369 protein-coding genes, 1 tRNA gene, 3 rRNA genes, 5 pseudogenes and 2 riboswitches (1 of these 380 only partly in view) are annotated in these 461373 nt (G+C 71.6%); of the genes and pseudogenes, 245 read left to right on the forward strand and 133 right to left on the reverse strand.

Annotated elements, in window-relative coordinates:
- Positions 1-30 precede the first annotated feature (30 nt).
- The 6 genes from OHA65_RS27085 (at position 31) to OHA65_RS27110 (ending at position 5389) form a co-directional block, all read left to right on the forward strand.
- A complete protein-coding gene (locus OHA65_RS27085) occupies positions 31-339 on the forward strand; it encodes a DUF2469 domain-containing protein (RefSeq protein ID WP_006139554.1) in 309 nt (102 codons plus the stop codon).
- A gap of 174 nt (positions 340-513) precedes the next feature.
- Positions 514-885: a YraN family protein gene (locus OHA65_RS27090; RefSeq protein WP_327278789.1), complete on the forward strand. Its 372-nt coding sequence runs from the start codon at positions 514-516 to the stop codon at positions 883-885.
- Positions 885-2519 (forward strand): YifB family Mg chelatase-like AAA ATPase, encoded by a 1635-nt coding sequence (locus OHA65_RS27095; RefSeq protein ID WP_405762576.1) that lies wholly within the window; start codon positions 885-887, stop codon positions 2517-2519. Before OHA65_RS27090 ends, OHA65_RS27095 begins: the two co-directional genes overlap by 1 nt.
- Complete coding sequence (gene dprA / locus OHA65_RS27100) at positions 2516-3733, forward strand: DNA-processing protein DprA (protein ID WP_328763844.1); 1218 nt, start codon at positions 2516-2518, stop codon at positions 3731-3733. The genes OHA65_RS27095 and dprA overlap by 4 nt, the downstream gene beginning before the upstream one ends.
- 209 nt (positions 3734-3942) lie before the next feature.
- Positions 3943-4779 (forward strand): RNA polymerase sigma factor WhiG, encoded by an 837-nt coding sequence (gene whiG / locus OHA65_RS27105; RefSeq protein ID WP_327278792.1) that lies wholly within the window; start codon positions 3943-3945, stop codon positions 4777-4779.
- 70 nt (positions 4780-4849) lie between these two features.
- Positions 4850-5389 carry a helix-turn-helix domain-containing protein gene (locus OHA65_RS27110; protein ID WP_327285804.1) on the forward strand — a complete coding sequence of 180 codons (540 nt, stop codon included), beginning with the start codon at positions 4850-4852 and terminating at the stop codon, positions 5387-5389.
- A 74-nt stretch (positions 5390-5463) separates the two neighbouring features.
- Here OHA65_RS27110 and OHA65_RS27115 read toward each other — a convergent pair whose 3' ends face one another.
- A complete protein-coding gene (locus OHA65_RS27115) occupies positions 5464-5928 on the reverse strand; it encodes a M23 family metallopeptidase (protein ID WP_327278793.1) in 465 nt (154 codons plus the stop codon).
- A 251-nt stretch (positions 5929-6179) separates the two neighbouring features.
- Between OHA65_RS27115 and rpsB the strand changes: the two genes are divergently transcribed.
- From rpsB to OHA65_RS27160, 9 genes are all read left to right on the forward strand, one after another.
- Positions 6180-7097, forward strand: coding sequence for a 30S ribosomal protein S2 (rpsB, locus tag OHA65_RS27120; RefSeq protein WP_327278794.1), 918 nt, complete (start codon positions 6180-6182; stop codon positions 7095-7097).
- 135 nt (positions 7098-7232) lie between these two features.
- Positions 7233-8069 carry a translation elongation factor Ts gene (gene tsf / locus OHA65_RS27125; protein WP_327278795.1) on the forward strand — a complete coding sequence of 279 codons (837 nt, stop codon included), beginning with the start codon at positions 7233-7235 and terminating at the stop codon, positions 8067-8069.
- A 163-nt stretch (positions 8070-8232) separates the two neighbouring features.
- Positions 8233-9012, forward strand: coding sequence for a UMP kinase (gene pyrH, locus OHA65_RS27130; RefSeq protein WP_030162523.1), 780 nt, complete (start codon positions 8233-8235; stop codon positions 9010-9012).
- A gap of 85 nt (positions 9013-9097) precedes the next feature.
- A complete protein-coding gene (gene frr / locus OHA65_RS27135) occupies positions 9098-9655 on the forward strand; it encodes a ribosome recycling factor (protein ID WP_243630638.1) in 558 nt (185 codons plus the stop codon).
- Complete coding sequence (locus OHA65_RS27140) at positions 9655-10731, forward strand: phosphatidate cytidylyltransferase (protein WP_327278796.1); 1077 nt, start codon at positions 9655-9657, stop codon at positions 10729-10731. Before frr ends, OHA65_RS27140 begins: the two co-directional genes overlap by 1 nt.
- A 160-nt stretch (positions 10732-10891) precedes the next feature.
- The gene (gene rlmN, locus OHA65_RS27145; RefSeq protein WP_327278797.1) at positions 10892-12004 is read left to right on the forward strand and encodes a 23S rRNA (adenine(2503)-C(2))-methyltransferase RlmN; all 1113 of its coding nucleotides are present in this window, start codon (positions 10892-10894) and stop codon (positions 12002-12004) included.
- Positions 12005-12024: 20 nt separating this feature from the next.
- A riboswitch (TPP riboswitch) is annotated at positions 12025-12135 on the forward strand.
- A 91-nt stretch (positions 12136-12226) separates the two neighbouring features.
- On the forward strand, positions 12227-13324 hold the full coding sequence (locus OHA65_RS27150; RefSeq protein WP_329314648.1) for a thiamine ABC transporter substrate-binding protein: 1098 nt from the start codon (positions 12227-12229) through the stop codon (positions 13322-13324).
- Positions 13325-13383: 59 nt separating this feature from the next.
- Entirely contained in the window at positions 13384-15000 is a 1617-nt protein-coding gene (locus OHA65_RS27155; protein WP_327285805.1) for an iron ABC transporter permease, read from the forward strand.
- Positions 15000-16022, forward strand: coding sequence for an ABC transporter ATP-binding protein (locus OHA65_RS27160; protein WP_327278799.1), 1023 nt, complete (start codon positions 15000-15002; stop codon positions 16020-16022). The genes OHA65_RS27155 and OHA65_RS27160 overlap by 1 nt, the downstream gene beginning before the upstream one ends.
- Before the next feature lie 9 nt (positions 16023-16031).
- On the opposite strand, the gene OHA65_RS27165 is transcribed toward OHA65_RS27160, so the two are convergent.
- The 6 genes from OHA65_RS27165 to OHA65_RS27190 all read right to left on the reverse strand — a co-directional run bounded on the left by OHA65_RS27165 (position 16032) and on the right by OHA65_RS27190 (position 22059).
- Positions 16032-16937: a hypothetical protein gene (locus tag OHA65_RS27165; protein WP_327278800.1), complete on the reverse strand. Its 906-nt coding sequence runs from the start codon at positions 16935-16937 to the stop codon at positions 16032-16034.
- 107 nt (positions 16938-17044) lie between these two features.
- A complete protein-coding gene (locus tag OHA65_RS27170) occupies positions 17045-18136 on the reverse strand; it encodes an LOG family protein (RefSeq protein WP_327278801.1) in 1092 nt (363 codons plus the stop codon).
- Between the two features lie 26 nt (positions 18137-18162).
- Positions 18163-19236 carry a hypothetical protein gene (locus OHA65_RS27175; protein WP_327278802.1) on the reverse strand — a complete coding sequence of 358 codons (1074 nt, stop codon included), beginning with the start codon at positions 19234-19236 and terminating at the stop codon, positions 18163-18165.
- Positions 19218-20021 (reverse strand): ATP-binding cassette domain-containing protein, encoded by an 804-nt coding sequence (locus OHA65_RS27180; RefSeq protein ID WP_329314649.1) that lies wholly within the window; start codon positions 20019-20021, stop codon positions 19218-19220. Before OHA65_RS27180 ends, OHA65_RS27175 begins: the two co-directional genes overlap by 19 nt.
- A gap of 169 nt (positions 20022-20190) precedes the next feature.
- Positions 20191-21552, reverse strand: a complete 1362-nt coding sequence (locus tag OHA65_RS27185) for an aspartate aminotransferase family protein (RefSeq protein ID WP_328763864.1) — start codon at positions 21550-21552, stop codon at positions 20191-20193.
- Between the two features lie 3 nt (positions 21553-21555).
- Positions 21556-22059, reverse strand: a complete 504-nt coding sequence (locus OHA65_RS27190; RefSeq protein WP_030298396.1) for an Lrp/AsnC family transcriptional regulator — start codon at positions 22057-22059, stop codon at positions 21556-21558.
- A 169-nt stretch (positions 22060-22228) separates the two neighbouring features.
- Between OHA65_RS27190 and OHA65_RS27195 the strand changes: the two genes are divergently transcribed.
- From OHA65_RS27195 to OHA65_RS27205, 3 genes are all read left to right on the forward strand, one after another.
- Positions 22229-23668 carry a gamma-aminobutyraldehyde dehydrogenase gene (locus OHA65_RS27195; RefSeq protein WP_327278804.1) on the forward strand — a complete coding sequence of 480 codons (1440 nt, stop codon included), beginning with the start codon at positions 22229-22231 and terminating at the stop codon, positions 23666-23668.
- Between the two features lie 104 nt (positions 23669-23772).
- Positions 23773-24951: a spermidine/putrescine ABC transporter substrate-binding protein gene (locus tag OHA65_RS27200; RefSeq protein WP_327278805.1), complete on the forward strand. Its 1179-nt coding sequence runs from the start codon at positions 23773-23775 to the stop codon at positions 24949-24951.
- 97 nt (positions 24952-25048) lie between these two features.
- Positions 25049-25549, forward strand: coding sequence for a hypothetical protein (locus tag OHA65_RS27205; RefSeq protein ID WP_328763868.1), 501 nt, complete (start codon positions 25049-25051; stop codon positions 25547-25549).
- On the opposite strand, the gene OHA65_RS27210 is transcribed toward OHA65_RS27205, so the two are convergent.
- The 5 genes from OHA65_RS27210 to OHA65_RS27230 all read right to left on the reverse strand — a co-directional run bounded on the left by OHA65_RS27210 (position 25516) and on the right by OHA65_RS27230 (position 30565).
- Positions 25516-26739, reverse strand: a complete 1224-nt coding sequence (locus OHA65_RS27210; protein WP_329314650.1) for a serine hydrolase domain-containing protein — start codon at positions 26737-26739, stop codon at positions 25516-25518. The genes OHA65_RS27205 and OHA65_RS27210 overlap by 34 nt on opposite strands.
- A gap of 146 nt (positions 26740-26885) precedes the next feature.
- Entirely contained in the window at positions 26886-27593 is a 708-nt protein-coding gene (locus tag OHA65_RS27215) for a response regulator transcription factor (RefSeq protein WP_327278808.1), read from the reverse strand.
- Entirely contained in the window at positions 27590-28810 is a 1221-nt protein-coding gene (locus OHA65_RS27220) for a histidine kinase (protein WP_327278809.1), read from the reverse strand. The genes OHA65_RS27215 and OHA65_RS27220 overlap by 4 nt, the downstream gene beginning before the upstream one ends.
- Positions 28810-29517, reverse strand: a complete 708-nt coding sequence (locus OHA65_RS27225; protein ID WP_327278810.1) for a glycerophosphodiester phosphodiesterase — start codon at positions 29515-29517, stop codon at positions 28810-28812. The genes OHA65_RS27220 and OHA65_RS27225 overlap by 1 nt, the downstream gene beginning before the upstream one ends.
- 22 nt (positions 29518-29539) lie before the next feature.
- Complete coding sequence (locus OHA65_RS27230) at positions 29540-30565, reverse strand: adenosine deaminase (protein ID WP_327278811.1); 1026 nt, start codon at positions 30563-30565, stop codon at positions 29540-29542.
- 110 nt (positions 30566-30675) lie between these two features.
- Here OHA65_RS27230 and OHA65_RS27235 point away from each other — a divergent pair, with 110 nt between their 5' ends.
- Positions 30676-31329: a DUF4190 domain-containing protein gene (locus OHA65_RS27235; protein ID WP_405762578.1), complete on the forward strand. Its 654-nt coding sequence runs from the start codon at positions 30676-30678 to the stop codon at positions 31327-31329.
- Positions 31330-31414: 85 nt separating this feature from the next.
- Here the strand turns inward: OHA65_RS27235 and OHA65_RS27240 are convergent, their stop codons facing one another.
- Together OHA65_RS27240 and OHA65_RS27245 are read right to left on the reverse strand one after the other, a co-directional pair.
- Positions 31415-33025, reverse strand: coding sequence for a TROVE domain-containing protein (locus tag OHA65_RS27240; protein ID WP_405762580.1), 1611 nt, complete (start codon positions 33023-33025; stop codon positions 31415-31417).
- Positions 33026-33504: 479 nt separating this feature from the next.
- A complete protein-coding gene (locus tag OHA65_RS27245) occupies positions 33505-34059 on the reverse strand; it encodes an NADAR family protein (protein ID WP_327278814.1) in 555 nt (184 codons plus the stop codon).
- Positions 34060-34241: 182 nt separating this feature from the next.
- On the opposite strand from OHA65_RS27245, the gene OHA65_RS27250 reads away from it, so the two are divergent.
- The 8 genes from OHA65_RS27250 (at position 34242) to OHA65_RS27285 (ending at position 43981) form a co-directional block, all read left to right on the forward strand.
- The gene (locus OHA65_RS27250) at positions 34242-35759 is read left to right on the forward strand and encodes a gamma-aminobutyraldehyde dehydrogenase (protein WP_328763877.1); all 1518 of its coding nucleotides are present in this window, start codon (positions 34242-34244) and stop codon (positions 35757-35759) included.
- 72 nt (positions 35760-35831) lie between these two features.
- Positions 35832-37082, forward strand: a complete 1251-nt coding sequence (locus OHA65_RS27255; RefSeq protein WP_327278816.1) for a spermidine/putrescine ABC transporter substrate-binding protein — start codon at positions 35832-35834, stop codon at positions 37080-37082.
- Between the two features lie 67 nt (positions 37083-37149).
- The gene (locus tag OHA65_RS27260; protein ID WP_328763880.1) at positions 37150-38301 is read left to right on the forward strand and encodes an ABC transporter ATP-binding protein; all 1152 of its coding nucleotides are present in this window, start codon (positions 37150-37152) and stop codon (positions 38299-38301) included.
- On the forward strand, positions 38298-39227 hold the full coding sequence (locus OHA65_RS27265; protein ID WP_327278818.1) for an ABC transporter permease: 930 nt from the start codon (positions 38298-38300) through the stop codon (positions 39225-39227). The genes OHA65_RS27260 and OHA65_RS27265 overlap by 4 nt, the downstream gene beginning before the upstream one ends.
- Positions 39227-40021: an ABC transporter permease gene (locus tag OHA65_RS27270; RefSeq protein ID WP_327278819.1), complete on the forward strand. Its 795-nt coding sequence runs from the start codon at positions 39227-39229 to the stop codon at positions 40019-40021. The genes OHA65_RS27265 and OHA65_RS27270 overlap by 1 nt, the downstream gene beginning before the upstream one ends.
- A gap of 22 nt (positions 40022-40043) precedes the next feature.
- Positions 40044-41462, forward strand: a complete 1419-nt coding sequence (locus OHA65_RS27275; RefSeq protein WP_327278820.1) for an FAD-dependent oxidoreductase — start codon at positions 40044-40046, stop codon at positions 41460-41462.
- A gap of 154 nt (positions 41463-41616) precedes the next feature.
- Positions 41617-42081 carry a hypothetical protein gene (locus OHA65_RS27280; protein ID WP_328763888.1) on the forward strand — a complete coding sequence of 155 codons (465 nt, stop codon included), beginning with the start codon at positions 41617-41619 and terminating at the stop codon, positions 42079-42081.
- Between the two features lie 85 nt (positions 42082-42166).
- Positions 42167-43981 (forward strand): chitinase, encoded by a 1815-nt coding sequence (locus OHA65_RS27285; protein ID WP_405762582.1) that lies wholly within the window; start codon positions 42167-42169, stop codon positions 43979-43981.
- Between the two features lie 44 nt (positions 43982-44025).
- Here the strand turns inward: OHA65_RS27285 and OHA65_RS27290 are convergent, their stop codons facing one another.
- Positions 44026-44472 carry a hypothetical protein gene (locus OHA65_RS27290; protein ID WP_327278822.1) on the reverse strand — a complete coding sequence of 149 codons (447 nt, stop codon included), beginning with the start codon at positions 44470-44472 and terminating at the stop codon, positions 44026-44028.
- Between the two features lie 254 nt (positions 44473-44726).
- Between OHA65_RS27290 and OHA65_RS27295 the strand changes: the two genes are divergently transcribed.
- Positions 44727-45122, forward strand: coding sequence for a hypothetical protein (locus OHA65_RS27295; RefSeq protein ID WP_327278823.1), 396 nt, complete (start codon positions 44727-44729; stop codon positions 45120-45122).
- 11 nt (positions 45123-45133) lie between these two features.
- On the opposite strand, the gene OHA65_RS27300 is transcribed toward OHA65_RS27295, so the two are convergent.
- Positions 45134-45703 (reverse strand): phosphatase PAP2 family protein, encoded by a 570-nt coding sequence (locus OHA65_RS27300; RefSeq protein ID WP_405762584.1) that lies wholly within the window; start codon positions 45701-45703, stop codon positions 45134-45136.
- 355 nt (positions 45704-46058) lie between these two features.
- Complete coding sequence (gene gabT / locus OHA65_RS27305; RefSeq protein WP_327278825.1) at positions 46059-47405, reverse strand: 4-aminobutyrate--2-oxoglutarate transaminase; 1347 nt, start codon at positions 47403-47405, stop codon at positions 46059-46061.
- Between the two features lie 246 nt (positions 47406-47651).
- Between gabT and OHA65_RS27310 the strand changes: the two genes are divergently transcribed.
- From OHA65_RS27310 to OHA65_RS27360, 11 genes are all read left to right on the forward strand, one after another.
- The gene (locus tag OHA65_RS27310) at positions 47652-49763 is read left to right on the forward strand and encodes an ATP-binding protein (RefSeq protein ID WP_327278826.1); all 2112 of its coding nucleotides are present in this window, start codon (positions 47652-47654) and stop codon (positions 49761-49763) included.
- A 123-nt stretch (positions 49764-49886) separates the two neighbouring features.
- On the forward strand, positions 49887-51467 hold the full coding sequence (locus OHA65_RS27315) for a PucR family transcriptional regulator (RefSeq protein ID WP_327278827.1): 1581 nt from the start codon (positions 49887-49889) through the stop codon (positions 51465-51467).
- 136 nt (positions 51468-51603) lie between these two features.
- Complete coding sequence (locus tag OHA65_RS27320; RefSeq protein ID WP_405762586.1) at positions 51604-53049, forward strand: aldehyde dehydrogenase family protein; 1446 nt, start codon at positions 51604-51606, stop codon at positions 53047-53049.
- A gap of 153 nt (positions 53050-53202) precedes the next feature.
- A complete protein-coding gene (locus OHA65_RS27325; RefSeq protein ID WP_327278829.1) occupies positions 53203-55146 on the forward strand; it encodes an acyl-CoA dehydrogenase family protein in 1944 nt (647 codons plus the stop codon).
- 77 nt (positions 55147-55223) lie between these two features.
- Entirely contained in the window at positions 55224-56549 is a 1326-nt protein-coding gene (locus OHA65_RS27330) for a hypothetical protein (RefSeq protein WP_405762588.1), read from the forward strand.
- A 21-nt stretch (positions 56550-56570) separates the two neighbouring features.
- The gene (gene dxr / locus OHA65_RS27335; RefSeq protein WP_328763897.1) at positions 56571-57824 is read left to right on the forward strand and encodes a 1-deoxy-D-xylulose-5-phosphate reductoisomerase; all 1254 of its coding nucleotides are present in this window, start codon (positions 56571-56573) and stop codon (positions 57822-57824) included.
- The gene (locus OHA65_RS27340; RefSeq protein WP_327278832.1) at positions 57821-59122 is read left to right on the forward strand and encodes a site-2 protease family protein; all 1302 of its coding nucleotides are present in this window, start codon (positions 57821-57823) and stop codon (positions 59120-59122) included. The genes dxr and OHA65_RS27340 overlap by 4 nt, the downstream gene beginning before the upstream one ends.
- 174 nt (positions 59123-59296) lie before the next feature.
- Positions 59297-60454: a flavodoxin-dependent (E)-4-hydroxy-3-methylbut-2-enyl-diphosphate synthase gene (gene ispG, locus OHA65_RS27345; RefSeq protein ID WP_327278833.1), complete on the forward strand. Its 1158-nt coding sequence runs from the start codon at positions 59297-59299 to the stop codon at positions 60452-60454.
- Between the two features lie 168 nt (positions 60455-60622).
- Complete coding sequence (locus OHA65_RS27350; RefSeq protein ID WP_327278834.1) at positions 60623-61468, forward strand: GNAT family N-acetyltransferase; 846 nt, start codon at positions 60623-60625, stop codon at positions 61466-61468.
- Positions 61469-61579: 111 nt separating this feature from the next.
- Positions 61580-62152: a GNAT family N-acetyltransferase gene (locus OHA65_RS27355; RefSeq protein ID WP_327278835.1), complete on the forward strand. Its 573-nt coding sequence runs from the start codon at positions 61580-61582 to the stop codon at positions 62150-62152.
- Between the two features lie 42 nt (positions 62153-62194).
- Positions 62195-63889, forward strand: a complete 1695-nt coding sequence (locus OHA65_RS27360) for a proline--tRNA ligase (RefSeq protein WP_327278836.1) — start codon at positions 62195-62197, stop codon at positions 63887-63889.
- A gap of 45 nt (positions 63890-63934) precedes the next feature.
- Here the strand turns inward: OHA65_RS27360 and OHA65_RS27365 are convergent, their stop codons facing one another.
- Genes OHA65_RS27365 through OHA65_RS27380 form a run of 4 tightly spaced genes read right to left on the reverse strand, consistent with a single transcriptional unit; the run spans position 63935 to position 66853 of the window.
- A complete protein-coding gene (locus OHA65_RS27365; RefSeq protein WP_327278837.1) occupies positions 63935-64876 on the reverse strand; it encodes a slipin family protein in 942 nt (313 codons plus the stop codon).
- Positions 64877-64918: 42 nt separating this feature from the next.
- A complete protein-coding gene (locus tag OHA65_RS27370) occupies positions 64919-65821 on the reverse strand; it encodes an aminoglycoside phosphotransferase family protein (RefSeq protein ID WP_327278838.1) in 903 nt (300 codons plus the stop codon).
- Between the two features lie 16 nt (positions 65822-65837).
- On the reverse strand, positions 65838-66296 hold the full coding sequence (locus OHA65_RS27375; RefSeq protein ID WP_327278839.1) for a ferritin-like domain-containing protein: 459 nt from the start codon (positions 66294-66296) through the stop codon (positions 65838-65840).
- Complete coding sequence (locus OHA65_RS27380) at positions 66293-66853, reverse strand: hypothetical protein (RefSeq protein ID WP_327278840.1); 561 nt, start codon at positions 66851-66853, stop codon at positions 66293-66295. The genes OHA65_RS27375 and OHA65_RS27380 overlap by 4 nt, the downstream gene beginning before the upstream one ends.
- 155 nt (positions 66854-67008) lie before the next feature.
- Here OHA65_RS27380 and rimP point away from each other — a divergent pair, with 155 nt between their 5' ends.
- The 8 genes from rimP to OHA65_RS27420 all read left to right on the forward strand — a co-directional run bounded on the left by rimP (position 67009) and on the right by OHA65_RS27420 (position 75327).
- On the forward strand, positions 67009-67506 hold the full coding sequence (gene rimP / locus OHA65_RS27385) for a ribosome maturation factor RimP (RefSeq protein ID WP_327278841.1): 498 nt from the start codon (positions 67009-67011) through the stop codon (positions 67504-67506).
- 2 nt (positions 67507-67508) lie between these two features.
- Positions 67509-68519 (forward strand): transcription termination factor NusA, encoded by a 1011-nt coding sequence (gene nusA, locus OHA65_RS27390; protein ID WP_327278842.1) that lies wholly within the window; start codon positions 67509-67511, stop codon positions 68517-68519.
- Between the two features lie 120 nt (positions 68520-68639).
- Entirely contained in the window at positions 68640-68927 is a 288-nt protein-coding gene (locus tag OHA65_RS27395; protein ID WP_327278843.1) for a YlxR family protein, read from the forward strand.
- Between the two features lie 148 nt (positions 68928-69075).
- Entirely contained in the window at positions 69076-72204 is a 3129-nt protein-coding gene (gene infB / locus OHA65_RS27400; RefSeq protein WP_327278844.1) for a translation initiation factor IF-2, read from the forward strand.
- A 153-nt stretch (positions 72205-72357) separates the two neighbouring features.
- Positions 72358-72651 (forward strand): DUF503 domain-containing protein, encoded by a 294-nt coding sequence (locus OHA65_RS27405; protein ID WP_327278845.1) that lies wholly within the window; start codon positions 72358-72360, stop codon positions 72649-72651.
- 27 nt (positions 72652-72678) lie between these two features.
- The gene (gene rbfA / locus OHA65_RS27410; RefSeq protein WP_030227571.1) at positions 72679-73131 is read left to right on the forward strand and encodes a 30S ribosome-binding factor RbfA; all 453 of its coding nucleotides are present in this window, start codon (positions 72679-72681) and stop codon (positions 73129-73131) included.
- The gene (gene truB / locus OHA65_RS27415) at positions 73128-74036 is read left to right on the forward strand and encodes a tRNA pseudouridine(55) synthase TruB (RefSeq protein ID WP_327278846.1); all 909 of its coding nucleotides are present in this window, start codon (positions 73128-73130) and stop codon (positions 74034-74036) included. The genes rbfA and truB overlap by 4 nt, the downstream gene beginning before the upstream one ends.
- Before the next feature lie 334 nt (positions 74037-74370).
- Positions 74371-75327 (forward strand): bifunctional riboflavin kinase/FAD synthetase, encoded by a 957-nt coding sequence (locus OHA65_RS27420; protein WP_327278847.1) that lies wholly within the window; start codon positions 74371-74373, stop codon positions 75325-75327.
- 88 nt (positions 75328-75415) lie between these two features.
- On the opposite strand, the gene OHA65_RS27425 is transcribed toward OHA65_RS27420, so the two are convergent.
- The 3 genes from OHA65_RS27425 to eccE all read right to left on the reverse strand — a co-directional run bounded on the left by OHA65_RS27425 (position 75416) and on the right by eccE (position 80131).
- Positions 75416-77983: an SCO5717 family growth-regulating ATPase gene (locus OHA65_RS27425; protein WP_405762590.1), complete on the reverse strand. Its 2568-nt coding sequence runs from the start codon at positions 77981-77983 to the stop codon at positions 75416-75418.
- A 178-nt stretch (positions 77984-78161) separates the two neighbouring features.
- Positions 78162-78860 (reverse strand): hypothetical protein, encoded by a 699-nt coding sequence (locus tag OHA65_RS27430; RefSeq protein WP_327278849.1) that lies wholly within the window; start codon positions 78858-78860, stop codon positions 78162-78164.
- Positions 78857-80131, reverse strand: a complete 1275-nt coding sequence (eccE, locus tag OHA65_RS27435) for a type VII secretion protein EccE (protein ID WP_327278850.1) — start codon at positions 80129-80131, stop codon at positions 78857-78859. Before eccE ends, OHA65_RS27430 begins: the two co-directional genes overlap by 4 nt.
- A gap of 278 nt (positions 80132-80409) precedes the next feature.
- Between eccE and eccB the strand changes: the two genes are divergently transcribed.
- The 4 genes from eccB to OHA65_RS27455 all read left to right on the forward strand — a co-directional run bounded on the left by eccB (position 80410) and on the right by OHA65_RS27455 (position 84202).
- Complete coding sequence (eccB, locus tag OHA65_RS27440) at positions 80410-82020, forward strand: type VII secretion protein EccB (protein WP_328763907.1); 1611 nt, start codon at positions 80410-80412, stop codon at positions 82018-82020.
- Between the two features lie 17 nt (positions 82021-82037).
- Positions 82038-83288 carry a type VII secretion-associated serine protease mycosin gene (gene mycP / locus OHA65_RS27445; RefSeq protein ID WP_329316430.1) on the forward strand — a complete coding sequence of 417 codons (1251 nt, stop codon included), beginning with the start codon at positions 82038-82040 and terminating at the stop codon, positions 83286-83288.
- A 213-nt stretch (positions 83289-83501) separates the two neighbouring features.
- Positions 83502-83837, forward strand: a complete 336-nt coding sequence (locus OHA65_RS27450; protein ID WP_030859748.1) for a WXG100 family type VII secretion target — start codon at positions 83502-83504, stop codon at positions 83835-83837.
- 56 nt (positions 83838-83893) lie between these two features.
- Positions 83894-84202 (forward strand): WXG100 family type VII secretion target, encoded by a 309-nt coding sequence (locus tag OHA65_RS27455; RefSeq protein WP_327278852.1) that lies wholly within the window; start codon positions 83894-83896, stop codon positions 84200-84202.
- 88 nt (positions 84203-84290) lie between these two features.
- Here the strand turns inward: OHA65_RS27455 and OHA65_RS27460 are convergent, their stop codons facing one another.
- From OHA65_RS27460 to eccCa, 3 genes are all read right to left on the reverse strand, one after another.
- Positions 84291-84536 (reverse strand): DUF397 domain-containing protein, encoded by a 246-nt coding sequence (locus OHA65_RS27460; protein WP_030303613.1) that lies wholly within the window; start codon positions 84534-84536, stop codon positions 84291-84293.
- A 93-nt stretch (positions 84537-84629) separates the two neighbouring features.
- Positions 84630-85283 carry a hypothetical protein gene (locus OHA65_RS27465; protein WP_327278853.1) on the reverse strand — a complete coding sequence of 218 codons (654 nt, stop codon included), beginning with the start codon at positions 85281-85283 and terminating at the stop codon, positions 84630-84632.
- Positions 85284-85378: 95 nt separating this feature from the next.
- On the reverse strand, positions 85379-89344 hold the full coding sequence (gene eccCa / locus OHA65_RS27470; RefSeq protein ID WP_327278854.1) for a type VII secretion protein EccCa: 3966 nt from the start codon (positions 89342-89344) through the stop codon (positions 85379-85381).
- A 207-nt stretch (positions 89345-89551) separates the two neighbouring features.
- Between eccCa and eccD the strand changes: the two genes are divergently transcribed.
- The 6 genes from eccD to OHA65_RS27500 all read left to right on the forward strand — a co-directional run bounded on the left by eccD (position 89552) and on the right by OHA65_RS27500 (position 96723).
- On the forward strand, positions 89552-91069 hold the full coding sequence (gene eccD / locus OHA65_RS27475) for a type VII secretion integral membrane protein EccD (protein WP_329314672.1): 1518 nt from the start codon (positions 89552-89554) through the stop codon (positions 91067-91069).
- Between the two features lie 173 nt (positions 91070-91242).
- Complete coding sequence (rpsO, locus tag OHA65_RS27480; protein ID WP_030859744.1) at positions 91243-91530, forward strand: 30S ribosomal protein S15; 288 nt, start codon at positions 91243-91245, stop codon at positions 91528-91530.
- Between the two features lie 297 nt (positions 91531-91827).
- On the forward strand, positions 91828-94050 hold the full coding sequence (locus OHA65_RS27485; RefSeq protein ID WP_327285809.1) for a polyribonucleotide nucleotidyltransferase: 2223 nt from the start codon (positions 91828-91830) through the stop codon (positions 94048-94050).
- Entirely contained in the window at positions 94047-95426 is a 1380-nt protein-coding gene (locus tag OHA65_RS27490; protein ID WP_327278856.1) for a pitrilysin family protein, read from the forward strand. The genes OHA65_RS27485 and OHA65_RS27490 overlap by 4 nt, the downstream gene beginning before the upstream one ends.
- Positions 95427-95501: 75 nt before the next feature.
- Positions 95502-96257, forward strand: coding sequence for a 4-hydroxy-tetrahydrodipicolinate reductase (gene dapB / locus OHA65_RS27495; protein WP_327278857.1), 756 nt, complete (start codon positions 95502-95504; stop codon positions 96255-96257).
- Between the two features lie 19 nt (positions 96258-96276).
- Complete coding sequence (locus OHA65_RS27500; RefSeq protein WP_327278858.1) at positions 96277-96723, forward strand: hypothetical protein; 447 nt, start codon at positions 96277-96279, stop codon at positions 96721-96723.
- An 88-nt stretch (positions 96724-96811) separates the two neighbouring features.
- Here OHA65_RS27500 and OHA65_RS27505 read toward each other — a convergent pair whose 3' ends face one another.
- Both OHA65_RS27505 and OHA65_RS27510 read right to left on the reverse strand, forming a co-directional pair.
- Positions 96812-97378: a PH domain-containing protein gene (locus tag OHA65_RS27505; protein ID WP_327278859.1), complete on the reverse strand. Its 567-nt coding sequence runs from the start codon at positions 97376-97378 to the stop codon at positions 96812-96814.
- A 47-nt stretch (positions 97379-97425) separates the two neighbouring features.
- Positions 97426-97686: a hypothetical protein gene (locus OHA65_RS27510; protein ID WP_327278860.1), complete on the reverse strand. Its 261-nt coding sequence runs from the start codon at positions 97684-97686 to the stop codon at positions 97426-97428.
- 246 nt (positions 97687-97932) lie between these two features.
- Here OHA65_RS27510 and thyX point away from each other — a divergent pair, with 246 nt between their 5' ends.
- The 8 genes from thyX (at position 97933) to OHA65_RS27550 (ending at position 108216) form a co-directional block, all read left to right on the forward strand.
- Positions 97933-98673 carry an FAD-dependent thymidylate synthase gene (gene thyX / locus OHA65_RS27515; RefSeq protein WP_054220976.1) on the forward strand — a complete coding sequence of 247 codons (741 nt, stop codon included), beginning with the start codon at positions 97933-97935 and terminating at the stop codon, positions 98671-98673.
- 248 nt (positions 98674-98921) lie between these two features.
- Complete coding sequence (gene dapA / locus OHA65_RS27520; RefSeq protein ID WP_327278861.1) at positions 98922-99821, forward strand: 4-hydroxy-tetrahydrodipicolinate synthase; 900 nt, start codon at positions 98922-98924, stop codon at positions 99819-99821.
- 117 nt (positions 99822-99938) lie between these two features.
- Positions 99939-101624, forward strand: a complete 1686-nt coding sequence (locus OHA65_RS27525; protein WP_327278862.1) for a ribonuclease J — start codon at positions 99939-99941, stop codon at positions 101622-101624.
- 591 nt (positions 101625-102215) lie between these two features.
- A 16S ribosomal RNA gene (locus OHA65_RS27530) occupies positions 102216-103740 on the forward strand.
- Positions 103741-104022: 282 nt separating this feature from the next.
- Positions 104023-107145 (forward strand): 23S ribosomal RNA (locus tag OHA65_RS27535).
- Between the two features lie 77 nt (positions 107146-107222).
- Positions 107223-107339 (forward strand): 5S ribosomal RNA (gene rrf / locus OHA65_RS27540).
- Together the 16S, 23S and 5S rRNA genes with 1 tRNA gene alongside form the textbook arrangement of a ribosomal RNA operon.
- A 5-nt stretch (positions 107340-107344) precedes the next feature.
- Positions 107345-107420, forward strand: a tRNA-Thr gene (locus OHA65_RS27545).
- 181 nt (positions 107421-107601) lie between these two features.
- Positions 107602-108216 (forward strand): DUF308 domain-containing protein, encoded by a 615-nt coding sequence (locus OHA65_RS27550; protein WP_327278863.1) that lies wholly within the window; start codon positions 107602-107604, stop codon positions 108214-108216.
- Positions 108217-108235: 19 nt separating this feature from the next.
- On the opposite strand, the gene OHA65_RS27555 is transcribed toward OHA65_RS27550, so the two are convergent.
- Positions 108236-110797, reverse strand: coding sequence for a SpoIIE family protein phosphatase (locus OHA65_RS27555; RefSeq protein WP_371646686.1), 2562 nt, complete (start codon positions 110795-110797; stop codon positions 108236-108238).
- A 192-nt stretch (positions 110798-110989) separates the two neighbouring features.
- Between OHA65_RS27555 and OHA65_RS27560 the strand changes: the two genes are divergently transcribed.
- The 9 genes from OHA65_RS27560 to OHA65_RS27600 all read left to right on the forward strand — a co-directional run bounded on the left by OHA65_RS27560 (position 110990) and on the right by OHA65_RS27600 (position 125467).
- Entirely contained in the window at positions 110990-116521 is a 5532-nt protein-coding gene (locus OHA65_RS27560) for a HAMP domain-containing protein (RefSeq protein ID WP_328763920.1), read from the forward strand.
- Between the two features lie 277 nt (positions 116522-116798).
- On the forward strand, positions 116799-117479 hold the full coding sequence (locus OHA65_RS27565; RefSeq protein ID WP_327278866.1) for a response regulator: 681 nt from the start codon (positions 116799-116801) through the stop codon (positions 117477-117479).
- A 156-nt stretch (positions 117480-117635) separates the two neighbouring features.
- Positions 117636-120407: a DNA translocase FtsK gene (locus tag OHA65_RS27570; protein WP_405762594.1), complete on the forward strand. Its 2772-nt coding sequence runs from the start codon at positions 117636-117638 to the stop codon at positions 120405-120407.
- A gap of 301 nt (positions 120408-120708) precedes the next feature.
- Positions 120709-121611, forward strand: coding sequence for a RodZ domain-containing protein (locus OHA65_RS27575; RefSeq protein WP_327278868.1), 903 nt, complete (start codon positions 120709-120711; stop codon positions 121609-121611).
- Between the two features lie 115 nt (positions 121612-121726).
- Entirely contained in the window at positions 121727-123211 is a 1485-nt protein-coding gene (rimO, locus tag OHA65_RS27580; protein WP_328763925.1) for a 30S ribosomal protein S12 methylthiotransferase RimO, read from the forward strand.
- Positions 123208-123864, forward strand: a complete 657-nt coding sequence (gene pgsA, locus OHA65_RS27585) for a CDP-diacylglycerol--glycerol-3-phosphate 3-phosphatidyltransferase (protein WP_327278870.1) — start codon at positions 123208-123210, stop codon at positions 123862-123864. Before rimO ends, pgsA begins: the two co-directional genes overlap by 4 nt.
- Positions 123865-123950: 86 nt before the next feature.
- Complete coding sequence (locus OHA65_RS27590) at positions 123951-124451, forward strand: nicotinamide-nucleotide amidohydrolase family protein (RefSeq protein ID WP_327278871.1); 501 nt, start codon at positions 123951-123953, stop codon at positions 124449-124451.
- A 109-nt stretch (positions 124452-124560) separates the two neighbouring features.
- Complete coding sequence (locus OHA65_RS27595) at positions 124561-124941, forward strand: helix-turn-helix domain-containing protein (protein ID WP_030301503.1); 381 nt, start codon at positions 124561-124563, stop codon at positions 124939-124941.
- 211 nt (positions 124942-125152) lie between these two features.
- Entirely contained in the window at positions 125153-125467 is a 315-nt protein-coding gene (locus tag OHA65_RS27600) for a hypothetical protein (RefSeq protein ID WP_405762596.1), read from the forward strand.
- On the opposite strand, the gene OHA65_RS27605 is transcribed toward OHA65_RS27600, so the two are convergent.
- The 4 genes from OHA65_RS27605 to OHA65_RS27620 form a co-directional block, all read right to left on the reverse strand.
- Positions 125415-126185: an SDR family NAD(P)-dependent oxidoreductase gene (locus OHA65_RS27605; RefSeq protein ID WP_405762598.1), complete on the reverse strand. Its 771-nt coding sequence runs from the start codon at positions 126183-126185 to the stop codon at positions 125415-125417. The two genes, OHA65_RS27600 and OHA65_RS27605, sit on opposite strands and share 53 nt — an antisense overlap.
- A gap of 46 nt (positions 126186-126231) precedes the next feature.
- On the reverse strand, positions 126232-127032 hold the full coding sequence (locus tag OHA65_RS27610) for a DNA-formamidopyrimidine glycosylase family protein (RefSeq protein ID WP_327278873.1): 801 nt from the start codon (positions 127030-127032) through the stop codon (positions 126232-126234).
- A gap of 113 nt (positions 127033-127145) precedes the next feature.
- The gene (locus tag OHA65_RS27615; RefSeq protein ID WP_327278874.1) at positions 127146-127853 is read right to left on the reverse strand and encodes a hypothetical protein; all 708 of its coding nucleotides are present in this window, start codon (positions 127851-127853) and stop codon (positions 127146-127148) included.
- A gap of 170 nt (positions 127854-128023) precedes the next feature.
- On the reverse strand, positions 128024-132613 hold the full coding sequence (locus OHA65_RS27620; RefSeq protein WP_405757026.1) for an ATP-dependent helicase: 4590 nt from the start codon (positions 132611-132613) through the stop codon (positions 128024-128026).
- 80 nt (positions 132614-132693) lie between these two features.
- On the opposite strand from OHA65_RS27620, the gene OHA65_RS27625 reads away from it, so the two are divergent.
- The 4 genes from OHA65_RS27625 (at position 132694) to OHA65_RS27640 (ending at position 135886) form a co-directional block, all read left to right on the forward strand.
- Positions 132694-133521: an AraC family transcriptional regulator gene (locus tag OHA65_RS27625; RefSeq protein ID WP_327278876.1), complete on the forward strand. Its 828-nt coding sequence runs from the start codon at positions 132694-132696 to the stop codon at positions 133519-133521.
- A 10-nt stretch (positions 133522-133531) separates the two neighbouring features.
- Positions 133532-134791: a DUF2716 domain-containing protein gene (locus tag OHA65_RS27630; RefSeq protein ID WP_405762600.1), complete on the forward strand. Its 1260-nt coding sequence runs from the start codon at positions 133532-133534 to the stop codon at positions 134789-134791.
- Positions 134792-134882: 91 nt separating this feature from the next.
- Positions 134883-135581, forward strand: a complete 699-nt coding sequence (locus OHA65_RS27635; protein WP_329316434.1) for an AzlC family ABC transporter permease — start codon at positions 134883-134885, stop codon at positions 135579-135581.
- A complete protein-coding gene (locus OHA65_RS27640) occupies positions 135578-135886 on the forward strand; it encodes an AzlD domain-containing protein (RefSeq protein ID WP_327278878.1) in 309 nt (102 codons plus the stop codon). Before OHA65_RS27635 ends, OHA65_RS27640 begins: the two co-directional genes overlap by 4 nt.
- On the opposite strand, the gene OHA65_RS27645 is transcribed toward OHA65_RS27640, so the two are convergent.
- Positions 135867-136862 carry a hypothetical protein gene (locus OHA65_RS27645; protein ID WP_371644999.1) on the reverse strand — a complete coding sequence of 332 codons (996 nt, stop codon included), beginning with the start codon at positions 136860-136862 and terminating at the stop codon, positions 135867-135869. The genes OHA65_RS27640 and OHA65_RS27645 overlap by 20 nt on opposite strands.
- An 82-nt stretch (positions 136863-136944) precedes the next feature.
- Between OHA65_RS27645 and OHA65_RS27650 the strand changes: the two genes are divergently transcribed.
- Both OHA65_RS27650 and OHA65_RS27655 read left to right on the forward strand, forming a co-directional pair.
- The gene (locus OHA65_RS27650; protein ID WP_327278879.1) at positions 136945-137139 is read left to right on the forward strand and encodes a DUF3046 domain-containing protein; all 195 of its coding nucleotides are present in this window, start codon (positions 136945-136947) and stop codon (positions 137137-137139) included.
- 215 nt (positions 137140-137354) lie between these two features.
- Positions 137355-138455 carry an AI-2E family transporter gene (locus OHA65_RS27655; RefSeq protein WP_329316436.1) on the forward strand — a complete coding sequence of 367 codons (1101 nt, stop codon included), beginning with the start codon at positions 137355-137357 and terminating at the stop codon, positions 138453-138455.
- Here the strand turns inward: OHA65_RS27655 and OHA65_RS27660 are convergent.
- Positions 138406-139164, reverse strand: a complete 759-nt coding sequence (locus tag OHA65_RS27660; protein ID WP_327278880.1) for a Clp protease N-terminal domain-containing protein — start codon at positions 139162-139164, stop codon at positions 138406-138408. The genes OHA65_RS27655 and OHA65_RS27660 overlap by 50 nt on opposite strands.
- A 247-nt stretch (positions 139165-139411) precedes the next feature.
- Between OHA65_RS27660 and recA the strand changes: the two genes are divergently transcribed.
- The 3 genes and pseudogenes from recA to OHA65_RS27675 all read left to right on the forward strand — a co-directional run bounded on the left by recA (position 139412) and on the right by OHA65_RS27675 (position 143772).
- Positions 139412-140524, forward strand: coding sequence for a recombinase RecA (gene recA / locus OHA65_RS27665; RefSeq protein WP_327278881.1), 1113 nt, complete (start codon positions 139412-139414; stop codon positions 140522-140524).
- A pseudogene (gene recX, locus OHA65_RS27670) lies at positions 140416-141126 on the forward strand (recombination regulator RecX); the annotation flags it as partial. The gene recA and the pseudogene recX, both read left to right, overlap by 109 nt.
- Before the next feature lie 96 nt (positions 141127-141222).
- Positions 141223-143772, forward strand: coding sequence for an FtsX-like permease family protein (locus OHA65_RS27675; protein WP_329314683.1), 2550 nt, complete (start codon positions 141223-141225; stop codon positions 143770-143772).
- Positions 143773-143946: 174 nt separating this feature from the next.
- Here the strand turns inward: OHA65_RS27675 and OHA65_RS27680 are convergent, their stop codons facing one another.
- The 8 genes from OHA65_RS27680 to OHA65_RS27715 form a co-directional block, all read right to left on the reverse strand.
- Positions 143947-144378, reverse strand: a complete 432-nt coding sequence (locus OHA65_RS27680) for a rhodanese-like domain-containing protein (protein WP_329314685.1) — start codon at positions 144376-144378, stop codon at positions 143947-143949.
- Complete coding sequence (locus tag OHA65_RS27685; RefSeq protein ID WP_327278884.1) at positions 144375-144947, reverse strand: cysteine dioxygenase; 573 nt, start codon at positions 144945-144947, stop codon at positions 144375-144377. The genes OHA65_RS27680 and OHA65_RS27685 overlap by 4 nt, the downstream gene beginning before the upstream one ends.
- Before the next feature lie 64 nt (positions 144948-145011).
- Positions 145012-145098 carry a putative leader peptide gene (locus OHA65_RS27690; protein WP_311318651.1) on the reverse strand — a complete coding sequence of 29 codons (87 nt, stop codon included), beginning with the start codon at positions 145096-145098 and terminating at the stop codon, positions 145012-145014.
- A 33-nt stretch (positions 145099-145131) separates the two neighbouring features.
- Entirely contained in the window at positions 145132-146703 is a 1572-nt protein-coding gene (locus OHA65_RS27695) for an FAD-dependent monooxygenase (RefSeq protein WP_327278885.1), read from the reverse strand.
- Between the two features lie 204 nt (positions 146704-146907).
- Positions 146908-147801, reverse strand: coding sequence for an amino acid ABC transporter permease (locus OHA65_RS27700; RefSeq protein ID WP_329314689.1), 894 nt, complete (start codon positions 147799-147801; stop codon positions 146908-146910).
- The gene (locus OHA65_RS27705) at positions 147798-148472 is read right to left on the reverse strand and encodes an amino acid ABC transporter permease (RefSeq protein WP_405757040.1); all 675 of its coding nucleotides are present in this window, start codon (positions 148470-148472) and stop codon (positions 147798-147800) included. The genes OHA65_RS27700 and OHA65_RS27705 overlap by 4 nt, the downstream gene beginning before the upstream one ends.
- 83 nt (positions 148473-148555) lie before the next feature.
- Complete coding sequence (locus tag OHA65_RS27710; protein ID WP_405762603.1) at positions 148556-149407, reverse strand: glutamate ABC transporter substrate-binding protein; 852 nt, start codon at positions 149405-149407, stop codon at positions 148556-148558.
- An 87-nt stretch (positions 149408-149494) separates the two neighbouring features.
- Positions 149495-150280, reverse strand: a complete 786-nt coding sequence (locus OHA65_RS27715) for an amino acid ABC transporter ATP-binding protein (RefSeq protein ID WP_328763946.1) — start codon at positions 150278-150280, stop codon at positions 149495-149497.
- Positions 150281-150549: 269 nt separating this feature from the next.
- Between OHA65_RS27715 and OHA65_RS27720 the strand changes: the two genes are divergently transcribed.
- Both OHA65_RS27720 and OHA65_RS27725 read left to right on the forward strand, forming a co-directional pair.
- Positions 150550-151266 carry a response regulator transcription factor gene (locus tag OHA65_RS27720; RefSeq protein ID WP_327278890.1) on the forward strand — a complete coding sequence of 239 codons (717 nt, stop codon included), beginning with the start codon at positions 150550-150552 and terminating at the stop codon, positions 151264-151266.
- Between the two features lie 13 nt (positions 151267-151279).
- A complete protein-coding gene (locus OHA65_RS27725; protein WP_327278891.1) occupies positions 151280-152692 on the forward strand; it encodes a HAMP domain-containing sensor histidine kinase in 1413 nt (470 codons plus the stop codon).
- Positions 152693-152729: 37 nt separating this feature from the next.
- Here the strand turns inward: OHA65_RS27725 and OHA65_RS27730 are convergent, their stop codons facing one another.
- Both OHA65_RS27730 and OHA65_RS27735 read right to left on the reverse strand, forming a co-directional pair.
- A complete protein-coding gene (locus OHA65_RS27730) occupies positions 152730-155018 on the reverse strand; it encodes an endo-beta-N-acetylglucosaminidase (RefSeq protein ID WP_405762605.1) in 2289 nt (762 codons plus the stop codon).
- Between the two features lie 39 nt (positions 155019-155057).
- Positions 155058-156377, reverse strand: coding sequence for a glycosyl hydrolase (locus OHA65_RS27735; RefSeq protein WP_327278893.1), 1320 nt, complete (start codon positions 156375-156377; stop codon positions 155058-155060).
- A gap of 455 nt (positions 156378-156832) precedes the next feature.
- Between OHA65_RS27735 and OHA65_RS27740 the strand changes: the two genes are divergently transcribed.
- Together OHA65_RS27740 and OHA65_RS27745 are read left to right on the forward strand one after the other, a co-directional pair.
- Entirely contained in the window at positions 156833-157894 is a 1062-nt protein-coding gene (locus OHA65_RS27740) for a LacI family DNA-binding transcriptional regulator (RefSeq protein WP_327278894.1), read from the forward strand.
- Positions 157895-157959: 65 nt separating this feature from the next.
- Entirely contained in the window at positions 157960-158901 is a 942-nt protein-coding gene (locus tag OHA65_RS27745; protein WP_327285814.1) for an ROK family protein, read from the forward strand.
- 57 nt (positions 158902-158958) lie between these two features.
- On the opposite strand, the gene OHA65_RS27750 is transcribed toward OHA65_RS27745, so the two are convergent.
- On the reverse strand, positions 158959-159954 hold the full coding sequence (locus tag OHA65_RS27750; RefSeq protein ID WP_327278895.1) for a TAXI family TRAP transporter solute-binding subunit: 996 nt from the start codon (positions 159952-159954) through the stop codon (positions 158959-158961).
- A gap of 151 nt (positions 159955-160105) precedes the next feature.
- On the opposite strand from OHA65_RS27750, the gene miaB reads away from it, so the two are divergent.
- Both miaB and OHA65_RS27760 read left to right on the forward strand, forming a co-directional pair.
- Complete coding sequence (gene miaB / locus OHA65_RS27755) at positions 160106-161629, forward strand: tRNA (N6-isopentenyl adenosine(37)-C2)-methylthiotransferase MiaB (protein WP_327278896.1); 1524 nt, start codon at positions 160106-160108, stop codon at positions 161627-161629.
- Positions 161630-162277: 648 nt separating this feature from the next.
- Positions 162278-162985, forward strand: coding sequence for a hypothetical protein (locus OHA65_RS27760; protein ID WP_327278897.1), 708 nt, complete (start codon positions 162278-162280; stop codon positions 162983-162985).
- Between the two features lie 80 nt (positions 162986-163065).
- On the opposite strand, the gene OHA65_RS27765 is transcribed toward OHA65_RS27760, so the two are convergent.
- Together OHA65_RS27765 and OHA65_RS27770 are read right to left on the reverse strand one after the other, a co-directional pair.
- Positions 163066-163311 (reverse strand): antitoxin, encoded by a 246-nt coding sequence (locus tag OHA65_RS27765; RefSeq protein WP_327278898.1) that lies wholly within the window; start codon positions 163309-163311, stop codon positions 163066-163068.
- Positions 163312-163334: 23 nt separating this feature from the next.
- Entirely contained in the window at positions 163335-163490 is a 156-nt protein-coding gene (locus OHA65_RS27770) for a gliding motility protein (protein WP_327278899.1), read from the reverse strand.
- Between the two features lie 232 nt (positions 163491-163722).
- Here OHA65_RS27770 and miaA point away from each other — a divergent pair, with 232 nt between their 5' ends.
- From miaA to hflX, 6 genes are all read left to right on the forward strand, one after another.
- Positions 163723-164661, forward strand: a complete 939-nt coding sequence (gene miaA, locus OHA65_RS27775) for a tRNA (adenosine(37)-N6)-dimethylallyltransferase MiaA (protein ID WP_327278900.1) — start codon at positions 163723-163725, stop codon at positions 164659-164661.
- A 131-nt stretch (positions 164662-164792) separates the two neighbouring features.
- Complete coding sequence (locus OHA65_RS27780) at positions 164793-165329, forward strand: hypothetical protein (protein ID WP_327285815.1); 537 nt, start codon at positions 164793-164795, stop codon at positions 165327-165329.
- A 44-nt stretch (positions 165330-165373) separates the two neighbouring features.
- The gene (gene dapF, locus OHA65_RS27785; protein ID WP_329314701.1) at positions 165374-166249 is read left to right on the forward strand and encodes a diaminopimelate epimerase; all 876 of its coding nucleotides are present in this window, start codon (positions 165374-165376) and stop codon (positions 166247-166249) included.
- A 140-nt stretch (positions 166250-166389) separates the two neighbouring features.
- Positions 166390-168495 carry an HD domain-containing protein gene (locus tag OHA65_RS27790; RefSeq protein WP_327278902.1) on the forward strand — a complete coding sequence of 702 codons (2106 nt, stop codon included), beginning with the start codon at positions 166390-166392 and terminating at the stop codon, positions 168493-168495.
- Positions 168496-168714: 219 nt separating this feature from the next.
- Positions 168715-170160 (forward strand): M1 family metallopeptidase, encoded by a 1446-nt coding sequence (locus tag OHA65_RS27795; RefSeq protein ID WP_327278903.1) that lies wholly within the window; start codon positions 168715-168717, stop codon positions 170158-170160.
- Positions 170161-170315: 155 nt separating this feature from the next.
- Positions 170316-171821 (forward strand): GTPase HflX, encoded by a 1506-nt coding sequence (gene hflX, locus OHA65_RS27800; protein WP_327278904.1) that lies wholly within the window; start codon positions 170316-170318, stop codon positions 171819-171821.
- Between the two features lie 95 nt (positions 171822-171916).
- On the opposite strand, the gene OHA65_RS27805 is transcribed toward hflX, so the two are convergent.
- Positions 171917-173095, reverse strand: coding sequence for a hypothetical protein (locus OHA65_RS27805; protein ID WP_327278905.1), 1179 nt, complete (start codon positions 173093-173095; stop codon positions 171917-171919).
- 249 nt (positions 173096-173344) lie between these two features.
- Between OHA65_RS27805 and OHA65_RS27810 the strand changes: the two genes are divergently transcribed.
- From OHA65_RS27810 to OHA65_RS27830, 5 genes are all read left to right on the forward strand, one after another.
- Positions 173345-174829, forward strand: coding sequence for a diaminobutyrate--2-oxoglutarate transaminase family protein (locus tag OHA65_RS27810; RefSeq protein WP_405762607.1), 1485 nt, complete (start codon positions 173345-173347; stop codon positions 174827-174829).
- 988 nt (positions 174830-175817) lie between these two features.
- Positions 175818-177713 carry an IucA/IucC family siderophore biosynthesis protein gene (locus OHA65_RS27815; protein ID WP_371646689.1) on the forward strand — a complete coding sequence of 632 codons (1896 nt, stop codon included), beginning with the start codon at positions 175818-175820 and terminating at the stop codon, positions 177711-177713.
- Between the two features lie 6 nt (positions 177714-177719).
- Complete coding sequence (locus OHA65_RS27820) at positions 177720-178433, forward strand: GNAT family N-acetyltransferase (protein WP_327278908.1); 714 nt, start codon at positions 177720-177722, stop codon at positions 178431-178433.
- 176 nt (positions 178434-178609) lie between these two features.
- Complete coding sequence (locus OHA65_RS27825; RefSeq protein WP_405762609.1) at positions 178610-180514, forward strand: IucA/IucC family protein; 1905 nt, start codon at positions 178610-178612, stop codon at positions 180512-180514.
- Between the two features lie 52 nt (positions 180515-180566).
- Complete coding sequence (locus OHA65_RS27830) at positions 180567-182537, forward strand: ATP-dependent DNA helicase (RefSeq protein ID WP_328763963.1); 1971 nt, start codon at positions 180567-180569, stop codon at positions 182535-182537.
- A 142-nt stretch (positions 182538-182679) separates the two neighbouring features.
- On the opposite strand, the gene lexA is transcribed toward OHA65_RS27830, so the two are convergent.
- Complete coding sequence (lexA, locus tag OHA65_RS27835) at positions 182680-183471, reverse strand: transcriptional repressor LexA (protein ID WP_327278911.1); 792 nt, start codon at positions 183469-183471, stop codon at positions 182680-182682.
- A 472-nt stretch (positions 183472-183943) separates the two neighbouring features.
- Here lexA and nrdR point away from each other — a divergent pair, with 472 nt between their 5' ends.
- The 7 genes from nrdR (at position 183944) to OHA65_RS27870 (ending at position 192806) form a co-directional block, all read left to right on the forward strand.
- Positions 183944-184456 (forward strand): transcriptional regulator NrdR, encoded by a 513-nt coding sequence (nrdR, locus tag OHA65_RS27840; protein WP_327278912.1) that lies wholly within the window; start codon positions 183944-183946, stop codon positions 184454-184456.
- 128 nt (positions 184457-184584) lie between these two features.
- Positions 184585-187473: a vitamin B12-dependent ribonucleotide reductase gene (locus tag OHA65_RS27845; protein ID WP_327278913.1), complete on the forward strand. Its 2889-nt coding sequence runs from the start codon at positions 184585-184587 to the stop codon at positions 187471-187473.
- Positions 187474-187623: 150 nt separating this feature from the next.
- A complete protein-coding gene (locus tag OHA65_RS27850; RefSeq protein ID WP_327278914.1) occupies positions 187624-188478 on the forward strand; it encodes an arylamine N-acetyltransferase in 855 nt (284 codons plus the stop codon).
- A 32-nt stretch (positions 188479-188510) separates the two neighbouring features.
- Positions 188511-189116, forward strand: a complete 606-nt coding sequence (locus OHA65_RS27855) for a YdbC family protein (RefSeq protein WP_327278915.1) — start codon at positions 188511-188513, stop codon at positions 189114-189116.
- Positions 189117-189188: 72 nt separating this feature from the next.
- Entirely contained in the window at positions 189189-189848 is a 660-nt protein-coding gene (locus tag OHA65_RS27860) for a histidine phosphatase family protein (protein ID WP_327278916.1), read from the forward strand.
- 11 nt (positions 189849-189859) lie between these two features.
- Positions 189860-190777: an ADP-ribosylglycohydrolase family protein gene (locus OHA65_RS27865; RefSeq protein ID WP_327278917.1), complete on the forward strand. Its 918-nt coding sequence runs from the start codon at positions 189860-189862 to the stop codon at positions 190775-190777.
- Positions 190778-191006: 229 nt separating this feature from the next.
- On the forward strand, positions 191007-192806 hold the full coding sequence (locus OHA65_RS27870) for a DUF4173 domain-containing protein (RefSeq protein WP_329314709.1): 1800 nt from the start codon (positions 191007-191009) through the stop codon (positions 192804-192806).
- Positions 192807-192884: 78 nt separating this feature from the next.
- Here the strand turns inward: OHA65_RS27870 and OHA65_RS27875 are convergent, their stop codons facing one another.
- Positions 192885-194453: an MFS transporter gene (locus OHA65_RS27875; RefSeq protein ID WP_329314712.1), complete on the reverse strand. Its 1569-nt coding sequence runs from the start codon at positions 194451-194453 to the stop codon at positions 192885-192887.
- 127 nt (positions 194454-194580) lie between these two features.
- Between OHA65_RS27875 and OHA65_RS27880 the strand changes: the two genes are divergently transcribed.
- From OHA65_RS27880 to OHA65_RS27890, 3 genes are all read left to right on the forward strand, one after another.
- Complete coding sequence (locus OHA65_RS27880; RefSeq protein ID WP_327278920.1) at positions 194581-195183, forward strand: TetR/AcrR family transcriptional regulator; 603 nt, start codon at positions 194581-194583, stop codon at positions 195181-195183.
- Between the two features lie 69 nt (positions 195184-195252).
- Positions 195253-195963 carry a ribonuclease HII gene (locus OHA65_RS27885; protein ID WP_328763969.1) on the forward strand — a complete coding sequence of 237 codons (711 nt, stop codon included), beginning with the start codon at positions 195253-195255 and terminating at the stop codon, positions 195961-195963.
- A 59-nt stretch (positions 195964-196022) separates the two neighbouring features.
- Positions 196023-196682, forward strand: a complete 660-nt coding sequence (locus tag OHA65_RS27890) for a hypothetical protein (protein WP_327278922.1) — start codon at positions 196023-196025, stop codon at positions 196680-196682.
- Positions 196683-196880: 198 nt separating this feature from the next.
- On the opposite strand, the gene OHA65_RS27895 is transcribed toward OHA65_RS27890, so the two are convergent.
- The gene (locus OHA65_RS27895) at positions 196881-197513 is read right to left on the reverse strand and encodes a hypothetical protein (protein ID WP_327278923.1); all 633 of its coding nucleotides are present in this window, start codon (positions 197511-197513) and stop codon (positions 196881-196883) included.
- Between the two features lie 215 nt (positions 197514-197728).
- Positions 197729-199888 carry a RecQ family ATP-dependent DNA helicase gene (locus OHA65_RS27900; RefSeq protein ID WP_329314714.1) on the reverse strand — a complete coding sequence of 720 codons (2160 nt, stop codon included), beginning with the start codon at positions 199886-199888 and terminating at the stop codon, positions 197729-197731.
- Between the two features lie 122 nt (positions 199889-200010).
- Between OHA65_RS27900 and OHA65_RS27905 the strand changes: the two genes are divergently transcribed.
- The 7 genes from OHA65_RS27905 to OHA65_RS27935 all read left to right on the forward strand — a co-directional run bounded on the left by OHA65_RS27905 (position 200011) and on the right by OHA65_RS27935 (position 210363).
- Positions 200011-201273 carry a DUF4192 domain-containing protein gene (locus OHA65_RS27905; RefSeq protein ID WP_405757068.1) on the forward strand — a complete coding sequence of 421 codons (1263 nt, stop codon included), beginning with the start codon at positions 200011-200013 and terminating at the stop codon, positions 201271-201273.
- Positions 201274-201515: 242 nt separating this feature from the next.
- Complete coding sequence (locus OHA65_RS27910; protein WP_327278926.1) at positions 201516-203483, forward strand: glycogen debranching N-terminal domain-containing protein; 1968 nt, start codon at positions 201516-201518, stop codon at positions 203481-203483.
- Positions 203484-203552: 69 nt separating this feature from the next.
- On the forward strand, positions 203553-204299 hold the full coding sequence (locus tag OHA65_RS27915; protein WP_327278927.1) for an NUDIX domain-containing protein: 747 nt from the start codon (positions 203553-203555) through the stop codon (positions 204297-204299).
- 116 nt (positions 204300-204415) lie between these two features.
- On the forward strand, positions 204416-206239 hold the full coding sequence (locus tag OHA65_RS27920) for an ATP-binding cassette domain-containing protein (protein ID WP_329314716.1): 1824 nt from the start codon (positions 204416-204418) through the stop codon (positions 206237-206239).
- Between the two features lie 161 nt (positions 206240-206400).
- Positions 206401-207342 (forward strand): FadR/GntR family transcriptional regulator, encoded by a 942-nt coding sequence (locus OHA65_RS27925; RefSeq protein ID WP_327278929.1) that lies wholly within the window; start codon positions 206401-206403, stop codon positions 207340-207342.
- A 363-nt stretch (positions 207343-207705) separates the two neighbouring features.
- On the forward strand, positions 207706-209280 hold the full coding sequence (locus OHA65_RS27930; protein WP_327278930.1) for an RNA polymerase sigma factor: 1575 nt from the start codon (positions 207706-207708) through the stop codon (positions 209278-209280).
- A gap of 102 nt (positions 209281-209382) precedes the next feature.
- Complete coding sequence (locus OHA65_RS27935) at positions 209383-210363, forward strand: serine protease (RefSeq protein ID WP_329314718.1); 981 nt, start codon at positions 209383-209385, stop codon at positions 210361-210363.
- Between the two features lie 168 nt (positions 210364-210531).
- Here the strand turns inward: OHA65_RS27935 and OHA65_RS27940 are convergent, their stop codons facing one another.
- Positions 210532-210765, reverse strand: coding sequence for a hypothetical protein (locus OHA65_RS27940; protein WP_327278932.1), 234 nt, complete (start codon positions 210763-210765; stop codon positions 210532-210534).
- A gap of 443 nt (positions 210766-211208) precedes the next feature.
- On the opposite strand from OHA65_RS27940, the gene OHA65_RS27945 reads away from it, so the two are divergent.
- The 3 genes from OHA65_RS27945 (at position 211209) to OHA65_RS27955 (ending at position 215548) form a co-directional block, all read left to right on the forward strand.
- Positions 211209-213329 (forward strand): DNA topoisomerase IV subunit B, encoded by a 2121-nt coding sequence (locus OHA65_RS27945; RefSeq protein WP_327278933.1) that lies wholly within the window; start codon positions 211209-211211, stop codon positions 213327-213329.
- Between the two features lie 138 nt (positions 213330-213467).
- Positions 213468-213959 carry a DUF485 domain-containing protein gene (locus tag OHA65_RS27950; RefSeq protein WP_327278934.1) on the forward strand — a complete coding sequence of 164 codons (492 nt, stop codon included), beginning with the start codon at positions 213468-213470 and terminating at the stop codon, positions 213957-213959.
- Positions 213956-215548, forward strand: coding sequence for a cation acetate symporter (locus OHA65_RS27955; RefSeq protein ID WP_327278935.1), 1593 nt, complete (start codon positions 213956-213958; stop codon positions 215546-215548). Before OHA65_RS27950 ends, OHA65_RS27955 begins: the two co-directional genes overlap by 4 nt.
- 27 nt (positions 215549-215575) lie before the next feature.
- On the opposite strand, the gene OHA65_RS27960 is transcribed toward OHA65_RS27955, so the two are convergent.
- The gene (locus OHA65_RS27960; RefSeq protein ID WP_327278936.1) at positions 215576-216274 is read right to left on the reverse strand and encodes a response regulator; all 699 of its coding nucleotides are present in this window, start codon (positions 216272-216274) and stop codon (positions 215576-215578) included.
- Positions 216271-217872, reverse strand: a complete 1602-nt coding sequence (locus tag OHA65_RS27965) for an ATP-binding protein (RefSeq protein ID WP_405762611.1) — start codon at positions 217870-217872, stop codon at positions 216271-216273. Before OHA65_RS27965 ends, OHA65_RS27960 begins: the two co-directional genes overlap by 4 nt.
- A 50-nt stretch (positions 217873-217922) precedes the next feature.
- Here OHA65_RS27965 and OHA65_RS27970 point away from each other — a divergent pair.
- Positions 217923-218435 (forward strand): annotated as a pseudogene (locus OHA65_RS27970) (alpha-glucosidase); the annotation flags it as partial.
- 31 nt (positions 218436-218466) lie between these two features.
- On the opposite strand, the gene OHA65_RS27975 reads toward OHA65_RS27970, so the two are convergent.
- Positions 218467-219714, reverse strand: a complete 1248-nt coding sequence (locus OHA65_RS27975; RefSeq protein WP_327278938.1) for a citrate synthase — start codon at positions 219712-219714, stop codon at positions 218467-218469.
- Between the two features lie 55 nt (positions 219715-219769).
- Here OHA65_RS27975 and OHA65_RS27980 point away from each other — a divergent pair, with 55 nt between their 5' ends.
- On the forward strand, positions 219770-220936 hold the full coding sequence (locus OHA65_RS27980) for a citrate synthase/methylcitrate synthase (RefSeq protein WP_405762612.1): 1167 nt from the start codon (positions 219770-219772) through the stop codon (positions 220934-220936).
- Positions 220937-220950: 14 nt separating this feature from the next.
- Positions 220951-222195 (forward strand): CobW family GTP-binding protein, encoded by a 1245-nt coding sequence (locus tag OHA65_RS27985; RefSeq protein WP_328763985.1) that lies wholly within the window; start codon positions 220951-220953, stop codon positions 222193-222195.
- A 16-nt stretch (positions 222196-222211) separates the two neighbouring features.
- Here OHA65_RS27985 and OHA65_RS27990 read toward each other — a convergent pair whose 3' ends face one another.
- Both OHA65_RS27990 and OHA65_RS27995 read right to left on the reverse strand, forming a co-directional pair.
- Positions 222212-224311, reverse strand: a complete 2100-nt coding sequence (locus tag OHA65_RS27990; protein WP_327278941.1) for a restriction endonuclease — start codon at positions 224309-224311, stop codon at positions 222212-222214.
- A 100-nt stretch (positions 224312-224411) separates the two neighbouring features.
- Positions 224412-226868, reverse strand: a complete 2457-nt coding sequence (locus OHA65_RS27995) for a DNA topoisomerase IV subunit A (RefSeq protein ID WP_327278942.1) — start codon at positions 226866-226868, stop codon at positions 224412-224414.
- A gap of 252 nt (positions 226869-227120) precedes the next feature.
- Between OHA65_RS27995 and OHA65_RS28000 the strand changes: the two genes are divergently transcribed.
- The 4 genes from OHA65_RS28000 to OHA65_RS28015 all read left to right on the forward strand — a co-directional run bounded on the left by OHA65_RS28000 (position 227121) and on the right by OHA65_RS28015 (position 231874).
- Complete coding sequence (locus OHA65_RS28000) at positions 227121-228476, forward strand: pitrilysin family protein (protein WP_327278943.1); 1356 nt, start codon at positions 227121-227123, stop codon at positions 228474-228476.
- A gap of 20 nt (positions 228477-228496) precedes the next feature.
- Complete coding sequence (locus OHA65_RS28005) at positions 228497-229864, forward strand: pitrilysin family protein (protein ID WP_327285816.1); 1368 nt, start codon at positions 228497-228499, stop codon at positions 229862-229864.
- Positions 229865-230048: 184 nt separating this feature from the next.
- A riboswitch (cyclic di-AMP (ydaO/yuaA leader) is annotated at positions 230049-230208 on the forward strand.
- Positions 230209-230220: 12 nt separating this feature from the next.
- Positions 230221-231015: a M23 family metallopeptidase gene (locus OHA65_RS28010; RefSeq protein ID WP_327278944.1), complete on the forward strand. Its 795-nt coding sequence runs from the start codon at positions 230221-230223 to the stop codon at positions 231013-231015.
- Positions 231016-231208: 193 nt separating this feature from the next.
- Positions 231209-231874: a GntR family transcriptional regulator gene (locus OHA65_RS28015; RefSeq protein ID WP_327278945.1), complete on the forward strand. Its 666-nt coding sequence runs from the start codon at positions 231209-231211 to the stop codon at positions 231872-231874.
- Between the two features lie 162 nt (positions 231875-232036).
- Here the strand turns inward: OHA65_RS28015 and OHA65_RS28020 are convergent, their stop codons facing one another.
- Entirely contained in the window at positions 232037-232318 is a 282-nt protein-coding gene (locus OHA65_RS28020; RefSeq protein WP_327278946.1) for an HPr family phosphocarrier protein, read from the reverse strand.
- Positions 232319-232503: 185 nt separating this feature from the next.
- Here OHA65_RS28020 and OHA65_RS28025 point away from each other — a divergent pair, with 185 nt between their 5' ends.
- The 4 genes from OHA65_RS28025 to OHA65_RS28040 all read left to right on the forward strand — a co-directional run bounded on the left by OHA65_RS28025 (position 232504) and on the right by OHA65_RS28040 (position 238117).
- Entirely contained in the window at positions 232504-235371 is a 2868-nt protein-coding gene (locus OHA65_RS28025; RefSeq protein WP_329314719.1) for a GNAT family N-acetyltransferase, read from the forward strand.
- 51 nt (positions 235372-235422) lie between these two features.
- The gene (locus OHA65_RS28030) at positions 235423-236019 is read left to right on the forward strand and encodes a DUF5998 family protein (RefSeq protein WP_327278948.1); all 597 of its coding nucleotides are present in this window, start codon (positions 235423-235425) and stop codon (positions 236017-236019) included.
- On the forward strand, positions 236019-237221 hold the full coding sequence (locus OHA65_RS28035; RefSeq protein WP_405762615.1) for an alkaline phosphatase family protein: 1203 nt from the start codon (positions 236019-236021) through the stop codon (positions 237219-237221). Before OHA65_RS28030 ends, OHA65_RS28035 begins: the two co-directional genes overlap by 1 nt.
- 245 nt (positions 237222-237466) lie before the next feature.
- Positions 237467-238117: a thymidine kinase gene (locus tag OHA65_RS28040; RefSeq protein WP_327278950.1), complete on the forward strand. Its 651-nt coding sequence runs from the start codon at positions 237467-237469 to the stop codon at positions 238115-238117.
- A gap of 501 nt (positions 238118-238618) precedes the next feature.
- On the opposite strand, the pseudogene OHA65_RS28045 reads toward OHA65_RS28040, so the two are convergent.
- Positions 238619-239560, reverse strand: a pseudogene (locus tag OHA65_RS28045) (IS5 family transposase).
- Positions 239561-239955: 395 nt separating this feature from the next.
- Here OHA65_RS28045 and OHA65_RS28050 point away from each other — a divergent pair.
- The 3 genes from OHA65_RS28050 to OHA65_RS28060 all read left to right on the forward strand — a co-directional run bounded on the left by OHA65_RS28050 (position 239956) and on the right by OHA65_RS28060 (position 246091).
- Positions 239956-244671, forward strand: coding sequence for an RHS repeat-associated core domain-containing protein (locus OHA65_RS28050; RefSeq protein WP_405763443.1), 4716 nt, complete (start codon positions 239956-239958; stop codon positions 244669-244671).
- On the forward strand, positions 244668-245348 hold the full coding sequence (locus OHA65_RS28055; RefSeq protein ID WP_405762616.1) for a histone-like nucleoid-structuring protein Lsr2: 681 nt from the start codon (positions 244668-244670) through the stop codon (positions 245346-245348). Before OHA65_RS28050 ends, OHA65_RS28055 begins: the two co-directional genes overlap by 4 nt.
- Positions 245349-245593: 245 nt before the next feature.
- Positions 245594-246091 (forward strand): thymidine kinase, encoded by a 498-nt coding sequence (locus OHA65_RS28060; RefSeq protein WP_327278952.1) that lies wholly within the window; start codon positions 245594-245596, stop codon positions 246089-246091.
- Between the two features lie 19 nt (positions 246092-246110).
- Here the strand turns inward: OHA65_RS28060 and OHA65_RS28065 are convergent, their stop codons facing one another.
- A complete protein-coding gene (locus OHA65_RS28065; RefSeq protein WP_327278953.1) occupies positions 246111-246911 on the reverse strand; it encodes a VOC family protein in 801 nt (266 codons plus the stop codon).
- A 175-nt stretch (positions 246912-247086) separates the two neighbouring features.
- On the opposite strand from OHA65_RS28065, the gene OHA65_RS28070 reads away from it, so the two are divergent.
- Positions 247087-247950, forward strand: coding sequence for a sulfurtransferase (locus OHA65_RS28070; protein ID WP_405762618.1), 864 nt, complete (start codon positions 247087-247089; stop codon positions 247948-247950).
- Between the two features lie 136 nt (positions 247951-248086).
- Here OHA65_RS28070 and sepH read toward each other — a convergent pair whose 3' ends face one another.
- Entirely contained in the window at positions 248087-249106 is a 1020-nt protein-coding gene (gene sepH, locus OHA65_RS28075) for a septation protein SepH (protein WP_327278955.1), read from the reverse strand.
- 548 nt (positions 249107-249654) lie between these two features.
- Between sepH and OHA65_RS28080 the strand changes: the two genes are divergently transcribed.
- Positions 249655-250494: a hypothetical protein gene (locus tag OHA65_RS28080; protein WP_405762619.1), complete on the forward strand. Its 840-nt coding sequence runs from the start codon at positions 249655-249657 to the stop codon at positions 250492-250494.
- Positions 250495-250501: 7 nt separating this feature from the next.
- On the opposite strand, the gene OHA65_RS28085 is transcribed toward OHA65_RS28080, so the two are convergent.
- Both OHA65_RS28085 and OHA65_RS28090 read right to left on the reverse strand, forming a co-directional pair.
- A complete protein-coding gene (locus OHA65_RS28085) occupies positions 250502-251839 on the reverse strand; it encodes a D-arabinono-1,4-lactone oxidase (RefSeq protein WP_328764035.1) in 1338 nt (445 codons plus the stop codon).
- Complete coding sequence (locus OHA65_RS28090; protein ID WP_327278958.1) at positions 251781-253046, reverse strand: MFS transporter; 1266 nt, start codon at positions 253044-253046, stop codon at positions 251781-251783. Before OHA65_RS28090 ends, OHA65_RS28085 begins: the two co-directional genes overlap by 59 nt.
- Before the next feature lie 187 nt (positions 253047-253233).
- Here OHA65_RS28090 and OHA65_RS28095 point away from each other — a divergent pair, with 187 nt between their 5' ends.
- Together OHA65_RS28095 and OHA65_RS28100 are read left to right on the forward strand one after the other, a co-directional pair.
- Entirely contained in the window at positions 253234-254403 is a 1170-nt protein-coding gene (locus OHA65_RS28095; RefSeq protein WP_405762621.1) for a ferrochelatase, read from the forward strand.
- Between the two features lie 15 nt (positions 254404-254418).
- Positions 254419-255219 (forward strand): inositol monophosphatase family protein, encoded by an 801-nt coding sequence (locus OHA65_RS28100; RefSeq protein ID WP_327285818.1) that lies wholly within the window; start codon positions 254419-254421, stop codon positions 255217-255219.
- 87 nt (positions 255220-255306) lie between these two features.
- Here the strand turns inward: OHA65_RS28100 and OHA65_RS28105 are convergent, their stop codons facing one another.
- Positions 255307-255474, reverse strand: a complete 168-nt coding sequence (locus tag OHA65_RS28105) for a hypothetical protein (protein ID WP_327278960.1) — start codon at positions 255472-255474, stop codon at positions 255307-255309.
- 247 nt (positions 255475-255721) lie between these two features.
- Between OHA65_RS28105 and OHA65_RS28110 the strand changes: the two genes are divergently transcribed.
- From OHA65_RS28110 to OHA65_RS28125, 4 genes are all read left to right on the forward strand, one after another.
- Positions 255722-256375 carry a response regulator transcription factor gene (locus OHA65_RS28110; protein ID WP_030036265.1) on the forward strand — a complete coding sequence of 218 codons (654 nt, stop codon included), beginning with the start codon at positions 255722-255724 and terminating at the stop codon, positions 256373-256375.
- Between the two features lie 5 nt (positions 256376-256380).
- Positions 256381-257625, forward strand: coding sequence for a HAMP domain-containing sensor histidine kinase (locus tag OHA65_RS28115; protein ID WP_327278961.1), 1245 nt, complete (start codon positions 256381-256383; stop codon positions 257623-257625).
- A gap of 384 nt (positions 257626-258009) precedes the next feature.
- On the forward strand, positions 258010-258306 hold the full coding sequence (locus OHA65_RS28120; protein WP_030154344.1) for a DUF4193 domain-containing protein: 297 nt from the start codon (positions 258010-258012) through the stop codon (positions 258304-258306).
- A 12-nt stretch (positions 258307-258318) separates the two neighbouring features.
- A complete protein-coding gene (locus tag OHA65_RS28125) occupies positions 258319-259239 on the forward strand; it encodes a hypothetical protein (RefSeq protein WP_327278962.1) in 921 nt (306 codons plus the stop codon).
- Positions 259240-259287: 48 nt separating this feature from the next.
- On the opposite strand, the gene OHA65_RS28130 is transcribed toward OHA65_RS28125, so the two are convergent.
- Positions 259288-259785 carry a DUF3093 domain-containing protein gene (locus OHA65_RS28130; RefSeq protein ID WP_329314729.1) on the reverse strand — a complete coding sequence of 166 codons (498 nt, stop codon included), beginning with the start codon at positions 259783-259785 and terminating at the stop codon, positions 259288-259290.
- 58 nt (positions 259786-259843) lie between these two features.
- On the opposite strand from OHA65_RS28130, the gene OHA65_RS28135 reads away from it, so the two are divergent.
- From OHA65_RS28135 to OHA65_RS28165, 7 genes are all read left to right on the forward strand, one after another.
- Complete coding sequence (locus OHA65_RS28135) at positions 259844-260428, forward strand: PaaI family thioesterase (protein WP_327278964.1); 585 nt, start codon at positions 259844-259846, stop codon at positions 260426-260428.
- On the forward strand, positions 260428-260964 hold the full coding sequence (gene dut, locus OHA65_RS28140; protein ID WP_327278965.1) for a dUTP diphosphatase: 537 nt from the start codon (positions 260428-260430) through the stop codon (positions 260962-260964). Before OHA65_RS28135 ends, dut begins: the two co-directional genes overlap by 1 nt.
- Position 260965: 1 nt before the next feature.
- On the forward strand, positions 260966-261745 hold the full coding sequence (locus OHA65_RS28145) for a DUF3710 domain-containing protein (RefSeq protein WP_030293862.1): 780 nt from the start codon (positions 260966-260968) through the stop codon (positions 261743-261745).
- A gap of 160 nt (positions 261746-261905) precedes the next feature.
- The gene (locus OHA65_RS28150; protein WP_405762622.1) at positions 261906-264488 is read left to right on the forward strand and encodes a DUF4118 domain-containing protein; all 2583 of its coding nucleotides are present in this window, start codon (positions 261906-261908) and stop codon (positions 264486-264488) included.
- On the forward strand, positions 264485-265171 hold the full coding sequence (locus tag OHA65_RS28155) for a response regulator (protein WP_327278967.1): 687 nt from the start codon (positions 264485-264487) through the stop codon (positions 265169-265171). Before OHA65_RS28150 ends, OHA65_RS28155 begins: the two co-directional genes overlap by 4 nt.
- 25 nt (positions 265172-265196) lie before the next feature.
- Complete coding sequence (locus OHA65_RS28160; protein WP_327278968.1) at positions 265197-265616, forward strand: OB-fold nucleic acid binding domain-containing protein; 420 nt, start codon at positions 265197-265199, stop codon at positions 265614-265616.
- A gap of 3 nt (positions 265617-265619) precedes the next feature.
- Positions 265620-266381 (forward strand): DUF3159 domain-containing protein, encoded by a 762-nt coding sequence (locus OHA65_RS28165; protein WP_328764041.1) that lies wholly within the window; start codon positions 265620-265622, stop codon positions 266379-266381.
- Positions 266382-266527: 146 nt separating this feature from the next.
- Here OHA65_RS28165 and OHA65_RS28170 read toward each other — a convergent pair whose 3' ends face one another.
- Complete coding sequence (locus OHA65_RS28170) at positions 266528-267190, reverse strand: TrkA family potassium uptake protein (RefSeq protein WP_053691455.1); 663 nt, start codon at positions 267188-267190, stop codon at positions 266528-266530.
- Positions 267187-267855, reverse strand: a complete 669-nt coding sequence (locus tag OHA65_RS28175) for a TrkA family potassium uptake protein (protein WP_327278970.1) — start codon at positions 267853-267855, stop codon at positions 267187-267189. The genes OHA65_RS28170 and OHA65_RS28175 overlap by 4 nt, the downstream gene beginning before the upstream one ends.
- 198 nt (positions 267856-268053) lie before the next feature.
- Here OHA65_RS28175 and OHA65_RS28180 point away from each other — a divergent pair, with 198 nt between their 5' ends.
- Positions 268054-270102 (forward strand): APC family permease, encoded by a 2049-nt coding sequence (locus OHA65_RS28180; RefSeq protein ID WP_371645028.1) that lies wholly within the window; start codon positions 268054-268056, stop codon positions 270100-270102.
- A gap of 109 nt (positions 270103-270211) precedes the next feature.
- A complete protein-coding gene (locus tag OHA65_RS28185) occupies positions 270212-271543 on the forward strand; it encodes a class I SAM-dependent RNA methyltransferase (RefSeq protein WP_405757111.1) in 1332 nt (443 codons plus the stop codon).
- 506 nt (positions 271544-272049) lie between these two features.
- On the opposite strand, the gene OHA65_RS28190 is transcribed toward OHA65_RS28185, so the two are convergent.
- The 3 genes from OHA65_RS28190 to OHA65_RS28200 form a co-directional block, all read right to left on the reverse strand.
- The gene (locus OHA65_RS28190) at positions 272050-277527 is read right to left on the reverse strand and encodes an Ig-like domain repeat protein (RefSeq protein ID WP_405762623.1); all 5478 of its coding nucleotides are present in this window, start codon (positions 277525-277527) and stop codon (positions 272050-272052) included.
- Positions 277528-278202: 675 nt separating this feature from the next.
- The gene (locus OHA65_RS28195) at positions 278203-278358 is read right to left on the reverse strand and encodes a hypothetical protein (protein ID WP_327278994.1); all 156 of its coding nucleotides are present in this window, start codon (positions 278356-278358) and stop codon (positions 278203-278205) included.
- Between the two features lie 188 nt (positions 278359-278546).
- The gene (locus OHA65_RS28200) at positions 278547-278834 is read right to left on the reverse strand and encodes a hypothetical protein (protein ID WP_327278995.1); all 288 of its coding nucleotides are present in this window, start codon (positions 278832-278834) and stop codon (positions 278547-278549) included.
- A gap of 411 nt (positions 278835-279245) precedes the next feature.
- Here OHA65_RS28200 and OHA65_RS28205 point away from each other — a divergent pair, with 411 nt between their 5' ends.
- The gene (locus tag OHA65_RS28205) at positions 279246-279665 is read left to right on the forward strand and encodes a TIGR02679 domain-containing protein (protein WP_405762625.1); all 420 of its coding nucleotides are present in this window, start codon (positions 279246-279248) and stop codon (positions 279663-279665) included.
- Positions 279666-279919: 254 nt separating this feature from the next.
- Here OHA65_RS28205 and OHA65_RS28210 read toward each other — a convergent pair whose 3' ends face one another.
- From OHA65_RS28210 to OHA65_RS28245, 8 genes are all read right to left on the reverse strand, one after another.
- Complete coding sequence (locus tag OHA65_RS28210; RefSeq protein WP_405762627.1) at positions 279920-282025, reverse strand: DEAD/DEAH box helicase; 2106 nt, start codon at positions 282023-282025, stop codon at positions 279920-279922.
- Between the two features lie 53 nt (positions 282026-282078).
- Complete coding sequence (gene brxD / locus OHA65_RS28215; protein WP_405762628.1) at positions 282079-283404, reverse strand: BREX system ATP-binding protein BrxD; 1326 nt, start codon at positions 283402-283404, stop codon at positions 282079-282081.
- A 46-nt stretch (positions 283405-283450) separates the two neighbouring features.
- A complete protein-coding gene (locus tag OHA65_RS28220) occupies positions 283451-285199 on the reverse strand; it encodes an AIPR family protein (protein WP_405762630.1) in 1749 nt (582 codons plus the stop codon).
- Positions 285200-285239: 40 nt separating this feature from the next.
- Positions 285240-288149 (reverse strand): BREX-2 system phosphatase PglZ, encoded by a 2910-nt coding sequence (gene pglZ / locus OHA65_RS28225; protein WP_405762632.1) that lies wholly within the window; start codon positions 288147-288149, stop codon positions 285240-285242.
- Positions 288146-292048, reverse strand: a complete 3903-nt coding sequence (locus OHA65_RS28230; protein WP_405762634.1) for a phage resistance protein — start codon at positions 292046-292048, stop codon at positions 288146-288148. The genes pglZ and OHA65_RS28230 overlap by 4 nt, the downstream gene beginning before the upstream one ends.
- Positions 292049-292173: 125 nt before the next feature.
- Positions 292174-294045, reverse strand: coding sequence for a DNA/RNA helicase domain-containing protein (locus OHA65_RS28235; protein ID WP_405762636.1), 1872 nt, complete (start codon positions 294043-294045; stop codon positions 292174-292176).
- Between the two features lie 186 nt (positions 294046-294231).
- The gene (locus OHA65_RS28240) at positions 294232-294459 is read right to left on the reverse strand and encodes a hypothetical protein (RefSeq protein WP_030293905.1); all 228 of its coding nucleotides are present in this window, start codon (positions 294457-294459) and stop codon (positions 294232-294234) included.
- A complete protein-coding gene (locus tag OHA65_RS28245; protein ID WP_405762637.1) occupies positions 294456-294785 on the reverse strand; it encodes a hypothetical protein in 330 nt (109 codons plus the stop codon). Before OHA65_RS28245 ends, OHA65_RS28240 begins: the two co-directional genes overlap by 4 nt.
- 198 nt (positions 294786-294983) lie before the next feature.
- Here OHA65_RS28245 and OHA65_RS28250 point away from each other — a divergent pair, with 198 nt between their 5' ends.
- Together OHA65_RS28250 and OHA65_RS28255 are read left to right on the forward strand one after the other, a co-directional pair.
- Entirely contained in the window at positions 294984-295826 is an 843-nt protein-coding gene (locus OHA65_RS28250; protein ID WP_405762639.1) for a helix-turn-helix domain-containing protein, read from the forward strand.
- A complete protein-coding gene (locus tag OHA65_RS28255) occupies positions 295808-296017 on the forward strand; it encodes a DUF397 domain-containing protein (RefSeq protein WP_405762641.1) in 210 nt (69 codons plus the stop codon). Before OHA65_RS28250 ends, OHA65_RS28255 begins: the two co-directional genes overlap by 19 nt.
- A gap of 63 nt (positions 296018-296080) precedes the next feature.
- On the opposite strand, the gene pglX is transcribed toward OHA65_RS28255, so the two are convergent.
- Positions 296081-299701, reverse strand: coding sequence for a BREX-2 system adenine-specific DNA-methyltransferase PglX (gene pglX / locus OHA65_RS28260; protein WP_405762643.1), 3621 nt, complete (start codon positions 299699-299701; stop codon positions 296081-296083).
- Positions 299698-304365, reverse strand: a complete 4668-nt coding sequence (pglW, locus tag OHA65_RS28265; protein ID WP_405762645.1) for a BREX system serine/threonine kinase PglW — start codon at positions 304363-304365, stop codon at positions 299698-299700. Before pglW ends, pglX begins: the two co-directional genes overlap by 4 nt.
- 307 nt (positions 304366-304672) lie before the next feature.
- Here pglW and OHA65_RS28270 point away from each other — a divergent pair, with 307 nt between their 5' ends.
- Genes OHA65_RS28270 through OHA65_RS28285 form a run of 4 tightly spaced genes read left to right on the forward strand, consistent with a single transcriptional unit; the run spans position 304673 to position 312871 of the window.
- Positions 304673-306235, forward strand: coding sequence for a TIGR02677 family protein (locus OHA65_RS28270; RefSeq protein WP_405763446.1), 1563 nt, complete (start codon positions 304673-304675; stop codon positions 306233-306235).
- Positions 306235-307482 carry a TIGR02678 family protein gene (locus tag OHA65_RS28275; protein ID WP_405762646.1) on the forward strand — a complete coding sequence of 416 codons (1248 nt, stop codon included), beginning with the start codon at positions 306235-306237 and terminating at the stop codon, positions 307480-307482. Before OHA65_RS28270 ends, OHA65_RS28275 begins: the two co-directional genes overlap by 1 nt.
- Complete coding sequence (locus OHA65_RS28280; protein WP_405762648.1) at positions 307479-311639, forward strand: TIGR02680 family protein; 4161 nt, start codon at positions 307479-307481, stop codon at positions 311637-311639. The genes OHA65_RS28275 and OHA65_RS28280 overlap by 4 nt, the downstream gene beginning before the upstream one ends.
- Positions 311636-312871, forward strand: coding sequence for a TIGR02679 family protein (locus OHA65_RS28285; protein ID WP_329314779.1), 1236 nt, complete (start codon positions 311636-311638; stop codon positions 312869-312871). The genes OHA65_RS28280 and OHA65_RS28285 overlap by 4 nt, the downstream gene beginning before the upstream one ends.
- On the opposite strand, the pseudogene OHA65_RS28290 reads toward OHA65_RS28285, so the two are convergent.
- The 7 genes and pseudogenes from OHA65_RS28290 to rfbB all read right to left on the reverse strand — a co-directional run bounded on the left by OHA65_RS28290 (position 312801) and on the right by rfbB (position 321105).
- Positions 312801-313540, reverse strand: a pseudogene (locus OHA65_RS28290) (chorismate synthase). The gene OHA65_RS28285 and the pseudogene OHA65_RS28290 overlap by 71 nt on opposite strands.
- Entirely contained in the window at positions 313522-314853 is a 1332-nt protein-coding gene (locus OHA65_RS28295) for an MFS transporter (RefSeq protein ID WP_327278997.1), read from the reverse strand. Before OHA65_RS28295 ends, OHA65_RS28290 begins: the two are co-directional and overlap by 19 nt.
- Positions 314850-315722: a glucose-1-phosphate thymidylyltransferase RfbA gene (gene rfbA, locus OHA65_RS28300; protein WP_329314781.1), complete on the reverse strand. Its 873-nt coding sequence runs from the start codon at positions 315720-315722 to the stop codon at positions 314850-314852. The genes OHA65_RS28295 and rfbA (OHA65_RS28300) overlap by 4 nt, the downstream gene beginning before the upstream one ends.
- Positions 315723-315960: 238 nt before the next feature.
- On the reverse strand, positions 315961-317655 hold the full coding sequence (locus OHA65_RS28305; protein WP_327278999.1) for a 3-deoxy-7-phosphoheptulonate synthase: 1695 nt from the start codon (positions 317653-317655) through the stop codon (positions 315961-315963).
- Between the two features lie 71 nt (positions 317656-317726).
- A complete protein-coding gene (locus tag OHA65_RS28310) occupies positions 317727-318992 on the reverse strand; it encodes a hypothetical protein (RefSeq protein WP_327279000.1) in 1266 nt (421 codons plus the stop codon).
- 150 nt (positions 318993-319142) lie between these two features.
- Positions 319143-320012, reverse strand: a complete 870-nt coding sequence (rfbA, locus tag OHA65_RS28315; protein ID WP_327279001.1) for a glucose-1-phosphate thymidylyltransferase RfbA — start codon at positions 320010-320012, stop codon at positions 319143-319145.
- Positions 320013-320088: 76 nt separating this feature from the next.
- Positions 320089-321105: a dTDP-glucose 4,6-dehydratase gene (gene rfbB, locus OHA65_RS28320; RefSeq protein ID WP_328764047.1), complete on the reverse strand. Its 1017-nt coding sequence runs from the start codon at positions 321103-321105 to the stop codon at positions 320089-320091.
- Between the two features lie 426 nt (positions 321106-321531).
- Between rfbB and OHA65_RS28325 the strand changes: the two genes are divergently transcribed.
- The 11 genes from OHA65_RS28325 (at position 321532) to OHA65_RS28375 (ending at position 334209) form a co-directional block, all read left to right on the forward strand.
- The gene (locus OHA65_RS28325; RefSeq protein ID WP_371645040.1) at positions 321532-322473 is read left to right on the forward strand and encodes a DapH/DapD/GlmU-related protein; all 942 of its coding nucleotides are present in this window, start codon (positions 321532-321534) and stop codon (positions 322471-322473) included.
- A 143-nt stretch (positions 322474-322616) separates the two neighbouring features.
- Positions 322617-324821, forward strand: coding sequence for a prenyltransferase/squalene oxidase repeat-containing protein (locus tag OHA65_RS28330; RefSeq protein ID WP_327279003.1), 2205 nt, complete (start codon positions 322617-322619; stop codon positions 324819-324821).
- The gene (locus tag OHA65_RS28335) at positions 324818-326059 is read left to right on the forward strand and encodes an MFS transporter (protein ID WP_327279004.1); all 1242 of its coding nucleotides are present in this window, start codon (positions 324818-324820) and stop codon (positions 326057-326059) included. The genes OHA65_RS28330 and OHA65_RS28335 overlap by 4 nt, the downstream gene beginning before the upstream one ends.
- A complete protein-coding gene (locus tag OHA65_RS28340) occupies positions 326056-326982 on the forward strand; it encodes an NADP-dependent oxidoreductase (RefSeq protein WP_371645044.1) in 927 nt (308 codons plus the stop codon). Before OHA65_RS28335 ends, OHA65_RS28340 begins: the two co-directional genes overlap by 4 nt.
- Positions 326983-327208: 226 nt before the next feature.
- Positions 327209-327556 (forward strand): helix-turn-helix domain-containing protein, encoded by a 348-nt coding sequence (locus tag OHA65_RS28345; RefSeq protein ID WP_327279006.1) that lies wholly within the window; start codon positions 327209-327211, stop codon positions 327554-327556.
- 92 nt (positions 327557-327648) lie between these two features.
- Positions 327649-328494, forward strand: a complete 846-nt coding sequence (locus OHA65_RS28350; protein WP_328764050.1) for an aldo/keto reductase — start codon at positions 327649-327651, stop codon at positions 328492-328494.
- A complete protein-coding gene (locus OHA65_RS28355) occupies positions 328491-329033 on the forward strand; it encodes a hypothetical protein (RefSeq protein WP_327279008.1) in 543 nt (180 codons plus the stop codon). Before OHA65_RS28350 ends, OHA65_RS28355 begins: the two co-directional genes overlap by 4 nt.
- Positions 329030-329521, forward strand: coding sequence for a hypothetical protein (locus OHA65_RS28360; protein WP_327279009.1), 492 nt, complete (start codon positions 329030-329032; stop codon positions 329519-329521). The genes OHA65_RS28355 and OHA65_RS28360 overlap by 4 nt, the downstream gene beginning before the upstream one ends.
- Positions 329522-329527: 6 nt before the next feature.
- Positions 329528-330472 carry an MAB_1171c family putative transporter gene (locus OHA65_RS28365; RefSeq protein WP_327279010.1) on the forward strand — a complete coding sequence of 315 codons (945 nt, stop codon included), beginning with the start codon at positions 329528-329530 and terminating at the stop codon, positions 330470-330472.
- Positions 330473-330784: 312 nt separating this feature from the next.
- Positions 330785-331663 carry a class I SAM-dependent methyltransferase gene (locus tag OHA65_RS28370; protein ID WP_405757133.1) on the forward strand — a complete coding sequence of 293 codons (879 nt, stop codon included), beginning with the start codon at positions 330785-330787 and terminating at the stop codon, positions 331661-331663.
- A gap of 44 nt (positions 331664-331707) precedes the next feature.
- Complete coding sequence (locus OHA65_RS28375; RefSeq protein ID WP_405762652.1) at positions 331708-334209, forward strand: LuxR C-terminal-related transcriptional regulator; 2502 nt, start codon at positions 331708-331710, stop codon at positions 334207-334209.
- Positions 334210-334340: 131 nt separating this feature from the next.
- Here the strand turns inward: OHA65_RS28375 and OHA65_RS28380 are convergent, their stop codons facing one another.
- Together OHA65_RS28380 and OHA65_RS28385 are read right to left on the reverse strand one after the other, a co-directional pair.
- The gene (locus OHA65_RS28380) at positions 334341-334637 is read right to left on the reverse strand and encodes a phosphopantetheine-binding protein (RefSeq protein WP_327279013.1); all 297 of its coding nucleotides are present in this window, start codon (positions 334635-334637) and stop codon (positions 334341-334343) included.
- Positions 334638-334742: 105 nt separating this feature from the next.
- Complete coding sequence (locus OHA65_RS28385) at positions 334743-335774, reverse strand: ketoacyl-ACP synthase III family protein (RefSeq protein WP_328764052.1); 1032 nt, start codon at positions 335772-335774, stop codon at positions 334743-334745.
- Between the two features lie 777 nt (positions 335775-336551).
- On the opposite strand from OHA65_RS28385, the gene OHA65_RS28390 reads away from it, so the two are divergent.
- The 9 genes from OHA65_RS28390 to OHA65_RS28430 all read left to right on the forward strand — a co-directional run bounded on the left by OHA65_RS28390 (position 336552) and on the right by OHA65_RS28430 (position 346609).
- On the forward strand, positions 336552-337256 hold the full coding sequence (locus OHA65_RS28390) for a response regulator transcription factor (protein ID WP_327279015.1): 705 nt from the start codon (positions 336552-336554) through the stop codon (positions 337254-337256).
- A gap of 397 nt (positions 337257-337653) precedes the next feature.
- Positions 337654-338151 carry a PhzA/PhzB family protein gene (locus tag OHA65_RS28395; RefSeq protein WP_327279016.1) on the forward strand — a complete coding sequence of 166 codons (498 nt, stop codon included), beginning with the start codon at positions 337654-337656 and terminating at the stop codon, positions 338149-338151.
- A gap of 32 nt (positions 338152-338183) precedes the next feature.
- Entirely contained in the window at positions 338184-339359 is a 1176-nt protein-coding gene (locus OHA65_RS28400; protein ID WP_327279017.1) for a 3-deoxy-7-phosphoheptulonate synthase, read from the forward strand.
- Between the two features lie 60 nt (positions 339360-339419).
- Positions 339420-340043 carry an isochorismatase family protein gene (locus OHA65_RS28405; RefSeq protein ID WP_327279018.1) on the forward strand — a complete coding sequence of 208 codons (624 nt, stop codon included), beginning with the start codon at positions 339420-339422 and terminating at the stop codon, positions 340041-340043.
- Positions 340040-341923 (forward strand): anthranilate synthase family protein, encoded by a 1884-nt coding sequence (locus tag OHA65_RS28410; RefSeq protein WP_327279019.1) that lies wholly within the window; start codon positions 340040-340042, stop codon positions 341921-341923. Before OHA65_RS28405 ends, OHA65_RS28410 begins: the two co-directional genes overlap by 4 nt.
- Entirely contained in the window at positions 341920-342783 is an 864-nt protein-coding gene (locus OHA65_RS28415) for a PhzF family phenazine biosynthesis isomerase (RefSeq protein WP_327279020.1), read from the forward strand. Before OHA65_RS28410 ends, OHA65_RS28415 begins: the two co-directional genes overlap by 4 nt.
- A gap of 49 nt (positions 342784-342832) precedes the next feature.
- Positions 342833-343480, forward strand: coding sequence for a phenazine biosynthesis FMN-dependent oxidase PhzG (phzG, locus tag OHA65_RS28420; RefSeq protein WP_327279021.1), 648 nt, complete (start codon positions 342833-342835; stop codon positions 343478-343480).
- Between the two features lie 91 nt (positions 343481-343571).
- Positions 343572-345194: an amino acid adenylation domain-containing protein gene (locus tag OHA65_RS28425; protein ID WP_405762655.1), complete on the forward strand. Its 1623-nt coding sequence runs from the start codon at positions 343572-343574 to the stop codon at positions 345192-345194.
- Positions 345195-345223: 29 nt separating this feature from the next.
- Positions 345224-346609, forward strand: coding sequence for an FAD-binding oxidoreductase (locus OHA65_RS28430; RefSeq protein ID WP_327279023.1), 1386 nt, complete (start codon positions 345224-345226; stop codon positions 346607-346609).
- Between the two features lie 75 nt (positions 346610-346684).
- Here OHA65_RS28430 and OHA65_RS28435 read toward each other — a convergent pair whose 3' ends face one another.
- Positions 346685-347053 carry a hypothetical protein gene (locus tag OHA65_RS28435; RefSeq protein ID WP_329314797.1) on the reverse strand — a complete coding sequence of 123 codons (369 nt, stop codon included), beginning with the start codon at positions 347051-347053 and terminating at the stop codon, positions 346685-346687.
- 201 nt (positions 347054-347254) lie between these two features.
- Here OHA65_RS28435 and OHA65_RS28440 point away from each other — a divergent pair, with 201 nt between their 5' ends.
- From OHA65_RS28440 to OHA65_RS28525, 18 genes are all read left to right on the forward strand, one after another.
- Positions 347255-348355, forward strand: coding sequence for a phenazine antibiotic biosynthesis protein (locus tag OHA65_RS28440; RefSeq protein ID WP_327279025.1), 1101 nt, complete (start codon positions 347255-347257; stop codon positions 348353-348355).
- Positions 348355-349791 (forward strand): aldehyde dehydrogenase family protein, encoded by a 1437-nt coding sequence (locus tag OHA65_RS28445; protein ID WP_405762656.1) that lies wholly within the window; start codon positions 348355-348357, stop codon positions 349789-349791. The genes OHA65_RS28440 and OHA65_RS28445 overlap by 1 nt, the downstream gene beginning before the upstream one ends.
- 87 nt (positions 349792-349878) lie before the next feature.
- Positions 349879-351087 (forward strand): methionine adenosyltransferase, encoded by a 1209-nt coding sequence (metK, locus tag OHA65_RS28450; RefSeq protein WP_328764057.1) that lies wholly within the window; start codon positions 349879-349881, stop codon positions 351085-351087.
- Positions 351088-351123: 36 nt separating this feature from the next.
- Complete coding sequence (locus tag OHA65_RS28455) at positions 351124-352104, forward strand: carbohydrate kinase family protein (protein ID WP_327279028.1); 981 nt, start codon at positions 351124-351126, stop codon at positions 352102-352104.
- Positions 352101-352985, forward strand: a complete 885-nt coding sequence (metF, locus tag OHA65_RS28460) for a methylenetetrahydrofolate reductase [NAD(P)H] (protein ID WP_328764058.1) — start codon at positions 352101-352103, stop codon at positions 352983-352985. Before OHA65_RS28455 ends, metF begins: the two co-directional genes overlap by 4 nt.
- 193 nt (positions 352986-353178) lie before the next feature.
- Positions 353179-353544: a phosphopantetheine-binding protein gene (locus OHA65_RS28465; protein ID WP_327279030.1), complete on the forward strand. Its 366-nt coding sequence runs from the start codon at positions 353179-353181 to the stop codon at positions 353542-353544.
- Positions 353537-356302, forward strand: coding sequence for a type I polyketide synthase (locus OHA65_RS28470; RefSeq protein ID WP_405762659.1), 2766 nt, complete (start codon positions 353537-353539; stop codon positions 356300-356302). The genes OHA65_RS28465 and OHA65_RS28470 overlap by 8 nt, the downstream gene beginning before the upstream one ends.
- Entirely contained in the window at positions 356299-357090 is a 792-nt protein-coding gene (locus OHA65_RS28475) for an alpha/beta fold hydrolase (protein ID WP_327279032.1), read from the forward strand. Before OHA65_RS28470 ends, OHA65_RS28475 begins: the two co-directional genes overlap by 4 nt.
- Positions 357091-357099: 9 nt before the next feature.
- Positions 357100-358155 (forward strand): aldo/keto reductase, encoded by a 1056-nt coding sequence (locus tag OHA65_RS28480; protein ID WP_327279033.1) that lies wholly within the window; start codon positions 357100-357102, stop codon positions 358153-358155.
- 50 nt (positions 358156-358205) lie between these two features.
- A complete protein-coding gene (locus tag OHA65_RS28485) occupies positions 358206-360557 on the forward strand; it encodes a type I polyketide synthase (protein WP_327279034.1) in 2352 nt (783 codons plus the stop codon).
- 76 nt (positions 360558-360633) lie between these two features.
- Entirely contained in the window at positions 360634-361878 is a 1245-nt protein-coding gene (gene ccrA / locus OHA65_RS28490; protein WP_327279035.1) for a crotonyl-CoA carboxylase/reductase, read from the forward strand.
- A gap of 48 nt (positions 361879-361926) precedes the next feature.
- The gene (locus OHA65_RS28495; protein ID WP_405762661.1) at positions 361927-363672 is read left to right on the forward strand and encodes a fatty acyl-AMP ligase; all 1746 of its coding nucleotides are present in this window, start codon (positions 361927-361929) and stop codon (positions 363670-363672) included.
- Positions 363673-363804: 132 nt separating this feature from the next.
- Positions 363805-364686: a LysR family transcriptional regulator gene (locus tag OHA65_RS28500; RefSeq protein WP_328764062.1), complete on the forward strand. Its 882-nt coding sequence runs from the start codon at positions 363805-363807 to the stop codon at positions 364684-364686.
- A 68-nt stretch (positions 364687-364754) separates the two neighbouring features.
- Positions 364755-366083: a cytochrome ubiquinol oxidase subunit I gene (locus OHA65_RS28505; protein ID WP_327279038.1), complete on the forward strand. Its 1329-nt coding sequence runs from the start codon at positions 364755-364757 to the stop codon at positions 366081-366083.
- A 45-nt stretch (positions 366084-366128) separates the two neighbouring features.
- Entirely contained in the window at positions 366129-367112 is a 984-nt protein-coding gene (locus OHA65_RS28510) for a cytochrome d ubiquinol oxidase subunit II (protein WP_405762663.1), read from the forward strand.
- An 81-nt stretch (positions 367113-367193) separates the two neighbouring features.
- Positions 367194-367841: a maleylpyruvate isomerase family mycothiol-dependent enzyme gene (locus OHA65_RS28515; protein ID WP_327279040.1), complete on the forward strand. Its 648-nt coding sequence runs from the start codon at positions 367194-367196 to the stop codon at positions 367839-367841.
- Between the two features lie 207 nt (positions 367842-368048).
- On the forward strand, positions 368049-369650 hold the full coding sequence (locus tag OHA65_RS28520; RefSeq protein ID WP_405762665.1) for an acyl-CoA carboxylase subunit beta: 1602 nt from the start codon (positions 368049-368051) through the stop codon (positions 369648-369650).
- Between the two features lie 44 nt (positions 369651-369694).
- Positions 369695-369889, forward strand: coding sequence for an acyl-CoA carboxylase subunit epsilon (locus tag OHA65_RS28525; RefSeq protein WP_327279042.1), 195 nt, complete (start codon positions 369695-369697; stop codon positions 369887-369889).
- A 50-nt stretch (positions 369890-369939) separates the two neighbouring features.
- Here OHA65_RS28525 and OHA65_RS28530 read toward each other — a convergent pair whose 3' ends face one another.
- Positions 369940-370782: a helix-turn-helix domain-containing protein gene (locus OHA65_RS28530; protein ID WP_327279043.1), complete on the reverse strand. Its 843-nt coding sequence runs from the start codon at positions 370780-370782 to the stop codon at positions 369940-369942.
- Between the two features lie 534 nt (positions 370783-371316).
- On the opposite strand from OHA65_RS28530, the gene OHA65_RS28535 reads away from it, so the two are divergent.
- From OHA65_RS28535 to OHA65_RS28570, 8 genes are all read left to right on the forward strand, one after another.
- Positions 371317-372045 carry a 4'-phosphopantetheinyl transferase gene (locus OHA65_RS28535; protein WP_405762666.1) on the forward strand — a complete coding sequence of 243 codons (729 nt, stop codon included), beginning with the start codon at positions 371317-371319 and terminating at the stop codon, positions 372043-372045.
- 293 nt (positions 372046-372338) lie between these two features.
- Positions 372339-373634: a cation:proton antiporter gene (locus OHA65_RS28540; RefSeq protein WP_329314811.1), complete on the forward strand. Its 1296-nt coding sequence runs from the start codon at positions 372339-372341 to the stop codon at positions 373632-373634.
- Positions 373621-376482 (forward strand): AAA family ATPase, encoded by a 2862-nt coding sequence (locus OHA65_RS28545; RefSeq protein ID WP_371645072.1) that lies wholly within the window; start codon positions 373621-373623, stop codon positions 376480-376482. The genes OHA65_RS28540 and OHA65_RS28545 overlap by 14 nt, the downstream gene beginning before the upstream one ends.
- Positions 376483-376493: 11 nt before the next feature.
- Positions 376494-376811 (forward strand): helix-turn-helix transcriptional regulator, encoded by a 318-nt coding sequence (locus OHA65_RS28550; protein WP_327279047.1) that lies wholly within the window; start codon positions 376494-376496, stop codon positions 376809-376811.
- A gap of 2 nt (positions 376812-376813) precedes the next feature.
- A complete protein-coding gene (locus OHA65_RS28555) occupies positions 376814-377491 on the forward strand; it encodes a hypothetical protein (RefSeq protein ID WP_327279048.1) in 678 nt (225 codons plus the stop codon).
- A 231-nt stretch (positions 377492-377722) separates the two neighbouring features.
- Entirely contained in the window at positions 377723-379960 is a 2238-nt protein-coding gene (locus OHA65_RS28560) for an MMPL family transporter (protein ID WP_328764070.1), read from the forward strand.
- Positions 379961-380098: 138 nt separating this feature from the next.
- Positions 380099-381769, forward strand: a complete 1671-nt coding sequence (locus OHA65_RS28565; protein WP_327279050.1) for a tryptophan 7-halogenase — start codon at positions 380099-380101, stop codon at positions 381767-381769.
- Positions 381766-382242: an ester cyclase gene (locus tag OHA65_RS28570; RefSeq protein WP_328764072.1), complete on the forward strand. Its 477-nt coding sequence runs from the start codon at positions 381766-381768 to the stop codon at positions 382240-382242. Before OHA65_RS28565 ends, OHA65_RS28570 begins: the two co-directional genes overlap by 4 nt.
- Here OHA65_RS28570 and OHA65_RS28575 read toward each other — a convergent pair.
- From OHA65_RS28575 to OHA65_RS28585, 3 genes are all read right to left on the reverse strand, one after another.
- Complete coding sequence (locus OHA65_RS28575; RefSeq protein WP_327279052.1) at positions 382223-382855, reverse strand: response regulator transcription factor; 633 nt, start codon at positions 382853-382855, stop codon at positions 382223-382225. The two genes, OHA65_RS28570 and OHA65_RS28575, sit on opposite strands and share 20 nt — an antisense overlap.
- Positions 382856-383059: 204 nt before the next feature.
- Complete coding sequence (locus OHA65_RS28580; protein ID WP_327279053.1) at positions 383060-384130, reverse strand: methyltransferase; 1071 nt, start codon at positions 384128-384130, stop codon at positions 383060-383062.
- Positions 384127-385407 carry an acyltransferase family protein gene (locus OHA65_RS28585; RefSeq protein WP_405762669.1) on the reverse strand — a complete coding sequence of 427 codons (1281 nt, stop codon included), beginning with the start codon at positions 385405-385407 and terminating at the stop codon, positions 384127-384129. Before OHA65_RS28585 ends, OHA65_RS28580 begins: the two co-directional genes overlap by 4 nt.
- Positions 385408-385646: 239 nt before the next feature.
- Here OHA65_RS28585 and OHA65_RS28590 point away from each other — a divergent pair, with 239 nt between their 5' ends.
- Both OHA65_RS28590 and OHA65_RS28595 read left to right on the forward strand, forming a co-directional pair.
- On the forward strand, positions 385647-386432 hold the full coding sequence (locus OHA65_RS28590) for an SDR family oxidoreductase (RefSeq protein ID WP_328764074.1): 786 nt from the start codon (positions 385647-385649) through the stop codon (positions 386430-386432).
- Between the two features lie 5 nt (positions 386433-386437).
- The gene (locus tag OHA65_RS28595; protein ID WP_327279056.1) at positions 386438-386887 is read left to right on the forward strand and encodes a nitroreductase/quinone reductase family protein; all 450 of its coding nucleotides are present in this window, start codon (positions 386438-386440) and stop codon (positions 386885-386887) included.
- Positions 386888-387024: 137 nt separating this feature from the next.
- On the opposite strand, the gene OHA65_RS28600 is transcribed toward OHA65_RS28595, so the two are convergent.
- The 14 genes and pseudogenes from OHA65_RS28600 to OHA65_RS28665 form a co-directional block, all read right to left on the reverse strand.
- Positions 387025-388731, reverse strand: a complete 1707-nt coding sequence (locus tag OHA65_RS28600; RefSeq protein WP_328764075.1) for a tryptophan 7-halogenase — start codon at positions 388729-388731, stop codon at positions 387025-387027.
- 10 nt (positions 388732-388741) lie between these two features.
- A complete protein-coding gene (locus OHA65_RS28605) occupies positions 388742-389278 on the reverse strand; it encodes a cupin domain-containing protein (protein WP_327279058.1) in 537 nt (178 codons plus the stop codon).
- Positions 389279-389424: 146 nt separating this feature from the next.
- A complete protein-coding gene (locus OHA65_RS28610) occupies positions 389425-390237 on the reverse strand; it encodes an SDR family oxidoreductase (protein WP_328764076.1) in 813 nt (270 codons plus the stop codon).
- Between the two features lie 45 nt (positions 390238-390282).
- A complete protein-coding gene (locus tag OHA65_RS28615; RefSeq protein ID WP_327279060.1) occupies positions 390283-390759 on the reverse strand; it encodes an anthrone oxygenase family protein in 477 nt (158 codons plus the stop codon).
- Positions 390756-391991: an FAD-dependent monooxygenase gene (locus tag OHA65_RS28620; RefSeq protein ID WP_327279061.1), complete on the reverse strand. Its 1236-nt coding sequence runs from the start codon at positions 391989-391991 to the stop codon at positions 390756-390758. Before OHA65_RS28620 ends, OHA65_RS28615 begins: the two co-directional genes overlap by 4 nt.
- Positions 391992-392005: 14 nt before the next feature.
- Entirely contained in the window at positions 392006-392326 is a 321-nt protein-coding gene (locus OHA65_RS28625) for an antibiotic biosynthesis monooxygenase family protein (protein ID WP_327279062.1), read from the reverse strand.
- A complete protein-coding gene (locus tag OHA65_RS28630) occupies positions 392323-392646 on the reverse strand; it encodes an antibiotic biosynthesis monooxygenase family protein (RefSeq protein ID WP_327279063.1) in 324 nt (107 codons plus the stop codon). The genes OHA65_RS28625 and OHA65_RS28630 overlap by 4 nt, the downstream gene beginning before the upstream one ends.
- Positions 392647-392666: 20 nt before the next feature.
- Positions 392667-393413, reverse strand: coding sequence for an SDR family NAD(P)-dependent oxidoreductase (locus tag OHA65_RS28635; RefSeq protein ID WP_327279064.1), 747 nt, complete (start codon positions 393411-393413; stop codon positions 392667-392669).
- Positions 393410-393889: an SRPBCC family protein gene (locus tag OHA65_RS28640; protein WP_405763448.1), complete on the reverse strand. Its 480-nt coding sequence runs from the start codon at positions 393887-393889 to the stop codon at positions 393410-393412. The genes OHA65_RS28635 and OHA65_RS28640 overlap by 4 nt, the downstream gene beginning before the upstream one ends.
- A 39-nt stretch (positions 393890-393928) precedes the next feature.
- A pseudogene (locus OHA65_RS28645) lies at positions 393929-394123 on the reverse strand (acyl carrier protein); the annotation flags it as partial.
- A gap of 50 nt (positions 394124-394173) precedes the next feature.
- Complete coding sequence (locus tag OHA65_RS28650) at positions 394174-395424, reverse strand: ketosynthase chain-length factor (protein WP_405762673.1); 1251 nt, start codon at positions 395422-395424, stop codon at positions 394174-394176.
- Positions 395417-396694 carry a beta-ketoacyl-[acyl-carrier-protein] synthase family protein gene (locus tag OHA65_RS28655; RefSeq protein WP_327279066.1) on the reverse strand — a complete coding sequence of 426 codons (1278 nt, stop codon included), beginning with the start codon at positions 396692-396694 and terminating at the stop codon, positions 395417-395419. Before OHA65_RS28655 ends, OHA65_RS28650 begins: the two co-directional genes overlap by 8 nt.
- A complete protein-coding gene (locus OHA65_RS28660; protein ID WP_327279067.1) occupies positions 396691-397095 on the reverse strand; it encodes a cupin domain-containing protein in 405 nt (134 codons plus the stop codon). Before OHA65_RS28660 ends, OHA65_RS28655 begins: the two co-directional genes overlap by 4 nt.
- Positions 397096-397183: 88 nt before the next feature.
- Complete coding sequence (locus tag OHA65_RS28665) at positions 397184-397510, reverse strand: TcmI family type II polyketide cyclase (RefSeq protein WP_327279068.1); 327 nt, start codon at positions 397508-397510, stop codon at positions 397184-397186.
- 513 nt (positions 397511-398023) lie between these two features.
- Between OHA65_RS28665 and OHA65_RS28670 the strand changes: the two genes are divergently transcribed.
- The 3 genes from OHA65_RS28670 (at position 398024) to OHA65_RS28680 (ending at position 399659) form a co-directional block, all read left to right on the forward strand.
- On the forward strand, positions 398024-398482 hold the full coding sequence (locus tag OHA65_RS28670) for a flavin reductase family protein (RefSeq protein WP_405763450.1): 459 nt from the start codon (positions 398024-398026) through the stop codon (positions 398480-398482).
- The gene (locus tag OHA65_RS28675; RefSeq protein WP_327279070.1) at positions 398479-399339 is read left to right on the forward strand and encodes an AfsR/SARP family transcriptional regulator; all 861 of its coding nucleotides are present in this window, start codon (positions 398479-398481) and stop codon (positions 399337-399339) included. The genes OHA65_RS28670 and OHA65_RS28675 overlap by 4 nt, the downstream gene beginning before the upstream one ends.
- Positions 399340-399437: 98 nt before the next feature.
- On the forward strand, positions 399438-399659 hold the full coding sequence (locus OHA65_RS28680; RefSeq protein WP_328764079.1) for a DUF6059 family protein: 222 nt from the start codon (positions 399438-399440) through the stop codon (positions 399657-399659).
- On the opposite strand, the gene OHA65_RS28685 is transcribed toward OHA65_RS28680, so the two are convergent.
- On the reverse strand, positions 399608-400096 hold the full coding sequence (locus tag OHA65_RS28685) for a DUF1772 domain-containing protein (RefSeq protein ID WP_327279072.1): 489 nt from the start codon (positions 400094-400096) through the stop codon (positions 399608-399610). The two genes, OHA65_RS28680 and OHA65_RS28685, sit on opposite strands and share 52 nt — an antisense overlap.
- A gap of 97 nt (positions 400097-400193) precedes the next feature.
- Between OHA65_RS28685 and OHA65_RS28690 the strand changes: the two genes are divergently transcribed.
- On the forward strand, positions 400194-401702 hold the full coding sequence (locus OHA65_RS28690) for an MFS transporter (protein WP_405762676.1): 1509 nt from the start codon (positions 400194-400196) through the stop codon (positions 401700-401702).
- A 99-nt stretch (positions 401703-401801) separates the two neighbouring features.
- Here OHA65_RS28690 and OHA65_RS28695 read toward each other — a convergent pair whose 3' ends face one another.
- The 7 genes from OHA65_RS28695 to OHA65_RS28725 form a co-directional block, all read right to left on the reverse strand.
- On the reverse strand, positions 401802-402980 hold the full coding sequence (locus tag OHA65_RS28695; protein ID WP_328764081.1) for a cytochrome P450: 1179 nt from the start codon (positions 402978-402980) through the stop codon (positions 401802-401804).
- Complete coding sequence (locus tag OHA65_RS28700; RefSeq protein WP_327279075.1) at positions 402977-404194, reverse strand: MAB_1171c family putative transporter; 1218 nt, start codon at positions 404192-404194, stop codon at positions 402977-402979. Before OHA65_RS28700 ends, OHA65_RS28695 begins: the two co-directional genes overlap by 4 nt.
- A complete protein-coding gene (locus OHA65_RS28705; protein ID WP_327279076.1) occupies positions 404191-404718 on the reverse strand; it encodes a regulator component in 528 nt (175 codons plus the stop codon). The genes OHA65_RS28700 and OHA65_RS28705 overlap by 4 nt, the downstream gene beginning before the upstream one ends.
- Before the next feature lie 275 nt (positions 404719-404993).
- The gene (locus OHA65_RS28710; RefSeq protein ID WP_405762678.1) at positions 404994-406160 is read right to left on the reverse strand and encodes a serine hydrolase domain-containing protein; all 1167 of its coding nucleotides are present in this window, start codon (positions 406158-406160) and stop codon (positions 404994-404996) included.
- 439 nt (positions 406161-406599) lie between these two features.
- On the reverse strand, positions 406600-407055 hold the full coding sequence (locus OHA65_RS28715; protein WP_327279078.1) for a helix-turn-helix transcriptional regulator: 456 nt from the start codon (positions 407053-407055) through the stop codon (positions 406600-406602).
- Between the two features lie 370 nt (positions 407056-407425).
- Positions 407426-408358: a M56 family metallopeptidase gene (locus OHA65_RS28720; protein WP_328765253.1), complete on the reverse strand. Its 933-nt coding sequence runs from the start codon at positions 408356-408358 to the stop codon at positions 407426-407428.
- Between the two features lie 5 nt (positions 408359-408363).
- On the reverse strand, positions 408364-408735 hold the full coding sequence (locus tag OHA65_RS28725; protein WP_327279079.1) for a BlaI/MecI/CopY family transcriptional regulator: 372 nt from the start codon (positions 408733-408735) through the stop codon (positions 408364-408366).
- A 100-nt stretch (positions 408736-408835) separates the two neighbouring features.
- Between OHA65_RS28725 and OHA65_RS28730 the strand changes: the two genes are divergently transcribed.
- Positions 408836-409462, forward strand: coding sequence for a phosphatase PAP2 family protein (locus OHA65_RS28730; protein ID WP_327279080.1), 627 nt, complete (start codon positions 408836-408838; stop codon positions 409460-409462).
- Between the two features lie 62 nt (positions 409463-409524).
- On the opposite strand, the gene OHA65_RS28735 is transcribed toward OHA65_RS28730, so the two are convergent.
- Positions 409525-409974 (reverse strand): Lrp/AsnC family transcriptional regulator, encoded by a 450-nt coding sequence (locus OHA65_RS28735; protein WP_030154387.1) that lies wholly within the window; start codon positions 409972-409974, stop codon positions 409525-409527.
- 140 nt (positions 409975-410114) lie between these two features.
- Between OHA65_RS28735 and OHA65_RS28740 the strand changes: the two genes are divergently transcribed.
- Positions 410115-411116, forward strand: coding sequence for an asparaginase (locus tag OHA65_RS28740; RefSeq protein ID WP_328764084.1), 1002 nt, complete (start codon positions 410115-410117; stop codon positions 411114-411116).
- A 74-nt stretch (positions 411117-411190) separates the two neighbouring features.
- Here OHA65_RS28740 and meaB read toward each other — a convergent pair whose 3' ends face one another.
- The 3 genes from meaB to OHA65_RS28755 are packed head-to-tail and all read right to left on the reverse strand — an operon-like array spanning position 411191 to position 416283.
- Positions 411191-412174: a methylmalonyl Co-A mutase-associated GTPase MeaB gene (gene meaB / locus OHA65_RS28745; RefSeq protein ID WP_327279082.1), complete on the reverse strand. Its 984-nt coding sequence runs from the start codon at positions 412172-412174 to the stop codon at positions 411191-411193.
- Between the two features lie 9 nt (positions 412175-412183).
- A complete protein-coding gene (scpA, locus tag OHA65_RS28750) occupies positions 412184-414394 on the reverse strand; it encodes a methylmalonyl-CoA mutase (protein WP_327279083.1) in 2211 nt (736 codons plus the stop codon).
- A complete protein-coding gene (locus OHA65_RS28755; protein ID WP_405762680.1) occupies positions 414391-416283 on the reverse strand; it encodes a methylmalonyl-CoA mutase family protein in 1893 nt (630 codons plus the stop codon). Before OHA65_RS28755 ends, scpA begins: the two co-directional genes overlap by 4 nt.
- A gap of 922 nt (positions 416284-417205) precedes the next feature.
- Between OHA65_RS28755 and OHA65_RS28760 the strand changes: the two genes are divergently transcribed.
- Genes OHA65_RS28760 through OHA65_RS28785 form a run of 6 tightly spaced genes read left to right on the forward strand, consistent with a single transcriptional unit; the run spans position 417206 to position 423210 of the window.
- Positions 417206-418144 (forward strand): TauD/TfdA family dioxygenase, encoded by a 939-nt coding sequence (locus tag OHA65_RS28760; RefSeq protein WP_327279085.1) that lies wholly within the window; start codon positions 417206-417208, stop codon positions 418142-418144.
- 44 nt (positions 418145-418188) lie between these two features.
- Positions 418189-418782 carry an NADPH-dependent FMN reductase gene (gene ssuE, locus OHA65_RS28765; protein WP_329314834.1) on the forward strand — a complete coding sequence of 198 codons (594 nt, stop codon included), beginning with the start codon at positions 418189-418191 and terminating at the stop codon, positions 418780-418782.
- 42 nt (positions 418783-418824) lie between these two features.
- Positions 418825-419865 carry an ABC transporter substrate-binding protein gene (locus OHA65_RS28770; RefSeq protein ID WP_327279087.1) on the forward strand — a complete coding sequence of 347 codons (1041 nt, stop codon included), beginning with the start codon at positions 418825-418827 and terminating at the stop codon, positions 419863-419865.
- 9 nt (positions 419866-419874) lie between these two features.
- Positions 419875-420708 carry an ABC transporter ATP-binding protein gene (locus OHA65_RS28775; RefSeq protein WP_327279088.1) on the forward strand — a complete coding sequence of 278 codons (834 nt, stop codon included), beginning with the start codon at positions 419875-419877 and terminating at the stop codon, positions 420706-420708.
- Positions 420705-421826, forward strand: a complete 1122-nt coding sequence (locus OHA65_RS28780; RefSeq protein WP_405762682.1) for an ABC transporter permease — start codon at positions 420705-420707, stop codon at positions 421824-421826. The genes OHA65_RS28775 and OHA65_RS28780 overlap by 4 nt, the downstream gene beginning before the upstream one ends.
- A 52-nt stretch (positions 421827-421878) precedes the next feature.
- The gene (locus OHA65_RS28785) at positions 421879-423210 is read left to right on the forward strand and encodes an LLM class flavin-dependent oxidoreductase (protein ID WP_327279089.1); all 1332 of its coding nucleotides are present in this window, start codon (positions 421879-421881) and stop codon (positions 423208-423210) included.
- 51 nt (positions 423211-423261) lie between these two features.
- On the opposite strand, the gene OHA65_RS28790 is transcribed toward OHA65_RS28785, so the two are convergent.
- Positions 423262-424182 (reverse strand): NADP-dependent oxidoreductase, encoded by a 921-nt coding sequence (locus OHA65_RS28790; RefSeq protein ID WP_327279090.1) that lies wholly within the window; start codon positions 424180-424182, stop codon positions 423262-423264.
- Between the two features lie 52 nt (positions 424183-424234).
- Positions 424235-424948, reverse strand: a complete 714-nt coding sequence (locus tag OHA65_RS28795; protein WP_327279091.1) for a DUF2470 domain-containing protein — start codon at positions 424946-424948, stop codon at positions 424235-424237.
- 160 nt (positions 424949-425108) lie between these two features.
- Between OHA65_RS28795 and OHA65_RS28800 the strand changes: the two genes are divergently transcribed.
- The 4 genes from OHA65_RS28800 (at position 425109) to OHA65_RS28815 (ending at position 427807) form a co-directional block, all read left to right on the forward strand.
- Positions 425109-425504 (forward strand): cell division protein SepF, encoded by a 396-nt coding sequence (locus OHA65_RS28800; protein WP_327279092.1) that lies wholly within the window; start codon positions 425109-425111, stop codon positions 425502-425504.
- Positions 425505-425571: 67 nt separating this feature from the next.
- Entirely contained in the window at positions 425572-426825 is a 1254-nt protein-coding gene (locus OHA65_RS28805) for an ATP-binding protein (RefSeq protein ID WP_327279093.1), read from the forward strand.
- Positions 426809-427198: a nucleotide pyrophosphohydrolase gene (locus OHA65_RS28810; protein WP_327279094.1), complete on the forward strand. Its 390-nt coding sequence runs from the start codon at positions 426809-426811 to the stop codon at positions 427196-427198. Before OHA65_RS28805 ends, OHA65_RS28810 begins: the two co-directional genes overlap by 17 nt.
- 123 nt (positions 427199-427321) lie before the next feature.
- Positions 427322-427807, forward strand: a complete 486-nt coding sequence (locus OHA65_RS28815; protein WP_327279095.1) for a DUF6099 family protein — start codon at positions 427322-427324, stop codon at positions 427805-427807.
- Between the two features lie 96 nt (positions 427808-427903).
- Here the strand turns inward: OHA65_RS28815 and OHA65_RS28820 are convergent, their stop codons facing one another.
- Entirely contained in the window at positions 427904-428140 is a 237-nt protein-coding gene (locus OHA65_RS28820) for a hypothetical protein (protein WP_327286033.1), read from the reverse strand.
- Positions 428141-428342: 202 nt separating this feature from the next.
- Between OHA65_RS28820 and OHA65_RS28825 the strand changes: the two genes are divergently transcribed.
- Entirely contained in the window at positions 428343-429266 is a 924-nt protein-coding gene (locus tag OHA65_RS28825) for an LLM class F420-dependent oxidoreductase (protein WP_327279096.1), read from the forward strand.
- Between the two features lie 16 nt (positions 429267-429282).
- Positions 429283-430182 (forward strand): homocysteine S-methyltransferase, encoded by a 900-nt coding sequence (gene mmuM / locus OHA65_RS28830; protein WP_329314838.1) that lies wholly within the window; start codon positions 429283-429285, stop codon positions 430180-430182.
- A 23-nt stretch (positions 430183-430205) separates the two neighbouring features.
- Here the strand turns inward: mmuM and OHA65_RS28835 are convergent, their stop codons facing one another.
- On the reverse strand, positions 430206-430628 hold the full coding sequence (locus tag OHA65_RS28835) for a hypothetical protein (RefSeq protein WP_327279098.1): 423 nt from the start codon (positions 430626-430628) through the stop codon (positions 430206-430208).
- A gap of 214 nt (positions 430629-430842) precedes the next feature.
- Between OHA65_RS28835 and OHA65_RS28840 the strand changes: the two genes are divergently transcribed.
- The 7 genes from OHA65_RS28840 to OHA65_RS28870 all read left to right on the forward strand — a co-directional run bounded on the left by OHA65_RS28840 (position 430843) and on the right by OHA65_RS28870 (position 441263).
- Positions 430843-432348 (forward strand): 3' terminal RNA ribose 2'-O-methyltransferase Hen1, encoded by a 1506-nt coding sequence (locus OHA65_RS28840; RefSeq protein ID WP_405762685.1) that lies wholly within the window; start codon positions 430843-430845, stop codon positions 432346-432348.
- Positions 432345-434918: a polynucleotide kinase-phosphatase gene (locus OHA65_RS28845; RefSeq protein WP_327279100.1), complete on the forward strand. Its 2574-nt coding sequence runs from the start codon at positions 432345-432347 to the stop codon at positions 434916-434918. The genes OHA65_RS28840 and OHA65_RS28845 overlap by 4 nt, the downstream gene beginning before the upstream one ends.
- Positions 434919-435125: 207 nt before the next feature.
- Positions 435126-435593 (forward strand): hypothetical protein, encoded by a 468-nt coding sequence (locus OHA65_RS28850; protein WP_327279101.1) that lies wholly within the window; start codon positions 435126-435128, stop codon positions 435591-435593.
- A 100-nt stretch (positions 435594-435693) separates the two neighbouring features.
- Positions 435694-436920: an arginine deiminase gene (locus OHA65_RS28855; protein WP_327279102.1), complete on the forward strand. Its 1227-nt coding sequence runs from the start codon at positions 435694-435696 to the stop codon at positions 436918-436920.
- A gap of 93 nt (positions 436921-437013) precedes the next feature.
- Positions 437014-438036, forward strand: coding sequence for an ornithine carbamoyltransferase (gene argF, locus OHA65_RS28860; RefSeq protein WP_405762686.1), 1023 nt, complete (start codon positions 437014-437016; stop codon positions 438034-438036).
- 112 nt (positions 438037-438148) lie between these two features.
- Complete coding sequence (locus OHA65_RS28865) at positions 438149-438976, forward strand: enoyl-CoA hydratase family protein (protein ID WP_327279104.1); 828 nt, start codon at positions 438149-438151, stop codon at positions 438974-438976.
- Positions 438977-438980: 4 nt separating this feature from the next.
- The gene (locus tag OHA65_RS28870; protein WP_327279105.1) at positions 438981-441263 is read left to right on the forward strand and encodes a bifunctional salicylyl-CoA 5-hydroxylase/oxidoreductase; all 2283 of its coding nucleotides are present in this window, start codon (positions 438981-438983) and stop codon (positions 441261-441263) included.
- Positions 441264-441270: 7 nt separating this feature from the next.
- Here OHA65_RS28870 and OHA65_RS28875 read toward each other — a convergent pair whose 3' ends face one another.
- Genes OHA65_RS28875 through OHA65_RS28895 form a run of 5 tightly spaced genes read right to left on the reverse strand, consistent with a single transcriptional unit; the run spans position 441271 to position 445640 of the window.
- Positions 441271-441726 (reverse strand): hypothetical protein, encoded by a 456-nt coding sequence (locus OHA65_RS28875; RefSeq protein WP_327279106.1) that lies wholly within the window; start codon positions 441724-441726, stop codon positions 441271-441273.
- Positions 441723-442562, reverse strand: coding sequence for a GNAT family N-acetyltransferase (locus OHA65_RS28880; RefSeq protein ID WP_327279107.1), 840 nt, complete (start codon positions 442560-442562; stop codon positions 441723-441725). The genes OHA65_RS28875 and OHA65_RS28880 overlap by 4 nt, the downstream gene beginning before the upstream one ends.
- A 42-nt stretch (positions 442563-442604) precedes the next feature.
- Positions 442605-443102, reverse strand: coding sequence for a hypothetical protein (locus tag OHA65_RS28885; protein WP_327279108.1), 498 nt, complete (start codon positions 443100-443102; stop codon positions 442605-442607).
- A 26-nt stretch (positions 443103-443128) separates the two neighbouring features.
- Positions 443129-443935, reverse strand: coding sequence for a PaaX family transcriptional regulator C-terminal domain-containing protein (locus OHA65_RS28890; RefSeq protein WP_327279109.1), 807 nt, complete (start codon positions 443933-443935; stop codon positions 443129-443131).
- Between the two features lie 28 nt (positions 443936-443963).
- Positions 443964-445640, reverse strand: coding sequence for an AMP-binding protein (locus tag OHA65_RS28895; protein ID WP_327279110.1), 1677 nt, complete (start codon positions 445638-445640; stop codon positions 443964-443966).
- A gap of 138 nt (positions 445641-445778) precedes the next feature.
- Between OHA65_RS28895 and OHA65_RS28900 the strand changes: the two genes are divergently transcribed.
- From OHA65_RS28900 to OHA65_RS28910, 3 genes are all read left to right on the forward strand, one after another.
- A complete protein-coding gene (locus OHA65_RS28900) occupies positions 445779-446888 on the forward strand; it encodes an acyl-CoA dehydrogenase family protein (RefSeq protein WP_327279111.1) in 1110 nt (369 codons plus the stop codon).
- On the forward strand, positions 446885-447310 hold the full coding sequence (locus OHA65_RS28905) for a RidA family protein (RefSeq protein WP_327279112.1): 426 nt from the start codon (positions 446885-446887) through the stop codon (positions 447308-447310). Before OHA65_RS28900 ends, OHA65_RS28905 begins: the two co-directional genes overlap by 4 nt.
- Before the next feature lie 91 nt (positions 447311-447401).
- Positions 447402-448007, forward strand: a complete 606-nt coding sequence (locus OHA65_RS28910) for a hypothetical protein (RefSeq protein ID WP_327279113.1) — start codon at positions 447402-447404, stop codon at positions 448005-448007.
- A 58-nt stretch (positions 448008-448065) separates the two neighbouring features.
- On the opposite strand, the gene OHA65_RS28915 is transcribed toward OHA65_RS28910, so the two are convergent.
- Complete coding sequence (locus tag OHA65_RS28915; protein WP_327279114.1) at positions 448066-449463, reverse strand: Xaa-Pro aminopeptidase; 1398 nt, start codon at positions 449461-449463, stop codon at positions 448066-448068.
- Positions 449464-449636: 173 nt separating this feature from the next.
- Between OHA65_RS28915 and OHA65_RS28920 the strand changes: the two genes are divergently transcribed.
- From OHA65_RS28920 to OHA65_RS28970, 11 genes are all read left to right on the forward strand, one after another.
- The gene (locus OHA65_RS28920) at positions 449637-452033 is read left to right on the forward strand and encodes a collagenase (RefSeq protein WP_327279115.1); all 2397 of its coding nucleotides are present in this window, start codon (positions 449637-449639) and stop codon (positions 452031-452033) included.
- Positions 452034-452160: 127 nt separating this feature from the next.
- A complete protein-coding gene (locus OHA65_RS28925) occupies positions 452161-453321 on the forward strand; it encodes an FAD-binding oxidoreductase (RefSeq protein WP_327279116.1) in 1161 nt (386 codons plus the stop codon).
- Between the two features lie 163 nt (positions 453322-453484).
- A complete protein-coding gene (locus OHA65_RS28930) occupies positions 453485-453799 on the forward strand; it encodes a (2Fe-2S)-binding protein (protein ID WP_327279117.1) in 315 nt (104 codons plus the stop codon).
- Complete coding sequence (locus OHA65_RS28935; protein ID WP_327279118.1) at positions 453780-455240, forward strand: NAD(P)/FAD-dependent oxidoreductase; 1461 nt, start codon at positions 453780-453782, stop codon at positions 455238-455240. The genes OHA65_RS28930 and OHA65_RS28935 overlap by 20 nt, the downstream gene beginning before the upstream one ends.
- A gap of 75 nt (positions 455241-455315) precedes the next feature.
- The gene (locus OHA65_RS28940; RefSeq protein WP_327279119.1) at positions 455316-456239 is read left to right on the forward strand and encodes a dihydrodipicolinate synthase family protein; all 924 of its coding nucleotides are present in this window, start codon (positions 455316-455318) and stop codon (positions 456237-456239) included.
- A 16-nt stretch (positions 456240-456255) separates the two neighbouring features.
- Positions 456256-457260 carry a proline racemase family protein gene (locus OHA65_RS28945; RefSeq protein WP_327279120.1) on the forward strand — a complete coding sequence of 335 codons (1005 nt, stop codon included), beginning with the start codon at positions 456256-456258 and terminating at the stop codon, positions 457258-457260.
- Positions 457257-458297, forward strand: coding sequence for a proline racemase family protein (locus OHA65_RS28950; protein ID WP_327279121.1), 1041 nt, complete (start codon positions 457257-457259; stop codon positions 458295-458297). The genes OHA65_RS28945 and OHA65_RS28950 overlap by 4 nt, the downstream gene beginning before the upstream one ends.
- Positions 458294-459253 (forward strand): ornithine cyclodeaminase family protein, encoded by a 960-nt coding sequence (locus OHA65_RS28955; protein WP_327279122.1) that lies wholly within the window; start codon positions 458294-458296, stop codon positions 459251-459253. The genes OHA65_RS28950 and OHA65_RS28955 overlap by 4 nt, the downstream gene beginning before the upstream one ends.
- Positions 459254-459309: 56 nt before the next feature.
- The gene (locus OHA65_RS28960; RefSeq protein ID WP_327279123.1) at positions 459310-460020 is read left to right on the forward strand and encodes a GntR family transcriptional regulator; all 711 of its coding nucleotides are present in this window, start codon (positions 459310-459312) and stop codon (positions 460018-460020) included.
- 148 nt (positions 460021-460168) lie between these two features.
- Entirely contained in the window at positions 460169-460891 is a 723-nt protein-coding gene (locus OHA65_RS28965) for a hypothetical protein (RefSeq protein WP_327279124.1), read from the forward strand.
- 269 nt (positions 460892-461160) lie between these two features.
- A protein-coding gene (locus OHA65_RS28970; RefSeq protein ID WP_327279125.1) for an ABC transporter substrate-binding protein crosses the window boundary here: on the forward strand, positions 461161-461373 show its 5' end (the start). The gene runs 1530 nt beyond the window's last position; 213 of the gene's 1743 nt are visible here — the first part of the coding sequence; the start codon lies at positions 461161-461163; its stop codon lies off the right edge, out of view.

Genomic DNA, 461373 nt, shown 5'->3' on the forward strand with positions numbered 1-461373 from the left:
GGGGGACGCACGGCTGAAGGGGAACATGCCATGAGCGCCGAGGACCTCGAAAAGTACGAGACCGAGATGGAGCTGAAGCTCTATCGCGAGTACCGCGACGTCGTCGGGCTGTTCAAGTACGTGATCGAGACCGAACGCCGTTTCTACCTCACGAACGACTACGAGATGCAGGTGCACTCGGTCCAGGGGGAGGTGTTCTTCGAGGTCACGATGGCCGACGCCTGGGTGTGGGACATGTACCGACCGGCCCGCTTCGTGAAGCAGGTGCGGGTGCTGACCTTCAAGGACGTGAACATCGAGGAGCTCAACAAGAGCGACCTGGAGCTGCCGGGCAGCTGACGCCCGGTTCCCCCGCCAACCGCGCACCCGATCGAGCCCGTTCGGGTCCGGTCGTGCCCGCCGCCCCGGATTCCCCCTCACGAGTGACGGGGTTGTCCACAACGCCCCCGTTGTCCACCAAGATCCACACGGTGGGCGGGACCGCGGGATCGTCGTCGGCGGAGGTGGTGCCCGATGGACGCGAAGGGCGTGGCACGGCAGGCACTGGGGCGGTACGGCGAGGAACTCGCGGCGCGGCGACTGGCGGAAGCCGGGATGACCGTGATCGCGCGGAACTGGCGCTGCCGCAGCGGGGAGATCGACATCGTCGCGCGGGACGGGGACGCCCTCGTCGTGTGCGAGGTCAAAACACGTCGGGCGGGGGATTTCGAGCATCCCATGGCCGCCGTCCGCCCCGGCAAGGTCGAGCGGCTCCGCCGCCTCGCCGGACGCTGGCTCGCCGATCACGGTGGACCGCCCCCGGGCGGGGTCCGCATCGACCTCGTCGGAGTCCTCCTGCCACGGCGCGGGGCGCCCGTCGTGGAGCACGTCCGGGGGGTGGCGTGATGGGCTTCGCACGAGCCTGCTCGGTGGCCCTGGTCGGCGTCGACGGAGTGGTGGTCGAGGTCCAGGCCGACCTGGAGCCCGGGGTTGCCGCCTTCACCTTGGTGGGCCTGCCCGACAAGACCCTGGTCGAAAGTCGGGACCGGGTCCGGGCCGCCGTCGTGAACTCGGGCGCCGCATGGCCGCAGAAGAAACTCACCGTCGGACTCAGCCCGGCCTCCGTCCCGAAATCGGGCGCCGGATTCGACCTGGCCGTCGCGGCCGCCGTACTGGGCGCCGCCGAGGTGATCGACCCCGCCGCCATCGCCGACCTCGTGCTCATCGGAGAGCTGGGGCTGGACGGCCGGGTGCGGCCGGTACGGGGCATCCTGCCCGCCGTCCTCGCAGCTGCCGACGCCGGATACCGCAACGTGGTGGTGCCGCAGCAGTGCGCCGCCGAGGCCGTGCTCGTCCCCGACGTCCGCGTGCTCGGCGTACGCAGCCTGCGCCAACTGATCGCCGTCCTCACCGACGCAGAGGTCCCCGAGGAGGAACCGCCCGACCCACCGGGCCGCCCGGACCCCATGCTGGCCGGACTCGTGCTCCCGGGCGCCGGCCTCGGCACCGGCATCTCCCGCGCCCGGCCCGATGCGGACGAGAGCCCGGACGTCCCCGACCTCTCCGACGTCGCCGGACAGCATGGCGCCCGCCGGGCCCTGGAGGTGGCCGCCGCCGGGGGCCACCACCTCTTCCTCAGCGGACCACCGGGAGCGGGCAAGACCATGCTGGCCGAGCGCATCCCGTGGATCCTGCCGCCGCTGTCCCGGCAGGACTCACTGGAAGTCACCGCCGTCCACTCGGTCGCCGGCATCCTCCCGCCCGGCGAACCACTGGTCGCCCGGCCCCCGTACTGCGCACCCCACCACTCCGCGACCATGCAGTCCCTGGTCGGCGGCGGAGCGGGAGTGCCCCGGCCCGGGGCCGTCTCCCTGGCCCACCGCGGCGTCCTGTTCCTCGACGAGGCCCCCGAATTCAGCACCAAGGCGCTCGACGCGCTGCGCCAGCCCCTCGAATCGGGGCACGTGGTCATCGCCCGGGCCGCCGGGGTGGTGCGGCTGCCGGCCAGGTTCCTGATGGTGCTCGCTGCCAACCCCTGCCCGTGCGGCCGGCACACCCTGCTGGGAGCCGGCTGCGAATGCCCGGTATCCGTGATCCGGCGCTACCAGGCCAGGCTCTCCGGCCCCCTGCTGGACCGGGTGGACCTGCGCGTGGAGGTCGAGCCGGTCACCCGCTCCGACCTGCTGGGCCGCGGCGGCCGCGGCGAGCCCACGGCGGCCGTCGCCGACCGGGTCCGCGAGGCCAGGGACCGCACCGCTGCCCGGCTCGCCGACACCCCGTGGCGGCTCAACGCCGAAGTCCCCGGACACGAGCTGCGGACCCGCTGGCAGGCGGCCCCCGGAGCACTGGCACAAGCCGAACGGGACCTGGAGCGAGGGCTGCTCACCGCCCGCGGGCTCGACCGGGTGCTGCGGGTCGCCTGGACCGTGGCCGACCTGAGGGGCTGGGACCGCCCCGATGCACTGGACGTCGCCGTCGCCCTCGAACTGCGGACCGGCATCGCCCGCGGCGCGGCCCAGGCGCTGGGAACCGGGCCATGACCGCCGCCGACGGGCGCGACACCCCCGATGGGCGCGACACCGCCGACGGGCCCGGGCCGGAGCTGCTGGCGCGGGCCGCACTGACCCGGGTGCTGGAGCCCGGCGACGAGCACGCCGGCCGGTGGCTGCGCGAACACGGCGCCGTCGGGCTGATACGGCTACTGACGGGACCCGACACCGCGGCGGCGATCTTGACCGGGGTGGGGGAGCAACGGCTCGCCGGATACCGCAGACGGGCGGCGCTCGCCGATCCCCGGCGGGACCTGGCGAGCGCCGCCCGCGACGGCGGCCGGTTCATCTGCCCCGGCTCCCACCAGTGGCCGACCCAACTGGACGACCTCGGCGACGCCCGGCCCGTCGGGCTCTGGCTCCGGGGCAGACCGGACCTGCGGACCTGGGCGCTGCGCTCCGTCGCCGTGGTCGGGGCCCGCGCCTGCACCCCGTACGGCGCCCACATGGCCCAGAACCTGGCCGCCGGACTCGCCGAGCGGGGCTGGGTCGTCGTCTCGGGGGCGGCGTACGGCGTCGACGCCGCGGCCCACCGCGGGGCCCTCGCCTCGGGCGGCGCCACCGCCGCGGTACTCGCCTGCGGCGTGGACACCGCCTACCCCCGCGGCCACGCCGGACTGCTCGGCCGGATCGCCGCCCAAGGACTCGTCCTCGGCGAGCTGCCGCCCGGCAGCCACCCGACCCCGAGCCGGTTCGTGCTGCGCAACCGGGTCATCGCCGCACTCACCCGGGGCACCGTCGTGGTGGAGGCCGCCCTCCGCAGCGGCTCCCTCGTCACCGCCCGGCGGGCCCAGCAGCTCGGCCGGTTCACCATGGGCGTCCCCGGACCGGCCACCAGCGGCCTCTCGGGCGGGGTGCACGAACTGCTGCGCGGCGAGGCCGTCCTGGTCACGGACGCCGCGGAAGTGGTCGAGCTCGTCGGCGGCATGGGCGAACTGGCCCCCGAGCGGCGCGGACCGGTACTCGCCCGGGACCTGCTGGAGCGGGACACCGCCCGTGTGCTCGAAGCACTCCCGGCCGGCCGACCCGCCCACGCGGACGAAGTGGCCCTCGCAGCGGGCACCGGTACCGATGAAGTCATCGGCAGACTGTACGAACTTCACTCTCTGGGGTTCGTCGAACGGCAGGGCGAGGGCTGGCAGTTGACCACACAATCACCTGAAGGAGGCACACAAACCGGTGGCACCCGGCGAGGCGGTCGTTGACCTGGGGCGTTCCGGTGAAAGAGTGAAGCCGATGAGAGACGCGGTCTTCCCGCCGGCAGCCGCCGGGACCGAGCGCCAGGCGCCGGTCCCGGGTCGCCCGCGCGAGTCAGGGCGCCGCTGTGCCCCCGCGCGATCCCGTACTCTTCGCGCACCGCGACACTTCCGTCACGCTACGCTCCCAAGGAATCCGGCTCCGGCAAAGGCGAAGCATGCCCCAGCACACCTCAGGGTCCGACCGCGCTGCGGTGCCCCCCGCTGCTCGTGGCAGCGTGCGGTCCACCGCGCCCTCGTCCCTGGAGGTGCTCTGGCGCTCGTACAAGGAGAGCGGTGACGAGCGGCTGCGGGAGCAGCTGATCCTGCACTACTCACCCCTGGTGAAGTACGTCGCCGGCCGGGTCAGCGTGGGCCTGCCGCCCAATGTGGAGCAGGCCGACTTCGTCTCCTCCGGCGTCTTCGGGCTGATCGACGCCATCGAGAAGTTCGACATCGACCGGTCCATCAAGTTCGAGACGTACGCGATCACCCGGATCCGGGGCGCGATGATCGACGAGCTGCGCGCCCTGGACTGGATCCCGCGCTCGGTCCGACAGAAGGCGAGGGCCGTGGAGCGGGCCTACGCCACCCTGGAAGCCCAGCTGCGCCGCACCCCGACCGAACACGAAGTCGCCGGCGAGATGGGCATCGCCGTGGAGGAACTCCACACCGTGTTCAGTCAGTTGTCGCTGGCCAACGTGGTCGCCCTGGAGGAGCTGCTGCACGTCGGCGGCGAGGGCGGCGACCGCCTCTCGCTGATGGACACCCTGGAGGACACCGCCGCCGACAACCCGGTCGAGGTCGCCGAGGACCGCGAGCTGCGCAGGCTCCTGGCCAGGGCGATCAACACCCTGCCGGAGCGCGAGAAGACCGTGGTCACGCTGTACTACTACGAAGGCCTCACCCTGGCCGAGATCGGCAACGTCCTGGGCGTCACCGAAAGCCGGGTCAGCCAGATCCACACCAAGTCGGTGCTCCAACTGCGGGCCAAGCTCGCGGACGTGGGCCGGTGAGCTTGCGGTACCTCCGTAGAGTGGACGTGTGCCCAGGATTCGAGCGGCCTCCGTGGCCGAGCACCGGTCGATGCAGCGCGGCGCCCTGCTGGACGCCGCGCGCTCCCTGTTGTCCGAAGGCGGGACGGAAGCGCTGACCTTCCCCGCCCTGGCGGAGCGCACCGGCCTCGCCCGGTCCTCCGTGTACGAGTACTTCCGCTCCCGCGCGGCCGTGGTCGAAGAGCTGTGCGCCGTGGACTTCCCCGTCTGGGCCGCCGAGATCGAGGCGGCGATGGAGGGGGTGCAGTCACCGGAGGCCAAGGTCGAGGCCTATGTGCGCAGCCAGCTCGGGCTGGTCGGGGACCGGCGGCACCGGGCGGTGGTCGCGATCTCGGCCAGCGAGCTGGACGCGGGGGCGCGCGAGAAGATCCGCGCCGCGCACGGAGGACTCGTGGCGATGATCGTGGAAGCGCTCGGCGCCCTGGGGCACGAGCAGCCCCGGCTCGCCGCGATGCTGCTCCAGGGAGTGGTCGACGCGGCCGTCCGGCGCATCGAGCTGGGCGCCGCCGAGGACCCTTCCGTCGTCACGGAGGCGGCCGTGGCCATGGCCCTTCGGGGTGTGCGGGGCTGAGACCCGGGGGCTTCCCCCTCCCGCCGCCCCCACCCCACCCCGCCCAGCTCCCACTCCACCCCCACCCCCCCGTTTCAGTCGTCCCGGGCTGTGAGCGGCAGGAGTCTCGGGGTGGGGCGGGGGAGCAGGGCCAGGGGGTTCAGGTACGTGGTGCCGGACAGGAGGCCCCAGTGCAGGCAGGGGCTGCTGCAGTGGGTGCCCTCTGTGAGGACCGCGACCACCTGGCCCGGAGTGACCTCTTCGCCCTCCGCGACCAGCGGCCGGACCGGTTCGTACGTGGTGCGCAGGCCGCCCGGGAGAGTGAGGGAGAGGACCCCGCGGCCGGCCACCGGGCCCGCGTGGTGGACCCGGCCCGGGCCGACCGCCCGGATCTCCGCGCCCACCGGCGCGGCGAGGTCGACCCCGCGGTGCCCCGCCGCGTACGGGGTCGGGGGCGGATCCCACCAGCGGGTGACCACCAGCGGGGGCGGGAGCGGTCGGGCCGTCGGCGCGAGCGCCTGGGCCAGGGCCATGAGCAGGCTGAGCAGCAGTGTCGTCATGCCGTCCAGGCTGTCGCGTCGTCGCGCAGCGTGAGCGGGCCTGTGGACGGACGGCGCGGTGTGGACAATGGCGTCACCTGGCATACCGCCCGGTCCCGTACACTTCTTACGGCGATCCGGGTCACCGGGTCGACTTCGCACGCCCCAGCACCAGCCGCTCAGGCCGGGTGAAAGCGTCTCTCGGTCCCCTTCCTCGGGGGCAGGGCGCGGTGGGGCGTCAGGAACCAAACCGAGAAACCAAGGAGATGGCCATGGCCGTCGTAACGATGCGGGAGCTGCTGGAGAGCGGCGTCCACTTCGGTCACCAGACCCGTCGCTGGAACCCGAAGATGAAGCGCTTCATCTTCACCGAGCGCAACGGCATCTACATCATCGACCTGCTCCAGTCGCTGTCGTACATCGACCGCGCCTACGAGTTCGTCAAGGAGACCGTCGCCCACGGCGGCTCCATCATGTTCGTCGGTACCAAGAAGCAGGCCCAGGAGGCCATCGCCGAGCAGGCGACGCGCGTTGGTATGCCGTACGTCAACCAGCGCTGGCTGGGTGGCATGCTCACCAACTTCTCCACCGTCTACAAGCGCCTCCAGCGTCTGAAGGAGCTTGAGGCGATCGACTTCGACGACGTCGCCGCGTCGGGTCTCACCAAGAAGGAGCTCCTGGTCCTCTCCCGAGAGAAGATCAAGCTGGAGAAGACCCTCGGTGGTATCCGCGAGATGTCGAAGGTTCCCAGCGCCGTCTGGATCGTCGACACCAAGAAGGAGCACATCGCCGTCGGTGAGGCGCGCAAGCTCCACATCCCGGTCGTCGCGATCCTCGACACCAACTGTGACCCCGACGAGGTCGACTACAAGATCCCGGGCAACGACGACGCGATCCGCTCCGTCACCCTGCTCACCCGCGTGATCGCCGACGCCGTCGCCGAGGGCCTCATCGCCCGCTCCGGCGCTGCGACCGGTGACTCGAAGCCGGGCGAGAAGGCCGCCGCCGAGCCGCTCGCCGAGTGGGAGCGCGACCTGCTTGAGGGCGAGAAGAAGGCCGACGACGCTGAGGCCGCCCCGGCCGAGGCTGCTGTCGAGGCCCCCGCCGCTGAGGCTCCCGCGGCTGAGGCCCCGGCTGCCGAGGCCCCCGCCGCCGAGGCCGCTCCGGCCGCCGACGCCGAGCAGGCCTGACCCACTGGGAGCGCCCGGCGTTCACCCGCCGGGCACTCACAGCACGGACGATGACGGCGGGGGAGCCGCGCCACGAGCGCGGCGCCTCCGCCGTTCACCCGTAGATCTACGACTTCGAGAGAGAATCACAGACTCATGGCGAACTACACCGCCGCTGACGTCAAGAAGCTCCGCGAGCTCACCGGCGCCGGCATGCTGGACTGCAAGAACGCGCTCGTTGACGCCGACGGCGACGTCGAGAAGGCCCAGGAGGCCCTCCGCATCAAGGGTCAGAAGGGCGTCGCCAAGCGCGAGGGCCGTTCTGCCGAGAACGGTGCCGTCGTCTCCCTCATCGCCGACGACAACACCACCGGTGTCATCGTCGAGCTGAAGTGCGAGACGGACTTCGTCGCCAAGGGCGAGAAGTTCCTGGCCGTCGCCAACCAGCTGGCCGCGCACGTCGCCGCCACCTCCCCGGCCGACATCGAGGCGCTGCTCGCGTCCGAGATCGAGCCCGGCAAGACCGTCACCGCTTTCGTCGACGAGGCCAACGCCAACCTCGGCGAGAAGATCGTCCTGGACCGCTTCGCGCAGTTCACCGGCGGTTACGTGACCTCGTACATGCACCGCACGATGCCCGACCTGCCGTTCCAGATCGGCGTCCTGGTCGAGCTCGACAAGGAGAACGCGGACGTCGCCCGCGGCGTCGCGCAGCACATCGCCGCGTTCGCCCCGCAGTGGCTGTCCGCCGAGGACGTCCCGGCCGAGAAGGTCGAGTCCGAGCGTCGCATCGCCGAAGAGGTCACCCGCGCGGAGGGCAAGCCCGAGGCTGCCATCGCCAAGATCGTCGAGGGTCGCGTCAACGGCTTCTTCAAGGAGGCCACCCTCCTCGGCCAGCCGTACGCGCTGGACAACAAGAAGTCCGTCCAGAAGGTTCTGGACGAGGCCGGTGTCACCCTGAAGCGCTTCTCGCGCATCAAGGTCGGCATCTGAGTCCGTCCGTACAACGACGGACACCGGACCCCGGTAGGGTCTGAAGCAGTCGTCCGCGCACGCGCGCAGCGACCGCAGATCTGACGAGGAGGCCATTGCCGTAGAGGGAACCGCGAGGACCCACCGGCAATGGCCTTCTTCGTATGTGCACGAGGAGATCTCCATGAATCAGGGCGTGGACCCCCACACCGCTTCCGACGACAAGAGCGACCACGACAAGAAGGGCCGCCGCTTCATGCTGAAGCTGTCGGGCGAAGCCTTCTCCGGTGGTGGAGGACTGGGCGTCGACCCCGACGTCGTCCATGCCATCGCGCGCGAAATCGCCGCGGTGGTCCGTGACGGCGCGGAGATCGCCGTCGTGATCGGCGGCGGAAACTTCTTCCGCGGCGCCGAACTCCAGCAGCGCGGCATGGACCGTGCGCGGTCCGACTACATGGGCATGCTGGGCACCGTCATGAACTGCCTCGCCCTCCAGGACTTCCTGGAGAAGGAAGGCATCGACTCCCGTGTGCAGACCGCCATCACCATGGGCCAGGTCGCGGAGCCGTACATTCCGCTGCGCGCCGTACGGCACCTGGAGAAGGGCCGCGTCGTGATCTTCGGCGCGGGCATGGGCATGCCGTACTTCTCCACCGACACCACGGCCGCCCAGCGCGCCCTGGAGATCGACGCCGAGGCCCTGCTGATGGGCAAGAACGGTGTCGACGGGGTGTACGACTCCGACCCGAAGAAGAACCCCGACGCGGTGAAGTTCGATGCGCTGGAGTACAGCGAGGTGCTGTCGCGCGACCTCAAGGTCGCCGACGCCACCGCGATCACGCTGTGCCGCGACAACAAGCTGCCGATCCTGGTCTTCGAGCTGCTCGCTGAGGGCAATATCGCCCGCGCGGTCAAGGGTGAGAAGATCGGCACGCTCGTGAGCGACCAGGGCACCCGGGCCTGAGCGTCCCGACGCCGGGCCCGGCCCCACGGGGCCGAGCCCGTCCCGCCCGCCTGAACCATCCAAATCTGACATGCAGGAGCACGTGGTGATCGAAGAAATCCTCCTTGAGGCCGAGGAGAAGATGGAGAAGGCCGTCGTCGTCGCCAAGGAAGACTTTGCGGCGATCCGCACCGGTCGTGCGCACCCGGCGATGTTCAACAAGATCGTGGCGGACTACTACGGCGCCATCACTCCCATCAACCAGCTCGCGTCCTTCGCGGTGCCCGAGCCGCGCATGGCGATCGTGACGCCGTTCGACGCGTCCGCGCTGCGCAACATCGAGCAGGCAATCCGCGACTCCGACCTCGGTGTCAACCCGAGCAACGACGGCCGCATCATCCGAGTGACCTTCCCCGAGCTGACGCAGGACCGTCGCAAGGAGTACATCAAGGTCGCGAAGAACAAGGCCGAAGACTCTAAGGTCTCCATCCGTTCCGTGCGCCGCAAGGCCAAGGACGCCCTCGACAAGCTCGTCAAGGACAAGGAGGCCGGCGAGGACGAGGTGCGTCGCGCCGAGAAGGAGCTCGACGACACCACCGCGAAGTACGTCGCGCAGGTGGACGAGCTGCTCAAGCACAAGGAAGCCGAGCTGCTCGAAGTCTGATGAACGACTCTCCCTGGGCCACGGAGCCGGTTCCGGCGGGTCCCGCATACGATGCGCTGGTGGGCCCGCACACTCGGCCCATGCCCATCGTGCCCGATGCCGCCGGCCGTGACTTCGACGACCGGGAAGCACGCGATCGAGGGGCCGCCGCCGACGGCGGCCCCCCGTTCCGCGCCGAGACGCCGCCGCAGGAGCCCATGCCCAGCCCCCCGCCCCCGCCCTCGCAGGCACCGCAGGACGCCTCGCCCCCGCCGCAGAAGAAGCGGGCCGGCCGAGACCTGCGTGCCGCCATAGGGGTCGGTGTCGGCCTCGGTGCGGTGATCTTCGCTTCGCTGTTCATCGTCAAGGCGGTCTTCGTCGGCGTGATCGTCGTCGCGGTCGTCGTGGGCCTGTGGGAGCTCACCTCCCGGCTCCAGGAGAAGAAGGGCGTCAAGGCGCCGCTCGTCCCGCTCGCGGTCGGTGGCGCCGCCATGGTCATCGCCGGATACGTCCGGGGGGCCGAGGGCGCCTGGGTGGCGATGGCCCTGACCGCTCTGGCGGTCCTGGTCTGGCGGATGACCGAACCGCCCGAGGACTACCTCAAGGACGTCACGGCGGGCGTCTTCGCGGCGTTCTACGTGCCGTTCCTCGCCACCTTCGTCGCGATGCTGCTCACCGCGGACGACGGCCCGCAGCGCGTGGTCACCTTCCTGCTCCTGACCGTGGTCAGCGACACCGGGGCCTATGCGGTGGGCTGGCGCTTCGGCAAGCACAAGCTGGCCCCGCGCATCAGCCCCGGCAAGACCCGCGAGGGACTGTTCGGCGCGGTGGCCTTCGCGATGGCGGCCGGCGCGCTGTGCATGGAGTACCTGATCGACGGGGGCGCCTGGTGGCAGGGCCTGCTGCTCGGTCTCGCCGTCGCGGTCAGCGCCACGCTGGGCGACCTCGGTGAGTCGATGATCAAGCGGGACCTGGGCATCAAGGACATGGGCACGCTGCTGCCGGGTCACGGCGGCATCATGGACCGGCTCGACTCCCTGCTCCCGACCGCCCCGGTGGTGTGGCTGCTGCTCGCGGCCTTCGTCGGAACGGGCTGAAACCGGGCTCCGCGGCTTCCGGCCGGCGGGCGGTTCACCAGGGCAACCCCGCTGAGCAGGGACGACGTACGTCTGAAGGCTTTGGGTGGGTCCGGGCGGTTACTCTTGAAAGGCGCGCTGCTTCTGCGGCGCGCCTTTCGTCTTACAAGGAGTACCAGCCATGGCCCGCCCTGTCCCGGGAGAGCTCACCTTCGTCGCCCCCCGCGGAGCGAAGAAGCCGCCCCGGCATCTCGCCGACCTCACGCCCGAGGAGCGCCGGGAGGCCGTGGCCGCGATCGGCGAGAAGCCGTTCCGGGCCAAGCAGCTCTCGCAGCACTACTTCGCCCGGTACGCGCACGACCCGGCCGAGTGGACCGACATTCCGGCGGCGTCCCGCGAGAAGCTCCAGGCGGAGCTGCTGCCCGAGCTGATGAACGTCATCCGGCACATCTCGTGCGACGACGACACCACCCGCAAGACCCTGTGGAAGCTGCACGACGGCACGCTCGTCGAGTCCGTGCTGATGCGCTACCCCGACCGGGTCACCATGTGCATCTCCTCGCAGGCCGGCTGCGGCATGAACTGCCCGTTCTGCGCCACCGGCCAGGCGGGCCTGGACCGGAACCTGTCGACCGCCGAGATCGTCCACCAGATCGTCGACGGCATGCGCGCGCTGCGCGACGGCGAGGTCCCCGGCGGGCCGGCCCGTCTGTCGAACATCGTCTTCATGGGCATGGGCGAGCCCCTCGCCAACTACAAGCGGGTCGTCGGCGCCATCCGCCGCCTCACCGACCCCGAGCCCGACGGCCTGGGTCTGTCGCAGCGCGGCATCACCGTCTCCACCGTCGGCCTGGTCCCGGCGATGCTGCGGTTCGCCGACGAGGGCTTCAAGTGCCGCCTCGCGGTCTCGCTGCACGCGCCCGACGACGAGCTGCGCGACACCCTCGTCCCGGTGAACACGCGCTGGAACGTCCGCGAGGTCCTCGATGCGGCGTGGGAGTACGCCGAGAAGTCCGGCCGGCGGATCTCCATCGAGTACGCCCTGATCCGCGACATCAACGACCAGGCCTGGCGCGGCGACCTCCTGGGCCGGCTGCTCAAGGGCAAGCGCGTCCACGTCAACCTGATCCCGTTGAACCCGACGCCGGGCTCGAAATGGACCGCGTCGCGCCCCGAGGACGAGAAGGCCTTCGTGGAGGCCATCGCCCGCCACGGCGTGCCGGTGACCGTCCGTGACACCCGTGGCCAGGAGATCGACGGTGCCTGCGGTCAGCTCGCCGCGAGCGAGCGGTAGGCTGGCAGGCGTACATCTGCATATTCCGACAGGGGAGCGCCACAGCGCTGAGAGTGCGGCAACCGTCAGGCCGCAGACCCTCTGAACCTCGCCCAGGTCATTCTGGGTAGGAAGTTCGGTCACCACCTCAAGCTGTTGCGCCCTGCCCGGGCGTCCCGCTCCCTTTTCGAGCGCCCGGGCAGGGCCGCGTCTTCTCCTGGTCAACCCAGGAGGAATGTCTACGTGAGCACCACCAAGAAGATCGCGGGTGCGGCGCTGGCCGCCGCCCTCGGCGTGAGCACGCTCGCCGCGTGCGGCGGCGGTAAGAAGGACGAGGGTTCCGCCGCGAGCGGATCCCCGAAGTCCAAGACCGTCACGCTCGTCTCCCACGACTCCTTCAACGTGACCGACACGGTCCTCAAGGAGTTCGAGCAGCAGAGCGGCTACACCGTGAAGGTCCTGAAGTCCGGGGACGCGGGCGCCGCCCTCAACCAGGAGATCCTCACGAAGGGCTCCCCGCGCGGCGACGTCTTCTTCGGCGTGGACAACACGCTCCTCTCGCGCGCCCTCGACAACGGCATCTTCACGCCGTACGAGTCCAAGGGCCTGGCCGACGTGAAGCCCGAGTTCGTTCTCGACAAGGAGCACCGGGTCACCCCGATCGACTCCGGCGACATCTGCGTCAACTACGACAAGGCGTACTTCGCCGACAAGAAGCTCGCCCCGCCGCAGACGCTGGACGACCTGGTCAAGCCGGAGTACAAGAACCTTCTGGTCACCGAGAACGCGGCGACCTCCTCGCCGGGCCTCGGCTTCCTCCTCGCCTCCGTCGGCAAGTACGGCGAGGACGGCTGGAAGGACTACTGGACCAAGCTCAAGGCCAACGGCGTCGAGGTCGTCGACGGCTGGGAGCAGGCCTACAACCAGCGCTTCTCGGGCTCCGCGGGCGGCAAGAAGGCCAAGGGCGACCGCCCGCTGGTCGTCTCCTACGCCTCCAGCCCGCCGGCCGAGGTCCTGTACGGCGAGCCGCAGCCGGCGGAGGCCCCCACGGGCGTCGCCACCGGCACCTGTTTCCGCCAGGTCGAGTTCGCGGGCCTGCTCAAGGGCGCGAAGAACGAGGAGGGCGGCAAGGCGCTCATCGACTTCCTGGTGAGCAAGAAGTTCCAGGAGGACATGCCGCTCCAGATGTTCGTGAATCCGGTGACCAAGGACGCGAAGCTGCCGGAGCTGTTCACGAAGCACGGCGTGGTCGTGGAGAAGCCGGAGACGGTCGCTCCGGAGACCATCGCCAAGAACCGTGAGCAGTGGGTCAAGGCATGGTCCTCGCTCGTCGTGAAGTAGGACGCGAGAGCACTCCCGTGAAGGAGGGCGTGCGCGCCACGGCCGTCAGGCTCGCCCTGATGGCCGTGCCGCTCGCCTTCTTCGCGCTGTTCTTCGCCTACCCCGTCGCCGCGATCGTCGGCCGCGGGATCAAGACCGACGAGGGATGGCAGTTCGGCCGGATCGGCGAGGTGCTGACCCGGCCGGACATCGCCGACGTGCTCTGGTTCACCACCTGGCAGGCGTGCGCGTCCACGGCGCTCACGCTCCTGATCGCACTCCCCGGCGCGTACGTCTTCGCGCGCTTCGAGTTCCCCGGCAAGCAGCTGCTGCGGGCCGTGGTCACGGTCCCGTTCGTGCTGCCAACGGTGGTGGTCGGCACCGCCTTCCTGGCGCTGGTCGGGCAGGGCGGGCTGCTGGACGAGCTGTGGGGCGTCCGGCTGGACACCACCGTGTGGGCGATCCTGCTCGCGCACGTCTTCTTCAACTACGCCGTCGTCGTACGGACGGTCGGCGGGCTCTGGGCGCAGCTGGACCCGCGCCAGGAGGAGGCCGCCCGGGTGCTGGGCGCCGGGCGGTTCGCCGCCTGGCGGCGGGTGACGCTGCCCGCGCTCGGCCCGGCGGTGGCCGCGGCCTCGCTGATGGTGTTCCTGTTCACGTTCACCTCCTTCGGCGTCGTGCAGATCCTGGGCGGGCCCTCGTACGCCACCCTGGAGGTGGAGGTCTACCGGCAGACCGCGCAGCTGCTGGACCTGCCGACGGCCGCCGTCCTGACGATGGTGCAGTTCGTCGCGGTGGGCCTGATCCTCGGCATCCACGCCTGGACCGTGCGCCGGCGGGAGACCGCCCTGCGGCTGGTGGACCCGGCGCGGACCGCGCACCGGCCGAGCGGTCCGGGGCAGCGCGCCCTTCTGGGCGGGGTGCTGCTGACGGTGGCGCTGCTGATCGTGGCCCCGCTGGTGGTCCTGGTGGAGCGCTCCCTCGACGCGCCCGGCGGCTACGGGTTCGGCTTCTACCGGGCGCTCCAGGACGCGGGCGCCGGTGGCGGAACGTTTCTGGTGCCACCGCTGGAAGCGGTCTGGAACTCCCTGCAGTACGCGCTCGCCGCCACCGCCATCGCCCTGCTGATCGGGGGGCTCGCGGCCGCGGCACTGACCCGGCGCGGGGGCAGGTTCGTGCGCGGGTTCGACGCGCTGCTGATGCTTCCGCTCGGGGTGTCGGCGGTGACCGTCGGCTTCGGGTTCCTGATCACCCTGGACGAGCCGCCGCTGGACCTGCGGACCTCGTGGATCCTGGTGCCGCTCGCGCAGGCGCTGGTGGGCGTGCCGTTCGTCGTACGGACCATGCTGCCGGTGCTGCGCGCCGTGGACGGGCGGCTGCGCGAGGCCGCCGCCGTGCTCGGCGCCTCCCCGCTGCGGGCCTGGCGGGAGGTGGACCTGCCGCTGGTGCGGCGGGCGCTGCTGATCGCGGCCGGATTCGCCTTCGCCGTCTCGCTCGGCGAGTTCGGCGCGACCGTGTTCATCGCCCGGCCCGACCGCCCCACGCTGCCGGTGGCCGTGGCCCGGCTCCTGGGGCGGGCCGGCGAGATGAACTACGGGCAGGCCATGGCCCTGAGCACGATTCTGATGCTGGTGTGCGCGGTGTCCCTGCTGGTGCTGGAGCGACTGCGCCCCGACAAGACCTCGGGAGAGTTCTGATGACGTTGCTCGAACTGGCCGGGGTGTCGGTCCGCTTCGGCGAGCGTGCCGTCGTCGACGCGGTGGACCTCGCGGTCGCCGAGCACGAGGTCGTGTGCGTCCTCGGACCGAGCGGCAGCGGAAAGTCCACGCTGCTGCGGGTGGTGGCCGGGCTCCAGCCGGTCTCGGCCGGACGGGTCCTGCTGGGCGGGGCGGACCAGGCGCGGGTGCCGGCACACCGGCGCGGGGTCGGCCTGATGTTCCAGGACCACCAGCTGTTCCCGCACCGGGACGTGGGCGGGAACGTCGCGTTCGGGCTGCGCGTACGGGGCTCTGCCCGGAAGTCGTACGAGGCACAGGTCGCGCAGCTGCTGGAGCTGGTCGGGCTCCCCGGGGCCCAAGGCCGCTCGGTGGCCTCGCTGTCGGGCGGCGAGCAGCAGCGGGTCGCGTTGGCACGGGCCCTCGCCCCCTCGCCGAGGCTGCTGATGCTGGACGAGCCGCTGGGACAGCTGGACCGGGGGCTGCGCGAGCGGCTGGTGGTGGAGCTGCAGGGGCTGTTCTCCCGGCTCGGGACCACGGTGCTGGCCGTCACCCACGACCAGGGCGAGGCCTTCGCCCTGGCCGACAGGGTGGTGGTGATGCGGGACGGGCGGATCGCACAGGCCGGGACCCCGCTGGAGGTCTGGCAGCAGCCGGCCTCGGAGTTCGTGGCGCGCTTCCTCGGCTTCGAGAACGTGGTCCCGGCGACGGTCGCGGGCGGGGCCGCGGCGACGGCCTGGGGCAAGGTACCGGTGCCGGCCGGGTCCCCGGAGGGCGAGCGGCGCATCCTGATCCGCCCGGCGGGCGTGGTGCTCGCGGCCGCCGGTCTGCGCTGCGAGGTGCTCGCCCGCACCTTCCGCGGCACGCACGTCGCGCTGCGCCTCCGGCCGGAGGCGGGGCCCGTGCTGGAGGCCGAGTGCGGGCTGGCCGGGGCCCCGGCCGTGGGCGAGCGGGTCGCGGTGTCCTTCACTCCGGCCGAGGTGGTCGTCCTCCCGGCGCGGTGAGCGTCCCGCTCAGCCGGCCGGGACCGGCTGCGGGGCGGGGGCGTCGGCTTCGGCGCCGTCGTGGTTGCCGTACCAGGCGACGGCGACCGCGCCCGTGACGGCGAGGACGAAGCCGAGGACCGCCAGCCATGCCAGGCCCGGCCGGGAGGCGTCGCCCAGCCACAGGACGCCGATGGCGCCGGGCAGGACGGTTTCGCCCACCACCAGCGCGGCCGTCGCACCGTTCACCGAGCCGATCTGGAGGGCGACCGTGTGCAGGTACATGCCACCGACGCCGGCCAGCACGATGGCGTACAGGGCCGGGTCGGTGAGCAGCGTGCCCAGGTCGAACGGGTCGATCCCGTCGAGGATGCGGACGCCGACGCCCAGTGCGCCGAAGGCCAGGCCCGACAGCAGGCCCGCCAGGATCGCGGCCCGGGCGCCCAGCAGCCGGACGGCCACCGTGCCACCGGCGATGATCAGCAGGGTCACGGCGAACAGCCACCAGTGCGTGGACATCGGGGCGTGGTGGCCGCCTTCGTGGCCGGCGGCCGTCGCCAGCAGCACCAGCGCCGCGCAGACGACCCCGATCGAGGTCCATTCCTTGCGGGTCAGCCGGATGCCCAGCATCTTGACGCTGAGCACGGCCGTGATCACCAGATTGGCGCTGATCACGGTCTGGGAGAGGAAGAGCGGCAGCAGCCGGGCGGCCAGCGCGCCCAACCCGAAGCCTACGAAGTCCAGGATGGTGCCGACGATGAACTCCCAGGTCATCGCCGCCTTCGCAGTGGAGGACAGGTTCGGGCCGCCGTGCGCGGTCACGCCCGCGGCGGCCGGGGACGTCCGGGCCGCCCGGCGCGATCCCACGGCTTGCAGCACCGACCCCGTGCCGTAGCAGATGGACGCCGCGATCGCGGTCAGCAGGCCTATGAGCACCGAGGGCTCCGTTCACGTCTGGCAGGTTTTTGCGTTTTGATTACCTATGGCAGACGTGCGAACGGGCCGGGAAGTTGCCTCGGGCCGCCCTTCATTTCACCAGGGGGTCACTTCATCGAGTCGAGCACGGCGGGCACCTCGTCCACCGAGTCGACCAGCGCGATCCGCGACGCCATCCCGCGGCCGCGCGCCAGAGCCTGGAGCAACGGCCACGCCGGCAGGTGCTCGGTCCAGTGCGTCCGCCCGACCAACACCATCGGCGTCGGCTCGCCCCGCGACTCGTAGTAGTTCGGCGTCGCGTTGTCGAAGATCTCCTGGAGGGTGCCCGCGGCGCCCGGCAGGAACACGACGCCCGCGTTGGAACGGGCGAGCAGCCCGTCCTCCCGGGTGGCGTTCGCGAAGTACTTGGCGATGTGGCCGGCGAAGGCGTTCGGCGGCTCGTGCCCGTAGAACCAGGTCGGGATCCCCACCGAGTCGCCGCCGGACGGCCAGCGCTCCCGCACGGTGAACGCCGCCCGCGCCCAGTCGGACACCGACGGCACGAAGGACGGAGCCTTGGCCAGGATCTCCAGGGCCTCCGCGAGGGCCTCGTCAGGGGCCGGCGCCAGGTAGGCGCCGAGGTTGGCCGCCTCCATCGCGCCCGGGCCGCCGCCGGTGGCCACCGTCAGCCCGGACCGGGCCAGCTCGCGGCCGAGCTCCGCAGCGCCCTGGTAGTCCAGAGCGCCGCGGGCCATCGCGTGGCCGCCCATGACGCCCACGACCCGGGCGCCGGCGAGGTGCTCGTCGAGGCCGTCGGAGATCGCGTCGTCGTGGACGGAGCGCAGCATCGAGGAGAAGACGTCGCCGTCGGCCTTCGTCTCCTGGAACCAGGCGTACGACTGGGCGTCAGGGGTGGCCTCGTAGCCGCCGGACAGTCCCGTGAACAGCTCGTCAGCGGTGTAGAGCAGGCCGCGGTACGGATTGAACGGCAGGTCCGGCACCGGCGGGAAGACGAGCGCGCCGTCGGCGCGCACCTTCGCCGAGGCGTCGGGCTCCATCGCGCAGCCCAGGAAGACGGCCGCGGAGGTGTCGGCGGACAGCAGGGCGAACGTGCGCTCCAGCAGGTTGACCGACTGGATCCGGTAGCCGCTGAGCGAGCCACGGGCCGCGACCTGGTCGAATTCGGCGAGCGTCTCGATCTCGATGTCTGCGTTGACCATTCGGCCCACACTAAGGGCTGCCCGTGTCAGCGGGTCAACGCCAGCGACGTCAGCTGTGCCACACCCCACACGATCGGCCCGCACACGGCCACCAGCGCGGTGGCCCGCACCACCACGGTCGTACGCAGGACAGAGCCCGGAGTTCCGAGGTCACGCAGGGTCCGGCGGGTGGCGGAGCGGTCCTGTCGGACCTCCACGGCGCACGTGAGCAAGGTCGCAGCCGTGCACAGCAGGACCAGGGCGCAGGCGGGAGCGGTGAGCGGGCCCAGCGGGACGGCGAGTGCGCCCCGGCCGTGCAGGGCCACGGCGGTGAGGACGCCCGCGCCGACCGCGCACAGCACCCCGATCGGACGGCCGAGCCGCGGCGCGTCCTCCTGGAGGGCCCGCCCGGCCAGGAGCCGCACGGCGCCCGGGCGGACGGCCTGGACCAGGGCCCCGCAGGCGTAGGCCAGTCCCGGGCCGGCGAGGGAGAGTCCGACGGCGGTGAGGGCCCAGCCGGCCGGCATCCCGGCGCCGCCGAGGCCCGCGTACGCCTCGACGGCCAGTCCGCAGGCGGTGACCGCGATGCCCCAGGGCAGGGCCGTCTGCGGGGCCAGCGGAGGGTGCGGGCGCAGGGCGAGGGCCGTGGCGACGCAGGCCGCCAGCGGGACCAGCGCCACCAGAGTGAGGGCGGCCGCCACGGGCAGCGGCCGGTCGGCGTGCAGGAGTCCGGCCCCGGCTCCGTCGAAGGGCAGGCCGGCGAGGTCGCCCCGCAGGTGCAGGAAGGCGGCCAGGGCCAGCGCGCTCCCCAGGGTGCACGCGATGGCGGTGGAGAGCGCCGCGACGAGCATGATCCGTACGGGGCCCAGCCCGACGGCGTCCAGCCCTTCCCGGGGCCGGGTCGCGGGGTCGGTCCGGGCGACGGCCACCGCGAACTGCACGGTGACGGCGAGCGGGACCATGGCCCACAGCAGACGCGGGAACGATCCGGCAGGCCGGGCCGTGGCCCCGGCGAGCACGTACAGCAGCAGGAACCCGGTGCCCGCGCAGGCGGCGGCGACCAGGAGCCGGCGCACCTGGACGAGCGGCCGGGAGCCGCGGGCTAGGCGGAGAGCGAGCACGCGGCCTGGCCTCCAGGACTCTCCTCGGGCGGATCGCCGGCGCCGCGCACGCCGACGGCGGGCGCGGCCGCGGCGGGGTGGCCGTCGAGCAGCGCGACCCGGCGGTCGGCGACGGCCGCGGTCTCCTCGTCATGGGTGGCCAGCAGCACGGTGATCCCGTGCGAGCGGGCCGCGGTGGTGAGCGCACGGAGCAGCAGCGCGCACTCGGCGCGGTGCAGCGGGGCGGTGGGTTCGTCGGCGAAGACGACGGCGGGCTCGTTGACGAGGGCCCGGGCGAGGGCGACCCGCTGGGATTCGGCGCGGGTCAGGGCGCCCGGGCGTTTGCGGGCGAACGCGCCGATGTCGAGCCGGTCCAGCCAATCGCAGGCGGCGGCCTTGGCGGTGCGGTGGGAGGCGCCTGCGACCAGCAGGGGCAGGGCCGCGTTCTCCCACACCTTGAGCTCGGGCAGCAGCAGGGGGTCGGGGCCGATCCAGCCGAACCGGTCGCGGCGCAGCCGTTCGCGGGCCACGGCGCCCATGGTGTGGACGGGCACGCTGTTGAACCAGATCTCGCCCTGCTCGGGGACCAGGTGGCCGGCCAGGCAGCGCAGCAGGGTGGTCTTTCCGCTGCCGCGCGGGCCGGTCAGGGCCAGGATCTCGCTCTGGCGGACGCCGACCGAGACTCCGATGAGGCCGGGTGAACCTCCCCCAGACTTCGTCCGTGGGGACCCCCAGTGGGAGTAGTGAACGGACCGGGCCCAGAGCACGTCGTTGTCCGGTGGGGCGTTGTCCGGTGGAGCCACCATGGCGTACACCTCCGTCCGGGGGAACGAAGCAGAGCCGGTTCGGTCACTGGCGCCGCACTGAGATGTAAAGAGATGAACGTCTTGGATGGTGACAGCACACGGCCCGGACCCCCGCGTTCTCACTCGAACGGGCGATCCGGGCCGTGTGGTTCGGACTGTTTGCTGCTCTTTACAGCTTGGTCCAGGCCTCGGCGAGCACCGAGCGCAGGATGCCTTCGATCTCGTCGAAGGTGCCCTGGTCCGCGATCAGCGGCGGGGCCAGCTGGATGACCGGGTCGCCACGGTCGTCGGCACGGCAGTACAGGCCGTTGTCGAAGAGCGCCTTGGAGAGGAAGCCGTAGAGCACGCGCTCGGTCTCCTCGTCCGTGAAGGACTCCTTGGTGACCTTGTCCTTGACGAGCTCGATGCCGTAGAAGAAGCCGTTGCCGCGGACGTCGCCGACGATCGGCAGGTCGTGCAGCTTCTGCAGCGTCTTGAGGAAGGAGCCCTCGTTGTCCAGCACGTGCTGGTTGAGGCCTTCCTTGTCGAAGATGTCGAGGTTGGCGATCGCCACCGCGGAGGACACCGGGTGTCCGCCGAAGGTGTAGCCGTGCAGGAAGGTGTTGTCACCCTTGTAGAACGGCTCGGCGAGGCGGTCCGAGATGATGCAGGCACCGATCGGGGAGTAGCCCGAGGTCATGCCCTTGGCGCAGGTGATCATGTCCGGGACGTAGTCGAACTTGTCGCAGGCGAACATCGTGCCGAGACGGCCGAAGGCGCAGATCGTCTCGTCGGAGACGAGGAGCACGTCGTACTCGTCGCAGATCTCGCGGACCCGCTGGAAGTACCCGGGCGGCGGCGGGAAGCAGCCGCCCGCGTTCTGCACCGGCTCCAGGAAGACGGCGGCGACGGTGTCGGCGCCCTCGAAGAGGATCTGCTGCTCGATCTGGTCGGCGCACCAGCGGCCGAAGGCCTCGGGGTCGTCGCCGTAGATCGGGGCACGGTAGATGTTGGTGTTCGGCACCTTGTGCGCGCCCGGGACCAGCGGCTCGAAGGGGGCCTTCAGGGCCGGCAGACCGGTGATGGACAGGGCGCCCTGCGGGGTGCCGTGGTAGGCGACCGCACGCGAGATGACCTTGTACTTGGTGTGCTTGCCCTGCAGCTTGAAGTACTGCTTGGCGAGCTTCCACGCGGTCTCGACGGCCTCGCCGCCACCGGTGGTGAAGAAGACCTTGTTCAGGTCGCCGGGCGCGTAGTGGGCGAGGCGCTCGGCCAGCTCGACGGCCTTGGGGTGCGCGTACGACCACACGGGGAAGAACGCGAGTTCCTGGGCCTGCTTGTAGGCGACCTCGGCCAGTTCCTTGCGGCCGTGACCGGCGTTGACCACGAACAGTCCGGCGAGACCGTCCAGGTAGCGCTTGCCCTTGTCGTCGAAGATGTAGGTGCCCTCACCCCGCACGATGGTGGGGACGGGGGAGTTCTCGTACGACGACATGCGGGTGAAGTGCATCCACAGGTGGTCGTACGCGGTCTTGGAGAGGTCCTGGCTCACGGGCTATCGAGTTCCCCACATGTAGGTCTGCTTCTTCAGCTTCAGATAAACGAAGCTTTCGGTTGATCGCACGCCGGGGAGCGCGCGGATCTTCTTGTTGATCGTCTCCAGTAGGTGGTCGTCGTCCTCGCAGACGATCTCCACCATCAGGTCGAACGAGCCCGCGGTCATGACCACGTACTCGCACTCGGCCATCTGGGTCAGTGCGTCGGCCACCGGGTCGAGGTCTCCCTCGACGTTGATGCCGACCATGGCCTGGCGTCGCAGGCCCACGGTGAGCGGGTCGGTGACGGCGACGATCTGCATGACGCCCTGGTCGAGCAGCTTCTGCACGCGCTGGCGCACGGCTGCCTCCGACAGGCCCACGGCCTTGCCGATCGCTGCGTAGGGACGGCGACCGTCCTCCTGCAGTTGCTCGATGATCGCCAGGGACACAGCATCGACCGAAGGGGACGGTTGTCTGTTCCTGGAATCTGCGCTTCGACTGACCACGACCTCACTGTGCACGAGGAGTCGTCTGTTCCGCAAGACGGAATCGATGAAATCCGTTGTTTGAGGTCTTGGATCTCACTGATTTCGTAGTTGGTGGTGTCCGGCCCTGCCGAAAGCATCCGCCTTGGGGCTAGGATTGGGATTCGTCTCAATCGTTGGACATGTGATCAGGAGTGTGGCTGGAGTGACCACCGAACTGCGTCGTCTGCGCAACTACATCGGCGGAGAGTTCAAGGACGCCGCCGACGGGCGGACCACCGAGGTGGTCAACCCCGCCACCGGCGAGGTGTACGCCACCGCCCCGCTCTCCGGCCAGGCCGATGTCGACGCCGCCATGGCCGCCGCCGCGGCCGCCTTCCCGGGCTGGCGCGACACCACCCCCGCGGAGCGCCAGAAGGCCCTGCTGAAGATCGCGGACGCCTTCGAGGCGCGCGCGGACGAGCTCGTGGCCGCCGAGTCCGAGAACACCGGCAAGCCGCTGGGCCTCACGGCCAGCGAGGAGCTCCCCCCGATGGTGGACCAGATCCGCTTCTTCGCGGGTGCGGCCCGTCTCCTGGAGGGCCGCTCGGCCGGCGAGTACATGGAAGGGATGACCTCGATCATCCGCCGCGAGCCGGTCGGCGTGTGCGCCCAGGTCGCGCCGTGGAACTACCCGATGATGATGGCGGTGTGGAAGTTCGCCCCGGCCATCGCCGCCGGCAACACCGTGGTGCTCAAGCCCTCGGACACCACCCCCGCCTCCACCGTCCTGATGGCGGAGATCATCGACTCCGTCCTGCCCAAGGGCGTCTTCAACGTCGTGTGCGGCGACCGCGAGACCGGCAAGGCCATGGTCGAGCACTCCACCCCGGCGATGGCCTCCATCACCGGCTCGGTGCGCGCCGGCATGCAGGTCGCCGAGAGCGCCTCGAAGGACGTCAAGCGCGTCCACCTGGAGCTCGGCGGCAAGGCCCCGGTCGTGGTCTTCCAGGACGCCGACATCGCCAAGGCCGTCGAGGACATCGCGGTCGCCGGCTACTTCAACGCCGGCCAGGACTGCACCGCGGCGACCCGCGTGCTCGTGCACGAGTCCATCCACGACGAGTTCGTGACTGCCCTCGCCAAGGCCGCGGCCGACACCAAGACCGGCCAGCCGGACGACGAGGACGTGCTCTACGGTCCGCTGAACAACCCGAACCAGCTCAAGCAGGTCGCCGGCTTCATCGAGCGCCTCCCCGCCCACGCCAAGGTCGAGGCGGGCGGCCACCAGGTCGGCGACAAGGGCTACTTCTACGCCCCGACCGTGGTCTCGGGCCTCAAGCAGGACGACGAGATCATCCAGAACGAGGTCTTCGGCCCCGTCATCACCGTCCAGTCCTTCACGGACGAGGCCCAGGCCCTGGAGTACGCGAACGGCGTCGAGTTCGCCCTCGCCTCCTCCGTGTGGACCAAGGACCACGGCCGCGCGATGCGCATGTCCAAGAACCTCGACTTCGGCTGCGTGTGGATCAACACCCACATCCCGCTCGTCGCCGAGATGCCCCACGGCGGCTTCAAGAAGTCCGGCTACGGCAAGGACCTCTCCGCCTACGGCTTCGAGGACTACACCCGCATCAAGCACGTGATGACCTCGCTCGACGGCTGATCGTTCCCCGCGGAGATCACATCGATCATCCAAGGGGCTTGAGGGGGCGGGCAGTAGACAATGTGTCTATTGCCCGCCCTCTTCCCGTCCCCGAGGCTTTGCCCATGCCTGAACTCGCCTTCTCCCGCCGCGCGGCGCTGCGCGGCCTCGGTGCCGCCGGCCTGTTCGCGGCCCTCACCGGCTGCGGTGTGCCCGCCGCGTTCGTCCCCGAGGACCGGCGGGGAGGCCCGGACCGCTCCGACCGGGACAAGCGGGTCGCCTTCTCCAACTGGCCGCTGTACATCGACACCGATGACGAGGACGAGGAGCGCCGGCCCACGCTGGACGCCTTCACGGAGAAGACCGGCATCGAGGTCCGGTACACCGAGGAGATCAACGACAACGACGAGTTCTTCGGCAAGGTCAGCCCGGCCCTGATGAACCACCAGGAGACCGGTCACGACCTGGTGGTGGTCAGCGACTGGATGGCCGCCCGCTTCGTCCACCTGGGCTGGGCCCAGAAGATGGACCGCTCGGCGCAGCCCAACGTGGCCGCCCACCTGGACCCGCAGCTGCGGTCCCCGGCCTTCGACGAAGGCCGCCTCCACACCGTCCCGTGGCAGTCGGGGATCACCGGCATCGCCTACAACCGCAAGGCGCTGGGCCGGGAGATCAAGTCCGTCAAGGACCTGTGGCACCCGGACCTGGCCGGCAAGGTCACGCTCTTCTCCGGCCTGGACGAGTCCTTCGCCCTCCTGATGCAGGGCAACGGCGTGGACGTCACCCGGTGGACCGAGTCCGACTTCCACCGGATGTGCGACCAGGTGGAGAGCATGGTGAAGAAGAGGCACATCCGACGCTTCACCGGCAACGACTACACCTCCGATCTGAGCAAGGGGGACGTCCTGGCTTGCCAGGCGTACTCCGGCGACGCCATCCAGCTCCAAGCCGACAACCCCGACATCGAGTTCGTGGTCCCGGAGGAGGGCGCCGAGCTCTGGGCCGAGAGCCTGCTCGTCCCCAACCTGGCCCGGCACAAGGTCAACGCCGAGGCGCTGGTCGACTACTACTACGCTCCGGAGGTGGCCGCCGAACTCGCCGCGGCCGTCAACTACGTCTGCCCGGTTCCGGCCGCCCGCGAGGTCCTGGCCGGCTCCGACGACAAGGAGACCGCGCAGCTCGCCGAGAACCCGCTGATCTTCCCCGACGGGGAGATGCGCAAGCGGCTCGTCGTGGCCCGGGACATCTCCTCGGCCGAGCGCCGTTCCTTCGCCCAGCGATGGAACGCCATCGTCGGCCTCTGACCTCGGGCGGAACAGAACGATCACGGTCCCGCTACAGAACTGAACGTGTTCAGACGTTTGGCTGAACGTGTTCAGAAACAGGCGTACGCTTCCTTCCATGAGCGAGAGAAGCGCCCTTCAGCGGCGGATCCGTGCCTGGCTGGTCCTGTTCATCGTCTGCCTCGTGCTCAGCGGCCTCACTGCCTTCCCCCTGGTCAGCGAACTGCACTGGGCCAACTCCCTCGTGTCCCACACGTGGCTTCGACGGGTGGGGGACGGGCTGGAACGGGCCGACGCCGACTACCCCTTCCTCCTCTACGGCACCGACTGGCTCGCCTTCGCCCACCTGGTGATCGCGGTCTTCTTCTACGGAGTCCACCGCGACCCCGTCCGCAACATCTGGATCGTCGAAGCCGGCATGATCGCCTGCGCCGGTCTGATCCCCCTGGCCCTGATCTGCGGCCCCATCCGGGGCATCCCCTTCTGGTGGAGCGTCATCGACATGTCGTTCGGGGTCTTCGGGGTCATACCCCTGCTGGTGCTCCGCCGCATGATCAAGCGGCTTGAGGCGCTGCCGCCCGACCGCTACCTGGCGAAGGCCGCCATGACGATCCCGTAGGCCACCTTGTTCATGTCCTGCCCCTTCGCGTCGATGGAGTTGACCGAGTAGACGAGGGTGCGCGAGAGGTCGCGCGCCCCGCCGATCACGGTGCTGTAGCCGTACCGCGACCCCGTCTTGCCGTAGACCGCCGTGCCGTCGGGCAGGACGAACCGCTTCAATCCCGCGGTCTGCACGGCGTCCTCCCCGGATTCGAAGTCCTTGACCGCGGGCACCGTGAACATCTCCTCCAGCTGCGCCTTCGGCACCACCCGGCCCGAGAACAGGGCCTGGGTGAACCCCTCCAGGTCGGCGGTGGTCGATATCAGGTCCCCGGCGGCCCAGTTGGACGAGGAGTTCCAGTCGGTCACGTCCACCAGCGTGCTCCCGCCACCGGGCTTCTCCACGGCCTGGTAGCCGTGGTGGTGCGGGCCCGCCACCCCGTTCTCCCCGCGCGCCGGAACCGACGTGTGGCGCAGGCCGAGCGGCTTCAGGATCCGTGCGGACAGGGCCTGTTCGTACGTCGTGCCCGTCAGCTTCTCGATCAGCACGCCCAGGACCGTGTAATCGATGTTGAGGTAGTGCTGCTTCTCGCCCGGCCGGAACTCGGGCCCCTTCGCCACCGCTTCGGCGATCAGCGCGTGCGGATCGACCACGTCGAACCGGTGGGCGTACTGCGCCTCGAACGAATCCCCGGGCCCCTCGGCCGGCCGGATGCCGCTCGTGTAGTTCAGCAACTGCCGCACGCTGATGGGCTCGAAGCCCTTCGGCCCGGACGGCAGCAGCCCCGGCAGGTACTGCTGCACCGGCTCGTCCAGATCGACCTTGCCCTCGGCGGCCAGCTGGAGCACCAGCGCCGCCGTGAAGGTCTTCGTCACCGAACCCGCCCGGAACCGGGCATCCTCGAAGGCCTTGCGCCCGGTGCGGACATCGGCCACGCCGGAGCTCCCCACCCAGCGGCCGCTGCTACCGCCGACCCGGACCAGCGCGGCCACGGCGTCCGCGCTGTCAGGGCCGACGCCGGCGATCGCCCTGCGCAGCGCCGCCGCGTCGGGTGCGGTCGTGTACAAGGGCGGCTTCACATCGCTCGCCGATGCCGGTGCCGACGCGGTCCCCGCTGCGGTCACCGGCGCGGCATGGGCGACAACCGGTCCGGCCGCGATGCCCAGGACCAGGGCGGTGGCGATCAGTGTGCGCGTACGTACCTTCATGGCGAAATCCCCCTGATAGTCATCCGGGCCCCAGCGGCCCCGATGACTCAATGCTGCAGGTCACAGGGGTCTTCGCGGATCACCAACAAGAGGGGTCTTCACCGGTACGACAACTCACCGGCGCGGGGGATCCGGCCGTCGCCCCCTCACTCCCGGGAGGGAGATACCCCAGAGCCGGCCGCGCCCGCGGCCCCCGTCCCGGCCGCGATGAGACCCGTCTCGTACGCGCAGATCACCGCCTGGATCCGGTCCCGCAGCCCGAGCTTCGCCAGCACATGGCCCACATGGGACTTCACCGTGTGCTCGCTCACCACCAGCGCGCCCGCGATCTCCGCGTTCGACAGCCCCCGTCCCAGGTGCAGAAGCGTCTCCCGCTCCCGCGCCGTCAGCACCTCCAGCCGCTGCGCCGACAGCGCCCCCGCCGGCCGCGCCGTAGCCGCCGTGTACTCCTCGATCAGCCGCCGCGCCACCGAAGGCGCCAGCAGTGACTCGCCCGCCGCCACCACCCGTACGGCATGCACCAGATCGTCCCGCCGCACGTCCTTCAGCAGGAACCCGCTCGCCCCCGCGTGCAGCGCCTCGTACACGTACTCGTCCGAGTCGAAGGTCGTCAGGATCACCGTCCGGCACGAGGTCCCGGCCGAGATCGTCCGGCACGCCTCGATCCCGTCGAGCACCGGCATCCGGACGTCCAGCAGCGCCACGTCCGGCCGCAGCTCCCGCACCGCGGCCACCGCCGCCGCCCCGTCCCCCACCTCCGCGACGACCTCGATGTCCTCCTGCACGTCCAGGATCATCGCGAACCCGCTGCGCACTAGTTCCTGGTCATCCGCCACCACCACACGGATCGTCAACGCCCCACCTCCAGCGGCGAGGTTACTAGCACGACGCGGACCGAGAACCCCAGGCCGCCGGGGCCCGGGCCGAACTCCGCCGTACCGCCGTGCGCCGCCGCCCGCTCCCGGATCCCGATCAGCCCGTGCCCGCCGGACGGCCCGCCGGCACCGGACCCCGGTACCGCCCCCGGCCCGGTTCCCGACCGGGTCCCCGGCCCCTGCCCGTCGTCCGTCACCGTCACCGTGAGTGCCCCCGGCCCGTACTCCAGCCGCACCGACACGTTTGACGCCCCGGAATGCTTCACCGCGTTCGTCAGCGCCTCCTGCACCACCCGGTGCACCGTCGCCTCCAGCGCCGCCGGCAGAACGCGCACCGCGCCCGTCCGCTCGTACGACACCTGCGGCCCGCTGCCCCGGACCCGCTCCAGCAGCAGCGGCAGCTCCGCGATCCCGGGCTGCGGCGACCGCGGAGCCACCTCCTGCGCCCGGTCCGTCCGCAGCACGCCCAGCATGGTCCGCAGCTGCGCCATCGCGTCCCGCCCCGTCTCGGCGATCGCGTCGAACGCGGCCTCCGCCCGCTCCGGCGCCCTGCGCACCGCCACCGGACCGGCCTCCGCCTGCACGATCATGATGCTGACCGCGTGCGAGAGGATGTCGTGCATCTCCCGCGCTATTCGGGCGCGTTCGCGCGCCGCCGCCTGCTCCGCCTCGATCCGGTTCGCCCGCTCCAGCTCCGCGGCCCGGGCCTCGACGGCGACCGTGTAGGCCTGCCGCGTGTACTGGAGCCGCCCCAGGGCGTAGGCCGCGGCGAAGACGAACAACGCGAACAGCAGCTCCTTGGCCGTCCCGGTGTTGAGCGCCACGGAGGCGAGGATCAGCCCGGTCAGGGTCACGCCCATCGCGACCCGCACCCGGGCCGGGCACAGCAGCGCCATCGTGTACACGCCGACCAGCGGGGCGTACGGCAGCGGCTGGCCGGGCCCGTCCAGTGCCAGCGTGTAGAGCGACCCGGCCGCGACCATCCCGAAGATCGCCGCCACGGGCGCCTGCCGCCGCCACACCAACGGCACGTTGCCCAGCGTCATCAACAGGTACGCCGTCCAGGTGGCCGGCGAATCCTGCGGATCGCGGGGCACGACGAACGGAATCGTCGTCGCCACCTGGACCAGCAGCGTCAGTCCCAGGTCCTGCCACCGCGGATCCGCCCGCCGGATCCGCTCCCCCCAGGCGCGCATCACCGGCCGGACAGCCCGAGCTCGGCGCGTACGCCGGTCAGCGCGTCCACGCGGTTGGTGGTGACGGAGTCCACTCCGGCCGCGATCAGCTTGCGCATCGTCCGTGTGGTGTCCGCGGTCCAGGCCGAGACCAGCAGGCCCTCCTTGTGGAGGGCGTCCGTCAGCTCCCGGTCGACCAGTCCGAACCGGTAGTTGAGCCAGGCCGGCGCCACCGCGTCGATCAGCACCCGGCGGGGCGGCGACAGCGTGGTCCAGGTCAGCGCGATCTCGGCGCCCGGGTCGGCGGCGCGCACGGCCAGCATGGTGTCCGGGCCGGCGCAGTAGTAGGTGCGGTCGCGCGCCCCGCAGTCCCGGACCTGGCCGACGACCGTCCGTACGGCCCCGGCCGTCGCCCCGGGCAGGTCGATCATCACGCGGCCCGCGCCGGCCGCCATCAGGGCCTCGCGCAGTGTCGGGACGCGTCCGTCCGTCAACTCCTTCAGCTGCGGGGCCGTGACGGCATCGAGGCGCACCTCATGGCCCCACAGCCGCTGGAGCGTGTCGTCGTGGAGCAGGACCGGCACCCCGTCGCGGGTCAGCCGTACGTCGATTTCGACCGCGTCCGCTCCGCGTGCGAAGGCCGAGCGGATCGAGGGCAGGGTGTTTTCACGGACACGGTAGGGATCGCCGCGGTGACCGACGGCAGTCAGGGTGCGCATGACCGCCATTGTCGGCGTTCCCGGCGGTCCGTCAGCGCGCCAGCCAGGCTGAGGTGTACGTGTCGATCTCCGCAGTGAGCTTCGCCTTGCCGGCCTCGTCCAGGAAGGACGCCTCGACGGCGTTCTTCGCCAACTGCGCGAGCCCGCGCTCGTCGAGGTCGAGGAGGCGCGCGGCGACCGCGTACTCGTTGTTGAGGTCGGAGCCGAACATCGGCGGGTCGTCGCTGTTGATGGTGACGAGCACGCCCGCCTGCACCATCTCCTTGACCGGGTGGCGGTCCAGGTCGGTCACGGCGCGCGTGGCGATGTTGGAGGTCGGGCAGACCTCCAGCGCGATCCGGTGCTCGGCGAGGTAGGCGAGGAGCTCCGGGTCCTGCGTGGCGCTGGTGCCGTGGCCGATGCGCTGGGCGCCCAGTTCGCGGATCGAGTCCCAGATCGTCTCCGGGCCGGTGGTCTCGCCGGCGTGCGGCACGCTGTGCAGGCCGGCGGCCCGGGCGGCGTCGAAGTACGGCTTGAACTGCGGGCGGGGGACGCCGATCTCGGGGCCGCCGAGGCCGAAGGAGACCAGGCCCTCCGGGCGCAGGTCGACGGCGAGGCGCGCGGTCTCGGCGGCGGCCTCCAGGCCTGCCTCGCCGGGGATGTCGAAGCACCAGCGCAGGATGACGCCGAGTTCGGTCTCGGCGGCCTTGCGGGCGTCCTCGATGGCCTCCATGAAGGCCTTCTCGTCGATGCCGCGACGGGTGGAGGAGTACGGGGTGATGGTCAGTTCGGCGTAGCGGATGTTCTGCCGGGCCATGTCGCGGGCGACTTCGAAGGTCAGGGTGCGTACGTCGGCGGGGGTGCGGACCAGGTCGACGACGGAGAGGTAGACCTCGATGAAGTGCGCGAAGTCGGTGAACGTGAAGTAGTCGGCGAGCGCCTCGGGGTCGGTGGGGACCTTGGAGTCGGGGTGGCGGGCGGCGAGTTCGGCCACGATGCGCGGGGAGGCCGAGCCGACGTGGTGGACGTGGAGTTCCGCCTTGGGCAGCCCTGCGATGAAGGGGGTCAGGTCGGGCATGAGGGGCCTCCGGGAGGACGCGGGTGCGGACGAGATCGGGCTTCATCGTAGGCAGCTCAGGGACCGTCGGTGGCAGCGCATAGCATGGCCGTACGAGAGGGGGGCGCCGCATGACCGACCAGAGCCCCGAGCCGAGGGACCCGTGGGCGCCGCCGGAGCGGCCGGCGGTGGAGCTCGGGAAACCACAGGCCGCACCGGGCGTGTCGGGTTCGCCGTCCGTGCACGACCAGCCCACGATCGCGGGGATGCCGGGGGCTGAGGTTCCGCAGGCCCAGATACCCGGGCCGGCGCAGACGCCGACGCCCGCTCCCGGGCCCGCCTACGGGTACCCGGCCCAGCCGGACTTCGGGGGGTACGCGTACCCCGGACCGCCGCCCGCGCAGCCGGCGTACGGCCACCCCGGGTACCCGGGCCAGCAGGGGTACCCCGGATACCCGGGTTACCCGTTCCACCCGCCGAAGAGCAATGGCTTCGGGGTCACCGCCCTCGTCCTCGGCATCCTGGGCGTGGTCACCTGCTACCTGGGCCTCCTGTTCGCGGTCCCGGCGCTCGTGTTCGGCATCCTGGGCCGTGGCAAGGCCCGGCGCGGCGAGGCCGACAACGGCCCGATGGCACTGGCCGGCATCATCCTGGGCGCGGTCGGCATCGTGCTCAGCCTGCTGATGATCGCGCTCGTGATCGCCGGTGTCCTGCTCGGCGACTCGGGGACCGGCAACGACTTCGACGGCCCGTCCTCGCACACGCAGATCCGCGAGAACGTCTGACCCGGGAGCCGCGGGGCACACGGAACGGGGCCGGGCCCGGGCAGCAGTTGCCCGGGCCCGGCCCCGTCCGTCACCCACCGTCCGCCTACGGGGCCTGCGCCACCCACGGCCAGTCCGCGTCCCGGCCGTCCTCGATCAGGGTGACCATGCGGAACGCCGCGTCGGTGAGCCCGCCGAAGGTGTGCCGGTTGGCGGACCCGGAGGGCGCGTGGCCCGTCCGGTGCCCGGCCAGGTTCCACGTGTACACCGGGACCTCGCCGGGGACGAGGGCCGTCGGGTCGCCGCCGTGGTGGTAGGTCGCCTGCTCGTCGGTGACGATCAGGACCCGGTCGTGCCCCGCGTAGTGCCGCCGCACGGCCTCGGCGGTGCAGGTGCCGCCGAGGTCCTCGAACCGCTCCAGCACCTTCAGTACCGACTCGCCCCGCTCGTACGGGACCTGCTTGCTCTGCGTCCCGAACTGCACCAGGTCCGCGTCCTGGGCGCGCAGCGCCAGCGCCGTACCGAAGACGGCCGCCGCGTCCGCCCGGTTGAGTCGGGAGCGGTCCGACAGCGGCGCCCACATCGACCCCGACCGGTCCACGAGGACCAGCGTCCGGCCCGGCAGCGCGGGTACGTTGGCCAGCGAGCGGCCGAGCGCCTGCTCCAGCGGGTACGCCCAGCGCAGCGAGGGCGCGTGCTGGTAGGCGGCCAGGTAGCGGAAGGGGAACTGTCGGGACCGGGCGACGACTTCCGGGTCGCAGAGCTTCGCCGCTACTTGCGCGGCCACCGCGTCCGAGACACCGGCCTGGTCGAAGTTGCGCAGGTTCCGCAGCAGCGCCATCGCGCCCATGGACGGGATGATCGCCTCCCACGCGGCCGCGTCCATCGGCCCCCGGAGCCAGCCGGCCAGTGCCTCCCAGGTCATGCCCGCGGCGGCGAGCCGCTCGGCCCCGTCCGGCGCGATGACCTGCGCCCGGCGCTCCTCGACCGGGAGTTCCATGAGTTCCCGGTGGGCGAGCAGGGTGCGGTTGCCGGCCGGTACGCGTGCCGTCTCCGGGTGGTGGCGCCGGTCGAGGGCGTAGCGGAACAGCTCGCCCTGCCAGGGCTTGGCGGGATCGGGGGAGGCGTGTACGAGGTTCAGCACGTCGCCGAAGCGGAAGCCTTTGGACGCGGTGTCGTACTTCAGCAGCGACGTGCCGGAATACAGCCTGCGTACGGCATCGGCGATGCCGCGCTTGACCGGCTTGGGCACGTTGCGCCCGTACGTCGCCGTCCAGTAGGCCAGCAGTTCGCCGGGCTCGTCCGCACGCTGCAGCACACGGTCCACGACGCTGCGGTTCGACGGCCCGTCGCCCGCTCCGGCATCGAGCCGCGCCTTGACGTACTCGGCCGCTCCGACCAGCGAGGCGGTCCGCATGTTCGCGTCGGTACGCAGCCAGCCGAGCAGGCCGGCGGTCCACGCGGGGTCCTCGACGGCCAGTCGGCGCACGAGTGCGCAGAACCGGTCGTCGCGGGCCTCGCCGCTCTCGTAGAAGGTCCGCTGCGTCACGAAGTTGGCGACGGCGAGCAGGAACAGCTCGGAGCGCGGATCGCGGACGAAGCCGGGGCCGCCCTGGTGGTTGGCGGCGCGACCGCGGGTGGAACGTACGGGCGAGGTGGGCGCGGCGGCAGCCGGTGCAGCCGCCGTCCTGAACGCGCGCAGGTTGAAGCGAGCCATGTGGATCCCCCCGAATCCGGTGGAGTGCGGGGGAGGCGTGGCGTGCGGGATGCCCGAGGTCAGAGGTCGGCGACGGGCTGTGTCGACTGCTCTCTCCGGACTGAGCTACCGGCCGTGGCCGGGCGGGATTCGAACCCGCGACCCGTCGATCCGGAAGTAGCCGTCGCCTGCGCACCGGGCGTCCCGCACGCGTGCCTCCCGAGATCGAAGTGGCGGCGGCCTGGGATTCTCTGCACGAGAAGGAGCCGCAGCACGGCGCACCGGGAGGTGCGTGACACAGGTGTCCAGAGGTCGAGGTCGGCGAGACCACGTGGTGCTCTACCAACTGAGCTACACCGGCCCGAAGCCGATGACGGGACTCGAACCCGCGGCCGCCCCATTAACAGTGGAAGTAGGTCTCGCCTTCGCACCTGGACGAGCCCTACGTTAGGCGGCCCGCCCGCCGGCCCGCCACGCATTTGGCACCGGCCCGGCCGAGGTCAGGCCGCGTCCGTGCGCAGCCGGTCGCGGGCCTCCATCAGGGCGAAGCCCAGGAGGTTCAGACCGCGCCAGCGGGACGGGTCCAGTGCGCGGTCGTCGTCCGCGGCGAGGCCGATGCCCCAGATGCTGTCCAACGGGCTCGCCTCCACCAGCACCCGGTTCCCCGTGCCCAGCAGGTACCCGCGCAGCTCGGGGGTGGACGCGAACTTGTGCACGCTGCCCTCCACCACCAGCGCGAACCGCTCCCGCTCCCACGTCGCCTCGTCGAAGTCGCGCACGAGCCGCCCGGCCTTCTTGGCCTCCGCCGGAGTCTTCGCCTCCAGCGCGGCGCGCTCCGCCTCGGGGTCCCCGAACAGGCGGGCCTTGCCGGCCATCATCCAGTGCTCCGCCGTGGCGTACAGGACATCACCCACGGTGAAGGGCGACGGCCACCACTGGCTCATGCAGCTGGGGCCGAGCGTCCCGTCCGGACGCGGCCGGTGTCCCCAGAACGGCAGGTACTTCAGCCTCTCACCACGGCTGACCTGCTCGATCAACTTGTCGATCTTTTCCATGCACGCGAGTCTGGCAGTCGCCACTGACACTTCGTACGGGATTCGGCGTGTGCCTCGACACATGGTCGACCGATTCCGTCGCGTAATCAAAAGGCAACAACGGAATCACTTGGCGGTGGGGAACACCTCTGCCAGGATCGGCACTCAATTCGAGCTGAAGCTACGGAGAGCGTGAGAGCGTGATGGGTAATCGCTTCCAGGTCAAAGACCGCTTCGCAAACGGCGCGCAGTACATCGACGGGCAGCTGAGGTCCGGAACCTCCGGGCGGTCGCACACCGTCGTCGATCCTGCGACGGGCGAGGAGGTGCTCACGTACGAGCTGGCCTCCACCGCCGACGTCGACGAGGCCGTCGCCGCCGCCAAGCGGGCCTTCCCGGCCTGGTCGGCGGCCACCCCCGGCGAGCGCTCGGACGCCCTGCACCGGCTCGCCGCCGTGCTGGCCGAACAGGCCGAGGACTTCGCGTACGCGGAATCCCTCCAGTGCGGCAAGCCGATCAAGCTGTCCACCGAGTTCGACGTACCGGGAACCATCGACAACACCGCCTTCTTCGCGGGCGCCGCCCGGCATCTGCAGGGGCAGGCGGCGGCCGAGTACTCAGGGGACCACACCTCCTACGTGCGACGCGAGGCCATCGGGGTCGTCGGCTCCATCGCCCCCTGGAACTATCCGCTCCAGATGGCCGCCTGGAAGATCCTCCCGGCGATCGCCGCGGGCAACACGATCGTCCTGAAGCCCGCCGAGCTGACCCCGCTCACGTCCCTGATGTTCGCCCAGGCGGCCAAGGACGCGGGCCTGCCGGACGGCGTGGTCAACATCGTCACCGGCGCCGGCCGGGACGCGGGCGAGCACCTGGTCGGCCACCCGGACGTGGTCATGACCTCCTTCACGGGCTCCACCGCCGTCGGCAAGCGCGTCGCCGAGATCGCCACCGCCACCGTCAAGCGGCTCCACCTGGAGCTCGGCGGCAAGGCGCCCTTCGTGGTCTTCGACGACGCCGACCTGGAGGCCGCCGCCCACGGCGCCGTCGCCGCCTCCCTGATCAACACCGGCCAGGACTGCACCGCCGCCACCCGCGCGTACGTCCAGCGCCCCCTGCACGACGCGTTCGTCGCCCGCGTGGCCGCGCTGATGGAGACCGTCCGCCTCGGCGACCCCGACGACTGGGCCACCGACCTCGGCCCGCTGGTCTCGCACGCCCAGCGCGACCGGGTCGCCGGCTTCGTGGAGCGCGCCCGCGGCTACGCCACCGTCGTCACCGGCGGCGAGATCCCGGGCGGCGAGCTCGCCGCAGGCGCGTACTACCGGCCCACCCTTATCGCCGGCGCCGCCCAGGACAGCGAGGTCGTCCAGTCCGAGATCTTCGGTCCGGTCCTCGTCGTCCTCCCCTTCGACACCGACGACGAGGGCATCGAGCTCGCCAACGACACCCCGTACGGACTCGCCGCCTCCGCCTGGAGCCGCGACGTCTACCGGGCGAACCGCGCCACCCGCGAGATCAAGGCGGGCTGCGTCTGGGTCAACGACCACATCCCGATCATCAGCGAGATGCCTCACGGCGGCTACAAGGCGAGTGGCTTCGGAAAGGACATGAGCGCCTACTCCTTCGAGGAGTACACGCAGGTCAAGCACGTGATGTACGACAACACGGCGGTGGCTGCCAAGGACTGGCACCGCACCGTCTTCGGGGACCGCACCTAACCGTCTTCGGCTTCCGCCGCGTGGCAGCCGGCCGCCTGACCAGCGGCGCCACCCATCCCGAAAGGGCAGCTCATGGAGCAGTTCGAGCCCGACCGCCTCTCGGCGGCGCAACTCGCCGCGATGCGGCGCAGCCTCACCAGCGGGCGCGGCGCCCTCACCCGCCGCTCGCTGCTGCGCGCCTCCGGTGTCGGAGCGCTCACCCTCGGCGGCCTGGCCTCCCTGTCCGCCTGCGGCATCCCGCCGGCCAAACGCGCGGGCGACACCACCGTCGCCTCCGACGACCACTCGGACCGGGAGAAGGAGATCAACTTCTCCAACTGGACCGAGTACATGGACACCAGCGAGGACGAGAAGTCCCACCCCACGCTGGAGGAGTTCACCAAGCGCACCGGGATCGCGGTCAAGTACACCGAGGACATCAACGACAACGTCGAGTTCTTCGGCAAGGTCCGCCCGCAGCTCGCGGCCGGCCAGGACACCGGCCGCGACCTGATCGTCGTCACCGACTGGCTCGCCGCGCGCATCATCCGGCTCGGCTGGGCGCAGAAGCTGGACCCCTCCCACCTGCCGCACGCCTACGCCAACCTGATCCCTCAGTTCCGCACCCCCGACTGGGATCCGGGCCGTTCGTACAGCTACCCCTGGACCGGCATCGACACCGTCATCGCCTACAACGCGAAGGCGACCGACGGCAAGAAGGTCGACTCCGTCACGCAGCTGCTCGACGACCCCTCCCTCAAGGGTCGCGTCGGGTTCCTCACCGAGATGCGCGACAGCGTCGGCATGACCCTGATCGACCAGGGCAAGGACCCGGCGAGCTTCACCACCGCCGACTTCGACGCGGCCATCGGCCGGCTCCAGAAGGGCGTGGACACCAAGCAGATCCGCCGTTTCACGGGCAACGACTACACCGCGGACCTCGACAAGGGCGACCTCGCCGCCTGCCTGGCCTGGGCCGGCGACGTCATCCAGCTCCAGGCCGGCAACCCGGACATCAAGTACGCGATACCGGCGCCCGGTTACATCACCTCCAGCGACAACCTGCTGGTCCCCGCCCACGCCCGGCACAAGGCCAATGCCGAGAAGCTGATCGACTTCTACTACGAGCCCCCGATCGCCGCCCAGCTGGCCGCGTTCATCAGCTACGTCTGCCCGGTCGACGGCGTCAAGGAAGACCTTGCGAAGATCGATCCGGCGCTCGCGGACAACCCCCTGATCATTCCGGACAAGGCGATGGCGGCCAAGGCCCACGCCTTCCGCACGCTCAGCAGTGAGGAAGAGACCGCGTACGAGGAGAAGTTCGCCAAGCTCATCGGAGCCTGACGACCCCCCGTGCCGGCATCCGCGCCCCGCACCCTTCCGACGACACCACCACCGAAGGCCGCGACCCATGACTGACAAGACCGCGGGCGGCGACGTCCGCCTCGCCGGGATCAGCAAGCACTACGGCTCGTTCACCGCAGTGCACCCGCTGGATCTCACCATCCCCCAGGGCTCCTTCTTCGCCCTGCTCGGCGCCTCGGGCTGCGGGAAGACCACCACACTGCGCATGATCGCCGGCCTGGAGGAGCCCTCCACCGGAACGGTCCACCTCGGCGACCGCGAGGTCACCCAGCTGCCGCCCTACAAGCGCCCCGTCAACACGGTGTTCCAGAGCTACGCGCTGTTCCCGCACCTGAACATCTACGAGAACGTGGCCTTCGGGCTGCGCCGCCGCGGCATCAAGTCCGTCAAGAAGCAGGTCGACGACATGCTGGAGCTGGTGGAGCTCGGCCAGTTCGCCCAGCGCAAGCCGCACCAGCTCTCCGGCGGCCAGCAGCAGCGCGTGGCCGTCGCCCGCGCTCTCATCAACCACCCCCAGGTGCTGCTCCTCGACGAGCCCCTCGGCGCACTCGACCTCAAGCTGCGCCGCCAGATGCAGCTGGAGCTCAAGCGGATCCAGACCGAGGTCGGCATCACCTTCGTGCACGTCACTCACGACCAGGAGGAGGCCATGACCATGGCCGACACGGTCGCCGTGATGAGCGGCGGTCGCGTCGAGCAGCTGGGCGCGCCCGCCGAGCTCTACGAGAACCCGCGGACCACCTTCGTCGCGAACTTCCTCGGCACGTCCAACCTCATCGAGGCCGAGGTCCTGGAGGCGGGCGGCTCCGACGTGGTGGTCAGCTCGTCGGGGACGAAGCTGCGGCTGCCGGCGGCCCGATGTTCGACCACCCCTAAGACCGGCGGAAAGCTGCTGGTCGGGGTGCGCCCGGAGAAGATATCCCTGGTCCATGCGGACGAGGTGGACACCATCGCCGCCGGCCGCAACAAGGTCCACGGCAAGATCGCGGCCTCCTCCTTCATCGGGGTCTCCACCCAGTTCGTCATCGACAGCCAGGTCTGCCCCGAGCTGGAGGTGTACGTCCAGAACATCGAGCGCGACGCCCGCCTGGCCCCCGGCGCCGACGTCGTCCTGCACTGGAACCCGGAGCACACCTTCGGCCTCGACGCCGCCCAGGACATAGACGCCGGCATCGAGACGGTCGAGGAGGGCGCATGACCGCCACCGCCGCGCCGCCGGAGGTCGAGGCCCCCACCGAACCGCCGGTCCACAAGCCGTCCGTGCGCAAGCGGCTGATCCCCTACTGGCTGCTGCTCCCCGGCATCCTGTGGCTGTTGGTCTTCTTCGTGCTGCCGATGGTCTACCAGGCCTCCACGTCGGTGCAGACCGGTTCCCTCGAAGAGGGCTTCGAAGTCACCTGGCACTTCCAGACCTACTGGGACGCGCTCACCGAGTACTACCCGCAGTTCCTGCGCTCCCTCGCGTACGCCGGCACCGCGACCGTGCTGTGCCTGCTGCTCGGGTACCCGCTGGCCTATCTGATCGCCTTCAGGGCGGGCCGCTGGCGCAACCTGCTGCTGGTGCTGGTCATCGCGCCGTTCTTCACCAGCTTCCTGATCCGCACCCTGGCCTGGAAGACGATCCTGGCCGACGGCGGCCCCGTGGTCGCCGTCCTCAACAAGATTGGTTTCCTGGACGTCACCAGCTGGCTCGGCATCACCCAGGGGGACCGGGTGCTGGCCACGCCGCTGGCGGTGGTCTGCGGTCTGACGTACAACTTCCTCCCCTTCATGATCCTGCCGCTCTACACCTCGCTGGAGCGCATCGACACCCGCCTCCACGAGGCGGCCGGGGACCTGTACGCCCACCCCGCGACGACGTTCCGCAAGGTGACCTTCCCGCTGTCCATGCCGGGCGTGGTCTCCGGAACGCTGCTCACCTTCATCCCGGCGAGCGGCGACTACGTGAACGCCGAGCTGCTCGGCTCCACGGACACCCGGATGATCGGCAACGTCATCCAGTCGCAGTACCTGCGGATCCTCGACTACCCGACGGCCGCCGCGCTGTCCTTCATCCTCATGGCCATCGTCCTGATCATGGTCACCATCTACATCCGCCGAGCGGGGACGGAGGACCTGGTCTGATGCGTTGGCTCCGGCGCAATCTCGTCGTCATATTCGGCCTCGGCACGCTCGCGTACATGATCCTGCCGAACGTCGTCGTGACGGTCTTCTCCTTCAACAACCCCGCCGGGCGGTTCAACTACGCCTGGCAGGAGTTCTCGCTCGACGCCTGGAAGGACCCCTGCGGGGTCGCCGACCTGTGCGGCTCCCTGTCCCTGTCGCTCCAGATCGCCGTGTGGGCCACGATCGGCGCCACCGTCCTCGGCACCGCCATCGCCTTCGCGATGGTCCGCTACCGCTTCCGGGCGCGCGGCGCGGTCAACTCGCTGATCTTCCTGCCGATGGCGATGCCCGAGATCGTGATGGCGGCCTCGCTGCTCGCGCTCTTCCTGAACATGGGCATCCAGCTGGGCTTCTGGACGATCCTGATCGCCCACATCATGTTCTGCCTCAGCTTCGTCGTCGCCGCGGTCAAGGCGCGCGTCCTGTCGATGGACCCGCGGCTGGAGGAGGCCGCCCGCGACCTCTACGCGGGCCCGGTGCAGACCTTCGTACGGGTCACCCTGCCGATCGCGGCACCCGGTATCGCGGCGGGCGCACTGCTGTCCTTCGCGCTCTCCTTCGACGACTTCATCATCACCAACTTCAACTCGGGCAACACCGTCACGTTCCCCATGTTCGTGTGGGGATCGGCCCAGCGCGGTACGCCTGTACAGATCAACGTCATCGGCACGGCGATGTTCGTCATCGCGGTGCTGGTGGTCCTCGTCGGCCAGATGGTCGGCAACCGCCGCAAGAAGGCACAGCCGAATTAACCCCTGTAGGGAGTTGGAAGACATGGCCCCAGTCGCCATGCGAAGCGTTGCCCAATCACTTTCCGAAGCACTGCCGGTCTCGTACTGGCTGGACGACCCCGGCAAGCCCGCCGCGCAGCCGGCGCTGACCTCCGACGAGGCCTGCGACCTGCTCGTCATCGGCGGCGGGTACAGCGGACTGTGGACCGCGCTGATCGCCAAGGAGCGCGATCCCGCCCGGGACGTCGTCCTGATCGAGTCGAAGGAGGCGGGCTGGGCCGCCTCCGGTCGCAACGGCGGCTTCTGCGCGGCCTCCCTCACGCACGGCCTCGCCAACGGCATGGCCCGCTGGCCGGGCGAGCTCGCCAAGCTGGAGGAGTTGGGCGCCCGCAACCTCGACGAGATCGAGGCGGCCATCACCCGCTACGGCATCGACTGCGACTTCGAGCGCACCGGCGAGATCGACGTGGCCACCGAACCCCACCAGGTCGAGGAGCTGCGCGAGCTGTACGAGGAGGCCCAGAAGCTGGGCCTCGCGGACGGCTCGCGCTGGCTGGACCGCGAGGAGCTGCGCGCGGAGATCGACTCGCCGACGTTCCTCGCGGGCCTGTGGGACACCGACGGCGTCGCCATGCTCAATCCGGCGAAGCTCGCCTGGGGGCTGAAGGCGGCCTGCCTGTCGCTGGGTGTGCGGATCTACGAGAACACCCGGGGGCTGTCACTGGCCTCCTCGGGCGCCGGGATGGCGGTGCGCACCCCGTACGGGCGGATCTTCGCCCGGCGGGTGGCGCTCGGCACGAACATCTTCCCGTCGCTGGTCAAGCGGATCCGGCCGCTCACGGTCCCGGTCTACGACTACGCGCTGATGACCGAGCCGCTGACCGACGACCAGCTGAAGGCGATCGGCTGGCAGGGCCGCCAGGGATTGGGCGACAGCGCCAACCAGTTCCACTACTTCCGCATCACCCCGGAGAACCGCATCCTGTGGGGCGGCTACGACGCCATCTACCCCTACCGCGGCAAGCTCGACTCCGAGTACGACCACCGCCCCGAGACGTACCTGAAGCTCGCGCAGCACTTCTTCACCGCGTTCCCGCAGCTGGAGGGCATCAAGTTCAGCCACGCCTGGGGCGGGGCCATCGACACCTGCTCGCGCTTCTCCGCCTTCTTCGGCACCGCGCACGGCGGCAGGGTCGCCTACGCGGCCGGCTACACGGGGCTCGGCGTTGGCTCCACCCGCTTCGGCGCCGACGTGATGCTGGACCTGCTCGACGGGGCCCGCACCGAGCGGACCGAGCTGGAGATGGTGAAGTCCAAGCCGATGCCGTTCCCGCCCGAGCCCTTCGCCTGGACCGGGATCACGCTGACCAAGTGGTCCCTGGCCCGGGCGGACGCCCGCGGCGGCCGCCGCAACCTGTGGCTGAAGGCCCTCGACAAGCTCGGACTGGGCTTCGACAGCTGACCGGCGCCCCCCTGGGGCACGCTCCCGGCGTGCGCCGCGTTTCACGGCGTGAGCCGATTCACCACCACGAGGTGACCAAACCCGCGTCATCGTAGGGCCCGGCCCCGCTCTCTTCCGGTGAGTACCCCTCACCCCAGAGAACGGAGGCCGGGCGATGCAGGGCTCGGAAATCAAGTCCGCGGTGGAATGGCTGGTGGCGGTGGCGCCGGAACCCGATGCCTGCCGGTGGGAGTGGGAGCGCAACCCCCTCGGGGTCGCCCTGCTGCCCGCCGGCCGGCTCTGGGACGTGCTGATCCTGCCCGGGGAGCTGGGGCAGACCGCCCTCGACGTCTTGACGCAGCTCCTCGACCGGCCCGGCCCGGTGCTCGCCGACTCCGGCGACGCGCGGCTGGGCTTCTTCGTGCCCCCGGGCACGGCTTCCCGCTGGATCGGCACCGGCGTACGGGGAGCAGGGCGCGGGACCTGGATCGCGGTCCCGTACCCCGGCCGGCGGACGGGCGGAGTGCACTGGCTGGTGGTCCCTGACGGCCGCGGGACGCTCACCGACCCGGTGTTGTTGGAGCTCGCCATGCACGAGGCCGCGGCGCGGGCGGCGGGGGAGGAGGGCCGCAAGCCTTGACAAGGGCATTGGTCTGGACCATGTTGGGCGCCGCTGCCGCCTCATCGGCGGCCTGGCTCCATCCCCCCATGTTCCGGAGGCAGTTGTGCGCAGACCCGTGCCTTTCCTCGCCGCCGCCGCCCTCGCGGTCGTCGGCTTCCTCGCCGCGGGGCCGCCGGCCGCCGCAGCCGACGCAGACCTCGTCCGCAACGGCGGCTTCGAAGCCGGACTCGACGGCTGGAGCTGCTCGGCCGGCAGCGGAGCCGTCGTCACCACCCCCGTTCACGGAGGTGGTTCCGCCCTCAAGGCCACCCCGGCCGGCCAGGACAACGCCCGGTGCTCCCAGACCGTCCCCGTCAAGCCCGACTCGACGTACGCGCTCGGCGCCTGGGTGCAGGGCGCGTACGTCTACCTCGGCGCGGCCGGGACCGGCACCACCGACGTGTCCACCTGGACGCAGACCCCCGGCGCCTGGAAGCAGTTGAGCACGACCTTCCGTACGGGCGCGGCCACCACCTCCGTGACGGTCTACACGCACGGCTGGTACGGCCAGAGCGCCCACTTCACGGACGACGTCACGCTCGTCGGCCCCGACCCGGGCGGCTCCGGACCCGGCCAGCCCCAGCCCCCGGCCGCCCCCACCGGCCTGACGGCGTCCGGAGCCACCGCGAGCAGCCTGGACCTCTCCTGGTCGGCCGCCCCGGGCGCCACGTCCTACACGATCCACCGGGACGGCGCCGCGCCCGTGAGCGTCACCGCGAACTCGGCCACCATCACCGGACTCGCCGCTTCCACCCCGTACACCTTCCGGGTCAGCGCGGTGAACGCGGCCGGCGAGTCCGCGAAGAGCGCCCCCGTGACCGCCTCCACGACGAGCGGCGGCGGCAACCCGGGCAACCCCGGCCTCCCGGCCCACGCCCTGGTCGGTTACCTCCACGCGAGCTTCGCCAACGGCTCCGGATACGTCCGGATGGCCGACGTGCCGGCCTCCTGGGACGTCATCAACCTCGCGTTCGGCGAACCGACGTCGGTGACCTCGGGGGACATCCGCTACTCCCTCTGCCCGGTCTCCGAATGCCCCGGAGTGGAATCCCCGGCCGAGTTCAAGGCGGCCATCAAGGCCAAACAGGCCGCGGGCAAGAAGGTGCTGATCTCGATCGGCGGCCAGAACGGCCAGGTCCAGCTCGCCACCACGGCCGCCCGCGACACCTTCGTATCCTCCGTCAGCAAGATCATCGACGAGTACGGGCTCAACGGACTCGACATCGACTTCGAGGGCCACTCCCTCTCGCTCGCCACCGGCGACACCGATTTCCGCGCCCCCGCCACCCCGGTGATCGTCAACCTGATCTCCGCCGTCAAGACGCTGAAGGCCAAGTACGGCCCGGACTTCGTCCTGACGATGGCCCCGGAGACCTTCTTCGTCCAGCTGGGCTACCAGTACTACGGCTCCGGCCCCTGGGGCGGCCAGGACCCGCGGGCCGGCGCGTACCTCCCGGTCATCCACGCCCTGCGCGACGACCTCACCCTCCTGCACGTCCAGGACTACAACTCGGGCCCGATCATGGGTCTCGACAACCAGTACCACTCCATGGGCGGCGCGGACTTCCACATCGCCATGACCGACATGCTGCTCACCGGGTTCCCGGTCGCGGGCAACACCGCGCGCGTCTTCCCGCCGCTGCGCCCGGACCAGGTGGCGATCGGCCTCCCGGCCACCACCAACGCGGGCAACGGCCACACCCCGCCGGCCGAGGTGGACAAGGCGCTGGACTGCCTGACGAAGAGGACGAACTGCGGGACCTACCCGACGCACGGCACCTGGCCCGCCCTGCGCGGCCTGATGACCTGGTCGATCAACTGGGACCGCTTCGGCGGCTGGGAGTTCAGCCGCAACTTCGACGCCTACTTCGGCAGTTAGCCGGAGCCCCGGGCCGGAGCCCCCGGGCTCCGGCCCGGCCCTAGCTAGTCGCCCGAGTAGCCGAAGATCCCCACGTGCGTGGGCTCGTCCCCCGCGTACAGGAGGACGTACAGCCCGGTCCACCGCATGCGGCACTCGCCGATCAGGCTCTGCTCGTACTCCTCGTGGCTCATCGACGCGTTCGCCGCCGCCATCACCTCCCGGTACCGCCCGACGGTCGGCCGGTCCGTGCCGAAGTGGTGGACGGCGCGACCGGCGGTCAGGGGGCGGAGCGTGCAGAGGTCGCCGTTCTCGTACCGAGGGGCATCGGTGGTGCGCACGACCCGCTCGATGTCGAGGATGGAGTGCGTGCCCTCCTCGTGCATGAACTGCTCGTCGGCACGCAGTTCCGCCAGGCTCCCGTACGTCCCGTCACCGCCGTACTCCTCGTGGAAGACCCGTGCCTGCAAGGCGGCGAACGAGGCTTCGACGCTGCCCTCGTACTCCGTCACGTATTCCCACCCGCTGGCACCCATCGCGCGCCGCCGCCTTCCGTAGGGGAGAAGTCCCAAGACCGGCGCAAGACTAGGCGGGGGGTCTGACATTGATACGCGTAGCGGGTTCCCGTTCTCCATGGCTCCGGCCGGGGAAGGCAGCTGACAGGATGACAGTGTCGATCAGGCCGGCACCGAACCGGATGCGGTGTTCGGAGGGGTCCGGCGCCGCTCGGCCTTGTCGGAGACGTGACGTCATGGATGATGAGGCGATGTTCGTCCGCACGGAGAGCCTGCCGCGCACCTCGCAGCAGCACATGGCAGTTCGGGTTCACACCCCCATCGGGTCCGCCGTGGTGCTCTGGCGTGGTGATCCGCGAGAAGCCGACGGCCAGCACCTCATTGAGTGGACCCTCGACGAGGACATCCACTGGGGCCAGAACACCCAGCCAACCGCTGCCGCCGAGCCCGAACTCCGACAGGAAGGCGACCGGGTGATCATGAGCGGCCGCCTCCACTTGATCGACGACGGCGCCGCCCACCTCCAGATGGGCCACTGGCCCGTGCTGTTCGATCTGGCATCACCCCTCCCCAGCGGCCTGGACGGTTCCTGGGTGCAGGTCAGCGTCGCATCCGACCGTGTTGCCCTGTACCCCTACCGAGCCTGACCGGGCCACCCTCAGGTTCTCGGCAGCCCTTGACCGCCAACAGGAGCGTCGGTGCGGCGTACGGCGTGCGCGACGGCCAGTAGCAGGGGCGTGCACAGGAAGCAGCTGGCCAGGACGTCCAGGGGCCAGTGCCAGCCGCGCAGGATCAAGCCGGCGGCCGTGGCACCCGTCAAGGCGAGCGCGGAGGCCATCGGCCACGGGCGGCGGGTGAACGGGCCGATCAACAGGGCCGCGCCGATGTAGGCGACGGCGGAGGTGGCCGTGTGGCCCGAGGGGTAGTAGCCGGCGGCCCAGGGCTCCAGGGGTCCCGGGCGGGCGGTCCACTCCTTCAGCGGCACGATCACGGCCGGGACCAGCGCCATGGCCAGCCCCGCGGTCACGGCCGGGGCCCAGGACCGGGAGCGCCGGACGGAGTACGCCATCGCCAGGACCAGGACCGGTACGGCGACCTGGACGTTGCCGAGGTCGGAGAGGCGTTCGGTGACGGCGTCGGGGACCGTGCGCACCAGTGCGCGGCTGAGGCGTTCGTCCGGTGTGAGCAGCGGACCCGAGGCCAGGACCTGCCAGGTCGTCAGGACCAATCCCAGCAGGGAGAGAAGGAGGAGAATGGCCGGCCGTCCCGGAACAGGGGGGATGGTTCCGGGACGGCCGCCCGGATCGGGTTGCCGAGCGCCCCGGGGGGTTTGGGGCGAACGGCCGTCCGATCGGTGAGGAGTGTGCGCGAACGCAGGCCCAGTGCGGCGCTGGGGAAGCCCGGTACTGGTGTCGCCCCCGGTTTCCCGGGAGCGGGGTGTCTCACTCATCTGCAGAAACCGTACGGCAGCGGAAAGGGGACCGACAGCAGGAACGCGCTCCTGCCATCGGCCCCCCACATCTTCTTCACAGCGCCCGCCCGTTACCGGCGGTACTGGCGGGCTCCTGCGTTCGGTGAGTCGCTCAGACGTCCGTACCGATGGCCGCGAACGCCGCCTCGATGAGGTCCAGGCCCTCGTTCAGCAGGTCCTCGCCGATGACGATCGGCGGGAGGAAGCGGAGCACGTTGCCGTAGGTGCCACAGGTGAGGACGAGCAGGCCCTCGGCGTGGCAGGCCTTGGCGAGCGCGCCGGCCGCCTCCGGGAACGGGGTCTTGGACGCGGGGTCCTTGACCAGCTCGATCGCAATCATGGCGCCGCGGCCGCGGATGTCGCCGATGATGTCGTACTTCTCCTGCATGGCCGTCAGGCGGGCCTTCATGAGCGACTCGATCTGCTTCGCCTTGGCGTTGAGGTCGAGCTCCTTCATGGTCTCGATGGAGCCCAGCGCACCGGCGCAGGCCACCGGGTTGCCGCCGTAGGTGCCGCCCAGGCCGCCCGCGTGCGCGGCGTCCATGATCTCGGCGCGACCCGTCACGGCGGCGAGCGGCAGACCGCCCGCGATGCCCTTGGCGGTGGTGATCAGGTCCGGGACGATGCCCTCGTCCTCACACGCGAACCACTGGCCGGTGCGGCAGAAGCCGGACTGGATCTCGTCGGCGACGAAGACGATGCCGTTCTCGTTGGCGAACTTCACGATCGCCGGGAGGAAGCCCTTGGCCGGCTCGATGAAGCCGCCCTCGCCGAGCACCGGCTCGATGATGATGGCGGCGACGTTGTCGGCGCCGATCTGCTTGGTGATCTGGTCGATCGCCTGGGCGGCGGCCTCGGGGCCGCAGTTCTCGGCGCCGGTGGGCCAGCGGTAGCCGTAGGCGACCGGGACGCGGTAGACCTCGGGGGCGAACGGGCCGAAGCCGTTCTTGTACGGCATGTTCTTCGCGGTCAGGGCCATCGTGAGGTTCGTACGGCCGTGGTAGCCGTGGTCGAAGACGACGACGGCCTGGCGCTTGGTGTACGCACGGGCGATCTTGACGGCGTTCTCGACGGCCTCGGCACCGGAGTTGAACAGCGCCGACTTCTTCGCGTGGTCACCGGGGGTCAGCTCGGCGAGGGCCTCGCAGACCTCGACGTAGCCCTCGTACGGCGTGACCATGAAGCAGGTGTGGGTGAAGTCCGCGAGCTGCGCGGAGGCGCGGCGCACGACGGCCTCGGCGGAGGCGCCGACGGAGGTCACGGCGATGCCGGAACCGAAGTCGATCAGGCGGTTGCCGTCGACGTCCTCGATGATGCCGCCGCCCGCGCGGGCCGTGAAGACGGGGAGCACGGAGCCCACGCCGCCGGCCACCGTCTGCAGACGGCGGGCCTGCAGCTCCTGCGACTTGGGGCCGGGGATCGCGGTGACGATCTTGCGCTCCTGCGGAACAGCGGTCATAGGGGGCTCCTGGGGGTGTTTTCGGACGCACTTGTGTCTTTGTCCGCAGGCTAGGCCCGGGGGAGGGGGTACGGCATGCTCCGTTCGGGAGTGGTCCCCGCGTGTCCTTGTCCGTGACGGCCATAGGAAGGACGGGCCGGCTGTCTTGTGGACGCTGCGGAGGCATGGGCCCGTACGGGCCCGCGGCCGCCTCCGGGCAACTACATTGAGCGACGCAGCGCAGGCACGGCAGGGGGCAGGGGTTTCATGGACACCGACGGCACGTACGGCACGGACGAGAAGCGGCCGCAGCGCGCCGGGCGCGTTCCGCGGCCCGCCGGCCCGCCGCCCGGCCTCCCTCCGAAGCCCGCCCACGCCCCGGCCGGTACCGGCCCGACCCTCGCCGACTGGCTGCGCACCCCGCGCAGCTCCGACGGGCCCGGCGTGTGGACGTACGGGCACGTGCCGCGCGCCGCCGAGGAGCCCGAGCGGACCCCCACCCGGCAGCTGATCAGCGGTGCGCTGATCGCCCTGCTGGCCGGGCTGCTGCTGTGGTCCCTGCTGTGGAACGGCTACCTGGGCGGCTTCTGGCTCTGGCCCCTCTACATGTTCACGCCCGACTCCTGGGCCGGGACGCTGCCCTCCGTGGTGGCCTCCTACATCTGGTACGGGCTGGTCATCGCCGCGCTGGTGGTCGGCTTCGGGCGGCTCGGCCGCTGGCCCGAACTGGCCCGCCGGATGCTCCGCAGCCGAGCCGTGCAAGCCGTGCAGGCCGCCGTTCCGGCCCGCCCCGAGGAAGGCGGCCCCGACGACCCCGTCACGTGGCCGCAGGTGCGCGGGGCCGGGCTCGGGGAGACGGCCGACCGGCTCGGGGCCGAAGCCGGGGCCGGGCGGATGAACGACGTGGACTACGCGCGCATCCGGCGCGCCTGGGAGTCCGTACGCGCCGAACCCGCACGGGCCGCAGCCTTCGCCGACTCCGTGCGCGACAAGGGCGCGGGCGCCTGCGTCCACCCTTCCGGAGCCCGTGACCTGCCCGTCCGGGCCGCGCGGCACGATCTGCTCGCCCGCCAGGTGCTGCTCGGCACGGTCGAGGACAGCGAGCGCAACCCGTACGGCCGGCGCGGTACCCGCCTCGCCCTCGACCCCGGCGTGCTCGGCACCTCCCTCCTCGCCGTCGGCCCCTCCGGCGCGGGCAAGACCCGGCAGCTGGTCCGGCCCGTCGTCGAATCGCTCGCCCTCCAGGCGCTGGCCGGACAGGCCGCCGTCATCGCCGTCGCCTCGGCCGGGAGCCGGCTCGGGCCGGACGACGCGTACGACGTCGTGGTCCGCGTCGGCGACCCCGACTCCGTCTACGACCTCGACCTGTACGGCGGCACCACCGACGCCGACGAGGCGGCCACCCTGCTCGCCGAGGCCTTCGTCGGCGACGTCCCCGGCCTGGAGGTGCGCCGGGCGGCGACCGCCCTCGCCCAGCTGCTCGGCCCGTTCCGGACGGCGTACGGACGCTTCCCCGCCGTGCCCGAGCTGCGCGAACTGCTCGACCAGGTGCCCGAGGCCCTCGGCGAGCTGCGCACCGCACTCGAAGACGCCGGGCAGCAGGTGATGCTCCGCGAACTCGACGCCCGGATGCGGCAGTACGGCAGCGCAGGCGACCCGGGGCCGGCGCTCGCCGACCGGGTCGCCCTGCTCGACCGGCCCGCGTTCGCCGGCTTCTTCGACACCACCGGGCAGGGGCGGCCCTTTTCGCTGCGGGCGTTGGAGCATCCGCTGCGCGTCCGCATCGACCTGCCCGAGCGCGGACACGCCGACGCCTCCCGCATCCTGGCCCGGCTGCTGCTCGCGCAGTTCAACGCCTCCGCCGCGGCGCGCGCCGACCAGTCGCTGTTCGCGTTCCTCGCCTTCGACGACGCCTCGCACACCCTGACCCAGCAGACGGTGCGGGGCCTGCAACGGCTGCGCTCGGCGAACGCGGGCGTCCTGCTGACGCTGCGCACGCTGGACGACGTACCGGAGGCGCTGCGCACCCCGCTGCTGGGGGCGGTCGGCTGCCGGATGGCCTTCTCCGGGGTCACCACCTGGGACGGCAAGCGCTTCGCCGAGGCCTGGGGCACCGAGTGGGTGGAGACGCGGGACGTCACCCACCGGACCGTCTTCGCCGACCAGCCGCTCACCCGGGCCATCCACGCCTTCCGCAAGCTCGTCACCGGCAAGGCCGTCACCACGGACGCGGTGACCGTACGGCAGGTGGAGCGGGAGAGGTGGTCGGCCTCGGAGCTGGCGCACGCCGTGCCGCCGGGCCACGCGGTCCTCTCGCTGACCTCCGTCCGTGGCGAGCGGGCGGCTCCGCTGCTGGTCCGGCTGGCCGCGACGGGCTGAGCCGACCCGTACGAGGTGGCAGAATCGAGGGGAGCCGTTCATACGACAAGGCGAAATTCCGGCCGCGTCGTTTCCTCTTTGCCGCGTCCCTCCCCTCCCTTCCTTTAAGGCCCCTGGTACCCGATGCCGCTCACCCTCGCCTCGCTCGTCCAGCACTCGGCGCTCAAACTCAGCGTCCGGGCGGGGGAGGGCCGCCTCGACACCCCCGTGCGCTGGGCCCACGTCAGCGAGCTCGCCGACCCCGTCCCCTATATGGAGGGCGGAGAACTGCTCCTGATCACCGCGATGAAGGTGGACGCCGAGGACCCGCAGGAGATGCGCCGGTACGTCCGCCGCCTCGACGCGGCCGGTGTCGTCGGCATCGGGTTCGCGGTCGGCGTGAACTACGAGGCCGTCCCGCAGGCGCTCGTCGACGCCGCCCGGGCCGAGGACCTTCCCCTGTTGGAGGTGCCGCGCCGGACCCCGTTCCTCGCGATCAGCAAGGCCGTCTCCGCGGCGCTCGCCGCAGACCAGTACCGCGCGGTGACCGCCGGCTTCGAGGCGCAGCGGGAGCTGACCCGGGCCGCGCTGTCCGCCGACGGGCCGGCCGAGCTGCTGGCGAAGCTGGCGGCGCACGTACACGGCTGGGCGGCCCTGTACGACACCTCGGGCGCGGTGGTCGCGGCCGCCCCCGAATGGGCCGCGCGGCGGGCCGCCCGGCTGACCCCGGACGTGGAGCGGCTGCGGGAGCGGCCGGCGCCGGCGAGCGCGGTGGTGGGCGGGTCGGAGGACCGCGTCGAGCTCCAGTCGCTGGGGACGGGCCGGCGGGCCCGCGGTGCGCTGGCCGTCGGCACGGGGGCCCCGCTGGGCACCGCCGAACGGTACGCCGTGCACTCGGCGGTGGCACTGCTGACCCTGACCACGGAGCGGTCGAGGTCGCTGCACGACGCAGAGTCCCGGCTGGGCGCGGCGGTGCTGCGGATGCTGCTGGACGGGGAGGCCGAGCACGCCCGGGCGGTGGCCGGTGACCTGTACGGGGCACTGCTGGAGGCGCCGTTCCGGCTGATCGTGGCGGAGCCGGCGCTGTCGGGGACCGCGCAGCCGGAGGGGCTGGCACTGCTGGCCGACGCCGTGGAGTCGGCGGCCGCCCGGGCCGGGGAGGCGCTGCTGGTGGTGCCGGAGCCCGGCCGGCTGGTGGTGCTGGCTGCCGACGGAGGTGCGGCGGTACAGGCCTGCGCGGACCACGCGGAGCTGCTGGAGTCGCGGCGCGGGCGGGATGCGACGGGTCCGGAGCCGGACGAGCTGGTGGTCGGCCTGTCCGCTCCGGCGGCGGCTTCGGCGGTGGCGGCGGCGTTCAAGCAGGCCGACCAGGCGCTGGCGGTGGCCCGGCGGCGGGGCCGGCCGATGGTGGAGCACGAGGACCTGGCGGCGGGGTCGGTGCTCCCGCTGCTGGCGGACGACGCGGTGCGGGCCTTCGCGGACGGCACGCTGCGGGCGCTGCGCGAGCACGACGAGAAGGGTCGCGGCGATCTGGTGGCCTCCCTGCAGGCGTGGCTGTCGCGGCACGGGCAGTGGGACGCGGCGGCGGCCGACCTGGGGGTGCACCGGCACACGCTGCGCTACCGGATGCGCAGGGTGGAGGAGATCCTGGGCCGCTCCCTGGACGACCCGGACGTCCGCATGGAGCTGTGGCTCGCCCTGAAGGTCAGCCCGCCCGCGGCATAGCCCCGCGGCCGCGACAGTGACAAAGCGGCGCGGGGCCGGCCCCGCACACTCCAACCCGGATAAACGCCGAATCCGGGCCGGAGTCCTACGGTGGAGGGGACAAGGACCCGCACACATCCGAAGGGCCGGGATTCGCATGACTTCCACCCACGCCTTCTGGCTCGCCGGCCGCCAGGCCACCGGCGAGGACAGCTTCGACGTCCACTCCCCGTGGGACGGCCGACTGGTAGGCACCGTCAGCGTGCCCACCGACGCCCAGGTCGAAGAGGCCGTGGCCGCGGCGTACGCCGTGACGGCCGAGTTCTCCGCGACTCCCGCCCACGTTCGCGCCGCCGCCCTCGACCACGTGTCCAAGCGGCTCGCCGAGCGCACCGAGGAGATCGCCCAGCTGATCTCCGCCGAGAACGGCAAGCCCATCAAGTGGGCCCGCGGTGAGGTCGGCCGTGCGGTGTCCGTGTTCCGTTTCGCCGCCGAAGAGGCCCGCCGCTTCAACGGCGGAGAGGCCCAGCGCCTCGACACCGACGCCGGTGGCGTCGGCCGTCTGGCCCTGACCCGCCGCTTCGTCAAGGGCCCGGTCCTCGGCATCGCGCCGTTCAACTTCCCGCTGAACCTGTGCGCCCACAAGGTGGCCCCCGCCATCGCCGTCGGCGCCCCGATCATCCTGAAGCCGGCCCCGGCCACCCCGCTCTCCGGCCTGATCCTGGGTGAGCTGCTCGCCGAGACCGACCTCCCGGCCGGTTCCTGGTCGGTCCTGCCGGTCGCCAACGACAAGATGCCGGCCCTGGTGAAGGACGAGCGCCTGCCCGTCATCTCCTTCACCGGCTCCGACAAGGTCGGCTACGCCATCCAGCAGTCGGTGCCCCACAAGCACTGCACCCTGGAGCTCGGCGGCAACGCCGCCGCCGTGGTCCTGGACGACTGGTCCTCCGAGGCCGACCTCGACTGGGCCGCGACCCGTATCGCGACCTTCTCGAACTACCAGGCCGGCCAGTCCTGCATCTCCGTGCAGCGCGTGATCGCCGACGCCTCCGTCTACGACCGCCTCGTCGAGAAGGTCGTCGCGAAGGTCCAGGCCCAGGTCACCGGCGACCCGTCCGACTCCGCCACCGACGTCGGCCCCCTCGTCTCCGAGGACGCCGCCAAGCGGGTCGAGTCCTGGGTCGACGAGGCCGTCTCGGCCGGAGCGAAGCTGCTGACCGGCGGCAAGCGCGAGGGTGCCTCGTACGAGCCGACCGTCCTCGCGGACCTGCCCGCCGACTCCACCCTCGCCGTCGAGGAGGTCTTCGGACCGGTCCTCACCCTGCTCAAGGTCGAGAACACCGACGAGGCCTTCGCCGCCGTCAACGACTCGAAGTTCGGCCTGCAGACCGGCGTCTTCACCCGGAACATCCAGACCGCGTTCCGCGCCCACCGCGAGCTTGAGGTCGGCGGTGTGATCGTCGGCGACGCGCCGTCCTACCGCGCCGACCAGATGCCGTACGGCGGCGTCAAGCAGTCGGGTGTGGGCCGTGAGGGTGTCCGCTATGCGATGGACGACTACACGTACGAGCGAGTCCTGGTCCTGACCGGCCTCGACATCTGATTTTCGTACGGCCAAAAAGCCGACGGCCGGAGCCCACTGTGCGGGGGCTCCGGCCGTCCCCCTTTTCCCGCGGGCACGGATTGGGTACGACTCACAGGTAGCACCGGCCAGTAGGCCGGTACCACCGACTCCGGCGGCGAGGTGAGCCCCCTCATGTCCGCAACACAGCCCGTACAGCCCAAGGTGACCGAGCGCGAGGCACGGCAGGTCGCGGAAGCGGCCCGGGAACAGGACTGGCGCAAGCCCAGCTTCGCCAAGGAACTGTTCCTGGGGCACTTCCGGCTCGACCTGATCCACCCGCACCCGATGCCGGCGGACGAGGACGTCCGGCGCGGCGAGGCGTTCTTGGCCCGGCTCCGGGCGTTCTGCGAGACCGAGATCGACGGTGCGCGGATCGAGCGCGAAGCGCGGATCCCCGACGAGACCGTGCGCGGGCTCAAGGAGCTCGGCGCCCTCGGCATGAAGATCGACCCCAAGTACGGGGGCCTGGGCCTCACCCAGGTTTACTACAACAAGGCGCTGGCCCTCGTCGGGTCGGTCAGCCCCGCCATCGGGGCCCTGCTCTCCGCGCACCAGTCCATCGGAGTCCCGCAGCCGCTGAAGATGTTCGGCACGCAGGAGCAGAAGGAGACCTTCCTGCCGCGCTGCGCGACCACCGCGATCAGCGCCTTCCTGCTCACCGAACCGGACGTCGGCTCCGACCCGGCGCGCCTCGCCACCACCGCGGTCCCCGACGGCGAGGACGCCTACGTCCTCGACGGGGTGAAGCTCTGGACCACCAACGGGGTCGTCGCGGACCTGCTGGTGGTGATGGCCCGGGTGCCGAAGTCGGAGAACCACCGCGGCGGGATCACCGCCTTCGTCGTCGAGGCGGACTCGCCCGGGATCACCGTCGAGCACCGCAACGCCTTCATGGGCCTGCGCGGCCTGGAGAACGGCGTCACCCGCTTCCACCAGGTCAGGGTCCCGGCATCGCAGCGCATCGGCGCCGAGGGCGCCGGCCTCAAGATCGCGTTGACCACCCTGAACACCGGCCGGCTGTCCCTGCCCGCCATGTGCGTCGGCGCCGGGAAGTGGTGCCTGAAGATCGCCCGCGAATGGTCCGGCGTCCGCGAGCAGTGGGGCCGCCCGGTCGCCCGGCACGAGGCCGTCGGCGCCAAGATCTCCTTCATCGCCGCCACGACCTTCGCCCTCGAAGCGGTCGTCGACCTCGCCTCCCAGATGGCCGACGAGGACCGCAACGACATCCGCATCGAGGCCGCCCTCGCCAAGCTCTACGGCAGCGAGATGGCCTGCCTGATGGCCGACGAGCTCGTCCAGATCCGCGGCGGCCGCGGCTTCGAGACCGCCGAGTCCCTCGCCGCCCGCGGCGAGCGCGCCGTCCCCGCCGAGCAGATGCTGCGCGACCTGCGCATCAACCGGATCTTCGAGGGCTCCACCGAGATCATGCACCTGCTGATCGCCCGCGAGGCCGTCGACGCCCACCTGTCGGTCGCCGGCGACCTCATCGACCCCGAGAAGGCCCTCGGCGACAAGGCGAAGGCCGGAGCCCGCGCCGCCGGCTTCTACGCCCGCTGGCTGCCCAAGCTCGCCACCGGCCCCGGCCACGTGCCCGGCACGTACCGCGCGTTCCACCCGGGCGGCCACACCGACCTCTCGGGCCACCTGCGCTACGTCGAGCGCTGCGCCCGCAAACTCGCCCGGTCCACCTTCTACGCCATGTCCCGCTGGCAGGGCCGGATGGAGACCAAGCAGGGCTTCCTCGGCCGGATCGTCGACATCGGTGCCGAGCTGTTCGCGATGAGCGCGGCCTGCGTGCGCGCCGAGCACATGCGCGCCTCCGGCGACCACGGCCGGGAGGCCTACCAGCTGGCCGACGCGTTCTGCCGGCAGTCCCGCATCCGCGTCGAGGAGCTCTTCGGCCGGCTCTGGTCCAACACCGACGACCTGGACGGCAAGGTCGTCGCCGGCGTGCTCTCCGGCACCTACACCTGGCTTGAGGAGGGCGTGCTCGACCCCTCCGGCGACGGCCCCTGGATCGCGGACGCCACCCCCGGCCCGTCCACCCGGAAGAACGTGCACCGCCCCATCCGCTGACCTGCGATCATCGCCGGGTGCCCGTCAGGCGTACGACACTGGCGACAGGGAACCCGGGGAAGCGGATGCATGTGAACGTGGACAGGGAGAGCCGACGGCTCGCCTGGTGCGTGGCGCTCCTGCTGCGCCACGCACCGGACGCCGTCGCCTCCCACGTCCTGCGGCGCCTCGACGCGCCCACCCGCCGGTACCTGTGCCGGGACGAGTACCTGCCGGCCTCCGCCGTCACGCTGTTGCTGCGCGAGGGCACCGACGAGGACCGCCGCACCATCGCCCGCAGCCCGCACGTGCTCGGCCGCCCCCTGCCGGGGCTGCCCGGCCCCGCCCGGTACGCGGCCCGCCCCGGACCCTCGCCCGAGCTGCTGGCCACCTTGGCCGCCGAGCTCGGCCGTCCGCTCGACGGAACGCCGCTGAGCGGGGAGGAACTCGTCCGGCTGCTGCGCCTGCACGGCAGCCGCCGCCCGCGGATACCGCTCGACGTGCTGGCCCTCCCGTACGACCCCGATCCGCGGACCCTGCTGCGCGAGCACGCCCGCGCCCCGCTGCCGCCCGGCTCCGTGGAGGCCCTGCTGCTGGTCGCCGACCTGGACCGGCATGCCCGGCTCGCACTGCTCGACACCCGCGCGCAGGCCTCGTACGGCCGCGGGTGGCACCGGCCGGCGGTCCGCGCCGTCCGCAGCGGCTCCCTGACCTTCGACGAGCTCGCCACGGCCGTCGCCCCGGCCCACCGGACCCTGCTCCTCGGGCAGGCCCACGCCGCCGGCAGCCTCGGCTGGAACCTGGCCGAGCGGGCCGGAATGTGCTCCGCCCTGCTGCGGGTGCTGCGCCCGGCGCTCGGCGACGACCCCCGGCTGTGGGCGGAGCTGATGCGCCACGCCCCCGGGTTCACCGGCACCCTGCCCGAGCTGGCGGCCGCGGTGGCCGCCGGGGCGGCGCCGCCCGCACAGCCGCCGGGGCCGATACCGGGGCTCGCCGCGGCCGTGGACGCCCTAGCCCCCGGAGCCGCGCGGGAGCCCGACGACAGCGTGAACCGCGAGCTGGCCCTCGCGAGCCTCGGGGTGCCCAACGCCATGGGCGATCTGCGCGAGGACGTCCGGTGGGTCCGTGCCTGCCTCGACGGCGGCGTCCTGGCCGGCGCCGACGTGATCCGGTACAAGGCCCCCGCCGCATGGGCCCTGGACGAGGGCCACTGGCTGGGCGAGGTGGACCACCCCGACCGCCACGACCGGCCCGAGGCGGTGCTGGCCGCACGGGCCGAGGCCGACCGGCTCTTCGCCGCGGCCCTCGCCGGTGACGCCGAAGCCTGGTGGCGAGCCGCCACCGCACTGCCCGACTTCGCCGGGACGCTGCCCGAACTGCTCGCCGGCGTCGTTCAAGGGGACTCCGTGTCCAACCGTGTCTGAGTTGCGGCAACAATGGGGGGCATGAGCGACCGCCCAGCCCCCCTCGCCGATCCGCACCTCCTCTTCGACCCCGCGGCCGGCCGGCGGGACATCGTCATCCTCGGGTCCACCGGGTCCATCGGGACCCAGGCCATCGACCTCGCCCTGCGCAACCCGGACCGGTTCCGGGTGACCGCGCTCTCCGCCGCCGGCGGGCGCGTCGGGCTGCTGGCCGAGCAGGCCCGGCAGTTGCGGGTCAACACCGTGGCCGTCGCCCGCGAGGACGTCGTACCGGCCCTGAAGGAGGCGTTGAACGCCCAGTACGGCGCCTCCGAGCCGCTGCCCGAGATCCTGGCCGGGCCCGACGCGGCGACCGAGCTCGCCGCCTCGGAGTGCCACACCGTCCTCAACGGCATCACCGGGTCCATCGGCCTCGCGCCCACCCTCGCCGCACTGCGGGCCGGCCGGACCCTCGCCCTGGCCAACAAGGAGTCGCTGATCGTCGGCGGCCCGCTGGTCAAGGCCCTCGCGAAGCCCGGCCAGATCATCCCGGTCGACTCCGAGCACGCGGCCCTCTTCCAGGCGCTCGCCGCAGGCACCCGCGCCGATGTCCGCAAGCTCGTGGTCACCGCCTCCGGCGGGCCCTTCCGCGGCCGCACCCGCGCCGAGCTGGCCGGAGTCACCGTCAAGGACGCCCTCGCGCACCCCACCTGGGCGATGGGCCCGGTGATCACCATCAACTCGGCGACCCTGGTCAACAAGGGGCTGGAGGTCATCGAGGCGCACCTGCTGTACGACATCCCCTTCGACCGCATCGAGGTCGTGGTCCATCCGCAGTCGTACGTCCACTCGATGGTGGAGTTTTCCGACGGCTCCACGCTCGCCCAGGCCACCCCGCCGGACATGCGCGGACCGATCGCGATCGGCCTCGGCTGGCCCGAGCGCGTCCCCGACGCGGCGCCCGCCTTCGACTGGAGCAAGGCGTCGACCTGGGAGTTCTTCCCCCTGGACACCGAGGCCTTCCCGTCGGTGGGACTGGCCCGGCACGTGGGCACGGTGGGCTCCACCGCCCCCGCCGTGTTCAATGCGGCGAACGAGGAGTGCGTCGAGGCGTTCCTGGCCGGTCGGCTGCCGTTCACAGCAATCATGGATACGGTCTCTGCCGTGGTCGATGAGCACGGAACGCCGGACGCGGGAACTTCCCTGACCGTCGCGGACGTCCTCGAAGCGGAGACCTGGGCCAGGGCCCGGGCACAGGAGATGGCGGCCCGGGCCGCCGTGGAGGCGCGCGCATGACAGCACTCATGACGGTGCTCGGAATACTCATCTTCGTATTCGGGCTGCTCGTCTCGATCGCCTGGCACGAGCTCGGCCACCTCTCCACGGCCAAGCTCTTCGGGATCCGCGTGCCCCAGTACATGGTCGGCTTCGGCCCGACCATCTGGTCGCGGCACAAGGGGGACACCGAGTACGGCATCAAGGCCATCCCGATGGGCGGCTACATCCGCATGATCGGGATGTTCCCGCCCGGCGAGGACGGCAAGGTGACCGCCCGGTCGACCTCGCCGTTCCGATCGATGATCGAGGACGCGCGCTCGGCGGCGTACGAGGAGCTCCAGCCCGGCGACGAGACGCGGCTGTTCTACACGCGCAGGCCGTGGAAGCGCGTGATCGTGATGTTCGCCGGCCCGTTCATGAACCTGGTGCTGGCCCTGGCGGTCTTCTTCAGCGTCTGGATGAGCTTCGGCATCAACCAGACGACCACGCAGGTCGCCACCGTCTCGCCGTGCGTCATCCAGCAGAGCGAGAAGCGCGAGGTCTGCAAGGCCGGCGACCCGGTCGCCCCGGCCAAGGCCGCCGGCCTCCAGGAGGGCGACCGGATCGTAGCGTTCAACGGCCGCAAGATCGCCGACTGGGCCGCCCTGCAGAAGCAGATCCGCGACACCGTCGGCCCCGCCACGGTCACGGTCGTCCGTGCCGGGCAGCAGCAGACGCTCCCCGTCAAACTGATCGAGAACAAGGTCGCCAAGACCGACGGCCACGGCGGGTACGTCAAGGGCGAGTACGTGACGGCCGGCTGGCTCGGCTTCAGCCCCAGGAACGAGATCGCCCCGCTGACCTTCGGCCAGTCCGTGGACCACATGGGCGAGGTCGTCGACAACAGCGTCGAGGGGCTGCTCAAGCTCCCCGCCAAGATCCCGGCCCTGTGGAACGCGGCCTTCAGCGGAGCCGAGCGCGAGCCCGACTCCCCGATGGGCATCGTCGGCGCGGCCCGGATCAGCGGCGAGATCGCCACCCTGGACATCCCGGCCGAGCAGCGGCTGGTGTTCTTCCTCCAGCTCGTCGGGTTCTTCAACCTCTCGCTGTTCCTGTTCAACATGCTCCCGCTGCTCCCGCTCGACGGCGGGCACATCGCGGGCGCCCTGTGGGAGTCGGTCCGGCGCAATCTGGCGCGCGTCTTCCGGCGCCCCGACCCCGGCCCGTTCGACGTGGCGAAGCTGATGCCCGCCGCGTACGTGGTGGCCGGTGTGTTCGTCTGCTTCACGCTGCTCGTACTCGTGGCCGACGTGGTGAACCCGATCAAGATCACCTAGTACGTCCGCATGTGCGCAAAAACGTAGGGAGCCGGGCACGCTTCGTGCCCGGCTCCCTACGTTCGGGTGTTCCGGCCCCTCGGATGCGTGGGCCGCCCCGTGGTTGGCGTAATCTCGAAACCTGGAGCCCGCCGATCTCGGGACCTTGATCCACACCTTGGGGTTGCACAGCAGATGACTGCCATCTCTCTCGGAATGCCGGCCGTGCCGACGAAGCTTGCCGACCGCAGGGTCAGCCGCAAGATCCAGGTCGGCTCGGTGGCCGTCGGTGGCGACGCACCCGTGTCGGTGCAGTCCATGACCACCACCCGTACCTCCGACATCGGCGCCACGCTCCAGCAGATCGCCGAGCTGACCGCCTCCGGCTGCGAGATCGTCCGCGTCGCCTGCCCGACCCAGGACGACGCCGACGCCCTCGCCGTCATCGCGAAGAAGTCGCAGATCCCGGTCATCGCCGACATCCACTTCCAGCCCAAGTACGTGTTCGCCGCCATCGACGCCGGCTGCGCCGCCGTCCGCGTGAACCCGGGCAACATCAAGCAGTTCGACGACAAGGTCAAGGAGATCGCGAAGGCCGCCAACGACGCGCGCACTCCGATCCGCATCGGCGTCAACGCGGGCTCCCTCGACGCCCGGCTGCTCAAGAAGTACGGCAAGGCCACCCCCGAGGCGCTCGTCGAGTCCGCGCTGTGGGAGGCCTCCCTCTTCGAGGAGCACGGCTTCAGCGACATCAAGATCTCGGTCAAGCACAACGACCCGGTCGTCATGGTCAACGCCTACCGCCAGCTCGCCGCCCAGTGCACGTACCCGCTGCACCTCGGTGTCACCGAGGCCGGCCCCGCCTTCCAGGGCACCATCAAGTCCGCCGTCGCGTTCGGCGCGCTGCTCTCCGAGGGCATCGGCGACACCATCCGCGTCTCCCTCTCGGCCCCGCCGGTCGAGGAGGTCAAGGTCGGCCTCCAGATCCTGGAGTCGCTGAACCTCAAGCCCCGCCGCCTGGAGATCGTCTCCTGCCCGTCCTGCGGCCGCGCCCAGGTGGACGTCTACAAGCTGGCCGAGGAGGTCACGGCGGGCCTCACGGGCATGGAGGTCCCGCTGCGCGTCGCGGTCATGGGCTGCGTCGTGAACGGCCCGGGCGAGGCCCGCGAGGCCGACCTCGGCGTCGCCTCCGGCAACGGCAAGGGCCAGATCTTCGTGAAGGGCGAGGTCATCAAGACCGTCCCCGAGTCGAAGATCGTGGAAACCCTCATCGAAGAGGCGATGAAGATCGCCGAGCAGATGGAGAAGGACGGCGTGATGTCCGGCGAGCCCACCGTCGCCATCGGCGTCTGAGCACCCCGCGCACCCCGGGCGCCCCGGCGCCCCGCAGACACCGGCCCCGGCCCCGTTCCCGCAGCTCGCGGGCGGGGCCGGGGCTTTTTCGTGACCCGTGGGACCAGGCATCCTCCGGTGACGGCGGGTACAGTTCGGAGATCAGCAGACTTGCACGGTGAGGCCCCAGTGTTGACGCAGACCACCACCCGGGTCCTTGAGCCCAGTGATCTCGACGCCGCCCTCGAAGTCCTCGGACGCGAGCCGGTCGAGAACGCCTTCGTCACCTCACGGGTCCAGGTCGCCGGACTCGACCCGTGGCGCCTGGGCGGCGAGATGTGGGGCTACTACACCGACGGCCACCTGCGTTCCCTTTGCTACGCGGGCGCCAACCTGGTCCCCGTCTGCGCTGACTCCGACGCCGTCCGCGCCTTCGCCGACCGGGCCCGCCGCACCGGCCGCCGCTGCTCCTCCATCGTCGGCCCCGCCGATGCCACCCGGCTGCTGTGGCGGCTGCTGGAGCCCAGCTGGGGACCCGCCCGCGACGTCCGCTCCCACCAGCCGCTCATGGTCACCGAGCAGTCGTCCGCCGAGGTGCGCCCCGACCCGCTCGTCCGCCGGATCCGCAAGGACGAGATGGACCTGATCATGCCCGCCTGCGTGGCCATGTTCACCGAGGAGGTCGGCATCTCGCCGATGGCGGGCGACGGCGGGCTGCTCTACCAGGCCCGCGTCGCCGAGCTGGTCGGCACCGGCCGCTCCTTCGCCCGCATCGAGGACGGCAAGGTCGTCTTCAAGGCGGAGATCGGCGCCGCGACCCCGCGGGCCTGCCAGATCCAGGGCGTGTGGGTCGACCCCGAGTTCCGCGGCCGCGGGCACTCCGAGACCGGGATGGCCGCCGTCGTAGACTTCGCGCTGCGCGACGTGTCGCCCGTGGTCAGCCTGTACGTCAACGACTTCAACACCGCGGCGCGGGCGGCCTACAAGCGGGTCGGCTTCCGCGAGGTCGGCGCGTTCACGAGCGTGCTCTTCTGAACGGAGCGCGTCCGTCGGCACCCGGGCGGGAGGTACCACCGCCATGGCCGGTCCCGGGCAGGGACGGGGGCCGTACGGACGGGGAGGGGGCCCGCCCAGTAAGGTCGCGGCATGCTGCCTACCCCCGAGGGCGACGGCCCCGCCCGGCCCGCCGGACTCCGCATCGGTCCCCTCGACCTCGCCGACCGCGTGGACGAGGCCCTGCGCGTGCAGGCCGTGGCCTTCGGCCTCAGCGAGGAGGAGGTCGGCATCCGGCGCTACATCGTGCAGCGCCACATGACCTGCCGCGGAGCCCGCGCGCTCGGCGCGTTCACCGACGACGGGGCCCTCGCCGGATTCGTGTACGGGATGCCCAACGACCGCGCGTACTGGTGGTCCTCGGTCGTCGAGCCGTACCTGCGGGCCTCGGGCCACGACGGCTGGCTCGACGGTTCCTTCGTGATCACCGAGCTGCACGTCCACCCCGGCTTCCAGGGTCGCGGCGTCGGCCGCACCCTCATCACCCGGCTCACCGACACCGCCGAGGAGCCCCGCTCGATCCTCTCGGCCATCGACACCGAGAGCCCGGCCCGCGGGCTCTACCGGGCCCTCGGCTACACGGACCTGGCCCGCCAGGTGCACTTCCCGAGCGCGAGCCTCCCGTACGCCGTGATGGGGGCCCCGCTGCCGCTGCGCCGGCCCTGAAACGGTTTCCGGGCGACCGGGTGCCCCCGGTAGCCTCCCGACATGTCATCGCAACACGTGCAGCGCATGTCCCGCCTCATGGCCAAGACCCTCCGCGAGGACCCGGCCGACGCGGAGACCCTCAGCCACCGCCTCCTCGTCCGCGCCGGATACGTCCGCCGCAGCTCCGCCGGAGTGTGGACCTGGCTGCCGCTCGGCAAGAAGGTCCTCGACAACGTCTCGCGCATCGTCCGCGAGGAGATGGACGCGATCGGGGCCCAGGAGGTGCTGCTCCCGGCGCTGCTGCCGAAGGAGCCGTACGAGGTCAGCGGGCGCTGGTCGGAGTACGGTGACCTGCTCTTCCGGCTCAAGGACCGCAAGGGCGCGGACTACCTGCTCGGCCCCACCCACGAGGAGATCTTCACCCTGGTGGTGAAGGACCAGTGCACGTCCTACAAGGATCTTCCGGTCATGCTCTACCAGATCCAGACCAAGTACCGGGACGAGGCCAGGCCGCGCTCCGGGGTGCTGCGGGGCCGCGAGTTCCAGATGAAGGACTCCTACTCCTTCGACGTGAGCGACGAGGGACTCGCCGAGTCGTACGCCCTGCACCGCGCCGCCTACCAGCGGATCTTCGAGCGCCTGGGCCTGGACCACCGCATCGTGTCCGCGGTGTCGGGAGCGATGGGCGGCTCGGCGTCGGAGGAGTTCCTCGCGCCCGCCGCGGCCGGCGAGGACACCTTCGTGGACTGCCCGTCGTGCGACTACGCGGCGAACACGGAGGCCGTGACCTTCGCACTGGCCCCGGTGGACGCCGAGCACCCCGCGATCGAGGAGGTCGACACCCCCGACACCCCGACGATCGAGACCCTCGCAGCGCACCTGGGCGTACCCGCGTCGGCGACGCTGAAGAACCTCCTGGTGAAGGTCGACGGCGAGATCACGGCCGTGGGCGTGCCCGGTGACCGGGAGGTGGACCTCGGCAAGCTCGGCGAGCACCTCGCCCCGGCCGTCGTGGAGTTGGTGACGGCCGAGGACTTCACCGACCGTCCGGACCTGGTGCGCGGCTACGTCGGCCCGCAGGGCCTCGGCAAGGTCCGGTACCTGGCCGACCCCCGTGTCGCGCCCGGCACTTCGTGGGTGACCGGCGCCAACAAGCCGGACACGCACGCCCGGAACGTGGTCTGCGGGCGGGACTTCGAGGTGGACCAGTACCTCGACGTGGTCGTCGTCGAGCCCGGCGACCCCTGCCCGCGCTGCGGCGCCGGGCTCCGGCTGGACCGCGCGATCGAGATCGGGCACATCTTCCAGCTGGGCCGCAAGTACGCGGACGCCTTCGGGCTGGACGTGCTCGGCCGCGAGGGCAAGCCGGTGCGGGTCACGATGGGCTCCTACGGCATCGGCGTCTCCCGGGCGGTGGCCGCGCTGGCCGAACAGACCGCCGACGAGCGCGGCTTGGCCTGGCCGGCGGCGGTGGCCCCGGCGGACGTCCATGTGGTGGCGGCCGGCAAGGCGGTCCCGCTGGCGCTGGCGGAGCGTGCGGCCGAGGCCCTGGCGTCGTCCGGGCTCCGGGTCCTGCTGGACGACCGGCCGGGCCTGTCCCCGGGCGTGAAGCTCACGGACGCGGAACTGATCGGGGTCCCCTGGATCCTGGTGGCGGGCCGCCGGTCCGCCGACGAGGTGGTCGAACTCCAGCACCGCGTCACGGGCACCCGCGAGGAACTCCCCCTGGCGGAAGCCCTCGCCCGCCTGACCTGACCTGACCCGCGCCCGCGCGCCCCGGCCCCGCACCGGCCCGTGCTCCTAGGCCGCCGACGGCCCTTGTTCCGCGTCGGTGGGCGGCGGTGCGGCCGCCGGGGCGGCCCCGTCCACGGGCGGGGCGGGTTGCGCCGGTCCCTCCAGCGGGGGAGCGGGCTCCGGGGCACGGTCCGCCACGGCGGGTGCGGCGGCCGGCGCGCGACCGGGCACGGGGTCCGCGACCGGCGCCGGGGCGGCCCGCTCCAGGAAGCGCAGGAGCTCCACCGGGAAGGGGAGCACCAGGGTCGAGTTCTTCTCGGCGGCGACCGCGACCACCGTCTGCAGCAGGCGCAGTTGGAGCGCCGCCGGCTGCTCCGACATCACCGCCGCCGCCTCGGCCAGCTTCTTCGAAGCCTGGAGCTCCGCGTCCGCGTTGATGACCCGCGCCCGCCGTTCGCGGTCCGCCTCGGCCTGCCGCGCCATCGACCGCTTCATCGTCTCGGGCAGCGAGACGTCCTTGATCTCGACCCGGTCGATCTGCACGCCCCACCCCACCGCCGGACTGTCGATCATCAGCTCCAGCCCCTGGTTGAGCTGCTCCCGGTTGGACAGCAGGTCGTCCAGGTCGGACTTGCCGATGATCGAGCGCAGTGAGGTCTGCGCCATCTGGGAGACCGCGAACCGGTAGTCCTCGACCTCGATGATCGCGTTCGCCGGGTCCACGACCTTGAAGTACACGACCGCGTCCACCCGCACGGTGACGTTGTCCCGCGTGATGCCCTCCTGCGCGGGCACCGGCATCGTCACGATCTGCATGTTCACCTTGCGCAGGTGGTCGACGAGCGGCAGGACCATGGTGAAGCCCGGCCCGCGGATCCCCTCCCGCACGCGGCCGAAGCGGAAGACCACGCCCCGCTCGTACTGTCGGACGACCCGTGAAGCCACGCCCGCGTACACCGCGATGCCCGCGGCTGCCGCGATTCCCGCTGTCAGCAGTTCCTGGAGCATGACGGCCTCCTGCGGAGCACCTACCCGTATCTACGGTATGCCCTACAACCAGGTCGCGAATTCCAGGAGCAGCTCCGCGTCCCGCCGCCGCCCCGCCGCCAGCGCCCGGTTCCCGGACTCCACCGCCCGGAACAGCGTCCAGCCCCGCAGCCGGTCCCGGTCCAGCTCCAGGGAGTCGGCCAGCTTGTTCACCCGGCGCCTGGCGCCCGCAGCCCCGGCCGACGACGCGACCTGGTCCTCCAGCCGGTCCCGGACCAGCCGGGCCAGGTCGTAGGCGCGGTCCCCGATCAGCGGGTCCGGCCCCACCGCCAGCCACGGTGCCCGCTCGCCCGCCAGCACCTTGCCCTGCCGGAAGTTCCCGTGCAGCAGCAGCTCCTCGCCGGGCAGGGCCGTCAGCTCCTCGCGGACCGCGAGCGCGGCGGAGGCCAGGGCCGCGGCCTCCGGCGGGGCCTTGCGCAGGGCTTCCGCCTGCTGGGCGGTGCGCTGCGCCACCGTCTCGAACGGGTGCCCGGCCGGCGGGGCCACCCACAGCCGGCGCAGCGTTCCGCACGCCTCCAGCAGTGCCTTCGCCTCCGGGAGCGAGCGCAGGGACACCTCCGGGTGGAGCCGCTCCAGCAGCAGCGCCCCGTCCTCGTCGTGGTGCCGGGTGTCGAGGACCCGTACGGCCCCGAAGCCGCCCCAGTGCGCCAGCGCGGCCAGCTCCCGGTCGGACCGGGCCTGCGGGGGAGCCAGCTTCAGCGCGGCCGGCGTCCCGTCGGCGTAGTGGACGAGGACGACCAGACTGCTCCGGCCGCCCGGTGCCTGCACCCGCTGGGCCCGCACTCCACGCCGGGCCAGCGCCGCCTCGGCGAGCCGGGGCAACTGCCCCAGCCAGTCAGCGTTCTGCGCCGATTCCGGCGTCTCGCCGAGCGCCCGTACGAGCCGCTGCGGCGGTTCGAAAGCCATGCGTGCGTGATCCCTTTCAGCTGGTCCGGGCTCGTTCTCCACGTTCCGTGAGCCCAGGGAAGGCTACGCCGACACCGCGCCAGCGTGCCGCGCGCAGGGCCGCGGCGCTCAGCGCGTCGGCCGCCTCGCGGCGCAGCCGGCCGTCCGCCGCCCGCACCAGGTCGGAGTAGGCGCCCGCCACCCGGTCCTCGATCTCTGCGGCCAGCCGCTCGGCGTCGGCCGGCCCGCGCACCTCGAAGGGCAGGGCGTACGCGGCCTCCGCAGGCCGGGGCGCACCGCCCATCTCGCGCACCGTGCGGGCGAGAGCGTCCCGGCGCGAGAGGTGGCCGCCGTACGCCTCGCGGGCCTCGGCCGCCCGGGCGGAGGAGGCCCGGGCCCCGACGACCCCGTAGCCGTACGCGGCCGCGTGCTCGGCGGCGAGCGCGGACTGCGCGGCCTCCAGGGCGCGGTTCGTGGGGGAGGGCGGGGTCTTCACGGCTTGGCTCCCTGGGGCGAGGTCAGCAGGTACGCGTGTACGGCGCCGCAGGCGGCCACCGAGGCGAGGAGCCGGGCCAGCTCCCCGGGCGCCCCGGCGAGGGCGATGGTCCGGGCCTCGGCCAGGCTCCGCTCCGCGTCCGCCAGGGCGGTCAGGGCTTCGTCGGGCTTCGGCGGTACGGGCTCGGCGCTCGCCACGGGTGCGCCGGCCGGGGCGGACGAAGCCGAGGGCGAGGCGGAGGGTTTGCCGCTCGGGCCGTCCGCCCCGCCGTCAGCGGAGGCCAGTGCCGCGCGGTGCGCGGCGACCGCGGAGCGCAGCGGCGCGAGGCGTGCGGCCAGGGCCGGATGGGCGGCGGCGGTGGCGTCGTAACGTTCCAGCAGCCGCTGACTCTCCCGAACGGCCGTCTCGCGCATCCGCCGTTCGAGTGAAACCCCGGTGGCGGTGTCCGACGTACCGTCCCCGTCGGAGCACCCGGTGAGCAGCACGGCGCCGGCCGCACCGGCGGCGCCGACGAGCAGGCTCCGGCGAGAGGGCCGCGAAGGCAGGGTCCAGGGCACGGCGACATCCTCGAAGGTGATGGCGGGGCAAGGTGTGATCACGGTACCCGGGGCCCCCTGCGGACGGCGGACGGCAACACCCTCCGCGACCGGATACCCTTTGACCTGACACGCGACGGAAACACAACAGCACACGCGGCCGAGGAGTCACCCGGATGAGCACCACCCAGAGCGACAGGCTGCGCGGATTGCTGGAGCCGCTCGTCGCCGCCAGGGGCCTGGATCTTGAGGACATCGAGATGTCCAAGGCCGGCAAGCGCCGGATGCTGCGCATCATCGTGGACTCCGACGAGGGCGTGGAGCTGGACACGTGTGCCGAGCTGAGTCGAGAGGTATCCGACAAGCTCGACGAATCCGACGTGATGGGCGAGGACGAGTACGTCCTCGAAGTGAGCTCGCCGGGCGCCGACCGCCCGCTGACCGAGCACCGTCACTACGTACGGGCGATCGGCCGCCTCGCGAAGTTCCAGCTCGTCGAGGGCGGGGAACTGATCGCCCGCATCCTCGACGTGGACGACGAGGGCATGGACCTTGAGGTCCCGGGCGTGAAGGGCCGCAAGGCGACCGCCCACCGCATCGCTTTCACCGACATCGCCAAGGCGCGGGTCGAGATCGAGTTCAACCGCAAGGACAAGAAGGAAGAGGAGGCGTAGCCGTGGACATCGACATGAGTGCCCTGCGGGGTCTGGTCCGGGAGAAGGAGATCTCCTTCGACCTGCTCGTCGAGGCGATCGAGTCGGCCCTCCTCATCGCGTACCACCGCACCGAGGGCAGCTTCCGGCGGGCGCGCGTGGAGCTGGACCGTACCAACGGCCACGTCGTCGTGTGGGCGACGGAGGACCCGCGGGACCTGGAGGAGGGGCAGGAGGCCAAGGAGTTCGACGACACCCCGTCGGACTTCGGCCGGATCGCCGCGACGACCGCCAAGCAGGTGATCCTGCAGCGTCTGCGTGACGCCGAGGACGACCTGACCTTCGGCGAGTTCGCCGGCCGTGAGGGCGACGTCATCACCGGCGTCGTCCAGCAGGGCAAGGACCCCAAGAACGTCCTCGTCGACATCGGCAAGCTGGAGGCCATCCTGCCGGTGCAGGAGCAGGTCCCCGGCGAGGAGTACACGCACGGCCTCCGGGTCAAGGCGTACGTCGTACGGGTGGCGAAGGGTGTCCGCGGCCCGTCCGTGACCCTGTCGCGCACCCACCCCAACCTGGTGAAGAAGCTCTTCGCGCTGGAGGTCCCGGAGATCGCGGACGGCAGCGTGGAGATCTCGGCGATCGCCCGCGAGGCCGGCCACCGCACCAAGATCGCCGTACGGTCCACCCGTTCGGGCCTCAACCCCAAGGGCGCCTGCATCGGCCCGATGGGTGCCCGTGTGCGCAACGTCATGGCCGAGCTGCACGGCGAGAAGATCGACATCGTCGACTGGTCGGACGACCCGGCGGAGATGGTCGCGAACGCGCTGTCACCCGCCCGGGTGAGCAAGGTCGAGGTCGTCGACTGGGACTCGCGCTCCGCCCGGGTGACCGTGCCCGACTACCAGCTGTCGCTGGCCATCGGCAAGGAGGGCCAGAACGCCCGCCTCGCCGCGCGGCTCACCGGCTGGCGCATCGACATCCGTCCCGACACGGAGGTGTCCCCGGACGCCGACCGGGCCCGGGACGGGGAATAAATCCGGTACCGGTCGGGGCTCTCCGACCGGTAGACAGGAATCAAGACAGCAGATCGCGACAACATCCGTTCGATTTTTCGCCCGAAGGGGTGAGGTCGGTACGGGGAGGTAGACTTAGGCGTGTCTGGCCGGACGCAAGCCCGCGCATGCCCCGAACGCACCTGTGTGGGGTGTCGGGAGCGAGCGGCCAAGAGCGATCTGCTGCGCATCGTGGCGATCGGGGACGAATGCGTCCCCGATCCACGCGGTACGCTGCCCGGCCGGGGTGCCTACGTGCACCCTGCCCTGGTCTGTCTGGACAAGGCGGTCCGTCGCAGAGCGTTCCCCCGGGCCCTTCGGTCCCCGGGAGCACTCGACACGACCGGACTGAGCGAAGCCGTGGCCGTCGTGGCCGAGGCGACACCGTAAGAAGTAGTACGGCACGGATACCCCGTGCGGTCAGGTACCTCGCGAGTTGGAAGTAGGTCGAGATTGCGATGAGCACTCGATGAGTACGCGATGAGTACGCCCATGAAGTAGCGACGGTCCGGCGTAACCCGGACCTAAAAGGAGCGAAGTGGCTAAGGTCCGGGTATACGAACTCGCCAAGGAGTTCGGAGTTGAGAGCAAGGTCGTCATGGCCAAGCTCCAGGAACTCGGTGAGTTCGTCCGTTCGGCGTCCTCGACGATCGAGGCGCCGGTTGTACGCAAGTTGACTGACGCACTGCAGGGGCCCGGCGGCAGCGCCGGCAAGTCCGCTGCGAAGCCGGGCGCGCCCCGCAAGGCCGCGCCCGCCAAGCCCGGGGCTCCCACCCCGGGTGCCGTTGCACGTCCCGCTGCCCCGAAGCCCGGCGCCCCGGCCCCCAAGCCGGCCGCTGCCGAGGCTCCGGCTCCCAGCGCGTCCGCCCCGGTGACCCCGGCCGCCCCCGGCCCGCGTCCCGGCCCGAAGGCTCCGGCCGCCCCCAAGCCCGCTCCGGCGGCTCCCGTGGCGACCGAGTTCTCCGCGCCCCCGGCGGCCCCCGCCGCCCCGGCGCGCACCGAGCGTCCCGCCGGTTCCGGCGCGACCCCCGGCCCGCGTCCGGCGCAGCAGCGTCCCGCCCAGGGCGGCCAGAGCGGCGCCCGTCCCGGCGCGCCGCGTCCGCAGGGCACCGCGCCCGGCCAGGGACAGCGTCCCGCCGGTCCCGGTTCCCAGGCCCCGCGTCCGCAGGGCGCCCGTCCGGCCGGTCCCCGTCCGGGCAACAACCCGTTCACCTCTGGTGGCTCCACCGGCATGGCGCGCCCGCAGGCGCCCCGTCCGGCCGGCGCGCCCCGTCCCGGTGCCCCCGGCGCAGGCGGCGGCCAGGGTGCTCCGCGCCCGCAGGGTGGTCCCGGTGGCGCTCCGCGTCCCCAGGGTCCCGGCGGCGCCCGTCCGACCCCGGGCGGCATGCCCCGTCCGCAGGGCGGCGCCCCGCGTCCCGGTGGTGCTCCCGGCGGTAACCGTCCGAACCCGGGCATGATGCCGCAGCGTCCCGCTGCCGGTGGTCCCGGTCCCCGTCCCGGCGGCGGCCCCGGTGGCCGTGGTCCCGGTGCCGGTGGCCCGCGTCCCGGTGGCGCCGGTCGTCCCGGCGGCGGCGGCTTCGCCGGCCGTCCGGCCGGTCCGGGCTCGCGTCCCGCGGGCGGCGGCGGCTTCGGCGGCCCGCGTCCCGGTGGCGGCGGCTTCGGCGGCGGCCCGGCCGGTGCCGGTGGCGGCGGTCGTCCCGGCTTCGGTGGTCGTCCCGGCGGTCCCGGTGCCCGTGGTGGCACGCAGGGTGCCTTCGGCCGTCCCGGCGGGCCCGCCCGTCGTGGTCGCAAGTCGAAGCGTCAGAGGCGCCAGGAGTACGAGGCCATGCAGGCCCCGTCGGTCGGCGGCGTGATGCTGCCCCGCGGCAGCGGCGAGACCGTTCGCCTGTCGCGCGGTGCGTCCCTCACCGACTTCGCCGAGAAGATCAACGCCAACCCGGCGTCGCTGGTCGCGGTCATGATGAACCTCGGCGAGATGGTCACTGCCACGCAGTCCGTCTCCGACGAGACCCTCCAGCTCCTTGCGGGCGAGATGAACTACACAGTTCAGATCGTCAGCCCGGAGGAGGAGGACCGCGAGCTCCTGGAGACCTTCGACATCGAGTTCGGTGAGGACGAGGGCGGCGAGGAATACCTCATGCCGCGTCCCCCGGTCGTCACCGTCATGGGTCACGTCGACCACGGTAAGACCCGACTGCTCGACGCCATCCGCAAGACGAACGTCGTCGCGGGCGAGGCCGGCGGCATCACCCAGCACATCGGTGCCTACCAGGTGGGTACCAACGTCAACGGTGAAGACCGCAAGATCACCTTCATCGACACCCCGGGTCACGAGGCGTTCACCGCCATGCGTGCCCGTGGTGCCAAGTCGACCGACATCGCGATCCTCGTGGTCGCGGCCAACGACGGCGTCATGCCGCAGACGATCGAGGCGCTGAACCACGCCAAGGCCGCCGGCGTCCCGATCGTCGTCGCGGTCAACAAGATCGACGTCGAGGGTGCCGACCCGGTCAAGGTGCGCGGTCAGCTCACCGAGTTCGGTCTGGTCGCCGAGGAGTACGGCGGCGACACGATGTTCGTCGACATCTCCGCCAAGCAGGGTCTGCACATCGACTCCCTGCTGGAGGCCGTCGTCCTCACCGCCGACGCCTCGCTCGACCTGCGCGCCAACCCGGAGCAGGACGCTCAGGGTATTGCGATCGAGTCCCACCTCGACCGCGGCCGCGGTGCCGTCGCCACCGTCCTCGTCCAGCGCGGTACCCTCCGCGTCGGCGACACGATGGTCGTGGGCGACGCCTACGGCCGTGTGCGCGCCATGCTCGACGACAAGGGCAACAACGTCGAGGAAGCGGGTCCGTCGACCCCCGTCCTGGTCCTGGGTCTCACCAACGTCCCCGGCGCCGGCGACAACTTCCTCGTCGTCGACGAGGACCGCACCGCCCGTCAGATCGCCGAGAAGCGTGCTGCGCGTGAGCGCAACGCCAACTTCGCCAAGCGCGTCCGCCGGGTGTCCCTGGAAGACCTCGACTCGGTCCTCAAGGCCGGTCTGGTCCAGGAACTCAACCTCATCATCAAGGGCGACGCGTCCGGTGCGGTCGAGGCCCTGGAGTCCTCGCTGCTCCAGCTCGACGTCGGCGAAGAGGTCGACATCCGTGTCCTGCACCGCGGTGTGGGTGCGGTCACCGAGTCCGACATCGCCCTGGCGATGGGCTCCGACGCCATCGTCATCGGTTACAACGTCCGTGCGGCCGGCCGTGCCGCGCAGATGGCGGACCGCGAGGGCGTCGACGTCCGCTACTACTCGGTGATCTACCAGGCCATCGAGGAGATCGAGGCGGCCCTCAAGGGTCTGCTCAAGCCGGAGTACGAAGAGGTCGAGCTCGGTACGGCGGAGGTCCGCGAGATCTTCCGCTCGTCCAAGCTGGGCAACATCGCGGGTGTCCTCATCCGTTCCGGCGAGGTCAAGCGCAACACCAAGGCGCGGCTCCTGCGCGATGGCAAGGTCATCGCCGAGAACCTCACCATCTCCGGTCTGCGCCGCTTCAAGGACGACGTCACCGAGATCCGCGAGGGCTTCGAGGGTGGTATCAACCTCGGTTCCTTCAACGACATCAAGATCGACGACGTCATCGCGACGTACGAGATGCGCGAGAAGCCCCGCGCGTAAGCGCGAGGCACATCGCACCGTGTCGTAACCCCGGGGCCGGTCGGCGGAATATCCGTCGATCGGCCCCGGCCGTTGCGTGTACGGTTCTGGTGACCCTGCCGCGCGACGGCCGGCAGGCCACCGAACCCGCACCGGCGGGATATCCGGAACTGAATGTACGTGGGGACTCTGTCCTTCGATCTGCTCCTCGGCGACGTCCACTCGCTGAAGGAGAAACGCTCCGTCGTTCGACCCATCGTCGCCGAGCTCCAACGCAAGTTCTCCGTGAGCGCGGCCGAGGTGGGAGACCAGGATCTGCATCGCAGGGCCCGCATCGGGGTCGCTCTGGTCAGCGGGGACGCGGGGTTCCTCTCGGACGTACTGGACCGCTGCGAGCGGCTGGTCGCGGCGCGTCCGGAAGTGGAGCTGCTGTCGGCACGACGGCGGCTGCACGGTGATGAAGACTGACTGCAAGACAAAGAAGGAGACGGACCAGTGGCCGACAATGCGCGGGCGAAGAAGCTGGCGGACCTCATCCGGGAGGTGGTGGCCGAGAAGCTGCAGCGCGGAGTCAAGGACCCCCGCCTCGGTACGCACGTGACCATCACGGACACCCGGGTCACCGGCGACCTGCGGGAGGCCACGGTCTTCTACACGGTTTACGGTGACGACGAGGACCGCGCCAGCGCGGCGGCGGGCCTCGAAAGTGCCAAGGGCGTACTGCGCTCCGCGGTCGGCCGGGCGGCGGGAACCAAGTTCACGCCCACCCTGACCTTCGTCGCGGACGCGCTCCCCGAGAACGCCAAGACCATCGAGGACCTCCTCGACAAGGCGCGCGCCTCCGATGCCCAGGTGCGCGAGGTGTCCTCCGGCGCCCAGTACGCCGGCGACGCCGACCCGTACAAGAAGCCGGGCGACGAGGACGACGAGGACGCAGCCGCGGAATGAGCACCAACGCAGGGAAGACTCCGGACGGTCTTGTCATCGTCGACAAGCCGTCCGGCTTCACTTCGCACGACGTGGTCGCCAAGATGCGCGGGATCGCCAAGACCCGGCGCGTCGGCCACGCCGGCACGCTCGACCCGATGGCGACGGGAGTCCTCGTCCTGGGCGTCGAGAAGGCCACCAAGCTCCTCGGCCACCTCGCGCTCACCGAGAAGGAATACCTCGGCACGATCCGCCTCGGCCAGAACACGCTGACGGACGACGCGGAAGGTGAGATCACCTCCTCGACGGACGCCTCCGCGGTGACCCGCGAGGCCGTGGACGAGGGCATCGCCAAGCTGTCCGGCGAGATCATGCAGGTCCCGTCGAAGGTCAGCGCCATCAAGATCAAGGGCGTGCGCTCCTACAAGCGCGCGCGGGACGGCGAGGACTTCGAGATCCCGGCCCGGCCGGTGACCGTCTCGTCGTTCCAGGTGTACGACATGCGGGACGCGGAAGCCGAGGACGGCACCAAGGTCGTCGACCTCGTCGTCTCCGTCGTCTGCTCCAGCGGTACGTACATCCGCGCCCTGGCCCGTGACCTGGGCGCCGACCTCGGCGTCGGCGGCCACCTCACCGCGCTGCGGCGCACGCGGGTGGGCCCGTACAAGATCGACCGGGCGCGGACCCTGGACCAGCTCCAGGAGGAGCTGACCGTCATGCCGATCGGCGAGGCGGCGGCCGCGGCCTTCCCGCGCTGGGACCTCGACGCCCGGCGGGCCTCGCTGCTCGCCAACGGCGTGCGGATCGAGATGCCGGACGCGTACCCCGCGGGCAAGGCGGTGGCGGTCTACGGACCGGACGGCCAACTGCTCGGGCTCGTCGAGAGCAAGGGCGGCAAGGCGAAGTCGCTGGCCGTCTTCGTCTGATCCGCACCGACTCCGTCATGACGTGGAGCGGTGAGCGCACATCACCTGCCGCTCACCGCTCCACGACCCCCCTCGGGTAGGTCTCTATCCACCCGGGCCTCCGTATTCACCCGTCCGAGCAGGCGCGCGGAGTGACTGGAGGGAGCGTTAGGGGGCGCTTTTCCGCCGCGCGCGCGGGCACTGCCACCGCCGGTGGGGCGCCGCCCGGCCGAGATGACACAGAGCGGCCCCTGCCAGATGCCGATGCGGGCCCCCGGGCACGGGCATGGCAGTCTTAGACCTGCAATCGGCAACCAGTACAGGGCCTACACGGTTCGGGCGAGGAGCGGTCACAGTGCAGCGCTGGCGTGGCTTGGAGGACATCCCCCAGGACTGGGGACGCAGCGTCGTCACCATCGGCTCGTACGACGGTGTGCACCGGGGCCATCAGCTGATCATCGGGCGGGCCGTGGCCAAGGCGCGCGCGCTCGGCGTGCCGTCCGTCGTCGTCACCTTCAGCCCGCACCCGAGCGAGGTCGTGCGCCCCGGCAGCCACCCGCCGATCCTGGCCCCGTACGACCGCCGTGCCGAACTGATGGCCGAGCTGGGCGTCGACGCGTTGCTGGTCCTGCCGTTCACGGCGGAGTTCTCGCAGCTCTCCCCGGCCGACTTCATCGTGAAGGTGCTCGTCGACAAGCTGCACGCCCGGGCCGTCATCGAGGGACCGAACTTCCGTTTCGGCCACCGGGCCGCAGGAAACGTCGACTTCCTGCGCGAACTCGGCGGCACCTACGACTACGAGGTCGAGGTCGTGGACCTCGTCGAGCGCGGCGCGGCGGGCGGCGGCGTGCCGTTCTCCTCGACCCTGGCCCGCAGGCTGGTCGCCGAGGGCGACATGGCGGGCGCGTCCGAGATCCTGGGACGGCCGCACCGGGTCGAGGGCGTCGTCGTACGCGGCGCCCAGCGCGGGCGCGAGCTCGGCTACCCGACGGCCAACGTCGAGACGCCCCCGCACACCGCCATCCCGGCGGACGGCGTGTACGCGGGCTGGCTCACGGCCAACGGCGAGCGGATGCCGGCGGCGATCTCGGTGGGGACGAACCTCCAGTTCGACGCCACCGAGCGGACCGTGGAGGCGTACGCGATCGACCGGGTCGGCCTGGACCTGTACGGACTGCACGTGACCGTGGACTTCCTCGCGTACGTGCGCGGCATGGCGAAGTTCGAATCGCTGGACGGCCTCCTCGAAGCCATCGCGGACGATGTGAAGCGGGCGCGGACGCTGACCGACACCTACGACGCGGAGCGCTGAGCCGGGGGCTGCCGCCCCACTCCCGTCCGCCCGCACGCACAAGGGCCCGTACCTCCCCGGGAGGTACGGGCCCTTCGTGCTGCCGTCGTCAGCCGAGGCGCGGATCGCGCGGGGGCTGCTGCGGGTGCTGGGGCTGCTGCGGCGACTGTTGCTGGGGCTGCCAGGGCTGGCCGGGCTGCGGGTAGGGCTGGCCGTACGGCTGGGGAGGCTGCTGGTAGGGGGACGGGGCCTGGGGTTGCCCGTACGGCTGGCCTTGCGGCTGAGGCTGCTGCGGAGCCGGCGGCTGCTGGTGCGGCTGCGGCTGCTGGGGCTGCTGGGGCTGGGGCTGCTGAGGCGCTCCCCAGTGGCCCGGCGGCGCCTGCTGGGCGGCGCGGACGAAGTCCTCGGCCACCAGCGCGGAGAGGTTGAAGTACGCCTCCCGGGTCTTGGGCCGCATCAGGTCGAGGTCGACCTCGGCGCCGGCCGCGAGGTGTTCGTCGAAGGGCACCACGACGACGCCCCGGCAGCGGGTCTCGAAGTGCTGCACGATGTCTTCGATCTTGATCATCTTGCTGGTCTCGCGGACCCCCGAGATGACGGTGAGGGAGCGGGAGACCAGGTCGGCGTACCCGTGCGCGGAGAGCCAGTCGAGCGTGGTGCTCGCGCTGCTGGCGCCGTCCACCGACGGGGTCGAGATGATGATCAGCTGATCGGCCAGGTCCAGGACGCCGCGCATGGCGGAGTAGAGGAGCCCGGTACCCGAGTCGGTGAGGATGATCGGGTACTGGCGGCCCAGCGTCTCTATGACGCGGCGGTAGTCCTCGTCGTTGAAGGTCGTGGAGACGGCCGGATCGACGTCGTTGGCGATGATCTCCAGGCCGGACGGGGCCTGAGAGGTGAACCGCCGGATGTCCATGTACGAGTTCAGGTACGGGATCGCCTGGACCAGGTCCCGGATCGTGGCCCCGGTCTCGCGGCGGACCCGGCGGCCGAGGGTACCGGCGTCGGGGTTCGCGTCGATGGCCAGGATCTTGTCCTGACGCTCGGTGGCGAGCGTGGCGCCGAGGGCGGTGGTGGTCGTGGTCTTGCCGACGCCGCCCTTGAGGCTGATGACGGCGATGCGGTAGCAGGACATGACCGGAGTGCGGATCAGGTCGAGCTTGCGCAGCCGCTCGGCCTCGGCCGCCTTGCCGCCGAAACGGAACCCGGAACGCTGGGGCTTGGGCTTCTGCTTGCCGCGCAGCAGGCGGTCGGAGGACAGCTCGACGGCGGCGGTGTACCCGAGCGGCGCTCCACCGCCGGCCGGGCCGGGCTGGTAGCGAGGATCGTGCGGCTGCGGGCCCGGCTGCGGCCCGGAGGACCACTGGCCGCTGCTGCGGGGGTCGTACTGCGGCTGCGGCTGTTGCGGCTGTTGCGGCTGAGGGGCTACGGGCGCGTGCTGCGCGGGCGGGAACGCGAAGTCACCTCCGTCCACGGGCGGCTGCGGCTGCGCCGGTGCGGGTGCCGGCGGGAAGCCGTAGCCGTCTTGGGGTGCGGGGGCGGGCGGGAAGGCGTCCTGGGGCGCCGGTGCGGGGGTGGAGGGGAACGCGTAGCTGTCCTGGGGCGACGTCGGGGCCGGTGCGGGGGCCGGGGGGAAGCCGTAGCCGTCTTGGGGTGCGGGGGCGGGCGGGAAGGCGTCCTGGGGCGTCGGTGCGGGCGCGGAGGGGAACGCGTAGCTGTCCTGGGGCGACGTCGGGGCCGGTGCGGGGGCCGGGGGGAAGCCGTAGCCGTCTTGGGGTGCGGGGGCGGGCGGGAAGGCGTCCTGGGGCGTCGGTGCGGGCGCGGAGGGGAACGCGTAGCCGTCTTGGGGCGACGTCGGGGCCGGTGCGGGGGCCGGCGGGAAGCCGTAGCCGTCCTGGGGGGTCGTGGTGGCGTGGAACGCGGGTGGCAGCGCCGGGAGTTCCCCTGCGGGTCCCCCGAAGGGGGCCTCCACGGGCGGGTGAACCGCGTCCGCGGGGCTGACGGGGCTCGGCACCTGCGGCGCGGGGACGGCGTCCTGGGGCGTCTGCGCCGCCACGGGCTCGGGGTTGCCGAACGGGATGGCCGTCCCGTCGGGCGGGGTGTCCTGCCGCTGGACGGGGTCGGGTCCCTCGACGGGGGCCTTCACGAACATCCCGGGCGTGTGGGTGGCCTCGGGCGCGGCGGCGGCCGGGGCCGGCATCGGAGCCGGCAGAGCGGGCACCTCGGCCGGTGGCGGGAGGGCCGCGGGCACACCGGTGCCGTCGGCGGAGGTGGTGACGGGGGCCGGCACGTCGGCCGGGGCCGGCGGGGCGGGTGCCTCGGCTGCGGGCGCAACGCCGTTGTCCGCCGCTGCCAGCGCCGGCGGGGCGGCGGTCTCGGCCGGAGCCGGGGCCGGCACCTGGGCCGGGACGCCTGCGCCGTCCGACGGCGTGCGGGGGGCCGGTGGGGCGATCCGCATCGTCGGGGGCGAGGCCACGTCCGTCGGGCGGTGGGGCTCGAAGCCGCTGCCCTCCGGGAGGCCCGGTACGGGAGCGGCAGGGGCCGCGCCCTGCGTGTACCAGGCCGGCGGGGTGTAGTCGATGGTGAACTCGCCCGTCACCTCGGGCTCCGCGTCGGACTGATCGTCCGTCGGGACGTCCCAAGTCCCGCCGCGCCTCTCGTTCCGATCGCCGCTCACTGGTCCTCCTGGTCTGTCGAACACTGGTCCGGCGCCCACCTCGACGCCGCGCCCGCGCCCAGCCTAATCGCGCGCCGACATCGGTGTCCGCCCCCCTCCGACGTCCCGCGTCGCCGGGGAGACCCTGCGTCTTTCGTGCCGGCGAGGCACCCGGTCCGCGGGCTTGCGGGCTGCGGGGTCAGTCGATGCGGCGGGAGGGGCCCAGGAGGCCCGTTTCCGCTTCCGTGCCCTGGGTCATCACGAACTGGCGGTCCCGCGGCGTGCACCACAGGGTGACCCCGTCGCCCAGCGTCGGCAGTGAATCCACCGCCGCCCCCGGCAGGTTCATCAGGCGGCCGAGTTGTTCCGCCTCGTCGGGGGACACCCGCTGCACGCCCACCAGGGAGGAGTTCTGCAGCAGCCTCGGCGCCGTGGGGCTGAGGTACGGCAGCAGGGTCAGCACCGACTGCCAAGGGCCCGCCACCACGCGCCCGCGCGGCGGCCGCATCCCGCAGTCACGGATCACCAGGACCGGACTGCCCGCCGACGCGCCCTGCGGCGGCACCCGGCCGACCTCGTGCAGGGTCACGCACTGCTGGCCGCCGCCCGCCGCCTGGGCCAGCCCGGACCAGGCCTGCCCGCGGCCGGTCTCCACCGCCACGCGCGCACCCGTGGCCGCCGCGCGCAGCGCCAGGACCTGCGCCGTCCACAGGCCGCCGATCAGCGTCACCTCGTACGGGGTCGGCCGGTTGATGCCGAGCACCGCCGGGCGGCCCTCGGCGTCCACGCCGATGACGACCCCGTCGTCCCCGACGGGCAGTGCCAGCACGTCCAGGTCCACCGCCGGGACCGCGTGCCGTTCCCGACGCGGGCCGATCAGCCCGAAGCCGCCCCTCATCGTGCCCCTCCCAGCGGCAGCGAGGCCAGCAGCCCCGGTACCTGTTCACGGTCGAGCCGGACCAGCCCGGTGCGCACGCCGCGGGCCGTCCGTTCCAGTTCCCTGCGGGCCGCCACGAGTTCCTCGTCGCTGCGCCCCGTGACCCGTACGTGGCCGGTCAGCGTCACGCCCTGGCGCTCTGCCGGAGCCATCGTCAGGCTGAAGTTCGTGGCCAGCGCCGGCAGCGAGGTCAGCAGTGCCACGAACTGCGGCAGGGACGCCGCCCCGCTGCCGCCGAGCTGCGGCCAGCGGCCTATCCAGTACGTGGTGTGCCGCCGGTCGTCGCACCGCCAGATGCGGGCCGTCTCCTCGGTCCGCCGGCCGGTGCTCGCCGAGCGCCCCGCCTGCGTGATCGCCATCGGGTTGGCGCACGAGGAGGTGGCCAGCGCGGCCGTCAGCTCCTGCTCGGTGAGCACGGTGGCACGGAACCCCGCCCCGGTCAGCCGGCTCGCCAACTGGTCGGCGGCGCGGACCACACAGCGCTGCGCGCCCCCGAGCCCGCCGCCGCGCGCGGTGACCGCCTCGGGGCACAGTTCGGGGTCGAGCTTGAGCGCGATCCAGGTCAGCCGGACGGCCGGAGTGCCCGTGGTGGCCTGGAGCGGCGCGTAGTTGCGGGTGGCCATCGACTGGGCCGGCAGGTGCGGGGCCGGCGCGGGCTGGGTGTGCTGCACCAGTTGCGCGGACTCCAGCCGGATGCCGTCGACTTCGAGGATGTCCCGGACGAGGGCCAGGGGCAGCGGCCGCGCCCCGCGGTCGGGCCGCAGCGCGGTGGCGTCCATGTCCACCTGGACGACGGCCGTCAGGAACGTCCCGTCACCGACCATGCCGACGGGCCGCCGGTCGCGGTCGCTGAACGTGAGGGTCCGCAGCGCCGGATCGGCCTCGACGAGCGGGGCCAGCCCCGGTTCGGTGCCCGCGGGCACGGCGAAGGACGCGGCCCTGCGGCGCCGGGAGCGCAGTGCGAGCGCACCGCCGATCCATTCGGGCAGGGAACGCTGGTGGCGGCGTACGACCGCGAGCACCACCAGGACGAGCGCCAACACACCGGCGGGAACCAGCAGCAGCGGTTCCACGACCCAGGCCACCAGGAGGGCGGCCACGGCGATCTGGAGCAGCACGAGTTGTTGCAATCGGAACGGGCCGAAGCGGCCCGGGCTCGACTTCGGATACGGCGTCACCCCGCCGCGTACGGGTGCGGGCGCGCCCGTCTGCGGCTGCGTCGCGGTGGCCATCAGGCGCCCACCTCGCCTTTCTGGGGCCGTACCCCGTGAGTAGCGGAGCCGGGAGCTGCCCGCCGCAGGGCCCCGGAATCTCCCCAATCCACCCCAACAAGCCCTGAATACCCCGACGACCCCTGATTGGTGGGGCCCGGAAGGCAGTGAGCGGCAGCCTCACCCTACCCGGCCCGTGGGCACCCTCCGTCAAGAGGCATAGTAGGTCTGCAGTCCGACAATCGAGGCTCGGGGGACCGTACTCACCGACCGGGCCGTGCGGGGAGAAGCAGACGGTCATGGCATCACGACGTGATGAACTCAACGCGTACACCTTTGCGAAGCGGCGCACGGTGGCCGCGTTCCTCCAGCCTTCCGCCACGGGATCCGAAGAGGGCGCGCCGCGTCCGCTGCGCGCGGTCCTGCCGGGTCTGGTGGCGGGGGCGCTCGTACTGGCCGGGTTCGGTGCCTGGGGGATGTTCAAGCCGCAGGCGCCCAAGGGTTGGGACGAGGCCGGTACCAAGGTCATCGTCGGCAAGCAGTCGACGACCCGCTACGTGGTGCTGACGACCAAGGTGAACGGCAAGGACCAGACCCGGCTGCACCCCGTCCTCAACCTCGCTTCCGCCCGGCTGCTCCTGGATCCGCAGAAGTTCAAGGTCATCCAGATCGACGACAAGATCCTGGACGCGGGCAAGCCGCCGCGCGGGCCCATCATCGGCATCCCGTACGCCCCCGACCGGCTGCCGGCCCCGCAGGACGCGGGCAAGGCCAAGCGCTGGGCCGTCTGCCAGGCACCGGGCGGCAACGGCAAGACCGTTCAGACCGCGACGTTCGTCCTCGCCGACCGCGAGGCGGGGCTGATGGACGACGCCCGCAAGGTCACCGACAGCCAGATGCTGTACGTGCAGAGCACGGGCGGGGCCAAGGAGCGCTACCTGATCGACGCCACGGGGACGAAGTACAAGTTCCCCGAAGGCGGCGCGGACGCCGGGAAGATGACCAACGCGCTGGTCGGCAGCACCGGCGCCACCCCGCAGCAGGTCACCCAGGCGTGGCTGGACACCCTCAACTCCGGGGACGACCTGGCCTTTCCGCAGCTGCCCGCCGCGGCCGGCACGAAGGCCGACGTCCAAGGCCTGACCACCGCCGACAACAAGGTCGGCATGGTGCTGAAGGCGCAGACCGGCTCCGGTGCGCAGCACTACGTCGTCCTGCCCGGGAAGGTCGCCCCGGTCTCCGACTTCGCCGCGTGGCTGCTGATCTCGGCGCCCGCGACCGACGGCCTCAACATGCACGGCAAGCCCCGCGAGGTCGACCTCCAGTCGCTGAACCCGGACGCCACGGCGTTCAAGGGCGAGGCCAAGTGGCCGCAGAAGAAGTCCGACCGCATCAACCAGACCGGTGCCGCGGACCCCGCGCAGGGCACTGCCGCACCGGGGGCCGCTCCCCAGGGCGCCGCCGCCCGCGACACCGTCTGCAACGTGTTGCGCTCGGTCGACGGACAGGGCAACCAGACGCTGAGCACCTGGGCCGGAACCGGTTTCCCCATCGACATCACCGCCAGCGGCACCAGCGCGTACGTCACGCCGGGCTCGGGGCTCCTGTACACGCAGGTCCAGGGCAGGCAGACGACGGCGGGCGGAGCCCTCTTCCTGGTCACCGACACCGGTCTGCGGTACGCGGTGCAGGCCAACGGGGACAGTGACGCCGAGAAGTCGAAGATCGGCGCCCCCGACCAGCCGAACGGCCAGGGCGCCGCGGACGGCCGTCCCGAGGCCAGCCAGGCACAGATCCGGCTCGGCTACGGGACCGTGACACCGGCCATGGTGCCCATCGCGTGGTCCGAGTTCCTCTCGAAGGGGCCGCGCCTGGACACCAACTCCGCACGCCAGCCCCAAGGTTCGTGAGGACGCCGCCGATGCCCATGCCCTCGTACGCGCGCAGCGCACTCGTCAGCGCCGTGCTCGCCGTCACCGCCCTGTCCGGTACGACCGCCGCGGCCGCAGCCGCACCGCACCCGGAGCCCGTCCGTGCACCGGCCCTGGACCTCGCGGGCGCCGGCGAGTGCACCTTCCCCATGAAGAAGCAGATCGCCGACCGCCCCTGGGCCCTTCAGCGGCTGCTGCTCGACGCGCTCTGGGCGCAGACCAAGGGCAAGGACAAGAGCGGCAAGCCCGTCCGTGTCGCGGTCATCGATACCGGCGTCGACCGTGCGAACCCGCAGCTCAGCGGTGCCATCGACGTCGGTGCGGGCAAGGACTTCATCGACCCCAAGGGCGGGGACGGCACCATCGACACGGTCGGCCACGGCACGAAGGTGGCCGGTCTGATCGCAGCCCGGCCGCAGGACGGCACCGGCTTCGTCGGTCTGGCCCCGGACGCCACCATCATCCCGATCCGGCAGAACGACGGGCAGGGCAAGGGCAACGCCCAGTCGCTGGGCCAGGCGATCGACCAGGCAGTGGCCAAGGGCGCCCAGGTCATCAACATCTCCCAGGACACCGACGTTCCCCTGACCGCCGACTCCGACCTCGGCAAGGCCGTCCAGCGGGCCGTCGACGCGAAGGTCGTGGTCGTGGCCTCGGCGGGCAACGACGGCATGAGCGGCGAGAAGCGCAAGACCTACCCGGCGGCCTTCCCCGGCGTCCTCGCCGTGGCGGCCTCGGACCGCAACAACGAGCGGGCCGCCTTCTCCCAGCCCGGCGACTTCATCGCAGTGGCCGCGCCCGGCGTGGACATGGTCTCCACCGTCCCCGGCTTCGGCCAGTGCATCGACAACGGCACCAGTTTCTCCGCGCCTTACGTCGCCGGGGTCGCCGCCCTGCTGCGCGCGAAGCACGAGGACTGGACCCCGCAAGAGATCATCTGGCAGATCGAGGGGACCGCCGAGCGCTCGGTCAACGGCCGTGACGACTACGTCGGATGGGGTGTCGTCGACCCGGTGCGGGCGGTCACCCAGGACCACGAGCGTCCCAAGGCCCCCGTCCCGGACCCCGGACCGCCCCCGGCGGCCGCCCCCGAGGCGGCGGCGCTGCGGATGACGGAGACCGTGCAGGAGCGCGAGGAGCGGTTCGGAACGTACGCCCTCGGCATCGCGGGCGTGCTGATCGCGGTCATCACGGGCGCGGCGACGGTGGTGCGCGACGCCCGCAAGCGCCGCGGCCGTTTGCAGTGAACCGTCACAGTTCATCAACGGAAACGGCCTGCCGATGTTGGGACCGTCAGATGAACTGGCTAGAGTGACACCAGGCTTCACGACTGTGATCGGGGGATCGCGTGAGGCGGAGGGGGAATTCCGGGACGCGTGACTCACATCCGCGCCGGGAACCTCCCTTCCGCTGCGCAATCCGCCGGTTCTGCCGGCGAATTGAGAAGTGAGGAGCTTCGGATGAGCAATTTCGGACTCGCAGACGATCCGATCGTCCAGGCGAAGAACAAGATCGAGACGACGGCCCGTGCCGTCACCACCCAGTCCCGCGAGCTGGCTGACATCCTCGCCACGGTGAGCGCCGGCTGGACCGGTGTGGGTGCCTCGGGCTTCGTTTCCGCCCAGACGGTCGTCAACGAGGACCACGACGAGATCCGTCGTCTGCTCGGCGTTCTGCACAACGCGGTCGCGCAGACCAAGAACCTCAGCAACGCGCAGGACGACGACGTGCGTGCGGCGTTCAAGACGGTGCAGGCCGGCGCGGGCCAGGGCGGCTCCGGCCTCAACGGCATCTGACCTGCCTTTTTTGCGTCGTTCCCCACTTAGCTCAGCTCAGCGCGAAGGAGAAGAACATGGCTGGTTCCGACGGCCACACCAAGGTCCGGTATGAGAGCGTCCAGGAGATGGCGAACCGCATCCGCGTCGTCTCGAAGAAGATCATGACGGACCTGGAGGAGATGGACCAGGCCCTGAAGGTCGTCACGGACACCTGGGACGGTGAGGCGCACCAGGCGTACGTCACGCTCCAGGGCAAGTACAAGGGCAAGGCCGACCACATGCACAATCAGCTGGAGCAGGTCGCCCAGCTGATCGAGCGCGGCAAGGGCGACTACCGCGCCACCGACGTGAAGGCCTCGCGCCTGTTCACCGAGGCCTACTGACCCCGGTCGGCCGCAGCCGCATGCGGATACGGGGCGCGCCCGCACCGGGCGCGCCCCGTCGCCGTATCCCGGCCCCGGCGTACGGGCTTCAGCGCGGGCCGCGGTCCAGGTCGAACTCCCCGTCCCTGGCGCCGAGTACGAACGCCTCCCACTCGGCCGCCGTGTAGCGCAGGACGGTGTCCCGGTCGAGCGAGGACCGCATGGCCACCGCGCCCTCGGGCAGCCGCGCGATCTCGACCCGCTCCTCGTCGGGGCTGGTCCCGGGCGGGCCCTCCCACTCCACGCCGCTGATGTCGAGCGCGTACAGCTCGTCCTTCTCCTGCTGGGTGCCCATGTGCGGCCTTTCCCTCGGCGGTGCGGTGCTCCCGCGGTCTTCGCTGCCGATTATCGGTGCTGCGTGCGGGGGCGGGGGAGTGTTTCCCCTCGATCACCCCGGTACCTGGCCGGCGAGGGCCCGGGCGAGGCCCTCGACCTGGCCCCGGCTGAGCCCGCTGTGCCCCGCGTCCCCGGCGGTCAGCAGCAGCGAAGCGTCCCCGTTGCCATCGAGTTCGAGCCGTACGGCCGCCACGTTGCCGCTCGTGACCAGGACGGGCGTACCCGCCTCCGCCGCGGCCGCCGCCTCACTGAACGGGATCAGCCCGTCGGGCCCCACACCGGCCGCCTTCGAGACCACGGGGAGCAGCACGGACAGCGCCCGCGGCCTGCGCGTCGCGACGGTGTGCACCTCCAGGTCCTCCCGGCCGATGTGGAAGACGCAGCTCACCACCCCTCCGGGATTGCGGGCGAAGGGCCCGTTCGGGTCGGATCCCCCGTCGGTCTCCCCGGAGATGGCGGCCAGGTCGGCGGTGGCGTACCCCGGGCCCGCGTCCCCGGTGACCCCGGCGGCTTCGGCCGCTTCGGCGAAGTCGTAGGGCAGGGGGCAGTCGATGCCGCCCTCGGGGTCGACCGCGTCGGCGATCTCCCGCAACTCGTCCACGCTCAGGGCGTCGCCGCCCGTGCAGCCGCTCAGCAGGAACGCGGCGGCCACCACGGCCACGGCTGCCGCGGACCGGCGGCCGCGCTCTCTCCGACGACGTATCACGATGCGTTCAGCCTCTTTCGAAGGATCATGGGGTGATCGGGCCACGATACGGGTGCGGGGCCGGTCGCCCGGCCCCGCCTCCTCGTGTCCGTCTCCTACATCCCCGGCATCCGTCCCAGCTGCACGAGGGACGTGCCCCGCTTGCGCGAGGAGAAGTACGCCCGGCCCGGCGGCATCGGCCGGGGTCGGACGTTGCCGATCAGGTCACCCTCGGACGGATCGCCCGACAGGACCACGCCCTGCGCGCCGAGCTCCTTGAAGCGCTGCATGAACGGCTCGTACAGCGAGCGCGAGGCACCGGCCGAGTTGCGCGCGATGATGAAGCGCACACCCGTGTCACGGGCGAACGGCAGGAACTCCACCAGCGGGGCCAGGGGATTGCCCTGGCTCGTGGCCACCAGGTCGTAGTCGTCGATGATGATGAACACGTCCGGGCCGGTCCACCAGCTGCGGTCGCGCAGCTGCTGCGGGGTGACGTCGGTCGGCGGCTGCCGCCGCGAGAACACGCCGCCCAGCGCTTCCATGTGCGTTTGCAGGGAGCTCGCCATCGGCGCGTACTCCAGCAGGTGCTCCTCCGGCAGTGCCCCGAGCAGGCTGCGCCGGTAGTCGCCGACGACGAGGCGGGCCTGGTCCGGGGTGTACCGCTCCGCGATCTGCTGGCAGATCAGCCGCAGCAGGTTCGTCTTGCCGGACTCGCTCTCGCCGAACACGAGGAAGAACGGGTCGCTCTCGAAGTCGACGAACACGGGCTCCAGGTCCGTCTCGTCGATGCCTATGGCCAGCCCGCGGCCGGGCTGGTCCCCGCCCCGGGGCAGCTGGTCGGCGTGCAGCAGCCGCGGCAGCAGCCGTACGCCGGGAGCCGCGGCCCCCGCCCAGTTCTGCTTGACCGCCGACACGAAGGCGGCCGTGGCCTCCGACAGGTCCTCCGGGTCGTGCGCTCCGTCGATCCGCGGCAGCGCGCCCAGGAAGTGCAGCTTCTCCGCCACCTGGCCGCGGCCCGGCATCCCGGTCGGCACGTTCGCCGCGACCTTGCGGTCGAACTCGGAGTCCATGACGTCGCCGAGCCGCAGCTCCAGCCGGTTCAGCATCTGGTCCTTGAGCGCGGCCCGTACCTCCATGTACCGCGCCGCCGTGATCACCACGTGGATGCCGTAGCCCAGACCGCGCGAGGCGATGTCCGTGACCACCGGCTCAAGGCCCTCGTACTCGGTCCGGAAGCCGCCCCAGCCGTCGATGACGAGGAACACGTCGCCCCACGCCTCGCCGGGCAGGTCGCCCGCCGCCCGCCGCCGCCGGTAGGTGCCGATCGAGTCGATGTTGTTCGCGCGGAAGAACTCCTCGCGGCGGTTGAGGATGCCGCCCACCTCGGCGACCGTACGCCGCACCCGTTCCGGGTCCAGGCGCGAGGCGATCCCGCCGACGTGCGGCAGCTCGGCGATCGACGACATGCTGCCGCCACCGAAGTCCAGCCCGTAGAACTGCACCTCGCGCGGGGTGTGCGTCAGCGCGAACGAGGAGATCAGCGTCCGCATCAGCGTCGACTTGCCCGACTGCGGACCGCCGACGACCATCATGTGGCCCGCCGCACCCGAGAAGTCCCGGTACAGCACCTCGCGCCGCTGCTCGAACGGCTTGTCGATCAGGCCGAGCGGCACGACGAGCCCGCCGGGCCGCGTGTACCCCTCCGCGTGCAGACCCCGCTCCGTCGACGGCGCCAACGCGGGCAGCAACTGGTCCAGCGGCGGGGCCTGGTCGAGCGGCGGCAGCCACACCTGGTGCGCCGGCACCCCCTGGCCCTCCAGCCGGCCCACGATCACGTCCAGCACCGTGTCCGCGAGGGCGTCGTCCTCCTTCTCCGCCTGCGCCGCCAGGTACGCCGGGTCCGGCGCCGCGTACACGACCGGCACCGGCACCGCCGTGAACAGCGCGGGCCGCCGCTCCACCGGGAACAGGCCGACCGACAGGTCAGGCCCGCTCGAACGGTAGGTGCCCGAGACGTACGCCGCCTTGAAGCGCGTCATCTCGTCCGTACCGAACTTCAGGTAGCCCGAACCCGGCACCGACGGCAGGTGGTACGCGTCCGGCACGCCGATCGCCGTGCGCGACTCCGCCGCCGAGAAGGTCCGCAGACCGATCCGGTACGACAGGTACGTGTCCAGCCCGCGCAGCTTGCCCTCCTCCAGGCGCTGCGAGGCCAGCAGCAGGTGCACGCCCAGCGAACGGCCGATGCGGCCGATCTGGATGAACATGTCGATGAAGTCGGGCTTCGCGGTGAGCAGCTCGCTGAACTCGTCGATGACCAGCACCAGCGAAGCCAGCGGCTCCAGCGGGGCACCCGCCGCGCGCGCCTTCTCGTAGTCGTGGATGTTCGCGTAGTTGCCCGCCGAGCGCAGCAGCTCCTGGCGGCGCTGGAGCTCGCCGCGGATCGAGTCGCCCATGCGGTCGACGAGGGTGAGGTCGTCCGCCAGGTTGGTGATGACCGCGGCCACGTGCGGCATCTGCCCCATGCCCGTGAAGGTCGCACCACCCTTGAAGTCCGCGAGGACGAAGTTCAGCGTCTCCGAGGTGTGCGTGACCGCCAGGCCCAGCACCAGCGTGCGCAGCAGCTCCGACTTGCCGGAACCGGTCGCACCCACGCACAGGCCGTGCGGGCCCATGCCCTCCTGCGCCGCCTCCTTCAGGTCCAGCATGACCGGCGTGCCGTCCTCGCCCACACCGATCGGCACGCGCAGCCGCTCACCGGCGGAGCGCGGTCGCCAGGTCCGGGCCACGTCGATCGAGGCCGCGTCGCCCAGGTTCAGCAGATCCGTGAAGTCCAGGTTGGCCAGCAGCGGTTCGTCGTCGTCGCCGCCACCCGTGCGCAGCGGCGCCAGCTGTCGCGCGAGCGCCTCCGCCGCGGGCAGCGACAGCGTGTCCGGCACGCCCTCCCACGCGATCCCCCCGCCCGACTCCAGCCGCAGCCGGCCCGGCCGCACCACGACCGACAGCCCGCCGCGCGGCTCGTCCAGCTCGCCCGCGACCACCTCGACGATGGTCACGCCCTGCAGCCCCTCGGCCGCCGCGAACGCCGAGTCCGGCGGCACGAGGCCGCCGCGGGAGTTGGCGTCCAGCACGACGACCAGGTGCGGCTGGTCCAGCACCGGGGACACGTCCCGGCTGAACCGCGGCCGCCCCTCCAACCGGGGAGCCAGCAGCCCCTCCAGCTCGGTCAGGTCATCGCTGAACAGCCGCTTCGTACCGGCCCCGTCGACCTGCCCCGGCACCTGCGTGTGCGGCAGCCACTTCGTCCAGTCCCACGAGGGCACCGCGCCCGGCGCGGCCACCACGGCCACCACCAGGTCCTCCGGGGAGTGCAGCGTCGCCAGCTGCGCCACCAGAGCCCGCGCCGCCCCGCGCGCCGACTCCGGCTCCCCGGACACCGCCACGTGGTAGAACGCCCGCAACGACACCGCCACCGGCAGCCCGTCCAGCGAGGAGTGCACCTTCAGGAAACGCTGCATCGCACCGGCGGTCAGCGGCTCCAACTCGTCCACCGGCGCCGTGTCCGGCGCCACCAGCGGAGTCGACAGGCGCTGCGCGCCCAGCCCGAGCCGGGCCTGCCCGAAGTCCTCGTCGCCGACGCGCCGCTCCCACAGCCGCGAACCCTCGGCCACCACCGACCACAACTGCTCGGGAGCCGGGTGCAGATACAGCTGCGCGTCGCGCTGCGCCCGCGCCGTCCTGCGGACCTGACGGCGGGTCTGCGCCAGATATTTCAGATAGTCCCGGCGCACGTCGGCCATTTGCCCCTGCGTACCGCGCCGGTGGCGCACCAGCTGGGCCAGGACCATGCCCACCGTGGACACCAGCATCAGCACACCCATGATGCGCATGAAGGGCGCCGCACCCGGCATGAAGAAGAAGACGACCGACGAGCCCATGCCGAGCATCGGCAGGAGCTGCATCAGCATGCCCTCCTGCTGCCCCCGCGGGAGCTCCGGCGGAGCCTCCAGCCTCAGCTCGTCCGAAGGGACTTCGGGCGGCAAGGACCGCGGCGGGCGTTTGACGACGATCTGACTCACCGGAGCATCAATCCCTCGAAAACGGACGGGACGTCGCAACCGGCGCCCCCAAGTCCCGGGCGCGAAGGGGGTCTCCCCTGCGCGACGGTGATCCTACTTGCCGACAGTCATGCATACTCCCGGTAGGGTGGCCCGCGCAGTATGCGCATCCGCGAATCCAAGGCGACGGCCCATGCACCCGCTTCGCCAACCAGGGGGGTCACACAGGTGAGTACGGCCGCAGCGACGGGTTTCTGCAGGGTCACCGTCGTGGCTCCCGACAGCCGCATCGACGTCGCCCTCCCCGAGGACATCGCCGTCGCTGACGTCTACCCCGAACTCCTGCGCCTCACCGGGCAGACCCAGCCCGTCGGCGCCCCCACCGGCTTCCACCTGGTCCGCCGCGACGGAACGGTCCTCGACGGCGCCCGCACCCTCGCCGCCCAGCAGGTCCTCGACGGCGAGGTGCTCAGCCTTCGCCCGTTCGCAGAGTCGCTGCCGCCCGCCGTCTTCGACGACGTCTCCGACGCCGTCGCCTCGGCCGTCGTCCGCGACCGCCACCGCTGGAGCGACGACATGCTGCGCGGCGCGGGCCTGGCCGGCGCCGCCCTGCTGCTCGTCCTGCTCGGCTTCGTCCTCTGGTACGCCGACCCGGTCCGCCACGACATGCACGGACTGCCCGGCATCATCGCCGGCGCCACGGGCGTGCTCCTGACCGCCGCCGCCGGAGTGCGCGCCCGGGTCTACCGCGACCGCGGCTCCGCCGTCGCCCTCGGCCTCGGCGCCCTCCCGCACCTGCTGATCGCCGGCTCCGGCATCATCGCCGCGGCCGCCGGCGAGGGACCCGGCCGGCTGCAGTTCCTGCTCGGCTGCGTCTGCGTCCTGGTCGCCTCCGTCGCCCTGGTCGCGCTCACCCCCAACGGGGACGCCCCCTTCGTCGCGGCCACCTTCCTCGCCACCACCGGCACCCTGGCCACCTTCGTCGCCATCGTCACCGAGGCCTCCGCCACCGCGACCGCCGCCGTCTGCGCCCCCGTCGCCATCGGACTCGTCGCCTTCCTGCCCGGCCTCTCCGCCCGCTTCGCCCGGCTGCCCATCGGCTACGCCGCCCCGCAGAGCGCCACCGATGAGTACATCGACTACGCAGGGACCCCGGACCGCTACGAGACCGAGCCGTACGGCGACCCGTCGACCCCCGAGCAGCACGAGGCGGGCACCCCGCTCGACGCCGAGGCCATCGCGGCCCAGGCCCGCCGCGGCCACGAGATGCTGCTCGGCCTGGTGGGCGGCTGCGCCGCGGTCGCCGTCGGCTCCGCCGCCGTCCTCGGCTTCTCCGACAACACCTGGGGCCGACTGCTGGCCCTCGCCACCGGGCTGGCCATGCTGCTGCGCGCCCGGCTCTTCCGCTACACCTCCCAGGTCGTGTGCACCCTGGTCGCCGGCCTGGCCGCCATCGCCCTGCTGATCCTGGGCCTGGCCCTGCACCCGCCGGTCGACCTGGTCCGGGAGCTCGTCCAGTACCACGACCGCGGCGGCCTGGACCTCCGTACGATCTGGCTCTCCGCCGCCGTCGCCGCCGGCGCGGCCCTCCTCGCGGGAATTGCGCTTGTCATCCCCCGCAAGGGCCTGTCACCCTTCTGGGGACGGCTGCTCGACCTCACCGAGGCGGCAGTACTGCTCAGTCTCGTCCCGTTGGCACTCGCCGTGCTGGACGTGTACGCCCGGGCCCGCGCTCTCACCAGCTGAGACAGGGGCCGCGCGGCAGCCTGGTACGCTGTGTGACGGCCGTTTGTGTACGCGCCCCCGGAAACCTTCTGGAGGCTGCGCTCAGCGGACCCCGCCTCCCGAGTTACGGAAGATCCCCAGAGAATTCGACCTGGGGCACTCGGTGGCCACGAAGACATATACGAGGAGTACGCGTGTCGCTCGACGCCGCTACGAAGAAGCAGATCATCGCCGAGTTTGGTGCCAAGGAGGGCGACACCGGCTCCCCCGAGGTCCAGGTCGCCATGCTGTCCAAGCGCATCTCGGACCTGACCGAGCACCTCAAGACCCACAAGCACGACCACCACTCCCGTCGTGGTCTGCTGATCCTGGTCGGCCAGCGTCGCCGCCTGCTGCAGTACCTGGCCAAGAAGGACATCCAGCGCTTCCGTGCGCTGGTCGAGCGCCTCGGCATCCGCCGCGGTGCGGCCGGCGTCAAGTAAAGACGCTGTGAAGGGAGCGGTTCCCACACTGAGGGGGCCGCTCCCTTTGCTGTACGTGCTGTCGCTCTACGTGCGGGACGTACCGGACGCTTTGTAGTCTGGATGCACGTGCACAACTGAAGAGGAGGAGCGCCCTCCCTACGCCGCCGGTCCTCGGTAGTGGTACCCGGAAGGCCCCAGGGGCCCCGAACCGGGTACTTCGATCGAAGACCGGCCCGCACGCAAGGAGCGCTTCTCCGCAACCGTCCGCAGCCACACGGGCAGCGGACGGAGACGACGAAAATGGAGAAAACGCTAGTGGAGAACGAGACCCACTACGCCGAGGCCGTCATTGACAACGGTTCCTTCGGCACCCGCACCATCCGCTTCGAGACGGGCCGTCTGGCCCGCCAGGCCGCCGGCTCCGCCGTTGCCTACCTGGACGACGACACGATGGTGCTTTCCGCCACCACCGCGTCGAAGAAGCCCAAGGACCAGCTCGACTTCTTCCCCCTGACGGTGGACGTCGAGGAGCGGCAGTACGCGGCCGGCAAGATCCCCGGCTCCTTCTTCCGCCGCGAGGGCCGGCCCTCCGAGGACGCGATCCTCACCTGCCGCCTGATCGACCGCCCGCTGCGCCCGTCCTTCAAGAAGGGCCTGCGCAACGAGATCCAGGTCGTCGCCACCATCATGGCGCTGAACCCGGACCACCTGTACGACGTCATCGCGATCAACGCCGCGTCCGCGTCCACCCAGCTGGCCGGCCTGCCCTTCTCCGGCCCGATCGGCGGCGTCCGCGTCGCGCTGATCCGCGGCCAGTGGGTGGCCTTCCCGACGCACACCGAGCTTGAGGACGCAGTCTTCGACATGGTCGTCGCGGGCCGCGTCCTGGAGGACGGCGACGTCGCGATCATGATGGTCGAGGCCGAGGCCACCGACAAGACCATCGCCCTGGTCAAGGACGGCGCCGAGGCGCCGACCGAGGAGATCGTGGCTGCCGGCCTCGACGCCTCGAAGCCCTTCATCAAGGCCCTCTGCAAGGCCCAGTCGGACCTGGCCGCCAAGGCCGCCAAGCCCGAGGGCGAGTTCCCGGTCTTCCTGGACTACCAGGACGACGTGTACGAGGCCCTCGCGGCCGCCGTCAAGGGCGAGCTCTCCCAGGCGCTGACCATCGCGGGCAAGCAGGACCGCGAGGCCGAGCTGGACCGCGTCAAGGAGATCGCCGCCGAGAAGCTCCTCCCGGCCTTCGAGGGCCGCGAGAAGGAGATCTCCGCCGCCTACCGCAGCCTGACCAAGGCCCTGGTGCGCGAGCGCGTCATCAAGGACAAGGTCCGCATCGACGGCCGCGGGATCACGGACATCCGTACCCTCGCCGCCGAGGTCGAGGCCATCCCGCGCGTGCACGGCTCGGCGCTGTTCGAGCGTGGCGAGACCCAGATCCTGGGCGTCACCACCCTCAACATGCTCCGCATGGAGCAGCAGCTGGACACCCTTTCCCCGGTGACCCGCAAGCGCTACATGCACAACTACAACTTCCCGCCGTACTCCGTCGGTGAGACCGGCCGCGTGGGCTCGCCCAAGCGCCGCGAGATCGGCCACGGCGCGCTCGCCGAGCGCGCGATCGTGCCGGTCCTCCCGACCCGCGAGGAGTTCCCGTACGCGATCCGTCAGGTGTCCGAGGCCCTCGGCTCCAACGGTTCGACGTCCATGGGCTCGGTCTGCGCCTCCACCATGTCGCTGCTGAACGCCGGTGTGCCGCTGAAGGCCCCCGTCGCCGGTATCGCCATGGGCCTGATCTCCCAGGAGATCGACGGCAAGACGCACTACGTCGCCCTCACCGACATCCTCGGTGCGGAGGACGCCTTCGGCGACATGGACTTCAAGGTCGCCGGCACCAAGGAGTTCGTGACCGCCCTCCAGCTGGACACCAAGCTGGACGGCATCCCGGCCTCCGTCCTGGCCGCGGCCCTCAAGCAGGCCCGCGACGCCCGCCTCCACATCCTCGACGTGATGATGGAAGCGATCGACACGCCGGACGCCATGTCCCCGTTCGCCCCGCGGATCATCACCGTCAAGATCCCGGTGGACAAGATCGGTGAGGTCATCGGCCCCAAGGGCAAGATGATCAACCAGATCCAGGAGGACACCGGCGCCGAGATCACGATCGAGGACGACGGCACCATCTACATCGGTGCCTCCGACGGCCCGGCCGCCGAGGCCGCCCGCGCCACGATCAACGCGATCGCCAACCCGACCATGCCGGAGGTCGGCGAGCGCTACCTGGGTACGGTCGTCAAGACCACCACCTTCGGTGCCTTCGTCTCCCTCATGCCGGGCAAGGACGGCCTGCTGCACATCTCGCAGATCCGCAAGCTCGCCGGTGGCAAGCGCGTGGAGAACGTCGAGGACGTGCTCGCGGTCGGCACCAAGGTCCAGGTCGAGATCGCCGAGATCGACCAGCGCGGCAAGCTCTCGCTGGTCCCCGTGATCGACGGCGAGGCCGCCGGTGACGACGCTGACAAGGACGACTCCGACAAGTGACGTCGCGTAGTTCCCGTGTGACGGCCCGCCCCTCTTCGGAGGGGCGGGCCGTCGCCCGTACCCAAACCCTCCTCAAGGGGGAGAACGGCATCGGCACCGTCCGGCGCACCGTCCTCCCCGGCGGACTGCGCATCGTCACCGAGACGCTGCCCTCGGTCCGCTCCGCCACCTTCGGCATCTGGGCGCACGTGGGCTCCCGGGACGAGACGCCCACGCTCAACGGTGCCACGCACTACCTGGAGCACCTCCTCTTCAAGGGCACGCACAAGCGCAGCGCCCTCGACATCTCCTCCGCGATCGACGCGGTCGGCGGCGAGATGAACGCCTTCACGGCGAAGGAGTACACCTGCTACTACGCCCGGGTGCTCGACACCGACCTGCCGCTGGCCATCGACGTCGTCTGCGACATGCTCACCGGCTCGCTGATCCGCGAGGAGGACGTCGACGCCGAGCGCGGCGTCATCCTCGAAGAGATCGCGATGACCGAGGACGACCCGGGCGACTGCGTGCACGACCTGTTCGCGCACACGATGTACGGCGACACCCCGCTGGGCCGTCCCGTCCTGGGCACCGTCGACACGATCAACGCCCTCGGCGCCGACCGGATCCGCCGCTTCTACAAGAAGCACTACGACCCCCGCCACCTGGTGGTCGCCGCGGCCGGCAACGTCGACCACAACAAGGTCGTCCGCCAGGTCCGTGCCGCCTTCGAGAAGGCCGGGGCCCTCACCCACACCGACGCCGAGCCGATCGGCCCGCGCTCCGGAGCCAAGCGCATCCGCACCTCCGGCCGCGTCGACCTAGTGGGCCGCAAGACCGAGCAGGCCCACGTGGTCCTCGGCATGCCCGGCCTCGCCCGCACCGACGAGCGCCGCTGGGCGCTCGGCGTGCTGAACACCGCCCTCGGCGGCGGCATGTCCTCCCGCCTCTTCCAGGAGGTCCGGGAAAAGCGCGGCCTGGCCTACAGCGTGTACTCGTACACCTCGGGCTTCGCCGACACCGGGCTCTTCGGCGTGTACGCGGGCTGCCGCCCGAGCCAGGTCCACGACGTGCTCCGGATCTGCCGCGGCGAACTCGACAAGGTCGTCTCCGAGGGGCTCACGGACGAGGAGATCAAGCGGGCCATCGGCCAGCTGTCCGGCTCCACCGTCCTCGGCCTGGAGGACACCGGCGCGATCATGAACCGCATCGGCAAGAGCGAGCTCTGCTGGGGCGACCAGATGTCCGTCGACGACATGCTGGCCCGGATCGCCGCCGTGACCCCGGACGACGTCCGCTCGGTCGCGCGGGACGTACTGGCCCAGAGGCCGTCGCTCGCGGTGATCGGTCCGCTGAAGGAGAAGCAGGCCGCCCGCCTCGACGAAGCGGTGGCCTGAGACCCTGACACCCCGAGGCCGGGCACCGGCCGCCGCCGGCCGGTGCCCGGCCCGTACGACAGGAAGCGAAGAAGCATGAGCAGCAAGCTGCGGGTAGCGGTTCTCGGCGCCCAGGGCCGCATCGGCTCCGAAGCGGTCAAGGCCGTCGAGGCCGCCGAGGACATGGAGCTGGTGGCCGCCCTCGGCCGCGGCGACAAGATGGAGACGGTGGTCGAGGCGGGCGCGCAGGTCGCCGTCGAGCTGACCACCCCCGCGTCGGTCATGGGGAACCTGGACTTCCTCGTCGGCCACGGGATCCACGCCGTGGTCGGCACCACCGGCTGGACCGAGGAACGCCTCGCCCAGCTGGACACCTGGCTCGCCGGCTCCCCGCAGACCGGTGTGCTCATCGCCCCGAACTTCTCCATCGGCGCCGTCCTCACCATGAAGTTCGCCGCCCAGGCCGCCCGCTACTTCGAATCCGTCGAGGTCGTCGAGCTGCACCACCCGAACAAGGTCGACGCCCCCTCCGGCACGGCGACCCGCACCGCGCAGCTGATCGCGGCCGCCCGCGCCGAGGCCGGCCTCGGCGCGCAGCCCGACGCCACCGCCACCGCCCTGGACGGCGCGCGCGGCGCGGACGTCGACGGCGTCCCGGTGCACGCGATCCGCCTGCGCGGTCTGCTGGCCCACCAGGAGGTGCTCCTCGGCGGCGAGGGCGAGACCCTGACGATCCGTCACGACTCCCTGCACCACAGCAGCTTCATGCCGGGCATCCTGCTCGGTGCGCGCCGCGTCGTGCAGCACCCGGGCCTCACGTTCGGCCTGGAAAACTTCCTCGAACTCGGCTGATGAGCAGGCAGTAGTACCCATGCGCGCGAAGATCACTTACTTCCTCACGGCCGCAGTCCTGGTCGTCTACTTCGTCCTGGTCGGCAGCCGGGGGGTGATGCTGATCCAGCAGGGCACCGCGCTGACCGTGACCTTCGGTGTGGCCGTGCTGATCCTGCCGGTCATCGGCGTCTGGTTCCTCTGGAAGAACACGCAGTTCGTGACGAAGGCGAACCAGCTCGCGACCGAGCTGGAGGCCGAGGGCGGACTGCCCGTCGACGAGCTGGAGCGGGACGAGTACGGCCGGATCCTGCGGGATTCCGCCGACGAGGTCTTCGCACGCCGCAAGGCCGAGACGGAGGACGCGCCGGGGGACTGGCGCAGCTGGTTCCGCCTCGCCGTCGCCTACCACGACGCCCGCGACACCCCGCGGGCCCGCAAGGCCATGCAGCGGGCCATCGCCCTGCACGGCGGACCGCGCGGCTAGTCGGGGCGCCCGTCGCGGGCGCGTGAGCGGCGGAAGCCCGTACAGGAACGGATCCTGTACGGGCTTCCCGGTATTGCGCGCGTGCGGGTCAGGCGGGCACGGCCCGGTACTCGTCGGCCCAGGCCTCGACCATGTCGGCGGCCCGGTCGAACGCCTCGGTCCGCGACAGGAAATCGGCGCTGTGGTCGGTCAGCAGCACCGGCAGCTCCGCGCCGTCGCGCCCGGCCGCCGTCAGGGCCTGCCCCTGCACGGTCCGCGGCAGCCCCAGCCAGCGCACCGGCTGCTGGACGGTACGGACCTCGGTGATCTCGTTCCAGTTGACCGAGCGGGTCCGGAAGAAGCCCACCCTGCGAAGTCCCGCGGGGCTCACCCAGACGCCCGCCATGAGGATCCGTACCGCCGACCCGATCACGCCGAGTGCGGCGGCCAGGCAGAAACCGGCGCCGGTCCAGGCACCCGCGAACGCGATGATCATCGTGGCCAGCAGCATGAACGCGGCCAGCAGGAGCAGCAGGGCCGCGCCGGCCACCCGCCACGGCCCCGGCCGGTACGGCCGCCGCCAGCGGTCGGGGTCCTCGTGGGCGAGTACGTCGTCGCCGGCACTGTCTTCGTGCGCGTCGAACGCGCGGTCGGCCGTCAAGAAGGGCAGGGGCACGGCTGTACCTCACTCACATGCACGTTCGGTTGGGCTTGCCCGTGAGGCTACCGCCCTTGGGAGGCCTCCGACTGCTGCGACTTGGCGGGCTGGTGGGGCTGGAGTGATGGCATGCCGAAGAGAAGGGAGCCGACGAGCCCTGCCACCACGGTCAGCCCGACCAGACTACGGGCGGCCAACTGGGGCGTGCTCAGACGCTCGCGTGGCGGCGGGGTGACGTTACTGCGGAAACGGTCGGCCTCGGCGACGAAGGCGAACGGGACGGGTTCGCTGGGGGTACCGCCCAGCGGTAGCTGGGGGAGGAACATGGAGCGACTCTCCTCACGGTCAGGCCCATGGGGCGGCGGGAACGGGTGCGCTTGGCGTGTACCCGTGAAGACGTACGGGCCGCCCAATCCGTGCCTGAATTCGGGACATTAACCAAATTTTATGGCTGGGTGTCAGCTGAAAGGGTGGCCCGGTCGCCTCCCGGAGCCCGTTGCCCGTGCACGGCGAGCACTGGGGCGCGCCGTAGAGTGGGCGCGCCCCATGTGAGACGTTCGGAAGGACCCCCGGTGAGCGAGACCGCCGCTTCAGACCTGAAACCCAGCTTCCGCAGTGATGTCACGGTGGAGCTGGTGAAGCACTCCGCCGCCGACTCCGACGTGCTGTGGGCCGCCCGTGTCTCCACGGCCGGCGAGCAGTCGCTCGAAGAGCTCCAGAAGGACCCCGAGCGCTCCAAGGGCCTCATCAACTACCTGATGCGGGACCGCCACGGCAGCCCGTTCGAGCACAACTCGATGACGTTCTTCATCAGCGCCCCGATCTTCGTCTTCCGCGAGTTCATGCGGCACCGCGTCGGCTGGTCGTACAACGAGGAGTCGGGCCGCTACAGGGAGCTCGAACCGGTCTTCTACGTCCCGGACGCCGAGCGCAAGCTCGTCCAGGAGGGCCGCCCGGGCAAGTACGTCTTCGTCGAGGGCACCGCGGCCCAGCAGGAGCTGACGGGCCGGGTCATGGAGGACTCGTACCGTCAGGCGTACGAGGCCTACCAGGAGATGCTGGCGGCGGGCGTGGCCCGCGAGGTTGCCCGTTCGGTCCTGCCGGTCGGACTTTTCTCCTCGATGTACGCGACCTGCAACGCGCGCTCGCTCATGCACTTCCTCGGCCTGCGCACGCAGCACGAGCTCGCGACCACGCCGTCCTTCCCGCAGCGGGAGATCGAGATGGTCGGCGAGAAGATGGAGCAGCACTGGGCCGCGCTCATGCCGCTGACGTACGCCGCGTACAACGCGAACGGCCGCGTCGCCCCGTAAGGCCCGGTCCGTCCCCATGGGGACGGGTGAACCCGTGGGGTACAGATGTGCGGAGTCAAGTCCGAAGTGTCCGTATTGCCACGTTTCGTAAAGTTCATCTAGGCTGATCAAACGGACCCGGCACTGCTTGAACCCCCGAGCAGGCAGTGCCGGGATCCAACAGTCCTCCCGGCCCGGCGCGGGAGCCACACCCCGTTGACGTCCCCCGAGGGGACACTGCGAGCATGGCAGCGAGTAGCGTGTTACCCATGGCTCCGATCTCGACTCCGCAGACCCCCTTCGGGCGGGTCCTCACCGCCATGATCACGCCCTTCACGGCGGATGGCGCACTCGACCTCGACGGCGCGCAGCAGCTCGCCGTCCACCTGGTGGACGCAGGCAACGACGGCCTGATCATCAACGGGACCACCGGCGAGTCCCCGACCACCACCGACGCGGAGAAAAACGACCTCGTACGAGCCGTCCTGGAAGCCGTGGGTGACCGTGCCCACGTCGTCGCCGGCATCGGCACCAACGACACCCGCCACACCCTGGAGCTCGCCCGCCAGGCCGAGCGCACGGGCGCACACGGCCTGCTCGCGGTGACCCCGTACTACAGCAAGCCGCCGCAGGAAGGCCTCTACCGGCACTTCACGGCGATCGCCGACGCCACCGGGCTCCCGGTGATGCTCTACGACATCCCCGGCCGCAGCGGTGTCCCGATCAACACCGAAACGCTGGTCAGGCTCGCCGAGCACCCCCGCATCGTGGCCAACAAGGACGCCAAGGGCGACCTCGGCCGTGCCAGCTGGGCCATCGCCCAGAGCGGACTCGCCTGGTACTCCGGCGACGACATGCTGAACCTGCCGCTGCTGTCCGTCGGCGCCGTCGGCTTCGTTTCCGTGGTCGGCCACGTGGTCAGCCCCGAGCTCCGCGCGATGCTCGACGCGCACCTGGGCGGCGACGTCCAGAAGGCCACCGAGATCCACCAGAAGCTGCTGCCCGTCTTCACCGGCATGTTCCGCACCCAGGGCGTGATCACCACCAAGGGAGCCCTGAACCTGCAGGGCCTGCCCGCGGGCCCGCTGCGGCTCCCGCTGGTCGAGCTCACGGCCGAAGAGACGGCCCAGCTCAAGATCGATCTTGCCGCCGGCGGGGTACAGCTCTGAAATAAGACTTCACAACTGAACAAGCAAAACGAACAAAACAGACGAATGCAAGTGCACGAATGACATGCGCGCCACGTGCCTTACGAGGTACGTGGCGTGTGTGGTGAGGAGACACTTTTGAGCCATCCGCATCCTGAACTCGGTGCGCCGCCGAAGCTCCCCAAGGGCGGCCTGCGCGTCACCCCGCTGGGCGGTCTCGGCGAGATCGGCCGCAACATGACCGTCTTCGAGTTCGACGGCCGCCTGCTGATCGTCGACTGCGGCGTTCTCTTCCCCGAAGAGGAGCAGCCGGGCATCGACCTGATCCTGCCGGACTTCTCGTCCATCCGGGACCGGCTCGACGACATCGAGGGCATCGTCCTCACGCACGGTCACGAGGACCACATCGGCGCCGTCCCGTACCTCCTCCGGGAGAAGCCGGACATCCCGCTGATCGGTTCCAAGCTGACGCTGGCCCTCATCGAGGCCAAGCTCCAGGAGCACCGGATCCGCCCCTACACCCTTGAGGTGAAGGAAGGCGACCGGGAACACCTCGGACTCTTCGACTGCGAGTTCATCGCGGTCAACCACTCCATCCCGGACGCCCTGGCCGTCGCCATCCGCACCCCCGCGGGCCTGGTGGTGGCCACCGGTGACTTCAAGATGGACCAGCTCCCGCTGGACAACCGCCTCACCGACCTGCACGCCTTCGCGCGTCTGAGCGAAGAGGGCATCGACCTCCTCCTCTCGGACTCGACGAACGCCGAGGTCCCGGGCTTCGTCCCGCCCGAGCGCGACATCTCGAACGCCATCCGCGGCGTCTTCGCCGGGGCCCAGAAGCGGATCATCGTGGCGAGCTTCGCCAGCCACGTCCACCGCATCCAGCAGATCCTGGACGCCGCGCACGAGTACGGCCGCAGGGTCGCCTTCGTGGGCCGCTCGATGGTCCGCAACATGGGCATCGCCCGTGACCTGGGCTACCTGCGCGTCCCGGCCGGTCTCGTCGTCGACGTGAAGACCCTCGACGACCTGCCGGACGACGAGGTCGTGCTGGTCTGCACGGGCTCCCAGGGCGAGCCGATGGCGGCCCTGTCCCGCATGGCCAACCGCGACCACCAGATCCGGATCGTCCCCGGCGACACCGTCATCCTGGCGTCGTCGCTGATCCCGGGCAACGAGAACGCGGTCTACCGCGTGATCAACGGCCTGACCCGGTGGGGCGCCAACGTCGTGCACAAGGGCAACGCCAAGGTGCACGTCTCGGGCCACGCCTCCGCCGGCGAGCTGCTGTACTTCTACAACATCTGCAAGCCGCGGAACCTCATGCCGGTCCACGGCGAATGGCGCCACCTGCGTGCCAACGCCGAGCTCGGCGCCTTGACGGGTGTCCCGAAGGACCGCATCGTCATCGCCGAGGACGGCGTGGTCGTCGACCTGATCGACGGCAAGGCCCGCATCTCCGGCAAGGTCCAGGCCGGCTACGTGTACGTGGACGGCCTCTCGGTCGGCGACGTCACGGAAGCCTCGCTCAAGGACCGCCGGATCCTCGGCGACGAGGGCATCATCTCGGTGTACGTCGTGGTGGACAGCACCACCGGCAAGGTCGTCAGCGGCCCGAACATCCAGGCCCGCGGCTCCGGCATCGAGGACTCGGCCTTCTCGTCGGTCATCCCGAAGATCGAGGAAGCCATCGCCCGCGCCGCGGCCGACGGCGTCGCGGAACCGCACCAGATCCAGCAGCTCATCCGCCGGACCATGGGCAAGTGGGTCTCGGACGGCTACCGCCGCCGCCCGATGATCCTCCCGGTCGTCGTCGAGGTCTGACCCTCGCCGTAGCGCCGTCACCGGAGCGGGGCAACCGGATTTGCGTCCGGGGGCCCCGCTCCAGTACGTTTACGTCTCCACCTCGCACAACACCCCGGCACACACGTGTGCCCGGACGTGTGCCGCGCGAGCGGGTGGGATTCGGACCCAGGGAGACCTGATAAAGTCTGATCCACCCGAAAGGGAAAGGCCCTCCAACAGCCGCCGAATTCAAATCGATCCGGAAACGGAGCGGAAAGAATCTGGTAAGGTTGGAATCGCCGGAAAGGGAAAACGCGAAAGCGAAGGACCTGGAAAGCGAGCGGGACTGACTCTGATAGAGTCGGAAACGCAAGAACGAAGAACGAAAGCCCGGAGGAAAGCCCGAGAGGGTGAGTACAAAGGAAGCGTCCGTTCCTTGAGAACTCAACAGCGTGCCAAAAATCAACGCCAGAAGTTGATACCCCGTCCACTTCGGTGGATGAGGTTCCTTTGAAAAAGTCCTGTCTTTCGGGGCAGGCAACAACACAGCGAGGACGCAGTGGACGGTCGGTCATATTCCGACATGATCGTCCCGCTCTAAGTGCGTGTGCACCCGATTACGGGTAAACATTCATGGAGAGTTTGATCCTGGCTCAGGACGAACGCTGGCGGCGTGCTTAACACATGCAAGTCGAACGATGAAGCCCTTCGGGGTGGATTAGTGGCGAACGGGTGAGTAACACGTGGGCAATCTGCCCTTCACTCTGGGACAAGCCCTGGAAACGGGGTCTAATACCGGATAATACTCCTGCCTGCATGGGTGGGGGTTAAAAGCTCCGGCGGTGAAGGATGAGCCCGCGGCCTATCAGCTTGTTGGTGGGGTAATGGCCCACCAAGGCGACGACGGGTAGCCGGCCTGAGAGGGCGACCGGCCACACTGGGACTGAGACACGGCCCAGACTCCTACGGGAGGCAGCAGTGGGGAATATTGCACAATGGGCGAAAGCCTGATGCAGCGACGCCGCGTGAGGGATGACGGCCTTCGGGTTGTAAACCTCTTTCAGCAGGGAAGAAGCGAAAGTGACGGTACCTGCAGAAGAAGCGCCGGCTAACTACGTGCCAGCAGCCGCGGTAATACGTAGGGCGCAAGCGTTGTCCGGAATTATTGGGCGTAAAGAGCTCGTAGGCGGCTTGTCACGTCGGATGTGAAAGCCCGAGGCTTAACCTCGGGTCTGCATTCGATACGGGCTAGCTAGAGTGTGGTAGGGGAGATCGGAATTCCTGGTGTAGCGGTGAAATGCGCAGATATCAGGAGGAACACCGGTGGCGAAGGCGGATCTCTGGGCCATTACTGACGCTGAGGAGCGAAAGCGTGGGGAGCGAACAGGATTAGATACCCTGGTAGTCCACGCCGTAAACGTTGGGAACTAGGTGTTGGCGACATTCCACGTCGTCGGTGCCGCAGCTAACGCATTAAGTTCCCCGCCTGGGGAGTACGGCCGCAAGGCTAAAACTCAAAGGAATTGACGGGGGCCCGCACAAGCAGCGGAGCATGTGGCTTAATTCGACGCAACGCGAAGAACCTTACCAAGGCTTGACATATACCGGAAAGCATTAGAGATAGTGCCCCCCTTGTGGTCGGTATACAGGTGGTGCATGGCTGTCGTCAGCTCGTGTCGTGAGATGTTGGGTTAAGTCCCGCAACGAGCGCAACCCTTGTCCTGTGTTGCCAGCATGCCCTTCGGGGTGATGGGGACTCACAGGAGACCGCCGGGGTCAACTCGGAGGAAGGTGGGGACGACGTCAAGTCATCATGCCCCTTATGTCTTGGGCTGCACACGTGCTACAATGGCCGGTACAATGAGCTGCGATACCGTGAGGTGGAGCGAATCTCAAAAAGCCGGTCTCAGTTCGGATTGGGGTCTGCAACTCGACCCCATGAAGTCGGAGTTGCTAGTAATCGCAGATCAGCATTGCTGCGGTGAATACGTTCCCGGGCCTTGTACACACCGCCCGTCACGTCACGAAAGTCGGTAACACCCGAAGCCGGTGGCCCAACCCGTAAGGGAGGGAGCTGTCGAAGGTGGGACTGGCGATTGGGACGAAGTCGTAACAAGGTAGCCGTACCGGAAGGTGCGGCTGGATCACCTCCTTTCTAAGGAGCACAGTACCGATTGCAGACAAACGTTCTGCACGGTCAGCTCATGGGTGGAACGTTGATTAGTTGGCACGGTTTCCAAAACTCTCTGTAAGTACTGCTTCGGCGTGGAACACAGTGAAGTGGAGGGGATCGTGCTTGGCACGTTGTTGGGTCCTGAAGGTACGGCCGTAAGGTCATGTCTTCAGTGCCGGCCCCAGTGAACTCGCCAGCTTGTCTGGTGGGGTGATGGGTGGCTGGTCGTTGTTTGAGAACTACACAGTGGACGCGAGCATCTGTGGCCAAGTTTTTAAGGGCGCACGGTGGATGCCTTGGCACCAGGAACCGATGAAGGACGTGAGAGGCCGCGATAGGCCCCGGGGAGCTGCCAACTGAGCTTTGATCCGGGGGTGTCCGAATGGGGAAACCCGGCAGTCGTCATGGGCTGTCACCCACTGCTGAACACATAGGCAGTGTGGAGGGAACGAGGGGAAGTGAAACATCTCAGTACCCTCAGGAAGAGAAAACAACCGTGATTCCGGGAGTAGTGGCGAGCGAAACCGGATGAGGCCAAACCGTATGCGTGTGATACCCGGCAGGGGTTGCGCATGCGGGGTTGTGGGAATTCTTTTGATCGGTCTGCCGGCCGGTCGGCGAGTCAGAAACCGTTGATGTAGTCGAAGGACATGCGAAAGGTCCGGCGTAGAGGGTAAGACCCCCGTAGACGAAACATTAGCGGCTTGCTTAAGAATCTCCCAAGTAGCACGGGGCCCGAGAAATCCCGTGTGAATCTGGCGGGACCACCCGCTAAGCCTAAATATTCCCTGGTGACCGATAGCGGATAGTACCGTGAGGGAATGGTGAAAAGTACCGCGGGAGCGGAGTGAAATAGTACCTGAAACCGTGTGCCTACAAGCCGTGGGAGCGTCGCTGTATGTGCTTGCACATACAGTCGTGACTGCGTGCCTTTTGAAGAATGAGCCTGCGAGTTAGCGGTGTGTAGCGAGGTTAACCCGTGTGGGGAAGCCGTAGCGAAAGCGAGTCCGAATAGGGCGATTGAGTTGCACGCTCTAGACCCGAAGCGGAGTGATCTAGCCATGGGCAGGTTGAAGCGGAGGTAAGACTTCGTGGAGGACCGAACCCACCAGGGTTGAAAACCTGGGGGATGACCTGTGGTTAGGGGTGAAAGGCCAATCAAACTCCGTGATAGCTGGTTCTCCCCGAAATGCATTTAGGTGCAGCGTCGTGTGTTTCTTGCCGGAGGTAGAGCACTGGATAGGCGATGGGCCCTACCGGGTTACTGACCTTAGCCAAACTCCGAATGCCGGTAAGTGAGAGCACGGCAGTGAGACTGTGGGGGATAAGCTCCATGGTCGAGAGGGAAACAGCCCAGAGCATCGACTAAGGCCCCTAAGCGTACGCTAAGTGGGAAAGGATGTGGAGTCGCAGAGACAACCAGGAGGTTGGCTTAGAAGCAGCCACCCTTGAAAGAGTGCGTAATAGCTCACTGGTCAAGTGATTCCGCGCCGACAATGTAGCGGGGCTCAAGCGTACCGCCGAAGTCGTGTCATTGCAGCAATAGGGCCAACGCCCGCTGTGATGGGTAGGGGAGCGTCGTGTGCCGGGTGAAGCAGCAGCGGAAGCTAGTTGTGGACGGTTCACGAGTGAGAATGCAGGCATGAGTAGCGATACACACGTGAGAAACGTGTGCGCCGATTGACTAAGGGTTCCTGGGTCAAGCTGATCTGCCCAGGGTAAGTCGGGACCTAAGGCGAGGCCGACAGGCGTAGTCGATGGACAACCGGTTGATATTCCGGTACCCGCTTTGAAACGCCCAATATCGAATCAGGCGATGCTAAGTCCGTGAAGCCGTTCCGGACCCTTCGGGGAAAGGAAAGTGGTGGAGCCGACGAACCAGACTTGTAGTAGGTAAGCGATGGGGTGACGCAGGAAGGTAGTCCAGCCCGGGCGGTGGTTGTCCCGGGGTAAGGGTGTAGGCCGAGGGGTAGGCAAATCCGTCCCTCATTAAGGCTGAGACCTGATGCCGAGCCGATTGTGGTGAAGTGGATGATCCTATGCTGTCGAGAAAAGCCTCTAGCGAGTTTCATGGCGGCCCGTACCCTAAACCGACTCAGGTGGTCAGGTAGAGAATACCGAGGCGTTCGGGTGAACTATGGTTAAGGAACTCGGCAAAATGCCCCCGTAACTTCGGGAGAAGGGGGGCCATCACTGGTGATCGGACTTGCTCCGTGAGCTGGGGGTGGCCGCAGAGACCAGCGAGAAGCGACTGTTTACTAAAAACACAGGTCCGTGCGAAGCCGTAAGGCGATGTATACGGACTGACGCCTGCCCGGTGCTGGAACGTTAAGGGGACCGGTTAGTGCACTTTCGGGTGTGCGAAGCTGAGAACTTAAGCGCCAGTAAACGGCGGTGGTAACTATAACCATCCTAAGGTAGCGAAATTCCTTGTCGGGTAAGTTCCGACCTGCACGAATGGCGTAACGACTTCTCGACTGTCTCAACCATAGGCCCGGTGAAATTGCACTACGAGTAAAGATGCTCGTTTCGCGCAGCAGGACGGAAAGACCCCGGGACCTTTACTACAGTTTGATATTGGTGTTCGGTTCGGCTTGTGTAGGATAGGTGGGAGACTTTGAAGCAGCCACGCCAGTGGTTGTGGAGTCGCCGTTGAAATACCACTCTGGTCGTGCTGGATGTCTAACCTCGGTCCGTGATCCGGATCAGGGACAGTGTCTGATGGGTAGTTTAACTGGGGCGGTTGCCTCCCAAAGGGTAACGGAGGCGCCCAAAGGTTCCCTCAGCCTGGTTGGCAATCAGGTGTTGAGTGTAAGTGCACAAGGGAGCTTGACTGTGAGACCGACGGGTCGAGCAGGGACGAAAGTCGGGACTAGTGATCCGGCGGTGGCTTGTGGAAGCGCCGTCGCTCAACGGATAAAAGGTACCCCGGGGATAACAGGCTGATCTTCCCCAAGAGTCCATATCGACGGGATGGTTTGGCACCTCGATGTCGGCTCGTCGCATCCTGGGGCTGGAGTCGGTCCCAAGGGTTGGGCTGTTCGCCCATTAAAGCGGTACGCGAGCTGGGTTTAGAACGTCGTGAGACAGTTCGGTCCCTATCCGCTGTGCGCGTAGGAATATTGAGAAGGGCTGTCCCTAGTACGAGAGGACCGGGACGGACGAACCTCTGGTGTGCCAGTTGTCCTGCCAAGGGCATGGCTGGTTGGCTACGTTCGGGAGGGATAACCGCTGAAAGCATCTAAGCGGGAAGCCTGCTTCAAGATGAGTATTCCCACCTCCTTGAGAGGGTAAGGCTCCCAGTAGACGACTGGGTTGATAGGCCAGATGTGGAAGCCCGGTAACGGGTGGAGCTGACTGGTACTAATAGGCCGAGGGCTTGTCCTCAGTTGCTCGCGTCCACTGTGTTAGTTCTGAAATAACGAACAGCTGTGATTTTAGCCAGCGTTCAAATTTCATAGTGTTTCGGTGGTCATAGCGTTAGGGAAACGCCCGGTTACATTCCGAACCCGGAAGCTAAGCCTTTCAGCGCCGATGGTACTGCAGGGGGGACCCTGTGGGAGAGTAGGACGCCGCCGAACAACCCGCCCTTTTAGCTCAGTCGGTAGAGCGTCTCCATGGTAAGGAGAAGGTCAACGGTTCGATTCCGTTAAAGGGCTCCATGAAAAAGGCCCCCGCCATTTGGCGGGGGCCTTTTTGCGTTTCGGGCGCGGTTGCCGGTAGGTGGATCCGTCGGAGGGCGGACTCCGGCTCGCCAACCTAAAATGGGCGGGAAGGGTAAACAAGGTACGACCGGCGGCTTCGACGTGCCCCTAGGGCCGTCCGGCCGGCCTGGGAGGCGTGATGTCCCTACCCCCTGACGCGGCGACACCGCAGCACGTGCAGAGCGACCCCGAGGACGTCCTCAAGCAGGTCGGAGCCTCATGGCGCTGGGCGCTCGGTTTCGCCCTCGCGACCCTGATCCCGGGCATCCTGGTACTCGTATGGCCCGACGAGACGCTGCACATCCTGGCCGTCATCATCGGCCTGCAGCTCCTCGTGGCAGGGGTCTTCCGGTTCGTCACCGCCTTCTCGCACAGCACCGACGGCGGCGGCAGACTGGCGAGCGTCCTGGTCGCCATACTGGCGTTCCTAGCGGGCGTCCTCGTACTGCGGCATCCGATGCAGACGATCGGGGCGCTGTCCCTGATCCTCGGAGTCTTCTGGCTGCTGACCGGAGTGCTCACGGCGTACGTCGCCATCGCCGACCGCGGGCTCGTACACCGGGGCCTGCTCTTCGGGCTGGGCGTCCTCGGCGCCGTCGCCGGCATCGTCGTGCTCTGCTTCCCGGTGGACTCCGCGGTCGCCCTGACCCGACTGCTGGGACTGTGGCTCGTCCTGCTCGGCGTATTCGAAGTGGTGATGGCCTTCGCACTGCGCTCCGCCACGCGCCGCATCAAGCCCGTGCCCCCGGGGTGAGCGTCCGGCCGCGCTCCGGCTAGTCGCCCTCGCGCGGCTGGGGGACGCGGAAGGCCAGGATGGCCATGTCGTCCGAGGCGGGTTCGGCCGCGAAGCGTTCCACCGCGCGCAGGACACGGGCGGCGACCGCGCCGGCCGTGAGGCCCGTGCAGGTGGTGAGGACCTCCGTGAGGCCATCGTCGCCGAGCATGCGGGTGCCCTCGCGGCGTTCCGTCACCCCGTCCGTGACGCACAGGAGCACGTCGCCCGGTTCCAGCGAGAGGGTCTGCTCGTAGAGGTCGAGGTCGTCGATGACGCCGAGCAGCGGCTGCGGGTCGGCGGCCGGGGTGACCCGGCCGTCCGGGCGCAGGCGCAGCGGCAGCGGATGGCCGGCGCAGACGACCTTCATCAGGGCGCCGCCGTCCGGCTGGGGGTGGAGTTCGCCGTACAGGAGGGTGAGGAAGCGGCTGCGGGCGCCCTCGTCGAGGATGGCCGCGTTGAGCCGCTCCAGCACCGCCGGGCCGCCGAGTCCCTCGCGGGCCAGGAGGCGCAGGGCGTGCCGGGCGAGACCGGTGACGGCGGCCGCCTCGGGACCCGTACCGCAGACGTCGCCGATGGCGAAGCCGTACGCGCCGTCACGGATGGGGAAGACGTCGTAGAAGTCGCCGCCCACCTCGTTGCCCTCGCCCGCCGCGCGGTAGATGACCTCGACCTCCATGCCGGGGATCGCGGGCGAGCCGGGCGGGAGCAGGCTGCGCTGCAGGGAGCGGCTGATCGCGGTGCGCTCGGAGTAGAGGCGGGCGTTGTCGAGGGCGAGGGCGGCCCGGCGGGAGAGGTCCTCGGCGAGTTCGAGGATCTCCTGGCGGAAGTGCTCCTCGGACGGCTTGCCGAGGGTGAGCATGCCGATCACGCGGTTGCGGGCCAGGAGGGGCAGGACGACGGTCTCCCCGCCGACCGCGAGCGCCGTCTCGGGCCAGGGGCGGGCGCCGGCCTCGCGGACCGGTTCCGGCGGGCTGACGCGGGACAGCAGGGCCTTGAGGCCGTCGATGCGTTCCTCGTCCTCGTGCAGGACGTACGAGAGGTAGGGATCGGAGGACTGGTCGGCGATCGTGTAGACGGCGCACCAAGTGGCCAGCGTCGGGACGGTCATCTGCGCCATGAGGGCCAGGGTCTGGTCCCGGTCGAGGGTGCCCGCGAGCAGGTCGGAGGCCTCGACGAGGAAGGACAGGGAGCCGCGGCGCAGCCGTTCCAGCTCGCCGAGGCGGGCGGACTCGACGGCGAGGGCGATGCGGTCGGCGGCGAACTGGAGACGCAGGGCCTCGGCGTTGGAGTAGCGGCCCGGGCCCTCGGCGGCGACGCCGAGTGAGCCGGTGAGCCGGCCCTCGACCTTGAGCGGAACGGTGATCACCGAGCGCATGCCGGTGGCCTCCAGGAGCGGGACGGCTCCGGGGACGGCGGCGAGGTCGTCGTGGACGGCGGGCATGCGCGCGGAGCCGTACCGGTTGGTGCCGGCCTCGACGGGGACGCGGGCGAAGCGCTGGCGGGTGGAGGGTAGCCCGGTCGTGGCACGGACTTCCAGCTCGGTCTCGTCGTCGGTGGCCAGCAGCAGGAAGGCGGAGTCGGCGTCGAGCATGTCGCGGGCGCGTTCGACGGTGCGCTGGAGCAGTCCGTCGAGGTCATCGGGGGCGGGGGAGCCGATGAAGACCTCGAAGGGGTCCACGGGGCGGGGTTCGGTGAGCTGAAGGCTGTCGGCGGCGGCCACCCGTACGGGGGTCTGGAGCAGGGCCCGCTCGTCGTCGTGGACCAGCAGGCAGACGATGGAGGGCTCGCCCTGGGCATCGCGGACCCGCAGGTGGGAGGCGTACACGGGGATCACGCGGCCGTCGGCGCCGCGAATGCCGTAGCTGCCCTCCCAGCGGGACAGCCGCAGGGCCTCGGCGATGCCGGTGCCGGTGCCGGGGGTCTGGGGCCAGGCGGCGAGCTCGGCGAGCGGGCGGCCGACGACCTTCTCCGCGGAGTGGCCGAAGACGTGCTCCGCGTCCTCGTTCCAGGCGGAGACCGCGTCGGAGGCGTCGATCTGGAGGACCGCGACGCGGACCCGGCTGTCGGCGAGCGGCAGGAGCCGGTCCGGGACGACGGGCCCGGCGGAGCGGGTACCGACCGGCCGGTCCGGGAGGTCGAGCCGGAACCACACGTGCTTGTGGGTGGCGGTGTACTCGACTCCCCAGCGGGTGGCGAGGGCGGCGCAGAGCATCAGCCCGCGGCCGTTCTCCCGGTCGGGGTCCGCGTACGGGCGCTCGCCGGGGTACTGGAGCGGGAGCTCGCGCTCGGGATACCGGTCGGCGATCTCCACGCGTACCCCGTCCCCGGAGCGCAGGCAGAGGACCTCGGCCTTGGTGCCGGCGTGGACCACGGCGTTCGTGACGAGCTCGCTGGTGAGGACCACGGCGTCGTCGACGATGTCCGCGAAGCCCCATCCTTGGAGGGTGTCGCGGACGAACGCTCGGGCCGCGGCGACCGAGCGCCCGAGGGGGTCGAAGCTGGCAGCCGCCCGAGCCGTGATCACGAGTCTCCTTCGACGCGGTTGGACATCGGGTGCCAGGTTACTTACCTTCGCGGTCGGCTTGGTGCCGTCGTCAGGGATTCCACCCGCAGGGTGCGGCCGGTGTGCGATGGTGCCGAAGTGTTATGGCCGGGTTCGGCCAGGGTGAAACACTGGGCAGGATCGGATAGCCGGGCGTGCGACTCGCCGGGTGTCGGTGGAACAGCGGTCGACCCTTTCGGGAGGGACACGGTGGAGTCTGGCGCAGCGGTGCGGCGTACGGGAACGCGCCCGAAAGGCGGGAGGTCCCGCCGGAACGGCACGACGGAAGTCGATACCGCGGCCCTGAACCGGCTGCTCACAGCCCTGGTGTCGATGCGGGACGGGAATTTCCGCAAGCGGCTGACGGTGTCCGGCGAGGGCGTGATGGCGGAGATCGCCGCCGTCTACAACGAGGTCGCCGACCGGAACCTCCATCTCACGGGAGAGCTCTCCCGCGTGCGGCGGATGGTGGGCCGCGAGGGGAAGCTGAGCGAACGGCTGGAAACAGGCGCTTGCGAGGGCTCCTGGGCGGCTGCGATCGACGCCTCGAACCAGCTGGTGGACGATCTTGCGCGGCCGGTGTCCGAGGTGGGCCGGGTGCTGTCGGCGGTCGCCGAGGGCGATCTGGACCAGCGGATGGACCTGCGGACGCAGACGGCGGACGGGGCCGGGCATCCGCTGCGCGGTGAGTTCCTGAAGGTCGGGCGCACGGTCAACAACCTCGTCGACCAGCTGTCCGCGTTCACCGACGAGGTGACGCGCGTGGCGCTGGAGGTGGGTACCGAGGGCAAGCTCGGCGGTCAGGCCCAAGTGCGTGGAATGTCGGGTTCTTGGAAGGACCTGACCGACTCCGTCAACACGATGGCGTACCGGCTCACCGCTCAGGTGCGTGACATCGCTCTCGTCACGACGGCGGTGGCGAAGGGCGATCTGTCGCGCAAGGTCACGGTGCACGTGGCCGGCGAGATGCTCCAGCTGAAGAACACCGTGAACACGATGGTGGACCAGCTGTCGTCGTTCTCCTCCGAGGTGACCCGGGTGGCCCGCGAGGTGGGCACGGAGGGTGAGCTGGGCGGTCAGGCGAAGGTGCCCGGGGTCGCAGGGGTGTGGAAGGACCTGACCGACTCCGTCAACACGATGGCGGGCAACCTGACGGCCCAGGTGCGCGGGATCGCGCAGGTCACGACGGCCGTCGCCAATGGCGACCTGTCGCAGAAGGTGCGGGTCAGCGCGCGCGGCGAGGTGGCGCAGCTGGCCGAAACGATCAATCAGATGACGGAGACCCTGCGCACCTTCGCGGACGAGGTCACCAGGGTGGCCAGCGAGGTCGGGGCGAAGGGTCTGCTGGGCGGCCAGGCCCAGGTGCCGGGTGCGGCGGGTACCTGGAAGGACCTCACCGATTCGGTGAACACGGTCTTCCGCAACCTGACCACGCAGGTGCGGGACATCGCGCAGGTGACGACCGCCGTGGCCAACGGCGACCTCTCGCAGAAGGTCACGGTCGACGTGGCCGGCGAGATGCTGGAGCTGAAGAACACCGTCAACACGATGGTGGACCAGCTCCAGTCCTTCGGTGCGGAAGTGACGCGTGTGGCCCGTGAGGTCGGCGTCGAGGGTGAGCTGGGCGGCCAGGCGCAGGTGCCGGGTGCGGCGGGTACGTGGAAGGACCTCACCGATTCGGTGAACACCGCCTTCCGCAACCTGACCGGCCAGGTCCGCAACATCGCGCAGGTGACGACGGCGGTGGCCAACGGCGACCTGTCGCAGAAGGTCACCGTGGACGTCTCGGGCGAGATGCTCCAGCTGAAGAACACCGTGAACACGATGGTGGACCAGCTGTCGAGCTTCGCCGACCAGGTCACGCGGATGGCGCGGGACGTGGGTACGGAGGGCCGGCTCGGCGGCCAGGCCCGTGTGGAGGGGGTGTCCGGGACGTGGAAGGAGCTCACCGACTCCGTCAACTTCATGGCCGGCAACCTGACCTCCCAGGTGCGCCAGATCGCCCAGGTGACCACGGCGGTGGCCCGTGGTGACCTGTCCCAGAAGATCGACGTGGATGCGCGCGGCGAGATCCTGGAGCTGAAGAACACCATCAACACCATGGTCGACCAGCTATCGGCCTTCGCGGAGCAGGTGACCCGGGTGGCCCGGGACGTGGGTACGGAGGGCCGCCTCGGCGGCCAGGCGCAGGTGCCGGGAGTGGCCGGCGTGTGGCGCGACCTCACGGACTCGGTGAACGGCATGGCCGGGAACCTGACCTCGCAGGTGCGCAACATCGCTCAGGTGGCGACGGCGGTGGCGCGCGGTGACCTGTCCCAGAAGATCGACGTGGATGCGCGCGGCGAGATCCTGGAGCTGAAGAACACCCTCAACACGATGGTGGACCAGCTCTCGAACTTCGCGGAGCAGGTGACCCGCGTCGCCCGTGAGGTGGGCACCGAGGGCATCCTGGGCGGCCAGGCCGAGGTGAAGGGCGTCTCGGGCACCTGGAAGGACCTCACGCAGTCCGTCAACTTCATGGCGAACAACCTGACCTCGCAGGTGCGCAACATCGCCGAGGTGACGACGGCGGTCGCGATGGGCGATCTCTCCAAGAAGATCACCGTGGATGCCAAGGGCGAGATCCTCGAACTCGTCACGACCGTCAACACGATGGTCGACCAGCTGTCCTCGTTCGCGGAGCAGGTGACGCGGGTCGCCCGCGAGGTGGGTTCCGAGGGCATCCTCGGCGGCCAGGCGCGGGTGCGCGGGGTGACGGGCATCTGGAAGGACCTGACCGACAACGTCAACCTGATGGCCAACAACCTGACGTCGCAGGTGCGCAACATTTCGCAGGTCTCGGCGGCGGTCGCCAACGGTGATCTGACGAAGAAGGTCACGGTGGAGGCGCGCGGCGAGGTCGCGCAGCTCGCCGACACGGTCAACACGATGGTCAAGACCCTGTCCTCGTTCGCGGACGAGGTCACGCGCGTGGCCCGCGAGGTGGGTACGGAGGGCCGGCTCGGCGGCCAGGCGCACGTGCCGGGTGTGTCGGGGACGTGGAAGGACCTCACCGATTCGGTGAACTTCATGGCCTCCAACCTCACCGGTCAGGTGCGGCAGATCGCCATGGTCACGACCGCCATCGCCAAGGGCGACATGACCAAGAAGATCGACATCGATGCGCGCGGCGAGATCCTGGAGCTCAAGACCACCATCAACACGATGGTCGACCAGCTGTCTTCGTTCGCCGACCAGGTGACCCGGGTGGCCCGTGAGGTGGGCACCGAGGGCATCCTGGGCGGGCAGGCGCGGGTGCGGGACGTGGACGGCACCTGGCGCGACCTCACGGAGTCCGTGAACGAGATGGCCGGCAACCTCACCCGGCAGGTGCGCGCGATCGCGGCAGTGGCCACCGCGGTGACCCGCGGAGACCTCAACCTGAAGATCGACGTGGACGCGGCGGGCGAGATCCAGGTCCTCCAGGACAACATCAACACGATGATCGCGAACCTGCGCGACACCACGTTGGCCAACAAGGAACAGGACTGGCTGAAGGGCAACCTCGCCCGGATCTCCGCCCTGATGCAGGGCCGCCGCGAACTGGACGACGTGGCGTCGCTCATCATGAGCGAGCTGACCCCGGTGGTCTCGGCGCAGCACGGCGCGTTCTTCCTGGTCCTGCCGACCGGCGGGAGCACCGAGATCGGGACGGAGGGCGGCCCTGACGGCTCGTACGAGCTTCGGATGCGCGGGAGTTACGCGTACGCGGGCGGCCAGATGCCCATGTCGTTCCGGCCGGGGGAGGGGCTGATCGGGACCGTCGCCGAGGAGAAGCGGACGATCCTGGTCGAGAACACCCCGCCCGGCTATCTGAAGATCTCCTCGGGGCTCGGGGAGGCGCCGCCGGCGCACGTGATCGTGCTGCCGGTGCTGTTCGAGGGGAAGGTGCTCGGCGTCATCGAGCTGGCGTCCTTCCAGCCCTTCACGCAGATCCAGAAGGACTTCCTGAGCCAGATCGCCGAGATGATCGGTACGAGCGTCAACACGATCAGCGTGAACTCCAAGACGGAGATGCTGCTCAAGCAGTCGCAGGAAATGACCGAGCAGCTGCGCGAGCGCTCCGACGAGCTGGAGAACCGGCAGAAGGCGCTCCAGGCCGCCAATGCCGAGCTGGAGGAGAAGGCGGAGCTGCTCGCCCAGCAGAACCGGGACATCGAGGTGAAGAACACCGAGATCGAAGAGGCCCGGCAGGTGCTGGAGGAGCGCGCCGAGCAGCTCGCGGTCTCGATGCGCTACAAGTCCGAGTTCCTGGCGAACATGTCGCACGAGCTGCGCACGCCGCTCAACTCGCTGCTGATCCTGGCCAAGCTGCTCGCCGACAACGCGGACGAGAACCTGTCGCCGAAGCAGGTGGAGTTCGCCGAGACCATCCACGGGGCGGGCTCGGACCTGCTCCAGCTGATCAACGACATCCTGGACCTGTCGAAGGTCGAGGCCGGGAAGATGGACGTCTCGCCGACCCGGATCGCGCTCGTTCAGCTCGTGGACTACGTGGAGGCGACCTTCCGGCCGCTGACCGCGGAGAAGGGGCTGGACTTCTCCGTACGGGTCTCCCCGGAGCTTCCGGCGACCCTGCACACCGACGAGCAGAGGCTGCTCCAGGTGCTGCGCAACCTGCTGTCGAACGCGGTGAAGTTCACCGACACCGGGGCGGTGGAGCTGGTGATCCGGCCCGCCGGTTCGGACGTGCCGACGGCGATCCGGGAGCAGTTGCTGGAGGCCGGTTCGCTGCGGGAGGCGGACGCGGACCTGATCGCCTTCTCGGTGACGGACACCGGGATCGGGATCGCGGCGAGCAAGATGTTGGTCATCTTCGAGGCGTTCAAGCAGGCCGACGGCACCACCAGCAGGAAGTACGGCGGTACGGGGCTCGGGCTGTCGATCAGCCGGGAGATCGCGCGGCTGCTGGGCGGTGAGATCCACGCGGCGAGCGAGCCCGGCCGCGGATCCACGTTCACGCTGTACCTGCCGCTGCACCCGAGCGAGTTGCCGCCGCAGGGTTACGCGCCGCCCACGCCCGGTGGGGCGCGCGGCGAGGTGTACCGCAGGCAGGCGGACGGGGCGCGGCCCGCGCTGCCGGCGGCCCCGGCGGCGCCCGTACCCGTACCGCAGGCGCAGGCGCAGCACGCGCGGCCCGGGCTGCCGGCCGCCGAGCCGGTCGGTCAGGGGCAGGGCGGCGCCGCGCTGTTCCGGCGGCGGCGCAAGGCGCTGAGCGACCTGGAGCCGCGCACGGCGGTGCCGGGGCAGCCGAACGTGCAGGGACCCGAGGACGGTTGGGCCAACCCGGCGGAGGAACTTCCGGTGTTGCCCCGGACGTACGACTTCCACGGCGAGAAGGTGCTCATCGTGGACGACGACGTCCGCAACGTCTTCGCGCTGACGAGCGTGCTGGAGCAGCACGGGCTGGCGGTGCTGTACGCCGAGAACGGCCGCGAGGGGATCGAGGTCCTGGAGCAGCACGACGACGTGACCGTCGTGCTGATGGACATCATGATGCCGGAGATGGACGGGTACGCGACGACGTCGGCGATCCGGCGGATGCCACAGTTCGCCGGGCTGCCGATCATCGCGCTGACGGCGAAGGCGATGAAGGGGGACCGGGAGAAGGCGATCGATTCCGGAGCTTCCGACTATGTCACCAAGCCGGTCGACCCCGACTTCCTCCTGTCGGTCATGGAACAGTGGATGCGGGGCAAGTGATCGACGGGCGAGCGCTCTGATACCAATTGCTGACTGACTGTGGCGAAAACGGTGTGGAAGGGCGGGAGGCGGGGAACCTTCTGCTCTCCCACACCGTTTCTGCTTCGTGCACAGTGACATCTTGGTGACAGGGTGTGGCGATCTCGGGACTGGGGCTACGATGACCGGCACAAGGACGGACGGCGCAAGGATGCCGTCCTCTTCTGGGGCGGGGCCCGGCGTACAGGCCGGTGCCAGGAGCCGGGGAGGCCCCATGCCGGGGCGAGGAGGACAGGGCATGGTGCAGAAGGCCAAGATCCTCCTGGTCGATGACCGGCCGGAGAATCTGCTGGCGCTGGAGGCCATCCTCTCCGCGCTCGATCAGACACTGGTCAGGGCGTCGTCGGGGGAGGAAGCGCTCAAGGCGCTGCTGACGGACGATTTCGCGGTCATCCTGCTGGACGTGCAGATGCCCGGGATGGATGGGTTCGAGACCGCCGCGCACATCAAGCGGCGCGAGCGGACCCGGGACATCCCGATCATCTTCCTCACCGCGATCAATCACGGTCCGCACCACACGTTCCGCGGCTACGCCGCCGGCGCGGTGGACTACATCTCCAAGCCCTTCGACCCGTGGGTGCTGCGGGCCAAGGTCTCGGTGTTCGTGGAGCTGTACACGAAGAACTGCCAGCTGCGGGAGCAGGCGGCGCTGCTGCGGCTCCAGCTGGAGGGCGGCGGCTCCAACGGCGACGGCAGCAAGGAGACGGCGGGCCTGCTGGCCGAGCTGTCCGCACGGCTCGCGGCGGTCGAGGAGCAGGCCGAGGCGCTGACCAAGCAACTCGGCGAGGAATCCGCCGATGCGGCGGTCGTGGCGACCGCCGCCCACCTGGAGCGCAAGCTCACCGGACTGCGGCGGGCGCTCGACGCGCTGGAGCCGGGGACCGGTGGGGGAGCGCCGGTGCTGCCCGCGCAGGGCTGAGCGCTCCGCACGGCCGCGTACCGGGGCTTACCCGCGGGCCGTTCGGTCGGGCCCGGGTCTGGCGGTCCGTCAAAGCACTGACGCGGCGCGCGACACGAACGGGTGAAGGGGTGGGCACGCGTGTCCACCGGCGCGCGCACCGGTAACCTCGGGCCCATGGCCTCACGTACGTCCGGCAAGGGTTCCCAGAGCACAGCGGGCACCGCGAAGGGCCGCACCGGCCGGACGACGGCGCCGGCGAAGAAGGCGGCTCCCGCCCGCAAGCCCGCCGCGAAGAAAGCCGCGGCGCCCCGGCGCGCCCCCGTCAAGAAGGCGGCGCCCAAGCCCGCGCCGTCTCCGACCGGGGGCGTGGTGCGGCTGGTGCGTGCCGTGTGGCTGGGCTGTGCGCACGCGGTCGGCGCGGTATTCCGGGGGATCGGGCAGGGGGCCAAGAACCTCGACCCCGCCCACCGCAAGGACGGCGTCGCACTGCTGTTGCTCGCCCTCGCACTGATCGTCGCCGCCGGTACCTGGTCGAACCTGAGCGGTCCCGTCGGGGATCTGGTCACCATGCTGGTCACCGGTGCCTTCGGGCGACTGGATCTGCTCGTGCCGATCCTGCTCGGCGTCATGGCGGTGCGTTTCATCCGCCATCCCGAGCAGCCCGACGCCAACGGCCGGATCGGCGTCGGCCTCTCCGCGCTCGTCATCGGGGTGCTCGGCCTCGTGCACATCGCCTGCGGGGCGCCCGGCCGCGACGAGGGAACCACCGCCATGCAGAACGCGGGCGGCCTCATCGGCTGGGGGGCCTCGAAGCCGCTGATTTTTACCATGGGCGCGCCGCTGGCCGTACCGATGCTGGTGCTGCTCACGGTCTTCGGGCTGCTCGTGGTCACCGCGACCCCGGTCAACGCGATCCCGCAGCGGCTGCGCAGGCTCGGCATCCGGCTCGGGATCATCGCCCCGAACGAATACGACGAGGGGTTCGGGGAGGACGGAGCCGCCGGCCGGCACGACCCCGAGCAGTGGCGGGCCCGCTCGGGGGCCGCCGACCAGGGTGGGCCGGCGGACACGGACGGCGCCGACGCCGCCGAGGAGCAGGCGCTCGCCCGGCGGCGGCGCCCGCGCAGGAGCACGGCCCGGCCGGCCCTCGACCGGGAGATGGACGCCGTCGACGTGGCCGCGGCGGCCGCCGCCGCCCTGGACGGTGTGGTGCTCGGCGGGATGCCGCCCTCCCCGGTGGTCGCCGACCTCACGCACGGCATCTCCCCGAAGCCCGAGGGCGTGGAGATCACCGCCGCGGTGCCGTCCGCGCGTCTGGAGCGACCCAAGGCCGCCGGGCCGGCGCCGGCCGAGCCGCCGCACGACACCACCGCCGCGGCTTCCGGGACCTTGTCGGTGCCGGACCTCACCAAGGCCGCGCCGCCGCCCCAGTCACTGCCGCCGCGCGCCGAGCAGCTCCAGCTGCGGGGGGACATCACCTACGCCCTGCCCTCGCTCGACCTGCTGGAGAAGGGCGGACCCGGTAAGACCCGCAGCGCCGCCAACGATGCGGTCGTCGCCTCGCTGACCAACGTCTTCACCGAGTTCAAGGTCGATGCCCGGGTCACCGGCTTCACCCGCGGCCCGACGGTGACCCGCTACGAGGTGGAGCTCGGCCCGGCCGTCAAGGTCGAGCGGATCACCGCGCTCGCCAAGAACATCGCCTACGCGGTGGCCTCGCCGGACGTGCGGATCATCAGTCCGATCCCGGGCAAGTCGGCGGTCGGCATCGAGATCCCGAACACCGACCGCGAGATGGTCAACCTGGGCGACGTGCTCAGGCTGGCGGACGCGGCCGAGGACGACCACCCGATGCTGGTGGCGCTCGGCAAGGACGTCGAGGGCGGCTACGTCATGGCCAACCTCGCGAAGATGCCGCACGTGCTCGTCGCCGGCGCCACTGGCTCCGGAAAGTCCTCCTGCATCAACTGCCTGATCACCTCGGTCATGGTGCGGGCCACCCCGGAGGACGTCCGGATGGTGCTCGTCGACCCCAAGCGGGTGGAGCTGACGGCGTACGAGGGCATCCCGCACCTGATCACGCCGATCATCACCAACCCCAAGCGGGCCGCCGAGGCGCTCCAATGGGTCGTGCGCGAGATGGACCTGCGCTACGACGACCTGGCCGCCTTCGGCTACCGGCACATCGACGACTTCAACCAGGCCATCCGGGACGGCAAGATCAAACTGCCGCCGGGCAGCGAGCGGGAGCTGAGCCCGTACCCGTACCTGCTGGTGATCGTCGACGAGCTCGCCGACCTGATGATGGTGGCTCCGCGCGACGTCGAGGACTCGATCGTCCGGATCACCCAGCTGGCCCGCGCGGCCGGCATCCACCTGGTGCTCGCCACCCAGCGGCCCTCGGTGGACGTGGTCACCGGCCTGATCAAGGCGAACGTGCCCTCGCGGCTCGCGTTCGCCACCTCCTCCCTCGCCGACAGCCGGGTCATCCTCGACCAGCCGGGCGCCGAGAAGCTGATCGGCAAGGGCGACGGGCTGTTCCTGCCCATGGGCGCCAACAAGCCGGTCCGCCTCCAGGGCGCCTTCGTCACCGAGGACGAGATCGCCGGGATCGTGCAGCACTGCAAGGACCAGATGGCGCCCGTCTTCCGGGACGACGTCACCGTCGGGCAGAAGCAGAAGAAGGAGATCGACGAGGAGATCGGCGACGACCTGGACCTGCTGTGCCAGGCGGCCGAGCTGGTGGTCTCCACCCAGTTCGGGTCGACCTCGATGCTCCAGCGCAAGCTCCGGGTCGGCTTCGCCAAGGCGGGCCGGCTCATGGACCTCATGGAGTCGCGGGGGGTCGTCGGCCCGAGCGAGGGTTCGAAGGCCCGTGACGTCCTGGTGAAGGCGGACGAGCTGGACGGGGTCCTCGCCGTCATCCGTGGGGAGGACCAGCCGTAGCGGATCCGGTGGGCCGGCCGACACCGCCTCGGGGACGCCGCGGGCGGCCCGTCGGAGGCCTGGCGGGCGGGCGCGGAGGTGGCCATTTTGCAGTCCGTTCGGCGGGCAACCGTTTCCCCTGGGCCCGCGTCTAGTTGAGGGAGATGGCGGCCCCGCGTGCTGCGCCGGGCTGCTGCACCGCCCCGGACTCCCCCTTGCCATTCGGATGGCGTAGGAAGTCCACCCTCCGGTTGCTCCACCCTTTCGTCACCCCCCTAGACTGGGAATCCAGCAGGTGGCTACACGCTCGAAAGGCGCCCTCGTGTCCATCGGCAACTCCAACTCCCCCGAAGACGAGCGGCCTTCGACCGACGACCGCTCCGAGGACCGCATCATCGAACCCACGATCGAAGGACCGTCCATCGGGACGGCCCTGAAGCAGGCCCGGATCGCCGCCGGGCTCACCGTCGACGAGGTCAGCTCCACCACCCGCGTGCGCATCCCGATCGTGCACGCGATCGAAGCCGACGACTTCACGCGGTGCGGCGGCGACGTCTACGCCCGCGGTCACATCCGTACGCTCGCCCGCGCCGTGCGCATCGATCCGGAACCCTTGGTCGACGCGTACGACGCGGCCCACGGCGGCCGGCCGGCACCCACCCCCGCCGCGCCGATGTTCGAAGCGGAGCGGATCCGCCCCGAGCGGCAGCGGCCCAACTGGACCGCGGCCATGGTGGCCGCCATCGTCGCCGTGATCGGCTTCGTCGGCTTCACCGCGTTCGGCGGCGGTGACGCGAAGGACAAGCGGCCGGTGGCGGAAGGTTCCGCCCCGCAGGCCGCGCCCAAGCAGTCGGCCGGGAAGCCGGCCGCCCAGCCCCCGCAGGCCCCGCAGACCCCGAAGGCGCCCGCTCCGGAGCCCTCGGACAGTGCGATCGCCGCCGCGCCCAAGGACCTCGTCACGGTCGTCCTGACGGCGAACGACGGCGAGAGCTGGATCTCCGCGAAGGACCACAGCGGCCGGCTGCTGTTCGACGGGACGCTGGCCCCCGGCCAGTCCAAGACCTTCACGGACAAGGAATCCATCGACCTCGTCCTCGGCGACGCCGGTGTCGTGAAGCTCTTCGTGAACGGCAAGGAGATCAAGGACGATTTCCAGCCGGGCCAGGTGGAACGCCTCACATACACCAAGGACGACCCCCGCCAGGGACCGGCCCAGGCGGGCTGATAAGGCGCTGAATCCTTGATTCCGGGTCCCCGGGGTGCTGCGCCGCACCCCGGGGATCTTGGTTTACCGGGACTTGGGGCAGGGGTCGGCGTTTGGACAAAGTAGTCTTGAGTCCATGCCCGAACGCCGTACCGTCGCCCTTGTCACTCTTGGCTGCGCCCGTAACGAGGTGGACTCGGAGGAGCTCGCAGGCCGCTTGGCGGCGGATGGCTGGGAGCTCGTCGAGGACGCCGCCGATGCGGACGTGGCCGTCGTCAACACCTGCGGCTTCGTCGAAGCCGCCAAAAAGGACTCCGTAGACGCCCTGCTGGAAGCCAACGATCTCAAGGATCACGGCAAGACCCAGGCCGTTGTCGCCGTCGGCTGTATGGCCGAGCGCTACGGCAAGGAACTGGCCGAAGCGCTCCCCGAGGCCGACGGCGTGCTCGGCTTCGACGACTACGCCGACATCTCCGACCGCCTCCAGACCATCCTCAACGGCGGCATCCACGCCTCCCACACCCCGCGTGACCGGCGCAAGCTGCTGCCGATCAGCCCCGCGGCCCGCCAGGACGCCGAGGTGGCCCTGCCCGGCCACGCCCAGGAGCCCGAGGCCGCCCCCGCGGACCTCCCCGAGGGCCTGGCGCCCGCCTCCGGGCCGCGCGCCCCGCTGCGCCGCCGCCTGGACAAGAGCCCCGTCGCCTCGGTCAAGCTCGCCTCCGGCTGCGACCGCCGCTGCTCCTTCTGCGCCATCCCGTCCTTCCGCGGCTCCTTCATCTCCCGCCGCCCCAGCGACGTGCTGGGCGAGACGCGCTGGCTCGCCGAGCAGGGCGTCAAGGAGATCATGCTGGTCTCCGAGAACAACACCTCGTACGGCAAGGACCTCGGCGACATCCGCCTGCTGGAGACCCTGCTGCCCGAGCTGGCCGAGGTGGACGGCATCGAGCGCGTCCGCGTCAGCTACCTCCAGCCCGCCGAGATGCGGCCCGGCCTGATCGACGTACTGACCTCGACCCCCAAGGTCGTGCCGTACTTCGACCTGTCGTTCCAGCACTCGGCACCCGACGTGCTGCGCGCGATGCGCCGCTTCGGTGACACCGACCGGTTCCTGGAGCTGCTGGACACCATCCGCACCAAGGCCCCGCAGGCCGGCGTCCGGTCCAACTTCATCGTCGGGTTCCCCGGGGAGAAGGAGTCGGACTTCAAGGAGCTGGAGCGTTTCCTCACCCACGCCCGCCTCGACGCGATCGGCGTCTTCGGCTACTCCGACGAGGACGGCACCGAGGCCGTCACGTACGAGAACAAGCTGGACGAGGACACGATCGCCGAGCGGCTCGCCCACATGCAGCGGCTCGCCGAGGAGCTCACCTCGCAGCGCGCGGAGGAGCGGATCGGGGAGACCCTGGAGGTGCTCGTCGAGTCCGTGGAAACGGTCGACGAGGAGGGTGACGGTGCCTACGGGCGTGCCGCGCACCAGGCGCCCGAGACCGACGGCCAGGTCGTCTTCACGGACAGCACGGGGCTGGTGCTCGGCCGCATCGTGACGGCGAAGGTGGTCGGCACGCTGGGCGTGGACCTGGTGGCCGAGCCCCTGCACCTCGACGAGGAGGCGGCCGGATGACCGGAGTCCCGGCATCTGCGGCGGGCGGGACCGGCCGCCGGCCCGCGCCCGGCGCGAAGCTGGGGGCTGCGGCGGTCAATCAGGCCAGCCTGTGGAACATCGCCAACATCCTGACGATGATCCGGCTCGTCCTGGTGCCGGGATTCGTGTTGCTCCTCCTCGCCGACGGCGGGTACGACCCGGTGTGGCGGGCGCTGGCCTGGGCCGCGTTCGCCGTCGCCATGATCACGGACATCTTCGACGGGCACCTGGCCCGTACGTACAACCTGGTCACGGACTTCGGGAAGATCGCCGACCCCATCGCCGACAAGGCGATCATGGGGTCGGCGTTGATCTGTCTCTCCTGGCTGGGCGACCTGCCCTGGTGGGTGACCGGCGTGATCCTCGGACGGGAACTCGGGATCACGCTCATGCGTTTCTGGGTCATCAGGTACGGAGTGATTCCCGCCAGCCGCGGCGGCAAGATGAAGACCCTGGCCCAGGGCACGGCGGTGGGCATGTACGTGCTCGCACTGACCGGTCCGCTGGCGACCTTGCGCTTTTGGATGATGGCGGTCGCCGTCGTGCTGACCGTGGTCACCGGTTTGGATTACATTCGCGAGGCCGTGGTGCTACGGCGCAAGGGGCTGGCCGCGGAGCAGGCCGCAAGGTGACAAACGCGGTGGGGGAATCTGCGGTGGCCGGTGGGGCGTCTTCGGGCGCCGCGGAAGCTCCCGCGGAGACCGGGGACACCGCCACGGTGGTCGCGGAGGTGCTGCGCCTCCTCGCGGAGAGTGACCAGACGCTCGCGGTCGCCGAGTCTCTGACGGGCGGGATGGTGGCCGCCGAAATCACGGGCGTCGCCGGAGCCTCCCGGTCCTTCCGCGGCTCGGTCACCGCGTACGCCACCGAGCTCAAGCACCGCATCCTGGGGGTGGACGCCGGGCTGCTGGCTGCCGAAGGAGCGGTGAACTCCCAGGTCGCGGCCGACATGGCGGCCGGCGTGCGGCGCGTGCTGGGGGCATCGTGGGGGATCGCGACCACCGGGGTGGCCGGTCCGGACCCACAGGACGGGCAGCCGGTGGGCACCGTTTTCATCGCCGTTGCGGGTCCGGCGGGCAGGAAAACCGTCCCGCTGAGGTTGAACGGCTCCCGGGCGGAAATCCGTAGGGAGAGTGCACGGACAGTGCTCGAACTGCTCTTGAGCGAACTGCGCGAGAATGCGCGGGGGCAGGATACGGAACAGAACGGGGGGATTTGATGTTTGCAGCCCTGAGTGAACACGACATAGCTCCCCGCACGGCCGCGGCGCGAGGCGGTACGGTGGGGCGTGAAGGATGCGGCTACACGGTCAGAGGAGGGAGCCACCGATGATTCTGCTCCGTCGCCTGCTGGGTGACGTGCTGCGTCGGCAGCGCCAGCGCCAGGGCCGTACTCTGCGCGAAGTCTCCTCGTCCGCCCGAGTTTCTCTCGGCTATCTTTCCGAGGTGGAGCGGGGGCAGAAGGAGGCATCCTCCGAGCTGCTCTCCGCGATCTGCGACGCGTTGGACGTACGGATGTCCGAGCTGATGCGCGAAGTCAGCGACGAGCTGTCGCTGGCTGAGCTGGCGCAGTCGGCCGCGGCAAGCGAACCGGTGACGGTGCCGGTCCGCCCGATGCTCAATTCGGTCTCCGTGACTTCGGTCGCGGGCGGCCCGGAGCGGGTGACCATCAAGGCGCCTGCGGAAGCGGTGAATGTCGTAGCCGCGTGAGTTCGATGCGCGCGCTGTGAAGAAATGAGCGTGGCCGGAGCCCCGGTCGGTGTGTGATGCACCGGCCGGGGCTCCGTGCCGTTCCGGCTGTCGTACCGGGCACCGTTCTGGGTGCGCGGCACGAGGGCTTGCGGGAGGATGGGACGCGTCCGGATCGCGGCCCTGATCCCGGGAGGAAGCCGTGCGGCGGTTACTACACATACCCCCGGTCGTGACCCTCGTGCTGGCGCTCGGAGTGCTGTGGTGGTGGGCGGTGCTGAGGCTGGCGCTCGCGCCCGGCGATGCGGGGCCGGTCGAGGGCGCGGTGGCCGTGGGCGGCTGGGGTTTGGGGCTGCTGCCGGTGCACTGCACGCCCGGGCCCGTACGCAGGGCCCGGCGGGCGGCGGCGGCCGAGGGGACGGCGGCCGGTGGGGTGGCGGCCGACGGGGTGACTGCCAACGGGGTGGTCGACGGGGTGGCCACCGACGGGGTGGCTACCAGGGCATCGACACTCCGCCGTTCGGGCGGAGGATCTGGCCCGTCATGAAGGACGAGGCGTCCGAGGCGAGGTAGAGCACGGCCTGCGCGATGTCCTCGGGCTCGCCGACCCGGCGCAGGGGAGACATCCGGACCATCGCGGCCTCGGTCTGTTCCTGGACCTCGGGGCTGTGCCGGTCGGTCATGGGGGTGCGGATCCAGCCCGGGGCGACGGCGTTGACGCGGATGCCGTGGGGGCCGGCCTCGGTGGCGAGGGTCTTGGTGAGCTGGACGACGGCGGCCTTGGCGGCGCTGTAGCAGAGCAGACCCGGCTGGGCGGCGTCCACGGCTCCCGAGGCCATGGTGATGATCGAGCCGGGGCGGCCGGCCGCGATCATGGCGCGGGCGGCCTCCTGGCAGGTGCGCAGGACACCCTTGAAGTTGATCTCCAGAACGCGGTCGAGGTCCTCGTCGGCTGTCTCCAGGACGCTGCTGGTGTGCATGATCCCGGCGATGGCGGCGGTGATGTCGAGCGGTCCGGCGGCTGCGACGGCGGCGCGCAGGGCGGCGCGGTCGGTGACGTCGAGGGGGTGGATGGTGGCGGATCCGCCGGCCTTGGCGACGAGCTCCGCGGTCTCGGCGAGCCCCGGCTCGTCGCGGTCCGCGCAGTGCACGGCGGCGCCGGCCCCGGCGAGGAGGACGGCGGTGGCGCGGCCTATGCCACTCGCTGCGCCGGTGATCAGGGCGGCCTTGCCGGTGAGGTCGTACGGGGTTCTGGATGTGGGCATGCCGGGACGGTACGACCAGATCTGACGGACCGTCAACAGTGGGGGATTAGCCGGGCGTCGGGCCGGATTGGCAGCGGGGGCACCAGTAGGTCGGGCGGTCGTCCTGCGGGGCCTGGCGGACCGGGGTGCCGCAGCGCAGGCAGGGGCGGCGGGCGCGCCCGTACACGAACAGCTCCTGGCCGCGGTGGCGGCTGCCGGTGGTGTTGCGGATCCCGCTGTCGCCGGTGTTGGCGCGCAGGAGGCGGTGGGCGGCTCCGGCCAGGCGGACGGCGGTGGTGGCGGGGTCGGGGAGGTCGCCGACCGGGGTCCAGGGGGTGACCTGGGCCAGGTAGCAGAGCTCGCTCTTGTAGATGTTGCCGATGCCGGCCAGGTTGCGCTGGTCGAGCAGGGCCTCGCCGAGGGGGCGCCCGGGGGTGGCGAGGAGGTTGGCGGCGGCCCGGTCCGCGTCCCAGTCCGGGCCGAGGAGATCGGGGCCCAGGTGACCGACGGCGCGGCTCTCCTCGGCGGTGCGCAGCAGTTCGACGACGGGGAGGCGGTAGCCGACGGCCGTGTGCCCGGCGGTGCCGAGGACGGCGCGGATCTCATGGTCGGGGCCGCCGTTCCATTTCCCGTGCACGGAGAAGATGCGCCAGGTGCCGTCCATGCCGAGGTGGGTGTGGAGGGTGAGGCCGCCTTCGAAACGGGCGAGGAGGTGTTTGCCGCGCGGGGTGACGTCCAGGGTGGTGCGGCCGGTGAGGTCGGCGGTGGCAAAGCGCGGGACGCGCAGGTCGCTGCGCGTCAGCTCGTGGCCGGCCAGGGCGGCGTGCAGCCGGGCCGCGGCGCGCCAGACGCTGTCTCCTTCGGGCATGGAGCCATTGTCGCCCCGCGACGGGCGAAGCCCCCGCCGCGCGGTGGCGCGGCGGGGGCTTCGGCCGGGACGGGGAAGGTGCGGAGGTGACCGCTACTGCTTCCGCCGGGCGACTACTTCCAGAAGAGGCCCTTGCCGTTGTTCAGCGAGTTGTAGGGGTCACCCCAGTACTCGGCGCCGACGACCTTGGTCTGGGCCGAGGGCGCCAGGGCGATCGCGCAGCCGGTCTGCGTCTGGCCGTTGGTGAAGCCCTTCGGCAGCGCGTCGTCCTTGCACTTCTCGAACTTGCCGAGGACGGAGACGCCCTGGGCCTCGGAGCCGTCCGGGAGCAGGCCCTTCATGTGGCCCACGGCGGCGAACGACAGGTCGACGGTGCCGACGTTCTTGACCGAGTAGCGGACGTAGTAGGGGATCATCCCCTTCACCTTGTCGCCCAGGTTGAGCGAGGCGAGGTCGGCCGGCTGCCCCTGCTCGACGGCGGTGACGGTGAGGGCGATGGTGCCGCCCTTGGTGTTGCCGTAGCTGAACGGTACGGTCGCCGTCTCGCCGATCTTGAAGGTCTGGCCGGGCTTCGCCTGGGCGCCCGCCGCGCCGCCCGCCGCGCCGCCGGAGGCGTCGCTGCCGCCGGTGGAGGGGCTGGCCGGGGCGGAGGGCTGTGCGGAGCCGTAGCCCTCCGGGGTGCTGGGCTGGCCGGCCGGGGCGCTCGACTGCGCGGGGCCGGCCTCCTCGTTGCCGTTCTTACAGCCGGTCAGCGTCAGGGTTCCGGCAACCGCCAGTCCGATGACGCCCGTTGCTGCTCGTCGCATACCGTTGGTGCTCACTTTTCTTCTCCCCCATGGCTGTTCACCTTGACGTGGCACCTTCACTTTCGATGCCTCCGTGGATCTTGATAGTCGAGAAAGGGCCGGCTCGGCCAGCTGAGACGGGCTTCGTGACATGCTCAATACATAAGCGGGACGTAAGTGCAATGGTCGATACCGGAATGCCGGATTCAGTTTCGTAGGCGCAGCCCTCGCGGAGTGGCATGGAATCCGGCGGTCTCCAGGTCCCGGCCCAGCGCAGAGGTCAGCGCCGGGGCCGCATTGACGCGCTCCACCGTGAGCGCCGGGAGGGTGCCGGCCCGGGACGCCGCCACGAGCGCCGCCGTGGCCGCCGCGAGCCGCGGGTCCTGCGCCGGGGGCCAGACCAGCAGCGTCTTGCCGCCCCGCTCCAGGTACAGGGTGAGCTCACCGTCGACCAGGACCACCAGCGAGCCCGCCTTGCGGCCGGGCTTGTGGGTGGCCCCGGCCGGGGGCTCGGGCCAGGGAAGGGCCGCCCCGTACGCGTTCGCCGGGTCGGCGGCCGCCAGGACCACCGCCGCCAGCGGGGGCGGGGTCCGCTCGGCCGACCGCAGCCGGTCCACCGCCCCGTCCATCGCGAACTGGGCCGCGCCCAGGCCCTCCACCACATAGCCGCGGCGGGCCTGCCCGCTGTCCTCGAAGGCCGACAGGACGCGGTAGACCGCACTGAAGCCGCCCTCCACGCCCTCGGCGGCGACCGCGCCCCGCGTGACCACGCCGTGCCGGTCCAGCAGGGTCCGGGCCAATGCGTGGGCCCGGTGGGTGGGGTCGGCCGCCTGTGCGGGCAACAACGACCAGCGGCCCGAAACCGTGGGCGGGCCCGGGCGGGACACCGGCGCGCCGAGCGTCCCGTACCGGCCGCGCGGGACGGTGCGCCGGGCCCGGTGGGCGGTGGCGCCCGCGGTCCGGCCCGAGCCGAGCAGCGAGCGCAGCGGGGACAGCGTGTCGTTGGTCAGCCGGCCCGACCAGGCCAGGTCCCAGACGACATCGGACAGTTCGAGGTCGGTGGCCTCGGACCACTTGGCGCGCACCGACTCCGCGAGCTGACGGAAGAACAGCCCGTACCCGCCCGACAGGGTGTCGAGGACCGCCTGGTGAAGGGGCGTCAGCTCCAGCGGGTGCGGCGGCGGCAGCAGTAGCGGAGCCGCGTCCGCCAGGTACAGCGAGACCCAGCCGTCCTTGCCCGGGAGGGCCCCGGCGCCCGCCCAGACCACCTCCCCCGTGGTGGTCAGCTCGTCCAGCAGGGTCGGCGAGTAGCCCGCCACCCGCGAGGGGAGGATCAGCCGCTCCAGCGCCGAGGCGGGCACCGGGGCACCCTGGAGCTGCTCGACGGCCCGGGCCAGACCGTCGATGCCGCGCAGGGCGCCGCCCAGGTGCTGCCACTGCGGCAGGAACGTGGCCAGGGAGGTCGGCGGGACCGGCTCCAGCTCCTGGCGCAACGCGGCCAGGGAGCGGCGGCGCAGCCTGCGCAGCACGGCCGCGTCGCACCACTCCTGGCCGATGCCGGCCGGATGGAACTCGCCCTGCACCACCCGCCCCGCCGCCGCGAGCCGGTGCAGGGCGCCCTCGGTCACCGCCGTGCCCAGGCCGAAGCGGGCGGCGACGGCGGCCGTGGTGAACGGCCCGTGGGTACGGGCGTACCGGGCCATGAGGTCGCCGAGGGGGTCCTTGACCGGCTCGGTGAACGCCTCCGGGACGCCGACCGGGAGCGCCGTACCCAGCGCGTCGCGCAGCCGGCCCGCATCCTCGATCGCCGCCCAGTGGTCCGCTCCGCCGATCCGGACCGCGATGGCCCGGCGGGCCTCGGCCAGGGCCTTCGGCCAGGCCGGGTCGGCGCCCCGCTCGGCCAGTTCGGCGCCGGTCAGCGGGCCGAGCAGACGCAACAGGTCGGCGACGGACTCGGCGTCCTTGGCCCGCCGGTCCTCCGTCAGCCACTGGAGCTCCCGCTCCAGTTCCTCCAGCACTTGCGCATCGAGCAGTTCGCGCAGCTCCGCCTGGCCGAGCAGCTCCGCCAACAGGCGGGAGTCCAACGAGAGCGCGGCCGCCCTGCGCTCGGCGAGCGGCGAGTCCCCCTCGTACAGGAACTGGGCGACGTACCCGAAGAGCAGCGACCGGGCGAAGGGCGACGGTTCCGCGGTGGTGACCTCGACCAGGCGGACCCGGCGCGCCTCGATGTCCCCCATCAGCTCCGTCAGACCCGGCACGTCGAACACGTCCTGGAGGCATTCCCGTACGGCTTCCAGCACGATCGGGAACGAACCGAACTCCGAAGCCACCTGGAGCAGCTGGGAGGCCCGCTGGCGCTGCTGCCACAACGGAGTGCGCTTGCCGGGACTGCGGCGCGGCAGCAGCAGGGCGCGCGCCGCGCACTCGCGGAACCGGGAGGCGAACAGTGCGGAGCCGCCCACCTGGTCGGTGACGATCTGGTTGATCTCCCCGTGCTCGAAGGCTACGTCGGCGGCGCCCAGCGGGGCCTGCTCGTCGTCGAACTCGAAGGCGTGCGGGTTCGCCGGATCGTGGTCGAGCAGGTCCATGGACAGCAGGTCCGCATCCGGGAGGCGGAGCACGATCCCGTCGTCCGCATGCATGACCTGCGCGTCCATCCCGTACCGCTCGGCGAGGCGGGCGCCGAGGGCCAGCGCCCAGGGGGCGTGCACCTGGGCGCCGAACGGGGAGTGGACCACGACCCGCCAGTCGCCGAGCTCGTCACGGAACCGCTCGACCACGATGGTCCGGTCGTCCGGGACGTGGCCGCAGGCTTCGCGCTGCTCCGCGAGGTACGCCAGCACGTTCTCCGCGGCCCAGGCGTCGAGGCCGGCCGCCACCAGGCGCAGCCGGGCGTCCTCCTCGGTCAGGCCGCCGAGCTCGCGCAGGAACGCGCCGACCGCACGGCCCAGTTCGAGGGGGCGGCCCAGCTGGTCGCCCTTCCAGAACGGCAGCCGGCCGGGAACCCCGGGCGCGGGGGAGACCAGCACCCGGTCGCGGGTGATGTCCTCGATCCGCCAGGAGGTGGTGCCCAGCGTGAACACGTCCCCCACACGGGACTCGTAGACCATCTCCTCGTCGAGCTCGCCGACCCGGCCCCCGCCCTTCTTCGGGTCCGCGCCCGCGAGGAACACCCCGAACAGCCCGCGGTCGGGGATGGTGCCGCCGGAGGTGACCGCGAGCCGCTGCGCCCCCGGCCGGCCGGTGACCGTCCCCGCCACCCGGTCCCACACCACCCGCGGTCTGAGCTCCGCGAACGCGTCGGACGGGTAGCGGCCCGCCAGCATGTCCAGGACCGCGGTGAACGCCGACTCCGGCAACGCCGCGAACGGCGCCGCCCGCCGCACCAGCGCCAGCAGCTCGTCCAGCTGCCAGGTGTCCATCGCGGTCATCGCCACCAGCTGCTGCGCGAGCACGTCCAGCGGATTCGACGGGATGCGCAGCGACTCGATCGACCCGGTGCGCATCCGCTCGGTGACCACGGCCGCCTGGACCAGGTCCCCGCGGTACTTGGGGAACACGACGCCCGTCGAGACCGCGCCCACTTGGTGCCCGGCCCGGCCCACGCGCTGGAGCCCCGAGGCCACCGACGGCGGCGACTCCACCTGCACCACCAGGTCCACGGCGCCCATGTCGATGCCCAGTTCCAGACTGGAGGTCGCGACCACGGCGGGCAGCCGGCCCGCCTTCAGGTCCTCCTCCACCAGCGCCCGCTGCTCCTTGGAGACCGAGCCGTGGTGCGCCCGCGCCAGCAGCGCCGGGGCGCCCCGGGCCGCCCCCGACTGGGCCATGACCTCCGCCGGGGGCGAGCCCTCGGGCAGCTCCTCGCCCACGGCGCGCTCGTACGCGATCTCGTTCAGCCGGTTGCACAGCCGCTCGGCGAGGCGGCGGGAGTTGGCGAACACGATCGTCGAACGGTGCGCCTGGACCAGATCCGCGATCCGCTCCTCCACGTGCGGCCAGATCGACGGCTTGTCCCCGCCGTCCTTGCCCTCCGTCGCCGGCGAGCCGCCCAACTCGCCCATGTCCTGCACCGGGACGACCACCGACAGGTCGAACTCCTTCGACGAAGGCGGCTGGACGATCTCCACCTTGCCGCGCGGCGCGAGGTAGCGGGCCACCTCGTCCACCGGCCGGACCGTCGCCGACAGGCCGATCCGGCGCGCCGGGCGGGGCAGAAGCTCGTCCAGCCGCTCCAGCGACAGGGCCAGGTGCGCGCCGCGCTTGGTCCCCGCCACCGCGTGCACCTCGTCCAGGATCACCGTCTCGATCCCGGCGAGTGCCTCGCGCGTCGCCGACGTCAGCATCAGGAACAGCGACTCGGGCGTGGTGATCAGGATGTCCGGCGGCCGGGTGGCCAGCGCCCGCCGCTCCGCGGGCGGGGTGTCCCCGGAGCGGATCCCCACCCGCACCTCCGGCTCGGGCAGGCCCAGCCGGACCGACTCCTGGCGGATGCCGGTCAACGGACTGCGCAGGTTGCGCTCCACGTCGACCGCGAGGGCCTTCAGCGGGGACACGTACAGCACCCGGCAGCGCTTCTTCGGTTCGGCGGGCGGCGGGACCGACGCCAGCTGGTCGAGGGCGGCGAGGAACGCGGCCAGGGTCTTGCCGGAACCCGTCGGCGCCACGACGAGCACGTCGGAGCCCTCCCGGATGGCCCGCCAGGCCCCCTCTTGCGCGGACGTCGGCCGCGCGAAGGCCCCCGTGAACCAGGAGCGGGTCGCGGGGGAGAACGATTCGAGCGCAGAGCCGGCCATGCCCCCATCCTGCACCCGGGCACCGACAACGGCCCGGACCTGGGCAAACACCAGGACGGGGCGGGGCGCAGAATGGGGGCATGGCGGACGAGACGGAGTGGGCGAGGCACTGGCGGTACCCGGAACTGCCCGGCCTGGACCTGCTGCGCGCCCACTACGTGCGCCACACCTTCCCGCGGCACGCCCACGACGGGTACGTCATCGCCGCCGTCACCGGCGGCATCGAGGAAGTCGGCCTCCCCGGCGGCACCGTCCGCGCCGGACCCGGCAGCGTGGTCCTGATCAACCCCGAGGTGCCGCACACCGCGCGCGCCGGTGCTCCCGAGGGCTGGGTGTACGCCACCCTCTACCCCTCGCGGGAACTGATCGCCGAGGTGGCCGCGGACATCGGCAACCTGCGAGGCACCCCCGGCTTCACGGCCGACTCGGTCACCGACCCGCAGACCTCGCACACCATCACCGAGGTGCACCGGGCCGCCGAGGAGGGCAACGCACTGGCCGCCGACACGCTGCTGCGCGCCGCCGTGGCCCGGATGCTGACCCGGTACGCCGGGCCGCTGCCCGCCCGTACGGTCCGCAGCGCCGGTGCAGTCGACGCCGCGGCGGCCCGGGCCGTGCTCCAGGAGCGGATGGCCGAGCCGCCCTCGCTGGAACAGCTGGCCGCGGAACTGGGGACCAGCCCGTTCGCCCTGCTGCGGGCCTTCCGGGACCGGTACGGGATGCCGCCGCACACCTGGCTGACCGACGCCCGGGTCCGGCGGGCCCGCCGGCTGCTCGACGCGGGGACCGCGCCGGCCGAGGCGGCCCTCGCCGTCGGCTTCACCGACCAGCCGCACCTGAACCGGCACTTCACCCGCATCGTGGGGGTCCCCCCGGGTGCGTACCGCCGCGAGCGGGCGGGGCGTTAGGCTCCCCGCCGTGGACCGGTCGGAGCAGGCCAGGTTGTGGGCCGCGTACGCGGCGCAGGTACGGGGGCGGGTGCCCGAGTGGCCGCCGACGGGCGCCGTGATCGAGCGGGACGGGCCCCTCGTACGGACCCACTACGGCACCCACGGCACGGTCGGGCACCAGCCGCTCACGGACGTCCCGCGCGCCGAGCTGGCCGGGCTGGTGCGGCGGCAGCAGGAGGCCTTCGCGGCACGCGGCGAACCCGTCCGGTGGAACGCGTACGGGCAGGACCCGCCGGATCTGGCGCAGGAGCTGGCCGCCGCCGGGTTCACCGCGGACGCCCCCCGTTCACTGCTCGTGGCGGATCTCGCGCGGCTCGCGCCGAACCGGGACGCCGGGGCCGGTGCCGCCGACGTCCGTTCGATCGGGACGGCCGGCGGCCCGCAGGCGGACTCCTCCTGGCGGGCCTTGGCCGCCGCGAGCGGGCCGCACGCCAAGCCGCTCGCCGAGTTCGAGGCCGACCGCGGTTGGCGCTGCGACCCCGGAGACCTCTCCCTGCTGTTCGAGCAGGGGCGCGTGGTGGCCGCCGGCTGGACGGAGGTCGCCCGCGGCACCGAATTCATGCTGGTCGGCGGGGTGACCGAGCCCGCCGCGGCCGCCGCCTTCGTCCGCCACTGGACACCGCCCGGCCCGGCGGGGTACTGCGCCGCCGAGGCGGTCGGGGAGCTGCGCACGGCTCTCCTCGCGGCGGGATTCGTCGAGCTCACCACCGTCCGCACCTTCCGGCTCGACCTGGCCGTGGCCCCCGCCCGGACCCGGCCCGTCCGGGAACTCGCGGGGGCGGAGGAGGACGCGGTGTGGGACCGGCTGCGCACCGGCTTCGGCTTCCGGACCAGGGTCGTGGACATGCCCGGCTTCGCCGCGCCCGGCCCGTCCGCCACCTGGCCGCTCGGCGACCCCGAGGAGGAGCTGGTCGCCGCGCTGGACCGGATCGTCCGGCGCGGGCTGGCCGCCGTCACCCCGGCCGGTGAGCAGGTGTGGTGGCTGGACTGGCAGCACCCCTGCTACTCCGCCGACCCGCAGCGGGTCGGCGGCCCCGGGCAGCCGCAGTGGCCGGGCCGGGCGTACCCGGACGGCGACTTCCACCTCTACGTGGACCCCGACCTGCGCTTCGGCACCTTCGGCCACCCCTGGGAGCACACCCTGACCGTGTTCGGCGCCGGGCTGCTGGGCGCGGTGGGGGCGGAGCTGACCGACCTGCTCGGCGGGCCGGTGCGACGCCGGGACTGAGCCCCTCACCTCGCACCTCCTCCCGCGTGCAAGAACGTACAAGACCCGGCCGCCCCGCCCTGCGTACGGTCACGGCGTGCGAGAACGTCAGATGGTGAGGCAGGAGACCCCCGGCGGGGCGGCGGAGCGGCCGCGCGGCGCCGTCATACGCGATGCGCTCGGGGTCGGGGTGGCCGTCGGGCTGTCCGGGTTCGCGTTCGGGGTGACCGCCGCCGGGGCCGGGATCAGCGTGCTCCAGGCCTGCGTCCTGAGCCTGCTGGTGTTCACCGGCGCCTCGCAGTTCGCGCTGGTCGGGGCCCTGGCCGCCGGCGGGAACCCGTTCACCGCCGCCGCCGGCGCCTTCTTCCTCGGCACGCGCAACGCCTTCTACGGGCTGCGGCTGTCCCAGCTGCTGGCCCTGCCCCGGCCCGTACGGCCGCTCGCCGCCCACTGGGTGATCGACGAGACCACCGCCGTGGCACTGGCCCAGCCCGACCGCAAGTCGGCACGGCTCGGCTTCACCGTGACCGGGCTGAGCCTGTACGTCCTGTGGAACCTGACCACCCTGCTCGGCGCCCTCGGCGCCGAAGCCCTGGGCGACACCGACGCATGGGGGCTGGACGCCGCCGGACCGGCCGTGTTCCTGGCCCTGCTCGCGCCGATGCTGAAGACCGCCACCGAGCGGGCCGTCGCCGCGCTCGCCGTCGTCCTCGGGCTGGGCCTGCTCCCCGTACTGCCCGCCGGGCTGCCGGTGCTCGTCGCCGCCCTCGCCGCCCCCGCGATCCTCTGGCTGAAGGGACGCCGCTCGTGAACGTCTGGATCGCCATCGCGCTCACCGTCGCCGGCTGCTACGCCGTCAAGCTCGCCGGGCTGCTCGTGCCCGCCGGGGCACTGGAGCGGCCGACGGTGCGCAGGCTCGCCGCGCTGCTGCCGGTCGCGCTGCTGGCCGCGCTCACCGCCCAGCAGACCTTCGGCACCGGGCAGGCCCTCGTGCTCGACGCCCGCGCTGCGGGGCTGGCCGCCGCCGGACTCGCGCTGCTGCTGCGGGCCCCGTTCCTGCTGGTCGTCGGGGCCGCCGTGGTCGTCACCGCAGGCGTCAGGGCCCTGGGCGGGTAGCCTCCGCCGGGGGATCGCCGGCCAGCGGGCGCCCGTACGCGCGCAGCGTCAGCAGCGCCTCCAGGGTGGCGATCGGACGCCGCTCCAGCGAGCTGCCCGGCGCCCATGCGAGGCGCCGCACCGGCCAGCCGCCGTCCGGCTGCTGCCCGGCGGCCAGGAAGTCCAGCGAACGCCTCAGCTCCTCGTCGGTGAACCAGCCGCGCGCCAGAGATTCCGGCCGCCGGGCCACATCGTGTGGGAAGAGCAGCTCGCCCGGGGCGCACCCCGGATACGGCGGGTACTCCCGGAGGCGGCGCGGGTCGAGCACGACGAGCCGCTGCTCGCGCACGAGCCGCCCCAGCCGGTCCGCGGCCGCCACCGCCCGCGCCCGGTCGGGGGCGCCGTCGAGGAACGCCACCGCGCTCTGGACCTCGTACGGGTTCGCGTGGCGCAGGGTCTCGACCCGCTCCCAGCAGAAGTCCGTGGCCCGGAACAGCCACGCGTGCCAGATCCGGTTGCGGTGCAGCACGCCGACCACCGGGCCCGTGGTGAGCAGCTCGCCCGGCGGGTCGTCGAGCACCGGGTGGTACGGGGCCGCCGGGTAGGCGCGCGGCGCCGGGAGGACCACCGGGAGCGCGCCGTCCGCGGTGGAAACGCGGGTCAGGTGACGGCAGAGCCGCTCGATCCGCTGCCCGGCGCAGCGGCCCAGGCTGTCCAGGACCCGCAGGGCGTGCGCCGTGTGCAGCGGCTGGCTGAGCGGGCCGCGCAGATCCGGATCGAGGGCGTGGCCGTAGCCGCCGTCGGCGTTGAGGTAGGAGCCGAGGGCGGTGTCCACTGCGTCGGGGTCCCCGCCGAGGAAGTGGAACGCGAAGCGCCGCTGCTCCAGCACCCGGGCCGTGAGCCACATGAACCGCTCGGCGCGGGCCAGCGGGGACGGAGGGGTCAGTGGAGTCGGTGCAGTCGGTGGGGCCGGCGCGCAATCTTCGTCTCCAGACATGCGTGACACCGTAGGACGCGGCGGCGCGGGGACGGAGGGCGAACAGCGCCGGTGCACTCTCCCGGGGCGGGATACTGGGGGCATGCGGTTGACGATTTTCTGGGAGCGGATGGCCGAGCACTTCGGCGCGGCGTACGCGGAATCCTTCGCGCGCGACCACGTCATGACGGAGCTCGGCGGACGCACCGTCCACCAGGCGCTGGACGCGGGCTGGGAGGCCAAGGACGTGTGGCGCGCGGTGTGTTCGGCGATGGACGTGCCGGCCTCGCTGCGCTGAGGCCGGCGGCCGTTTCCCCGTCCGCGCGGCGGGTGGGACAGACTGGCCGTGTGGCAGCCACCGATGAGACGACCGTGACGACGACGACCGACACCGCCGACACGCGGGGTCCGGGCGGCCCGGCCGATGCGACGGACCCGGCCGGTCCGGCCGATCGGACCGGTCCCGCTGAGCCTCCCGGCGGCGCCGGGGCAAGGGCGGCGGCCGGGGCTCGGATGCCGCGCTGGCTGCCGCGCGCGATCGTCCTCGCCCTGGCCCTCATCGCCTGCTTCCAGCTCGGCAGCTGGGCCTTCCACCAGCTGACCGGACTGCTCGTCAACATCCTGATCGCGTTCTTCCTCGCCCTCGCGATCGAACCCGCCGTGGCCCGGATGTCGGCCCGCGGCATGCGCCGCGGGCTCGCCACCTTCCTGGTGTTCCTCGGGGTGTTCGTCGGGGCCGCCGGCTTCGTCGTCCTGCTCGGCTCGATGCTCGCCGGGCAGATCGTCGGCATGGTGGAGGGCTTCCCGAGCTATCTCGACCGCGTGATCGACTCGATCAACACCACCTTCCACACCGAGCTGTCCCGGCTCGCGATCCAGGACAGCCTGCTGCACTCCGACTGGCTCCAGAAGTACGTGCAGAACAGTGCGACCGGCGTGCTCGACGTGTCCGCCACCGTGCTCGGCGGACTCTTCAGACTGCTGACGGTCGGGCTCTTCTCCTTCTACTTCGCCGCCGACGGGCCGAGGTTGCGGCGCGCGCTGTGCTCCGTACTGCCGCCGGCGAAGCAGTCGGAGGTGCTGCGCGCCTGGGAGATCGCGGTCGCCAAGACCGGCGGCTACCTCTACTCGCGCAGCCTGATGGCCCTGGTGTCCGGCATCGCGCACTACGTCGTCTTCGCGGTCCTCGACGTGCGGTACGCGCCCGCCCTCGCGGTGTGGGTGGGACTGGTCTCCCAGTTCATCCCCACCATCGGCACCTACCTGGCGGGCGCGCTGCCGATGCTGATCGCCTTCACCGTCGACCCCTGGTACGCGCTGTACGTCCTCGGGTTCGTGGTGGTCTACCAGCAGTTCGAGAACTACCTCCTCCAGCCGAAGTTGACCGCGCGGACCGTGGACATCCACCCCGCAGTGGCCTTCGGCTCGGTCATCGCCGGCACCGCCCTGCTGGGCGCGGTCGGGGCGCTCATCGCGATCCCGGCCGTCGCCACGCTGCAGGCCTTCCTCGGCGCGTACGTGAAGCGGTACGCGCTGATGGAGGGGGCGGACGGCGCGCAGTCCGCTACGACTTCCCGTCCATCCCGGCGAGTACGGCTGCCAGGGCTTCGGTGACGGTCGCCTCGACGGCGGCCTTGTCCACGCCGAGACCGCTGAGCACGCCTTCGCCGTTCTCCAGTTCGAGGAGCGCGAGCAGGATGTGCTCGGTGCCGACGTAGTTGTGGCCCAGGCGCAGCGCCTCGCGGAAGGTGAGCTCCAGGGCCTTCTTGGCACCCGCGTCGAAGGGGATGAGGTCCGGGATGTCGGTCCCGCCCTCGGGCAGGGCGGCGGTCGCGGCGGCCCGCACGGCGTCGACGGAGACGTTCTGGGCGCGCAGGGCCATCGCGGCGAGCCCTTCGGTCTGGGCCAGCAGGCCGAGGACCAGGTGTTCGGTGCGGATCTCGGTGCCGCCGGCGGCGCGGGCCGCGCTCTGGCTGGTCACGACGACGTTGCGGGCCCGGGGGGTGAACCGGGCGAAGCCCTGGCTGGGGTCGAGGTCACCGGCGTCGCCCTTGTCGCCCTTGGGGACGAAGCGCTTCTGGGCGGCCTGACGGGTGACGCCCATGCTGCGGCCGATGTCGGTCCAGGAGGCGCCGGAGCGGCGGGCCTGGTCGACGAAGTGGCCGATGAGGTGGTCCGCGACGTCCCCGAGGTGCTCCGCGGCGACGACGGCGTCGCTGAGCTGCTCCAGGGTGTCGGTGTGGACCTTCTTGATGGCCTCGATGAGGTCGTCGAGGCGTACCGGATTGGTCATGCGAACGGGTTCCACCGAAGGGTTCGTCATGAGTGCAACCCTAGGTTGACAGTCCAAGAAGTGTCAACCATGGGTTGTCACCCTGAGGGGAAGTGTCGCCGCCCGGCGGGTCCGGCCGCCCTCCGGGTGGGCGGCACGCGGCGCGCTTGACAGGGAAATCGAACATCCATTCTGATGAGTTATCCACAGCCGAACCGGGCGTGGGAGCGCATTGTCAGTGGCAGGCGTTAGCGTCAATGGCGTGAAGCGATCGACTCAAGCAAACCGGGTGGAACCCATGGCAGGCACCGACCGCGAGAAGGCTCTCGACGCCGCTCTCGCACAGATTGAACGGCAATTCGGCAAGGGTGCGGTCATGCGCCTCGGCGACAAGCCGAACGACCCCATCGAGGTCATCCCCACCGGGTCGACCGCGCTGGACATCGCCCTCGGCGTCGGCGGGCTGCCCCGCGGCCGTGTGATCGAGGTGTACGGCCCGGAGTCCTCCGGTAAGACGACCCTGACCCTGCACGCCGTGGCCAACGCGCAGAAGGCCGGCGGCACCGTCGCCTTCGTGGACGCCGAGCACGCGCTCGACCCTGAGTACGCGAAGGCCCTCGGCGTCGACACCGACAACCTCATCCTGTCGCAGCCGGACACCGGCGAGCAGGCGCTGGAGATCGTGGACATGTTGGTCCGCTCCGGCGCCCTCGACCTCATCGTCATCGACTCCGTGGCCGCGCTCGTGCCGCGCGCGGAGATCGAGGGCGAGATGGGCGACTCGCACGTGGGTCTCCAGGCCCGACTGATGAGCCAGGCGCTCCGGAAGATCACCGGTGCGCTCAACCAGTCCAAGACCACCGCGATCTTCATCAACCAGCTCCGCGAGAAGATCGGTGTGATGTTCGGCTCGCCCGAGACCACCACCGGTGGCCGCGCGCTGAAGTTCTACGCCTCCGTACGTCTCGACATCCGCCGCATCGAGACCCTGAAGGACGGCACGGACGCGGTCGGCAACCGCACCCGCGTCAAGGTCGTCAAGAACAAGGTTGCGCCGCCGTTCAAGCAGGCCGAGTTCGACATCCTCTACGGCCAGGGCATCAGCCGCGAGGGCGGCCTGATCGACATGGGCGTGGAGCACGGCTTCATCCGCAAGGCCGGCGCCTGGTACACGTACGAGGGCGACCAGCTCGGCCAGGGCAAGGAGAACGCCCGCAACTTCCTGAAGGACAACCCCGACCTCGCCAACGAGATCGAGCGGAAGATCAAGGAGAAGCTGGGCGTGGGCGTGCGCAAGGACGCCGCCGCCGACGAGGCAGCCACCGCTGCTGCGCCGGCCGACGCCGCGGCCGTGCCCGCCCCCGCGTCGAAGGCCAAGACGACGGCCAAGGCCGCCGTCGCCAAGAGCTGACCGTGCGGGAGCAGGAAAGGGGCGGCGGGAACGGCGGCCGGGAGGGCCGTCGCGAAGGCGGCCGCGAAAGCCGCCAGGAACTGCCGCCCCAGAGTCCCGAGGAGCAAGCGCGGGCGATCTGCCTGCGCCTGCTCACCGGGATGCCGCGCACCCGGCGGCAACTCGCGGACGCCCTGGACAAGCGGGGCATCCCCGAGGAGGTGTCGCAGGAGGTCCTCTCCCGGTTCGAGGAGGTCGGCCTGATCGATGACGCCGCCTTCGCCGGGGCCTGGGTCGAGTCCCGGCACCGCGGCCGGGGCCTCGCCCGCCGGGCCCTCGCGCAGGAGCTGCGCACCAAAGGGGTGCACGCCACCCTCGTCCAGGAGGCCCTGGAACAGCTGGACTCCGACCAGGAGGAGCAGACCGCCCGCGAGCTCGTGGAGCGCAAGCTCCGCACCACGCGGGGCCTGGAGCGGGACAAGCGGATCCGGCGCCTCGCCGGGATGCTCGCCCGCAAGGGATACCCGGAAGGCATGGCCCTGCGGGTGGTCCGGCGCGCGCTGGAACAAGAGGGCGACGACGGCACGGACGCGGACGAAGACCCGGGGTACCCCCGGTTCTGAACCGCACCGCAGGGCCCGGGGGTGGGGGTAGCCCCCGGGTCGAGACGCCAGGGTGCTTCACTGCCAACGGGCGGCCCCGGCGACAGAGTTGACCGCATGATGCTGCGTTACGCCCTCCAGACCGTCCGGGACCGCAAAGCCGGTTTCCTCGGCGCCTTCGTCGCGCTCCTGTGCGCTGCCGCCCTCATCACCGCCTGCGGCACGCTCCTGGAAACCGGACTCCGCGGAAAGATCGCCACCGAGCGCTACGCGGCCGCACCGGTCGTCGTCTCAGCCGACCAGAACGTGCACCAGACGACGGTCAAGGTGAAGAAGGGCGACCCGCAGAAGGTCAAGACGAAGCACAAGGCCAAGCCCGTCGCCGAGAGGGCCTGGCTGCCCGCCGCCACCGTGGAAGCGGTCCGGTCCGTGCCGGGCGTCGAGCGGGCCGTGCCCGAGCTCAGCTTCCAGGCCGTCCCCCTCGTCAAGGCCGCCGGCGCCACGAAGCCCTCGTACGGGCACGCCTGGACCTCCGCCGTGCTCACGCCCTTCACGCTCGCCGAGGGGCGTGCCCCGCAGGGCGGCGGCGAAGTCGTCGTCGACCGCGAACTGGCCGCCCGAGCAGGGCTGAAGACCGGTGCGACGCTCACCGTGCAGGCCACCGGCGAGCCCAAGACGTACACCGTGAGCGGGATCGCGCAGACCGCCCGCGGCGACCTCGAACGGCAGAACAGCCTGTTCTTCGGCGACGCCGAGGCACAGCGGCTGGCCGCCCGCGACGGACGGGTCACCGCCATCGGGATCCTCCCCGCGCCCGGGACCGACCCCGGCGAGTTGGCCGAACGGATCGGGAAGGCACTCCAGGGCACCGGCGCACAGGTCGCCACGGGCGACGACCGCGGGCCCGTGGAATTCCTCGACGCGGCCGGCGCACGCATCAAGCTGGTCTCCATGGGCGGAGCCATGGGCGGCACCTCTCTGCTCGTCGCGATCCTCGTCGTCGTCGGCACCTTCGCCCTCTCCGTCCAACAGCGCTACCGCGAGCTCGCCCTGCTGCGCGCCATCGCCGCCACCCCGAAGCAACTGCGCAGCATGATCGGCCGCGAGGCCCTGCTCGTGGGCCTGGCCGGCGGTGTCGCCGGGTCGCTCGCCGGACTCCCGCTCGCCGCTTGGCTGCACGGCCGGTTCGTCCTGAGCGGGGTCGTCCCCGCCAACCTGGAGCGCACCGCTGGGATCTTCCCGATGTTCGCCGCCGTCGGCGCGAGCCTGCTCGGAGCCTGGGCCGCCGCCCGCATCACCGGGCGGCGGATCGCCCGGATCCGCCCGGCCGAGGCGCTCGCCGAAGCCGCCGTCGAGCGGGGCCGGCCCGCATGGATCCGGATCGCGATCGGGGTGCTGCTGCTGGCCGGCGGTGCCGTACTGGTCGCCGTACTGAGCGCGCTGCGCACCGAGCCCGCCTCGACCCCGGTGACCTTCCTCGCGGTCGTGGTCCTCGCCGGGGCGGTGTCGCTGCTCGGCCCGCTGCTGGTCCGGGGCGCGACCGCGCTGCTCGCCGGCCCGCTGCGGCTGACCGGCCCGGGAGGGCACCTGGCCACCGCGAACCTACGCGGCAACGCCACCCGGATGGCCTCCGCGGTCACCCCGCTCGCCCTGCTGATCGGCATGACCTGCACCGTCCTGTTCATCACGCCGACGCTGGGCAACGCCGGCCGGGCACAGGCCCGAGACGGGATCCGGGCCGGCTGGGTACTGGCCGCGCAGGGACCGGGCGTCACCGGCGGGGCCGCCGAAAGCATCCGGCGCACCCCCGGGGTCACGGCGGCCACCGAGATCGTGCACACGTCCGTACGGGTGGGGCTGACGAAGTACGGCGCGCAGGGGGTCACCCCGGCCGGACTGACCCGCACCTGGGACCCCGGTGTGACGAGCGGCACCCTGGACGGCTTCGGCGAGAAGAGCGTGGCGGTGAGCGAAGTGGCCGCCGATCAACTGGGGCTGAAGCCGGGGAGCCCGCTGGAGCTGGCGCTGGGCGACGGGACCCCGGTCACCCTGACCGTCTCGGCCGTCTACGCGCGGGGGCTGGGCTTCGGGGACGTGACGCTCCCGCACGACCTGGTCGCGGCGCACGTGGACGCCCCGCTGGCGAGCAGCGTGCTGGTGGCGGCCGAGCCGGGGACCGGGCGCGAGCAGCTGACCGCGGCGCTGCGGGGGTTCCCGGGCGTCGGGGTGCTGTCGGCGCGGGACGCGGACGCGGCACGGGCGGAGCAGCAACAGGCGGGCGCCGAGATCAACCTGCTGGCGATGGGGCTGGTGCTGGCCTTCACCGCGATCGCGGTCGTCAACACGCTGGCGATGTCCACGTCGGAGCGGCTGCGGGAGTTCGCGATGCTGCGGCTGGCCGGGGCGAAGCGGCGCCAGGTGCTGCGGATGCTGCGGACGGAGGCGCTGGCGGTGCTGCTGATCGGCGCGGTGCTGGGGTCGGGGATCTCGCTGGCCGTACTGACCGCGTTCAGCGTGGGCATGACGGGAGCGGCCGCGCCGGCGGTGCTGCCGGTGGTGTACGTGTCAGTGCTCGGCGTGGCGGGGCTGCTGGCCCTCGCGGCCACTGCCCTGCCGGGGCGGGTCGCGCTGCGGGTGCCGCCGGTGGAGGTGGCCACCTCGCGGTAGCCGCCCGGCCCGCCGGTGACCCGGGGCCTCGCCGCCGAAGCGGCGGGGCCCCGGACCCGGTGGCGTGCGTGGCCTGCGGGCTGGTCCCCTACCCGCCCTTCGCCCGTTCCCCCGGGCTCCGCCCGGACCCGGTCCTCAAACGCCGGACGGGCTGGAAGACCCCGGGCCTGGTCCTCAAACGCCGGACGGGCTGGACCCCGCCACGGGCTCGTGTGCGGGGCGGGTGACCGGGAGGCCGGCGGCTTTCCAGGCCTGGAAGCCACCCGTCAGGTCCGTGGCGCGGTGCAGGCCCAGCGCGTGGAGGGAGGCCGCCGCGAGGGAAGAGGCGTACCCCTCGTTGCAGATCACCACGACCCGCAGGTCGTGCGAGGTGGCCTCGGGGGCGCGGTGCGAGCCCTGGGGGTCCAGGCGCCACTCCAGTTCGTTGCGCTCCACCACCAGCGCGCCCGGGATCAGGCCGTCGCGGTCGCGCAGCGCCTGGTACCGGATGTCCACCAGGAGCGCGTCGCCCGCCCGGAACGCGGCGTGTGCCTGCGCCGGGTCGATGCGGGCGTACCCCGACCGGACCCGTTCCAGCAGGGCGTCGATGCCGACGGGCGCGCTCACTGCCAGTCCGCCGGACGCTCGACCTGCTCCAGCGTGAGCACCCGGCCGGTGCGGCTGTAGCGGCGGATCAGGGGCAGCGGCGGGTAGTACGCGTGCACCGACACGGCGTGCTCCGCCGGCGACTCGTTGAGCACCTCGTGGACGTGGTGCTCGCCGAAAGCCCGGCCCGTGCCCGGGCCCAGGCTGCGGCTGCGGTCCAGGTCGGGGGCGAGTTCCAGGCTCCGCCAGCCCTCCGAGGGCAGCCGGACCGCCAGGGAGTGCTCCCTGAGCCGGCCGCGGGCGGTGACGAACGCGCCCTGCGACTCGGCGTGGTCGTGCCAGCCGGTGCCGGTGCCCGGCGGCCAGCCGATCACCCAGGCCTCGCTGCCGCCCGGCCCGTCGAGGCGGATCCAGGTCCGGCCCTCAGGGTCGAGGGGGAGGGCGTCGATGACCGCCGGGTCGGCGGCGGTGCGCAGGGCGAAGTCGAGGAGTTCCGCGGCCGTCACCGAGGGGGCGCGGGCGGCGCGGACGGGGGCGTGCGGAGGTGCGAGGGGCGCAGTGGATGCACTGGGTGCAAGGGGCGCAGACATGGGGGCGTGACCGTCCTGGGGGTTCGCGAAAGCGCGCGCGGAGCGCGCGGGAGGAGAGGGCGAATCAGCAGGAAGGGCGACACACGCAGCCCGCGTAGCGGAGCAGGTCCATATGGACCCTCCGCCACAGGCGTACGTCGTTGCCGGTCATGTCCGCGAGTCAAGCACGAGGAACTCGGACCGGTCAATCGATCACGGCTGGATGTGTGGTGGAAGACTCCCGCAGCAGCCCGGGCGCCCCCGAGCGGACGGTGTCCGCCGCCTCGTACAGCTCCGCGGGCCGCACGCCCGCGAAGGTCGCCGCCAGGTGCCCGTCCGGCCGGACCAGGAGCACCGTGTGCGCCGGGGCGCCCGGGTAGCCGTCCGCTACCAGCAGCTCGGTGCGGACCGGGAGGGCGCTCACCGCCGCCGCGAGCCGCGGCATCAGCCCGGCGCCCAGCCAGTGCCGCCGGTCCCAGACCCCGGTGCCGGGGGCGACCAGCACCACCAGCAGGCGCCCGCGCCCCATCAGATCGCGCAGCGGCACCGTCGACCCGTCGGGCGCGGTGACGGGAACGTCGGCCACCTGGCCGCCCGGCTCCGTGTCGGTGGGCACCTCGCGCACGGCCACCGGTGGGGCGTACGTCGGCGCCGCGCCCAGCGGCCCCCGCCCCAAGTGGCCGTCGGTCAGGAGCAGTTCACCGGAGCGGGTGGAGCCCGGCAGCAAGGTCCGCAGTCCGCCCCCGCCGCGGAGCACCGGCATCGACTGGTCGGCGGCGCGCAGCCGCGCCGCGACCGCCGTACGTCGTTCGCCCTCGTAGCTGTCGAGCAGTTCCTCGGAGGCGCCCTGGTGCCAGGCCACGCTCAGCTTCCAGGCGAGGTTCTCGGCGTCGCGGAGCCCCTCCTCGACCCCCTGCGTGCCGAGGGCGCCCAGCAGGTGGGCGGCGTCCCCGGCGAGGAAGGCCCGGCGGTCGCGCCAGCGCCGGGCGAGCCGGTGGTGCAGCGTGTGGACCCCGGTGTCGAGCAGGTCGTACGGGGGAGTGGTGCCCCCGCACCAGCTCGCGAGGCTGTCCCGGACGAGGGTCACCAGAGCGTCGGGGGTGACCAGATCGCCGCGGGCCGGAAGCAGCCAGTCCAGCCGCCACACCCCGTCGGGCAGCGGTCGGGCGGTGGTCTCCTGCGGCGGGTCGCGGTGCAGCAGGGCCTCGCCGGGCCAGGGGAGTTCGGTGCGCAGCGCGGCCACGGCATGCCGTTCGACGGCGGTGCGGCCCGGGAAGCGGATGCCGAGCAGTTTGCGCACGGTGGAGCGGGCTCCGTCGCAGCCGACCAGGTAACTCCCGCGCCACCAGGTCGTCTCGGCGCCCCGGGTGTGTGCGGTGACCCCGCGGTCGTCCTGTTCGAGGGAGTCCAGTTTGCTGTCGGCGACCAGCTGGACCAGGGGGTGCGCTCCCGCGGCGTCGCGCAGCCCGCGGGCGAGGGCGTGCTGCGGCAGGTGCAGGGGGGCGGATCCGTCGTCGAAGGTGGTCCGCCCGGTGTCACGGCCGCGCCGCATGGTGCGCCAGGCCGCGTAGTACGCACCCTCATCGCGCAGTGTCGTACAGCCCAGCCGCTGCGCCATCGCGGCGGTGTCGGCGTGCAGGACGACGGTCCGGGCCGGCCGGGGCAGGTCCTTCCCCGGTCCCTCGTCGAGCACGACGCAGCGCACGCCCGAGCCGGCCAGGGCCAGGGCCAGCGACAGTCCGACGGGCCCCGCGCCGACGACGATCACCGGGTCCATGATGCGGCTCCCGATGTCCGGTATGTGATCACAGAACGTATGCAACCCACTGGAGGTGCCTGCGTCAAGTGACACCCGCCCCCGCCAACGCCGTGTGGTGCGGCGGATGAGTTCCGCCGCACCACAGGTGTCACGCCAGTGTACTGACCGGACGTCAGGCTTCCGTTGTCGGGGAGCCGTGTCCGCCGGGGGGCCGAGCGGGGGTCAGGGGGCCTGACCCACGCCTGCCGCTCCGCCCGCGTCGACCTCGGCCACGTCCCCGGCGACGACCGCGCCGGTGCCCTTCTGCGACTTCCGCAGCCGCCCTTCGAGCCAGGAGGCGAAGGTGGTGAGCGCGAAGTTCACGGCGATGTAGATCAGGGCGATCACGACCATGGTCGCGATGGTGTTGCTGTAGTTGGCGGAGATCTGCCGGTTCATCGACATCAGGTCGGCGAAGCCGAGGACGGCGCCGCCGAGCGCCGTGTCCTTGAGGATCACCACGAGCTGGCTGACCAGGGCGGGCAGCATCGCCGTGACGGCCTGCGGGACCAGGACGTACGTCATGATCTGGCCCTTGCGCATGCCGATCGCCTTGGCCGCGTCGGTCTGGCCGCGCGGCAGCGTCAGGATGCCGGCCCGGACGATCTCGGCGATGACCGAGGCGTTGTACAGGACCAGGCCGGTGACCACCGCGTACAGCGGCCGCAGGTCGGAGCTGACGGTGCCGAGCATGACGTACAGGGCGGAGCTGAAGATCATCAGCATCAGGACCGGGATGGCACGCAAGAACTCCACAACCGTGCCGACCGGGACGCGTATCCAGGCGTGGTCCGAGAGCCGGGCGATTCCGAGGAGCGCACCCAGCGGCAGCGCGATCACCATGGCGATCAGGCCGGCCTTGAGGGTCTCCCCGAGGCCCGGCAGCAGGAACGTCGTCCAGATCTGGCTGTCGGTGACGAACGGGGCCCACTTGTCGGCGTCGAGCTGGTTCTTCTCCGCCATGAGGGACAGCGCCCACCACATGACCAGTGCGAGGAGTACCAGGAAGACGCCGGTGTAGATCCAGTTGCGGGCCTTGGCCTTGGGGCCGGGGGTGTCGTACAGAACGGAGCTCATCGCTTCACCGCCACTCGCTTGGCCACCCAGCCCAGCAGCAGGCCGGTGGGCAGGGTCAGCAGGACGAAGCCGAGAGCGAAGACCGCGAAGACGGCGAAGATCGCGTCCGCTTCGTTCTCCAGCATTTCCTTCATCAGCAGGGCCGCCTCGGCCACACCGATCGTCGCCGCCACCGTGGTGTTCTTGGTGAGGGCGATTAGTACGTTCGTCAGCGGTCCGACGACCGCACGGAAGGCCTGGGGGAGCACGATCAGGGTGAGCACCTGGAAGAAGCTCAGCCCCAGCGCGCGGGCGGCTTCGGCCTGGCCCACGGGGACCGTGTTGATGCCCGAGCGGATCGCTTCGCAGACGAAGGTTCCGGTGTAGGCGATCAGCCCCAGGATCGCGAGGCGGAAACCGATCTCCTTGGAGGTTCCGCCGGCGAGTGTGATGCCCAGGGTCTGGTCCAGGCCCAGCGAGCAGCCGAGGATAAGGAGGGTCAGCGGCGTGTTGCGCACGATATTGACGTACGCGGTGCCGAACGACCGCATCAGCGGGACTGGGCTGACCCGCATCCCTGCGAGGACGATGCCCCAGATCAGGGATCCGGCCGCCGAGTAGAGGGTGAGCTGAACCGTCACCCAGAAGGCTCCGAGCACGTCATATTGCCCGGAATTAAGAAAGTCGAACACGTTGCCCTGCGCTCTCCCCAGGATGGCCGGTGAGGCACGTCGCCGCCCGTGACAGGCGGGCGGCGACGCCCCTCACCGATGAATCAGCTTCCTTCGGTGATCTGCGGGGCCGGCTCGGCCTTGTAGTTGGCCGGTCCGAAGTTCGCGTCGACCGCCTTCTGCCAGGAGCCGTCCTCGACCATCTTCTTGAGCGCGGCGTTCACCTTGGTCTGGAGCTCGGTGTCGCCCTTCTTCAGGCCGATGCCGTAGGGCTCGTCGCTGAGCTTCAGGCCGGCCAGCTTGAACTTGCCCTTGTTCTTCTCCTGCGCGGCGTAGCCGGCGAGGATCGAGTCGTCCGTGGTCAGCGCATCCACGGCCTTGTTCTCCAGGCCGGTGAGGCACTCGGAGTAGCCCGGGTACTCGCGCAGGTCGGCCTCGGGGGCCAGCTTGGTCTTGACGTTCTGCGCCGACGTGGAGCCGGTGACCGAGCAGAGCTTCTTCTTGTTGAGGTCTTCGACCTTGGTGATCGAGGTGTCGTCGGCGCGGACCAGCAGGTCCTGGTGGGCCAGGAAGTACGGGCCGGCGAAGTCGACCTTCGCCTTGCGCTTGTCGTTGATCGTGTAGGTCGCGACGACCAGCTTCACGTCACCGTTGGCGATCAGGTTCTCGCGCTCGGCGCTGACGGCCTGCTTGAACTCGATCTGGTCCGGCTGGTAGCCCAGCTCCTTGGCGACGTACGTCGCCACGTCGACGTCGAAGCCGGTGAACTTGCCGTCGGGCGTCTTGAGGCCCAGACCCGGCTGGTCGAACTTGATGCCGATGACGATCTTGTTCTTGGCGCCGCCGGACGCGCCGCCGTCACTGCTCGCCTTGTCGCTGCTGCCGCCGCAGGCGGTCGCGGTCAGAGCGAGGACTGCGGCCACGGCCGCGGCCGCACCGGCCTTGAAAACCTTCATGGTGAACTTCCCTCGGATGAGACGTTGTTGGACGACGAGCGACACGTGTGCTCTGAGCCGCCAGGGGATCACTACCAGACGGGACCGTCAGTGGTGCAGGATCTTCGAAAGGAAGTCCTTGGCGCGGTCACTGCGCGGGTTGCTGAAGAACTGCTCGGGCGCGGCCTCTTCGACGATCTTTCCGTCGGCCATGAAGACGACCCGATTGGCCGCAGAGCGGGCGAAGCCCATCTCGTGCGTGACGACCACCATCGTCATGCCCTCCCGGGCGAGCTGCTGCATGACTTCCAGCACCTCGTTGATCATTTCCGGGTCGAGCGCCGAGGTCGGCTCGTCGAACAGCATCACCTTCGGGTCCATCGCCAGCGCGCGGGCGATCGCCACGCGTTGCTGCTGGCCGCCGGACAGCTGCGCCGGGTACTTGTCAGCCTGCGAGCCGACCCCCACCCGGTCCAGGAGGGACTTCGCCTTTTCGAGTGCTGCTGCCGAGTCCGTCTTGCGGACCTTGAGCTGACCCAGCATCACGTTCTGCAGCACGGTCTTGTGCGCGAAAAGGTTGAAGGACTGGAAGACCATGCCCACGTCGGCACGCAGCCGGGCCAGTTCCCGTCCCTCCGAGGGCAGTTCCTTGCCGTCGACCGTGATGGTGCCCGAGTCGATCGTCTCCAGGCGGTTGATGGTCCGGCACAGCGTGGACTTGCCCGATCCCGAAGGACCGATCACCACGACGACCTCACCGCGGGCAATGCTCAGATCGATGTCCTGAAGCACGTGCAGCGCGCCGAAGTGCTTGTTGACGTTGCTCAGTACGACCAGGTCGTCCGCGGTGCCGGCCGCATCCTGCACGTCCTTGGTCACTGATACTCCGCTCATCGGCTTCTAGCTCCGTCCTCCTCGGTTGGGAGGACAGTAGTGACGCGGCGCGCACACCGTCATCACATCTGAGGGAGAATTGAGCATAACGATACGGCCTCGCCCCGATACGCTCCGTGCGCACTGCGGTGGGCTGGGCGAGGATGCCCGTACCGGGTGCATAACGGAAGGCGCGCCAGACCGGAACCCCCTTGACGTGGGCCTCTCCATCGGCGTGGATGCATGGTGGCCCATTGACCACGGGCCCAGATCAGGAAAAGGGGGACGCCATGAGACTGCTGCTCGTCGAGGACGACGACCACGTTGCCGCCGCCCTGTCCGCGATCCTCGCCCGGCACGGCTTCCAGGTGACCCACGCCCGTAGCGGCGAGGAGGCCCTGCAGGCCCTGCTACCCGCAGGAGCGCCGGCCAGCGTCACTCCCTACGGGGTCATCCTGCTCGACCTCGGCCTGCCCGATCAGGACGGCTACGAGGTGTGCGGGAAGATCCGCAAGCGCACCTCGACTCCCGTGATCATGGTGACCGCGCGCGGCGACGTCCGCTCCCGTATCCACGGCCTCAACATGGGCGCCGACGACTACGTCGTCAAGCCGTACGACACGGGTGAACTCCTCGCACGCATCCACGCCGTCGCCCGGCGCACCGGTGCCCCCGAAGACACCGCCACCGGTACGGGTGGCGGCTCCGACGTGGTCCGGCTCGGCCCGGTCAGCATCGAACTGGCCACCCGCCGCGTCAGCGTAGACGGCGCCGACGTACCGCTCACCCGCAAGGAGTTCGACCTGCTGGCACTGCTCGCGCAACGGCCCGGGGTCGTCTTCCGCCGCGAGCAGATCATCAGCGAGGTCTGGCGCACCAGCTGGGAGGGGACCGGCCGGACCCTGGAGGTCCACGTCGCCTCGCTGCGCTCCAAGCTGCGCATGCCCGCCCTCATCGAGACCGTCCGCGGGGTGGGCTACCGGCTCGTCGCCCCGGCCGCCGCCTAGCGGGGCCCTTGACGTGCGCGCCCGGCTGCTCCCCCTGCTCGTCATCCTGATGGCGGGCGTGCTGCTCGCCCTCGGCTTCCCGCTCGCAGTGAGCCTGGCCGCCGGGCAGCAGCAGCGCGTGGTCGTCGACCGGATCGACGACAGCGCCCGCTTCGCCGCCCTCGCCCAGTTCGTCATCGACGCCGAGGGCTCCGGCTCCACCGGCGCCACCGAGCGCCTGGAGACCCTCCAGCTCGAACTGGCCCGCTACCAGCAGCTGTACGGCATCCGCGTGGGCATCTTCCTGCGCGACGACAACGCCATGGCCCGCGCCCCCGGCTGGTGGGAGCTCCCGGAGCAGGGCGAGGGCCGCCGTGCCTTCCAGGAGGCCCTCGCTGGACGGCGCAGCCACGACCCCGCGCAGGTGTGGCCCTGGCAGACCCACGGCAAGCTCCTCGTCGCCTCCCCGGTCGTCCTCGACGGAGACGTCGTCGCGGTCGTCGTCACCGAGTCGCCCACCGACCAGATGCGGGCCCGCATCCTGAGCGGCTGGATGATCATCATCGCCGGGCTCGCCGCCGCGATGCTCGTGGCCTTCGGCGCCGCCCTCGTGCTCACCAGGTGGGTGCTCAAGCCGGTCCGGACCCTCGACGCGGCCGCCCACGGCATCGCCACGGGACGGATGAACTCCCGGGTCGCAGCCGCCGGCGGGCCCCCGGAACTCCAGCGGCTGGCCCACTCGTTCAACGAGATGGCCGACAACGTGGAAGAGGTCCTGGAGCAGCAGCGGGCGTTCGTCGCGGACGCCTCCCACCAGCTGCGCAACCCGCTCGCTGCGCTGCTCCTGCGGATCGAACTGCTCGCCCTCGAACTGCCGGAAGGAAACGAAGAGATCGCCTCCGTGCGGACCGAGGGCAAGCGCCTGACCCAGGTCCTGGACGACCTGCTGGACCTGGCGCTGGCCGAGCACACCTCCGCCGAGCTCAGCCTGACCGACATCGCGGCACTGACCGCCGAACGGGTGGCGTCCTGGCGCCCGTACGCGGAGGAGAAGGGCGTACGGATCACCGAGACGGGCCGGACCGCCGTCACGGGCTGGGCCGACCCCATCGCCCTCTCCAGCGCGCTGGACGCCGTCATCGACAACGCCCTCAAGTTCACGCCGGAGGGAGAAGAGGTCGAGGTGTCGGTCGCCGCGGAGGGGCCCTTCGTGCACGTGGTCGTCGCCGACCGCGGACCCGGACTGACCGACGAGGAGCTGCTCCGCGTCGGCGACCGGTTCTGGCGCAGCGGCCGCCACCAGAACGTCAAGGGCTCCGGGCTCGGCCTGTCGATCTCCCGGGCGCTGCTCGCCGCGGGCGGCGGGTCCCTCGCGTACGCGACGAACCCGCCGCACGGGCTGCGGGTGACGGTGGCCGTCCCGCGCAGCGATCCGCACACGCCCTGACCGCAGCCGCGGGAACCACCCCGGGCCGGCCCCCGGGTCAGGCCGGTCCGGTCCAGGTGAGGGTGGTGCAGGCTGGGGCGGAGGCCGCGTACAGCTCGTCCACCGCCCGGACCTCGAAGACGGCCGCCGGCTCCCGGCCGGCCCGGGTGACGGCCGGGAGGTACAGGGCGGTGCCGCAGGTGCCGCCGAGGAAGCGTCGGGCGCCGTCCGGGAGCAGGCGGTACAGCTCGTAGTGGCGGACCGGCCCGGCAGCCCGGCGCCAAGACAGTCGGAGGGCGGCCTTGCCGTCCTGCTGGGTCGCGGCGTCCACGGTCAGCGCACCAGGAGCCGCCGGGCGCCGCCGCGCGGTGTCGTCGCGTACCGACAGGGCGCCGAGCCGCCAGGCCACCGCCCTTTTCCCGCGCACCGTGATCCGTACGGCCAGCCCGTACGCGGTCCGGCCCGCCAGGGACGGGAGCCCGACCCGGGAGGTGTGCCACCCGCCGCGGCCGGAGCCCGGGGTCTGCGCCTTCAGCCAGGTGTACGGGACCGGCTCCCCCGGAGCGCCCGGCTCGCGCGTGGCCACGCCGACCTCGATGCCGAGCGTGCCCGCCTCGGCGGCGTGCACCAGCTCCACGGCCGTGGAGCCGGTCAGCGGCAGCCGCGTGCAGTGCAGGCCGACGACGGCCGGAGCGGTGAGCGCGCCGGCCACGAGGAGGCTGGAGCCGCCGCGCCAGGCCTTCGCGAAGTCCAGCGTGACGGAGGGCCGCGGCCCGGCACAGTCCACGGCCCAGCGGCGGCCCGGGAGCACGTCCTGGAGTCCGAGGTGGTTCCAGGGGATGTCGGAGGTGACCTCGCCCTCCTCGTACCAGCGCTCCCCGTGCCCGGTGTTGAATGCACAGGCGAAGGGGAGGGCGGTGACGGTGGACCGGTCCGCGACGGCCGTGGCGGGCGCCCGCCAGCTGCCCTCGGGCGCGGGACGGGCCGGGTCCAGGGACTCGCCCGTCCAGAACCGGTCGTCGGCGCGGTGGAAGGCGCCGGGGGAGCGGTCGGTGAGGTGGTTGCGTGTCCACTCGGGCCGGTAGAACCCGAAGCTGACGACGTGGTCGCGGTCGCGCGGGATGACCGCGTCCCAACGGACGGCGGAATCCCAGCCGCCCGACTCCACGTCGAGGGCCGCCCACAGCTCGTGGCGGGAGCGGCCCATCCGGTCGGCGAGCGCGCCGGAAGCGGCCAGGGTCTGCGCGGTCCAGCGGAAGTCGACGAACACCGTGTCCGCGACCCGGCCCGCCCGGTCCTCGAAGAACTCCTGGTTGAGCTGGTTCAGTGCGCCCTGCCAGCCGACCCTGCCGGTGCTGTTCATGGCGTCGTACCAGGTGATCCGCAGGCCGTGCGGGGAGCCGGCCGCCCGCAGTGCGCGCAGGAACTCCCGCATCCGGGCGGCGAGCGAACCGTCCCCGCCGTCGGTCTCGGCGTTCACGAACCAGCCGTCGAACCCGTACGTGCGCGCCACCTGTACGAGCTTCTCGGCGATCGGGAACCGGCCGGCGGAGTCACGCTGGACGAGGTCCCGCGTCCACTGGAGGTCGCCGCCGTACGCGACGGGCGGCAGGAAGACGTTGCCCAGCACCGGGACGCCGTTGCGGTGGGCCGCGTCGATCACGGGCGCGTTCGGGGCGAGCACGATTCCCTCGCCGGAGGAGCCGCCCCAGAACACCAGCTCGTCGAGGTACGCCCAGTGCGTGAGCGCGTAGTGGTCGGCGGTCGCGGAGCCCTGGGAGGGGTTCTGTGCGGTGGGCCCGAAGGAGACGAGCGAGGAGATCCGGGCCTGCCCGGCGCGCGCACCCGGGTTCACCGGCACGGGGGTGAAGCGGGGCGCGAGCGGCACGGTCGCGGTGTTGTGCGCGAGGTCCGGATCGGACTCGGGGGACCACTGCTTCAGCGACCGCCAGGTGATGCCCGGGCCGGGGGCGCCCTGGGGGAGCGAGTCGGGGAACCAGTAGGAGGCGTACGGGGCCAGGTCGGCCGGGGTACCCGGTACCGGGGCCGGGACGGCCTGCGCGGCCGGGGCGCCGGGGACGGCCTGCGCGGCCTGCGCCCGGGTGGCCGTGCCGGCCGCGCCGAGCAGTGCGGCGGCGCCCGCGCCCGCCCCGGCGGCGAGCACCCCGCGCCGGGTCGGCGGCGTCACGCGGGCGGGAGGGGTGAAGGGTGCCTGAGGGACGGGCAGCGCGGGCAGCGCGGCACGTGCGGGATATCCGGGACGTGCCTGAGGTGTCTGACGTGCCTGAGGTGTCTGACGTGACGAACGGGCGGTGCGAGGGTCGGCGCCGTTGCCGGTCTCGGACATGCAGGGCTCCTCGGTGACGGGTGGTCGGGCGGCGGATGATCAGGTGACGTCATGCACGCGCAGCACCTCGGTGATGCCGCGCGCGGCCAGGTGGGCGGCGTCCCCGGCGAGCTCCGCCAGGACCACTGCGGGCCGGACCCCTTGGGCCGTCAGCGCGGCCCAGGCCTCGAAGAACGCCCCGCCGGGCGCGCACACCGAACGCCTCGGCGCGGCCTCCGCCCCGCCGACGTCCAGCACCAGCGCCGTGGACCGGACGGCCGGGCGGTGCTCCCGCCCCCGCCACCGGTCGGCGATCCGGGCGACGGCCGCCCCGGCCGGCTTGACCCCGCGGTCGTTGGTGAGCAGGCCGAGCCCGTACTCCAGTTCCGGGAAGTCCGCGAGCTCCCGGGACACGTCGTGCGAACACCACCAGGTCACGCCCCACAGGTCCGGGCAGTCCAACACGTTCGCCACGGTCGCCTCGGTGAACGCGGCCGCGTGCTCCGCCGGGACCAGCGGCGCGGGCGCCCCGACCTCCTGGAGCCACACCGGCCGGTGCGGATCGAGCGCCCAGGCCTTCGACAGCTCGACCAGGTACGCGGCGTGGTGCTCGGTCGCCGTCCCGGTCCGGCCGTGGCGCTGCGCGGTCCCGTTGAACACCCACGAGTGCACGGCCGTGGCCGCGCCCAGCCGGGCCGCCTGCGCCACGGTGAAGGGGTGTCCGTCCTGGTACCAGGCGGCGTCGTACTCGGCGTGCACGTGGGACCGGCCCGGGGCGCCCTTCTCGCAGGCGGCGAGCATCCGTTCCAGCCAGCGGCCCGCCTGTTCGCGGGTGATCCGGTCGGGGTCGGGGTGCGGGGCGCCGGAGAACTGGTTGATCTCGTTGCCGACGGTCATGCCGAGGAAGTTGGGCCGGTCGGCGAGGGCGGCGGCCAGCGTGCGCAGGTACTCCTCCTGCGCGGCGACGACGTCCGGGTCGGTGAAGATGTTCCGCCGGTGCCAGGTCCCGGTCCAGGCGGGCAGGAAGTCGAAGCTCGACAAGTGCCCCTGCAGACCGTCCACGTTGACGTCGAGCCCGCGCTCGGCGGCCGCGTCGGCGAGCGCGACGAGCTGTTCGACGGCGCGCGGCCGGATGAGCGTCCGGTTCGGCTGGAACACCGGCCACAGCGGGAAGACCCGTACGTGGTCCAGCCCGAGCGCGGCGACGGAGTCGAGGTCCGCCCTGACGTCTTCGAGGTCGAAGTCGAGCCAGTGGTGGAACCAGCCGCGGGCCGGGGTGTAGTTGGCGCCGAAACGGAGCGGACGGGGCGGACGGGGCGGGTGAGGCGGACGGAGCGGACGGAGCGGACGGGGCGGACGAGGAGGGATTTCGTCGTGCATAAGGCGTCCTGGAGTTCTCGCGAGTTCTCGGAAATGCGCCGGGTGGCGTACAACCTGCCGGGAGTCGCGGGCATGAGTCAACAGGGCGTCGGGCGGCGGAACTTATGCGCTTCAGTCCCGTTGACAGAAGGGCCCCGGGCTCCCAAGCTGATCGAACTAATGCGGTTTAGTTCAGACCTTCGTTCCGATCCCGGAAAGGGTACGGAAATGGACAGCGGTATTTCGGTCACGGAGATCGCGACCCCGGCCGGCCCTCTTTACCGGTTCCACGGAAAGCCCGGAGCGGGCACGACCGCGCTGCCGCCCGCCGGCCGCGCGCGGCTCCCGCTGACGGTCACCCCCGGATGCTGCTCAAGGCGGCCTGCCCGGGCAGGATCGCGTACGGTCCCGCCATCGCCGTCCGCGCGTGCTGCACGCCGGACGTACCCCAGGGACGAGGAAGAGGCAGGCAGGCCATGGCCCGCAGACCCACCATCAAGGACATCGCCCGCCGCGCCGGGGTGTCCGAGAGCGCCGTGTCCTTCGCGCTCAACGACCGGCCCGGGGTGTCCCGGGAGACCCGCGCCCGGATCCGCGGGGTCGCCGAGGAACTCGGCTGGCAGCCCAACAGCGCCGCCCGCGCCCTGTCCGGGGAACGCTCCGGCGCGGTCGGGCTGGTGCTCGCCCGGCCCGCGCAGACCCTCGGCGTCGAGTCCTTCTTCCTCCAACTGGTCTCCGGCATACAGGAGGTGCTGTCCGCCGGCCGGGTCGCCCTGCTCTTCCAGGTCGTGGACGACATCGACGCGGAATGCGCCGTCCACCGCCGCTGGTGGGCCGAACGGCGCGTGGACGGGGTCCTCGTCGTCGACCCGCGCACCGACGACCCGCGCCCGGAACTCCTCGCGCAACTGGGCCTCCCGGCCGTCATGATCGGCGGGACGGGCGAGACCGGGCCCCTGTCCTCGGTATGGGCCGACGACGCCCGGGCCATGGCCCAGGTCCTGGACCACCTGTACGAGCTGGGCCACCGCCGGATCACCCACGTCGCCGGGCTGCCCGGCCTCGCCCACACCGCCCGCAGGATGGCCTCGCTGCGCGCCGAAGCCGAGGCGCGCGGGCTCGGCCCGGACGACGTGCGCTCGGTGGTCACCGACTACTCCGACACCGAGGGGGCGGCCGCCACCCGCCGGATCCTCGCGGAACCCGCACCGCCGACCGCCCTCGTCTACGACAACGACGTGATGGCGGTCGCCGGCATCGCCGTCGCCGCCGAGCTGGGCATCGCGGTCCCCGGCCGGATCTCCATGGTCGCCTGGGACGACTCCGCGCTCTGCCGGGTCACCCACCCCCGGCTCACCGCGCTCGTCCGCGACACCGCGGGCTTCGGCCGGCTCGCCGCCGAGGAGCTCCTCGGCGTGCTCGCCGGCGGCCCGCCCCGGGCGCGCGAGAGCGAGCAGCCCCGGCTGGAGCCCCGGGAGAGTACGGCCCCGCCCCGGCCGCATACTGATTCCGACCCCATCCTGGAGCCGCTTCCGTGACCAGTCCCACCTCCGCCTTCACCGCACCGCTGGCCACTGGCCCGGCTGCCGACCCGGCCGCCGGTCTGACGGTGGCCATCGACATCGGCGGTACGAAGATCGCCGGTGCGCTGGTGCACCCCGACGGCAGGATGACGGCCACCACCCGCCGTCCCACCCCGCGGGGAACGGACGGCGAGCGGGTCTTCGCCGCCGTCGCCGAGGTCGTCGCCGAACTGGCCGGCTCGACACTGTGGCCGTCGGCGGTCCGGTGCGGCATCGGCAGCGCGGGTCCCGTCGACACCTCCCGCGGCACGGTGAGCCCGGTGAACATCGGGGCCTGGCGGGAGTTCCCGGTCCAGGCCCGGATCGAGGCCGAACTGGCCCGGCACGGCGTGGCCCTGCCGACCGTACTCGCCGGTGACGGCGTGGCGATGACCGCCGCCGAGCACTGGCTGGGAGCGGCCCGGGGGCACGCGAACGCCCTGTGCATGGTGGTCTCCACCGGGGTCGGCGGAGGCCTGATCCTGAACAACCAGCTCCACCCCGGACCCACGGGCAACGCGGGCCACATCGGCCACATCAGCGTGGCCTTCGACGGTGAGCAGTGCGTCTGCGGGGGCCACGGCTGCGTGGAGTCCATCGCCTCGGGCACCGCCATCGCCCGCTGGGCCCGGGCCCAGGGCTGGACCCCGCCCGGCCCGGACGGGGATGCCACCGCGGCGGGCGTGGCCCTGGCCGCCGAGGCCGGGGACCGGGTCGCCGTGGCCGCCTTCGACCGTGCGGGCCGCGCCCTGGCCGCAGCCATCGCGGCCACCGCGACCCTCGTCGAAACGGACATCGCGGTCATCGGCGGGGGCGTCGCCGCCTCCGGCGACACGCTCTTCGCGCCGATCCGCGCCCACCTGGCCGACTACGCCACGCTCTCGTTCGTGAGCGGCCTCAAGGTGGTCCCGGCCGCCCTGGGAACCCACGCGGGGCTGATCGGCGCGGCCGCGGCGGCGCTGATGCTGCTGCCCGCGGCCTGACCGTCCCGACGGCCGTCCCGGTCCCGGTACCCGGCCCCGTTGCTACGGTGCCCGTCGCTACGGCTTGACCGAGCGGTAGTACCGCTGTGCGCCCTCGTGCAGGTCCAGCGGTTCCGTGTAGATCGCCGTGCGCAGGTCCACCAGCTGCGCCGCATGTACCTCGTGCCCGATCCGGTCACGGCTGAGGATCACCGTCCGCGTGAACTGCTCGGTCAGCTCCGGGTCCGTGTTCTCCGTGGTGACCAGCAGGTTCGGCACGGCCAGGGTCGCCACCGAAGAGGTGTTCCGGGCCCGCGTGTACGCGTCCTGGGGCATCACCGCCGCCCGGTAGTAGCGCGCCGGGCTCCCGCTCGCCTGGAGCTCCGCCACCAGGTCGCCGAGCTGCACGAGCCGGATGTCGAACCGCTCCGACAGCTCGCGCACCGCGTTCGTCGGCAGGCCGCCGGACCAGAAGAACGCGTCGATCCGCCCCGCCTGAAGCTCCGCCGGCATGGTGTCGATGCCGATCGACACCGGGGTGATGTCCCGCGCCGGGTCCAGCTTGGCCGCCGTCAGCAGCCGATCCGAGACCAGCCGCACGCCGGAGCCCGGCTGGCCGACCGCGACCCGCTTGCCCTTCAGGTCCCGCGCCGACTGCACCGGCGACCCGGCCGGGACCACCAGCTGCACGTAGTCGTCGTAGAGCCGCGCGACGCCGCGCAGCCCCTCGGCGCCCGGCTTCCCGTCGACCCGGTACTTGGAGACCGCGTCGGCCGTCGCGATGGTGAAGTCCGCCCCGCCGGTCGCCACCCGCCGGAGGTTCTCCTGCGAGCCCTCGCTGGTCTCCAGCCGCACCTTCACCCCGGGCATGTCCCGGGCGAGCGCCTGGTCCAGCAGCTGCCCGTAGCGGTGGTAGACGCCCGTACGCACACCCGTGCTGAAGGTCAGCCCGCCCTTGAGCTCCGGCTCCCCGAACGGCCTCAGCCACCACGCGAGCAGCCCGAACACCGCGAGGACGGCCACCAGCCCCCACAGGGCGGTGCGCCTGCGAATGCGGGGCGGAACGTGAACCATGGCCGCGATCCTGCCACCGACCCGCCGCCCTGTCACGGCCCCGCCCGTTCCGGCGCCCCGGATCAGGACCCGGCGCGAACGTCCGCGATCGGAAAACCGTCCACGCCGTACGAGGTCCGGAGGGCTTCCGGGTACCGCCTACCCTTGTTGCATGACCAGCAGCAGCGACCGGAGCACGGCAGTGGACGTCAAGGGAACATACGAGGTGCGCACCTACGGGTGCCAGATGAACGTGCACGACTCCGAGCGGCTGTCCGGTCTGCTGGAGGGCGCGGGCTACACGCGGGCGCCCGAGGGCTCCGACGGTGACGCCGACGTCGTGGTGTTCAACACCTGCGCCGTCCGCGAGAACGCCGACAACAAGCTGTACGGCAACCTCGGTCGGCTCGCCCCGATGAAGACCAAGCGCCCCGGCATGCAGATCGCCGTCGGCGGCTGCCTCGCGCAGAAGGACCGCGACACGATCGTCAAGCGGGCCCCCTGGGTCGACGTGGTCTTCGGCACGCACAACATCGGCAAGCTGCCCGTCCTGCTGGAGCGCGCCCGCATCCAGGAGGAGGCGCAGGTCGAGATCGCCGAGTCGCTGGAGGCGTTCCCCTCCACGCTCCCGACCCGCCGCGAGTCCGCGTACGCCGCGTGGGTGTCGATCTCCGTCGGCTGCAACAACACCTGCACCTTCTGCATCGTCCCCGCGCTGCGCGGCAAGGAGGAGGACCGCCGGCCCGGCGACATCCTCGCCGAGGTGGAGGCCCTGGTCGCCGAAGGCGTCTCCGAGATCACCCTGCTCGGCCAGAACGTGAACGCGTACGGCTCCGACCTGGGCGACCGCGAGGCCTTCTCGAAGCTGCTGCGCGCCTGCGGCCAGATCGAGGGCCTGGAGCGGGTCCGCTTCACCTCCCCGCACCCGCGGGACTTCACGGACGACGTGATCGCGGCGATGGCCGAGACCCCGAACGTGATGCCGCAGCTGCACATGCCGATGCAGTCCGGATCGGACACCATCCTGCGCGCCATGCGCCGCTCGTACCGCCAGGAGCGCTTCCTCGGCATCATCGAGAAGGTCCGCGCCGCCATCCCGCACGCCGCGATCTCCACCGACATCATCGTGGGCTTCCCCGGCGAGACGGAGGAGGACTTCGAGCAGACGATGCACGCGGTGCGCGAGGCCCGCTTCGCGAACGCGTTCACCTTCCAGTACTCCAAGCGCCCCGGGACCCCGGCGGCCGACATGGAGGGGCAGATCCCGAAGGAGGTCGTCCAGGAGCGCTACATGCGGCTGGTCGCCCTCCAGGAGGAGATCTCCTGGGAGGAGAACAAGAAGCAGGTCGGCCGCACCCTGGAGGTCATGGTCGCGGAGGGCGAGGGCCGCAAGGACGGCGCCACGCACCGCCTCTCCGGCCGCGCCCCCGACAACCGACTGGTCCACTTCACGAAGCCGGAGGAGGAGGTCCGCCCGGGCGACGTGGTGACGGTGGACATCACCTACGCGGCCCCGCACCACCTGCTCGCGGAAGGCCCGACCCTGACGGTCCGCCGGACCCGCGCGGGCGACGCCTGGGAGAAGCGGAACGCGGCCCCCGCGCAGCCGCAGGGCGTCATGCTGGGCATCCCGACGCTGGGCGTCCCCGCCCCCCTCCCCGCAACCACGTCGGGCTGCGCCGCCCCCACCACCTGATCACCGCGCCGCGCCCCGCCCGCCGGGCCGCGCAGGGCGGTTCCCCATCGGGCACTGCGCTGCTCTGCCGGGCTCGGGCGGCGGCCTGCTGCGCGGCACCATCTCGCCGGGTGGGCTTGCGGGAGGCCCCGGCCGTCGGTTTGGCTCCGCAGCACCCCGTCGGGCGCTGCGCGCCCGCACCCCACGCCCCGCTCCCTCGTTCAGCGGCCTTCGCGCCACTACCCGGCCAGGCCGGCGCGCGGGCAGGGTGGTGCTCCGGCGGGCACCGCGGGCCCCCGTCCGGCGGGTGCTTGGTGCCCGGCTCGCGCGGCGCCAGCCGGGCCGGCTGTGCGTTGAGGCGTGGGGTCCCCTGACGGACTCTGGCGGAGCCCCCGGCGGTAGCCGGCGGAGGAACAGGCGAAGGGGGGCCCGCAGGGCCACCCACCCCCGGCCCGGCAGGTCCGGCTCCCGACGCGCTGAACCCGCGCCGGGTCCCGGCTGCACACACCGAGTCAGGGGGCTGAACGGGGATCCGGCCGGGAGTCGCGGGCCGGACCCCGGCCGTGCGCCCCCGCGTCGGGGACGTCGTGCGGGCCGGGAGCGGAGCCCAGGGGCCGGGGGGCGGGGTTGCGGGGCCCGGGGCGGGGTGTGGCGGCTAGGCTGCGGGGCATGCTCGTTGCCGCCGCCGTCTGCCCCGCCCCGCCGCTCCTCGTGCCCGAGGTCGCCGCAGGTGCCGCCGCCGAACTCGGCGAAGCCCGCACCGCCTGCTCCGACGCGCTCGCCGTGCTCACCGCCTCCCGGCCCGACCTGCTGGTCGTCATCGGGGCCGCCGACCAGGACCACCGCGGTCCGTACCCCCAGGGCGCCCGCGGCAACTTCCGCGGCTTCGGCGTCGATGCCGACGTACAGCTCGGGGCCGGAGAGGAGGGCCCCCGCCTCCTGCCGCCGTCCCTCGCCGTCGGCGCCTGGCTGCTCGGCCGCGCCGGCTGGGGCGCCGCGCCGGTGGAGGGGCTCGGGGTGGGGGAGCCGCTCGAAACCGCGCGCTGCCTGGAGGCCGGTCGCGGACTCGCCGCGCGCGAGGAGCGCGTCGCGCTCCTCGTCATGGGCGACGGCAGCGCCTGCCGCACCCTGAAGGCCCCCGGCTACCTCGACGACCGCGCCGCCGGCTTCGACGCCGCCGCCGCCCGAGCCCTGGCCGCCGCCGACGTACCCGCGCTCGCCGCCCTCGACGCCGAGCTCGCGCACGAACTCAAGGCCGCCGGCCGGGCGCCCTGGCAGGTGCTGGCGGGTGCGGCCGAGGGTGCCGGGCTCGACGGGCGGCTGCTGTACGAGGACGCCCCGTACGGGGTCGGCTACTTCGTCGCCGCCTGGTCGTAGGCGAGCCGGGCACTGCGGACACGAGGGCGGGGCGCGGGTTCACCAAACCCGCGCCCCGCCCTCGTACGCACGGGACCGCGTCAGGACGCCGTCGGCGGCGTCGGACCGCCGGGGGCGTCCTTGTGAGCGATCTTGCCCAGGGCGTCCTTCGCCTTGCTCGTGCCGGTCTCGATCTTGCCGTGGTACTTGCCCTTGGTCTTGGAGTCCACGGCCTGGGCCATCTTGTCGAGGTTCTGGCCGATCTTGCCCTCGTGCTGCTGTGCGAGGTCGCCGACCTTGTCCTTCGCCGGAGCGAGCTTGGCCTTCAGAGTGTCCAGCAGGCCCATGGGGCACCTTCCAGTGGCGGTGGCTACGTACGGGCGCTCTCGCCGGCCCCGCTGTCCGCGGCGGCCTCCGCCGACTGCTGCTTCGGGATCTCCACGGCTTCCGCCACGGGAGCCTCCGCCTCGGCAGGCTCGGCCGCGGTCTCGGAGCCCGTGGCCTCGGCCTCGGCCTCCGCCGTCACGTCCTCCGACGCGACTTCAACGGTCGCATCTTCGCCCTTACGACGAAAAAACCGATCAAAAACGCCCATGTCTACTCCCATAACGTTACTCGTGCGGGTGAAGTTCCGCCTTGTGCGGCCCGGCCTCCGCCGGGCGTACGCCTGGTGGAACCTCGCCAGGGCAACGACCCCACCACCACCCCGTCACGTAACTCGATCGGGTACATGCCGCAACGTTTGCGAGACTGGGGCGGTGAGGAATGCAGCCCCCGCCCCGCGGGTCATCGCCGTCGTCGGTCCCACCGCGGCAGGAAAGTCCGATCTGGGCGTAGCCCTGGCCCGCCATTTCGACGGCGAAGTCGTCAACGCCGACTCCATGCAGCTGTACCGGGGGATGGACATCGGCACCGCCAAGCTGACGACGGAGGAGCGCGGAGGCGTCCCGCACCACCTCCTGGACATCTGGGACGTGACCGAGACCGCGAGCGTCGCCGAGTACCAGCGGCTGGCCCGCGCCGAGATCGACGCACTGCTCGCCCAGGGGCGTACGCCGGTCCTCGTCGGCGGATCGGGCCTGTACGTCCGCGGCGCCCTCGACGCGATGGAATTCCCCGGCACCGACCCGGAGGTCCGGGCCCGGCTGGAGGCCGAGGTCACGCTGCGCGGCCCCGGTGCCCTGCACGCCCGCCTCGCCGCCGCCGACCCGGCCGCCGCCCAGGCGATCCTGCCCAGCAACGGCCGCCGCATCGTCCGCGCCCTGGAGGTCATCGAGATCACGGGGAAGCCGTTCACCGCCAACCTGCCCGGTCACGAGTCGGTCTACGACACGGTGCAGATCGGTGTCGACGTGGCCCGGCCGGAGCTCGACGAGCGGATCGCGCTGCGCGTGGACCGGATGTGGGAGGCCGGGCTGGTGGACGAGGTCCGCAGGCTGGAGGCCCGGGGCCTGCGCGACGGAATCACCGCTTCCAGGGCGCTCGGCTACCAGCAGGTGCTGGCCGCCCTGGCCGGCGACTGCACGGAGGACGAGGCCCGCGCCGAGACCGTCCGGGCGACCAAGCGGTTCGCCCGCCGCCAGGACTCCTGGTTCCGCAGGGACCCCCGCGTGCACTGGCTCAGCGGCGCCGTCGCCGACCGGGGGGAACTCCTCGGACTTGCGCAGTCGTTGGTCGAACGAGCGGTTACAGCCTGATCACGTGATGGCATCGGGACGCCCCGTGCGCCCGTTCGGGGCCCTGACCCGTGCCATCATCAAATTCCGCGGGTGCGGTCACCGGCGGTGAACTACGGCGTACGAAGTCCGAGTGGGGAGGGCGCGTGGCGATGGAGGCCGGCCCTCGCGACACCGGGCAGGACAGCACGAGGCAGGAAGCGGACCCGAAGCTCTGGGGGAACCAACCCCCGGTCGCCGGGGGAGAGGCTCCCGAGCCCGAGGCCCTCGGCCTGCCCGCCGATCCCGCACGGCTGTCCCCCGACGGCCCGGACGTACCGGACACCGCCGAGGCGGAGGCCGCCGCCGGTCCCGAGTTCGAAGTCGAGCTGCGCCCGCAGCGCCGACTGCGCATCTGGCAGATCGCCCCGATCGTGATGCTGGCCGCGGCAGGCTCCCTGATGTTCGCCTTCCCGCTCGCCTTCGAGTTCGGCGACGGCGGAGCCGTGGTCGCCATGCTCGGCTTCCTCATCTGCTGCTGCGCCGGCGGCTGGGGGATGATGGCCGCGCGCCGCGTGGGCCACACCTGGCCCGGGCTCCCGCCGCGGGGCAGCGGCCGCCGCCCCGACTGGCGCATGGCCGGGCTGTACGGCCTCGTCGCGCTGGCCGTCGTAGCCCTGGCCGTGTACCGGGTCGCGCGGCTCCGGTAGGCGCCGCCGACCTGCACGGACACCCCGCTCGGTACCATGGGCGGGTGACGCAGACGAGCCTCTCCTTCCTCAAGGGCCACGGCACCGAGAACGACTTCGTGATCGTCCCGGACCCGGACAACGCCGTCGACCTGCCCGCGACCGCCGTCGCGAAGCTCTGCGACCGGCGCGCCGGCATCGGCGCGGACGGCGTGCTGCACGTCGTCCGGTCCGCCGCACACCCCGAGGCCGCGCATATGGCCGACGAGGCTGAGTGGTTCATGGACTACCGCAACAGCGACGGCTCCATCGCCGAGATGTGCGGCAACGGCGTCCGCGTCTTCGCCCGCTACCTCCAGTACGCAGGCCACGTCGAGCCCGGCGACCTGGCCGTCGCCACCCGTGGCGGCGTCAAGCGGGTCCACCTCGACAAGAGCGGCGACGTGACGGTCTCCATGGGTCGCGCCGTCCTCCCCGAGGAGCAGGTCACCGTCACCGTCGGCGACCGCACCTGGCCCGCCCGCAACGTCAACATGGGGAACCCGCACGCCGTCGCGTTCGTTGACAGCCTGGACCACGCCGGAAAGCTGCTCGACCCGCCCCCGTTCAGCCCGGCCGAGGTCTACCCCACGGGGGTCAACGTGGAGTTCGTCGTCGACCGCGGCCCCCGCCACGTCGCCATGCGCGTCCACGAGCGCGGATCCGGCGAGACCCGCTCCTGCGGCACCGGCGCCTGCGCCGTCGCCGTGGCCGCCATCCGCCGCGACGGCGTCGACCCGGCCGCCACCGGCGCGCCGGTCACGTACACCGTCGACCTCCCCGGCGGCACCCTGCTCATCACCGAACACCCCGACGGCCAGATCGACATGACTGGACCGGCCGTCATCGTGGCCGCGGGCGAGTTCGACGCGGCCTGGCTCACCGAAACGGCTTTCGGCTGAAGCTTCCCTCTAATGGGTGATCCGTTTCACGCTGAGCGAGAGGCGGACTGCGCCACGTGGTGGGGTCGGTAGCATCAGGCACCGGCCCTGAGGGCTCACCCCATGCCCGCCACCGCCGGTCGAAGCCGCCGGAGGTGCCCATGAGTGCAGAGGCCACGAACCCCGAAGCACGTCCCGACGCGCGCCCTGAACTCCGCAGACGAGGCCGGACCCGCCTTGACCTGCGACGACTCGGGCGCGCGGCCCTTCTCGGGCCCACATCCCGAGACCGGCTCCCCGATGCCATCGGCCACGTCGCGGAGGCGCACCGCGCCCATCACCCGGACGCGGACCTGTCCATCCTGCGCCGCGCGTACGTGCTCGCGGAGTCCTCGCACCGCGGCCAGATGCGCAAAAGCGGTGAGCCGTACATCACACATCCGCTCGCCGTCACCCTGATCCTCGCCGAACTCGGCGCCGAAACCACGACTTTGACGGCCTCTCTGCTCCACGACACCGTCGAGGACACCGAGGTGACCCTCGATCAGGTCCGCGCGGAATTCGGCGACGAGGTCTGCTTCATCGTCGACGGCGTCACCAAGGTCGAGAAGATCGACTACGGGGCCGCCGCCGAGCCCGAGACCTTCCGCAAGATGCTCGTCGCCACCGGCAACGACGTCCGCGTCATGTCCATCAAACTCGCCGACCGGCTGCACAACATGCGCACCCTCGGCGTGATGCGCCCCGAGAAGCAGGCGCGCATCGCCAAGGTCACCCGCGACGTCCTGATCCCGCTCGCCGAACGGCTCGGCGTCCAGGCCCTCAAGACCGAACTGGAAGACCTCGTCTTCGCGATCCTGCACCCCGAGGAGTACGAGCACACCCGCGCGCTCATCGCGGCCCACGCCGGGGAGCGCGACCCGCTGCCCGCCATCGCGGCCTCCGTCAGGGCCGTCCTGCGCGAAGCGGGCATCGCCGCCGAGGTGCAGGTCCGGCCCCGGCACTTCGTCTCCGTGCACCGGATCGGCCTCAAACGCGGCGAACTGCGCGGCTCCGACTTCGGCCGCATCCTCGTGCTCGTCGGCGAGAACGCCGACTGCTACGCCGTGCTGGGCGAGCTCCACACCTGCTTCACCCCGGTCGTCTCGGAGTTCAAGGACTTCGTCGCCGCCCCGAAGTTCAACCTGTACCAGTCGCTGCACACCGCCTTCGCCACCCCCGAGGGGTACGTGGCCGAAGTCATCGTCCGCACCCGCCAGATGCACCGGGTCGCCGAAGCCGGCGTGGTCGCCCTCGGCAACCCGTACGCCACCGCCCCGCCGGAGCCCGGCTCTGCGGCCGACACCGCCGACTGCGACGAGGAACGGGTCGACCCGACCCGGCCCGGCTGGCTCTCGCGCCTCCTCGACTGGCAGCAGTCCGCACCCGACCCCGACACCTTCTGGAGCGTGCTCCGCGCCGAGCTCGCACAAGACCGGGAGATCACCGTGTTCCGCGCCGACGGCGGCGCCCCCGGCACGATCAGCCTGCCCGCCGGGGCCAGCTGCATCGACGCCGCCTACGCCCAGTACGGCGAGGCGGCCCACGGCTGTATCGGCGCCCGGGTCAACGGGCGCCTCACCTCCCTGGCCTCCCGGCTGTCCGACGGGGACACCGTCCAGCTGCTGCTCGCCCACGACGCCTCCTCGGGGCCCGCCGCCGACTGGCTGGAGCACGCCAGGACCCCCGCCGCCCGGATCGCCATCGGCAGCTGGCTCCAGGCCCATCCCGACTCGGTGAAACCCACCGCCACCCCGGCCCGGGCACCGCTGTCCGTGGTCGGCGCCCGAGGCGGCGGCGGCAATGCCGTCGCCGACCTGCCGGACGCCACCGTGCGGCTGGCCGGCTGCTGCACCCCTGTACCTCCCGACGCCGTCGCCGGGTTCGTCGTACGGGGCGGGGCCGTCACCGTCCACCGCATCCACTGCGCGGCGGTGGCCCAGATGCGCGCGCTCGGACGGACCTCCGTCACCGTGCACTGGCGAGCCACGGCGGACTGCCGGGTCACCCTGCTCGCCGAATCGTTCGGCCGCCCGCACCTGCTGGCGGACCTGACCGAGGCCATCGCCCGCGAAGGGGTGGAAGTGGTCTCCGCGACCGTGGAACCGCCCGTCGAGCAGCGGGTGCGGCACACGTACACCCTGCAACTGCCCGACGCGGCCGGGCTGCCGGCCCTCATGCGGGCGATGCGGGACGTGCCGGGCGTCTACGACGTCCGCCGGGCCTAGCCCGCGTCCGCCCAGCCGCCGACCCCGGGCGGCGGGCCGGGCGGCGGGTCCGAGCGCCGGGCCTGGGCGCCGGGCTCCGGCGGGAACGGGGCGTGCGGCCGCCGGGACTGGGCCGGGGCGCCCCCGGGACTGGGCCGGGGCGCGGCCGGAAGGTCCCGTTCGGGTGGAACCGTCGCGCGCCGTACCCGGGCACGCGTCGGGCGCTGGTAGCGGTGGGGGATGCAGCTCTCCTCCCCGCGCCTGCGCGCCGCCCTGCTCGCCGCGGCCTCCCTCACCCTGGTCGCCGCCGTGCTGCCCCCGCCGAAGCCGCTGGGCATCGGCGACACGCTGTTCCCGCAGCTCGGGAACCCCGGGTACGACGTCCTCTCGTACGACCTGTCCTTCACGTACAAGGACAACAAGAGCCCGCTCGACGCGGTCACCGTGATCGATGCCCGCGCCCTGGAGCCGCTGGAGCGGATCAACCTGGACTTCACCCACGGAACGGTGGCGTCCGCCGAGGTCAACGGCGAGCCGGCGCGCTTCGAGAGCGCCGGGGAGGACCTCGTGCTCACCCCGGCGAGCCCGGTTGCGGCGAACGTGCCGCTCCGCATCGAGATCCGGCACACCAGCGACCCGCGCGGCATCGCCGACGGGGGATGGGTGCCCACCGACGACGGCCTGGCCATGGCCAACCAGGCCGACGCCGCCCACCGCGTCTTCCCGTGCAACGACCACCCGGCGGACAAGGCGTACTTCACCTTCCGGATCACCGCCCCGGCCGGTCTCACCGCCGTGGCCAACGGGGTGGCGGGCGCCCTCCCGGCTCCCCGGGTCGCCGGTTCGACGACGTGGACGTACCGGACCCTGCACCCCATGGCCACCGAGCTCGCACAGGTCTCCATCGGTGACTCGGCCGTGGTGGCGGGCACCGGTCCGCACGGCCTGCCGTTGCGCAGCGTGGTCCCGGCCGCCGACCGCAAGCGCCTGGACCCCTGGCTGAAGAAGACCTCCGGGCACGTCCAGTGGATGGAGCAGCGCGTCGGCCGCTACCCCTTCGAGAACTACGGGGTGCTGATCGCACGGGCGAAGACCGGGTTCGAGCTGGAGACGCAGACCCTCTCGCTCTTCGAGAACGGCCTGTTCTCCGGCGACGGCTACCCCGAGTGGTACGTCGACGCCGTCATGGTCCACGAGCTCGCCCACCAGTGGTTCGGCGACAGCGTCACCCCGCGGACCTGGTCCGACCTGTGGCTCAACGAGGGCCACGCCACCTGGTACGAGGCCCTGTACGCGGACGGCCTCGGCAAGTACTCCCTGGAGCGGCGCATGCGCGAGGCGTACCAGCGCTCCGACCAGTGGCGGGCGGCCGGCGGACCCCCGGCCGCCCCGAAGCCCGCCGCTCCCGGAGAGAAGATCGGGCTGTTCCGGCCGGTGGTCTACGACGGGGCCGCGCTGGTGCTGTACGCGCTGCGCCAGGAGATCGGCGAGAAGGCCTTCGACCGCGTCGAGCGGCGCTGGGTGGCCGAGCACCGGGACGCGACCGCCGGCACCGCGGACTTCGTACGCCTGGCCTCGGTCGTGGCCGGACGGGATCTGGAGGCCTTCCTGAAGCCGTGGCTGTACGGGAAGACGACCCCGGCGATGCCCGGGCACCCGGAGTGGGGCGGCCCGAAAAGCGTGTGACCGGCGGGGAACGGGCATGTCACCATCGACGGGGCCGCACGCCGGGGGAATCTCCCGGCGATGTGACACGTTGGACGTGACAGTGTTAGGTCACTGTTGCGCATGGCCCCGGCCGCGCAAGACACGGCCGCATTCGATATCGACGTAAGGATCCAATGACCTCCTCTTCTTCCCCTTCCCAGGACGCGCGGGACGCACGGGACGTGCAGGACTCGCAGAGCTTCACCGAGAGCCTTCGGGCCGACGCCCTGATGGAAGAGGACGTCGCCTGGAGCCACGAGGTCGACGGAGACCGCGACGGCGAGCAGTTCGAGCGCTCCGAGCGCGCGGCGCTGCGCCGTGTGGCCGGCCTCTCCACCGAGCTCGAAGACGTCACCGAGGTCGAGTACCGGCAGCTGCGCCTTGAGCGCGTCGTGCTGGTGGGCGTGTGGACCTCCGGAACGGTGCAGGACGCCGAGAACTCACTCGCGGAGCTCGCCGCCCTTGCCGAGACGGCGGGCGCCCTCGTACTGGACGGTGTCATCCAGCGCCGTGACAAGCCGGACCCGGCCACCTTCATCGGCTCGGGCAAGGCCCGCGAACTGCGCGACATCGTGCTGGAGAGCGGAGCCGACACCGTCGTCTGCGACGGTGAGCTCAGCCCCGGCCAGCTCATCGCCCTTGAGGACGTCGTCAAGGTCAAGGTGGTCGACCGGACCGCCCTGATCCTCGACATCTTCGCCCAGCACGCCAAGTCCCGAGAGGGCAAGGCACAGGTCGCCCTCGCGCAGATGCAGTACATGCTGCCGCGCCTGCGCGGCTGGGGTCAGTCGCTGTCCCGGCAGATGGGTGGCGGCGGCGGTGGCGGCATGGCCACCCGAGGCCCCGGTGAGACCAAGATCGAGACCGACCGGCGCCGGATCCGCGAGAAGATGGCGAAGATGCGCCGGGAGATCGCGGAGATGAAGACCGGCCGCGACATCAAGCGGCAGGAACGGCGCCGCAACAAGGTGCCCTCGGTCGCCATCGCCGGCTACACCAACGCCGGAAAGTCCTCGCTGCTCAACCGCCTCACGGGCGCGGGCGTGCTGGTGGAGAACGCGCTGTTCGCCACCCTCGACCCGACCGTGCGCCGGGCCGAGACGCCCAGCGGCCGGATCTATACCCTGGCCGACACGGTCGGCTTCGTCCGGCACCTGCCCCACCACCTGGTCGAGGCGTTCCGCTCCACGATGGAGGAGGTCGGCGACTCCGACCTCATCCTGCACATCGTGGACGGCTCGCACCCGGCTCCGGAGGAGCAGCTGGCGGCCGTGCGCGAGGTCATCCGCGAGGTCGGCGCGGTCAACGTGCCCGAGATCGTGGTGATCAACAAGGCCGACGCCGCGGACCCGCTCGTACTCCAGCGACTGCTGCGGATCGAGCGGCACTCCATCGCCGTCTCGGCGCGCACGGGGCAGGGCATCGAGGAACTCCTCGGGCTCATCGACTCCGAACTGCCGCGACCCGAGGTCGAGGTCGAGGCCCTCGTGCCGTACACGCGGGGCTCGCTCGTCGCCCGGGCGCACGCCGAGGGCGAGGTGATCTCCGAGGAGCACACCCCGGAGGGCACCCTGCTGAAGGCGCGGGTCCACCAGGAACTCGCGGCTGACCTGGCGCCGTACGTGCCGGCGAAGCGCTAACGCCGAGGCCGCTCGACGCGCTCGACGCTCAAGACGACGGAGGGCCCCCTGCCGTGCAGGGGGCCCTCCGTCGTCTGCCTACTTGAACCTTCTGCCTACTTGAACTTGGCGCTCACCGCGTCGAAGACCCCCTTGGCCTCCGGGCCCAGCCTGGGTCCGGCCAGCCAGCCCGCCTTGGCGGGGCCGATCGAGGTGTTCGAAACCAGCGCCGGCTTGCCGTCACTGCCCGCGGCCACCCAGCCGCCGCCGGAGGAGCCGCCGGTCATCGTGCAGCCGATGCGGTACATCACCGGGGCGTTCGTGGCCAGCGACAGCCGGCCCGGCTTGTCGGTGCACTGGAAGGCCTTCTGACCGTCGAACGGGGCCGCCGCCGGGTAGCCCGTCGCCGTGATGCCCGCGACCTTCGGCACCGCCGGTGCGTTGAACTCCACCGGGAGCGCCGAACCGACCGTCTCCTCCAGGGACTTGCCGGTGCTCTTCTCCGGGGTCACGTGCAGCACCGCGAAGTCGTACGGGGCGCCCGCGCCGCCGGTCGGACCGCCGTTCGCGATCCACTGGTCCGAGGTCTGTGCCCAGTCGCTCCACCACACGCCGTACGGGGCCACCTGTTCGCGCGGGGCACCCTTGAGCTGCGCCGCCGGCCTGCCCGCGTTGTTGTACGACGGGACGAAGGCGATGTTGCGGTACCAGCCGCCCGACTTGCCCGCGTGGACGCAGTGACCGGCCGTCCAGACCATGTTGGACTTGCCGGGATGGGCCGGGTCCTTGACCACGGTCGCCGAGCAGACCATCGAGCCCTCGGGGCCGTCGAAGAAGACCTTGCCGGACACCGGAACGCTCGTGTGGTACGGCGCGTTGGCAGCCTTGGCCTGCACCGGAGTCGGGGTCGGGTCCGTCACGCCCTGGTCCTTGCCGGCGTCCGGGTCGATCGCCGGGGTCTGCGGGGTCTTGTCGGCCTCACGCATCCGGTCCGGGTCCCACAGGTCCTCGATGATCGGGTTGACGTAGTCGCCCGCCTCGCGGAGCCAGTCCTCCTTCTTCCAGTTCTTCCACGCGCCCCCCTTCCACTTGTCCAGGTCGAAGCCGTGCTCCTTGAGCTTGTCCTTGAGCTGGTCCGGGATCTTGATGGTCCCGTCGGGCTCGGTCGGGAGGCTCGCCGCCACGGTCGGCTTGGCGTCGCCGCCGGCCTCCCCGTCGCCGGGTCCGCAGGCCGCGGCGGTCATGGCGAGTGCCGCCGCGCACAGGATCGCGGTGACCGGTCGGTTCGGGCGCATGTCGTGAATCCCCCTGGTGATTCTGGGCGTCAGACGCGGTGCAGTTGAGGTACGTGGGGCACGCGAGGTGCGTGCCGCCGAGTGCAGCACCCCACTATGCCGCTGCTGTTGGGGACGGCACAGGCCGGGGCCGCGGTTCCGGGACGGGAGGAACCGTGCACTCAGGGACGGGACAAGGATCTTGGGCACACCCGTGATCCGCTGCCGCCACCGTCGTTGGTACGTACGGGGGACGGGGGAGCAGCGTTCATGTTCGAGGCGCAATCCGGTGGAGCAGTCCGTGCGGGAGGTCCGAGAGTCGTGGCTTTGACCGAGCAGGGTGCGGCCGCCGCGCCGGTTCCGCCTCAGGGGCCTCACGAGCCCCAGGAACCCCAGGTGCCGGCGCAGGGAGGCCGGGGAACGGGGCCGGGCGTAGCCGTACCGCCGGGCGCTGACGGGGTGGAGGGCATCCTGCGCCGGCAGGCGATGCGGGAGTCCGCCGCCCGTACGTACGCGCGTTCCCTGCCCATCGTCCCCGTGCGCGCCCGGGGGCTCACCATCGAGGGCGCGGACGGGCGACGCTACCTGGACTGCCTCTCCGGAGCCGGCACCCTCGCCCTGGGACACAACCACCCAGTGGTGCTCGAAGCCGTCCGGGGCGTCCTCGACTCCGGGGCCCCGCTGCACGTCCTGGACCTCGCGACCCCGGTCAAGGACGCCTTCACCACGGAGCTGTTCGCCTGCCTCCCGCCGGAACTGGCCGCCGACGGCCGCATCCAGTTCTGCGGTCCCGCCGGTACGGACGCCGTGGAGGCCGCACTCAAGCTGGTCCGCACCGCCACCGGGCGCTCGGGGCTGCTGGCCTTCACCGGTGCCTACCACGGGATGACCGCCGGAGCCCTGGGCGCCTCGGGCGGAGCGCCGGACGTACGGGTGACGCGGCTGCCGTTTCCGCAGGACCACCGCTGCCCGTTCGGGGTCGGCGGCACCGAGGGCGCCCGGCTCGGGGCCCGTTGGACCGAGAGCTTGCTGGACGACCCCAAGGGCGGGGTGCCGACGCCCGCGGCGATGATCGTCGAACCGGTGCAGGGCGAGGGCGGGGTCCTCCCGGCCCCGGACGCGTGGCTGCGCCGGATGCGCGAGATCACCGAGGCACGGGGGATCCCGCTGATCGCCGACGAGGTACAGACCGGCGTCGGCCGCACCGGCGCCTTCTGGGGCGTCGACCACGCCGGGGTGGTGCCGGACGTGATGGTCCTGTCCAAGGCGATCGGCGGCAGCCTCCCGCTGGCGGTGATCGTGTACCGGTCGAGCCTGGACCTCTGGGCACCCGGAGCGCATGCCGGCACCTTCCGCGGCAACCAGCTGGCGATGGCGGCCGGGACCGCCACCCTTGCCTACGTAAGGAAGAACCGACTCGCCGAGCGCGCCGGAGCCCTCGGCGAGCGGATGCTGACGGCGCTCCGCGGGCTGGCCGCCGCCCACCCGTGCATGGGGGACGTCCGGGGCCGCGGCCTGATGATCGGCGTCGAACTCGTCGACCCCGACACCGGGGCGGCGGCGCAGGCCCTCGCCGCGGCCGTGCGACAGGAGTGCCTCAACCGCGGCCTGATCGTCGAACTGGGCGGCCGCCACTCCAGCGTCGTCCGCCTCCTGCCCCCGCTGACCATCACCGACGAGCAGGCCACCGCCGTCCTCGACCGCCTGGCCGACGCCATCCCCGCCGCCGCAGCAGCAGCCGTCCGGCTCCACTGACCCGCAAGGACCCGCGATGCCCGACTCGCAGCACCCCGCCACCAATACCCCGACCACTCCCTGGCGGGCGGGCGCCGACCCCGCTCAGGAACCGCAGACCACGGACGGAACCCCGCCCCCCGCCCCTGATGGGACCGCCGAGCCCGACGGCCAGGCCACCGCCACCCCCCAACCAGCCCAGCCGACCACCGCCTCCCTCACCCCCTGGACACTCGGAAGGCCGTGCGCCACCCCCCAGCCGGAGCTCGCCGGCCTGCCCACCTCACCCACCCCCCGGCCACCCCACGGGACACACGGCGCCGTCAGCGGGGGTGCCGTCGGCGGCCCCGAAGGGATCCCCTCCCGGCCCGAGCCAGCGGCCTCCGGCTTGCCCGCCTCACCGACCCCCCGGACGACGCTCCCGACCGGGGCCGCCTCCGAGGGCCTCGGCGGATGCACCCCGCAGCCGGAGGCAGCGGCCTCGCGCGTGCCAGGCTCACCCGCCCCCTGGACGCCCACCAGGACCGACGGCCCCGTCGCGCCGGGTGCCGCTGGCAGCTCCGACGAGACCGACCCGCCGTCGCAGACGCTGGACTCCGGCGCGGCTGGCTCGGGCGACCCGTGGACGGCCCCGGGGGATGGCGGCGCGGGCGGAACCGGGCGGCTTGGTGCCGCGAGCGACGCAGGCACGGACAATGGTGGGCCCGACAGCCCGGCGGTGCAGCAGCCGCAGGTGCCGGGCTCCACGCAGCTCCCGCCGCCCCCACAGCGCTCTGACCCCGATGCCTCCCGGGGCCTCGACGACCGCGATGACATCGGGAGCTTCGGAGCCACCACCACCGGCGGTGACGACCGGCGCGGACCCGTGGCGACCGAGCCCGAGCCGCAGCTGCCGCCCGGCTCCTCCGGCGGCCTCCGCGGCCCCGCGGGCCATGGCAGCGGCGACGACCACCAGGCGGAGACCACCCCGTGGCAGGCCCTCGGCGCCGGCGACCCCGCCGGAATCGGCGTGGCCGGGGCAGCCGCGGCCGAGGCTGCCTTCGTCCCGCAGCCCGCTGCAGCGGTGGGTCCGGCAGCAGGCGGGGCCACCGTGCCACGGCAGAAGGACGGCACGCTCCGGTCCCGCGTCGGCTCCGCCGGTCCGGCAGGGCCCGAACCCGCGATGCTGCCGGACCTGTTGGACCACCCCGACCCGGCCCTCGCCGCCGAGGCCGCGGCGGTGGAGAACCTGCTGAGGTGCTGGGTTCGCGAAAACGGCATCGGCCGCCCCGACGGGCCCGTCGGAACCCTCCTCCGCATCCCCCTCCCCGCATCCGGCACCACACTGCTCATCGCCGTCCGCTACTGGTCCCCCACGGGCTGGCACCGCTTCGCCCCGGCCCGGTTCGAAGGCGCGCCCGGCCACGCCCCGGCCCTGGACGCCGTCACCCTCGCCTCGCTGCTCGCCCGCGAGGGTGACAACGCCGGCCGTGGCGGAGCCGATCTCGTCGGCCGGGTCGCCGATTCGGTACGCCGCACCACCGAGTTCATCGCCGACCGGCGCGAACGGCCCACCCCGCCCGAACCCGTCGCCGGTGACCTCTTCCTCACCGCCGAACAGTCGCTCCTCCTCGGCCATCCCCTCCAACCGGACCCCAAGAGCCGCGAAGGACTCTCCGAGGCCGAAGTACGCCCTTACTCACCCGAACTCCACGGCTCCTTCCCCCTGCACTGGTTCGCGGTCGCCCCCTCGGCCCTAGCCACCGACTCCGCCTGGACCGAGCGCGGCCGCCCCGTTTCCGCCGCCCGCCTCCTCGGCAGGCTCGTCCCCGGGCTCCCGCTGCCCGACGGCACGACCCCCCTTCCCCTTCACCCCTGGCAGGCCCGCGACCTGCTCCGGCGCCCCGCCGTCGCCGCCCTTCGCGACGCCGGACTCCTGCACGACCTGGGCCCGTACGGGGACCCGTGGTACCCCACCTCCTCCGTCCGCACCGTCCACCGCCCCGGCGCCCCCGCGATGCTCAAGCTCTCCCTGGGCCTGCGCATCACCAACTCCCGCCGCGAGAACCTCCGCAAGGAACTCCACCGCGGCGTCGAGGTGCACCGGCTGCTCCGCACCGGCCTCGCGGAACAGTGGCAGGCCGCCCATCCCGGCTTCGACATCGTGCGCGACCCCGCCTGGATCGCCGTCGACGCCCCGGACGGCACCCCCGTCCCCGGCCTCGACACCGTGCTGCGACACAACCCCTTCCGCTCCCACGACGACGCCGTATGCATCGCCGCACTCACCGCGCCCCGCCCCTGGCCGGGCCGGACCACCATGCGCTCCCGCCTGGCCGAGACCGTCTCCCGGCTCGCCGCCACCACCGGGCGCCCGACCTCCGCCGTCGCCGCCGAGTGGTTCCTGCGCTACCTCGAACACGTCGTCCTGCCGGTCCTCGCCTTCGACGCGCTCGCCGGCATCGCCCTCGAAGCGCACCAGCAGAACACGCTGGTCCTCCTCGACCCGGCGGGCTGGCCGGTCGGCGGCCGCTACCGCGACAACCAGGGCTACTACTTCCGCGCCTCCCGCCGCGCGGAACTGGAGCGCCGGCTCCCCGGCATCGGCAGCGCCAGCGACACCTTCGTCTCCGACGCCGTCACCGACGAACGCTTCGCTTACTACCTCGGCATCAACAACGTGCTCGGCCTCATCGGCGCCTTCGGATCCCAGCGGCTCGCCGACGAGCGCATCCTGCTCGCCGCCTTCCGCCGGTTCCTCGGCAAGGCCTCCGGACTCGGACCGCTCCCCGCACGGCTGCTCGACTCACCCGTTCTGCGCTGCAAGGCAAATCTGCTCACCCGCCTGGGCGGCCTCGACGAGCTCGTCGGACCCGTGGACTCCCAGTCCGTCTACGTCACCCTCACCAACCCCCTCCACGATTGAGTGCCGATGCCCTCCACCGACACCTCCACCGCCGCTGTCGACTCCGTAGCCATCGCCGCCACGGCCACCGTCACCGCCACCGCCACCGTCAGCACCCGGATCCCCGGACGACGGCTCACCGCCCGGCTGCTGCCCCTGCTCGCCGAGGCCGAACTACTCGACTCTCCGGCCGGATGGGGTCCCGCCCTCACCTCGGCAGGAGCCTTCCGCCTCGAACCCGTGCGACTCGGCCGCCACCTGGAGCTGCTGACCGGATGGATGAACGACCCCGAAGTGGCCGCCTACTGGGAGCTCGCCGGATCCGCCGCCGTCACCGCCGCCCACCTGAGGGCCCAGCTCGACGGAAACGGCCACAGCATCCCCTGCCTAGGCCTCCTCGACGGCACGCCGATGAGCTACTGGGAGATCTACCGGGCCGACCTCGACCCGCTCTCCCGCCACTACCCGGCGCGCCCCCACGACACGGGTATCCACCTGCTCATCGGAGACGGCACGAACCGCGGCCGCGGTCTGGGCACCACCCTGCTGCGCGCCGTCGCCGACCTGGTGCTCGACAACCGCCCCCGCTGCGCGCGCGTCATCGCCGAACCGGACATCCGCAACACCCCCTCCGTGTCAGCCTTCCTCAACTCTGGATTCCGCTGTTCCGCCGAGATCGACCTCCCCGGGAAGCGAGCCGCCCTGATGATCCGGGAGCGGGCGCTGCGCAATCTCCTCTGAATTGCCGCCCCGCATTCCCGAATCCCTCCGGCGCACGCTTGCGCATCCAGCCTCTCCCCGCTCCACGACCGCCTGTTCACTTCCCCTTCCACCCCACCCCGATAGTCGCCCGTTCACGCCTCACCCTTCGAAAACTCTGCGTCGCGCAGCAAAGTTCCCGATCTTTGAGGAGTCCCGTGCCGAATTTCCCCGCCACCCCCGACTCCACCGGCTCCCGTTACTCGGAAGGTGTCGTTCCGACGTCCCCGCAGCACCCCTGCACGCCGCCCGAGCTCAACACCGCCACCTGGGAATCGGCCTGCCACCGCCTGCTCGCCAAGATGCTGGGCGAGTTCGCCTACGAGGAGATCGTCAGGCCCGCTCCCGCCACCACGTCCGCCGCCACCCCCACCGCCCCCACCGCCACCACCACCGGCGACGCCTGGCAGCTGACCCTCGACGACGGCAGCAGCCTCGGCTTCCGGGCCCGCCGAGGCGCCTACGGCAGCTGGCACGTCGCCCCCGACAGCATCACGCTCACCCCGCCCGCCCCGTCCACGGAGCCGCCGACCGCGTTCACGGACCCGTACGCCTTCCTGGTCCGCACCCGCACGCTCCTCGGCCTCGACGGCGCCACCCTCGGCCACCTGGTCCGTGAACTCAGCGCCACCCTCGCCGCCGACGCCCGCATCGACCACAACGCGCTCACCGCCGACGTCCTGGCCGACCTCGACCACGCCGAGCTCGAAGGCCACCAGACCGGACACCCCTGGCTCGTCCTCAACAAGGGCCGGATAGGACTGTCCGCCGCCGACACCGCCGTCTGGGCGCCCGAGGCCCGCACCCGCCAGCGGCTGCCCTGGCTCGCCGCCCACACCTCTCTCGCGTCCTACCGCGGGACGGCCGGCCTGGAAGACCCGGCCCGCCTCTACGCGCAGGAGCTCGACCCCGTCACCCGGGACGCCTTCGACCGGACCCTGCGCGCCCGCGGCCTCGATCCGCTCGGCTACCTCTACCTCCCGGTCCACCCCTGGCAGTGGGACGAGGTCGTGCTCCCCCTGTTCGCACCCGCCCTGGCCTCCGGTGCGCTGGTCCCGCTCCCGACCGACCCCGACTTACGCATCCCGCAGCAGTCGGTCCGCACGTTCCTCAATCTCACCCGCCCCGACCGGCACAGCGTCAAGCTGCCACTCTCCGTCTTCAACACCCTCGTCTGGCGCGGCCTGCCCTCCGACCAGTCCGCCGCCGCGCCCGCCGTCACCGCCTGGATCCGATCCCTCCGCGACGGCGACCCCTTCCTCCGCGACGAATGCGCAGTTGTCCTCCTCGGAGAGGTCGCCTCGGTCACCGTCCGCCACCCCGTGTACGACGAGCTCCCCGAGGTCCCGTACCAGTACAAGGAGCTCCTGGGTGCGATCTGGCGCGAGCCCCTGACCGGCCGGCTCGCCCCTGGCGAGCGGGCCCGTACCCTCGCCTCCCTCCTCCACGTCGACCCGCGCGGCCGTTCCTTCACCGCCGAACTCGTCGCTCGGTCCGGGCTGGCGCCGACCCACTGGCTGGAACGGCTCTTCGCCGCCCTCCTGCCCCCGCTGCTCCACTTCCTCTACCGCTACGGCACCGTCTTCTCCCCGCACGGCGAGAACACCACCGTGATCTTCGACGAGCAGGACGTCCCGGTGCGGCTGGCCCTCAAGGACTTCGTGGGCGAGGTCAACATCTGCCGCGAGCCGCTGCCCGAGCTGGCTTCCGTGCCCGCCGAGGTGCGCGGCGCGCTGCGCGACAAGCCCGCCGACTTCCTGCCCCAGTACATCCACTCCGGTCTGTTCGTCGGGGTCTTCCGCTACCTCTCCGCCGTGTGCGAGGACCGCCTCGGCGTAGCGGAGGAGGAGTTCTGGTCGCTCGTACGGGCGGAGATCCTGCGCCACCAGGCCCGCTTCCCCGAGCTCAAGGAGCGCTACGAGCTCTTCGACCTGCTCGGCGAGCGCATCGGGCGGCTCTGCCTGAACCGGAACCGGCTGTACGAGGACGGCTACCGCGACCGCCCGGACCGCCCACACGCGGTGGAGTACGGCACCGTGCCCAACCCCTTGTACCGGCCATGATTCTTCGACGTGGCGATCGCTGTCGGTGGCGCCCCGTAGGGTTGGCAGTGCTATGACGAAGCCCTCCCTCCCCGACCTGCTGCATGCCGCCGTCTCCGCCGTCGGCGGCACGGAGCGTCCCGGCCAGGTATCCATGGCCGAAGCCGTCGCCGAAGCGATCGACGACAACACACACCGGCTGATCCAGGCAGGCACCGGCACCGGCAAGTCCCTCGGCTACCTGGTGCCGGCCCTGGCGCACGGCGAGCGGGTGGTCGTGGCCACCGCCACACTCGCCCTCCAGCGACAGCTCGTCGAGCGCGACCTGCCCCGGACGGTGGACGCGCTGCATCCGCAGCTCCGCCGCCGCCCGCAGTTCGCCATGCTCAAGGGCCGGTCCAACTATCTGTGTCTGCACCGGCTGCACGAGGGCGCACCGCAAGACGAGGAGGAGGGCCTCTTCGACCAGTTCGAGGCGGCCGCCCCGACGAGCAAGCTCGGACAGGACCTGCTGCGCCTGCGCGACTGGGCCGACGAGACGGAGACCGGCGACCGCGACGACCTGACCCCCGGCGTCTCGGACAAGGCCTGGTCGCAGATCTCCGTCTCCTCCCGGGAATGCCTGGGCGCGACGAAGTGCGCGTACGGCGCCGAATGCTTCGCCGAAGCCGCCCGCGAGCGGGCCAAGCTCGCCGACGTGGTCGTCACCAATCACGCGCTGCTGGCCATCGACGCCATCGAGGGCGCCCCCGTGCTGCCGCAGCACGAGGTGCTGATCGTGGACGAGGCGCACGAGCTGGTCTCCCGGGTGACCGGTGTCGCCACCGGCGAGCTCACCCCGGGCCAGGTCAACCGTGCCGTGAAGCGTGCGGCCAAGCTGGTCGACGAGAAGACCGCGGACTCCCTCCAGACCGCGTCCGAATCGTTCGAGCGGGTCATGGAGCTGGCCCTTCCGGGTCGACTGGAAGAGGTCCCCGAGGACCTGGGATATGCGTTGGCGGCCCTGCGGGATTCCGCCCGCAACGTCATCTCGGCGATCGGCGCGACCCGCGACAAGTCGGTCCACGACGAGGACGCCGTCCGCAAGCAGGCGCTCGCCGCAGTGGAGAGCGTCCACGGGGTGGCCGAGCGGATCCTGCTCCGCTCCGAGTACGACGTCGTCTGGTTCGAGCGGCACGACCGGTTCGGCGCCACCCTCCGGGTCGCCCCGCTGTCGGTGTCCGGGCTGCTGCGCGAGAAGCTGTTCGAGGACCGCTCGGTGGTCCTGACCTCGGCGACCCTCAAGCTGGGCGGCGATTTCAACGGGGTGGCGGCCTCGCTGGGCCTCTCTCCCGAAGGGGTCGAAGGGGACGATGCGCCGGTCTGGAAGGGACTGGACGTCGGCTCGCCGTTCGACTACCCCAAGCAGGGCATCCTCTACGTCGCGAAGCACCTGGCCACGCCCGGCCGCGAGGGCACCCGCGGCGACATGATGGACGAGCTCGCCGAGCTGATCGAGGCGGCCGGCGGCCGCACCCTCGGTCTGTTCTCCTCCATGCGGGGCGCCAAGGCGGCCGCCGAGGAGCTGCGCGGCCGGCTCGACAACCCGATCCTGCTCCAGGGCGAGGAGACGCTGGGCGAGCTGATCAAGGCGTTCGCGGCGGACCCGAAGACCTGCCTGTTCGGAACGCTGTCGCTCTGGCAGGGAGTGGACGTGCCCGGACCCAGCTGCCAGCTGGTGGTCATGGACCGGATCCCGTTCCCGCGCCCGGACGACCCGCTGATGAGCGCCCGACAGAAGTCGGTCGAGGAGCACGGCGGCAACGGGTTCATGGCCGTCGCGGCCACGCATGCGGCGCTGCTGATGGCGCAGGGTGCGGGCCGGCTCGTACGGGCCGGCGGCGACCGGGGTGTCGTCGCCGTCCTGGACCCCAGGCTCGCCACGGCCCGGTACGGGAGCTTCCTGCGTGCCACGCTGCCGGACTTCTGGTACACCACGGACCGCAACCAGGCGCGGCGTTCGCTGGCTGCCATCGACGCTGCCGCGCAGGCGGACGGCAAGTAGAACGCGACGAGCCCCTGCCGACGTGCAGGCAGGGGCTGTGTGGTGCCCACGGACGGAGCGACGCACCAGCAGAACAACGAAGACGGAAACAGCAGCTCCGGGACCGGCGCAGTAGGTCCCGGAGCCGGATGTGGGCGCTGGGTCAGACCCGGCGCAGTACGGCGACGACCTTGCCGAGGATGGTCGCCTCGTCGCCGGGGATCGGCTGGTAGGCGGCGTTGTGCGGGAGCAGCCAGACGTGGCCGTCCTCGCGCTTGAAGCGCTTGACCGTGGCCTCGCCGTCCAGCATCGCGGCCACGATGTCGCCGTTCTCCGCGACCGGCTGGCGACGGACCGTGACCCAGTCGCCGTCGCAGATCGCGGCCTCGATCATCGAGTCGCCTACGACCTTGAGGACGAAGAGCTCGCCGTCCCCGACCAGCTGGCGGGGGAGCGGGAACACGTCCTCCACCGATTCCTCGGCGAGGATCGGGCCGCCGGCCGCGATCCGCCCGACCAGGGGGACGTACGAGGCGGCGGGCTTGCCGGTGGTGTCCGTCGGCTGCGAGCTGGGCTGGTCGGAGCCGCGTACCTCGTACGCCCGGGGGCGGTGCGGGTCGCGGCGCAGGAAGCCCTTGCGCTCCAGGGCCATGAGCTGGTGCGCGACCGACGACGTGCTGGACAGGCCGACCGCCTGGCCGATCTCCCGCATCGACGGCGGGTAGCCCCGCCGCTGCACCGAGTCGCGAATGACCTCGATGACCCTCCGCTGCCGGTCCGTGAGCCCGGAGCTGTCGGCGCGGATGCCTGGAGGTCGCCCTGGAAGCGAGCGTGCGGGGCGTGCGGGCTCCGCCTCCTGGTTCAGACTTGCGTCGTTCATGGGATGCACCGGCTCGTGTCGGCTCTGGGAGCGGTTCTGGGCAGTGATGGTGGCACTGTCTGCGGTGGTGGTCACGTCGGCGGCCCCTCTCGAAATGTTCTCCCTAGCTGGACAACGGTAGTAGCTTTCGAAAGGTTGCGCCAAACACACGTTCGAGTGAAAAATCGCAGATCGTCCAACGTGGTCACATCAAGGGGTGTATGGACGATCGGTCCGCCGAACGCGGGTTCGGTGCCGGGTCCGCTGTTTACGGTAGCCTTCCCGGTCGGATCGCCACCTTCCGGTCCTGAGCCCAGTGTGGCACCGGGAACGTCTCCGTCCGGTCATCGGACGCGGCGACACGCGGAATGAAGTGAATGCACCACAACCCAAGATCTAGTGGTTGGATGTGCGCTGCCGCCCAGAAGTTGTGGTCCTCGGTCCTTCGAGGCCCTCGGCATCGCATATGCTGGTGGCTGCTTCGCGAGCCCCCGACGTAGACCCGTCTCCGTCGTTCAGGGGCCTTGCGAGGTGATTCAGTCGTGCCAAGAGGGAGGGTGAGGGAACCATGCACTGCCCCTTCTGCAGGCACCCCGACAGCCGCGTCGTCGACAGCCGCACCACGGACGACGGCACGTCGATCCGTCGGCGCCGTCAGTGCCCCGACTGCTCCCGTCGCTTCACGACGGTGGAGACGGCCTCGCTGATGGTGATCAAGCGCAGCGGGGTGACCGAGCCCTTCAGTCGGACCAAGGTCATCTCCGGTGTGCGCAAGGCGTGCCAGGGGCGGCCGGTCACCGAGGACGCCCTCGCCAAGCTCGGCCAGCGGGTCGAGGAGGCGGTGCGCGCCACCGGGAGTGCCGAGCTGACCACCCACGACGTGGGTCTGGCCATACTCGGCCCGTTGCAGGAGCTCGATCTGGTCGCGTACCTCCGGTTCGCGTCCGTTTACAAGGCGTTCGACACGCTTGAAGACTTCGAGACCGCCATCGCGGAGCTCCGCGTGCCACGGCCTCACCCTGAAGAGTGCGAGCCCCGCGGGACCGGTTCGGTCCCCGTGCCCGCCTCCGCCGCCGACTGACCGATCGGCCGCAGCGCAGCGCGGCCGCCCGGGAGCTCAGGCGAAGAAACGTAGATACAAGACAGACCGTGCCGCGGAATAACGCTGGCACTTTAGGGCGTTTTTGCCCGCATATGGGAGGAAGCGGCATGACAGAGACGGCGAGCGGCTCGGCACGAGGTTCCCGCGCCAAGGGGACCAAGACTGCCAAGAGCGGCCTTCGGATCGAGCGCATCCACACCACCCCCGGCGTGCACCCGTACGACGAGGTGAGCTGGGAGCGCCGTGACGTCGTCATGACCAACTGGCGCGACGGCTCGGTGAACTTCGAGCAGCGTGGCGTCGAGTTCCCCGACTTCTGGTCGGTGAACGCGGTCAACATCGTCACCAGCAAGTACTTTCGCGGCGCGGTTGGCACCCCGCAGCGCGAGACCGGCCTGAAGCAGCTCATCGACCGCATCGTGAAGACGTACACGAAGGCCGGTGAGGACTTCGACTACTTCGCGTCCCCCGCCGACGTGGAGATCTTCGAGCACGAGCTGACCTACGCCCTCCTGCACCAGATCTTCAGCTTCAACTCGCCGGTGTGGTTCAACGTCGGTACGCCCCAGCCGCAGCAGGTCTCCGCCTGCTTCATCCTGGCCGTCGACGACTCCATGGAGTCGATCCTCGACTGGTACAAGGAAGAGGGCATGATCTTCAAGGGCGGCTCCGGTGCCGGCCTGAACCTCTCCCGCATCCGCTCCTCCAAGGAGCTCCTCTCCTCCGGCGGCAACGCCTCCGGTCCGGTCTCCTTCATGCGCGGTGCCGACGCGTCCGCCGGAACGATCAAGTCGGGCGGCGCCACCCGCCGCGCGGCCAAGATGGTCGTCCTGGACGTGGACCACCCCGACGTCGAAGCCTTCATCGAGACCAAGGTGAAGGAAGAGGAGAAGATCCGCGCCCTGCGCGACGCGGGCTTCGACATGGACCTGGGCGGCGACGACATCACGTCCGTCCAGTACCAGAACGCCAACAACTCCGTCCGTGTGAACGACGAGTTCATGACGGCCGTCGAGAACGGCGCCGAGTTCGGCCTGCGTGCCCGTATGACCGGCGAGGTCATCGAGAAGGTCGACGCCAAGGCGCTCTTCCGCAAGCTGGCAGAGGCCGCGTGGGCCTGCGCCGACCCGGGCATCCAGTACGACGGTGTGATCAACAATTGGCACACCTGCCCCGAGTCCGGCCGCATCACCGCGTCGAACCCGTGCAGCGAGTACATGCACCTGGACAACACGTCCTGCAACCTCGCCTCGCTGAACCTGATGAAGTTCCTGAACGACGACGGCAACGGCAACCAGTCCTTCGACGCCGAGCGCTTCGCCAAGGTCGTCGAGCTCGTCATCACCGCGATGGACATCTCCATCTGCTTCGCGGACTTCCCGACGCAGAAGATCGGCGAGAACACCCGCGCCTTCCGCCAGCTGGGCATCGGCTACGCCAACCTCGGCGCCCTCCTGATGGCGACCGGCCACGCGTACGACTCGGACGGCGGCCGCACCCTCGCCGCGTCGATCACCTCGCTGATGACCGGCACCGCGTACAAGCGCTCCGCCGAGCTGGCCGCCATCGTCGGCCCGTACGACGGCTACGCCCGCAACGCCGAGGCGCACAAGCGCGTCATGAAGCAGCACGCCGACGCCAACGCCGTCGCGCCGCGCACCGAGGACCTGGACAACTCGATCTGGGCCGCGGCCACCGAGGCTTGGCAGGACGTCCTGCGCCTCGGCGAGAAGAACGGCTTCCGCAACTCCCAGGCCTCCGTCCTCGCGCCGACCGGCACTATCGGTCTCGCGATGTCCTGCGACACCACCGGTGTCGAGCCGGACCTGGCCCTGGTCAAGTTCAAGAAGCTCGTCGGCGGCGGCTCGATGCAGATCGTCAACGGCACCGTCCCGCAGGCCCTGCGCCGCCTGGGCTACCAGGAGGAGCAGATCGAGGCGATCGTCGCGCACATCGCCGAGCACGGCGTGGTCGTCGACGCCCCGGGCCTGAAGACCGAGCACTACTCGATCTTCGACTGCGCCATGGGCGAGCGCTCCATCTCCCCGATGGGCCACGTCCGGATGATGGCCGCGATCCAGCCCTGGATCTCCGGCGCGATCTCGAAGACGGTCAACATGCCGGAGTCGGCCACCGTCGAGGAGATCGAGGAGATCTACTTCGAGGCGTGGAAGATGGGCGTCAAGGCGCTCGCGATCTACCGCGACAACTGCAAGGTCGGCCAGCCCCTCTCCGCGAAGAAGAAGGAAGAGGAGAAGGAGGAGGTCACCGCCAAGGCGGAGGACACCATCCGCGCGGCGGTCGAGAAGGTCATCGAGTACCGTCCCGTCCGCAAGCGCCTCCCCAAGGGCCGCCCGGGCATCACCACCTCCTTCACGGTCGGCGGCGCCGAGGGCTACATGACCGCGAACTCGTACCCGGACGACGGTCTGGGCGAGGTCTTCCTGAAGATGTCCAAGCAGGGTTCGACCCTCGCGGGCATGATGGACGCCTTCTCGATCGCCGTCTCGGTCGGTCTGCAGTACGGCGTCCCGCTGGAGACGTACGTCTCGAAGTTCACGAACATGCGCTTCGAGCCGGCCGGTATGACGGACGACCCGGACGTGCGGATGGCGCAGTCGATCGTCGACTACATCTTCCGCCGCCTGGCGCTGGACTTCCTGCCCTTCGAGACCCGCTCGGCGCTCGGCATCCACACCGCCGAGGAGCGTCAGCGCCACCTGGACACCGGTTCGTACGAGCCGCTGGAGGAGGACCTCGACACGGAGTCCCTCGCCCAGTCGGCCCCGTTGGCCGCCGTCCCGGCAGCCCCGAAGCCGGCCGCGGTCGTCGAGGTCCAGGCCCCGAAGACGGCGCACTCGAACGCCGAACTCGTCGAGATGCAGCTCGGCGTCTCCGCCGACGCCCCGCTCTGCTTCTCGTGCGGTACGAAGATGCAGCGTGCAGGCTCCTGCTACATCTGCGAGGGCTGCGGCTCGACCAGCGGCTGCAGCTGACACCGGGCGTAGCCCGCAGGGGTAGCTGACCAGCAGTTCACGAAGGGGACCGGCCCATGTCGGTCCCCTTCGTCGTGGGGTTGGAGTGGGGGGCCGTCACGGTGATCATTGTGCGGAGCGGGGGCGTTGGGCGCCCGCGGTGTTGCGCGCGTGATCGGGGGAGACATGTGGAGCGGTGACGAGCTGGATCTGGATGCCTATCTGGAACGGATCGGCTACGACGGACCCGTCGGGAACGACGGGGAACTCCGGCCGGACCTCGGGACGTTGTACGCAGTGCACCGGGCCCACACCGATGCGATCACCTTCGAGAACCTGGACGTGCTGCTCGGCCGCCCCGTCGAGCTCGGCGTCAAGGTCCTGGAGGACAAGCTCGTGCACGGCCGTCGTGGCGGCTACTGCTACGAACAGAACTCGCTGCTGGCCGCTGCCCTGGAGCGGATCGGCTTCGAGGTCTCCGGGCGCGGTGCCCGCAACCGGACCCGGGGTGACTCTCTGCTCCCGGTGACGCACGCCGTCCTCGTCGTCACCGTCGAGGGCGAACCCTGGCTGTGCGACGCCGGGTTCGGCCACCAGGGGCCGCGCGAGCCCGTCCCACTGGCGCGCCCCGGGACCGAAGTGGTGCAGGGGGAGTGGACGTACGCCGTTCGCGAGGAAGGCGAAGGCGTCCTCGTGCTGTGCATGCTGCGCGAGGGCACCTGGCGGGACCTGTACGCGTTCTCCCCGCAGCGCTACCACCCCGTCGACTACGTCCTGCTCAACCACTACAGCTCCACCCACCCCCGCTCCGCCTTCGTCGGGCAGATCGTCGTCCAGCACCCGGGCGCTCCCGCCCGCCGGGCGCTCGTGGGGCGGGAGTTCACCCGGCTGCACTCCGACGGGCGGGTCGAGCGGCGGTCCGTGGCCCCCGGCGAGCTGCTCGCGCTGCTCGACCGGGAGTTCGGGCTTCGGCTGTCCGGGCGGGATGCGGAGGAACTGGCGCGGATCAACCGCGCTGAGGACTGACCGGGGCCGCGCCGGGCCCGTACGATGGCGCGGTGCTGGTCAAGTGGATTCGCTGCACGGTGACGGACCGACGCGGGTTCGAGCGCGGGCAGCGCAAATGGGCGGGGCTGCCCGGCGAACCGGGATTCCGGGGACAGGGCGGCGGCTGGAGCCGCGGGCGTCAGGGGGTCGCGCATGTCTTCGCGTTCTGGGAGAGCCGTTCCTTCTACGACTCCTTCATGGCCCGGTCGTACGACAGGCTGGCCGCGTCCCAGGCCGGTACCTACACCAATGCGCGGGTCACGCTCTTCGAGCACCGCTTCGACGTGAAGACCGGCTTCGAACCGCGCTTCACCGACGCGGACGTCGTGCGCGTGGCCCACACCCGGGTACGGGAGGGGCGCGTGGACCACTTCGCCCTCATGCAGGAGAAGGTGTGGAACCCCGCCATGGCGGGGTCACCCGGAATGATCCGGGGCCTCTTCGGAGAGGCCCCGGGACGGGAGTTCCTGGTGCTGTCGATGTGGCACGCCGCCGCGGAGCACGGCAAGTACCGCCAGGAGAGGGTCGAGCGGCTTTCGCTGCGCGCCCAGACCGAGGCCGACGTGGAAGCCCTCACCGGTGACGTCGTCGACCTCGAATCGTCCTGGACGGTATGACCGTACGACGACCGGCGGTTCGACCGGCGAGCCCGGGTGTCCGGCCCGCCGGTGGCCGAATAGGGTCGTGGAATGGCACGACCACGGCGCATCGTCCTTGTCCGGCACGGGGAATCGGAGGGCAATGCCGATGACACGGTGTACGAACGGGAGCCCGACCATGCCCTGAGGCTGACCGGTCAGGGGCGCGAACAGGCCGCGGAGGCCGGCGTGCGACTGCGCGAGCTCTTCGGGGACGAGGCGATCAGCGCGTACGTCTCCCCGTACCGCCGGACCCTCCAAACCTTCCGCGAGCTCCGGCTGGAGCCGGGGCGGGTGCGGATGCGCGAGGAGCCGAGGCTGCGCGAGCAGGACTGGGGGAACTGGCAGGACCGGGACGACGTACGACTGCAGAAGGCGTACCGCGACGCGTACGGGCACTTCTTCTACCGCTTCGCACAGGGCGAATCGGGCGCGGACGTGTACGACCGCGTCGGCTCCTTCCTGGAGAGCCTCTACCGCAGTTTCGAGGCCCCCGACCACCCGCCGAACGTGCTGCTCGTGACGCACGGGCTGACCATGCGGCTGTTCTGCATGCGCTGGTTCCACTGGTCGGTGGCCGAGTTCGAGGCCCTGTCCAATCCCGGAAACGGCGAATTCCGGGTCCTCCTGCTCGGCCCGGACGGTCGGTACCGGATGGACCGCCCGTTTGAGCGGTGGACCACACCCGAGCCTTATGACCTGGACGGCTAGAGTGGCCCGGGATGACCGCTGACTCCTCTTCCGAAGGGCGCTACGCACGCGCCATGGCCAGCCTGCGCGGGCTGGCTCTGGGTGACGCCCTGGGCTCCCAGTACTTCGTCCCCGTGAACTACCCCCTCCTCAAGCGCCGTGAACTGCCCGTGGGTACCGGGACCTGGCAGTGGACCGACGACACCGAGATGGCCTGCTCGGTCGTCGCCGTCCTCGCCGAGCACGGACGCATCGACCAGGACGCCCTGGCGAGCTCCTTCGCCCACCACCACGATTTCGACCGCGGCTACGGGCCGGCCGTGAACCGGATGCTCCGCCTCGTCCGGGAGGGCGAGGACTGGCGCACGCTGGCCGCCGAGCTGTTCAACGGGCAGGGCTCGTGGGGCAACGGCGCGGCCATGCGCATCGCACCCCTGGGTGCCTGGTACGCCGACGACCCCGAGCAGGCCACCCACCAGGCAGAGATCTCCGCCTACACCACCCACCAGCACCGCGAGGCGGTGTGCGGGGCGATGGCCGTCGCCGCGGCGGCCGCACTGGCAGCCGCCCCGGCCGGGCCGCCGAAGGCCGCCGACCTGCTGGACGGCGTGATCGCCCTGGTACCGCGCAGCGCCGTGGGTGCGGGGCTGCGGCGGGCGCGGGACATGCTGGACTACGGCGACGCGACCACCGTCGCGGCTGTGCTGGGCTGCGGGCGGCGCACCAGCGCCCACGACACCGTGCCGTTCGCCCTGTGGTCGGCGGCCCGGTCGCTGGACGACTACGAGCGGGCGTTCTGGACCACCGCGCAGGTGGGCGGTGACGTCGACACGACCTGCGCGATCGTCGGCGGGGTGCTGGGGGCACGCGGCGACGCGGTGCTGCCGGCCGCCTGGCTGGGCCGCACGGAGGCCCTGCCGGCCTGGCTGCCGGAGACGGCGGCGCACTAGGCAAAGGCGTGCCGCCGGGCCGCCGGGCCGCCGGGCCGCTGGGCAGCGGAGCCGCCGGCCGCGGGAGGGGGCTTCCGGGGGAGCCGGGCGGTACGACCCGTTTCGATTGTCACGGTCCTGCCACAGCGGCACTTCCGGTATGGCTGACGCCGCACGGCACGGGCCTACCCTGTCCGCTCCGCCGCCTCCGTCGTGATGATGGGGGCGGCCGATAGGGGAGGGGAACCCGATGTCAGAGCACTCCGGCGCAGTGGCCGACGGTGCGAGCGGGGACGCGAGCGGCAGCTCGACCGCCGATCCGGTGAGGGGCGGGCCCGGCGCAACCGCCGATCCGCCGTCAGCCCCGGCGTCGGGGGCCACCCCCACACAGCCGGCAGCGCCGCCCGGGCCGCCCACCGGCCCTGCCGCGGGCCACGCTGGCGAGCCTGCTCCCGAGCCCGCCGCTGGGCACGTCGTGGCGCCGAGCGGCTGGGATCCCAAGGCGTGGCAGACCTACCAAGTCCGGCAGCAGCGGGCGAAGTCCGGAGCCTGGTCCATCGCGCCGCTCGCGTGGGCCGAAGCAGCGCGCCCCGCCCGGGCCGCACCCGTACCCACTGCCGTCCTGCTCTCCGCCATGGCCGCCGGCCTCGTCTCGGCCCTGTTCCTCGGCGACGGCCTCGGCCCCGGCCTGCTGCTCGCCGTCGCGCCCGCCGTCGCCGCCGCGTACGCCGCCGCCCGCGCGGCCCGGCGTACCGCCCGCCCCTGGACCGTGGCCTGGGCGATCGGCTGCGTCGCGCTGCTCGCCGTGCCCGCGCTGCGCGACGCCGGCTGGCCGTCCGCCCTCGCGCTGTTCGCAGCCGTCCTGCTCGGCGCGCTGGCCCTGCACGGCAGCCGCACCTGGCCCGGCGTACTGCTCAGCCCCCTCGGCCTCGTCGACGCCACCGTGCTCGGGGTCCGCTGGGCCTGGAGCGGGCTGCGCTCGCGTGGCAGCGGGGTCGACCGGGACCGCTGGCTGCCGGTGGCGAAGGCCGCCCTGGTGGCCGTCGTCCTGCTGGTGTTGTTCGGCGCCCTCTTCGCCTCCGCCGACGCCGCCTTCGCGGACCTGCTGAGCGGGGTCACTCCCGAGGTGTCCGTCGGCGACGGGCCGCTGCGCTTCCTGCTCTTCCTGTTCGGAGCGTGCCTCGCGCTCGCCGCCGCCCGCACCGCCGCCGCGCCCTCGCGTTGGGACCGCATCCGGCTGGCGCCCGGGAAGCCGCGCACCCGCCTCGAATGGGCGTTTCCGCTCGTCGTGCTCAACCTCCTCTTCGCCGTCTTCAACGCCGTCCAGTTGGCCGTGCTGTTCGGTGGCTACGACGCGATGCTGGAGAGCACCGGGCTCACCCACTCCGAGTACGCACGCCAGGGCTTCTGGCAGCTTCTCTGGGCCACCGTGCTCACCCTCGCCGTGATCGCGCTCGCCCTGCGCCGGGCCCCGCGCGCCGGGGCCGGCGACCGGCGGTTCGTCCGCGTCGTCCTGGGTGCGCTGTGCGCGCTGACCCTGGTCGTCGTCGCCTCCGCGCTGCGTCGGATGGATCTGTACGTGGACGAGTACGGGCTGACCCGGCTGCGCGTGTCGGTGGCAGCGATGGAGCTCTGGCTCGGACTGGTCATCGTACTGATCATGGCTGCCGGGGTGTTCGGCGCGCGCCGGCTGCCACGCGCCGTCGCCGGGAGCGCGGCCGCCGCCGTCCTGGCCTTCGGGTTGCTGTCTCCGGACGGGATGGTCGCCGAGAAGAACGTCGCGCGCTTCCAGCAGACCGGCAAGGTCGACCTGGCCTACTTCCAGTCCCTGTCGGCGGACGCCGTGCCCGCACTGGACCAGCTGCCCGAACCCCGCCGCTCGTGCGCCCTGCGCGGGATCAACAACGAGCTGTCCAGGGGAGGGCGGCTCCCGTGGTACGCGATGAGCCTCGGCGAGTACCGGGCCCGGCAGATCCTCCGTGAGCGCCCGGTCACGGTCTCGTACGAGGTCTGCCGCGACCTCGGGACCTTCGCCGCCCGCACCGGGTAGCGCGCGCTGCGGATTCCGTACGCGGGCCCGGGCGCGGGGCGTGATCCCGCGCCCGAGCGTGCGCACGCCCCACCTGGCTCAGGCCGCCGGACCCGCCTGCGCGGCGGCGCCGTTGAGGGCCTCCAGGTCGCTCTTGCGCACCCGGATCACCAGCAGCGCGGTGGCCAGCGAGAGCCCCGCCATGGCGACGGCCGCGGTGAACGCGGTGGACATGCCCTGGGTGAGGACGAGGTCGCCCCACGGATCGGGCAGTCGCCCCGTCTGCTTGAACGCCGCCACCTGACCGGGGTCCGCGCGGGCCATGAAGTCAGGGATCTGCTGGGCGCCCTCGTTCCGGCTGGCCGTGCCGAAGACGGTGACCAGGATCGACAGGCCGAGGGAGCCGCCGACCTGCTGGCTGGCGTTGAGCAGTCCGGACGCCGCGCCCGCCTCCCGCCGCGCGACCCCGGAGACGGCGGTGAGCGTGAGGGTCACGAAGTTCAGCCCCATGCCGAAGCCGAAGAGCAGCATCGGTCCGAGGACCCCGGAGACGTACGAGCTGTCGGTGCGGATGAACGTCAGCCAGGCGAGTCCGGTGCCGGTGAGCGCGGCCCCCGTGACCATGAACGGTTTGGGGCCGAAGCGCGGCAGGAAACGTTGCGAGATGCCGGCGGCGGTGATGATCGCGACGGTCACGGGCAGGAAGCCGAGCCCGGACCGGATCGGGGAGAAGTCGAGTACGTTCTGCACGAACTGGACGATGAAGAAGAACATGCCGAACATCGCGGCGGCGAGGCCCAGCATGATCATGTAGGTGCCGGCGCGGTTCCGGTCGGCGAACATCCGCAGCGGGATGATCGGCTCGTGGGCCCGAGACTCGACGGCCACGAAGAGCGCGAGGAGGACGACGGCCGCGACGAAGGAGGCGAGGGTGAGCCCGTCGCGCCAGCCGTCCTCGGAGGCTCGGATGAACCCGTAGACGAGCGAGGCCATGCCGCCCGTGGAGGCGAGGGCCCCAGCGACGTCGAAGCGGCCCGGGTGGCGCTCGGACTCGGTGATGTAGAGCGGGGTGAGCACGGCGATCAGGAGCCCGATCGGCACGTTGACGAAGAGGACCCAGCGCCAGTCCAGCCATTCGGTCAGCATGCCGCCGGCCAGCAGGCCGATCGCGCCGCCGCCGGCGGACACGGCTGCGAACACTCCGAACGCGCGGTTGCGCTCGGGGCCTTCGTCGAAGGTCGTGGTGATCAGGGCCAGGGAGGTCGGCGAGGCGATCGCACCGCCGACCCCCTGGAGGGCACGGGCGGCCAGCAGCTGCCAGGGCTCCTGGGCGAAACCGCCGAGCAGGGAGGCCAGGGTGAACAGCAGGATGCCCGTCAGGAACACGCGGCGCCGGCCGAGGATGTCGCCGGCCCGGCCGCCGAGCAGCAGGAGCCCGCCGAAGGCCAGGGTGTACGCGCTGATCACCCAGGACAGGTCTGTCGTGGAGAAGGAGAGGGCGGTCTGGATGTGCGGGAGTGCGATGTTCACGATCGTGGCGTCGAGGACGACCATCAGCTGACAGGCGGCGATGACCGTGAGTGCCACGCCGGGGCGCCCTTCCCGGCGGGCCGCGCCCGGTATCCGGGGCGTGGCGAGTTGCGAACCTTTCACCGTGGAACCCCCCATAGTGAAATAGTGAACGCATTCGTTCACTGCGGATCCACGGTAGGAGGCCCTTGATAGTGAACACAACCGTTCACTAAGGGGGAAAATGCGCGCGAGCGGCGCGTGAGTCGGTCGGAGGTCAGAGGCGATGGTGGGTTCGCGCTGGTCGGCGACGTCACCGGGGCGCAGGCGGGGGCCGGAACTCGAACGGGCGATTCTCGACGCGGCCTTGGAGCAGTTGAGCACGGTCGGATGGAACGCGCTCACCATGGAGGGGGTCGCGGCCTGCGCGCACACCGGCAAGGCGGCGGTCTACCGGCGTTGGCCCTCGAAGGCGGACCTGGTGGCCGAGGTGCTGCGTACCGGGCTGCCGCCGCTCGGTGAGATCGCAGACTCCGGATCGGTCCGGGAGGACTTCCTCCGGTTGTGTGTGCGGATGCGGGACGTGATGGAGTCGCGCGCCGGCCAAGCGCTGCGAGCAGTCCTTCACGAATGCGACCATGCCCATGCAGGACGGTTCCATGACGTCATCCGGGCCGGGCTGCACGAGCCCGCCCATCGGCTGATCAAGGAGCTTGTGCAGCGCGGGATCGAGCGGGGCGACGTGCGCGTGGACGCGACGAGTCCGTTCGTCGCCGACGTCATTCCGGCCATGATGATGTACCGCGCGAAGGTGTGCGGGAGCGAATGGGCGGATTCGGACATCGCAGAAATGATCGACCGGGTGATGGTGCCGCTGCTCAGAGCGTGAGACGCCGTACCCACTGCGCCCGGGCCGGGGTGTGCAGGCGGCGCGGGGCGGCGTACCCTTGCTGGCGCCATGCCGTACGAAGCACCCACCCACACCGTCGAACGCTCCCTCCGTGCAACCACCGGCGCCAAGGTCATCGCCGGGGTCGACGAAGTCGGACGAGGGGCCTGGGCCGGTCCGGTCACCGTGTGCGCGGCGATCACCGGACTGCGCCGCCCGCCTGCTGGGCTCACCGACTCCAAACTGCTCACCCACAAACGACGTGACGCCCTCCTCGGCGTGCTGGAGGACTGGGTCACCGCGTACGCCCTGGGCCACTCCTCCCCGGAGGAGATCGACGAACTCGGGATGACGGCCGCCCTGCGGCTCGCCGCGGAGCGCGCCCTGGAAGCGCTGCCCGTGCGGCCCGAAGCGGTGATCCTCGACGGCAAGCACGACTATCTCGGCCCGCCCTGGCGGGTTCGGACGGTGATCAAGGGCGACCAGTCCTGCGTCGCCGTCGCCGCGGCCTCGGTGATCGCCAAGGTCAGGCGCGATCGGATGATGGCCGAACTCGGCCGGCAGGGCGGCGGATTCGCGGACTTCGCCTTCGGCGACAACGCCGGATACCCCTCGCCCGTGCACCGGGCCGCGCTTGAGGAGCTGGGGCCCACCCCGTACCACCGGCTCTCGTGGTCGTACCTTGACGCGCTGCCCCGGTGGCGCCACCTCAAGAAGGTGCGGCGCAGCGAGGAAGCGATGGAACTGGAAAACGGAGGCCAACTCGGCTTCGATTTCTGATCGCGCCCACGTGCCACCCGCCGGTACGTTTCGTACCGGTGTTTGATAGACATCAACTCATGCCTCTCACCCCCGAGGAGCCTCAGATTCACGAGAGTGCCCAGGGTCCCCGCGTCACGCCGGCCGCGAGCCGCACCGCGCAGACCCCCCGCCCTGTACCTGGTCCGCGTCCCGCCGCCGTTCCGCGGCCGGGGCGCCCCGGTCCCTCCGCCGCGGCGGCGAGCCGCGCGGGAAGTACCCCCAGGCCCGCACCGCCCGCACCGCGTGCGCCGCAGGCCACCCCCGGACCCGTTCCCGCAGCCCCCACCGCACCGTCCGTCTCGGCGGCGGTGCCGCAGGTCCAGCTGATCCCGGCTTCCGCCGAGGGCGCGCTGGACGCGGCCGAAGAGGCCGTCGACCTACTGCTCGACACCGGACGCGCACCCAGCGACGTCCTGGTGCTCACCACCGGCGACCCGCACCCGTGGGCCGCGCACGAGTTGTCCTTCGGCGAGGCCGCCTACTGGGCCCTGCACGATGCCGGGGACGACGTCTTCTATGCGGACGCGGCGCAGGTCGAGCGCGCCGCAGGCCGACCCGTCGTGGTCTTCGCGGCCAACGGCGGACCGGCCGGGGCGACCGCCGCCGCCCTGCCGACCGCGCTCGCGCGGGCCGGCGCGCTGCTCATCGTGTGCGGCGACCCGGAGCAGATCAACTCCGTGCTGGGCGCGGGCGTCTGACGCCCCGTACCCCGGCGCGGGCAAGGGGCGGGGCCGGCCGGTGCCGGCCCCGCTGAAGCCCGAGGCCTGACCTGCCGTACGCCCGCTCCAGGGTGTACGGCCGTGAGGGCTGCTGCATACGGAACGCCGTGCGCCTCGGACGGGTGCGCGCGGGTTCCTGCGCGCGGCCCGTACGGGTGCGGGGCGGGCCGGCCGGGTTCAGCGTGCGGCGGTACGGCGGCGCATGACCTCGGTCGCGCCGCCGCCGGTGCGCAGGGTCACTGCCGGGAACTCGGCGACGCTGTCGCCGAGGTGCTCGGGCCGTGAGTCGGAGCTGGGGTGTCGGCCGCCGCGGCCTTCACCGAGCACCTGCCAGCCACCGCGGGTCAGCGTGATGTACGCGCCGCACCGCAGCCCGTGCAGGGTGCAGGCGTCCCGCAGCCCCCACATCCAGGCGCCGTCCTCCTCGGTCCACCGCTCGTCGCCCTCGCGGCAGTACAGCAGGACCGCGGTCCGCACCGGGGTCCTGCGGCGCAGGTCGTGCGGGATGACCCGGCGCAGCCCGGCAAGCAGGGCGTTGCGGTAGTCCCAGCCGTCGGCCGAAGCCGACCGCTGGACGAACGAGGCGCTGGCGACCAGTCGTTCCTCGGGGCCGAGGACTGCGATCACCGCGGTCGAGGGCACCGGACTGTGTCGTGAGTGCAGCCCGCTGACCACCTCGCGCGGGTTGGACAGCAGCGGCACACCCGCCGCAGTCCATTCGGCGGGTTCCAGCATTCTGCCGTGCCGGCTGGCGACGCCGGCTGCCGTTGTCAGTGACGTGGTCGAGGGCGGGGCGAATCCGAAGGTCACGGTCCTCCCTTCGGGTACACGCCCGCGGACGGGCACAGCTGGAGTGCGGGCACGCCGCGGCACGGCCCTGGGAAGCGCCGTCGAGCCGAGCGGGAGCACTCCGATTCTCGCGTGGCCCGTGAGCATGCGGCAACGAGCAATTGGCGCCGCCGACCAGAATTCGCCGGTATGCCGTTCATATCCTTGCCCCGACACGCCGATGATGACTCATCCGACTACGGCTGGACCGCGAGTACCAGCGGGAACACCCCCTTCGCGCCTGCCCGCCGCACCAGCCGGGTGGCCACCGCGAGCGTCCAGCCGCTCTCCGCGCGGTCGTCCACGAGGAGTACGGGCCCTGCCGCCTCCGTCAGACTCGACGCCAGCGCCGGGGGCACGGTCAAGGCCTGGTGGAGCCCGCGTACCCGCTGTGCGCTGTTGGAGGAGGGCAGGCCGAACTGCGGGGCCTGGTCCGTGTACGCGAGCGCCCCGAGCAGCGGCAGCCGCCCGACTTCCGCGATCCGTGCGGCCAGGGAGCCCACCAGTTGGGGGCGGCTGCGCGAGGGGAGGGCGACCACGCCCACCGGCCGTGCGGGTGCGTCTGGTTCCCCAGAGGCCCAACCGCCTGGGCCCCGGGCCCAGTCCGCGAGCACCGCCACCACGGCCTGCGCCACATCGTCCGGAATCGGCTGGTCGGGAGCTTGCGCCGCGAGCATCGGACGCAGCCGGTTGCCCCAGCCGATGTCGGATAGCCGGCCCAGCGCCCGCCCGGTGGAGGCCTGTTCCCCGGCCGGAATGCGGCCCTTGAGGTCGACACCGACGGCGGCCAGCCCGGTCGGCCACATCTTGCGCGGCTCCAGCTCGACGCCGGGGCGCCCGAGCTCGCCGCGGGCGGTGTCGAGGGAGGTGGTGGAGACGTCCGCCGTGAAGCGGGCTCCGGCGCAGTTGTCGCAGCGGCCGCAGGGTGCGGCCTCCTCGTCGTCCAACTGGCGGCGCAGGAATTCCATCCGGCAGCCCGTCGCCGCCGCGTAGTCGCGCATCGCCTGCTGTTCGGCGGCCCGCTGACGGGCCACCCACGCGTAGCGCTCGGCGTCGTACACCCACGGCTCGCCCGTCGAGGTCCAGCCGCCCTTGACCCGGTGCACCGCGCCGTCCACGTCGAGGACCTTGAGCATCGTCTCCAGCCGGGTGCGCCGCAGGTCGACCAGCGGCTCCATGGCGGGCAGCGACAGCGGCCGGCCCGCCTGGGCCAGGACCTCCAGGGTGCGGCGCACCTGCTGCTCGGGCGGGAAGGCCACCGAGGCGAAGTACTGCCAAATGGCCTCGTCCTCACGGCCGGGCAGCAGGAGCACCTCGGCGTGCTCCACGCCGCGGCCGGCGCGACCGACCTGCTGGTAGTAGGCGATGGGGGAGGACGGCGAGCCCAGGTGCACCACGAAGCCCAGGTCGGGCTTGTCGAAGCCCATGCCCAGAGCGGAAGTGGCCACCAGGGCCTTGACCCGGTTCGCCTGGAGGTCGTCCTCGGCCTGCTGTCGGTCGGCGTTCTCCGTCTTGCCGGTGTACGAGGAGACCGTGTGCCCGCGGTGGCGCAGGTACGCGGTGACCTCCTCGGCGGCGGCCACGGTCAGCGTGTAGATGATTCCGGAGCCCGGGAGCTCGCCGAGGTGGTCGGCGAGCCAGGCCAGCCGGTGCGCCGCGTCGGGCAGGGTCAGCACCGCGAGGCTCAGGCTCTCGCGGTCCAGCGGGCCGCGCAGCACCAGCGCGTCCGTGCCGGCGCCGGTTCCCAGCTGCTCGGCGACGTCGGCGGTCACGCGGGCGTTGGCCGTGGCGGTCGTGGCCAGCACCGGGACGCCGGGAGGAAGGTCGGCCAGCATCGTGCGCAGCCGGCGGTAGTCGGGGCGGAAGTCGTGCCCCCAGTCCGAGATGCAATGGGCCTCGTCGACGACGAGCAGTCCGGTCGCGGCGGACAGCTTGGGCAGCACCTGGTCGCGGAAATCGGGGTTGTTGAGCCGCTCCGGACTCACGAGCAGGACGTCGACCTCGCCCGCCGCGACCTCCGCCTGGATCCCCTCCCACTCCTCGGGGTTGGCGGAGTTGATGGTGCGGGCGCGGATGCCGGCGCGGGCGGCGGCCTCCACCTGATTGCGCATCAGCGCGAGGAGCGGGGAGACGATGACGGTGGGCCCGGCGCCCTTCGCCCGCAGTAGCGAGGTGGCGACGAAGTACACCGCGGACTTGCCCCAGCCCGTGCGCTGCACCACCAGCGCCCGCCGCTTGTGCGCCACGAGGGCCTCGATCGCGAGCCACTGGTCCTCGCGCAGGCGGGCGGTGCCCGTGGGGTCGCCCACGAGGCGGGCCAGTACGGAGTCGGCCGAGGTCCTCAGGTCTGCGTTCATGCCCCCATGCAACCCGATGGTTCTGACATTGCGCCAATGGTGCCCCGAACCTGTGGATGTTGAATGCTCAATAGTTATCCACAGGGGTTTCCGGATCCGATCGTCCACGGGACCGTCGGGGCATGACGAACGACCGCGAATCACGCACCCCGTCCGACCGGCCCTCCACCAGCCCGCCCGGACCCGCCCCCGACCCTCGGATCACCCTGCGCAGCCCGGCGGAACTGGCCGACGCGCTGCCCTACATGCTCGGTTTCCACCCGACCGACTCCCTCGTCATGGTCGCCGTGCACGGCGAGGGCGGGCGTTTCGGCGGCCGGCTCCGCGTCGGCATTCCCACGGTCCCCGCTGAATGGGAGGACACCGCCCGCCAGGTCGCCGACTGCCTCGTGCGGGGCAGTGAGCGGCACGGCGCTAAGCCCGACGGGATCGTCGTCTTCCTCTGCCAGGATCCGGTCGGCGACGAGAGCGCCCAGCGGGTGATGACCCGGCTGCGGCCGCTGGCCCAGCGCATCCGGCTGGCCTGCGGCGCGCTCGACGTGCCCGTGATGGAGGCGCTCTGCATCTCCGGCGGCCGGTACTGGTCCTACTGCTGCCCCGACGAGCGGTGCTGCCCGGCCGAGGGCAGCCCGCTGGCCGCGACCGGAACCTCGGTGATGGCGGCGACGGCCACCTTCGCCGGACTGCGGGTCAGGGGCTCCCTCCGGGAGATCGAGGGCCGGCTGGCACCGCTGCGCGGGGGAACGGCCGTGGAAATGGAGCGGGCTCTGGACCGGGCCGCCGCCGCCCTCGTCCCGAAGATCCTCGACGGAGCCACCCGGAAGGAGGTCGGCGTCGAGACCGTCACGCTGGCCCGCACCCTGATGCAGCGGATGACGCTCGCCCCACCCTTCGAGGGCGGTCCGGGGGTCGACGACTGGGACGACGCCCTGCTCGGTCACGACGAGGCCGCCACCTTGATCCTCGGCCTGCAGGACCGCGAGATCCGCGACGTCGCGGCCGAGTGGATGGAGGGCGAGGAGGCCGCCCCCGCCCTGCGGCTGTGGCGGGCGCTGGCCCGCCGCTGCGTCGGGGCCTACGGGGAGCACGCGGCGGCACCGCTCACCCTCGCGGGCTGGGTCTCGTGGTCCACCGGGGACGAGCCGACCGCCCGGATCGCCCTCGGACTGGCCCTGCGGGCCGACTCCGAGTACCGCTTCGCCCAACTCCTGCACCACGCCTGCAACGAGGGCATCGATCCGGAGGGGCTGCGGGCCTGCCTACGGGAGGAGCGCCGGCGCCGGGAGCCCCGCCGCAAGCGCCGCGCGGCCACCACCCGCCCGCCGGGCCGCCGGGACACCCCACTGCGTCGTGAGCCCCGCCGCACCACGGGGAGCGACCAGTGATCCGGGGCCCGCGCGAGCGGCGCGGCCGGGACGCGGGACCCGTGCGGCGGATCCGGGACGTCGCCGTCACCGTCGTGCGGCGGCGGACGCGTCACCGGCACGGCCCAGTACGGGCGCAGCCGCCACCGGGGCCCGTGACCCGGGCGGGGGCGAGGGCGTTCAGCTGGAGGGTGGCGGGGGCCCGGCCGCGCCGCCGCCCAGCGAAACCGGCCGGGGCGCAGACAGCCCAGACAAGGCGACCCATGGCTCACTCCGTACCGCCCGCCCGCAGGACCGAGTTGCCACCCGTGCACGGCGCCGTCATCTGCGTCGCCGCGCCCTGCCTGGTCATCTCCCCCGAGCACGGCCAGCTGACCGGGCGGGGGATCGACGGGATCTACCGCTCCGGGCGGAGGCTGCTGTCCCGCTGCGTACTCCGGATCGGCGGCCGGGACCCGGTCGCCGTCCAGGGGCGCAGCCTCGGCTCCGACCGAGCCGCCTTCACCGCGACCGTGCGTACCGGGGCGGAGGCGGGCCCCGACCCCGACATCGGTGTGGAGCGGGTCCGGCACGCGGACGGCACCGAGCGGATCACCGTGCGCAGCTTCACGACCCGGCCGATGCGCCTGCCCGTGGAGGTGTCGCTCGGCACCGACCTGGCCGAGCTGGCCGCGGTGGCCGCCGGCCGGGCCGGGCCGGAACTGCCGGCCGCGGTGCACGCCGCCGGCCTGCGCTGGAGCAACGGGGAGACGCAGGCCGTCACTGCTGTCGAGCCGGCTCCGGACGATGCGCTCGCCTCCGCGGGGCTGCTGCGCTGGCAGCTCGAACTGGGGCCCGGCGAGTCCCGCACCATCGAGCTGCGGACCACGCAGGACCGCACGGCGCGGGCCCCGGCCGGGCAGGTGGCCAACCCGCTGGCCGACGCGCGGGCGGAGGGGGACGACCCGCGGGTCGAAGCCTGGTTCCGCCGCAGCGTCGAGGACCTCGGCGCACTGCTCATGCGGGACCACGAGGAACCGTCCGATGCCTTCGCCGCGGCCGGAGTCCCGTGGCGGCTCGGGCTGGCCCCGGCGGAATCCCTCTGGGCCGCCAGGATGGCCCTGCCGCTCGGTAGCGGGCTCGCCGCGGCCACGCTGCGGACCCTGGCCCGGACCCAGACCGGCGGCGGGGGGCCCGATGCCGGGAAGATCCCGGGGCCGTTGCGCGGGGCGGGCCCGCAGCTGCCACCCGGCTGCACCGGCACGGAGGCGACACTCGCCTTCCCGGTGGTGCTCGCCGAGGCCCGGCGCTGGGGAATGCCCGAGGAGGGGGTGGCACGGCTCCTCCCGGCGGCCGAGCGGTGCCTGGACTGGCTGCGCGGCGCCCTGGGGAAGGACGGGTTCCTGGCCGATCCCGAACCCGGGCCGCGGCGCTGCGAGACTCAGGCCCACGCCCACCGGGCCGCGCTGCTCGGGGCCGACCTGCTCGCGGGATGCGGGCGGCCCGGCGCCGCGGAGTGGCGGGAGTGGGCCGCCGCACTGCGGGAGAGGTTCCGGGACGGCTTCTGGATCGACGGCCCGGACGGCGGGCGGCCCGCGGCGGCCCTGCATCCCGACGGGCGGCCGCTGCCCCGGATGACGGGGGCCGCCGCCCACCTCTTGGACACCGGCCTGCTGGGCGGCGGGGAGCTCGCCCCGGGACTGCTGGACCGGGTCCGCACCGAACAGCTCGCCCGCCTGCTCGGCGCCCCCGCCATGGATTCCGGATGGGGGCTGCGGAGCATGGCGTTCCGGGAGCCGGGCCACAATCCCTTCGGGCACCGCTCGGGCGCGGTGCGGGCGTACGAGAGCGCCGTGGCGGTCGCCGGGCTGGCCCAGGCCGGCTTCGGCAAGGAGGCCGCCGGACTTCTGAGGGGGCTGCTGGACGCCGCGGAGAGCTTCGGGTACCGGTTGCCGGAGATGTACGCCGCCGAGCAGCGCACCGCGGGCAGCGCTCCGCTCCCGCACCCGGCGGCATGCCGTCCCGCGGCGGCGGCTGCGGCTGCCGGGATCCACGCGCTGACCGCCCTCGCCGGGCTCCGCCCCGACGCCCCCGCGGGCACGGTCGCCCTCGTCCCGTTGCCCGGTGCTCCCCTCGGCGCCCTGCGCTTCTCCGGCCTGCGGGTGTCGGGGGAACCGTTCGCCGTCCGGATCAGCAGGCTCGGACTCGGCATGGTGGAGGAGGCGGCCGATGCGCTCCAACTCGGCGGGTAGCCCGCCCGTCGCCGCCTCCGGGATCACCAAAGCTCTGTTTATCGTCAGGCAGACGACTATGATCGCGGCATGTCGCCCTACGACCCGTCGGCCTATCCGCCCTTCGCTGTCACCGTCGACCTGGTCGCGCTCACCGTCCGGCGTCACGCGCTCTGCGCGCTGGTCGTCCGGCGGGGTGAGCAGCCGTTCCAGGGACGCTGGGCCCTGCCCGGAGGCTTCGTCCGCGGAGACGAGGACCTGGCCGCGGCCGCGGCCCGCGAGCTCTCCGAGGAAACCGGCCTGTGCGCCCACGACCCGGCCGAACCGGGTGCGGACAACGGGGCGCACCTCGAACAACTGGCCACGTACGGCGATCCGAAACGGGATCCGCGCATGCGTGTCGTCAGCGTGGCGCATCTGGTCCTGGCTCCGGACCTGCCGGCCCCCCGGGCGGGCGGAGACGCCAACAGCGCGCGCTGGGCCCCCATCGACGAGCTCCTGGCCGTCGAGGACCAGGCGGCCTCCGGACTCGCCTTCGACCACGCCCGGATCCTCGCCGACGGCGTGGAGCGGGCCCGCTCCAAGATCGAGTACTCCTCGCTGGCCACCGCCTTCTGCCCGCCCGCCTTCACCGTGGGCGAGCTGCGCCGGGTCTACGAGGCCGTGTGGGGCGTGGCCCTCGATCCCCGCAACTTCCATCGCAAGGTCACCGGGACCCCCGGATTCCTGGTGCCGGCCGGTGGCACGACGACCCGTCAGGGCGGCCGACCCGCCCAGCTGTTCCGGGCCGGCGGGGCGAACCTTCTCAACCCGCCGATGCTGCGGCCCGACATCTGACGCGTCGACACGGGCGCTAACACACCCTAGGTACCCCGAAAATCGGACATATCGCGTTATCTTGTTTGCGGTACTCACATTGCCGCAGAGCGGTCTCACCCCCCGCGAGAGAAGCGATGCTCCAGGCCATCGGACTCACCAGCACCCCCCGTCGAGACCTCCCGCCCCTCGTGGACGACCTCACGTTCGAGGCCCGCCCGGGAGCCGTGACCGCCCTCCTGGGCGAGCCGGGATCGGGCAAGACCACCGCACTGCGGCTCATGCTCGAACTCGAACCGGGCCGCGGCGTCACCTACTTCCGCGGCCGCCCGCTGCACAGGATCCCGCATCCCGGCCGTGAAGTGGGAGTGCTGCTCGGCGACGTCCCGGGCAACCCGTCGCGGACCGTCCGGAGCCAGCTGCGGATGCTGTGCGCCGCCGCCGGGGTGCCGGCCTCCCGGGCCGACACCATGCTGGAGGTCGTCGGCATCGGGGGTCTGCGCGACCAGCGGCTCGGCTCGCTCTCGCTCGGCATGGAGCGCCGGGTGGGGCTGGCCGCGGCCCTCCTCCCCGACCCGTGCACACTGCTCCTCGACGAGCCCGCCGCCGGACTCTCGCCCCGCGAACGCGGCTGGCTCCACGGGCTGCTGCGCGGTCACGCTTCTCTCGGCGGCGCGGTGCTCTTCACCACCGATGACGCGAAAGAGGCGGCCCGCAACGCGGACCGGGTCGTCAGCATCGCGGCCGGCAGGCTCATCGCCGACCAGGATGCGGCCGAGTTCGCCCGCACCCGGCTGCGGCCGCGGGTCGCCGTGCGCAGCCCGCACGCCGCCCGGCTGGCCGATGTACTCGGCCGCGAGGCCCGGGCCGCCCAGCGTGCGGTGGAGATCGTCGAGGAGAGCGGTAGCCGCCTGTCGGTGTACGGCAGCAGCTGCGCGGAGGTGGGTGAGGCGGCGTTCCGGCACGGCGTGCTGGTCCACCAGCTCGCCGACGAGACCGGGGATGCCGGCGCGCCCCGCCCGTCCGTACCACCGGTGCCACAGGCTCGCACCGGGCCGGGCGCGGAGCCCGCGAGCCCGGCGGACCCGGCGAGCCCGGCCCTCGCGCCCGAAGCCGGAGAGCGATCCGCCCCCGGGGCCGGCCGGTCCGCCGCCCGCAGCGGGCGCCCGGCCTCGACGGTGCGCCGCGTGGGCGGCCCGCTGCGGCCGCTGCGCTACGAGCTGTGCCGGGTCTTCGGCACCGCCACGCCCCTCCTGACCGCGGCCGTCGTCGTCGCCGTCTCCGCCGTCACCGCACTGGTGCTGGCCCGGGCCGGCGGTACCCCGCAGAACCGGCTGCTCGCCGCCTGGCCGGAGTTGCTGCCGCTGCCGCCCGCCGCCCTCGGAGCCGGCCTGCTCGGCGCCCTGGCCTTCGGTGAGGAGTACCGCTACCCCGCGCTCGCCGCCGACCGCGGCACCGTGCCGCGCCGGGTGGGCCTGCTCGCCGCCAAACTCGCCGTCTGCGCCGCTCTCGCCGTGGCCTTCGGCGCGCTCGCGGTCACGGCCGACGCCGCCGTTCTGGAACTCGTCTTCGACCGGGGCCCGCTGCGCACCCCCGGGGAATGGGCCTCCCCGGCGGCGAGTTGGGCGGGGCTGCTCGTCGGTTGCGCCTGGGCGGGCGTCCTGGCCTCGGGAGTCTTCCGTTCGGCGGCCGCGGGCCTGACCGCTGTGCTCGCCGTACCGGTCGTGGTCGTTCCGCTCGTACGCAAGGCGCTGGACGGACCGTCCGCGTATCCGGCGAGCGGGCTCGCGGCCCGGCTGCGCGGGCTGGCCTGGGCACAGTGGCCCCCGGAGGCGGACCGCCTGGTCCTCGGCGCCCTGCGGGTGATGGCCCAACCGGTCGCTGCGGCACTGGTGTTGTCGCTGATGGTCCTGTTGTGCGCCTATGGGTTCACAGGACTGCGCAGCCGCGTCCGTTGGTAAAGGACCGTTGGTGATCGTTCCGGTGCCGGACGGTGCCGGACCGGGCCGGAACGGGACCGATCCGGCCCACATCACGTGAACCGGACCACAACCCCCCACAAAGGGCCCGGTTCTTTACGATAAGTCGTCAATTGCGCAGGTGGCACCGATCACCCTTTCGTGTGCTTTTCACCAAAGACCTCAAGGGTCGTCGAGGCACGGCCGACAAAGGATTCGTGAGTACCCTTGCGCACACCATGATGACCGCCGCCCGCCATGCCGACTCCGGCCTCGCCGGCCCGGGCGAACTCGACCGCTACCCCTACGCGGAAGCCTCCGGCACCGACCGCGTCGGAGCGCCCCACTGGGACGGCGCCGACGTCGAGTTGAGCCGGGTCGGGCGCCGCGCGGCAGGCAGCCGCGGCCGCGGACTGCACGGCCAACTCGTCCAACAGCTGGGCCAGATGATCGTCTCCGGCGACCTCGGTGCAGACCGTCCGTTGGTCCCCGAGGAGATCGGCCAGCGCTTCGAGGTCTCCCGCACGGTGGTCCGCGAATCGCTGCGCGTGCTGGAGGCCAAGGGCCTCGTCAGCGCCCGCCCCAACGTCGGCACCCGCGTCCGGCCCGTCGCCGACTGGAACCTGCTCGACCCCGACATCATCGAGTGGCGCGCCTTCGGGCCCCAGCGCGACGACCAGCGCCGCGAGCTCAACGAGCTCCGCTGGACCATCGAGCCGCTGGCCGCCCGCCTCGCCGCCGGCCACGGACGCCCGGACATCCAGCAGCGCCTCGCCGACATGGTCGAGATCATGGGCCACGCCCTCGGTCAGGGCGACGCGATCACCTTCGCGCGCGCCGACAACGAATTCCACGCACTCCTCATCCAGGTTGCGGGCAACCGCATGCTGGAGCACCTCTCCGGCATCGTCTCCGCGGCGCTCCAGGTGTCCGGCAGCCCCGTCACAGCCTGTGACCGCCCCAGCGAGGCGTGCGTCGCCCACCACGCGCGGATCGTCGAGGCCCTCGCGGCCGGCGACGCGACGGGCGCCGAGAACGCCATGCGCCAGCTCCTGATGGTGCACCCGGAGGTCGAGCGCGTGGTCCCCGCCCCGCGGGAACACTGACGGGCGGGCGGTCGGCGGCGCAGAGTGCTCGCACGTGCCGCCGGGCCACGGAGGTACCCGGGACGGGGTCCGCAGCGGTACCTCCCGGCGGCGGCCGGGAGAGGTCCCGGCGATGTCGGCGTGCACAAGCGGTCGGGGTGTGACTCGGGCCACGAAGAATTGGGCGTAACACTCCGCGAGGTCAAGCGATGACCTAGAGAGGTGATGGCCGACGGAGGGAAGACAGCAGCCCTTGCGGGTGCTGTGCAGCTCCCCGGCCCCTGCCCGCGCCCCCGGCCCATCCCCAGTCGGTGGTCGTCGGCTCCGGTCCAGCACCATCCGGCCGGGGTCGGAAGCCGTTTCCATCGTTCCGAGAGGTTGTTCGTGTCGGCCAGCACATCCCGTACGCTCCCGCCGGAGATCGCTGATTCCGAGTCTGTGATGGCGCTCATCGAGCGGGGCAAGGCCGAGGGGCAGATCGCCGGCGATGACGTGCGTCGGGCCTTCGAGGCTGACCAGATTCCTGCGACCCAGTGGAAGAATGTTCTGCGCAGCCTCAACCAGATCCTCGAGGAAGAGGGTGTGACGCTGATGGTCAGTGCCGCGGAGTCGCCCAAGCGCACCACCCGCAAGAGCGTCGCAGCGAAGACCCCGGCCAAGCGGACGGCCACGAAGACCGTCGCGGCGAAGACGACGGCTACGCGGACCGTCGCCGCTGCTGCGCCCGCGGCCGAGACGGTGGACCCGGAGCCCGTGGACGCTCCGGCGGAGGAGCTCGGAACCGAGCCCGCCGCGAAGAAGACCGCGGCGAAGAAGACGACGGCCAAGAAGGCGGCTCCCGCCAAGAAGACCGCCGCGAAGAAGGCGGCAGCGAAGAAGACCGCCTCCAAGAAGGACGCCGACGAGGGCGGCGAGGAGGAGCCCCTTGAGGAGGGCCCCGGCGCGGCCAAGGCGGAGGCCGAGGAGGAAGAGGACGGCGGCGAGAGCAAGGGCTTCGTCATCTCCGACGACGAGGACGACGCCCCGGCCCAGCAGGTCGCCGTGGCCGGAGCCACCGCCGACCCCGTCAAGGACTACCTGAAGCAGATCGGCAAGGTCCCCCTCCTCAACGCCGAGCAGGAGGTCGAGCTCGCCAAGCGGATCGAGGCGGGCCTGTTCGCCGAGGACAAGCTGGCCAATTCCGACAAGCTGGCCCCCAAGCTCAAGCGCGAGCTGGAGATCATCGCCGAGGACGGCCGCCGCGCCAAGAACCACCTGCTGGAGGCCAACCTCCGTCTCGTGGTCTCGCTGGCCAAGCGCTACACCGGCCGCGGCATGCTCTTCCTGGACCTGATCCAGGAGGGCAACCTGGGCCTGATCCGCGCGGTGGAGAAGTTCGACTACACCAAGGGCTACAAGTTCTCCACGTACGCGACCTGGTGGATCCGACAGGCGATCACCCGCGCCATGGCCGACCAGGCCCGCACCATCCGCATTCCGGTGCACATGGTCGAGGTCATCAACAAGCTCGCCCGCGTGCAGCGCCAGATGCTCCAGGACCTGGGCCGCGAGCCCACCCCGGAGGAGCTGGCCAAGGAACTCGACATGACCCCCGAGAAGGTCATCGAGGTCCAGAAGTACGGCCGCGAGCCGATCTCCCTGCACACGCCGCTCGGCGAGGACGGCGACAGCGAGTTCGGCGACCTCATCGAGGACTCCGAGGCGGTCGTCCCGGCCGACGCCGTGAGCTTCACGCTCCTCCAGGAGCAGCTGCACTCGGTGCTCGACACGCTGAGCGAGCGCGAGGCCGGCGTGGTCTCGATGCGCTTCGGTCTCACCGACGGCCAGCCGAAGACCCTCGACGAGATCGGCAAGGTCTACGGCGTCACGCGCGAGCGGATCCGTCAGATCGAGTCCAAGACGATGTCGAAGTTGCGACACCCGTCCCGCTCGCAGGTGCTGCGCGACTACCTGGACTGACCGGGCCGGGGACCGTACCGGAAGTGGCCGTGCGCGGGTGCGCACGGCCACTTGGCGTCCCACTCTGGGTGGAGTCATGCACACTCAGAGTCAGGAGGCCTCATGCGTCGTCCCTTTTCCCGTGCTCTGGCGGGCGCGCTGACCCTGGTGGCGGGAGCGGCAGCGGCGCCGCTGGCCCAAGCGCCGCACGCAGCCGCGGACAGCGTGGTGATCGGCGGGAGGCCGGTGAAGGCGGCCGACAGCCCGTGGGTGGTGGCACTCGCCAGCCGTGACCGGTTCGGGGGAACGCGAGGCGGCCAGTTCTGCGGGGGCGTCATCGTGGGCCCGACCAAGGTGCTGACCGCGGCCCACTGCCTGGGCCGCCAGGTGCTGGGCGGCCCGGTGGAGTCCGTCCCCGACTTCCGGGTGATCACCGGGCGCACGGAGCTGCGGGCGGCCGATGGCAGGGAGATCGCGGTCCGGTCGGCCCGGGTGAATCCGGCGTACGACTCCCGGAGCAATGCCGGGGACCTGGCCGTGCTGGAGCTCGACGAGGCCGTGCCCGCGCAGTACGTGCTCCCGATGGCCGAGGCGGGGCACCCCGGCTACGAGGCGGGCGGCGAAGCGGCCGTGTACGGCTGGGGCGACACGAGCGGATTCGGGGACTATGCGTACGCGCTGCGTGCCGCCCGGGTGACGGTGCTGGCGGACGAGGTCTGCCGGAGTGCCTACCCGGGGGACGCGGACGGGCAGTACCGGCCTGACTCCATGGTGTGCGCGGGACACGGTGACGGCGGCCGGGACGCCTGTCAGGGGGACAGTGGCGGGCCACTGGTCGCCCAGGGCAAGCTCATCGGGATCGTCTCCTGGGGCCGCGGCTGCGGGCGCCCCGACAGTCCGGGGGTATATACGAAGATCGCGCCGCTCACCGGCTTCGTGATGGCCCCGGAGGCGGCCCCGCGGACGAGTGGCGGCCAGAACATCGCATGGGGTGCCGAAAGGGGCTCCGGGCCGGCTGCACGGCCCGTACGGGGGCATGTGACGGGAGAGGTGCAGGGGACCCCGGGAGCGCCGGGGGTACGACACGGGCGCGGGAGCCGCTAGCCGGGGAGCCTGTGCGGGGGCGGGCAACCGGGCCGACCCACGGCTTTGCGGGGCTCCGGACATGAGGGCTCCGGACATGAGGACGGGCGGCTCCCCTGGGTCTCAGGGGAGCCGCCCGTCGACCGGCCTGGCCGGTCCTGGCTCGTCGGATGCGAGGTTAGGCCTGTGTCAGCGGTCCTCGTTGTCGGCATTCGCCGTCGGAGCGGACGTGAGCCGCTCGGTCTCATCCTGTATATCCGCGGCGATCTTCTTGAGTTCCGGCTCGAACTTACGCCCGTGGTGGGCGCAGAAGAGCAGTTCACCACCGCTCAGCAGGACGACGCGCAGATATGCCTGGGCGCCGCAACGGTCGCATCGGTCAGCGGCCGTCAGCGGGGTCGCGGGTGTCAGAACAGTAGTCACGTCGCCTCTTCTCTAGCTCGACGAGCTGTCGTACCAGGGTCAACATCCAACCAGGCCGAAAACGTTCCCGCTCGCGGCTTTTCCTCGAAACTACCTTCCGAAGCTGGCCGGCTGCTGCCGGTTGGCGGCGAAGGAGCCGTATTGCGTTGCTTTACGGTTTCGCGTTGTCAGTCGTTCGCTTGTAGCAGTTCCGTCCTCCCCGGCGGACTGCCGGTTGTTCATGAGGACGTGCCCGAACACTAAATGGTTCATGCCTGGAAGGGAACGTGATGTTTGCTTCACCCGCGCGAGGGATCGAACACCCGTGCGGTCCTGCACTACGCTGATGAAGCGCGAGGGTGGCGTTGCATCGGCTCTACCAGGCCTCGGTACCCTTCGACGGGCAACCGAGCCACCCTGCGCCCGACGGGCCAGAAAAAGAAATTCAGCGAGGAGCGAACTGCGTGACCGCCGACACGTCCGTGCCTTCCAGCGCACTGCTGTCCGGAGCAGACCGGGACGGCTCCAACTACACCGCGCGGCACCTGCTCGTCCTCGAAGGTCTTGAGGCCGTTCGCAAGCGCCCCGGCATGTATATCGGGTCCACCGACTCCCGAGGCCTCATGCACTGCCTCTGGGAGATCATCGACAACGCCGTGGACGAGGCCCTCGGCGGCTACTGCGACCACATCGAGGTGATCCTCCACGAGGACGCCTCGGTCGAGGTCCGCGACAACGGCCGGGGCATCCCCGTCGACGTGGAACCCAAGACCGGGCTGTCCGGCGTCGAGGTCGTCATGACCAAGCTGCACGCCGGCGGCAAGTTCGGCGGCGGCTCGTACGCGGCCTCCGGCGGCCTGCACGGCGTGGGCGCCTCCGTGGTCAACGCCCTCTCCGCCCGGCTGGACGTCGAGGTCGACCGCAACAGCTCCACCCACGCGATCAGCTTCCGGCGCGGCGTCCCGGGGATGTTCACCGAGCAGGGCCCCGAAAGTCCGTTCGATCCCGACAATGGCCTGCGCAAGGTCAAGCGGGTCGCCAAGGGCAAGACCGGCACCCGCGTCCGCTACTGGGCCGACCGGCAGATCTTCCTCAAGGACGCCCGGCTCTCGCTGGAGACGCTCTACCAGCGTGCCCGCCAGACCGCCTTCCTCGTCCCCGGCCTGACCATCGTCGTCCGCGACGAGCGGGCCATCGACGGCGCCGGCAAGACCGAGGAGACCTTCCGCTTCGACGGGGGCATCAGCGAGTTCTGCGACTACCTCGCGCAGGACAAGGCCGTCTGCGACGTGCTGCGCCTGAGCGGCCAGGGGACCTTCAAGGAGACCGTCCCCGTCCTCGACGAGCGCGGCCACATGACCCCCACCGAGGTCACCCGCGAGCTCGGCGTGGACATCGCCCTGCGCTGGGGAACCGGGTACGAGACCTCGGTCAAGTCCTTCGTCAACATCATCGCCACGCCCAAGGGCGGCACCCACATCACCGGCTTCGAGCGCTCGGTCACCAAGACCGTGAACGAGGTGCTGCGCTCGGCGAAGCTGCTGCGCGTCGCCGAGGACGACGTGGTCAAGGACGATGCGATGGAGGGCATGACGGCGGTCGTCACCGTCCGGCTGGCCGAGCCGCAGTTCGAGGGCCAGACCAAGGAGGTGCTCGGCACGTCGGCGGCCGCCCGGATCGTCGCAGCAGTGGTCGCCAAGGAGCTCAAGGCCTTCCTGACCAGCACGAAGCGTGACGACAAGCAGCAGGCCCGTGCCGTAATGGAGAAGATCGTCGCGGCCGCCCGGACCCGGATCGCCGCCCGCCAGCACAAGGAGGCGCAGCGCCGCAAGACCGCGCTGGAGACCTCCTCGCTGCCCGCGAAGCTGGCCGACTGCCGCAGTGACGACGTGGAGCGCAGCGAGCTCTTCATCGTCGAGGGAGACTCCGCCCTCGGCACCGCCAAGCTCGCGCGGAACTCGGAGTTCCAGGCACTGCTGCCGATCCGCGGCAAGATCCTCAACGTTCAGAAGGCGTCCGTCTCGGACATGCTGAAGAACGCCGAGTGCGGCGCGATCATCCAGGTCATAGGGGCCGGCTCGGGTCGGACCTTCGACATCGACGCCGCGCGCTACGGCAAGATCGTGCTGCTCGTCGACGCCGACGTCGACGGCGCGCACATCCGCATCCTGCTGCTCACGCTCTTCCAGCGGTACATGCGGCCGATGGTCGAGGCGGGCCGGGTCTTCGCCGCGGTGCCCCCGCTGCACCGCATCGAACTCGTCCAGCCCAAGAAGGGCCAGGACAAGTACGTCTACACGTACTCGGACAACGAGCTGCGCCAGACCCTGCTCGAATTCCAGCGCAAGAACATCCGGTACAAGGATTCGATCCAGCGCTACAAGGGTCTCGGCGAGATGGACGCGGACCAGCTGGCGGAGACCACCATGGATCCCCGTTTCCGTACCCTGCGCCGGATCAACATCGGCGACCTGGATTCGGCCGAGCAGGTCTTCGACCTGCTGATGGGCAATGAGGTGGCGCCGCGCAAGGAGTTCATCACGAGCTCCGCGGCGACCCTGGACCGCTCGCGCATCGACGCCTGACGGGCGCACCGGCACACCGGTGCTCTTCGCTCCATCACCTGTTGGAGTGAAGAGCACCGGGACACCAGTCCGGAAACCGTCCATACCGCACATCCTTGTGGGCACGCGGCCAATGCGGCAGCGGACAAGGAGAGTTCGGTGGACAAGCACGAAGGTCCCGACGCCGGAACGATCCGGCTCGACGATCCCTGGTACGACGCGCTGGCCGTCGGCTGGGGGGAGGGCGGGGGCGAGGAACCGCCGCCCCCGCGTCCGGCCGCCGGCGGCCGAGGCGCGCCCGGGGCGTCCGACATCTACCTCGAAGTGCAGCGCAGCGCCGCCTTCCAGGAGGTCCGCAGCCGCTACCGGGGGTTCGTCGTTCCGGCGACCGCCGGATTCCTGCTCTGGTACGTCGTCTACGTCGTCGCCGCCACGATGGCACCCGGCCTCATGGCCCGGCCCGTGGTCGGCGCGGTCAACGTGGCACTGCTGGCGGGTCTCGGCCAGTTCCTCAGCACCTTCCTGCTGACCTGGGCGTACGCCCGGCACGCGCGGCTGCGCCGGGACCGGGCCGCGCTGGACCTGCGCTGGACGGTCTTCGAGCAGGAGCGCGGCCAGGAGCGGCAGCGCAGCCGGGGGGCCGGCCGGTGACCAGCGAGCACCAGACCCTCGCGCTGATCCTGTTCAGCCTCTTCATCGCCGTCACGCTGGGCATCACCACCTGGGTCAGCCGCAACCGACATGGCTCGGCCGAGGAGTTCTACGCGGGCGGCCGACTGTTCTCCCCGCTGGAGAACGGTTTCGCCATCGCAGGCGACTACATGTCCGCAGCCTCCTTCCTCGGCATCTCCGGTCTGATCGCCCTCTTCGGCTACGACGGCCTGCTCTACTCGGTGGGCTTCCTCGTCGCCTGGCTCGTCGTCCTCTTCCTCGTCGCCGAACTGGTCCGCAACTGCGGCCGGTTCACCCTCGCGGACGTGGTCGCGGCCCGGATGAGCGAGCGGCCCGTCCGGATCGCCGCCGGCACCGCCTCCGTCACCGTCTCGGTGCTGTACCTCGTCGCGCAAATGGTCGGCGCGGGCAGCCTGGTGGGCCTGCTGCTCGGCGATTCCGGTACCGCGGCCCGGACCCTGACCGTGATCGGTGTCGGGGCACTGATGGTGGTCTACGTGTCCTTCGGCGGCATGCGCGCGACCACCTGGATCCAGATCGTGAAGGCCGTGCTGCTCATGGGCGGGGCCGTCACCCTCACCGTGCTCGTACTGCTGCGTTTCCACGGGGACTTCGACCAGCTGCTCCTCAGCGCCGCCGAGCGCAGCGGCCACGGGCGGCGGTTCCTCAGCCCGGGGCTCAAGTACGGCGGCGACTGGACCTCCCGCTTCGACTTCATGAGCCTCGGACTCGCACTGGTCCTCGGGACGGCCGGGCTGCCCCACATCCTGTCCCGCTTCTACACGGTGCCCACGGCGCGGGCGGCCCGCCGGTCGGTGGTGTGGGCGATCGCGCTGATCGGGGGCTTCTACCTGATGACCATCGTGCTCGGCTTCGGGGCGGCCGCGCTGGTCGGGCCGGAAGAGGTACGGGCGTCCAACGCCTCGGGGAACACGGCGGTTCCGCTGCTCGCGGCCTTCCTGGGCGGCGGGGCCGGTTCGACCGGGGGAGCGGTGCTGTTCGCCTTCGTGGCGGCGATCGCCTTCGCCACGATCCTGGCCGTGGTCGCCGGGATCACCCTGGCGTCCTCGGCCTCCGTGGCGCACGACCTGTACGCCTCGCTCAAGCGCCGCCACGCGCGCCAGCGCAGCGAGGTCGCGGTGGCCAGGGTCGCCGCCGTCGGGATCGGAGCGGTGGCGATCGCGCTGGGGCTGCTCGCCCAGGACCTGAACGTGGCGTTCCTGGTCGGGCTGGCCTTCGCGGTCGCGGCCTCGGCCAATCTGCCGGTGCTCCTGTACTCGCTGTTCTGGGGCTCCTTCACGACGCGGGGCGCCGTCTGGTCCGTGTACGGGGGCCTGATTCCGGCGGTGGTGCTGGTCGTCCTGTCGCCGGTGGTCTCGGGCAGCCCGGACTCCCTCTTCCCGGGGGTGAGCTTCCAGTTCTTCCCGCTGCAGAACCCGGGCCTGGTCTCGATCCCGCTGGGCTTCCTGGCGGGCTGGATGGGAACGGTCACCTCGGCGGAGGAGCCGGACGCGGCGAAGCACGCGGAGACGGAGGTCCGTTCCCTGACCGGCGCCGGAGCCGTCTGAGCGGGGCTCCCGTCGGGCGCCGGTCGGTCAGGGGCCCTCGGACGGGAGCCAGGAGTAGCGGTGTTCGGGGCGCCCCGTCTCGCCGTAGCGCAGGGCCAGGGTGACACGGGCGGTGCGCTCCAGGAGCTTCAAGTAGCGCTGGGCGGTCTGGCGGCTGATGCCGGCCCGGTCGGCGATTTGCTGGGTGGAGAGCGGGCCTTCGGCGGATCGCAGGACTTGGCGGACCAGTTCGGCGGTGGTGGCGGAGTGGCCCTTGGGCAGCTCGTTCGGTGAACCGGCCGTGGCGAGGGCGCCGAAGATCCGGTCCACTTCGGCCTGTTCGGCTTCGCCGCCCGTCTCCAGGGTGCGGCGCAGGGAGCCGTACGCCTCCAGGCGGGTGCGCAGGCCCGCGAAGGTGAAGGGCTTGACCAGGTACTGGAGGGCGCCGAGGCGCATGGCGGACTGGACGGTGGTCAGGTCGCGGGCGGCCGTCACCATGATCACGTCGGTGCGGTGGCCGAGCTGGCGCAGCCGGCGGACCAGGTCCAGGCCGTTCTCGTCCGGGAGGTAGTGGTCGAGGAGGATCAGGTCCACGGGCCGGGTGTCGAGGACGTCCAGGGCTTCGGCCGCCGAATGGGCCTGGGCGCAGACGCGGAAGCCGGGAACCTTCGCCACGTACGCCGCGTTGATCCGGGCAACACGCATGTCGTCGTCGACGACCAATACGTGAATCGGGGTCTCGTTCATCGCAGGGCCTCCGGGAGTACGACGGAGAACTCCGCCCCTCCGTCCGCTGTCCCGCCGGCCCGGGCCGTGCCGCCCTGCCGCTCCGCGAGGCGGCGTACGAGTGCCAGACCCAGCCCGCGCTCGCGGTGGGCCTTGGGCTGCTTGGTCGACCAGCCCTCGTTGAAGATCTCCTCGTGGCGGCCCGCCGGGACACCGGGCCCGCTGTCCCGCACGCGGAGGACCGCCGTACGGCCTTCGGCGCGCAGCTCGACTTCGACCAGGGGCTCGGCGGAGCCGGCCGCCGCGTCCAGGGCGTTGTCCACCAGGTTGCCCGTGATGGTGACGAGGCCGCCGGGATCGATGAGGCGGTCGGGCAGGAAGGTGGCGTCGGCGAGGCGCAGCGGGACGCCGCGCTCGGCAGCGACGGTCGCCTTGCCCACGAGAAGGGCGGCCAGCAGCGGGTCGTGGACCTTCTCGGTGACCTGTTCGGCAGTGCTGCGGTGCACTCCGACGACCTCGGTGACGAACTCCACCGCCTCCTCGTGCAGGCCCAGCTCCAGCAGGCCGAGGAGGGTGTGGAGGCGGTTGGCGTGCTCGTGGTCCTGTGCGCGCAGGGCGTCGATCAGGCCCTTGGTGGAGTCGAGCTCACGGCCGAGGTGCTCCAGCTCGGTGCGGTCTCGCAGCGTGGCGACGGCGCCGCCGTCCTCGGTGGGCATCCGGTTGGCGACCAGGACCCGGGGTCCCTGGACGGTGAGCAGGTCCCGGCCGGTGACACGGCCGGAGAGGACGTCGGTGGTGCGGCCGGCGGCCAGTACGTCGTCCAGCGGGCGTCCGGCGACGGTGGCGGCGGCATCCGGGGGGAGGCCCAGAAGGCGGGCGGCCTCGTCGTTGACCAGCCGGATCCGGCCGTCGCGGTCGAGGGCGACCACGCCCTCGCGGATCGAGTGCAGCATCGCCTCGCGTTCGGCGAGTAGACCGGCGATATCGGAGAAGGCCAGGTCGCGGGTCTGCCGCTGGATCCGGCGGGACAGCAGGTAAGCGGCGAGCGCGCCCGCCGCGAGCGCGCCGCCCGCGTAGGCGAGCAGGCCCGGGATGGCGCCGAGCAGCCGCTCGTGGACGCTGTCGTAGGCGATGCCGACGGAGACGGCGCCGACGATCTCCCCGTCGGCCGCGAGGAGCGGGACCTTGCCGCGGGCGGAGCGGCCGAGCGTGCCCTCGTCGATCTCCATGACCTCGCGGCCCGCGAGGACGTCGCTCGGGTCGGTGGAGACGGGCAGGCCGATCCGGTCGGTTCCGGGGTGCGAGCGGCGGATTCCGTCCAGGTCCATGACGACCACGTACTCGGCCCCGGTGGCGCGGCGGATCCGCTCGGCCGAGGCCTGCACCGGGCTGTCGGGCGTCGGCCCGGAGTCGAGGAGATCGGCGGCCAGTGACGGGTCCGCGGCCGCGCTCTGGGCGATGGCCAGGGCGCGCCGCATGGCCTGGTCGTCGAGCTGAGCGCTGAGCGGGGCCAGGAAGAGCCCGGTGGCCAGCACGGCGACCCCGGCGGCGATGGCCAGCTGGGTCAGCAGGATCTGCGAGACGGCCCGTCTGGGCAGCCCGAGGCGCCGAGCACTCATGTGGAGGAACCGCATGACCAGCAACCGTAGGTCGCCTTCGGCCCGAGGGGAACCACGACGTGACCCGCACCGCCACCCGCTACGGGCGCGCCGACATCGGCTTCGACTTCGCCGCCACGGCCTTCGGTACCCCCACCGGCCCGGGCTTCGGTACCCGGCGGGCGCGGGCCGCGGCCCTGCTGACGCTCGCCCTGCCCGGCGCCGTGTACGCGTACCAGGGGGTGGAACTGGGCCTGCCGGAAGCCGGCATACCGATCAGCCGGATCCAGGACCCCATGCGCGTCCGGTCCGGCGGCAGCCGACCCGGGGCGGGACGGCTGCCGGGTCCCACTGCCGTGGACTGCCGAGCCGTGGCGCGACCCCCGGCTGCGCGCGCCGCCCGGGGAGCTGGCCTTCGCCCGCTCGCCCGGGGTGCTGGCCTTCGCTCGCCCCGACGGGCTCGTCTGCATGGTCACCTACCCGTCGCGCCGGTCCCGCTGCCGGAGCCTACGAGCCCCCTGCTGAGCAGTTCCGCCCCGGACCACGAGGGGCTGCTCGTGCGGGACGCGGCGGTCCGGCTGCGGCCCTGGCACCGCGGCCGGAGCGCCGCCGCCGTCACGGCAGCGGTCGGGGTGGGCGCGGACCCTGGTACTGGCCGCTCGGGCGCATCCGCAGCGGCCGCTCCTGGTACTCTTCCAGCGCGTGCGCGATCCAGCCCGCCGTCCGCGACACCGCGAACACCGTCTCCCCGGCCTCCGCGGGCATCCCGCAGGACACCGTCAGCACGGCCAGGGCCAGGTCGACATTGGCGTGCAGCCCGTCCCGGCGTGCCGCCGCCGTCGCGACGACCTCCCGGGCGGCCGCCAGAGCGGGGCCGGCCTGCGGCACGTCCTCCAGCCGGGCGAACAGCGCCGTGGCCCGCGGGTCCTCGCCCTCGTACAGCCGGTGCCCGAGCCCCGGAACCCGCCGTCCCGCACGCAGGTGGTCGGCGACCACCGGCGCGGCCCCGCCCCGCTCCAGCGCCTCCACCAGCATCCGGTGCGCGAGCCGTCCGGCCGCGCCGTGCAGGGGGCCCTCCAGTGCACCGAGGCCGGCCGAGACCGCCGCGTACGGATGGGCCCGCGCCGACGCGGCCACCCGTACGGCCAGGGTCGAGGCGGCCAGATCGTGGTCGATGAGCAGCGTGAGGGCCAGGTCGAGGGTGGAAAGGGCCGCCGGGTCCGGCTGCCGTTCGGTCAGCCGGCACCACAGTTGCTCCGCGAGCGTTCCGGCCCCGGATTCCGTCCGGCCCAGTACGGGCAGGGCGGCCGCCAGCGTCGGGATCAGACAGCGCGCGGAGCCCAGTACGGCCTCCGCCGACAGGTCGAAGCGCAGCGGATCCGTCACCGCGGCCGCCGCCGTCGCCACCCGCAGCCGGTCGATGGGCCCGCTGTGCTCGGGCAGCGCGGCCACGGCGCGCCGGGCGGCGGCGAGGGCCTGCGGGGGAGCGGCGAACCGGACCCCGCGCGGCAGCGCCCCGGTCCAGAGCCACTCGGCGACCTCCTCGTAGCGGTACCGCGCGGCCAGCTCGACCGCGTCCACGCCGCGGAAGTAGTACCGGTCGGGCTCGATGAGCGTGAGCGAGGTGCGTACGGCGAGCGCCGCGCCCGGGGGCGAAGCCGCCTCGCGCCGGTTGCGCCGGGCCAGCTCCGCCACCTCGCGGGCGTCGAAGCTGCTGCCCCGGCCGACGGGGTCGCGGCGGCTGGTGAGCTGGCCGCGGCTGACGTACGCGTACACGGTCGCGGGCTTCACCCCGAGCAGCTCGGCCGCCTGCCGGGTACTGATCCGGCGCTCACCATCCGCGCCGTCCGCCTGATCATTCATGATGCTCACCCTATATATATTGATTGAATCAACATTGACAAGGATTTAATCCATCATGGATGGTCGGCACATGAACACCTCCGTCGATGTGCCCCGCGGTCTCGCGGGAGTCGTGGTCACCGAGACCGAACTCGGTGACGTCCGAGGCCGAGAGGGCTTCTACCACTACCGCCAGTACTCGGCCGTCGAGCTCGCCGCGAGCCGCAGCTTCGAGGACGTGTGGCACCTGATGTTCCGCGGCGCGCTTCCGGTCGACGCCGCCGAACGGGCCGCGTTCGCCGCCGAGATCGCCCCGCTGCGCCGGCTGCCCGACGCGGTGCGCGACGCACTTCCCGCCCTCGCCCGGGCCACCGCGCTCTCCGGTCCCCTCGCCGGACTGAGGACCGCGCTCTCGCTGCTCGGCGCCTCCGCAGGGTTCCGTCCCGTCTACGACATCGACCCCGGGCGGCGGACCGCCGACGCGCTGGCCGCCTGCGCCGCCGTACCGACCCTGCTCGCCGCGCTGCACCGGCTGGGGCAGGGCCTGGAACCGGTCGAACCGCGCGCGGACCTCCCGTACGCCGCCAACTACCTGTACATGCTCACCGGGCAGGAGCCCGACCCGGTCAGGGCGCGTGCGGTCGAGCAGTACCTGATCTCCACCGTCGACCACGGCTTCAACGCCTCGACCTTCACCGCCCGCGTGATCGCCTCCACCGGCGCGGACGTCGCGGCCTGCCTCACCGGCGCTATCGGCGCGCTCTCCGGCCCGCTGCACGGCGGCGCGCCCAGCCGAGCCCTGGACACCTTGGACGCCATCGGCACCTCGGACCGCATCGAGCCGTGGATCCGCGAACGGGTCCTCGCCGGCGACCGGATCATGGGCTTCGGGCACCCCGTGTACCGGACCGAGGACCCGCGCTCGCGGATGCTGCGGGACATCGCGCTGCAGTTCGGCGGCCCGCTCGTGGACTTCGCCGTGGAGGTGGAGCGGCACGTCGAGGAGATCCTCGCCGAGCTGAAGCCGGGGCGGGAGCTGCACACCAACGTGGAGTTCTACGCGGGCGTGGTCATGGAGCTGTGCGGGCTGCCGCGCGAGATGTTCACCCCGACCTTCTGCGCGGCCCGCGTGATCGGCTGGAGTGCGAACATCCTCGAACAAGCGGCCGATTCGAAGATCATCCGTCCGGCGGCCCGGTACGTCGGCCCGAACCCGCCCGAGCCGGTTCCGGCGCTCGGCTGACTACGATCGGTCGTGTGAACAGCCGTCAGCCCGCCCAGCCGATTCCCGTCGTCGTGCTTTCCGGATTCCTCGGATCCGGCAAGACGACGCTGCTCAACCACCTCCTCGGCAACCGGGGAGGCACCCGGATCGGCGTCGTCGTCAACGACTTCGGCTCGATCGAGATCGATGCGATGTCCGTCGCGGGCCAGGTCGGCGACTCGATGGTCTCGCTCGGCGGCGGCTGCCTGTGCTGCGCCGTCGACAGCAGCGAGCTGGACGCGTACCTGGAGAAGCTGTCCGCGCCCGTCCATCGGATCGACGTGATCGTCATCGAGGCGAGCGGGCTGGCCGAGCCCCAGGAGATGATCCGGATGCTGGTGGCCGGCGAGAACCCTGCCGTCCGGTACGGCGGGCTGGTGCAGGTCGTGGACGCCGCGGAGTTCGACGCGACCCGGGCCAGGCACCCGGAGACCGACCGCCACCTGGCCGTCGCGGACCTGGTGGTGCTGAACAAGACCGACCGGGTGGAGGCGGCCGCCCTCGCCCGGATCGAGGCCGAGCTGGGCACGCTCTGCCCCGGCACGCCGGTGGTGGCCGCCGACCACGGCCGGATCGACCCGGAGCTGCTCTTCGACCGGCGGCCGTGGACCGAGACCCAGGGACAGCTGTCCTTCGAGGACCTGATCTCGCAGGCCAGGGAAGCCGATGCCGCGGACACCTCCGCCGACACGGATCACGAGCACCACCATCAGCACGAGGACCACAGCGGGCACGCGCACGCGCTGTACGAGAGCACGGAGTTCGTGTCCGAGCAGGCCCTGAACCCGCGCCGGTTGATCGACTTCCTGGACCGCCGCCCGGCCGGGCTGTACCGGATCAAGGGCTTCGTCCACTTCGGCGTCCCCGGCCACGAGGAGCGCTACGAGGTCCACGCGGTCGGCCGGTTCCTCCGCTTCGCGCCGGGCCCCTGGGGACGGGGCGAGCCGCGCCGGAGCCAGCTTGTCCTGATCGGCTCCGGTACGGACGGCCCCGCCCTGCTCCGGGACCTGGAGGCCTGCCGCGAACCGGCGCCGCAGGACGCGGCCCCGGAGAGCATGTGGGGCGTCCTGCGCTACGTCGACCGCCCCGCGCAGGAGGGGGCGGAGCCGCAACCGGAGCCGTACGGGGCGCAGCCTTACGAGCCCGAGCCTTACGAGCCCGAGCCTTACACGTCCGGGTCTTACGCGCCCGAGCCGTACGGCGAACCCGGCCCGGACCTCCGTCCGGAAGAGGCGTAGGCCGTACCGAGGCCGGTCAGGCGACCTCTACGCCGTACGCGCCCAGCAGGTCTTCCAGGCCGCCGCGGTAGCCCTGGCCGCCGATCACGAAGTCCCAATCGCCGTTGGACCGGCGCCGGAAGGAGCCGAGGACCAGAGCGGTCTCCCCGGCGCGCCCGTCGGAGACGTCCAGCCGTCCGAGTTCCTCGCCGCCCGCGGACAGCAGGCGGATGTGGGCGTCGGTGAACCCGGCGAGGTCGGCGCGGGGATCGACCTCCGGATCGATCGCGGCAACGAGGACCAGGCGGTCGGCGCGTTCGGGCAGGGCGTCGAAGGACACCTCCAGGGCGGCCTTGTCGGGTGCCGAGTGCGCGCGGGATCGGACCGAACCGTCCGGGGTCCGCGGGTTGTTGAAGAACACGAAGTGCTCCTCGCTCAGCACCCGCCCGCCCTCGCAGACGAGCGCGCAGACGTCCAGCGCGACCGACCCCGACCAGGACATGCCGAGCACGTTGTAGTCCGCCGGGGGAGTCGGCTCGGGCGCCCGCGGCGCCGCGACCGCCGGGGCCGCGGCGCCGCCGCCGAGCCGGCCGCGCAGTCCGTACTGGTGCAGCAGCCCGACCAGGTCCGCCCCGGGAACCAACTCCAGCGGCTTGCCGTTGGCAAAGGTGTACGACCCGGGCCCGAAGGAAGCGGTGGTGACGAGCACCCCCTTGTTCGCCCCCTTGTCCTGGACCGTGCCGTACAGATCACGCACGGCCGTCGGCGGCACCGTGTTCCGGTAGCGCTTGACCTGCACCACGATCCGCCCGCCCCGGATCGGCGCCGGGTCCAGCGCTTCCACGTCGACCCCGCCGTCGCCCGACCGCTGCGTGGTCACCGCCTCCATGCCCATCGCCCGGAACAACTCGGCGACCAGGTTCTCGAAGGCGATCGGGTCCATCGCGAAGAGGTCCGGCTCGTCGTCGTCCGCATCGCCCGCGTGCCCGCCGTGGCTGACGACACCTCCTCCGACCTCGTCGGGCCGGCGCCCCGGGCGCACCGCCGTCAGCTGGTCGGGGCGCACCGACAGCTGCCCGCCCAACCCCGAGACCAAACAGTCCACGGCGCTGACCTGCTCCAGCCGCACTCCGTCGAAGGCGCTGCGCTCCGCCGGCAGCGTGGAGAGCACGAACCGTGCCTCCTGACCCGTCGCCGGATCGTGGCAGTCCACGAAGCCGTTGACCACGACCGAGTCCAGTACGCCGAACTCGTCCGCCGCGTACAACTCGCGCACCACCAGCAGCATGCACTGCGCCAGCAGGTCCCGGTACAGCGCCCGGCGTTCCGTCACCGGGCGGGGCTTCACCTTGTCCTGGTCCGTGCTCGGCAGGTACTGCACCGCCCTGGCCTCCGGCACCACCGCGTACCCGGGGAGCTCCCAGTCCAGCACCAGCTGGCGCGCCGCCGGATCGTAGGCGGCCGCCACCTGCCTCGGCAGCGCCTCGGGCCAGGCCGTCGAGGCGTACAGGGCGGCCGAGAAGTACTCCACCGCCGCTTCCGCGTCGCCCGTGCGAAGGGCGGTGGCCAGCTCGGTGAGCCCGCTGTTGTGCGCCCGTACCCCGACGAGCTGCTCGGCGGCCCACCGGTCGTACTGCTGCCGATACGCGGCCAGTTGCTGTTGGCGCTGCGCCTCCGCGGCGCTCGCGGCCTGCCAGGCCTCGGTGTACCGGGCGTGGGCCTCCCGCTCCGCCTGCGCCCGGTGGCTGGAGCCGAGGGTCCAGCCACTGCTCTGCTGCTGGAACTGATCGATGCGCGGCATCGGCACCGGATGTGCCAGGGCCCCGGGGTTGAAGGGTTCCAGCTGCTCGGGTCGGGCCAGGGCGGATATCCGGAAGGCGGGCGCCCGGCAGCCGGAGACCAGCAGGCCCTTGAGGGCGTCGACCTCCGCGTCGATCTGCGCGGTCCGCCGCAGGGCCTCGGCCTCGCGGTACTGCCGATGGCTGCGGTTGGCGTCCCGTTCCTGGGTCCGCTGCCGGTCCCGTTCGTACGCCCCCAGCCGGCGCTCGGCCTCCCGCTGCTGGATCAGCTGTGTCTGCTGCTGCCGGCGCTGGGCCTCGGCCCAGTCACCGATCAATCCGCCCGACCGACGACTCATCAGCTGTGTACTCCCCCCACCAACACCCAGAGGGAAAACACTAGTCGGCATTCGGGTGGTACGTCCCCCCGGTCGCACTACCCGAATGCCGCCGTACGTCCTACAGCGCGCCCCCCGCCAGAGCGGCGACGACCGCGGGCAGCGCGGCCCCCGAGCCGTCGCGGCGCGGGTCCACGGCCGGTAGTTCGGCTGGGGTGCCGTTCGCCGCGGCCGCGCGGACCGGTGCGTTGCCGGCCCAGGCCAGCAGCAGCAGGTCCTCGCCCTTCAGGAACCGCTGGCAGCGGACGCCGCCGGTGGCCCGGCCCTTGCGCGGGTACTGGTCGAACGGGGTGAGCTTGCCGGACTGCATCGAGTCGTCCAGCGTCCCGTGAGAGCCCGCCACCGTGAACACCAGGGCGTCCCGCGCCGGGTCCACGGCCGAGAAGTGGATCACCTTGGCGTTGTCGGAGAGCTTGATGCCCGCCATGCCGCCCGCCGGGCGGCCCTGCGGGCGCACCTGGGCCGCCGGGTAGCGCAGCAGCTGGGCGTCGTCGGTGAGGAAGACCAGGTCCTCCTCGCCCGTGCGCAGTTCGACCGCGCCGACGATCCGGTCGCCCTCCTTGAGGGTGATGACCTCCAGCTCGTCCTTGTTCGCCGGGTAGTCCGGCACGACCCGCTTGACCACGCCCTGTTCGGTGCCCAGGGCCAGGCCCTGCGAGGACTCGTCCAGCGAGGTCAGGCAGATCACCGTCTCGTCCGCCTCCAGCCCGGAGAGGAACTCCGACACCGGGGCGCCGCCCGCCAGGTTCGGCGCGGCGTGGGTGTCCGGCAGCTGCGGCAGGTCGATCACCGAGAGCCGCAGCAGCCGCCCGTACGAGGTGACCACGCCGACGTCCGCCCGGGCGGACGCGGCGACCTGCGAGACGACCAGGTCGTGCTTCGCGCGGGCGCCGCCCTCCTCCTCCGGCAGCGGGTCGCCGTTGGCGGTGCGCGCCAGTAGACCCGTCGAGGACAGCAGGACCCGGCACGGGTCGTCCGCGACCTCCAGCGGCACCGCGGCGACCGTCGTGCCCGCCGACTCCAGCAGGACCGTACGGCGCTCGGTGCCGAACTTCTTCGCGACCGCGGCCAGTTCCGTGGAGACCAGCTTGCGCAGCTCCGTGTCGGACTCCAGGATGCCGGTCAGCTCGTCGATCTCGCCGGTGAGGCGGTCGCGCTCGGACTCCAGCTCGATCCGGTCGAAGCGGGTGAGCCGGCGCAGCGGGGTGTCCAGGATGTACTGGGTCTGGATCTCGCTCAGCGAGAAGCGCTCGATGAGCCGCTCCTTCGCCTGCGCCGAGTTGTCGCTGTCCCGGATGATGCGGATGACCTCGTCGATGTCGACCAGGGCCACCAGCAGACCCTCGACCAGGTGCAGCCGGTCGCGACGCTTGGTGCGGCGGAACTCGCTGCGCCGCCGCACGACCTCGAAGCGGTGGTCGAGGTAGACCTCCAGCAGCTCCTTGAGACCCAGCGTCAGCGGCTGGCCGTCGACGAGGGCGACGTTGTTGATGCCGAAGGACTCTTCCATCGGCGTCAGCTTGTACAGCTGCTCCAGCACGGCCTCGGGGTGGAAGCCGTTCTTGATCTCGATGACCAGGCGCAGCCCGTGCGAGCGGTCCGTGAGGTCCTTGACGTCCGCGATGCCCTGGAGCTTCTTGGAGCCGACCAGGTCCTTGATCTTCGCGATGACCTTCTCGGGGCCGACCGTGAAGGGCAGTTCGGTGACGATCAGGCCCTTGCGGCGCGCCGTGACGTTCTCCACGGCCACCGTGGCCCGGATCTTGAACGTGCCGCGGCCCTTCTCGTAGGCGTCCTTGATGCCCGAGAGGCCCACGATCCGGCCGCCCGTGGGCAGGTCCGGACCCGGCACGAAGCGCATCAGCGCCTCCAGGTCCGCCTGCGGGTAGCGGATCAGGTGGCGGGCCGCCGCGATGACCTCGCCCAGGTTGTGCGGGGGCATGTTGGTGGCCATGCCGACCGCGATCCCGGAGGAGCCGTTGACCAGCAGGTTCGGGTACGCCGCGGGCAGCGCGACCGGTTCCCGCTCCTGGCCGTCGTAGTTGGCGGTGAAGTCGACGGTGTCCTCGTCGATCGACTCCGTCATCAGCGACGTGGCGTCCGCCATCTTGCACTCGGTGTAACGCATCGCGGCCGGAGGGTCGTCGTTGCCGAGCGAACCGAAGTTGCCGTGGCCGTCGACCAGCGGCAGCCGCATCGAGAAGGGCTGGGCCATGCGCACCAGGGCGTCGTAGATCGACGCGTCACCGTGCGGGTGCAGCTTGCCCATGACCTCGCCGACGACGCGCGCGCACTTCACGTAGCCGCGGTCGGGGCGCAGGCCCATCTCGTTCATCTGGTAGACGATGCGCCGGTGTACCGGCTTCATGCCGTCCCGGGCGTCGGGCAGGGCGCGGGAGTAGATCACCGAGTACGCGTACTCGAGGAAGGAGCCCTGCATTTCGTCGACGACGTCGATGTCGAGGATCTTCTCCTCGAAATCCTCCGGCGGCGGGGTCTTCGTGCTGCGGCGGGCCATCGCTGCGCGGCTCCTTAACCAAGAAAGAAGGTGTGCTGGGGGTCTGGCGGGTGTGCTGAGCGGGGTTGACGGGGTTGTCGCGGACCATTGTGGCCCGAGGCACCGACAAGGCCGACTCCGACCCTGGCGGTCACCCCCGGACGGAGTCGCGGGGGAGTGCGAGTCGGGAACTTCTCCGGTCACCGACGCGCTTGCATACAGTGGCAGGTCTGACGGAAATCTCTACATCGCGATCGAAGGGACCACATGCCCATGGGTCACACGGCCACAGCCCAGGCCGGCTCCGGCGGCCTGACAGCGACCGAGCACCGGCTGGCCAACGGCCTGCGCGTGGTGCTCTCCGAGGATCACCTGACCCCGGTCGCCGCGGTCTGCCTCTGGTACGACGTCGGCTCGCGCCACGAAGTCAAGGGGCGGACCGGTCTGGCTCACCTCTTCGAGCACCTGATGTTCCAGGGCTCGGCGAGCGTACCCGGCAACGGGCACTTCGAGCTGGTCCAGGGTGCCGGCGGTTCGCTCAACGGCACCACGAGCTTCGAGCGCACCAACTACTTCGAGACCATGCCGGCCCACCAGCTGGAGCTCGCGCTGTGGCTGGAAGCGGACCGGATGGGCTCGCTGCTCACCGCCCTGGACGACGAGTCCATGGAGAACCAGCGCGACGTCGTCAAGAACGAGCGCCGCCAGCGGTACGACAACGTCCCGTACGGCACGGCGTTCGAGAAGCTGACCGCCCTGGCGTACCCCGAGGGCCACCCGTACCACCACACCCCGATCGGCTCCATGGCCGACCTGGACGCGGCCTCCCTGGAGGACGCCCGCGCCTTCTTCCGTACGTACTACGCGCCCAACAACGCGGTGCTGTCGGTCGTCGGCGACATCGACCCCGAGCAGACGCTCGCCTGGGTCGAGAAGTACTTCGGCTCCATCCCCGGGCACGACGGCAAGCAGCCGCCGCGCGACGGCGCGCTGCCCGAGATCATGGGCGAGCAGCTGCGCGAGGAGATCGTCGAGGAGGTCCCGGCCCGCGCGCTGATGGCCGCCTACCGGCTCCCGCACGACGGCACCCGTGAGTGCGACGCCGCCGACGTGGCGCTGACCGTCCTGGGCGGCGGCGAGTCCTCCCGGCTGCACAACCGCCTGGTACGCCGTGACCAGAGCGCCGTCGCGGCCGGCTTCGGCATGCTGCGGCTCGCCGGTGCGCCCTCGCTGGGCTGGCTGGACGTGAAGACCTCCAGCGGGGTCGAGGTGCCCGCCATCGAGGCCGCCGTCGACGAGGAGCTCGCGCGGTTCGCCGCCGAGGGCCCGACGGCCGAGGAGATGGAGCGCGCGCAGGCGCAGCTGGAGCGCGAGTGGCTGGACCGGCTGAGCACGGTGGCCGGCCGCGCCGACGAACTGTGCCGCTTCGCGGTGCTGTTCGGCGATCCGCAGCTGGCCCTGACCGCGGTCGGGCGCGTCCTCGACATCACCGCCGAGGAGGTGCAGGCCGTGGCCGCGGCGCGACTGCGCCCCGACAACCGGGCGGTGCTGGTGTACGAGCCGCTCCCGGCAGGGGCCGACGCCGACGCGGCCGACGAGAACGACGAGAACGAAGGGGCGGAGCAGTGAGCGACACCGCAGCCGTCACGATGACCTTCCACCCGCAGCCGCAGGCGGGCCAGGCCAGGCCGTGGGCCTTCCCGGCCCCCGAGCGGGGCGCGCTGCCCAACGGCCTGACCGTGCTGCGCTGCCACCGGCCCGGCCAGCAGGTCGTCGCCGTCGAGGTCAACCTCGCCGCCCCGCTGGACGCCGAGCCCCAGGGCCTGGACGGCGTGGCGACCATCATGGCCCGCGCGCTGTCCGAGGGCACCGACAAGCACTCGGCCGAGGAGTTCGCGGCCGAGCTGGAGCGCTGCGGCGCCACCCTCGACGCGCACGCCGACCACCCGGGCCTGCGGGTCTCGCTGGAGGTCCCGGCCTCCCGCCTGCACAAGGCACTGGGCCTGCTCGCGGAGGCGCTGCGCGCCCCGGCCTTCGCCGACGCCGAGGTCGACCGGCTGGTGCGCAACCGGCTCGACGAGATCCCGCACGAGCTGGCGAACCCGCAGCGCCGCGCCGCCAAGGAGCTCTCCCGGCAGCTCTTCCCGTCGACCCTGCGGATGTCCCGGCCGCGCCAGGGCACCGAGGAGACGGTCGCCCGGATCGACTCCGCGGCCGTACGCGCCTTCTACGAGGCCCACGTACGCCCCGCCACGGCCACCGCGGTCGTCGTCGGCGACCTGACCGGCATCGACCTGGACGCCGTCCTGGGGGACACCCTGGGAACCTGGACCGGCAACTCCGCCGAGGCGCTCCCGGTGCCGCCGGTGACCGCGGACGACACGGGCCGCGTGGTCATCGTGGACCGGCCCGGCGCGGTCCAGACGCAGCTGCTCATCGGCCGGATCGGGCCGGACCGGCACGAGCGGGTCTGGGCGGCGCAGGTGCTCGGCACGTACTGCCTGGGCGGCACGCTCACCTCGCGCCTGGACAAGGTGCTGCGCGAGGAGAAGGGCTACACGTACGGAGTGCGCGCCTTCGGCCAGGTGCTGCGGTCCACCGCGGACGGCAAGGGCGCCTCGATGCTCGCCATCAGCGGCTCGGTGGACACCCCCAACACCGGCCCGGCGCTCGAAGACCTCTGGAAGGTGCTCCGCACCCTCGCGGAGGGCGGCTTGACCGACGCCGAACGGGACGTGGCGGTGCAGAACTTGGTGGGCGTGGCCCCGCTGAAGTTCGAGACGGCCGCGGCCGTCGCCGGCACGCTCGCCGACCAGGTCGAGCAGGAGCTTCCGGACGACTACCAGGCGCGGTTGTACGCACAGCTGGCCCAAACGGGCACGGTGGAGGCGACTTCGGCCGTTCTGGCCGCCTTCCCGATGGACCGCCTGGTCACCGTCCTGGTGGGTGACGCTTCGCAGATCGAGGCGCCGGTGCGGGCGCTGGGGATCGGTGAGGTCACCGTCGTCACCAACTGACGGACATCTCAAGGGGCTCCGGTGGCTTGTCCACCGGGGCCCCTTTTGTCTGTTTAGTGGAGAGGTTGCTTGTATGGGGTGTGGCGTACGCAACAAAAAGGCGCGTCTGTTTGGCGATTGACTGATGATCCGCCTAGCGTCGGCCGTGCTGTCCGTCAGTTGTACGCGCCGCATCCGCGGCACCGGGCAGCGATCGCCGAGTCCCCGTCAGGCGCGAGCCTGGGGAGCCGGGGACCCACATGTGTCCCTGGGGTGAATCGGACCGCCTCGTCAGAGGGGGCCCGTAGGAGACCTTCCTGCTCCGAACCCGTCAGCTAACCCGGTAGGCGAGAAGGAAGGAAAGGATCAACCCCTTCATGGCGTTTGGCAGTCGTGCCGCCGGTAAGCACCGTGGTTCCAGCCGTCTGAGCCGCAAGACCGCCGGCTACGCCGGCATCGCCGCCCTCGCCACCACCGGTGTCGTCGGCTCCCTCGCCGGACCGGCGTTCGCCGCGTCCGACAAGGCCCCCTCCATGGAGGACACCGGTCTGAACGCCGTGGTCACCGCCGAGGACCTCGCGGGCGAGATCGAGGCCCAGGCCGAGGCGCAGCAGAACGCCGCCGATGCCGCCGCCGCCAAGGCGAAGGCCGAGGCCGACGCGAAGGCCCGTGCCGCCGAGGCCAAGCAGAAGGCCGAGGACAAGGCGAAGGCCGAGCGCGAGGCCGCCGAGCGCGCCGCCCGCGAGGAGGAGCGCAAGCGCCTCAACACCTTCGTCGCCCCCGTCGACGGGTCCTACATCAGCACCCAGTGGCACGCGGGTGGCGGCATGTGGTCCTCCGGCAGCCACACCGGCATCGACTTCCACGCGGCCTCCGGCACCTCGGTGCACGCGGTGGGCGCCGGAACCGTCGTCGAAGCCGGCTGGGGCGGCGCGTACGGCAACAACGTCGTCATCAAGCACAACGACGGCACCTACACGCAGTACGGCCACATGACCTCGCTGAACGTTTCCGTCGGCGAGCAGGTCACCCCGGGCCAGCAGATCGGCCTGTCGGGCTCGACCGGCAACTCCAGCGGCCCGCACCTGCACTTCGAGGCCCGCACCGGCGCCCAGTACGGCTCGGACATCGACCCGGTCGCGTACCTGCGCAGCCACGGCGTCGACGTCTGACCCGCAGCACTCGACCGAAGGCCCCGGCTCCCCGAGCCGGGGCCTTCGCGTTGTGGCTGTAAATATCCCCGATTTCCGCCCGCACTCGGAAAATATCGCGTGTTGCAATAGAGTCCCGATACGATCGCAACACGATCGCAACACGGTCGCGGCAAAATGACGTCGGCAGTCGGAAATAGGCGGAGGTCCGGTCTTGCGTATTCCTGCGCACGCGGTATGCACGGCGATCCGTGACGACATCGTCTCCGGGGTCTTCGCGCCGGGCGGCAGGCTGACCGAGGAACTGCTGGCCCGCCGGTACGGGGTCTCCCGCGTCCCGGTCCGCGAGGCGCTGCGGACCTTGGAGTCCGAGGGGTTCGTCACCTCCCGCCGGCATGCGGGCGCCTGCGTCGCCGAGCCCACCGAACAGGAGGCGGTCGATCTCCTGGAACTGCGGATGCTGCTGGAGCCCCTGGCCGCGGCCCGGGCCGCCCGGCGGCGCACCGAAGCACACCTCAAGGTGCTGCGCGGGCTGGTCAGGCTGGGCCAGGAGCGGGCCAGGCAGGGGCAGGGGGAGGATCTGCGGTCGCTGGGCGGCTGGTTCCACGAGACCCTCGCCCAGGCCTCGGGCAGTCCGGGGCTGATCACGCTGCTCACGCAGATGCGGCACAAGGTCGCCTGGATGTACGTGGTGGAGGCGCCGGCGCGGCCCGTGGAGTCCTGGGCCGAGCACGGGGCGATCGTGGACGCGGTCGCGCGCGGGGACGCCGAGCGGGCGCGGGCGCTGACGGCCGTCCACGCGGACCGCGCGGCGCGGGTGCACCGGCTGCGGGTGAGGACTTCGCAACATGCCGTAAACACGGCGAGCGGTCCGTATTAACAAAAGAGGCGTATTAGTTTCGGAGGCGTCGGCTGAATTCATGGCGCTTTGACTGTCGTCCTACGCGGACGATGTGAATTGCCGAATACGACGAAGCCGCGGCCGCCGGAATACCGGCGGCCGCGGCTTCGTCTCGTGTCGTGCCCGGGCGAACCCGAAGGGTCAGACGGTCTCGGGGAGCTCTTCGAGGCCCTCGGCGACCAGCTTCGCGAGGCGGTCCAGCGCCACTTCGGCGCCCTCGGCGTCGGACGCGAGGACGATCTCCTCTCCGCCCTGCGCACCCAGGCCCAGCACCGCGAGCATGGACGCGGCGTTGACGGGGTTCCCGTCGGCCTTGGCGATGGTCACCGGGACGCCGGAAGCGGTCGTCGCACGGACGAAGATCGAGGCGGGACGAGCGTGCAGGCCCTCGGCCCATCCGACGTTGACGCGGCGCTCTGCCATGGTGATGCCCTTCAGGTTCTTACGGGTTGTCTAGACCAGTCTCTCACGACGCCCCGAATGCTCCGACCGGCCTCCGGCGCGGATCCTCTGCCGTTCGACCTACCCCAGCTTGCACTGGTTTGACCCTGCTTGCCGCGTGCGCCGCGCAGGAGCCGTTCGGCCGGTCCTGGCCTTAAGATCGCCGCATGACCACCCCGTCGGACCCCTCGTACCCGGCCCACTGGGAAGCGGACGTCGTCCTGCGCGACGGCGGCACCGCCCGGATCCGGCCCATCACCACCGAGGACGCGGGCCGGCTGGTCAGCTTCTACGAGCAGGTCTCCGACGAGTCGAAGTACTACCGCTTCTTCGCCCCCTACCCCCGGCTCTCCGACCGCGACGTGCACCGCTTCACGCACCACGACTACGTGGACCGGGTCGGCCTCGCGGCGACCGTCGGCGAGGAGTTCATCGGCACCGTCCGCTACGACCGGATCGGCCCCGACGGCCGGCCCGCCACCGCCCCCGCCGACGAGGCCGAGGTCGCCTTCCTCGTACAGGACGCCCACCAGGGCCGCGGGGTCGCCTCCGCGCTCCTCGAACACATCGGCGCGGTCGCCCGGGAGCGGGGCATCCGGCGGTTCGCGGCAGAGGTGCTCCCCGCCAACAACAAGATGATCAAGGTGTTCACGGACGCCGGCTACCAGCAGAAGCGCAGCTTCGAGGAGGGCTCCGTCCACCTCACCCTCGACCTCGAACCCACCGCCGAGTCCCTGGCCGTGCAGCGGGCCCGCGAGCAGCGCGCCGAGGCCCGCTCCGTGCAGCGGCTGTTGGCCCCCGGCTCGGTGGCCGTGATCGGAGTCAGCCGCTCCGGCGGGGGCGTCGGCGCCGCCGCGCTGCGCAACCTGCGCGACAGCGGTTTCCGCGGCCACCTCTACGCCGTGAACGAGGCCGCCACCGCCGACCTGCTGGACGGGGTACGGGCCTACCGCGCGCTCGGCGACATCGACGCCCCGGTCGACCTCGCGGTGATCGCGGTCCCGGCCGAGCGGGTCCCCGAGGCAGTGGCCGCCTGCGGGGAGCACGGGGTGCAGGGCCTCGTGGTGCTGTCCGCCGGATACGGGGAGAGCGGCGCGGCCGGGCTCGACCGGCAGCGCGAACTCGTGCGCCAGGTGCGCTCGTACGGGATGCGGCTGATCGGGCCGAACGCGTACGGCGTGATCAACACCGCCCCGGAGGTCGGGCTCAACGCCTCACTGACCCCGGCGCCCGCGCCGATCCGGGGCCGCATCGGACTGTTCACCCAGTCCGGGGCGATCGGCATCTCGCTGCTGTCCGCACTGCTGCGGCGGGGCGCGGGGCTGTCGTCCTTCGTCTCGGCGGGCAACCGGGCGGACGTCTCCGGGAACGACATCCTCCAGTACTGGTACGAGGACGAAGCCACCGACGTCGCGCTGATGTACCTCGAAACCCTCGGCAACCCGCGCAAGTTCACCCGGCTCGCGCGGCGCACGGCGGCCGTGAAGCCGGTGGTCGTCGCGAGGGGCGCCGGCCGCCACACCCCCGCCGGACACGTGGTCCCCGGGACCAGGCTGGCGGACACCACGGTCTCCGCACTGCTGCGGCAAGCGGGGGTGATCCGGGTCGACACGGTGACCGAGCTGGTGGACGTGGGGCTGCTCCTGGCCTCGCAGCCGCTGCCGGCCGGGCCGCGCGTGGCGATCCTGGGGAACTCGGAGTCGCTGGGCGTCCTCACGTACGACGCGTGCCTCGCGCAGGGGCTGCGGCCCGCGGTCCCGCTGGACCTGACGACGGCGGCGACGCCCGAAAGCTTCCGGCTGGCGCTGGGCGCGGCGCTGGCCTCCGCCGAGAACGACGCGGTGATCGTCACGGTGATCCCGTGGGTGAACGAACAGGAGCCGCAGGACGACCTGGCCGAGGCCCTGCGGGACGCGGTGGCCGGCCATCCCGGCAAGCCGGTGGCCCTGGTCCACGTGGAGCTGGCGGAGCTCGTCGACGCCCTGTCCCCGACGGGGGTCCTGCCCGGAGCCGGAGCCGGAGCCCGGCCCGGACCGGCGAGCCCCGGCTCCACGGGTGCGGCGCCGCTTGCGGGAGCGCTGCCCCCGCGTCCCGGGGCGCGGGAGACGGGCGCGACCGCGTACGCCGGGCCGGGCGCCGACGGCCCCGGTTCCGGCGAGGCCCCGGACGGGCGGATCCCGGCGTACCCGGCCGCCGAGCGGGCCGTCAGGGCCGTCGCCGAGGCCGTCCGGTACGGGCAGTGGCGGCGGGCCAACGCCGACTCCGGTCACGTCCCCCAGTACGAGGACATCGACGAGGCCGCAGCCGCCGCCCGGCTCGCCGGCCTGCTGGTGGACGCCGGCGACGGCGTGCTCACCCTCACCGAAGCCGACGCCGGCGCCCTGCTCGCCCACTACGGGATCCGGGTGCTCCCCACCCTGCCGGCGCCCACTGCGGACCACGCGGTCCGGGCCGCCCGGGCCCTGGGCTACCCCGTTGCCCTCAAGACCACGGCCCCGCACCTGCGCCACCGCGCGGACCTCGGCGGCGTACGCCTCGACCTCGCGACCGAGGCCGACCTGCGCCGCTCGTACGAGGAGCTCACCGACCTCCTCGGGAGGCCCGACGAGCTGCTGCCCGTCGTCCAGGCCATGGTGCCCCGCGGGGTCGACACCGTCGTGCGGTCCGTCATCGACCCCGCCGCGGGCGCCGTCCTCTCCTTCGGGCTGGCCGGCGTCGCCTCGGAGCTGCTCGGCGACACCGCCCACCGCCTCGTCCCGGCCACCGACCGGGACGCCGCGGGGCTGATCCGGTCCATCCGGGCCGCACCCCTCCTCTTCGGCTGGCGCGGCAGCGACCCCGTCGACACCGCCGCCCTCGAAGAGCTCCTGCTGCGACTGTCCCGGCTCGTCGACGACCACCCCGAGGTGGTGGGCGTCACCCTCGAACCCGTCGTCGTCGCCACCGAGGGCCTCTCCGTGCTGAGCGCCACCGTCCGGGTGGCGCACCCGCCGGCCCGCACCGATCTCGGTCCCCGGACACTCCCCAGCTACTGAGCCGGTCCCGGGGCGCCCGGCGCGCCCCGGACGGGCCTTAGGATGGACCCCATGGCGAAATCCGGTACGACGACCCAGGGGCTGCGCACGGCGATCGAGCGCAGCGGCTACTACCCGGCCCTCGTGGCCGAGGCCGTGGAGGCCGCGGTGGGCGGCGAGCCGATCTCGTCGTACCTGGTCCACCAGGAGACGACCTTCGACTCCAACGAGGTGCGCCGGCACGTGACCGTCCTGGTCCTGACCGGGAACCGCTTCATCGTGAGCCACACCGACGAGCAGGCCGCCGACGCCGGGTCGCCGTCCCCGTATGCGACCACCTCCACCGAGTCGGTCAAGATCGGCGCGATCTCCTCCGTGGTGCTCAGCCGCGTCGTCGCCAACCCCGAGTCGTACACCCCCGGCACCCTGCCCCGCGAGGTCGTCCTGACCATCGGCTGGGGCGCGGTCTCCCGCATCGACCTGGAGCCCGCCGCCTGCGGCGATCCGAACTGCGACTCCGACCACGGCTACACCGGCAACTCCACCGCCGACGACCTCAGCCTGCGCGTCAGCGAGGCCGGCGACGGCCCCGAGGCGGTCCGCCAGACCCTCGTCTTCGCGCAGGCCCTGTCCGAGGCCACGGCGGCGGCTTCCGCCCCTGCCCGCTGATGTCCTACTCCGCACCGTCGAACTGGGACGAGCCGGAGCTGCTGGACCTGTCCGGCGCCCCCGTCCCGGAGTACGGCACCGGCTCGCTCGCCGATCTGCTGCCGACCCTGGTGGCCGGCCAGGGCGTGCCCGGGTACACCTCCGCCATCGCCGAGCTCACCCCGGCCGACCGGAACTGCGTGTTCCTGGTCGATGGCATGGGCTGGGAGCAGATCAAGGCCCACCCGGACGAGGCCCCGTACCTCACCTCCCTCCTCGGCAGCTCGCGCGGCGGCACCGGCCGCCCGATCACCGCGGGCTTCCCGGCGACCACCGCCACCTCGCTGGCCTCCGTCGGCACCGGCCTGCCCCCCGCCCGACATGGCCTGCCCGGCTACACCGTGCGCAATCCGGCCACCGGCGAACTGATGAACCAGCTCCGCTGGCACCCCTGGACGCCGCCGAAGCCCTGGCAGCCGTACCCGACCGTCTTCCAGCAGGCCGACAAGGCGGGGGTGGCGACGGCGCAGGTGTCCTCGCCCGCGTTCCAGACCACCCCGCTCACCAAGATCGCGCTGAGCGGCGGCACCTTCCTCGGCCGGATGACCGGTGAGGAGCGGATGGACCTCGCGGCGCAGCGCCTCGCCGCCGGCGACCGCTCGCTGGTGTACACGTACTACAGCGAGCTCGACGGAGCCGGCCACCGGCACGGCGTGAACTCCGACGCCTGGCGAGGCCAGCTGATGTGCGTCGACCGGCTCGTGCAGCGGCTCGCCGAGCAACTCCCGCCCCGCACCACGCTGTACGTGACCGCCGACCACGGCATGGTGGACGTCCCCTTCGACGAGGACTCGCGGATCGACTTCGACGAGGACTGGGAGCTGGGCGCGGGCGTGGCCCTGCTCGGCGGCGAGGGCCGGGCCCGGCACGTCTACGCCGTACCGGGCGCCGAAGCCGACGTGCTGACCGTGTGGCGGGAGGTGCTGGGCGACCGGTTCTGGATCGCGAGCCGCGAAGAGGCCCTGGAACGCGGCTGGTTCGGGCCGCCGGGGGAGTGCGACGAGCGCGTGCTCGGCCGGATCGGCGACGTGGTCGCCGCCGCCCACACCGATGCCGCGATCACCGCGTCCGTCAACGAGCCGAACGAATCTGCGCTCGCAGGGATGCACGGCTCCATGACCGCGGCCGAGCAGCTCGTCCCGCTGCTCGAAATCCGCACCTGACCCACCGACCCGTCCCGACCGGTGCCGTTCCGTACGGCGTCTTCCCGAGCGTCTCCCGCCGACCACGACCCGAAAGGCCCCGTTCCTTCCATGCCCGAATTGGTGTTTTTCTCCGGCACGATGGACTGCGGGAAGAGCACTGACTTGCTTGGGCATTCGCCATCTGTTGATCGTGGCGTGGGTCGGGTTGCGTCGTCCGGGGCTGTCAGCCGTCTCCGCTTGATCCGAAAGGTCCCGCTCTCCTGATGTCCGAACTTGCCTTCTTCTCCGGAACGATGGACTGTGGGAAGTCAACTTTGGCGCTTCAAATCGAACATAATCGATCGGCGCGCGGGCTGCAGGGGCTGATCTTCACACGCGACGACCGTGCGGGCGAGGGAAAGCTCTCGTCACGTCTGGGGCTGGTGACCGATGCGGTGGAGGCGGAGCCGGGCCTCGACCTCTATGGGTACGTGGTGGAGCAGCTGTCGCGGGGCGGCAAGGTCGACTACGTGATCGTGGACGAGGCCCAGTTCCTTGCTCCCGATCAGATCGACCAGTTGGCCCGGATCGTCGACGACCTGGACCTGGATGTCTTCGCGTTCGGCATCACGACCGACTTCCGTACGAAGCTGTTCCCCGGCTCCCAGCGGCTGATTGAGCTCGCCGACCGCGTGGAGACCCTGCAGGTCGAGGCGATGTGCTGGTGCGGGGCGCGGGCCACTCACAACGCTCGCACGGTGGGCGGGGAGATGGTCGTCGAGGGCGAGCAGGTCGTGGTGGGGGACGTGGCCCGGTCGGCGGCCGAGGTGGGGTACGAGGTGCTGTGCCGACGCCATCACCGTCGGCGGATGACGAGTGCCGCGTCGCGGACGGGTTCGCTGTCGCCGGACGTACTGCCGGTCGCTTCCGGCTGATTCATGGTTTGAGGGCCTGCTCCTGGCTCCAGTGATCGTGCGCGGACGCCTTTGGCCGTAGGTTCGAGTCCTCGGCAGGAGCCGCAATCAAGGGCTGGTCGCGTTGCAACCCCAGAGACGTGCGGAGACGCCCTGGTTATCGAAATGGCGACCCATCTGCCGAAGACGCGTGTCCGAGGTGCTCGAGTGTGACGTTGCCTTTGGGCGTGAGCCGGTACGACCAGGAGCGGGCCTCCTCGATGAGGTGGAGGCCCTGTGGTCCGAGTTGCCGCGCCGCTGCGCGGCTGATCTGGTGCCTCGGTGGAGGGCTGCAGGCGGGGACGGCCGGCCAGGTGCGCGGGACCGATGGCCTTGATGTCGGCGAGACGGCCACCTGCGGCGACGCCCGAGCGCCACTCGTCGAGGTGCAGGTACAGCCGCTGGGTCATCAGTCCGTCGGCCAGGGTCTGCCAGGCCAGGGATAGCGGGGGTGTTCCCCCTAGGGCCTGTGTGATGTCGTGATCATTCGGCGGTCTTGATCAGGTCGTCGATCCAGATCATTGCGGCGCGGAGGTGGAGGCCGGCGAGGTAGCTTTCGGGTGGCTTGTCGTAGCGGGTGGCGATGCCTCGCCAGGCCTTCAGCTTGTTGATCAGGCGTTCGACCGTGTTCCGTTCCTTGTAGAGGTCGGCGTCGTGGCTGACGGGTCGGCCGCCTCGTGCGCCCTTCTTCTTCCGGTGGGCGGCCTGGTCCCGCTTTTCCGGGATGACGTCCTTGATACCGCGTTTGCATAGGTAGGCGCGGTTGCCGCGGGACGAGTAGGCCTTGTCGGCGGCGACCGCGCCGGGCCTGGTACAGGGGCGGCCGACAGGCAGGCGAACTCTCACCCTCGCGAGCACGGGAATCAACTGCGGGCTGTCTCCGGCCTGTCCGGCGGTCAAAACCAGCGCGAGCGGACGGCACCTGCGGTCCTCGGCGAGGTGCATCTTGCTGGTCAGGCCGCCCCGGCACCTGCCGAGGCAGGGCTTCCCTCAGGCAGAGCTTGCGTCTGCGCCGGACCCGCCGGCGCTCGGCCTGTCCGTTCTGTTCCTCCGGTCCGCCCCTTTTTGCCGGGCCGTTTCCTGCTCCTGCGCGGCTTCTTCCAGGGCCTCCATGAGGTGCTTGCTGACGCGCATGCCCGCCGCGTCGCGGTGAGCGCGGACCGTTGTGGAATCCACGCTGACCAGCGACAAGTCACTTCTTCCCGTCCGGGCCCCCTCCGCGATCAGGCCTTCCAGCAAAGCGGTGAAGACACCAGCGTCCCGCCAGACGCGGAAACGTCCATAGACGGTGGCCCAGGGACCGAACTCGGCAGGCATCTCCCGCCACTGACCACTGGACCGGAACCGCCAGATCACACCCTCGAACTGCTCCCGCAACCGCTCCGGGTACGGGCCGTACCTACCGATCGGCAGAAACGGCTCGATGAACTTCCACTAAGCATGGGTGAGTTGCCTACGCGTCACGACCGCAGTCCTACCGGATTCCACCCCGCGGAGAGGACAGAACTCAGGAACTGATCACGACATCACACAGGCTCTAGCACCAGCTCTCGGACCGGCCCCAGCGCGGGCCACCACGCGGTGGTGGCCCGCGCTGTCGTGTGTTCGGACACCCCGCAGGGGTGAATCTTCCCCTCGCCTACGCGACGGCGGATGCGGCCCCTTCTCTGGCTGTCCGAATTTGCGGGTGCAGATTACCCATCAGATCAATTGCCTGGTAGGACTGTTCGACCATTTGATCGGTTTTGGTTCACGGGGGATGGGGTCGCGTGGCTGTCACGGTGCCTGACTGGGCTGACACACTGCTGGACTTGATCGGTGTGGCCTGGCCGAATGTGGACGAGGACGCATACCGGGCCATGGCCGACTCGCTCCGCGACTTCGCCGAGGACCTCCTTGACGACGGCCAGCTCGCCAACAACCACGTCGAGCGCCTCCTCTCCGCCAGCAAAGGCGAATCGATAGAGGCCCTCAACCAGCACTGGAACACGGTCAAGACCAAGCACTTCAGGGACATCGCGGATGCGGCCCGCACTATCGCCGGGGCGATGGACATGGCAGCCGACGCCGTCGAGGCCATGAAGTACGCGGCTCTGGTCCAGCTCGGCTACCTCGCCGCCGAGGCTGGCATCGCGCTCTCCCTGATCCCCGTCACCGCAGGCCTCTCCGCACTCTTCGGCGCGGCCGCGATGCGCGCGACGCAGGAGGTCGTCAAGCGCCTGATCAAGGAGTGTGTCGAGGAAGCCGTCGGCTACATCGTCTCCGCGATGACCGAGCCAGCCGTCGCCGCCCTGGAAGGCATGGCCGCCGACCTCGTCGTCCAGCTCGGCTCGATGGCCCTCGGATTCCAGGACGGCGTCGACCTCGACCAGACCAAGCAGGCGGGCAAGGCCGGCTTCGACGACGGCGTGAAGTCCGGCAAGGAAGCCCTCCACCTCGCTTCCGCAGGCGTTGCCGGGGGCGGTGGCGCCGGCACCGGCCTGACTGACCTCCACATCGAGCACTCCGAGCACGCCCGCGCCGGCACCAGCCTCAACTCCGTTAGCACCAACATCCACGGCAAGACGACAATGCACCTGACCAAGGCCAAGTCCCACCACGGCCGCACCCGCGGCCGCGACTCCATAGCCCGGGCCATCGACCCCGTCGCCGACAAGGCCATGGCAGCCCTCGTCAAAGCCACCAAGGCCATGGGCGACCACGTCGGCACCACCCTCCCCAAAGCCGTCAAGAAGATATCCACCGACCACAAGAAGAACGACGACGCCATCCACGACAGCTTTAACCGCCTGAAGAAGAATGGTTCCGGCGGGGGCGATAACCGCAAGAGCGGACCGGGCGGGGTGGATCATCGCAAGGGCGACGCGGGCGTGCGCACCAAGCCTGATGCCCTGCATGGTGCGAAGGACGAAGCAAGGCGCAACGCCATCCCGACATCCAAGACGCACTGCGCGACCGACCCCGTCGATGTCGCCACCGGCGAGATGCTGTTGCCGCACGCGGACCTCTCGCTGCCCGGCGTGCTGCCGCTGGTCCTCACCCGGACCCACGCCTCCGGCTATCGCTACGGCCACTGGTTCGGCCGCAGCTGGGCCTCCACGCTGGACGAGCGCATCGAGCTCGACCCGTCGGGCGTCGGTGCCGTGTGGGCCCGCGAGGACGGTTCACTCCTCGTCTACCCCGCCCTCCCACGGCCGGGAGGCGAAGCCGTCCTGCCGCTGGAGGGGCCTCAGCTGCCGCTGGCGCACGACGGCGAGTACGGGGACGAGACCACGTATGCGATCACCGACTCGCGCACCGGGCTGACCCGCTGCTTCAGCGGCAGCCCCTACCGTGCCTCCTCCGCGTTCTGGCTGAGCGCAATCGAGGACCGCAACCAGAACCGCATCACGTTCACCCGCCTGCCGGACGGGACACCCACCACGGTCAGTCACGACGGCGGTTACACAGTTCAGCTGACCTCGGGCACCGGCCGAATACAGGCCCTGAAACTGCGCACACCGGAGGGCTGGGCCGAGGTCCGCACGTACGGCTACGACGCGCGCGGGAACCTGGACGCCATCACTAACTCCTCCGGTCTTCCGCTACGGATGACCTACGACGCCTGCGATCGCGTCACGTCGTGGACCGACCGCAATAACTCCACCTACCGGTACCTTTACGACAGCGCCGGCCGGGTCACCGAGACCGTGGGGCCCGAAGGCTTCCTCTCCTCGTCGTTCTCCTACGACGACATACATCCCGAGACCGGTCACCACGTCACTCGCTACACCGACTCCACCGGAGCTACCACGGTCTTCCACATCAATGACTCCTTCCAGGTCGTCGCGGAGACCGATCCTCTCGGAGCCACTACTCATTTCGAATTCGACGTAGCCGATCGGCTGCTCTCGCGGACCGACGCCCTGGGCGGCGTCACCCGATGCGAGCGTGACAGCCAGGGAAGTCTCGTCGCCCTGATCTCGCCAGACGGCGTACGCACCACCGCCTCATACAACGACCTGTACCTGCCCACGGAGGTCACCGAACGCGGCGGGGTCCGGCAGCACTTCGCCTACGACGCCCAAGGCAACCTCACGGCCACGGTCGACGCGGCAGGTGCGCGCACGGAGTACGAGTTCACCAGCCGCGGCCACCTGACCTCCATGCGCAACGCCGTCGGCGATGTCACCCGCATAACGACGAACGAGGCGGGCCTGCCACTCCTGCTCGTCGCTCCTAATGGCGCAACCACCACCCTGAGCCGGGATTCCTTCGGCCGGATCACGTCCGCCACGGATGCGGAAGGCTCGCTCCTGCGCCAGGCGTGGACCATCGAGGGTAAGCCCGCATGGCGTGAGCTGCCCGACGGCTCCCGGGAGGAGTGGGAGTGGGACGGGGAAGGGAACCTCCTCTCCTACACCGACCGCATGGGCCGTACCAGCTCGCACGCCGTCACCCACTTCGACTGTGCCGCCATGACCACCGCAGGGGACGGAGGCCGCTACGAGTACACCCACGACACAGAGCTGCGGCTGACGAAGGTCACCAACGCACAGGGCCTGGAGTGGGAGTACGGCTACGACGCGGCCGGCCGACTCGTGGCCGAGACGGACTTCGACGGCCGCACTCTCACCTACGAGCACGACGCCCTGGGCCGCCTGACCCGCCGTACCAACCCCGCAGGCCAAAGCCTGACCTTTGAACGTGACGCCCTCGGCCGGGTCATCCGGATCCTGCACGACGACGGATCCGTCTCTACGTTCACTCATACCGAAGCGGGCCACGTCTCCGAGATCAACAACCCCCACGCCCGCATCACCCTGGAACGGGACGCCGCAGGCCGGGTCATCACGGAAACCGTCAACGGTCGCACCCTCACCCTGGCGTACGACGCCCTCGGGCGCCGCACTCACCGGCGTACCCCCTCAGGTTCCGAGAGCCACCTCGAGTACGCCTCACAGGGTCTCGCCGCCTACACGACCGGCGAGCACACGTTCCGGTTCCGCCGCGACGCGCTCGGGCGCGAAACAACCCGCACCCTGGACGGCTCCCTCACCCTTCACCACGCCTGGGACTCGGTGGGCCGCCTGACCCACCAGTCACTGCACATGGCGGACTCCGAAGTCATGGGCCGGTCCTTCACCTACCAGTTCGACGGAGCGCCCACAGCGGTCGATGACAGCCTGGCCGGCCACCGTGCGTACACGCTCGACTCGGGCAGTCGGATCACAGCCGTCGAGGCACGAGGGTGGCGCGAGCAATACGCGTACAACACGGCCGGTGACCAGACCCACAACACTCTTCCCGCTGCCGCGCCCGGACAGGACAGCATGGGCGCACGTGACTACGAAGGCACCCGCATCACCCGCGCCGGCCGTACCCACTACAGGTACGACGCCCAGGGCCGGATGATCCGCCGCGAGACGCGCACGCTCAGCGGCAAGACGCTCACCTGGCACTTCCAGTGGAACGCCGAAGACCGTCTCACCCACGCCACCGCGCCGGGCGGCACCACATGGCGCTATCTCTATGACGCCCTTGGCCGACGTATCGCCAAGCAGCACCGGAACAGCGACGGCCACCTCACCGAGGAAACCTCGTACTGCTGGGACGGCTCGCAGCTCGCAGAGGAACGCACGGGCGCCACGGCCCTCGTCTGGGACTACGTAGGACTGCGCCCACTGGCGCAGCGCGAGTCCAAGTTCGACCCCGAACAGCTGCAGATCGACCGCCGGTTCTTCGCGATCGTCACTGACCTCGCGGGCAGTCCCAGTGAGCTGGTCTCCGCTGACGGCCAGATCAGCTGGCGTACACGCAGTACGGCGTGGGGCGCCACCCAGTGGGATCGAGGGAGCACCGCCTACACTCCGCTGCGCTACCCCGGGCAGTACTTCGACGCGGAGACAGGCCTCCACTACAACTTCAACCGCTACTACGACCCGGACCTCGGCCGGTACATCACGCCCGACCCTCTCGGTCTGGCTCCGGCAGCCAACCACTACGGCTACGTCCCGAACCCCTTCAGCCTGGCCGACCCCCTGGGGCTGGCCGGATGCGAGCCCGATCACACCTGGGGCGGGAAGGTCGTGTTCGTACGGGACGAGCATGGCCGTCCCTACGAGATGCACGCGACCATCACCCGGGACATGCTCGACGAGGGCACCGATGCGGCGAAGTGGCTCAAGCCACCGGGCTTCCTCCACGGAACGGATTACAACCAGGCGCGGGGCCACATGCTGGCCAATATGCTCGGCGGAACCGGAAAGCACTTGGACAACCTGTTCTGCATCACCCAAGACCCCACCAACTCACCCGACATGCGGGACCTGGAGCAGTCGATCTACAACGCCGTGAAGGGCAACCCCGCTGCCGGCGTCCAAGGGGAGATCGTCCAGTACAGCGTTTACCTTGAATACACGGACGACCGCAAGGATTCCGTACCCAAGTGGATCACGATGGAAGCCGATGGGAGCGACAGCTTCCGTCTCCGCGCCGACCTCGAGAATCCCGACCATGCCGACCAGCAGCGACGCCGCCGCCGAGGAATCCAGTGACCGACATCAACCTGCTCGTTCAGCTTTGTCCGCCCCCGTCCGGCCCCATCCCCGCGATCGACTGGGACACAGTGGAAGCCACACTGGGCATGCGGCTTCCGCAGGACTACAAGCAGCTCGCCGCCACCTACGGTCCGGGGGCCTTCTACGACTACCTGCACCTCTATCACCCCGCCGGCGTCACCGAGTACGTCGACATCACCGGTCCCATGCCTGCCCGGATCCGGTCCCACCTCCAGCGGGACTACGACCAGGGAACGCACCCGGTCCCGTACGACCCGCAGCACCTGTTCGCCATCGGCGGCACCGACAACGGCGAGTACCTGTTCTGGATCACCGACCCCCAGGACGCCCCCGACACCTGGCGGATCGCCGTCAACGAAGCCCGCGGGCCACGCTGGTTCACCTTCGACGGAAGCCTGACCGAGTTCCTCACCAGAGTCCTCAGCGGGCAGACGAGCGTTCCCCAATTCCCCGACGACCTTCTGGAAGGGCACACCGCCTTCGTCCCCTCCGTACCCACCGGCTACCAGCCCATGCCGCCAACGGCCGCCAGGCCGCCCGTCGACCTCGACACCATCCGCAAATGGGCACGCGCTAACGGCTACCAGGTCCCCTTCCGAGGCCGGATTCCCGCAGACATCCGCGAAGCATGGGATCGTGCGAACCCCAGCTGAGGTCGGTGCGGGTGCGGCGCTGCGGAGGCGCCAGCACCGTAGGTCTGGAGGGTGTTGCCCGGTATTCTCGGCGGTTCAAGTGGGACGCGGTCGAGCTCGTGCGGTCCAGCGGACGGACCGGCAGCTCTGTCGCGAAGGAACTGGGGATCACTGCCAAGTCGGTGCGGCGAGCCGAGGTCACGGTCGGTGGGGGCGGTGACGTAGGGGCGCTCCTTGCACATGGTGGATACCCCAGTAAAAGGACGTTGGCGCTCCAGATCGGCCACAACCGGTCGGCGCGGGGCCTGCAGTACGGGTACCTGGTGGGTCAGATGTCGAAGGGCGAAAAGGTCGACTACGTCATCGTGGACGAGGCGCAGTTCCTCGCCCCCGAGCAGATCGACCAACTGGCCCGCATCGTGGACGACCTGGACCTGGACGTCTTCGCGTTCGGCATCACCACGGACTTCCGCACCAAGCTGTTCCCCGGCTCGCAGCGGCTCATCGAACTGGCGGACCGGATCGAGACCCTCCAGGTGGAGGCGATGTGCTGGTGCGGCGCCCGCGTCACCCACAACGCCCGCACGGTGGGCGGCGAGATGGTCGTGGAGGGCGAGCAGGTCGTCGTCGGCGACGTCAACCGCTCCCCGGAGGAGGTCGGTTACGAGGTGCTGTGCCGCCGCCACCACCGCCGCCGCATGACGAGCGCCGCGGCGCACGCCGCAGCCCTCTCCCCGGACGTCCTCCCGGTCAACCCCGCCTGAGGGGCCGGCCGGGCCGCGGTCAACGGGTGCCGTTCCCGGGACGCGGTTCCACGAGGGCGAACACCGAGCCCTCCGGGTCGGTGACCGTGGCCACCCTGCCGGTCAGCCCCTCGCGGGGCGGCTGGACGACGCGCCCGCCGAGCCGGTGGACCCGGGCCGCGGCCGTGTCGGCGTCCTCGACCTGGAAGTACGTCATCCAGTGCGGGCCGCGGTCATGGGGGAGCGAGCGCCCGACCCCGTGCACCGCGGCGACCGGCCGCCCGTCCAGCAGCAGCGTCACGTAGTCGAAGTCGGCGGGGGCCGTGGCGTGCGTCTCGGCCTCGTGGCCGAAGACGTGCGCGTAGAACTTGCCGACGGTCGACGTGTCCTGCGTGAGGAGCTCGTTCCAGACCGGGGTGCCGGGGACGCCGGACAGCCGGGTCCCGATGTGCTCCTCGGCCTGCCAGATCCCGAAGATCGCGCCCAGCGGGTCGGAACAGATCGCCACGCGTCCTTCGCCGCCCGCGTCCAGCGGGCCCACCGCGACCGTTCCGCCGCACGAACGGATCGTCTCGGCCGTCGAGTCGGCGTCGTCGGTGGCGAAGTACGTGGTCCAGGCCACCGGAAGAAGCCGGTCCGGCGGCATCTCGCCGATTCCGGCCACCTCTTGGCCGTCGAGGAGGGCGCGGACGTACGGGCCGAAGGGCTGGGGGCCCGGCTCGTACTCCCAGCCGAACAGGTCGGTGTAGAAGGCCTCGGTGCTCCCGAGACCGTGCACCATCAGACTGGACCAGCACGGTGTGCCGGGTGGGCGCCGCGTTGCTTCCGGTGCCTCGGTCATGTCAGCCGTCTCCTCCGTCGTCGCTCATCCCGGACCAGATGCTTCCACTCCAGCGGGTCCGGCGCGCCCCGACCGGCCGGGTTTCGCCGATGCGTGCAGAGATGACCGAATCGGGGCGGCCTGTCGATGTCGGGCTCGTTACGGCGGCCGTCGAGCGGGGAGGAAGATGGGCCGTATGACTGCGAACCCTGCGCATCGCGCGAACTCCGCGATCCTCTCCGCGTCCGAACTGAGGGACGAGCTGGCCGGGCCCCGGCCGCCCGTGCTGCTCGACGTCCGCTGGCAACTGGGCGGGCCGAACCTGCGGTCCGCGTACGAGGCCGGCCACCTGCCGGGGGCGGTGTACGTGGACCTGGACGGCGAACTGGCAGGTCCGCCGGGAGCGGGCGGGCGGCACCCGCTGCCGCACCCGGAGGAGTTCGGGGCGGCGATGCGCAGGGCCGGGGTCTCGATGGACGCTCCCGTGGTCGTGTACGACGGCGGTCTGGGCTGGGGCGCCGCCCGGGCGTGGTGGCTGTTGCGCTGGACGGGTCACACGGACGTGCGAGTACTGGACGGGGGCCTCGCCGCATGGACGGTTTCGGGCGGGTCGCTGTCCGCCGACGCGGTGACGGTGGAAGAGGGCGATTTCAAGCCAAACGCGGGGGCGGTGGGCCTGCTCGACGCGGACACCGCGGCGGGACTCGCGCGCAGCGGGATCCTGCTGGACGCGCGGGCGGGGGAGCGGTACCGCGGTGAGGTCGAGCCGATCGACCGGGTCGGCGGACACATCCCGGGAGCGGTGTCGGCGCCGACGAGCGAGAACGTGGGCGCGGACGGGCGGTTCCTCGCTGCTGACGCACTGCGGGCGAGGTTCGCGGGGCTGGGCGTTTCGGGCGAAGAGCCGGTGGGGGTGTACTGCGGATCGGGGGTTTCCGGGGCGCACGAGGTGCTCGCGCTGGAGGTGGCGGGTGTTCCGGCGGCCCTGTACGCGGGCAGCTGGTCGGAGTGGTCCTCGGACCCGGCCCGCCCGGTCGCCACGGGCCCGGCTCCCCAGTAGCCCACGGTCCCGGGCGCTCCGCCCCGGACCCGCGCCCCGGTCCCCCCGCCGAGTGCACCGGACGCATGCTGGGGCCGGGCCCCGGGGCCGGGCCCCGGGGCCCCGGGTTCGCCCGGTGGGGCAGGGCGGGGCGGGACTACTCCTGCTTCTTGCGGCGGGTGCCGAAGACGATTTCGTCCCAGCTGGGGACCGCTGCGCGGCGGCCCGGGCGGACGCCGTCGGCCTCCGCCTGGCGGTCCGTGGTGCCCGTCAGGCGGTCGCGGTGGCCCGCCACCGTGCGCGGCATCAGGACGTCCGCGTACGCGGAGCCCGCGCCCGCGCTCGCCGAGGCGGCCGGGGGCTCCTCCGCCTCCGGTTCCTCCACCGGGGGTTCGGGGCGTTCCGGGACCACCAGGTCGCCGCGGAAGCTCGGTACCGCTTCCAGCAGGCTCGTCAGGGTGTCCCGCTCCTCCTCCGGTTCCGGTGCCGCGTGGTTGGCGGTTCGCTCCAGCTGGCGATCCAGGGCGCGGTCCAGCGGCCGGTCCCGCGGCAGCCGCGCGATCCTCGGCACGAACGGGAAGCTCGGCTCCGGCGTCGCGGGCAGGTCGTCCGTCTCGCCGATCAGGGAGCGGGCCTCGTCGTCCACGGCCACGACCAGCCGGCGCGGCGGGTCGTACGTCCAGCTCGCCGAGTGCGGTTCGCCCGCGACCCGGTAGACGAGGAGGACCTCCCAGGTGCCGTCGTCGCGGCGCCAGGAGTCCCACTGGACGGATTCCTTGTCGGCCCCGCGCAGCAGCAGCCGCTCCTGCACGGCCTCGCCGAGCTGGGGTCCGGTGTTCTCGCCGGGGCGGCGCACGGGCGTCTTGCGGGCCCGCTCCGCCATGAACGCGCGCTCGGCCAGCACCGGGCCCTCGAAGCGGCGTACGCGGTCGACGGGGATGCCGGCGAGTTGAGCGACCTCCTCAGCGGAGGCGCCGGCCCGTATGCGGGCCTGGATGTCGCGGGGGCGGAGGTGGCTCTCCACCTCGATCTCGATCTGGTTCAGGCGCGCGCGGTCGTTGCGCACGGCAGCCCGCAGCCGCTCGTCGATCGCAAGCGTGTACTCCGTGCTGTCCGCAGCCTTGAGCACCAGTCGTGTGCCGTCATTTGAGACGGCCACGACACGCAGTTCGGGCATGGGGACCTCCCGGGTGGTGCCTGCCGACGTCACGTGCGTCGCTGCTTCCGCTAGTCGAGTGTGGCCTGCCCGGGTGCAGCCTGCCACAACCTTGCCGAGTTCAACCGGCGTGTCGGGCATGCGCCCTTGATCGCCGTTATGGCACGGTTACCTGTTGGGCACACACAGTGACCGAACGATTACTGTGCGCATCAGGAATCCGTGCAATACCGCGGCATCACCGGTCTTGAGTGCCGTTTCTCCATCAGCCGGCCCCCTCTCCCGAGTCCGGACATCCAGAAGGAAGGACGGCCCCAGGGCTCGCCACAGTACTCCATTCGGGCCACCTGGGTGGACCGCCGCGCCGCCGAACTTGTCGTGGGCGGCGGGAGTTGGGCTGCCCCGAATTGGGCCGGACCTGCGACCGCACCTGTTTTCGGGTGTCTTGCTTCACAGAATCCCCAGAAACGGAACCATCTGTTTCGCTCAATGGTCAGTAACTCCTGAGAGCGGTGAAGCGCGAGAGGTCGCGAGAGGTCGCGACGGGCAGCACACACATGGGGATGAGGATGGGTCAGAAGGCCACGCAGGAGGTCGAACCGGCGTTCGGAACGGAGACGAACAAGCTCGATCTGAGCGTGGCCCAGATCGCGGGCTCTTCCCTCGCCACCGTCGCGGCGGCCCTGCTCGCCTCGAAGCTGGGCGTCTACGGGACCATCCTCGGCGCCGGCGTGGTGAGCGTGGTCGCCACCGCGGGCGGCCCCGTCATCCAGCACTTCTTCAAGCGCACCGGCGACCAGCTGCGCGAGAGCGCCCGCCCCGGGGCCCGCCGGGTCCCGCTGTCCGCCGAGGAGGAGGCGCCCGACGGCACCCCGCTGCTCCGCGCGGTCCCGCCGTCCGGGGAGTTCGGCGAGGCCACCGTGCACGGCACCTGCGTACGGGGCTGGAAGCGGACCGCGGTGGCCTCGGGCGCGGCCTTCGCCATCGCGCTCGGCGGCCTCGGTGCGTACGAGGCCTTCTCCGGCACGGCGATCAGCCGGGGCGGCGCAACGATCTGGTCCGGCGGCACGCGCAAGGCGGGCGACGAGCGGCCCGCCGACCCCGCCGACCCCGGCGATCAGCCCGGCGTCGACGGGAGGCGCGGCGGGAGGACGCCCGGGTCCGGGAGTTCCCCGAGCCCCTCGGGCGAGCACGGCGGACGGGGCCCGAGCCCCGACGCGTCGGGCGCGGCCTCTCCCGACCCGGGCACCGGGGACTCCGCGAACTCCTCGGACTCCGGGGCGTCGGCGTCGAGTCCGAGTCCACGTCCGCCGACGTCGAGCCCGAAGCCCACCCCCACCCCGACGCCCACCCCGACGCCCACTCCCACGCCGACCCCGAGCGGAGGAGGGCGGCAGGGCGCGCCGTGAGCGGGGGCTATTCGCCCAGGACCCGCCGCAGGTAGTCGTTGCCGAACAGCCGGTCCGGGTCCAGCCGGTCCCGCAGCGCGGTGAACTCGCCGAAGCGCGGGTAGACCCGGGCGAAGTACTCCGCGTCCCGCGTGTGCACCTTGCCCCAGTGCGGCCGTCCGCCGTGCGTGGTGAAGATCCGCTCGGCGGCCGTGAAGTAGGCCTGGTACGGGGTGCCCTTGTACATGTGCACCGCGATGTACGCGGTGTCCCGCCCCGAGGCCGTGGACAGCGCGATGTCGTCCGCCGGAGCCGTCCGCACCTCCACCGGGAAGCTGATCCGCAGCCCGGAGCGGTCGACCATCGCCTTGAGCTCCCGCAGTGCCTCGACCACCTGCTCGCGCGGGAGCGCGTACTCCATCTCCACGAACCGCACCCGGCGCGGGCTGGTGAACACCTTGTACGGGATGTCCGTGTAGGTGCGCGCGGACAGCGCGCGGCTGGCGACCCGGGCGATGGAGGGGATGGTCGCCGGGACCGCGCGGCCGAGGGAGTTGACGGCCTGGAAGACGCCGTTGGACAGCAGTTCGTCCTCGATCCAGGCGCTCACGGCTCCGGGCGGGGCGGCGGGGCCCTGGCTGCGGTTGTTGCGCTTGGTGTTGCAGTTGCCGGTGTGAGGGAACCAGTAGAACTCGAAGTGCTCGTTCTCCGCGAAGTGCTGGTCGAACTCGGCGGTCACCCGGTCGAAGCCCATGGGCTCCTCACGGGCGGTCAGGAAGAAGATCGGCTCCACGGCGAAGGTGATCGCGGTGACGATGCCGAGGGCGCCGATGCCGATCCGGGCGGCCGCGAAGACCTCCGGATTCTCCTTCTCGGAGCAGGTGAGCAGCCGGCCGTCCGCCGTGACCAGTTCCAGGCCCCGGATCTGGGCGGCTATGGAGGCGGAGTCGCGGCCGGTGCCGTGGGTTCCGGTGCTGGTGGCGCCCGAGACCGTCTGCTCCATGATGTCGCCCATGTTGGTGAGCGACAGGCCCTCGCGGGCCAGGGCCGCGTTGAGGTCCTTGAGCACCGTGCCGGCCGCCACCGTGACGGTGCCGGCGGCCCGGTCGATCTCCTTGATGCCGGCCAGCGCCTGCGGGCGTACGAGCACCCCGTCCGTCGCGGCGGCCGCGGTGAAGGAGTGACCGGTGCCGACGGCCTTCACCCTCAGCCCGTCCCCGGCGGCCCGCCGCACCGCCTCCTGGAGCTCCCCGACCGAGGACGGAGTCACCACCCGGGCGGGTGCTGCCGTGACGTTGCCCGCCCAGTTATGCCACGCGGCCCGTGTCCCCGGCCCGCTCTTGCCTGCTGCTGTCGCCGTCCCCATCGCTAGAGGGCTCCTCCCCTTGCGCCGGCCTCGTCAGCCGGCGGTAACCCGCGAACGCGACCGCCGCCGCGGCGACCCCCGAGGAGATCGAGACGACGTACCCGCGCTGGGCGCCGGCCGCGTCGATGACCAGACCGGTCACGGAGGAGCCGACCGCTACACCGACGGCGAGGCCGGTGGTGATCCAGGTCATGCCCTCGGTGAGCTTCGCGCGCGGTACGTGCGCTTCGATCAGGGCCATCGTGGTGATCATCGTGGGAGCGATGGCGAGGCCCGAGACGAAGAGCGCCACGGCCAGAAACGGAAGGTTCCCGGCCAGTAGGAGGGGGATCATACTCACGGCCATGGCGCAGATGCCCAGTACCCACCTGCGTTCTGTTCTGCCCTTGAGGTGGAGCAGGCCGAAGACGATGCCGGCCAGGCAGGATCCGGCCGCCCAGATGGCCAGGATGTAGCTGGCGGCGGCCTTGTGGCCCTGCTCCTCGGCGAAGGCCAGGGTGGAGACGTCGATGGATCCGAAGATGGCGCCGGTCGCCACGAAGGTGGCCGTCAGCACCTGGAGGCCGGGGGAGCGCAGGGCGGAGGTCCGGTCGCCGTCCTCGCTGCGCGGGTGCGGCGCCGGCTCGGTGGAGCGCTGGGCGGTGAGCAGCCAGACGCCGACGAGCAGACAGACGGCCGCGATCACCGGACCGGCCTCGGGGAACCAGGTGGTGGACAGGCCGATGGCCAGGATCGGGCCGAAGATGAAGCAGACCTCGTCCACTACGGACTCGAAGGAGTACGCGGTGTGCAGTTCGCGCGGGGCGTCGCGGTAGAGCACGGTCCAGCGGGCGCGGACCATCGAGCCGACGCTCGGCACGCAGCCGGCGACGGCCGCGAAGACGAAGAGGGTCCAGTCGGGGAGTCCGTTCGCCGCTGCCAGCACCAGGGCGGTGACGGAGGTGACGGAGATCAGGGTCGCGGGGCGCAGCACCCGCCGCTGCCCGTACTGGTCCACCAGGCGGGACACCTGGGGGCCGACGAAGGCGGCGGCCAGGGCCAGGGTGCCGGTGAGGGCGCTGGCCATCGCGTAGCGCCCGGTGATCTCGGAGATCATCGTGAGGATGCCGACGCCCACCATGGATATCGGCAGCCGGCCTATCAGGCCTGCGGCGCTGAAGGCCTTGGTGCCGGGGGCCGCGAAGATCGCGCGGTAGGGACTGGGCAAGGTCTCTCCGTAAGGGACTTCATTGGCCCGTACAGGTTACGACCGCCGACGAGGCGTCCGCACGGGGAAGGTTTGACACCGATCATCTTTCGAGCAGTGAAAGTTAGGGTCACCTTACCTGTGGTGCGTCCCGGTATGCGGACCGGCCTGTTCTCCCGCGTGCACGCAGGGTGGCAGGATTCGAAACATGTCAGACCAGCTCCGCGCCGCCGCCTCGCCCCCGGCCGAAGGCCTCGCCGCCCCCTACGACGCCCTCCTGCTGCTCTCTTTCGGCGGACCCGAAGGACCCGATGACGTCGTGCCGTTCCTGGAGAACGTCACGCGCGGCCGCGGCATTCCGCGCGAGCGCCTCAAGGAGGTCGGGCAGCACTACTTCGGCTTCGGCGGGGTCAGCCCGATCAACGGGCAGAACCGCGAGCTGCTGGACGCCCTGCGCAAGGACTTCGCCGAGCACGGGCTGGACCTGCCCGTGTACTGGGGCAACCGGAACTGGGCCCCGTACCTCACCGACGTGATGCGGGAGATGGCCGCCGACGGGCGCCGCCGGATCGCGGTGCTCGCGACCAGCGCCTACGCCTCGTACTCGGGCTGCCGCCAGTACCGCGAGAACCTCGCGGACGCGCTCGCGGCGCTGGAGGGGGAGGGCGTCGCCGAGCTGCCGCAGGTGGACAAGCTGCGGCACTACTTCAACCACCCCGGCTTCGTGCAGCCCATGATCGACGGGGTGCTCGCCGCGCTGGAGTCGCTGCCTGCGCAGGTGCGCGCCGGCGCTCACCTGGCCTTCACCACGCATTCGATCCCCACCGCGGCCGCGGACACGTCCGGCCCGGTCGGGGAGCACACCGCCGACGGCGAGGGCGGCGCGTACGTCAAGCAGCACCTGGACGTCGCGCAGGTGATCGCGGACGCGGTACGGGCCGAGACGGGCACGGAACTGCCCTGGGAGCTCGTCTACCAGTCGCGCAGCGGCGCCCCGCACATCCCCTGGCTGGAGCCGGACATCTGCGACCACCTGGAGGCGCTGCACGGCGCCGGGGCGCCCGCGGTGGTGATGGTGCCGATCGGGTTCGTCTCGGACCACATGGAGGTCCTGTACGACCTCGACACCGAAGCGACCGTGAAGGCCGCGGAATTGGGTCTGCCGGTCGCCCGGTCGGCGACGGTCGGCGCCGACCCGCGGTTCGCGGCCGCGGTCCGGGAACTGGTGCTGGAGCGCGCCGCCGCGGAGCGGGGCGAGCCGGCGCAGCGCTGCGCGCTGGGCCTGCTCGGGCCCAGCCACGACCTGTGCGCGGTGGGCTGCTGCCCGGCGCGCGCGCCCCGGCCCGCGGCCGCGGGCGCCGACAGCCCGTACGCCTAGGAAGGGCGGACCGTGATCTCCGAAGAGCTGAAGGCCGAACTGCTGGACGTGGGTCTGGACGCCGCCCGGCAGGCCGGTGAGCTGCTGCGGGACGGACGCCCGGCCGATCTCGCGGTCGCGGCGACGAAGAGCAGCCCGATCGACGTGGTGACCGAGATGGACATCGCGGCGGAGAAGCTGATCACCGCCGTCCTCGCGCGGCGGCGACCCGAGGACGGGCTGCTGGGCGAGGAGGGCGCGGACAGCCCCGGGACCAGTGGGGTGCGCTGGGTCGTGGACCCGCTCGACGGCACCGTCAACTACCTGTACGGGTTGCCGAGCTGGAGCGTGTCGATCGCCGCCGAGTACGAGGGCGAGACCGTGGTCGGGATCGTGGCGGCCCCGATGCGGCGCGAGACGTACCACGCGGTGCTCGGGGGCGGCGCCTGGCTGGCCGGGGTCCGCCTGGCGTGCCGGGCGGCCGCGCCGCTCGACCAGGCGCTGGTCGGGACGGGGTTCGCGTACCTCCAGGCGCGCAAGGAGCAGCAGGCGGTCGTCGCGCAGCGGGTGATCCCCAAGGTGCGCGACATCCGGCGCGGCGGATCGGCGGCGCTGGACCTCAGCGACGTGGCCGCCGGCCGGCTGGACGCGTACTACGAGCGCGGGCTCAACCCCTGGGACCTGGCCGCGGGCGAGCTGATCGCGCGGGAGGCCGGGGCGCACACGGGCGGGCGGCCGGGGCGGCCGGCCTCGGGAGAGCTGGCGCTCGCCGCCACCCCTGCGGTGTTCGCCTCGCTCCAGCCGTTGCTGGACGAGGCCGGGGCCTGGCACGACTGACGGGCCGTGACACGCCCCCGGCGGGGCCCGGCATGAGGGAACCCCGGCTGCCGCGTGCGGCCGCCGGGGTTCGGGCTGGAGTAGAGGTCAGCAGGCGGAGACGGCGACGCCGTGTTCGGCGGCGAGGCGCTGGAGATCTTCCAGTTCCGCCTGCTCCACTTCCACGAGGAAGTCGTCGCCCGTCTCACGGGCCTGCTTGAGGTCCGTCTGCGTGGCCCGGATGCGCTGCAGAAGACCCGCGGTGAATGCGTCCATGGTGGGTTCGCCCCCTCTTCGTGGGTCGACGGCGGCACGTGGCAGTCCGCCGTCAGGGAGTGGTTGGGGTGTGGTGTCGTCCTCCCCGGCACCCTGGGCCCAGAAACCTCGCGAGGCGAGGGAATCCTCACTTCCGGCCCCCCGCAGGCCCCTGAGCGGCGCCTTACAGCCGGTTTACGGCTGAAACGGGCAGGATGGACGACGCAATACACACGTGTGCCCTCAGGGCTCTATGGAAGGAAACGACGTGCGCGTACTCGTCGTCGAGGACGAGCAGCTGCTCGCCGATGCGGTGGCCACCGGGCTGCGCCGGGAGGCCATGGCCGTGGACGTCGTGTACGACGGCGCCGCGGCGCTGGAGCGCGTCGGGGTGAACGACTACGACGTGGTCGTGCTCGACCGGGACCTCCCCCTCGTGCACGGCGACGACGTCTGCCGGAAGATCGTCGAGCTCGGCATGCCCACCCGCGTGCTGATGCTGACGGCGTCGGGCGATGTGAGCGACCGGGTGGAGGGCCTGGAGCTGGGTGCGGACGACTACCTGCCCAAGCCCTTCGCGTTCACCGAGCTGACCGCCCGCGTGCGCGCCCTGGGGCGGCGCACCACGGTCGCGCTGCCCCCCGTACTGGAGCGGGCCGGCATCAAGCTGGACCCGAACCGGCGCGAGGTGTTCCGCGAGGGCAGAGAGGTCCAGCTGGCACCGAAGGAGTTCGCGGTGCTGGAAGTTCTCATGCGGAGCGAGGGCACCGTCGTCTCCGCCGAGCAGCTGCTGGAGAAGGCATGGGACGAGAACACCGACCCCTTCACGAACGTGGTGCGGGTGACGGTCATGACCCTGCGGCGCAAGCTCGGGGAGCCGCCGGTCATCGTGACCGTGCCCGGCTCCGGCTACCGGATCTGACGCGGGTGGCGGCGACCCCGGCACCACCCACGGTGCCGCCGAGACCGACCTGGGACCCCGGCCAGCCCGAGGGTCCCTTCCCTTGGCTGCGGCCGACCATCCGCATACGCCTCACGCTGCTGTACGGCGGTATGTTCTTGATCGCCGGCATCCTGCTGCTGTCGATCATCTACCTGCTGGCGGCGCAGGCGCTGCGGGAGGGCAACGGGCTACCGTTCAAGATCGCGGGCGGCACGGACATCCAGGTCACCAGCACCTGCCCCGGCGTGATCGGACGGGGCCAGACGCCCGACCAGTTCAACGCCGCGATCAACACCTGCATCCTGGAGCAGCGCAGGCACGCGCTGGACGATCTGCTCAGCCGCTCCCTGATGGCCCTGCTCGGCCTCAGCATCATCGCCTTCGCCTTCGGCTACGCGATGGCCGGCCGGGTGCTCTCGCCGCTCGGCAAGATCACCCGGACCGCCCGCCGGGTGGTCGGCTCCGACCTGACCCGGCGGATCGAGCTGGACGGGCCGGACGACGAGCTGAAGGAGCTCGCCGACACCTTCGACGAGATGCTCGACCGGCTGGAGCGGGCCTTCACGGCCCAGCAACGGTTCGTCGCGAACGCCTCGCACGAGCTGCGCACCCCGTTGGCGATCAACCGGACGCTGCTGGAGGTGCACCTGTCGGATCCGGGTGCGCCGGTCGAGCTCCAGCAGCTCGGCAAGACGCTGCTGGCCACCAACGAGCGCAGCGAGCAGTTGGTCGAGGGCCTGCTGCTGCTGGCCCGAAGCGACAACCAGATAGTCGAGCGCAAGCCCGTGGACCTCGCGGAGGTGGCCTCGCGGGCCATCGACCAGGCGCGCGGGGAGGCGGCGGCGAAGGGCGTGGAGATCCGCGGCGAGCGGGCCGTGGCCGTGGTCCAGGGCAACGGCGTCCTGTTGGAGCGGATCGCCCTCAACCTGGTGCAGAACGCCGTCCGGTACAACGTGCCGGAGGACGGCTGGGTGGAGGTCACCACCGAGTCCCAGCACGGGCAGGCGATCCTCGTCGTATCGAACACGGGTCCCGTGGTTCCCGCGTACGAGGTGGACAACCTCTTCGAGCCCTTCAGGCGGCTGCGTACGGAGCGAACGGGCAGCGACAAGGGTGTCGGGCTCGGCCTGTCGATCGCGCGCTCCGTGGCCCGCGCACACGGCGGCCGGATCTCCGCGACGCCGCGCGAGGGTGGTGGCCTCGTGATGCGTGTCACTTTGCCCCTGTGAGTCCCTTCACCTGCTGTTCGCTGTTGGCTGAAAATGCGAGGGGCGGGGGATGAGGGGATTGTGTGATCGATCACATTGGCGAGTGTTGGGCCATGTGCGTTCAGTGACCCCAAAAGAGGCCGGAAAGCCCGGGAAGTCCGGGTTTCCCGCCCCTCGAACGGCGGGAAATACACGGGGTGGCGTTTGTGCAAGACGGCCCCCGGACCGTGTACGGTCCCGGTCGTCATCCCAGCCAATCGCTCCTTCAGGTGGGCGGCTGGGTGTCGATTGAGTAACAGACCTTGATGTGAGGCAAAATCTCCGCCTCAGGTCGGGCACAAGTCCGGCCTCTCGCGCGTTACGTGCGCTGAGACACCGCTAAATCCCAGAGGGGGAGAGCGAAAAATGGCAACGGACTACGACACCCCACGCAAGACCGACGACGACGTCGACAACGACAGCATTGAAGAGCTGAAGGCCCGGCGCAACGAGAAGTCTTCTTCGAGCGTCGATGTCGACGACTTCGACGCGGCGGAGGGCATGGAGCTCCCCGGCGCGGACCTCTCCAACGAGGAACTGGCCGTCCGAGTGCTGCCCAAGCAGGCCGATGAGTTCACCTGCATGAGCTGCTTCCTGGTGCACCACCGCAGCCAGCTGGCGCGCGAGAAGAACGGTCAGCCGATCTGCCGCGACTGCGACTGAGAGGCGTCGGCCGTGACCGGCTCGACACCGTTTCGGAAGCGGCGCTTTCGAAAAGCTGGTGATCCGGCGGAGGCGCAGGCGGGAATCACGGGCCCGGAAACGGGCCCAGAAGCCCCCGGCGTACCCGCCGTGTCCTCCGGCACCGCCGAGGCGGTGCCGACGGCCGCAGAGTCCGACGAGGCGGCCCGGCGCAGGTCCGGGGCTCGTCGGCTGCAAGCCGTCAAGAGTGGTGTGCGCAAGGGCGGCGAATATGTCAGGGCCGCCGTCCTGCACATCGCGGACCGCATTATCGAGAACGCACCGCGCGTTCCGGTTCGGGACCTCGCGACCCTGCGCGCGCAGTTCCCGGGCCTCGGTCCCGATCAGCTCGCCGACAAGCTGATCGCGGGCGCCGCGTACAGCAGCTCGACGGTGGGCGCGGGCGTCGGAGCCGCGGCCATGCTGCCGGTGCCGCCCGCGATGCCCGCCGAACTGGCCGCGGAGATCACCGGGGTCGCGCTGATCGAGCTGAAGCTCGTCGCGGAGCTCCACGAGGTGTACGGCCAGCGGCCCGCCGGGAACGTCAAGGAGCGCAGCCTCGCCTACCTGGCCGCGTGGACGCAGCAGCGCGGGGTGGACCTGACGAAGCCGACGACGCTGAACATCGCGCTCGGCGGTCAGATGAAGCGCGAACTGCGCCAACAGATCACAAAGCGGACGTTCCGCAACCTGCCGAACCTGCTGCCGTTCATGGTCGGCGCGACCGTCGGGGCGGTCATGAACCACCGCGACACCCGCAAACTCGCCGAGAAGGTCCGTGCCGACCTGCGGAGCCGGGCCGTGGCGTGGGACTCGCTGCCGGAGCTTCCGCCCCTTGAGCAGCCCTCCCAGCCCCTTCCCGGGCCCATCAGGGCCGCACTCGAAGGCCCGGCCGGCGACTGGCCCCCCGCCTGAGCCCCGACCCGACCGGGCCGGCGCCCCCGGTCCGCGGCCCGCGGCTGATCAGCCCCGTGCCCCTGATGTTCCCGGTGCCCCCGGTGCCCCCGGTGCCTTGGCCGACCGGATCGCCTTGACCAGAGCCTGCGGCTCCCGGGTGGAGACGTACGCGTACGGCGTCGGGTCCTGCGGATCGGTGATCGGGATCCGCACCGCCGTCGGGACGTAGCTGCGCAACAGCATGAAGGCGCGGGTATCCGCCTTGTACGTGCGCCAGGCGCGCGCCTCCTCCGCGTCCAGCACCTCGGGCTCGCCCAGCACCGCCACCGGGATCCGCGCATCACCGGCCGCCAGCGCACCGCCCACCACGCGCACGCGAGCGGACCCGTACGAACTCACCAGCATCCCGGCCAGCGCGGTGCCCCCGAACAGCCCGGTCAGCAGCGGCAGCGTCCCCAGTGGCAGCAGCATCAGCGCGCACGCGAGGCCGATCAGTACGGCGATGGCCCACCAGGAGCGGGGGGCGGTCAAACGTTCGTCGTGGTGCGCGGGGGAGAGCTGCATGGCGTCAAGCCTGCCACGGGGCGACCGCCGGGTGGCGGCGCGGGTAAGGTCTGCGCCTGTGAGTGGACGAAACACAGCGTTGACGCCTCCGGCCGATGCCGCCGCGCCGGTCAGGCACCCCGACGCCCCGGCACCCGGCGAGCTGCTCGGTGCGCACTACGAGCACTGCTTCGGCTGCGGCGGGGGCCAGCCCCACGGACTCCACCTGGAGGCCCGCGCGGGCGAGGGCGTGCGCGTCACCGCCGAGTTCACCGTCAAGCCCGCTCATCAGGGTGCTCCCGGTCTCGCCCACGGCGGGGTGCTCGCCACCGCGCTCGACGAGACGCTGGGCTCCCTGAACTGGCTGCTGCGCGTCATCGCGGTCACGGGACGGCTGGAGACCGACTTCGCGCGGCCGGTGCCCGTCGGCACCGTGCTGCACCTGGAGGCCGAGGTCACCGCCGTCGCCGGGCGCAAGATCTACTCCACCGCGGTCGGCCGGATAGGCGGGCCCGAGGGCCCCGTCGCCGTGCGCGCGGACGCGCTCTTCATCGAGGTGAAGGTCGACCACTTCATCGACAACGGTCGGCCCGAGGAGATCCGGGCGGCGATGTCCGACCCGGACCAGGTCAGGCGCGCACGCGCCTTCGAGGTGAACCCCTGATGTCTGAGAACAACCACGCCCCGGTCGACGTGCTGATCAAGCGGGTCGACCCCGAGGTGCCCCTGCCCGCGTACGGCCACCCCGGCGACGCCGGCTGCGATCTGGTGACCACCGAGGCGGCCGTGCTGGAGCCCGGCGAACGCGCCGTACTGCCCACGGGCGTGTCCATCGCCCTGCCCGACGGGTACGCGGCGTTCGTGCACCCGCGCTCGGGGCTGGCCGCCCGCTGCGGGCTCGCGCTCGTGAATGCCCCGGGGACGGTGGATGCCGGGTACCGTGGGGAGATCAAGGTGATCGTGGTCAATCTCGACCCGCGCGAGAGCGTCCGGTTCGAGCGCTTCGACCGCATTGCCCAGCTGGTTGTCCAGAGGGTCGAGAAGGTGCGCTTCCACGAGGTGGCGGAACTTCCCGGCTCGGCGCGGGCCGAGGGGGGTTTCGGCTCCACCGGCGGTCATGCGGCCGTGGCCGGATCCGGCGCTGGTCAGCAGGGTGGGAATGGCTACGCTTCGGTCGTATCCGACCGGGAAGGACAGTGACGTGTTCGGACGTCGCAAGAAGAACGACTCCGCCAAGGACGGCGGCGCGGCCGAGCAGGTCGTGGACGGCGTGGCTGCCGATGAGCAGGACGGCGGCGAGGAGCAGGACTCCGCGCCCCGCAGGGTGAACCTGCCGCCGGCCCCGCGGCCCGACGGCCCCTGGGACGTCTCCGAGGTGCCCGGTGCACCCGAGGAGGGTCGCGTCGACCTGGGCGGCATTCTCGTACCGGGTGTCGAGGGCATGGAGCTGCGCGTCGAGGTCGCCGGCGACGCGATCGTCGCCGCGACGGTCGTCCTCGGCGACAGCGCCGTACAGCTGCAGGCCTTCGCGGCGCCCAAGAAGGAAGGCATCTGGGGCGAGGTCCGCGAGGAGATCGCCACGGGCATCACCCAGCAGGGCGGCATCATCGACGAGGTCGAGGGTCCGCTGGGCTGGGAGCTGCGCGCCCAGGTGCCCGTTCCGATGCCCGACGGCCAGACCGGCGCCCAGCTGGTCCGCTTCGTCGGCGTCGACGGCCCGCGCTGGTTCCTGCGCGGCGTCATCTCCGGCCAGGGCGCGGTGCGCCCCGAGTCGGCGGGCGTGCTGGAGCAGATCTTCCGGGAGACCGTCATCGTGCGCGGCGACGGTCCGATGGCTCCGCGCGACCCGATCGTGCTGAAGCTGCCGAACGACGCCCAGATGGTGCCGGACGGCGTGCAGACCGAGGACCAGGAGGGCTCCCGCTTCTCCGGCGGCATGGGCCAGCTGGAGCAGGGTCCGACGATCACCGAGGTCCGCTGACCCGGCGGCTCCCCGGCGACGACCGTTTCCGGCCGCGGGCCGTACTCCTTCGGGGGTACGGCCCGCTGTCGTACCCGAGGGGTGTCAGAAATCCGTCAGGGATGGGCGCACGCTCCGCAAAAGGTGCGTGATCGGCGGAAACGTCCCGGAGAATGGGCCCATGGGACGCGGCAAGCTACGGATCTACCTCGGCGCGGCACCCGGTGTGGGAAAGACGTACGCGATGCTCTCCGAGGGCCACCGCCGGGTGGAGCGGGGCGGCGACTGCGTCGTCGGCTTCGTCGAGCACCACGGGCGGCCGCGCACCGAGGTGATGCTGCACGGGCTCGAACGGGTGCCGCGCCGGGAGCTCTCGTACCGGGGCGCCGCCTTCACCGAGATGGACGTGGACGCGGTACTGGCGCGCCGGCCCGCCGTCGCGCTCGTGGACGAGCTCGCGCACACCAACGTGCCCGGCTCGCGCAACGCCAAGCGCTGGCAGGACGTCGAGGAGCTGCTGCGGGCGGGCATCGACGTCGTGTCCACCGTGAACATCCAGCACCTGGAGTCGCTCGGCGACGTGGTGGAGTCCATCACCGGGGTGCGGCAGCGCGAGACCGTGCCGGACGAGGTGGTGCGGCGGGCCGACCAGATCGAGCTCGTCGACATGTCCCCCCAGGCGCTGCGCCGGCGGATGGCCCACGGGAACATCTACCGGTCCGACAAGGTCGACGCGGCCCTGTCCAACTACTTCCGGCCCGGCAACCTCACCGCCCTGCGCGAGCTGGCGCTGTTGTGGGTGGCCGACCGGGCCGACGAGTACCTCCAGCAGTACCGGGGCGAGCACAACATCCGCTCCACCTGGCAGGCGCGTGAGCGGATCGTCGTGGGGCTCACGGGCGGCCCCGAGGGCCGGACGCTCATCCGCCGCGCCTCCCGGGTGGCGGCCAAGGGGTCCGGGAGCGAGATCCTGGCCGTCTACATCGCCCGCAGCGACGGGCTGACCGCGGCCTCGCCGAAGGAACTCGCGGTCCAGCGGACGCTGGTCGAGGATCTTGGCGGAACGTTTCACCATGTGATCGGCGACAACATCCCCGACGCGCTCCTCGAATTCGCCCGCGGGGTCAACGCCACCCAGATCGTGCTCGGCTCCAGCCGCCGCAAGGCCTGGCAGTACGTCTTCGGCCCCGGCGTCGGCGCCACCGTGGCCCGCGACTCGGGGCCCGACCTCGACGTGCACATCGTCACGCACGAGGAGGTCGCCCGGGGTCGAGGCCTGCCCGTGGCCCCCTCGGCGGCCCGGCTCGGGCGGCCCCGGATCATCGCCGGGTGGGTCGTCGGGATGGTCCTGCCCGCCCTGCTGGCCGTGCTGCTCACGCACGTGAACGCCGACCCGGGCCTCGCCAACGAGATGCTGCTGTTCCTGTCGCTGACCGTGGCCGCCGCCCTGCTGGGCGGACTCTGGCCGGCGCTGGCCTCGGCCGCCTTCGGCTCGCTGCTGCTGAACTACTACTTCGCCCCGCCAGTGCACCGGTTCACCGTCTCCGACCCGAAGAACATCGTGGCCATCGCCGTCTTCTTCGGGGTCGCGGTCTCCGTGGCCTCGGTGGTGGACCTGGCCGCCCGGCGCACCCACCAGGCCGCCCGGCTGCGCGCCGAGTCCGAGATCCTCTCCTTCCTGGCCGGCAGCGTGCTGCGCGGCGAGACCACGCTGGACGCGCTGCTGGAGCGGGTGCGCGAGACCTTCGCCATGGAGTCCGTGGCCCTCCTGGAGCGCACGAGCGACGTCGAGCCCTGGAGACCCGCCGGGAGCGTCGGACCGAGCCCGGCTGGCCGCCCCGAGGACGCCGATGTGGACATGCCCATCGGGGACCACATGGCGCTGGCCCTGTCCGGCCGGGTGCTGCCCGCCGAGGACCGTCGCGTGCTCGGCGCCTTCGCCGCCCAGGCCGCCGTCGTCCTGGACCGGCAGCGGCTGGTCGGGGAGGCCGAGGAGGCTCGGCGGCTGGCCGAGGGCAACCGGATCCGGACCGCGCTGCTGGCCTCCGTCAGCCATGACCTCCGTACGCCGCTCGCCTCCATCAAGGCGTCGGTGTCCTCCCTGCGCTCCGACGACGTGGACTGGTCCGAGGAGGACCGGGCCGAGCTCCTCGAAGGCATCGAGGACGGCGCCGACCGCCTCGACCACCTGGTCGGCAACCTGCTCGACATGTCCCGCCTCCAGACCGGCACCGTGACCCCGCTCATCCGCGAGATCGACCTCGACGAGGTGGTCCCGATGGCGCTGGGCGGCGTACCGGAGGACAGCGTGGTCCTCGACGTCCCGGAGACGCTGCCGATGGTGGCGGTGGACCCGGGGCTGCTGGAGCGGACCGTGGCCAACGTGGTGGAGAACGCCGTCAAGTACGCACCGGCCGGGGAGCGGGTGCTGGTCGCGGCCAGTTTCCTCGGCGACCGGGTCGAGGTGCGCGTCGTCGACCGCGGCCCCGGGGTGGCCGACGAGGCGAAGGACCGGATCTTCGCCCCCTTCCAGAGGCACGGGGACGCCCCGCGCGGCAACGGGGTCGGCCTCGGCCTCGCCGTGGCCCGCGGCTTCGCCGAGGCCATGGACGGCACCCTGGCGGCCGAGGACACGCCCGGCGGCGGTCTGACCATGGTGCTGACACTGCGCGCCGCGACGCGCGACAGTGAACACGCCGGCGCCCCTGCCGGCACCGGCCCCATCGCTCCCGACCCGATACGACAGAAAGCAGGACTTCAATGACCCGGGTGCTCGTGGTGGACGACGAACCGCAGATCGTCCGAGCCCTCGTGATCAATCTGAAGGCGCGCAAGTACGAGGTCGACGCCGCGGCGGACGGGGCCGGCGCCCTGGAACTCGCGGCCGCCCGCCACCCCGACGTGGTCGTCCTCGACCTGGGCCTGCCCGACATGGACGGCGTCGAGGTGATCAGGGGCCTGCGCGGCTGGACCCGGGTGCCGATCCTGGTCCTCTCGGCCCGGCACAGCTCCGACGAGAAGGTCGAGGCCCTGGACGCAGGGGCCGACGACTACGTCACCAAGCCCTTCGGCATGGACGAGCTGCTGGCGCGGCTGCGCGCCGCCGTCCGCAGGGCCGAGCCGGCGGCGGGCGCCGGCGAGGACGAGGTGCTCGTGGAGACCGACGGGTTCACGGTGGACCTGGCCGCCAAGAAGGCCGTGCGCGAGGGGCGCGACGTACGGCTCACACCCACCGAGTGGCACCTGTTGGAGGTGCTGGTCCGCAACGGCGGCAAGCTGGTCAGCCAGAAGCAGCTGCTGCAGGAGGTCTGGGGGCCCTCGTACGGCACCGAGACCAACTACCTGCGCGTCTACATGGCGCAGCTGCGGCGGAAACTGGAGGCGGACCCTTCCCACCCGCGGCACTTCATCACCGAACCGGGCATGGGATACCGCTTCGAGAGGTAGCGGGGGCGCCGGTACGCTTCCTGTTATGAGTGCTGAACCGCGTCCCGAGAAGTCCGTCAAGCCGGTCAGGCCGGCGGGCCGGTTCCGGCGGATGATAGAGCGGCTGTCCACCTCACAGGAGGAGCTGCATTCGGCGGAGCTGCAAGAGGACGCAGAAGCCGCGGGGTGTACGCGGATCTGCGACTCCCACGACCGCCAGATAGTCAAGGTGACGGGAACCCTGCGTACCGTCACCCTTCGGCCGCGCGCCGGAGTGCCCGCCCTGGAGGCGGAGCTCTTCGACGGCTCGGCGGCGCTGGACGTCGTGTGGCTCGGACGTCGCTCGATCGTGGGAATCGAACCGGGCCGGCGCATGATCGCCTCCGGGCGGATCTCCATGAGCCACGGCCGCCGGGTCCTCTTCAATCCGAAGTACGAACTCCGACCGCTCGGACAGGAGCACTAACCGGTGACGTCACTCGACAAACCGATCACCCCGGATCCCGCCGGCGAACCGTCCGCGGACCAGAAGGCCGTGACGCAGGCGGCGCTGTTCGACGCCTTCGGGGGCGTCCGGGGCACCGTGGAGACGATGCTCCCCGGCCTGCTCTTCGTGATGATCTACACGGTCAACAAGGACGTGAAGATGTCGGCGATCGCGGCGGGCGCGGTCGCCGTCCTGCTCGTGATCGTGCGGCTGCTGCGCAAGGACACCGTGAAGCACGCCTTCAGCGGGGTCTTCGGCGTGGGCGTCGGTGTGGCCTTCGCGCTGTTCACCGGTACCGCCAAGGGCTTCTACCTGCCCGGCATGATCTACGGCGCCGGGCTGGGCGTGGCCTTCACGCTGTCCGCGCTGGTCGGGTTCCCGCTGCTGGGCGTGATCCTGGGGCCGGTGTTCAAGGAGAACCTGTCCTGGCGGACCCGCAACCCCGGGCGGAAGAAGGCGTACACCAAGGCCAGCCTGGCCTGGGGGCTCATCTTCCTCGCGAAGTACGCGATCCTCTTCCCGCTGTACTGGTGGGGGGACGCGACGCAGTTGGGCTGGGTGCTGATCGCGCTCAAGCTGCCGCCGATGGTGCTGGCGGTGTACTTCACGTGGGTGTTCCTGGCGAAGGCGCCGCCGCCGATCGACGTGATCGCGGAGTGGGAAGCCAAGGAGGCCGCCGAGGAGGCCGCCAAAGAGGCCGCCAACGAGACCACCAAGGGCGCCGCGCGGCACCGCCGGACCTGACGCAAGAGAAGCCGGGCCCGGCGAAGGAGAAGCCGGGCCCGGCGTACGAGCGCCTGGCCCGGCGTACGAGGCCCGGGCCTGACGTACGAAGGGGGCGGGCCGACCATCGCATGGTCGGCCCGCCCCCTTCTGCGTGTCGCGTGCCGTCAGTGACGGGCCTGGAGGAGGTCCTCCAGCTGTTCCTCGCGGGCCTGGGCGGCCACGAAGAGCAGTTCGTCGCCCGGCTCCAGGGTTTCCTCCGCGTGCGGGGTCAGGACCCGGTTGCCGCGGATGATCGTGACCAGGGAGGTGTCCTCGGGCCAGGTGATCTCGCTGATCTGGGTTCCGGCGACCGAGGAGTCGGCGGGCAGGGTCAGCTCGACGAGGTTGGCGTCGCCGTGGCTGAAGCGCAGCAGGCGCACCAGGTCGCCGACGCTGACGGCCTCCTCGACCAGGGCCGACATCAGACGCGGGGTGGAAACCGCGACGTCGACGCCCCAGGACTCGTTGAAGAGCCACTCGTTCTTCGGGTTGTTGACCCGCGCCACGACCCGGGGGACCCCGTACTCGGTCTTGGCCAGGAGGGACACGACGAGGTTGACCTTGTCGTCGCCCGTGGCGGCGATGACGACGTTGCAGCGCTGCAGCGCGGCCTCGTCGAGCGAGGTGATCTCGCAGGCGTCGGCCAGCAGCCACTCGGCCTGCGGCACCCGCTCCACCGAGATGGCGGTCGGCGCCTTGTCGACGAGGAGCACCTCGTGCCCGTTCTCCAGCAGCTCGCCCGCGATGGAACGGCCCACCGCGCCGGCTCCGGCGATCGCGACCCTCATGCGTGTGCCTCCTCGGGGCCCTCGGCGAAGGACGCCTCGACCTTGTCGATCTCGTCCGTGCGCATCATCACGTGGACGAGGTCGCCCTCCTGCAGCACCGTCTGGGACGTCGGCAGCATGGCCTCGCCCAGTCGGGTGAGGAACGCCACGCGGACGCCGGTCTCCTCCTGCAGCTTGCTGACCTTGTGCCCGATCCACGCGGCGGAGGTGTGCACCTCGGCGAGCTGGACACCGCCGCTCGGGTCGCGCCACAGCGGCTCGGCCCCGGACGGCAGCAGCCGGCGCAGCATCTGGTCGGCGGTCCACCGCACGGTCGCGACGGTGGGGATGCCGAGGCGCTGGTAGACCTCGGCGCGCTTGGGGTCGTAGATGCGGGCGGCGACGTTCTCGACACCGAACATCTCGCGCGCCACACGGGCAGCGATGATGTTGGAATTGTCACCACTGCTGACCGCGGCGAATGCGCCCGCTTCCTCGATCCCGGCCTCGCGCAGCGTGTCCTGGTCGAAGCCGACCCCGGTGACGCGGCGGCCGCCGAATCCGGCTCCCAGCCGGCGGAATGCGGTGGGGTCCTGGTCGATGACGGCGACCGTATGCCCCTGCTGTTCCAAGGTCTGCGCGAGGGCGGAGCCCACTCTTCCGCAGCCCATAATGACGATGTGCACGGCCGTCCTTCCGGCTGTCAGCGCTCGCTGGTTCCCAGCCTCATTACATGCTCTGGCTTCACAGGGTCTCAGACCATGGCCCAAGCTACACACGGGCGGGTCCCCGTGTGACCTTTGCAGTGCAGACGGGGTCTCAATTGCCCTTGAATACCGCCGGGGGGTTCGTCAGCCGGATTTCGAACGCTTACGATCCTCTGCGTGTCCAAACTGACCGACGTGCCCAAACGGATCCTGATCGGCCGGGCGCTACGCAGCGACCGCCTCGGGGAAACCCTCCTCCCCAAGCGGATCGCCCTCCCTGTCTTCGCATCCGACCCGCTCTCCTCGGTGGCATATGCCCCCGGCGAAGTCCTGCTGGTCCTGTCGATCGCGGGTGTGTCGGCGTACCACTTCAGCCCCTGGATCGCGCTCGCGGTCGTCGTGCTGATGTTCACCGTGGTCGCGTCGTACCGCCAGAACGTCCACGCGTACCCCAGCGGCGGCGGCGACTACGAGGTCGCCAACACCAATCTGGGGCCGAGGGCCGGACTCACCGTGGCGAGCGCCCTGCTCGTCGACTACGTGCTGACCGTCGCCGTATCGATCTCCTCCGGAGTCGAGAACCTCGGTTCCGCCGTCGATTTCGTCATCGAGCACAAGGTGCTCTCGGCGATGATCATGATTCTGCTGCTCACGCTGATGAATCTGCGCGGAGTGAAGGAATCCGGGAAGCTCTTCGCCATTCCGACGTACGTGTTCGTCGGCGCCGTCTTCGTGATGATCGCCTGGGGAGCCTGGCGCGGGCTCGTCGCCGGCGACACCATGCAGGCCCCCACGGCACACTTGGAGATCAAGGCGGAACACCAGGGGCTCGCCGGCTTCGCGCTGGTCTTCCTGCTGCTGCGCGCCTTCTCCTCCGGATGTGCCGCCCTGACCGGCGTCGAGGCCATCAGCAACGGCGTCCCCGCCTTCCGCAAGCCCAAGAGCAAGAACGCCGCCACCACCCTCGCCCTGATGGGCGCCCTGGCGGTCACCATGTTCTGCGGGATCATCGGCCTGGCCATGGCCACCGACGTGAGGATGGCCGAGTCGCCCGCCACCAACCTGCTGGACAACGGCGTCCCCGTCGGCCCCGAGTTCGTCCAGCACCCGGTGATCTCCCAGGTGGCCGAGGCCGTCTTCGGCAACGGCAGCTTCCCGTTCATCGTGCTCGCGACCGCCACCGCGCTCGTCCTGTTCCTGGCCGCCAACACCGCGTACAACGGCTTCCCGCTGCTCGGCTCGATCCTCGCGCAGGACCGCTACCTGCCGCGCCAGCTGCACACCCGCGGTGACCGGCTCGCCTTCTCGAACGGCATCGTGCTGCTCGCCGGCGCGGCCATGCTGCTCGTGTGGATCTACGACGCCGACTCCACCAAGCTGATCCAGCTCTACATCGTCGGCGTGTTCGTCTCCTTCACGCTGAGCCAGATCGGCATGGTCCGGCACTGGAACCGCCACCTGCGGAGCGAGACGGACCAAACCGCGCGGCGCCGCATGCACCGCTCCCGGGCGATCAACACCTTCGGCGCGTTCTTCACCGGCATGGTGCTGGTCGTCGTCCTGGCCACCAAGTTCACGCACGGCGCATGGGTCGCCCTGCTGGGCATGGTGATCTTCTACGGCGTGATGACCGCGATCCGCAAGCACTACGACCGGGTCTCCGCCGAGATCGCCGCCGCCGAGGGCCCCAGCGACGACAGCGTGCGGCCCTCCCGGGTCCACTCGATCGTCCTGGTCTCCAAGGTGCACAAGCCCACGCTGCGCGCCCTGGCCTTCGCCAAGCTGACCCGCTCGGACACCCTGGAGGCGCTCAGCATCAGCGTCGACACGGCCGAGACCAAGGCGCTGAGGGAGGAGTGGGAGCGGCGCGGGATCAACGTACCGCTCAAGATCCTCGACTCCCCGTACCGCGAGATCACCCGCCCGGTGATCGAGTACGTGAAGGGCCTGCGCAGCGAGAACCCGCGCGACGCCGTCAGCGTGTACATCCCCGAGTACGTCGTCGGCCGCTGGTACGAGCACCTGCTGCACAACCAGAGCGCGCTGCGGCTCAAGGGCCGCCTGCTGTTCACCCCCGGCGTGATGGTCACCTCGGTGCCCTACCAGCTGGAGTCCTCGGAGCTCGCGAAGAGGCGGGCGAAGAAGCGCCAGGAGTGGAACGCCCCGGGCGCGGTGCGCCGCGGACCGGTGGACACCCCGCGCCCGAAGGACCGCGCGGGGAAGTAGCGCGGGGAAGTAGCACGACGCAGGGCTGGTGAACGGCCGGACGAGATCCACGTAAACTGGTGGGTCGGTCGTCCGGCCGTTCCCATTTAAGTTTTGGAGTCTCCCCACCATGACCGAGCAGAACGAGAAGCAGTCACTGGTCGGGGAGGAGTACGAGGTCGAGGTCGGCCCCGTCGCACACGGCGGCCACTGCATCGCCCGGACGTCCGACGGCCGCGTCCTCTTCGTCCGCCACACCCTGCCCGGCGAGAAGATCGTCGCGCGCGTCACGGAGGGCGAGACGGACTCCCGCTTCCTGCGCGCCGACGCGGTCACGGTCCTGGAGGCCTCCAAGGACCGCGTCGAGGCCCCCTGCCCGTACGCCGGCCCCGGCAAGTGCGGCGGCTGCGACTGGCAGCACGCCAAGCCGGGCGCCCAGCGCCGACTCAAGGGCGAGGTCGTCGCCGAGCAGCTGAAGCGGCTCGCCGGACTGACCCCCGAGGAGGCCGGCTGGGACGGCACGGTCATGCCGGCCGAGGGCGACAAGCTCCCGGCGGGCCAGGTCCCGCAGTGGCGCACCCGCGTCCAGTACGCCATCGACGAGACCGGCCGCGCGGGCCTGCGCAAGCACCGCTCGCACGACATCGAGCCGGTCGACCACTGCATGATCGCGGCGCCGGGCGTCAGCGAGCTCGGCATCGAGAAGCAGGACTGGCCCCAGATGGCCACGGTCGAGGCGATCGCCGCGACCGGCTCCCAGGACCGCCAGGTCGTCCTGACCCCGCGCCCGGGCGGCCGCCTTCCGCTGGTCGAGCTCGACAAGCCGGTCTCGGTCCTGCGCGTCGAGGAGAAGGACGGCGGCGTCCACCGCGTCCACGGCCGCCCCTTCGTCCGCGAGCGCGCGGACGGCCGCACCTACCGCGTCGGCATGGGCGGCTTCTGGCAGGTCCACCCGCAGGCCGCCGACACCCTGATCAAGGCCGTCATGCAGGGCCTGATGCCGCGCAAGGGCGAGATGGCCCTCGACCTCTACTGCGGCGTCGGCATCTTCGCCGGAGCCCTCGCCGAACGCCTCGGCGAGACCGGCGCCGTCCTCGGCATCGAGTCCACGAAGCGCGCGGTCGAGGACGCCCGGCACAACCTGGAGGACTTCCCCCGGGTCCGCATCGAGCAGGGCAAGGTCGAGTCGGTCCTCCCGAAGACCGGGATCACCGAGTGCGACCTGGTCGTCCTGGACCCGCCGCGCGCGGGCGCGGGCAAGCAGACGGTCCGCCACATCGCGGGCCTCTCGGCCCGCCGCATCGCGTACGTGGCCTGCGACCCGGCGGCCCTGGCCCGCGACCTGGGCTACTTCAAGGACAACGGCTACCGAGTCCGCACCCTCCGCGTCTTCGACCTCTTCCCGATGACGCACCACGTGGAGTGCGTCGCGATCCTGGAGCCGGTCCGCGACGACGCCTGACTGCGGATCCGCGGTCTGGGCGTCGCTCGACAGGCTTCCGGTCGGCCACTGGGCAGAGACGAATTCCGTGCGTCGAGCGATCTGAACGGCGAATGACGGCGTTGGCCCTGTTCTGGAGTGGTCGGCTGTAATGAGCGTGCAGGGCCCGGCGCTCTGCACCGCCGGCCGAGTGCTGAGCCGTGCGGAGGGGGCGCGGTCACCGCTCCTGTGACCCGGACACAGACGGAACGCGATGAGCGGTGGGCGCGGGACGGATCAACGCGGCCCCTTGCCGTCGCGGTTGGTCAGCCGGACTGGAGGCGGGAGACCGCGACCGTGCGCTGCCGGCGCAGGGCGACCCGCGCAGCAGGCCGGGGCGACGCCGAGTCACTCGTCGGCGCCGCCCCGGTTCATCTGCAAGTACCACGTGTGTCTTCACGGTCGTCGGCTGACCGGGGCGGCGACCCCGCCTCGGTCAGCCGGCTCCGCCCCGGCCCGTGGCTCCCGGAGCGGCGACCGGCGTGCCGTCAGGGAAGGAGCGGGAAGAGGACGGGCGTCAGTGGCGCCGACACGGAGGACGAGGCGTAGCAGCTCGTCCCCGCGAAGGACGCGGTGTAGCTCGTCGCCGTGATCACCGTGCTGGGAACCGTCAGCATCGGCGGGGCCAGTGTCGCCACCCCACTGGCGTTGGTGAGCGCGGTCCCGAGGACGGTGGGCACGGGCAGCGTGTTCGCCTTGAAGGTGACCAGCTGTCCCGCGAGCGGAGCGGCGCTGGAGGTGACCTTGAGCGTGGCGCTCATCGACGGGATGACGAACGTGCCGTTCGTCCGCAGGCGGATCTGCGCCGGGGCAGCCGTCAGCGTCGTGGGAGCCGGGGTCACGGTCAGGTTCGCCGCGGCGGCGGAGGGACTGTGGCAGGGGCCTCCGTTGTAGACGGCCGTGACCGTGCCGCTGGCGCCTGCGGTGGTGGTGACGCATGCCTTGCCGCTCGCGTTGAGCGCCACGGTCTGGCTGAAGCCGCCGGGACCGCTGAAGGTCACCGTCCCAGTGGGGGTGCCGCTGCCCGGCGCGTTGGTCGTGACTGTGGCGCAGAAGGTCACCGGCTGGCCGCAGACCGCGGGGTTGGGGGTGATGGTGAGCGCGGTCGTGGTCTGGGCGTTGTTCACGGTCACGCCCGCTGTGCCCGTCGACGGCGTGAAGCATCCGTTGCCGTTGTAGACGGCCGTGACGGTGCCGCTGGTGAGGCTGCTGGTGGTGACGCATGCCGTGCCGCCGGGGTTCAGTGGCACTGTCGTGTTCAGTCCGGCCCCGGTGAAGGTGATGGTTCCGGTGGGGGTGCCGCTGCCGGGTGCCACTGCGGTGACGGTGGCGCATACGGTTACGGTCTGGCCGCATACCGAGGGGTTGGGGTTCACCGACACGGTGGTGGTGCTGGCTGCCTGGTTGACCGTCACCGGTGCGGTGCCGGTCGATGAGGAGAGGCATCCGTTGCCGTTGTAGACGGCCGTGACGGTGCCGCTGGTGAGGCTGCTGGTGGTGACGCATGCCGTGCCGCCGGGGTTCAGTGGCACTGTCGTGTTCAGTCCGGCCCCGGTGAAGGTGACGGTTCCGGTGGGGGTGCCGCTGCCGGGTGCCACTGCGGTGACGGTGGCGCATACGGTTACGGTCTGGCCGCATACCGAGGGGTTGGGGTTCACCGACACGGTGGTGGTGCTGGCTGCCTGGTTGACCGTCACCGGTGCGGTGCCGGTCGATGAGGAGAGGCATCCGTTGCCGTTGTAGACGGCCGTGACGGTGCCGCTGGTGAGGCTGCTGGTGGTGACGCATGCCGTGCCGCCGGGGTTCAGTGGCACTGTCGTGTTCAGTCCGGCCCCGGTGAAGGTGACGGTTCCGGTGGGGGTGCCGCTGCCGGGTGCCACTGCGGTGACGGTGGCGCACACGGTTACGGTCTGGCCGCATACCGAGGGGTTGGGGTCCACCGACACCGACACCGTGCTGGCTGCCGGGTTGACCGTCACGTCGAAGGTCCCGGTCGAGTCCGCGAAGCAGGAGTCACCGTTGTAGGTGGCCGAGTAGGTGCCGCTGGTGAGGCTGCTGGTGGTCAGGCATGCCGTGCCGCCCGTGTCCAGCGCCAGTGTCACGTTGAGTCCGCCGGGGCCGGTGAAGGTGATGGTTCCGGTGGGGGTGCCGCTGCCGGGTGCCACTGCGGTGACGGTGGCGCACACGGTTACGGTCTGGCCGCATACCGAGGGGTTGGGGTCGACCGTTACCGACACCGTGCTGGCTGCCTGGTTGACGGTCACCGGTGCGGTGCCGGTCGACGAGGAGAGGCATCCGTTGCCGTTGTAGACGGCTGTGACCGTGCCGGTTTCCAGCGTGGTCGTGGTGACGCATGCTGTGCCGTCGGGGTTCAGTGGCACTGTCGTGTTCAGTCCGGCCCCGGTGAAGGTGATGGTTCCGGTGGGGGTGCCGCTGCCGGGTGCCACTGCGGTGACGGTGGCGCACACGGTTACGGTCTGGCCGCATACCGAGGGGTTGGGGTCGACCGTTACCGACACCGTGCTGGCTGCCTGGTTGACGGTCACCGGTGCGGTGCCGGTCGACGAGGAGAGGCATCCGTTGCCGTTGTAGACGGCTGTGACCGTGCCGGTTTCCAGCGTGGTCGTGGTGACGCATGCTGTGCCGTCGGGGTTCAGTGGCACCGTGGTGTTCAGTCCGGCCCCGGTGAAGGTGATGGTTCCGGTGGGGGTGCCGCTGCCGGGTGCCATTGCGGTGACCGTGGCGCATACGGTTACGGTCTGGCCGCATACCGAGGGGTTGGGGTTCACCGACACGGTGGTGGTGCTGGCTGCCGGGTTGACCGTCACGTCGAAGGTCCCGGTCGAGCCGGTGAAACACGTGTCCCCGCCGTAGGTGACGGTGACGGTGCCGGTTTCCAGCGTGGTGGTGGTGACGCATGCTGTGCCGTCGGGGTTCAGTGGCACCGTCTCGTTGAGTCCGCCGGGGCCGGTGAAGGTGATGGTTCCGGTGGGGGTGCCGCTGCCGGGTGCCACCGCGGTGACCGTGGCGCACACGGTCACGGACTCGCCGCATACCGACGGGTTGGGGTCCACCGTCACCGACACCGTGCTGGCTGCCGGGTTGACCGTCACGTCGAAGGTCCCGGTCGAGTCCGCGAAGCAGGAGTCACCGTTGTAGGTGGCCGAGTAGGTGCCGCTGGTGAGGCTGCTGGTGGTCAGGCATGCCGTGCCGCCCGTGTCCAGCGCCAGTGTCACGTTGAGTCCGCCGGGGCCGGTGAAGGTGACGGTTCCGGTGGGGGTGCCGCTGCCGGGTGCCACGGCGGCGACCGTGGCGCACACCGTTACGGTCTGGCCGCATACCGACGGGTTGGGGTCCACCGACACCGACACCGTGCTGGCTGCCGGGTTGACCGTCGCGTCGAAGGCCCCGGTCGAGCCGGTGAAACACGTGTCCCCGCTGTAGACGGCCGTGACCGTGCCGGTTTCCAGCGTGGTCGTGGTGACGCATGCTGTGCCGTCGGGGTTCAGTGGCACGGTTTCGTTGAGTCCGCCGGGGCCGGTGAAGGTGATGGTTCCGGTGGGGGTGCCGCTGCCGGGTGCCACTGCGGTGACGGTGGCGCATACGGTTACGGTCTGGCCGCATACCGACGGGTTGGGGTCCACCGACACCGACACCGTGCTCGACGCCTGGTTGACCGTCACGTCCAGTGAGCCTGTCGACGGCAGGAAGCAGGTATCGCCCGTATAGGTGACGGTGACCGTGCCGGTTTCCAGGGTGGTGGTGACGCATGCTGTGCCGTCGGGGTTCAGTGGCACCGTCTCGTTGAGTCCGCCGGCCCCGGTGAAGGTGACGGTTCCGGTGGGGGTGCCGCTGCCGGGTGCCACCGCGGTGACCGTGGCGCACACGGTTACGGTCTGGCCGCATACCGAGGGGTTGGGGTCCACAGACACCGACACCGCACTGGTCGCCGAATTGACCGCCACATCCGCGGTGCCGGTCGACGGCGTGAAGCATCCGTCGCCGTTGTAGACGGCTGTGACGGTGCCGGTTTCCAGCGTGGTCGTGGTGACGCATGCTGTGCCGTCGGGGTTCAGTGGCACCGTCTCGTTGAGTCCGCCGGCCCCGGTGAAGGTGACGGTTCCGGTGGGGGTGCCGCTGCCGGGTGCCACCGCGGTGACCGTGGCGCACACGGTTACGGTCTGGCCGCATACCGAGGGGTTGGGGTCCACCGACACGGTGGTGGTGCTGGCTGCCTGGTCGACCGTCACCGGTGCGGTGCCGGTCGATGAGGAGAGGCATCCGTTGCCGTTGTAGACGGTCGTGACGGTGCCGGTTTCCAGCGTGGTCGTGGTGATGCACGCCGTGCCGCCCGTGTTCAGTGGCACGGTTTCGTTGAGTCCGCCGGGGCCGGTGAAGGTGATGGTTCCGGTGGGGGTGCCGCTGCCGGGTGCCACGGCGGTGACCGTGGCGCACACCGTTACGGTCTGGCCGCATACCGACGGGTTGGGGTCCACAGACACCGACACCGTGCTGGCTGCCGGGTTGACCGTCGCGTCGAAGGTCCCGGTCGAGCCGGTGAAACACGTGTCCCCGCCGTAGGTGACGGTGACGGTGCCGGTTTCCAGCACGGTGGTGGTGACGCATGCTGTGCCGTCGGGGTTCAGGGGCACCGTCTCGTTGAGTCCGCCGGGGCCGGTGAAGGTGATGGTTCCGGTGGGGGTGCCGCTGCCGGGTGCCATTGCGGTGACGGTGGCGCATACGGTTACGGTCTGGCCGCATACCGACGGGTTGGGGTCCACCGTCACCGACACCGTGCTGGCTGCCGGGTTGACCGTCACGTCGAAGGTCCCGGTCGAGCCGGTGAAACACGTGTCCCCGCCGTAGGTGACGGTGACGGTGACGGTTTCCAGCACGGTGGTGGTGACGCATGCTGTGCCGTCGGGGTTCAGGGGCACCGTCTCGTTGAGTCCGCCGGGGCCGGTGAAGGTGATGGTTCCGGTGGGGGTGCCGCTGCCGGGTGCCACCGCGGTGACCGTGGCGCACACGGTCACGGACTCGCCGCATACCGAGGGGTTGGGGTCCACCGTCACCGACACCGTGCTGGCTGCCGGGTTGACCGTCACGTCGAAGGTCCCGGTCGCGCTTGCATAGCACTCGTCGCCGCCGTAGGTGACGGTGACCGTGCCGGTTTCCAGCACGGTGGTGGTGACGCACGCCATGCCGCCCGCGTCCAGCGACACCGTCTCGTTGAGCCCGCCGGGACCGGCGAAGGTCACCGAGCCCGACGGGTTGCCGACGCCCGACGAGACCGACGCCACGGTGACACAGAGCGTCACCGTCTCACCGCACACCGACGGGTTGGGGTCCGCCGAGACGTCGACCGAGACGGGCGCGTGGTTGACGACGTGGAGCGTCAGGGGGGAGTTCGACCCGTCGAAGTCCGCGTCGCCGGTGTAGAAGGCGGCTGCCTGGTGGAAGCCGACGTCCAGGTTGCTGATGCTGACCTGTGCCTGCCCGTTCACGTCCACGGGGGCGGACAGCACCGGACCGTCGTCGCTGACGATGAAGGACACCAGCCCGGTGGGGGTTCCCGCGCCCGGCGGAATGGGGGTCACCTGGGCGGTGAAGGTCACCGTCTCGCCGCAGACCGAGGGTTCGGGGTCGAAGGACAGCGTGGTGGTGGTGTTCGCGAGGGTGACTTCCTGGGTGTCCGCTCCCGTGGACGGGTCGTACTCTGCGTCGCCCGAGTAGTCGGCCTCCACCCCGTGGAGACCGACCTCCAGATCGCTGGTCGTGTACTGTGCCTGGCCGCTCGTGTCGAGCGGCACCGTCGTTACGGACACGCCGTCGACGACGAATTCGACGCTGCCGGTCGGGGTGGGGCCGCCGGCGAGTTCCGGCTGGACGGTGGCGGTGAAGGTGACCGCCTGGCCGAAGACGGATGGATCCGGTGCAGAGGTCACGGTGGTGATCGAACTGGCCATGGTATGGCTCCCTTTCGGATGACCCACGAAAGCAGACGATTTCCTTCACCCGTATGGCGGAGCGTGGAACGCACGCGGAAAACCTGGTGCGGCGTTCTGGAAGGAGCCCTTAGTCCACGCGGAGTCGGGGCGCATCACCTGCTGATATCAGCAGTAGGCATTCCGGGTGGGGTCTTGGGCTAGACGGGTGAAGGGAATACCACTCGTTCGGCTCAGCGCGCCCAGGCGTGCGAGAGGAGCTAAACCCGAATCGCGCGGCGCCTTGGCGCACTCTTCCAAGAGGAAAAGACTCCCTTTTCCGCCGTCTTCCAGGGTGTTCTCAACCGGGCGTGCCGGGCGTACTCGCGCTCCTGAGACAGTCTGGTGGAATCACGGCCGAAAGGAAAGGATTCAGCACCGAGATGAACTGCGATATTCCTTCGCGGTATCCGGAATTTTCGGGGGTGTCACGGCCCGCCGCAGCCCCTCGGCGCACCGGCTGTCGGGTACGTCGAGGGGCTGTCGGTGGGCGCGTCACCTTCCGGCGTCCGCCGGAGTGGGGGCAGGATGCCCACCGGAGCCTGCGCCGTGTCACCTGCGCGGTGGTGCGGTGCGGCGGATGGCCGGTAGATGCCCGCGATGCCGTGCGGGTGCGCGTCCACGGGAGCCGGCCGCTTCCTCGTGCCGACAGGGACCCTACGGGCGGACCGCCGTGATGGAACCGCCCCCACCCGCCCTCCTGTTGGCCGCGTCGGCCTCCTGTCGCGTGGGGTAGTCGCGCGTGACCCCGTTGGGGAGGACCAGCCGGTAGACGAGCGTGGACCGCCCGGCGCGTCCGCAGTTGCATGCCATGGTCTTCCTCCTTCTGTTCGGCCGCTCCGGCGGCCGGTCAAGGGGGAGGGTCCGGGGAACTCCGAGGCAGGACGAGTCCCCGGCCCGTTCCCTGTGCCTTTTATCCCCGGGCATCGCACGGTGACACTCACCGCCATATAGTCATATTATCTCTGGCGCTGATAAAGAAGATTCTCCTGACATGACTGTCAGTCAAGCCAGTTGGCTGCCAGGCCGGTGAGATAGGAAAGGGTGAGCGTCATGGCGCCCATCTGGAACCACGTTTCCCCTCCGACCCAGTGGGCGAGCGTGGTGACGGCGGCCGCAACCCAGATACTGGCGCACCATCCACAGGTGATCAGATATGCCGGGTGGGAGTCTTCGCCGAAACGGTTGGCGACCCGGGAGCGAAACCCCGCAGCGAGGGCGTCCTTGGTGATGAATCGCGTGACGCGACAGACTGTGCCGAGCGACAGGAGGAAGATCAGCGCACTCATGGAATTCATCGTAGGGTTTCCACTTCCCGTTCCTCTCGCGTTTCCTCGAATACGCCGGGAGGGTCGGAGCGGCGGGGAATGCCGGGAACGCCGGGGAATGCCGGGGTGCCCCGCGGGGCCGGCGGTGCCCGCGGGGTCGGCGGTGCCTGTGGAACGGGGCCCTGGGCCCGACGCCGTTCCGTCGGCGCGGGCTCGTCGGCGTTCACCCGGCACCTACGGAGCCCGGCGCGGGCGCGCCGCACTTGTGTTCTGCACGGTGAGGTGGGCGAAGGGGCTGTACCGTCCGGTCGAGGCTCCGGGGCGCTGGCGCTGGCGGTGACGGTCAACGCCGCCCATTGTCCCCCAGCGGACAGGCACGCAGACGGGGGCGAGAGCTCTTGGCTGACTTACACCTGTCCTCGCAACCGCCCCATGCTTACTGGCCACTTCCTCTGCGACCAGGAGGACGCGTCTCAGCCTGCTTTCGCGGCCCGTGTCCTCGGCAGCGCCCACGTCCTCGACGACGGCACCCCGCAGGCCAACGTCACCCTGGCCGGCATCCGAGCGCTGACCGGTTTCCCCGACGGCACGGGCGCCGAATGGCGCCAGACGGCCCCGGTCGCCTTCGAGCAAGAGCCACTGCGTGCGCATCCAGCGCTTGACGCGGAGCGTGGAGGCTTCTACTACCCGGACAGCGACCGGAATCTCCAGAAAGAGATGAACCGCATGGCAAGCTTGGATCGCTATGCGGAGCTGAACCGAGGCGTCGGTACCAAGCAGCGGCTGACCTCAGCCCCAGCTGGATCAAGCCATGCCACCCGCGCTCCTTACTGCCGCACACGTCGGAAATGATCCACGGCATGTACTTCTCCAGGCGCCAGTTCGAATCTGTTCACGCGGCTTGTCGAGACAGGGCAGATCGGAACGACTGGGGCGAGCACCCACCTGGTCCGTCAGCAGGTCATTCGTAGTTTCCGGGGCGAGCGCAGTCCCGTGCTGGCTGTTCTGAGTGGCGACGAACCGCCCAGGCTCGGCGCAACGCCCAGCGTCGTGGGGAACGTTAAAGCCCACCTGCCCATGTCGGTGCGGCTCTGGCGGGATGGGGGTCATAGAGCGAAGAACCGTACCGGTTCTGCCAGGGCCGCGCGTGCCCCGTCGAAGTCGGCAAGCCTGGCTGCGACGGTGGCCGTCGCAAGCCGGGACGGCAGAGCGGCGGAAAACTTCAATCCGTGAACGGCTCGCTGGTCGACATCCGGTAGCACCAGCGTAGAACCGGGTCCTGCAGTCTTTCGGGCGGCGCGCCACATGTCCGGTGTCAGGTCCTCGCGCAGTCGGAGGTAGCAGTCGGTCGGCCTCTGCACCGGGTCGGCGATCGCCGACAGCGTCGCTGCCAGTGTGGCGTTGACGCGATAGCCGGCCCAGGTCCACCAACGGACGTCGTCGCCCTGTCGTGCCACGAGTGACCCACCGGGGTGGACCACGTAAGGTGCCTCTTCCTCACGCCACTCTCGCAAGCAGGCCTCCGCTCTCCCGGTGCGAGAGACGAGCGGGTCGGCGCCGAGCAGGACCTCGCGCATCGCTCGCGTGAGAGCGTAGGACAAGCCGGTGAGCATGCCGCTTGACCACTTGGCGACGCCTCCGCCGTCTACGGGCTCCACGAAGGCCCGCTTGCGACCCCAGTCGATGAATGTCACCTGCCAGCTGCGACCGGCGAGCAGCAGGCGGCGCGGTCCAGGTCGTTCCTCGGTCAGCACGGTGGGATCCATCTGTCCGATCTCTGTGCGCCCGGACAGAACGGTGAACTGCGGGGGAGCGGTGAACGAGGCGGTCAGCTCGATGAAATGACGCCGCCCGAAACGACGTTCTGCCTCGGGGCCGATGTACATCAGACCGCCATCGGAGTCCAGGAATCCCTCGTCCAGGAGGTGACGAAGGATGGGAGCAGCCGAACGGTCGAAGGGCGCCAGCCCGTTCCACTGATCAGGCCACAACTGATCGCCCAGCTTGTGCTGCTGCAGTGTCGCGGCGAGGAGTTGCTGCGCGACGAGATGCCGTGGCTCGGGCGGCGCGACGACCGGTTCGACCCAGCCACGGGCCCAGAGCAGGAGCAGACCCGCTGCCTGCAGCAGGGCTTCCTTCCGCGTGGCCAGGAACAGACAGTTGCGGGTGGACCCGGCCCTGCGTCCGGTACGGCCGACGCGCTGGAGGAAGGACGCGACCGTGCCGGGGCAGTCGATCTGGATGACCCGGTCCAGGTCACCGACGTCGATGCCCAGTTCCAGGGTTGACGTGGAGACGATGACGCAGTCGCGTGCCTCGGCGAACGCCTGTTCCGACCTGGCTCGCTCGTCTGCCGAGAGTGAGGCGTGCGACAGGAACACCGTGACCTCACGTGCACGCAGCGCCGCGCCGAGCTCCTCCACCTGGCGCCTGGAATCGCAGAACACCAGACGCTTCTCGCCTTTGTGTAGCGCCGCGATGACCTTTGAGGCGTTGGCGAGGGACCCTACGTAGTCGAGTTCGATGTCTCCGGGTGGTGGGGTGCTGATCTCCGTTGATCCCGGCTGACCAGCAGAGCCTGGATGCGCCTGGGGGAGTTCGGGCGCGATGACCTGACCGGGGCGCCGTCCCGCCCCTGAGCCTTGCAGCCAGGTGAGGAGCTGCTGGGGATTTCCGACGGTTGCCGAGAGTCCGATCCGCTGGATCGGACGTCCTGTCACCCGTTCGAGACGCTCCAGCACTGCCAGCAGGTGCCAGCCCCGATCGTCGCTGGCGAAGGCGTGTACCTCGTCCACGATGACCGCCTTGATGCCGCCCAATAGGTGGGCGTGGTCCGTCTTCACACCGATCAGCATCGCTTCGAGCGATTCCGGCGTGGTGAGGAGGATGTCGGGCCGATCGGCGCGGATGCGCCGGCGCTGCGATTCCCTGGTATCCCCGTGCCAGAGGGAAGCGGCGCGCCCGAGCCACTGGGCGTATGCGTCCACGCGGTTGACGAGGTTGTTGAGCAGCGCTTTGAGCGGGCAGAGGTACAGGACCGAAGTGCCCGTCCAGCCGTGGGCCGACATGGCTGAGAGGACCGGCAGACAGGCGGCCTCGGTCTTTCCCCCGGCCGTTGGAGCGAGGAGGATCGCGTCCTCCCCGTCCATCAGGGGATTGATCGCTGCCCGTTGCAGTGGACGCAGGTCCGGCCAGCCGAGCGTGTTCACCACGTGATGAAGGATGACGGGGTCGAGTCGGTCGACGGGGTCCCCGGCGGGGCCCGTCACAGTTCCAGGTCGATGTCTGCCGCGGACGGGGTTCCGGCCAGGTTCCGCTCCACGTCGGTCAGTTCCTCGTTCGTCACCGTGAGTCGGTAGTGCCGACGAGGGTCGAAGTCCTCGAACTGGTCGATACGGTCCAGGACGTCACCGACGAGCTTCTTGAGGAAGAGCCGGGGTGCAACTCCGGTCTTCCCTCCGAGTGCCCCGCCCACGGCCCGAGCGAGGTCGGCGATGTACGCGTCATCGGCCAGGGCTCCGATCCGGTCGGGGGCGGTGGCGCCGGCCGCGTACAGGTCGCGGATGTTCACCCCGAGGTCGGTCAGTGAGTCATGGGTGAAGCCGCTCAGCCGTACCTGGACGGCCCGCGGGTTGTCGAAGCGCGGGTCTGTCGTGAAATCCGTGGCGAGGCGCTGAGCCAGCGGAGCGAGCCGCTGCACGCCCTGCTGGCCGTCGTAGAAGGCGGGCGTTCCCGTGATGACCAGGTAGAGGCCGGGAAACCGTCCCGAATGGACCTCGTCGATGAGCTGGCGCAGCGCGTTGAGTGCCTTGTCCCGGGCGTCTGACCGTACCCGCTGGAGGGTTTCCACCTCGTCCAGCACGACGAACAGTCCCCGGTGCCCGGAATCCCGCAGGACGGTCAGTAGGCCCTGAAGGAAGCCCAGGGCCCCGAAGTGGTCAAGATCCCCGCGAACGCCGGCGGACCGGCGGGCGGCCGATGCCACGTGGGGCTGCCCACCGAGCCAGGCGAGGACGGCCGCCGCGGTCGCCTCGTCGCCCTCGGCGAGCGCGGCCCGGTATCCGCGCAGTGCCGTGGCGAACGACGGAGCATGTCGGGACACCTCGCTCAGCCGCGAGGCGAGCAGCCGCTCGACCTCGCCGCTCAGCTCGTCCTCGCTGGCCCCGGCAGCCAAGGCGTCCTCTTCCAGCGCGTAGAACCAGGCGTCCACCACCGGCCGGAGCGCGCTGGGCGGGAAGCTCGTGGTGGCCAACCGCTCGGTGAGACGCCGGTATACGGTCTCCAACTTGTGCAGCGGGGTCTCGGTCTCAGAGATCTGGATCTCCGCCACGGCGAAGTTTCGCTGCTTGGCGCGCTCACCGAGCCAGCGGGTGAAGAAGGTCTTGCCGGATCCGTACTCCCCCCGGACGGCCTTGAACACCGAGGCGCCGGAGGCGACCGCGTCGAGTTCGGCGTCGAGCGCCGACTCGAAGCGGTCCAGCCCGGTGGCGAGGAGGTCCAGTCCGTTCTCGGGGACGGCGCCGCGCCGCAGTGCGTCGATGGCGGTGCGCCGCCGGGCGGCGGAGACGGCGGAGGTGCGAGGAACGGTCACCACCCCATTCTCCCACCCGCCGTTCCCCGAGCTCCGCGTTCGGGGATCACCGCTGACGAAGGGCCCCGTATCCGAGGTTGGACGTCAGATAGGTGACGAAGTCACCGCTCTTCGCGGTTTTGTCCGCCCCCCACTTCTTCTCCTTCTGGAAGTTCTCGAACTGCTCCTTGAGTGCCTGCCACAGGGCTTCGAGGCGGGCAGGGCTCGGGAAGACGCCCTCACGGGCGGCGTTGCCGAGCGAGTCCGGCCTGCTGAACACCTTGCCCAGCAGGTCGACGGCGCCGAGCATCGCCAGGTGGAAGTGGAGGTTGGTGTATTCCGAGCGCGAGATCGGCTCGGACCTCGACTGGAGGAAGTCGTCGACGTGACGCTGGGCCTGGGCGAGCCACAGGTAGACCGGGAGTTCGGTCTTGTCGGAGAAGACCCGTCCGTAGTCGGAGTCGGACTTCAACAGGCTGGAGGGGCGGGCGCGGGCGTAGTCGGGGCGCCCCAATGCCATGGCCATCACCGACTGTGCCAGGAGCGGGATGCTGACGATGCGGTCGGCGGACTTCCCCTGGTTCCGGTAGAAGTTCTTGCGGCGGTCGTAGAACCAGTCGTGTTCGAGGAAGTACGACTCGATCTGCCGCTGGATGTCGTCGGTGGCCCGGAGCGAGGCGACCGGCACGGTGGTCTGCCGGTTGGTGGCACGGATCACCGCGTCGCGGGCGGCCTGATCTGCGGTGACGAGAATGCGTACCTGGACGAGCCGGCCGAACACGGGGTCGGAGGGATCGGCGACGTACCGATCGCGCAGCGTCTCGTGGAGGGTGTACGACGTCTGGAGGCCGTTCACGATCTGCACGTCGGAGAGGCTGAGCCGCTTCCCGACCGAGGTCGCCTGCGAGCAGACGATGGTGATGCCGTTGTTGAGCCACCAGAATTCGGGCGCCTCGGGATTCTGGAGGGACGCCGTGATCTCCCGGTTGACCTCCACATCCCCCTGATAGTCGCGGACGTTCCAGTCGAAGATGTGGGACTTGATCACCCCCGTGTCATCGCTCAGGAACTCTATGTACTCGCCCAGTGCGACCAGCGCGACGTGGCTGGTGCCATGGGTGATGCTTTCCCGGTAGGGAAGTTCCAGGGTGTACGAGGGCAGGGTGCTGGCCCGCTTCCACAGCTCGGCCGGTCCCAGGAACTCGACCTCACCGGTGGAGATGGCGAAGGCGTTGGTGAACTGCGCCTCCAGGATCTTGGCCTTGGCCAGCACCTTGGGATGCACCTGGGCGGCTTCACCACGGGTCACGTACGAGAACTTGATCAGGACGGTCGGATGCCGGGTGAGCAGCCGGGACAGCGCCCTCCTGAACAGGGCGAACCGGGCGAGCAGGTCGTCGTCGTACAGGATGCTGACGGCAGACTCGTCGACCTCCATGTCGAGGAGGTTCGAGCAGGTGGAGGCCACCTTGTCGAGGGCCACCTCGGAGAAGGCGGGACTGGTTTTGGCCTGGACGAGCCAGAGCGTCAACTGCGTCTTGGCGTCGATGTTCGCGACCGAGGAATGCTGCTGGAAGATCTCGCTGTCCTCGTGCAGGAGCCGGCCGCCGAGGAAGACGTACGCGCCGTCGATGCCGCCGTCGTCGGCGCCACCGATGACACCGGCTTCGATCTCCTCCTCCGAGAGGCCGAACCCGTGCAGGGCGTGCGCGCACGCGAACCGTTCGAAGGTGGCGTCGAAGGAGAGCGGAACGGAGCGGGCGGTGCGCTGCTCCTCGACCATCTGGTTGATCAGTACGCGATCGTTGGCGCTCATGGCTCCTGGCTCGTTCGGTGCGGTACGTGACGAAAGGGATTCAGCCTAGATCGAATTGGATGCGGAGCAAGGCGATATCCAGCCGAACGGTCCGGCCGTCGGGCAGCGTCTCCAGGACCTGCACCCCGTCGTAGTTGAGGAGCTGGCGCAGCGTCGCGGCGAAGCCGTCCGCGCGGGTGGCCGGGTAGCCGACCCGCTGGGCGAGTGCCGTGACGGGCAGGGTGCCGCCGGCTTCGAGCAGGACCCGGATCGCACGGTCCACCTTGTCCATCGGGGGTTTGCGGGCGAGCAGCCCGATCTGGCCCTGGAACGCCTCGGCGGCGAAGAGGGCCGCCACGAGCGCGTCGTCAGGGTCCACCACGGCCGGGGTCAGCAGGGCCGCCGCGTCCTCGCCCGCCGGTACCACCGTGACATCGAACAGGGCATCGTGACTGTCGGCCAGACGTGCCTGAGCCTGCGTCGCCTTCTGCCGCTTCGGAGCGGGAGCCGCCGCGGGCACGGCCGGCACGGCAGGGCGGGAGGACCGCTCGTCGAGGAGCCACCACGGCGGCCGTTGCTCACCCAGTTCCCGCCAGGCCGGGAGCGGGTCCGCTCCGAACGGCAGGAAGGCGAGCACCGGGATGGTGAACTCGGCGAGGGACGCGCCACCGTGATAGCCGGCCTTACGTGCCGTGTACCGGGAATCGGCGTCCCACAGGGCGACGATGGAGGCGCCCGGCTCCGGCGCGACCACCCGGGGCCCGCTGAGCAGGACCTCGGCCGGTCCCGCAGGCCCGTCCGAGGCGGACCGGTGGCGGGCGGACAACGGGGTTGCCGTATCGGCCTTCGCGCCGTGCCGGTCGACGACATGGCCGTGGTCGCTGGTGACGAGAACGGCCATGCCCTGACCTGCGGCGATGTGCAACAGGTCCAGCAGGGCGGGGATGTGGTCCGCCCGCCAGGCGCCGTCACCCAGCTTCTGTTCCTTGGCGAGCCGGTCGTCGATGGCGTTCAGGACGACGGCCACATGGGTGCGACCGTCCATGAGCGCCTCGGTGAGCGCCGGGCCGAAGGTGTTTCCGGCGCTGTCGGCCCGCAGGTCGTCCTTGTGGAACACCGCTGCGGGTGCTCCCCCCCACAGCGGCAAACCGGAGAACAGTCGTGCCTCGTCCTTCTGTGAGCCCTCCATCAATCTGCTCGCGAACAATGAGGTACGGGAGACCGAGGTGAGGGTCGGGAGGGCGGCGGCCATCGCCCGGCGGCGGGGTACGCCCTCGCCCATCGGGTCGTATTCCGCCCAGGAGGCGCGTAGTTCCTCCCCCAATTCGGTGGCGATGGCCGCGCTCATCCCGTCGAGTACGAGCAGCAGGACGCGTCGCTCTGCCGGACCCCGGACGATCGGTTTGACCACCCGGTCGAGGAAGGTCTCGACGGTCAGCATCGTGCCGGGATCCGTACCCGCGGCCGTCCACGTCGCCAGGGCACGCGCGAACTGTTCGTCGATCTCGCGCCGCCGTGCGCGGACGCGGACGACGAGCCGGTCGTACGCGGCCTTCAGCGTCGGGTCCGGGTCCCCGCCGGCCTCGATGTGTTCGAGGGCCCGGTCCACCCACCCGGTCTCGGTGAGGTGCCGCTCTATCGCGTGGGCCACCGTGACCGCTTCGACGGGGGGTTCACCGGCCAGCCAGCGGACGAGCCGCCGGGCCATGCGGGTGCGCTCGATCCGGGCCCGCGTGTCCTGGCCGGTCGCGCGCTGGTGCGCGGCGAGCGTGCGGATCGCCGCGGAGAGTGCTTCCTCCGGCTCACCGGGCGACAGCGCCTGCCCTACGGAGGAGAACCGGGCAGCCAGGCCGGCAGGGAGTACGGGGCTTGCCTGGGCGGCTGTCTCCGCACCGAACTGGCGCACCAGTGACGAGGCACGGTCCAGGACCGTGTCGGAGACCCGGCGGGCCTCACGGGCGCCCTCCGAGGCGTCCGCACCACTGGCGCCGGCCGCCACCAGCAGCCCGCACACGTACTCCTCCGATGCCCGCCCGAAGGCGGAGGCCAGGGCGTCGAACTGCTCACCTTCCGCCGGTGAGCACTCTCCGAACCACCGCTCCGCACGACCTCGCGCGGTGTACACGGATGCGTCGGGTTCGGCATGGCACCACAGGGCCGCGCACACCAGGCCGAAGGCCACGGCCTCCGCACCGTGTTCGGCCTCGACCAGCGCGAGCAGGGCCCGTCCCGCGAGCCCGGCCTGTTCCTCCTCGCCGAGGAACTCGGCGAGCCCGGAGCGTTCCGGGCCGCGCAGTTCCAGCAGCCGTTCGGGGCCGCCGGGGATCAGGGACCAGCCGAGCAGGCTGTTCGGGTCCAGCCGCTCGGCGGCTGCCGACCGGTCCTGGCCCTCCGCGGTGTCGTCGTCCGCGTACGGGGGCAGCCGCAGCCGCCGCCGCGCCAGCGCGGACAACGCCGTCTGGCGGGACAGCACCACGCCGGGCACCCTGGGCCAGCCACCCTTGGGCGGAGCGGCGTCCAGCAGCGCCTCGGCGGCCCAGTTGGAGTCCTTGAGCCGGGGGTCGACCTGCCGGGTGCCGAACGCGTCCCGGACGAGCTCCCAGCTGTCCAGGGTGTCGATGCGCTGTTTGTGGGCGCGGGCCAGGATGGCCGGGTCGAGTTCGTTCTGCTCGCGGTCGGTGAGGACGACGAGAACGGACGGGCCCTGAGCCCGGTCCGTCGGCGTCAGATGGCCGAGGAGCAGCTCGTGGACCGCCAGCGGGGAGGGGGCCGCCACGAGGCGGGCCGATTCCCCGTCTCCCCAGACCGGTTCGGTCGGCCCGTCCCACAGAGGCGCCGAGCGCAGTAGTACTGCCCGCCGCTTGCCGACGCCCCTCAGCGCATCGGCCAGGGAGGTCTGGGCGGACAGGTACTGCGTGATCGTCGAAAGGTTCAGCCGGACCGCGATCCCGCTCGAGGTCGCCGTACTCATGCCTCGACGACCCGCCAGGTGATCTCGACCGTGGCGCCCGGCTCCTTGGCCGCGAGCTCGGCCAGTTCGGCCTGGAGCTCGGCGACGGCCTTGGCCACGGTGGTGCGGCGGCCACCGGAGCGCCGGATCTTCCCCGTCGGACCCGTGGAGGTGGTGGTGGGCCCGTCGACGGGGACCTTGGGGTGACGGCTCGGCGTGTCCAGCGGTACGTCCTGCGGACCAGGCGCCGGGGGTGCGGGCGGAGTCGGCGGGGTGGGCGTCGCCCGGTTCCGCTTGACCAGGGCCAGCACCTCGCGCTGCGTCCGGTCCAGGGCGTCCCGCAGGTCGTTCGTCCGCTGGTCGCTGCGGGCGGCATTGCGCAGCGACTCCAGCAGCGCGTCTCCTTCGGGGCCTTCGGAGGAGGCCAGGTCGAGGGTGGTCCACGGCGCGGTGTCCAAGGCCTGCGCCACGGCTCGTGCCTGCTTGACCGAGGTCCCGAACCGGTCCGCGCCGACCGGGCCGAAGTCGAAGATGGCCAGTGCCTCGACGGTCTTCTTCGCCGCGGCGCCGCCCTGGCCGGCGGGCTGGGTGATTGCGTCCAGGAGGGCGACCGCGCGTCGCGCGATGGCGAGGCGGCCCGTCTCCACGGTCTCGTCGAGCCGGAGGAAGGCGGCGTGCCGCTCCAACTGCGTGACCAGCTCGGCAGCGGATTCCCGGTGGGAGCGGGCCAGTTCCGCGATCCGGCGGGCGAGCTGGTTGACCATCCTGCCCCGGCGCAGCGTCGGTGCGGGCTCACCGAAGACGGTCTGGAAGCGCTGGCGGGCCTCTTCCCAGTGCTCCTCGGAGGGCAGCGGCTGGCTGCGCAGGACGTCCTGGTCCTTGATCTCGTGGAGCGCGGGCGCGGGGTCGAGCGGAGTGCCGCCCCGTACCCACACCCGGTCGTCCATCTCGGCGAAGGACGCGACCACGAGCCGCGCGAGGAACACCGGCAGGCCGCGCGGCGCCGGCCGGTCGGTCCAGTCGGTGAGGGTGATGAGGCTGAGGTCGCCGGTCACCCCCTCCTCACGGGCGAGCCGGCGGAAGTGGTCCGCCCAGAAGTGGGACAGCTCGAAGTACGCCTCCTTCTGCTGCCCGAGTCGCAGCGGACCGGCGACCCTGCGCATCAGGCTCCGGTCGGCGGCCGGAACCTCGGTGCGCCCGTCACGGGCCTCCGCGGCGGCGCGGACGTGGCCGAAGACCTTCTTGGCGTCGGCCGGCTTGACGACGCTCTGGTTGCCGTCCGCGTCCAGGTCGGGGTGGTCCGGGAACTGCGAGGCGAGCAGCCTGCCCGCGACGTGCCGGATCCCGTCGTGGAGGGACTGGCCGAAGGACAGGGTGAGCCCGTCGACCTCGCGCAGCGACACCAGGTGGTCGTCGAAGCCCAGTTGTACGTCGGTCGGCTTCTTGTCGGCGAGCCCGTACGCCTGCTTGAAGGCGGCCCTGGCCCTCGCCAGCAGGGCCTCCCGCTGGGTCTCCAGGAGTCCCTTGGCCCGCGCCCGGTTGTCGGCGCTCAGGTGTCCCGCGTACTGGCCGTCGAACCGCTGGTCGTCCGCGAGGGCCTTGTCGATGACGACGAGGCGGCGGAAGTCGGTGAACCGCTGGCTGGCGAGGTGGGTGGGCAGCCAGGCGACCGTACGGGACGGTTCCCCCTGCTTCTCCCGGAGGCGCTGCATCCGGTGGACGTCGTCGATGGGGCCGTGTTCGGTCTGGTCGTTGAAGGGGAGGTCGATCACGATGCGCCAGCGGCCGTCCAGCTGGGGCATCAGGTCGTGGTCGGGCAGCTCCTCCTCGTCGGCGACATTGCCGAAGGTCACCTCGACGGCCCGGTCGGTACCCCGCCACACGAAGTCCAGCTCGGCGATGATCGGACCGTGCTCGATGCCCAGTTCCTCGGCCAGGAGCCGCTTGGCGAGGGCCTGGCGGTTGCCGGGGTTGTCGTTGACGTTGGCGTTGGCGATGACCGAGTCCACGTCGACGCCCGAGAGTTCGAGCCGGACACCCGGATTGGCCTCCGTGCCGGTCTTCTTGATCTCGGGGAAGCGGGCAGCCCAGTCCTCCACCTTGTTGCTCAGGATGCCGTACTCACGGCCGGGGATCGGGGCGACCACCGAGCCGTAGTTGAGGGCCGACAGACGTCGGATCGTCAGGTCCGCCAGGGCCGGCACGCTCGGGGCGAGCGCCGACAGCAGCAGGGTCCCGATGATCCGGTTGTCGCCCCGGAACCGCTGGATCCGGGCCCGCAGTTCCTGGTCGGTGATGCTGGCGGGGCGGTTGGCGTACTGCTCGATGTCCTCCTCCGACACGTTGTGCGTGAGGAGGAGGTAGGGGCGCAGCTTGGTCCGGTACAGCTTGTCGGCGGCCTCGAAGACCACCTTCAGGCTGTCGGTGAACGGCTTGTCGCCGCCTGCCGTGATCAGCGGGTAGAGGTCGCCGACCGGGATCAGGTCGCCCAGGCGCAGTTCGCCCCGGTGGTCGGCGAGCAGCTGCCCCATGAGCTTCATGCCGGTCCGGTTGCGCTGGAGCGCGGAGGAGACGTGGACGAGGGTGTCCATGAAGGCCGGGGAGAAGGGGTAGGTCAGGCGGAAGGAGTCCTCGTCCGCGCCGACGCCGTCCGCGCCCCGGTCGGAGCCGAGGAGGGTGTCCCACACCTCCTGGCGCACCTTGCGGGTCTTGTCGAACTCGGCCTTCACCAGGGCCGCGGCGTCCGCGTCCTTCGGGGTCAGCAGACGTGCGTGCGCCACCTGCGGAAGGTTCCGGTCCTCCAGCGTGATCTTGTCGAACCGGCCGGAGGCGAGGTTCAGCGTGTCCTGGATGGATGCCTCCGCCGCCCCCGATACCTCCTCGCCGACCAGCTCGCGCAGGTCACGCTGGCGGGCGATGAAGGAGACCACGGGGATCGCGCGGCGCTCGTCGCCGCCCTCCACGAAGTTCGTGATCTTCCCGGCCTCGCGGGCCACGAACTTCTGGTCGTGGATCAGTGTGGCCAGCCACAGGATCAGCTCATCCATGAAGAGGATCAGCCCGTCGTACCCGAGCGACTTGGCGTGCTCGGCCAGTACGGACAGGCCGGCGTCGAGCGAGATGAAGCCGTGCTCGTCCTCGGCGGCGTTCTGGGCGAAGCCCGGAAGGAGGTTCGTGCTCGCGTCCTGCACCAGCCGGGCCCGCAGCTCGGCAGGGGTGGAGGGGCTCACCAGGTTGAGGGCCCGGCCCGCCTCGTGGACCTCCTCGGCGGCGAGCGCCGTGTCGAGCAGCGACGGAGTCCAGGTGAAGGACTCGCCCCACTCGTCGTCATCGTCGGAGCCCCCGTCGGCCGGGTCCAGAGAGACGAGACCGTTGATCACGGCCTCGTCGCCCATCCGCGCGCGCATGGCCCGGATGTCCACGAAGAGGGCGTCGGTCCGGTACACCTGCGGGGTCGGCGCCTCGGGGTGCAGCTTCTTGAGGTGCGTGACGTACCCGCCGAGTACGCGCTGCTCCAGGGCCTTGGCGCCGAGCATGTGGTACGGCACGAGCAGGAACCGCTTGCCGTCCGTGCCGAGCCACTCGTGCTTGGTCAGCACCGGGTCCAGGTCGTCGCGGGAGCGGGCCGCCGGACTCCCGCTGAGCAGTGCGTGCAGCACGGCCATGAAGTGGGACTTACCGGAACCGAACGAACCGTGGAGGTAGGCCGCCTTGGAGGTGTGGCCGTCGAGCGCCGCCCTGATCAGCCCGAGGGCCTCGTCGAAGTTCTCCAGCAGCCGCTCCGTGACCACGTAGTCCCGCAGCGCCCGCTCCGCACCCTCAGGGGTCGTCGCCTCCGAGAGCCGCAGGACGAAGTCCGAGGTCGAGATGGACTCCTTGATGTCGATGACATCGCGGAGCAGGGGCGGCTGCTGGGCCATGGGCGGTCTCACTCTCCGGCGGGCGCGTGCAGAGGCTGGGCTGGTCCGATCGTATGGTGTGGCTCTGACAAGCGATGACCGTATTTCGCCCCTGCCGTACCACGCGAGAGCATCCGCCGTTCTTGTTACGCAGGCGGGATGAGGGAGCGCAGCTTCTCCCGGGTCTCGGGATCGGTCGAGTAGACGACGGTGCCCACCATGCCCCGGGTCAGCAGCACCTTGTAGGTGTTGCGGATGAGACGGTCGACATCGTCGTCAGGAGTGGCCTTGGTAAAGGACGGGTCCTTCGAAGCCGTACGGTCCACCACCCAGCGGTCGGTACGCCACACCAGGTCCGGCCCCATGATCACGCCCGACCAGTCGTACTCGAAACCCTGCGCCGTGTACACGCAGCCCACTTGGCCGAAACCGGCCGGATCGGTGGCCCACAGGGGCGCCGGCGGGGCTCCGAGCAGGGACCGGTCACCGGCCAGGTTCCAGGGCCGCGCCCAGTCGCCGATGGAGACGTCGGCGGGGAGTTCAGACATGTCCAGGGTGATGTCGGTCGTCCACTTCCAGCAGTATCCGGCCGCCATCCGCGCACCGTAGTCGTCCTGCTCCCGACGGGCGGTGAGGAACGCCTCCATCTCCTGCGGGCTGTCGGCGGCCCGCAGCTCCACCTTGCCGTCCGGCTCCCAGTCGACCGGACCGTCGCCCTCCAGGCCCAGCAGGGCGGCGACCCACTTCACGTACGCGTCGCTGCCGCCGCAGCGGAACTGGCTGTCCAGCTCCACCACCGCGCAGTCGAGGCCCTGCTCGGCGGCGGCCCGTTCGATCTCCTCCTTCGTTCCCATCTCGCCGGGGCGCACCACCTGGTGCTGGTCCAGCAGGAACACCGGCACCCGGGCCGCGTCGATCAGCTCCGCCACCTGCGGGCGGCCGGTGCGCAGAGCAGCCTTGGTGTACCGGTCCGCGGAGGTCTTGCGCAGGCGGTGGGCCTCGTCGCAGATCAGGACGTCGAGATCGTTCGGCTCGGCATCCATGAAGCTGTTGAAGTACTTGAACAGCTTCTGCACCTCCGGCTTGCGGAACCCGGCGACCTTGCGCATCGTCTTGGTGAACGACGCCGAGCCGGTCGCGTGCAGGGCGGGCACCCCGCGCCGGTACAGCTCGCCGAGGACGGACAGGGCGATCACGCTCTTGCCCGAACCCGGGCCACCGGTCACCACGATCACCTGCTTGTGATTGCCGCGCTTCGCCTTGCGGACGGCGGACAGCACCAGTTCGTAGGCGACCCGCTGCTCGTCGAGCAGCACGAACTGCTCACGGTCGCGGATCTCGGCCGCGGCGACCTTCATCAGCTGCTTCGAGGGCCGTACCTTGCCCTGGCGCAGCAGGTCGGCCGCGGGCGCACCGGACTTCGGTGCGAGCCGCGAGCGCAGGAAGTCGAGGAACGCCCCGCGCTGGTCCCCGGTGTACATGCGGCCCCGGACGTCCTCCGGGGCGCTGCGCAGCGAACCGACTCCGAACTCGGTCGCGTTGTGCAGGAACGCCACTCCGGCCAGGGACTGCGGGATCCGCTCCAGCGCCCCGTTGAAGGAGACCAGGTACTCGCAGTAGCCGCGGACCTGCTCGATCGGGTTGAGCACCGGGCGCTTTCCGTACGCCGGAACGGTGCACAGCAGCGGCTCGTCCTCCAGCGAATGGGCCTCGCTCCACTGCTTGAGCTCCACGACCACGTACGAGGGTTCGCCGGTGCGGGGGTGTACCCCGGCCAGCAGGGCGTCGGCGCGCTTGCTGGTCAGCGGCAGGGTGTACTCGATCAGCACCTCGACATCGCCGAGCCCGGCGTCGAGCAGGGCGTTCGTGAGTGCGGGGAGGCTCCGTTCCCAGGACCGGATCTCGGAATCTGCCGGCCGGCGGCCGTGCGCGTGCACGAAGTTCTCGGTCAGGTGCAGCGCCAGCGACCCTTCGAGGATGCGGGCGGCCACGGATGCCGCGGACTCACGGAACAGCAAGAAATGCCCCCAGGCAGCACGAAGTGACTCGTGCGGGTGGGGGCATGTCCTCCAGAGGTCCGCGGATGCGGAACGGAAGCCCGGCGGGCCGCTGAGATGATCCCGGTCATTCTAGGACAGCGTGTGGATCATGCAGAAGGGTTGGGGCGGATCTCGGTCAGGTGGGGAGGTGGTGTGTGGCGCGGCTCAGAGCCGTTGCCTGCTCCGGGCGTTCACTGCTCGCAGGTGCGCGAGCAGTTCCTCGGCCGGCCCGAGGGGCCGGACGGCGGCCGGGTCGGCGTCCCAGTACCTGCCGCCGTTGATCGGGCAGAGTCGGAGGTGCGGTCCCTCGTGGCCCATGACGACGCCGATCCGGTCGAGGGCGGTGTCCCGGACGGTGTCCCCGACGGCCGGGACGTGCCGCCCGTCCGTCACCGGGTGAGCCCCTTCGTGATGACCTCGGCCAGGGCGTGCGCCACGGGGGCGGAGACGACCCCGAGGTGGACGAGCGCATAGCGGGTCTCGGCGGTGCGGGCGGACGTGTGCTCCGGTCCGTGGCCGTCGTTGTCGTCGTCGTCCGGCCAGGGGGTACGGACGTCCATGGCCGGGATCTGGATGCCGGCCCGGGTGAGGGCGGTGGCGAGGGCGTCGCGGGCGGCGAGGGCCTCCTTGATCTTGGCGGTGGGTGGCGGCGGGGCGGGCCCGGTTGGGGCTGCGTCGTTGCTGTTGTCGTCGGTGGGCCGCTGAAGCGGGGTGGCCATGGTGGCGCCCTCTCCTTGTGGGGGGTTTCGGCTGGTTCCCTCACCCGGGGACACGCGGCTGAATTACCGTGCGTAGTCCGGGCGCTACGAGCATGGGTCCGGACGGGACTGCCCACGTTGTGGGAGGCGGAGTGCTTCCCCGCCCCGCGGCGCCGGTTCCACACCTTCCACACCGTCTTCGTCCCGGAGGGGAGCGCCATGCCGCAGCGACGAGTGATCACCGGCCGGAGTCAGGAGCCGCGCCAGCGGTTCGCGGAGGAGCTGCGGACGCTCCGGACGGGCAGCGGGGCGAGTCTGCGGCAGCTCGGCGAACGGCTGGGCTGGGACTGGTCGTTGTTCGGGAAGATGGAGAAGGGCGAGACGCTTGGCAGCCCGGAGGTCGTCCAGGCGCTGGAAACGCACTACGGGACACCGGGGTTGCTGCTGGCCCTCTGGGAGCTGGCGGCGGGTGATCAGACACAGTTCAAGGAGCAATACCGGCGCTACATGAAGCTGGAGGCTGAGGCGACGAGCCTGTGGCACTTTGCGGTAAGTGTGCTGCCAGGATTGCTCCAGACGCCAGGGTATGCGCGGGAGGTGTTGACGGCAGGCGGGCTGAAGGGGAGGGAGCTGGAGCAGCAGGTTGAGGCACGGGTGGGGCGACAGCAATTGCTGGATGGAGAGGACGCGCCACCGTTCCGGGCCATCGTGTCGGAGGCAGTGCTGCGTACGCCCCTGAGGGACGAAGGAGAGTGGCGAAAGCAGCTGGACCACCTGGCAGAAATGGCCGAGCGCTCGAATGTCACGTTGCAAGTGCTGCCCCAAAGGGCAGGCATGCACGGGCTGGACAGCACCGCACTCATGTTCCTACGACTTCCGGGCGGGCGTACGGTGGCGTACACGGAGAACGCACACCGAGGCGAACTCATCGAGGAAGACGCATCGGTCGAGCGACTGCAGCGTGCGTACGATGCGATGCGCGACCTGGCGCTTTCTCCGGCCGAGTCGCGGAAGTTCGTCCTGTCCATGTTGGAGGAAGTACCGTGCGACGCATCGACCTGAGTGCCGCTAGCTGGCGCAAGAGCTCCTACAGCAACTCGGATGGTGGCGAGTGTGTCGAGGTCTCTGACGGCTTCGCCACCGTTGTCCCGGTACGGGACAGCAAGTCCCCGCACGGCCCGGTGCTCGTGTTCCAGGCGGGCGGATGGGCCTCCTTCGTTTCGGCAGTCAAGGGCGGGCAGTTGAACGCCTGAGCGGGTATCAACGGCCTCCTCGATCCGAACGGATCGAGGAGGCCGTTGGCATCCTTGGAGCGACTACTTCTTGGCGACCTTGCGTCCTCGGGTGGCGGCGGCTGGGCGCCAAGCGCGCAGGTCGTCGTCCGTGAGGCCGTGCTTGCCCTGTTCCATCTGCCGGTCGCTGCGGAAGAACGCGGCAGGGGAGGAACCGAAGGTTGAGTCGACCTCGCTGTGCCACTGGTCCAGCCATGGCTGGAGTTCCAGCAGCCCCGCCAGGAACGGCGTGACCTCCTCGGTGGTCAGCGCCTCGTGGGTGGCGATGTAGGTGTCCAGTGCGAACGCCTGCTCCCGGTGGTCCCAGCCGGCCCAGCCGTAGAGGGTGGGGGTGGCTGCGTTGGTCTGCCCGTAGGAGATGAACCGCTCCTTGGGCACGTCCAGCTTCCCGCGCGCCCGCCAGTAGGAGGGGCGCAGGAAGTCGGCGGAGGTGTACTTCGGCGGTACGGGGATGCCGTCCCGGATCTTCCGCTTGGCCGGCTCGTCTTCGGCGGAGTCCTCCTGCCGCTGGAGGTCCCAGACGTGCTCCCAGTCCGCCCGCTTCTTCAGCCCGGAGGGCTTGTAACGCAGGGCGGAGAGGAACGGCACGTGCTCGTCGGTCATCAGCTCGGCGACGACGGCAGGCAGTTCCTTACGGGGTGCGTAGATCTTGGCGACGGAGACGAAGCCCTCGTCACGGGAGAGGTTGTCGGTGAGGCGGGAGAGCGTGACGAGGCTGGGCTGGTCGTTCTCGAACCAGTGGGCCCGGTCCTCGATCCGGTCGAGCAGCCAGGCCTTGAGGGCCTTCTCCTGGAGCGCATCCCATCCTTCGGTGGCCCAGCGACGCTTGTACTCGGGCCGCTCGATCATGCCGATGGCGCGGGACGACTCGATGGCGTCGATCCGCTTCTGGACGACCTCGCGGTAGGCGGCAGGCCAGTGGGCGGGGATCTCGGTGATGGGTGTGGACCCGTGCCGCTTGAACCACTCGTCGCTGGCTTCGCCTGCGGCAACGCGACGCGCGAGCACAATCTCGAAGGCGCGCTCACCGAGGGCGAGTTCGGGGATGTCGGGGGAGTCAGGGTCCTCGGAGACGCGCAGGTCCTCGGAGTGCAGGTTGTAGAGCGAGTAGACCTGCCAGTCGAGTTCCTCCTGGAGAGCGAGCATCCGGGCACGGGTTGAGTGCCATACCTCGCGAGCATCGCGGAGCGTGACGGCTGTTGGCGTCGCCTTGGCGACTAGAGCCGAGGGGCTGGAGAAAGCAAGGCGCTGGGCGAGGATATCGAGTGCGGTACCTGAGACAGTAGGGAAGGCGGCAGGCAGTGGGAATCTTTCGAGGTTCGAGCCCGTGAACTCGTAACGTTCTTCCCATGCTTCGCTTTGGATGCCCCGTCCTAGGCCGCTTCCTCCCTTGCCCTGACTGACCTGCTTAAGCCAGAACCCGGCTGTGGAGCTGTTGAGCAGCCCAAGCAGTTGAAGGTGTTCCTCTTCCTTCGCCCCTCCTTGAAGCTTGATCACTGGCGCAGTGCGAATGAAGACCTGCTTTTGGCGGTTCAAGGCGAAGTGGTTGTGGGTGGCGACGAACGGAAACGCGATCGACAGAGGAGTTTTATATCGCGCCTTAAAGAACATTGAGTACTCGAACCAGGCGAGACCGCGCTCAATCTGTGTCTTCCCGAAGGCCACCCGGTCGCGCAGGAAGACGCGAGAAGGCCACAGCAGTCGCTGGGCGCTCTCGGGGGCGTCAGCGCTGAGATCGTCCTCGCTGTAGGGCCAGAGTGACTGGATGGGGTCGTTCACCCGGTAGTCCCGCACTTCCCCGCCTTCCACCAGCGGGCGCTGATGAGTAGACGGAATGCCGCGCCGCTGGAGGGCGCCCATTCCAATCATGTACGCCTCATCCTCGCGGGTAACTGCCCCAGCGCCGATCTCATCGGAGACCTCGGCCAGGCGGACTTTGGCGATGAGGGCAAGTTGCTCCACCATCTCAAGTCCCCCATCAGCCAGAATCCATGGCTGTTTGCCGAAGAACCGCCTACGCTCCAAGTCGCCCACTGAAACCCATTGGCTGACCGACCCCGGAATATCAAGTTGGCTTACGATCGCATTCCACACCAGACCGTCCTCGGCGTTCTCCAACGCCGAGGGTTCCCCCTGGATGCTCCGAACTGTCCGGATCGTGGCCGAGCGGTTGGTTCCTCCGCGGCGCTTGCCGACAAGAATGACGGTGGGGGTTCCATGTCCGGGAATGTGAGCGCCAGAGGTGTCAATGACCTCAGTCAGCTCCACTTCGTGACCGAAATATGTCTCGATGAGTCGTGTGCCGAATTCCCGCTTCATAAACGAGTTCGCCGTAATCTGGCCGACCATGCCGTAGCCGAGCCCGCTCTCAGCATGCCCTGCCTTCGCCAGCTCGAAAAACCGCTGAGCGAACGGCACCGACAACGCGTACGACCCCGAGCAGGCGTCGTACAGTCCCCGATACAAATCGTTGAGCTTCTTGTCCTTCACCGTGATGTACGGCGGGTTGCCCACCACCACGTGGTATCGACCCGGCAGGAGGATGTCCTTGTGCTCGTGGATGTCCTCCGTCTCGTACTTGAAGTCCGCCAGTTCGTCCGCGCCCTCTTCCTCCAACTCATCAAACAGATTGCCCTGCTTGTGTCGGTGCTTGATGAGGGAGTCGCCCACCGCCAGGTGGATCGGCCACTCGTACTTCGCGGCCTGCGCCAGCGTGCGGACCCCGCTCGCCGCCATCGCGGCGACGAGCAGGCGGAACCGCGCGATGGCGACCGCGAAGGGGTTCAGGTCGACGCCGTGGACCGAGTCCAGGGATGCCCGTACCCGCTCGTGCAGATCGCGTCCCGGCTGGCCGTTGGCCCACAACCGCACCAAGCGCCGGAACGCGCCCAGGACGAAGTGACCCGACCCGCACGTCGGGTCGATCATCTTCAGCTCCGCGTAGCCGAACTCCCGGACCGCCGGGTCCATCGTCCGGTCGAGGATGAACTCCTCTACGAACTCCGGGGTCTGGAGCAGCGCGTACGTCTTCCGCGCCGCCTCGCTCAGGTCCTGGTAGAGGTCGCCCAGGAAGCGGGTGTCCCAGCCCTCCGTGCCGTCTCCGTCCTCCTTCAGCGGGTCCGTGAAGTCGTGGACGAGCGCGCCCGACTCGTCCCGCGCGCGCCAGAAGTCGACCACGTCCCGCGCTCCGTCGTGCGACAGCGGGATCTGGTACAAGGGGTTGTGCCGCTGGTCGAACAGGAGCCGGCCCGCTTGCCCCGCGCCCAGTTCCGCGAACGCCTGCTCCAGCCAGCCGCGGTACGTCGGGTCCTCCGACTTGGCCTGGTACTCGTCGTACCGGGCCAGCGCCAGGTCGCGGCGGTCCGCTTCCGGGGCCGCCAGGTACGGCTCCGGGATCAGGCCGTTGTCCTCGGTGAAGCGGACGAAGACCGTGCCCAGTACCCAGGCCACCGCGACCTGGGTGATCCGCTCGTCCAGCCAGGAGTTCCAAGTGGCGGCCGTACGGCCCAGCTTGCGGGCGCGGTCGTACTCGGCCTTCAGCTTGGCGCCGACCTCCGTGACGGCCTTCACCTGCCGTCCGAGGTCCGCCTCGACCGCTTTGACCTGCTGTTTCAGGTCGTCCAACAGGGCCTTGCGGTCGATCACTTGGTGTCTCCCTCGGTTTCGTCAACAGCACCGGCCGCCCGGTGGGCGTTCTGCACCCACGAGTCCGGAAGTTCGATCCATTCGCCCAGACCGGCCTGGTACGCCACCGCGACCGGCCCCAGCCTCGGCTCCCGCGCCGGGTCCGGCTGCGGGACCATCAGCCACAGGCCGCGCCCGCCCTGCCGGGCGGCCTCCGCCAGCCGGTCCAGGACGCCCATGGCGTCGTACCGGCCGAAGACGGCCGCGTCCGTGAGCAGTACCGGCCCCGTACCGGCCCCGGGGGACAGCAGCTCGCGTACCTGTGGTTCCACCGTGCCCCAGGCCGTCCGCGTGTACTCGGCGAACTTGAGCGCGCCCCGCGAACCCGGCTCCGCCACGTCCGCCTTCAGCAGGGTCTCCCACGTCGGCTTGGTGGCCGGCGGGACCAGGGCGTGCAGGGACTCCAGGAAGAGTTCCGTCACCGACACCGGCTGGGCCGCGATCCGGCCGGCCGCGAGTTCCCGTACGGCGTCCACCGTACGGGCGTGGTGCACGGTCAGGACCCGGTAGCCGTCCCGGCGGGCCGAGGCGAGCAGGCGTTCGTCCGCGCGGACCGCGCCCGCCAGTATCGGGTCGTCCGAGTAGCGGGTCACGGCACCGACGTCGGTGGCCTGGCGCCAGGCGCCGCCCGTGAGGTAGCTGGAGGCGCTGTCCATCCGGGTGGGCAGGTAGCGCGGGGTCTTGCTGCCCTCGCGGGTCGACAGGGTGAGGTCGAAGCCGGCGTCGCGCAGGGCCTTGGTGAGGGCGGGGCCTACGGGAAGCTCGTGCGTACCGACACCCTGTTCGTCCGGGACGAGCAGCTCCGGGAAGCGGGCCCGCACCCGTTCGTGGACGTCCGCGCCGGTCAGGCCGGGCTGACGGTTCTCGGGCATGCCGGGGATCAGCGGGACGAGACCGGCCTGGGTCAGCCGCAGAGCCCGTACGAGTGGCAGATCGCGCGGGTAGATCTCCAGGCGGGGGGTGGCGGCCGCGTTCGCCGACGCGGCCGCGGCCAGTTCGACCAGGCGCCGCTCGTCCCACTCGATCAGACCGGGCGGCAGGGTGAGCGCGCCCAGTTCACCGATGACGGTCGTCGCGGTCGGCAGGGTCTCCAGGCGGGTGAGGCGGTCGGCGGTGCGGCCCAGCCGCGTCGCGTAGTCGAGGAGCCCTGGTGCGGACGGGGTGTTGGGGGCGTCGCCCTCGCGGACGTCCAGCGCGAGCAGGCCCGCCGTCAGCGAGTCCTCGGCTGCCTTGCGGTTGGCCTGGTGCTGGAACTCGGCCTCGGCCGGTTCGAGTTGCTCCACCTCGACCACGGCCCGGACCGCCGCGAGCGCCAGCGCGCGCCGCTGGTCGCGACCGGCCAGCTGGGTGCCGCGCCGGACGGCCAGGGCATCGGCGATCTCCGCGGCGGGCGCGACCCGACCCAGCCCCGCGAGGAGGTCCATGATCTCCTTGCGCAGGGCCTGCACCGCCGGATGCTTCTTCCAGCGCTTGCGCTCCTCCTTCAGCATCTGCGGGATGCGGCCCGCCGAGAGCCCGAGGGCCTGCGCCACGTCCTTCTGCTTGGGCCAGGCGCCGATGTCGGGGAGTTCCCCGTGCTCATCCGGAAGGCGCAGGAGGAGCCGCACCATTTCGACCTTGTTGCTGTTGGAGCGGTTGTTGTTGAGCTCCGGTACGAGGATCGTGGCGAGGGCGTCGAGGCTGACTGCGCGCAGGGCGGTCCCGGTCAGTCCGCCGGCCCCCTCGGCCGTGGCCAGCGTGCCGAGGACAGCCGTTTCGGCCGCGGACAGCTGGGCCAATTCTTCCCTGGCCTCGGCCCGGCCCTTGGGGGTGAGCGGGGAGAGCGGCGCTTCGCGCAGCAGCTTGCCCCACTGGCGCTGGCGGCGCTGCACCTCGGTACGGGTCTTCGTGCCGAGGCCGGGCTCGTTGGGGAGCTTGCTGCGGCTGTAGTCGAGGAGCCCGCCGACGGTCGTGATCCCGAGGCCGTACAGGAAGGACTCGGCGGCGGGGGTGAGGCCCGCGGCCGACAGGTGCGTGTCCCGGGTGACCTGCGCGGCCAGCTGGTCGCGCTGTTCGTCGGCGGTGAGCGGTTCGGCGTCCGCGATGGAGGGACGGCGGGTCGTGTCCTCGGCGGATGCGGGTTCGACGGCCGGCTCGGGGTGGCGCGAGCGGTGGCTGGACGGCGGCGCCTGCGTCGCGTCGAGGAAGACCTTCCGCCAGGCGTCCCGCATCGGCTTCAGCTCGGGGAAGCGCTTGGCCGCGTCCCGGTGCAGGGCTTTGCGGAAGAAGGCCACCAGGCCGTCGCGGATCAGGGGCTCGAAGGCGTCCGCCGCCAGGTGCGGGTACGGGAAGTCCTTCGGTTCGGTCATCCGGGGCGGAACCGACCCGTCGCCCCACTTGGGCAGTTCGCCCGAAGCCATCTGGTGCAGGGTGACGGCGACGGCGTACCGCTCGGCGTGCGAGTCGTACGCGGTGCGGGTCAGCGTCCCGATGAACGGGTCGAGGTAGCCGTCCGTACCGGCGTCGTACTCCTTCGCCGGGTAGCCGGCCAGCGAGAAGTCGATCAGGACGAGTTCGCGGGTGCGGTTGGGGCGGATGCGGATGGCGATGTTGTCGGGCTTGATGTCGCGGTGCCAGACGCTCTCGCCCTCCAGGAAGTCGACCGCGCCGAAGAGGTAGTCGCCGTACGCCTCCAGCTGGTCCATCTTGAGTCGGCCGACTTCCCGGAGCTGGCGGGCGACCGTCTCCGCGCGGTGGCCGGTCCGGGTGCGGGAGGGTTCGCCGTCCTCCGTGCTCTCGTCGCGCTCGTCACCCACGTACTCCAGGGCCAGCACCGTACGCCCCGCGACGCGCAGCGGATCCGGCTCGACGAGCCGGATCACCCGGGAGTCGGCGCGGAGCCGGCCCATCACCTCGGCCTCGCGGGCGAGTACCTCGCCGCGGCTGTCGGAGAGGGCCACCTTGAGCACGGCGAGCGGACGCGTCCTGCGGGCTTCGGCCTCCAGGTCGCGGACGAGGAAGGCCCGGCTGGTGGACCCCGTGCCGAGGCGTCGGCGGACCTCCCAGCGCCCGGCGACGACGTCGCCGGCCGCTGCCTCCAGCGGGTCCTTCTCCGGGGCCGCCGCTTCGGGCTCGCTCTCGGGAACGACTGCCGGTGCGGTAAGGGTGTCCTCGACGAGCTCCAGCATCTCCAGGAACTCGTCCACGGAGGACAGCCGCCGGCCCGGCCGATAGGCGGTGGCCGCCTGCACGAGCTCGTCGATGTCCTCCGACAGGCCGTCGACCAGGGAGCTGGGGCGCAGGCCCTCGCACGCCTCCAAGCGGGCCAGCAGCTCGGCCTGGCTCGCGGCCGGCGCCTTGCCCGTGACGAGCAGGTACGTGAGGACACCCAGGCCGTACACGTCCAGGTGGACCGGGTCGGCGTTGAGCGCGGTCAGCTCGGGGGCGAGGTACGGGTCGGAGCCCTCGGCGATGTGCACCGCGGACAGGGCCGTCGGCGCGAAGCGGGTCATGCCCGGTCCGGTGCCGCCACCCGAGCCGGAGCCGCGCTGGGTGGCGATCTGCCAGTCCGAGATCTCCAGGCGGGGGGTGAGCCAGGCAGCCTCTTCGCCGACGGTCTGGCCCTGGGCTCCCCGGTTGCGCGGGATGACGTGCACGGAACGGGCTGCGAGAGCCCGGTGGTGGATCCGGCTGGAGTGCGCGGAGCGCATGGTCTCGGCGAGCTGGCGGACGAGCGCCATGCGGCCGAGGATGTCGAGGCCCTTGCCGTACTGGAGGAGGTACTCCTCCAGGCGCAGGGTGTGCGGGTGGTAGTCGAAGATCAGCGCGGGGCCCGCGGAGTGCCCCGACGGGAAGTACTGCTTGAGCTGGACCACACCCGGGTGGCGGAAGCGCTGGAGCACGGCGGCCTCGCGGCGGGCGGCGTTCTCCACGGACCGGCGCAGGGAGGCGTCCGAGCCGCGCTCGCTCAGGTAGATGCGGACGCGGGCCAGCTCGGGCAGTTCGGTGTGCTCGGCCTGGTAGTCCGCCCAGGTCTCGCCCGAGTCGAAGGCGTTCCCGCGCAGCGTGTACGGACCGACCCGCTGGTCCGCCTCGCTGCGCCGGATGCCGACCTGTTCCAGTGCCGACTTGATCTCCCGGGAGTCGATCGCGGTGATCCGGCGCCGCTCGTCGCGCGGGGGCGTCTTCAGCATCGTCATCAGTTCGGCGAGGGTGTGGACACCGTTCTGGTCGTGCGCGGGGAGCCGGATGCGCAGCGAATCGTCGGTGAAGCAGACCGCTTCGCCGACCCACACGCGCTTACCGTGCTGGCCGAGCAGGCCGGCCAGCTCCTTGGCCTTCCGGTTGACCAGGTGTAGGGGGTTGCCGTGGGGCTCGCGGCGCCCGCTGGGCTTGGTCTGCACCCAGGTGCCGTTCTCGCTGGTGAGCGAACCGCGCCAGTGCTTCAGCTCGATCATGCACACACCGGCGGGTGTGACGACGAGGAGGTCCACCTCGCGGACGTGACCGGTGTTCGCGGTGAAGGTGAAGTTCGACCAGGCCCGCCAGGGGTCGGAGTCCGGCAGCTGCTCGCGGATCGCCTCCAGAGCACGGCGCTCGTGGTCGTACTCGGACTCGGTGACCGTGGTCCACCGGCCTTCCCGCATGTGCTGTCCCCACCTCTGGCTTCATGTCGGGGCGGCCGCCCACCCCAGGCCGTCCGTACGCGTTCCTGCCGGCTCGCGTACCTGGTGAATCCTAGTCCGGGGGACCGACGGTGACTTGGTTCTCGTGACCAAGGCCGGGAGAACCTCTGGGTGTAAAACGTCAGTTCACTCGCTAAAACGGCTAAATCGCCCTTTGGTGTGTCTGGTGCTCAGGGCAGCGACACGATCGGGACCGATATGAATCGGCCAAGTACTTGAGTCCCTGCCGATCATGGACGACGCTCCAGGAGGATGGCGGGCAATGGACATGACTTCTCCGCAGGCGGAGGGCCCACCCGACGCGTATGGGCCCTTCGCGCATCTCACCGCTCCGAACGTGCTGCTCTATCGGGCGGTGATGCGGGCCTTCCTCGTCGCCAAGGAGCGGTTCGCCGTGCATCTGCGGCCCGAGGACGTGCACGCGGGGCTGGCCTCCGAGAGCCGGCCGACTGAGCTCGACGCCGTGGTCAAGGCGCTCGACAGCCTGGTGAGCTGGGGGAACCTGCGGGCCGACCCGGACACCGGGCGGGTCACCGCAGTCGAGGACTTCTACCGCAAGCGGTTCATCTACCAGCTCACGCGGGAGGGCGAGGCTGCGGAAGAGGCCCTGTCCGCGTACGACGAGGCGCTCGGGCGGCGGGGCGCGCTGCAGGCCGTTGCGCTGCACGACATCGTGACGCAGCTGCGGGCCCTGCTCGTGCTGGCGTCCGAGGAGGAGCCCGATCCGGCCAAGACGCATCTGGCGCTGGACGCGCTCGCGAGTCGTTTCGGTGCGCTCGCCGACAATGCGCGGGCCTTCATGGGCTCCCTCCAGCGGACCATCGACCTCCATGACGTGGGGGAGGAGGTCTTCCTCGCCTACAAGGACCAGCTCATCCATTACCTGGAGCGGTTCATCCAGGACCTGATCACCCTCGGCGGGCGCATCGCCCGGCTGATCCTGGAGTTGGAGGAGGGCGGCAGCATCGAGCTGCTGTTGCGGGCCGCGGCCGCGCGTGAGGCGGCGGACGCCACCCCGCAAGAGGCGGCGTACGCGGGGCAGGCCGCGTACGAGCGGTGGGCCGGCCGGTGGGCAGGGCTCGCGGCCTGGTTCCTCAGCCGGGACGGCCGGGAGTCACAGGCCCGGCTGCTGCGCGGCCGAGCACTGGGCGCGATCCCGCAGCTGCTGGCCGTCGTACGGTCGCTGAACGAGCGCCGGGCCGGGCGTTCGGACCGCTCCGCCGACTTCCGCACCCTCGCGCGCTGGTTCGCCGAAGCGCCCGACGACGACGCCCGGCACCGGCTGTGGCGCACCGCCTTCGGGCTGTACCCGGCCCGGCACCTGACCGTGGATGCCGAGACGCTGGCCGCCCGCCACGCCCGTCCCGAGCCCGCGGGAACCGCGTGGGCCGATGCCGCGCCGTTGCGGATCAGCCCGCAGCTGCGCCGCACGGGAAGCTACGAGCGGCGCGGCAAACCCCGCAGGGTCGAGGACCGGCAGGAGGCGCGCCGGCTGCTCGCCGAGACGGCCGCCAAGCAGGCCGCCGAGACAGCGGCCGCCCGGGCTCGGCTCGTCACGCACGGCATCACCAGGCTGTCCGGACTCGGCGAGCTCGACCCCCTCAGCTTCCGGCTCTTCCTCCAGCTCCTCGGCGACGCGCTGGCCACCTGGCGGCCCGGTATGACGCACACCGCGGCCACCAGCGGCGACGGATCCATGGAGATCCGGCTCACCGCACCGACCGACGGGTCCACGGCCGAGGTCCGCACACCGGACGGAAACTTCCGCGGCCCGGACCACACCATCGAGATCATCGACCTCACAGGGGAAGAAGGAGGGGGCGGAGCGTGATGACGACACCGCTCGCCGAAGTACTCGACGGGCAGCACGCCGCCGAGCGGCGCAAGGCCGCCCGTGCCCTGCTCAAGCAGCCCCTGCTGCTCGCGCACGGCGCGTACGCCGACGAGTTCCGCCTCGTCCGGCGGCACGTCTCCGAGCTGCGCGAGTGGTTCGACCGCAACACCGGCTGGTCCCTCCAGGTCGACGCCGAGACCGCCCGGCTGGGCAAGATCCCCGGTGTGCTCGACGATGCCACGCACCCGGCGCGCGAGGTCACCCGTAGCGCCGTCCCCTTCAACCGCCGCCGGTACGTCCTGCTCTGCCTCGCCCTCGCCGCCCTCGAACGCGGAGAGGCGCAGATCGCGTTGGGCCGCCTCGCCGACCAGATCGTGCTGGACGCCAAGGACCCCCAGCTGGCCGCGGCGGGCATCCAGTTCACCCTGGACCGCCGTGACGAGCGGCTCGACCTGGCCGCGGTCGTACGGATCCTGCTCCACCTCGGAGTCCTGCGGCGCGTCGCCGGTGACGAGGACGCGTACGTCAGTGGAGCAGGCGACGTCCTGTACGACGTCGAACGGCGGGTCCTCGCAGGGCTGCTCGCCACCCGCCGGGGACCTTCCACCGTCCGTGCCGAAACGCTGGAGGCCCGGCTCGGCGAGCTCGCCGCGGAAACAGCCCTCGACAGCGACGAACTGCGCTTCCGCGCCATGCGCCGCTCGCTGACCCGGCGGCTGCTCGACGACCCCGTCCTCTACTACGACGAGCTCACCGATGCCGAACTCGGCTACCTCACGCGCCAGCGCGGCTTCCTCACCGCCCGCATCAACGAACTGACCGGGCTGGTCGCCGAAGTGCGGGCCGAAGGCATCGCCATGGTCGACCCCGAGGACGACCTCACCGACGTCCGGATGCCGGAATCAGGTACCCGCGGCCACGTCACCCTCCTGCTCGCCGAGTACCTCACGGCGGTCGCAGGCCTGGTCGTCCCCATGGCCGACCTGGAGCGCCGCGTTGTCGAACTGGCGGCCGAGCACGGCGGATTCTGGTCCAAATCTGCCCGTGAACCCGGAGCCGAGGCCGACTTGGCCGAGCAGGCCGTCGCCCGGCTGGCCGCACTCGGCCTGGTCGCCCGTACCGCTGACGGGGTCGTGCCGCGCCCGGCGCTCGCCCGCTACGCCGTCGGAGAGACCGTCGTACTCGAACCCCGTACAGCCGGCGCCGCGCAGGTGCCCGCGCAGCGAAAGGCATACCGGCCTTGACCCCCCGTCCCGCACCCCCCGCCCCTGCGCGCCCTCGCTGGCAGCCCCTGAGGATCGGTCTCGTCGACCTCTTCCACTACGACGTGGAGGAGTTCCACTTCCGTGACGGTCGGCTGCTGCTCCGGGGGAACAACGGCACCGGCAAGTCCAAAGTGCTGGCCCTGACCCTGCCCTTCCTCCTCGACGGGGACCTCAGCGCCCGTCGAGTGGAACCGGACGGGGACGCTGGCAAGCGGATGGAGTGGAACCTCCTGCTCGGCGGTGAGCACCCGCACTCCGAACGCCTCGGCTACACCTGGGTGGAGTTCGGCCGCCGTGATGCAGTGAGCGGCGAGGAGCAGTTCCGTACGCTCCTGTGCGGGCTCAAGGCCGTCAGCGGGCGCGGTATCGCCCGGCACTGGTGGGCGGTGACCGGGCAGCGGATCGACCACGGCCCGGCCGACGTACGCGCGGCCGGGACACTGAGCCTGCTCGACGCCACCGGCACCGTCCTGTCGCGGGACCGGCTCATCGAGGCGGTCGCCGGGCAGGGGATGGTCTTCGACCAGGCCAAGGCTTACCGCCGGGCCGTCGACGAAGCGCTGTTCGGCCTAGGGGAGCAGCGCTACGCAGCCCTCGTGGACCTGCTCATTCAGCTGCGTCAGCCCCAGCTGTCCAAGCGTCCCAACGAGGCCGCCCTCTCCCGCGCCCTCACCGAGGCCCTTCCCCCGATGGATCAGGCCGTCATCGCGGATGTGGCCGAGGCCTTCCGCTCACTGGACGAGGAGAAGGAGGAGCTGCGGGCAGCCGGGGCTGCCGAACGGGCGGCCTCCGTGTTCCTCGACCACTACCGGCGCTACGCCCGCGCGGCCTCCCGCCGACGGGCCCGCCTCCCGCGCAGCGAGCACTCGAAGTACGAGCAGCTGCTGCGCGACCTCGCCGAGGCACAGGGTGAGAAGACCGCGGCGGAGGAGGACCGGGCGGCCGCGGAGGAGCGTGTCGCCGCGCTCACCGAGACCCGGGCGAGGCTGGAGGCGGCCGACGCAGCCCTGCGCGAGGGCCCGGAGATGCGCAGTGCCCGCGAACTGGAGCGGGCCGCGCAGGCGTTGGACCGGGCGGTGAGCGACCGTGCCCGCTCGCGCGACGACCGGGAGAAGGCCTCGATCCAGCACACAAAGGCGCTCGGCCGCCTCGGTGCCGCGGAGAACCGGCTCAGGGTCGCCCGGGAGCAGTCCGGGGACACGCTGCTCCGGGCCCGGGAGACGGCTGCGGCAGCCCGGCTGACCCTTCCCGGAGATGAGGGACAGGCAGTAGCCGACCTGCGGGCAGCGGTGGCCGAAGCGACCGGCCGAAGGCACCGCACCCTCACACATGTGGAGGCGCTCGCCGAGCAGGCCGAGGCGGCGGCGGCCGGGCGCCGGGCCGCTGTACTCCGGCTCGATGAGACGGAGAGCGAGCTGGCGCACGCAGCCGAGACCCTGGACACGGCCGAGGAGACGGCGCAGGCCGCGGGACGGGCTCTGGTCGATGCCGTACGCGAGCACGCGGGCCGGTGCGGGGAGCTGGCGTACGCCGACCCGGCCGGACTCCTGGACGAGCTCCAGGAGTGGACCCAGCGCCAGGACGGCCCCTACCCGGCGCGCCGCCGCGCCTCGGAAGCACACAGCGCCACCGCAGCGCTACTCGCCGACCAGGCGGCGCGATCAGCGCAACATCGAGCCGACCTGACCGCCCGGACCCGCGACGCCGAACAGGAACTCGCCGGGCTGGAGTCCGGCGGTCGACGCGGGCCGCAGGTCCCGCACACCCGGACCCCCGGCCTGCGGGACCAGGCGCCCGGTGCCCCTCTGTGGCGGCTGATCGACTTCCGGGAAGAGGTCACGGGCCCCGACCGTGCCGGGCTGGAGGCGGCCCTGGAGGCATCCGGGTTGCTTGACGCGTGGGTGCGCCCCGACGGAGCGACACTCGCCGCGGACGGTCATGACGTACTCCTCGCCCCGAACACCGGACCGGTCGAGGGAGCGTCGCTCGCCGACGTACTGCGCCCGGCCGTGGACCACGGCGACGTGCAGGCGGCACAGGTCGGTGTGGAGGCCGTGGCCCGGCTGCTGGAGGCGATCGGCCTCGGCGGGGCTTCCGGGGACACGGCGCCGGCCGACGATGTACCGGGCGCCGGTGCGTCGGGTACCGGGGCCATGGACGACACCTGGGTAGCGCTGGACGGACGACACCGCGTCGGCGTCCTCACCGGCCGTTGGGCCAAACCCGCCGCCGAGTACATCGGAGAGGGCGCCCGGGAAGCCGCGAGGCGGACACGGATCGCAACCCTGCGGGCTGAACTCCTGCTCCTCCACAAGGAGTCGATCGACGCCGCCGCGCAGGCGCAGGCTCTGGCGACCCGCCGTCGTACGCTCGACACCGAGCTGGCTTCCGTGCCCGACGACGCGTCCCTGATCCGAGCACACGCCGACGCAGCGGCTGCCGCCGACACCGTGCGCCGGACCCGGACCCGGCGCGACGAGCGGGCCGCGGAGGTGACGGCCGCAGCCGAGCGGGCCGAGTCGGCCGCCGCAGACCTCAAGGAGACGGCAGCCGATCTGGGGTTGCCCCCGGACCGGTCGGCGCTGGCCGCCGTACGGCAGGCCCTCGCCGAACTCGACGTCGTCCTGGCCGGACTCTGGCCCGCGCTCCGCGAGCGGAGCGAGGCGTCCCGGCAGGCGGACGACGAACGCGAAGAGGCAGCCCGGGCAGAAGAGCGGACCGTCGAACTCGCCGTTCGCGCGGACGAGGCCGCCCGTGAGGCTGCGGCCGCGGACGAGCGGCTGGCCACATTGCGGTTGACCGTCGGCGCCGCCGTCGCAGAGCTGGAGCGGCTGCTCGCGGAGACCGCAGAAGCCCTGCGCGGTTGTGCCTCCGACCAGCAGCGCACCCAGGAGCAGCACACGGAGGCGGACCGACGGGCCAGCCGGGCGGAGGGCAGCATCGCACAGCTGGAGAAGGCCGTCACCGAAGCTGCCGCGGCGCGCTCCGAGGCCATCGCTGCGCTCCAGCGCTTCACTGCCACGGGGCTGATCGCCGTCGCGCTTCCCGACCTCGCCGTACCGGCCGCAGGCGAGGGCCCGTGGGCGGCCACCCCGGCCATCGCCCTGGCCCGCGCCCTCGAATCGGAGCTGTCGACGACGGACGACTCGGACGGTGCTTGGGAACGTGTACAGCGGCGTCTGAGCGAGGAGTTCAAAACCCTCCAGGACGCGCTGTCGCGGCACGGCAACACCGCCTCGGCCCGCATGGTCGAGGACGGAATGATCGTCGACGTCGTCTACCAGGGCCGTGAGCGGGCCGTACCCGAACTCGCCGAGGCACTGGCGATCGAGGTCGGCGAACTCACCCGCATCCTCTCCGCACGCGAGCGTGAAATCCTCGAAACCCACCTCATCACCGAAGTGGCAGGCACCCTCCAGGAGCTGATCGCCGCCGCCGAGCGGCAGGTGCTGGCCATGAACACCGAGTTGGAGGAGCGGCCCACTTCCACCGGTATGAGGCTCCGCCTGGTGTGGCGGCCTTCCCGCAAGGCCCCGGTCGGCCTTGCCCAGGCCCGTGGCCGCCTGCTCCAGACCGCTGACGCCTGGACGGCCGAAGACCGGGCCGCAGTCGGTGAGTTCCTGCAGACGCAGATCGCCCGCCAGCAGACCGAGGATGCGGCGGGCAGCTGGCTGGAGCACCTCACCGCCGCCCTCGACTACCGCTCCTGGCACGAGTTCGCCGTCGAACGCCAGCAGCACGGCCGATGGGTACCCGCCACGGGACCCGCCTCCGGAGGCGAACGCGTCCTGGCCGTGTCCGTTCCCTTGTTCGCCGCTGCCTCCTCGCACTACGCGAGCGCGGGCAGCCCTTACGCGCCACGCCTGGTGACCTTGGACGAGGCGTTCGCGGGGGTGGACGACGACTCGCGTGCCAAGTGCCTCGGCCTCCTTCACGCCTTCGACCTGGATGTGGTCATGACCAGCGAGCGGGAGTGGGCCTGCTATCCGCAGGTGCCGGGCATCGCCATCGCCCAGCTCGCCCGCATCGACGAGGTGGCCGCTGTCCTGGTCACCCGCTGGGAGTGGGACGGCACGGCCCGCACGCGCCGCGAGGACCCGGTGCGTCCGGCGGACCCGGAGACCCTGTGGGCGTGAGCGGTCCGCCGGTGGACGAAGCGCGCCTGCGCCGCCTGCTCGGTGGCGCCGACTTGGCCTGGCTGCTGGAGCGGGCACGCCGACGGCTGGAGCGCGGGCAGCCACTCACCGGGGCGGTCTCGCTGGCAACGCCTAGCGCGGCCGAGCGGGCAGCGGCCGAGAGACTGCTGGGCCGGACGCCGGGTGCCGGGAGGGCGCTGACGGTCCGGCTCGACGCGGTGGACGCCGTGCTGGTCAGATCGGGCATCAGCCCAGAAGGCCTGGAGGCGGCCGTGACGGTGCTCACCGGGCGGGTCGTCCCTTTCGACGAGGTCCGCAGAAGCGAGGATCACGCCTGGGGGGAGGCCTACGCGCCCCTCACTCGGCTGGCCGAAGAGCTTCCGGCGCACGCCGCTTGGGCCGTCCGGGTTCGTGATGACGGCCTCGTGCGTCGTCTCGCCCGTACTCCCGCCGCCGCCCGTCTGCTGTTGGAGCAGACCGTCCGCGTACTGCGGGAGCTACCTGTCGAACCAGCACGTTCGCTGCCGGTGTTCGCCGCGGACATTCTGGGAAGTGCCCACGCGCTCGACGACGGCACGCCGGTGGCCACCCTCGCCCTCTCCGGTGCCCGAGCTCTGACCGGTCACCCCGACGGAACGGGAGCGGCTTGGAGACGGGCCGCATGGGCTTCCGCCGGCCTGCTCCGGGACGACGTCTCCTCGACGGTGCTCACTCTCAACCTCCGTGGGACTGCGGCCCTGGACTGGATGGCCGACATGGGTGAGCCGTGCGTACTCACCCTCCGTCAGCTCGCCCACCGTCCGCCGCGGACGGCACCGCCCGTGGTCCACATCTGTGAGAATCCTGCAGTCCTCTCGGCCGCGGCGGACAACCACGGGCCGGGTGCCCGACCGCTGGTCTGTGTCCAGGGCCAGCCCTCGGCCGCCGCGCTGACCCTCCTCGCTTCTCTGCACGAGCTCGGTACTGCTTTCCGGTACCACGGCGACTTCGACTGGGGCGGTCTACGCATCGCCACAACGCTGTTGGGGCACGTGCCCTGGCGGCCCTGGCGCTACACCGCCGACGACTACCGCGAGGCGGTGACCACAGCTGGACCTGATCTGCGCCCGTTGGACGGGAAACCGGCGCTGTCACCCTGGGACCCGGACCTGGCACTCGCTCTTAGCGAGCACGCCTTGCGCGTCGAGGAGGAGGCAGTCCTGGATGTGCTGCTGACGGACCTCGCGGGGTGAGGACTCGCTCCCGCGAGCCTCGCCACTCCGAGTTGCCGACCGTGACCGCCACTGGTGAGCCGAGGGACAGGCCGTGGCGGACGCCGCCCAGGAGCGTGACCTCGTCCTGTTCGAACCTCATCCGGGCGCCGCGGCCGTGACCGAGCCGGCGCACGGCGAGTTCGGCGGCCACCAGGGAGGTGGTCACGGGGACGCAGGCGGGGAGGCCTTCCAGCGTGGCCACCAGAGCCGGGCCGTGCGACTCACCGGCGGTCAGCCAGCGCAGCCACTGCTCCACCAGGGCCCGGACGTCCCCCAGGCCGGTGTCCCGGCCGAACGGGGCCGCGCCCGCCCGGCACAGCTTGATGCCGTTGTACCGGGCCGGGTCGTGGGAGGCGGTGAACATGGCCCCCGGCAGGCCGAGTTGCCCCGACGCGAAGTACAGCTGGTCCGTCGAGCACAGGCCGATCAGGACGGTGTCCGCGCCGCGGGCCGCCGCGACGTGCGCGAACGCCCTCGACAGGCCGGGCGACGACGGGCGCACGTCGTGGCCGACCACGATCTGTCGGCGCCCGTGACCTCGACGAACGCGGCTCCGAACAGTTCGGCGAGGCGCTCGTCCCACTCGTCCGGGACGACGCCGCGCACGTCGTAGGCCTTGACGATCCGGTCTAGATGCCCGAGCGGCATGGGGTCCTCCCTGCGAGGTGGATCGCCAGCGCGCCGATCAGGCCGGCCGCGGCGAAGGTGACGAAGGCCCACTGCTGTGCGCCGTGGGCGACCACGGCCCCGCCCAGTGCGGGGCCCACGACCGCGCCGAGGCGGCCGATTCCGGTGGCCCAGCCCAGGCCGGCGGAGACCTGCGCGGACGGGTAGAGGGCGGGGACGGTGGCGTAGACCATGACCTGGGCGCTGAACAGCCAGATGCCGGTGAACGCGACGATCACGTACGTGACGGGGAGCGGCAGCCGTTGGGTGAGCAGCAGGGCGCCGGCCGCTGTCAGCAGGAACCAGACGGCCGAGACGCGGGCGGCTCCGAACCGGGTGGCGACGGCGCCCGCGATCAGCATGCCGACGATTCCGCCCGCGTTGATGACGAGGAGGAAGGCGACCGAGGACGTGGGGCCGTATCCGGCGGCCCGCATGAGCTGGGGCAGCCAGGTGTTCACGCCGTAGACGAGCAGCAGTCCGCAGAAGGATGCGGCCCACAGCAGCGGGGTGGCCTTGCGGCCGGTGCCGCGGAGCAGGGCCAGGGCAGTGTTCCAGCGGGCCCGGGCTCCGGCTGCCGGCGCCGTCGTGGCGTGCGGGGGCCGCAGCCCGTAGCGGCGGGCCAGCTTCCGGGCCTCGGCCGTGCGCCCCTTGGCCAGCAGGACGGCCGGGGACTCGGGCAACAGCCACAGCAGCAGCGGTACGGCCACCAGCGCGGGCACGACCCCCGCCCAGAACACCGAGCGCCAGCCGCTGTCGGCCGCCAGGGTGAGGCTCAGAACGGTCGCGAGCATGCCGCCGACGTGGTAGGAGGTCATCAGCGCGCCGGCGGTCAGGGCGGCGCGGGCGCCCGGCGCGAACTCCATCACCACGTTCAGGCAGATGGGCATGACCCCGCCGAGGCCCAGGCCGGTGATGAACCGCCCCAGTCCGAAGGCCTCGACTCCGTGGGCGGCGGCGCACAGCGCCGAGCCGGCCGAGAACAGCAGGGTGCCACCGACGATCATCGGCCGGCGGCCGGTCCAGTCGGTGAGGTTGCCCGCGGCCAGGGCACCGATGAGCATGCCGAAGGTGGTCCAGCTGCCGACGGTCCCGGCGGTGGCGGAGGTCAGGCCCAGTCCGGGGTCGGCGAGCATCCGGGGCATCACCGCCCCGTACACGTTGACGTCCATGCCGTCGAAGAGGACGACCAGCCAGCACAGGGCCAGCACGACGAGGGGACGACGGCGGGCAGGGCGGTGGCCCGCGGCGACGGCGGCCCGTGGCGGCCGGCTCAGGGTCCGAGCGGTGGTCATGCGGCGCCCGCCAGTTCCAGGACGTACCGGCCGTAGCTGGTGGAGGGGGACAGGCCGGCGCCGAGGACGGCGAGCTGCTCGGCGTTGATGTAGCCCATGTGGTAGGCGACTTCCTCCACGCAGGAGATGCGGATGCCCTGGCGCTTCTCCAGCAGCTGCACGAAGAGGGAGGCTTCGAGGAGGCTGTCGTGGGTGCCGGTGTCGAACCAGGCGGACCCGCGTCCGAGGTTGACCAGGCGGGCCCGGCCCTGCTCCACGTAGCGGAGGTTGAGGTCGGTGATCTCCAGCTCCTGGCGGGCCGAGGGCGCGAGGCGGGCAGCGTGGTCCAGGGCGTCGTTGTCGTAGAGGTAGAGGCCGGTGACGGCGAGGTTGGAGCGGGGGGCGGTGGGTTTCTCCTCCAGGGTGAGGATGTTGCCCGCCTCGTCGACGGTGGCCACGCCGTAGCGCTCGGGGTCGCTGACGGGGTAGCCGAAGAGGGTGCAGCCGTCGAGGCGGGCGGCTTCGTCGCGGAGCATGTCGGGCAGGCGGTGCCCGTAGAAGATGTTGTCCCCGAGGATCAGGCAGACCTGTTCGTCCCCGACGAACTCGCGGCCGATCAGCAGGGCTTCGGCCAGGCCCTTGGGCTGGTCCTGGACGGCGTACTCCAGGCGGATGCCGAGCCGGCCGCCGTCGCCGAGAAGGGAGCGGTAGACGTCGAGGTGTTCGGGAGTGGAGATGATCAGGATCTCCCGGATTCCGGTCTGCATCAGCACCGAGAGCGGGTAGTAGATCATCGGCTTGTCGTAGACCGGCAGCAGCTGCTTGGAGTGGACGCTGGTCAGCGGGCGGAGCCGGGTGCCGGAGCCTCCGGCGAGGATGATTCCGCGCATGGGCGCGCGCCTTTCTGAGTCGGGGCGGGCCGCCTCGGGCGGCCGTCGCGGTGGCGGTGAGCGACTGCCACTACCGGCTGTTCCTGTGGTACCGGGCGACGGTCCACGGATCCCGTGATGGGGCCGGGCGGGGCGGGGACGGGACGCCGTGCGCGGCGGCGTCCCGTCCCCGCCCCGCCGTACCGGGCCGAATGCTCTCCGTGGAGCAGAGAGCTTCGGCGTCGTACCCGGCGGCCGCTCAGGCGGTCAGGCTGAGGGCGGGGGTGGTGGTGACGAGGAGGGTGGCGATCAGGTCGGCCAGATGGAGGGACTGGGACGGGTTCAGACGGGGGTCGCAGGAGGTGTGGTAGCGGCGTCCGAGCCAGGTGTCATCGATGTCCACGTCCACGCACTCGGTGACGTCGTCTCCGGAGAGCTCCAAGTGGACGCCACCGGGGAGAGTGCCGGTCTCCCCACAGGCGGCGAAGAAGCCGCGCAGTTCCTCCTCGATCGCCCGCATGGTGCGGGTCTTGATCCCACCCGGGCTGGTGACCCCGTTGCCGTGCATGGGGTCGCTGACGAAGCGGTCGGCCAGGCCTGCCGCGGCGGCTGCGGTGAGCAGTTCCCGGGCACGCTCGTGGGCCAGTGCCCGGCCCATCCGGAGGATGAAGGTGAGCCGGCCGGGGAGGTTGTCCGGGTTGAGGACCGCGTGCAGGGAGAGGAGTTCGTCGGGGGTGCAACCGGGGCCGATCTTGACTGCGATCGGGTTGGCGACGCCGGAGGCGAACTCGATGTGCGGGCCGGTGAGGGACCGGGTGCGTTCACCGATCCACAGCAGGTGACCGGAGTGGGCCCAGCGGGCGCCGTCGTCGGGTGAGATGCGGGTCTGCGGGAGTTCGTAGTCGAGGAGCAGGGCCTCGTGGGAGGTGTAGATCCCCGATCCGGACAGGAAGGAGAGGGTCTTGGCCGACTCGCGGTAGGCGCGCAGCAGGTTGCTCGGGTCGGGGGTGCGGGCCGCCTCGGTGTAGGCGGCGGCGTTGACGGCGTCCCCGAGGTAGGAGGGGAGGGAGGCGTCGCCGCGCCGCTCGACGGGTGACGAGCGCGGCTTGGCGTACTGACCGGCGATCCGGCCGAGGGTGACGACCCGTGCACCGGAGCCCTGGCTGATCCGCTCGGACATGGCGCGCAGCAGGTCGACACGGTTGCGCACGGAGCGGGGGGTGTTGTCGGCGAAGGTCTCGGCGCAGTCACCGCCCTGAAGGAGGAAGGCCGGGCCGGCGAGTTCCGTCCGCAGGGCGCGGGCCTCCGCCATCGGGACGAGCGGGTCGGCGTGGGCGAGGACCTGTCGGACGCGGGCCGTTTCCCGGGGGTCGGGCCACCGCGGCTGGTGGTCGGCGAGCGCGACGCGGGACCCGGTCGCGGTCTCGGCCCGGGCCTCGGCCTCGGTCGTGGTGGTCACGAAGCGGGGATTGAAGACCTCGTGCACGAGGACCGTGGCGTGGTTGGAGAAGGCGATCTCGTAGGCGCGGCCGGGCGAGCCGGCCGGAAGCAGGCCGAAGCGTTCGGTGGTGAGGCCGGTGGCGAGGATCCTGCGGCGCTCGTACAGGCCCCGGCTCCGCGTGTGCAGGCCGAACGGGGTGTTGCCGCTGGGTATGACGCGGGGGGCGTCGACACTGCGGAAGGTGATCAGGTTCTCGCTGATCACGGCGCCCGTGCGGTCGCGCAGGCGGGAACGGCGGATCCGCAGGTCCGTGTGGGGGCTGGAGCCGAAGACGTCGGAGAGGTGACCGGGGGTCCGCAGCGTGGCCGGGTCGGGGCCCGGCAGCACCTCGGCGGTGAGCGGGGAGTCCACGAGCGATTGCAGCAGCACGGTCGTGGAGCCTTCGTTGCGCAGCATCATGCGGGTCGCCGACGGCAGCGCGGGGGGCTCGGCGAATTCGGGGTACGCGGACAATCGAAACACCTTTGCATCGGTGATGGTCATCGTGGCGTGGACGTGGTGGTACGTGCGGACCGGTCGGTGGGTCAGGCTGCTTCGGCGGGCCCCTGGTGGGCGCCGGCCTCGGCCACTACCTGGCCGATCAGTTTTGCGGCGGCCTCGGCTCCGTTGCCGGTCGGCGCGATGGCCCGGGACGCTTCGGCGGTACGGGCGCGGAAGGTCTCCGGTTCGTCGAAGGCCGCGCGCAGGATGGTGAGCAGGGTTTCGGCGTCGGGCTCGGTGGCCGTGGTGTAGCCGAGGTGGTCGAGCCGGGCCATGGCTTCCCGCTCGTGGTACTCGTCCCGTCCGCTGAGCACGTAGGCGACCGGGGCGCCCATGACCGCGAGCTCGGTGACCGAGAGCCAACCGGGGGGCGAGAGGATGACCTTGGAGTGCTTGACCAGGGAGTGCCAGTCGGCGACGTAGTCGACGAGGACCACGCCGTCGAGCTCTTCGGTGAACGTCTGTCGGCCGATCACGACGAGTCGGGCCGTCGGGTGGTCGACGCGCAGCTTCTCGAAGGCGGTGAGGTACCCGTCGAGCAGCCGTTCCTTGTTCTCGGTGAACATGGTGGTGCCGCCGAAACCGACGATGGCGTACTCGGCGCCGTCGAGGCCGAAGCGGGCGTCGATCTCGGCGCGGGGCGCGGGGTCGGCGGCGCAGTCATCACGGACGATCGGGCCGACGACGTGGCCGTTGCCGGCTGCCAGGGCGGCGAACACCGGGGTGTCTCGGTCGAGTTCGGGCACGCAGGGCTTGTCGGTGAGGACGGCGCGGGCCCGACGGGTCACCCATGCGAAGAGGGTGGTCAGCGATGTTCGAATGGCGTCGACCTCGTCGGGGTCGTCCAGAACGAAGCCGGCTTCCAGGAGGGTGGCGTTGTCGATCTGGCCGAGGGTGAAGTCGTATCGCTCCGTGACCAGGACGTAGGGGACGCCGGAGATCTCGGCGGCCAGGCACGCGGCGACGTTGTAGTCACTGACGACGACATCGGGTCGGACGGCGCCGATCAGCGCGATCGCGGCGAGCATCCGGTCGCCGCTGATGAACGTGCGGTTGAGGTAGCCGGTGACGTACGACGTCCAGTCGAAGCTTCGGGCGAGCTGCGAGGTGTTGGCGTGGTCCTGCTGATCGGAGGCGGTGTGCACGTGCACGCCGAGAGCCTCGAACATCGGGGTGAACAGGGCGCTCTTGGAACCGAGGTACACGTGCTGCTCCGCGCCGGGGAACAGCGCGTGCACCTTCGCGGCCACCGCGAGGGCCCGCATGTTGTGGCCGGTGCCGGTCTCGGCCGGCAGGTGGAGGACCTTCATCTGTGGCACCTTTCGAGGTGGGTACGGGCGGGTTCGGCCTGCTGGGCGGGACCCGGCAGGCGGAACCGGACCCGGCGGCAGGCCCGCGCCCTGACTGCGGGACGGCGACGCGGGGGAGTGGAGGGGCGGAGCGAGATCCGGTCGGCTGGCTCAGGCGTTCGCCAGCTCCATCACGTACTGCCCGTAGCCGGACGAGGGGGAGAGCTCTTTGCCGAGCAGGGCCAGCTGCTCGCGGTCGATGTAGCCCATCCGGTAGGCGACCTCCTCCAGACAGGAGATCCGGATGCCCTGGCGCTTCTCCAGCACCTGTACGAACATCGCGGCCTCCAGGAGGCTGTCGTGGGTGCCGGTGTCGAACCAGGCGGACCCGCGTCCGAGGTTGACCAGGCGGGCCCGGTCCTCGCGGACGTAGGTGAGGTTGAGGTCGGTGATCTCCAGCTCGCCGCGGTCGGAGGGGGTGAGCCCGGCGGCCCGGCGCACCGCGTCGCCGTCGTACATGTACAGACCGGTGACGGCGAGGTTGGAGCGGGGGGCGGTGGGCTTCTCCTCCAGGGTGAGGATGTTGCCCGCCTCGTCGACGGTGGCCACGCCGTAGCGCTCGGGGTCGCTGACGGGGTAGCCGAAGAGGGTGCAGCCGTCGAGGCGGGCGGCTTCGTCGCGGAGCATGTCGGGCAGGCGGTGCCCGTAGAAGATGTTGTCCCCGAGGATGAGGCAGACGTCCTGTCCGTCGGCGAACGGGCCGCCGAGGACGAGGGCTTCGGCGATGCCGCCCGGCCGCGGCTGCACGGTGTAGGAGAGCGAGACGCCGAGGCGTTCGCCGTCACCGAGGAGCGCCCGGTAGCTGTCGATGTGCTCGGGAGACGAGATGAGAAGGATCTCGGTGATTCCGGCCTGCATGAGCACGGACAGCGGGTAGTAGATCATCGGCTTGTCGTAGACCGGCAGCAACTGCTTGGAGTGCACGCTGGTGAGCGGGCGCAGGCGGGTGCCGGAGCCGCCGGCGAGGATGATGCCGCGCATGGTTCCCCCTTGGGGCGCTTGGCGCAGGGCGCCGGTGCGCTGGGCGCCGGGCCTTGGACGGATGGTGGGACGGGCGTCAGCCGGCGTCGGTGCTCGTGCTCGTGACGCCAGCGCGGACACCGGGTGTGGCCAAGAGGAGGGGGCGCCACCAGTCGGTGTGCTCCCGGTACCAGGCGATGGTCTCGGCGAGGCCGTCTTCGAAGGCGACCTCGGGTCGGTAGCCGAGGGCGCGCAGCTTGGAGTCGTCCAGGGCGTAGCGGCGGTCGTGGCCCTTGCGGTCGGCGACCGGGCGGACTGCGGACCAGTCGGCACCACAGGCGTCGAGGATCAGTTCGGTGAGACGACGGTTGTTCAGTTCCCGGCCGCCGCCGATGTTGTAGACCTCTCCCGATTCGCCCTTGGCGAGGACGAGGTCGATGCCCCGGCAGTGGTCGTCGACGTGGAGCCAGTCGCGGACGTTGAGGCCGTCGCCGTACAGCGGCACCGATCCGCCTTGCAGGAGGGTGGTGACGAAGAGCGGGATGACCTTCTCGGGGAACTGGTACGGGCCGTAGTTGTTGCTGCAGCGCGTGATGGAGAGGTTCAGCCCGTGGGTCCGCGTGTAGGCCAGGGCGAGCAGGTCGGCACCCGCCTTGGCGGCCGCGTAGGGCGAGTTGGGGGCCAGGGGCCACTCCTCGGTCCAGGCGCCCTCGTCGATGGATCCGTAGACCTCGTCCGTGGAGATGTGGACGAACCGCGGCAGGTTGGCGGTCCGCGCGGCGTCCAACAGGTTCTGGGTGCCGAGGACGTTGGTACGGACGAACTCGGCCGGGTCCTGGATGGAACGGTCGACGTGGGTCTCGGCGGCGAAGTTGACCACCGCGTCCACGTCGGCGAGCAGCTTCGGGACGAGGTCCGGGTCGGCGATGTCGCCCTCGACGAACCGCAGCCCGGGATGGTCCGCCACCGGGGCCAGGTTGGCGAGGTTGCCCGCGTACGTCAGCTTGTCGAGCACGGTCACGCGGTCCACCGCGAGGTCCGACCGGCCGTCGAGAAGCCTTCTCACATAATTTCCGCCGATGAAACCAGCGCCACCGGTCACCAATACGTGCATGAAAATGTATCCGCCCTTCGACGGTGTCACTCGATATTCCGCGGCGCATGGCGCCGTCCGGAGAAATGAGGAAGGAAGAGGGAACGGAACGATATCGCCTATTCGGCGAACCCCCGTTGCCTCCGTGCACTCCTGGCCTGGACGCAGTTGCGGCCTGGAGGCGGTGTCCAAAGATCGTAGAACATCGAACATCCCTGCGCAACACTATACTAGCCAATGCCGAGGTCAGCGGGGCGTGGCAGTGATCACGTGCAAGGCAATGGCTTCGTCAAGTTCGCACCTGGGAGGCAGAAGCGGAATTCAGCATTCCCCCAAGGGGGGTCGATGCGAAAGGGTTTCGAACTTGAGGAACCATGCGGGAAAGGGTGGACAGAAACTCCGAAGGCGGGTTGCGGAGCTGGCCGCGGAACACTAGTTTCCGACTACATGGAACATTCCCTGGCGCCGTCGGCGCTCATAGAGGGCCATACCGATGTGGCGCCCGGAACGACCGTCGGGCCCGGCACTTGGATCCGGTTCGGCACCTCGCTGAGCGGGTCCGCGCTCGCGGGCGGGGTCTTCGTCGGCTTCCGCTGCCGGCTGGACGGGGTCCGCGTGGCGGGAGGTTGTCAGATCGCCTCGCTGGCTCGGATCGGACGCCCGGGCGCCGCCCCCGTCGCGATCGGGGCCGGTGCCTGGATCGGTGCGCGGGCCGTGGTGGAACCCGGGGTCCGCATCGGCCCCGGGGCCGTCGTTGCCGCAGGGGCGCACGCCGTCGAGGACGTCCCCGCCGATGCGATCGTCGTGGGCCGCCCGGCGCGCGTGCTGCGCCGACGCGAGGTGGTGCAGGACGAGGCGCCCGATTTCACTGCCATCATCGACCGGGTCCGGGCCCGCGGCGACGCCGGGCGGGTGCCCCTGCCCGCCCATTGGACCTCGGACGGAGGTGGTTTCCTCGATGCGGCCCTCTCCGGCGGCCCCGGCGTGCGCCTGGGCGCAGGGGTGATCGCCATGGGCCGCCCCGACGGGCCGTCACCGCGCGGGGGCGTACGCGTCGGTGCGCACGTCCGGATCGGGGCCGGGGCGATCCTTGAGGGGTCCGGCGGCATCGACATCGGGTCGGAGGCGGACCTGGGCGACGGCGTCCTGGTCGTCTCCAGCGGCCACGACCTGAGCCGTCGCTCCCTGCCCTGGCAGGACGGGCCGGTCCGGGTCGGTGCGGGCGTCGTGATCGGCGCGGGAGCGACGATCGTCGGCCCCTGCCGGCTCGGCGACGGGGCGATCGTCGCCCCTGACTCCGTCGTCGTCGGCGACGTGCCCGCCGGCGGCTTCACCGCCGGAGTGATCTCCACCGCGAGCCCGGCCCGCCAGGCCCTGTCGCGCTCCTGACACCCCTGCTCGCCCCAACTCCCTTTCCCTCCTATGCCGTCGCATCGCGACTTCTGCTACGCTCCCCATACTTCGAACTTCTTCGAATAACGAAATTTGGGAGCGGGCGCCCGACCCACGCGCTCCGGATCCAAAGGAACCCGATGACCAGTCCTCCTTCTCTCCGCACGTTCGTCCGGGATCACGTCCTGGACGAAGGGGCCCGCGTCCCGGCCGTCCTCGGCCGCGACTCCGCCGACGTGATCACCCCCGACCGCACCCTGCGGGACGCCGCCCTGGCCCTCCTGACCCTCCCCGCCCCGGACGAAACCGACCTCACGCGCCGACTCCTCGGCGCCCTGCGGGAGTTCACGGACCCGGACCTGCCGGGCTTCCGCGAGTTGCTCGACGTCACCGGCGCACCCCACCCGATCGGCGACGTCCGCACCCCCTCCGTGCAGGCACTCGCCGCCTGGGCCCTGCACCGGGCCGGGACGCTGACCGGTGACGAAACTCTGCTCACCGAGGCCGAGAGTCAGCTGGACCACGTCGTCGGGGCGGTCCTCGCCCACGACTGGCCGGCCCGGCTGGACCGATCCGCGACCGCCGTCCTGGACGAGTCCGGCCCGCTGGCGGAGACCGCCGTGCTGGTCCTGGCCGCCGACGCCCTGACCCCGGCCACCGGTTCGGCCTTCCTCGACGCAGCGGCCGACCGGCTGGACCGCTACGTTCACGGCGACGCCGTCTGGGACCTGCTGACCCCTCGCGGGGTGCCGGACACGCTCCGAGGCCACCGCACCGGACCGGCCGCCCTGGCGGCCCTGGCCTGGGCGGCGCTCCACCGGCGCGGTCGTGCCGGCGCCGCGGACCGGGCCCGCCGGACCCTGGCCCACGTCCACGGCCACCACCAGCACGTCGGCACCGGTGGCTACTGGGACCGCAGCTCCGCCGACTCGGTGGTGCGCGTCGACGCGGTCGCCGCCCTGCACGGCCGCCCCGACTCGCCGTTCCCCGCGAAGTTCGTCGCCGACCACGCCCTCCTCGCCCTGGCTGCGCGGACCGTCGCCGCGTTCGACGACGTGGACGCGGAGGGCGGACCGGTCCTGAAGGCCCTCGCCGAGGAGGCCGAAGCCGAGCTGGAACGCAACACCGACCCCGTGGCGGGCGGTGTCTTCCACGGCCAGGGCAGCTGGTTCTCCACCCCTGTCGACCCGACGGTCCCGCTCGCCCGGCACGTCATGGTGCCCCCGCGCACCACCGGCTCGTTCGCCGTCGGCAACACCACGTACGTCCCCTTCCACGGCAAGCACGCCCGCACCCAGCTGCTGGCCCTGGCCGCACTCGGCGACCGGGTGGTCACCCCCCGCCCCGCGCCGGAGCTCGTCGAGCGTCCGGAGCCGGACCCGTTCGACAACGACCTGGGACACGTCACCACCGGGCGGCTGTCCGAGGGGCTCATCGACATCGAGCACTACCTGCGCTGGCTGCGCTCCACCGCCTCCGGCCTGGGCTACGGCCTCACCCCGTACCGGTCCCCGCTGGGCCTGCGCTCCGACCGCACCGCGCAGACCTTCTCGGTGCTCCACGTGGTGTCCGACCTGCTCGCCCTCGGCGAGCCGGTGCCCAACACTCCCGGTGTGCTCACCGGTGTCTTCGCCACGCAGAACCCGGACGGCGGCTTCGGCGAACAACCCGCCCTGCCCTCCGAGACGTTCACCACCTACTGCGCGGTGCTGACGGCCGTCGTGCTGGGGGGCGCTGACCACCCCGACTTCGACCGGGACGCCTGCGTGGCCTTCCTGCGGTCCTGCCAGCGCCCGGAAGGCGGGTTCGGCAACGCGCCCGGCTTCCCCTGCGACGCCTGGCACTCCCACCTCGCCACCCTGACCCTCGTCGCCCTGGGCGCCCGCCCCGAGCGGGAGGACGACCTGGTGGCCTACCTGCTCGCATGCCGCAACCCGGACGGCGGCTACGGCAACCGTCCCGGCTCCCCGTCCGACACCTTCGCGACCTTCCGTGCGGTCGGCGCCCTGATCGCGCTCGGCCTGCGCCCGCCGCACTCCGACGAAACCGTCGTCTGGCTGCGCAGCCTGCAGACCGAGACCGGCGGTTTCCGCTACCGGACGGACGGCGCGGAGAGCTTCGTCGGCTCTTACCACGCCATCGGCGGGCTCTACATGCTGGGCGCCCTGCCGACCGACACCGAGGCCTGCGTCCGGTGGATCACCGTCCGCCAGAGCGCCGACGGAGGTTTCTCCCGCGCCCCCGGCGCCCCCTCGGAGACCACCGACGAGGGATTCATCGCGGTACAGGCACTGCACATGCTCGAAGGGAAACTCAACCGCTCCTGGGCGGTGATGATGACATGACCACCACCTCGCCAGTCTCCTCCTCCACCGCCGGCGCGACGTCGGCGCAGCCTCCGGCCGCCCGCTCGTCACGGACCGTCGCCTTCCTCGCGTTCGCCACGATGTTCGTCATCGGGACGGACACCTTCCTCGTCGCACCCCTACTGCCGACCCTGACCGACGCCTTCGACGTCTCCCCCGACATCTCGGGCTGGATGGTCAGCGCCTACGCCCTGGGGTACGCCGTCTTCGCCCTGATCGCCGGGCCGATCTCGGACGGGCGGGACCGGCGCCGGGTGTTGCTGACCGGACTGACCGGGTTCATCGTCATGACGGCGCTGTGCGGGTTCGCACAGGGGTTCTGGACGATGATCCTCTTCCGGTTCCTCGCCGGCGTGAGCGCCGCGTTCGTCTCCCCCCAGATCTGGGCGTCCATCCCGGTGCTGGTGAAGCCCCAGGAAATCGTCCGGACCATGGGCTTCGCCACTGCGGGGCTGTCCATCGCCCAGTTCGCGGGCATCCCGCTCGGCAGCTGGCTCGCCGCAGGCTCCTGGCACCTGCCCTTCTGGGCCATCGGCGGCCTCTCGGTGGCGCTGTGGCTGCTGCTCGCCCGCCTCTTCCCGTCGGTCCCGGGCCGGCCCGGGGCCGGCAGCGGGGCCAAGGCCATCCTCGGCACGTACAAAACGGTGCTGGGCGCCGGCCGACTGCGCTGGTACCTGCTGGGCTACCTCGTCTTCCAGACCGGCAACTTCGAGGCGATCTCCTTCCTCGGTTCCTGGTTCACCAAGGACTTCGGGCTGAACGTCTCCTCCGTCGGCACCGCGATGATGGCGGTCGGCGCGGGCAACGTGATCGGCTCCCTGTTCGGCAGCCGGCTCATCGCGCGCCTGGGCCTATACCGGTCCTTGCTGACCGGCGTGCTGACCATGGGCGTCCTGTACTGCCTGGTCCCGCTCGCCCCGAACCTGGGGGTCGCGCTGACGCTGCTCGCCCTGGTGATGATGGTCGGCGGGTGCGTCTTCCCGGTCTTCATGAGCATCCTGCAGTCGCAGACCGAGACCGCCCGGGGCACCGTCTCCTCCCTCTCCAACTCGGCGATGTACGTGGGCACCACCGTCGGCGGCGCCGTCGGAGGGGTGCTCCTCGGCAACGTCACGGGGTTCTGGGGCGTGGCCGGGTTCACCGTCGCCGCCTACCTGCTCTCGCTCGCCGTGTACGCGGCGGCCGGCGCCTTCCGGAAGCGGGAGGCGGGCGCGTGAGCACCGCGGTCCTCTTCGACCGGTACGGGGACCCCGGGGTCCTGTACCCGGCCGAGGTACCCGACCCCGTGGCCGGGCCCGGTCAGGTCGTGGTCCGGCACACCGCGATCGGGGTCAACCCGATCGACTGGAAGATCCTCTCCGGTGAGGTCCGCGAGCACGTCCCGATGGACCTGCCCGGCGGCTGCCTCGGCGTCGAGGCTGCGGGCGTGGTCGTGGAGGTCGGCGCCGGGGTGCGCCGCTTCCGCGTCGGCGACCCCGTCATCCGGCACGGCCGGCCCGGCGCGTTCCGGGAGTACGAAGCCGTGGCGGCCTCGCAAGAGGCCGACGAACTCACCCTCCGCCCCGACCGGTTCCCCGACGAACAGGCCGCCGTCCTGCCGGTGGCCGCCGGCACCGCGTACTCGGCCCTGCGACGGGTGGGGCTGCGGCCCGGGGAACGGCTGCTGGTGCACGGCGCCTCCGGCGGCGTGGGCCTGGCCGTGGTGCAGCTCGCCCTGCTGCTGGGCGCGGGCGAGGTCGTCGGGACGGCCTCGCCCGCCCGGCACGACCTGGTCCGCGCCGTGGGGGCGACCCCGGTCGCGTACGGGGAGGGGCTGTCGCAACGACTCACGGAGCTGGGGCCGTTCCACGCCTCGGTCGACTGCGCGGGCGGGCCGGAGCCCACCGAGACGGCCGTCCGACTCGTCCCGGGCTCCTCCCGCCGGGTCACGATCGTCCCGGACACGGCGGCCCATGGGCGCGGGGTCCCGTTCCTGGAACACTTCCCGCTGGAGCTGGCCAGCACCCTGGACCTGATCGGCGCGGCCCCGTTCGAGCTGCCCGTGGCCGCCCGGTACCCGCTGGAGCAGGCCGGCGAGGCGCTCGCGCACTCCCTGCGGGGCGGCGTCGGAGGGAAGATCGTGCTCGTGCCCGGCGGGTGAACCCGTGATCGGGCCCCGGGGCCGAGTGTCCGGCTCCGGGCCCGTGATCGGGCCCGAGGGCCGAGTGCCCGGCTCCGCGGCGCGGGCCGACGGGCTCCGAGACCCCAAGGCCCCTCCCCCGGCGGGCCATGTTCTTCTATCATCGTAGAACGTTGAATCTGTCGGGCCTGGAGGTACCCGCCCGGAAGGCTCGGCCCTGGTGCCCACCACACGAAGAAGGTCGCCCATGCGCAGCCCGCTCTACCACCCCGAACGGTCCGAGGTCTCCCTGGACCGGGTGCTGCACGCGCTCAGCGATCCCATCCGCCGGGACATCGCACGCGTGATGTTCCTGGAGGGCTCCCGCTCCTGCGGCCAGCTCGTCTACCCGATCGCCAAGTCGACGCTCTCGCACCACCTGAAGGTGCTGCGCGAGTCCGGTGTCATGCACACCGAGGTCCGGGGCACGACCCGCATCATCACCCTGCGCCGCGACGACCTCGACGCCCGGTTCCCCGGGCTCCTCGACGCCACGCAGATCACCAGCCCCGCGCCGGACGCCGAACCGGTCGGCGCGGGCACGGACTCCGCCTGAGGGGACCTCCCCGGCCCCCGCTCACGATCCCCTCGGGCCTCGACATCCGGCGCGACCCCCTGCGCCGGCCTCTTGCAGTGAAGGGATCACCGATGACCTCGACCGTGCCCCGGCGCGTGGCCCGCAAGGCCGGCGTCGACCTCCCGGTGCTCGGACTCGGCACGTGGCGGACGATCGACCGGGTCGGCCCGGACCGACTGGCCGGCCTGCTGGCGGCCGCCCGCACGGTCGGCGCCCGACTGGTGGACACCGCCCCGGTCTACTCCGACGCGGAACCCCGACTCGCGGAACTGCTCCGTGACGACCCGTCGTTCTTCGTCGCCACGAAGATCTGGGACACCGAACCGGAGGCGGTCGAGGCCGTCTTCGCCCGCCAGCTCGCCGGCTACGCACGCTCCTCCATCGACCTCCTCCAAGTGCACAACCTCAACGGATGGCATGCCAACCTGGCCTGGCTGGACCGGCAGAAGGCGGCCGGGCGGGTCCGTTTCACCGGCGTCACCTACCAGTTCGACCATGCCTTCGGTACGGGTGGCAGCCGAGCCGACCTCGCCCACGTCCTCGCCACCGACCTGGTGGACTTCGTCCAGGTCAACCTGAACGCGGCGGAGCCCACCCTGGCCGAGGACGTCCTCCCGGCCGCCGCCGAGGCCGGCATCGGCGTGGTCGTGATGCGACCGTTCGGCGAAGGCGCTCTGCTGGCAGCGCCGCCGCCCGCCGCCTTCCTGCGCGAACTGGGCTGCACGAGCTGGCCCGAGGCCCTGCTGCGCTGGGTGCTCGCGCACCCCCAGGTCACCACCGTGCTGACGGCGACCTCCCGGCCGGAGCACTTCCTCGCCAACGCAGCAGCCGTCCGCTCGGGTCCGTTGGGCCCGGCGGAAGCGTCCGCCGTGGCCGACCACGCCCGGTCGGCCCTGGGGGCGAGGTCCGGGCGATGAGCACGAAGCGAACAGACGGCGAACGGAGCGGCACCTTGGCCGGGCACGGCGCCGGTGAGAGCCTCACCGGCCGGATCAACCACCTCTTTTCGGTAGCCGGATCCCGGGACCATCGAGGCCGGTGGCAAACCTTCGGCACCGGCGAGGTCGCCGACCTGATCAGCCGTTCCGAGGGCCGCTACGGGGTCCGGCTCTCCCGCAGCTACCTGGCGATGCTCCGGTCCGGGCGCTACACCAATCCCTCGATCGCCGTGGTGATGGCGCTGGTCCGGTTCGTCAACGACCATCTCGCCGAGGGTCATCCGGAGATCACCGTCGACTGGCTCACGTCCGGCGCCACCGCGGCCGCCCCCGGCCCCGGCGTCGACCCGGGCGCACCGGCCGCCGACTCCACGGCCCTCGGGGCCGACATGGCCGGCGCGCTCGGCGCGCTCGCGGACCGGCAGGTGCAGCACATCGCCCTGCGTGCCGGGCGCATGACGCCCGAGCTCCGGGACCGGCTCATCGCGATCCTCGACACGATGGAGGGGACCTCGTGACCACCGGCCGGCTCAGCACCATGCGCGACTGCCGCAGGTACGTCCGCTCCCTGCGGCTCGATCCGTATTCCTCCGCCCACGAGCTGTGCGACCAGATCGGCTCGGCGCGCGGCCGGCCCATCCGGGTGATCGAGGCGCGCCTGCCGGTCCCGGGCCCCATGGGGGTCTGGGTCTGCCGGACCGACGACGACGTGGTGATCGTTCAGGACCTGGCCGTCGGGGCCCACCGCGACCACATCGTGCTGCACGAACTCGCCCACATCCTCTGCGAGCACGAGGGGGATCGGTACCGACACGACGAGCCGGCGCTGTCCGCGCTCGACGGCGTCCCCGAAGGGGGCGCCGTGGTCCGGTTCCGCTCGGTCCACGACTCGGCGGTCGAGCGCGAGGCGGAACTGCTGGCCGCCGCGTTCGCCGAGTTCGCGATCGACGACCGGGCCGAGGCACGCGTGGCCTGGGACGTACAGCGGTACTTCGGCGGGGCCTGAGCCATCGTGATCACCCGGCTCCAGTCCCTGCTGTCCGCGTTCCTGTGCCTGTCCCTGCTCGCCAAGATGGTGGCGCTGCGCGTGGGCTCCCGGCCGACCCCGCAGGCTCCGCTCCTGCTGACCGCGTTGGGCAGCTTCACCCTCGCCGCACTCGTGGGCATCCCCGCCGTCCGCGCGCGGATCCCGTTCGCGACCGAGCCCGGGGTCGCCTCGATCATCATGGACACCGGCGTATCGGTGAGCCTGGCCCTGCTGGCGACCTACTTGTGGACGCCCCTGGGGCGCGCGGGCTCGGTTCCCTGGTGGCGAGGACGGCTCTTCCTGACCGCGTGGGCGGTGAGCGGGCTGCTCGCCGTCTTGATGGCATCGACTCCGGCGGCCCTGCGCACCGACCCGCTGCAGAACCAGTACACCGGGGACTGGCGGATCGTCGGCGTCTACGTGATCGGGAACCTGTTCTTCCTGGTGTGCTCCGGAGCCGCGGCGATCGCCTGCGCCCGGATCGTCCGGATGGTGCGCGGCCACATCGCCGTCGGGGTCGCGGTGGGGGCCGTCGGCATGGTTGCCTACGCGGTCACCTGCGTGAACCGGCTGCTCCTGGTGGCCGGTCAACCGCTGCTGGAGGGCGACTGGTTCACCTGGTACAGCGTGCTGAACTTCGTCTTCACCGAGGCCGCGGTCCTGGCCAGTGTGCTCGGCCTGCACTTCACCGCCGTCTGGCGGGTCATCGTGGGCTGCCGGCGGATGTTCGACGACCTCCGGGTCTTCCTCCGCCTCGGGCCGGCGTGGCGGCGGCTGACCGCGCTCCACCCGGACGTGGTGCTGCCCTGGGAACCCGGACCCCGCGGCCTACGGGACCGGCTGGACCTCTCGTACCGCAGGTACCGGCGGGAGATCGAGTGCCAGGACGCCCTGCTGCTGACCGGACCCGAACCGGCAGGGCGGCTTTGACCGATGCCGGCCTGACGCGTCGTGCACGGGTGCGCAGGCGGTGGGCGGCGGTGGGCGGCGGCGCCCGGGCCGGGGCCGGGGGGTGGGTGCGGGGCGGTTCGTTTGGGCCGGGCAGGCCGGGGGTTCCCCGACCTGCCCGGCCGTTGTGATTAAGGGCCGATAAATTCTGGACGGGGGTGGGTGGCATAACGGTTGGTGATGGGGGAGAGTGTGGCTCGCTATTGGACGCGTTGGCCGGATCGTGTTGATATTGGCCAACAAATGCGGTGGGTGGCCAGGGTGGTGGCCCTTTGAATTTTCGGGAGACTTGCAATGGGAACCGTTGAGAACACCGAAGAGATGTACAACCTCTTCAACAAGACGGCCAGGGCTTATGACCAGAGCGGCGTGGAGTTCTTCCGGCCCATCGGGCGTCGGCTCGTCGAGTTCTCGGGGATTTCCGCCGGGGCGTCCGTGCTGGACGTCGGCGCCGGTCGCGGTGCCGCGCTGTTCCCGGCCGCCGCGGTGGTCGGCAAGAGCGGCGAGGTCGTCGGTATCGACATCTCCGAGGAGATGGTCAAGTACGCGCAGGAGGACGCGGAGGAGCTCGGCCTGAAGCAGGTCAGCATGCAGGTCATGAACGGCCAGAAGCCCGAGTTCGAGGCCGGCCGGTTCGATGCGGTGATCGGCAGCTGCAGCCTCTTCATCTGGGTCAAGGGTGCCGATGACGTGCGCCCGTACCTGGAGCTGCTGCGCGAGGGCGGGCGGTTCGCGACGGCCGCGCCGTCGTTCTTCTCCACCGCGCGCGGCAAGTGGGCGCTCTTCCCGGAGGTCGTCAACGAGCTGCTGATGCCGTACATGCTGCAGTCGCTGAAGCAGAGCGGCGCGTACGACTCCCAGTTCGCCAACGCCGGTGCGAACTGGCTGATCACCGCGGAGTCGATCGAGAACACCCTCACGGAGGCCGGGTTCACCGACGTCGAGGTGATCGAGGAGGAGCTGCCGGTCGTCGTGAATTCGGGCGAGCAGTGGGTCGAATTCACGTACACCACCGGAATGCGCGGAATGTGGGAGCGCATCGAGGAGAACGAGCGCCGCGAAGTCATCGCCGAGGTTTCCCGGCGACTGGACACCCTGCGTGACGAGAACGGGGTCATCTCCGTTCCCGTTCCGATCGTCTACATGCGCGCTTCCGCTCCGAAGGCCGTCTGAGACCGGCCCTCGGGGAATTCGTTCGGCATTGCAGCGGGGGAGAAGTGGCAGCAGTGGTCGAAGGTGACTGGCCCCTCTCCGCGAGGGAGGCGGAACTCGCGGAGATCAAGGAGTGGGCGGCGGCGGGCGTCGGCGCACTCATGGTGGGCGAGCAGGGGGTGGGCAAGACCACCCTCCTGAACGCCGCGCTGCGGCAGGCCGAGCGCGGCGGGGCCCGCGTGGTGCGCGGGGACGCCGTGCGCGACCACCTGTACGGAGGGGCGCAGCCACACGCTGCGCGCCGCCGGGTCGCCGTGGCGCTCGACGACGTGCACCTGGCCGACCCGGTGACGCTGGGGCTGGTGTGCCGGCTCGCGGACAGCGGTCAGGCGCTGCTGCTGGCCACCGCCCAGCCCGGCGCCGCCCTGCCCAACGGGCTGCGACGCCTGCTGATCGGCAAACGCGTACGGCGGCTCGCCGTGGACGCCCTCGACCGTTCGGGCGCCGTACGGATGCTCACCGCCCGCCTCGGCGGGCCGGTGGCCGTCGCCACCGCGGAGCGCTTCTGGGACCTCAGCCTCGGGAACGCCCTGATCCTGCGCGAACTGGCGGACCAGGCCCTCGCCGAGGGCACGCTGCGCCAGGTGCGCGGCCGGTGGCAGTGGCCCGGCCTGCCGGCCGCGCCCGACAGCCGGCTGGTCGACCTGGTGGACCTGCTCCTCGGCGACCTCGACCCGGACGAGCGCGAGCTGGTGAACATGCTGGCGCTCGCCGGGCCGCTGGAGGCCGGTCTGCCGGTCGTCGACGCACGGGGAGAGGCGGCGGAGTCGCTGAACCGCCGTGGCGTCCTCGTCGCGGAGCGCTCCCGGTTCCGGCTCTCGCTGCGGCTCGCGCACCCCCTCTGCGCGGCCGTGGTCGAGGCGACCCTGCCGGAGCTGACGGTGCGTCGTCTGCGGCAGGAGATCGCCGACGCGATCAAGGCCACCGGGGCCCGCCGGCCCGACGACGCCGCCCGGATCGTCAGCCTCGGGCTGGGGGCGGGGCCGCTGCCCGATCCCGTGCAGGTGGGGCGGGCGGCCGTCGGTGCGCTGCGCGGCGAGGACCACCGGCTCGCGGAGCGGCTCTGCCGCGCCGCGATCGCCGCCGGTGCCACCACGGCCGACGGCGGCATCGCCGTGACCCTCGGGCAGGCCCTGGCCGGCCAGTCACGTCACGTCGAGGCCGAGGCCTGCTTCGCACGGGCGCCGCACTCCGCCGCCGTACTGCGCCCGAGGGCCCTCAACATGGGACTGGGCCTGGGCCGGCTGGCCGAGGCGGAAGCCGTCGCCGCGACCGACCGCGCAACGCGGGCCGTCGTACGGCTGCTCAAGGACCGGATCGGGGAGGCGCGGCAGCTGGCCGAAACGGCGCCGGGCACGGAACCCCTGCTCGCCCTGCTCCACCACCAGGCGGGCGATGACGGGGCCGCCCTGGCGGTGCTGTCCGCGGCCCGACCGACCCTGGCCGGCCGGGACGAGGCGGCACGCTGTGAGTACCTCTACGTCACCGGGTGCATCACCGCGCACGCCAGGGGCCTGACCGAGGCCGGGGCGGTGCTGGCGGAGCTGCGCGAGCAGGCCGGCGACGGCGGCCCGCGCACGCGTGCGTACGCCCGTCTGCTGGAGGCGCGCATCCTGCGCGCCGCGGGTCGTACGGTCGAGGCGGTCGAGCTGCTGCGGCAGGCGGCCGCGTACGGCGGGACCACCGACTGGCTCAGCACGCGCTCCGTGCGCCTGGCCCGACTCGCCGGTGCGGTGGCCGAGTCGGGCGACGCGCTGGAGGCCGCCTCGCTGCTGGCGGAGGCCCGGGAAGCCCAGCGGGACGAGTGCGCGTACCCGCTGATGGCGGATGCGGTGGAGCTGGAGGGCGCGCTGGTGACGGCGGGACTCGGCGACCGCGCGGCCGCGGCCGGCCAGGCCTTCGAGGTCGCCGAACGGGCGCTGGCCGCCGGCCGGCCCGCCCAGGCGCTCTCCGCGCTGCACCTGGCGGCCCGGGCGGGTGCGGCGCCCCGGGCCGCGGCGGTCGCGGAGGCCGCGGCGCTCCCCGTGCGGATGGCGGACGACGTCGTACTGCGGCACGTCCTGGCGCTCGCGGAAGGCGACGGCGAGGCCCTGGACGGGGTCTCCCGGCGGTTCGACGACCTGGGGCTGCTGCCGCTCGCGGCGGAGGCCGCCGCGCAGGCCGTGCGGGCTCACCAGGCGTCCGGCGACCGCCGCGGGGCCCGGGTCGCGCAGGCGATGAGCGCGGAGCTGGTCTCCCGGTGCGGCGCGGAGCCGCCGGTGTGGGCCGTACCCGTCGATCCCCGGGATCCGGGCGCCCGTACGGAACTGACGGCCCGGGAGCGGGAGGTCGTGACCCTCGCGGTCTCCCAGCTGTCCAACCAGGAGATCGCCGACCGGCTCGTGCTGTCCGTACGCACCGTGGAGAACCATCTCTACCGGGCGTACGGGAAGTTGGGCGTCACCGCGAGGACGGAGCTGGCTCCCGTCCTGGGCATGGGAACCGTCCAGGTCAGACGCATCGCCTGAGCAGAGAGCGACGAGAGGTGCGGGAGGGCTGGAGGCAAGGGCCGGGCACGGCGGGCCCGTTGCGCAGCCGATGGCGAGTCGGGCGGGCCGGTGTACGACATCCGGCCCGCCCGCCGTCGTACCGGAGCCGGTCAGGCGCCGGCCTCGGCCAGTTCCTGCGTGATCCGCTCGTTCCAGGCGGCGAACGTCGGGGTGCCGGTCAACTCTCCGAAGGCCACGGCCAGGCCCGCGCGGCGCCACTTGGTGACCAGCCGCATCATCTCCAGGGACCCGAGGCCCAGGTGGATGAGGTTGGCGTGGTCCTCTACCTCGGACGGGCTGATGCCGATCAGTTCGGCCAGCGCCGCGCGCAGGTCCTCGCCCGTGAGGGGGGCGGCAGCCGCGACGCTCTGCTGGCGGGTGGTGTCGGGCATGGTGCTGTCGGTCATGGTGGTGTGTCGTCCTTTCCGGCCTGATGGAGTGGGGCACGGGGCGTGGATCGCCCGCGGGTACGGGGCCACCGGCCGACGGCCGGCGGCCCCGTACCCGGTGGGTCACTCGGCGGGTTCGGCGACGATCTCCAGGATCGCCACGCCGGCCTCGAAGCCGGGGCTGCCGGTGAAGAGCAGCACCTTGTCGCCCGGACCGACCTGGCGGGTGCTCCACAGGTGCTCCAGGCCGATGAAGACGTCGGCGGCGCTGATGTGGCCGACCTTGCTGGTGTGCTCCCAGATGCCGCTGTCGAGGGTGAAGCCGATCGGGTCGAGGAACTGGTCGCGCAGCGCGTCGAGCGTGGCGCTCGGGTGGCAGACCCGCTTGATGTCGGCGGCGGTGATGCCGGCGTCGGTCAGGGCCTCGTCGAGGGCCTTCTGCAGGACCTCGCCCGGGTGCTCCATGGGGGGAGTGTTGCCCTTGGCCCACTCCTCCATCCAGAACTTGACGCGGGCCTCGTAGTCCAGCTCCCTGCCGACGGTCACGGCCGGCGGGAAGATCGGCTCGCTGCCGCGGTGCAGCGCCTCCATCCCGGGGGCGGAGTACGTGCCGATGGACAGCAGTTTGGCGATGCCGCCGGTGCGCGAGACGACCGCGGCGGCGGCGCCGTCACCGAAGATGGAAAGACGGGACGTGGTCCAGCGGTTGATCAGCGGAGTGGAGTAATTGTCCGCCGCGGTGAGAAGGACCGCCGACTTGCGCGGGTCGCAGGCGAGCCGGTGCGCAGAAATCGCGAGGGAGGAAAGCATTCCCTGGCAGCCCTGCTTGACTTCCAGTGCCGTGATCGGCGTGTTCAGGGTGTTGGTGAGAACGTAATGGGCCGGGGACCAGCCGTCGGGGCCCTGGTGATAGGCGGAGCTGTGGAACAGTGCGCCGAATTCCTCGGCCGCAATACCCGAACGTGAAATTGCCTCCTTGGCGGCCAGTACGGCCATTTCAGGAGCGGACAGTGAATCGGAGATCGCGACCGACTCCAGTCCCGAAGCCTCTCGGACGTCCGCTCCGTACCAGCCGGACTCCACGGCCTGCTCCGTCGTCACGAGGCCCGGCACGAAGGTGCCGAGGCTCGACAGGTAGACGTCGTCAAACTTCATCGCGGTTCCCTTCCGACGCCCATCGATCGGATGTGGCGTGGCCTGATGTGTGCTCTGTTGTGCCCAAGACCATCACGGCGGGCGGCCCGGCGCGTGAGTACCGGCTACTCAGATCGCGTTCGGGGGGCGGGGATCTACGCAGCCGAGGGGCACGGGTCCGGTCCCGGGGGTGTCGGAGCGCACCGCTCCGCAGCCCTGGCGCGGTTGGCTGGAAATCGCCGATCGTGGCGACGCGGGGCCAGGTGGGGGCAGGGGGGCGCAGCTGCCTCGGGGTCGATTCGCGCCATGTCCGCAGGCGTCGGCGGCCGTGCCGGACGGCGAATCCGTCGTCGGTTGGCATTGGTTTTATGGGGGCTTAAGCATCTGGCCATCATTTTGACGAGGCATCAGCTAACGGTGTGTAGGATGACTCGGTCTAGACGTTGCGACCCGCTGTGCGGGGTGCATCGCCCGGACGGGCCCGATCGAGATGGGCCGGTGGAGAAGGCAATGCCCGGAATTCCAGGCCTTCCCGCCCTTTGGGGTGGGGTCATCAAGTCCTGCCGTATTCCGGTTTGTTTACGGGGGAGAGTGTGTACGTGGCATGTGATCGTCTAGGCGTGCACGGTATTCGTGCACTCGGACAGGGCCTGGAAGGATTTTCGTGTACGCGCGCCCCCATGGGTGCTCGGTCCGCCGTGCGGACCGAAAAAGGGGGAGAGTGTGGTCGTCCGTTCTGACCTGATGGTTCGTCATCTGCCGGCGGTTGCCGGTACGGGGAGGGCAGGCTGGACTGAAATGGAAGTATCAATTCCGCGGCAGTCGGCGACGCGTGGCGCGCCGACCGTTTGGCGCATCCTCGTGGTGGAGAACAACGACGAGGATGCCGAGCCCCTGATGAGGGGGCTACAGCGGTACGGGCATCACGTGGAACGGGTATCCGGCGGAATTCCGGCGCTCGACGCGTACGACGGTGTGGACCTGGTCCTGCTGGACCTCGAACTGCCCGATCTGGACGGTCTGGAGGTCTGCCGGCAGATCCGCGCCGCGGGGGACACGGCGGTCATCGCCGTGACCGCGCGGGGCGCGGAACTCGACCGGGTCCTCGGCCTGCAGGCCGGTGCCGACGACTACCTCGTCAAGCCGTACGGTTTTCAGGAGTTGTTGGCGCGCATGGAGGCCGTCATGCGGCGCGTTCAGATGTCGACCGCGGACCCGTCGTTGATCGTCCGCGGCCCGCTGTGCATCGACGCGGCGGCCCGCCAGGTGAGCCTGGACGGTCGCCGGGTGGAGGTCACCCGCAAGGAGTTCGACCTCCTGTACCTATTGGCGGTCCAGCCCGACAACGTCGTCTCCCGCAAAGCGATCATGCAGGCCGTCTGGGGCGACGTCTGGTCCCGGCGCACCATCGACACGCACATCAGCAGCCTGAGGGGCAAGCTCGGCAGCAGCGACTGGATCCGCAACGTGCGCGGCGTCGGCTTCCAGCTCGGCTGCGCCTGAGTCGACTCCCCTCGAACGCCGCGGCGGTCGCCATCGCCGGAAGGTAGTGCGGAAGGGGCCCTGAAGGGGCCCAGGAGAGACCTCGAAGCGGCCCCCGGGACACCGTCCCGGGGGCCGCTTCGCGTATCCGCTCGCACACGTCAACACCATTGCAGCACCTACGAGTTGACACTTCTCTGACGAAACTCGATAGCCGCTTGAGGAACCTGCACGGAGCCTGACGTCGAGTTGAGTGTTTGTTCCTTGAACGGACCCGGGCCGCCCGGCAAGATCGGTGATGCCCGCCCAGCGTGCCCGACCGCACCCTCCCCCGGCCCGGTCGACCGGCCCAGGCGCCTTCTTCTCCTCCCCCCCCACCAGGGACATCAACAGCCAGCGCACGATTTGGAGTTCATCCATGTCTGAATCCGCTCAGGGCACCGCCTCCACCGTCTCCACCGACGAAGCCGAGCTCCGCAGAATCAACCGCGCGACGGTGGAGACGTACATGGCGGCCCTCGGCGAGGCCCGCCTGGAGCGCCACCTGCTCTTCACGGAGGACGGCGTCGGCGGTCTGTGGACCACCGACACCGGTGCCCCGATCGCCATCCGCGGCCGGGACCGGCTCGGCGAGCACGCGGTGTGGTCGCTGAAGACCTTCCCGGACTGGGAGTGGTACAACGTCCAGATCTTCGAGACCCAGGACCCCAACCGCTTCTGGGTGGAGTGCGACGGCCGAGGCAAGATCCTCTTCGCGGACTACCCCGAGGGCCACTACGAGAACCACTTCCTGCACTCGTTCGAGCTGGAAAACGGCCGGATCAAGCTGCAGCGGGAGTTCATGAACCCCTTCGAGCAGCTGCGCTCCCTGGGCATTCCCGTCCCCGAGATCAAGCGCGCCGGCATACCCACGTGACCGGCAGCAGCCCCGCCGCATAGGAGGATCCTGTGGACGAAGTCCTGCGCGACATCCGCATCCGCAAGGCACTGCAGCAGCCCGACTGGCCGGACCGGGGGCAGGTCGAGCGGGTGGGGGACACGCTGGCGACCGGACCGGCGCTCGTCCGGGCCCACGACGTCCGGGCGCTGCGCGCCGCGCTCGCCCGGGTCGTGGCCGGCGAGGCCGTGGTCGTCCAGGCCGGCGACTGCGCCGAGGACCCCGGCGAGTGCACCGCAACGGACGTGTCCCGCAAGGCGGCGCTCCTGGACCTGCTCGCCGGGACGCTGCGCATGACCGCGCACAAGCCCGTCATCCGGGTCGGCCGCATCGCGGGCCAGTTCGCCAAGCCCCGCTCCAGCGCCACCGAGTCGGTGGCCGGCACCTCGCTCCCCACCTTCCGGGGCCACATGGTCAACGGGCCCGAACCGGACCCCGAAGCCAGGCGCCCCGACCCGCTGCGCATGCTCACCTGTCACATGGCGGCGGACGAGATCATGAAGCACCTGGGCTGGCAGGCGGACGCGCCGCTGCGCGACCCGCTCGGCCCGCCGGTGTGGACCAGCCACGAGGCGCTGCTACTCGACTACGAGATCCCCATGCTGCGCACGGACGAGGACGGCAGGCTGTTCCTCGGCTCCACGCACTGGCCCTGGATCGGCGAGCGCACCCGGCAGCTGGACGGCGCGCACGTGGCGCTGCTCGCCGAGGTGAGCAACCCGGTGGGCTGCAAGGTGGGACCCACGATGGACCCCGCGGAGCTGGTGGCCCTGTGCCAGCGCCTCGACCCCGAGCGCACGCCCGGACGGCTGACACTCATCTCCCGGATGGGCGCCGAGGTGATCTCGGAGCGGCTGCCGGCGCTGGTCAAGGCCGTACGCGAGGCCGGTCACCCGGTCATCTGGCTCACCGACCCCATGCACGGCAACACCGTCACCGCGCCGGACGGCAACAAGACCCGCCACGTCGAGACGGTCTCGCGCGAGGTGCGGCGCTTCCAGGAGGCCGTCACCGGCGCCGGGGGCGTGTGCGGCGGGCTGCACCTGGAGACCACGCCCCAAGACGTCACCGAGTGCGTCTCGTGCCAGGCGGACCTCGACCGCGTCAGCGACAAGTACACGTCGTTCTGCGATCCGCGGCTCAATCCGCAGCAGGCCGTCGCCGTCGTGTCCACCTGGAACGTCTGACACCAGACGCGTCCCACCCCGCTCCCTCCGAGTCAGGCATTGGAAGGCTGGAAGGCAGAAATGGCCGGAATTCCCCCCATCGAGCCCTATGTGTTGCCGACGGCGGGCGACCTGCCCGCCAACACCGCCCAGTGGACCCCTGATCCCGACCGTGCCGTGCTGCTGGTCCACGACATGCAGCGCTTCTTCCTGGCACCCTTCCCGGACAGCATCCGCGACCCGCTGGTGAGCAACGCGGCGGCGCTGCGCGACCGCGCCGCCGCGCTCGGCGTCCCCGTCGCGTACACCGCCCAGCCCGGCAGCATGACCGAGCAGGAGCGCGGTCTGCTGGTCGATTTCTGGGGTCCCGGCATGCGCAAGGACCTCGCGGACCGCGCCGTCACCGACGCCCTGGCCCCCCGGGCCGGCGACTGGGAGCTGACCAAGTGGCGCTACAGCGCCTTCCACGACTCGCCCCTCCTGGAGCGGATGCGGGAGGCCGGCCGCGATCAGCTGATCCTCTGCGGCGTGTACGCCCACATCGGCGTCCTGATGACGGCGGTCGAGGCCTTCACGCACGACATCCAGCCCTTCCTCGTCGCCGACGCCGTCGCCGACTTCAACGAGAGCCACCACCGCATGGCGCTCGACTACGCGGCCGGGCGCTGCGCGATGGTGGTCCCGGCCAAGGAGGTCTTCGCATGACCGGCGCGACCGGGGACCTGCTCGACCACGTACTGACCGGCCGTGCCGGGGCTTTCGCCCTGCTGTACCGGCCGGAGGCCGGCGGGCCGGGCGTCCTCGACGTCCTCGTCGGCGATGTCACGACGCCCGCGACGCTCGCGGACGTCCCGCTGCCGCAGGCCCCGGCCGGGCCGACCGGCGCGCACCACGAGGTCCTCGCGGTCGTGCCGTACCGGCAGATCACCGAGCGGGGCTTCACGGCGACCGACGACGGCGCGCCCCTGGTCGCGCTGAGCGTGACCGGGCAGGAGCGGATCCCCCTCGCGGACGCGCTGCGCCGCATCCCACAGGTGCCGACCGAGTTGGCCGGCGCCCGCTTCGACGTGGACGACGAGACCTACCAGGAGATCGTCCGCAAGGTCGTCGACGACGTGATCGGTGCGGGCGAGGGGGCCAACTTCGTCATCAAGCGGTCCTTCCTCGCCACCATCACCGACTACCGGCCGGACAGCGCTCTGGCGTTCTTCTCCCGGCTCGTGCAGCGCGAGGTCGGCGCGTACTGGACGTTCCTGATCCACACGGGGGAGCGCACGCTCGTCGGCGCCTCCCCCGAGCGGCACGTAAGCCTCGACGCCGGCACGGCCGTGATGAACCCGATCAGCGGCACCTACCGCTATCCGGCGACCGGCCCCACCCTGCCCGAGGTCATGGACTTCCTCGCCGACCGCAAGGAGGCCGACGAGCTGTACATGGTCGTCGACGAGGAACTCAAGATGATGGCCCGGATCTGCGAAGGGGGCGGCCGGGTCAAGGGCCCCTACCTCAAGGAGATGACCCGCCTCGCGCACACCGAGTACTTCATCGAGGGCCGCACCGCGCACGACGTGCGCGACATCCTGCGCGAGACCATGTTCGCCCCGACGGTGACCGGCTCGCCGCTGGAGAGCGCCTGCCGGATCATCGAGGCGTACGAGCCCACGGGCCGCGGCTACTACAGCGGCGTCGCGGCCCTCGTGGGGCGCGACGAGCACGGCGACCGCGCGATGGACTCGGCGATCCTCATCCGCACCGCGGACATCGACCCGACCGGCCGGGTCGAGATCGGCGTCGGCGCCACACTGGTGCGTCACTCCGACCCCGCACGCGAGGCCGCCGAGACCCGGGTCAAGGCGTCCGGGCTGGTCGGCGCGCTGGAGGCCGGTGGGACCAGGGGGTTCGCCGGCCACCCCGAGGTGCGGGCCGCCCTGGAGCGGCGCAACGAGTCCATCGCCGGGTTCTGGCTGTGCGAGACCGGGGACCGGCCGCGGGCGCACACCGGGCTCGCCGGCCGTCGCGTCCTGGTCGTCGACGCGGAGGACACCTTCACGGCCATGATCGCCGGCCAGCTGCGCGCCCTGGGCCTGGAGGTCACCGTGCGCCGGTTCGACGAGGAGTACGCCTTCGAGGACCACGACCTCGTCGTGATGGGGCCGGGGCCGGGCGACCCCGGCGACACGGCCCACCCCCGCATCGCCCACCTCCACACCGCCGTACGCGCCCTGCTCGCCGAACGCAGGCCCTTCGTCGCGGTCTGCCTGAGCCACCAGGTGCTCAGCCTCGCGCTCGGCCTTGAGGTGTCCCGGCTGCCCGCCCCCAACCAGGGGCTGCAGAAGGAGATCGACTACTTCGGCGCCGTCGAACGGGTGGGCTTCTACAACGCGTTCGCCGCCGTAAGCGAGGGCGACAAGCACGAGGTGGAGGGCGTCGGCGTGGTCGAGGTCAGCCGGAACCCGGCGACGGGGGAGGTGTACGGACTGCGGGGCCCGCACTTCATGACCATGCAGTTCCACGCCGAGTCCGTGCTCACCCAGAACGGCCCGCGCATCCTCGCCGGTGCCCTCCAGAGCGTGTTCAACCCATGATGAAAGAGCAGCAGGAGATCTCGATGCACCCCTACGTGGTTGTCGACGCCTTCGCGACCGAAGTGCTCAAGGGCAACCCGGTCGCCGTCTACTTCGACGCGGACGACCTGACCGGCCCTGAGATGCAGGCCATCGCCAAGGAGATGAACCTCTCCGAGACGACCTTCGTCCTCACGCCCCAGCAGGGCGGCGACGCACACATCCGGATCTTCACCCCGGTCAACGAACTGCCCTTCGCGGGCCACCCGTTGCTCGGCGCGGCCATCGCGATCGGCAACCGGGGCCCGCTGGACCAGCTCAAGCTGGAGACGGCCGAGGGGATCATCCCCTTCGAGCTGGTCCGCACGGACGGCGTGGTCACCGCCGCCTGGATGCAGCAGCCCGTACCGGAGTGGGAGCCCTTCGACCGGCGCGAGGAACTGCTGGCCGCCCTCGGTGTCCAGGACCCCGCCCTGCCGGTGGACATCTACCGCAACGGTCCCCGCCACGTCCTGATCGGCCTGAACAGCGTGGCGGAGCTGTCGGCGCTGCGACCCGACCACCGGGCCCTGTGCGCCTTCGAGGACATGGCGGCCAACTGCTTCGCCGGCTCCGGCACGCAGTGGCGCAGCCGCATGTTCTCGCCCGCGTACGGGGTCGTCGAGGACGCGGCCACCGGCTCCGCGGCCGGGCCCATCGCGATCCACCTGGCCCGGCACGGCCTGATCGAGTACGGGCAGCGCATCGTCATCACGCAGGGCGTCGAGATGGGCCGGCCCTCCCCGATGCACGCCCTCGCCGAGGGCAGTGGCGAGCAGGCCACCCGGGTCGAGGTCGGCGGCGACGGCGTCATCGCGCTCGAAGGGGCGCTGCGCCTGTGACGCGGCCCGCAGGCAGTCCATCCCCCGTAGCGCCACTCCGGAGAGACGCATGAGCAGCACCAGGTCGGAAAGCATGACGGGGAGCGTCAAGGTCTCCTTCCCCGAGTACGGGCAGCCGCCCGCCGAACCGGTGGGCCTGCTGCGTGCGTGGCTCGCCGACGCCGCCCGCACCGCGGTCCGCGAGCCGCGGGCCCTGGCGCTGGCCACCGCCGACGAGACCGGTCGGCCCTCGACCCGGATCGTGGTGATCAACCAGGTGACGGACACCGGGTTCGTGTTCATCACCCACGAGGGCAGCCGCAAGGGGCGCGAACTGGCGACCAACCCGTGGGCGTCGGGCCTGCTGTACTGGCGGGAGACCAGCCAGCAGATCGTCGTCGACGGACCCGTCGTGAAGCTGTCCGACGCGGAGGCTGAAGCCATGTGGCACGCCCGGCCCGTGTTCACCCACGCCATGACGACCGCCTCCCGCCAGAGCGAGCCGGCGGGTGGCCTCGACGAGGTCGAGGCGCTGCGCGAGCGGGCCCTGGAGCTGGGCGGGACGGGGCGGCCGCTGCCCTGCCCGGAGGGCTTCGCCGCCTACGAACTCCGGTACGCAAGCGTGGAGTTCTGGGCCAACGGCACGGACCGGCTGCACGAGCGGCTGCGGTACGACCGCGACGGCGAGGGCTGGCGCGTCGGGCGCCTCCAGCCGTGAACCGGTCCGGGCGTTGACCCCGAAGGTCCCGTCGACCCCGCCGGTCCCGTCGAACCCTGTCGAACCCATCGAAGCGGAACGCGAGTACACCATGCAGTCAGCCGCCCCCCTCCTCCACTCCGGATTCCAGGCCTCGGCCCGGCGCGTCCCGGAGAACCCCGCGCTGTCCCTGCGCGGGCAGACCTGGACCTACCGGGAACTGGACGGCATCGCCCGCCGCTGGGCCGCGGCGCTCGCGCAGCACGCGACGCGGCCGAAGCGCGTGGCCATCCTCGGCCACCGCAGCATCGTCACCTACGCGGGATTCCTGGCCGCCCTGTACGCGGGGGCGACCGTGGTGCCGCTGAACAAGAAGTACCCCGTCGCCCGCAACCGCGACGTCCTGGAGCGCGCCGAGGTCGACGTCGTACTGGCCGACGCGGGCTCCCTCGCCCAGCTCGGCCCGCTCCTCGACGGTCTGGCCGACGCCCCGTCGGGCGCCCCGTTGGTGGTGCTGCCGGAGACCGAAGAGGCGCCCGGGAACCTCCCCGCGGCGGTGCGGGTGCTCACCCGCGCCGACGTCGAGGCCTGCGCCCCGCAGGCCGAGCCGGTGGCGGTCGCTCCCGGGGACGGCGCGTACCTGCTCTTCACCTCCGGCACCACGGGTCTGCCCAAGGGCGTGCCGATCTCGCACGCCAACGCGGCCGCGTTCCTGTCCGCCAACACCGAGCGGTACGGCTTCTCGGAGTACGACCGGTTCACCAACACCTTCGACCAGACCTTCGACTTGTCGGTCTTCGACCTGTTCATGGCTTGGGGGAGCGGTGGCTGCCTGGTCCCGATGGACACCTACGACCTGATGACGCCGCTGGAGTTCGTCCGCGCCAACGACATCACCGTCTGGTTCTCGGTGCCGTCGGTGGCGGTGCTCCAGCACCGCCGCGGCGCGCTGGATCCGGACAGCCTGCCGTCGCTGCGCTGGAGCCTGTTCTGCGGAGAGGCGCTGCCCGCGGCCACCGCCCAGGCCTGGCAGGAGGCGGCGTCCGCGTCCGTGGTGGAGAACCTGTACGGGCCGACCGAGGCGACCATCGCCTGCCTGGTGCACCGTTGGGACCCGAAGACCTCGCCGGCCGGCGTCGTCAACGGCGTCGTCTCGATCGGCTCCCCCTACCCGGGGATGGCCGCCGCCGTGCTCGCGGAGGACGGCAGCCCGGTGCCGGGCGGCGAGACCGGCGAGCTCTGCCTCTCCGGGCACCAGGTCTTCGAGGGATACCTGAACGCGCCCGAGCAGACCGACGGCGCCTTCCACACCACCCCGTCGGCGTACGGCCCCGACCACCGCTGGTACCGCACCGGTGACCTCGTACGCCGCCTGGACAGCGGCGAGTACGGCTACGTGGGCCGACTGGACACCCAGGTCAAGATCCTCGGTCACCGGATCGAGACGGGCGAGGTGGAGGCGCACCTGCTGCGGCAGGAGCGCATCGACCAGGCCGTCGTCGTCGCGGTCCCGGGAGACGAGGAGGGCGTGACGGTACTCGCAGGCATCCTGGCGGGCGTCGGGCTCGACGTCTACGACGTGGACGAGGAGCTGCGCCGGACGCTGCCCCCGTACATGATCCCGCTGACCTACCACCTGCTGGACGCCTTCCCGCTGAACGACAACGGCAAGGTCGACCGCAAGACGCTGCGCATGCAGGTCGTCTCCGGGGAGCTGGAGCCCGTCCTCCTGTGAGCGCGTCGCAACAGAAAGGAACACCGCAGATGAACGAGGCCGGTCCGATCGCCGCCCTGCGCGACCGCGTGCGAGGTGAGGTGCTGCTGCCGGGCGACGACGCCTTCGCCGCCCGGTGCGCGGGCTTCCAGACCGCTTACCGGCACCGGCCCTCCGTGCTGGTCCGCGCGACCGACCCCGAGGACGTGGTGGCCGCCGTACGGTACGCCGCCGCCGAAGGCCTGCCGGTGGCGGTCCAGGCGACCGGGCACGGCCTCGCGGTCGCCACCGACGGGGGCGTGCTCATCAACACCGCCGGCCTGTCGGAGGTCACGATCGACGCCCCGGCCCGCACGGCGCGGATCGGCGCCGGCGCGCGCTTCGCCGCCGTGGTCGACGCGGCGGCCCGCTACGGCCTGGCCCCGCTCAACGGCTCCGCGCCCGGCGTGGGCGCGGTCGGGTACGTCCTGGGCGGCGGACTCGGGCTGTTGGCGAGGGAGTTCGGCTACGCCGCCGACCGGGTGCGGTCGATCGACGTCGTCACCGCCGACGGCCGGCTGCGCCGGGTCACCGCGGACAGCGATCCCGAGCTGTTCTGGGCGCTGCGCGGGGCCGGCGCGAACTTCGGCGTGGTCACCGGGATGGAGATCGACCTGGTCCCGGTCAGCCGGCTGTACGGCGGTGAGCTGGTCTTCGACCTCGCCCGCACCCCGGACCTGCTCGCCGAATACCTGCGCTGGACCGAGGACCTCCCGGACGAGCTGACCTCTTCGGTGTCGCTGCTCGCCTACCCGGACCTGCCGTTCTTCCCGGCCCTCGTGCGCGGCCGGTACGCGGCCCACGTGCGCATCGCGTACACCGGGGACTCCCGCACGGGCGAGCGGCTGGTCGCCCCGCTGCGGGCGCTCGGGCCCCGGCTGTCCGACACCGTCGCGGAGATGCCGTACACCGAGTGCGGTGCGATCTACAACGATCCGCCGCAGCCGCACGCCTACCAGGGCGACAACGTCCTGCTGCGCGCCTTCGGTCCGCAACAGGCCGCCGAAGTGACCGAATTGGTCGGGCCCGGCTCGCCCGTCCCGTGCGTGCTCGACGTACGCCACCTGGGCGGGGCGCTCGGCCGGCCGGCCGGGGTGCCCAACGCGGTGGGACACCGCTCGGCCCGCTACCTCCTACGGGTGCTCATGCCGCTGATGGGCGCGACGCCGGACGAGGCGCGCACGGCCGGAGAGAAGGTGCTCGGGGCGCTCGCCGCCGAGTCCGTCGGCGGCCGGTTCCAGAGCCTGGTGTACGGAGGGTGCGCGCAGGGCGCTCCGGACGCGCCGGCCACGGATTTCTGGGAGCCGGCCGACCACCGCCGGCTGGCCGTGCTGAAGGCCGAGATCGACCCGGCCAATACGTTCCGCTGCAATCGCAATATCGAGCCGGCGGCCTGAGCGGAGCGGCTGCCGAAGAATTCCCTTTCATGCGAAGCGGCGCCCGGATTCCCGGAGCGCCGCTTCGCCGTGCTCTCATTTCCCGGCGAATTCCTCGAAGTCCACGGGTACGAGGCCGTCCAGGGCCGGGCCGAGACCGCCCAGGGAACGCAGGGAATGCACTCCCTCGGCCGTCGCCTCCACGTCGAACCAGGCCCGGAAGTCCACCGGATGCCCGATGAGTTCGGCCGGGCTGCGGGGCAACACCGCAGCTCGGGCGGCATCTTCCGACTCCCACAGCAGGAGGGCGCCCCAGCGGCCCGTGGGCGGGTCCGACAGCCAGATCTTCAGGAGCAGACCGGGAATGCCCGTCCAGTGCTCCGACTCCTTCCGGATGAAATCCCGGAGCGTTCCCGCGGTCTGCTGCGAATCCGTGAGGTCCCACCACGCGATCATTGCCTTCATGACGCCAGTCTATGGGGCCGGGTCGCAGCGGCTGCGTGTACTCAGCCAAAACACGTGTTGATAAAGCGAATTGAGTAGTCAGTACTCAGGCGTGGGTGGCGAGTTGGTGATCGAATGAGGATATCGGTCACGGCCGGCGGGGGACCCGACGCGGGAGACCGACCGGCCCCCACCACGCCGGCTGTTGACATTGGAGGACGAGTGGCGCCAACCGATCTGTCGATCCTGGACCTGCCGTACGACGCGGATCCGGACCCCGACGAGCTGGTGCGGGCGGCGATGGAGTGGCACTTCAGCCCGGAGACCGGATCGCCGTTCTGGCTGAAGCGTGCCGAGACGCTCGACTTCAACCCGCTGTCGGACGTCAAGGGCCATGCCGACCTGGCCCTCTTCCCGAACGTCGCCAACGAGCTGCGGGACGTGCCCGCGGCCGACCTGGTGCCGCGCGGCTACGGCGAACGCCCCGACGTCGTCGGCATCTTCGAGAGCGGCGGCACCACCGGCGCACCCAAGCGGGTGGCCTGCCCCGCCGACTGGCTGGAGAAGCTGGTCGGCTGGAGCAACGCCAACCTCGACGTGCACGGTTTCCCGCGCGGCGTCGACTGGCTGGGCATCACCCCCTCCGGCCCCCACGTCGTCGGCGAGATCTTCCGGCGCTCGGCCCGCACCCACGGCCGGTACGCCTTCCAGGTCGACCTCGACCCGCGGTGGGTCAAGCGCCTGATCGCGGAGGGCAAGGGCAGCCAGGCCGACGCCTACGCCGAGCACGTCATCGACCAGGCCGCCTACGTCCTGCACACCCAGGACATCGGTGTGATGACGGTGACCCCGCCGCTGCTGGAGCGCATCGCCCAGCGCGAGGACCTCGTCGAGGTCATCAACCGGAAGGTGAAGGCGATCCGTTGGGGCGGCACCCAGATGGACCCCGACACCGAGGCCCTCTACCGCACCGAGATCTTCCCCGAAGCCACCCTCTACGGGCACTACGGCAGCACGATGATCCTCGGCATCGCCGGTCAGCGCCACGGCACCCCGCTGGGCGCGCCCTGCGTGTTCGACACCTTCTCGCCGTACATCACCTTCCAGGTCGTGGACCCCGCCACCCGGGAGCCGGTGGCGTACGGGAAGCGCGGCCAGGTCGTGATGAACCACGTCAGCAAGGCCCTGTTGCTGCCCAACAACCTGGAGCGCGACACCGCGATCAGGGTCCCCGCGCCCGAGGGGCGCGTCGGGGACTCGGCCGCCGGCATCGCCCCGGTCGCCCGCTTCGACGACGAGGTCGTCATCGAGGGGGTCTACTGATGGCCGCCGAGCAGCCGCAGTCGACGGGGCAGGACGGCCGGGGGAGCCAGGACGGGCAGGGCGCGCAGGACTCCGGTACGCCCGTACTGGACGCGCTGGGCCCGGCCGGCCCGTACCGCGCCCACAACCGCCAGGAGGTCACCGACGTGACCGGCGCGGTCATGGCCGAGATGAGCCTGGTGCCCGCGCTCTACGTCAACCGGACGATGAAGGCCCTGCACGCCGCGACCCCGCTGCCCGCCGCCGAGCGGGCCGGCGCCCTGGCCCGCGCAGCCGAGTCGTTCCGCACCGCGACGCTGGGCGGGCTGACGGTGCAGGAGTACGAGGCGGCCGTCAGCCGCGTCTCCGGCCTGCCCGTCGAGGTCGTCCGGGTCGCCACCGCAACCTGCGCCGACCGCGTCGCGAACTCCTACCGCAGCGTCCAGCTGGCCCGGCCCACCGGCGCTGTGCCCGACTGGCGCGACCCGCTGGTGCGCACCTCCCAGGCCGTGTGGACCCGGCGCGGCGAGGTGCTCGCCGTCCACGTCCCCGGCAACCACCCCGGCACGCACGGGTTCTGGCCGGAGGCGCTGGCCCTGGGCTACCGGGTCGCCGTCCGCCCCGCCGCCCGCGAGCCGTTCACCGCGCACCGCCTGGTCCTCGCCCTGCGCGAGGCCGGCTTCGGCGGCGACCACGTCGTCCTGCTGCCCTGCGGCCACGAGGCGGCCGACGCCCTCGTGCGGGGTGCGGACCTCGCCTACGGCGGGGACGAGATCATCCGGCAGTACGCCGACGATCCCGGGGTGCTCTCCCTGCAGCCGGGCCGCTCGAAGATCCTGCTGACGGCCGACACCGACTGGCGCGACCACCTCGACATGATCGTCGACTCGGTGACCCGGCACGCCGGCAGCGGCTGCGTCAACGCCACCGCCGTGCTGGTCGAGGGAGACCCGGCCCCGCTCGCGGGCGCGATCGCCGAGCGGCTGGCCGCCCTGCCCAGCCTGCCGCCGCACGACGAGAAGGCCGTCCTGCCGGTGCAGAACACCAAGGCGGCTCGGGCACTGGAGAAGTTCGTGCTCGACCGGGCCCAGGGCACCCGAGCCTGGCTCGGCGGCACCGGGTTCGTCGACGAACTCGGCGACGGCAGCGCCGTGCTGCGCCCGGCCGTCCACCAGGTCGCCTCCGCCGAGGCCCCCCAGCTCTCCGCCGAAGTCCCGTTCCCCTGCGTGTGGGTCGGGCCGTGGAGCCGCGAGGACGACGTCGAGCCGTTGCGCGACACCCTGGTCCTGACCGTCGTCACCGAGGACGAGGACCTCGTACAGGCCCTGATCGACGAACCTTCGATCAGCAACCTGCACGTCGGAAGCCACGCCACCCACCGGCACCGCCCCGGTCTGCCGCACGACGGCTACCTGGGCGAGTTCCTGATGCGGAGCAAGACCGTCGTCCGCGTCTGAAGCAGACCGCAGACGAACCAACCGTCCGCCCTCCGGGCGGCCGGAAGCAATGTCCAGCCAGCAGCCGCTGCAAACCCAGGGAGCGATGTGTCCCGCCGCCTGTTCACCTCGGAGTCCGTGACCGAAGGTCACCCCGACAAGATCGCTGACCAGATCAGCGACGCCATCCTCGACGAGCTCCTTAGCCAGGACCCCACCTCGCGCGTCGCCGTGGAGACCCTGATCACCACCGGTCTCGTCCACGTCGCCGGCGAGGTGACGACCAAGGCGTACGCCGACATCCCGACGCTGATACGCACCAAGGTCCTGGAGATCGGCTACGACTCCTCGCAGAAGGGCTTCGACGGGGCGTCCTGCGGGGTCGAGGTGTCCATCGGCGCGCAGTCCCCGGACATCGCGCAGGGCGTGGACACGGCGTACGAGCAGCGGGTCGAGGGCGACGAGGACGAGCTCGACAAGCAGGGCGCGGGCGACCAGGGCCTGATGTTCGGCTACGCGTGCGACGAGACGCCCGAGCTCATGCCGCTGCCGATCCACATCGCGCACCGCCTGTCGCGGCGCCTGACCGAGGTCCGCAAGGACGGCACCGTCCCGTACCTGCGCCCCGACGGCAAGACCCAGGTCACCATCGAGTACGACGGCGACAAGGCCGTCCGCCTCGACACCGTCGTCGTCTCCTCGCAGCACGCCCCGGACATCGACCTGGAGTCCCTGCTCGCCCCGGACATCCGCGAGCACGTCGTCGAGCACGTCCTGCGCCTGCTCCACGAGGACGGCATCAAGCTGGAGACCGAGGGCTACCGGCTGCTGGTGAACCCGACCGGCCGCTTCGAGATCGGCGGCCCGATGGGCGACGCCGGCCTGACCGGCCGCAAGATCATCATCGACACGTACGGCGGCATGGCCCGCCACGGCGGCGGCGCCTTCTCGGGCAAGGACCCGTCGAAGGTCGACCGCTCCGCCGCGTACGCGATGCGCTGGGTCGCCAAGAACGTGGTCGCCGCCGGCCTCGCCTCGCGCTGCGAGGTCCAGGTCGCGTACGCCATCGGCAAGGCCGAGCCCGTCGGCCTGTTCGTCGAGACCTTCGGCACCGCCAAGGTAGAGGTCCAGAAGATCGAGGACGCGATCGGCCAGGTCTTCGACCTCCGCCCGGCCGCGATCATCCGCGACCTCGACCTGCTGCGCCCGATCTACGCCCAGACCGCAGCGTACGGCCACTTCGGCCGCGAGCTGCCGGACTTCACCTGGGAGCGCACCGACCGCGTCGACGCCCTGCGCGCGGCCGCGGGCATCTGACAGGCCACGTACGAGACTCGACGGGAGCACGCAGCGATGCGCATAGCGGTGTCAGGGTCGATCGCGACCGACCACCTCATGGCCTTCCCCGGCCGTTTCACCGACCAGCTGATCCCCGACCAGCTCGCCCACATCTCGTTGTCCTTCCTGGTCGACGACCTGGAGGTGCGACGCGGCGGGGTGGCGGCCAACATCGCTTACGGTCTGGGCCAGTTGGGGTTGACCCCCCTGCTGGTGGGGTCCGTCGGCCTCGACTTCGGCCCGTACGAGATCTGGCTGAAGGAGCAAGGCGTCGACACGGGCGCGGTCCGGGTGTCGGACACGGCGCAGACGGCCCGGTTCGTCTGCATCACGGACCAGGACAGCAATCAGATCGCCGCCTTCTACGCGGGCGCGATGAGCGAGGCCCGGGAGATCGACCTGGCGGCGGCGGCCGCGCAGGACCGCCCCGACCTCGTCCTGGTCTGCGCGAACGACCCGGCGGCGATGCTCCGCCACACCCGGCAGGCCACGGGCCTGGGCATCCCCTTCGCCGCCGACCCCTCGCAGCAGCTCGCGCGGCTGACCGGCGAGGAGGCCACCGAACTCGTGGACGGCGCCACCTGGCTGTTCACCAACGAGTACGAGGCCGCGCTGCTGGCCGAGCGCACCGGCCGCACCCGCGAGGACATCCTCGCGAGCGTCGGCACCTGGGTGACCACGCTCGGCGAGCGCGGCGTACGGATCGAGCGCTCGGGGGAGTCCGAGCTCCTCGTCCCGGCCGTCCCGTGCGGCCACGTCACCGATCCGACCGGGGCCGGCGACGGCTTCCGCGCCGGCTTCCTCGCGGCCTCCGCGGCCGGGCTGCCGCTGTTGGCGGCCGGCCGGCTCGGCTGCGCGGTGGCGGCGTCCGTGCTGGACACCGTCGGCCCCCAGGGCTACGCGGCCGACCCGGGCCTGCTGGCGGAGCGCGTGCGCGACGTGTACGGGGCGGAGGCGGCCGCAGAGCTGCGACCGGTACTCGGGCGGGACGCATGACGCTGCGCGAGACGCTCGCCAGCGGGACCCGGTCCTTCTCGTTCGAGTTCTTCCCGCCCAAGACGGAGGCCGGCGAGCGCAACGTGTGGGACGCCATCCGGCGGATCGAGCCGCTGGCGCCCACCTTCGTCTCCGTCACGTACGGAGCCGGCGGGTCCTCCCGCGACCGGACCGTCGAACTGACGAAGCGGATCGCGTCCGACACGACCCTGCGGCCGGTGGCCCATCTCACCGCGGTGGGGCACTCCGTGGCCGAACTGCGCCGCATCATCGGCCAGTACGCCGATGCAGGGGTACGGGACGTCCTGGTCCTGCGCGGCGACCCGCCGGGGGACCCGCGGGGGCCCTGGGTGCCACACCCGGACGGGCTCACGTACGCCCACGAGCTGGTCACCCTCGTACGGGAGGCCGGGGCGTTCAGCGTCGGCGTCGCGGCGTTCCCCGAGCGCCACCCGCGCTCCGCCGACTGGGACGGCGAGATCCGGCACTTCGTGGCCAAGTGCCGCGCGGGCGCCGACTACGCCGTCACCCAGATGTTCTTCGACGTCGAGGACTACCTGCGGCTGCGCGACCGGGTGTCCGCAGCCGGCTGCGACATCCCGATCATCCCGGAGATCATGCCGGCGACCGACGTGCGCCAGATCCGGCGCTTCGCCGAACTCAGCGACGCGGCCTTCCCGCAGGAGTTGGCCCGCCGGCTCGACGCCGCGCGCGACCGACCCGCCGAGGGCCACGCCATCGGCGTGGAGTACGCCGTCGCGATGTCCGAACGACTGCTCGCCGAAGGGGCCCCGGGACTGCACTACATCACCTTGAACCGGTCCACGGCGACGCTCGACATCCACCGCGCCGTCATGGCCGTCCAGGCCGTCACCGCCTGACCCCCCCAGCAGCACGACCCGGCACGGGGTTTTCGATTTCGAAAACCCCGGCCGGGTCGTGCTGCTGCGCCATAACCATTGCCATAAACAACAGTTCTGCCCGGTAGGGAAGGTAGTTATTGGACACCTTCCCCGGAGCAGCAGATGATCCTATGGAGACGCCGAACCGGCGATCCGAAGGGGGAGGAGTGGAGTGCACGCATCCCATGCGAATCCACCGGAAGTAGATTTCGCAGCCGTCATCGCCGAAATCTGGTGTGAGGTCCTGGAAGTCCCCGCAGTGGGCAACGAGGACAACTTCTTCGATCTGGGCGGACACTCCCTGCTGCTCCAGCTGGTCCGGGAGCGGGTCGTGCAGCGCACCGGGAAGAACGTCGAGCTCATCGAGTTCTTCACGCACCCGACCGTACGGTCCCTCGCGACCCGGCTGGAGAACGAAGGGGCGGCTCCGGCCGCCGACGGCCGGCGCCGTCCCGCCGGCCGACTGAACCGCCTGGGAAACCGGCGGACCCAGCTCGGCAGGAATTCCTCGGACAGCCACGGAGAATTCGGTGAATGACATCGAAACCCAAGAGGAAGCCGACGGCTTCATCGCCGTCGTCGGAATGGCCGGCCGCTTTCCCGGCGCCGCCGACGTCGACGAATTCTGGGCCAATCTCGCGGCCGGTATCGACTCGGTCACCCGCGACGCCCCCCAGGTCATTCCGGGCGGCGCGCCCGATGGAGGCGACCTCACCTACCTGCCGTCCCGTGGCCGGCTGGACGGTGCCGAGTGGTTCGACGCCGACTATTTCGGCTACTCCGCCAAAGAGGCGTTCCTGATCGACCCGCAGCACCGGGTCTTCCTGGAATGCGCGGCCGCGGCCCTGGAGGACGCCGGCGCCGACCCCGACCGCTTCCCCGGCGCCATCGGCGTCTACGGCGGCTGTACCGAGACCCGGTACGCCGAAGCGCTCTCGGCCCGGCTCGCCCAGCTCCCCGCAGTGACCGAGGACGACATCGTCCTCGGCACCGCACCCGACTTCCTGGTCTCCCGCACGGCCGAGCGCCTCGGCCTGCGGGGCCCGGCCGTCGCCGTGCAGTCGGCCTGTGCCACCGCCCTCGTTGCCGTCCACACGGCCGGGCGGGGCCTGCTCGCCGGCGACTGCGACATGGCCCTGGCGGGCGGCGTCGCCGTGCACGTACCGCCGAAGAAGATCACATGGACCGGCCCGGACGGCACCCTGGCGCCCGACGGCGTCTGCCGCGCCTTCGACGCGCAGGGGGAGGGGACCGTCGCCGGCAACGGAGTCGGCGTCGTCGTCCTCAAGCGCCTGGCCGACGCGCTGGCCGACGGGGACCACATCCGCGCCGTCGTCCGCGGCTCGGCCGTGACCAACGACGGCTCGGGCCGGATCGGCTTCACCGCGCCCAGCGTGGCCGGCCAGGCCGCCGCGGTCCGGGAGGCACAGCTGACCGCGGGCACCGACGCCCGCACCATCACGTACGTGGAGGCCCACGGCACCGCCACCCCGCTGGGAGACCCGATCGAGGTCACGGCCCTCACCCAGGCCTTCCGGGGCGATACCGACGAGCAGGGCTTCTGCGCCATAGGCTCGGTGAAGACCAACATCGGGCACGCCGACGCGGCCGCCGGCGCCGCGGGCTTCGTCAAGACCGTCTTGGCGCTCGGCCACCGGCAGATCCCGCCGAGCCTGCACTTCACCGAGCCCAACCCCCAGATCGACTTCGAAAGCAGCCCGTTCAGGGTCGCCACCGAACTCACCGACTGGGAACCGGACGGCTTCCCCCGCCGCGCCGGCGTCAGCTCCTTCGCGGTCGGCGGCGTCAACGCCCACCTGGTTCTGGAGGAGGCCCCGCAGCGGCCGGTGCGCGAGTCCGAGCGACGCGTCCACCTGATGGTGCACTCCGCGCGCACCCCCTCCGCGCTGCGCACCCGGCTGGCCCGGTTCGACGACCACCTGGCCGGCGCGGCCCCCGCGTACGAGGACGCCGCCTGGACCCTCCAGACCGGTCGGCGCGAGCACGAGTACCGCGCCTTCACCGTCGCCGGCGACGGCCCGGCCCGCGAACCGGTCCACTGCGCCGAACCCCCGCGGGAGCGGCCCGTGGTGTTCCTCTTCCCGGGCCGGATCGGTCCGGCGGAGGCCTGGCGGCTGCACACCACCGAGCCCGCCTTCCGGGAGGCCTTCGACGCGGCCCTGGCCGGCGCCGACGACCGGCTCGTCCGCGACGTACGGGACGTGGCCCGCGGCCTGGCCTGGCCCGACGACCCGGTGGTGCGCGACACCTACGTCTTCGCCTTCGAGTACGCCCTGGCCGCGCTCTGGCAGCGCTGGGGCATCCGGCCGGACGCGGTCTTCGGCACCGGCGCCGGATCGCTGGTCGCGGCCGTCGTCGCGGGGGTCTTCCCGCTCACCGACGCGCTGCGCCTGATCGCCGCACCCGCCCGTACCCGCGGCGGCGACGACGAACTGCGCACGCTGCTGCGGTCCCTGGTCCCGCAGCCGCACCGGATCCCCGTCGTCCTCGGCGACGGCACCCGGTACGGCACCGGGACGCCGATCGCGGCCGAGCGCTGGGCGGACGAGCTGCGCGAGCCGGCCGACCCGGACGCCGCGCTCGACGTGCTCCTGGCCGACCCCGAGCGCATCCTGCTCCAGGTGGGCGCGGGATCCGGCCTGGTCACGCTCGCCCGGCAGCAGCCCCGCCACACCGCCCAGCACCTCCTGCTCGCCGCGCTGGCCGAACCCGACGGCGACGGCGGCGGCGCGCTGGCGGCCCTGTACGACGCACTCGGACGGCTGTGGCTGTCAGGAGCCCGGGTCTCCTGGGCCGGCGTGCACGAGGGCGAGCGCCGGGCCAAGGTCGCGCTGCCCACCTACCCCTTCGAGCGGCTCCCGTACCTGGTGCGCCACCCGGCGGAGGAGGCACAGACGGCCACCGGCGCCGCCGCGACCGTTGCCGAGGGCGACCGGCCCGCGGAAGACGAGGCCGCCGCCCCGAGCGGCGTCCCCGCCGCCGGGGGCCGACCGGAGTCCGAGGACCGTCCCGCCGACGACACCCCGCTCGGCGTGGTGCTGCGGTTGTTCGGCGAGGCCCTCGGACTGCCCGACATCGAAGCCGACGAGAGCTTCTTCGAACTCGGCGGCGACTCCCTCATCGCCGTGAAGCTCTTCGCCCAACTCAGGGAGATCTACCCGGTCGAGATCAAGATGCGCGCGCTGTTCGAGTCCGCGACGGCGGCCGACCTCGCCGCACTGATCGAGCAGCAGCTGGCCGACCCGCACCAGGACACGGAAGAGGAGTCCGCATGAACGGCACCGGAGCCGCAACCGGCGTCGGCCCCGCACCCGAGGCCACGACGGCCGACCTGCAGGCACGCTGGCTCTCCGGCCGCAGGCCCAAGACGCAGACCACGCTCGACCTGTACTGCTTCGCCCACGCGGGCGGTTCGGCGGGGGAGTTCGTCCGCTGGGCCGGCGCCCTGCCCGGCGTCCGCCTCTGGGCCGTCAAGCTGCCCGGCCGCGCGCCGCGGCAGGACGAGGCCCCGTACCAGCGGATCGCCGACCTGGTGACGGACCTCGTCGAGCAGGTCGACTTCGGGCATCGCGACTTCGCCTTCTTCGGCCACAGCCTGGGTGCGCTGATCGCCTTCGAAACCACCCGCGCCCTGCGCCGGGCCGGTCTGCGCCAGCCCCGCGCCCTGCTGCTGTCCTCCATGCAGCCGCCGCCCCTCACGGCGCGGCAGGGCGTCCACCTGCTGTCGGACGACGAGCTGCTGGCCCAGATCGAGAGCCGCTGGGGCGCGCTGCCGATGGTCGTCCACGAGGAGCCGGACCTCAAGCGACTCGCGCTGCGCTACCTGCGCGCGGACGCCGCACTCGCCGACTCCCACGAGTACGTCGTCGAGGAGCCGCTGGACATCCCGATCACGGCCTTCGCCGGCGACGAGGAGGACCCGGGCCAACTCGACTGGGCCGCCCACACCCGCACCGACTTCGCCGCGCACCTCGTGCCCGGCGGCCACTTCTACTTCCGCGACCCGCAGTCTCAGGCCGAGCTCCTGCGCCTCATCGGCGACGCACTGAGCACGGAGAACTAGAGGACAGCCATGCGTTACACCACCTTCGGCCGCACCACCGGCCTGCGTGTCTCCGAATACGCCCTCGGCACCGCCAACTTCGGCACCCTGTGGGGCGGTGGCGCCAACCGCGAGGAGTCCCGCAAGATCTTCGACCGGTTCGCGGAAGCCGGCGGCACCTTCATCGACTGCGCCGACAACTACCAGATCGGCGAGTCGGAGAAGCTGCTCGGAGAGTTCCTCGGCGTCGACCGCGACCACTACACGGTCAGCACCAAGTTCACCCTGGGCGCCGGCCGCGCCCGGATCTCCAACACGGGCAACAGCGCCAAGAACATCCGCACGTCGGTCGAGGCCAGCCTCAGGCGCCTCGGCACCGACTACATCGACGTCTACTGGGCCCACCTGCCGGACTCGGTCACCCCGGTCGAGGAGATCCTCAGCGCCCTCGACGGCCTGGTCCGGTCCGGCAAGATCCTCTACGCAGGGCTCTCCAACTTCCCCGCCTGGCGGATCTCCCGCGCCGTCACCCTCGCCGAACTCCGCTCTCTGAACCGCCTGGTGGGCATCCAGTTCGAGTACAGCCTCGCCGAGCGCGGGGCCGACCGCGAACTGATCCCCATGGCCGAGGCCCTGGGCCTGGGCACCACCCTGTGGTCGCCGCTCGGCGGGGGCCTGCTCACCGGCAAGTACCGGCAGAGCCGCCGCGGCCGCCTCAGTGACTGGGAGGGCCAGGCCATCCGCGTCGAGGACTCCGAGCAGCGCACCGCGGTCATCGACGCCGTGCTCACCGTCGCCGAGGAGACCGGCGCCCCCGCGGGACAGGTCGCCATGGCGTGGCTGCGCGCCCGGGCGGCCCGCTCGGCCACCGCGATGGTGCCCGTCATCGGACCGCGCACCGTCGACCAGCTCGACGACTACCTCGCCGCACTGGACGTGACCCTCGACGACGGCCAGTTCGAGCGGCTGGAGCAGGCCAGCGCGATCCGGCTGGGACAGCCCTACGAGCTGATCGCAGGCCACCAGGACGCGGCGCTGGGCCGCACCGGCGGCCGGTTCATCCGCCCGACCACTCCCGTGGCCTGACCGGCCCGCATGAATACGGGACTTCGACGAGAAAGGGAAGGGCGGACCGCATGACGGACCTCGCACCGGGAAACCTCGACCCCGGCTTCGACCTCGACGCCCACGTCGCCATCGTGGGCATGGCGGCGCGCTTCGGGCGGGCCGCGGACCTCGACGCGTTCCGCGGGGGCCCCGCCGGCCCGGCGGACGCGACCGCCGGGCCGCTGGCCGACGCCCACGCGTTCGACCACCGGTTCTTCGGCATCTCGCCGCGCGAGTCGGCGGTCCTCGACCCGCAGCAGCGCATCCTGTTGGAGTGCGCCCAGCACGCCCTGGAGGACGCCGCCCACGACCCGGCCCGCGACGAGGCGGTCGTCGGCATCTACGCGGGCGGTGCCACCACGAACCACGCGGCGCGGCTGCGCCGCCAGGCCGCCGGATCGCCCCAGACGGACGACCGGCAGATCCGGGCCGGCACCGGGGCCGACTTCCTCGCCTCACGGGTCGCCTACAAGCTGGGGTTGACCGGCCCCGCCGTCTCGGTGCAGGCCGCCGGGGCGACCGCCCTCGTCGCGGTGCACACCGCCGTCCAGGCGCTGCTCGGCGGCGAGTGCGACCTGGCGTTGGCCGGGTCGGTCACCGTGCACGCCCCCGCGGCCGGCGCCCCCGGCGGCGGCTGCGCGGTGTCCGTGCTGAAGCCGCTCCGGGCGGCCCTGGACGACGGCGACCGGATCTACGCCGTCCTCCGCGGCACCGCCGTCGGCACGACGGGCCGCGGCGAGTCGGCCGACGCGGGCCGCGACCGCATCGTCCGCGACGCCCTCGCGGTGAGCGGCGTCGCGGACGGCACGGTCCTCGGGGTGGACACCCCCGCCGGGGCGAGCGTCACCGACACCTCGCCCACGGCCGCCGCCTTCGTACGGGCCGTCCTCGCGGTGTACGACGGAGCGGACCGGCCGGACGGTGCAGCCGAGCCGCGCCGCGCCGCCGTGAGCGGCTCGGGCCCCTTCGGCACGCACGCCCACGCGATCGTCGAGCAGGCGCCCGCGACGGATCCCGCCCGGACGCCCACCCCCGCCACGGACGGCTGGCAGCTGCTGCCGTACTCGGCGAAGTCCGCGGCCGCGCTGGCCGCGGTGGCGGGGCGCATCGGCCGCCACCTGGACCGGGCCGGGGGCGCCGAAGCGCTCCAGGACGCCGCCTGGACCCTGCAGACGGGCCGGACGCGGTACGGCCACCGGGGCTTCGTCGTCGCCCGCGACCACGCCGGGGCGGTCGCCGCACTCGCCGAGGTCAAGGTCAAGGTCAAGGAGCGGTCCACGGGGAGTTCCGCGGGCGGCCCGCCGCCGGTGGTGTTCACCTTCCCCGGGCACGGCGGCCAGCACGTCGGCATGGCGCGCGGGCTGTACCGCCTCGACCCGCACTTCCGGGCCGATCTCGACGCGTGCGTCGCGCACGTCCGGGCCGTGGCCGACGTGGACCTCGGCGTCGTCTTCGACCCCGAGGGCGAGGAGGCGCAGGAGGCGGCCCGGCGCTCCGTCGCGGACGGTCGGATCGCGCAACTCGCCGTCTTCGTCCTGGAGTACGCCCTCGCGAAGGCCTTCATCCGCTGGGGCGTGCGCCCCGCGGCGGTCGTCGGCCACAGCCTCGGCGGGTACGCCGCCGCCTGCATCGCCGGGGTGTTCTCCTTCCCCGACGCGGTCAGGATGGTCCTCAAGCGCACCGAGCTGCTGCTCACCCTGGCCCCCGGCGCCATGGCGGCCGTACGGCTGCCCGAGGCCGAGCTGCTGCCGCTGCTCCCCGAGGGCGTCGGGATCGCCGTGATCAGCGGCCCCGACCAGGTGACCGTCTCCGGGCCGCGCGAGTCGGTGGAGAAGTTCGTCGAGGAGCACGTGGCCAAGGGGCTGGAAGCCCGCCTGCTGAAGATCCCGGGAGCCGGCCACTCCTCGCTGGTCGACGCGGTGCTCGACGAGTACGAGGCGTTCCTCGCCGACATCACGTTCCACCGGCCGGCGATCCGGGTGGTCTCGGACACCACAGGGACCTGGGCCGACCCGGACGAGATCCGCACGCCCGGCTACTGGTGCCGACACATGCGCCACGCCGTGCGCTACCACGACGTCCTGGAGACGCTGAACGCCTTCCAGGGCTGCGCCCTCGTCGAGGTCGGCCCCGGCACCACGCTGACGTCGCTGGCCCGCCGCCACGCGGAACTGCGCTGGAACCACCCGATCCTGCAGGCCCTGCCGCATCCGACCGACGAGACGCCCGACCCGAAGGTCCTGCTGTCGGCGCTCGGCGCGCTGTGGGCCGCCGGCGCCGAGATCGAGTGGGCTGCGCTGCACCCGCTGCGCGCCCCCCGCAGGACCTCCCTGCCGGGCTACCCGTACGAACGCACCGACTTCCCGGTGCCCGCGGCCTGACGGGCCGGGCACCTCCCGCACCTGCGCATTTCCGTTCCACCCGCACCCGTCCACGACGATCAGGAGAGCAGTGACCATGGGGAAGAGCCTTTACGAGCTGGGTGAGATGCCGCCGCTCGGTTCCGTTCCGGAGAAGATGTACGCGTCCGTGATCCGCCCGGACCGCTTCGGCGAGCCGAAGAAGTCCTTCGCCACCGAGGTCATCGACACCCCCAAGCCGGGGCGCGGCCAGGTGCTCGTCTGGGTGATGGCCGCGGGCATCAACTACAACAACGTCTGGGCCGGCCTCGGTTACCCGCTGGACGTCATCGCCGCCCGGCAAAAGCGCGGCGAGCCCGAGGACTTCCACATCGGCGGCTCCGAGGGCTCGGGCGTGGTCTTCGCCGTCGGCGAGGGCGTCGCCGGGGTTTCCGTGGGCGACCAGGTCGTGCTCTCCGGCGGCCAGTGGGACGAGACCGCGGAAGACATCCGCCTCGGCGGCGACCCGACGTTCTCGCCCACCCTGCAGGCCTGGGGGTACGAGTCCAACTACGGCACCTTCGCCCAGTTCGCGCTCGTCAACGACTACCAGTGCCACCCGAAGCCGAAGAACCTCACGTGGGAGTCCGCGGCCTCCTTCATCCTCACCGGCTCCACCGCCTACCGTCAGCTGTTCGGCTGGGCGCCCAACACGGTCAAGCCGGGCGACCCGGTGCTGATCTGGGGCGGCGCCGGCGGGCTCGGCTCCATGGCCATCCAACTGGTGCGCAACGCGGGCGGCCTGCCCGTCGCGGTGGTCTCCAGCGAGGAGCGCGCCGAGTACTGCCGCAGCCTCGGCGCGGTCGGCACGATCAACCGCCGCGAGTTCTCCCACTGGGGCCGGATGCCCGACCTCAACGACTCCGTCGCGTTCGGCACCTGGATGCGCGAGCTGCGCAGCTTCGGCCGCGCGTACTGGGAGGCCCTCGGCGAGCGCCGCGCGCCGCGGATCGTCCTGGAGCACAGCGGCCAGGACACCATCCCCACCTCCATGTACCTGTGTGAGAACGGCGGCATGGTCACCATCTGCGGCGGCACCTCCGGCTACGCCGCCGACGTCGACCTGCGCTTCCTGTGGATGCGGCAGAAGCGCCTGCAGGGCTCGCACGGCTTCAACCCGGCCCAGTGCCGCGCGGTGATCCACCTCGTCGCCTCCGGGCAGCTCGACCCCTGCCTGTCCGGGCTGTTCAGCCTGGCGGAGATCGGCGACGCCCACCAGCTGATGCACGAGAACCGTCAGCCCCCCGGCAACATGGCCGCGCTGATCAACGCGCCGCGGGCGGGGCTCACCGACCTCGCCTGAGCGGCCCTTCGAGGACGCCCGCCTGCCACCCTTGATGAACGGACGGCAATGACAACTCATCCCACGACAGAGCGCACCCCGCTGCCGCTGCCCGCCCTGCTGGCCCGGCGGGCCGACGAGATGCCCGACACCGTCGCCTACGTCTACCTGCAGAACGGTGAGGAGATCGGCGAGCAGGTCACCTACGCACAGTTGCACGGCGACGTGCGGGCGAGGGCCGGCGCCCTCGCCGAGCTGGCCGGCGAGCGGCGCAGCGCGGTACTGATGTACCCCAACGGTCTGGAGTTCATCAGGGCCTGGCTGGCCTGCACCGCGGCCGGTCTCAAGGGGGCCCCGGTCCAGGTCCCGACGCGCCGGCACGCGGCGCAGCGCGTGCGGACCATCGCCGACGACGCGCGGACCACTCTGGTGCTCACCACCCGCGAGGTCCGCGACCAGGTCCTCGCCGACTTCGCCGGACTGCCCGAACTGGCCGGCCTGGAGATCGTCGCCACCGATGAGCTGCCCGTGCCGGCCGTCGCGACCGAACTACCCGTGCCCGAGCTGTCGGACGTGGCCCTGCTGCAGTACACGTCCGGTTCCACCGGAACGCCCAAGGGCGTGATGGTCACGCACGCCAACTTCTGGTTCAACGCGTGGGAGACGGACCAGCTGTGGCCGATGGAGGACGACGGGTCCGTCGTCTCCTGGCTGCCGTTCTTCCACGACATGGGCCTCCTGCTGGGCATCGTGCTGCCCCTGTGGGCGGGCCGGCCCTCGTACTTGATGGGCCCCGAGGCCTTCATCCGTCGTCCCGGACGCTGGCTGGAGGCGGTGTCCCGGTTCGGCGGCACGCACTCCTCGGCCCCCAACTTCGCGTACGACCTGTGCGTGCGCAGTGACAGCGTGCGCGGGCCGATCGACCTCTCGCGCTGGCGGATGGCCGCCAACGGCGCCGAGCCGGTCCGCGAGCACACGATGGCGCAGTTCATCGGCAAGTACGCCACCAGTGGCCTGGACAGCCGTGCCCTGTCGCCGAGTTACGGCCTGGCGGAGCACACCCTGAAGGTCGCCGGCAGCCCGCCGGACGCCGAACCGGCGCCGCTCGTGCTGGACGCGCGGGCACTGGGCCTGGGCAAGGTGGCCCCGGTCGCCACGGACGCGTCCGTGGTGACCAGCACCGTCATGAGCGTCGGCCGCACGGTCGGCGACACCCGGGTGCGCATCGTCGACCCGCACACCCTCAGGGAGGCGGCGCCCGACGAGGTCGGCGAGATATGGGTGTCCGGTCCGTGCGTGACGGCCGGCTACTTCGGGCGCGAGGAGGAGAGCGAGCGGACCTTCCGGGCGCGCATCGCCGGCGCCGAGGCGGACGGGTTCTTCCTGCGAACCGGCGACATGGGCTTCGTGCACGGCGGGGAGCTCTTCATCACCGGCCGCCTGAAGGACCTCATCATCGTCAAGGGCCGCAACCACTACCCGCAGGACCTGGAGCACACCGTCGAGGGCAGCCACCCGCTGCTGCGCCCGGCGTCCGCCGCCGCGTTCCCGGTGGACGACGGCACGGAGGAGTCCGTGGTCGTGGTGGTCGAGGGCGACAGCCGGGTGGGTCGGTACGCGAGCCCGCAGGAGGTGACGGACGCGGTGCGGGAGGCGCTGCGCCGCAACCACCGCATCGACGTGGCGGACGTGGTGCTGATCCGCCGCGGGACCCTGCCCAAGACCACCAGCGGCAAGGTGCGCCGCCGTCCGTGCCGCGAGCAGTACGTGGCCGGGACGCTGAACCGGCTCGCCGCGGCGACCGCCCGGGCTTGAACCGGATCTGACACCGGCTTCACAGGGAGCTGACGTTCCCCGCACATGGACTTGAGGGTTCGTGTACATGTCGTTCCCCGGATGTCCCGAATGTGAAGTCTTCGCGGGCCGGCCCCCCGGTACGATCACCATATGGAACTGCGTCAGCTGGAGTACCTCGTGGCGGTGGCCGAAGAGGCCAGCTTTACGAAGGCGGCCGCGCGCGTCTACGTGACCCAGCCCTGCGTGAGTGCGCAGATCAGACGGCTGGAGCGGGAGCTGGGGCAGGACCTGCTCGACCGGGGCGGACGGACGGTCCAACTGACGGGCGTGGGCGCGGCGGTACTGCCGCACGCGCGCGCCGTGCTGGCCGCCCTCGACGGCGTGCGCGACGCGGTGGAGAACGTCTCCGACGTCGTGCACGGACAGGTGGCGCTCGGTTCCGTCGCGTCCTCCCTCTCCCTGCGGCTGCCCGAACTGGTCGCGGACTTCAGCGAGAAGTACCCCGAGGTGGAGATCTCCCTCAGCGAGGGGAGTACGGAACAGCTGGTCGAGGCCGTGCGGGCGGGCCGGGTGGACGTCGCAATCATCGGCATCGGCACCGATCCGCCCGCCGGCCTCGAAACCCTGCTCATCGCCGACGAGTTGTTGGTCGGAGCGGTGGGCCACGACCACCCGCTCGCCGGGCGCACCAGCATCGCCGTCGACGAGGTCGAGGCCCAGGCGCTGATGTGCCTGCCCGGCGGTAGCGCCGTGCGCGCCGCGTCCGACGCGGCCTGGGCGGCGGCCGGCATCAAACCCCGGGTGGCCTTCGAGGCCAGCGACCCCAGGGTGCTGGCCCAACTCGCCGCCCGTGGCATAGGGATGGCCATCCTGCCGGAGCGGTTCGTGCTCTCCCAGCCGGACCAGCTGCACCCCGTCGAGATCACCAGCATGCACCTGCGCGGCGGCCTCGCCCTGGCCTGGCGGTCGAGCGGCCGCATGAGTCCGGCGGCCCGGGCCCTCGTGGCACGGGCGCGCACGCAGCTCGGCTAGCCCGCCGCGCACCGCCCGCCCGCAGGCGGTTGCCGCACCTACCTCCCACCCTCACCGGAAAGGGCCACGTGAACGTAGTTGACCTCGCGCGACTCCAGTTCGCCGTCACCGCGACGCTGCACTTCCTGTTCGTCGCCCTGACCCTCGGACTGGTCACGGTCGTCGCACTGACGCAGACCCGGGCGATCCGCACCGAGGAACTCGCCCTGCGCGCCACCCGCATGCGCCGCGTGCGCTTCTGGGGCGGCCTCTACGTCATCAACTACGCCCTCGGCATCGTCAGCGGACTCACCCAGGAGTTCCAGTTCGGCCTGAACTGGTCCGGCCTCTCCCACGTCATGGGCAACGTCGTCGGCGCCCCGCTGGCCGTCGAGAGCGTCGCCGCGTTCTTCCTCGAATCGACCTTCCTCGGGCTCTGGGCTTTCGGGTTCAACCGGGTGTCGCCCCGCGCCCACCTCGCGCTGATCTGGGGCGTCGCCCTCACCGCGTACGCCTCCACCTTCTGGGTCATGGTGGTCAACGGCTTCATGCAGAAGCCCGTCGGATTCGAGATGCGCGACGGCACCGCACACGTCACCGACTGGGGCGCCCTGCTCACCAACGGGGCGACCTGGTACGCCGTCGTGCACATCGCGGGCGCCGTGGCCCTGCTCGCCGGCCTGCTCATGGCCGCCGTCAGCGCCCACCACGTGCGCCGCGGCCAGGACAGCGACTTCTTCCGCCCGACGCTGGTCCAGGGCTCCGTCCTCGCGGGTTGCGGCGCCGTCGTCACCGCGATCGCGGGCTCCGTGCACCTGGGGGCGCTCAAGGACTACCAGCCCGAGAAGTACGCCGTGCTGATGGGCCAGAGCGGCGCCGAACTCGACGCGGTGCGCGCCGCCGCGACGGCCCGGTACGGCAACGGTGACTGGCTGCCGCCCGCGTGGGTGGGCGGGGCGTCCGTGCTCATGCTCGTCCTCGGCGTCCTCCTGGCCCTGCTGGCCTGGATCCCGGCCACGGCCGCCCGCGGCGGAGCGACGGGCGAGACGCTCGCCCGCCGGCGTTTGCGGCTGCGGCTGCCGTCGGTCCTGCTGCCCCTCGGCTTCCTGGCCCTGATCTGCGGCTGGCTCAGCCGCGAGGTCGGCCGGCAGCCGTGGATGGTCACCGGCGAACTCACCGTCCGCGACGCCGTCGCCGACGTCTCCCGCGGGGGGATGCTCGCCTCGTTCGTCGTCTTCACGCTCGTGCTCACCACGCTGGCCGTCGTCGACTGGGTGCTCATGGCCCGCTTCGCGCGGCTCGGACCGGACGCGGGACTGCTCGGCGACACGGGCCTCTTCCCGGACGCCGAAGAGCGCAGGGTGTTGCGGGAGGGCGACCGGGGGACGCCCGAGGCGGACGTCCGCCCCTCCTACTGACCCCCCCCATGACCGTACGTACGCCGAGCTGACGGGTAATCAACCGTGGATGTCTTTTGGTACGCCCTGGTCGGGCTCCTCCTCGCCGGCTACCTGGCTCTGGAAAGCATCGACTTCGGCGTCGGGATGCTGATGCCGTTCGCCGACACGGAGAGCGGCCGCGCACGCATGCGGCGCACCATCGTCCCCCTCTTCCTCGCGAACGAGGTGTGGTTGGTCGCCTTCGGCGGTCTCCTCTTCGGAGCCCTGCCCGTGGCGGAGGGGGAACTGCTGCACGCGCTGCGGCTGCCCTTCCTCGGCGTGCTGTGCGCGTGGTTCCTGCGCGACGCCGCACTGTGGTTCCAAACGGCGCACGACGGCGCCGGCTGGCGGCGGACCTGGGGCATCGTGCTGGCGGCCGCCAGCCTGGTCCTCGCGGCCGGCTGGGGCGCCGTCCTCGGCATGCTGGTCCGGGGCCTGTCCACCGGGTCCCACGGGCACGCCGAGGCCGCAGCGGCCGACCTGACCCACCCCTTCACGCTGCTCTGCGCGGCCCTGGCCGTCACCGGCAGCCTGCGCCAGGGCTCGCTCTTCGCCGCCCGCAGCCTGCCGGAAGGCGGCTCGCTGCGGGTGACGTTCGGCCGACTGACCCGGGTGCTGACCCCGATCCTGCTCGTGCTGCCCCTGCTCGTCGCCGCCTTCGGCGCACTGGTCACCGACGCACCCGTGGCGGCGGCCACCACCGCGGTCCTCGCCGCCGCCGGCGTGTACGCCTCCGACCGCGTCCAGGCGACCGGCCGCACCGGCGTGGCGCTGCTGCTGGGCGCCGCGCCGCTGGTGGCCCTGCCCGCCCTCGTCGGCGCGGTGAACGGCACCACGGTGCTGGCCACCCGCGCGGGCGGGGGCGGCCTGGAGCTGTCCGGGGCGATCGCCGACTCCGCCTCCCTCACGCTGATGACCGCGACCGTGCTCCCGGCCCTGGTCCTGGTGGCCTTGGGCCAGCTGTGGTTCTGGCGGGTTTTCGCGGGCGCCGGAAATCGGCGACGGTGAACGGTGGTCATGGCGACTCGTATGGGCACCTATAACGTATCTTTCTTGGACCCTCCGTAAACCGACCGGTAAGGTGAGTTCATGGGTAACGTGTCACACGCGCATCCGGAATCCGTAGTCCGCGCGGCGATAGCGGCCGAACGCCGAGAACTCGCGGACGTATTCGACGACCTGCCCGCAGCGAAATGGGACGAACCTTCCCTGTGCGCCGACTGGCGGGTCCGAGAAGTCGTCGCCCACATGTCGCTGGGGTTCCGGTACTCCATTCCCCGCGTGGCCAAAGAGATCGTCAAGGCGCGCGGCAGCCTGAACCGCATGACCGACCGCTGCGCGCGCAAGGACGCGGCCGAGTTCTCCACCAGTGAGCTCACGGCCTTCCTCCGGGACAACGCCACCCATCCCTGGAAGCCGCCGGTCGGCGGTATCGTCGCGGCGCTCGGCCACGACGTCGTCCACGGCCTCGACATCACGGTCCCCATCGGCGTCGACCGCGCGGTCCCCGAGGACCGGCTCCGCATCCTGCTGGACGCCGTAGACCCCAAGTCCTTCAAGTTCTTCGGCGCCCAGCTCGACGGCGTCCAGCTGCGCGCCGACGACCTCGACTGGACCTTCGGCAGCGGATCGCCGGTCACCGGCGCCGCGCAGGACCTCCTGCTCCTCACCTTCGGGCGCAAGCTGCCCAAGGGTCGGATCCACGGGCCGGAAGCGGACCGCTTCACCCTGACCTGATCGACGCGCGACCTCCCCGAGGGCCGCCCGGCCACCAGCCGGGCGGCCCTCTTGCATGCCTGCCCCCGGCCTGCCCGGAATAGGGGGACGGCCATTAAGCCCCGCTAAATCGCCTGGGTCGTGAACAGGGGTTTTTCCGCCCGTACGCGGCGTGTAGCGTGAGGAATGCAATGAGCGCGCCGGGTGCGTGCGACTAGGGGGGTCTCGATGAGTACGGGAATAGCGGTTGGAATTCCGGATATCGCGGAGTTCCCCGGATCCGGAACCCGCGGGCGTGTGGCCGAATTGCATTCCCTGCGTGAGCGGGCGGTCGAAGGGCCGAGCGAGAAGGCAACGGAGCGGCAGCATGCCAAGGGCAAGCTGACGGCTCGTGAGCGGATTGCGCTGTTGCTCGACGAGGGGTCGTTCCGTGAGGTGGAGCAGTTGCGCCGTCACCGGGCGACGGGCTTTGGCCTGGAGGGCAAGAAGCCGTACACCGATGGTGTGATCACTGGGTGGGGGACGGTCGAGGGTCGGACGGTCTTCGTCTACGCGCATGATTTCCGGATCTTCGGCGGTGCGCTGGGTGAGGCTCATGCCACGAAGATCCACAAGATCATGGACATGGCGATTGCGGCCGGTGCTCCGTTGGTCTCTCTCAACGACGGTGCGGGCGCTCGTATCCAGGAGGGTGTGTCCGCGCTCGCCGGGTATGGGGGCATCTTCCAGCGCAACACCAAGGCGTCGGGTGTGATCCCGCAGATCTCGGTGATGTTGGGCCCGTGTGCGGGTGGTGCGGCGTACTCGCCGGCGTTGACGGACTTCGTGTTCATGGTCCGTGAGACCTCGCAGATGTTCATCACCGGGCCGGACGTCGTGCGTGCGGTGACCGGTGAGGAGATCTCTCAGAACGGGCTCGGTGGTGCGGATGTGCACGCGGAGACCTCTGGTGTCGCGCACTTCGCGTATGACGACGAGGAGACCTGCATCTCAGAGGTGCGTTACCTGATCTCGATGCTGCCTTCCAACAACCGGGAGAACCCTCCGGTCCATGAGACCTCCGACCCTGCCGATCGGCGCTCGGACGTCTTGTTGGATCTGGTTCCGGCGGACGGTAACCGCCCGTACGACATGCTCAAGGTGATCGAGGAGCTCGTCGACGAGGGTGACGTCCTGGAGATCCACGAGCGGTGGGCCCGCAACATCATCTGTGCGCTGGCCCGGCTCGATGGTCAGGTCGTCGGCATCGTTGCGAACCAGCCCGGTCATCTGGCCGGTGTCCTGGACATCGAGGCCTCGGAGAAGGCTGCGCGTTTCGTGCAGATGTGCGATGCCTTCAACATTCCGATCATCACGTTGCTGGACGTCCCCGGGTTCTTGCCGGGTGTCGACCAGGAGCACGGCGGCATCATCCGCCACGGCGCGAAGCTGCTGTACGCGTACTGCAACGCGACCGTTCCGCGGATCAGCCTGATCCTGCGGAAGGCGTATGGCGGCGCGTACATCGTCATGGACTCGCAGTCCATCGGCGCGGACATCACGTACGCGTGGCCGACCAACGAGATCGCGGTGATGGGTGCCGAGGGCGCCGCCAACGTGATCTTCCGCAAGCAGATCGCCGAGGCCGAGGACCCCGAGGCGATGCGTGCGCGGATGGTCAAGGAGTACAAGGCCGAGCTGATGCACCCGTACTACGCGGCCGAGCGCGGCCTCGTCGACGACGTCATCGACCCGGCGGAAACCCGCGAAACCCTGATCAGCGCCCTGGCGATGCTGCGCAGCAAGCACGCCGACCTGCCGTCCCGCAAGCACGGCAACCCGCCGCTGTAGAGCGCCGGTTCAACGCAACGAGAGACGAGAGGAGCGATCCGTCCGTGAGTACGACCGTTGTCGAGGGCGTCCTGCGCGTCGAGAAGGGCCACGCCGGACCCGAAGAGGTCGCGGCCATCACCGCGGTGCTGCTCGCCTGTGCGGCGGCCCGGGCCGGCGACGCCGACCCGGGCGAGCAGCCCCACAAAGCCGGCTGGCGCAGCAGGGGTTTCCGGGCTCCGCACAGCTGGCGGGGCTGAACCGGGCCGTGGTGCGGGCTGGTTCAGCCCGCGCCACGGCCCGGCGAGCCTCACACGCCGACGAGCCGCCGGTCGGCCGCCGTACGCTGGCGCGGGGTGCGGTACCCGGCCCCGGGGCCGCCGTACGGGCCGGCCGGGCGGGCGGTTTCCGCGGTGTGCGGCCGGGCGGGACGCGAGCCGAAGCCGGGGAGGGCGAGCAGCACAGGCGGCCGGGTCCAGTCCTCCTGTTGCAGGACCACGTCGACGCGGGTGCGCTCGTCGGCGCCGATGTCCACGGGGCCCACCGTTCCCACGAGCAGCGGGGAGTCCCCCCACTGATCGCCCGAGGTTCGGGCGCCGAGCGTCACCGCGTGCAGGTACCAGGTGCCCGGCGGCACGTCCGCCACCTGGAAGGGCCCGCTCCCGTCGAGCTTCGTCCAGGCCGCGGGCTGCCCCTGGAGGATCGGGCTGTCGAACAGGCCGATGTACAGGGGCGATCGCGAGCTTCCCAGCACGCGGGCCGTCCCCGCCACGGATCCGAGCGGCCCGCGCTCCACGGCGAAGGGCGTGATGTGGGGATCCTCGCCCGTGCCGCCCCGGCCGATCCGCCGGTACTGGGTGGGGGAGAGGCCGACCGAGGCCGTGAAACGCCGCGAGAAGGTGCTGGCGCTGCCGTACCCCACCCGCGCCGAGACATCGGCAACATTCGAGGAACTGTGCACCAGGAGGGATTTGGCCTCGTGCAGGCGGACGGCGCTCAGGAAGCGGCCGGGTGTCACACCGGTGGTGCGCTGGAATACCCTGATGAAATAGAATTTGCTCATCATTACCGACCGGGCCAAATCATCGAGTACGAGCGGCTCGTGGTAATTCTCGCGAATGGTCGTGATGGCGCGGCGAGCATAATGCTCCATGAATTCCGCACTCCTTGGATCTGAATCGACGACGGTAAGGAATGGGTGGGCAGCCGCCAGTGAGCCGATAGCGTCCCGCAGAGACGTGAAACGGCATCACGAAAGCGCACCCGTATGAGGGCGGAGCGATGCTCGCCGCGGGTGCTACTCAGGGCAGAGAGGTACCGCACGAGTGTGCTGCGCACCTGCTCACAGGGCTGACGGCCCGTACGATCAGCCGGCTCGGAGGCGCTGTCGGCGCTCTTCCGAAGCAGTCGGCTGTTGAGGAAACTGGTTGATTAACCAGGAAATGTGGGGCGAATCATCTCGCCCTGTCGTACGGCTCACCGCGCCGAAGTCGGTCTTGCATGCGACTGTGTTCATCCTTGGACACGTGGCAACCCCCGTTGCAATCTGTCACGACGGGTTTGAGCCTCGCACACGAGCCGCCAGGAGGCAACTGATTAGCCCCCCCCGGGCAGATGTGTAGGTTCTGTCATGTTGTTGAAATTTCATTTGCGCGCGAGAGCGTGAGAGCGCGCGGACGGGAACCCTGTGATCGAGGAACTGCTGCCGTCCGTGGCGGCCGCCGCCGCCACGGCGGGGGACCTGCCGGACGCCGACCTCCATCCGGAGGAGCTGGCTCTCGTGCGCCGCATGGTGCCCTCGCGGCGGCAGGAGTTCGCCACCGGCAGGCACTGCGCCCGGCAGGCGCTCGGCCTGCTCGGTGTCCCGCCGGGCCCCATCGCCAGGACGGAGGGGGGCGCCCCGCGCTGGCCCGATGGCACGGTGGGGAGCATGACGCACTGCGCCGGGTACCGCGCGGCGGCCGTCGCCCGGCGCCGGGACCTCCTGGCGCTCGGCATCGACGCCGAACCGCACGCGGCGCTCCCCGGCGACGTACGGCAGGCCATCACCCTCGGTAGTGAACGGGTCGCCCTCGCCGACCTGGCCGCGGCCCATCCGCGGATCCACTGGGACCGCCTGCTGTTCAGTGCCAAGGAGTCGGTCTACAAGGCGTGGCACCCCTTGACCGGGCGGTGGCTGGACTTCACCGATGCGGTGCTCGCCTTCGATCCGGTGCACAACACCTTCACGGCGCGGTTGCTGGTCACGCCGTGCACGCCCGCGGAACGACGCTTCCCCCTTGAGTTCAGCGGCCGTTGGGCGGTCCGCGCGGGCCTCGCCCTCACCGCCGTGGCCATCCCCGCCCCCACCGCCGGCGGAGGAGCCCGCCCGGTCACGGGCGATGCGAACCGGCCAGATGAGCAATCTGGGCGATGACACGGGTGCGACCCGTACGGCAGGCTGGGGAGGCCGATCAGGGGACCCGCGACCTCCCCGGGACACGCCGCGCCGCTGCCGAAAGGGGCTGCGGCGCGAACGGCCCGCCGCCGACTGCGCCTTCCCCCGAACCGGGGATGCCGATGCAGGGCCGCGCGGCCTCGTGTGCGCCCTTGCGACGTGGTCGCGCTGCATGTCGAACACCACCCCACCGCCGCCGCGCCCACTGCGCGGGGCGGCGCTCGGCCTTCGCCTTCCCACCGACGCCGGCCAACCCGAGGACCGTATCGATCATGACCAGTCACCAAGTGCAGTTGCTGTTCCTGGATTTCGGGCTGATTCTGCTGCTCGCCCGAGGACTGGGCGCCCTGGCCGCCCGCATCGGCCAACCGCCCGTGGTCGGCGAGATCTTGGCCGGCGTCCTCCTGGGACCCACGCTCCTCGGCGGCCTGCTCGCCGACCGCCTCTTCCCCGCCGACGTACGGCCGCTGCTGGGCGCGCTGGCGAACATCGGCGTCGCCGTGTTCATGTTCGTCGTCGGACTGGAACTCGAACACCGCTTCCTGCGGGGCCGGGTCAGGATCACCGTCGGCGCGGCCGTGGGCTCGACCCTGGTGCCGTTCGCCCTCGGCATCCCGCTCGCCTTCTTCTTGCTGCGCCACCACCCGACCGAGCAGCGTGCGGCCTTCGTGGTGTTCACCGGCCTGTCCGTGTCCGTGACCGCGTTCCCCGTCCTCGCCCGCATCCTGGTCAGCCGCGGCATGTCCCGGCTGGCGATCGGCGGCCTCGCGCTCGCCGTCGCCGCCGTCGTCGACGTCGTCGCCTGGTCGGCGCTGGCCGGCGTGCAGGCGGTCGTCGGCGGCGCCGGGGACTACTGGCAGGTCGCCCTGCTCATCCCGTTCGCGCTGGTCCTGGTGGCCGTACGCCCCCTGCTGATGCGGGTCCTCACGTACGGCGGTCCCGGCAGCACCCTCACGCCGACCGGGTTGGCCATCGTGATGGTCGGCATCTTCCTGTCCGGCGTGGCGACCGAGATGATGGGGATGCACTACATCTTCGGCGCCTTCCTCTTCGGTGCGCTGATGCCCCGCGAGGGCACGGACGCGCTGCGCGAGGAGATCCGCGAGCGCACCGGCGAGATCACCTCGTTGCTGCTGCCCGTCTACTTCGTGGTCGCGGGCCTCAAGGTCGACCTGCGCGGCGTGGGGCTCGAAGGGCTCACCGAGCTCGCAGCCATCCTGCTCGTCGCCATCGGCGGCAAGTTCGGCGGCACGTACCTGGGCGCCCGGTCGCAGGGCCTCACGTCCGAGGACTCGGGCACCCTGGCGGCGCTGATGAACACCCGCGGCCTGACCGAGCTGGTCATCCTCGGCGTCGGGCTGCAACTCGGCTTGCTCGACGGCACGTTGTACTCCCTGATGGTCGTCATGGCCCTGGTGACCACCGCCATGACCGGGCCGCTGCTGAACCTGATCCGTGCCAGGAGCGCCCGGCGGGGGCTGGCCGCCGTACCCGACCTCAGCGCAGTCGGCGACGGGGCCGAGAACGGCGTGGCCGGCGCCGGACGAGGCAGCCGTGCCGCTGGCTGAACGGGCCCGCCAACTCGCCGAACTGACCGCCGTGCTCGACGACGCCGCCCGGGGCCGGGGCGGCGTCGCCGTCGTCAGCGGCGGCGTCGGCTGCGGGCGCACCGAACTCCTCGACGCAGTGCGTTCGGTGGCCGTCCGGGCCGGGGGCGCCGTCCTGTGGGCCGGCGGCTCCCGGCCGGAGCGGGAGGCGCAGGGCGGCGTGATCGGTCAGCTGCTGCGGTACGCCGACCTCCCCGAAGGCCGCTGCGACGCCCTGGTCCTGGAGCCTGCGCGGGTACTCGACCCGGGCGCCGGCGGCTCCCTCCGGTGGCCGCCAGACCGGGCGACCGGCGCGGCCCTGCACGACCTGACCGCGGGGTTGCTGCGGATCGCCGTGCAGACGCCGGTCCTGCTCTGCGTCGACGACATCGACCTCGCCGACCCCCTCTCCCTGCACTGGATCAGCCGGCTCGTGCCGCACCTGCGGGCGGCGCGCATCGCCCTGGTGGCCACCGAGTGCGCCACCACGCGGCCGGCCCACCCGCAGCTGCAGGCCGAACTGCGCCGCCACCCCCGCTATCGGCGGGTCGTACTCGAAGGCCTCTCCCCGGGCGGCGTGGCCACCGTGCTGGCCGGCTCCCTCGGCGGTGCGGCGGCCCGGGGGCTGGCCGCGGACCACCACCGCATCACCGCCGGCAATCCCCTGCTCCTTCAGGCGCTCGTGACGGACCGGGACCGTGTCGCCGCCACGCGGGAAGGCGCCCCCGCGGTCGGGCCCGTCGTCGCCGACGCCTACGCGGACGCGGTGCTGAGCCTCCTCCACCGCGGCGGACCCGCCGCCCTGGCCCTCGCTCAGGTCCTCGCCGTGCTCGACGAGGCGGACACGGTCCCCGGCCTCGCGGCCCGGCTCCTCGAAGAGCAGCCCGCCGCCGTCGCCGAGCGGTGCCGGGACCTGGCGGCGGCCGGACTCCTCGACGGCGCGCGGCTACGGCATCCCGTGGGCCGCACGGCGGTCCTGCGGAGCCTGTCGGCACCCGCCCGCCGGGCGCTGCACCGCCGTGCGGCCGAGCTGCTCCACGGGGAGGGGGCCGACGCCCCGAGGATCGCCCCGCACCTGCTCGCGGCCGCACCCGTCGAGGAGCCCTGGGCCCCGGCCGTACTGAAGGAGGCCGCGCGGCGCCATCTGGAGGCCGACCGGCTCCAGGAGGCGCGGGACTGCCTCGGCGCCGCCGTGGCGGTGAGCCGCGAGGACGGCGAACGCGCGCTCCTACAGGCCCAGTTGGCCGCGACCGCCCGGCTGCTCGACCCCGCGCTCGGCACCCGGCACGTCGCGGAGCTCGCGGCGGCGCTGCGCGACGGCCTGCTGCCCGGCCGCCACGCCCTGTCCCTGGCACGGCACTTGTTGTGGCACGGCCGGTTCGACGAGGCGGCCCTGGCCGTCGAGCGGGCGGGGGAGCAGGCGGCGGGCACGTACGCGGATCCGGCGGCCGGCGCCGAGGTCCGGGCCACCCGCACCCTCATGGCGGCGATCCACCCACCGGTGCTGGTGCCGGCCGCCGGCACCGGTGGCGATCCCAGGATCCGGGCGGCGGCGGCCCTGTCCGAGGTGCTCGCCCGCGGCCCCGGCGCACCGGCCGTCGCCGCTGCGCAGGACGCGCTCCGGGGCATGCGGCTGGGGCGGAACACCTCGGAGTGGATCGTGTGCGCCGTGACGGCCCTGCTGTACGCCGAGCAGACCGGGGCCGCCGACCGTTGGTGCCGGCACTGGCTGACCGAGGCCCGTACCCGCAAGGTCCCCCTGTGGGAGGCGGAGTTCTCCTCCCTGCTGGCCGGCGTCCGGCGCCGCCAGGGCGATCCCGTCGCGGCGCGCGGCCTCGCCGAGGCGGCTCTGGCGCAGGTGCCGGTGGAGAGCTGGGGGGTGACCCTGGGCCGGCCGCTGGCCCATCTCGTCGAGGCCGCCACGGACCTCGGCGACCATCTGGCCGCCGCGGAGCACCTCGCCGTACCCGTGCCGGACGCGATGTTCGAGACCCGCTTCGGGTTGCACGTCCTGCACGCCCGCGGCCGCCACCTCCTGGAGACCGGACGGGCCGACGAGGCCCTCGACGACTTCACGGCCTGCGCGGACCTCATGCGCCGCTGGGGATGCGATCAACCGGCCCTCGCGCCCTGGCGGACCGGGGCGGCCCTCGCCCACCTGGCCTGGGGCGACACGACCACCGCCCGTGCCCTCGCCCGGGAGCAGCTCGCCCTGGCGGGACCACTGCCCACCCGGACCCGCGGGCTCACCCTGCGGGTCCTCGCGGACACCGAGTACGGCGCCGAACGGATCGCCCTGCTCACCGGGGCCGTCGCCGTCCTGCGCACCGCCGGCGACCCCCTCCAGACCGCCGGCGCCCTGGCCGACCTCGCCCGCGACCACCTCCGGGCGGGCCGTACCGGCCGCGCCCGGACGGGCCTCGCCACGGCTGCCCGGCTCGCCGGTCGGTGCGGGGCGCGCCCGCTGGCGGCCGCCCTCGCGGCGGAGGCCGAAACGCTGGCGCCGCCCGGGCGGCGGCCCTGCGGCGAACGGGCGGACGGGGCCGCCGTCGTCGGCACGCTCAGCGCCGCGGAGGGGCGGGTGGCTTCCCTCGCGGCGGACGGGCACACGAACAAGGAGATCGCGCAGCGCCTGCGCATCACGGTCAGCACGGTGGAGCAGCACCTCACCCGTGTCTTCCGCAAACTCGGGGTCCGGGCCCGCCGGGACCTCCCGTCGGCGATCGCCCCGGACGCCGCACAGCAGGTGGCCGCCCCACCCGGCGCCGCCGCCCCCGGCGGGCGCGGGCGTGCCGAAACAGCCGTGTCCGGCTCCGGTCCTGATGTGTAGTGTGGGTAAGCGTGAAGGCGGAGAATCTGAGGGGCAACCTGGAAGGCATGCTGCTGTCGGTGCTGGAACCCGGCGCGCAGCACGGCTACGCCGTGATCGAGGAACTCAAGCGGCGCAGCGGCGATACCATCAACCTCCCCACCGGGACGGTCTATCCGGCACTGCACCGGCTGGAGGCCGCGGGCCTGGTCGGCAGCGAGTGGGGCATCCACAACGGCCGCCGCCGCCGCAACTACTTCCTCACCACGGCCGGACGCCGGGCGTTGGCCGACAAGCGGACGGCATGGCAGGAGATCTCCTCCGTCATCTCCGTCGTGCTGGGCGGGTAGGCGTGACGCAGGCGGCCGTACTGCAGCGCTACACCGACCACGTCGCGGAGCACCTGGTCGGACCGGACTCGCGCCGCTCGGCCATCCTCGACGAGGTACTGGACGGCCTCCAGTGCGTGGTGGAGTGCAACCTGGACGACGGGGCCGACGACGAGGAGGCGGCGCACCGCGCCGTCCGGGAGTGGGGACCGGCGCCCGAGGTCGCCCGCGCCTACAACGACGCGACCCTGCGCATCAGTGCGAACCGGCTGTCCGTACAGGCGATGTGCGCCCTGCCGCTGCTCGCCGCGACCTGGGCGTCCGCCCTGCTCGGGGGCCCGGCCGGACCGTGGCCGTACCATCCGCCGCTGCTGCTGACGGGGCTGTCGATCGTAGCCTTCGGCTGCGTGCTGTCCCTGGCGGGTGCGTTCTCCGGGCTCCGCAAGGGCACCGGCTTCGCCGCGGCGGCCGACCGGCGCGACCAGATGGTCACCACCGGGACGCTCGCGGCCCTCATCGGGCTGCTCTCCGTACTCGGAGCGCTGGCCCTGCTCCTGCTCAACCGGGGCCTGAGCCATCCGGAATCCTTGGACTGGCCCATGGTCACCATTCCGGCGACGCTGACCCTGTTGGCCGGCGCGTACTTCGGGACGGCGCTGAAGCGCTTCCTGTCCGTCCTGCGCGGGGCGGATTCCCCGTAGTACCAGCCCGCTACCGGTAGTTGTGAGGAGAGCCCCTGGTGGCCGGTCCCTGATCAGGGACCGGCCACCAGGGGCTCTCCGGCTTTGCGGAACCTATCGCTCCATGTCAACTGCCCTCGTGTGGTGCAGGTTTGGAGTTGCGTCACTTCGCTCGCCGGGCTAGCTTGTCCTCCGACATACGTAGCGTGGCTACACAGTAGCGTCCCTACAGGAGGGGTTACCTTGGAGCGCATGACTCGATGGGTGCTCTCCCATCGGCTGCCCGTCGTATTGGTCTGGGTGGTGCTCACCCTGGCCGGAGGGGCCCTTTCGGGCAGCACGATCGACAAGCTCTCGTACGAGTCCCGGCTCCCTGACAAGCCGTCACAGGCCGCGAACGACGCGCTGGCACAGCGCTTCTCGCAGACCGGCGGCAAGAACGCTCCGCTGCTGCTCGTGGTGACCGTGCCCCAGGGCGCGAGCGTCGACGACGACGGCGTGCGCAAGCAGTGGGGCGACCTGATCGCCAAGGTCACCCCGAAGGGCGGCCGCAGCGTCTCCTACGCGGGCCCCGGAGGCGAGTCCCTGGTCTCGAAGGACAAGCGCACCACGGTCGCGCTGGTCTACCCGCCGGCCAACCGCTCCAACGTGCCGTACGCCCAGTCCCTCCCGGGCGTCCAGGCGGCGGTCGAGCACGCGAAGATCGCCGGCGCCCCCGTCGAGCTGACCGGCCAGCCGGTGCTCTCCGGCCGCGACAGCGGAGCCACGCGCAGCCCGATCTACGAGACCCTGATCGGCGCCCTCGGCGCCCTGGTCGTCCTGAGCCTGGTCTTCGCCAGCGGTCTGGCCATCGTGCCCCTGCTGATGGCCGCGGTCGCCATCCCCACCACGTTCCTGCTGGTGCGCGGCATCACCGGCATCACCGACGTCTCCTTCATCGTGCAGTTCCTGGTGGCGCTCATCGGCCTGGGCATCGCGATCGACTACGCGCTCCTCATCGTCACCCGCTGGCGCGAGGAACGGCAGAAGCCCGGATCCGACGGCGCCGACCTCGCATCGCGCCGCGAGGCAGTCGTACGGGCCGTCGCCAGCGCCGGGCACGCGGTCGCGCTCAGCGGCGCCACGGTGGCGATCTCCCTCGCCGCGCTCGTGGTCCTGCCGGTGCCCTTCCTGCGCAGCGTCGGATATGCGGGCCTGCTGATCCCGCTGGTCAGCGTCGCGATCGCGGTCACCCTGCTGCCCATCATGCTGTACGCCTGGGGCGACAAGCTCGACCGGCCGCGCCGGGCCCACCGCCCGGACAGCAAGCTGTGGGGCCGGATCGCCGGACTCACCACCCGCCGTCCCGCGCTGTGCGCCGTGCTCAGCGGAGCGGTGCTGCTGGCCCTGGCCGCGCCCGTACTCGCCCTGCGCCTGGGGCAGCCGGCCACCGTGACGCTGGCCCAGGGCGGCAAGCCCGCCGCCGCGTTCCAGCGGATCGTCGACGCGGGCTTCGGCGAGGGCATCGCCCGCCCCCTTGAGGTCATCGTCGACGAGGGCGGCACCGACGCCCTGCACGGCAAGCTCGCCGGCCTCGAAGGCGTCGCCGGCTCCGCCGCTCCGGCGGACTGGGCGCGCGGCGGACAGCGCATCGTCGACGTGTGGACCCAGGCCGATCCGTCCAGCAGCGCCGGCCGGGACACGGTCACCAAGGTCATGGACCTCGCCCAGGACACCCCCGGCGCCCTCGCCGGCGGCGGCCCCGCCACGGACGTGGACTTCATCGACGCGGTCTACGGGTCCCTCGGGCTCATCCTGATCCTCGTCGCCCTGCTCACCTTCGTGGTGCTCGCCCGTACCCTGCGCTCGGTCGTCCTGCCCATCAAGGCGCTGATCCTCAACGCGCTGTCCACCTGTGCGGCCTACGGTGTGGTCGTCCTCGTCTGGCAGAAGGGCTACGGCAGCGAGGCGTTGTTCAACACCCCGGCGATCGGGGCGGTGACCATCTGGATCCCCATGGCGGTCTTCGCCTTCCTCTTCGGACTGTCCATGGACTACGAGGTGTTCATCCTCCACCGCATCCGTGAGACGCACCTGGAGCTCACCGCCAAGGGCGAGCACGACACCGTGGTCCCGTCCGTCGTGACCGGCATCAGCCGCACCGGCCGGCTCGTCACCTCCGCGGCGCTCATCCTCTTCCTGGCTTTCACCGCACTGGCCAGCATTCCGATCACCGACGTGAAGGTGTTCGCCACCGCCCTGGCGGCGGGCATCGTCATCGACGCCACCGTGGTCCGGGGCCTCCTCACCCCGGCGCTGGTCACCCTCCTCGGGCGGTCCAACTGGTGGTTCCCGCGCTCCTTGGGCCGGCTGCTCGTCACCACCCCCGGACGAGTCCCCGGACCGAGGACCCGCCCCGCCGACGACGACGCGGCAGGGCACGAGGGGCAGGCGGCGGAGCTGTCCGCCGCAACCCCCGCCTCGCAGGCCGGCCCGCAGAGCCGCGCCTGACGGTGTGTAGGCCACCGCGCTCCGGCGCGGTGGCTTACACGCGCTTTCTCACGCCTTCATCGGCGTACGCAAGGGTGGTCGGGCGGGCGCCGACGGCAATACGGCGCCCCCGACGAACGAGTGCGAAGGGAACCGACAGTGTCCACACAGAGGCCCAGCCACGACGTGGTGATCCTGGGATCGGGAATCGCCGGATCCACCCTCGGCGCAGTACTGGCCCGCAGCGGGGCCAAGGTGCTCATCGCGGACGCGGGCACCCACCCCCGCTTCGCAGTGGGGGAGTCCATGATTCCCCAGCTCGTCGCCTGGCTCCAGGTGCTCGCCGAACGCTACGACGTGCCCGAGTTCGAGGCCCTCACCGACGCGACCACCATCAACGAGAAGGTGAGCAACACCTTCGGCCGCAAGCAGCACTTCGGATTCATGCTGCACCGACCGGGCCAGGAGCCCGACCCGGACGAGGCGCACCAGTTCGTCATCCCCGACGCGCTGACCTCCGCGAGCCACCTCTTCCGTCAGGACAGCGACGCCTACCTGCTGCGCGTCGCCGTCCAGCACGGCTGCGACACGCGCCAGCAGTGGCGGGCCGAGAAGATCGACGTCGATGACGACGGCGTCACCGTGACCGGCGCCGACGGGCACGTGGTCCGAGCCCGCTACCTGGTGGACGCGAGCGGCTTCCGCTCCCCGCTGGCCGACCACCTCGGCCTGCGCGAGCAGCCGGCCCGGTTCAAGCACCACTCCCGGTCCCTGTTCACGCACATGATCGGGGTCAAGCCGTTCGACGACGTGCTGGACGTGCCCGAGCAGAGCCGGCCGCCGGTGCCCTGGCACAACGGCACCATGCACCACCTCTTCGACCGGGGCTGGTTCTGGATCATCCCGTTCGACAACCACGAACTCTCCCGCAACCCGCTGTGCAGCGTCGGCGTCACGCTCGACCCGCGCCTGTACCCCAAGCCGGAGGACATCAGCGCCGAGGAGGAGTTCGCGCAGCTGCTGAGCCGGTTCCCGGCGGTGGAGCGGCAGTTCGACGGGGCGAAGAAGGTCCGCGAGTGGGTGTCCACGGGCCGCCTGCAGTACTCCTCGAACAAGACCGTGGGCGAGCGGTGGTGCCTGATGTCGCACGCCGCCGGCTTCCTGGACCCGCTCTACTCGCGCGGCATGTCCAACACGTTCGAGATCATCCACGCCCTCGCCCCACGGCTCCTCGCCGCGCTCGCGGACGACGACTTCTCCGAGGAGCGCTTCCGCCACGTCGAGGAGCTCGAACAGGGCCTGCTCGACTACAACGACACCCTCGTCAACTGCTCCTTCATCGCCTTCTCGCACTTCCGTCTCTGGAACGCGGTGTTCCGCATCTGGGGCAGCGGCAACACCCCCGGCACCCTGCGGATCAACAACGCGCTGCGCAGGTTCCGCGCCGACCGCGACGCGAGCGTCTTCGACGCCCTGGAGAAGGTGCCCCACACCGGCCTCTGGTGGCCCGACAACGATGACTTCAAGGCCCTGCTCGATGGTACGGCGAAGGCCTGCGCGCAGTACGAGGCCAAGGAGATCGACGGAGACCGGGCGGCGGACATCGTCCTGGACCTCATCGAGAAGTCCGAGGCGGTGCACCCGGGGTTCGGCTGGAAGGACGTCGACCAGCGGTTCATCCACCCGGACCGCGACCAGATCGCGGACTTCCTGCAGTGGGCCGCGCAGTCGCCGGTTCCGGCGCTGAGCACCGTCGGCCGCGAGAGCCTCGATGCCCTGCGCGCAGCGGGCGCCGCACCGGCTCCCCTCTCCGTGGAGGGAGGCCGGTGACGGGCGTGGCACAGGGCGGACGGCCGAGCGTGCAGGAAGCCAACAAGGCCCTCGCGCGCCGCTGGTTCGACGAGGGTTGGAGCCGCGGGGAGCTGGAGGTCGCCGACCAGATCTTCGCCCCGGAGTTCCTGCTCGGCAACCGACCGGTCGGCCCCGAGGGCCCCAAGGAGAGCGTGCGGCAGCGGCGTGCCGCCTTCGCCGGGCTCACCGTCGAGGTGGGGCTGCAGGTGGCCGAGGGCCCGTGGGTGGCGAGCTGGTACACGACGCGGGGTACCCACGTGGGGGAGTTCGCCGGCGTGGCGCCCACCGGACGTGCGATCGCCTCGGAAGGGATCCAGCTGTGGCGCGTGGAGAACGGGCGCGTCGTCGAGGACCGGAACGTGTTCGACGTGGCGCGGGTCCTGGCCCAGCTGCGGGCGCCGGAGGGGAAGACCCCGGGGCCGGCCCCCTTCGCTACAGGCCCGCGTGGATGATGTTGTTCTCGTAGGCGAAGATCACGGCGTGCACGCGGTTGCGCAGGCAGAGCTTCTCCATCACCCGCTGGATGTGGGACTTCACGGTGCTCTGACTCAGTGTCAGCTCCGCGGAGATCTCCGCGTTGCTGTAGCCGCGGGTCACGAGGTGGAAGACCTCGACCTCCCGCTCCGTCAGCATCTGTAGGGGGGAGTCCCCCGGCTCCTCCCGGGCCCGGGGAATGAGCAGGGAGCGACCCGTGGCCATGATGCGGACCGCGGCGGCGAGCTCCTCGGAACTGGTCCCGCTGGACAGCACGCCCTTCACTCCGGCCTGTAGGACCTGGTCCACCGCGGCGTCCACGTCGTCGACCAGTACGAGCGCGTTGGCCGAGGCCAGCGGCGACCGGGCCCTGGACAGTGCGTGCACGATGTCCAGGGCCCGGCCGGCGTCCTGGTGCGTGTTGACCACGACCACGTCGGGACGCAGTTCCTGGTACAGCGCGGCAGCGGTCTCGCAGTCCTGGGCGGCGCCGACCACCCTCAGATCGGGGCAGCCGTCGAGAATGGTGTGCTGCCCCGTCAGTGAGATGGGGTGTGAGTCGATCACTAGGACGCTGATGTGTGCCGTCACTGTCTTGCATCTCCCCCGAGATCAAGTGTTGCGCAATGGCCGGCCAGAATAACCTGGTCGAGTGGGTCGGATACCGCGCCGAGCCGGGCGTTTCGCCGCGACATGAGACGCCGAGAACCCTGGCGTTACTGGCGGTAGACCGCGGTGTGCGGAACACCCGCCCCCGGACCGGCCACCGGTCCCGGAGCGGGTGTTCACCGTTGTTCAGTTCTTGCGGCCGATCACGGCCGTCGTCAGGGCGGGCAGCCGCACGACGCGCTCGACCGCGAAGCCCGCGTCCGTCATCCACGCGCCGCACTCGGTCGGCGAGAAGCCGCTCGCCTGCGCGGACTGCAGCATCATGATGAGGCTGAGCATGAGACCGTCCGGATCCCGCCGCTCGTCGTCGAGCATCGTGTCGTACACGATCAACCAGCCGCCGTCGTGGACCGCATCGTACGCCTTGCGCAGCAGGGTGGCACGCTGCTCCGCGGGCCAGTCGTGCAGGACGCTGCCGAGGATCACGACGTCCGCGCGCGGCAGCTCGACCTGGAAGAAGTCGGCGCCGACGTAGCGCAGCCGCTCCGCCACTCCGCGCTCGGCCACGAGGCGGTCGAAGTGCTCCGCCATGGACGGCCGGTCCAATACGGTGCCGGTCAGCCCGGGATGGGCGGCGGCGAGGTGCGCCGCCAGGTTGCCGCGGGCTCCGCCGACGTCGCTGAACGTCGCCACCCGCGACCAGTCGAAGACCCGGGCGAGCTCCTGCCCGACGGCCCCGCTGAAGCTGTCCATGGCGGACAGGAACTGCCGCAGCCGGACCGGGTCGTGGAAGATCTTCGTGAACGGGACCTCGCCGCCGGCTCCCTGGTTGCGGGCCGTGCCGCCCCGCAACAGCCCGGTGAAGGACTCCGGGTCGCTCCCCATGAGTTCGGTGGTCATCCGCAGGAAGCCGCCCACGAACCCCTCGCGGTCCGGCAGCAGGTGGCGCAGCGTGCCGGGGCTGTTGCGGTAGTGGCCGTCCTCCCGTACGAGCAGCCCGATGGCGGCCAGTGCGTCGAGGAAGTCCCGGGCGCCGCGCGGGTGCAGGCCCGCGCGGTCGGCCAGCTCCGCGGCCCCGAGCGAGTCGTCGCCCAGCGCCGCGAAGACCCCGAGGTCCATCGCCGCGGTCAGGAGCTTGCTCCGGAAGAAGGACCACCCGGTGAACATGACGTCGAAGGGGTCTTCCAGCGGGCGCTCCCCGGTCCGGCGGGGCTGCGGGGAGAGGAGCCCGTCCGTGACGGTTTCCGGTGTCGTCATGCCTGTCGAACCTCATTCGTCGATGCGGTGCCGCTTTCCGCGCGGGACTCCCCGCGGGCACCCGTACCCAGGGCCTGAGTCGAAACGTGTCCATCGCGCCGGCCGATTCGGGACCGCAGCCACCGCTCGACGGGACGCTCGAAGAGCTGGTACATGAGCGCGCAGGCCATAATGCTGATGACAAGAGCGAGGGCCGCCCAGCCCGCATTTGACCAGCTCGCCTCGGCGGGGCGCATGTAATATTCCATGATGCTCTTCCGGTCGAATACCGCAGAGGAAATCTCGAAGAGCACGGTGAAGTGCAAGAGGTAGAACGCGTACGACCATTCGCCGAGCGCCACCATCGGCTTCGCCTGCAGCCACGAGGTCCGTCCCGAGAGGTCCCGCTGGGCCACGGCGACCACCACGAGTGCGTACAGCGGGGCGGTGACCTGGGGCAGCGCGTCGTAGATGCCGACCAGGCGCCAGGTCTCGAACCGCAGCACCCACAGGACGAAGAAGCCGGCGGCGAGCAGGGCGGTGGCCGAGGCGGCGCTGAGCGGAAGGCGCCAGCCCTTGCGCACGGCGGTCGCCGCGACCACGCCGAGCAGGAACTCCCAGACCCGTGCGATCGGGGAGTACGTGCCGAAGATCATGCCGTCCACACCGGTGAACGCCGGGGGCAGCTTGGGCGGGTAGGCATCCCACAGGTACGCCTTGATGCCCCAGCCCACCAGCACCAGAACCACGGCTGCGCCGCCGAGCCAGCGCAGCGAGCGGCGCGCCGTGAACCTCGCGACGAACGGGAAGACCGCGTAGAAGAACGCCTCGCAGGCCAGTGACCAGGTCACCGGGTTCGTGCTGCCCAGGATGTAGTCGGGCACCCACGCCTGGTACATCAGGATCGCGGAGAGTGCCATCAGCTTCAGGGAGTCGCCCTGGCCCGGCTGCGCGTCGGGCAGCTGAAGGAACAGCGGGACCAGCACGGCCACCAGCAGCATCGGCCAGACGCGGGCGAACCGGCGGCCGTAGAACGGGCCCACCCGGTCACCGGCCAGGTGCGTCCAGGTGAGGACGAAGCCGGACAGGACGAAGAAGAACGTCACGCCGGAGGAGCCCAGGGTCAGCACCGGCTTCGCGTCGGGCAGCGGCAGCAGGGTGCCGACGTGCGAGAGGAAGACGGCGAGGGCCGCGATGCAGCGCAGGCCGGTGAGGGAGTGCAGTCGGTCGGCCGGACCGGCGCCGGGTGCGAGGGGTGTCAGGGACGGTGATTCCCGCTTTAGCGCGGACGGACTCATGGAAACGACACCAGCCATTTCGACGGAGGACGGGGACGGAGTGCGGGCGGCGGACATGAGAAGTCCAGCCAATCGTGCTGCAGCATTTCAACACCGGCCGATGAACCCTCGCTTAAGCCGGAATAAATCGGCCCCGCAGGGGTTGGTGGAGCATTCCGTTCGCTGGCCCATTACCAGAGGCTGGGGCTAATGTGTCGGCACGTATCAAGTCGAATTGTCGAAGAGATTTGAGGAATGTCATGCGGCGATTTCCGTACGCCTCGGCCATGGTGACCGGGGCGTCGAGTGGGATCGGCGAGGGGTTCGCCAGGCTCCTGGCCCAGGAGGGCGTCGATCTCGTCCTCGTCGCGAGGCGGGCCGAGCTGCTGAAGCAGCTCGCGGACGAGTTGGAGTCCGCCCACGGCGTGACCGTGGAGGTGCTCGCGCTCGACCTCACCGACGAGAGCCAGCTCGCGGTCGCCGAGCAGCGGCTCACCGATCCCGAGCGGGCCGTGGAGCTCCTGGTCAACAACGCCGGGTCGAGCGGCTCCGGTTACTTCGCCGAGCTGCCCGCGGAGCGCGAGCTGCACACGGCGGTGCTCAACGCGATCGTCCCGCTGCGGCTGTCCCGCGCCTGCCTGCCGGGCATGATCGCCCGCCGCGCCGGCGGCATCGTGAACGTCTCCTCGCTCGTCGCCGTCCTGCCCAAGCCGCGCTCCGCGACGTACGCCGCCTCCAAGGCCTTCCTGTCGTCGCTCGGCGAGAGCCTGGCCATGGAGGTCGCCCGGCACGGCGTCCACGTGACCACCGTGCACACGGGCCTGACCCGCTCCGGGTTCCACACCGCGGCCGGGGTGTCGGCCGACGCGCTGCCCAACATAAAGTGGCTGACGGCCGAGCAGGTGGCCCGGGCCGGCCTCGACGCGGTGGCGGCCGGCGAGGCGTCCACGGTGCCGGGTCTCGCCTACCGCATCAGGCTTCCCCTCATGCGGGCCATGCCGCGGTCCGTGGTCCGGGCCATCACACGACGCGTCCACGAAAGGTGACCGGCATGAGCACACACCGCCCCCTCCCTCCCCAGCACAGGATCCGCAACAACGTCGTCATCCTCTTCCACCGGCTCGGGCTGCCCTTCGGGCCCATGCACCTGCTGACGGTCCCCGGGCGCACCAGCGGCCTGCCCCGCACCAATCCGGTCGCCCCGGTGGTCGTCGACGGCACCCGCTACATCCTCCAGGCGTACCCGCAGTCCGACTGGGTCAAGAACGCCCGCGCCGCAGGGCGCGGGGTGCTGACCCGCGGCCGGCGGGCCCAGCGGGTGGACCTCGTCGAGCTGCCCGTCGCGGAGCGGGGCCGCATCCTGCGGGAGTTCCCCGGCCAGGTCCCGCGCGGCGTCGACGCGTTCGTACGCAACGGGCTGGTCGAGTCGGCCTCCCCGGAGCACTTCGAGGCGGCCGCGGACCGCTGCCCCGTCTTCCGCGCCGTCCCCAGCACGTCCTAAAGGCGCGGCCCGCGGCGCACCCGCGGGCCGCACCCCGGTACCCGGTTCGGGACGGCGCGGCAGCAACACGACAGGAGCGGGCGGCCCCACACTCTCGTGGGAGCCGCCCGCTCCTGTCGTGTTGCACGCGCCCCGCGTCAGTGGGGCAGCGCCTTCTCGACATCCGGCTCGGCCGGCACCGGCACGCCGTGCACGTCGACGCCGGTGGTCAGGTAGCGCAGCTCGTCGGGGCCGTCCTGGCGCAGCCACGTCGCCATGCGCCGCAGGTCGTCGCGCATCGGGAAGACGAAGCGGCAGTCGGCATCGCGGATGCCGAGGTGCTCCAGCACGACCGGGGAACCGGCCACCGTCTTCATCAGCTCGGCGCCCGCGTCGGCAGCGGTGCGCTCCCCCCGGTCGACCGCCTCGCAGATCCGCACCATGTCGTCGAACAGGGCCTTGTAGCCCGCGGACCCGGGGACGGGCAGGCCCGGGTAGGCCGCTTCCTCCATCGCGCGGAGCACGCCGTCGTCACCCGAGTCCATGAAGCGCTCGGTGAACCGGTCGAAGCGCAGGTTGATCGGCACCTCGGCCGCGCACCAGATGCGGTAGACGGCGTTCCACAGGGAGTGGTCCTGGAACGAGACGAACGAGCAGTTGACGAGCTCGTCGTTGTAGCGGATCAGCCCCTGCTGGAGCTCGTCGACGTACCGGAAGCGCTCCTCGTCGAAGTCGTCCTCGGCGAGCGCGTCGAGCAGCCGCCACGCCAGCGAGTTGACCACTTCACCGGTGTTGGTGAGGCCGCGCGAGTACAGCGGGTCGATGAAGCCGGCCGCGTGCGACATCAGGCACCAGCGGTGCCCCACCGTCTTCGTCGAGGTGTACTGGATCCGGTCGGCCGACACCCACGGCCGTACCGTACGGGCGTCCGCGAACAGCCGCTCCACCGCCGGGAAGCGTGCCGCGAAGCTGCGGAACTCCTCCTCCGGGGTGATGTCGTGGTTCTTCGGGTACATCCGCTCGTCGAGCGTGAGCCCGACGCTGACCAAGGGGTTCTTCGAGCCCGGGTAGTTGTTGAAGGGGATCGACCAGAACCAACCGCGGTCGAAGAGGTGGTGCATCGTGCCCTCGACCCAGGGGATCGGCGGCGCGTCCTCGGGCCCCACGCGCAGGCATTCGTCGGTCGGACGGACGCCCAGCATGTGGGTGAACATGGAGCGGGAGTGGTGCTTGAGGGCCTCCGGCCCCTTGCGCAGCCCCAGTTCCTTGGCGATCGGGGACCGGAACCCGCTGGCGTCCACCAGGTAGCGGCCCTCGTACCGCTCGCCGCCCTTGCCGACCACGGCGACGTGGTCCTCGGCCAGCTCCACGTCCTCGACGTGGAAGGCCTGCCGGACGTCGCAGCCGTAGCGGATGGCCGCGTGGAAGAGGTACGCGTCGGTGTCCTGGCGGAACAGGTGACCGGTCTGCAACGCCTTGGACGGCGGGCTGAACTGCAGGAACTCGGCCGGGTCGGGCTCCTTGCCCTCCTCGTGCCGGATGAAGCCGAAGTGCCGCTTGGTGCCGGACGTCGGCGCGATGTCGTCGCGGATGCCGTCGGAGGAGGTCAGGGACTCCAGCTCGGGGATGCCGTAGCGGCGGGCGAGCAGCCGGAAGACCTTCAGGGTGTAGAGCGTCGTCGACTCGCCGACGGCGAACCGGGGGTGGGTGCCGCCGTCGAGGAGGAGGACGGAGACGCCCTGCTTGGCGAGGATGGCGCCCAGGGTCGACCCGGCGATGCCGGAACCCAGAATGATCACGTCATGGCGACGGGGCGGTGCGGCGAGCCGCAGGCCGGCGCGGTTGCCGGCGGGCTGTGCGGGCATGGTGTCCTCCTCAGCCCTGCGCGCCGGCGGGAGCACCCGGGCGGCCGTGCAGCCCGGCGGGCGGGCCGGCCACGTCGCCGCGGGCGCCCGGCTGCGGCATGAAGCCCCGCATCTCGTTGTCGTTGGCGAGCTGCTGCATCTTCTCCCAGTCGGGCATGCCACCGCCGGAGACCAGCTCGGACAGGCCGATGAAGAAGTTCTCCACGCCGCCGGGCGTCGCGATGACCAGCAACTGTCCCGGCTCGTCACCGACGTTGAGGAAACGGTGCGGCACGCCGCGCGGCCCGTAGATCACGGTGCCCTCGGTGATGGTCTCGGTGACCCCGCCGATCTCGAATTCGTAGGTGCCCTTGTTGACGAAGAACGCCTCGTCGGCCGACTCGTGGACGTGCAGCGGCGGACCGCTGCCGGGCCGCGTGGTGATCTGGTAGAAGCTGTACAGGCCGCCGGTGTCCTCCTTGCGGAGCAGGAAGCGGCCCTCCTCGCCGAACCAGCAGACGGGCTCGACATCGTCCCGGCTGACGACTTTCCGTTCGGTCTTCGACACGGTGTGTTCCTTTCGTTCGGGTCGTCCGGAGGCGGACGGCGGCCGTGGGACAGGCAACCAGCAGCCGCAAAGGGGGAGATAAAGACGGAGCAAACCGGGGGGTGGAGCGGTCGGACGCCCCGCCCGCGGTCAGGGGGTCGGGACGGTCAGGCGAGCGCCGTGCCGCCGTCGGCGACCAAGCAGCTGCCCGTGAGGTACGAGGCACGGTCCGAGGCGAGGAACGCGATGACCTCGGCGATGTCCTCGGGGGTCCCGTTGCGCCGCAGCGCGGCCCGCTCGGCGGCGGCCCGGCGCGCCTCCTCGGGGATGAAGCGGGCGAGTTCGGTGAGGATGAGGTTCGGCTCCACCGCGTTGACCCGCACCCCGTGCGGGCCCGCCTCCAGCGCGAGCGTGCGCACGGCGGCCTCCACGCCCGCCTTGGCCACGGTCAGCGGGAGGAACCGCGGGGCGGGCCGGCGGGCCAGCGCCGCCCCGACCGCCACCACCGAACCGCCGCCCCGGGCGATCATGTCGGGAAGCACGGCCTGCGTGGTCAGGAACAGCGCCTTGAGCTGCTGGCTGACCACGTGCTCCAGGTCCTCCCAGGCCAGGTCCGCCACGGGGGCGATGCGCGCCTCGTGGGCGCCCAGGCCCGCGGCGTTGAGCACCAGGACGTCGATCGGGCCCAGCTCGGCCTTGGCGGCCGCGGCCAGGGCGGCCGCCCCGTCGGGATCGGTGACGTCGCCCTGGACGGCCACCGCCTCGCCGCCGCGCTGCCGGATCGCGGCCACGACCTCCTCGGCCCGCTCCGCGCTCTTGTGGTAGTTCACCGCGACGCGGGCGCCCCGCGCTGCCAGGATGCGGGCCGTGGCCGCGCCGATGCCGCGCGCGGCACCGGTGACCAGGGCCACCCGGCCCGCGAACTCCGCGGGCTCGGGGGCGGATCCGAGCGCTTCGCGCTCCTCGTGTACCGGATTCACCGGATCTGCTCCTCAGTTCAAGAAGGGGTACGTGTACGGGCCCGTTCAGGCCCACACCAGCCAGCAGCCGCCGAGCGCGGCACAGAACGCCAGGCCCGCGAAGACGGTCCGCAGCAGGTTGGCGCGCGCCCACCGGGCGCGCAGCGGGTCCCAGCCGTCGGGGATCTCCCCGGCCGCGGCCCAGCCGTCGATCACCCGGTTCATCCGCACGTTGCGCAGCTCCGACACCAGGGCCACGCCCACCACTGCGGCCAGCGCCACCGCGAAGGAGGCCTTCGCGCCGGCCCCGGGGGCCAGGACGGCCAGCCCGAGACCGGCGGCCAGCGCCACCTTGTTGACGGTCGGCATCAGCGGGTCGAACCCGGGGTCCAGCAACCGGTGCACGTCGGACCAGGTCTGCCGCGGCAGCCGCAGCAGCATGGGGACGATGGCGCGCTCCACCGCGATCAGGGCGCCCGCGAGGACCCCCGTACACAGCACGAAGACGACGGCCATCAGGGCGACCAGCACGGCCGGGCTCACCCCGCCCCGTGGCCGAGCGGCTCGGCCGTCCGCAGCGGAGTCCGCTCCAGCCGGTCGTCCAGCATCAGCGAGTAGCTCTGGTCGCGAGCGACCGAGTCGAAGAAGGCGTACATCATGACGTCGCGCAGCCGGCACAGCGGACCGTTGTGCGCGAGGCCCAGCGTGCCGATCCGCCACGAGGTCGTCACCATGTCCGCGGCCCGCGCCCGGCGGGCGGACTCGAACGCCCGCAGCGTGGCGGGCACGGCGTCCGGCGCGCAGCGCCCCAGCACGTCGGCGAGCACCACACCGCTCTCGATGGCCTGGCCGGCGCCCTGGCTGAGGTTGAGGGTCATCGGATGGGCGGCGTCGCCGACGAGCACGGCCCGGCCCTTGCTCCATCCGCCGGCCGGCGGCCGGTCGTGGATGGGCACCGGCAGGATCGCCTCCTCGTCCGTCGAGGAGATGATCGCGCCGATCGGGTCCGGCCAGTCGCGGTACGCCGCCGCCAGCGCCGCCCCCCGCGACGAGCGCAGGGTGTCGATCCCGGCGGACGCGCGGTCACTGGTGATGGCGTCCCAGTAGACCTCGTCCTCGTTCAGCCGGCAGTACAGGAAGCGCAGTCCGCCCTTGCCCCACAGGTTGAAGAACGTGCCGGTGGGCACCAGTGACTCGCCCGGCAGCCGGGTGATGGCCTGCCAGGCCGTGTAGCCGGCGTACCGCGGCGGCAGGTCGAACCCGTTGCGCATCGTCGCGCGCACGGTGGAGCGCAGCCCGTCCGCGCCGATCAGCACGTCGCCGCGGGCCGTGGAGCCGTCCTCGAAGTGCGCGGTGACACCGTCCGCGTCCTCGGTGTAGCCGGTGAACCGGCGGCCGAGGTGGATCCGGTGCTCACCGACCGCCTCGGTGAGCACCGTGTGCAGGGCGGAGCGGCGCAGCGCGCAGGCCGGCGCGCCGGCCCGCTCCGTCGGGCCGTCCAGCTGCCACCGCGCCAGGCGCCGTCCGGAGTCGGAGCGGAACTCGTGGAACCGCATGCGCACCGCGTCGGCGGCGACGGCCTCGTCGAGCCCGATCCTGCGCAGGGCCAGGAAGGCGTTGTGCCAGAGCATGAACCCGCCGCCGGTCAGCAGCCGTCCCGGACTGGGACGCGCCTCGAAGACCTCGCAGTCGATGCCCTGGCGCAGCAGGCCCGCCGCCGCGGTCATCCCGCCGATGCCGGCCCCGATCACCAGGGCCTTGCGGATGGTCGCCATGGGTCGCGGTCCGCTCAAGCCTGCGACGGCACGCTGTCGAGGCGGGCGCGCAGGTCGAAGATGCGCCGCTCGATGTCACCGCCGATCCAGTACGGGAACATCGGGGCCGCCATCTCGCGGTGGGACGGGGCGTCCTCCCAGGTGCGGAAGGCCTCCTCGCTCTCCCACTCGGCGAGCAGGATGTAGCGGCCGGGCTGCTCCGCGTCGCGCAGCAGCTCGTCGCGCAGATGACCGGGGGTGCCCTTGACCACGGCGGTGACCTGCCGGTAGGCCTCTTCGAAGGCCTCCTGGTCCTTCTCCTGGACACGGGCGGAAACCATGATGCGTACGGTCACGACGGACCACCTTTCATCGATGCGGAGCCCGGCAGGTGCTCGACGACGTCGAGCACCTGCTTGCGGGCGGATTCACGGAACGGCTCCAGCCGGGCGCTGAGCCGCTCCCTCGCGGGGCCGTTCTGGAAGCCCTCCAGAGCGGCCCGGTCGGCCCAGTCGGCCATGACCAGATGGGTACGGGGATTGCGCGGGTCCCGCAGCAACGACTGGGCTACGCAACCCGGCAGTCGCGAGGCGGCCTGCGCGGTCTCCAGCCAGGCGGCGCGGAACGCGTCCTCGCAGCCCTCCCTGACGACCATCTCCAACACGGTGCGCAGCACGGCGCGCCTCTCCTTCGGGGTCAGATGCCGCCGTCGACGTCGAGCGTGGCGCCGGTGACGTAGCGGGCGGCGTTCGAGGCGAGGAAGAGGACGGCGTCGGCGATCTCCGCGGGGCTGCCGAGCCGGCGCAGCGAGATCCGCTGCTCGTACGAGGCCTTCCCCTCTGCGGTGACGGCCTTCATCTGGTCCGTCTCGACCAGCCCGGAGGCAATGCAGTTGACGCGGATGCCGCGCGGGCCCAGCTCCTTGGCCAGCGCCCGGGTCAGACCCATCACACCGGCCTTGGACGCCACGTAGTGGGCGGCGCCCGGCATGCCGTGGTGCGCCACGGCGGAGCTGATGTTGACGATCGAGGCGGTGTCCGCGAGGTACGGCAGCGCCCCGCGGATCACGTGGTACATGCCCGACAGGTTGGTGTCGAGGACGCGGTGCCATTCGTCGGGAGCCAGGTCCATCAGCGGGAGGTGGCTGATGACCCCCGCGTTGTTCACGACGGTGTCGATCGCCCCGTACCGTTCGTGCGCCTCGGCCGACAGCCGGGCGGCCTGCTCGTGGTCGGCGATGTCGCAGCGTACGAGGGCGCCCCGGACCCCCAGGTCCGCCAGCTCCCGGCGCAGCGACTCGACCTGCTCGCTCTCGTTGACGTAGCAGGCCGTCACCGCGGCACCCTGCGCGGCCAGGGCGAGCACGGTGGCCCGTCCGATGCCCCGGGCGCCGCCCGTGACCAGGGCGTGCCGGCCCTCCAGGCCGAAGTCGAGGGCGCTCATCGGGCCACCGCCGCTCCGGCGCGGGCCGCAGCCTCCACGCGCTCCTTGATGAGCGCCATCTGGACCTTGGAGTTCGTGTTGATGCGCTCGGTCATGCCCGCGTCGTCCAGCGGGGCGCCCGGCTTCATGCGGAACTCCTGCACCCAGCGCATCTCCACACCCGCGTCGGTCTGGACGTACGCCCAGTGGATGTTCATGAAGGCGAAGGGGCCGGTCTCGACCCGGTGGGCCTTGACGGTCCGGTTCTCGCGGTCCATGACGCGCTCGGAGACCCAGCTCCAGACCTTGCCGTCGGCGTCCGGGTGCAGGGCGAGGCGGAAGCGCACCGTGTCGCCGTGCCGGTCCAGGATCTCCGCGACGGCGTACTCGCTGAACAGGTCGGGCCAGTTCGCCACGTCGTTGGTCATGTCCCAGAGCACGTCGAACGGCGCGTCGATGACGATGCTGTTCTCGGTGCGCGCAGGAGCCGGCTGCAGCTGCTCGTTGATCAGGGCGCAGATCTCCGGGAAGCGGGTGAGGCCTTCGGCGTCCAGGCGGATGTCGTAGCGGTTCTCCACCTCGGTCAGGACGTTGATCAGACCCAGCGAGTCGACGCCCAGGTCGTCGATGGTCAGGGTCGGGTCGTCCATCTGGAGCGTCTCCAGAGAGACGCCGGTGCACTGCTCGACGATGGTCAAGAAGTCGTCGTACTCAAGGGGCGCCGCGGTCATGGGGCGGGGTCCTTTCGGTGTCGCGGTGTCGGGGTTCGTCGGTAGCGCCGTCACGGGGTGAGGGTCCGGACGACGAGGGCGGAGTTGAAGCCGCCGTGGCCGCGGGCGATGACCAGGGCCGTGCGCAGCCGCGCCGCCCGGGGCTCTGCTACGAGGTCGATGCCGTACGCGGCGTCCGCGACGGCGCCCGGCCCGGTCGGCGGGATCACCTGCTCGCGCAGGGCGAGCAGCGCGGTGATGACGTCGAGCGGTGCTCCGCCCGCGTACAGCCGCCCGTACCGCGCCTTGGGCGCTGTCACCGGCACCCCGCGCGGACCGAACACCTCGGTCAGGCAGTCCGCCTCGGCGCGGTCCAGCTCGGGAGTGCCGGCCGCGTCGGCGAACACGACGTCGACCTCCTCCGGCCGGACCCCGGCGTCGGCCAGGGCCAGCAGGACGGCCCGGCGCAGCGCACCGGACGTCCCGGCCCCCGGAGTGCCGGGAGCGGGGTCGAAGGTGGCCGCGTGACCGGCGATCTCGCCGTACGGCGTCTCGATACCGCGCGCCCGCGCGCTGGCCTCGTCCTCCAGCACGAGGATCGCGCCGCCCTCGCCGGGCACGTGGCCGCAGGCGGCCGCGTCGAACGGCCGGTAGGCGCGCTCCAGGTCCGCGCTCGCGCTCAGCCGCCCGGAGGTGGTCTGGCACGTCAGCGCGTACGGGCTCAGCGGCGCTTCCGTGCCGCCGGTCAGGACGAGCCTGGCGTCCCCCTGCACGAGGGCGCGCTTGGCCTGCGCGATCGCGTCGAGACCGCCGGCCTGCTCGGCCACGGTCACCCCGCAGGGTCCCTTCACGCCGTGCCGGATGGACAGCTGGCCGGTCGTGGCCGCGTAGAACCAGGCGATCGACTGGTAGGGACCCACGTGCCGGGGCCCCTTCGACCACAGCGCCGCGATCTCGCGCTGGCCGAAGGCGTTGCCGCCGGAGGAGGACGCCGTGATGACCCCGAGGTCGTACGGGGAGAACTCCTGGGGCCGCACGCCGGCATCGGCCAGCGCCTCGTCGGCCGCCAGCAGCGCGAACTGGCTCCAGCGGTCGGTCTGCACCGCCAGCCGGGGGTCGACACCGGGCAGGGTGCCGTCCCCGAAGACCTCGCCGACCGTACGCACCGGGAAGGCGTCCGCCTCGAAGTGCGTGACCGGGCCGAGGCCGCTGCGGCCCTCCAGCACGGCCTCCCAGAACTCCTTGGCCCCCAGACCGTTCGGCGCCACGGCCGAGATGCCGGTGACCACCGCGCGGCGCGTGGCCGTCGCCGCGTCAGACATGGCGTGCCCCCTTCCCCGGCGCGGTGAGCACCATCGCCGTCTGGAACCCGCCGAAGCCGCTGCCCACGCTGAGGACGGTGTCGGTCCGCTGCTCGCGTGCCGTCAACGGGACGTAGTCCAAACCGAGTTCGGGATCCACGTGGTGCAGGTTGGCGGTGGGCGGGATCGTGTCCTGTTCGATGGCGAGGGCGCAGGCGGCGACCTCCAGGGCGCCGATCGCACCCAGCGAGTGCCCCACCATCGACTTGATCGAGCTCATCGGCACGCGGTACGCGTGCTCGCCGAGCGAGACCTTCACCGCGGCCGTTTCGTGCTTGTCGTTCTGCCGGGTACCGGAGCCGTGGGCGTTGACGTAGTCCACGGCGTCGGCGGGCAGCCGGGCGTGGTCCAGCGCCACCCGCACCGCCTCGGCCAGCTCCTTGCCGTCCGGGCGCAGCCCGGTCATGTGGAACGCGTTGCTGCGCTGTGCGTACCCCGCGACCTCGCAGTACACCCGGGCGCCGCGGCGGCGCGCGGACTCCTCGTCCTCCAGGACCAGTACGGCCGCGCCCTCGCCGAGCACGAAGCCGTCACGGTCGCGGTCGAAGGGCCGCGAGGCGTGCTCGGGATCGTCGTTGTTGGGCGAGGTCGCCCTGATCGCGTCGAAACAGGCCACGGTGATCGGCGAGATGGGCGCGTCGGTGGCGCCGGCCAGGACGATGTCGGCCTGCCCGTCCTCGATGAACTGGGCGCCCTGCGCCACGGAGTCGAGGCCCGAGGTGCAGCCCGTCGACACCACCCGGACCGGGCCCTGGGCGCCGGCCGTCCACGCCACCTCGGTGGCGAGCGAGCCGGGCACCAGCGCCCCGTACAGGTGCGGATACGGGTTGGACGGGTCGACGACCCAGTTGCTGCCGCGAGCGCTGACCCGGACGTACTGCTGTTCCAGCGTGATGGTGTTGCCCACCGCGCTGCCGATCGAGACGCCGATGCGGTGCGGTTCCACCCCGTCGGTCGGCGCACCGCTGTCCGCCAGGGCCTCCCGTGCCGCGACCACGGCGAACTGCGCGGCGCGGTCCATGCGCAGGACCTCCTCGGAGGTCAGGCCCGCGGCGGTCGCGTCGAAGTCGCACTCCGCCGCGATCCTGGAGCGGTAGGCCGAGGCGTCGAAGTGGGAGATGGCCCGGGTGGCCGTACGGCCGTCGGTCAGCAGCTGCCAGAACGCCTTGGTACCCACGCCGCCCGGCGCCACCACACCGATGCCGGTGACGACGGCCTTGCGGCGGGTCACGCGGACTCCTCACCCGGCAGCGGCTCGGTGTCGACGTGCCCCAGCTCCGGGCGGGGCGCCAGCGGACCCAGCTGGAAGACCATGAAGGCCGGCTCCGTGCCGTGGTTCTCCAGCCGGTGCCGCACGTTGATCTTCAGGTGCAGCGCCTCACCCGCGGCGAGCGGGACCGGCTCCCCGTCGATCTTCGCCAGCAGCTCACCGCTGACGAGGTACAGGAACTCCTCGGAGTACGGGTGGTAGTGCTCGGTGACGACCTCGCCGGGCTGGAGGGTGAGCACCCCCATGAAGCCCGCGGTGGCCTGGGCGTTGGCCGGGCTGAGCAGCGTGCGCAGATCGCCCCCCCGACGCCGGTTCGACTCGACGTCCTTCGCCGCGATCTTGGTCATTCCTTCGCTGGCCACGCCAGCCTCCTCTCGTTGTCCCGCACCGACGGTGCGGACCCCCCACCCGGTGACGCCTCGTCGCCGGGGTGTGCGAGCGCGAGCCGCCTCAGCCCTCTGCGCGCCAGGTGTAGAACTCGTGTGCCATGGCGTCCTGAGGGCCGCGCCAGGTCTCGGGGTCGTATGCCGCGATGTGGGGGCTCAGCCGCTCGCTGACATCGACGAAGAGCTCGTGGCCCTTCATTTCGGAGATCGGTCCGCGCACGTCGTCGTCGGACGCCATGTAATGCAGGTAAAGATCGTGGAAGCGGAACAGTCTGCGTTCCTTCACGCCGATCAGATGGGGAAGTTCGCCGGCATCGGATTCGGCGAAGATGCGCTTCACGTCGGCCGCGGCGGACGGCTTCATGCGAGCCACGATGAGAGTGCTGCGCATTGCGGTTTCCTTCCGTTCCGGGTCCGGTCTTCGGTGACCGGCCAAAACAGGATCACCCGGTGCGATAAAGCGCGGATGAGGGCAGGGAAAAGCGGCAGCGGGAAAGACGGAGGACGGTGGGGGCGCCCTGCCCGCCCGGGGCGCCGGCGGGTGGCCAGGGCCCGCCGGCCACCCGCCCCAGGCTCTCCCAGATTGCCCAGTCGACGACGTCGTCCCAGCTCGGAGCACCTTCTCGACCAGCCCTTGAGCAGGGCTTATGCCGTCCGACATGGTGCTCTGGTAGGGGTGCTCCGGCCGAAAGTACGCCCCCTCTCGTCCTTTGGGGCGTAGGCGGTCATGGCGCGGCCTCGTTAGGGTCAGGTACCCGCACTGCCCGTTCCCGGCGCCCGTCATTGCGCCGGTGAGAGGCGATTGCGGTATTTCCTAGGGGGAGGAGATCGCGTGGACAGCTTGACTGTTTTCGGGACTGAAGAAAGGGGCGCGGTGCCGGTGGATGCGCGGGCGCTGCGCGAGGTGTGCGGCCGTTATCCGACCGGCGTCGCGGTGATTACGTGCCGGGGGGCGGCCGGAGAAGAGCCGGTGGGGGTCACGGTGAATTCCTTCACCTCGCTCTCCCTCGACCCCGCCCTGGTGCTCTTCTGCGTGCACGAGGATTCGCGGGCGCTCGCCGCCGTCGAGGCCGCCGACGCCTTCGCCGTCAACATCCTGGCGTCGGACCAGGCCGGTCTGTGCCGGGCCTTCGCCCGCCGCGGCACCGCGGACTTCGCCGACCTGCCGCACGGACCCGGTGCCACCGGCTCCCCCGTGCTCGGCGATGCGCTCGCCTTCCTCGACTGCCGACTGCACACCATGTTCCCGGGCGGGGACCACGTCATCGTCGTCGGCGAGGTCGTCGACCTGGGCCTGCTGCGCGAGGAGCAGCCGCTGACGTTCTTCCGCAGCGCCCACCCGCGGCTGGAGGTCCTGGGATGACGATCACCATGGACAAGACGATCGACTCGCAGGAGCAGCCGGTGTACGGCCTGCAGGAGACCGCCCCCCGCGGGGTCGCGCTCCGCCTGCTGGGCCCGCTGGAGATCGTCGTGGGATCCTGCGAAGTCCAGCTGCCGCAGCGCAAGTTGCGCCAGCTCCTGGCCACCCTTCTGATCCGGCCCAACGCGACCGTGTCCAACGAGTCCCTCATCCGCGAACTGTGGGGCGACCGGCCGCCGGCCACCGCGCTCGCCGCGCTCCGCGTGTACGTCTCGCAGCTGCGCAAGTTCCTGATCCGCTACGACCTCGACGGCCGCTGGTGCACCCTGCGCACCCGGGCGCCGGGCTACCAGCTCCAGGTCAACGAGGGCATCCTCGACACCGTGTGCTTCGACAGGCTGTGCGCCCTGGCCGCGGAGTCGGCGTTGACGGGCCACCACGAACTCGCCTCCAAGCAGTACCGGGAAGCCCTCGACCTGCGCCGGGGCCCGACACTGGAGGGGCTCCGGGAGAGCTCCGCGCTCTCCGGCACCGCCCTGCAGTACGACGAGGCCTGGATGAGCGCGCTCAAGCGGCGCATCGACCTGGACCTGCAGCTCGGCCGCCACCTCGAACTCATCGGTGAGCTCAGCCGGCTGGTGGCGGAGAACCCGCTCAGCGAGGGCTTCTGCGCCCGGCTCATGACGGTGCTGCACCGCAGTGGTCGCAGCGGCGACGCCCTCGCCACCTACCGCCGCACCCGCGCGCAACTCATCGAGGAGCTCGGCATCGAGCCCGGGCTGGAGCTGCGCCTGGCCCACCAGGCCGTGCTCGCCGACGACAAGGTGTTCCACAGGCCGATGCGGGCGTCGGCCTGAGCGCGGGACGCCGGCCGGTCATGACGTCGGCCGGGCGCGCATCCGGACCTGCCTCCGGACTTTATCCCTGCTTTTTCATGACCGGCCACGATGCTCCCATGCGTTTGTTTTTGAAGTCCCTGCTGCGTTTCTGCGCGGATGCACTCGTCACGTACGGCCAGAGCCAGTTCTTCATTCCCACCCCGGACGTCGGGGAACCGGCACCCGGACATCCCGAACGAGTGCCGTGGAACGTGCCGCTGACGGAAGCCGAGGAGGCCCTCGACCGTCAGTTGGAAGGCGTGGCGGAACGGGTCGGCCGCGGGCTGGAGCCGCTCTGAGCGATGACGAGCAGGACGAAGGCGGCGAGCGCGGTGGTGGTGCGCGTCCAGTTGAACATGTCCCATCGGTGCAGGATCTCGGCGTAGTCGGCCGGTGGCGAGGTCACCGCCCACTCCTTGATCCGCGCGTTGATCGGTACGTTGCCGAAGCGCGTGACCAGGAACGACGTTCCGGTCAGCGCCGTCGCCCCGGCCGCGAGCAGCCGCTCGCGGCCGGTGGTCTGCAGGGTCAGTGCGAGGGAGCTCAGGGCGGCGGTCCCCATCGCCGTCAGCATCACGGGGGAGTTCATCTTCATCAATTCGGCATGGAAGGACAGCCGCATGTCCACGGGCACCTTCCAGAACGTCGGTCCCAGATTGACCGCGCCGTAGCCAAATGCACCGGCGAGCAGTCCGGTGGCGGTGACTGCAATGCCCTTCGTTATGCGAACGCGCATCAGTCTTTCCTTAGTTGAGTAATCCGGCTCTTGCTGTACAAGTCGCCATGAGGACGAGGAAGTCCAACGGTAGCGGGGGCCACGACCTGGAGGTCCCATGTCATCCGCAGTACCGACCGACACGCGCCCGGGGACGGCGGCCCCGAGCGGGTTCAGCCGCCGTCCGGGCCTCGCCCTGCTGGTCATCGCCGCGGCGGAGCTGATGGTGGTCCTCGACGCCACCATCGTGAACATCGCCCTGCCGAGCATCCAGGACGCGCTGGACATGTCCGACAGCAACCTGGCCTGGGTGGTCAACGCGTATGCGGTCACCTTCGGCGGGCTGATGCTCCTCGGCGGCCGGGCCGGCGACCTCTTCGGCCGCCGGCGCGTGTTCCGGATCGGCATCGTGACCTTCGTGCTGGCCTCGGTGCTCGGCGGCCTGGCCCCCAACGAGGCACTGCTCATCTGCGCTCGGGTGTTCCAGGGCGTGGGTGCGGCCGTCGCGGCCCCCACCGCGCTCGCGCTGATCGCGACGAACTTCCCCGAGGGCAAGCAGCGCAACCGGGCCATGGGCACGTACGCCGCCATGGCCGGCGTCGGTTCGGTGCTCGGCCTGATCCTCGGCGGACTCCTCACCGAGTACCTCGACTGGCGTTGGGTGCTGCTGGTGAACATCCCCATCGGCATCGCCGTACTGGCCGGAACATCGGTCCTCGAAGAGGCCGACCGCGACCAGGGCAAGCTCGACCTCGTGGGCGCGGCTGCGGGCACCGCCGGTCTGCTCTGCCTGATCTACGGGGTCACCCGTGGCGGCCAAACCCACTTCACCGGCGGCCTCACGGCGACCTACTTCGCGGTCGCCGCAGTGCTGCTCGTGCTGTTCATGGAGCGGCAGGCCCGCATCGAACACCCCATGCTGCCGCTGCACGTCCTGAAGGACCGCAGCCGCGCCGGCACGTACGCGACCCTGTTCCTCACCGGCCTCGGCATGTTCTCGACCTTCTACTTCCTGACCCTCTACATGCAGCACGTGCTGGACTACGGAGCGGTCAAGACCGGCTTGGCGTACCTGTCGTTCAGCGCCGGCATCGGCATGACGGCCCCCATCGCCTCGAAGCTCGTGGCCAAGCTGCCGCCCCGGCTGGTGGCCGGGCCCGGCCTGCTCGTCGCCGGGACCGGGCTGTTCTGGCTGAGCCGACTGACCCCGCACTCTTCCTACGCGGGCACCCTGATGCCGGCCATGTTCATCACCGCCGCCGGACTCGGCCTGTCCTTCGTGCCCCTGACGCTCGGCGCGGTGCGCGGTGTCGACGAGGTGGACTCGGGCAGCGCGTCGGGCCTGCTCAACACCGCGCAGCAGATCGGCGGTGCCTTCGGCGTCGCCAGCCTCGCCATGCTGGCGCACACCTTCGCAGACACCCGCCTGCCGAAGGCCGGCAAGGTGTACTCCGATGCCGTGGACCAGGGCGACACCGCCCTCGTCGTGAAGGCCCAGGCGGCCATGACGTACGGCTTCACGCACGCCCTGGCCGCCGGTGCCTTGGTCTTCGTCACCGGCGCGCTGATCACGGCCTTCGTCGTCACGGCCGGCAAGCCGGAAGCGGACCCGCGCGCCCGTGCCTGAACGGGCCTGACGCGCCGCCTCCCGTGCCGGGCCGCGTGCCCGGCCGTGGAGGCGGCTGCGCTCAGCGGGGTCGCCGGGTGGGGGCCCTGCCCGTTCGGATCACCGGAGTACGACGGGCAGGGACTTGAGACCGCGCATCAGCCGCGTGTGGCGCCATGCGAGGTCTTCCGGCGCGATGGCCAGATGCATTCCCGGGAAGCGGGTGACGATCGCGCGGAGGGCGATCTCCGCCTCGGCCCGTGCCAGGGGTGCGCCGAGGCACCGGTGGATCCCGTGGCCGAACGCCAGGTGGCCGCCGGCGTTGCGGTCGAGGTCGAGTCGTTGCGGCTCGGGGAACGCCGCCGGGTCGCGGTTCGCGGCTCCGGGAGCGATGAGTACGGGGAAGCCCGCGGGAATGTCGACCCCGCCGAGTCGGAGCGCCTCGGTGCTGAACCGGAAGGTGGCGATTCCCACGGGGGAGTCGAAGCGGAGCAGTTCGTCGAGGCATCCGGCGATCAGCTCGGGGTCCTGCTGCAGCCGGGCGAACGAGGACGGGTGCTGGAGCAGGGCCAGGACGGAGTTCCCGATGAAGTGGGTGGTGGTCTCGTGCCCGGCCACGAGGAGGAGGACGGCGAGGGAGGTGACTTCGTCCTGTGTGAGGAGGCCCGCCTCGCTGCGCTGGAGGAGTGCGTGGAGCAGGCCGTCACCGGGTGTCTCGCGGGCCGCCTCGACGAGGTGGGTCATGTAGTCGCCGATGGCGTGTGATGCGGCGTCGATGACGTCCGGGTCGCCGGCGTCGAAGAGGTCGTTGGACCAGCGGGAGACCATGGCGCGATCGGACTCCGGTACGCCCAGCAATTCGCAGATGACGGTGACCGGCAGGGGTACCGCCAACTCCTCCACCAAGTCGACCTCTGCGCCCGGCGTCCACCCGTCCAGCAGGCGGTCGACGACCCCGGAGATGTACGGACGCATCTCCACGATGCGTCCGGTGGTGAACATCGGCGCCGCCACCGCCCTCTGCCGGGTGTGGTGGGGAGGGTCGCTCGCCAGCATGTTCCTGGAGACCGCCGGATGGATGTTGCGGCGCGAGGGCCGGTCGGCGAAGAACCGGGCGGTGTCCTTGGACAGACGGGGATCGGCGAATGCCAGTCGGGCTTCCGCGTGACCGGTGACCAGGTACGCGTGGTGGCCCCGCGATCCGGTAGGGATCTTCTGGACCGGTGATGCGCTGCGCAAGCGGTCGTAGGTGGAGTAGGGGTCGCTGAAGAAGCGGGGGTCGTGGAACGGGTCGGTCACGACGCCGCACCCGCCTTCGTGCGCGAAGGCTGCTCGGCGGTCGTGGCCCGCGAGTGCTGCCGGTCGTAGGCGTGTGCCACGAGCAGCAGCCATGCCGTCTCCGCTTGCAGGTCCCCCTTGCGGGAGCGGGTGCCGGCAGCGGGCGGGGCCTCGGGTCCCTCGGGCGTGTTCCCGGCCCGCTTCGCGGAGACCGCTGCAGCGATAACCGCTGCTTCCACTTCCGCGTCCGCCTCCGGGGCGCCGGTAGCCCCCCGCAGCGCGACCTTCTCGGCAGCGGCGTCCTGCACCTCTGCGGAACGGTACCGGCGCAGGGCCAGCACGCAGTCGTTGATCTCGATGACCCGGCGGTGCAGATGGAAGTCGAGGTCATGGGTGTCGGCCTCGGTGTTCCCGGGGTCGAGCACGACCTCCGGAACCGCCGAGGTGACGTCCTTCCACAAGGGCTCCAGCGCGGTGAACGAGTTGCGCTCCCAGCGCTGACGGCGCAGTTGGCTGATGGGCCACAGCAGGGCGGGGAGGGTGAGCCCGATGGTGATGAGGAGTACGGCGACGGCCGGAGCGGTCACGCTGAAGGTGCACCGGACGGGAGTCAGTGGCGTCGAGCAGCGGGCGTGCTCGGGTACGAGGCCCAGTCCGAGCCCGATGGAGACCAGGGCGAAGACCTTGTAGGCGGCGTAGACGAGGGCGAAGGCGCATCCCGCGGACGTCATGCGCAGGCCCAGGCGCTGGCTCCTGCGGGCCGAGCGCTTCGACTGGGCCCACGTCTGGAGCAGGAAGTCCTTGGCCGTGTACCCGAGGTAGGAAATGTAGATGAGTACGTAGAATGCGTACAACACCGGTGATCGGTGGGTGAGTTGCTCGGCGGCGAAGAAGGTGCTCATCCCTACGACGGCGATGATGAGTGCAATGATGCGCAGCCGGATCTGCCGGCGGGCCTGCTCCTCTTCCAGGTTGAGCTGGAACAGGAAGGCGAGGACCGAGGTGGCCGCGGTGAGCGTGAACGCGTTGCTGAGGAGACGGGCGACGTGGGGGACCACCGATTCCACCGCGTGCTCGACGACCGGGGCGTAGGACGCGAAGGCCAGGGCGAAGGACGTCAGCAGTGCCGTGATCGCCCAGGTACCCGTCGGGCGGTGCCCGCCCCGCCCTCGAACCCAGTAGGCGGCGAAGCACAGTAGGACGACGGCTGTGCCCGAGAAGACAATGTTGATCATTTCTGGCGGCGTTTCTTCCTGTGTGGCTTGGCGAACAGTGCGTCCCAGCTCTCGGCGCCTCTGGTGGGCCGGCTCGACGGCCCTTCGCGTCCGAGGTACATGAGTTGCCGGATCACGCTGGCCATCACCTCGGCCTCGCGCTCGTCCTCACTGGTGTAGCTCGTCCGCCCGGACATGCGCTGGACCAGGGTGGGGTTGAAGCCGATGGCGCGGATGGCGTCCTGGTCGAGTTCCAGGCTGCCGGGATGATCGCAGATGATGTGGCTGATTTCGTGCGCGAGGATGTGGTTCTGATGGAGGGGCGAGGTGGCCTCTTCGTAGAACAGCAGGTCGGCGTCCGGCGTTTCCAGACGTATGCCACACGGTGCGTCCATGGCTCCGAGGGTGCTCAAGGGGCGCAGGATGATGGGGCGTCCGCGCTGCTCGGCCACGGCGTCACGAAGGTCACGGGTGCTGAAGCGGTGGGGGAGCTGAAGTGCCTCGATGCGCGCTTCACACGCGGCGCGCAACTGCTCAAGATCCATGTCTTCACTCTTGTGAGGCCGGGACGGGGGCGGGTGGGCGAACCTCTCCTCGAAGCCCGGTACGCGCGACCCATATGCTCACATGCGCTCGACTCCGGCCTGCGGGCAGGGTGGCGCCGCTGACGCGCCGCAGTGGGATCCGGCGCTGCGGCCGTGTCCGAAAATGACTGATGTCCCCGCCTTCGTGCGCAGTCGCGCGGGCTGTGGCGCGGGCGTCGTGGTGGCAGCAGAGCTGCTGCGATCTCGGCGGCCCCGCCGGCCCCGGTGACGCTGCCTCAGTCGCACAGGGCTGCCGTCTGGACCCCGCTCAGTCCGGCTCCCAGGGGGAAGGGCGTTTCGTCCCTCAGCTCCGCGCCGAGGTCGTAGACATTGACGGCGAAGACCAGTTGCCGCGCGTTGTCGGTGGTGGTCAGGGACATGCTCATGAAGCCCGGTCCGGTGCCGTCGGTCGCCCAGACGTCGACCCGTTCGGCGTCCGGCCCCGACCCGCAGGTCACGTTCCCGCGCTGGACCCCGAGGCCGTACGCCGGTTGGCCGGGGAACCGCACCGTGGTCAGGAGTTCGCGCTGCTGGGCGGGGCGCAGCAGCAGACCGGTGAACAGGGCCCGGTGGAAGCGGGCCAGGTCGTCGACCGTGGAGATCATGGCGCCGGCGGTCCAGTCGTACGACGGGCTGAACCGGGTCATGTCCCGTCCCGCGAGGTCGTATCCGTGCAGGTGCGGGCCGTGGACGGCCGGGTCGGTCAGCGGGAAGGCGGTGTCCGTCAGACCGAGCGGGGCGAGGATCCGCCGCTGGATCTCGAAGGGCGCGCTGTGACGTGTCACCGCCTCGATCACCAGACCGGCCAGCAGGTAGTTGGTGTTGGAGTACCTCCAGCCGGCACCGGGCGCGGAGTACGGCGCGTGCCGGACCGCCCGCGCGATCACCTCCCGCGGGGTGTAGACGTAGCCCCAGTCGTGACGCTCCAGGTAGGGGGCGAAGAACTCCGGCTCGGTGGTGGGGTCGTAGATCCCCGAGGTGTGGTTGAGCAGCTGCCGGATGGTGATGGCTCCGCCGTCGTTGCCGTTCCCCCGGACCGCGCCGGGCAGCCAGCGCTCCACGCCGTCGTCGAGCGAGAGCCGTCCCTCGCCCTCCAGTTGTAGGAGCACGGCCGATACGAAGGCCTTGGTGTTGCTGGCGATCCGGAACCGCATGTCCGGCCGGGCCCGCTCGCCGCTCGCCCTGTCCGCGATCCCGGCCGCCAGCCGTGACTTCCGCTCTCCGTGCCTGGCGTACGCGACGACCCCCGGGAACCCGTCCGCAACGGTCTGTTCGAGGGCCTCCGCGAGGCCGGCGGGCGGCGCGGCCGCCGCGCGCTCCTGCGCGGCCGCCGGGTGGATCCCTGATACCGCCACCGCGCACATCCCCACCCACAGTGCCGTGGCCCGCGCCCGTGCCTTCATCGGTCGCCCCGTTCCCTGTCGTCCACACCCTTCCCGTCCCAGCCTGCCGGGCGGTCGCCTCCGTCCCCCATCCCGCTGACCCCCATGTCGGCACGGGGGCCGTCCCCACCCCGCCGGAGATGATTTCGGCAAGTCGGGCTCGTAGTGCAGACGTTGGGCCATCCCATGGCACGGGTAGGGAGCACTGCTGCCGGCCGGCCGCGGGCTATGGGGCTCGGCCAGGTGGTACCGCCTGCGCGAACGCGGCGCCCGCGTGCCGTGGCGGATCGAGCCGAGCAAACACCGGAAGGCAGCCGGGACGACGAAAGCCCCGCCCGCGCTGGTCCAGGTGATCGACTACCGGATCGACGGGCGGGCAGAGGCGGTTCGGCTCAGCACGAGCCTGCTGGTCCACGGGAAGTACGTGCACGGCGGTGGGGGATCGCGACCCGTCCGGACCTCAGTCGTCGAGGTTCAGGTCGTGGGGGGACTCGTCGTGGGTGAGGCCTTCGAGTTTCCGGGCCTGTTCGATCACCGTGGAGAGCATCTTCAGGCTGTCCACGCTCAGACCGTTGGCGCGCAGGGCGACCTTGCGGACGTCCTGGTCGCGCATGGCGGTGAGGAGTCCGATCTCCGCTTTGGTGCGCTCGGCGGCCGCTCCGTCGACGAAGTAGCCCGCCGGCACGCCGAAGAAGTCGGCAAGGGCCTTGATGGTGTGCCGTGTCGGGTTCTGTTTGACGCCGGTTCGTAGTTGCTGGATCGCGCTCGCCGTCACCCCGCGCCCCTCTCCGGACGACACCTTCCGGATGCCTTCGGCGACTTCCGCATAGGTGTACGGCCCCCGGGACGGCGGGTGTACCTCCCGGAAGAGGTGGTCCAAGAGCTGGGCGAAGGTGGGTGACTGGTCATGCTCCACGTACACGACCTCCTTTGAGTGATGCCGAGTCTTTGCCCACCACGGTGTGTCTCGAAGCCCATAGGGCCGGCTCCGGCAACACTGTAGTTGACGCTGGCTCACCACTTTGGTGTACGTTATCAATGCGTCATCGCCACTGTAGTGTTGCAGTCGGCGGCGGCGGTTGTCCGGGGCCGGTCGAGCTTCACGGGGGTGAGCTCGGCCAACGGCCCGGAGTCCTGCATGTCCGCAGGGCGGCGGCCCGGGAGCGTTCCGGGTCGCCGGCCGCGCCGTCATGCCGGACCGGACGCCTTGAGCGGACCGTCGCCCGCCGGAACGGGGCCGTGGCACGGGGCTTGCGCGCAGAACGCACCCGCGACGTGGAGTGGGGTCAGGGGGAGCGGAGTTCGCCCTGGGCGACCTCGATGCTCGTGTGCAGGTCGCTCGCGGCCTCCAGGGCCGACGCGGCCGACAGGGTCGGGCAGGCCAGCAGCATCGCCACGATGGCGATGCCGGTCTTGGGCAGGGCCCGGGCCGTTCGGGTCCGCGGTTCGAGCAGGGCCGCCACGCGCCGCGGGACCGGTCCCGCCGTCGCCGCCAGGGCCAGGCCCGGTCGCCGCTCGGCGCCCCGGGCCGCCAGTGCCGCCTTGCCGATCGCCCGGGCCGTCAGCCGCCGGTCCCCGACGGCGCGCGCGGCGTCCTCGTCGGCGCAGCGCTCCAGTGCGTACGCGAGCGGCTCGCGCAGCGCGCCGAGCGCGGGGTGGCACAGCGAGGAGAGCTCTATCACCGCGGCGAACAGGTGGTGGCGGCCCCGCAGATGGGCGCGCTCGTGCGCGAGCAGCGCCTCGCGTTCGGCGGCCGTCAGGGCGCGGAGCATGCCGGCGGTCACCACGATCCGGCCCGGACGGCCGGGCAGCGCGTACGCGTCGGGGAGCTCGTCCGCCAGGACGAGGAGTTCACCGTCGGCGCGGGCCGCGAGCCGCCTCGCCCACCCCAGTTGGGTCCACCGGCGGTGCAGGTTCCGTACGAACAGGCAGGCGCAGAGCACCAGTAGGGCCAGGGCCAGGGCCGTGATCGCGACCGCCACGACCGTGTCGGGCGCGCCCGCCGAGAGCGGGGTGAGGAGCCGGCCGAGGGCGGCGACGGCGGGCAGGTGGGTGGCGCCGGGTACGACGAGCAGCGCGAGTGCCGCGGTGCTGCCCGCGGCGAGGCCCGCGGCCGTGACGGCCAGCAGCCAGGCGGCCTGCCGCGGGGGCAGGCAGGAGACGAGGCGCCGGCCCGCCGGTCCGGCCAGGAACGGCACGAGCAGCGGCAGCCACACCATGGCGATCACTGGCCGTCGCCTTCGAGGAGGGAGCGCAGGATCCGCTCGTCCTCGTCGCTGAGCTGCGAGACGAAGCGCGACAGGACGGCGCCGCGGTCCTCGTTGCGTTCCAGTTCCGAGTGCATGCGCCGTGCGGTCAGACCGGACGCGTCCTCGGTCGGGAGGTAGGCGTAGCCGCGGCCGGACCTGGTGCGGGAGACGGTGCCCTTCTCGTGCAGGCGGGACAGGATCGTCGTCACGGTCGTCCGGGCGAGCGAGGTGCCCAGCGCCTCCTGCACCTGTCCGGGGGTCAGCGGACCGTCGGCCGCCCACAGGGCTGCCAGCACGCTCGCCTCCAGCTCGCCGGAAGGGCGCCGCTCGGCGTTCGTGTCACCCATGGGAACGATCCTCCGCAAGTCGTCGTCTACAGTATGTAGACCGTCTACAGAACTGTAGTCGATCGGGTCGCCCCGCCCACTCACATTATGGGAGCAGCACATGATGGCCCCCTCCGGCCTCCCGGCCGTGATCGCCCTGGACGGACCGTCCGTCGACGGCCCCCTCTACACCCGGATCACCGCTCTCGCCGGGCGGGCCCCGGACTGGCTGGACGCGCTGGTGTCGGGCTGGTCCACGTACGGTCTCGGGCTCTTCGGGCTGCTCATGGCGGTGGCCTGGTGGCGGGCCCGCCCGGGCCGGCCGGGGCGGACGGCCATGGCGCTGGCCGCGCCCGCCGTCGTGGTGGCGGCCTTCCTCGTGGACACCCTGCTCAAGTCGCTGATCCGGGAGCAGAGGCCCTGTCGGACCCTGCACGCCCTCACCCTGGAGGCCTGCCCGCCGCCGGGCGACTGGTCCTTCCCCAGCAACCACGCCGCCATCGCGGCCGCGGCGGCCGCGGCCCTGTGGCTCACCGACCGGCGCATCGGCGCGCTCGCGGTTCCGGCGGCGCTGCTGATGGCGTTCTCCCGGGTGTGGGTGGGCGCCCACTACCCCCACGACGTCGTGCTCGGCGTCCTGGTCGGCGCCGGGATCGCCTGGCCGCTGACCCTGTTGGCCCGGCGCGGGGGACCCGTCGTGGAGCGACTGCGCGGTACGCCGCTGCGCCCGCTGGTCGCGCCCCGCTGACGCGTCGGCCCCCGGCCCCCGGCCTCCGCCCTCGCCCCCGGCCCCCGGCCCCGGCCCCCGGCTCAGACGGGCAGGCCCGTGGGTTCCTTGATCCGCTTCATGATGATCTGCGAGTTGACCTCGGTGACCCCGGACAGCGCGGTCAGCTTCTCGATCCACAGGCGTTCGTACGCGCGCAGGTCCGCGACGGCGATCCGCAGCAGGCAGCCGGGGCTGCCGAACAGCCGGTACGCCTCGATGACGTCGGGGATGTCCTGGAGGGCCGCCTCGAAGGCCTCGACGGCGGCGCGGTCGCGGCGCACCTCGACGGATACCAGCACCTCGAAGCCGCGGCCGACCGCCTCCGGGGCGATGACCGCGCGGTAGCCCTGGATCACCCCGTCCTGTTCGAGTTGGCGCACCCGCCGCATGCAGGGGGAGGGTGTCAAGCCGACACGCTGGGCCAGCTCCTGGTTGCTGAGGCGGCCGTCGGCCTGTAGCTCGCGCAAGATTTCACGGTCAATGGCATCCATGGCGCAATTATCATTGAGTGGATGTGAACGGCTGGGCCGAAACTGGCAATCCCATTGCGCGTAGATCTCACTATCATTGCTCTTTACTGCGCATATGAACGTCTGTACGAGGTATCGCCCGTACGTGAGAAGGGGTGACCATGGGACGGATCGTCGTCATCAGCACCGGCGGCACGATAGCCAGCCGCTGGCAGGGCTCCGGCTTCGCGGCCGACGCCGACGGCAGCGAGGTCATGGCCACCGCGCCGCTGCCCGAGGACATCACCGTCGAGGTGGTGGACCTGTTCAGCGTGAACAGCCCCCGGCTCACCACCGCCCACCAGCTCACCCTGCTGCGCACCGTGCACGAGGTGCTCGCCGACCCGGACGTGGACGGCGTCGTCGTCACGCACGGCACCGACACCCTGGAGGAATCGGCCTTCCTCGTCGACCTCCACCACCACGACCCGCGCACCGTCGTCTTCACCGGCTCGCAGCGCCCGATGGGCACCGCGGACGGGGACGGCCCGGGCAACCTCTACGACGCCCTGCTCACCGCGGCGAACACGCGCGGGCTCGGCGTGCTCATCGCCTTCGCGGGACGGGTGCACGCCGCCCGCGGCACGGTGAAGACCCAGGCGGTGGCGCTGGACGCGTTCGCCGACCCCTCCGAGGAACTGCTCGGGAAGATCGGCTTCGGCAAGGTCGCCATGCTGCGCACCCCGCAGCGCCCCGAGCCGCTGCCGCTGCCCGCGATGCCGGAACTGCCGCCGCGCGTGGACATGGTGATGCACCACGCCGACGGCGACCCGGTGCTCCTGAACGCGGCGGTCGCCGCCGGGGCCCGGGGCATCGTCCTGATCGGCACCGGGGCCGGCAACGCGACGCCGGAGATCGTGGACGCGGTGAAGGCCGCCGTCGCGCGGGGCGTGCTGGTGGCGCTGACCACGCGCGTGCCGGCCGGCCCGGTCACCGAGATCTACACGCAGGGCGGCGCCGTGGACCTGGTCGCCGCGGGCGCCGTCCCGACGGGCACCCTGCGCGCCGGCCAGGCCCGCATCGCGGTCCTCTCGGCCCTGCTGGCCGCCACGGACCCGGCGGAGCAGACCCGCGTCCTGGCCCGCGCCCTGGGCACCCGGGACGCGGCCCTGATCGAAGCCTGACCCGCTGCCCCGCACGCCGGGGCGGGTACGCGTACGGCCGCACCCCCACCGGGGGTGCGGCCGTACGCGCGAGGTCAGTTGGCGAACGCCGACAGGATGCGGTCCGCCGCGGACGTGGGGGTGACGGCGCCCGCGCGGACCGCCGCCTCCAAGGACGGGGCCAGGTCGCGGACCGACGGGTCGGCACGGAGGCGCTCCAGGAGCTCCTCGCGGACCATCGACCAGGTCCACTCCACCTGCTGCTCGGCACGCTTCGAGGCCAGCCGGCCGCCCGCGTCCAGCAGCGTGCGGTGCTGTTCGAGGCGGTTCCACACCTCGTCCAGGCCCGCCGACTCCCGCGCACTGCACGTGAGTACGGGCGGGGTCCACGCCGCGTCGGCGGGGTGCATCAGCCGCAGCGCCCCCGACAGCTCCCGCGCCGCCGCCTTCGCGTCGCGCTCGTGCGGGCCGTCCGCCTTGTTCACCGCGAGGACGTCCGCCAGCTCCAGGACGCCCTTCTTGATTCCCTGCAGCTGATCCCCCGTACGGGCCAGCGAGAGCAGCAGGAACGAGTCGACCATGCCGGCCACCGTCGTCTCCGACTGGCCCACGCCGACCGTCTCGACGAGGACCACGTCGTAGCCCGCCGCCTCCATGACGATCATCGACTCCCGGGTGGCCTTGGCGACCCCGCCCAGCGTCCCCGCCGAGGGGGACGGGCGGACGAACGCAGAAGGGTCGACCGCCAGGCGTTCCATCCGCGTCTTGTCACCGAGGATCGAGCCGCCCGTACGCGTCGAGGACGGGTCCACGGCCAGGACCGCGACCCGGTGGCCCAGCCCCGTCAACATCGTGCCGAACGCGTCGATGAACGTGGACTTCCCCACGCCCGGCACCCCGCTGATCCCGATCCGCCGGGCCCGCCCCGCGTGTGGCAGCAGCTCCGTCAACAACCCCTGCGCGAGCGCCCGGTGAGCGGGCAGGGTGGACTCGACGAGGGTGATCGCACGCGCGATGAACGCGCGCTTCCCGTCGAGGACCCCCTTCGCGTAGGCCTCGATGTCGATCTTCGGAGGCATCGGCCGCGCCTACAGCTCGTGGCCCAGGTCCGCGGCCAGCCGCGTCACCAGGTCGTGGGCCGCGTCCGGGATCACCGTGCCGGGCGGGAACACCGCCGCAGCGCCCATCTCCAGCAGCGTCGGCACGTCGGCCGGCGGGATCACCCCGCCCACCACGATCATGATGTCCTCGCGCCCCTCCTCCGCCAACTGCTCGCGCAGCGCCGGTACGAGGGTCAGGTGGCCGGCCGCCAGCGACGACACGCCCACCACGTGGACGTCCGCCTCGACGGCCTGGCGGGCCACCTCCGCCGGGGTCTGGAACAGCGGGCCGACGTCCACGTCGAAGCCCAGGTCGGCGAACGCGGTCGCGATCACCTTCTGGCCGCGGTCATGGCCGTCCTGGCCCATCTTGGCGACCAGGACACGCGGACGGCGGCCCTCCGCCTCCTCGAACCGGTCGACCAGCGCACGGGTGCGCTCCACGTTCGGGGACTCCCCTGCTTCGGTGCGGTACACACCCGAGATCGTACGGATCTGGCTCGCGTGCCGCCCGTACACCTTCTCCAGTGCGTCCGAGATCTCACCCACGGTCGCCTTGGCCCGCGCCGCGTCCACCGCCAGCGCGAGGAGGTTGCCCTCCAGGCCCTGGCCCGCGCCGCGCTCCGCCGCGTGCGTCAGCGCCCGCAGCGCGTCCTGCGTGAGCGCCTCGTCGCGCTCCTCGCGCAACCGCCGCAGCTTCTCGATCTGCTGGGTGCGCACCGAGGAGTTGTCGACCTTGAGCACGTCGATCTGCTCGTCGTTCTCCACCCGGTACTTGTTCACGCCGATCACCGGCTGGCGCCCCGAGTCGATGCGCGCCTGCGTACGGGCGGCGGCCTCCTCCACGCGCAGCTTCGGGATGCCGGCGTCGATGGCCTGCGCCATGCCGCCGGCCGCCTCGACCTCCTGGATGTGCTGCCAGGCCCGGCGCGCCAGGTCGTACGTCAGCTTCTCGACGTACGCGCTGCCGCCCCACGGGTCGATCGACCGGCAGGTCCCCGACTCCTGCTGGAGCAGCAGCTGGGTGTTGCGGGCGATGCGCGCCGAGAAGTCCGTCGGCAGCGCGAGCGCCTCGTCGAGGGCGTTGGTGTGCAGGGACTGGGTGTGCCCCTGCGTCGCCGCCATCGCCTCGATGCACGTGCGCGTCACGTTGTTGAAGACGTCCTGCGCGGTCAGCGACCAGCCGGAGGTCTGCGAATGGGTGCGCAGCGACAGCGACTTGGCGTTCTGCGGATCGAACTGCTTGACGAGCCGCGCCCACAGCAGCCGGGCGGCGCGCAGCTTCGCCACCTCCATGAAGAAGTTCATGCCGATGGCCCAGAAGAACGACAGGCGCGGCGCGAACGCGTCCACGTTCAGGCCGACGTCCTGGCCGGCACGCAGGTACTCCACGCCGTCGGCGAGGGTGTACGCGAGCTCCAGGTCGGCCGTGGCCCCGGCCTCCTGGATGTGGTAGCCGGAGATCGAGATGGAGTTGTACCGCGGCATCTTCTGCGAGGTGAACGAGAAGATGTCCGAGATGATCCGCATCGAGGGCTTCGGCGGGTAGATGTAGGTGTTGCGGACCATGAACTCTTTGAGGATGTCGTTCTGGATGGTCCCGGCGAGCTTGTCGGGGGAGACGCCCTGCTCCTCCGCCGCCACGATGTAGAGGGCGAGGACCGGCAGCACCGCGCCGTTCATCGTCATCGACACCGTCATCTTGTCCAGCGGGATGCCGTCGAAGAGCTGGCGCATGTCGTAGATCGAGTCGATCGCCACGCCCGCCATGCCGACGTCGCCCGTGACGCGCGGGTGGTCGCTGTCGTACCCGCGGTGCGTGGGCAGGTCGAAGGCGATCGACAGGCCCTTCTGGCCGGCCGCGAGGTTGCGCCGGTAGAAGGCGTTCGACTCCTCGGCCGTGGAGAATCCCGCGTACTGGCGGATCGTCCAGGGCTGGTTGACGTACATCGTCGGGTACGGGCCGCGCAGGTACGGGGCCACGCCCGGGTAGGTCCGCAGGAAGTCGAGGCCCTCCAGGTCGCGGCCCGTGTACAGCGGCTTCACGCCGATGCCCTCGGGGGTCTCCCACAGCAGGTCGCCGGCGGCGGTCCCGGTGGACTCCTTCACCGCCGCCCGCCACTGGTCCTCGGACCCGGCCGCGGTGGCACCGCCGCCGAGGGCGAGGGCGGAGAAATCGGGGATTGCGGTGCCGCTCACGAGGACACTCCCATCCGGTCGAGAACGGAGGACAGCACGGCGACCGCATCGCAGCCGGCGAAGACGTACTCGTCCACGGCGCCCGCCGCCGTGCCGGGCTTGCCCGCGAGGAACACCGTCGTCGCACCGGCCGCGCGCAGGGCCGCGGCCACCGCCTCGGCCTGCTCTTCGTACAGCGCGTCGCTGGAGCACAGCACGGCCATGCCGTCCGCGCCGCTCGCGGCGTAGGCCTCGGCGGCCGTCGCCGGATCCACCGACACCGGGTCGTGGACCGGCTCGACGCCGCCCGCCTGGAACAGGTTCGCGGTGAACGTGGCGCGCGCGGTGTGCGCCGCCGCCGGGCCGAGCGCGGCGAGGAAGATCCGCGGACGGCTCCCGGTCGAGGCCAGGTGCGCGTCGCTGCGGGCGCGCAGCGCCTCGTACGCCTCGTCGCGCCGTACGCGGGGCAGCCCGCCGGAGGGGCCCGCCGGGGCGGGCTCGCGGTCGAGGGGCTTCTCGGACAGCAGCGGGAACTCGCTGACGCCCGTGATGGGTTCGCGGCGCTTGGCGAGCTGCTTGGAGCGCTCGGCCCAGGTCGCCGCGAGGCGCTCGGCGACCAGCCCCGAGCGCAGGGCAGCGGCGAGACCGCCGGCCTTCTCGATCGTCTGGAAGAACTCCCAGGATGCGTGCGCGAGTTCGTCGGTGAGCCGCTCGACGTAGTACGAGCCGCCGGCCGGGTCGATCACGCGGGCCAGGTGCGATTCCTCCAGCAGGATGGTGGAGGTGTTGCGGGCGATCCGGCGCGCGAAGGCGTCCGGCAGACCCAACTCGTGGTCGAACGGGAGCACGGTGACCGAGTCGGCCCCGCCGACGCCCGCCGCCATGGAGGCGATGGTGGTGCGCAGCATGTTCACCCACGGGTCGCGGCGGGTCATCATCACCGGCGAGGTGACGGCGTGCTGGCGCTGGGAGCCCGCGTCCGGGGCCCCGCAGGCCTCCGCGATCCGGGCCCACAGGCGGCGCGCGGCACGGAACTTCGCGATGGTGAGGAACTGGTCGGCGGTCGCGGCGTAGCGGAACTCCAGCTGGCCGAGGGCGGCTTCGACGCCGAGGCCGCCGTCACCGTCACCGTCGCCGTTGCCGTCCGCTTCGGTGAGTGCGCGGAGGTAGGCGACACCCGTGGCCAGCGACAGTCCGAGCTCTTCGGCGGCCGAACCGCCCGCCTCGTGGTAGGGCAGCGCGTCGACGACGAGGGCGCGGACACCGGGCCAGTGCGCGGCCGCCTCCCGGGCGAGCCCGACGGCGTCGGCCAGGTCCAGGACTTCACCCGTACGGGCCTCGTGCCCCAGCGGGTCGGCGCCGAGGCTCGCACGCGCGGCATCCGGGGCCACCTGGCGCTCGGCGTACAGGCGCAGCAGGGCGTGGGCGGCGTCGGCGTACGCGGCGCCGGCGTCCAGGGACACCGGCGCCAGGTCGAGGTAGACGCCGTCGAGTGCGCGGGGGAGCGCGTCGAGCGGGAGCCCGCCGGGGCCGCCCAGGGACAGCCAGAGGGAGGTGACCCCGTTCTCAAGGTCCGTCAGTACGGCTTCGTTCACCCGCTCGGGGTCACTGCCGAGGTGTCGCTGACGCACGTCCCAGCCGGCGGTGGCACCGCCGGCGGGGCTGCCCCCTCGTACGAACGGAGCGAACCCGGGAAACCCGGTTTCGTCGGGCGTTTCGGGCGCGGTGTACAGCGGGCGGGTGGTGAGCCCGTCCTGGAGCTTCGTGGACAACGCGTCTTCTGCGGCTTCGCCGGATACGTCCTTGCCGGACTTGCGTAGAACGCCCTCTACCAGGCGCTGCCACTGCTCATGCGTCGCGTCAGGGAACTCGGCGGCCAAGGAGAGCCCGTCATCAGGCAGGACCGTCATGGCTCGAATGCTAGGGGGGTCACCTTGTGAACGACTATAACCACCGGATGTGATCTCCCCCTCTCATGTGAGACGGGAGCCCTCACGAAAGAGCGCAAAGAGCGCATGGCGCGCCTGAGCGCGGGCCCCGGTTCCGGAGGGTGCCCCGCCAGCCCTTCCGCGTCGCGCACGTGTACCGGTCGGGCTGCCACCCCTGTCCACCCCCTGACCCGGTGGCGGGAGGCGATGGACGGCCGTGTCTGCGGGTGCGCGTCGGCGGACGCGTGGCGGTCGCGTTGCAGGGGTATGAAATCCAGCCACGGCTTTCGGCCGTTCGGGGGCATCGGGCAGCACCTGTCGGGGCGGGCGAAGTAGCAGGTCAGGCTAGTTGCGGCGGGCTGGACCGGGGCTCCGGGCGGGGCCTCTTCCGGCGTGCCGGGCGGGGCTTGACCCGTGCCGGGGCCGCTGACAGGCTCCGAGCCATGTCCGCGTTCGAGCTCCTCGCCCCGCGGCTCCACACCCCCGGCTCCTGTACCGCGCCGGGTTCGTGTCCGGGCCGCTGTCCGGCCCCGCGCCGCGCCTGAGCGCCGCCGCCCCGGGCAGGACCCGATGACCCTTCGGCTTGCCGCCGAACGGGTCTCGGGTCACCCGGCCCGCGACTGACCGGCTCCCAGCCGCCCCTCCGCCCTCTCGCCGACCGGCCACCGGCCCGGCCGGCCATGCCCCATCGGCCTCCGGCGTGGACCGGCCCGGCCCACCGGGCCTTCGGCCCGTCCCCTCCGCACGGCCGTCTCCGGCCCGTCCGGTCCCCGGCGCGTTCGCTGCGGCCCGCTCGGTCCGGGCTCACGGTCCACGGCCGAGCGGCCCGGGCCGACCCACCGCTTCCGACCCGCCCCCCTGCCGGCCGTTCATCCGCTGTTCCAGCCAATCCGAGGGAGTTTCCATGACCACCGCAACTCGTACCCAGCAGACCACCGTCATCCGGATCGGTGGGCGGATCGGCGCCGAGATCGGGGGTGTGCAGCTCGGGGGTGAGGTTTCCGAGGAGGTCGTCGGGGAGGTCCGGGCCGCACTCCTCGCCCACAAGGTCGTCTTCTTCCGCGGCCAGGACCACCTCGACGAGGCCGGACACGAAGCCTTCGCCCGCCTGCTCGGAACCCCCGTCGCCCACCCCACCGTGCCTTCCGCCGACGGCCGCTACGCCCTCGGCATCGACTCCCACCACGGCGCCCGCGCCAACCAGTGGCACACCGACGTCACCTTCGTCCCCGCCTACCCCGCCTTCTCCATCCTCCGCGCCGTCACCGTCCCCCCGTACGGCGGCAACACCCTCTGGGCCAACACCGTCACCGCCTACGCCCACCTCCCCGCCCCGCTGCGCGCCCTCGCCGACAGCCTGCGCGCCCTGCACTCCAACGCGTACGACTACGCCGGCCTGAGGCCCGACGCCCTCCCCGAGGCCCTGGCCCAGTACCGCGAGGTGTTCACCTCCACCGAGTTCCTCACCGAGCACCCCGTCGTCCGCGTCCACCCCGAGACCGGCGAACGCGCCCTGCTCCTCGGCAACTTCGTCCAGCGGATCAAGGGCCTCACCGGCCGGGACTCCCGCACCCTCCTCGACCTCTTCCAGGCGCACATCGAGAGCCCCGAGAACACCGTGCGCTGGCAGTGGCGGGCCGGTGACGTCGCGATCTGGGACAACCGGGCCACCCAGCACTACGGCGTCGACGACTCCGACGAGCACGAGCGGACCCTGCGCCGCGTGACGGTGGACGGCGACGTGCCCGTCGGCCCGGACGGGGCCCCGTCCCGCCTGATCAGCCCGGAGACGGTCCCCGACCCGTCCTTCGGCATCCCGTCCGGCGCCTCGGCCACCGCCTGACCCGGACCTTCCCGACCGACCCGTACGACGTCCAAGGAGTCCTCGTGCCCACCCTGCTCGCCCTCTCCGGCAGCCCCTCCCCGCACTCCCGTACCGCCGTCGTCGCCGACCATGTGCTGCGCCGCCTCGCCCACGCCGGCTTCGACACCGCCCACCTCGCCGTGCGGGAGCTCCCCGCCGCCGATCTCCTCTCCGCGCGCCGCGGCGAGCCGGAGCTCCGTCGGGCCCTCGAAGCCGTCGCCGAGGCCGACGGGATCATCGTCGCGACCCCGGTCTACAAGGCCTCGTACACCGGGCTGCTCAAGGCCTTCCTCGATCTGCTCCCGCAGGACGGCCTGGCCGGGAAAACGGTTCTGCCGATCGCCACCGGCGGCAGCCTCGCCCACGTCCTGACCCTCGACTACGCCCTGCGCCCGGTGCTCGCCGCCCTCGGAGCGCGGCACGTCACGGCCGGGCGGTTCGTCCTGGACTCCTCCGTGGAGCGCGGGGCCGGCCCCGACCGGCTGAGGCCCGAGGCGGAGCTGGACCTCTTCCAGGCCGTCGACGAGTTCGCCGCCGCCCTGAACGCGACGGCCCCGGCCATCTCAGCCACCTCGGCGTCCGCTCCCTCCTCCGCGCTCGCCGCCACGGCCCCCTAACCACGTCCCCACCCCACCACCGCATCCCGGACAAGGAACCCCATGCCCGCAGCATTCGCCCCCACCCCCACCTCCCGACGCCAGTTCCTCACCCTGCTCGGCATCTCGGCGGCCGCGGTGAGCTGCGGCACGGCCACCGCCAGCGGTGGCTCCGGCGGTCCCGGCAAGCAGGTCACGACCCTCAAGTACCAGGGTGCGGTCGGCACGGTCACGCTTCCCGAACTGGCCGCCGACCTCGGATACCTCGGGAACCTCACCCTCGACTGGGTCGGCAACACCATCAGCGGCCCGCAGGACATCCAGTCCGCGGCCACCGGCCAGACCCACTTCGGCGGAGCCTTCAACGGCGCGATCGTCAAACTGGCCGCGAGCAAGGCTCAGATCCAGGCCGTCGTCTCCTACTACGGCTCCGACAAGGACACCTACCTCGGTTACTACGTCCTGGACGACAGCCCGATCCGCTCCGCCCGCGACCTGATCGGCAAGAAGGTAGGCATGAACACCCTGGGAGCCCACGCCCAGGCCCTGCTCGACATCTACCTGGAGCGGGGCGGCCTCTCCAAGGCGGACGCGGGCAAGGTCGAATCCCTCGTGGTCCCGCCGGTCAACACGGAGCAGGCCCTGCGGCAGAAGCAGATCGAGGTCGGCGTGCTCAGCGGCGTACTGCGCGACAAGGCCCTGGCGACCGGCGGGATACGCCCGCTGTTCAAGGACTTCGAGCTGCTGGGTTCGTTCAGCGCCGGCTCGTACGTGATGACCCGGCGCTTCATCAAGGAGAACCCCGACACCGTACGGACCTTCACCACCGGCGTGGCCAAGGCCATCGAGTGGTCCCGCACCACCCCGCGCGAGGAGGTCGTCGCCCGGATGACGGAGGTCATCAAGAAGCGCGGCCGCAACGAGGACACCTCGACCCTCCAGTACTGGCGCTCGTACGGGGTCGCCGAGCCCGGCGGCCGGATCGCCGACAAGGAGTTCCAGCTCTGGCTCGACTGGCTCGGCGGACGCGGCGAGATCAAGAAGGGGCAGCTGAAACCCGGCGACCTCTACACCAACGAGTTCAACGGATACGGAAAGGGCTGAGCGGCTGCCATGGCGAAGATCGTGTTCGACTCCGTGACGAAGACCTTCCCGACGAAGGACAGGAACGAGGAGTTCACCGCACTCGACGGCATCGACCTGGAGATCGAAGCGGGCGAGTTCCTGGTCGTCGTCGGCCCCAGCGGCTGCGGCAAGTCCACTCTCCTGGACCTGCTCGGCGGCCTCACCCGACCCACGTCCGGCCGGATCCTGCTCGACGGCGAACCGGTCACCGGCCCCGGCCTGGACCGCGGCATCGTCTTCCAGCAGTACGCGCTGCTGCCGTGGCGGTCCGCGCTCGGCAACGTCGAGTTCGGGCTGGAGGCGACGGGCGTACCCCGGCGCGAACGAGCCGACCGGGCACGGGAGTTCCTGGACCTCGTGGGCCTCTCCGGCTTCGAGGACCGCCACCCGCACGAACTGTCCGGCGGCATGCGGCAGCGGGTCGCGATCGCCCGCTCGCTGGCGTACGACCCGGACGTCCTGCTGATGGACGAGCCGTTCGCCGCCCTCGACGCCCAGACCCGGGAGTCGCTCCAGGACGAGCTGCGCCGGATCTGGCAGCGGACCGGCAAGACCGTCGTGTTCATCACGCACGGCATCGAGGAGGCCGTGTACCTCGGGCAGCGGGTGGCCGTGATCACCTCCCGCCCGGGCCGGGTCAAGGAGGTCGTCCCGGTCTCCCTGGGCGCCCGGAGCGCGGGCGTCGGAGCCGGCGCCGGCGTCCAGGGCGAGGACCTGCGCTCCAGCCCTGAGTTCGCCCGCCACCGCCATGAGATCTGGACGCTCCTCCACGACGAGGTGGCGCGTGCCCAGCAGTTGGAGAAGGAGGAGACCCCGGTATGACCACCGACACCACCACGGTCCGGGCGGACGCCGCCGACGCCCAGGCCGACGCCGCGACCGCCCGGGCCGACGCCGCGACCGCCCGGGCCGACGCCGCGCCTGCGCAGGCCGACGCCGCGACCGCCCGGGCCGCCACCGCCCGGGCCGATGCCCGGGCCGACGCCGCCACCGCCCGGGCCGACGGGGCCCGCGCGTCGGCCACGGCCACCGCCCCCGCCACCGCGGAGCCCGCACCCGGTGCCGTCGGCGACGGTCCCGCCCGGGCGGCGGGCTCCGCCGGGTCCGTACGGGGACCTGCCGCGGCCCCGGGGGCGGAGCCGGGGTCCGCCGGCGTCCGCCCGGCCAGGGGCGCGGCCTTCGGGCGGTGGCTGCGGGCCGGGGTGCTGCGGTCCGCCGCGCTCCTCGCCCTCCTCGCCCTCTGGGAGACCGCGCCCCGGCTCGGCCTCGTCGACGCCACGTTCCTCCCGCCGGTCAGCGAGGTCGCCCAGGCCTGGTGGGGGCTGCTGCTGGACGGCCAACTCGGCGAGCACGCCCGCGCCAGCCTCGTCCGCTCCTTCGGCGGCTTCGGCATCGCCGTCGTCGTCGCCGTCCCGCTCGGCCTGCTCATCGGCTGGTACCGCCCCGTCGCGGCGCTGCTCGGCCCGCTGCTGGAGGTGTTCCGCAACACGGCGGCCCTCGCGCTGCTACCGGTGTTCGTGCTGCTGCTCGGCATCGGGGAGACCTCGAAGGTCTCCATCGTCGTCTACGCCTGCGTCTGGCCGATCCTGCTGAACACGATCAGCGCCGTCGGCAACGCCGATCCGACCCTGGTCAAACTCGCCCGGTCCATGAACCTGTCCACGCCGAGGCTCTTCCAGAAGGTGATCCTGCCCTCGTCCGTGCCGGCCATCTTCACCGGCATCCGGCTGGCCGGCGCCGTCTCGATCCTGGTCCTGGTCGCCGCCGAGATGATCGGCGCCAAGGCGGGCCTCGGCTATCTGATCAATGCCTCGCAGTTCAACTTCGCGATCCCGCAGATGTACGCGGGCATCGTCACCATCTCCGCCATCGGCGTGGCCTTCAACCAGCTGTTGGTCACGATCGAACGCCGCCTCAGCGTGTGGCGCGTCCCCGCCTGACGTCCCGCCGCCCTTCTTCTCCGCGATTCCCTCCGAGCCGAGGAACACCACCATGACCGCATCCCGGACCCTCCACCTCAACGCCTTCCTCATGAACGCGGGCCACCACGACGCCGCCTGGCGCCATCCAGGAAGCAGCCCCGAGCGGGTCACCGATCTGCGGTACTTCCAGGAGCTGGCCCGCACCGCCGAGCGGGGGCGGCTCGACTCCGTCTTCTTCGCCGACGGGCTCGCCCTCTGGGGCAAGGCCCGCTACAACGCCCTCGGCGGGTTCGAGCCGCTCACCCTGCTCTCCGCCATCGCCGCCGTGACCGAGCACATCGGGCTCATCGCCACCGTCTCCACCACCTTCAACGAGCCGTTCCACCTCGCCCGAAAGTTCGCCTCCCTCGACCACATCAGCAACGGGCGCGCCGGCTGGAACATCGTCACCTCCGGCACCGTCGACGAGGCCCGCAACTTCGGCCAGGACGAGCACCTGGAGCACGGCCTGCGGTACGACCGCGCCCGCGAGTTCCTCGACGTCGCCACCAAGCTCTGGGACAGCTGGGAGGACGACGCGATCGTCCTCGACAAGGAGCGCGGCATCTACGCCGACACCGACAAGCTCCACCCCGCCGCCCACCGCGGCGAGTACTTCGGCGTGGCCGGCCCGCTCAACGTGCCCCGCTCCCCGCAGGGCCACCCGCTCCTCGTGCAGGCCGGCTCCTCCGAGGACGGCAAGGAGTTCGCCGCCCAGTACGCTGAGGCCGTCTTCACCGCCCAGCAGACCCTCGCCGACGGGCAGACCTTCTACAAGGACCTCAAGTCGCGCCTCGCGAAGTACGGCCGGTCCGAGTCCGACCTGCTGGTCCTGCCCGGCATCGCCCCCGTCATCGGCTCCACCGAGGCCGAGGCGAAGGCCCTGGAGCAGGAGCTCACCGACCTCCAGGTGCCGGAGTACGGGCTCGCCCAGCTCTCCGGCATGCTCGGGGTCGACCTCACCGGCTTCCCGCTCGACGGCCCGCTGCCGGAGCTCCCCGAGGAGCGGGACATCAACGGCAACAAGAGCCGCTTCACGCTCGTGGCCGAACTGGCCCGCCGCGACGGCCTCACCCTGCGCGAGCTGATCGCCCGCCTCGGCGCCGGCCGCGGACACCGCGTCTTCGCCGGTACGCCCGAGCAGATAGCGGACCAGCTGGAGGAGTGGTTCACGCAGGGCGCCGCCGACGGATTCAACATCATGGCGCCCGTGCTGCCCACCGGTCTGACCGCCTTCGTCGATCACGTCGTGCCGATCCTCCAGCGGCGCGGCCTGTTCCGCACCGAGTACACCGGTACGACGCTGCGCGAGAACTACGGCCTCCCGCGCCCGGCGAACCGGTACGCGGAGGCTGCCTCGTAACTGCACGGCCGGGCCGCCGGAGTCCCGCACTCCGGCGGCTCCCGCGCGTTCTCAGACCGTCAGGACGATCTTGCCGCGCGTGCGGCCCGCCGCGCTGAGCTCCCAGGCCTTCGCGGCCTCGGCGAGCGGCAGCGCGTGCTCCACGTTGACCGTGAGCCGGCCCGCGTCGGCGAGTTCGGCGAGGAACGTCAGGTCGGCGGTGTCCGGGCGCACCCACAGCTGGTGCGCACCCTTGGCGGCGGCCTGGTGGTCGGCGATGGAGACCACCCGGCCGCGCTCCTTGACGAGCGACTGGAGGACGTCGACGGCGCCGTCCCCGAAGAAGTCCAGGCCCGCGTCGACGCCCTCGGGGGCCAGCTCGCGGATCCGGTCCGCCATCCCCTCCCCGTACAGGACGGGCTCGGCGCCGAGCGAGCGCAGGTAGTCGTGGTTGTGCGCGCCGGCCGTGCCGATGACGCGCAGGCCGAGCGCGACGGCGATCTGCACGCCGAAGGAGCCGGTGCCGCCCGCCGCGGAGTGGATGACGACGCTCTCGCCGGCCTTGACGCCCACGCGGGTCAGGGACTGGTACGCGGTGAGGCCGGCCAGCGGGAGGCCGGCGGCCTGCTCGAAGCTCAGCTCGCGCGGCTTGCGGGCCAGCGTCCGGACGGGGGCGCTGACCAGTTCGGCGTAGGTGCCGAGCTCGACCCACTCCTTGCGGACGTACCCGTAGACCTCGTCGCCGACGGCGTGGTCGAAGGTGTCGGGGCCGACGGCCTCGACGACTCCGGCGACGTCCCAGCCGGGTATGACGGGGTAGCGGACTTCGAAGAGCGGGTCGGCGTATCCGGCGGCGATCTTCCAGTCGACCGGGTTGACGCCGGCGGCCTTGACCCGGACCAGCACCTCGCCGGGCCCGACCTTGGGCTGCGGTACGTCAACGAGCGTGAGGTTCGCGGGAGTTCCGTATGCGTTGTACGTGATTGCCTTCATGATCGTCCCCAACGGGGCCGCACCCGCGCCTATTCCGTACGGGGCGCCCTTCTCACGCGGGCAGGCTGTTGCGGTGCGAGCGCCGCCGGGCCGCACTGAACAGGGCCTGGATCTGCACCCCGGACTGTTCGACGTCGTCGAGCGGGGAGGGGAAGGGCAGCCGTGCGTCGCGGTGGCCGCGCAGCTGTTCCAGGCGCAGGGTGATCCCGTACCGGTCCATGGCGAGCGGCAGGACGCGGACGACGGGCGCGGCGGGCAGCGGCCGGACCAGGCGCAGGAGCAGGGTGACGAGTTCGGCGTGGTCATCGACGAGGTGCGTGAGCATGCCGGACTCGTACGGGGCGAGCGGGTCGGGGCGGGCCGCGTCGAGTTCTTCGAGGCCGACGTACGAGCGGCCCTCCGCGGTCTCCAGGACGGCCCGGCCGAATTCCATGCACGTGGAGTCGGCGCCTTCGTCCGTGTAGGGCGTGAGCAGGCGGCCCGTGATCGTGACGCGGGCACGCACCCGGTCCCGTACGGGGGTGGGGGCGACGTCGGTGAACTCCAGCCGGATCGAGGGCCGGTGCCCGCGGTCGCCGCCCGGCTCGGCGGGGTGCAGGTGCAGGCGGCCCATCGGGTCGCTCCCGTCGAGGTGGCGGACCTCGCTGCTCAGTCCGTCGGTGACCACGGTCATGGAGTGGGCGGCGGCCAGGACGGACCGGACCCGCTCGGCGTCGGTGGGCCGGCCGGTGGCCGGGGTGGCGGGGGCAGCACCGGACATGCACATGCGGATCTCCATCGTCCTGGGCGAGTGACTTAGGTATGCCTAACCTAACTCATTCGCTTCTGTAGGTGTACCCCGTGTCGCTCGTGTCGTTGTTGGGCTGAACGGGTGAAACGCGAGAGGATGGGGGGATGCACATGAAGCGCACGGCCGAGGCGGCCCGGTGAGCAGGTACGACGTCACGGACGAACAGTGGGAGGGGCTCGCGCAGGTGGTCCCCCTGCGCAGTCGCAACGAGTGGCCCTCCCGGGTGGACCACCGCACGATCCCCACCGCGCCGGGAGCAGCCGCGGCGGAACAGCGGCGCTTCGTCGTGATCCGGGTCCAGGTCTTCGCCGACGCCCGGGAGGTGGCCGAGTACCTGATCGCACAGATCCCGGTGCTGCTCGACCTCACCGGCGCGGACACCGAAGTGGCCAAGCGGATCCTCGACTTCAGCAGCGGCGTGGTCTTCGGGCTGGGCAGCGGGATGCACCGGGTCGACCGCAACGTCTTCCTGCTGGCGCCCGTCGGGACCGAGGTCGAGGGGATCGCGGCCGCTGCCGTCCCCCGATCGTAGGAAGGTCGCCTCGACGGAACGGTTCGCCGGGCCCACCGGGGGTCCGGCGGCCCGTACCGTCCGGCGCATGGACGCCACCCTGAACCCGCCGGGGGCCACGCCCCCCGCCCCCCTCGACTTAGCCGCCCCCGCCGACCCGGCCGCCCCCGCCCCACCGCCCGCAGCGCCGTCCGCCGGGAACGGGGTGCAGTACCGGCCCGTCGTGAGCGAGTTGCGGCTTTCCGCCTTCGGGGTGCATCGCGGCGCCGTCTTCGGCATCGGACCCGTGACCCTCTTCGCCGGGCCCAGCGGCAGCGGCAAGTCCCAGGTCCTGGCCGCCTACGAGGCGCTGGCCGCGCTCGGGGCCGGAACCACCCTGGAGGAGGCCTTCCCCGATCCGCGGGGCCGGATCCCCGACCGGGCGCTGCCCGACGGGCAGGGGCGGCGCGGATTCCGCATCGGCTGCACCGTCGACGGCCCCGCGGGGCCCGTCCGCCTCGACCTCGCGGTACAGGCCGAGCCCACGCTCCGCATCGTCGGCGAACGGCTCTCGGCGGACGGTCAGATCCTGCTCGCCACCGCCCTGCGCGACCCCGGCCGGCAGTCCGTACAGGCCTCCTGGCTGACCGGCGGCGCCGTCGGCGTCACCCGGGCCCCCCTCCCCGATGACCGGCTCGGCACCGCGCTGCTCCCGCTGCGCGTGGCCGGCGCCACGGCCGGGCAGCGGCAGGTCCTGGCGGCCGCCGAGCAGGTGGTGGTGGCGCTGCGCTCGGTGTTTCCCTGCGACCCGCGCCCCGACCGGATGCGCGCACCCGTCCCGCCGGGCGAGGGCCGGCTGCTGGGCGACTGCGCCAACCTGGCCGACGTCCTGCGCCGGACCCGTCACGAGTGCGGCACCCGCCACGCGCTGCTGGCCGCGGCGGCGCGGACCGGCTGCGCGGGCCCGGTGCAGGGGCTGGACGTACGGGCTCCCGCACAGGGCCCGGTGACGGCGCTGCTGGACCGCGGCTCCGCCGCACCCGCCACCGAACTGGGCCGGCTCGGCTCGGGGGAGCTCCGCTTCCTCGCGCTGGCGCTGGTCCTGCTGACCGGCCCCGGGGTGCTGGCCATGGACCCGGCCGCCGAACTGCTCTCCGCCCGGCAGGCGCTGACCGTCCTCGCCGACGGCTTCGACCGCGGCCTGGACGGCCGGCAGAGCGCCGAACTGCTGCGGCTGGCCCTGCTGTCCTGCGGTCGGGGCCACGTCCGCCTGGCGGCGGCGGTGGGCCGGGAGACGGCTGCAGCCGCCCGTGTGACCCCGGGGGTCACGGTGGTAGACCTGACGCATGAGCGATGCGCATGACACCGAGACCTCCCCGGCGAGCCGTGAGCGGCTGTACCGGCTTCAGCGGCGGCTGGCCGAGTTCGCCGCCGCGCGCGGGTGGGAGCCCTACCACACGCCCAAGAACCTGGCCGTGGCGCTGAGCGTGGAAGCGGCCGAACTGGTCGAAATCTTCCAGTGGCTGACGCCGGAACAGTCGGCGAAGGTCATGGAGAAGCCGGAAACCGCACACCGCGTGGCCGATGAGGTCGCCGACGTACTGGCGTATCTGCTGCAATTCTGTGAGGTTCTCGGGGTGGATGTGCTGGATGCGCTCGCCGCGAAGATCGAGAGGAACGAGCTCCGCTTCCCGGTGACCGGGGCTCCGACGTCCCAATGTCACTCTTCGGAGTGATGGCGTCGTCCGCAACCATGTTTGTGTCCATAGATTTCCGAATACCCCTGGCTTTACTGGCCCATTGCCCTCACTCTGGGTAGTGGTGAGGATGGTGGATGTCGTGCGGACGGGGGACGGCATATGGATGCGGTACGGCTCATCGCGGCCGGCCGGCACGCGCTGGCACAGAGCGGGGCGGCGATGGACATCGTGGGCGAGGCCTGGCAGGCACAGGCGCTCGCGCAGGGGATGGGGAGCTGGTTGGCGGTCACCGGGCCGCCGGAGCTGAGATCGGAGGCACGGGGACTGGGTGAAGCGGGGGGCAGGGGCTGTGGGGTGCTCGACAGAGCGGCCCTGCGAGGAGAGGGTAGAGCGCCCGACTATCCGCCGAGAGCCGCGCAGCTGACCGGGGTGGCGGATGTCCGCCAGGCTCTGCTCGGACTGCAGGCGCTGCTCGGTGAAGTGGGCATAGCCCTGGTCGGGGTGGCCTGTGCGACCGATGACGAAGGCCTGTACTGGCAGTGCATGGAGTCCATCGACGCGGTCGACGAATCGAGCGACCGGGTCCGGGCGGTCCTGCGCAGGCTGACCGTCCGCGAACGGGGGTCAGCCTCCGGCGTGGCCTGACGGCAGGCCGGAGGGACGGGACCGGGGTCCCGCCGCGCGCGACGGGACCCGCACGGTCATTGCGGTCAGTACGACCGGTACGACGGGCGCTCACTCTCAGGAGTAAGGCTGCCCGCGGTCGGCGGTGTGCCGGGGGCCGCGGTCCGTGGAGGACTGGAGGTCGGCATCGAGCTGCGACAAGTCGGCGTTCAGCGCCGCCATCAGCTCTTCCATCTGCTGGAGCAGGCCCTTCGGTGCACCGTCCTGGGCGGCCGCCGCGGGCTCCTGGCGTGCACGGTCGTCTGCTGCCTGTCCGGTCTGTCCGGTGTGCTCGGGCACGGACTCGTGAGACATGGCGGCCTCCTCGGCCCTGGCCCTTCCAAGGCGGAAGGGGGCGGTGGACGCACCGGCGAGGGGCCGGCCGGCGCGCGGGCCGGGCGGTCCGGCTCCGTCCGAGCCAACGATCTCCATCCTGGCTGGTCACTGGCCGGGCCGGGGCGGCCCGGCCGGTTGACGTAGCTTCACCCTGCCGGGGTGGGAGGGGCAGGATGGAGTCATGGACCTCCGAATTTTCACCGAGCCCCAGCAGGGCGCGAGCTACGACACCCTCCTGACCGTCGCCAAGGCCACCGAGGACCTGGGCTTCGACGCGTTCTTCCGGTCCGACCACTATCTGAAGATGGGGTCGGCGGACGGACTGCCCGGACCCACCGACGCCTGGATCACGCTCGCGGGCCTGGCCCGGGAGACGCGGCGGATCCGCCTCGGCACGCTGATGACGGCCGGCACCTTCCGGCTGCCCGGGGTGCTCGCCATCCAGGTGGCCCAGGTCGACCAGATGTCCGGCGGCCGGGTCGAACTCGGCCTGGGAGCAGGCTGGTTCGAAGACGAGCACAAGGCGTACGGCATCCCCTTCCCGGCGGAGCGGATGGCCCGGCTGGAAGAGCAGCTGGCCATCGTCACCGGTCTGTGGGCGACCGAGCCCGGCGCCACGTTCGACTATGCGGGCGCCCACTACCAGGTGGAGAAGTCCCCGGCCCTGCCCAAGCCGGCCCAGGCCAAGGTGCCCGTGCTCATCGGCGGCCACGGTGCGAAGCGGACCCCGCGCCTGGCCGCCCGGTACGCGGACGAGTTCAACATGCCGTTCGCGTCGATCACGGACAGCGAGCGACAGTTCGGCCGGGTGCGCCGGGCGGCCGAGGAGGCCGGGCGGGAGGCCGACGACCTCGTCTACTCCAACGCCCTCGTCGTGTGCGTCGGCAAGGACGACGCCGAGGTGGCCCGCCGCGCCGAGGCCATCGGCCGGGACGTGGAGGAGCTCAAGGCCAACGGCCTGGCCGGCTCCCCGGCCGAGGTCGTGGAGAAGATCGGCGCCTACGCGGCCGTCGGCAGCTCCCGCGTCTACCTCCAGCTGCTCGACCTCGACGACCTGGACCACCTGGAGCTGATCTCGGCCCAGGTGCTGTCCCAGCTCGGCTGAGGGAGGCGGACGAACGATGCCCCGCGCGTCCGGCCCGCTCGCCGAAGCCCTGGCCCGCAGGACCGTGCTCCTGGACGGCGGGCTGAGCAACCAGCTCGCCGACCAGGGCTGCGACCTGTCCGGAGACCTCTGGTCGGGGCGGGTGCTCGCCGAGCGGCCGGACGAGGTGGAGGCCGCCCACACGGCGTACGCGCGGGCCGGCGCCGAGGTGCTGATCACCGCGAGCTACCAGGTCGGGTACGAGGCCTTCGCCGCCCACGGCCACGACCGCGCCACGACCACCGCCCTGCTGCACCGCAGCGTCGCCCTGGCCGCCCGGGCGGCCGGAGCCGCCGACCACGAGGTCTGGGTCGCGGCCTCGGTCGGCCCGTACGGGGCGGTGCTCGCCGACGGCTCCGAATACCGCGGGCGGTACGGGCTGACCGTGCGCGAGCTCGCCGCCTTCCACCGCCCGCGCATCGAGGCCCTGCTCGCGGCGGACCCCGACGTCCTGGCCCTGGAGACCGTCCCGGACGCCGCCGAGGCCGAAGCCCTCATCGGCGTCCTCGCCGGGACCGGCGCCCGCGCCTGGCTGAGCTACACCGTCGCCGGCGCCCGCACCCGCGCCGGCCAGGACCTCCCCGAGGCCTTCGCCCTCGCCGCCGCAGCACCGGAGATCATCGCCCTCGGCGTCAACTGCTGCGACCCGGCGGAGGTCCTGCCCGCACTGGAGGCCGCCGCATCCGTCACCGGCAAGCCGCTCCTGGCCTACCCCAACGACGGCTCCGCCTGGGAAGCGGCCACCGCCACCTGGCACGCCCCGGCCGATCCCGCCCCGTGGCCCGTCGACGCCTGGCGCACCGCGGGCGCCCGCCTGGTGGGCGGCTGCTGCCGCATCGGCCCGTCCCGCATCGCCGAACTGGCCGCCGGGCGGTAACCGCGGGCCGATCCCGACGGCCGCTACGAGCCCCCGAGGTCCCAGCGTTCGCCGAGCACCCCGCCGCCCGAGGTGACGAGGGCGGCCATCTCGGCCTCCACCGCGGCGAGTTCGGCAGGCCGCTCCATCACGGCCAGCTGCTCGCGGTAGTGGACCAGCGAGCTGAGGAGCAGCTGGGTCCGGTCGGGCTCCAGTGCGACCATCCGGCGTGCGGCGGCCACGGACTCGGCGCGCAGGGCGAGCGCTATCCCCGGCCGGTGGCCGAACTCCTGGCGGCCGTACTGGAACAACGCGACCGCGAGCAGGGGCAGATAGGCCAACGGGCTCACCCGGACCAGAACGCGATAGGCGGCGACCCGCCGGGCGACCGGCAGCGTCCCCGATTCCAGGAGCGCCACTCGGGCGCGCAGCACAGCGTCGTGGTTGATGTTCTCCGTGGGATTCATGAGGGAGATTCTGAAAGCCGCACAGGGGGCCAAACAAGGGCAATCGGCTGTGCCCTTCGTCCTACGAAAACGGCCTCTGAGCTGTCATGATGGATACGTCATCACCCCTGCGCCCCCGCGGCGGCGCCCCGCCCGCTGCCGCAGCGCCCGCGAGTGGGCCCGGATGGACAAAATCCGTTGGTCCGACCGGTGATGCCAGCACATACTCGGGCGCATGTTCCTGACGATCTCCACCACCGGCACCGCCGCGGACCCGGCAACTGACCTGGGCTTTCTGCTGCACAAGCACCCGGGGAAGGCGCAGGCGTTCGCCACCTCCCACGGCAGCGCCCACGTGTTCTACCCCGAGGCCACGGCCGAGCGCTGCACGGCGGCGCTGCTGTTGGAGGTGGACCCCGTCGCACTCGTGCGGCGCGGTCAGGGCAAGGGGCGCGGCGGAGCGCCGGACGCCGCACTCGCCCAGTACGTCAACGACCGCCCGTACGCGGCCTCCTCGCTGCTCGCCGTCGCGCTCGGCAAGGTCTTCCGCAGTGCGCTGGCGGGCCAGTGCGCGGCCCGCCCGGAGTTGGCGGAGCGGGCCCGCCCGGTGAGGATCGAGATACCGGTGCTGCCCGCACGCGGCGGCGCGGAGCTCGTGCACCGGCTGTTCGATCCGCTCGGCTGGGACCTCGTACGGGCGGAACCGCTGCCGCTCGACGAGGAGTTCCCCGCGTGGGGCGATTCCCGTTACGTACGGCTCGTCCTGGAGGGCGGGCTGCGGCTCGCTGACGCCCTGCGCCAGCTCTACGTCATGCTGCCGGTGCTCGACGACTCCAAGCACTACTGGGTCGCCCCGGACGAGGTGGACAAGCTGCTGCGTGCCGGAGACGGCTGGCTGGCGGCCCACCCCGACAACGCGCTGATCACCTCCCGCTACCTCGCGCGGCACAAGCGGCTCACCCAGGACGCCCTCGACCGCCTGGAGCTGGTCCGCCTGGCCGAGGCCGAGGGCAGCGAGGTGGAGGAGATCGACAACGCGGTCGACGAGAACAGCGACACCGAGGAGCGGCCCGTACCCCTCGCGGTACAGCGCCGCGAGGCGATCCTCACCGCGCTGCGCGCCGCCGGCGCGGCCCGGGTCCTCGACCTCGGCTGCGGACAGGGCCAGCTGGTGCAGGCCCTCCTCAAGGACGCGGCCTTCACCGAGATCGTCGGTGTCGACGTGTCCGTGCGGGCCCTCGCCACGGCCGCCAAGCGGCTGCGGCTGGAGCGGATGGGGGAGCGGCAGAGCAGCCGCGTACAGCTGCTCCAGGGCTCGCTCGCGTACACCGACAAGCGGCTGGCGGGCTACGACGCGGCCGTGCTCAGCGAGGTCATCGAGCACGTGGACCTGCCGCGGCTGCCCGCCCTGGAGTACGCCGTGTTCGGCGCGGCCCGCCCCCGCACGGTCCTCGTCACCACCCCCAACGTCGAATACAACGTCCGCTGGGAGACCCTGCCCGCCGGGCACGTCCGGCACGGCGACCACCGCTTCGAGTGGACCCGCGCGGAGTTCCGCGCCTGGGCCGCGACGGTCGCCGAACGGCACGGGTACGCGGTGGAGTTCACACCCGTCGGCGATGACGACCCGCAGGTCGGCCCGCCGACCCAGATGGCCGTCTTCACGCAGGCCGCCACCCGTGCCACCGACACCACCCGCAGCGACACCACCGAGTCCCCGAAGGAGGGCGAGGCAGCATGACCACCACCGACAGCAAGCGCGTACTTCCCGTCACCGACCTGTCCCTCGTCGTCCTGATCGGGGCCACCGGATCCGGGAAGTCCACCTTCGCCCGCAGGCACTTCAAGCCCACCGAGGTCCTTTCCTCCGACTACTGCCGGGGCCTGGTCGCCGACGACGAGAACGACCAGAGCGCCAGCAAGGCCGCCTTCGAGGTCCTCCACCACATCGCCGGCAAGCGGCTGGAAGCCGGCCGCCTCACCGTCGTCGACGCGACCAGCGTGCAGGCCGAGGCCCGCCGGCAGCTCGTCCAGCTCGCCCGCCAGTACGACGTCCTGCCCATCGCCATCGTCCTCGACATGCCCGAGGAGGTCTGCGCCGAACGCAACGCAGCCCGCCCCGACCGGGCCGGACTGCCCCGCGCCGTCATCCAGCGGCACCGCCGTGACCTGCGCCGCTCGCTGCGCGGACTGGAGCGCGAGGGCTTCCGCAAGGTGCACGTGCTGCGGTCGGTCGAGGAGGCCGACAACGCGGAGGTCGTGCTGGAGAAGCGGTTCAACGACCTCACCCACCTCAGTGGCCCCTTCGACATCATCGGCGACGTCCACGGCTGCTCCTCCGAGCTGGAGACCCTGCTCGGCAAGCTCGGGTACGAGGACGGCGTGCACCCCGAGGGCCGCACCGCGGTCTTCGTCGGCGACCTCGTCGACCGCGGCCCGGACAGCCCCGGCGTACTGCGTCGGGTGATGGGCATGGTCGGCTCCGGCAACGCCCTGTGCGTGCCCGGGAACCACGAGAACAAGCTCGGCCGCTACCTCAAGGGCTCCAAGGTCCAGCGGACCCACGGGCTCGCCGAGACGATCGAGCAGCTGGAGCGGGAGCCGGAGGAGTTCGTCCGGGAGGTGCAGGAGTTCATCCGCGGCCTCGTCAGCCACTACGTGCTAGACGGCGGCAAGCTGGTGGTCTGCCACGCCGGCCTGCCGGAGAAGTACCACGGGCGCACCTCCGGCCGGGTCCGCTCGCACGCCCTGTACGGGGAGACCACCGGCGAGACCGACGAGTTCGGCCTGCCCGTGCGCTACCCGTGGGCCGAGGAGTACCGGGGCAAGGCGGCGGTGGTCTACGGCCACACCCCGGTCCCGAACACGGCCTGGATCAACAACACCATCTGCCTGGACACCGGCGCGGTCTTCGGCGGGAAGATGACCGCCCTGCGTTGGCCCGAGCGCGAACTGGTCGACGTACCCGCCGAGAAGGTCTGGTACGAGCCGGTCAAGCCACTCGCCGGCGAGACGCCGGGCGGTCACGACGGGCGGCCGCTCGACCTGGGCGACGTCCAGGGGCGCCGGATCGTCGAGACCCGGCACCTGGGCAACGTCACCGTGCGCGAGGAGAACGCGGCGGCGGCCCTGGAGGTCATGAGCCGCTTCGCGGTGGACCCGCGGCTCGTCCCCTACCTCCCGCCGACCATGGCGCCCACGGCCACCGCGGCCGTGGACGCCCGCGGCGGAGCCGCTGACGAAGGCTTCCTGGAGCACCCGGCCGAGGCCTTCGCCCAGTACCGCAAGGACGGCGTCGCCCAGGTCGTCTGCGAGGAGAAGCACATGGGCTCCCGCGCCACCGTCCTGGTCTGCAAGGACGCCGACGCGGCCCGGGTGCGCTTCGGCGTCGACGGCCCGACCGGCTCCGTCTACACCCGCACCGGCCGGCCCTTCTTCCACGACCCCGAGGTCACCGAGGAGGTCCTCGCCCGGCTCCGCGGCGCCATCACCGACGCGGGCCTGTGGGACGAGCTGGCCACCGACTGGCTGCTGCTGGACGGGGAGCTGCTCCCCTGGTCGCTGAAGTCCACCGGCCTGCTGCGCAACCAGTACGCCGCCGTCGGCGCGGCCTCCCGCGCCGTCTTCCCCGACGCCCTCGCCGCCCTGGCCACGGCCGCCGAACGCGGCATCGACACCGGCGCCCTGCTCGCCCACCAGCGGGACCGGGCCGCCGATGCCAAACGCTTCACCGACGCCTACCGGCGCTACTGCTGGACCACCGACGGGCTGGACGGCGTACGGTTCGCGCCCTTCCAGCTCCTGGCTGCGGCCGGGCGCTCGCTGGCCGCCGTACCGCACGACGAGCAGCTGTTCTGGCTGGACCGGCTCGTCGCCGCGGACGAGGCGGCCGGCACCGGCCTGCTGCGCCGCACCGGCCGGATCCTGGTGGACACCGCCGACGAGGACTCCGTGCGGGCCGGTACCGACTGGTGGCTGGAGTTGACGGCCGCCGGGGGCGAGGGCATGGTCGTCAAACCGCTCCAGGCGTATGCCCGGGACGGCAAGGGCCGCCTGGTCCAGCCCGGTGTCAAGGTGCGCGGCCGCGAGTACCTGCGGATCATCTACGGCCCGGAGTACACGCGTCCGGAGCAGCTGGAGAAGCTGCGCCAGCGGTTCCTGGGGCACAAGCGCTCGCTGGCCCTGCGCGAGTACGCGCTCGGACTGGAGGCCCTGGACCGGCTGGCGGCCGAGGAGCCGCTGTGGCGGGTGCACGAGGCGGTCTTCGCGGTGCTCGCCCTCGAATCGGAGCCGGTCGACCCCAGGTTGTGAGGCGGAGCCCGGCGCGCGGCGCCGCAAAGTCGTAAAGGGGAAGCCCCTGTACGGCCCCGAATTAGGTCGTATGGGGGAACTTTCCCGACGAACGCCGGGAAAACCGCCGGCGGGATCGTTCATCCAGGGGCAGCGGAATGTCCGCGACCCTGGAAGGACGGAACGTCACTTATGAAGATGACCGCGCGCGGAAGCATTGCGGCACTCATGACCTGTATGGCCGCGGCCGGCGCCGCCACCCCGGCCGTGGCCGACTCGGTGCCGGTGGGTGTCCCCCTGGACGCCGTGAAGACCACACTGGGCGTGGACACCCCGCGCGTGGCCACCGCGGTACCGATGCCGATCGTCGGCGCCCCGGACGCTCCCCGGTACCACAAGGGTGATCTGCTCCCCAGCCCGCTCCTCCCGGTGCTGCCGATCAGCACTGAGCTCGGCAACACCCTGGTCGGTGCGCCCGTGCCGAACCTGCTCGGCGACCCGAAGACCGACGGCGAGGGCACCTTGGAGACCCCGGCCACCGATCTGCTCACCCGCACCCCCGGTGCGGTCGTCGGCGCACCGTTGACGCTGCCGAACGGAGCGAACTACGGCATCCCGGACCTGACCACCCCCAAGCTGGGCCTGACCGCCCCGGAGCTGATCGGGGCCCCGTCGGCGCTCCTCGGTCTGCACTGATCCCGCTGGGGCTGCCGGGTCCGCCGGGGCTGCCGGTCGTGCCGGTTCTCCTGAGCGAACGCCACGTCAAAAAGCCGTCCGGTCTGCGAACGTGTATGCCATGGGATTCCATGTCGACTCCGAGACCGGGCGGCTCCGCCGCGTCATCCTCCACCGGCCGGACCTGGAGCTGAAGCGGCTCACACCGAGCAACAAGGACGCGCTGCTCTTCGACGACGTGCTGTGGGTGCGCCGGGCCCGCCAGGAGCACGACGGCTTCGCCGACGTCCTGCGCGACCGCGGTGTGGAGGTGCACCTCTTCGGCGACCTGCTCACCGAGGCCCTGGACATCCCGGAGGCCAGACACCTCGTCCTGAACCGGGTGTTCGACGAGAAGGAGTACGGGCCGCTCGCCACCGACCACCTGCGCGCGGTCTTCGACGGCCTGCCGGCGACCGGGCTGGCCGAGACGCTGGTCGGCGGGATGACCAAGCGGGAGTACTTGGAGCGGCACGCCGAGCCGGTGTCGGTGCGTTTCCACGCCATGGAGTTGGACGACTTCCTGCTGGGGCCGCTGCCCAACCACTTGTTCACCCGGGACACCTCCGCGTGGATCTATGACGGGGTGTCCATCAACGCGATGCGCTGGCCGGCCCGGCAGCGCGAGACGGTGCACTTCGAGGCGATCTACAAGCACCACCCGCTGTTCGCCTCCTCGGGGGCCTTCCACTACTGGTCGCAGGGGCAGGCGGACTACCCGTCGACCATCGAGGGCGGGGACGTCCTCGTCATCGGCAACGGAGCGGTGCTGATCGGGATGAGCGAGCGGACCACGCCCCAGGCGGTGGAGATGCTCGCGCGGGGCCTGTTCGCCGCCGGGTCGGCGAAGACGATCGTGGCGCTGGACATGCCGAAGCGGCGGGCCTTCATGCACCTGGACACGGTGATGACGATGGTGGACGGAGATACGTTCACTCAGTACGCGGGCCTCGGCATGCTGCGCTCCTACACGATCGAGCCGGGGGAGGGCCTGCACGAGCTGAAGGTGACCGACCACCCGCCGGAGCACATGCACCGGGCGATCGCGGCGGCCCTGGGGCTGGATTCGATCCGGGTGCTGACCGCCACGCAGGACGTGCACGCGGCGGAGCGCGAGCAGTGGGACGACGGCTGCAACGTGCTGGCCGTCGAGCCGGGAGTGGTGGTGGCGTACGAGCGGAACGTGACGACCAACACGCACCTGCGCAAGGAGGGGATCGAGGTCATCGAGATCCCGGGCAGCGAGCTGGGGCGGGGCCGGGGCGGGCCGCGGTGCATGAGCTGTCCGGTGGAGCGGGACCCGGCCTGACCTGGAGGGAGACCGCCGAGGGGGCTGTATATCAATACGGGGCATCGTATAGAGTTCCAGTATCCCCTGTCAGCGCGACCCTGGAGTACCCCCATGGCCACCGACCTCGTCGGCCGTAGTTTCCTCAAGGAGCTCGACTTTTCAGCCGCCGAGTTCCGCGGCCTGATCGAGCTCGCCGCCGAACTCAAGGCGGCCAAGAAGGCCGGGGTGGAGCAGCGCCGTCTCCAGGGCAGGAACATCGCGCTGATCTTCGAGAAGACCTCGACGCGCACCCGCTGCGCGTTCGAGGTCGCCGCCGCCGACCAGGGTGCCCACACCACCTACCTCGACCCCGTCGGCTCCCAGATGGGGCACAAGGAGTCGGTCAAGGACACGGCGCGGGTGCTGGGCCGGATGTTCGACGGCATCGAGTACCGCGGGGACAGCCAGGAGGCCGTCGAGGCGCTCGCCGCCCACTCCGGCGTGCCGGTGTTCAACGGCCTCACCGACGACTGGCACCCGACCCAGATGCTGGCCGACGTGCTCACCATGACCGAGCACTGCGCCAAGCCGCTGGACCGGATCGCCTTCGCCTACCTCGGCGACGCCCGCTTCAACATGGGCAACTCCTACCTGGTGACCGGTGCGCTGCTCGGCATGGACGTGCGCATCGTCGCGCCGAAGGCCTACTGGCCCGCCGAGCCCGTGGTGGCGAAGGCGCGCGAGCTCGCCGACGCCAGCGGGGCCCGGATCACGTTGACCGAGGACGTCGCCGCGGGCGTGGCCCAGGCGGACTTCGTCGCCACCGACGTGTGGGTCTCGATGGGCGAGCCCAAGGAGGTCTGGGACGAGCGGATCGGCGCCCTGGCCCCGTACGCCGTCACGATGGACGTGCTGCGCGCGAGCGGCAACCCGGACGTGAAGTTCCTGCACTGCCTGCCCGCCTTCCACGACCTGGGCACCAAGGTCGGCCGGGAGATCCACGAGCGGCACGGGCTGGACTCGCTGGAAGTGACGGACGAGGTGTTCGAATCCGCGCACTCGGTCGTCTTCGACGAGGCCGAGAACCGGCTGCACACCATCAAGGCCGTGCTCGTCGCGACGATGGCCCGGCCGGCCCCGGGACTGCCCGCATAGTCATGCGGGCCGCGCCGCCCGGGGCGCCCCGGGCGGCCTTTCCGCGCCGTACGCTCACCCAGATGTCGCGTTTCTGTGACGGCAGTCAGGATGCGGTGATATCGTCGATCGTGTGAGCCCCTTCATCGGTTCCACAGCAGCGACCGAACGGTGGCGCCACCTGCGGGTGACCCGGCAGGACGGCGTGGCCACCGTCACCCTCGACCGCCCCGAGAAACTCAACGCCCTCACCTTCGGTGCCTACGCCGACCTGCGCGACCTGCTCGCCGAACTCTCCCGGGAGCGGTCCGTACGGGCCCTCGTGCTCGGCGGCGAGGGGCGCGGGTTCTGCTCCGGCGGGGACGTGGACGAGATCATCGGCGCCACCCTCGCCATGGACACCGCCCAGCTCCTCGACTTCAACCGGATGACCGGCCAGGTGGTGCGGGCCCTGCGCGAGGCCCCCTTCCCGGTGATCGCCGCCGTGCACGGGGTCGCCGCGGGCGCGGGCGCCGTCCTCGCCCTCGCCGCCGACTTCCGGATCGCCGACCCCACCGCCCGCTTCGCCTTCCTCTTCACCCGCGTCGGCCTCTCCGGCGGGGACATGGGCGCCGCGTACCTGCTGCCCCGCGTCGTCGGCCTCGGCCACGCCACCCGGCTACTGATGCTCGGAGAGCCCGTACGCGCCCCGGAGGCCGAGCGCATCGGCCTGCTCAGCGAGGTCACCGAGGAGGGCAAGGCCGGCGTACGGGCCGCCGAACTCGCCGCGCACCTCGCGACCGGCCCGGCCCTGGCGTACGCCCAGACCAAGGCGCTGCTGACTGCCGAGCTCGACATGCCGCTGGCCGCGTCGGTCGAGCTCGACGCCAACACCCAGGCCCTGCTGATGAACGGCCGGGACTACGCCGAATTCCACGCCGCCTTCACCGCGAAGCGGCCCCCGGAGTGGGAGGGCAGGTAGCGCCATGTCCGCGGGCACCGAGCCGGCCGGCAGCTCCCGGCCCGCCCTGCGGGTCGCCGTCGTCGGCGGCGGCCCGGGCGGCCTGTACGCCGCCGCACTGCTGGCCCGCCAGGGCCACACCGTCGAGGTCTGGGAACGGGGCGCCCCCGAGGACACCTTCGGCTTCGGCGTGGTGCTCTCCGACGAGACCCTCGGCGGCATCGAACGGGCCGACACCGTCGTCTACGCCGCCCTCAGCGCGGAGTTCGTCCGCTGGGACGACATCGACGTCGTTCACCGGGGCCGGCTGTTGACCTCCGGCGGCCACGGCTTCGCGGCCCTCGGCCGGCGCAGGCTGCTGGAGATCCTCCACGAACGCTGCGCCGGACTCGGGGTCAAGCTCCGCTTCCGCACCGCGGCGCCGGCCGCCGAGGTACTGGCGGCCTCGTACGACCTGGTCATCGCGGCCGACGGGGTCCACAGCGCCACCCGGCAGAGCGGCGCCGCGCACTTCCGCCCGACGCTGACGAGCGGACGATGCCGGTACATCTGGCTCGCCGCCGACTTCGCCTTCGACGCCTTCCGATTCGAGATCGCGGAGACCGAGCACGGCGTCATGCAGCTGCACGCCTACCCGTACTCCGCCGACGGCTCCACCGTGATCGTCGAGATGCACGAACAGGTGTGGCGGGCCGCCGGCCTCGACCTGTGCGACGAGGCCGAGTCGGCCGCCCGCTGCGCCAAGATCTTCGGCGAGGCCCTGAGCGGCCGGCCGCTGCACGGCAACCGCTCCGCCTGGACGGAGTTCCGCACGGTCGTCAACGAGCGGTGGTCGCACGGCAACGTGGTCCTGCTCGGCGACGCGGCCCACACCGCGCACTTCTCCATCGGCTCCGGTACCAAACTGGCCGTGGAGGACGCCCTCGCGCTCGCCGAAGCGGTGGCCGCGGAGCCGGACGTACCCGCCGCCCTGGCCGCGTACGAGAGCGCCCGGAGGCCGGCGGTCGCCTCGACCCAGCGGGCCGCCGCGGCCAGCATGCGCTGGTTCGAGGAACTCGCCGGGTACGTGGACCAGCCCGCCCGGCAGTTCGCCTTCAACCTGCTCACCCGCAGCCGCCGGGTGACCCACGACAACCTGCGGCTGCGCGACGAGCGGTTCACCCGGGCCGTGGAACGGGACTTCGGCTGCCCGGACGAGCACACTCCGCCGATGTTCACCCCGCTGAAGCTGCGCGGGCTGACCCTGCGCAACCGCGTCGTGGTCTCACCGATGGACATGTACTCGGCCGCCGACGGCGACGGGACGCCGGGGGACTTCCACCTCGTGCACCTGGGCGCGCGGGCCCTCGGCGGAGCCGCCCTGGTGATGACCGAGATGGTCTGCGTGTCCCCCGGGGGCCGGATCACCCCCGGCTGCACCGGCCTCTACACCGCCGAGCAGGCCGCGGCCTGGACCCGGATCGCGGACTTCGTCCACACCGCCGCGCCCGGCACCGCGCTCGGCGTCCAGCTCGGCCACTCGGGCCGCAAGGGCTCGACGCGGCTCATGTGGGAGGGCATGGACGACCCCCTTCCGGAGGGCAACTGGCCGGTGGCGGCCGCCTCCGAACTGCCCTACCGGCCGGGCGTCTCGGCCGTCCCGCGCGCCCTGACCGTGGAGGACCTCGCGTCGATCCGCTCCGATTTCGCGGCAGCCGCCGTACGGGCCGCCGGCTGCGGGTTCGACCTGCTGGAACTGCACTGCGCCCACGGCTACCTGCTGTCCGGGTTCCTGTCCCCGCTCACCAACCACCGCACCGACGCCTACGGAGGCCCGCTGGAGAACCGGCTCCGGTTCCCGCTGGAGGTCTTCGACGCCGTCCGCGCCGTCTGGCCCGACGACCGCCCCATGACCGTCCGCATCTCGGCCACCGACTGGGCCCCGGGCGGCACCTCCGCCCAGGACGCGGTGGACATCGCGGCCGCGTTCGCCGCGCACGGCGCCGACGCCATCGACGTGTCGACCGGCCAGGTGGTGGCGGACGAGACGCCCGAGTACGGGCGCTCGTACCAGACCCCGTACGCCGACCGGATCCGCAACGCCCTGGGCGTCCCGGTCATCGCCGTCGGCGCCATCTCCTCCTGGGACGACGTGAACTCCCTGCTGCTGGCGGGCCGCGCCGACCTCTGCGCCGTCGGCCGCCCCCACCTGTACGACCCGCACTGGACCCTGCACGCGGCCGCCGACCAGTCCTACGAAGGCCCGGCCGCGCCCTGGCCCGCCCCCTACCGGGCCGGCAGCCGCAAACCACCGGCCGGCCGCGGCTGAGGCGCGGTCACCCGCCGCCGGGCGCCAGGCACTCGTGGCACAGGCAGGGCCGCGGGTGCGGTCGGTCCGGCCACCGCCCGCCGCGCAGCTGCGCCGCTCGCAGCTCCAGCCCGGGCGCCGTCCGCACCGCGTCCGCCTCGGCCGCCGCGCCCCAGAACCGCGACCAGCCGGCGGCGCGCAGCACGGCCGGGCTGCGCACCAGCTTCGGCCGGAAGGCGTGCAGATGGCGGGTGTGGACGTACCCCTGCACGTGGCGCCGGGTGTGCCGGGGGCGGCCGACGACCATGCACTGGTCCAGGCCGTCCACCACGTCGAAGACGTACACCTTGGCGCCGCCCGGGAAGGTCTTCGTCCCCGGGCGCAGGGCCTGGCCGTCCTCGCCCCAGCGGCGCCACTGCACGACGTTCGCGGCGAGTACCCACAGCGGTTCGGGCGGTCCACCGGGTTCCGGAGGGGCGCTCATACGGCGGCCACCTCGACGCGGTCCTCGACCGGGGTGTAGCCCAGGCGCCGGTAGATGCCGTTGCTGGTCGGGTTGGCCAGGTCCGTGAAGAGCAGCACCTCCGAGGCGCCGGCCGCGTACGCCGCTTCGCTCACCGCGTGCGTGACCCCGGCGGCGTACCCCCGACCGCGCAGCTGCGGCGGGGTGTACACCGGGCCGACCCGGGACACCGAGCCGATGGCGCGGAAGAACCCGGCCATCGACACCGGTGTCCCGGCGTCTTCCCAGAGCAGCATGCCCCCGTACGCGAGCCGGTCGCGCAGGAAGGCCTCGGAGGGGCCGCCCGGCTCCCGGGTCTCCCGCTTGAAGGCGCCGGCCCAGTCCAGCAGCAGCGGGAGGTCGTCCTCGACCGCGGTCCGGGCCCGCCCGGCCGGCGCGGGATCAGGGGTGAGGAGTCCGGCGAGCCGGTACAGCCGGTTCTCTTCGGTGACCTCGCTGCGCCTGCCCCAGGCCGCGGCCAGCGCCTGCGCGTCGTGGCGGCGGGCGTTCAGCGCGTCCACCCCGGCGAGCAGCGGCTCGGCGGCGAGCGCCGCCCCCAGCGCGCGGACGGCCTCCTGCGGCATCGCTCCGATCAGCAGCGGATACGGCGGGGTGCACAGCAGCGCGCCGGAGACGTTCCCGTCGGCGGCGGTCCACCAGCCGAAGAACGGCTCGGCGGATCCGTACGCGTCCGTACCGCGCCGCTCCAGCGCGTCGGTCACGGTCAACAGGGTGGTGTTGGCGACGGGCTCGGCGGCCAGGGCCGGGCCCGCCGCGGCCAGATAGGCCGCCAGGTCATGGGTGAAGGTCCACGTCATGGCTCATGATGGCGCCGAATCGTTTCCTCGGCACACCGGTTTCTACGAGGGCAGCCAGGCCGGCCACCACGGCGGCACGTTGTCGGCCCCGCAGAGTCCCGAGTCCCCGTGGTAGCCGTCCAGCGTGCCCTTCGTGGCGAAGAACCAGACGACGACCACGGCCAGGACGAGCAGGACCGGCACGGCGCGCAGCAGCAGGGGCAGTCTCCGCAGGAGGAAGGCGACCAGCAGCGAGAGGAGCGCGCACCCCGGCACCATCAGCACCAGCAGGAAGGTCATCTCGAAGCGCCCGCCCCCCTCCCATCCCGCGTCGCAGTACGCGCGGGCGTTGGAGGCGAGCGAGACGGCGGACCACCCCGCCACTGCACCGAGCAGCGCCGCCCCCGCCAGTTGGAGTCGTGCGGCCAGCTGCCCCGGCGGCTTCGCAGGCGCCTGGTACCACGTCTGCGGCTGGGGCTGCGACTGCGGAGCGAACGGAGGCTGGGGCCGCGGCGGAAGCGGCGGCTGTTGCGGGGACAGGGGAAGATCACGATGTGTCACATCCCCTCCTGACGCCGCCCCGTCGGCTACGGTTCCGCGAACCCCGCGCCGATATCCCGTAGCCGGGAGTGCAGTTCGGCGAAGACGGCCGCCGCCCGGTCTCCCGGCCAGTCCGCGGGCAGCAGCTCCCGCGGCAGGCCCGGGTCGGCGTACGGCAGGCGCCGCCAGGTGTCCAGGGCGAGCAGGTAGCCGCGGTAGGCCTCCTCCGGGGCGGGGGCCGGGCCCGACTGCAGGGCCCGCAGCACCGGCTCGTGCTGGTCGAGGAACTCCTCGTGCTGTTTGGCCAGCGAGGTCAGGTCCCACCACCGGGCCACCGCCTCGGCGGTCGGGGCGAAGCCGAGGTGGCCGCCGCGGAACAGTTCCACGTACGGCGTCAGGTGCAGCCGGTCCAGGGTGTGCCCGGTCTCGTCGTACAGGTGGGCCGGGGCGATCCACACCCCCGGCGCCACCGCGCCGAAGCCCAGGCGGGCGAGCCGCGAGCGCAGCAGGTGCCGCTTGTGCCGCTCCTGCTCCGGCACGGAGAACACCGCCAGCAGCCATTCGCCCGCCGGATGTGCGTCGCGGTCCCCGTAGATCCGCCGGTCGCCGTCGTCCAGCAGCTGCCGTGCCTCCGCGGAGAGCTCGTACCCCGCGGAGCCGTCCGCGGCGCGCGCGGGCAGCAGGAAGCCGCGCCGCTTCAGCCGGGACACCGACGAGCGGACCGACGGGGCGTCCACGCCGGCCGCGCCCAGCAGGCGGACCAGCGCCGACACCGGGACCGGGCCGGCGAAGGCCCGCCCGTAGGCGCCGTAGAACGTGACGATCAGGGATCGCGGAGTGTGCTGCTCGACCACGGGTTCACTGTAGGGGGCCTCTGGCCACTCAGCCCGGGCTCGCGGCGTCCGGAGCCGGGCCGACCGGCAGGACGCCCTGTGCGTCGCCCCTTGCGTCGCGCAGCCGGAACCGCTGCAGTTTCCCGGTCGCGGTCCGCGGGAGCGCGGGGAGGAAGACGAAGGCGCGGGGGCACTTGTGCGGAGCCAGTTCCGCCCGCATGAACGCCCGCAGGGCCTCCTCGGTCAGCGCGGCGCCGGCCCGCAGGACGGTGTACGCGACCACGATCTGCCCGCGTCGCTCGTCCGGGCGGCCCACCACCGCGGCCTCCACCACGTCCGGGTGGCGCATCAGGGCTTCCTCCACTTCCGGGCCCGCAATGTTGTAGCCCGCCGAGACGATCATGTCGTCAGCGCGGGCGACGTACCGGAAGTAGCCTTCCGGATCGCGGACGTAGGTGTCCCCGGTCAGGTTCCAGCCGTCCCGCACGTACTCCTCCTGCCGCGGATCCGCCAGGTAACGGCAGCCGACCGGGCCGCGCACGGCCAGCAGCCCCGGCTCGTTGTCCGCGACCGGGCGCCCCGAGCCGTCCACCACCCGCGCCTGCCAGCCCGGCACCACGCGGCCGGTCGTGCCCGGGCGGATGTCCTCGTCGGCCGCGGAGATGAAGATGTGCAGCAGTTCGGTGGCGCCGATGCCGTTGATGATCCGCAGCCCGGTGCGCTCGTACCAGGCCTGCCAGGTGGCCGCCGGGAGGTTCTCGCCCGCCGAGACGCAGCGGCGCAGTGCCGAGAGGTCGTGGGCGCCCACGTCGTACGGGCCCAGGGCGTCCAGCATCGCCCGGTACGCGGTGGGCGCGGTGAACAGCACCGTGACCCGGTGTTCGGCGAGCGCGGGCAGCAGGCGGCGCGGGACCGCCTGGTCGATCAGCAGGGCGCAGGCGCCGGCGCGCAGCGGGAAGACGACCAGGCCGCCGAGGCCGAAGGTGAAGCCGAGCGGCGGACTGCCCGCGAAGACGTCGTCGGGGCGGGGGCGCAGGACGTTGCGGGAGAAGGTGTCGGCGACGGACAGCAGATCGCGGTGGAAGTGCATGCAGCCCTTGGGGCGGCCGGTGGTGCCCGAGGTGAAGGCGATCAGCGCCACGTCGTCGGCGGAGGTCTCGACGGCGCGGAACGGTGCCTCGTGCCGGTCGGCCAGCCGCAGCAGGTCGTCCGGCGCCTCGCCGCCGTACGGGGTGATCCGCAGGCCGGGCACCTCGGCCTTGACCAGGTCGTCCAGCACGCCCACGTGGCACAGCGCGTGCTGCACCCGGGCCATCGCGCAGACCGTGGCCAGCTCCTGCGCCCGCTGCTGGGCGAGGACGGTCACGGCCACCGCGCCCGCCTTCATCACCGCCAGCCAGCACGCGGCGAGCCAGGGACCGGTGGGTCCGCGCAGCAGCACCCGGTTGCCGGGGACCACACCGAGGTCGGCCGCGAGTACGTGGGCGAGGCGGTCCACGCGCTCGCGCAGCCCGCCGTACGACCACACCTCGCCTGAGCCGCTGCGGAAGGCGGGGCGGTCGGGCCCGAACCGGTCGATGGTGGCGTCGAGCAGCTCGGCGCCGCAGTTGAGCCGGTCGGGGTAGGCCAGTTCGGGGAGCTCGAACAGGAGCCGCGGCCAGGCGTGCGGCGGCGGCAGATGGTCGCGCGCGAAGGTGTCGGCGTGGGCGGAAGGCTTGAGCTCCAAGGCGGGTTCGCCCCCTTGCAACGGCAGCGGCCCCCTGGCCGGGGACCGAAGTGGCGGAGCAGGCCGTGCACGTGCGCTACGAGCGTATCGTGATGGTGACGGCAGTCAACAGGACGCGATAGAAGCGGGGATGTTCGGATGACCGGATTCGCGCTCGGGGCGGAACAAGAGGAGTGGTGCGGGCAACTGCGCGCGCTGGCGGCGGACCGGCTGCGGCCGCTCGCGGAGAAGGGGGAGCCGGGCCGGGTCAACCGCCCGCTGCTCGCGGCACTGGGGGAGTTGGGTCTGCTGGAGCGGGTCTTCACCTCGGGAGCGCTGGAGCTGTGCATGCTGCGCGAATCCCTCGCGTACGGGTGCACGGAAGCGGAGACGGCCCTCGCCCTCCAGGGTCTGGGGGCGCATCCGGTGCTCCGCTCGGGCACGCCGGAGCAGCGGGCGCACTGGCTGCCCCCGGTACGGGCCGGGCGGGCGGTGGCGGCCTTCGCGCTGAGCGAGCCGGGGGCGGGCTCGGACGCGGCGGCGCTGGCGCTGGAGGCCGTCCCGGACGGGGACGGCTGGCGGCTCGGCGGCGAGAAGTGCTGGATCTCCAACGCGCCCGAGGCGGACTTCTACACGGTGTTCGCCCGCACGGGCGAGGGGCCGGCCGCCAAGGGGGTCACCGCCTTCCTGGTCCCGGCCGACCGTCCGGGCCTGTCGGGCGAATCCTTGGACATGCTCTCCCCGCACCCCATCGGCCGACTGGTCTTCGACGGGGTCCCGGTCGGCCCGCAGGACCTGCTCGGAGAGCCCGGCCGGGGGTTCCGGGTCGCGATGGACACCCTGAACCGGTTCCGGCCGAGCGTGGGCGCCTTCGCCGTCGGCATGGCCCGGGCCGCACTGGACGCGACCCTGGCGCACACGGCGGCGCGGCGCGCGTTCGGAGGAGTACTGGCCGACCTCCAGGCGGTGGGCCACCGGGTGGCCGACATGGCCACCCGTACCGAGGCGGCCCGGCTGCTGGTCTACGCGGCGGCGGGCGCCTACGACGCCGGCTCCCCGGACGTCCCGCGCCGCTCCGCCATGGCGAAACTGCTCGCGACGGAGACGGCCCAGTACGTGGTGGACCACGCGGTCCAGCTGCACGGAGCCGTCGCCCTCCAGCGCGGCCACCTGCTGGAGCACCTGTACCGGGAGGTCCGGGCGCCGCGGATCTACGAGGGTGCCAGCGAGGTGCAGCGCACGATCATCGCGAAGGAGCTCTACCGGTGAGCCGTGAGCGCAGCGACATCGAGCGGATCAACCCGGCCGAGCTCTCGCCGCCGACGGGCTTCTCGCACGCGGTGGCCGCGAGCGGTTCCCGGCTGGTGTTCCTGGCGGGCCAGACCGCGCTGGACTCCTCGGGCAAGGTGGTGGGGGACGCCCTGCCCGAGCAATTCGAACGTGCGCTGTCCAACCTCCTGGCGGCCCTTGCCGCGTCGGGCGGCGCCCCGGCGGACCTGGCCCGGGTGACGGTCTACACGGTCGACGTGGGCGCGTACCGCCTCCATGCGTCCGAACTCGGCAGCATCTGGCGCCGGCTGGCCGGTCGCGACTATCCGGCCATGGCGGTGATCGGGGTCGTCCGACTCTGGGACGAGCCCGCCCTGGTCGAACTGGACGGTATTGCCGTACTCCCCTCGCCAGCCCCTTGACCAGGTGGCTTTGACAGCGAGCCAGAGAGGGGTGAGGGTTGGAAATGACCTTTTTGTAAGAAAACTCACCAATGCTCGGAGGTGCGTGGTCATGCGCCGTGGGATCAAAGCGACGGTTCTGGCAGGGGCCGCGGGCGTCGCGCTCGGCCTGATGCCCGTCAGCGGGGCGTTCGCCGCGGGTCTGCCCCAGACCCAGCAGCACAACGACTCGGGATGGTGCTCCGAGAACTGGCGCGGGGACAACTGGCGTGACTGCTGCGACTCCTCCCGCTGGCACAACTGGAACGACCGTCCCAGCTGGTGCCGGGATGTCGACGCCCGGAACGGCCGCCACGACAACGCCAACTGGAACAACAACTGGAACAACAACCGGGACGACGGACGCTTCAGCCACGACAACCGCAACAGTGACAACTGGAACAGCGGCCACGACAACGGCCGGAACGACAACGGATCCGGTGGCCACGACAACGGCGGTGGCAGCGGCCACGACAACGGTGGCGGCGGCGGATACGGCGGCGGCGGTGGGGGCGGCGACGGCGGAGGCCGCAGTGGAGGCGGCGGCGACGGTGGAGGCGGCGGCAACGGTGGCGGCGGGGGCGGCGACGGTGGAGGCGGCGGCAATGGTGGAGGCGGCGGGGGCGGCGACGGTGGAGGCGGCGGCAATGGTGGAGGCGGCGGGGGCGGTGGCCACTAGCCCCGCGGCCTGACCGGTCACCGGCCCCGCGCCGTGGCCGCCCGCCGGCCCCCCGGCGTCAGCGGCCCTCCAGCAGGGTCCCCATCCACTCCTCGATCCCCGCGACCGTGCGGGGCAGGGCGCCCGACATCAGTCGGGCGCCCGTTGCCGTGACGACCAGGTCGTCCTCGATGCGGACGCCGATGCCCCGCAGCTCCGGCGGCAGGGTCTCGTCGTCCGGCTGGAGGTAGAGGCCCGGCTCGACCGTCAGGACCTGTCCCTCCTCCAGGACCCCGTCCAGGTAGGTTTCCGCGCGCGCCTTCGCGCAGTCGTGGACGTCCAGGCCCAGCATGTGCCCGCTGCTGCACAGCGTGTACCGGCGGTGCAGGTCGCCCCGCGCGTCCTTCAGGACGCCCCACTCGGCCAGGCCCTCCGCGATCACCCGCATCCCGGCCCGGTGGAAGTCCCGGAAGCTCGCGCCCGGCCGCAGCGCGGCCATGCCCGCGTCCTGCGCCGCCAGCACCAGTTCGTAGACCTGCCGTTGGACGGGGGAGAAGCGCCCCGACAGCGGGAGGGTGCGCGTGATGTCCGCCGTGTAGAGGCTGTCGGTCTCCACGCCCGCGTCCAGGAGCAGCAGATTGTTGCGGTCGAGCGGGCCGTCGTTGCGGATCCAGTGCAGGACGCACGCGTGCGCGCCCGACGCCGCGATCGTCTCGTACCCGGTGCCGTTGCCCTCCGCCCGGGCACGCAGGCCGAACACCCCCTCGATCCACCGCTCGCCCCGGGGGTGCGCCAGTGCGCGCGGCAGTGCCCGTACCACGTCTTCGAAGCCGGCGGCCGTGTGGTCGACGGCGAGTTGGAGCTGGCCGACCTCCCAGGCGTCCTTCACCAGGCGCAACTCGGAGAGGACGGCGGCCAGTTCCGTGTCGGTCGCGGCATTGCGGCCGCTCGGTGAGCCGAGGGCGTCCAGGTGGGCGCAGCGCAGGCCGGTGAGGCGCTCGGCCTCGGCCAGGTCGGGGCGGCGGCCGACCCAGAACTCCCCGTACCGGCGGTCCCGGTAGAACTCCTCGTTGCCGTCCGCGCGCGGCGAGCGGGGGCGCAGGTGGAGTACGGCCTCGTGGCCCTGCGGGCCCGAGGGCTCCAGTACGAGGACGTGGCCCACCTGGTCCTCGCCCGTCAATCCGGTCAGCCAGGCGTATGCGCTGTGCGGGCGGAAGCGGTGGTCGCAGTCGTTGGAGCGCACCTTGAGCTCGCCTGCCGGGATGATCAGCCGCTCGCCCGGGAAGCGCGCCGAGAGCCGGGCGCGCCGGGCCGGGGTGAGCTCGTACGCGGAGACCCGCGCGGCATCGGGGAGGGGGGACGGCGCCCAGTCGGCCGCCATGAACCGTGACAACTCCGGCGATACCGGCAGGTCGTGGCTGCCGATGTTGAGGCGGGAGACGGGGCTCGTTGCCGCGGGGGAGGGGGTGTCGGTCATGAGGGCTCCCTCAAGAAGATGCGAACTGGTGGGCGCACAGGTCTTGTCAGTGCAATTTCACATTACTATGTTACAGCTCACATCGCGGCACGTTAATCCCCGTCAAACGCCGTGTGACGCAGGGCAGTTCACGCACCACTTCCCCCACCTCCCTTCCCATCCAGGAGTCTTTGGTGTCTCAGCACAGAGCTGTGCGTACGTCTCTCCTCTCCGCCGCCGTCGCGGTGACGCTGCTCGCCTCCGCGGGCCAGGCCGTGTCCCAGACCGCCGACCGGGCACCCGCGGCCGCACCCGCCACCGCCGCCGTGCCCGGCACCTTCGCCTCCGGCGCGCCCGGCGCGAACCCGTTCGACCAGGTCGACCACCTCGCCGCGCCCAAGGAGGCCAAGCCGGCGCCGGCCCAGGCTCCCGGCGGTCTGGCCGCGGACGGCCGCATCCCCGGGGCCGCCCCCGCCGCCGCCCTCACCGGGCGCACGGAGCGCGCCGAGAAGAGCCGCGAACTCGCCGCCGCCCAGGCCGCCCCCACCGCGCGGAGCGTCGCCGCGGGCGTCCCCTGCACCCTCGACGGGATCACGGGCCTCAGCCCCGAGCAGTTCGCCGACTTCCTGGCCGACCCGGCCGTCACCGCCGACGGCTGCCTGCGCGGGCTGATCTGGACCTGGGACGCCCGGCTGGCGCCCGTCATGTCCGACGCGCACGTCCAGGCCGTCTCCCGCCGGATATCCGGCCTGGCCGCAGCCCACGACGGCCGGGGCTCCTCGCACCTGGAGGAGATGTTCACCTTCCTGCACGCGGCCGTGTACCACGACTTCTCGCGCTCCGAGATCGACCTCACCGACGCCGCGACCGTCGACGCCATGAGCCGGGCCGTCGCCGACTTCGGCGACGCCGCGCACACCTTCGACGCCACCGCGTCCAACGCCCGGACCCTGCGCGAGGCGCTCTACTCCACCGGGCCCGGCATGCGCCAGCGCCAGCTCGGCCTCATCAAGAAGGTCCTGCCCACCCTGGACGCCTCACACCCCGCGACCAGCGGCGATGCGGCCTGGGGCGGCGCGGTCCTCGCCGCCCTCACCGTCAACTACCTCGGCGTGTACCCGGGCAACCAGGACTCCGCCTTCCACGCCGCGGCCAAGGCCGATCCCGCCTACCGCGCCGCCTTCAAGGCCTTTGCCGGATACACCCACCTGAAGGGCACCGCGAACGCCTGGGCGGCCCGCGACGCGCTCGGCGAGTACGGCCGCTTCGGCCAGATCGACGGCCTGCGCGACCAGGTCACCGCCGACCTCGGCGGTCTCCTGGAGCCGGTCAAGACCGGGTGGGGCAGCGGCAGCGAGCAGTGGGCCAAGATCGTCTCCTGGCTGAACACCTACGAGGCGTGCAAGCCGTACGGGGTGTGCAAGGAGGACATCGAGAAGATGCTCTTCCCGAACACCTACAGCTACGACAACGGCGCCATCAAGGTCCGCACGGCCCTCGACCGGGCCACCGTCGACCAGCTCTACTACGCGAGCAAGCAGGTCAAGACGCAGTTCCACCGGGTCATCGGGACCGACCAGCCGCTGGCCGGCGACCCCAACACCACCCTGAACATCACCCTGTACGCCTCCCGCGCCGACTACGTGACCTACCAGACGATGCTGTACGGCTACGGCACCGAGAACGGCGGCATGTACATCGAGAACGGCGCCACTTTCTACACGTACCAGCGGCGCGTCCCGCAGGACTCCTCCCTCACCCTCGAAGAGCTCTTCCGCCACGAGTACACGCACTACCTCAACGGCCGGTTCGCCGTCCCCGGGTTCTTCGGCGAGGGCCCCTGGTACGAGGGCGACCGCACGACCGCCATGGACGAGGGCACCGCCGAGTTCTTCGACGGCGCCACCCGCGACAACGGCATCGCCGTCCGCAAGTCCCTGGTCAAGGGCATCATCAGCGACACCGCCGGCGGCGGCCCGCGCATGTCGGTCGAGCAGCTGCTGAACGCCACGTACGAAGGCGACGGCTTCCGCTTCTACAACTACGCGGGCACCTTCTTCGAGTTCCTGTGGACCGAGAAGCCCACGCTGCTGCGCGAGATGTACACCCACCTGCGCAACAACGACGTCGCGGCGTACGACTCCTGGCGCCACCGGATGGGTGCGGACACCTACCTCCAGCGCGACTACGACCGCTTCCTGGACGCGCAGATCGCCAAGGTCGACCAGCTCTACGTGCCGAACACCACCTTCACGGCCAACGACAAGCTGCGCGACTCCGCGCTGGCGAACGTGAAGTCGACCTTCGGGGCGGCCACGTACAACACCCCGGACTGCGTGGAGAACGGGGACCCGGGCAAGCGCCGGTTCACCTGTACCGGCCGGATCACCGCGAACCTGAAGAACTGGCGCAGTGACGACCAGAACTTCAAGGACATGTCGGAGACCGTGGACTACTTCATCCTCGACCGGGCGGGCGCTGCCTCCAACAACCTGGCCGACATGAACTGTTCTTTCGGTCCCGTGGAGATCTGGACCAACCACGTGGCGGGGACGTCGAGTTACAGCTGTGAGGGACCGCTGCGCAGCTGATCCGCAGACCGGGCCGGTCCCTTCCGAACGGGGGGAGGGGCCGGCCCGCGGTCCGGTCCGCGGACCGGACCGCAGGCCGGGCCGGACGAGCCTAGGCACCGACTAAAGAATGTGACATATTACTGCCGTGCCCAAGAGACATCCCCTGGACGTCGTGATCATCGGCGCCGGCGTCGTCGGAGCCGCGATCGCGTACTACGCGGCCCGCTCCGGACTCTCCGTGGCCGTCGTCGACCGCGGTCCCGTCGCGGGCGGGACGACGGGAGCCGGGGAGGGCAACCTGCTCGTCTCCGACAAGGAGGCGGGCCCGGAGCTCGACCTGGCCCTGCTGTCGGCCGGCCTGTGGCGCGAACTCGCCGCCGTCCTCCCGCGGGAGATCGAGTACGAGGCCAAGGGCGGCCTCGTCGTCGCCCCGGACGGGGCTTCGCTCAAGGCGCTGCGGGCCTTCGCCGAGGGCCAGCGCGCCGCCGGGGTCGAAGCCGTCGAGGCGGGAGCCGACGACCTCCGCACCCTGGAGCCCCACTTGGCCCCGGGACCCGCGGGCGGATTCCTCTACCCGCAGGACTCCCAGGTCCAGCCGGCCCAGGCGGCGGCCAGACTGCTGGCCGCGTCGGGCGCGCAGGTGCACCTCGGCGAGGAGGTGACCGCGGTCCTCCGCGCACCCGACGGGTCCGGCGCGGTGCGCGGGGTGCGGACCGCGCGGCGCGAACTACTCGCACCCGCGGTGGTGAACGCGGCCGGCACCTGGGGCGGCCGCATCGCAGAACTGGCCGGGGTGTCCCTCCCGGTGCTCCCGCGCCGAGGGTTCGTCCTGGTGACGGAACCGCTGCCGCGGGTGGTCCGGCACAAGGTCTACGCCGCCGACTACATCGCCGACGTCGCCAGCGGCTCGGCAGCCCTCCAGTCTTCGGCGGTGGTCGAGGGCACCCCGTCGGGGCCGGTCCTGATCGGGGCGACCCGGGAGCGCGTCGGCTTCGACCGCTCCCTGTCGGTGGAGGCCCTGCGCAGGCTCGCCGCGCAGGCGGCGGCGCTGTTCCCCGTCCTGCGGGACGTGCGCGTGCTGCGGACCTACCACGGTTTCCGGCCGTACCTCCCCGACCACCTTCCGGCGATCGGCCCGGACCCCCGGGCCCCGGGGCTGCTGCACGCCTGCGGCCACGAGGGGGCGGGCATCGGCCTGGCCCCGGCCACGGGCCTGCTGATCGCTGCCGCGCTGACGGGGGCCGAACCCCCGCTGCCGCCGGAGCCGTTCCGCCCGGACCGCTTCCCCCCGGAGCCGGCCCGATGACCGCCCCGCGCCCGGACGCCCGCCGCCGCGGGGAACGGTTCCCCCACCCGTCCTCCTCCCGTTCACCGGGCTCTGCCCGGACCCGCGCTCCACACGCGCCGGGTTGCGGGCGGAGCTCGATGCGGCGCAGCCGCGCACGTACCACGTCGAAGGAGAACGGTCGATGAGTCGGACCCCGCGTACCCTCGTCGGCGGAGCCCCCACCGCCACGTACGTGCTGCGTTTCGACGGGCGCGAACTCACCGCCCAGGCGGGGCAGAGCATCGCCGCCGTGCTGTGGGGCGCCGGGATCCTCGCCTGGCGGACCACCCGCGAAGGCGGCGCCCCGCGCGGGGCGTTCTGCGGGATCGGCAGCTGCTACGACTGCCTCGTCACCGTCAACGGCCGCCCGAACCAGCGGGCCTGCCTCGTCCCCGCCCGCCCCGGGGACCGCGTCACCACCCAGGAGGGAACCGGCCATGCCGAGCTCGGCGTCTGACGCTGCTGCGCCCGACCTCGCGGTCGTCGGCGCGGGCCCCGCCGGGCTCGCCGCCGCCGTCACGGCCGCCGGGCTCGGGCTGCGGGTCGTCCTCCTGGATGCGGGGGAGCGTCCCGGAGGCCAGTACTACCGCCATCCCGCGCCGGGGCTCGGGGCGGACCGTCCCGAGGCCCTGCACCACGGGTGGGCCGCCTTCGCCTCGCGCGAGGCCGGCCTGCGGGCCCACGTGGAGGCGGGCCGGATCACGTACCTTCCGGGCCACCACGTCTGGACCGTGGTCCCGGGCGGCGGCGGTGTCTGGACGCTGCACGCCGTCGCCGGCCCCGAGGAGGAGGCGGCGACCCTGCACGCCCGGGCCGTCCTGCTCGCCACCGGCTCGTACGAGCGGCAACTGCCCTTCCCCGGCTGGACCCTGCCCGGAGTGGTCGGGGCCGGCGGGGCCCAGGCCATGCTCAAGGGCGGGCTCGTACTGCCGGGCGAGCGGGTCGTCGTGGCGGGGAGCGGTCCGCTGCTGCTCGCCGTCGCCGGGTCGCTCGCGGCCGCCGGGGCCCGGGTGCCGGCCGTCGTCGAAGCCGCCGGGTACTCCGGTTACGCCGGCCACGTCCCCGCCCTGCTGCGCAATCCCGGCAAGCTCGCCGAGGCCGCCACGTACGGCAGCGCCCTGCTGCACCGGCACGTCCGGCTGCTCACCCGGCACGCCGTGACCGAGGCCCACGGCACCGGCCGGGTCGAGGCCGTCACCGTCGCCCGCCTGGACCGGGACTGGCGGCCCGTGCCCGGCACCGCCCGCCGGATCCCCTGCGACGCCGTCGCCGTGGGACACGGCCTCGTGCCCCAGCTGGAGCTGGCGACCGGCCTGGGCTGCGCCACCCGCAGCAGTGCCGACGGCACCGCCGCCCTGGTGCTGGACGCCGAACAGCGGACGTCCGTCCCCGGGATCTGGTCCGCGGGTGAGACCGGCGGCATCGGCGGTGCCCAGCTCGCCCTGCTGGAAGGGGAGATCGCCGCCCACGCGATCGCCGCCCACGCGGCCGCGGGCCATGCGGCCGCGGGTCGGGCCGGTGGCCCCGCCCCGGCCGCCCTGGTCCGCCGCCGCGCCCGGCTGCGCGCCTTCGCCGAGGCGATGGGCGCGGCCCACCGTCCGGGCGACGGCTGGACCGGCTGGCTCCGCGACGACACCGACGTGTGCCGCTGCGAGGAGGTTCCGGCCGGCCGGATCCGGGAGGCCGTTGCCGACCTCGGCGCGCGGGACGCCCGTACGGTCAAACTCCTCACCCGCTGCGGCATGGGTTGGTGCCAGGGCCGCATGTGCGGCCCCGCCGTCGCCGCCCTGGCCGGGGAATCCGCGGCGGCGTCCCCGGGCGGCGCGCCCGACCGGAGGCCGCTGTCCTGCCCGGTTCCGCTGCGCCACCTCGCCGAACTGCCCCCGGCGGACGGCTGATCCGCCCGGCCCGGCCCCTTGTGGCCCCTCACACCCACTAGTAAAATGTCACACACCACTCTAGGGAGCTCTCTCATGACGCACGCGCACACCCCCGCGCCCACCCCGCCCCGCACCCGCCCCTGGCACGGCATCATGGTCGCCACCGCCCTGCCCCTGCGCGAGGACCTCAGCGTCGACCACGACGCCTACGCCGAGCACGTCGCCTGGCTCATCGCCAACGGCTGTGACGGCGTGGTCCCCAACGGCTCCCTCGGCGAGTACCAGACCCTCACCGAGGCGGAGCGGGCCCGCGTCGTGCGCACCGCCGTCGAGGCGGCCGGCGACGGCTCGCGCGTCATGCCCGGCGTCGCCGCCTACGGCAGCGCCGAAGCCCGCCGCTGGGCCGACCAGGCCGCCGAGGCCGGGGCCGGCTCCGTACTCCTGCTGCCGCCCAACGCGTTCCGGGCCGACGAGGAGACCGTACGGGCCCACTACGCCGAGGTCGCCCGTGCCGGGCTGCCCGTCGTCGCGTACAACAACCCCATCGACACCAAAGTGGACCTGACGCCCGCCCTGCTCGCCCGCCTGCACGGCGACGGCAGCATCGTCGCCGTCAAGGAGTTCAGCGGGGACGTCCGCCGCGCCTACGAGATCGCCGAACTCGCCCCGGGCCTCGACCTGCTCATCGGTGCCGACGACGTCCTCCTCGAACTCGCCCTCGCCGGCGCGGTCGGCTGGATCGCCGGCTACCCCAACGCCCTGCCGCGCTCCTGCGCCGAGCTCTACCGGGCCGCCGTCGCCGGCGACGTCGCCACCGCGCTGCCGCTGTACAAGTCGCTGCACCCGCTGCTGCGCTGGGACTCCAAGACCGAGTTCGTCCAGGCCATCAAGCTCTCCATGGACCTCGCGGGACGCCCCGGCGGCGCCACCCGCCCGCCCCGCTTCCCGCTCACCGGGGAGACCGAGGCGGCCGTCCGCGCCGCCACCGAGAAGGCGCTCGCCGAGGGCCTCAACTAACCAGCCGGGGGACCCCATGCGTACGCGCCACATCTACCACGCGGTGGACTCGCACACCGAGGGCATGCCGACCCGGGTGATCACCGGGGGCGTCGGGGTGGTCCCCGGCGCCACCATGGCCGAGAAGCGGCTCCACTTCATCGAGCACATGGACCACGTCCGCACCCTGCTCATGTACGAGCCGCGCGGCCACTCCGCGATGAGCGGCGCCGTCCTCCAACCCCCCACCCGGCCCGACGCCGACTTCGGCGTGCTGTACATCGAGGTGTCGGGCCTGCTCCCGATGTGCGGGCACGGGACCATCGGGGTCGCCACCGTCCTCGTCGAAACGGGCATGGTGGAGGTCGTCGAGCCGGTCACCACCGTCCGGCTCGACACCCCGGCCGGGCTGGTGAGCGTCGACGTCCGGGTCGAGGACGGGGCGGCGACCGCCGTCACCTTCACCAACGTCCCCTCCTTCTGCGTCGGGCTCGACCTGAAGGCCGAGGTCCCCGGCCACGGCACGGTCACCTACGACCTCGCCTACGGCGGGAACTTCTACGCCTTCGTCGAACTCGACTCCCTCGGACTCCCCTTCGACCGGGCCCGCAAGGACGACCTGGTCGCCGCCGGACTCGCCGTCATGGACGCGATCAACGCCTCCGGCGACCGGCCCGTCCACCCCGAGAACCCGTCCATCGCCGGGGTCAAGCACGTCTACCTCGCCGCCCCCGGCTCCGACGCCCGCCGCTCCCGGCACGCCATGGCCATCCACCCGGGCTGGTTCGACCGCTCGCCCTGCGGTACGGGAACCAGCGCGCGCATGGCCCAGCTGCACGCCCGCGGCCTCCTGGAGCTCGGCGCGGACTTCGTCAACGAGTCCTTCATCGGCACCGAGTTCACCGGGCGGTTGATCGGGCGGACGACGGTCGGCGGACGCCCGGCCGTCATCCCCACCGTCACCGGGCGGGCGTGGATCACCGGCACCGCCCAGTACTTCCTCGACCCGTCCGACCCCTTCCCCGGAGGTTTCCTCCTGTGACCGCCGCAGCCGTTCGCACCGTGGACTACCACACGGCCGGGGAGCCCTTCCGGATCGTCGACGTCGTCGCCGCCGGCCTGCCGCCCGTGCCCGGGGACACCGTCGCCGAGCGCTGCGCCACCGCCATCGGCCCCGGGGGCTCCGGGACGGCGCCGCGCCGGAGTCCGCTGGACGACGTACGGCGCCTCCTCGTACAGGAGCCGCGCGGGCACGCCGGGATGTACGGCGGGTTCGTCGTGCCCCCGGACGACGACGGCGCCCACTTCGGCGTGCTGTTCTGGCACAAGGACGGCTACTCCACCGCCTGCGGCCACGGCACGATGGCGCTCGGCGCCTGGGCCGTGGCGAGCGGCCGTGTCGCCGCGCCCGACGACGGCGACGTCCAGGTGCGGATCGACGTCCCGTCGGGCCGGGTCACCGCGACCGTGCACCGCAACGCAGGCCGCACCACCGGCGTCACCTTCCGCAACGTCCCGGCCCGGGTCGGCGCCCGCAAGGTGCCGGTGGCGACCACCCTCGGCATGGCGGAAGTCGACCTCGCGCACGCCGGCGCCTGCTACGCGTCCGTCGCCGCCCGCGATCTCGGCCTGGAGGTCACCCGGGCCGCGCTGCCCGAACTCGTCCGCGCCGGGCAGGAGATCCGGGCGGCACTGGCCTCGCACCCCGGGACCTGGCACCCCGGCGGCCCGCTGCTCTCCGGCGTCTACGGGGTGGTCCTCCACGAGGAGCTGCCCGACACGCCGTTCGGGCCGCACCAGCGCAACGTCACCGTGTTCGCCGACGGGCAGATCGACCGCTCGCCCTGCGGGTCCGGAACCTCGGCCCGGCTGGCGCTGCTCGTCGAGGACGGGCGGCTCGGGGCGGGCGAGGACCTGCTCCACGAGTCGGTGGTGGGCACGGTCTTCACGGGCCGCGCCCTGCCGGGGGCCTCCCGCGACGGCCTCGTCACCGAGGTCACCGGCACGGCGTACCGCACCGGCGAGCACACTTTCGTCCGCGATCCGCAGGATGCCCTCGGCGCCGGATTCCTCCTGTGATCCCGCAGTTCGGGCCCGAGGAGACGGCCGCACTGCTCACCCCGGCCCGGGCCGCCGACGCACTGGCCGACGCCCTGCGGGCCGGGCTGGACCCGGAGACCTGCCCGCAGCGCACGGCCCTGCCGGTGCCCGGCGGCGAGCTGCTGCTGATGCCGGCCGCGACGGGGGCGTACGCCGGGGTGAAGATAGCCGGTGTGGCACCCGGCAACGTGGCCCTGGGCCTGCCCCGGATCACCGGCTCCTACCTGCTGCTGGACGGCCCGACGCTGTGCCCGCTGGCCCTGTTCGACGGCGCGGCGCTGACCGCCCTGCGCACCCCGGCGGTCTCGGCGCTCGCCCTGCGCCACCTGGCCCCGGCGGGGCGACCACTGCGGCTGGTGCTCTTTGGCACCGGACCGCAGGCGTACGGGCATCTCGAAGCGGTACGGGAGGTACGGGAGTTGGCGCAGGCGGTGGTCGTGGCCCGCAACCCCGTGGCCGGCGAGGAGCTGGCGGCGCACGCCCGCGCCCTGGGGGTCCCGGCGCGTACGGGAACCCCGGCGGACGTGGCGGACGCGGACCTGGTGCTCTGCTGCACCACGGCCCGCGAACCCCTCTTCGACGGGCGGCTGGTGGCGCCGGACGCGACGGTCGTGGCCGTCGGCTCCCACGAGCCGAACGCCCGGGAGACCGACACCGCCCTGGTGCGGCGGGCGGCGGTGTACGTGGAGTCGCGGGCGGCGGCACTGCGCGAGGCGGGGGACCTGCTGGTGCCGGAGGCGGAGGGGACGATCGGGCCCGGTCATATCAGCGGCACCCTGGCCGACCTGGTGGCGGGCCGGATGCCGGCGGCCGGACCGGCGGGTTGTCCACAGCTCTTCAAGAGCGTGGGCATGGCCTGGGAAGATCTCGCTGTGGCGGTGGCGATGTTTCGCGCCGCGGGAGCCACCACCGCTCGGGGGATAAGCGCAACGTGACATTGTACGCTGTTCCTCTGCACTTGGTGGTGCACGGCCGGTTCGGAGGAAGAGCAATGGGTGACCTGAAGCAGCACAGTCTCATCAAGGCCCAGGAACGGCTCCGCGACCAGGTCGGCCACGCCCTTCGAGCAGCCCTGATAGCGGGCGAACTGCGCCCCGGCAGCGTCTACTCGGCACCCGGCCTCGCCGCCGAACTCGGGGTCTCCGCCACACCCGTCCGCGAGGCGATGCTCGACCTGGCCCGCGAGGGCCTGGTGGAACCCGTCCGCAACAAGGGATTCCGGATCACCGAGGTCAGCGAGCGCGACCTGGACCAGTACACCGAACTGCGCACGATGATCGAGGTGCCGACCATCGGCCGGATCACGAAGATCGCCACGACGGAGCAGCTGGAGGCCCTGCGGCCCATCGCGGAGGAGATCGTCACCAGCGCCCGCGAGCACAACCTCATCGGCTACCTGGAGGCGGACCGCCGCTTCCACCTCTCCCTGCTCGCCCTGGCCGGCAACGACCGGCTGGTCGAAACGGTCGGCGACCTGCGCAAGCGCTCGCGCCTGTACGGACTGACGGGCCTGGACGAGGCCGGGAAGCTGGTCTCCTCCGCCGAGGAGCACATCGAGCTGCTGGACCTGATGATCGCCGGCGACGCGGAGGCGGCGGAAGCCTGCATGGTCCGTCACCTGGGTCACGTCCGCTCGCTCTGGGCCCAGGGTCGGGACGAGCCGGTCGGCCGCACCCCGGGAGGCCTGGGGTCGGGCGTCTAGGGCTGTCCGGACCGGTAGGGGGGAGGGTGCGCCGGGCGGGTGGGTCTCCTGGTGCCTGCGGGTGACGGCCGTGAACGGAGGTTGATTCCGCCCGGAATCCGTCTATCAACACAGCGTCCTGTGCACCGAGCGATGGGTTGTGCCGACTGTGTTGAAGACTGCGTTTCGGATCGCTTCCACCACTGTCCTGGTCACCGTCTCGTTGGCGTTCGGCTCGCCCGCCGGCGCCGCGGCGGATCCGTACCCGGGCACCCCGCAGCAGATCCGTGATACCGGCCCCTGCGGCCCGACCGGCGCCTACCATGCGTCGGAGTGGCTGCAGACCACGACGGACCCCGGTCTCCGGCCGGAGGTGGACCTCGCCGCGGTGAGCGAGGGCTGGTACTGGCGGCACGACGGGAACACGCTGTGGCGGGGAGATACGCGGCCCCCCCAAACGATCTTCGCCAACGGCTTCGCCCCGCGGGGCACGGACCTCACCCCGCTGGCGCAGTGGATCGTCGGGGGAAGCGGGCAGCAGAACGCCGCGCACGTGAGCACCAGTTGCGAGCGGTGGGTGGCGCAGGAATTCGCCACGGGCGGCGGGAACGACGGCTGGGTCTACGCGATCCAGGCTCCCGGCGGGATCGACATCAACGCCACCGCACGGCAGACGGGCCTCCAGTCGCAGTACCTGTGGAACAAGGAGATCGACTTCCCCGGCGGCATCGAAGCCAGGTTCATCGAGGGGGCCTGCCAGTACCACCTCGTCGGCATCGACCCGAAGACGAACGACAGGATCTACCAGAACCTCGGCTGTGTGACGAACAGCAACTTCCATCCGGCGCTGAGCAAGCGCAAGGAAAAGCAGTCGGCCGGTGCGCCGCGCTGAGCTGATCCCCGGCGGGAGCGGGTGCCGCTCCGGCCGTTCGTCGTGACGCGCAGCGCCAGGTGGTGACGGGTCGACGGCCCTCGACCGCCTGGCGCTGCGCGCCGTTCGGCAGTCGCCGCACTCGGGCTGCCCGGCGGCGCCAACTCACTTTTGAGGGGCCGGATTTGGATACGGCTGGATAACGGCGACGCCAGCCTCTTGTCAGTACAATTTCACATTACTATGTTACCGGTCACATCATAGAGCGCGGCCCTTCACTGGAGTGACCCATGACCAAGCGCACCCAACTCGCCCTCGCCACCGCCCTGGTGGCGTCACTCGCACTCGGTGCCTCGGGCTGCTCCGACCCCAAGAAGGGCTCATCCGGCGCCGGCGCGAGCAACCCCGCCGCCGGCAACGACGGCAAGGTCCTCGGCGGGACCCCGGTCAAGGGCGGGACCCTGACCGTGCTGTCCAACCAGGACTTCTCCCACCTCGACCCC

The sequence above is a fragment of the Streptomyces sp. NBC_00045 genome (assembly GCF_045041095.1).
Classification (GTDB): domain Bacteria; phylum Actinomycetota; class Actinomycetes; order Streptomycetales; family Streptomycetaceae; genus Streptomyces.

Excerpts from the sequence above, each read along its gene's own strand:
- rfbA (WP_327279001.1), bottom strand. The coding sequence starts at position 320,012 with ATGCGCGGCATCATCCTCGCCGGCGGCTCCGGCACCCGCCTGCGCCCG.
- OHA65_RS27220 (WP_327278809.1), bottom strand. The coding sequence starts at position 28,810 with ATGCGCGCCTGGGGGGAGCGGATCCGGCGGGCGGATCCGCGGTGGCAG.
- OHA65_RS27090 (WP_327278789.1), top strand. The coding sequence starts at position 514 with ATGGACGCGAAGGGCGTGGCACGGCAGGCACTGGGGCGGTACGGCGAG.
- rfbB (WP_328764047.1), bottom strand. The coding sequence starts at position 321,105 with ATGCACGTATTGGTGACCGGTGGCGCTGGTTTCATCGGCGGAAATTAT.
- OHA65_RS28790 (WP_327279090.1), bottom strand. The coding sequence starts at position 424,182 with ATGAAGGCAATCACGTACAACGCATACGGAACTCCCGCGAACCTCACG.
- OHA65_RS27730 (WP_405762605.1), bottom strand. The coding sequence starts at position 155,018 with ATGTCCGAGACCGGCAACGGCGCCGACCCTCGCACCGCCCGTTCGTCA.
- OHA65_RS27095 (WP_405762576.1), top strand. The coding sequence starts at position 885 with ATGGGCTTCGCACGAGCCTGCTCGGTGGCCCTGGTCGGCGTCGACGGA.
- OHA65_RS27360 (WP_327278836.1), top strand. The coding sequence starts at position 62,195 with ATGTCATCGCAACACGTGCAGCGCATGTCCCGCCTCATGGCCAAGACC.
- OHA65_RS27325 (WP_327278829.1), top strand. The coding sequence starts at position 53,203 with ATGTCCGCAACACAGCCCGTACAGCCCAAGGTGACCGAGCGCGAGGCA.
- OHA65_RS27695 (WP_327278885.1), bottom strand. The coding sequence starts at position 146,703 with ATGGACCCGGTGATCGTCGTCGGCGCGGGGCCCGTCGGACTGTCGCTG.
- OHA65_RS28035 (WP_405762615.1), top strand. The coding sequence starts at position 236,019 with ATGTCCTACTCCGCACCGTCGAACTGGGACGAGCCGGAGCTGCTGGAC.
- OHA65_RS27765 (WP_327278898.1), bottom strand. The coding sequence starts at position 163,311 with ATGGGCCTGCTGGACACTCTGAAGGCCAAGCTCGCTCCGGCGAAGGAC.
- OHA65_RS28120 (WP_030154344.1), top strand. The coding sequence starts at position 258,010 with ATGGCAACGGACTACGACACCCCACGCAAGACCGACGACGACGTCGAC.
- OHA65_RS28810 (WP_327279094.1), top strand. The coding sequence starts at position 426,809 with ATGAGCGATGCGCATGACACCGAGACCTCCCCGGCGAGCCGTGAGCGG.
- OHA65_RS28825 (WP_327279096.1), top strand. The coding sequence starts at position 428,343 with ATGGACCTCCGAATTTTCACCGAGCCCCAGCAGGGCGCGAGCTACGAC.
- OHA65_RS27340 (WP_327278832.1), top strand. The coding sequence starts at position 57,821 with ATGACAGCACTCATGACGGTGCTCGGAATACTCATCTTCGTATTCGGG.
- OHA65_RS28275 (WP_405762646.1), top strand. The coding sequence starts at position 306,235 with ATGACGACACCGCTCGCCGAAGTACTCGACGGGCAGCACGCCGCCGAG.
- dapA (WP_327278861.1), top strand. The coding sequence starts at position 98,922 with ATGGCTCCGATCTCGACTCCGCAGACCCCCTTCGGGCGGGTCCTCACC.
- OHA65_RS28445 (WP_405762656.1), top strand. The coding sequence starts at position 348,355 with ATGGCCGCCGAGCAGCCGCAGTCGACGGGGCAGGACGGCCGGGGGAGC.
- pgsA (WP_327278870.1), top strand. The coding sequence starts at position 123,208 with ATGACCGGAGTCCCGGCATCTGCGGCGGGCGGGACCGGCCGCCGGCCC.
- OHA65_RS27565 (WP_327278866.1), top strand. The coding sequence starts at position 116,799 with ATGGTGCAGAAGGCCAAGATCCTCCTGGTCGATGACCGGCCGGAGAAT.
- OHA65_RS27830 (WP_328763963.1), top strand. The coding sequence starts at position 180,567 with ATGACGAAGCCCTCCCTCCCCGACCTGCTGCATGCCGCCGTCTCCGCC.
- OHA65_RS28735 (WP_030154387.1), bottom strand. The coding sequence starts at position 409,974 with ATGGATGCCATTGACCGTGAAATCTTGCGCGAGCTACAGGCCGACGGC.
- OHA65_RS27595 (WP_030301503.1), top strand. The coding sequence starts at position 124,561 with ATGATTCTGCTCCGTCGCCTGCTGGGTGACGTGCTGCGTCGGCAGCGC.
- OHA65_RS27140 (WP_327278796.1), top strand. The coding sequence starts at position 9,655 with ATGAACGACTCTCCCTGGGCCACGGAGCCGGTTCCGGCGGGTCCCGCA.
- OHA65_RS27885 (WP_328763969.1), top strand. The coding sequence starts at position 195,253 with ATGCCGTACGAAGCACCCACCCACACCGTCGAACGCTCCCTCCGTGCA.
- OHA65_RS28835 (WP_327279098.1), bottom strand. The coding sequence starts at position 430,628 with ATGAATCCCACGGAGAACATCAACCACGACGCTGTGCTGCGCGCCCGA.
- OHA65_RS27935 (WP_329314718.1), top strand. The coding sequence starts at position 209,383 with ATGCGTCGTCCCTTTTCCCGTGCTCTGGCGGGCGCGCTGACCCTGGTG.
- OHA65_RS28080 (WP_405762619.1), top strand. The coding sequence starts at position 249,655 with ATGGGTCAGAAGGCCACGCAGGAGGTCGAACCGGCGTTCGGAACGGAG.
- OHA65_RS28585 (WP_405762669.1), bottom strand. The coding sequence starts at position 385,407 with ATGAGTCCGTCCGCGCTAAAGCGGGAATCACCGTCCCTGACACCCCTC.
- OHA65_RS27795 (WP_327278903.1), top strand. The coding sequence starts at position 168,715 with ATGCAGCTCTCCTCCCCGCGCCTGCGCGCCGCCCTGCTCGCCGCGGCC.
- metF (WP_328764058.1), top strand. The coding sequence starts at position 352,101 with ATGACGCTGCGCGAGACGCTCGCCAGCGGGACCCGGTCCTTCTCGTTC.
- OHA65_RS27635 (WP_329316434.1), top strand. The coding sequence starts at position 134,883 with ATGGTGAGGCAGGAGACCCCCGGCGGGGCGGCGGAGCGGCCGCGCGGC.
- argF (WP_405762686.1), top strand. The coding sequence starts at position 437,014 with ATGGCCACCGACCTCGTCGGCCGTAGTTTCCTCAAGGAGCTCGACTTT.
- OHA65_RS28310 (WP_327279000.1), bottom strand. The coding sequence starts at position 318,992 with ATGAAGGTCCTCCACCTGCCGGCCGAGACCGGCACCGGCCACAACATG.
- OHA65_RS28475 (WP_327279032.1), top strand. The coding sequence starts at position 356,299 with ATGAACGGCACCGGAGCCGCAACCGGCGTCGGCCCCGCACCCGAGGCC.
- OHA65_RS28515 (WP_327279040.1), top strand. The coding sequence starts at position 367,194 with ATGGGTAACGTGTCACACGCGCATCCGGAATCCGTAGTCCGCGCGGCG.
- OHA65_RS27740 (WP_327278894.1), top strand. The coding sequence starts at position 156,833 with ATGGCCCGCAGACCCACCATCAAGGACATCGCCCGCCGCGCCGGGGTG.
- OHA65_RS27280 (WP_328763888.1), top strand. The coding sequence starts at position 41,617 with ATGCAGGGCTCGGAAATCAAGTCCGCGGTGGAATGGCTGGTGGCGGTG.
- OHA65_RS28940 (WP_327279119.1), top strand. The coding sequence starts at position 455,316 with ATGACGCACGCGCACACCCCCGCGCCCACCCCGCCCCGCACCCGCCCC.
- OHA65_RS27700 (WP_329314689.1), bottom strand. The coding sequence starts at position 147,801 with ATGAGCTCCGTTCTGTACGACACCCCCGGCCCCAAGGCCAAGGCCCGC.
- dxr (WP_328763897.1), top strand. The coding sequence starts at position 56,571 with ATGAGCGACCGCCCAGCCCCCCTCGCCGATCCGCACCTCCTCTTCGAC.
- OHA65_RS27500 (WP_327278858.1), top strand. The coding sequence starts at position 96,277 with ATGCGCGCGAAGATCACTTACTTCCTCACGGCCGCAGTCCTGGTCGTC.
- OHA65_RS28040 (WP_327278950.1), top strand. The coding sequence starts at position 237,467 with ATGTCCGAACTTGCCTTCTTCTCCGGAACGATGGACTGTGGGAAGTCA.
- OHA65_RS27200 (WP_327278805.1), top strand. The coding sequence starts at position 23,773 with ATGCCTGAACTCGCCTTCTCCCGCCGCGCGGCGCTGCGCGGCCTCGGT.
- OHA65_RS27975 (WP_327278938.1), bottom strand. The coding sequence starts at position 219,714 with ATGAATGATCAGGCGGACGGCGCGGATGGTGAGCGCCGGATCAGTACC.
- phzG (WP_327279021.1), top strand. The coding sequence starts at position 342,833 with ATGAGCAGCACCAGGTCGGAAAGCATGACGGGGAGCGTCAAGGTCTCC.
- OHA65_RS28685 (WP_327279072.1), bottom strand. The coding sequence starts at position 400,096 with ATGCGCGTTCGCATAACGAAGGGCATTGCAGTCACCGCCACCGGACTG.
- OHA65_RS28930 (WP_327279117.1), top strand. The coding sequence starts at position 453,485 with ATGAGTCGGACCCCGCGTACCCTCGTCGGCGGAGCCCCCACCGCCACG.
- OHA65_RS28150 (WP_405762622.1), top strand. The coding sequence starts at position 261,906 with ATGGGACGCGGCAAGCTACGGATCTACCTCGGCGCGGCACCCGGTGTG.
- OHA65_RS27235 (WP_405762578.1), top strand. The coding sequence starts at position 30,676 with ATGACCGACCAGAGCCCCGAGCCGAGGGACCCGTGGGCGCCGCCGGAG.
- OHA65_RS27750 (WP_327278895.1), bottom strand. The coding sequence starts at position 159,954 with ATGGTTCACGTTCCGCCCCGCATTCGCAGGCGCACCGCCCTGTGGGGG.
- OHA65_RS27110 (WP_327285804.1), top strand. The coding sequence starts at position 4,850 with ATGCAGCGCGGCGCCCTGCTGGACGCCGCGCGCTCCCTGTTGTCCGAA.
- OHA65_RS28155 (WP_327278967.1), top strand. The coding sequence starts at position 264,485 with ATGACCCGGGTGCTCGTGGTGGACGACGAACCGCAGATCGTCCGAGCC.
- hflX (WP_327278904.1), top strand. The coding sequence starts at position 170,316 with ATGACCTCCTCTTCTTCCCCTTCCCAGGACGCGCGGGACGCACGGGAC.
- OHA65_RS28850 (WP_327279101.1), top strand. The coding sequence starts at position 435,126 with ATGACCTGTATGGCCGCGGCCGGCGCCGCCACCCCGGCCGTGGCCGAC.
- OHA65_RS27180 (WP_329314649.1), bottom strand. The coding sequence starts at position 20,021 with ATGGTGGCTCCACCGGACAACGCCCCACCGGACAACGACGTGCTCTGG.
- OHA65_RS28600 (WP_328764075.1), bottom strand. The coding sequence starts at position 388,731 with ATGCCCGCACAGCCCGCCGGCAACCGCGCCGGCCTGCGGCTCGCCGCA.
- OHA65_RS27155 (WP_327285805.1), top strand. The coding sequence starts at position 13,384 with ATGGCCGTGCCGCTCGCCTTCTTCGCGCTGTTCTTCGCCTACCCCGTC.
- OHA65_RS27430 (WP_327278849.1), bottom strand. The coding sequence starts at position 78,860 with ATGAGGGGCGGCTTCGGGCTGATCGGCCCGCGTCGGGAACGGCACGCG.
- ispG (WP_327278833.1), top strand. The coding sequence starts at position 59,297 with ATGACTGCCATCTCTCTCGGAATGCCGGCCGTGCCGACGAAGCTTGCC.
- OHA65_RS27865 (WP_327278917.1), top strand. The coding sequence starts at position 189,860 with ATGACCGCTGACTCCTCTTCCGAAGGGCGCTACGCACGCGCCATGGCC.
- OHA65_RS27900 (WP_329314714.1), bottom strand. The coding sequence starts at position 199,888 with ATGAACGCAGACCTGAGGACCTCGGCCGACTCCGTACTGGCCCGCCTC.
- OHA65_RS28070 (WP_405762618.1), top strand. The coding sequence starts at position 247,087 with ATGACTGCGAACCCTGCGCATCGCGCGAACTCCGCGATCCTCTCCGCG.
- OHA65_RS27610 (WP_327278873.1), bottom strand. The coding sequence starts at position 127,032 with ATGCCCGAAGGAGACAGCGTCTGGCGCGCCGCGGCCCGGCTGCACGCC.
- rfbA (WP_329314781.1), bottom strand. The coding sequence starts at position 315,722 with ATGCGCGGAATCATCCTCGCCGGAGGCTCCGGCACCCGGCTCCGCCCG.
- OHA65_RS28915 (WP_327279114.1), bottom strand. The coding sequence starts at position 449,463 with ATGACCGACACCCCCTCCCCCGCGGCAACGAGCCCCGTCTCCCGCCTC.
- OHA65_RS27160 (WP_327278799.1), top strand. The coding sequence starts at position 15,000 with ATGACGTTGCTCGAACTGGCCGGGGTGTCGGTCCGCTTCGGCGAGCGT.
- OHA65_RS28665 (WP_327279068.1), bottom strand. The coding sequence starts at position 397,510 with ATGCGCAGCACTCTCATCGTGGCTCGCATGAAGCCGTCCGCCGCGGCC.
- OHA65_RS27910 (WP_327278926.1), top strand. The coding sequence starts at position 201,516 with ATGGCTCACTCCGTACCGCCCGCCCGCAGGACCGAGTTGCCACCCGTG.
- OHA65_RS28380 (WP_327279013.1), bottom strand. The coding sequence starts at position 334,637 with ATGACCGACAGCACCATGCCCGACACCACCCGCCAGCAGAGCGTCGCG.
- rimP (WP_327278841.1), top strand. The coding sequence starts at position 67,009 with ATGAGCACCACCCAGAGCGACAGGCTGCGCGGATTGCTGGAGCCGCTC.
- OHA65_RS27170 (WP_327278801.1), bottom strand. The coding sequence starts at position 18,136 with ATGGTCAACGCAGACATCGAGATCGAGACGCTCGCCGAATTCGACCAG.
- OHA65_RS27355 (WP_327278835.1), top strand. The coding sequence starts at position 61,580 with ATGCTGCCTACCCCCGAGGGCGACGGCCCCGCCCGGCCCGCCGGACTC.
- OHA65_RS27625 (WP_327278876.1), top strand. The coding sequence starts at position 132,694 with ATGGCGGACGAGACGGAGTGGGCGAGGCACTGGCGGTACCCGGAACTG.
- OHA65_RS28355 (WP_327279008.1), top strand. The coding sequence starts at position 328,491 with ATGAGCACGAAGCGAACAGACGGCGAACGGAGCGGCACCTTGGCCGGG.
- OHA65_RS28820 (WP_327286033.1), bottom strand. The coding sequence starts at position 428,140 with ATGTCTCACGAGTCCGTGCCCGAGCACACCGGACAGACCGGACAGGCA.
- OHA65_RS27210 (WP_329314650.1), bottom strand. The coding sequence starts at position 26,739 with ATGAAGGTACGTACGCGCACACTGATCGCCACCGCCCTGGTCCTGGGC.
- OHA65_RS28805 (WP_327279093.1), top strand. The coding sequence starts at position 425,572 with ATGGACGCCACCCTGAACCCGCCGGGGGCCACGCCCCCCGCCCCCCTC.
- OHA65_RS28455 (WP_327279028.1), top strand. The coding sequence starts at position 351,124 with ATGCGCATAGCGGTGTCAGGGTCGATCGCGACCGACCACCTCATGGCC.
- OHA65_RS28935 (WP_327279118.1), top strand. The coding sequence starts at position 453,780 with ATGCCGAGCTCGGCGTCTGACGCTGCTGCGCCCGACCTCGCGGTCGTC.
- OHA65_RS27805 (WP_327278905.1), bottom strand. The coding sequence starts at position 173,095 with ATGCGCCCGAACCGACCGGTCACCGCGATCCTGTGCGCGGCGGCACTC.
- OHA65_RS28160 (WP_327278968.1), top strand. The coding sequence starts at position 265,197 with ATGAGTGCTGAACCGCGTCCCGAGAAGTCCGTCAAGCCGGTCAGGCCG.
- OHA65_RS27660 (WP_327278880.1), bottom strand. The coding sequence starts at position 139,164 with ATGACGAACCCTTCGGTGGAACCCGTTCGCATGACCAATCCGGTACGC.
- OHA65_RS27310 (WP_327278826.1), top strand. The coding sequence starts at position 47,652 with ATGGACACCGACGGCACGTACGGCACGGACGAGAAGCGGCCGCAGCGC.
- OHA65_RS28025 (WP_329314719.1), top strand. The coding sequence starts at position 232,504 with ATGACCACCCCGTCGGACCCCTCGTACCCGGCCCACTGGGAAGCGGAC.
- OHA65_RS28430 (WP_327279023.1), top strand. The coding sequence starts at position 345,224 with ATGAACGAGGCCGGTCCGATCGCCGCCCTGCGCGACCGCGTGCGAGGT.
- tsf (WP_327278795.1), top strand. The coding sequence starts at position 7,233 with ATGGCGAACTACACCGCCGCTGACGTCAAGAAGCTCCGCGAGCTCACC.
- OHA65_RS28700 (WP_327279075.1), bottom strand. The coding sequence starts at position 404,194 with ATGATCAACATTGTCTTCTCGGGCACAGCCGTCGTCCTACTGTGCTTC.
- OHA65_RS28880 (WP_327279107.1), bottom strand. The coding sequence starts at position 442,562 with ATGACGTGGACCTTCACCCATGACCTGGCGGCCTATCTGGCCGCGGCG.
- OHA65_RS27645 (WP_371644999.1), bottom strand. The coding sequence starts at position 136,862 with ATGTCTGGAGACGAAGATTGCGCGCCGGCCCCACCGACTGCACCGACT.
- OHA65_RS27315 (WP_327278827.1), top strand. The coding sequence starts at position 49,887 with ATGCCGCTCACCCTCGCCTCGCTCGTCCAGCACTCGGCGCTCAAACTC.
- OHA65_RS28540 (WP_329314811.1), top strand. The coding sequence starts at position 372,339 with ATGACCAGTCACCAAGTGCAGTTGCTGTTCCTGGATTTCGGGCTGATT.
- OHA65_RS27905 (WP_405757068.1), top strand. The coding sequence starts at position 200,011 with ATGACGAACGACCGCGAATCACGCACCCCGTCCGACCGGCCCTCCACC.
- OHA65_RS28680 (WP_328764079.1), top strand. The coding sequence starts at position 399,438 with ATGCGTTTGTTTTTGAAGTCCCTGCTGCGTTTCTGCGCGGATGCACTC.
- OHA65_RS27275 (WP_327278820.1), top strand. The coding sequence starts at position 40,044 with ATGGCCCCAGTCGCCATGCGAAGCGTTGCCCAATCACTTTCCGAAGCA.
- OHA65_RS28520 (WP_405762665.1), top strand. The coding sequence starts at position 368,049 with ATGAGTACGGGAATAGCGGTTGGAATTCCGGATATCGCGGAGTTCCCC.
- OHA65_RS27760 (WP_327278897.1), top strand. The coding sequence starts at position 162,278 with ATGCTCGTTGCCGCCGCCGTCTGCCCCGCCCCGCCGCTCCTCGTGCCC.
- OHA65_RS27995 (WP_327278942.1), bottom strand. The coding sequence starts at position 226,868 with ATGGCCCGCCGCAGCACGAAGACCCCGCCGCCGGAGGATTTCGAGGAG.
- OHA65_RS28480 (WP_327279033.1), top strand. The coding sequence starts at position 357,100 with ATGCGTTACACCACCTTCGGCCGCACCACCGGCCTGCGTGTCTCCGAA.
- OHA65_RS28350 (WP_328764050.1), top strand. The coding sequence starts at position 327,649 with ATGACCTCGACCGTGCCCCGGCGCGTGGCCCGCAAGGCCGGCGTCGAC.
- OHA65_RS27245 (WP_327278814.1), bottom strand. The coding sequence starts at position 34,059 with ATGGAAAAGATCGACAAGTTGATCGAGCAGGTCAGCCGTGGTGAGAGG.
- OHA65_RS27230 (WP_327278811.1), bottom strand. The coding sequence starts at position 30,565 with ATGCCCGACCTGACCCCCTTCATCGCAGGGCTGCCCAAGGCGGAACTC.
- OHA65_RS27860 (WP_327278916.1), top strand. The coding sequence starts at position 189,189 with ATGGCACGACCACGGCGCATCGTCCTTGTCCGGCACGGGGAATCGGAG.
- OHA65_RS27460 (WP_030303613.1), bottom strand. The coding sequence starts at position 84,536 with ATGGGCACCCAGCAGGAGAAGGACGAGCTGTACGCGCTCGACATCAGC.
- OHA65_RS28870 (WP_327279105.1), top strand. The coding sequence starts at position 438,981 with ATGTCCGCGGGCACCGAGCCGGCCGGCAGCTCCCGGCCCGCCCTGCGG.
- OHA65_RS28105 (WP_327278960.1), bottom strand. The coding sequence starts at position 255,474 with ATGGACGCATTCACCGCGGGTCTTCTGCAGCGCATCCGGGCCACGCAG.
- OHA65_RS28020 (WP_327278946.1), bottom strand. The coding sequence starts at position 232,318 with ATGGCAGAGCGCCGCGTCAACGTCGGATGGGCCGAGGGCCTGCACGCT.
- truB (WP_327278846.1), top strand. The coding sequence starts at position 73,128 with ATGAGCACCAACGCAGGGAAGACTCCGGACGGTCTTGTCATCGTCGAC.
- gabT (WP_327278825.1), bottom strand. The coding sequence starts at position 47,405 with ATGACCGCTGTTCCGCAGGAGCGCAAGATCGTCACCGCGATCCCCGGC.
- rlmN (WP_327278797.1), top strand. The coding sequence starts at position 10,892 with ATGGCCCGCCCTGTCCCGGGAGAGCTCACCTTCGTCGCCCCCCGCGGA.
- OHA65_RS28910 (WP_327279113.1), top strand. The coding sequence starts at position 447,402 with ATGCGCCGTGGGATCAAAGCGACGGTTCTGGCAGGGGCCGCGGGCGTC.
- nrdR (WP_327278912.1), top strand. The coding sequence starts at position 183,944 with ATGCACTGCCCCTTCTGCAGGCACCCCGACAGCCGCGTCGTCGACAGC.
- OHA65_RS28580 (WP_327279053.1), bottom strand. The coding sequence starts at position 384,130 with ATGACGACACCGGAAACCGTCACGGACGGGCTCCTCTCCCCGCAGCCC.
- OHA65_RS27240 (WP_405762580.1), bottom strand. The coding sequence starts at position 33,025 with ATGGCTCGCTTCAACCTGCGCGCGTTCAGGACGGCGGCTGCACCGGCT.
- OHA65_RS28845 (WP_327279100.1), top strand. The coding sequence starts at position 432,345 with ATGACCACCACCGACAGCAAGCGCGTACTTCCCGTCACCGACCTGTCC.
- OHA65_RS27810 (WP_405762607.1), top strand. The coding sequence starts at position 173,345 with ATGTTCGAGGCGCAATCCGGTGGAGCAGTCCGTGCGGGAGGTCCGAGA.
- meaB (WP_327279082.1), bottom strand. The coding sequence starts at position 412,174 with ATGCCTCCGAAGATCGACATCGAGGCCTACGCGAAGGGGGTCCTCGAC.
- OHA65_RS28410 (WP_327279019.1), top strand. The coding sequence starts at position 340,040 with ATGACCGGCGCGACCGGGGACCTGCTCGACCACGTACTGACCGGCCGT.
- OHA65_RS27550 (WP_327278863.1), top strand. The coding sequence starts at position 107,602 with ATGTCCCTACCCCCTGACGCGGCGACACCGCAGCACGTGCAGAGCGAC.
- dapB (WP_327278857.1), top strand. The coding sequence starts at position 95,502 with ATGAGCAGCAAGCTGCGGGTAGCGGTTCTCGGCGCCCAGGGCCGCATC.
- OHA65_RS27405 (WP_327278845.1), top strand. The coding sequence starts at position 72,358 with ATGTACGTGGGGACTCTGTCCTTCGATCTGCTCCTCGGCGACGTCCAC.
- OHA65_RS28335 (WP_327279004.1), top strand. The coding sequence starts at position 324,818 with ATGACCACCACCTCGCCAGTCTCCTCCTCCACCGCCGGCGCGACGTCG.
- OHA65_RS28960 (WP_327279123.1), top strand. The coding sequence starts at position 459,310 with ATGGGTGACCTGAAGCAGCACAGTCTCATCAAGGCCCAGGAACGGCTC.
- dut (WP_327278965.1), top strand. The coding sequence starts at position 260,428 with ATGTCTGAGAACAACCACGCCCCGGTCGACGTGCTGATCAAGCGGGTC.
- miaB (WP_327278896.1), top strand. The coding sequence starts at position 160,106 with ATGACCAGCAGCAGCGACCGGAGCACGGCAGTGGACGTCAAGGGAACA.
- mmuM (WP_329314838.1), top strand. The coding sequence starts at position 429,283 with ATGCCCCGCGCGTCCGGCCCGCTCGCCGAAGCCCTGGCCCGCAGGACC.
- rpsB (WP_327278794.1), top strand. The coding sequence starts at position 6,180 with ATGGCCGTCGTAACGATGCGGGAGCTGCTGGAGAGCGGCGTCCACTTC.
- OHA65_RS28405 (WP_327279018.1), top strand. The coding sequence starts at position 339,420 with ATGGCCGGAATTCCCCCCATCGAGCCCTATGTGTTGCCGACGGCGGGC.
- OHA65_RS28390 (WP_327279015.1), top strand. The coding sequence starts at position 336,552 with ATGGAAGTATCAATTCCGCGGCAGTCGGCGACGCGTGGCGCGCCGACC.
- OHA65_RS28740 (WP_328764084.1), top strand. The coding sequence starts at position 410,115 with ATGGGACGGATCGTCGTCATCAGCACCGGCGGCACGATAGCCAGCCGC.
- OHA65_RS28485 (WP_327279034.1), top strand. The coding sequence starts at position 358,206 with ATGACGGACCTCGCACCGGGAAACCTCGACCCCGGCTTCGACCTCGAC.
- OHA65_RS28185 (WP_405757111.1), top strand. The coding sequence starts at position 270,212 with ATGACCGAGCAGAACGAGAAGCAGTCACTGGTCGGGGAGGAGTACGAG.
- OHA65_RS27250 (WP_328763877.1), top strand. The coding sequence starts at position 34,242 with ATGGGTAATCGCTTCCAGGTCAAAGACCGCTTCGCAAACGGCGCGCAG.
- OHA65_RS27205 (WP_328763868.1), top strand. The coding sequence starts at position 25,049 with ATGAGCGAGAGAAGCGCCCTTCAGCGGCGGATCCGTGCCTGGCTGGTC.
- OHA65_RS28425 (WP_405762655.1), top strand. The coding sequence starts at position 343,572 with ATGCAGTCAGCCGCCCCCCTCCTCCACTCCGGATTCCAGGCCTCGGCC.
- mycP (WP_329316430.1), top strand. The coding sequence starts at position 82,038 with ATGCCCTCGTACGCGCGCAGCGCACTCGTCAGCGCCGTGCTCGCCGTC.
- OHA65_RS28250 (WP_405762639.1), top strand. The coding sequence starts at position 294,984 with ATGCCGCAGCGACGAGTGATCACCGGCCGGAGTCAGGAGCCGCGCCAG.
- OHA65_RS27450 (WP_030859748.1), top strand. The coding sequence starts at position 83,502 with ATGAGCAATTTCGGACTCGCAGACGATCCGATCGTCCAGGCGAAGAAC.
- OHA65_RS28855 (WP_327279102.1), top strand. The coding sequence starts at position 435,694 with ATGGGATTCCATGTCGACTCCGAGACCGGGCGGCTCCGCCGCGTCATC.
- OHA65_RS28595 (WP_327279056.1), top strand. The coding sequence starts at position 386,438 with ATGAGCACACACCGCCCCCTCCCTCCCCAGCACAGGATCCGCAACAAC.
- OHA65_RS27370 (WP_327278838.1), bottom strand. The coding sequence starts at position 65,821 with ATGGCTTTCGAACCGCCGCAGCGGCTCGTACGGGCGCTCGGCGAGACG.
- OHA65_RS28900 (WP_327279111.1), top strand. The coding sequence starts at position 445,779 with ATGACCGGATTCGCGCTCGGGGCGGAACAAGAGGAGTGGTGCGGGCAA.
- OHA65_RS28325 (WP_371645040.1), top strand. The coding sequence starts at position 321,532 with ATGGAACATTCCCTGGCGCCGTCGGCGCTCATAGAGGGCCATACCGAT.
- OHA65_RS27710 (WP_405762603.1), bottom strand. The coding sequence starts at position 149,407 with ATGAAGGTTTTCAAGGCCGGTGCGGCCGCGGCCGTGGCCGCAGTCCTC.
- OHA65_RS28760 (WP_327279085.1), top strand. The coding sequence starts at position 417,206 with ATGACCACCGCAACTCGTACCCAGCAGACCACCGTCATCCGGATCGGT.
- OHA65_RS28190 (WP_405762623.1), bottom strand. The coding sequence starts at position 277,527 with ATGGCCAGTTCGATCACCACCGTGACCTCTGCACCGGATCCATCCGTC.
- OHA65_RS28710 (WP_405762678.1), bottom strand. The coding sequence starts at position 406,160 with ATGAAGGCACGGGCGCGGGCCACGGCACTGTGGGTGGGGATGTGCGCG.
- OHA65_RS28590 (WP_328764074.1), top strand. The coding sequence starts at position 385,647 with ATGCGGCGATTTCCGTACGCCTCGGCCATGGTGACCGGGGCGTCGAGT.
- OHA65_RS27260 (WP_328763880.1), top strand. The coding sequence starts at position 37,150 with ATGACTGACAAGACCGCGGGCGGCGACGTCCGCCTCGCCGGGATCAGC.
- OHA65_RS28770 (WP_327279087.1), top strand. The coding sequence starts at position 418,825 with ATGCCCGCAGCATTCGCCCCCACCCCCACCTCCCGACGCCAGTTCCTC.
- OHA65_RS27965 (WP_405762611.1), bottom strand. The coding sequence starts at position 217,872 with ATGAGTGCTCGGCGCCTCGGGCTGCCCAGACGGGCCGTCTCGCAGATC.
- eccB (WP_328763907.1), top strand. The coding sequence starts at position 80,410 with ATGGCATCACGACGTGATGAACTCAACGCGTACACCTTTGCGAAGCGG.
- OHA65_RS28560 (WP_328764070.1), top strand. The coding sequence starts at position 377,723 with ATGACTCGATGGGTGCTCTCCCATCGGCTGCCCGTCGTATTGGTCTGG.
- OHA65_RS28775 (WP_327279088.1), top strand. The coding sequence starts at position 419,875 with ATGGCGAAGATCGTGTTCGACTCCGTGACGAAGACCTTCCCGACGAAG.
- OHA65_RS27620 (WP_405757026.1), bottom strand. The coding sequence starts at position 132,613 with ATGGCCGGCTCTGCGCTCGAATCGTTCTCCCCCGCGACCCGCTCCTGG.
- OHA65_RS28415 (WP_327279020.1), top strand. The coding sequence starts at position 341,920 with ATGATGAAAGAGCAGCAGGAGATCTCGATGCACCCCTACGTGGTTGTC.
- OHA65_RS28030 (WP_327278948.1), top strand. The coding sequence starts at position 235,423 with ATGGCGAAATCCGGTACGACGACCCAGGGGCTGCGCACGGCGATCGAG.
- OHA65_RS28635 (WP_327279064.1), bottom strand. The coding sequence starts at position 393,413 with ATGAGCGCCCTCGACTTCGGCCTGGAGGGCCGGCACGCCCTGGTCACG.
- OHA65_RS28495 (WP_405762661.1), top strand. The coding sequence starts at position 361,927 with ATGACAACTCATCCCACGACAGAGCGCACCCCGCTGCCGCTGCCCGCC.
- OHA65_RS27990 (WP_327278941.1), bottom strand. The coding sequence starts at position 224,311 with ATGAGTCGTCGGTCGGGCGGATTGATCGGTGACTGGGCCGAGGCCCAG.
- OHA65_RS28005 (WP_327285816.1), top strand. The coding sequence starts at position 228,497 with ATGACCTTCCACCCGCAGCCGCAGGCGGGCCAGGCCAGGCCGTGGGCC.
- OHA65_RS28245 (WP_405762637.1), bottom strand. The coding sequence starts at position 294,785 with ATGGCCACCCCGCTTCAGCGGCCCACCGACGACAACAGCAACGACGCA.
- OHA65_RS28785 (WP_327279089.1), top strand. The coding sequence starts at position 421,879 with ATGACCGCATCCCGGACCCTCCACCTCAACGCCTTCCTCATGAACGCG.
- OHA65_RS27780 (WP_327285815.1), top strand. The coding sequence starts at position 164,793 with ATGGAGGCCGGCCCTCGCGACACCGGGCAGGACAGCACGAGGCAGGAA.
- OHA65_RS28270 (WP_405763446.1), top strand. The coding sequence starts at position 304,673 with ATGACTTCTCCGCAGGCGGAGGGCCCACCCGACGCGTATGGGCCCTTC.
- OHA65_RS28000 (WP_327278943.1), top strand. The coding sequence starts at position 227,121 with ATGGGTCACACGGCCACAGCCCAGGCCGGCTCCGGCGGCCTGACAGCG.
- OHA65_RS28385 (WP_328764052.1), bottom strand. The coding sequence starts at position 335,774 with ATGAAGTTTGACGACGTCTACCTGTCGAGCCTCGGCACCTTCGTGCCG.
- OHA65_RS28840 (WP_405762685.1), top strand. The coding sequence starts at position 430,843 with ATGTTCCTGACGATCTCCACCACCGGCACCGCCGCGGACCCGGCAACT.
- pglZ (WP_405762632.1), bottom strand. The coding sequence starts at position 288,149 with ATGAGTACGGCGACCTCGAGCGGGATCGCGGTCCGGCTGAACCTTTCG.
- OHA65_RS27960 (WP_327278936.1), bottom strand. The coding sequence starts at position 216,274 with ATGAACGAGACCCCGATTCACGTATTGGTCGTCGACGACGACATGCGT.
- OHA65_RS27295 (WP_327278823.1), top strand. The coding sequence starts at position 44,727 with ATGTTCGTCCGCACGGAGAGCCTGCCGCGCACCTCGCAGCAGCACATG.
- whiG (WP_327278792.1), top strand. The coding sequence starts at position 3,943 with ATGCCCCAGCACACCTCAGGGTCCGACCGCGCTGCGGTGCCCCCCGCT.
- OHA65_RS28065 (WP_327278953.1), bottom strand. The coding sequence starts at position 246,911 with ATGACCGAGGCACCGGAAGCAACGCGGCGCCCACCCGGCACACCGTGC.
- OHA65_RS28675 (WP_327279070.1), top strand. The coding sequence starts at position 398,479 with ATGACGATCACCATGGACAAGACGATCGACTCGCAGGAGCAGCCGGTG.
- OHA65_RS27255 (WP_327278816.1), top strand. The coding sequence starts at position 35,832 with ATGGAGCAGTTCGAGCCCGACCGCCTCTCGGCGGCGCAACTCGCCGCG.
- OHA65_RS28200 (WP_327278995.1), bottom strand. The coding sequence starts at position 278,834 with ATGAGTGCGCTGATCTTCCTCCTGTCGCTCGGCACAGTCTGTCGCGTC.
- OHA65_RS27605 (WP_405762598.1), bottom strand. The coding sequence starts at position 126,185 with ATGCCCACATCCAGAACCCCGTACGACCTCACCGGCAAGGCCGCCCTG.
- OHA65_RS28095 (WP_405762621.1), top strand. The coding sequence starts at position 253,234 with ATGTCAGACCAGCTCCGCGCCGCCGCCTCGCCCCCGGCCGAAGGCCTC.
- OHA65_RS27570 (WP_405762594.1), top strand. The coding sequence starts at position 117,636 with ATGGCCTCACGTACGTCCGGCAAGGGTTCCCAGAGCACAGCGGGCACC.
- OHA65_RS28435 (WP_329314797.1), bottom strand. The coding sequence starts at position 347,053 with ATGAAGGCAATGATCGCGTGGTGGGACCTCACGGATTCGCAGCAGACC.
- OHA65_RS28205 (WP_405762625.1), top strand. The coding sequence starts at position 279,246 with ATGCTTACTGGCCACTTCCTCTGCGACCAGGAGGACGCGTCTCAGCCT.
- OHA65_RS28370 (WP_405757133.1), top strand. The coding sequence starts at position 330,785 with ATGGGAACCGTTGAGAACACCGAAGAGATGTACAACCTCTTCAACAAG.
- OHA65_RS28875 (WP_327279106.1), bottom strand. The coding sequence starts at position 441,726 with ATGAGCGCCCCTCCGGAACCCGGTGGACCGCCCGAACCGCTGTGGGTA.
- OHA65_RS28220 (WP_405762630.1), bottom strand. The coding sequence starts at position 285,199 with ATGAGCGCCAACGATCGCGTACTGATCAACCAGATGGTCGAGGAGCAG.
- OHA65_RS28230 (WP_405762634.1), bottom strand. The coding sequence starts at position 292,048 with ATGGCCCAGCAGCCGCCCCTGCTCCGCGATGTCATCGACATCAAGGAG.
- OHA65_RS28330 (WP_327279003.1), top strand. The coding sequence starts at position 322,617 with ATGACCAGTCCTCCTTCTCTCCGCACGTTCGTCCGGGATCACGTCCTG.
- OHA65_RS28130 (WP_329314729.1), bottom strand. The coding sequence starts at position 259,785 with ATGCAGCTCTCCCCCGCGCACCACGACGAACGTTTGACCGCCCCCCGC.
- pglW (WP_405762645.1), bottom strand. The coding sequence starts at position 304,365 with ATGCGGGAAGGCCGGTGGACCACGGTCACCGAGTCCGAGTACGACCAC.
- eccE (WP_327278850.1), bottom strand. The coding sequence starts at position 80,131 with ATGGCCACCGCGACGCAGCCGCAGACGGGCGCGCCCGCACCCGTACGC.
- ccrA (WP_327279035.1), top strand. The coding sequence starts at position 360,634 with ATGGGGAAGAGCCTTTACGAGCTGGGTGAGATGCCGCCGCTCGGTTCC.
- pyrH (WP_030162523.1), top strand. The coding sequence starts at position 8,233 with ATGAATCAGGGCGTGGACCCCCACACCGCTTCCGACGACAAGAGCGAC.
- OHA65_RS27820 (WP_327278908.1), top strand. The coding sequence starts at position 177,720 with ATGCCCTCCACCGACACCTCCACCGCCGCTGTCGACTCCGTAGCCATC.
- OHA65_RS28725 (WP_327279079.1), bottom strand. The coding sequence starts at position 408,735 with ATGGGTGACACGAACGCCGAGCGGCGCCCTTCCGGCGAGCTGGAGGCG.
- OHA65_RS27510 (WP_327278860.1), bottom strand. The coding sequence starts at position 97,686 with ATGTTCCTCCCCCAGCTACCGCTGGGCGGTACCCCCAGCGAACCCGTC.
- OHA65_RS28945 (WP_327279120.1), top strand. The coding sequence starts at position 456,256 with ATGCGTACGCGCCACATCTACCACGCGGTGGACTCGCACACCGAGGGC.
- OHA65_RS27735 (WP_327278893.1), bottom strand. The coding sequence starts at position 156,377 with ATGCACGACGAAATCCCTCCTCGTCCGCCCCGTCCGCTCCGTCCGCTC.
- OHA65_RS28010 (WP_327278944.1), top strand. The coding sequence starts at position 230,221 with ATGGCGTTTGGCAGTCGTGCCGCCGGTAAGCACCGTGGTTCCAGCCGT.
- OHA65_RS28085 (WP_328764035.1), bottom strand. The coding sequence starts at position 251,839 with ATGGGGACGGCGACAGCAGCAGGCAAGAGCGGGCCGGGGACACGGGCC.
- OHA65_RS28755 (WP_405762680.1), bottom strand. The coding sequence starts at position 416,283 with ATGACGGTCCTGCCTGATGACGGGCTCTCCTTGGCCGCCGAGTTCCCT.
- OHA65_RS27880 (WP_327278920.1), top strand. The coding sequence starts at position 194,581 with ATGGTGGGTTCGCGCTGGTCGGCGACGTCACCGGGGCGCAGGCGGGGG.
- OHA65_RS27265 (WP_327278818.1), top strand. The coding sequence starts at position 38,298 with ATGACCGCCACCGCCGCGCCGCCGGAGGTCGAGGCCCCCACCGAACCG.
- OHA65_RS27915 (WP_327278927.1), top strand. The coding sequence starts at position 203,553 with ATGTCGCCCTACGACCCGTCGGCCTATCCGCCCTTCGCTGTCACCGTC.
- OHA65_RS27870 (WP_329314709.1), top strand. The coding sequence starts at position 191,007 with ATGTCAGAGCACTCCGGCGCAGTGGCCGACGGTGCGAGCGGGGACGCG.
- OHA65_RS28500 (WP_328764062.1), top strand. The coding sequence starts at position 363,805 with ATGGAACTGCGTCAGCTGGAGTACCTCGTGGCGGTGGCCGAAGAGGCC.
- OHA65_RS27790 (WP_327278902.1), top strand. The coding sequence starts at position 166,390 with ATGAGTGCAGAGGCCACGAACCCCGAAGCACGTCCCGACGCGCGCCCT.
- OHA65_RS27920 (WP_329314716.1), top strand. The coding sequence starts at position 204,416 with ATGCTCCAGGCCATCGGACTCACCAGCACCCCCCGTCGAGACCTCCCG.
- OHA65_RS28395 (WP_327279016.1), top strand. The coding sequence starts at position 337,654 with ATGTCTGAATCCGCTCAGGGCACCGCCTCCACCGTCTCCACCGACGAA.
- OHA65_RS28530 (WP_327279043.1), bottom strand. The coding sequence starts at position 370,782 with ATGGAGCATTATGCTCGCCGCGCCATCACGACCATTCGCGAGAATTAC.
- OHA65_RS27715 (WP_328763946.1), bottom strand. The coding sequence starts at position 150,280 with ATGAGCGGAGTATCAGTGACCAAGGACGTGCAGGATGCGGCCGGCACC.
- OHA65_RS27365 (WP_327278837.1), bottom strand. The coding sequence starts at position 64,876 with ATGCTCCAGGAACTGCTGACAGCGGGAATCGCGGCAGCCGCGGGCATC.
- OHA65_RS28345 (WP_327279006.1), top strand. The coding sequence starts at position 327,209 with ATGCGCAGCCCGCTCTACCACCCCGAACGGTCCGAGGTCTCCCTGGAC.
- OHA65_RS28195 (WP_327278994.1), bottom strand. The coding sequence starts at position 278,358 with ATGGCATGCAACTGCGGACGCGCCGGGCGGTCCACGCTCGTCTACCGG.
- OHA65_RS28295 (WP_327278997.1), bottom strand. The coding sequence starts at position 314,853 with ATGACCACCGCTCGGACCCTGAGCCGGCCGCCACGGGCCGCCGTCGCC.
- OHA65_RS28795 (WP_327279091.1), bottom strand. The coding sequence starts at position 424,948 with ATGTGCATGTCCGGTGCTGCCCCCGCCACCCCGGCCACCGGCCGGCCC.
- OHA65_RS27675 (WP_329314683.1), top strand. The coding sequence starts at position 141,223 with ATGATGCTGCGTTACGCCCTCCAGACCGTCCGGGACCGCAAAGCCGGT.
- OHA65_RS28815 (WP_327279095.1), top strand. The coding sequence starts at position 427,322 with ATGGATGCGGTACGGCTCATCGCGGCCGGCCGGCACGCGCTGGCACAG.
- OHA65_RS27655 (WP_329316436.1), top strand. The coding sequence starts at position 137,355 with ATGCCGCGCTGGCTGCCGCGCGCGATCGTCCTCGCCCTGGCCCTCATC.
- recA (WP_327278881.1), top strand. The coding sequence starts at position 139,412 with ATGGCAGGCACCGACCGCGAGAAGGCTCTCGACGCCGCTCTCGCACAG.
- OHA65_RS27875 (WP_329314712.1), bottom strand. The coding sequence starts at position 194,453 with ATGGGGGGTTCCACGGTGAAAGGTTCGCAACTCGCCACGCCCCGGATA.
- OHA65_RS27085 (WP_006139554.1), top strand. The coding sequence starts at position 31 with ATGAGCGCCGAGGACCTCGAAAAGTACGAGACCGAGATGGAGCTGAAG.
- OHA65_RS27455 (WP_327278852.1), top strand. The coding sequence starts at position 83,894 with ATGGCTGGTTCCGACGGCCACACCAAGGTCCGGTATGAGAGCGTCCAG.
- sepH (WP_327278955.1), bottom strand. The coding sequence starts at position 249,106 with ATGCCCGAACTGCGTGTCGTGGCCGTCTCAAATGACGGCACACGACTG.
- OHA65_RS27225 (WP_327278810.1), bottom strand. The coding sequence starts at position 29,517 with ATGGCGGTCATGCGCACCCTGACTGCCGTCGGTCACCGCGGCGATCCC.
- OHA65_RS27890 (WP_327278922.1), top strand. The coding sequence starts at position 196,023 with ATGCCTCTCACCCCCGAGGAGCCTCAGATTCACGAGAGTGCCCAGGGT.
- OHA65_RS27685 (WP_327278884.1), bottom strand. The coding sequence starts at position 144,947 with ATGTCTGCGCCCCTTGCACCCAGTGCATCCACTGCGCCCCTCGCACCT.
- OHA65_RS28730 (WP_327279080.1), top strand. The coding sequence starts at position 408,836 with ATGATGGCCCCCTCCGGCCTCCCGGCCGTGATCGCCCTGGACGGACCG.
- OHA65_RS28705 (WP_327279076.1), bottom strand. The coding sequence starts at position 404,718 with ATGGATCTTGAGCAGTTGCGCGCCGCGTGTGAAGCGCGCATCGAGGCA.
- OHA65_RS27650 (WP_327278879.1), top strand. The coding sequence starts at position 136,945 with ATGCGGTTGACGATTTTCTGGGAGCGGATGGCCGAGCACTTCGGCGCG.
- OHA65_RS28690 (WP_405762676.1), top strand. The coding sequence starts at position 400,194 with ATGTCATCCGCAGTACCGACCGACACGCGCCCGGGGACGGCGGCCCCG.
- OHA65_RS27115 (WP_327278793.1), bottom strand. The coding sequence starts at position 5,928 with ATGACGACACTGCTGCTCAGCCTGCTCATGGCCCTGGCCCAGGCGCTC.
- dprA (WP_328763844.1), top strand. The coding sequence starts at position 2,516 with ATGACCGCCGCCGACGGGCGCGACACCCCCGATGGGCGCGACACCGCC.
- OHA65_RS28620 (WP_327279061.1), bottom strand. The coding sequence starts at position 391,991 with ATGGCGACCATCCGCAAGGCCCTGGTGATCGGGGCCGGCATCGGCGGG.
- OHA65_RS27320 (WP_405762586.1), top strand. The coding sequence starts at position 51,604 with ATGACTTCCACCCACGCCTTCTGGCTCGCCGGCCGCCAGGCCACCGGC.
- OHA65_RS27720 (WP_327278890.1), top strand. The coding sequence starts at position 150,550 with ATGAGACTGCTGCTCGTCGAGGACGACGACCACGTTGCCGCCGCCCTG.
- OHA65_RS27980 (WP_405762612.1), top strand. The coding sequence starts at position 219,770 with ATGGATGGTCGGCACATGAACACCTCCGTCGATGTGCCCCGCGGTCTC.
- OHA65_RS28780 (WP_405762682.1), top strand. The coding sequence starts at position 420,705 with ATGACCACCGACACCACCACGGTCCGGGCGGACGCCGCCGACGCCCAG.
- OHA65_RS27270 (WP_327278819.1), top strand. The coding sequence starts at position 39,227 with ATGCGTTGGCTCCGGCGCAATCTCGTCGTCATATTCGGCCTCGGCACG.
- OHA65_RS28720 (WP_328765253.1), bottom strand. The coding sequence starts at position 408,358 with ATGGTGTGGCTGCCGCTGCTCGTGCCGTTCCTGGCCGGACCGGCGGGC.
- OHA65_RS27845 (WP_327278913.1), top strand. The coding sequence starts at position 184,585 with ATGACAGAGACGGCGAGCGGCTCGGCACGAGGTTCCCGCGCCAAGGGG.
- OHA65_RS28650 (WP_405762673.1), bottom strand. The coding sequence starts at position 395,424 with ATGTCTGACGCGGCGACGGCCACGCGCCGCGCGGTGGTCACCGGCATC.
- OHA65_RS27690 (WP_311318651.1), bottom strand. The coding sequence starts at position 145,098 with ATGACCGGCAACGACGTACGCCTGTGGCGGAGGGTCCATATGGACCTG.
- rimO (WP_328763925.1), top strand. The coding sequence starts at position 121,727 with ATGCCCGAACGCCGTACCGTCGCCCTTGTCACTCTTGGCTGCGCCCGT.
- OHA65_RS28170 (WP_053691455.1), bottom strand. The coding sequence starts at position 267,190 with ATGAGGGTCGCGATCGCCGGAGCCGGCGCGGTGGGCCGTTCCATCGCG.